The sequence below is a fragment of the Paenibacillus xylanilyticus genome (assembly GCF_047246825.1).
Classification (GTDB): Bacteria; Bacillota; Bacilli; order Paenibacillales; family Paenibacillaceae; genus Paenibacillus; species Paenibacillus xylanilyticus_B.
The window spans coordinates 1,326,442-1,787,814 of sequence record NZ_JBFOLB010000001.1; the positions used below are offsets into that span (position 1 = coordinate 1,326,442).

422 protein-coding genes, 2 pseudogenes and 1 other annotated feature (2 of these 425 cut by a window edge) are annotated in these 461,373 nt (G+C 47.3%); of the genes and pseudogenes, 75 read left to right on the forward strand and 349 right to left on the reverse strand.

All coding sequences use genetic code 11. The features are described from left to right. Positions 1-252, forward strand: partial view of a Crp/Fnr family transcriptional regulator gene (locus AB3N00_RS05605; protein ID WP_413033703.1) — the final stretch only. 447 nt of this gene lie to the left of the window's left edge; the window shows 252 of its 699 coding nt (coding positions 448-699); the start codon falls outside the window, past its left edge; the stop codon is at positions 250-252. A gap of 14 nt (positions 253-266) precedes the next feature. After that, positions 267-755 carry a DMT family transporter gene (locus AB3N00_RS05610; RefSeq protein ID WP_413033704.1) on the forward strand — a complete coding sequence of 163 codons (489 nt, stop codon included), beginning with the start codon at positions 267-269 and terminating at the stop codon, positions 753-755. Positions 756-839: 84 nt separating this feature from the next. On the opposite strand, the gene AB3N00_RS05615 is transcribed toward AB3N00_RS05610, so the two are convergent. From AB3N00_RS05615 to AB3N00_RS05640, 6 genes are all read right to left on the reverse strand, one after another. Beyond that, entirely contained in the window at positions 840-1,556 is a 717-nt protein-coding gene (locus tag AB3N00_RS05615) for a YebC/PmpR family DNA-binding transcriptional regulator (RefSeq protein WP_127536594.1), read from the reverse strand. A 144-nt stretch (positions 1,557-1,700) separates the two neighbouring features. Next, positions 1,701-1,946 carry an SDR family oxidoreductase gene (locus AB3N00_RS05620; protein ID WP_413035199.1) on the reverse strand — a complete coding sequence of 82 codons (246 nt, stop codon included), beginning with the start codon at positions 1,944-1,946 and terminating at the stop codon, positions 1,701-1,703. A 66-nt stretch (positions 1,947-2,012) separates the two neighbouring features. Beyond that, positions 2,013-3,734 (reverse strand): assimilatory sulfite reductase (NADPH) hemoprotein subunit, encoded by a 1,722-nt coding sequence (gene cysI / locus AB3N00_RS05625; RefSeq protein ID WP_413033705.1) that lies wholly within the window; start codon positions 3,732-3,734, stop codon positions 2,013-2,015. 51 nt (positions 3,735-3,785) lie between these two features. Then, entirely contained in the window at positions 3,786-5,621 is a 1,836-nt protein-coding gene (locus AB3N00_RS05630) for an assimilatory sulfite reductase (NADPH) flavoprotein subunit (protein ID WP_413033706.1), read from the reverse strand. Between the two features lie 252 nt (positions 5,622-5,873). Continuing rightward, positions 5,874-11,099, reverse strand: a complete 5,226-nt coding sequence (locus AB3N00_RS05635) for an S-layer homology domain-containing protein (protein WP_413033707.1) — start codon at positions 11,097-11,099, stop codon at positions 5,874-5,876. 471 nt (positions 11,100-11,570) lie between these two features. Continuing rightward, positions 11,571-13,127 carry an ABC-F family ATP-binding cassette domain-containing protein gene (locus AB3N00_RS05640; protein WP_095287476.1) on the reverse strand — a complete coding sequence of 519 codons (1,557 nt, stop codon included), beginning with the start codon at positions 13,125-13,127 and terminating at the stop codon, positions 11,571-11,573. A gap of 160 nt (positions 13,128-13,287) precedes the next feature. Here AB3N00_RS05640 and AB3N00_RS05645 point away from each other — a divergent pair, with 160 nt between their 5' ends. After that, positions 13,288-13,752 (forward strand): SET domain-containing protein, encoded by a 465-nt coding sequence (locus tag AB3N00_RS05645; RefSeq protein WP_413035200.1) that lies wholly within the window; start codon positions 13,288-13,290, stop codon positions 13,750-13,752. 80 nt (positions 13,753-13,832) lie between these two features. Here AB3N00_RS05645 and AB3N00_RS05650 read toward each other — a convergent pair whose 3' ends face one another. The 7 genes and pseudogenes from AB3N00_RS05650 to AB3N00_RS05680 form a co-directional block, all read right to left on the reverse strand. After that, positions 13,833-14,444, reverse strand: coding sequence for a DUF1349 domain-containing protein (locus AB3N00_RS05650; protein WP_413033708.1), 612 nt, complete (start codon positions 14,442-14,444; stop codon positions 13,833-13,835). A 103-nt stretch (positions 14,445-14,547) separates the two neighbouring features. Further along, positions 14,548-15,890, reverse strand: a pseudogene (locus AB3N00_RS05655) (dihydrolipoyl dehydrogenase family protein). A gap of 38 nt (positions 15,891-15,928) precedes the next feature. Beyond that, positions 15,929-17,443: an osmoprotectant update ABC transporter permease/substrate-binding subunit OpuFB gene (gene opuFB, locus AB3N00_RS05660; RefSeq protein WP_413033709.1), complete on the reverse strand. Its 1,515-nt coding sequence runs from the start codon at positions 17,441-17,443 to the stop codon at positions 15,929-15,931. Beyond that, a complete protein-coding gene (locus AB3N00_RS05665; RefSeq protein WP_413033710.1) occupies positions 17,436-18,443 on the reverse strand; it encodes an ABC transporter ATP-binding protein in 1,008 nt (335 codons plus the stop codon). Before AB3N00_RS05665 ends, opuFB begins: the two co-directional genes overlap by 8 nt. A gap of 215 nt (positions 18,444-18,658) precedes the next feature. After that, complete coding sequence (locus AB3N00_RS05670; protein ID WP_413035201.1) at positions 18,659-19,504, reverse strand: NmrA family NAD(P)-binding protein; 846 nt, start codon at positions 19,502-19,504, stop codon at positions 18,659-18,661. A 53-nt stretch (positions 19,505-19,557) separates the two neighbouring features. Further along, the gene (locus tag AB3N00_RS05675; protein ID WP_413033711.1) at positions 19,558-19,989 is read right to left on the reverse strand and encodes a nuclear transport factor 2 family protein; all 432 of its coding nucleotides are present in this window, start codon (positions 19,987-19,989) and stop codon (positions 19,558-19,560) included. Positions 19,990-20,092: 103 nt separating this feature from the next. Next, entirely contained in the window at positions 20,093-20,677 is a 585-nt protein-coding gene (locus AB3N00_RS05680; RefSeq protein ID WP_413033712.1) for a TetR/AcrR family transcriptional regulator, read from the reverse strand. A 168-nt stretch (positions 20,678-20,845) separates the two neighbouring features. On the opposite strand from AB3N00_RS05680, the gene AB3N00_RS05685 reads away from it, so the two are divergent. Both AB3N00_RS05685 and AB3N00_RS05690 read left to right on the forward strand, forming a co-directional pair. Beyond that, positions 20,846-21,208: an iron-sulfur cluster biosynthesis family protein gene (locus tag AB3N00_RS05685; RefSeq protein WP_175396322.1), complete on the forward strand. Its 363-nt coding sequence runs from the start codon at positions 20,846-20,848 to the stop codon at positions 21,206-21,208. 256 nt (positions 21,209-21,464) lie between these two features. After that, positions 21,465-22,241 carry a D-alanyl-D-alanine carboxypeptidase family protein gene (locus tag AB3N00_RS05690; RefSeq protein ID WP_413033713.1) on the forward strand — a complete coding sequence of 259 codons (777 nt, stop codon included), beginning with the start codon at positions 21,465-21,467 and terminating at the stop codon, positions 22,239-22,241. 130 nt (positions 22,242-22,371) lie between these two features. Here AB3N00_RS05690 and AB3N00_RS05695 read toward each other — a convergent pair whose 3' ends face one another. After that, positions 22,372-22,611, reverse strand: a complete 240-nt coding sequence (locus tag AB3N00_RS05695) for a hypothetical protein (protein WP_413033714.1) — start codon at positions 22,609-22,611, stop codon at positions 22,372-22,374. Positions 22,612-22,741: 130 nt separating this feature from the next. On the opposite strand from AB3N00_RS05695, the gene AB3N00_RS05700 reads away from it, so the two are divergent. Both AB3N00_RS05700 and AB3N00_RS05705 read left to right on the forward strand, forming a co-directional pair. Next, the gene (locus AB3N00_RS05700) at positions 22,742-23,374 is read left to right on the forward strand and encodes a nitroreductase family protein (protein ID WP_413033715.1); all 633 of its coding nucleotides are present in this window, start codon (positions 22,742-22,744) and stop codon (positions 23,372-23,374) included. Between the two features lie 241 nt (positions 23,375-23,615). Further along, positions 23,616-24,074, forward strand: a complete 459-nt coding sequence (locus tag AB3N00_RS05705; protein WP_413033716.1) for an AraC family transcriptional regulator — start codon at positions 23,616-23,618, stop codon at positions 24,072-24,074. A 71-nt stretch (positions 24,075-24,145) separates the two neighbouring features. Here the strand turns inward: AB3N00_RS05705 and AB3N00_RS05710 are convergent, their stop codons facing one another. The 3 genes from AB3N00_RS05710 to AB3N00_RS05720 all read right to left on the reverse strand — a co-directional run bounded on the left by AB3N00_RS05710 (position 24,146) and on the right by AB3N00_RS05720 (position 28,216). Then, a complete protein-coding gene (locus AB3N00_RS05710) occupies positions 24,146-25,390 on the reverse strand; it encodes an aminopeptidase (RefSeq protein WP_413033717.1) in 1,245 nt (414 codons plus the stop codon). 29 nt (positions 25,391-25,419) lie between these two features. Then, positions 25,420-27,030 (reverse strand): acyl-CoA synthetase MbcS, encoded by a 1,611-nt coding sequence (gene mbcS, locus AB3N00_RS05715; protein WP_413033718.1) that lies wholly within the window; start codon positions 27,028-27,030, stop codon positions 25,420-25,422. A 181-nt stretch (positions 27,031-27,211) separates the two neighbouring features. Then, complete coding sequence (locus tag AB3N00_RS05720; protein ID WP_413033719.1) at positions 27,212-28,216, reverse strand: aldo/keto reductase; 1,005 nt, start codon at positions 28,214-28,216, stop codon at positions 27,212-27,214. A gap of 204 nt (positions 28,217-28,420) precedes the next feature. On the opposite strand from AB3N00_RS05720, the gene AB3N00_RS05725 reads away from it, so the two are divergent. Beyond that, positions 28,421-29,263: an AraC family transcriptional regulator gene (locus AB3N00_RS05725; protein ID WP_413033720.1), complete on the forward strand. Its 843-nt coding sequence runs from the start codon at positions 28,421-28,423 to the stop codon at positions 29,261-29,263. A 97-nt stretch (positions 29,264-29,360) separates the two neighbouring features. On the opposite strand, the gene AB3N00_RS05730 is transcribed toward AB3N00_RS05725, so the two are convergent. The 13 genes from AB3N00_RS05730 to AB3N00_RS05790 all read right to left on the reverse strand — a co-directional run bounded on the left by AB3N00_RS05730 (position 29,361) and on the right by AB3N00_RS05790 (position 45,482). Next, positions 29,361-29,759 carry an Asp23/Gls24 family envelope stress response protein gene (locus tag AB3N00_RS05730; protein WP_413033721.1) on the reverse strand — a complete coding sequence of 133 codons (399 nt, stop codon included), beginning with the start codon at positions 29,757-29,759 and terminating at the stop codon, positions 29,361-29,363. Between the two features lie 232 nt (positions 29,760-29,991). After that, a complete protein-coding gene (locus AB3N00_RS05735; protein WP_175396313.1) occupies positions 29,992-31,071 on the reverse strand; it encodes an AI-2E family transporter in 1,080 nt (359 codons plus the stop codon). Between the two features lie 108 nt (positions 31,072-31,179). Beyond that, positions 31,180-32,586, reverse strand: a complete 1,407-nt coding sequence (locus AB3N00_RS05740; protein ID WP_413033722.1) for an ATP-binding protein — start codon at positions 32,584-32,586, stop codon at positions 31,180-31,182. A 13-nt stretch (positions 32,587-32,599) separates the two neighbouring features. Beyond that, on the reverse strand, positions 32,600-33,307 hold the full coding sequence (locus tag AB3N00_RS05745; protein ID WP_413033723.1) for a response regulator transcription factor: 708 nt from the start codon (positions 33,305-33,307) through the stop codon (positions 32,600-32,602). A gap of 188 nt (positions 33,308-33,495) precedes the next feature. Then, positions 33,496-34,935, reverse strand: a complete 1,440-nt coding sequence (locus tag AB3N00_RS05750) for a 4-hydroxyphenylacetate 3-hydroxylase family protein (protein WP_413033724.1) — start codon at positions 34,933-34,935, stop codon at positions 33,496-33,498. A 170-nt stretch (positions 34,936-35,105) separates the two neighbouring features. Beyond that, on the reverse strand, positions 35,106-37,064 hold the full coding sequence (locus tag AB3N00_RS05755) for an ABC transporter permease (RefSeq protein WP_413033725.1): 1,959 nt from the start codon (positions 37,062-37,064) through the stop codon (positions 35,106-35,108). Continuing rightward, entirely contained in the window at positions 37,039-37,809 is a 771-nt protein-coding gene (locus tag AB3N00_RS05760) for an ABC transporter ATP-binding protein (protein ID WP_413033726.1), read from the reverse strand. Before AB3N00_RS05760 ends, AB3N00_RS05755 begins: the two co-directional genes overlap by 26 nt. A 264-nt stretch (positions 37,810-38,073) precedes the next feature. Then, positions 38,074-39,057 (reverse strand): sensor histidine kinase, encoded by a 984-nt coding sequence (locus AB3N00_RS05765; protein ID WP_413033727.1) that lies wholly within the window; start codon positions 39,055-39,057, stop codon positions 38,074-38,076. Beyond that, on the reverse strand, positions 39,054-39,758 hold the full coding sequence (locus AB3N00_RS05770; protein WP_413033728.1) for a response regulator: 705 nt from the start codon (positions 39,756-39,758) through the stop codon (positions 39,054-39,056). Before AB3N00_RS05770 ends, AB3N00_RS05765 begins: the two co-directional genes overlap by 4 nt. Positions 39,759-39,836: 78 nt before the next feature. Next, positions 39,837-41,180, reverse strand: a complete 1,344-nt coding sequence (nagZ, locus tag AB3N00_RS05775) for a beta-N-acetylhexosaminidase (RefSeq protein WP_413033729.1) — start codon at positions 41,178-41,180, stop codon at positions 39,837-39,839. Between the two features lie 366 nt (positions 41,181-41,546). Continuing rightward, on the reverse strand, positions 41,547-42,650 hold the full coding sequence (locus AB3N00_RS05780) for an NADH:flavin oxidoreductase (protein ID WP_413033730.1): 1,104 nt from the start codon (positions 42,648-42,650) through the stop codon (positions 41,547-41,549). 253 nt (positions 42,651-42,903) lie between these two features. Next, entirely contained in the window at positions 42,904-44,217 is a 1,314-nt protein-coding gene (locus AB3N00_RS05785; protein WP_413033731.1) for a hypothetical protein, read from the reverse strand. A gap of 215 nt (positions 44,218-44,432) precedes the next feature. Beyond that, positions 44,433-45,482: a 2,3-butanediol dehydrogenase gene (locus AB3N00_RS05790; RefSeq protein ID WP_413033732.1), complete on the reverse strand. Its 1,050-nt coding sequence runs from the start codon at positions 45,480-45,482 to the stop codon at positions 44,433-44,435. 351 nt (positions 45,483-45,833) lie between these two features. Between AB3N00_RS05790 and AB3N00_RS05795 the strand changes: the two genes are divergently transcribed. Next, positions 45,834-46,871: a LacI family DNA-binding transcriptional regulator gene (locus AB3N00_RS05795; protein ID WP_413033733.1), complete on the forward strand. Its 1,038-nt coding sequence runs from the start codon at positions 45,834-45,836 to the stop codon at positions 46,869-46,871. Positions 46,872-47,004: 133 nt separating this feature from the next. Here AB3N00_RS05795 and AB3N00_RS05800 read toward each other — a convergent pair whose 3' ends face one another. From AB3N00_RS05800 to AB3N00_RS05810, 3 genes are all read right to left on the reverse strand, one after another. Then, positions 47,005-47,979: a D-2-hydroxyacid dehydrogenase family protein gene (locus tag AB3N00_RS05800; protein ID WP_413033734.1), complete on the reverse strand. Its 975-nt coding sequence runs from the start codon at positions 47,977-47,979 to the stop codon at positions 47,005-47,007. A 125-nt stretch (positions 47,980-48,104) separates the two neighbouring features. Beyond that, complete coding sequence (locus AB3N00_RS05805) at positions 48,105-48,314, reverse strand: hypothetical protein (protein ID WP_413033735.1); 210 nt, start codon at positions 48,312-48,314, stop codon at positions 48,105-48,107. 60 nt (positions 48,315-48,374) lie between these two features. After that, a complete protein-coding gene (locus tag AB3N00_RS05810; RefSeq protein WP_413033736.1) occupies positions 48,375-48,968 on the reverse strand; it encodes a TetR/AcrR family transcriptional regulator in 594 nt (197 codons plus the stop codon). A 226-nt stretch (positions 48,969-49,194) separates the two neighbouring features. Between AB3N00_RS05810 and AB3N00_RS05815 the strand changes: the two genes are divergently transcribed. Further along, positions 49,195-50,445 (forward strand): MFS transporter, encoded by a 1,251-nt coding sequence (locus AB3N00_RS05815; protein ID WP_413033737.1) that lies wholly within the window; start codon positions 49,195-49,197, stop codon positions 50,443-50,445. Position 50,446: 1 nt separating this feature from the next. Here AB3N00_RS05815 and AB3N00_RS05820 read toward each other — a convergent pair whose 3' ends face one another. The 9 genes from AB3N00_RS05820 to AB3N00_RS05860 all read right to left on the reverse strand — a co-directional run bounded on the left by AB3N00_RS05820 (position 50,447) and on the right by AB3N00_RS05860 (position 59,727). Continuing rightward, a complete protein-coding gene (locus tag AB3N00_RS05820; RefSeq protein ID WP_413033738.1) occupies positions 50,447-50,608 on the reverse strand; it encodes a hypothetical protein in 162 nt (53 codons plus the stop codon). 41 nt (positions 50,609-50,649) lie between these two features. After that, on the reverse strand, positions 50,650-51,105 hold the full coding sequence (locus AB3N00_RS05825; protein WP_413033739.1) for an SRPBCC family protein: 456 nt from the start codon (positions 51,103-51,105) through the stop codon (positions 50,650-50,652). Between the two features lie 147 nt (positions 51,106-51,252). Beyond that, positions 51,253-52,338: an HD-GYP domain-containing protein gene (locus AB3N00_RS05830; RefSeq protein ID WP_413033740.1), complete on the reverse strand. Its 1,086-nt coding sequence runs from the start codon at positions 52,336-52,338 to the stop codon at positions 51,253-51,255. 277 nt (positions 52,339-52,615) lie between these two features. Next, on the reverse strand, positions 52,616-54,451 hold the full coding sequence (locus AB3N00_RS05835) for a UbiD family decarboxylase (RefSeq protein WP_413033741.1): 1,836 nt from the start codon (positions 54,449-54,451) through the stop codon (positions 52,616-52,618). Between the two features lie 433 nt (positions 54,452-54,884). Beyond that, positions 54,885-56,177, reverse strand: a complete 1,293-nt coding sequence (locus AB3N00_RS05840) for an amidohydrolase (protein ID WP_413033742.1) — start codon at positions 56,175-56,177, stop codon at positions 54,885-54,887. A 77-nt stretch (positions 56,178-56,254) separates the two neighbouring features. After that, positions 56,255-56,548, reverse strand: a complete 294-nt coding sequence (locus tag AB3N00_RS05845; protein ID WP_413033743.1) for a hypothetical protein — start codon at positions 56,546-56,548, stop codon at positions 56,255-56,257. Between the two features lie 304 nt (positions 56,549-56,852). Next, positions 56,853-57,722: a membrane protein insertase YidC gene (gene yidC, locus AB3N00_RS05850; RefSeq protein ID WP_413033744.1), complete on the reverse strand. Its 870-nt coding sequence runs from the start codon at positions 57,720-57,722 to the stop codon at positions 56,853-56,855. Then, complete coding sequence (locus AB3N00_RS05855) at positions 57,659-58,009, reverse strand: hypothetical protein (protein ID WP_413033745.1); 351 nt, start codon at positions 58,007-58,009, stop codon at positions 57,659-57,661. The genes yidC and AB3N00_RS05855 overlap by 64 nt, the downstream gene beginning before the upstream one ends. A gap of 92 nt (positions 58,010-58,101) precedes the next feature. Beyond that, positions 58,102-59,727 carry a DUF4153 domain-containing protein gene (locus tag AB3N00_RS05860; RefSeq protein ID WP_413033746.1) on the reverse strand — a complete coding sequence of 542 codons (1,626 nt, stop codon included), beginning with the start codon at positions 59,725-59,727 and terminating at the stop codon, positions 58,102-58,104. Between the two features lie 133 nt (positions 59,728-59,860). Here AB3N00_RS05860 and AB3N00_RS05865 point away from each other — a divergent pair, with 133 nt between their 5' ends. Next, positions 59,861-61,582 carry an ABC transporter substrate-binding protein gene (locus AB3N00_RS05865; protein WP_413033747.1) on the forward strand — a complete coding sequence of 574 codons (1,722 nt, stop codon included), beginning with the start codon at positions 59,861-59,863 and terminating at the stop codon, positions 61,580-61,582. A 36-nt stretch (positions 61,583-61,618) separates the two neighbouring features. Here AB3N00_RS05865 and AB3N00_RS05870 read toward each other — a convergent pair whose 3' ends face one another. Next, entirely contained in the window at positions 61,619-61,966 is a 348-nt protein-coding gene (locus tag AB3N00_RS05870) for an FtsW/RodA/SpoVE family cell cycle protein (protein ID WP_413033748.1), read from the reverse strand. A gap of 98 nt (positions 61,967-62,064) precedes the next feature. Here AB3N00_RS05870 and AB3N00_RS05875 point away from each other — a divergent pair, with 98 nt between their 5' ends. Further along, on the forward strand, positions 62,065-62,670 hold the full coding sequence (locus AB3N00_RS05875) for an AAA family ATPase (protein ID WP_413033749.1): 606 nt from the start codon (positions 62,065-62,067) through the stop codon (positions 62,668-62,670). Positions 62,671-63,010: 340 nt separating this feature from the next. Here AB3N00_RS05875 and AB3N00_RS05880 read toward each other — a convergent pair whose 3' ends face one another. Next, on the reverse strand, positions 63,011-63,850 hold the full coding sequence (locus AB3N00_RS05880) for a YitT family protein (RefSeq protein ID WP_413033750.1): 840 nt from the start codon (positions 63,848-63,850) through the stop codon (positions 63,011-63,013). Between the two features lie 390 nt (positions 63,851-64,240). Between AB3N00_RS05880 and AB3N00_RS05885 the strand changes: the two genes are divergently transcribed. From AB3N00_RS05885 to AB3N00_RS05895, 3 genes are all read left to right on the forward strand, one after another. After that, on the forward strand, positions 64,241-65,299 hold the full coding sequence (locus AB3N00_RS05885; protein WP_413033751.1) for a fatty acid desaturase: 1,059 nt from the start codon (positions 64,241-64,243) through the stop codon (positions 65,297-65,299). A gap of 94 nt (positions 65,300-65,393) precedes the next feature. Further along, positions 65,394-66,536 carry a sensor histidine kinase gene (locus AB3N00_RS05890; RefSeq protein WP_413035202.1) on the forward strand — a complete coding sequence of 381 codons (1,143 nt, stop codon included), beginning with the start codon at positions 65,394-65,396 and terminating at the stop codon, positions 66,534-66,536. A 2-nt stretch (positions 66,537-66,538) separates the two neighbouring features. After that, complete coding sequence (locus AB3N00_RS05895; RefSeq protein WP_413033752.1) at positions 66,539-67,138, forward strand: response regulator; 600 nt, start codon at positions 66,539-66,541, stop codon at positions 67,136-67,138. 87 nt (positions 67,139-67,225) lie between these two features. Here the strand turns inward: AB3N00_RS05895 and AB3N00_RS05900 are convergent, their stop codons facing one another. From AB3N00_RS05900 to AB3N00_RS05930, 7 genes are all read right to left on the reverse strand, one after another. Continuing rightward, on the reverse strand, positions 67,226-68,164 hold the full coding sequence (locus AB3N00_RS05900; protein ID WP_413033753.1) for a hypothetical protein: 939 nt from the start codon (positions 68,162-68,164) through the stop codon (positions 67,226-67,228). Between the two features lie 81 nt (positions 68,165-68,245). After that, entirely contained in the window at positions 68,246-68,986 is a 741-nt protein-coding gene (locus AB3N00_RS05905; protein WP_413033754.1) for a polysaccharide deacetylase family protein, read from the reverse strand. A gap of 391 nt (positions 68,987-69,377) precedes the next feature. Beyond that, the gene (locus AB3N00_RS05910; protein WP_095287527.1) at positions 69,378-69,881 is read right to left on the reverse strand and encodes a ferritin; all 504 of its coding nucleotides are present in this window, start codon (positions 69,879-69,881) and stop codon (positions 69,378-69,380) included. Between the two features lie 344 nt (positions 69,882-70,225). Then, on the reverse strand, positions 70,226-70,345 hold the full coding sequence (locus AB3N00_RS05915) for a dihydroorotate dehydrogenase (protein ID WP_175396277.1): 120 nt from the start codon (positions 70,343-70,345) through the stop codon (positions 70,226-70,228). Between the two features lie 93 nt (positions 70,346-70,438). Continuing rightward, positions 70,439-70,696: a YolD-like family protein gene (locus tag AB3N00_RS05920; protein WP_413033755.1), complete on the reverse strand. Its 258-nt coding sequence runs from the start codon at positions 70,694-70,696 to the stop codon at positions 70,439-70,441. Positions 70,697-70,852: 156 nt separating this feature from the next. Then, positions 70,853-72,544 carry a hypothetical protein gene (locus AB3N00_RS05925; RefSeq protein WP_413033756.1) on the reverse strand — a complete coding sequence of 564 codons (1,692 nt, stop codon included), beginning with the start codon at positions 72,542-72,544 and terminating at the stop codon, positions 70,853-70,855. Next, positions 72,541-79,260, reverse strand: a complete 6,720-nt coding sequence (locus AB3N00_RS05930) for a hypothetical protein (RefSeq protein WP_413033757.1) — start codon at positions 79,258-79,260, stop codon at positions 72,541-72,543. Before AB3N00_RS05930 ends, AB3N00_RS05925 begins: the two co-directional genes overlap by 4 nt. Before the next feature lie 221 nt (positions 79,261-79,481). Here AB3N00_RS05930 and AB3N00_RS05935 point away from each other — a divergent pair, with 221 nt between their 5' ends. Continuing rightward, positions 79,482-80,606, forward strand: a complete 1,125-nt coding sequence (locus AB3N00_RS05935; protein ID WP_413033758.1) for a GGDEF domain-containing protein — start codon at positions 79,482-79,484, stop codon at positions 80,604-80,606. A gap of 83 nt (positions 80,607-80,689) precedes the next feature. On the opposite strand, the gene AB3N00_RS05940 is transcribed toward AB3N00_RS05935, so the two are convergent. Together AB3N00_RS05940 and AB3N00_RS05945 are read right to left on the reverse strand one after the other, a co-directional pair. Next, positions 80,690-81,211 (reverse strand): hypothetical protein, encoded by a 522-nt coding sequence (locus AB3N00_RS05940; protein WP_413033759.1) that lies wholly within the window; start codon positions 81,209-81,211, stop codon positions 80,690-80,692. 35 nt (positions 81,212-81,246) lie between these two features. After that, positions 81,247-82,908: a diguanylate cyclase domain-containing protein gene (locus AB3N00_RS05945; protein WP_413033760.1), complete on the reverse strand. Its 1,662-nt coding sequence runs from the start codon at positions 82,906-82,908 to the stop codon at positions 81,247-81,249. 317 nt (positions 82,909-83,225) lie between these two features. On the opposite strand from AB3N00_RS05945, the gene AB3N00_RS05950 reads away from it, so the two are divergent. From AB3N00_RS05950 to mnhG, 6 genes are read left to right on the forward strand one after another with little or no spacing between them, the layout of a single operon-like run. Next, positions 83,226-86,180, forward strand: coding sequence for a Na+/H+ antiporter subunit A (locus AB3N00_RS05950; RefSeq protein ID WP_413033761.1), 2,955 nt, complete (start codon positions 83,226-83,228; stop codon positions 86,178-86,180). Position 86,181: 1 nt separating this feature from the next. After that, positions 86,182-86,520, forward strand: coding sequence for a Na(+)/H(+) antiporter subunit C (locus tag AB3N00_RS05955; RefSeq protein WP_175396270.1), 339 nt, complete (start codon positions 86,182-86,184; stop codon positions 86,518-86,520). Then, positions 86,513-87,991, forward strand: a complete 1,479-nt coding sequence (locus AB3N00_RS05960) for a Na+/H+ antiporter subunit D (RefSeq protein WP_413033762.1) — start codon at positions 86,513-86,515, stop codon at positions 87,989-87,991. Before AB3N00_RS05955 ends, AB3N00_RS05960 begins: the two co-directional genes overlap by 8 nt. Before the next feature lie 6 nt (positions 87,992-87,997). Beyond that, positions 87,998-88,474, forward strand: a complete 477-nt coding sequence (locus tag AB3N00_RS05965; RefSeq protein WP_413033763.1) for a Na+/H+ antiporter subunit E — start codon at positions 87,998-88,000, stop codon at positions 88,472-88,474. Further along, positions 88,474-88,758: a Na(+)/H(+) antiporter subunit F1 gene (locus AB3N00_RS05970; protein WP_175396267.1), complete on the forward strand. Its 285-nt coding sequence runs from the start codon at positions 88,474-88,476 to the stop codon at positions 88,756-88,758. The genes AB3N00_RS05965 and AB3N00_RS05970 overlap by 1 nt, the downstream gene beginning before the upstream one ends. Continuing rightward, on the forward strand, positions 88,742-89,134 hold the full coding sequence (gene mnhG, locus AB3N00_RS05975) for a monovalent cation/H(+) antiporter subunit G (RefSeq protein WP_413033764.1): 393 nt from the start codon (positions 88,742-88,744) through the stop codon (positions 89,132-89,134). The genes AB3N00_RS05970 and mnhG overlap by 17 nt, the downstream gene beginning before the upstream one ends. 105 nt (positions 89,135-89,239) lie before the next feature. On the opposite strand, the gene AB3N00_RS05980 is transcribed toward mnhG, so the two are convergent. From AB3N00_RS05980 to AB3N00_RS05995, 4 genes are all read right to left on the reverse strand, one after another. Further along, positions 89,240-90,259 (reverse strand): alpha/beta hydrolase family protein, encoded by a 1,020-nt coding sequence (locus AB3N00_RS05980; protein ID WP_413033765.1) that lies wholly within the window; start codon positions 90,257-90,259, stop codon positions 89,240-89,242. 290 nt (positions 90,260-90,549) lie between these two features. Then, positions 90,550-92,748, reverse strand: a complete 2,199-nt coding sequence (locus AB3N00_RS05985) for an MMPL family transporter (RefSeq protein ID WP_413033766.1) — start codon at positions 92,746-92,748, stop codon at positions 90,550-90,552. A gap of 230 nt (positions 92,749-92,978) precedes the next feature. Further along, on the reverse strand, positions 92,979-93,599 hold the full coding sequence (locus AB3N00_RS05990; RefSeq protein WP_413035203.1) for a flavin reductase family protein: 621 nt from the start codon (positions 93,597-93,599) through the stop codon (positions 92,979-92,981). Between the two features lie 164 nt (positions 93,600-93,763). Further along, positions 93,764-94,765: an iron-hydroxamate ABC transporter substrate-binding protein gene (locus AB3N00_RS05995; RefSeq protein ID WP_413033767.1), complete on the reverse strand. Its 1,002-nt coding sequence runs from the start codon at positions 94,763-94,765 to the stop codon at positions 93,764-93,766. 255 nt (positions 94,766-95,020) lie between these two features. Here AB3N00_RS05995 and AB3N00_RS06000 point away from each other — a divergent pair, with 255 nt between their 5' ends. Continuing rightward, entirely contained in the window at positions 95,021-95,605 is a 585-nt protein-coding gene (locus AB3N00_RS06000) for a hypothetical protein (RefSeq protein WP_413033768.1), read from the forward strand. A 64-nt stretch (positions 95,606-95,669) separates the two neighbouring features. Here AB3N00_RS06000 and AB3N00_RS06005 read toward each other — a convergent pair whose 3' ends face one another. The 3 genes from AB3N00_RS06005 to pyrH (AB3N00_RS06015) all read right to left on the reverse strand — a co-directional run bounded on the left by AB3N00_RS06005 (position 95,670) and on the right by pyrH (AB3N00_RS06015) (position 99,023). Further along, positions 95,670-96,899, reverse strand: coding sequence for a multidrug effflux MFS transporter (locus AB3N00_RS06005; protein ID WP_413033769.1), 1,230 nt, complete (start codon positions 96,897-96,899; stop codon positions 95,670-95,672). Between the two features lie 38 nt (positions 96,900-96,937). Continuing rightward, positions 96,938-97,684, reverse strand: coding sequence for a GTP pyrophosphokinase family protein (locus AB3N00_RS06010; RefSeq protein ID WP_095287774.1), 747 nt, complete (start codon positions 97,682-97,684; stop codon positions 96,938-96,940). Positions 97,685-98,285: 601 nt separating this feature from the next. Beyond that, positions 98,286-99,023 (reverse strand): UMP kinase, encoded by a 738-nt coding sequence (gene pyrH, locus AB3N00_RS06015; RefSeq protein ID WP_413033770.1) that lies wholly within the window; start codon positions 99,021-99,023, stop codon positions 98,286-98,288. 442 nt (positions 99,024-99,465) lie between these two features. Here pyrH (AB3N00_RS06015) and AB3N00_RS06020 point away from each other — a divergent pair, with 442 nt between their 5' ends. Beyond that, positions 99,466-100,338 (forward strand): alpha/beta hydrolase family protein, encoded by an 873-nt coding sequence (locus tag AB3N00_RS06020; protein WP_413033771.1) that lies wholly within the window; start codon positions 99,466-99,468, stop codon positions 100,336-100,338. A gap of 92 nt (positions 100,339-100,430) precedes the next feature. Further along, complete coding sequence (locus AB3N00_RS06025; protein ID WP_413033772.1) at positions 100,431-101,150, forward strand: YoaK family protein; 720 nt, start codon at positions 100,431-100,433, stop codon at positions 101,148-101,150. Positions 101,151-101,188: 38 nt separating this feature from the next. Here AB3N00_RS06025 and AB3N00_RS06030 read toward each other — a convergent pair whose 3' ends face one another. Continuing rightward, entirely contained in the window at positions 101,189-102,100 is a 912-nt protein-coding gene (locus AB3N00_RS06030; protein WP_413033773.1) for a LysR family transcriptional regulator, read from the reverse strand. A gap of 140 nt (positions 102,101-102,240) precedes the next feature. Here AB3N00_RS06030 and AB3N00_RS06035 point away from each other — a divergent pair, with 140 nt between their 5' ends. The 3 genes from AB3N00_RS06035 to AB3N00_RS06045 all read left to right on the forward strand — a co-directional run bounded on the left by AB3N00_RS06035 (position 102,241) and on the right by AB3N00_RS06045 (position 105,632). Beyond that, on the forward strand, positions 102,241-102,945 hold the full coding sequence (locus AB3N00_RS06035; protein ID WP_413033774.1) for an O-methyltransferase: 705 nt from the start codon (positions 102,241-102,243) through the stop codon (positions 102,943-102,945). A gap of 79 nt (positions 102,946-103,024) precedes the next feature. Continuing rightward, a complete protein-coding gene (locus AB3N00_RS06040; RefSeq protein WP_413033775.1) occupies positions 103,025-104,332 on the forward strand; it encodes an MFS transporter in 1,308 nt (435 codons plus the stop codon). Between the two features lie 175 nt (positions 104,333-104,507). Next, positions 104,508-105,632 (forward strand): AbrB family transcriptional regulator, encoded by a 1,125-nt coding sequence (locus tag AB3N00_RS06045; RefSeq protein WP_413033776.1) that lies wholly within the window; start codon positions 104,508-104,510, stop codon positions 105,630-105,632. 89 nt (positions 105,633-105,721) lie between these two features. Here AB3N00_RS06045 and AB3N00_RS06050 read toward each other — a convergent pair whose 3' ends face one another. The 15 genes from AB3N00_RS06050 to AB3N00_RS06120 all read right to left on the reverse strand — a co-directional run bounded on the left by AB3N00_RS06050 (position 105,722) and on the right by AB3N00_RS06120 (position 126,627). Next, positions 105,722-105,988 carry a YkgJ family cysteine cluster protein gene (locus tag AB3N00_RS06050; protein WP_413033777.1) on the reverse strand — a complete coding sequence of 89 codons (267 nt, stop codon included), beginning with the start codon at positions 105,986-105,988 and terminating at the stop codon, positions 105,722-105,724. 44 nt (positions 105,989-106,032) lie between these two features. Continuing rightward, on the reverse strand, positions 106,033-106,884 hold the full coding sequence (locus AB3N00_RS06055) for a chemotaxis protein (protein ID WP_413033778.1): 852 nt from the start codon (positions 106,882-106,884) through the stop codon (positions 106,033-106,035). A 226-nt stretch (positions 106,885-107,110) separates the two neighbouring features. Further along, positions 107,111-109,129: a PTS system trehalose-specific EIIBC component gene (treP, locus tag AB3N00_RS06060; RefSeq protein ID WP_413033779.1), complete on the reverse strand. Its 2,019-nt coding sequence runs from the start codon at positions 109,127-109,129 to the stop codon at positions 107,111-107,113. A 29-nt stretch (positions 109,130-109,158) separates the two neighbouring features. Beyond that, positions 109,159-110,880, reverse strand: a complete 1,722-nt coding sequence (gene treC, locus AB3N00_RS06065; protein ID WP_413033780.1) for an alpha,alpha-phosphotrehalase — start codon at positions 110,878-110,880, stop codon at positions 109,159-109,161. Between the two features lie 325 nt (positions 110,881-111,205). After that, positions 111,206-112,558: a C4-dicarboxylate transporter DctA gene (dctA, locus tag AB3N00_RS06070; protein WP_413033781.1), complete on the reverse strand. Its 1,353-nt coding sequence runs from the start codon at positions 112,556-112,558 to the stop codon at positions 111,206-111,208. A gap of 287 nt (positions 112,559-112,845) precedes the next feature. Then, positions 112,846-113,538 carry a metal-dependent hydrolase gene (locus tag AB3N00_RS06075; RefSeq protein ID WP_413033782.1) on the reverse strand — a complete coding sequence of 231 codons (693 nt, stop codon included), beginning with the start codon at positions 113,536-113,538 and terminating at the stop codon, positions 112,846-112,848. A gap of 120 nt (positions 113,539-113,658) precedes the next feature. Then, the gene (locus AB3N00_RS06080) at positions 113,659-115,347 is read right to left on the reverse strand and encodes a glycoside hydrolase family 13 protein (RefSeq protein ID WP_413035204.1); all 1,689 of its coding nucleotides are present in this window, start codon (positions 115,345-115,347) and stop codon (positions 113,659-113,661) included. A 192-nt stretch (positions 115,348-115,539) separates the two neighbouring features. Beyond that, a complete protein-coding gene (locus tag AB3N00_RS06085; protein WP_413033783.1) occupies positions 115,540-115,995 on the reverse strand; it encodes a VanZ family protein in 456 nt (151 codons plus the stop codon). A gap of 45 nt (positions 115,996-116,040) precedes the next feature. After that, positions 116,041-116,907 (reverse strand): effector binding domain-containing protein, encoded by an 867-nt coding sequence (locus AB3N00_RS06090; RefSeq protein WP_413033784.1) that lies wholly within the window; start codon positions 116,905-116,907, stop codon positions 116,041-116,043. A 201-nt stretch (positions 116,908-117,108) separates the two neighbouring features. Further along, positions 117,109-119,541, reverse strand: a complete 2,433-nt coding sequence (locus tag AB3N00_RS06095) for a glycogen/starch/alpha-glucan phosphorylase (RefSeq protein ID WP_413033785.1) — start codon at positions 119,539-119,541, stop codon at positions 117,109-117,111. A gap of 264 nt (positions 119,542-119,805) precedes the next feature. Beyond that, on the reverse strand, positions 119,806-120,909 hold the full coding sequence (gene glgD / locus AB3N00_RS06100; RefSeq protein ID WP_413033786.1) for a glucose-1-phosphate adenylyltransferase subunit GlgD: 1,104 nt from the start codon (positions 120,907-120,909) through the stop codon (positions 119,806-119,808). 26 nt (positions 120,910-120,935) lie between these two features. Then, positions 120,936-122,105 carry a glucose-1-phosphate adenylyltransferase gene (locus tag AB3N00_RS06105; protein ID WP_413033787.1) on the reverse strand — a complete coding sequence of 390 codons (1,170 nt, stop codon included), beginning with the start codon at positions 122,103-122,105 and terminating at the stop codon, positions 120,936-120,938. A 558-nt stretch (positions 122,106-122,663) separates the two neighbouring features. Then, positions 122,664-123,815 carry an iron-containing alcohol dehydrogenase gene (locus AB3N00_RS06110; RefSeq protein WP_413033788.1) on the reverse strand — a complete coding sequence of 384 codons (1,152 nt, stop codon included), beginning with the start codon at positions 123,813-123,815 and terminating at the stop codon, positions 122,664-122,666. 270 nt (positions 123,816-124,085) lie between these two features. Next, the gene (locus AB3N00_RS06115) at positions 124,086-125,780 is read right to left on the reverse strand and encodes a M3 family oligoendopeptidase (RefSeq protein ID WP_413033789.1); all 1,695 of its coding nucleotides are present in this window, start codon (positions 125,778-125,780) and stop codon (positions 124,086-124,088) included. Positions 125,781-126,279: 499 nt separating this feature from the next. After that, complete coding sequence (locus tag AB3N00_RS06120; RefSeq protein WP_413033790.1) at positions 126,280-126,627, reverse strand: cupin domain-containing protein; 348 nt, start codon at positions 126,625-126,627, stop codon at positions 126,280-126,282. A 195-nt stretch (positions 126,628-126,822) separates the two neighbouring features. Here AB3N00_RS06120 and AB3N00_RS06125 point away from each other — a divergent pair, with 195 nt between their 5' ends. Together AB3N00_RS06125 and AB3N00_RS06130 are read left to right on the forward strand one after the other, a co-directional pair. After that, entirely contained in the window at positions 126,823-127,560 is a 738-nt protein-coding gene (locus AB3N00_RS06125; RefSeq protein ID WP_413033791.1) for a hypothetical protein, read from the forward strand. A gap of 136 nt (positions 127,561-127,696) precedes the next feature. Next, on the forward strand, positions 127,697-127,909 hold the full coding sequence (locus AB3N00_RS06130; RefSeq protein WP_175396243.1) for a hypothetical protein: 213 nt from the start codon (positions 127,697-127,699) through the stop codon (positions 127,907-127,909). A gap of 113 nt (positions 127,910-128,022) precedes the next feature. Here AB3N00_RS06130 and AB3N00_RS06135 read toward each other — a convergent pair whose 3' ends face one another. Then, on the reverse strand, positions 128,023-130,764 hold the full coding sequence (locus tag AB3N00_RS06135; protein ID WP_413033792.1) for a PAS domain S-box protein: 2,742 nt from the start codon (positions 130,762-130,764) through the stop codon (positions 128,023-128,025). A gap of 271 nt (positions 130,765-131,035) precedes the next feature. Between AB3N00_RS06135 and AB3N00_RS06140 the strand changes: the two genes are divergently transcribed. Next, complete coding sequence (locus AB3N00_RS06140) at positions 131,036-131,860, forward strand: protein-glutamine gamma-glutamyltransferase (protein ID WP_413033793.1); 825 nt, start codon at positions 131,036-131,038, stop codon at positions 131,858-131,860. Positions 131,861-131,985: 125 nt separating this feature from the next. On the opposite strand, the gene infC is transcribed toward AB3N00_RS06140, so the two are convergent. The 7 genes from infC to AB3N00_RS06175 form a co-directional block, all read right to left on the reverse strand. Further along, positions 131,986-132,477, reverse strand: a complete 492-nt coding sequence (gene infC / locus AB3N00_RS06145) for a translation initiation factor IF-3 (RefSeq protein WP_413033794.1) — start codon at positions 132,475-132,477, stop codon at positions 131,986-131,988. Positions 132,478-132,576: 99 nt separating this feature from the next. After that, positions 132,577-133,509 carry a manganese-dependent inorganic pyrophosphatase gene (locus AB3N00_RS06150; RefSeq protein ID WP_175396239.1) on the reverse strand — a complete coding sequence of 311 codons (933 nt, stop codon included), beginning with the start codon at positions 133,507-133,509 and terminating at the stop codon, positions 132,577-132,579. Between the two features lie 363 nt (positions 133,510-133,872). Beyond that, positions 133,873-134,196 carry a (2Fe-2S) ferredoxin domain-containing protein gene (locus AB3N00_RS06155; protein ID WP_413033795.1) on the reverse strand — a complete coding sequence of 108 codons (324 nt, stop codon included), beginning with the start codon at positions 134,194-134,196 and terminating at the stop codon, positions 133,873-133,875. 104 nt (positions 134,197-134,300) lie between these two features. Then, positions 134,301-135,074 carry a metallophosphoesterase family protein gene (locus tag AB3N00_RS06160; protein WP_413033796.1) on the reverse strand — a complete coding sequence of 258 codons (774 nt, stop codon included), beginning with the start codon at positions 135,072-135,074 and terminating at the stop codon, positions 134,301-134,303. A gap of 69 nt (positions 135,075-135,143) precedes the next feature. Then, a complete protein-coding gene (locus AB3N00_RS06165; protein ID WP_413033797.1) occupies positions 135,144-136,151 on the reverse strand; it encodes an LLM class flavin-dependent oxidoreductase in 1,008 nt (335 codons plus the stop codon). Between the two features lie 250 nt (positions 136,152-136,401). Then, positions 136,402-138,339, reverse strand: a complete 1,938-nt coding sequence (locus AB3N00_RS06170; protein ID WP_413033798.1) for an LTA synthase family protein — start codon at positions 138,337-138,339, stop codon at positions 136,402-136,404. Between the two features lie 230 nt (positions 138,340-138,569). Continuing rightward, positions 138,570-140,750, reverse strand: a complete 2,181-nt coding sequence (locus AB3N00_RS06175; protein WP_413033799.1) for a putative PEP-binding protein — start codon at positions 140,748-140,750, stop codon at positions 138,570-138,572. 252 nt (positions 140,751-141,002) lie between these two features. On the opposite strand from AB3N00_RS06175, the gene AB3N00_RS06180 reads away from it, so the two are divergent. Next, positions 141,003-141,380 carry a VOC family protein gene (locus AB3N00_RS06180; RefSeq protein ID WP_175396234.1) on the forward strand — a complete coding sequence of 126 codons (378 nt, stop codon included), beginning with the start codon at positions 141,003-141,005 and terminating at the stop codon, positions 141,378-141,380. A 251-nt stretch (positions 141,381-141,631) separates the two neighbouring features. Here the strand turns inward: AB3N00_RS06180 and AB3N00_RS06185 are convergent, their stop codons facing one another. The 10 genes from AB3N00_RS06185 to AB3N00_RS06230 form a co-directional block, all read right to left on the reverse strand. Next, complete coding sequence (locus AB3N00_RS06185; protein ID WP_413033800.1) at positions 141,632-143,290, reverse strand: helix-turn-helix domain-containing protein; 1,659 nt, start codon at positions 143,288-143,290, stop codon at positions 141,632-141,634. Positions 143,291-143,402: 112 nt separating this feature from the next. After that, complete coding sequence (locus tag AB3N00_RS06190; protein WP_413033801.1) at positions 143,403-144,407, reverse strand: ABC transporter substrate-binding protein; 1,005 nt, start codon at positions 144,405-144,407, stop codon at positions 143,403-143,405. 176 nt (positions 144,408-144,583) lie between these two features. Then, positions 144,584-144,961 (reverse strand): hypothetical protein, encoded by a 378-nt coding sequence (locus AB3N00_RS06195; RefSeq protein WP_413033802.1) that lies wholly within the window; start codon positions 144,959-144,961, stop codon positions 144,584-144,586. After that, positions 144,918-145,643 carry a PolC-type DNA polymerase III gene (locus AB3N00_RS06200; protein WP_413033803.1) on the reverse strand — a complete coding sequence of 242 codons (726 nt, stop codon included), beginning with the start codon at positions 145,641-145,643 and terminating at the stop codon, positions 144,918-144,920. The genes AB3N00_RS06195 and AB3N00_RS06200 overlap by 44 nt, the downstream gene beginning before the upstream one ends. A 6-nt stretch (positions 145,644-145,649) precedes the next feature. After that, positions 145,650-146,186: a DinB family protein gene (locus AB3N00_RS06205; protein WP_413033804.1), complete on the reverse strand. Its 537-nt coding sequence runs from the start codon at positions 146,184-146,186 to the stop codon at positions 145,650-145,652. 33 nt (positions 146,187-146,219) lie between these two features. Then, positions 146,220-146,807 carry a histidine phosphatase family protein gene (locus tag AB3N00_RS06210; RefSeq protein WP_413033805.1) on the reverse strand — a complete coding sequence of 196 codons (588 nt, stop codon included), beginning with the start codon at positions 146,805-146,807 and terminating at the stop codon, positions 146,220-146,222. Next, on the reverse strand, positions 146,804-148,984 hold the full coding sequence (locus AB3N00_RS06215; RefSeq protein ID WP_413033806.1) for a class I SAM-dependent methyltransferase: 2,181 nt from the start codon (positions 148,982-148,984) through the stop codon (positions 146,804-146,806). Before AB3N00_RS06215 ends, AB3N00_RS06210 begins: the two co-directional genes overlap by 4 nt. 31 nt (positions 148,985-149,015) lie before the next feature. Continuing rightward, positions 149,016-149,831, reverse strand: coding sequence for an aminoglycoside phosphotransferase family protein (locus AB3N00_RS06220; RefSeq protein WP_413033807.1), 816 nt, complete (start codon positions 149,829-149,831; stop codon positions 149,016-149,018). Between the two features lie 21 nt (positions 149,832-149,852). Continuing rightward, positions 149,853-150,425, reverse strand: coding sequence for a GNAT family N-acetyltransferase (locus tag AB3N00_RS06225; protein WP_413035205.1), 573 nt, complete (start codon positions 150,423-150,425; stop codon positions 149,853-149,855). A 22-nt stretch (positions 150,426-150,447) separates the two neighbouring features. Continuing rightward, on the reverse strand, positions 150,448-150,894 hold the full coding sequence (locus AB3N00_RS06230; RefSeq protein WP_413033808.1) for a RidA family protein: 447 nt from the start codon (positions 150,892-150,894) through the stop codon (positions 150,448-150,450). A gap of 359 nt (positions 150,895-151,253) precedes the next feature. Here AB3N00_RS06230 and AB3N00_RS06235 point away from each other — a divergent pair, with 359 nt between their 5' ends. Then, positions 151,254-152,198, forward strand: a complete 945-nt coding sequence (locus AB3N00_RS06235; RefSeq protein WP_413033809.1) for a glycosyl hydrolase — start codon at positions 151,254-151,256, stop codon at positions 152,196-152,198. Between the two features lie 127 nt (positions 152,199-152,325). Here the strand turns inward: AB3N00_RS06235 and AB3N00_RS06240 are convergent, their stop codons facing one another. Further along, positions 152,326-153,207 (reverse strand): helix-turn-helix domain-containing protein, encoded by an 882-nt coding sequence (locus AB3N00_RS06240; protein ID WP_413033810.1) that lies wholly within the window; start codon positions 153,205-153,207, stop codon positions 152,326-152,328. Between the two features lie 125 nt (positions 153,208-153,332). Between AB3N00_RS06240 and AB3N00_RS06245 the strand changes: the two genes are divergently transcribed. The 7 genes from AB3N00_RS06245 to AB3N00_RS06275 all read left to right on the forward strand — a co-directional run bounded on the left by AB3N00_RS06245 (position 153,333) and on the right by AB3N00_RS06275 (position 163,093). Then, positions 153,333-154,622, forward strand: a complete 1,290-nt coding sequence (locus tag AB3N00_RS06245) for a Gfo/Idh/MocA family oxidoreductase (RefSeq protein ID WP_413033811.1) — start codon at positions 153,333-153,335, stop codon at positions 154,620-154,622. Between the two features lie 111 nt (positions 154,623-154,733). Continuing rightward, a complete protein-coding gene (locus tag AB3N00_RS06250) occupies positions 154,734-156,554 on the forward strand; it encodes a cache domain-containing sensor histidine kinase (RefSeq protein WP_413033812.1) in 1,821 nt (606 codons plus the stop codon). After that, a complete protein-coding gene (locus tag AB3N00_RS06255) occupies positions 156,529-158,130 on the forward strand; it encodes a response regulator transcription factor (RefSeq protein WP_413033813.1) in 1,602 nt (533 codons plus the stop codon). The genes AB3N00_RS06250 and AB3N00_RS06255 overlap by 26 nt, the downstream gene beginning before the upstream one ends. A 119-nt stretch (positions 158,131-158,249) precedes the next feature. Beyond that, complete coding sequence (locus tag AB3N00_RS06260) at positions 158,250-159,164, forward strand: carbohydrate ABC transporter permease (protein ID WP_175396222.1); 915 nt, start codon at positions 158,250-158,252, stop codon at positions 159,162-159,164. A gap of 4 nt (positions 159,165-159,168) precedes the next feature. After that, the gene (locus tag AB3N00_RS06265; protein ID WP_413033814.1) at positions 159,169-160,008 is read left to right on the forward strand and encodes a carbohydrate ABC transporter permease; all 840 of its coding nucleotides are present in this window, start codon (positions 159,169-159,171) and stop codon (positions 160,006-160,008) included. Between the two features lie 98 nt (positions 160,009-160,106). Beyond that, entirely contained in the window at positions 160,107-161,423 is a 1,317-nt protein-coding gene (locus AB3N00_RS06270) for an ABC transporter substrate-binding protein (RefSeq protein ID WP_413033815.1), read from the forward strand. A 23-nt stretch (positions 161,424-161,446) separates the two neighbouring features. Next, on the forward strand, positions 161,447-163,093 hold the full coding sequence (locus tag AB3N00_RS06275) for an MGH1-like glycoside hydrolase domain-containing protein (RefSeq protein ID WP_413033816.1): 1,647 nt from the start codon (positions 161,447-161,449) through the stop codon (positions 163,091-163,093). Positions 163,094-163,218: 125 nt separating this feature from the next. Here AB3N00_RS06275 and AB3N00_RS06280 read toward each other — a convergent pair whose 3' ends face one another. After that, on the reverse strand, positions 163,219-163,563 hold the full coding sequence (locus tag AB3N00_RS06280; protein ID WP_413033817.1) for a hypothetical protein: 345 nt from the start codon (positions 163,561-163,563) through the stop codon (positions 163,219-163,221). Positions 163,564-163,684: 121 nt separating this feature from the next. Between AB3N00_RS06280 and AB3N00_RS06285 the strand changes: the two genes are divergently transcribed. Then, positions 163,685-164,092 (forward strand): hypothetical protein, encoded by a 408-nt coding sequence (locus AB3N00_RS06285; RefSeq protein WP_413033818.1) that lies wholly within the window; start codon positions 163,685-163,687, stop codon positions 164,090-164,092. Between the two features lie 169 nt (positions 164,093-164,261). On the opposite strand, the gene AB3N00_RS06290 is transcribed toward AB3N00_RS06285, so the two are convergent. From AB3N00_RS06290 to AB3N00_RS06350, 13 genes are all read right to left on the reverse strand, one after another. Next, positions 164,262-167,435 carry a bifunctional cytochrome P450/NADPH--P450 reductase gene (locus AB3N00_RS06290; RefSeq protein WP_413033819.1) on the reverse strand — a complete coding sequence of 1,058 codons (3,174 nt, stop codon included), beginning with the start codon at positions 167,433-167,435 and terminating at the stop codon, positions 164,262-164,264. Between the two features lie 360 nt (positions 167,436-167,795). Next, positions 167,796-168,347: a glutathione peroxidase gene (locus tag AB3N00_RS06295; RefSeq protein WP_413033820.1), complete on the reverse strand. Its 552-nt coding sequence runs from the start codon at positions 168,345-168,347 to the stop codon at positions 167,796-167,798. A gap of 223 nt (positions 168,348-168,570) precedes the next feature. Beyond that, positions 168,571-169,296: a LutC/YkgG family protein gene (locus AB3N00_RS06300; RefSeq protein ID WP_413033821.1), complete on the reverse strand. Its 726-nt coding sequence runs from the start codon at positions 169,294-169,296 to the stop codon at positions 168,571-168,573. Then, a complete protein-coding gene (locus AB3N00_RS06305) occupies positions 169,286-170,803 on the reverse strand; it encodes a LutB/LldF family L-lactate oxidation iron-sulfur protein (protein WP_413033822.1) in 1,518 nt (505 codons plus the stop codon). The genes AB3N00_RS06300 and AB3N00_RS06305 overlap by 11 nt, the downstream gene beginning before the upstream one ends. Further along, on the reverse strand, positions 170,800-171,528 hold the full coding sequence (locus AB3N00_RS06310; RefSeq protein WP_413033823.1) for a (Fe-S)-binding protein: 729 nt from the start codon (positions 171,526-171,528) through the stop codon (positions 170,800-170,802). Before AB3N00_RS06310 ends, AB3N00_RS06305 begins: the two co-directional genes overlap by 4 nt. An 88-nt stretch (positions 171,529-171,616) precedes the next feature. Then, positions 171,617-172,378 carry a DeoR/GlpR family DNA-binding transcription regulator gene (locus AB3N00_RS06315; RefSeq protein WP_413033824.1) on the reverse strand — a complete coding sequence of 254 codons (762 nt, stop codon included), beginning with the start codon at positions 172,376-172,378 and terminating at the stop codon, positions 171,617-171,619. Between the two features lies 1 nt (position 172,379). Then, the gene (locus AB3N00_RS06320) at positions 172,380-173,873 is read right to left on the reverse strand and encodes a rhamnulokinase (protein WP_413033825.1); all 1,494 of its coding nucleotides are present in this window, start codon (positions 173,871-173,873) and stop codon (positions 172,380-172,382) included. Positions 173,874-174,186: 313 nt separating this feature from the next. After that, positions 174,187-174,675 (reverse strand): DUF2500 domain-containing protein, encoded by a 489-nt coding sequence (locus AB3N00_RS06325; protein ID WP_413033826.1) that lies wholly within the window; start codon positions 174,673-174,675, stop codon positions 174,187-174,189. Between the two features lie 135 nt (positions 174,676-174,810). Further along, on the reverse strand, positions 174,811-176,613 hold the full coding sequence (pepF, locus tag AB3N00_RS06330; protein WP_413033827.1) for an oligoendopeptidase F: 1,803 nt from the start codon (positions 176,611-176,613) through the stop codon (positions 174,811-174,813). A 172-nt stretch (positions 176,614-176,785) separates the two neighbouring features. Then, positions 176,786-177,145 (reverse strand): winged helix-turn-helix transcriptional regulator, encoded by a 360-nt coding sequence (locus AB3N00_RS06335; protein WP_095287596.1) that lies wholly within the window; start codon positions 177,143-177,145, stop codon positions 176,786-176,788. A gap of 209 nt (positions 177,146-177,354) precedes the next feature. Next, on the reverse strand, positions 177,355-177,918 hold the full coding sequence (gene hxlB, locus AB3N00_RS06340; protein WP_413033828.1) for a 6-phospho-3-hexuloisomerase: 564 nt from the start codon (positions 177,916-177,918) through the stop codon (positions 177,355-177,357). Between the two features lie 4 nt (positions 177,919-177,922). Next, positions 177,923-178,555: a 3-hexulose-6-phosphate synthase gene (hxlA, locus tag AB3N00_RS06345; protein ID WP_090993813.1), complete on the reverse strand. Its 633-nt coding sequence runs from the start codon at positions 178,553-178,555 to the stop codon at positions 177,923-177,925. 354 nt (positions 178,556-178,909) lie between these two features. After that, positions 178,910-179,992, reverse strand: coding sequence for a lactonase family protein (locus AB3N00_RS06350; protein ID WP_413033829.1), 1,083 nt, complete (start codon positions 179,990-179,992; stop codon positions 178,910-178,912). 214 nt (positions 179,993-180,206) lie between these two features. Between AB3N00_RS06350 and AB3N00_RS06355 the strand changes: the two genes are divergently transcribed. Then, entirely contained in the window at positions 180,207-181,136 is a 930-nt protein-coding gene (locus tag AB3N00_RS06355) for an AEC family transporter (protein ID WP_413033830.1), read from the forward strand. Here the strand turns inward: AB3N00_RS06355 and AB3N00_RS06360 are convergent. The 5 genes from AB3N00_RS06360 to AB3N00_RS06380 all read right to left on the reverse strand — a co-directional run bounded on the left by AB3N00_RS06360 (position 181,114) and on the right by AB3N00_RS06380 (position 185,185). Next, positions 181,114-181,689: a DUF2062 domain-containing protein gene (locus AB3N00_RS06360; RefSeq protein ID WP_413033831.1), complete on the reverse strand. Its 576-nt coding sequence runs from the start codon at positions 181,687-181,689 to the stop codon at positions 181,114-181,116. The two genes, AB3N00_RS06355 and AB3N00_RS06360, sit on opposite strands and share 23 nt — an antisense overlap. Before the next feature lie 57 nt (positions 181,690-181,746). Next, positions 181,747-182,205 (reverse strand): OsmC family protein, encoded by a 459-nt coding sequence (locus tag AB3N00_RS06365; RefSeq protein WP_413035206.1) that lies wholly within the window; start codon positions 182,203-182,205, stop codon positions 181,747-181,749. Between the two features lie 21 nt (positions 182,206-182,226). Beyond that, complete coding sequence (locus AB3N00_RS06370; RefSeq protein WP_413033832.1) at positions 182,227-182,994, reverse strand: DeoR/GlpR family DNA-binding transcription regulator; 768 nt, start codon at positions 182,992-182,994, stop codon at positions 182,227-182,229. 147 nt (positions 182,995-183,141) lie between these two features. Then, positions 183,142-184,272, reverse strand: coding sequence for an NADH-dependent flavin oxidoreductase (locus AB3N00_RS06375; protein ID WP_413033833.1), 1,131 nt, complete (start codon positions 184,270-184,272; stop codon positions 183,142-183,144). A gap of 235 nt (positions 184,273-184,507) precedes the next feature. Then, entirely contained in the window at positions 184,508-185,185 is a 678-nt protein-coding gene (locus AB3N00_RS06380; protein ID WP_413033834.1) for an SOS response-associated peptidase, read from the reverse strand. Positions 185,186-185,348: 163 nt separating this feature from the next. Between AB3N00_RS06380 and AB3N00_RS06385 the strand changes: the two genes are divergently transcribed. From AB3N00_RS06385 to AB3N00_RS06400, 4 genes and pseudogenes are all read left to right on the forward strand, one after another. After that, on the forward strand, positions 185,349-185,555 hold the full coding sequence (locus AB3N00_RS06385) for a beta-galactosidase (protein ID WP_413033835.1): 207 nt from the start codon (positions 185,349-185,351) through the stop codon (positions 185,553-185,555). Next, positions 185,503-185,924, forward strand: a pseudogene (locus AB3N00_RS06390) (beta-galactosidase); the annotation flags it as partial. The gene AB3N00_RS06385 and the pseudogene AB3N00_RS06390, both read left to right, overlap by 53 nt. Positions 185,925-186,059: 135 nt before the next feature. Next, positions 186,060-186,545, forward strand: a complete 486-nt coding sequence (locus tag AB3N00_RS06395) for a beta-galactosidase trimerization domain-containing protein (RefSeq protein ID WP_413035207.1) — start codon at positions 186,060-186,062, stop codon at positions 186,543-186,545. Beyond that, on the forward strand, positions 186,490-186,837 hold the full coding sequence (locus AB3N00_RS06400) for a beta-galactosidase trimerization domain-containing protein (RefSeq protein ID WP_413033836.1): 348 nt from the start codon (positions 186,490-186,492) through the stop codon (positions 186,835-186,837). Before AB3N00_RS06395 ends, AB3N00_RS06400 begins: the two co-directional genes overlap by 56 nt. Before the next feature lie 118 nt (positions 186,838-186,955). Here AB3N00_RS06400 and AB3N00_RS06405 read toward each other — a convergent pair whose 3' ends face one another. The 4 genes from AB3N00_RS06405 to AB3N00_RS06420 form a co-directional block, all read right to left on the reverse strand. After that, positions 186,956-188,869, reverse strand: coding sequence for an ABC transporter substrate-binding protein (locus tag AB3N00_RS06405; RefSeq protein WP_413033837.1), 1,914 nt, complete (start codon positions 188,867-188,869; stop codon positions 186,956-186,958). 210 nt (positions 188,870-189,079) lie between these two features. Then, entirely contained in the window at positions 189,080-191,626 is a 2,547-nt protein-coding gene (locus tag AB3N00_RS06410; protein ID WP_413033838.1) for a beta-mannosidase, read from the reverse strand. A gap of 206 nt (positions 191,627-191,832) precedes the next feature. After that, positions 191,833-192,873 carry a LacI family DNA-binding transcriptional regulator gene (locus tag AB3N00_RS06415; RefSeq protein ID WP_413033839.1) on the reverse strand — a complete coding sequence of 347 codons (1,041 nt, stop codon included), beginning with the start codon at positions 192,871-192,873 and terminating at the stop codon, positions 191,833-191,835. Positions 192,874-193,062: 189 nt separating this feature from the next. Continuing rightward, complete coding sequence (locus tag AB3N00_RS06420) at positions 193,063-194,010, reverse strand: DMT family transporter (protein ID WP_413033840.1); 948 nt, start codon at positions 194,008-194,010, stop codon at positions 193,063-193,065. A 130-nt stretch (positions 194,011-194,140) separates the two neighbouring features. On the opposite strand from AB3N00_RS06420, the gene AB3N00_RS06425 reads away from it, so the two are divergent. After that, entirely contained in the window at positions 194,141-195,049 is a 909-nt protein-coding gene (locus AB3N00_RS06425) for a LysR family transcriptional regulator (RefSeq protein ID WP_413033841.1), read from the forward strand. Positions 195,050-195,096: 47 nt separating this feature from the next. On the opposite strand, the gene AB3N00_RS06430 is transcribed toward AB3N00_RS06425, so the two are convergent. The 7 genes from AB3N00_RS06430 to AB3N00_RS06460 all read right to left on the reverse strand — a co-directional run bounded on the left by AB3N00_RS06430 (position 195,097) and on the right by AB3N00_RS06460 (position 200,250). Beyond that, on the reverse strand, positions 195,097-195,300 hold the full coding sequence (locus AB3N00_RS06430; RefSeq protein ID WP_413033842.1) for a hypothetical protein: 204 nt from the start codon (positions 195,298-195,300) through the stop codon (positions 195,097-195,099). A 50-nt stretch (positions 195,301-195,350) separates the two neighbouring features. Then, a complete protein-coding gene (locus AB3N00_RS06435) occupies positions 195,351-195,833 on the reverse strand; it encodes a tetratricopeptide repeat protein (RefSeq protein WP_413033843.1) in 483 nt (160 codons plus the stop codon). A gap of 178 nt (positions 195,834-196,011) precedes the next feature. After that, a complete protein-coding gene (cyoE, locus tag AB3N00_RS06440) occupies positions 196,012-196,869 on the reverse strand; it encodes a heme o synthase (RefSeq protein ID WP_413033844.1) in 858 nt (285 codons plus the stop codon). 148 nt (positions 196,870-197,017) lie between these two features. Further along, on the reverse strand, positions 197,018-197,584 hold the full coding sequence (locus AB3N00_RS06445; RefSeq protein ID WP_413033845.1) for a hypothetical protein: 567 nt from the start codon (positions 197,582-197,584) through the stop codon (positions 197,018-197,020). Between the two features lie 240 nt (positions 197,585-197,824). After that, a complete protein-coding gene (locus AB3N00_RS06450) occupies positions 197,825-198,169 on the reverse strand; it encodes a DUF3243 domain-containing protein (RefSeq protein ID WP_175396192.1) in 345 nt (114 codons plus the stop codon). Positions 198,170-198,256: 87 nt separating this feature from the next. Then, on the reverse strand, positions 198,257-198,808 hold the full coding sequence (locus tag AB3N00_RS06455) for an MFS transporter (protein WP_413033846.1): 552 nt from the start codon (positions 198,806-198,808) through the stop codon (positions 198,257-198,259). Next, positions 198,805-200,250: an FAD-binding oxidoreductase gene (locus AB3N00_RS06460; protein ID WP_413033847.1), complete on the reverse strand. Its 1,446-nt coding sequence runs from the start codon at positions 200,248-200,250 to the stop codon at positions 198,805-198,807. The genes AB3N00_RS06455 and AB3N00_RS06460 overlap by 4 nt, the downstream gene beginning before the upstream one ends. A 124-nt stretch (positions 200,251-200,374) precedes the next feature. On the opposite strand from AB3N00_RS06460, the gene AB3N00_RS06465 reads away from it, so the two are divergent. Continuing rightward, the gene (locus AB3N00_RS06465; RefSeq protein WP_413033848.1) at positions 200,375-200,566 is read left to right on the forward strand and encodes a hypothetical protein; all 192 of its coding nucleotides are present in this window, start codon (positions 200,375-200,377) and stop codon (positions 200,564-200,566) included. Positions 200,567-200,674: 108 nt separating this feature from the next. Here AB3N00_RS06465 and AB3N00_RS06470 read toward each other — a convergent pair whose 3' ends face one another. From AB3N00_RS06470 to AB3N00_RS06595, 26 genes are all read right to left on the reverse strand, one after another. Further along, the gene (locus AB3N00_RS06470) at positions 200,675-201,604 is read right to left on the reverse strand and encodes an NAD(P)/FAD-dependent oxidoreductase (RefSeq protein WP_413033849.1); all 930 of its coding nucleotides are present in this window, start codon (positions 201,602-201,604) and stop codon (positions 200,675-200,677) included. Positions 201,605-201,780: 176 nt separating this feature from the next. Continuing rightward, positions 201,781-203,412, reverse strand: coding sequence for an S-layer homology domain-containing protein (locus tag AB3N00_RS06475; RefSeq protein WP_413033850.1), 1,632 nt, complete (start codon positions 203,410-203,412; stop codon positions 201,781-201,783). A 103-nt stretch (positions 203,413-203,515) separates the two neighbouring features. Then, a complete protein-coding gene (locus AB3N00_RS06480; protein ID WP_413033851.1) occupies positions 203,516-204,118 on the reverse strand; it encodes a nitroreductase family protein in 603 nt (200 codons plus the stop codon). A gap of 115 nt (positions 204,119-204,233) precedes the next feature. Continuing rightward, positions 204,234-204,482, reverse strand: coding sequence for a hypothetical protein (locus tag AB3N00_RS06485; protein WP_413033852.1), 249 nt, complete (start codon positions 204,480-204,482; stop codon positions 204,234-204,236). Positions 204,483-204,593: 111 nt separating this feature from the next. Further along, entirely contained in the window at positions 204,594-205,349 is a 756-nt protein-coding gene (locus AB3N00_RS06490) for an acyl-[acyl-carrier-protein] thioesterase (protein WP_413033853.1), read from the reverse strand. A 67-nt stretch (positions 205,350-205,416) separates the two neighbouring features. Then, the gene (locus tag AB3N00_RS06495; RefSeq protein ID WP_413033854.1) at positions 205,417-206,274 is read right to left on the reverse strand and encodes an AraC family transcriptional regulator; all 858 of its coding nucleotides are present in this window, start codon (positions 206,272-206,274) and stop codon (positions 205,417-205,419) included. A gap of 101 nt (positions 206,275-206,375) precedes the next feature. Next, positions 206,376-206,924 (reverse strand): glutathione peroxidase, encoded by a 549-nt coding sequence (locus AB3N00_RS06500; protein ID WP_413033855.1) that lies wholly within the window; start codon positions 206,922-206,924, stop codon positions 206,376-206,378. Between the two features lie 93 nt (positions 206,925-207,017). Then, the gene (locus AB3N00_RS06505; RefSeq protein WP_413033856.1) at positions 207,018-207,653 is read right to left on the reverse strand and encodes a hypothetical protein; all 636 of its coding nucleotides are present in this window, start codon (positions 207,651-207,653) and stop codon (positions 207,018-207,020) included. A 187-nt stretch (positions 207,654-207,840) separates the two neighbouring features. After that, a complete protein-coding gene (locus tag AB3N00_RS06510) occupies positions 207,841-208,494 on the reverse strand; it encodes a GntR family transcriptional regulator (RefSeq protein WP_175396181.1) in 654 nt (217 codons plus the stop codon). A gap of 157 nt (positions 208,495-208,651) precedes the next feature. Further along, a complete protein-coding gene (locus AB3N00_RS06515) occupies positions 208,652-209,656 on the reverse strand; it encodes a tyrosine-protein phosphatase (protein ID WP_413033857.1) in 1,005 nt (334 codons plus the stop codon). 49 nt (positions 209,657-209,705) lie between these two features. Next, a complete protein-coding gene (gene phnE / locus AB3N00_RS06520) occupies positions 209,706-210,545 on the reverse strand; it encodes a phosphonate ABC transporter, permease protein PhnE (RefSeq protein WP_413033858.1) in 840 nt (279 codons plus the stop codon). Beyond that, positions 210,542-211,333, reverse strand: a complete 792-nt coding sequence (phnE, locus tag AB3N00_RS06525; protein ID WP_413033859.1) for a phosphonate ABC transporter, permease protein PhnE — start codon at positions 211,331-211,333, stop codon at positions 210,542-210,544. Before phnE (AB3N00_RS06525) ends, phnE (AB3N00_RS06520) begins: the two co-directional genes overlap by 4 nt. Position 211,334: 1 nt before the next feature. After that, positions 211,335-212,102, reverse strand: a complete 768-nt coding sequence (gene phnC, locus AB3N00_RS06530; RefSeq protein WP_413033860.1) for a phosphonate ABC transporter ATP-binding protein — start codon at positions 212,100-212,102, stop codon at positions 211,335-211,337. 32 nt (positions 212,103-212,134) lie between these two features. After that, a complete protein-coding gene (locus tag AB3N00_RS06535) occupies positions 212,135-213,055 on the reverse strand; it encodes a phosphate/phosphite/phosphonate ABC transporter substrate-binding protein (RefSeq protein ID WP_413033861.1) in 921 nt (306 codons plus the stop codon). A 443-nt stretch (positions 213,056-213,498) separates the two neighbouring features. Then, positions 213,499-214,041 (reverse strand): GNAT family N-acetyltransferase, encoded by a 543-nt coding sequence (locus AB3N00_RS06540; protein ID WP_413035208.1) that lies wholly within the window; start codon positions 214,039-214,041, stop codon positions 213,499-213,501. 50 nt (positions 214,042-214,091) lie between these two features. Next, positions 214,092-214,586 (reverse strand): hypothetical protein, encoded by a 495-nt coding sequence (locus tag AB3N00_RS06545; RefSeq protein ID WP_413033862.1) that lies wholly within the window; start codon positions 214,584-214,586, stop codon positions 214,092-214,094. An 18-nt stretch (positions 214,587-214,604) separates the two neighbouring features. After that, positions 214,605-215,486 (reverse strand): class I SAM-dependent methyltransferase, encoded by an 882-nt coding sequence (locus AB3N00_RS06550; RefSeq protein WP_413033863.1) that lies wholly within the window; start codon positions 215,484-215,486, stop codon positions 214,605-214,607. A 35-nt stretch (positions 215,487-215,521) separates the two neighbouring features. Continuing rightward, positions 215,522-215,941 carry a GNAT family N-acetyltransferase gene (locus tag AB3N00_RS06555; RefSeq protein WP_413033864.1) on the reverse strand — a complete coding sequence of 140 codons (420 nt, stop codon included), beginning with the start codon at positions 215,939-215,941 and terminating at the stop codon, positions 215,522-215,524. A 33-nt stretch (positions 215,942-215,974) separates the two neighbouring features. Further along, positions 215,975-216,751, reverse strand: coding sequence for a class I SAM-dependent methyltransferase (locus AB3N00_RS06560; RefSeq protein ID WP_413033865.1), 777 nt, complete (start codon positions 216,749-216,751; stop codon positions 215,975-215,977). A gap of 92 nt (positions 216,752-216,843) precedes the next feature. Next, entirely contained in the window at positions 216,844-217,401 is a 558-nt protein-coding gene (locus tag AB3N00_RS06565; protein ID WP_413035209.1) for a GNAT family N-acetyltransferase, read from the reverse strand. Positions 217,402-217,748: 347 nt separating this feature from the next. After that, on the reverse strand, positions 217,749-218,831 hold the full coding sequence (locus AB3N00_RS06570; protein WP_413035210.1) for a Gfo/Idh/MocA family protein: 1,083 nt from the start codon (positions 218,829-218,831) through the stop codon (positions 217,749-217,751). A gap of 66 nt (positions 218,832-218,897) precedes the next feature. After that, entirely contained in the window at positions 218,898-220,070 is a 1,173-nt protein-coding gene (locus tag AB3N00_RS06575; protein WP_413033866.1) for a Gfo/Idh/MocA family protein, read from the reverse strand. Continuing rightward, positions 220,067-220,957, reverse strand: a complete 891-nt coding sequence (locus AB3N00_RS06580; protein WP_413033867.1) for a sugar phosphate isomerase/epimerase family protein — start codon at positions 220,955-220,957, stop codon at positions 220,067-220,069. The genes AB3N00_RS06575 and AB3N00_RS06580 overlap by 4 nt, the downstream gene beginning before the upstream one ends. Before the next feature lie 268 nt (positions 220,958-221,225). Next, the gene (locus AB3N00_RS06585) at positions 221,226-221,723 is read right to left on the reverse strand and encodes a metallophosphoesterase family protein (protein WP_413033868.1); all 498 of its coding nucleotides are present in this window, start codon (positions 221,721-221,723) and stop codon (positions 221,226-221,228) included. Positions 221,724-221,757: 34 nt separating this feature from the next. Further along, positions 221,758-222,192, reverse strand: a complete 435-nt coding sequence (locus tag AB3N00_RS06590; RefSeq protein ID WP_413033869.1) for an Rrf2 family transcriptional regulator — start codon at positions 222,190-222,192, stop codon at positions 221,758-221,760. A gap of 40 nt (positions 222,193-222,232) precedes the next feature. Beyond that, the gene (locus AB3N00_RS06595; RefSeq protein ID WP_175396167.1) at positions 222,233-222,610 is read right to left on the reverse strand and encodes a DivIVA domain-containing protein; all 378 of its coding nucleotides are present in this window, start codon (positions 222,608-222,610) and stop codon (positions 222,233-222,235) included. A gap of 252 nt (positions 222,611-222,862) precedes the next feature. Between AB3N00_RS06595 and AB3N00_RS06600 the strand changes: the two genes are divergently transcribed. Further along, entirely contained in the window at positions 222,863-223,429 is a 567-nt protein-coding gene (locus AB3N00_RS06600) for a TraR/DksA C4-type zinc finger protein (RefSeq protein ID WP_413033870.1), read from the forward strand. A gap of 171 nt (positions 223,430-223,600) precedes the next feature. On the opposite strand, the gene AB3N00_RS06605 is transcribed toward AB3N00_RS06600, so the two are convergent. The 6 genes from AB3N00_RS06605 to AB3N00_RS06630 all read right to left on the reverse strand — a co-directional run bounded on the left by AB3N00_RS06605 (position 223,601) and on the right by AB3N00_RS06630 (position 228,587). Continuing rightward, a complete protein-coding gene (locus AB3N00_RS06605) occupies positions 223,601-224,209 on the reverse strand; it encodes an ArsR/SmtB family transcription factor (protein WP_413033871.1) in 609 nt (202 codons plus the stop codon). A gap of 106 nt (positions 224,210-224,315) precedes the next feature. Continuing rightward, positions 224,316-225,593, reverse strand: a complete 1,278-nt coding sequence (locus AB3N00_RS06610) for an MFS transporter (RefSeq protein ID WP_413033872.1) — start codon at positions 225,591-225,593, stop codon at positions 224,316-224,318. A gap of 164 nt (positions 225,594-225,757) precedes the next feature. Beyond that, positions 225,758-226,762: a Gfo/Idh/MocA family protein gene (locus AB3N00_RS06615; RefSeq protein WP_413033873.1), complete on the reverse strand. Its 1,005-nt coding sequence runs from the start codon at positions 226,760-226,762 to the stop codon at positions 225,758-225,760. A gap of 2 nt (positions 226,763-226,764) precedes the next feature. Next, positions 226,765-227,139, reverse strand: coding sequence for a helix-turn-helix transcriptional regulator (locus AB3N00_RS06620; protein WP_175395963.1), 375 nt, complete (start codon positions 227,137-227,139; stop codon positions 226,765-226,767). Positions 227,140-227,175: 36 nt separating this feature from the next. Beyond that, positions 227,176-227,442, reverse strand: a complete 267-nt coding sequence (locus AB3N00_RS06625) for a hypothetical protein (RefSeq protein WP_413033874.1) — start codon at positions 227,440-227,442, stop codon at positions 227,176-227,178. Beyond that, positions 227,439-228,587 (reverse strand): acyltransferase, encoded by a 1,149-nt coding sequence (locus AB3N00_RS06630; protein WP_413033875.1) that lies wholly within the window; start codon positions 228,585-228,587, stop codon positions 227,439-227,441. The genes AB3N00_RS06625 and AB3N00_RS06630 overlap by 4 nt, the downstream gene beginning before the upstream one ends. 187 nt (positions 228,588-228,774) lie before the next feature. Here AB3N00_RS06630 and AB3N00_RS06635 point away from each other — a divergent pair, with 187 nt between their 5' ends. Beyond that, on the forward strand, positions 228,775-229,053 hold the full coding sequence (locus AB3N00_RS06635; RefSeq protein WP_413033876.1) for a hypothetical protein: 279 nt from the start codon (positions 228,775-228,777) through the stop codon (positions 229,051-229,053). A gap of 180 nt (positions 229,054-229,233) precedes the next feature. Here AB3N00_RS06635 and AB3N00_RS06640 read toward each other — a convergent pair whose 3' ends face one another. The 11 genes from AB3N00_RS06640 to AB3N00_RS06690 all read right to left on the reverse strand — a co-directional run bounded on the left by AB3N00_RS06640 (position 229,234) and on the right by AB3N00_RS06690 (position 243,841). Further along, the gene (locus AB3N00_RS06640) at positions 229,234-229,836 is read right to left on the reverse strand and encodes a general stress protein (RefSeq protein WP_413033877.1); all 603 of its coding nucleotides are present in this window, start codon (positions 229,834-229,836) and stop codon (positions 229,234-229,236) included. Positions 229,837-230,066: 230 nt separating this feature from the next. Further along, positions 230,067-232,583 (reverse strand): ATP-dependent helicase HrpB, encoded by a 2,517-nt coding sequence (gene hrpB / locus AB3N00_RS06645; RefSeq protein WP_413033878.1) that lies wholly within the window; start codon positions 232,581-232,583, stop codon positions 230,067-230,069. A gap of 107 nt (positions 232,584-232,690) precedes the next feature. Next, positions 232,691-233,497 carry an SDR family oxidoreductase gene (locus tag AB3N00_RS06650; RefSeq protein WP_413033879.1) on the reverse strand — a complete coding sequence of 269 codons (807 nt, stop codon included), beginning with the start codon at positions 233,495-233,497 and terminating at the stop codon, positions 232,691-232,693. A gap of 208 nt (positions 233,498-233,705) precedes the next feature. Next, a complete protein-coding gene (locus AB3N00_RS06655) occupies positions 233,706-234,536 on the reverse strand; it encodes a hypothetical protein (RefSeq protein WP_413035211.1) in 831 nt (276 codons plus the stop codon). 20 nt (positions 234,537-234,556) lie between these two features. Beyond that, entirely contained in the window at positions 234,557-235,309 is a 753-nt protein-coding gene (locus tag AB3N00_RS06660) for a vWA domain-containing protein (protein WP_175395969.1), read from the reverse strand. A gap of 33 nt (positions 235,310-235,342) precedes the next feature. Beyond that, the gene (locus AB3N00_RS06665; protein ID WP_413033880.1) at positions 235,343-237,430 is read right to left on the reverse strand and encodes a hypothetical protein; all 2,088 of its coding nucleotides are present in this window, start codon (positions 237,428-237,430) and stop codon (positions 235,343-235,345) included. 156 nt (positions 237,431-237,586) lie between these two features. Continuing rightward, complete coding sequence (locus tag AB3N00_RS06670; protein ID WP_017689071.1) at positions 237,587-237,862, reverse strand: WXG100 family type VII secretion target; 276 nt, start codon at positions 237,860-237,862, stop codon at positions 237,587-237,589. A gap of 197 nt (positions 237,863-238,059) precedes the next feature. Further along, entirely contained in the window at positions 238,060-238,608 is a 549-nt protein-coding gene (locus tag AB3N00_RS06675) for a WXG100 family type VII secretion target (protein WP_413033881.1), read from the reverse strand. A gap of 6 nt (positions 238,609-238,614) precedes the next feature. Continuing rightward, the gene (locus tag AB3N00_RS06680; RefSeq protein WP_413033882.1) at positions 238,615-239,445 is read right to left on the reverse strand and encodes a hypothetical protein; all 831 of its coding nucleotides are present in this window, start codon (positions 239,443-239,445) and stop codon (positions 238,615-238,617) included. Positions 239,446-239,461: 16 nt separating this feature from the next. Continuing rightward, positions 239,462-243,466, reverse strand: a complete 4,005-nt coding sequence (gene essC, locus AB3N00_RS06685; protein ID WP_413033883.1) for a type VII secretion protein EssC — start codon at positions 243,464-243,466, stop codon at positions 239,462-239,464. Positions 243,467-243,520: 54 nt separating this feature from the next. Further along, positions 243,521-243,841: a hypothetical protein gene (locus AB3N00_RS06690; protein WP_062326145.1), complete on the reverse strand. Its 321-nt coding sequence runs from the start codon at positions 243,839-243,841 to the stop codon at positions 243,521-243,523. Between the two features lie 422 nt (positions 243,842-244,263). Here AB3N00_RS06690 and AB3N00_RS06695 point away from each other — a divergent pair, with 422 nt between their 5' ends. Continuing rightward, positions 244,264-244,503 (forward strand): hypothetical protein, encoded by a 240-nt coding sequence (locus tag AB3N00_RS06695; protein WP_095287663.1) that lies wholly within the window; start codon positions 244,264-244,266, stop codon positions 244,501-244,503. Positions 244,504-244,606: 103 nt separating this feature from the next. Here AB3N00_RS06695 and AB3N00_RS06700 read toward each other — a convergent pair whose 3' ends face one another. The 6 genes from AB3N00_RS06700 to AB3N00_RS06725 all read right to left on the reverse strand — a co-directional run bounded on the left by AB3N00_RS06700 (position 244,607) and on the right by AB3N00_RS06725 (position 248,394). After that, positions 244,607-244,759: a hypothetical protein gene (locus AB3N00_RS06700; RefSeq protein ID WP_175395974.1), complete on the reverse strand. Its 153-nt coding sequence runs from the start codon at positions 244,757-244,759 to the stop codon at positions 244,607-244,609. A gap of 5 nt (positions 244,760-244,764) precedes the next feature. Then, positions 244,765-244,932, reverse strand: coding sequence for a hypothetical protein (locus tag AB3N00_RS06705; protein ID WP_413033884.1), 168 nt, complete (start codon positions 244,930-244,932; stop codon positions 244,765-244,767). 236 nt (positions 244,933-245,168) lie between these two features. After that, entirely contained in the window at positions 245,169-245,690 is a 522-nt protein-coding gene (locus tag AB3N00_RS06710; RefSeq protein WP_413033885.1) for an N-acetyltransferase family protein, read from the reverse strand. Between the two features lie 117 nt (positions 245,691-245,807). Beyond that, positions 245,808-246,146: a L,D-transpeptidase gene (locus AB3N00_RS06715; RefSeq protein WP_413033886.1), complete on the reverse strand. Its 339-nt coding sequence runs from the start codon at positions 246,144-246,146 to the stop codon at positions 245,808-245,810. A 56-nt stretch (positions 246,147-246,202) separates the two neighbouring features. Further along, complete coding sequence (gene rsgA, locus AB3N00_RS06720; RefSeq protein ID WP_413033887.1) at positions 246,203-247,300, reverse strand: ribosome small subunit-dependent GTPase A; 1,098 nt, start codon at positions 247,298-247,300, stop codon at positions 246,203-246,205. A 500-nt stretch (positions 247,301-247,800) separates the two neighbouring features. Next, positions 247,801-248,394, reverse strand: a complete 594-nt coding sequence (locus AB3N00_RS06725) for a metalloregulator ArsR/SmtB family transcription factor (RefSeq protein WP_175395978.1) — start codon at positions 248,392-248,394, stop codon at positions 247,801-247,803. A gap of 171 nt (positions 248,395-248,565) precedes the next feature. On the opposite strand from AB3N00_RS06725, the gene AB3N00_RS06730 reads away from it, so the two are divergent. The 3 genes from AB3N00_RS06730 (at position 248,566) to AB3N00_RS06740 (ending at position 250,713) form a co-directional block, all read left to right on the forward strand. Continuing rightward, complete coding sequence (locus AB3N00_RS06730) at positions 248,566-249,564, forward strand: YpdA family putative bacillithiol disulfide reductase (RefSeq protein WP_413033888.1); 999 nt, start codon at positions 248,566-248,568, stop codon at positions 249,562-249,564. 5 nt (positions 249,565-249,569) lie between these two features. Continuing rightward, a complete protein-coding gene (locus AB3N00_RS06735) occupies positions 249,570-250,013 on the forward strand; it encodes a DUF441 domain-containing protein (RefSeq protein WP_413033889.1) in 444 nt (147 codons plus the stop codon). A 187-nt stretch (positions 250,014-250,200) separates the two neighbouring features. Next, positions 250,201-250,713 carry an ADP-heptose synthase gene (locus AB3N00_RS06740; protein ID WP_175395981.1) on the forward strand — a complete coding sequence of 171 codons (513 nt, stop codon included), beginning with the start codon at positions 250,201-250,203 and terminating at the stop codon, positions 250,711-250,713. An 81-nt stretch (positions 250,714-250,794) separates the two neighbouring features. Here AB3N00_RS06740 and AB3N00_RS06745 read toward each other — a convergent pair whose 3' ends face one another. Both AB3N00_RS06745 and AB3N00_RS06750 read right to left on the reverse strand, forming a co-directional pair. After that, positions 250,795-251,244, reverse strand: coding sequence for an NUDIX domain-containing protein (locus AB3N00_RS06745; RefSeq protein WP_413033890.1), 450 nt, complete (start codon positions 251,242-251,244; stop codon positions 250,795-250,797). A 124-nt stretch (positions 251,245-251,368) separates the two neighbouring features. Next, positions 251,369-251,665 carry a HesB/YadR/YfhF family protein gene (locus AB3N00_RS06750; RefSeq protein WP_347381441.1) on the reverse strand — a complete coding sequence of 99 codons (297 nt, stop codon included), beginning with the start codon at positions 251,663-251,665 and terminating at the stop codon, positions 251,369-251,371. A 483-nt stretch (positions 251,666-252,148) separates the two neighbouring features. Here AB3N00_RS06750 and AB3N00_RS06755 point away from each other — a divergent pair, with 483 nt between their 5' ends. From AB3N00_RS06755 to AB3N00_RS06775, 5 genes are all read left to right on the forward strand, one after another. Further along, entirely contained in the window at positions 252,149-253,894 is a 1,746-nt protein-coding gene (locus tag AB3N00_RS06755; RefSeq protein ID WP_413033891.1) for an ABC transporter ATP-binding protein, read from the forward strand. Positions 253,895-253,906: 12 nt separating this feature from the next. Further along, a complete protein-coding gene (locus tag AB3N00_RS06760; RefSeq protein ID WP_413033892.1) occupies positions 253,907-255,997 on the forward strand; it encodes an ABC transporter ATP-binding protein in 2,091 nt (696 codons plus the stop codon). Positions 255,998-256,229: 232 nt separating this feature from the next. Next, positions 256,230-256,922, forward strand: a complete 693-nt coding sequence (locus tag AB3N00_RS06765) for a TetR/AcrR family transcriptional regulator (protein ID WP_413033893.1) — start codon at positions 256,230-256,232, stop codon at positions 256,920-256,922. Continuing rightward, positions 256,919-257,707, forward strand: coding sequence for a DUF4097 family beta strand repeat-containing protein (locus AB3N00_RS06770; RefSeq protein WP_413033894.1), 789 nt, complete (start codon positions 256,919-256,921; stop codon positions 257,705-257,707). The genes AB3N00_RS06765 and AB3N00_RS06770 overlap by 4 nt, the downstream gene beginning before the upstream one ends. 20 nt (positions 257,708-257,727) lie before the next feature. Next, entirely contained in the window at positions 257,728-257,901 is a 174-nt protein-coding gene (locus AB3N00_RS06775) for a hypothetical protein (RefSeq protein WP_413033895.1), read from the forward strand. Between the two features lie 45 nt (positions 257,902-257,946). Here AB3N00_RS06775 and AB3N00_RS06780 read toward each other — a convergent pair whose 3' ends face one another. The 7 genes from AB3N00_RS06780 to AB3N00_RS06810 form a co-directional block, all read right to left on the reverse strand. Beyond that, positions 257,947-258,600 (reverse strand): YdcF family protein, encoded by a 654-nt coding sequence (locus tag AB3N00_RS06780; RefSeq protein WP_413033896.1) that lies wholly within the window; start codon positions 258,598-258,600, stop codon positions 257,947-257,949. After that, on the reverse strand, positions 258,593-259,147 hold the full coding sequence (locus AB3N00_RS06785; RefSeq protein ID WP_413033897.1) for a hypothetical protein: 555 nt from the start codon (positions 259,145-259,147) through the stop codon (positions 258,593-258,595). The genes AB3N00_RS06780 and AB3N00_RS06785 overlap by 8 nt, the downstream gene beginning before the upstream one ends. A gap of 99 nt (positions 259,148-259,246) precedes the next feature. Beyond that, a complete protein-coding gene (locus tag AB3N00_RS06790; RefSeq protein ID WP_413033898.1) occupies positions 259,247-259,957 on the reverse strand; it encodes a hypothetical protein in 711 nt (236 codons plus the stop codon). Next, complete coding sequence (locus AB3N00_RS06795) at positions 259,954-260,928, reverse strand: ATP-binding cassette domain-containing protein (protein ID WP_413033899.1); 975 nt, start codon at positions 260,926-260,928, stop codon at positions 259,954-259,956. The genes AB3N00_RS06790 and AB3N00_RS06795 overlap by 4 nt, the downstream gene beginning before the upstream one ends. Positions 260,929-261,025: 97 nt before the next feature. Then, positions 261,026-262,753, reverse strand: a complete 1,728-nt coding sequence (gene argS, locus AB3N00_RS06800; protein WP_413033900.1) for an arginine--tRNA ligase — start codon at positions 262,751-262,753, stop codon at positions 261,026-261,028. Between the two features lie 63 nt (positions 262,754-262,816). Next, positions 262,817-263,103 (reverse strand) — a binding site (T-box leader). 215 nt (positions 263,104-263,318) lie between these two features. Continuing rightward, on the reverse strand, positions 263,319-263,654 hold the full coding sequence (locus tag AB3N00_RS06805) for a four-helix bundle copper-binding protein (protein ID WP_175395994.1): 336 nt from the start codon (positions 263,652-263,654) through the stop codon (positions 263,319-263,321). Positions 263,655-263,722: 68 nt separating this feature from the next. Beyond that, the gene (locus AB3N00_RS06810) at positions 263,723-264,781 is read right to left on the reverse strand and encodes a CobW family GTP-binding protein (protein ID WP_413033901.1); all 1,059 of its coding nucleotides are present in this window, start codon (positions 264,779-264,781) and stop codon (positions 263,723-263,725) included. A gap of 166 nt (positions 264,782-264,947) precedes the next feature. On the opposite strand from AB3N00_RS06810, the gene AB3N00_RS06815 reads away from it, so the two are divergent. After that, positions 264,948-265,466, forward strand: a complete 519-nt coding sequence (locus AB3N00_RS06815; RefSeq protein ID WP_175395996.1) for a molybdenum cofactor biosynthesis protein B — start codon at positions 264,948-264,950, stop codon at positions 265,464-265,466. 83 nt (positions 265,467-265,549) lie between these two features. On the opposite strand, the gene AB3N00_RS06820 is transcribed toward AB3N00_RS06815, so the two are convergent. The 105 genes from AB3N00_RS06820 to AB3N00_RS07340 all read right to left on the reverse strand — a co-directional run bounded on the left by AB3N00_RS06820 (position 265,550) and on the right by AB3N00_RS07340 (position 372,916). Further along, positions 265,550-266,107, reverse strand: a complete 558-nt coding sequence (locus AB3N00_RS06820; RefSeq protein ID WP_413033902.1) for a hypothetical protein — start codon at positions 266,105-266,107, stop codon at positions 265,550-265,552. A gap of 82 nt (positions 266,108-266,189) precedes the next feature. Then, entirely contained in the window at positions 266,190-267,209 is a 1,020-nt protein-coding gene (locus tag AB3N00_RS06825; protein WP_413033903.1) for an acryloyl-CoA reductase, read from the reverse strand. A gap of 36 nt (positions 267,210-267,245) precedes the next feature. Beyond that, a complete protein-coding gene (locus tag AB3N00_RS06830; protein WP_413033904.1) occupies positions 267,246-267,899 on the reverse strand; it encodes a hypothetical protein in 654 nt (217 codons plus the stop codon). 379 nt (positions 267,900-268,278) lie between these two features. Beyond that, complete coding sequence (locus tag AB3N00_RS06835; protein ID WP_413033905.1) at positions 268,279-269,733, reverse strand: nicotinate phosphoribosyltransferase; 1,455 nt, start codon at positions 269,731-269,733, stop codon at positions 268,279-268,281. A 156-nt stretch (positions 269,734-269,889) separates the two neighbouring features. Next, positions 269,890-270,453: a cysteine hydrolase family protein gene (locus AB3N00_RS06840; RefSeq protein ID WP_413033906.1), complete on the reverse strand. Its 564-nt coding sequence runs from the start codon at positions 270,451-270,453 to the stop codon at positions 269,890-269,892. A 65-nt stretch (positions 270,454-270,518) separates the two neighbouring features. Continuing rightward, positions 270,519-271,322 carry an NUDIX hydrolase gene (locus AB3N00_RS06845; protein ID WP_175396002.1) on the reverse strand — a complete coding sequence of 268 codons (804 nt, stop codon included), beginning with the start codon at positions 271,320-271,322 and terminating at the stop codon, positions 270,519-270,521. Positions 271,323-271,380: 58 nt separating this feature from the next. After that, positions 271,381-271,806: a PaaI family thioesterase gene (locus AB3N00_RS06850; protein ID WP_413033907.1), complete on the reverse strand. Its 426-nt coding sequence runs from the start codon at positions 271,804-271,806 to the stop codon at positions 271,381-271,383. Positions 271,807-271,870: 64 nt separating this feature from the next. Further along, complete coding sequence (locus AB3N00_RS06855) at positions 271,871-272,071, reverse strand: hypothetical protein (RefSeq protein ID WP_413033908.1); 201 nt, start codon at positions 272,069-272,071, stop codon at positions 271,871-271,873. Between the two features lie 35 nt (positions 272,072-272,106). Next, on the reverse strand, positions 272,107-272,520 hold the full coding sequence (locus AB3N00_RS06860) for a RicAFT regulatory complex protein RicA family protein (protein ID WP_411835245.1): 414 nt from the start codon (positions 272,518-272,520) through the stop codon (positions 272,107-272,109). Positions 272,521-272,832: 312 nt separating this feature from the next. Then, positions 272,833-274,389: a tRNA (N6-isopentenyl adenosine(37)-C2)-methylthiotransferase MiaB gene (gene miaB, locus AB3N00_RS06865; RefSeq protein WP_413033909.1), complete on the reverse strand. Its 1,557-nt coding sequence runs from the start codon at positions 274,387-274,389 to the stop codon at positions 272,833-272,835. Between the two features lie 410 nt (positions 274,390-274,799). After that, entirely contained in the window at positions 274,800-275,372 is a 573-nt protein-coding gene (gene pduL, locus AB3N00_RS06870) for a phosphate propanoyltransferase (protein WP_175396006.1), read from the reverse strand. A 197-nt stretch (positions 275,373-275,569) separates the two neighbouring features. Beyond that, positions 275,570-276,538: a dipeptidase gene (locus tag AB3N00_RS06875; protein WP_413033910.1), complete on the reverse strand. Its 969-nt coding sequence runs from the start codon at positions 276,536-276,538 to the stop codon at positions 275,570-275,572. Positions 276,539-276,641: 103 nt separating this feature from the next. Continuing rightward, positions 276,642-276,902: a stage V sporulation protein S gene (locus AB3N00_RS06880; protein ID WP_019005392.1), complete on the reverse strand. Its 261-nt coding sequence runs from the start codon at positions 276,900-276,902 to the stop codon at positions 276,642-276,644. 117 nt (positions 276,903-277,019) lie between these two features. After that, positions 277,020-277,814 (reverse strand): TIGR00282 family metallophosphoesterase, encoded by a 795-nt coding sequence (locus AB3N00_RS06885; RefSeq protein WP_413033911.1) that lies wholly within the window; start codon positions 277,812-277,814, stop codon positions 277,020-277,022. A gap of 160 nt (positions 277,815-277,974) precedes the next feature. Continuing rightward, positions 277,975-279,513, reverse strand: coding sequence for a ribonuclease Y (gene rny / locus AB3N00_RS06890; RefSeq protein WP_175396009.1), 1,539 nt, complete (start codon positions 279,511-279,513; stop codon positions 277,975-277,977). A 307-nt stretch (positions 279,514-279,820) separates the two neighbouring features. Beyond that, positions 279,821-280,561, reverse strand: a complete 741-nt coding sequence (locus AB3N00_RS06895) for a regulatory protein RecX (RefSeq protein ID WP_413033912.1) — start codon at positions 280,559-280,561, stop codon at positions 279,821-279,823. Positions 280,562-280,818: 257 nt separating this feature from the next. Next, positions 280,819-281,883, reverse strand: coding sequence for a recombinase RecA (gene recA / locus AB3N00_RS06900; RefSeq protein ID WP_095358574.1), 1,065 nt, complete (start codon positions 281,881-281,883; stop codon positions 280,819-280,821). A 237-nt stretch (positions 281,884-282,120) separates the two neighbouring features. Continuing rightward, positions 282,121-283,377: a competence/damage-inducible protein A gene (locus AB3N00_RS06905; RefSeq protein ID WP_413033913.1), complete on the reverse strand. Its 1,257-nt coding sequence runs from the start codon at positions 283,375-283,377 to the stop codon at positions 282,121-282,123. A gap of 108 nt (positions 283,378-283,485) precedes the next feature. Further along, a complete protein-coding gene (gene pgsA, locus AB3N00_RS06910; RefSeq protein ID WP_413033914.1) occupies positions 283,486-284,073 on the reverse strand; it encodes a CDP-diacylglycerol--glycerol-3-phosphate 3-phosphatidyltransferase in 588 nt (195 codons plus the stop codon). 323 nt (positions 284,074-284,396) lie between these two features. Next, entirely contained in the window at positions 284,397-284,888 is a 492-nt protein-coding gene (locus AB3N00_RS06915) for a YajQ family cyclic di-GMP-binding protein (protein WP_413033915.1), read from the reverse strand. Positions 284,889-285,039: 151 nt separating this feature from the next. Further along, positions 285,040-285,204 (reverse strand): hypothetical protein, encoded by a 165-nt coding sequence (locus AB3N00_RS06920; protein ID WP_167350848.1) that lies wholly within the window; start codon positions 285,202-285,204, stop codon positions 285,040-285,042. Between the two features lie 74 nt (positions 285,205-285,278). Beyond that, entirely contained in the window at positions 285,279-286,337 is a 1,059-nt protein-coding gene (locus tag AB3N00_RS06925; protein WP_413033916.1) for a helix-turn-helix domain-containing protein, read from the reverse strand. 64 nt (positions 286,338-286,401) lie between these two features. Next, positions 286,402-287,169, reverse strand: coding sequence for a DUF3388 domain-containing protein (locus AB3N00_RS06930; protein WP_110822581.1), 768 nt, complete (start codon positions 287,167-287,169; stop codon positions 286,402-286,404). 187 nt (positions 287,170-287,356) lie between these two features. Beyond that, the gene (locus AB3N00_RS06935; protein ID WP_175396015.1) at positions 287,357-287,620 is read right to left on the reverse strand and encodes a DUF3243 domain-containing protein; all 264 of its coding nucleotides are present in this window, start codon (positions 287,618-287,620) and stop codon (positions 287,357-287,359) included. Between the two features lie 123 nt (positions 287,621-287,743). Continuing rightward, entirely contained in the window at positions 287,744-288,493 is a 750-nt protein-coding gene (ymfI, locus tag AB3N00_RS06940) for an elongation factor P 5-aminopentanone reductase (RefSeq protein ID WP_413033917.1), read from the reverse strand. Between the two features lie 23 nt (positions 288,494-288,516). Beyond that, a complete protein-coding gene (gene yfmH, locus AB3N00_RS06945) occupies positions 288,517-289,797 on the reverse strand; it encodes an EF-P 5-aminopentanol modification-associated protein YfmH (RefSeq protein ID WP_413033918.1) in 1,281 nt (426 codons plus the stop codon). Positions 289,798-289,801: 4 nt separating this feature from the next. After that, positions 289,802-291,082, reverse strand: a complete 1,281-nt coding sequence (yfmF, locus tag AB3N00_RS06950) for an EF-P 5-aminopentanol modification-associated protein YfmF (RefSeq protein ID WP_413033919.1) — start codon at positions 291,080-291,082, stop codon at positions 289,802-289,804. A gap of 130 nt (positions 291,083-291,212) precedes the next feature. Next, positions 291,213-292,040: a spore cortex-lytic enzyme gene (gene sleB / locus AB3N00_RS06955; protein ID WP_413033920.1), complete on the reverse strand. Its 828-nt coding sequence runs from the start codon at positions 292,038-292,040 to the stop codon at positions 291,213-291,215. Positions 292,041-292,227: 187 nt separating this feature from the next. After that, positions 292,228-294,957 (reverse strand): DNA translocase FtsK, encoded by a 2,730-nt coding sequence (locus AB3N00_RS06960; RefSeq protein ID WP_413033921.1) that lies wholly within the window; start codon positions 294,955-294,957, stop codon positions 292,228-292,230. A gap of 90 nt (positions 294,958-295,047) precedes the next feature. Continuing rightward, positions 295,048-295,278 (reverse strand): YlzJ-like family protein, encoded by a 231-nt coding sequence (locus AB3N00_RS06965; protein WP_175396021.1) that lies wholly within the window; start codon positions 295,276-295,278, stop codon positions 295,048-295,050. Further along, entirely contained in the window at positions 295,275-295,982 is a 708-nt protein-coding gene (locus AB3N00_RS06970; RefSeq protein ID WP_246310890.1) for a ClpP family protease, read from the reverse strand. Before AB3N00_RS06970 ends, AB3N00_RS06965 begins: the two co-directional genes overlap by 4 nt. 280 nt (positions 295,983-296,262) lie before the next feature. Beyond that, positions 296,263-297,942, reverse strand: a complete 1,680-nt coding sequence (locus tag AB3N00_RS06975) for a ribonuclease J (RefSeq protein ID WP_175396023.1) — start codon at positions 297,940-297,942, stop codon at positions 296,263-296,265. A gap of 472 nt (positions 297,943-298,414) precedes the next feature. Then, positions 298,415-299,290: a 4-hydroxy-tetrahydrodipicolinate synthase gene (gene dapA, locus AB3N00_RS06980; protein ID WP_413033922.1), complete on the reverse strand. Its 876-nt coding sequence runs from the start codon at positions 299,288-299,290 to the stop codon at positions 298,415-298,417. Between the two features lie 45 nt (positions 299,291-299,335). Then, complete coding sequence (dapG, locus tag AB3N00_RS06985) at positions 299,336-300,553, reverse strand: aspartate kinase (RefSeq protein WP_413033923.1); 1,218 nt, start codon at positions 300,551-300,553, stop codon at positions 299,336-299,338. A gap of 417 nt (positions 300,554-300,970) precedes the next feature. Continuing rightward, a complete protein-coding gene (locus tag AB3N00_RS06990; RefSeq protein WP_175396026.1) occupies positions 300,971-301,567 on the reverse strand; it encodes a dipicolinate synthase subunit B in 597 nt (198 codons plus the stop codon). Further along, a complete protein-coding gene (gene dpsA, locus AB3N00_RS06995) occupies positions 301,564-302,463 on the reverse strand; it encodes a dipicolinate synthase subunit DpsA (protein WP_413033924.1) in 900 nt (299 codons plus the stop codon). Before dpsA ends, AB3N00_RS06990 begins: the two co-directional genes overlap by 4 nt. Positions 302,464-302,606: 143 nt before the next feature. Then, the gene (gene dut, locus AB3N00_RS07000) at positions 302,607-303,053 is read right to left on the reverse strand and encodes a dUTP diphosphatase (protein ID WP_175396028.1); all 447 of its coding nucleotides are present in this window, start codon (positions 303,051-303,053) and stop codon (positions 302,607-302,609) included. Next, on the reverse strand, positions 303,013-304,296 hold the full coding sequence (locus tag AB3N00_RS07005; RefSeq protein ID WP_413033925.1) for a M16 family metallopeptidase: 1,284 nt from the start codon (positions 304,294-304,296) through the stop codon (positions 303,013-303,015). The genes dut and AB3N00_RS07005 overlap by 41 nt, the downstream gene beginning before the upstream one ends. A 96-nt stretch (positions 304,297-304,392) precedes the next feature. After that, positions 304,393-305,388, reverse strand: a complete 996-nt coding sequence (locus AB3N00_RS07010) for a polysaccharide deacetylase family protein (protein WP_413033926.1) — start codon at positions 305,386-305,388, stop codon at positions 304,393-304,395. 178 nt (positions 305,389-305,566) lie between these two features. Further along, positions 305,567-307,669 carry a polyribonucleotide nucleotidyltransferase gene (gene pnp, locus AB3N00_RS07015; protein ID WP_413033927.1) on the reverse strand — a complete coding sequence of 701 codons (2,103 nt, stop codon included), beginning with the start codon at positions 307,667-307,669 and terminating at the stop codon, positions 305,567-305,569. Between the two features lie 231 nt (positions 307,670-307,900). Next, positions 307,901-308,170: a 30S ribosomal protein S15 gene (gene rpsO, locus AB3N00_RS07020; RefSeq protein ID WP_056700672.1), complete on the reverse strand. Its 270-nt coding sequence runs from the start codon at positions 308,168-308,170 to the stop codon at positions 307,901-307,903. A 159-nt stretch (positions 308,171-308,329) separates the two neighbouring features. Further along, positions 308,330-309,268, reverse strand: coding sequence for a bifunctional riboflavin kinase/FAD synthetase (locus tag AB3N00_RS07025; RefSeq protein ID WP_413033928.1), 939 nt, complete (start codon positions 309,266-309,268; stop codon positions 308,330-308,332). A 69-nt stretch (positions 309,269-309,337) separates the two neighbouring features. Next, positions 309,338-310,261, reverse strand: a complete 924-nt coding sequence (gene truB / locus AB3N00_RS07030; protein WP_413033929.1) for a tRNA pseudouridine(55) synthase TruB — start codon at positions 310,259-310,261, stop codon at positions 309,338-309,340. After that, positions 310,255-311,232 carry a DHH family phosphoesterase gene (locus AB3N00_RS07035; RefSeq protein ID WP_413033930.1) on the reverse strand — a complete coding sequence of 326 codons (978 nt, stop codon included), beginning with the start codon at positions 311,230-311,232 and terminating at the stop codon, positions 310,255-310,257. The genes truB and AB3N00_RS07035 overlap by 7 nt, the downstream gene beginning before the upstream one ends. Positions 311,233-311,251: 19 nt before the next feature. Then, positions 311,252-311,611, reverse strand: a complete 360-nt coding sequence (gene rbfA / locus AB3N00_RS07040; RefSeq protein WP_095287719.1) for a 30S ribosome-binding factor RbfA — start codon at positions 311,609-311,611, stop codon at positions 311,252-311,254. A 25-nt stretch (positions 311,612-311,636) separates the two neighbouring features. After that, complete coding sequence (gene infB, locus AB3N00_RS07045; RefSeq protein ID WP_413033931.1) at positions 311,637-314,210, reverse strand: translation initiation factor IF-2; 2,574 nt, start codon at positions 314,208-314,210, stop codon at positions 311,637-311,639. Continuing rightward, positions 314,203-314,532 (reverse strand): YlxQ family RNA-binding protein, encoded by a 330-nt coding sequence (locus AB3N00_RS07050; RefSeq protein WP_029880929.1) that lies wholly within the window; start codon positions 314,530-314,532, stop codon positions 314,203-314,205. The genes infB and AB3N00_RS07050 overlap by 8 nt, the downstream gene beginning before the upstream one ends. Further along, the gene (gene rnpM / locus AB3N00_RS07055) at positions 314,522-314,830 is read right to left on the reverse strand and encodes an RNase P modulator RnpM (protein ID WP_095287722.1); all 309 of its coding nucleotides are present in this window, start codon (positions 314,828-314,830) and stop codon (positions 314,522-314,524) included. Before rnpM ends, AB3N00_RS07050 begins: the two co-directional genes overlap by 11 nt. A 26-nt stretch (positions 314,831-314,856) precedes the next feature. Then, a complete protein-coding gene (gene nusA / locus AB3N00_RS07060; RefSeq protein WP_095287723.1) occupies positions 314,857-315,954 on the reverse strand; it encodes a transcription termination factor NusA in 1,098 nt (365 codons plus the stop codon). 123 nt (positions 315,955-316,077) lie between these two features. Then, a complete protein-coding gene (gene rimP, locus AB3N00_RS07065) occupies positions 316,078-316,539 on the reverse strand; it encodes a ribosome maturation factor RimP (RefSeq protein WP_413033932.1) in 462 nt (153 codons plus the stop codon). Positions 316,540-316,795: 256 nt separating this feature from the next. Beyond that, the gene (locus AB3N00_RS07070; protein WP_413033933.1) at positions 316,796-321,118 is read right to left on the reverse strand and encodes a PolC-type DNA polymerase III; all 4,323 of its coding nucleotides are present in this window, start codon (positions 321,116-321,118) and stop codon (positions 316,796-316,798) included. A 148-nt stretch (positions 321,119-321,266) separates the two neighbouring features. Beyond that, the gene (gene proS, locus AB3N00_RS07075; protein ID WP_175396038.1) at positions 321,267-322,721 is read right to left on the reverse strand and encodes a proline--tRNA ligase; all 1,455 of its coding nucleotides are present in this window, start codon (positions 322,719-322,721) and stop codon (positions 321,267-321,269) included. A gap of 63 nt (positions 322,722-322,784) precedes the next feature. Then, complete coding sequence (gene rseP, locus AB3N00_RS07080) at positions 322,785-324,056, reverse strand: RIP metalloprotease RseP (protein WP_413033934.1); 1,272 nt, start codon at positions 324,054-324,056, stop codon at positions 322,785-322,787. 114 nt (positions 324,057-324,170) lie between these two features. Beyond that, positions 324,171-325,310 (reverse strand): 1-deoxy-D-xylulose-5-phosphate reductoisomerase, encoded by a 1,140-nt coding sequence (locus AB3N00_RS07085; protein WP_413033935.1) that lies wholly within the window; start codon positions 325,308-325,310, stop codon positions 324,171-324,173. Positions 325,311-325,386: 76 nt separating this feature from the next. After that, on the reverse strand, positions 325,387-326,181 hold the full coding sequence (locus tag AB3N00_RS07090) for a phosphatidate cytidylyltransferase (RefSeq protein WP_413033936.1): 795 nt from the start codon (positions 326,179-326,181) through the stop codon (positions 325,387-325,389). 16 nt (positions 326,182-326,197) lie between these two features. Beyond that, the gene (locus AB3N00_RS07095; protein WP_175396042.1) at positions 326,198-326,965 is read right to left on the reverse strand and encodes an isoprenyl transferase; all 768 of its coding nucleotides are present in this window, start codon (positions 326,963-326,965) and stop codon (positions 326,198-326,200) included. A gap of 89 nt (positions 326,966-327,054) precedes the next feature. Further along, positions 327,055-327,609: a ribosome recycling factor gene (gene frr / locus AB3N00_RS07100; protein ID WP_175396043.1), complete on the reverse strand. Its 555-nt coding sequence runs from the start codon at positions 327,607-327,609 to the stop codon at positions 327,055-327,057. Next, positions 327,609-328,337, reverse strand: coding sequence for a UMP kinase (gene pyrH / locus AB3N00_RS07105; protein WP_095287801.1), 729 nt, complete (start codon positions 328,335-328,337; stop codon positions 327,609-327,611). The genes frr and pyrH (AB3N00_RS07105) overlap by 1 nt, the downstream gene beginning before the upstream one ends. Positions 328,338-328,568: 231 nt before the next feature. After that, the gene (gene tsf / locus AB3N00_RS07110) at positions 328,569-329,219 is read right to left on the reverse strand and encodes a translation elongation factor Ts (RefSeq protein WP_413033937.1); all 651 of its coding nucleotides are present in this window, start codon (positions 329,217-329,219) and stop codon (positions 328,569-328,571) included. A 113-nt stretch (positions 329,220-329,332) separates the two neighbouring features. Beyond that, the gene (gene rpsB, locus AB3N00_RS07115) at positions 329,333-330,031 is read right to left on the reverse strand and encodes a 30S ribosomal protein S2 (RefSeq protein ID WP_047842496.1); all 699 of its coding nucleotides are present in this window, start codon (positions 330,029-330,031) and stop codon (positions 329,333-329,335) included. A 271-nt stretch (positions 330,032-330,302) separates the two neighbouring features. Next, the gene (locus tag AB3N00_RS07120; RefSeq protein ID WP_413033938.1) at positions 330,303-330,932 is read right to left on the reverse strand and encodes a hypothetical protein; all 630 of its coding nucleotides are present in this window, start codon (positions 330,930-330,932) and stop codon (positions 330,303-330,305) included. A 3-nt stretch (positions 330,933-330,935) separates the two neighbouring features. Then, on the reverse strand, positions 330,936-331,505 hold the full coding sequence (locus AB3N00_RS07125) for a DUF6115 domain-containing protein (RefSeq protein WP_413033939.1): 570 nt from the start codon (positions 331,503-331,505) through the stop codon (positions 330,936-330,938). Positions 331,506-331,570: 65 nt separating this feature from the next. Continuing rightward, the gene (locus tag AB3N00_RS07130; RefSeq protein WP_413033940.1) at positions 331,571-331,885 is read right to left on the reverse strand and encodes a hypothetical protein; all 315 of its coding nucleotides are present in this window, start codon (positions 331,883-331,885) and stop codon (positions 331,571-331,573) included. A 51-nt stretch (positions 331,886-331,936) separates the two neighbouring features. Beyond that, on the reverse strand, positions 331,937-333,346 hold the full coding sequence (locus AB3N00_RS07135; protein WP_413033941.1) for a DUF342 domain-containing protein: 1,410 nt from the start codon (positions 333,344-333,346) through the stop codon (positions 331,937-331,939). Positions 333,347-333,406: 60 nt separating this feature from the next. Continuing rightward, a complete protein-coding gene (locus AB3N00_RS07140; RefSeq protein WP_175396049.1) occupies positions 333,407-334,195 on the reverse strand; it encodes a FliA/WhiG family RNA polymerase sigma factor in 789 nt (262 codons plus the stop codon). Positions 334,196-334,210: 15 nt separating this feature from the next. Beyond that, entirely contained in the window at positions 334,211-334,654 is a 444-nt protein-coding gene (locus tag AB3N00_RS07145) for a hypothetical protein (RefSeq protein ID WP_413033942.1), read from the reverse strand. Between the two features lie 4 nt (positions 334,655-334,658). Continuing rightward, the gene (locus AB3N00_RS07150; protein ID WP_413033943.1) at positions 334,659-335,156 is read right to left on the reverse strand and encodes a chemotaxis protein CheD; all 498 of its coding nucleotides are present in this window, start codon (positions 335,154-335,156) and stop codon (positions 334,659-334,661) included. Further along, positions 335,149-335,769 (reverse strand): chemotaxis protein CheC, encoded by a 621-nt coding sequence (locus tag AB3N00_RS07155; RefSeq protein ID WP_095287977.1) that lies wholly within the window; start codon positions 335,767-335,769, stop codon positions 335,149-335,151. The genes AB3N00_RS07150 and AB3N00_RS07155 overlap by 8 nt, the downstream gene beginning before the upstream one ends. Positions 335,770-335,778: 9 nt before the next feature. Further along, on the reverse strand, positions 335,779-336,240 hold the full coding sequence (locus tag AB3N00_RS07160; RefSeq protein WP_175396052.1) for a chemotaxis protein CheW: 462 nt from the start codon (positions 336,238-336,240) through the stop codon (positions 335,779-335,781). Positions 336,241-336,281: 41 nt separating this feature from the next. Beyond that, on the reverse strand, positions 336,282-338,348 hold the full coding sequence (locus AB3N00_RS07165) for a chemotaxis protein CheW (RefSeq protein WP_413033944.1): 2,067 nt from the start codon (positions 338,346-338,348) through the stop codon (positions 336,282-336,284). Positions 338,349-338,381: 33 nt separating this feature from the next. Then, on the reverse strand, positions 338,382-339,800 hold the full coding sequence (locus tag AB3N00_RS07170) for a protein-glutamate methylesterase/protein-glutamine glutaminase (protein ID WP_413033945.1): 1,419 nt from the start codon (positions 339,798-339,800) through the stop codon (positions 338,382-338,384). 33 nt (positions 339,801-339,833) lie between these two features. Continuing rightward, positions 339,834-340,721 carry a MinD/ParA family protein gene (locus tag AB3N00_RS07175; RefSeq protein ID WP_413033946.1) on the reverse strand — a complete coding sequence of 296 codons (888 nt, stop codon included), beginning with the start codon at positions 340,719-340,721 and terminating at the stop codon, positions 339,834-339,836. Beyond that, positions 340,718-342,070, reverse strand: a complete 1,353-nt coding sequence (gene flhF / locus AB3N00_RS07180) for a flagellar biosynthesis protein FlhF (protein ID WP_413033947.1) — start codon at positions 342,068-342,070, stop codon at positions 340,718-340,720. The genes AB3N00_RS07175 and flhF overlap by 4 nt, the downstream gene beginning before the upstream one ends. Further along, positions 342,067-344,100: a flagellar biosynthesis protein FlhA gene (gene flhA, locus AB3N00_RS07185; RefSeq protein ID WP_413033948.1), complete on the reverse strand. Its 2,034-nt coding sequence runs from the start codon at positions 344,098-344,100 to the stop codon at positions 342,067-342,069. Before flhA ends, flhF begins: the two co-directional genes overlap by 4 nt. A gap of 24 nt (positions 344,101-344,124) precedes the next feature. Beyond that, positions 344,125-345,207, reverse strand: coding sequence for a flagellar biosynthesis protein FlhB (gene flhB, locus AB3N00_RS07190; RefSeq protein WP_413033949.1), 1,083 nt, complete (start codon positions 345,205-345,207; stop codon positions 344,125-344,127). Between the two features lie 23 nt (positions 345,208-345,230). Then, on the reverse strand, positions 345,231-346,019 hold the full coding sequence (fliR, locus tag AB3N00_RS07195) for a flagellar biosynthetic protein FliR (protein WP_413033950.1): 789 nt from the start codon (positions 346,017-346,019) through the stop codon (positions 345,231-345,233). A gap of 10 nt (positions 346,020-346,029) precedes the next feature. Then, positions 346,030-346,299: a flagellar biosynthesis protein FliQ gene (gene fliQ, locus AB3N00_RS07200; protein WP_024630226.1), complete on the reverse strand. Its 270-nt coding sequence runs from the start codon at positions 346,297-346,299 to the stop codon at positions 346,030-346,032. A 25-nt stretch (positions 346,300-346,324) separates the two neighbouring features. Then, positions 346,325-347,080, reverse strand: a complete 756-nt coding sequence (fliP, locus tag AB3N00_RS07205) for a flagellar type III secretion system pore protein FliP (RefSeq protein ID WP_413033951.1) — start codon at positions 347,078-347,080, stop codon at positions 346,325-346,327. Next, a complete protein-coding gene (locus AB3N00_RS07210) occupies positions 347,077-347,613 on the reverse strand; it encodes a flagellar biosynthetic protein FliO (RefSeq protein ID WP_413035212.1) in 537 nt (178 codons plus the stop codon). The genes fliP and AB3N00_RS07210 overlap by 4 nt, the downstream gene beginning before the upstream one ends. An 11-nt stretch (positions 347,614-347,624) precedes the next feature. After that, a complete protein-coding gene (locus AB3N00_RS07215; protein ID WP_095287820.1) occupies positions 347,625-347,990 on the reverse strand; it encodes a response regulator in 366 nt (121 codons plus the stop codon). Positions 347,991-348,018: 28 nt separating this feature from the next. After that, positions 348,019-349,287 carry a flagellar motor switch phosphatase FliY gene (gene fliY, locus AB3N00_RS07220; protein WP_413033952.1) on the reverse strand — a complete coding sequence of 423 codons (1,269 nt, stop codon included), beginning with the start codon at positions 349,285-349,287 and terminating at the stop codon, positions 348,019-348,021. Then, on the reverse strand, positions 349,277-350,275 hold the full coding sequence (gene fliM / locus AB3N00_RS07225; RefSeq protein ID WP_175396062.1) for a flagellar motor switch protein FliM: 999 nt from the start codon (positions 350,273-350,275) through the stop codon (positions 349,277-349,279). The genes fliY and fliM overlap by 11 nt, the downstream gene beginning before the upstream one ends. A gap of 39 nt (positions 350,276-350,314) precedes the next feature. Continuing rightward, positions 350,315-350,776, reverse strand: coding sequence for a flagellar basal body-associated protein FliL (fliL, locus tag AB3N00_RS07230; RefSeq protein WP_413033953.1), 462 nt, complete (start codon positions 350,774-350,776; stop codon positions 350,315-350,317). Continuing rightward, a complete protein-coding gene (locus AB3N00_RS07235) occupies positions 350,776-350,997 on the reverse strand; it encodes a flagellar FlbD family protein (RefSeq protein ID WP_024630220.1) in 222 nt (73 codons plus the stop codon). The genes fliL and AB3N00_RS07235 overlap by 1 nt, the downstream gene beginning before the upstream one ends. Before the next feature lie 66 nt (positions 350,998-351,063). After that, positions 351,064-351,879, reverse strand: coding sequence for a flagellar basal body rod protein FlgG (gene flgG, locus AB3N00_RS07240; RefSeq protein ID WP_413033954.1), 816 nt, complete (start codon positions 351,877-351,879; stop codon positions 351,064-351,066). Between the two features lie 81 nt (positions 351,880-351,960). Continuing rightward, positions 351,961-352,344: a TIGR02530 family flagellar biosynthesis protein gene (locus tag AB3N00_RS07245; protein ID WP_413033955.1), complete on the reverse strand. Its 384-nt coding sequence runs from the start codon at positions 352,342-352,344 to the stop codon at positions 351,961-351,963. Then, on the reverse strand, positions 352,341-352,883 hold the full coding sequence (locus AB3N00_RS07250) for a flagellar hook capping FlgD N-terminal domain-containing protein (protein ID WP_413033956.1): 543 nt from the start codon (positions 352,881-352,883) through the stop codon (positions 352,341-352,343). The genes AB3N00_RS07245 and AB3N00_RS07250 overlap by 4 nt, the downstream gene beginning before the upstream one ends. A 19-nt stretch (positions 352,884-352,902) precedes the next feature. Next, entirely contained in the window at positions 352,903-354,273 is a 1,371-nt protein-coding gene (locus tag AB3N00_RS07255) for a flagellar hook-length control protein FliK (RefSeq protein ID WP_413033957.1), read from the reverse strand. Between the two features lie 37 nt (positions 354,274-354,310). Then, positions 354,311-355,249: a MotE family protein gene (locus AB3N00_RS07260; protein ID WP_413033958.1), complete on the reverse strand. Its 939-nt coding sequence runs from the start codon at positions 355,247-355,249 to the stop codon at positions 354,311-354,313. Positions 355,250-355,292: 43 nt separating this feature from the next. Further along, positions 355,293-355,745, reverse strand: coding sequence for a flagellar export protein FliJ (fliJ, locus tag AB3N00_RS07265; RefSeq protein ID WP_413033959.1), 453 nt, complete (start codon positions 355,743-355,745; stop codon positions 355,293-355,295). Between the two features lie 11 nt (positions 355,746-355,756). Next, positions 355,757-357,076: a flagellar protein export ATPase FliI gene (gene fliI / locus AB3N00_RS07270; RefSeq protein ID WP_095287830.1), complete on the reverse strand. Its 1,320-nt coding sequence runs from the start codon at positions 357,074-357,076 to the stop codon at positions 355,757-355,759. After that, positions 357,063-357,917, reverse strand: coding sequence for a FliH/SctL family protein (locus AB3N00_RS07275; protein WP_413033960.1), 855 nt, complete (start codon positions 357,915-357,917; stop codon positions 357,063-357,065). The genes fliI and AB3N00_RS07275 overlap by 14 nt, the downstream gene beginning before the upstream one ends. Continuing rightward, on the reverse strand, positions 357,910-358,935 hold the full coding sequence (gene fliG, locus AB3N00_RS07280; RefSeq protein ID WP_405156299.1) for a flagellar motor switch protein FliG: 1,026 nt from the start codon (positions 358,933-358,935) through the stop codon (positions 357,910-357,912). The genes AB3N00_RS07275 and fliG overlap by 8 nt, the downstream gene beginning before the upstream one ends. 2 nt (positions 358,936-358,937) lie before the next feature. Further along, the gene (gene fliF / locus AB3N00_RS07285; RefSeq protein WP_413033961.1) at positions 358,938-360,521 is read right to left on the reverse strand and encodes a flagellar basal-body MS-ring/collar protein FliF; all 1,584 of its coding nucleotides are present in this window, start codon (positions 360,519-360,521) and stop codon (positions 358,938-358,940) included. Positions 360,522-360,670: 149 nt separating this feature from the next. Then, on the reverse strand, positions 360,671-360,982 hold the full coding sequence (gene fliE / locus AB3N00_RS07290) for a flagellar hook-basal body complex protein FliE (protein ID WP_413033962.1): 312 nt from the start codon (positions 360,980-360,982) through the stop codon (positions 360,671-360,673). Between the two features lie 60 nt (positions 360,983-361,042). Further along, positions 361,043-361,492, reverse strand: a complete 450-nt coding sequence (flgC, locus tag AB3N00_RS07295) for a flagellar basal body rod protein FlgC (protein ID WP_413033963.1) — start codon at positions 361,490-361,492, stop codon at positions 361,043-361,045. Positions 361,493-361,497: 5 nt separating this feature from the next. Next, positions 361,498-361,905, reverse strand: a complete 408-nt coding sequence (gene flgB, locus AB3N00_RS07300) for a flagellar basal body rod protein FlgB (protein WP_413033964.1) — start codon at positions 361,903-361,905, stop codon at positions 361,498-361,500. A 987-nt stretch (positions 361,906-362,892) separates the two neighbouring features. Continuing rightward, positions 362,893-364,293 carry an ATP-dependent protease ATPase subunit HslU gene (gene hslU / locus AB3N00_RS07305; protein WP_413033965.1) on the reverse strand — a complete coding sequence of 467 codons (1,401 nt, stop codon included), beginning with the start codon at positions 364,291-364,293 and terminating at the stop codon, positions 362,893-362,895. 130 nt (positions 364,294-364,423) lie between these two features. After that, on the reverse strand, positions 364,424-364,966 hold the full coding sequence (gene hslV / locus AB3N00_RS07310; protein ID WP_312884293.1) for an ATP-dependent protease subunit HslV: 543 nt from the start codon (positions 364,964-364,966) through the stop codon (positions 364,424-364,426). A 28-nt stretch (positions 364,967-364,994) separates the two neighbouring features. Then, entirely contained in the window at positions 364,995-366,338 is a 1,344-nt protein-coding gene (gene trmFO, locus AB3N00_RS07315; protein ID WP_413033966.1) for an FADH(2)-oxidizing methylenetetrahydrofolate--tRNA-(uracil(54)-C(5))-methyltransferase TrmFO, read from the reverse strand. Positions 366,339-366,353: 15 nt separating this feature from the next. Next, positions 366,354-368,453, reverse strand: coding sequence for a type I DNA topoisomerase (gene topA, locus AB3N00_RS07320; RefSeq protein ID WP_413033967.1), 2,100 nt, complete (start codon positions 368,451-368,453; stop codon positions 366,354-366,356). 111 nt (positions 368,454-368,564) lie between these two features. Beyond that, positions 368,565-369,695, reverse strand: coding sequence for a DNA-processing protein DprA (gene dprA, locus AB3N00_RS07325; protein WP_413033968.1), 1,131 nt, complete (start codon positions 369,693-369,695; stop codon positions 368,565-368,567). Between the two features lie 244 nt (positions 369,696-369,939). Beyond that, the gene (gene sucD / locus AB3N00_RS07330) at positions 369,940-370,869 is read right to left on the reverse strand and encodes a succinate--CoA ligase subunit alpha (RefSeq protein WP_175396079.1); all 930 of its coding nucleotides are present in this window, start codon (positions 370,867-370,869) and stop codon (positions 369,940-369,942) included. A 183-nt stretch (positions 370,870-371,052) separates the two neighbouring features. Continuing rightward, positions 371,053-372,213, reverse strand: coding sequence for an ADP-forming succinate--CoA ligase subunit beta (gene sucC / locus AB3N00_RS07335; protein WP_413033969.1), 1,161 nt, complete (start codon positions 372,211-372,213; stop codon positions 371,053-371,055). 247 nt (positions 372,214-372,460) lie between these two features. Continuing rightward, a complete protein-coding gene (locus AB3N00_RS07340) occupies positions 372,461-372,916 on the reverse strand; it encodes a MarR family winged helix-turn-helix transcriptional regulator (RefSeq protein WP_413033970.1) in 456 nt (151 codons plus the stop codon). A 412-nt stretch (positions 372,917-373,328) separates the two neighbouring features. On the opposite strand from AB3N00_RS07340, the gene AB3N00_RS07345 reads away from it, so the two are divergent. After that, entirely contained in the window at positions 373,329-374,933 is a 1,605-nt protein-coding gene (locus AB3N00_RS07345) for a YifB family Mg chelatase-like AAA ATPase (protein WP_413033971.1), read from the forward strand. A 267-nt stretch (positions 374,934-375,200) separates the two neighbouring features. Here AB3N00_RS07345 and AB3N00_RS07350 read toward each other — a convergent pair whose 3' ends face one another. The 8 genes from AB3N00_RS07350 to rplS all read right to left on the reverse strand — a co-directional run bounded on the left by AB3N00_RS07350 (position 375,201) and on the right by rplS (position 382,383). After that, positions 375,201-375,758: a nitroreductase gene (locus tag AB3N00_RS07350; protein ID WP_413033972.1), complete on the reverse strand. Its 558-nt coding sequence runs from the start codon at positions 375,756-375,758 to the stop codon at positions 375,201-375,203. A gap of 256 nt (positions 375,759-376,014) precedes the next feature. Then, positions 376,015-376,422, reverse strand: coding sequence for a YraN family protein (locus AB3N00_RS07355; protein ID WP_413033973.1), 408 nt, complete (start codon positions 376,420-376,422; stop codon positions 376,015-376,017). Then, positions 376,419-376,727, reverse strand: a complete 309-nt coding sequence (locus AB3N00_RS07360) for an EscU/YscU/HrcU family type III secretion system export apparatus switch protein (protein ID WP_413033974.1) — start codon at positions 376,725-376,727, stop codon at positions 376,419-376,421. The genes AB3N00_RS07355 and AB3N00_RS07360 overlap by 4 nt, the downstream gene beginning before the upstream one ends. Further along, positions 376,724-378,769 carry a DNA ligase gene (locus AB3N00_RS07365; protein ID WP_413033975.1) on the reverse strand — a complete coding sequence of 682 codons (2,046 nt, stop codon included), beginning with the start codon at positions 378,767-378,769 and terminating at the stop codon, positions 376,724-376,726. Before AB3N00_RS07365 ends, AB3N00_RS07360 begins: the two co-directional genes overlap by 4 nt. 30 nt (positions 378,770-378,799) lie before the next feature. Beyond that, positions 378,800-379,516: a ribonuclease HII gene (locus AB3N00_RS07370; RefSeq protein WP_413033976.1), complete on the reverse strand. Its 717-nt coding sequence runs from the start codon at positions 379,514-379,516 to the stop codon at positions 378,800-378,802. Positions 379,517-380,101: 585 nt separating this feature from the next. Beyond that, positions 380,102-380,965 (reverse strand): ribosome biogenesis GTPase YlqF, encoded by an 864-nt coding sequence (ylqF, locus tag AB3N00_RS07375; RefSeq protein WP_095287850.1) that lies wholly within the window; start codon positions 380,963-380,965, stop codon positions 380,102-380,104. A 162-nt stretch (positions 380,966-381,127) separates the two neighbouring features. Beyond that, positions 381,128-381,745 (reverse strand): signal peptidase I, encoded by a 618-nt coding sequence (lepB, locus tag AB3N00_RS07380; RefSeq protein ID WP_413033977.1) that lies wholly within the window; start codon positions 381,743-381,745, stop codon positions 381,128-381,130. Between the two features lie 296 nt (positions 381,746-382,041). Then, positions 382,042-382,383, reverse strand: a complete 342-nt coding sequence (rplS, locus tag AB3N00_RS07385) for a 50S ribosomal protein L19 (protein WP_024630190.1) — start codon at positions 382,381-382,383, stop codon at positions 382,042-382,044. Positions 382,384-382,694: 311 nt separating this feature from the next. Here rplS and AB3N00_RS07390 point away from each other — a divergent pair, with 311 nt between their 5' ends. Beyond that, positions 382,695-383,660: a polysaccharide deacetylase family protein gene (locus AB3N00_RS07390; RefSeq protein WP_413033978.1), complete on the forward strand. Its 966-nt coding sequence runs from the start codon at positions 382,695-382,697 to the stop codon at positions 383,658-383,660. Between the two features lie 10 nt (positions 383,661-383,670). Here AB3N00_RS07390 and AB3N00_RS07395 read toward each other — a convergent pair whose 3' ends face one another. The 21 genes from AB3N00_RS07395 to AB3N00_RS07495 form a co-directional block, all read right to left on the reverse strand. After that, complete coding sequence (locus AB3N00_RS07395; RefSeq protein ID WP_413033979.1) at positions 383,671-384,912, reverse strand: hypothetical protein; 1,242 nt, start codon at positions 384,910-384,912, stop codon at positions 383,671-383,673. 140 nt (positions 384,913-385,052) lie between these two features. After that, the gene (locus tag AB3N00_RS07400; protein ID WP_413033980.1) at positions 385,053-385,433 is read right to left on the reverse strand and encodes a VOC family protein; all 381 of its coding nucleotides are present in this window, start codon (positions 385,431-385,433) and stop codon (positions 385,053-385,055) included. 253 nt (positions 385,434-385,686) lie between these two features. Beyond that, entirely contained in the window at positions 385,687-386,460 is a 774-nt protein-coding gene (trmD, locus tag AB3N00_RS07405) for a tRNA (guanosine(37)-N1)-methyltransferase TrmD (RefSeq protein ID WP_413033981.1), read from the reverse strand. Between the two features lies 1 nt (position 386,461). Continuing rightward, positions 386,462-386,974 carry a ribosome maturation factor RimM gene (gene rimM / locus AB3N00_RS07410; protein ID WP_413033982.1) on the reverse strand — a complete coding sequence of 171 codons (513 nt, stop codon included), beginning with the start codon at positions 386,972-386,974 and terminating at the stop codon, positions 386,462-386,464. 321 nt (positions 386,975-387,295) lie between these two features. Then, on the reverse strand, positions 387,296-387,526 hold the full coding sequence (locus AB3N00_RS07415) for a KH domain-containing protein (RefSeq protein WP_024630185.1): 231 nt from the start codon (positions 387,524-387,526) through the stop codon (positions 387,296-387,298). 23 nt (positions 387,527-387,549) lie between these two features. After that, positions 387,550-387,822: a 30S ribosomal protein S16 gene (gene rpsP, locus AB3N00_RS07420; RefSeq protein WP_175396091.1), complete on the reverse strand. Its 273-nt coding sequence runs from the start codon at positions 387,820-387,822 to the stop codon at positions 387,550-387,552. A 54-nt stretch (positions 387,823-387,876) separates the two neighbouring features. Beyond that, positions 387,877-389,253, reverse strand: coding sequence for a signal recognition particle protein (ffh, locus tag AB3N00_RS07425; RefSeq protein WP_024630183.1), 1,377 nt, complete (start codon positions 389,251-389,253; stop codon positions 387,877-387,879). A gap of 58 nt (positions 389,254-389,311) precedes the next feature. Continuing rightward, complete coding sequence (locus AB3N00_RS07430; protein ID WP_095287857.1) at positions 389,312-389,662, reverse strand: putative DNA-binding protein; 351 nt, start codon at positions 389,660-389,662, stop codon at positions 389,312-389,314. 252 nt (positions 389,663-389,914) lie between these two features. Then, positions 389,915-390,562, reverse strand: coding sequence for a PAQR family membrane homeostasis protein TrhA (gene trhA, locus AB3N00_RS07435; RefSeq protein WP_064639088.1), 648 nt, complete (start codon positions 390,560-390,562; stop codon positions 389,915-389,917). 144 nt (positions 390,563-390,706) lie between these two features. Next, positions 390,707-391,720, reverse strand: a complete 1,014-nt coding sequence (gene ftsY / locus AB3N00_RS07440; protein ID WP_095287858.1) for a signal recognition particle-docking protein FtsY — start codon at positions 391,718-391,720, stop codon at positions 390,707-390,709. Between the two features lie 79 nt (positions 391,721-391,799). Next, positions 391,800-395,375: a chromosome segregation protein SMC gene (gene smc, locus AB3N00_RS07445; RefSeq protein ID WP_413033983.1), complete on the reverse strand. Its 3,576-nt coding sequence runs from the start codon at positions 395,373-395,375 to the stop codon at positions 391,800-391,802. Between the two features lie 196 nt (positions 395,376-395,571). Further along, positions 395,572-396,270: a ribonuclease III gene (gene rnc / locus AB3N00_RS07450; RefSeq protein WP_095287860.1), complete on the reverse strand. Its 699-nt coding sequence runs from the start codon at positions 396,268-396,270 to the stop codon at positions 395,572-395,574. A 13-nt stretch (positions 396,271-396,283) separates the two neighbouring features. Beyond that, positions 396,284-397,522 (reverse strand): beta-ketoacyl-ACP synthase II, encoded by a 1,239-nt coding sequence (fabF, locus tag AB3N00_RS07455; RefSeq protein ID WP_413033984.1) that lies wholly within the window; start codon positions 397,520-397,522, stop codon positions 396,284-396,286. Between the two features lie 179 nt (positions 397,523-397,701). Next, entirely contained in the window at positions 397,702-397,935 is a 234-nt protein-coding gene (gene acpP, locus AB3N00_RS07460) for an acyl carrier protein (RefSeq protein ID WP_024630176.1), read from the reverse strand. A 151-nt stretch (positions 397,936-398,086) separates the two neighbouring features. Then, complete coding sequence (fabG, locus tag AB3N00_RS07465; RefSeq protein ID WP_413033985.1) at positions 398,087-398,836, reverse strand: 3-oxoacyl-[acyl-carrier-protein] reductase; 750 nt, start codon at positions 398,834-398,836, stop codon at positions 398,087-398,089. Positions 398,837-398,873: 37 nt separating this feature from the next. Next, positions 398,874-399,806 carry an ACP S-malonyltransferase gene (gene fabD / locus AB3N00_RS07470; protein WP_413033986.1) on the reverse strand — a complete coding sequence of 311 codons (933 nt, stop codon included), beginning with the start codon at positions 399,804-399,806 and terminating at the stop codon, positions 398,874-398,876. A gap of 27 nt (positions 399,807-399,833) precedes the next feature. Then, the gene (locus AB3N00_RS07475) at positions 399,834-400,823 is read right to left on the reverse strand and encodes a beta-ketoacyl-ACP synthase III (protein ID WP_413033987.1); all 990 of its coding nucleotides are present in this window, start codon (positions 400,821-400,823) and stop codon (positions 399,834-399,836) included. Positions 400,824-400,831: 8 nt separating this feature from the next. Next, positions 400,832-401,827, reverse strand: a complete 996-nt coding sequence (gene plsX, locus AB3N00_RS07480; protein WP_413033988.1) for a phosphate acyltransferase PlsX — start codon at positions 401,825-401,827, stop codon at positions 400,832-400,834. Then, positions 401,824-402,372, reverse strand: a complete 549-nt coding sequence (fapR, locus tag AB3N00_RS07485; protein ID WP_239299296.1) for a transcription factor FapR — start codon at positions 402,370-402,372, stop codon at positions 401,824-401,826. Before fapR ends, plsX begins: the two co-directional genes overlap by 4 nt. A gap of 415 nt (positions 402,373-402,787) precedes the next feature. Continuing rightward, positions 402,788-402,961 (reverse strand): 50S ribosomal protein L32, encoded by a 174-nt coding sequence (gene rpmF, locus AB3N00_RS07490; protein ID WP_090923906.1) that lies wholly within the window; start codon positions 402,959-402,961, stop codon positions 402,788-402,790. Between the two features lie 65 nt (positions 402,962-403,026). Further along, positions 403,027-403,533: a YceD family protein gene (locus tag AB3N00_RS07495; RefSeq protein ID WP_413033989.1), complete on the reverse strand. Its 507-nt coding sequence runs from the start codon at positions 403,531-403,533 to the stop codon at positions 403,027-403,029. A gap of 450 nt (positions 403,534-403,983) precedes the next feature. Between AB3N00_RS07495 and hmpA the strand changes: the two genes are divergently transcribed. Then, positions 403,984-405,222, forward strand: coding sequence for an NO-inducible flavohemoprotein (gene hmpA / locus AB3N00_RS07500; RefSeq protein WP_413033990.1), 1,239 nt, complete (start codon positions 403,984-403,986; stop codon positions 405,220-405,222). Positions 405,223-405,472: 250 nt separating this feature from the next. After that, positions 405,473-406,705 carry a nucleotidyltransferase gene (locus AB3N00_RS07505; RefSeq protein WP_413033991.1) on the forward strand — a complete coding sequence of 411 codons (1,233 nt, stop codon included), beginning with the start codon at positions 405,473-405,475 and terminating at the stop codon, positions 406,703-406,705. A gap of 131 nt (positions 406,706-406,836) precedes the next feature. Here the strand turns inward: AB3N00_RS07505 and AB3N00_RS07510 are convergent, their stop codons facing one another. Then, entirely contained in the window at positions 406,837-407,877 is a 1,041-nt protein-coding gene (locus AB3N00_RS07510; protein ID WP_413033992.1) for a SepM family pheromone-processing serine protease, read from the reverse strand. 206 nt (positions 407,878-408,083) lie between these two features. Here AB3N00_RS07510 and AB3N00_RS07515 point away from each other — a divergent pair, with 206 nt between their 5' ends. Continuing rightward, the gene (locus AB3N00_RS07515) at positions 408,084-409,340 is read left to right on the forward strand and encodes a nucleoside recognition domain-containing protein (protein WP_413033993.1); all 1,257 of its coding nucleotides are present in this window, start codon (positions 408,084-408,086) and stop codon (positions 409,338-409,340) included. Here the strand turns inward: AB3N00_RS07515 and coaD are convergent. The 14 genes from coaD to AB3N00_RS07585 all read right to left on the reverse strand — a co-directional run bounded on the left by coaD (position 409,318) and on the right by AB3N00_RS07585 (position 425,569). Further along, positions 409,318-409,824: a pantetheine-phosphate adenylyltransferase gene (coaD, locus tag AB3N00_RS07520; RefSeq protein WP_175396157.1), complete on the reverse strand. Its 507-nt coding sequence runs from the start codon at positions 409,822-409,824 to the stop codon at positions 409,318-409,320. The genes AB3N00_RS07515 and coaD overlap by 23 nt on opposite strands. 1 nt (position 409,825) lies before the next feature. Next, a complete protein-coding gene (gene rsmD, locus AB3N00_RS07525) occupies positions 409,826-410,434 on the reverse strand; it encodes a 16S rRNA (guanine(966)-N(2))-methyltransferase RsmD (RefSeq protein ID WP_413033994.1) in 609 nt (202 codons plus the stop codon). A 439-nt stretch (positions 410,435-410,873) separates the two neighbouring features. Continuing rightward, on the reverse strand, positions 410,874-411,164 hold the full coding sequence (locus tag AB3N00_RS07530; protein WP_413033995.1) for a hypothetical protein: 291 nt from the start codon (positions 411,162-411,164) through the stop codon (positions 410,874-410,876). 104 nt (positions 411,165-411,268) lie between these two features. Continuing rightward, positions 411,269-411,574 carry a hypothetical protein gene (locus AB3N00_RS07535; RefSeq protein ID WP_413033996.1) on the reverse strand — a complete coding sequence of 102 codons (306 nt, stop codon included), beginning with the start codon at positions 411,572-411,574 and terminating at the stop codon, positions 411,269-411,271. Between the two features lie 155 nt (positions 411,575-411,729). Then, the gene (locus AB3N00_RS07540) at positions 411,730-414,783 is read right to left on the reverse strand and encodes a glycoside hydrolase family 2 TIM barrel-domain containing protein (RefSeq protein WP_413033997.1); all 3,054 of its coding nucleotides are present in this window, start codon (positions 414,781-414,783) and stop codon (positions 411,730-411,732) included. Between the two features lie 160 nt (positions 414,784-414,943). After that, positions 414,944-415,774 carry a carbohydrate ABC transporter permease gene (locus AB3N00_RS07545; protein ID WP_175396109.1) on the reverse strand — a complete coding sequence of 277 codons (831 nt, stop codon included), beginning with the start codon at positions 415,772-415,774 and terminating at the stop codon, positions 414,944-414,946. Continuing rightward, entirely contained in the window at positions 415,767-416,654 is an 888-nt protein-coding gene (locus tag AB3N00_RS07550) for a carbohydrate ABC transporter permease (RefSeq protein WP_175396158.1), read from the reverse strand. The genes AB3N00_RS07545 and AB3N00_RS07550 overlap by 8 nt, the downstream gene beginning before the upstream one ends. Positions 416,655-416,801: 147 nt before the next feature. Next, positions 416,802-418,094: an ABC transporter substrate-binding protein gene (locus AB3N00_RS07555; protein WP_413035213.1), complete on the reverse strand. Its 1,293-nt coding sequence runs from the start codon at positions 418,092-418,094 to the stop codon at positions 416,802-416,804. A 360-nt stretch (positions 418,095-418,454) separates the two neighbouring features. Further along, positions 418,455-420,224, reverse strand: a complete 1,770-nt coding sequence (locus AB3N00_RS07560; protein WP_413033998.1) for a cache domain-containing sensor histidine kinase — start codon at positions 420,222-420,224, stop codon at positions 418,455-418,457. A gap of 18 nt (positions 420,225-420,242) precedes the next feature. After that, complete coding sequence (locus tag AB3N00_RS07565) at positions 420,243-421,772, reverse strand: response regulator transcription factor (RefSeq protein ID WP_413033999.1); 1,530 nt, start codon at positions 421,770-421,772, stop codon at positions 420,243-420,245. A gap of 353 nt (positions 421,773-422,125) precedes the next feature. Continuing rightward, positions 422,126-423,022 carry an SMP-30/gluconolactonase/LRE family protein gene (locus tag AB3N00_RS07570; protein ID WP_413034000.1) on the reverse strand — a complete coding sequence of 299 codons (897 nt, stop codon included), beginning with the start codon at positions 423,020-423,022 and terminating at the stop codon, positions 422,126-422,128. Between the two features lie 14 nt (positions 423,023-423,036). Beyond that, complete coding sequence (locus AB3N00_RS07575; protein WP_413034001.1) at positions 423,037-423,699, reverse strand: SGNH/GDSL hydrolase family protein; 663 nt, start codon at positions 423,697-423,699, stop codon at positions 423,037-423,039. A gap of 47 nt (positions 423,700-423,746) precedes the next feature. After that, entirely contained in the window at positions 423,747-424,535 is a 789-nt protein-coding gene (locus tag AB3N00_RS07580) for an alpha/beta hydrolase (protein ID WP_413034002.1), read from the reverse strand. 197 nt (positions 424,536-424,732) lie between these two features. Then, positions 424,733-425,569 carry an AraC family transcriptional regulator gene (locus tag AB3N00_RS07585; protein ID WP_413034003.1) on the reverse strand — a complete coding sequence of 279 codons (837 nt, stop codon included), beginning with the start codon at positions 425,567-425,569 and terminating at the stop codon, positions 424,733-424,735. A gap of 148 nt (positions 425,570-425,717) precedes the next feature. Between AB3N00_RS07585 and AB3N00_RS07590 the strand changes: the two genes are divergently transcribed. The 3 genes from AB3N00_RS07590 (at position 425,718) to AB3N00_RS07600 (ending at position 429,843) form a co-directional block, all read left to right on the forward strand. Continuing rightward, positions 425,718-427,745 (forward strand): beta-galactosidase, encoded by a 2,028-nt coding sequence (locus AB3N00_RS07590; RefSeq protein WP_413034004.1) that lies wholly within the window; start codon positions 425,718-425,720, stop codon positions 427,743-427,745. Between the two features lie 427 nt (positions 427,746-428,172). Beyond that, on the forward strand, positions 428,173-429,144 hold the full coding sequence (locus AB3N00_RS07595; protein ID WP_413034005.1) for a helix-turn-helix transcriptional regulator: 972 nt from the start codon (positions 428,173-428,175) through the stop codon (positions 429,142-429,144). An 18-nt stretch (positions 429,145-429,162) separates the two neighbouring features. Next, positions 429,163-429,843 carry a hypothetical protein gene (locus AB3N00_RS07600; protein WP_413034006.1) on the forward strand — a complete coding sequence of 227 codons (681 nt, stop codon included), beginning with the start codon at positions 429,163-429,165 and terminating at the stop codon, positions 429,841-429,843. A 284-nt stretch (positions 429,844-430,127) separates the two neighbouring features. Here AB3N00_RS07600 and AB3N00_RS07605 read toward each other — a convergent pair whose 3' ends face one another. Together AB3N00_RS07605 and AB3N00_RS07610 are read right to left on the reverse strand one after the other, a co-directional pair. Then, complete coding sequence (locus AB3N00_RS07605) at positions 430,128-431,642, reverse strand: UxaA family hydrolase (protein WP_413034007.1); 1,515 nt, start codon at positions 431,640-431,642, stop codon at positions 430,128-430,130. After that, a complete protein-coding gene (locus tag AB3N00_RS07610; protein WP_413034008.1) occupies positions 431,639-433,156 on the reverse strand; it encodes a tagaturonate reductase in 1,518 nt (505 codons plus the stop codon). Before AB3N00_RS07610 ends, AB3N00_RS07605 begins: the two co-directional genes overlap by 4 nt. Positions 433,157-433,350: 194 nt before the next feature. On the opposite strand from AB3N00_RS07610, the gene AB3N00_RS07615 reads away from it, so the two are divergent. From AB3N00_RS07615 to AB3N00_RS07625, 3 genes are all read left to right on the forward strand, one after another. Further along, positions 433,351-434,220 carry a helix-turn-helix domain-containing protein gene (locus AB3N00_RS07615; RefSeq protein WP_413034009.1) on the forward strand — a complete coding sequence of 290 codons (870 nt, stop codon included), beginning with the start codon at positions 433,351-433,353 and terminating at the stop codon, positions 434,218-434,220. A gap of 106 nt (positions 434,221-434,326) precedes the next feature. Continuing rightward, positions 434,327-436,306, forward strand: a complete 1,980-nt coding sequence (locus AB3N00_RS07620; RefSeq protein ID WP_413034010.1) for a GTP-binding protein — start codon at positions 434,327-434,329, stop codon at positions 436,304-436,306. A gap of 18 nt (positions 436,307-436,324) precedes the next feature. After that, positions 436,325-437,002 (forward strand): tetratricopeptide repeat protein, encoded by a 678-nt coding sequence (locus AB3N00_RS07625; protein WP_413034011.1) that lies wholly within the window; start codon positions 436,325-436,327, stop codon positions 437,000-437,002. A 121-nt stretch (positions 437,003-437,123) separates the two neighbouring features. Here AB3N00_RS07625 and AB3N00_RS07630 read toward each other — a convergent pair whose 3' ends face one another. From AB3N00_RS07630 to rpiA, 13 genes are all read right to left on the reverse strand, one after another. Then, positions 437,124-438,182: a phosphotransferase gene (locus tag AB3N00_RS07630; protein ID WP_413034012.1), complete on the reverse strand. Its 1,059-nt coding sequence runs from the start codon at positions 438,180-438,182 to the stop codon at positions 437,124-437,126. 137 nt (positions 438,183-438,319) lie between these two features. Further along, positions 438,320-438,946, reverse strand: coding sequence for a GDSL-type esterase/lipase family protein (locus AB3N00_RS07635; protein WP_413035214.1), 627 nt, complete (start codon positions 438,944-438,946; stop codon positions 438,320-438,322). A 189-nt stretch (positions 438,947-439,135) separates the two neighbouring features. Further along, positions 439,136-442,303: an MMPL family transporter gene (locus AB3N00_RS07640; RefSeq protein WP_413034013.1), complete on the reverse strand. Its 3,168-nt coding sequence runs from the start codon at positions 442,301-442,303 to the stop codon at positions 439,136-439,138. After that, on the reverse strand, positions 442,300-442,758 hold the full coding sequence (locus AB3N00_RS07645; RefSeq protein ID WP_413034014.1) for a MarR family winged helix-turn-helix transcriptional regulator: 459 nt from the start codon (positions 442,756-442,758) through the stop codon (positions 442,300-442,302). The genes AB3N00_RS07640 and AB3N00_RS07645 overlap by 4 nt, the downstream gene beginning before the upstream one ends. A gap of 215 nt (positions 442,759-442,973) precedes the next feature. Continuing rightward, positions 442,974-443,411 (reverse strand): GNAT family N-acetyltransferase, encoded by a 438-nt coding sequence (locus AB3N00_RS07650; protein ID WP_413034015.1) that lies wholly within the window; start codon positions 443,409-443,411, stop codon positions 442,974-442,976. Positions 443,412-443,541: 130 nt separating this feature from the next. After that, positions 443,542-444,528 (reverse strand): BadF/BadG/BcrA/BcrD ATPase family protein, encoded by a 987-nt coding sequence (locus AB3N00_RS07655; RefSeq protein WP_413034016.1) that lies wholly within the window; start codon positions 444,526-444,528, stop codon positions 443,542-443,544. A gap of 107 nt (positions 444,529-444,635) precedes the next feature. Further along, positions 444,636-445,349, reverse strand: coding sequence for a class I SAM-dependent methyltransferase (locus AB3N00_RS07660; protein ID WP_413034017.1), 714 nt, complete (start codon positions 445,347-445,349; stop codon positions 444,636-444,638). 20 nt (positions 445,350-445,369) lie between these two features. Beyond that, positions 445,370-445,720, reverse strand: coding sequence for a hypothetical protein (locus AB3N00_RS07665; protein ID WP_413034018.1), 351 nt, complete (start codon positions 445,718-445,720; stop codon positions 445,370-445,372). A gap of 193 nt (positions 445,721-445,913) precedes the next feature. Next, positions 445,914-446,867, reverse strand: a complete 954-nt coding sequence (locus AB3N00_RS07670) for an alpha/beta hydrolase (RefSeq protein WP_413034019.1) — start codon at positions 446,865-446,867, stop codon at positions 445,914-445,916. Between the two features lie 123 nt (positions 446,868-446,990). Next, on the reverse strand, positions 446,991-448,697 hold the full coding sequence (locus tag AB3N00_RS07675) for an ATP-binding protein (protein WP_413034020.1): 1,707 nt from the start codon (positions 448,695-448,697) through the stop codon (positions 446,991-446,993). A 14-nt stretch (positions 448,698-448,711) separates the two neighbouring features. After that, positions 448,712-449,800: a B12-binding domain-containing protein gene (locus AB3N00_RS07680; RefSeq protein WP_413034021.1), complete on the reverse strand. Its 1,089-nt coding sequence runs from the start codon at positions 449,798-449,800 to the stop codon at positions 448,712-448,714. Positions 449,801-450,040: 240 nt separating this feature from the next. Further along, the gene (locus AB3N00_RS07685; protein ID WP_175396135.1) at positions 450,041-450,502 is read right to left on the reverse strand and encodes a MarR family winged helix-turn-helix transcriptional regulator; all 462 of its coding nucleotides are present in this window, start codon (positions 450,500-450,502) and stop codon (positions 450,041-450,043) included. A 153-nt stretch (positions 450,503-450,655) separates the two neighbouring features. After that, a complete protein-coding gene (gene rpiA / locus AB3N00_RS07690; protein WP_413034022.1) occupies positions 450,656-451,327 on the reverse strand; it encodes a ribose-5-phosphate isomerase RpiA in 672 nt (223 codons plus the stop codon). 584 nt (positions 451,328-451,911) lie between these two features. Between rpiA and AB3N00_RS07695 the strand changes: the two genes are divergently transcribed. After that, positions 451,912-453,654 carry a methyl-accepting chemotaxis protein gene (locus AB3N00_RS07695; protein WP_413035215.1) on the forward strand — a complete coding sequence of 581 codons (1,743 nt, stop codon included), beginning with the start codon at positions 451,912-451,914 and terminating at the stop codon, positions 453,652-453,654. A 44-nt stretch (positions 453,655-453,698) separates the two neighbouring features. Further along, a complete protein-coding gene (locus tag AB3N00_RS07700; protein WP_413034023.1) occupies positions 453,699-457,412 on the forward strand; it encodes an amino acid adenylation domain-containing protein in 3,714 nt (1,237 codons plus the stop codon). A 69-nt stretch (positions 457,413-457,481) separates the two neighbouring features. On the opposite strand, the gene AB3N00_RS07705 is transcribed toward AB3N00_RS07700, so the two are convergent. Then, complete coding sequence (locus tag AB3N00_RS07705; RefSeq protein WP_413034024.1) at positions 457,482-458,102, reverse strand: TraX family protein; 621 nt, start codon at positions 458,100-458,102, stop codon at positions 457,482-457,484. 58 nt (positions 458,103-458,160) lie between these two features. Further along, a complete protein-coding gene (locus tag AB3N00_RS07710; protein WP_413034025.1) occupies positions 458,161-458,694 on the reverse strand; it encodes a GNAT family N-acetyltransferase in 534 nt (177 codons plus the stop codon). Between the two features lie 204 nt (positions 458,695-458,898). On the opposite strand from AB3N00_RS07710, the gene AB3N00_RS07715 reads away from it, so the two are divergent. Further along, a complete protein-coding gene (locus AB3N00_RS07715; protein ID WP_413034026.1) occupies positions 458,899-460,347 on the forward strand; it encodes a spore germination protein in 1,449 nt (482 codons plus the stop codon). Positions 460,348-460,382: 35 nt separating this feature from the next. After that, positions 460,383-461,373 carry the 5' portion of a Ger(x)C family spore germination protein gene (locus AB3N00_RS07720; protein ID WP_413034027.1) on the forward strand. It continues 122 nt past the right edge of the window, so 991 of the gene's 1,113 nt are visible here — the first part of the coding sequence; its start codon is at positions 460,383-460,385; its stop codon lies off the right edge, out of view.

The following is a 461,373-nucleotide window of genomic DNA, read 5'->3' on the forward strand; positions in this document are numbered from 1 at the left end:
CCCGTTGAAGTTCGGTTAGCCAGCTACCTGCTCTCCATATCCACCGAAGAAGCAGGAGCAGTTGTACACGAGGAGCTTGACTCATTCAATCTGACCGACATCGCGAATCTGATCGGTACAAGTTATCGGCATCTGAACAGAGTCATTCAGAAATTGTGTGCTGATGGGTTGATTGAACGCAATCAAGGTTTTATCCAGATTAAAAACCGGGACGGTTTGCGTCAAATAGCAGGTCACAATATTTATGAATAAGGAGTTCACAACCGATGATTATTACGGGTATTTTGCTCGCATTACTTGCAGGTTCACTGGTCAGTCTGCAGACCGTTTTTAATAGTAAAGTCAATGAAAAGACAGGATCATGGTCCACTACAACGATGGTTCTACTCACCGGATTTCTTGCCTCATTCCTGATCTCATTGCTGGTGGAAGGCAAGAATACATTCAGCTTTCAGCATATGCAGCCGTGGTACTGGTTAAGTGGAGCTATTGGTGTAGGCGTCGTGTTCTGTCTTGTACAGGGGATGAAGCTGCTGGGGCCAACCTTTGCCATTTCCATCGTGCTGACATCGCAGCTGAGTTTTGCACTGTTGTTTGATTCCATGGGGTGGCTTGGCCTGGAGAAAATTCCGTTTTCCTGGAATCAGCTGCTCGGCGTGCTTGTGATCGTTGGCGGGATCGTATTGTTCAAATTTGGCGGCAGCAAAACAAAGAAATCGGAAAAAGCCCGCAGGGCTCTGCGGTCCGATTCGTAGGGAACCAAACAAAAGGAGTGTCCAGACCATCAGCCAGATGGTCTGGACACTCCTTTTCAATTGACAAGAGCTTATGCCATTGTCTTATACAAACTCTACGTTGTGGTACACTTGTTGAACATCTTCAAGGTCTTCGAGGGCATCAATCAGTTTTTCGAATTGAGCCTGTGCATCCTCGGGAAGTTCAATATGGTTTTGTGCCAGCATGGTCAGCTCGGCAACGGTGAACTCGGTAACACCCGCAGCTTTGAATGCTTCCTGAACTGCATGGAATTGATCTGGCTCTGCGTAGACGATAACAGCCTCATCCTCATCCACGATATCACGAACATCCACGTCTGCTTCGAGCAAAATTTCCAGCACTTCTTCAGCGTTTTTACCCTCTACTCCGATTACCGCAGTTGGATCAAACATGTATGCAACAGAACCGCTGACACCCATGTTTCCTCCGTTTTTGTTAAACGCGGAGCGTACTTCAGGGGCTGTCCGGTTTACATTGTTGGTGAGTGCATCCACGATGACCATCGCACCATTCGGTCCGAATCCTTCATAACGCAGCTCTTCATAATTCTCATCCCCACTGCCCTTTGCCTTTTCCATGGCACGATCAATGATCGCTTTGGGTACGTTATACGTTTTCGCACGTTCCAGTACGACTTTCAGTGCACGGTTCGCCTCCGGGTCTGGTTCACCCTTCTTGGCAGCTACATAAATCTCAACGCCGAACTTGGCATATACCCGGCTCGTATTTGCATCTTTTGAAGCTTTTTTTTCTTTAATATTATTCCACTTACGACCCATATCGTTTCCGCTCACTTTCAACATGTAATCTGCATTCTACCTAGTTATTATATCTTGTTAACACTGCTTCAACAAGTTCAGTGAGACGAAATAATGGTAATCTATGCAACCAAAAGGAGGGACTGATAGAGGATATACCAGTCTCTAGCCTTTAATCAAGGTCTCGGCTCCATCAACAAATACCTCAGTACCTGTAATGTGACGTGCCTGGCCAGATGCCAGATAGAGTAATAGACTAGCTACATCTTCCGGTTTACCTGGTTTTCGGGTAAGCGGAATACCATGTTCGGGAATTTCAAACGGAAACTGAATTTCTTCCGATGATCCGATGGCTGCTGGGATTCGAAAATGTTGGTGTCGATCATGCCCGGGCAGATGGTGTTTTGGGATGAAACGGACTCAAATAAACCAAAAGGAGCACTCCCACAGGGAATGCTCCTCTAACAACCGGATCATTTAAGCGTGAAACTGCTGGCCGTCCAGCACTTCAGGCACATAGCCGGCACGAATCACAAAATCTCCAAAATGTTCACCTTCATGACGTTCTCTCGCATACTGATGCACCATCGGCGTCAACGTATCCAAGATCTCCGTTTCACCAATATTTTCTTTGTAAAGCTTGTTTAGACGATGACCGGTAAAGCTTCCCCCGAGATACATATTGTATTTGCCCGGAGCCTTTCCGATAAATGAAATCTCGGCCAACATCGGACGTGCGCAACCATTTGGGCAGCCCGTCATGCGAATGACAATTTCTTCGTCTCTCAGTCCTGCTTCATCCAGTACGGGTTCCAACTTGTCGATCAGGGATGGAAGATATCGCTCGGACTCTGCCATTGCCAGACCGCAGGTAGGAAGTGCCACACAGGCCATGGAGCTTCGGCGCAGTGCCGAATAATGAGCACCATCTGTAAGATTATACTGCTCAATCAGCGCTTCGATCTTTTTCTTCTTCTGACTGCTGATATCCCCAATAATCAGGTTCTGGTTGGCGGTCAGGCGGAAATCTCCGCTATGAATCTTGGCTATTTCACGCAAACCCGTCATGAGCGGATAGCCATCAATGTCTTTTACCCGTCCATTTTGGATAAACAACGTATAATGCCATCTGCCATTGCTGCCTTTGACCCAGCCGTAACGATCTCCATTATGATCAAAATGGAAATCACGCGCGGCTTCCAGACTCCAGCCCAGGCGGTTGGTCAATTCCTCTACGAACCAGGCCAGCCCACGATCATCAATCGTATATTTGAAGCGAGCGTGCTTACGAACTGCGCGATCACCATAGTCCCGCTGAATGGTGACCGTTTTTTCCGCAACATCAATCATTTGCTCCGGTGTGCAGAAGCCAATGACTTTGGACACTTGCGGATATGTCTTCGGATCACCATGTGACATTCCCATGCCGCCGCCTACCGATACGTTAAATCCTTGCAGCTTACCGTTTTCCACGATGGCGATAAATCCGAGATCCTGTGAAAACACATCGACATCATTCGATGGCGGAACCGCAATCCCGATTTTGAACTTCCGTGGCAAGTACACTTTGCCGTAGATCGGCTCCACTTCCTCGTCACTGGCCCCCGTATCAATCACTTTCTCTCCATCCAGCCACAGCTCATGATATGCACGAGTGCGAGGATCCAGGTGGTTGCTTACCTGGCACGCCCATTCGTACACCTCTGCATGCACATCAGATTGATTCGGGTTCGGATTGCACATCACGTTCCGGTTAACGTCTCCACACGCCGCAAGTGTGCTCAGCAAGGAATCGTTTACTTCACGAATCGTATTTTTGAGATCCCACTTCAATACACCATGGAGCTGGAAAGACTGGCGAGTGGTTAAACGAATCGTACCGTTCGCATATTTATGAGCCACGCGGTCCATCATCAACCACTGCTCAGGTGTTACAATTCCGCCGGAAGCCCGGACGCGCAGCATGAACTGATATGCAGGCTCCAGCTTCGACTTATTCCGCTCGTTGCGCAGATCACGATCATCCTGCATATAGCTGCCGTGATGCTTCATGAGGCGGTTGTCATCCTCCGGAATCGAACCACTAATGCGATCAGCCAGCGTTTCGGTAAGACTGCCGCGCAAGTAATCGCTCTTGATCTTTATATCTTCCACATCGCTGTTCGTGCGCTGCGGATTCAGTAAGTTATTATAAGCCATGCTGCTTTCTCCTCTCGTCTCTGCGGGATGTCTCGATCCGGGATTCCGGAATTAATACACGTCCCGCTGATAACGTTTTTCCTGTTGCAACCTCGTCAGATATTCCGATGCCTGTTCAGACGTCAAGCCGCCTTCTTGTTCAAGAATGGTAGCCAGTGCACCATGAACGTCATGCGCCATTTTTTTCTCGTCACCGCATACATAGATGACTGCGCCTTCCTGAAGCCACTGGTACAGCTCTTTGCTGTTTTCCAGCATCCGGTGCTGCACATATACCTTTTGCTCCGTGTCACGAGAGAAAGCTACATCCATTTTAGTAAGTACGCCGTCTTTGAGCCAGCGCTGCCATTCCGTCTGGTAGAGGAAATCCGTCAAGAAGTGCTGATCACCATAGAAAAGCCACGTTTTTCCTTCGGCTCCCGTTTCTTCACGCTCGCCCAGGAACGATCTGAATGGAGCCACACCTGTTCCCGGCCCAATCATGATGATTGGTGTATCCGGGTTCTCCGGCAGCTTGAAATTCGGATTATGCTGAATATAGATAGGCAGGCTGTCCCCTGCTTCAACACGCTCGGCCAGATGAACCGAGCATACGCCGTAACGCTCTCTTCCCCGCGCTTCGTAGCGTACCGTGCGCACTGTGAGGTGCACTTCATCCGGGAATGATTTGGAACTGCTGGCGATCGAGTATAGTCTTGCAGGAATTTTACGAAGTGCCGCAACAAACTCTGCAGCCGGAATGCCTCTCAGACTATAATCCTGTACCAAATCCAGCAGATCACAGCTGTTCATTACATTGCGGAATTCGGTGTCATTTGCCAGCAAATTTGCCAGTCCGCTGCCTGGGCTAAGCTTCGCGAGCTGCTCTACCACCGGCTTGGTTACAGCCGTAATTTCGAAGTAGCGCAGTAATGCTTCACGTACCGATACCTGCTCTCCGGATTTGTTCACCGTTACACGCTCATCGGCATTCCAATCCATGGCCGCAATCAGTTCATCCACAAGGCGTGGATGATTTTCCGGAAAGACGCCCAGGCTGTCACCCGGTTCGTAGTCCAGATTGGAACCTTCCAAAGACAATTCGATATGCCGTGTCTCCCGGTCCGATCCCCTGCCGTTCAGGTTAAGATTCTCCAATACCTCTGCCTTAAATGGATTGGTCCGGTTGTACTCGGATTCCCCGCTGCTCACCGCGGCAACAACGGCTTCACTGGAAACCGAACCCGCTGTCGCTGGCGTACTGCTGAGCGAAGCCAGCACATCATTCATCCATTCCGCAGCCGCTTCATCAAAATCAACGTCACAGTCCACACGCGGAACGATCGCCGTACCGCCAAGCTCCTGCAAGCGTTGGTCAAAATCCTTGCCTGTCTGGCAGAAGAACTCGTATGAAGTGTCTCCGAGCGCAAGCACGGAGTATTTCAATCCATCCAGCTTCGGAGCGCGTTTGCTGTTCAGGAATTCATGAAGTGGAATCGCATTATCCGGCGGCTCGCCTTCTCCATGTGTGCTGACAATAATGAGAAGATTCTCAATTTTTTTCAGTCCGTTCGGTTTGAAATCTCCCATGGCTGACAAGGTCACCTGAAGACCCTGTTCTTCCAGTTTCTTGGCCAGCTTTTTGGATAGTCCGCTGGAATTTCCCGTTTGGGATCCGTAGAGTACCGTCACTTCACGGGAAACCGGAGGTACACTAACAGCAGATATTGCCTCTGCCTGTACGTTTTGTCCCGCACCTGCTCCGGCCGCTACCGCTGAAATCCCCTGAATTGCTGTCAAATATCCGCTAAGCCATGTTTTTTGTCCAGCGTTCAATGTAGGAATAAGACGATTGAGCAGTTCAACCTGTTCCTGATTAAAAGGGCTGTTTGTCACTTGAAGTTCCACTATTTGCCACCTCGCGCATTGCTTCAATTTTAATTCCTACTAAAATGATCATATTAATTTCTACTACTTAGAACCTAACACACGGGGTGTTAAGGGTCAATTTCAATGATTTTATAACATTTATCAGTTTCGCTGATAAAGGAACAATATGTGCGAATTCGTTCTCTTAACAGTAATGCAAAAAGGCTTACTCCGGCCTGAAATCCAGGTCAAAGTAAGCCTTCCCCTGCTTACGCTCCAATCCTTGTTTCGTCAGTTAGGCCAAACCAGTTTGCTCATCATTGCATAAAGCAGCGTGGCTGACTCCGCACGGGTCGCTTCGGCAAGAGGTTTTACCTCACCATTGTACCCGCTAACTATGCCCAGATGCACAAGCATAGCCACGCTGTCCCGGGCATATGAACGAATTGCGGAAGCGTCGCGGAATTGAGCAAGGCTATCGGCCGTGGTCGATTCCGACTCGAGCAATCCGGCTGCTCCAAGCGCTCTGACCGTCAGCGTCATCATTTCCTGACGGGTGATGGTTGCCTCAGGCATAAAGTGCCCATCTCCGGTGCCGCTGGTGATACCAAGCGAACGGGCAGCAGTAACTGCTTCGTAGTACGGAGCCTCCCCGCTGACATCGGAGAACGCATTCCCGGGCATAGCATTTCCAGGCAAAGCGTTCAAGCCCAATGCGGTAACCAGCCACTGCACGTATGTACCGCGCGTCATAGCCTCTTTCGGTTGCAGCTGACGGGTGTCTTCGCTAGCGCCTGTATCAATGACTCCTCTAGCAGCCAAGGCCTCCATAGCTTTTTTTGCCCATTGTACATTCGCAAGGTCTGCGAATGTCTGCTCCACAGACAAGGCGGCATAGCTTCCTGCTGCGGACGTGACGGAGAATACGATCTCGCCACTGTTATGATCGTAACGGCTTTGCGGCAGCGGGGTTGTACTCTGGTCTTCATTAATGCCAAACGCTATGATCGAATCCCGGTCTGCATCTTGCGATGTTTTGTACGGCACACGAAGCGTCAGCTTACTTGCCGATGGCCAACGATCACCGTCCAGATGGAGTTCGAGTTTAACCCCATGCTGTGTTCCGTGTTGTACTGATACCGATTGTGGCAGTTCAGTCCGGATTAATCGCACAGATGCTGTCTCGTGGCCGACCAAGTCCTTCGTGGGCAGCGTCGCAGGAATTTCTACTGTCCCCAATTCCGTTACGATGCTGAACACGTGTGACCCGCCCTGATCTGCCAACACAGAGACAGGCAGGAGTACTTCATAAGCGCTTGCTCCTGAGACCGGTTTATGCCGAAGTTCGACGAGACGGAGACCAGCAGCTGAAGGAGGCGCGGCTTTAAACGCCTCTTCAATCACTGAAGCATCCACTTTCGTCTGAACTACGCCCTCCTTGTCAAGTAACCCTTGCAGCTCAAGAAGTGAACGGTCTTTTAGCGGCTCAGGCCGTGGCGAAGAGTTCTCTACACTCGGGATGCTGCCTCCCTGTTGCCCACCGGAGCTGCTCGAACCACCGCCTGAATTTCCATTTGATCCACCTCCCGAACCATCAGAGCCCGTGTTCCCTGGGGAGGGCGCATATGCCGGTACCTTCACCGTCAGGGGCATTGTCTTGGCTTTGCTATCGTCAGAGGTTCGAATAATTTCCAATTCCAGCGTTACCATTGTTTCCTTTAATGCTGGAATGATCGTTCCATCGGTTTGAATGACGGCCGGTACCGAGCTGGAAGCGATCTCCACCGTGAAACCCAAAGGCACGACTGGCAATTTCAATCTCTTCGCACCTGCAGAAGGCTGTTCCAGTGCCGTAATGCTTGCAGCCACATCAGCAGCAGTCTGCTGAGGCATAAGCACCTGATAAGCGGAAGATAAACCACGTATGGAGTTCCCCGTCGCGTCAAAAGCTTCCACTTTATAATAGTAATCGGTGCCAAGATCTAGCCCGCTGTCGGTGTATTCCCGAAGACTGCCACTGTAAATGACATTATACTCACCTTGCTCGTTATCCGATCGGTAGAGCTTATAACTTGCCGCACCCAGCTGAGCATCCCAGCGAATCGTAGCACTCGTTGCGTCCGATATTTCGGCATTCAGGCCGGCGCTATTGTCTATCGGTGCTGCTGCATCGGGTTTGGCAATTACAATCCAGCTGATCAGTGGATCCTGTGACGCCGTATTACGCACCGTAAGTTCAAGCTTATTCCCCGTAACGACTATGCCTGTATGAGCTCTAACATTAGCAGGCGTGTACGTCACCGCCCCTGTGTTATTGCCGTTAATCAGGAAGTTTGCTCTGCGGGACGTATTGGTCCACGGATCGTTGAAACCTGCGTACACATCATAAGTTCCATTCGGCACTTCAAAATTGTAGGTGAGATCGCTGCCCTTGGGCGAATTGCTCACATTGCCGCCGTTCAAATAACGCACGGTCGAGAAAATATCCCCGCCGACCGAACCGGAAGGTAACGCATCCGCGCTGACATACCCCCAATTCCGTCCCTCTGCCGGCGCGTACATCTGATCCGCCGTTCCCGGGTTGGCAAGCGAGCCTTTCATGTATGATCCCATGAGCTTGTAGTCGGCTGTTTCGTAGCCGCCGCTATTCACAAAATACAGCGCGTTCTCTGGAATAACGTACACACGGACCGCTTGCTTTTTGTTATTGTACTGGGGTGTCGTAACCTGCAGTGTGATCGGTCCCGGTTTGGCAAAATCGTCTGCCGTCATGGCCTGGTTATCGACCGTCCATACCGCTGGCGTTGGTACCAGCGTTCCTCCGTCACGCACGTTGACTGTGGTTGGCAAGGATGGCACTTTCCCAAGCGGCACGGCCTCCGGCAGCGGGTCAGCGATGTCCACCTTGCCCATCGAATTCAGCAGATCGGGCGCCCAGCTGTCGTACCATCGGATTGCAATATCGGAGCCTATTCCGAACTCAATCGGCAAGAATACATATTTTGCTCCGTCATTCGAGAAATTGCCGCCATTCCACGTATCTCCCACGTAAATGAACTTGCCTTTTTCCGGGTCGACCGGAATGACCGAGGTGGTCTGTGTGCCGAACGCCTTGCCCGGATCGGGATCGCTCGGCAGCGTGCGTACAAACGGATTGGTCATCGTAGTCCAAGGGCCGAAAATGTTGTCCGCCACCGTCACCTTATTTTCGTTGGGAGCCCAACCTGATGCTCCGGAGGTCAAAATATAATATTTGCCCTGATACTTGAACATTGCGGGGGCTTCGCGCTGTCCGCCCGGGAACACCCGCACGTAATCAACGCCGTACTCTGCCTGATAGGTGGAGTCTCGCACGGGGTTACCTTTCTCATCCGTGAGACCCTGCTTATGCCATCCCGTCACATCGCTGTAATCATCGGTCAGTTTGGAGATATACAGTGTCAGGTTTTCCTCGCTGGAATAGATGAGATATCCGGTACCATCGTCGTCCTTGAACAACGTCATGTCACGTGCCATGCCCCGATCGCTTGGGAAGTAATCCTTCTCCCCTTCGGGAGCTCTGTCCATCCGGTAACTCTTCTGATAAACGAAAGGACCTGTCGGGGAGTCACTGATCGCGTAGCCGGCACGCGCCTTTCCATAGTTAGCATTGTCGTTGTAGGGGTCCTTGTCTCCGTCCATGTGCGCCCACATGACGTACTTTTTCGTTTTATCGTTATAGATGACCTTCGGCCGTTCAATGATCCGCCCTTTGCGGATATCCGCCCAAATGTCCACCCTGTCTTCTCGCCCTGCATACAATGTGGAGATCAGCGGATCATTGTCGAAATCATCCATGGATTGAATCATCGTCAGTGCCATGCCTTCATCTGTCCAGTTCAGCAAGTCATTCGATGAATACACACGCACGCCAACGGCTGGCCAACCTCCCGTATGATATTCACCATACCAGTAATACTTTTCAGTCTGTTCATCGTAGAAAAAGCCTGCCCCATGCGCGTCAATTGGCTTGCCGCCCTGATCCGGCCACAACTGCCCTGGCGTGAAGCTTGTGCGGATCGTGGCAACGCCCAGCGGGGCAGATGCCGGGGAAACAGCACCATCCACTGTCGCCTGGATAACATAAAAATATCCCGTGCCCATCGTCAGACCACTGTCATTGAACGTGCTTTCGTTTCCGCTGTACACTTGTTGATACGTGCCCGCAGCACTCGTTGCCCTAGAAATGGTGTACGTGACGTCGGACCCAGGGAGGGCGTTCCAGCCAAGGGAGATCGATGTATCCGTCACGGCTGCAGCAGCAAAACCTGCCGGGGAATCAATCGAGTATGTGGTGACCTCTGCCGATGTAACCCCGGACTCTCCAGCAGCGTTATAGGCTGTTACTCGATAGCTGTAGCCTTGGCCCGGCTCAAGTCCATGATCCGTGTAGCTGAGCCCTGTACCATCGTATACCTGCTCATATTGGTCACTGCCAGTTCCCGCCCGGGCTACACGGTAGCCCGTCGCCTTGTCCACGGCTGACCAGGACAACTTCACACTGGCGCCATCAAGTGCCACGGCCTTCAGTTCGCCCGGAGCCTGCGGAGCGGTGGCCGTTGTCCGGACCTCCAGCGGTGCAGACCATAACGATTCGGTCATCCCTCCGTATTCGTAAGCGAGCTTGTAATAATACACTGAATCCGTATTTAACCCCTCATCCACGTAACTTAAAGAGCCTGTGTTGGTTACAGGGGAATAGCCCCCTTCAGGTGTAGAAGAACGATACAAGCGATAACTTGTTGCACCTGTGATCTCGGTCCATTGCAGCGAAACCGAAGATGCTGTCTGCCCATCGCTTGAGAGCAGAATATCGTTCCTTGGCGGTGGCTCGGCAATGATCGCGTCATCTGCATGAACCGACTGCCAGCGATTTCGAATGCCAAGCGTGCCTGCGCCATATGTATTGTCGACCAGATCGAATATCAACCGATCCGAGCCGTCTTCGTCGATGTATCCACGAATAGAAGTACCCGACAGTACCATTTTGACCGTATACCATGTATTACTGGCAAACGCATAATCCACCGATTTCAAGGTCGTATCCGTTCCGTTTATCCGCTTGGAGAAGACGAGCTTATTGGCCGGAACCTGCATTTGAAAATAATAAAAGTTGCTCTTGTCCTGAAACCGCGGCAAAATCCCCGGATATCCCTGACCGTCTCCCGTGTAAAAGCGCATGGACACCGTCATGTCGGACATGATGTCTCCGGTGGATATAATGCCTTCCCCGGTATCACTCTGAAAAAGTGTGGAGTTGGACGAATCTGCCGGGTCCATGATTACCTCCCAATTGCCCGAGCTTACGTTCCACGTGGGCGATGCCGTGTAATCCCCATCGGAAAAATCGTCCTGCAGCAGCGTGGCAGGCATTAACTCCGTTTCGGCATATGCCTTGCTTGGCAACAACAACGGTCCGGAAGACAATACCAACGTAGCAGATAACATGAATAACAAGGGTTTCCTGAGTTTATTCAATGTTCATTCTCTCCTTTGCCTCGGAAGATGAAAGCATGGTTATTGAAGGCCCGGTGTTGTTATCCGGCCTATCCTCAGCAGCCAGCATGCGGTGTCATGCGCGTCTCACCTCCTCTCTTTAATGAAACCGGTTTCATTAAAGCGCAAAAAAAGACCTGTCCTCCCTTCTAAGTGCAATGATACCCATACGGAATACCGTGTCTTCTTTGCCCTAAGTAGTGAAACAGGATTGTTTAATATAAATGTAAGCGATTTCCTAAATTATATTATCGCCTAATTGTAGCTGTCAACTACAATTCTGCAATCGCAAAAAAATTCCCCAGGCATTAACGCCCAGGGAATTTTTATACGGATAATCGTTTTAGAATGGACAAAGGATTATGAACATAACCCCCAACTCCTTCTATTTCGTCCCGACTAAAAACTAGTACCAGAAGCAAAATCAAACGATAATCCTACACTAGCGAAGACTTAAAATACTTTGGTTGTCCATGATTCGCAGTTCCATGTCTCCGTCACGACATCACGATAGAATTCCGGTTCGTGCGAAATCAGCAGAATGCTGCCTTTGTAGGCTTTGAGCGCACGTTTCAACTCATCCTTGGCATCCACGTCAAGGTGGTTCGTCGGCTCATCGAGTACAAGCAGGTTCGTTTCGTTGTTGATCAGTTTGCAGAGACGCACTTTGGCTTTCTCGCCACCGCTCAGCACGGCTACCTTGCTCTCAATGTGCTTCGTAGTCAGTCCGCATTTTGCAAGTGCTGCACGCACCTCGAATTGCGTGTAGGACGGGAACTCCTGCCAGATCTCTTCGATACAGGTATTATAGTTCGCATCCTTCATCTCTTGTTGGAAGTAACCGATCTCGAGATGCTCTCCACGCTGAACCGTTCCTTCCAAGGCAGGAATTTCACCCAGAATGCTGCGCATCAAGGTTGTTTTACCGATACCGTTCGCACCTACGAGTGCAATCTTCTGACCACGCTCCATACGCAGATCGAGCGGTCTGGACAACGGCTCATTGTATCCAATCACAAGACCTTTGGTTTCAAAAATAAGCTTGCCTGACGTTCTTGCATCACGGAAGTTGAACTGCGGCTTCGGCTTCTCCTTCGCGAGTTCAATGACATCCATTTTGTCGAGTTTCTTCTGTCTGGACATCGCCATGTTGCGTGTCGCCACACTGGCCTTATTACGCGCGACGAAATCCTTAAGATCCGCAATTTCCTGCTGCTGGCGCTTGTAGGCCGACTCCAGCTGCTGCTTTTTCATTTCATATACTTCCTGGAAGTGATCATAATCGCCCACGTAGCGGGTCAGATCCTGATTTTCCATGTGATAGATCAAGTTGATTACGCTGTTCAGGAATGGAATATCATGTGAAATGAGAATAAAGGCATTCTCATATTCCTGCAAATAACGCTTCAGCCATTCGATATGCTGTTCATCCAGATAGTTCGTCGGCTCGTCGAGGAGCAGAATATCCGGTTTTTCAAGCAGCAGCTTGGCCAGCAGAACTTTGGTCCGTTGACCTCCACTCAGGTCATTAACGTCCTTGTCGAGACCGATATCCGTGAGGCCCAGACCGCGTGCTGTCTCGTCCACTTTGGCATCGATCATGTAAAAGTCCTGGTTGGTCAGCGTATCCTGAATGGTTCCAACGTCCTCAAGCAGCTGTTCCAATTCCTCTGGAGTCACATCCCCCATCTTCCCATACATCTCGTTCATTTCCTGCTCCATGTCGAACAGGTATTGAAACGCACTGCGCAGGATATCACGAATGGATTGTCCCTTGTTCAGTACGGCGTGCTGATCGAGATAACCCACACGCATCCGTTTGGACCACTCGACTTTGCCCTCATCCGGCTGGAGTTTGCCCGTAATAATGTTCATGAAGGTGGATTTACCTTCACCATTGGCTCCGATCAGTCCGATGTGTTCGCCCTTCAAAAGGCGGAAAGAAACGTCGTTAAAGATAGCACGGTCACCAAAACCGTGGCTTAATTTTTCCACATTTAATATGCTCATTCATGACACCTTTTCTATATAGACTTCATTCTTGTATATTATAATCAATATATCATGCACAACTCAACGCCATATTTGCCTTATATGCATGAATCGGTTAAAATTTGGCCTTAAACTACTACAGAACGGAGCTCTCTCAGACGAGCATCAGGTGAACATTATGATTGAAGTAAAACAATCCAAATTGGGTAATGGCGAGTTTAATCGAGGGGTATTTGCCACAGTGGATATTCCGAAAGGCCAGTTGATCCATCAGGCCCCGGTTGTCCCTTATCCCAACGAAGATCACGAACATGTGGAAAAAACAATCCTGGAGGATTACGTATTCGAATATGGTGCCAATCATACTGCCATTTTGCTGGGTTACGGCAGCTTGATCAATCATTCGTATGAACCGAACGCCACCTATGATATCAACTTTGAAAACCATACCTTTGATTTCTATGCTTACAAAGATATCAAAGCAGGCGAAGAGGTCCTGATTAATTACAATGGCGAAGAAGACAATATGGACCCGTTATGGTTTCTGGACGATTATGAAGAACGTATGCGTGAGCTGAACGAAGCAGACGAACGTAACGATGAGAATGGTGAAGACAACGAGTCAAGCTCAACAGATGCATAATGCAAACAAGCAAGTCTTCCATCACGGAGGACCTGCTTGTTTTTTTGTGGAATAAATTAGTCCACTTATCCTGAGTATTCTCAATCATAAATGGGTGGATCTGCGTGCAGGTCCTCATCCGGTGCGGTTGTTCTCCACTGCGTAAATGCGACTTCAAACCCAGCTCGCTTGGGTGAACATAGAAACGGCCCAGCCTGCTTGTGCGTCGGATAAGCGAAACGCGCAACCCGAATCGTCCGCCAGGGATGTTCATCCGTACGTGCTCGAATGACTACCGCTTCATTGTGGTAAGAGGCTCGAATGGTAACCAACCGTCCACCCCATTCCGGGATTGGAGAGAGTGACCAGTCAGAGAATTGGTCTGTCACTACAGCACCGATATGCACAACCCCATCGTTCACTTCCACCCCGGCCTTGATCCATTGTTCCTTGCTGTGCCAGAGCATCAAGCCTGCCTGATCATATAATTCAGTGAATGAACTCAGATCAAATGTTACTTCAATCGCTTTACTTTCATCCCAAGGGGCCAGCAGGGCATGTCCATTCTGATGACAGAATCCGTAGAACGTTTTCTCCCAAAAGTCACTGCCTTCCTGTGCTTCCACGATGAACCGCTCACCCTCTGTTCGGGTAGCAACCGGCTCAGTAGTCCATGTGGCATCGGATGAACCAAGAAAATGCGCTGCTGACATGTGTTCAACATCCTTCCATCATCAATGATTTCAAGAATCGATCATTACTCTTTACTCGTTAATCACTAGTTCATATGATCACTTATCATAGTTTCCATGCTGTTTAAAGCAAGGAGCCCAGGTCCGAAGCAGCTGTAGGATATGCGAAATTCATCGTGTTCAGCTGATCGGTTGTGAGCTCGAACTGAATCGCCATCGCAAACAGATTAATCAGCTCTTCGGTCTCGCTGCCGATTACATGTGCACCAAGGATGCGTCCTGTAGCGTTGTCGATCACAACTTTGGCCATGGCATATTTTTCATTTGTCCGTTTATAAGTATACCATTTCGACATGTCATTTACTTTCACTTCGTAACCTTCCTTCTCGGCTTGCTCAACATTGAGACCAACAGAGCCAATGGATGGCACGGTAAACACGATGGAAGGCATGACTTTATAATTCGGTTGAACATGGTTTCCCTTCAGCAAATTTGAGGCTACAGCCCGTGATTCCTGACCTGCCAGAGGCGTAAGAGGAAGACCTTTCGTCGCGGCGACGTCACCGGCTGCATATACTTTGGGATTGCTGGTGCTTTGCAAATATTCATTCACAATAATACCGTTCTTACTATAGCTGACCTTTCCCTTTTCCAGTTCCAAGCCCTCGACGTTCGGGATACGCCCTGCTCCATGCACGACTTGGCCGCACTGCCACTGATGATCTGCCCCATTCCGGGTTCCGCTGACCATGTAGGTCTCCCCCTGCTTTCGAATGGACTTCACTTCGGCGTTCAGGTGAACATGTATGCCAATCTCTTCGGATTTCTGAACCAGCAAGTCGACGAGATCCTTATCAAACTGCTCCAGCGGCCGTTCGCCACGGTGAATGATGTGTACTTCGCTCCCCGCTCTTGCGGCAATGTGAGCAAATTCAAACGCGATGTACCCCCGCCCACCAACACCAGTTGATCGGGAAGCTGCTCCATATCCAGGAAATCATCACTGTAAAGGAGATGCTCTGCACCTTCAATGGAAAGTGGCGCGGGCTGCGCACCCGTTGCTATCAGAATGTGTTTGCCACGAAGTAATTCATCACCCACACGAATGTGATCTTCATCAACAAAAGAAGCCTTGCCATGGAATGTATCCATCCCGGCCTGTTTGAATTTATCCTCGCTCGCTCTCGGAATACTTGCAGTAAATGTACGTTTAAAGTTCATCAGTTCAGGCCAGTTCATGGTCGTCTTGCCCTGAGTGCCCTTCCCCAGCATTCGCTCATTCCGGTCGATGAGTTCAGCAGCTCCGGCCAACACTTTTTTGGGATCGCATCCTCGCAAGGCACAAGTTCCGCCAAACTCACGCTCATCAATGACGGCTATCTTCCATCCGGCTTCAGCGCAGCGGGATACAACTGAACTCGCTGCACTTCCGGTACCTATTGAAATTAGATCATATAATGGTGTCATGACTAGTTCCTCCTCTTCCTTCTCCCAACATATAAAATCTATAACAAACCTGCCTTCTGCAAATAGTCAGATGCTACCTGCTTCGGACGGGCTCCATTCACATTCACCTCATAATTCATCTGACGCATCTCATCATCTGTAATGCGTCCGGCCAGCTGATTCAGTACCTCGATCAGTTGCGGATACGCATCTGCTGTCTCCTTGCGAAGCATCGGTGCTCCCTGATATGGAGGGAAGAGCTCCTGATCATCTTCCAGCACCACGAGATTATATTGCCTCAGCTCACTGTCGGTAGAATAAGCATCAACCAGGTTAATATCACCTCGCTGAACAGCACTATATCGCAGTTTGGGTTCCATCGTGGCTACGTTCGGAAACCGAATACCATACTTTTTCTGTATCCCGAGATAACCGTCCTCGCGATCTGAAAATTCCAGTGTAAATCCAGCTTTCATCTGCTGCTGAACCGACTGGAGATCAGATATGCTTTTCAAATTAAACTGGTCGGCAACCTTTTGCGGGACAGCCAGCGTGTACGTATTGTTGTATTCCATCGGGTCCAAAAGCACCATATCAAACTGGCTTAGCATTCCGTCCCTTGCCTGTTCATAGACTTCCGTGCGATCCGTACTGACGGCTGTTTCTTTCATGAATTCCGATATGGCCGTACCTGTAAATTCGGGATAGATATCGATGTCACCGGATTTTAAGGCATTGAACAAAAACGGGGTTTTCCCCAATCCCGGCTTTAATTCAACGGTGAGTTCCGTATCTTTTTCAATCATCAGCTTGTACATGTTAATCAAAATCTCCGGCTCTGCCCCCTGCTTGCCTGCAATGACCAGATCCTTCTGACCACCACGGAACAGCAGCGGAATGGTGATCACAAGTACGGCGACCAGTGCCAGTGCACCAAGAGTACCAAGCGTTTTGCGGAAGGACAGCCGCTGGAATTGCCGGAGCAGGACATCGAACAAAATTGCCAGCAATGCCGCAGGTATCGCCCCCAAAATAATGAGCGCAGTATCATTCCGATCGATACCGAGCAAAATCAGATCACCGAGACCGCCTGCGCCAATCAATGCCGCTAGGGTCGCTGTTCCCACGATGAGAACCATAGCCGTCCGAATCCCTGCCATAATGACAGGCATGGCCAGCGGCAGCTCCACTTTGCTTAGACGCTGACGACTGTTCATGCCCATCGCATTGGCAGCCTCGACCATTGAAGGATCCACCTCGGTTATGCCCGTGTATGTATTGCGAAGTACCGGAAGCAGTGCATATACCACGAGCGCAATAATTGCTGGAACCGTACCGATGCCAAACAGCGGAATAAGCAGCCCGAGAAGGGCCAGCGACGGTATGGTCTGCAAGACTGCGGTGATACCGATGATTGGTTCAGCAACTCTGGGCTTCCTCGTTAGATAAATGCCGAGTGGAATGGCAATCAGCACCGCGAAGAATAAGGCAATAAACGAAATCTGGATATGCTCCAGAAGAGCTGACAACAGCTGTCCTTTCCGCTCACTGAACACCTCGGAGAACCTACTCATGACCAACACCTCGCTTCTGCTGCAGCTGACCGGACCAGTACCGCAGCAGATCCGTTCTGCTCACCTGACCTACAATCTGGTGGTTTTTCTCGACCAGCAAGGTGTCGTAAGCATCCATGACATCTAATAAATCGGTCAGTGTGATGGAAACCGGAACAGCCGTCTTGGCAGACTTGGGTACATGGCCCGGTGCTAAGGGGACCATGATCGCTTCAAGATCAAAAACCGTCTGATGATCGGAAGCATAGTCTGAAGTATGATCTTGATTCACATCTATGTCAGGACCTCCGACAAAATCTCGTACAAATTCATCGGCTGGCTTTTGTACCAGCTCTTCAGGTGTGCCCACCTGTAATACTTGTCCATCCTTCATAATGCAGATACGATCGCCCAGCTTCATGGCTTCCTGTATGTCATGGGTGACAAACACAATGGTTTTCTTCATCTGACGCTGGATTTCCAGAATATCGTCCTGCAATTTCTCCCGGCTCATCGGGTCCAGAGCACTGAATGGTTCATCCATCAGTACAATCTCCGGGTCAGCCGCAAGTGCCCGCAGAACGCCGATTCTTTGCTGCTGCCCGCCGGACAGTTCTCCTGGTTTGCGATCACCGTAGGTTTCTCCATTCAGTCCCACCATGTCGAGCAAGCTATGTACACGATCGTGAATCTGTGCTGATTTCCATTTTCTCAATTCGGGAACAACCGCAATATTTTCGGCGATCGTCATGTGCGGAAATAGGGCAATCTGCTGCAGTACATAACCAATGTTCCAGCGTAACTCGTGAATGTTATATTCATCGATTGGCCGTTCATTGATACGTACCGTGCCATCCGTCCGCTCAATCAGGCGATTAATCATTTTGAGCATCGTCGTTTTGCCGCAGCCGCTCGGACCGATCATGACAAAGAGCTCGCCTTTGTTGATTTTGAGATTGACCTGACGGAGTGCATGTGTCCCATCAGGGTATTGCTTGGATACATTTTCGAATTGAATCATCCGTGCTCTTCTCTCCTTTAGCAACCTTTCATTCTCATCTATTTCCCCAAAAGCACAACCCTATAATCACCACTATGGACTTAGGCTCTTCTGTTCATAAAAGTCCAGATATACGAGTTTCTCTGCAAAATGTTGATAGATCAGCAAAAAAGACGGGCCTTAAGGCACCGTCCTATTTGCTGATATTGGAATGTTTCCTCCATTTTATTACTGCTTCATTTCACAGGAACTTTAATTAATTGCTCGAGTGCAATCGGGTCACGGCCTGTCACTTTTTTCACTGTATCCGTCGTTTGGTCCTCACTTCCTTCTTCCCGGATCTGTCTGTCCAGTCCGGCGAGGAGAGCGGCGTAGTCACCTGGCATCCCTGCGTCCACCATGCTTTGGGTCAATGCTTCATCTGATAGCGAACGATGCTGTATGGATTGCTCCATAACACGACTGAATATATTTGCGACCTGTCCGTAGGACAATGCTTCCGGGCCTGTAATGACATGTTCTGTATTATGAGGCACCTCATCCGTGAGAGCGTGAAAAGCAACTGCTGCAATGTCATCCGCGCTGACAAAGCCAACTCTCCCATCGCCCGTAGCACTATAAATTTCTCTATGCTGCTCCATCGTGATCCGGTGTGGCCCCTCCGTAAAGTTTTCCATGAAGTACGACGGCTGCAGCACAGCCCATTCGGGAGCAAGCTCCTTCAAAGCCTGATGCACCTTGCCGAAAACAGGACCATTCTCATCCACAGAAGCACTGCCAAGCAGTACAAATCGTTTCGCTCCTCCCCAGAGGGCTTCCTTGATAAAAGGAATCATCACATTCTCCGGATTCATGTCCAGTACAGGTACAACGAGATATACATTATCCACATTTTTCAGTGCTGCTGCATAAGTGGATGGGTCGTACCAATCAAAGTGGACCTGGTGTTCGTCATAATTTGAAGCGGGCTTTTTTCGGCTTGCGAGGCGAACCGGGTAGTTTTGGTTCTGAAGCAAAGCGGCAACGCGGCTGCCCGTCTTGCCGCTCGCTCCAGTGATGAGTGTTAGTGGTTTATCGTTAATCATGTGTATCTCCTCCTGAGTTTAGATGAATAGATATATTTTGTAAGACAGGCTCACTCCGCCTCTAAAGACTCCAGTACAACCAAAGGATTCCAATAGTCCTTGTAATGAGTAATCTTGCCGTTATCGTCATAAGTGACAACCGATATGTAGGCTTGGTGATATGGTTTGTTTGTGATCAACGATCGGCCTTTGCAAGTGAATTCCGCTACAAATTGATTTTGATCCTGTGCGACCATGATTACAGGTTCAGAAAACTCCTGGATCTCCATTTGTTCGAAAAGTGAATGGACATGCTTCGCAATTGCATCTTTTCCTTCCAAGAGCTGTGGGTACCCTGCCGGAGCGTATGGAAATTCAAAAACAGCATCTGTTGCAAACAGCTCCGTCCATTGATCCAGCTTTCCATCCAGTAACCATTGCGTAAATCCATGCATGATGCGATGTGCCGTATTATTTTCCTTTTGTTCCATAAAACTTGTCATATCTTACTTCCTCCTTCAATCATATTAAGATTAATTCCAGACTGATTAGTCTAAAATCGAGAAAAAATAAACGCCTTAAGCGTTCATTCTCCAAATCAGGAATCTAATCCATAACCGTTAATGTCGTACGCACCAACTCTTGCAGCACTTCTGAACGGGCACCGCTTTTGGCAGTAAACGTCAGTGACAGGCGAAAATAATTCAGAAAACGGGCAAGACCAAGCAATTCTTCTTCCGCATGTCGCAGCTCACCATTATTTCTCCCCCGGATCAACGCTTCAAGGAATACTTCCTCCATCTGTTTGTTGTTCTCCTGAATAAATGCCGCGATTTCATGGTTTTGCGGTGCCTGCTCGACAGCACTGTTGATGATAAAGCATTCATTGCGGCTTTCTTCATTCGAGAGCACACGAACCGCTTCATTAAACATCTGTTCCACACCCAACCGCACACTCGTGCATTCATTCAATAATTTGATGCTGGCCTGGGTTTTCTGATGAACATAGAATTTCAGTGCGGAGACAAACAGATCATGTTTGGTTCCATAGGTGTCGTACAAACTCTGACGCGCTATACCCAATTCTTTTAACAGTACCGTCAAAGAAGTCCCTTCATAGCCATGTGAACCGAATACAGCCGTTGCTTTACGGAGAACATGTTCTGTATCAAATTCCTTTGCTCTTCCCAAATTCCGTCCTCACCTCCCTCTGTATTGATTATAGAATACATTTTTCGGACTGATCAGTCAAGAAAAAAATTGAGTTGATTTTGGAGTCAAGTGGTATAATGAAAGGAGACGTTGATTTTCTATCATTTACATTTCAGGATCATTTTCAATATATAAGGAGTGAACCCTATGCATATTCAAATTACAGATCTGGCTGCGGCGAGATTAACCGAGAGCCTGAACGATCAACCTGGATATTTCAAAGTATTTTATGATACTGAAGGCTGTGGCTGTAACGGAATTCTGGTCATATTGATTGTGGATGAACCTGCAGCGCTGGATGAGCAGATCGAAACCAACCTGGTTCCGTTCTATGTTGATCCGAAGCAGCAGTTAAATCTCGAACAGCATATGAAACTGGATACGGAAGAAAACTATCCTTCCTTTACATTAAGCAGTGATTCCGGTGTACTTAGCAGCAATGTCCGCGTTCGAGACACGCGTGCTGTGAATGCGGGTATTTCCGGTGCACCGGATGCGTGCATGCTGTAATCTTTTTATTTTTCCAAAGAATGATGAACCATTTCTGTTATTAAACGCAAAGACTCTGCACACAGTGCAGAGTTTTTTTTGTGTCCTTTTGGCTAAAACGCCCGAACATATGAATCTCGCACAATTTGTTTACATCTCGGAAACAATTGGAGAACCTCTTGATATAATCCTCTAGTATACTCGGTATATAGATAAGCATGTCTGGAATCTATCGGATGCAGCATGCGAGAGATTCATCAACCCCGAGGAGGAACACATGAAATCATTCACACGTAAATCTATCGTATCCACGCTGCTCATAGGGTCTGTCATAGCAGGTGCTGCCTTCACTGCATTTCCCTTTGTACCATCCATGACGCCAGTCGCTTCGGCTGCCAGCTCCAGCTTCACCCAGTTTTTGCATGATAATGCGCCAAGCCGCACCATAAAAACAAGCAGCAGCGGTCTCGCCACCGTAACCAATCTATCCAGCACTGTGGTTCTGGTGAATAAAAAGAGAAATCTGCCTTCTTCCTACGCACCGAAAGATTTGGTGGTACCCAACATTCCATTTAGCTTCTCTGGCTCCAGTCCGAAAAAGCAAATGCGCAAAGTCGCTGCTACCGCGATTGAAAAGCTGTTTGCAGCAGCCAAAAAAGACGGCATTGATATCAAAGCCGTATCGGGTTACCGTTCGTATTCCACACAAAAATCCATTTTCAACCGTAATGCGAGTATCAAAGGTGAAGCTGTCGCCAACAAAACAAGTGCTCGACCTGGCCAAAGTGAACATCAGACCGGTCTTGCCATGGATATCTCCAGTGCATCGGCCCGCTATGATCTGCAGCAAAGCTTTGGCAATACCAAAGAAGGCAAATGGCTGAAAGCCAATGCCCACAAGTATGGATTCATCATCCGGTACGGCAAGGATCAGGAGAAGTTGACAGGCTACTCCTATGAACCTTGGCATGTTCGTTACGTCGGAGTGTACATTGCAGGAGAAATTACCAGTCAGAAGCTTACCCTTGAGCAATATCTGGAACGCGCAAAATAAACGACCATGTGCAATCACAAATAGAACACCATTCAGGAGTCAGGGCCCGTATGCGGGCCTTCTGCTCCAGCATTCTACCCAACAACTCCCAGATTTCAAGGTATCTAACTTTCGAAAAACCAGCCTTACATCAAAAACTGACAATTCTTTTGACAACGAGAGGCAGTCGCTTCAAACTTTCGGTTCCTGCCCAGGAACCCGCTCCTGCCAGTATGGCATTATGGCACAAATAAAATGCCGCATGGTAGGCAAGCGTGCCTACGATGATTTCCATCACCAAAAATCGTTTCAGTGTGGAGGATTGGATGACATATACCTTGAATTCGTGATAGGAACTCTCCCTTTTGAATCTGGTGATGAACGTCCTCATGAATCACCTCAACTGTTTTTATTTAAAGTTATGGTCGTTCAGTCTTGTCTTATTCAAAAATAATACTTACCAAAAGTAACTAAGCGTGTTATAGTCAGTCTATACTTTATACATAAGCGAGGTAACCACCATGAGTGAACTGGAGAAATTGGTCAAGAATCGTAGATCAGCCGTTATTTTTGAAGAAGGTATTGAAATCCCGGAATCGGACTTTCAGCAGATGTTCGCTTTAAACAAATTTGCCCCATCTGCCTTTAACCTGCAGCATACCCACTATCTTGTCTTGACCGATCCTGAACAAAAAGAAAAAGCATATGAAGCTTCACAGCAATACAAAGTAAAAACAGCCTCGGCAGTCATCGTCGTCCTGGGAGATATCAAGGCTCATCACCACATCCGCACGATTAACGAAGGATTGTTGCACTTGGGTGTGCTTAACCCGTTTGAATATGAACAGGAGTCCCAAAGTGTCTTCGATTTCTACGAATCCCGCGGCAGCGTGTTTCAGCGTGAGGACGCGATCCGTAATGCCAGTCTGTCGGCGATGCAGCTGATGTTGATTGCACAGGATATGGGATGGGATACGTGTCCGATGATTGGTTTTGATGCAGATGAACTGCAGAGCAGCCTGGATGTTCCAGAACATTACGTGCCTGTCATGATGATTACGATTGGCAAAAAGTCTGAAGCCAAACAGCGTCCACGCGGCTATCGGAAACCCATTAACGAGTATGTCAGCTTCAACAAAATGAATGCAGAGTAATTCATAACATAACAAACCAAGAAGGCCACGGTATTCCGCGGCCTTATTTACGTTTCAAAAGATATCAGCGTGTCTGAGATCGGAAAAAGTCATAATTAAAGATGAAGAAACTACACAGATCCCGTAGTTAAGCAAATTTCTCCTGCCTCGTATTCCTTTACCAAAAGAATTATGTAATTTTTTTTATAACATGTTAACATCCAACTTGTAAGAAAATCCAATGCAGAATGGAAGATAAAAAATGGAAATGATTATTGAACATCTCTTACCATGCCGAATCGCTTATGTAAGGCAAGTGGGCCCTTACGGCCCTGCCAACGTTCAAGCCATGAACAAGTTAAAACAGTGGGCAAACGAGAAACAAATGCTCACGGAAGCTGCGATTTTATTTGGCATACCACAGGATAACCCAACAACGACACCCCCAGAGCACTGCAGATATGATGCAGCTATTGTCCTCTCTGAACCTGAACATTCGGATGATGATTCGATCGAGATGGGTGAGCTACCGGGCGGAGATTATCTGATCTGTAAAGTTAGACACACGGCAGAAGATGTTCAGCAGGCATGGAATGAAATTATCCCTCATTTGCAAAATAGCAGTTATGTCATCGATAACAAACCGGTTATGGAACGATATCGGTGGGACCTCCTTGAACAGCATTATTGCGAGATATGCGTGCCTGTGAAGAAGATCTAACACGATAAGCTGCACAAAAAAAGTGACTTCATCATCGAAGTCACTTTCTCTCATCAATCTAGGTCAGATTATTAAAATGCCCAGTTTCCTTTGCGGAACACCGGCTCAATCGTACCATCCTGCAGCTCGCCGTCAATGTCCAGTTCAGCCGATCCAATCATGAAGTCGACGTGAGTCAGACTCACATTACACTCATGTTTGAGCAATTCCTCGTTAGACATCGTTGTACCGTCCTTCATGTTAAACGGATATGCGCTGCCTACTGCCAGGTGACAGGATGCATTTTCATCAATGCCGGTATTATAGAAAATACGATTCAGGTTCGAGATTGGAGAATCATGCGGCACCAACGCCACCTCACCAAGATAACGTGCTCCTTCATCCGTAGCAAACAGGTTTTTCAGGTGCTCTTCACCGGATGCGGCTGTGAATGCAACAACCTGGCCGTCCTTGAACGTTATTCTCATCTGATCTACCAGCTGTCCGTTCAAGTTCAGGGGCATCGTACTGCTGACATAACCATTAACGCCGCTGCGCTTCGGCATGGTGAACACTTCTTCGGTTGGCATATTGGCAACAGTGTACACGCCTGCCTTGTTCTCACTTCCGCCGCCACCCCAGATGTGGTTCTCTACCAGCTCAATTTTCAGATCCGTTCCCGGTGCGCGGTAGTGCAGGCTTTTATAATTTTTCTGGTTCAACTGATCACTCTTCGTGTTCAGGGTATCCAGATGCTGTCTCCAGTTCTCGATGGCATCTCCGCCGTCCACACGATTCATTTTGAAGATTGTATCCCACATCACATGAATGCGATCCTCCTCAGGAATATCCGCAAACACCTTATTCGCCCATGCCTTCGTCGGCGCCTTGATCAGACACCAGCTGATCTCGTGGTTGCGTGTATATTTTGAATAGCCGCGACGTGCTTGAGCAGCCGCCTTGGTCGCACGGGAAACTTTGTCCGAGTCGATGCCGTTGTACAATTCCGGGTCAGGCACTTTGATTGTCAAGGTTGCGCCGCCTGCTTCTGCAAATCTCTCCATCATGTCGCCTTTCCATGCCGGATAGTAGTCGAAGCTGTCATCAGAACCTTGCTGAAAACGACTGCGTGTAATTTGATCGTCCTCGAAATCGACCTGTACGTACTTTGCCCCGGCAGCGTATGCCTTGGCGACGATCAGGCGGGTAAATTCAAGCGTTTCGATGGGCGCTGTGACGAGCAGATCCTGCCCTTTCTGAATGTTTACGCCCACTTTGACCACCAGTTCTGCATATTGCTCCAACGATTTCTCAAACGTTTGCTCAAAATTGCTCATAGGTCGATTCACTCCTGGTTCATTTTTATTTAGGCATTTCGCTTTTCTTGTTCACGTAGTTCAATCCGGCGAATTTTGCCGGAGTTCGTCTTCGGCAGATCCGTCACAAATTCAATCTTGCGTGGATACTTATAAGGTGCTGTCCATTCCTTGACGTGATTTTGCAGTTCACGCATCAGTTCTGGTGAAGCCAGAGACTCGTCCCTCAGTACAACAAAGGCTTTAACCACATTACCCCGAATTTCATCCGGACTGGCAACAACGGCGCACTCCTTGACACTGGCATGTTTCATGAGCGCTTCTTCCACCTCGAACGGTCCAATCGTATATCCCGAACTGATGATAATATCGTCACTGCGGCCTTCAAACCAGAAGTATCCTTCTTCGTCTTTGCGTGCGCGGTCTCCGGTTACGAAATAATCCCCGCGCTGATTCGCTTCCTTCCGTCCCTCATCCTGATAGTAGGTGCGGAACAAGGCAGGCATATCCTTGTGAACTGCGATATCTCCCACTTCACCTGCTGGTTGAGGCTGTCCTTCTTCATTGATAATCTCAATCAAACCAGGTGTAATGGATTGTCCCATGGAGCCGATGCGTACGGGAGCGCCTTTCAGACTGCCAATCAGCAATGTACTTTCAGTCTGACCGTATCCATCACGAATGGTCAGGTCGAAGTGACGCTGGAAGATTTCAATGACTTCCTGATTCAATGGTTCACCCGCAGATACGGCGCTGCGCAGTTTGGACAGATCATAATGTCCAAGATCGTCCGCTTTCGCCATCAGGCGATACTCGGTTGGTGTGCAGCACAACACATTGATCCCGTATTCCTGCATCAGTTCAAGATAACGCTTTGGCTGGAATGATCCATTATAAACGAGACCTGTTGCTCCTCTTCCAAGTACGGACAGGAACGGACTCCAGATCCACTTTTGCCATCCAGGTGCGGCAGTTGCCCATACGGTATCCGAAGGCTGAATATCCAGCCATAACGAAGATGCGATACGCAGGTGGGCATATCCCCATCCGTGGCTATGTACAACTCCTTTGGGATTTCCGGTCGTGCCGGATGTATACGCGAGAATGGCAATATCGTCGCGGTGTGTTTCCACTGCATTCATCTCGTCGGATTGCCCTTCCATTAACTGCTGCACGTTGACCCAGCCTTCTGCGGGAACGCTGTTGTCACCCGTAGGTGATGCAACAATGCGATGAGCCAGTGCTGGCAGGTCTGCATCCATCTTTTCCACTTCTGCCGTCGTTTCGGACCAAACAATTACAGCACGCGCCTCCGAATGCCGCAGGCGATACTCCAGATCTTTGGCACGCAGCATCTCTGAAGATGGAATAACGGCAATCCCCAGTTTAAGACAAGCAATGTAAATCACATAGGCAATAATGCGGCGTGGTACCATGACCAGCACCCGATCACCTTTCTCTAAACCCAAATCACGCAAGCCCCCGGCAAGGCGGTTTGCCTGCTTGAATAATTCACCGTACGTAATCTCTTCCAATTCTTTATGATCGCTGAGCCATCTAAGTGCAATCCGATCTGACGGATGATTTTCCATCTCGGATGTCAGGTTATAGGTTTCAGGCGAAATCCACTGTTCAAAATTCAAATGGAGCCTCTCCTTCATATTTCAAATGTATAGCATCTATATATTATACCCTAAATCCTAGGACCAGGTGCTATGATATGAAATACTTTTTCAAAAAAAATAAACACAGGTCAATTATAATGACAATTCATTATAGCTGACTTGTGCTTTTATCAATCATTCTTTCATCATATCTGAAAGTCATTCCTGCTAATCGACTCTACCAAGCGTAATTCCCGATACCGTCCAATATACTTTCAATTTCTTTCAGTTCTTCGCTTGTCAGCCTCGGTGCCTTCAACGCGGCAACATTTTCTTCGATCTGTGATACACGGCTTGCTCCAATTAATGCGGAGGTTACGCGGTTGTCACGCAGAATCCAATTCAGCGCCAATTGGGAAATCGTTTGATCTCTGCGCTCAGCAACAGCCTGAAGGGCTTCGAACTTGGCAATCCGTTCGTCCGTATACGCTTCTGTCTTCAAATTGCCCGTCGGATTGGCGCGTTCTTCCTTGATCTTGTCCACGTATTTGTTCGTCAATTGACCGCGTCCCAGAGGACAGAATGCAATGGAGCCCACGCCTTGCTCATCCAGTACATCCTGCAATCCATCTTCGATCCAACGATTTAACATCGAATAGTTGGGCTGGTGTACAAGACAAGGTGTTCCCAGACTGCGCAGAATGGCGACGGCTTCCCTTGTCTGCTTCGCATCATAGTTGGATAATCCCACATACAGCGCTTTGCCTTGTCTCACGATGTAATCCAATGCAGCCATCGTTTCCTCCAGCGGCGTATTTGGGTCCGGACGATGATGATAGAAAATGTCCACATAGTCCAATCCCATCCGGCCAAGGCTTTGGTCGAGGCTGGCAATCAGATTTTTGCGGGAACCCCACTCGCCATAAGGCCCTTTCCACATGTAATACCCCGCCTTCGTCGAGATGAGGAGCTCATCCCGGTAAGGACGCAGGTGTTTTTTGAACAAGACACCAAAGTTTTCCTCAGCCGATCCTGGAGGCGGTCCATAGTTGTTCGCCAGATCGAAATGGTTAATTCCCAGATCAAATGAACGCAGAATCATCTCTTCCTGAATATCCAGCGTGCGGTTTCCGCCAAAGTTCTGCCATAAGCCAAGTGCAATTTGCGGCAGCCTGATCCCGGATTTGCCTGAACGGGCATAAGTCATTTCATCATAACGCTGTTCACTCGCAGTATAGGGCATTTTTAACTCTCTCTTTTCTTGTTAAGGTTGATGAACACCCTTTCATCTTAGTCATTTTCAATCCGTAACGATATGGCATATCACTATAACCCTATGGAATAATACTTGTTATCTTTTCAAGAGTTACATCTCATATTTCATTTCTTTTGAATAAAAATATGTTAAAATGCAAGATGAAACGAACTCACACAGGAGTGATTAGCCTTGATTACATATATGTTCAAAAACAATCCATTGCAGGATCTGCTGCTCCTTCATTACGGAACAGAACCTTGTACTCCCGGTCACTATTTTGGTCCTGCCATGCGGGATCACTACAAAATCCATTATATTTTGGATGGCAAGGGTACCTTCGAAGTTGGAGGCAAAACGTATGAACTGCATAAAGGCCAAGGTTTCCTCATCGTCCCCCATTCTGTCGTTCATTACAAGGCCGACTTGGAGGATCCGTGGGAGTACAGCTGGGTTGCATTTCAAGGAAGTATCTGTCCTTCACTTTTGCAGCAGGCTTGCCTGTCCGAGCATCATCCGATCTTCGAACTGGAAAATGATGATGATATGCGATCCTGCCTGCATCGCATGCTCAGTTCCCGGAATTCCCACAAAGGCTGGGAGATCAGCATGACCGGATGGTTATATCAATTTTTCTCCATTCTGATCGATCAGGCCAATGAAGACATTCTCCCCTTGGAGCAGGAATTCTCCAAAGAAACCTATGTAACGCAAGTGATGGACTTTGTCGAGATGAATTATGCAGGCCCCATCACCGTGCAAGCCATTGCTTCTCATATCGGTTTGCAGCGCAGCTATCTGTGTTCCCTGTTCAAGGAGCGGATGGGCACCAGTATCCAGTCTTATCTCGTCAATTACCGAATGCGCAAGGCGGCCGAATTGACTCTCGACACCGGATTGACCATTGGGGATATCTCCCGCTCTGTCGGATATTCAGACCAGCTGCTCTTCTCAAAAATGTTCAAAAAAGTGATGGGCGAAGCCCCTACACATTACCGCAAACACAAAACAGCACCTTCCCGGTTAAGCAGTTAACGGGAACGTGCTGTTTTAATATTTTTTCAGGACATGACAGCATACCTTGCCATCTGTTGTTATTCATTCATTCAGTATTCCGACATCAGACTACAAGCTACACTTGTTCCTGCATGGTTACACCCACGACATGCACTTTAATTTCTTTTACCATAATGCCTGTTAACTGTTCTACGGCTTGTTGTACATTATGCTGCAGTTCCTGGCAGACTTGTTGCATCCTGAACCCGTACTGAACGTTAATTCGCAGCTGAATGGAGGCTTGGTCCTCCTTCACCTCAACGTCGATGCCTTTTTGCAGGCTTTTGCCGCTGATGCTCTTGGCAATACCTTCGGTTAATCCGACAGACATGGAAGAGATCCCGGAGGTCGCCTGTGCAGCCATACCCACAATCTTGGATACCACATCGTTGGAAATATGGATGGCGCCAATTTGAACGGAATGAGGTTCGATGTACTCAGGTTCAATATATTCTTTAGGGATGATTTCAGACATGTTTTCCACTCCTTTAATGGTTGATCGATTGATTAAAATATAAAATGCAATTAAAATTTTACACGTTAACGGAGAGTGCAGTACCGATCTGGAGAAGCAAAGCGCTCGCCTTTATCACCAGAGTTTCTCCCTTATAAGGGAAATCAAAGAAACTTGGGGATAACAGCGATCGGAAGATGGTACTGCAATCGGAGTGACTGAGTGTACAGCCCATCAATTTTATATCCTAAAATCAGGCATTCTGCCATTTCTCCTTGAAGAACAGCTGGTAAACCCGGACCAGAATAATTTTGACGATCATATAGACCGGGATAATAATCAAAATCGCAATGATCCCGCCCAGATCCCCCGCACCCAGCACCAATATAATCGTTGTGAGCGGATGGATGTCGAGCTTTTTGCCAAATACATACGGAGCCACCAGATTGTCTTGAATTTGCTGTGCCACCAGAATGATAATCAATGACCAGATCGCCACCGACGGTGATTGAATCAGACCGATAATGACAATAGGGACAGATGACACAATAGCTCCGATAAACGGAACAAAGTTCATAATGACTGCAACGACAGTAAGCAGCAGTGCATAAGGCAGCCCAATGAGCAGGAAACCGATATACATCAGCACGCCGAGCGCCAGATTTACCAGGACTCTTCCGACAATAAAACCACTCAGCGCCTGATCGATCTCAAGGACCACTTCACGGCTGTCTTTTTGGAATCGCTTCGGTGCGATGTGCACCAGTTTACGGCCAAACTTCTCTCCCTGCTTCAGCATGTAGAACAAAATGATCGGGAATGTAAACAGAATGATCGCAAAGCTGGAAATGAGCGAGAACAGTCCACTCACATAGTTGGTTACAAAGGTAAACCCTTTGTTGATATAGTCCGTAATCTGCGATAACGGCGTTGATCCTTCCGGGAACAATGCCTTGATCGCTCCGTTCTGCTCCAGTTCTCTCAACTGTACACTGAGTGAATTAATCAAGTTCGGTGCATTATCCACCAGATTGATCAGCTGCTCCCGCAGGGACGGCCATAACCCAACGATGAACAGGACGAGCAGCACACCGAACACAAGATAGATCAGCAGAATGCTAAGTGTGCGGTTCAGCTTCTTGCGTTCCATATAATTCACGAGCGGCCTTAGCAGATAATAAAAGAATACGGACAGCATCATCGGCACGGTAATGACCGTAAGCATGGTCACGAGCGGCTGAAAAATAAAGCTGACGCGTGATAACAGATAGATATTGACGAGCACCAGCGCCAGCCCAATGCTGAACCGGACAAACGAACTTCCTTTTAACAAATAGTTCCCCTCCACATAGCCTTCTCTTTTTTGGATCGATATAAGTTGAACCCATACATTTACGCTGAAGCACTGCGAAGCCAGAACAACCTTTCGTGTACTTTCAACTTATCCGTTTGGGATCTGAATGGAAAACACAGTTGTCTCCTTACCGCGCCGGGACAGGATCAGACGTCCGCCCATCTTCTCTGTATTTCGCCGGGCAATCGCGAGTCCAAGTCCGGTTCCGCCCGTACCGGTTCGCGCTTCATCCCCTCGTACAAATGGATCAAAAATGGTGCTCCACAGTTCCTGGGGTATGCCCACACCCGTATCTGCAACCTCAATGACCACATGCGTATCCAGCGGAATCAACTCCACGCGCAGCTCTGTTCCCTGCGGATTGTAGGCCAAGGCATTGGTAATCAGGTTTTGAATCACTCTCGATAACAATTCGGGATCATATCTGGCGTAGATCTCCTGATCAGGCACGAGCACATGAAGTACAAAATGCTTTTGTTCAATCTCGCCATATGTATCGGCCATGACTTCACGCACAAATTCCCCAATCTCCCTCTTCTGAATCTGCATGTGATAATCGGGTGAATCCACCTTCAGCAGCTCGAGCATATTCTGTATCATGCGTGCAACCTGAACGGACTTGTTATAAATGTATCCCAGATAACGCTGCTGCCTTTCCTTGTTTTCTCCCCGTCCCTCCACGAGAGCCTGGGCGTATCCCTGGATGGAGGTAATTGGCGTTTTCAAATCATGGGACAGATCCACGATCAGACGCTGCTTGCTTTCTTCCGCATAACGCTTCTCTGCCGAGGTATTCTCGATGACATCTGCCATATAATTAAACGTTTCGCCAATCTGGACGAATTCCTTCTCCGCCGAGATCGACAAACGTGTGCTGTAATTCCCTTGAATCATCTGTGTAAGACCTTGGGACAAAATACTCAGTGGTTTTTTGATTCGACGCGCAACCCAGTAGCTGTACACGAATATCAGCAGCAGAACGAAGCCAATTCCGATCATGATATAAAATGACAGAGGATGCTTCAGGTTGGTAATCAGCTGATTCTCATTGATACGGATACTGACCAGATCACGGGGAATCTTCAGCAATACATACTGTGCATCTCCCTCTGCAGCATATGGAGAAATCGAGTAATAATAAGGTTGATCACTTCGATTCTCCAATCCCGCATACAGCTCCGACTCACTGTAATGGACAACCGCATCCTGCTTATTGCCGATCCGGCGAATGACCGATCGATCTTCATCCAGAATCTCGATCCAGCCTCCGCTGTCCATCAGCCGCTGTATTTCAGTGCTTGTGGAGTCATCTTCTCGCCCCTTATTCAATTCGGCTGCATAGACATGTGCCTCCACATTAAGATCAGGATCAACGACCTGGTCCGAAATACGGAAATCCACGACATCCAGTGAAACCATAAGGTAGACAATCAAGACAAGCAGCAGCAAAAAGAAGTTGAACAGCAAGAAGTCCAGTGTCAGGGAGGTTTGCAAAAGTCGCTTTTCTCTAGCTTTCCGTTGGCGCTTCAATTTTGTATCCCAGTCCCCTTATCGTTTTTAGGTATTCCGGTTGTCTGGAGTCACGTTCAATCTTCTCCCGAATATTGCTGATATGTACCATGATGGTGCTATCCTCATGCGCATAGTAATCTCCCCATACCGCCTCGTATATTTTCTTGCGGGTAAATACCCGGCCCGGCTGTTCCAGCAGCAGATCCACGATTTTATATTCCGTGGAGGTTAGGGTGACAGGTTTGCCTGATCGGAAAAGTACACATTTGGAGCGATCCAGCATGAGTTCACCAAGAACCAGATTCGTCTCTTTAGGCACAGTAAGCTCAGGAGCATCAAATTGATTCACACGCCTTAATAAGGCTTCCACACGGGCAACAATCTCGAGTGGATTAAACGGCTTGGAGATATAATCGTCCGCACCGAGTCCAAGTCCGAGAATTTTGTCATGGTCCTGGCTTTTGGCGGATAGAAACAGAACAGGCATATGATGGGTTGCCCTGATTTGTTTAATCAATTGCAGACCATCCATCACAGGCATCATGATATCCAAAATCACCAGGTCAATGGGGACAGAACGAATGCATTGTAATGCCTCTGCTCCATTCGCGGCGGTCCTTATGTCATAGTCCTTCTCCAGGTACAATTGAAGCAATTCCACGATTTCCGGTTCATCATCTGCGATCAGTACGGTGTATCTCATGTTATTCCTCTCATTTCTTCATTCCTCTGTCATCAGCTCTGTATTCTTTTACATGTATGTTACTACTATATACCACGTCTCTTAAATGAACCTAAATCAATTCTAAAGATAACCTAAATAAAAAGCCCAGGCAGAGGCCGGGACTCTTGATTCCATCCAAAATTTACATGGTTGTAGTGCCTAAGCTCCTATTTCATATGAAGCCACGGTTCAACCTTTTTATTCAAATACTCCTTGTCATGCTGCACATACTGGCTTGCACGGTTACGTACAGGATCACCTGCATAGTACCGCTCGTATAGATCGTGTCTGGCTCCGAGGGGACTCCCGGTCAGATCCCAGGCAAGTTGAAACAAACGAATTTTCTCAGGAGCTTGCATTGTCACTCCTCCAAGGTATTTGGACATCAATGTCCCTACTGTTTCATCCTGGTCGAATTGGCCCGAAGGAATCTGAATCAATCCCCCCGCAGCGATGGTTTTCAAAATTTCGACTGCTCGCGGATAATATCGACTCCCCAAATTACGTGCTGTTTCAATGTATTTGAATGCCGGCAGCCAGTTACCATATGAATCCGTCTTCGCTTGCGCCTCGGAAGCAATGATCAGGCCCTCAATCGTCTGCATCTGGCTGATCATTTCACCCAGCTGCTCCTGGACATTCAGGAAAGAATCCACCCCAATCTCCTTGGCAATTGCCGAAGTGACTGCGGTGATGAACTCCAGTTTGGAATGCAATCGAATAATGCTCTGATGATAAGCCAGACTAGACGAGGCTGTGCTGCAGCGAATCTGCCATACGGCCTCCGGGTTGTTGTGAAGCAGTACACGTTCCCAAGGGACCAATACGTCGTCAAAAAACAATACAGCATCCATCTCATCATACCGCGCACTGAGCGGGTGAGCAAAATCAGATGGGGAAGCCGCAAAAGATTCCCGGCATACCAGATGTAACCCCGGACTCCCAACCGCAACAATGACCATATGGGCGAGTTCCGGCCGATGCCCTGGAATCCGCTGGATCGGATACGCAATGATATCATCTGCATAAGGAGCTGCCGTGGCCACCATTTTGGCGCCCCGAATGACAATGCCCTCCGAGTTGGTTCTTACAATCCGCAGCATGGCATCTTCATCTTCCCCAACAGGCAGGGAACGATTAATCTGTGGGTCACGCTGGACAATTGTCAGAAACGCATCTTTTCGTTTAGCTTCCTGATAATAGGCTGTTATTTTGTCTGCATACAACTGATCATATGATGCCATCTCTTCTCTCGTAGCGTACCATCCGGCAAGGCGGGACCGAGCATAGTCCGACAGTCTGCTCATCACCCCGAAGGTCCGATCAGACCAGAGTCGAAAAGCAGCCGCCCTGCTGCTGATATCTTGAGTAGAAAGAGGTACCTGGAATGCCCGGTGTACATAACCTCCCGTCTGTTCATCCCAATAAGCAACCGTTTCTCTTGTATCCGGTTCATCTGCCAAATTAAACAAATTTTCTATCGTTTGCAGTGTACCCTGAAAGGCGGGATGTTCGGTTACCCGGACACGTTTGCCATCCAGCCATACATTTCGCTCATCATTCAATCGGTGTATGTAAGCTTGTCCACGAGACATCGTGATGCTCATTATACGTCCTCCCTCAGGCATAAGCCTACTCTTCCTACAATTCACAAGCCTGCAGTTTTACGAAACTATGTAATGATACAATTTGTATCTACTGAAATAGTACAGTGTCCTGGACAGAAAAGTCAACAAACACCGAACGAGTCATCCGGTGTTTGTTCCGCTGTGCTGATTTAGACTAATTTGGAATACATATGACGCAAATACCGCCAGCGCACAAGGGCAAAGTACACGATCTGCATGGATGCAAAAACCAGGAAAATACGGAGACTATATCCCATTACCGAAAAATCGACCAGCTGCTGCAGCGCAACAAATGCCACCGAACTATGAATCAAAGCAATGAGTAATGGCAGGAAAAACATCAGGAGCAACTGTCTTGTTACGATTTTGCGAAGTTCGGGACGACTTAGGCCCATCTTGCCGATCATGCGATACTGTGCCTCATCCCTTTCCAGATCCGCGTAGAGTCTAAAATAGGTGAAGCTTGCCGCAAAGGTGAAGAACACAATGCCGATCAGACCGCTCAGAATCAAAATGATCCCATTGGTTTGTTTCGAATTCAGCCAATCCACAACGAGAGCGCTGACCATGAAATAGCCTTTTGTAAAGGGCTGCTTCTGTATGGAATCAACCAGTTCAGGGGCAAAGGCTCGTGTACCCATCCAGTCTTCGACGACAAATTGGGTCATTTTGTTGGAGTAAAAGTCCTCACTCATCTCTATGACCTCATTGTACGCTCGTTTCATTTTTTCGAACAATTCATCGGAAACGACGTAAATGTCCATTTTACCTTCATTAGGGATAACGATCTGGGTAGCGGGAGGAGATAGCTGAACCTGTTGATGATATTGTTCGACTTCCAGATCGACCATTGTTGGTGTGAATCCCTGTTCCACTTGTTTACGTAACTCTTTGCGTGCTGTCAAATTCGCCGGGGTCATGAAGGCCCCATTTTCCTTATCCAACGTCCGCTCTTCATAACCAAGGGCCTTGGCCAAATGGTTGTATTCACTCAATTTGATAATATAGCGATTACTATTCTCATACAGCGGAGTGTAGCTTCCTTTTACATATGGAACTTCATGTTCTATTAGCGATTCTTCAATCTGTCTGATATTCTCCTCTGCCTCCGGTGTCTCCCAATTATTCGTGTATGTGAATGCATAAGGATTCGTCATCGATGACAACCCGGGGTCTGCCACTGCCAGCATGGTGCCTATTCCCGTAAATGCGGAAGCCGAGATCACACTCACCATAAAAAACATGACGGCATTATCTTTCATTCGATACGTAAGCTCGGAGAGGAAAAGTACATTCGTTTTGCGGAAAAACAAACGTTGATTGCTTTTGAGTGCCCGAATGACGTACACACTGAGCTGCGTGAACAGCAGGTACGTGCCCGCGATAACTATAATGACGCTCCCCAGCAATAATGGAAATGAGAAGTTGACCCACACAAAAGTGAATACCCCTGCATAGCCTCCCCCAATGAGCACTACGGAAAGTACAGCGAGCAAACGTGATGCCTTTGGTTCCGGTTTCGGCTTTTCCTCCGATTTGACAAGGTCAATAAGCGTTCCTTTGCGTATAAGCAGAGAGGAAGACAGTGCAATGACAGCAAACAGCAGCAGGAACGCGACAGCTGTCAGGGCGATCGCTTTCAATGGAAAATAAAATCGTAGACTGTTCTCCACAGCCAGCATGGAACCGCAGATCAGCAGAATCAATTTTCCGAAGATCATTCCCAGTCCAATACCCGCTGCAATAGCTGCGATCCCGATGCACATGTTCTCCATAAACAGGAGCCGGTTCATCTGTTTGCGTGTCATTCCGATGATCAGGAATATACCAAATTCCTTCTTGCGTGTTTTCAGAAATGAACCTACCGAATAGAGCAAAAACAGGAACGAGAAGATGAAAATAATGATCTCTGCAATCATAAAACCCTGGTTCGCAAGCATAGTAACGGTTTCACTCGATCCCTTTAAGCCATCCTTCAGGTCCGGATGAAACAGAAGCAGGGCATACGTAAAAAAAATCATGACGGAGAATGTACTGCTCAGAAAGTGAGCCAGATAAATCCGTTTATTGCGAACCACATTATTAATGGCGAACTGGCGAAAATTCATGTCCTGACCCTCCCATTAGGGATAACACATTGATAATCTTTTGATAAAAAGCAGCCCGGTTATCGCCGTAGTGAATCTCATTATAGAGTTTGCCATCCTTGATAAAGACAACCCGACTGCAATAGCTCGCCGCAACAGCATCATGCGTCACCAGCAGCATGGTAGTCCGATCCTCCTGATTACGGCGTTCCAGCATTTCCATAACGTCTCGTGCCGCCTTGGAATCCAGGTTGCCTGTCGGCTCATCTGCCAAAATTAATTTGGGCGAATGAATCAACGCCCTTGCAATGGCTGTACGTTGAGCCTGGCCACCTGAAATCTCATATGTCCGCTTGTCCAGAATGCCCTCGATCCCGAGTTTGCTCGCCAGCCGTTCCACACGTGCGTTCATCTCTCCCAGCGGCGTTCCGTCGAGTGTAAGCGGCAGCACAATGTTCTCCTTGACTGTGAGGGTATTTAACAGATTGAAAGATTGAAAAACAAATCCCAATTCTTTACGCCGAAAAAGGGCGAGCTCATCCTGATTGAGTTCAAACGGATTTTTCCCGCCAATCCGCAGTTCTCCTGATGTCGGATGATCGATCGTTGAGATCATGTTCAGCAGAGTCGTTTTTCCGCTGCCGGACGGTCCCATAATGCCAACAAACTCACCCTCCTGAATACTGAGGTCAATGCCCGATAGCGCTTCATACGAGACGATTCCTTTATAAATCTTGCTGATCTGATTTACCGAACATATTTCCATATGTACAACTCCTTCATTTATAATTCGATATGACAAGCCTGACCTGCCCATCAATTCATTGGCACTTATTTTGCCTTCTGACCCCAGTTTACCCGAAGTTTCGGCTATTCTCCTATGGCTTAACCTTTCACTTGCATGACAATGTTGTAAGGTTGGTCCTGAACAATCAAAAAAGACGCCGTTACCCCCTATGGGGCAACAGACGTCATTTGACAATCAATTTTTTTCATCATGAAACGAACTGCTAGCTGCTACCATGCTCCTTCAGCTATTAAACGTAATCCGGACAGTCGTTCCTTCCCCATACACGGACTCCAGATCAATCCGGTGATTCATCCGGGTCAGGACTTCCTTGACAACGTATAACCCCATACCGGTTGACTCCTTAAAATGACGACCATTCTCTCCGGTGAAAAAAGGCTGGAATACCCTTCTTAGATCTGACTTTGGAATTCCAACACCCTGATCCTGAACTTCAAGAACGATTGACCTCTCCGCTGGATAAGCACGCAGGTATATCTTTTGTCCGCTACCAGAGGAGTATTTGATGGCATTGGACAAAAGCTGCACCAGGACAAAGCGAATCCATTTGGCGTCCGATTGAACGACGATCGAAGAATCCATCTGTATTTCCGGATAAACGTGATTGCGAATGAAGAAACGTTTCAGTTCGTGGATGGCCTCTTCGCCGGCAGTCTTGAGTGTGACGGGTTCCACGCTAAAGTCCTGTTCGAATGTGTCCAAACGGGCCACATACAGCACGGTTTCCAATCCACGTCTCATCTGATCTGCTTCCTCCCGAATGCTCTTAAACCGCGGATCATCGTCCTCCTGATCCTGCATGGTCAGCTCAATCACCGATAAGGGCGTTTTCATCTGATGCACCCACTGGTTCATAAAAGACAGATATTCCTGTTGACGCTGTTCCAATCGATGCAAGTGTGCATGATATTGACCATATTGCGAATCCAGCAGCTTTTCCAGTGCTAGAGATAATGGAACCGCCTCATTTAATGGGACGAACTCATTTAGTGATTTCATGGATTGTGACATTCGGCTGTAAAAGGATCGGTGCGACAAATAACGGAAAATCAAGTAGCCTGCATATAAAAATAATCCTAACGATACGGCATAGACAGCCGTTAACCAATGATCATAACCGTCATACCAGAACACGGCGACAACGGTAAGCAAGATAACGACCACCCAGCAAGTCAAGGCAAGGTGCTCTCTCATAAACAATTTCATGAAGGCGATGCTGCTTTCCAGTTGGCATTCAATCGGTAACCCGAACCCCTCACCGTTTCCAGCGCATCCGTTATTCCAAGCTCGGCCAGTCTCTTGCGTACTCGGGTGACATTGACGCTGAGTGTATTGTCATCTACAAAGGAGTCATCCCACAGCTTCTCCAAGATCGTCTCCCTGCTCACCAGCTTGGGACTGCGGCGCAGTAACGTTTCAAGCAGAATCGTTTCCTTTTTCGTCAGCTGCACTTTGCAATCACCGAGCTGAATCTCCAGCCTTTCCAGATAAACCGTCAATCCGTCCAGTTCGACTTTGCGCTCTTCGTCGCGGGCAGCATAATCCCCATATACACGACGCAGCTGACTTCTGATTTTGGCCATCACAATCTCATGTTCGAACGGCTTCGTAATATAGTCATCCGCTCCGTTCTCCAGCGCCATCACCTGATCCATCTTCCCGCTTCGAGCCGAGATAAACAGAATCGGACACGTGGACATCGTACGAATTTGACGACACCAGTAGAATCCGTCGTAGCTCGGCAAGTTGATATCCAGTAGAACAACATGAGGCTGTATCTGCTCAAACTGCTGTACAATCCCTTCAAAATCCTCAACCAAGACGGCTCTGTCCCCGTAGCGCTCGATATGGGATTTCAGCAGTCCTGCAATCTTGGGATCATCTTCGATGATCATAATGGTATACATATGTGGGTCTCACCTCTAACCTGTAATCATGAAATGCAGTGTTCTTCTCTCTTATCCAAAATCATACCACAGGATGTCCTACTCGGCATTGACCCGTTTGCGCCATTCCACAATGTCAGTGTTTAATTGCTTCAGGTCTCCGGAGGCTTGTTGTTCATCAGACAGCTTGTACAACTGCTTCAGTGTCAGAATACGATACACGCTTTCATCGATTCGGGATTCGGTAATTTTGCCTTTCTTTACTGCATCTTTCAACGTATCGAAAATGGTTTTGGCACTTTCATAGCTGTGAGCCACGAGCAGAATGTCACTTCCTGCCTGAACCGTCGCGATTGCGGCTTCATTCAGTTTATAATTTTTGGCGATGGCACCCATGCTTAGATCATCCGTAATGACGACACCGTCATAATTGAATTTGTCTCTTAAATGTTCACCGATAATCACATCCGATAACGATGCAGGATGGTCCGGATCAAGCTTCGGGAATAAAATGTGAGCCACCATGACGGCTTCAACATGCTCTTTCACTGCGGCTTGAAATGGAATCCATTCGAGCTCGGCCAGCTGTTTCTCCGTTTTGTTCACCACTGGCAGATCCAGATGAGAATCCACGGAAGTATCACCATGACCGGGAAAATGCTTTACAACCGGAATAATACCTTCGCTGCGCAAACCTTTCATCTCTGCAATTCCGAGACGAGACACCAATTCTACCGCACTGCCAAAGGACCGGTCACCAATTACCGAGTTGTTCGGATTGCTATTGACATCCAATACGGGAGCAAAATCCACATTAAAGCCTGCAAGCTTGATCTGCCTTGCCAGCAATTCCCCCATTGTCTCTGCCAGCTCGGCGTCTTTCGTGGCACCTACTTTGCCGTTCGATGGGATGCTTTCCACTGCTTCCGGCATACGGCTGACTTTGCCACCTTCCTGATCCACACTCATGAAGATCGGTACAGGGTTGGAACGATTTGCCTCTTTTATGGACTGGACAAATTTCGCCGTTCCCTGCAAAGTCGTTACGTTATTGGCATAGAAAATGATGCCTCCAACCTTCTGGTTCACAATCATCTGTTTGGCTTGTTCATCCAAAGCCGTTCCCTGAACTCCAGCCAGAATCATCTGCCCAATCTTCTCATCCAAGGTAAGCTGATCAAGCTGTTCTTGAACCGGATCAGTCTCTTCCTCAGGCGGAGTGTTGTTTTGTTGATTGCTGTTTTCTTCCTCTCCGGTCGTGAGTGAACCATCACTGTTATCCGGTGCAGCTTGTTGTTCCGTATTAGAACTTGCAGAAGAATTTGCCGAGGAATCGGGCTTGGAAGCCTGTCCGCATGCCGCTAGAAGCAAGAGTATTCCCATAAACAGGAACAATATTGGCAGCGAAAATTTACGTTTACTTCTTATAGGATCATTACGCAAATACATATCCTCCTAAATCCTGTTGGAATGTGTACTGTCATGTTCAGGCATAACATTAACATACACAACACTATTTTCAAAGTCGTTGATCTGGTTACAAAAATGGAGTTGAGTTAAGAAAAAGGTTTTGCTTATCGGGGTGTAGTGTGGTACTTCATGGTGTTATGACAATGGGCGTGTGCGATGGATGGATGAGGGATATGGTACGAGCGGATGAGAATCGGTTTGTTGTTGTGAATTTTTCATATATTGAAATTATAATTATAGGAGCTCGAAAAAGCCGCCTTTCGGCGGCATCTTAAGGTTTGTTGTCGATTTCCACGTTTGTTTTTCATTTTTTATATCATGTCTGTAAATAAATGCTTTTTAACTTAATGTTTTCAAGACTTCTGTTGTAAAAGGGATAATTTCTGCCTGGCGTCCTTCCCGAACTTTTGCCGGCCATTCCGGATCACTAAGCAGTACACGTCCCAGTGCAATCAGATCAAATTCATTGTTTTCGAGCATGGAATTTAATTGGTCCAGATGGGCATCGCCTGTTCCTTGATTCTCGGTTGATCTGTCGACAAATTCGGCTTCAAGACCTACCGATCCAACGGATATCGCAGGTTTACCACTTAATTTCTGTGTCCAGCCTGCAAGGTTCAATTCAGATCCTTCAAACTCCGGCAGCCAGAACCGACGAGTCGAGCAGTGAAAAATATCTACGCCCGCCGCAGTCAGTGGTGCAAGAAATTGCTCCAGCTGTTCCGGAGTCTCTACCAGACGAGCATCGTAATTCCCCATTTTCCATTGAGAGAAACGAAGCACAATCGGGAAATCCGGCCCAACCGCCTCACGGCACGCTTCAATCACCTCAACTGCAAAACGTGTGCGAGCGACCAAATCACCGCCATACTTGTCTGTACGACGATTGGTATGCTCCCAGAAGAACTGGTCAATCAGATACCCATGAGCACCATGCAATTCTATGCCATCAAATCCGATCCGCTTGGCATCTGCTGCAGCTTGCGCAAATGCTTGTACCAGACCTTTGATCTCCTCTTCGGTTAACGGTTCCTTGTTCTCTTCCCCTGCCATGCTGATACCCGAAGGGCTAACCGGCTCCGCCTCTGCATGGGGAAGATCACCAGTACGGCGGGCCGTGCCCACATGCCACAGTTGAGGCATGATTTTGCCACCAGCCTCATGGACAGCCTGGACCACATTCGACCAGCCTTGAAGTGATTCATCACCATAGAATAACGGGATGCTCTCACCGCTTACGGATGAAGGGTGATTAATACCTGTCCCCTCCGTGATAATAAGACCTACACCACCAGCTGCTCTGCGTCGATAATATTCGGCAACTTCCGGGCCTGGTACGCCCTCTGGAGAGAAACCGCGAGTCATTGGTGCCATGACGATCCGATTGGACAATGTAAGCTTGTCTGAAGTGAAAGGTGTAAACAACGCTGAAGGTATATTCATTTGTTTATAGCTCCTTTTTCTTTGGAATGTCAGAACCCAATTACCTTTCCATTTTATAGTTTCTAAATTTTATTTTCAAATATCGCCAGGACGGTTTATGCTTCTATGTAAACAGGCAAAAAAATAGAGCACCCCCGCAGCAATTTTTGATCACTCTGCTGCATGCGCATGCTCTGTACTTGCGTCCTCAACCATCCTACACGGAACCGAAAATATGAATGATGCATAATATATTCCATGATCTTCCTTTCATTTAGTCCGAATTCACAGGAATTTCATTACGATGAACTCTGAGTACCTTGCCTGATGACGGTGAGATGACGTCCGGGTCCGTGCCCAGGCCAAAATAGAAATCTCCCTCGTGTTCTTCAAATGATTTCGCATACGTATCCTGGTTAAACCGAAGAATTTCATGCCATGTAACCAGATCCGTTGTCTGATATACCCGGTTGATATATAAGTTTTTGTTTTGCAGCGTATACGTGAGTACATATACCTTACCATCCCGTAAAAGCAAGTCGGTTGGCAATGCCTTTGGATCTGGCAAAATCACTCGTCTTACCTGATTAATGGCTGTCATGACATTCAAGGATTTGGGGAGCAGCTGACCGTCATTAAACACCCCACCAGCGATATAAACTAACTTGTTATCGAAATTAACATTTTTCCCGATCTTATTATACGGAACTGTCCCCTGTTGATAGGTTAATCCTGGCAGCATTTTGCTGCCATAGATGACCACATCTCTCTTTTCGAGATTGGCGTTAATCTCCAGAATGTTCGTTTTGTCATTCCATATTTTGTTGGCAGGATACATCATGCCTGAAGCATACAGCTTGCCCCCCAGCTCAAACAGCGTATAAGCCCGCAGTCCAAACGTATTAATGTTCGCATACTTCTGCCAGGTCACCCCCATATCATGGGAGATCAGCACCGTTGGCTTATCCTCTGTTCCAATCGCCGCAAACATTTTCCCGCGAAACAAGGCCAGATCGTAAACGTGTACACCGAGCGGAAGGTTACGATACTTTGTCCACACATCCCCGTCCAGTCTGTAGAAGTTCCCGAGACTCCAATGCTCCCCGTCAGAATCATTCCCCGGAATATAGAGCTTGTCATCCAGTACTTTGTAGATATCGATTTGTTCCTCATCCACTACCATTTTGGTCGATGGAACAATGCCGGGGTTGCTGTTGCTGACTGCCTGCTTATTAAACGAAGAGGTTGCTGTATCGTAATAAACCACCGGGATGGGGCCCGAGTTGGGTGCTACCCCCATGTTGCTGCTGTTCCCATGGCCCAAATATATTTTACCTCTGTACAACTGCATATCCCACACATTATTGGCGTATGGCGTTTTTGCAAAAGGTTTACCCAGCAGCTCCAATTTGGATGTCACATCAGCAGATGTGATCGGAGCATTAGATACTTTCGCCATAGCCCGCTCAAGCGTCGGCCTTCGTTCGGTCGAGTCATTGTTCTTAGGCTTGGCACTCCCTGTAACCATCCAGCCAACACCTGCAACAATCGTCAATATAACAGCTGCCCACTTCGTGTTGTTATGCATGCCCGCTTCCTCCTTCAACGTTATAATGAATACCTTTTCATAATAACGATACAAATCGTATCCTTTTATATTATGTAAAATGAAACAAGCATGCAACACATTCCGCCCGGTTCAACAAAAATAGACAGCTGCATTCGAAGATGAGCTGCCTACATAGGATATTTAATTATGGCCACTATACCATTTTCGTTAATTAGAAGATTTCTGAATTATTACTATTCAGCTTTGACCAGAATTTTCACCTGATTTTTCTCTTTCAAAAGTGCTTCAAATCCTTGATCGACCACTTCATCCAGCGAAATGCGTTTGGTAACCAGCTTGTCTGCCGGGAAGAATCCTTTATCCATCAGACAAATGACAGCCGGGAATACATCACGGTAACCGATAATACCATTCACTGTACGTTCTTTCATGACAATGGAGTTCGGCAAGATCGGTGCTGCCTGTTCAAAAATACTGACGATCATCAGCTCACCGCCAATACGTGTCGAGTCAATCGCTTGCTGCAGCACAGGTGGAACACCTGTTACTTCATAAGCTACGTTAACACCGCCTTGCGTGCGTCTGTGAATCTCTTCCACTACATTGTACTGTGTAGGATCAATGACGATGGCACCAAGCTCTTCTGCTTTTGCTTTGCGTTCCTCGGACAGCTCCACTACATAAATATCAGAAGCACCCGATGCTTTCAACGCTTCTATGACCAGCAGACCGATAGGACCTGCACCAAATACAGCTGCAGTATCACCCACTTTCAGCTTGCTTTGGCGGACAGCATGCAGAGCAACAGCAGAAGGCTCAACCAGGGCACCTTGCTCATAAGAAATGGAATCAGGGATAGCATGCACCATGTACTCTTCAGCCGTTACATATTCGGAGAAACCTCCGCCCCCTCCAGCGAGACCGAGGAATCCCATCTGGTCGCACAGATTGTATTTTCCCTGTTTGCAGGCTTCGCAATGTCCACATGCATAGATGGGTTCTACGACAACACGATCTCCTGCTTGAAAACGGGTAACGCCTTCACCCACTTCAACCACTTGCCCCGAGAACTCGTGTCCCATAACCACTGGTGCTTGTTCGCCTGTTAGCGGATGTGGTGCTTGAGCCGGAATGAAAATGGGTCCCGCTGTGTATTCATGCAGATCACTACCGCAAATTCCACACCATTCCACTTTTATTTTAACCTTTCCCTCTGCAGGGCGGGGTTCATCAATATTTTCGAGACGCAAATCTTTAACACCATGCCAACGTAATGCTTTCATTCATTTCATCTCCCAGATCATAGGTTTGAATATAACCGGAAACGTTTCCGTAGTTAAATATGTCACAGTTTAGATAGTCTGTCAAACACATTTTCCCATAAATAAGTCGAAATCATGAATTTTTTGGGTATGCATGCTAGTATGATAATACTCGACTACTGGCTTTTTTTCAGGGATTAGCGTGATTTAAGGCTTTGTTCTTTGGGAGAACTTTACACAGCACCGTCATTATGAACGAAAGGCTAGAGTATTTGATTTACCGGAAGTGTTATAATCAGAATATAGGCATGGACACAACATGAAATCAACATAGAACAGGAATCGTTTCCGATAAAGTGAGGTCAACCAAACGTGAGCAAAGATCAAAAGGTTACAATTAAGGACGTGGCAGAATTTGCTGGGGTGGGCATTGCAACCGTCTCAAGAGCCATTAACAATTCCGAAGGAATCAGCAGCAAAACAAGAGACAAGGTCATGCAAGCCATTGAAGAACTTGGTTTTGTCCCCAACACGTCCGCACAGAGTCTCAAAATTCGCCAGACACACCAGATTGCACTGGTCGTACCGGATATACGCAATGCCATCATTCCAGAGATCTCCTGGTCTGTCGAACAAACGGCAAAACAGCACGGGTACCACGTGGTACAGATTAATACAGCGGGTAATGCCCGCACGGAGCTGGAAACGATTCGTAATATCAAAAAGCTGCATGTGGACGGGCTTATATTCATGCCACTCGCTTACCCCAAAACGCTGCCCGGATTAATCGATAAAGCCCCACTCCCGATCTCCATGATTAATTATGGCAAAAAGCTTGAACCCGGATTGAAGGCAGATATCGTCTCGTTGTCTCAACCTGAGGGAAAACTGGTGATGGAACATTTGATTAAGATCGGGCGTACACGAATTGCCTATGCCGGAGCTCCCAAAGACATTATCGAGGAGCGTTACCGAGCATATGAACAAGCCTTACCGCATGTCGATATCTCGCTTGTTTACTTTGGGGAAGATTTCTCCCTGAATACCGGAGCCAATGCAGCGGATTATTTCCACGGACTGACACATATGCCGGATGCGGTATATGCAATCAATGACATGGTAGCCATAGGATTGGTTAACCGCTTCAAAGAACTTGGTATACGTGTACCCGAAGATGTCGCAGTCGTTGGAGTGGATAACAACCAATGGACTACCGTCTCGTCCCCCCAGATCAGCTCGGTCTCCATTATGGGAGAAGAAGTCGCCAGACTTGCGACTGAACTGCTGCTCAAACGCATACGCGAAATGAGTTCTACCGACTACGAGCATATTCAGTTCGAACCCAGACTTATTGTACGGGAATCCAGTGTCGCCATGATTCGTTCCTCGGCTCAAAAGCACAGCAAGTAATACGATTGTACGAACCAAACGCAAAAAAACAAGGTGTCCTTGCCGCCGCTAATCACGGCTCGACGTTCACCTTGTTTGTTATGTGTATCGTTTCAACTGGAACTGTCCCGACCTCTGGATGGCTCATTGCTCGTTATTGCTTCGCTCCCAGCTGCCTGATCGGGCTTCCTTTCAGAAACATATCGATGTTCTCTACCGTATGACTGAAATAAATCTCATAATTTCCACGGGTCACATAACCCAGATGAGGTGTAGCCAGTACGTTGGGTAAGGTCCGCATAATATGATTTACCGGAAGAGGTTCTTGCTCGTAAACATCAAGCCCAGCGCCGGCAATCAGCCCGCTTTGCAAAGCTTCCACCATGGCTCCCTGATCCACAATGCCCGCACGGGACGTATTAATCAGCAGCGCGGTTCTTTTCATCCGCTGGAACTCGGCTTGTCCAATCAGATGACGAGTGCGTTCACTTAGCACCAAATGAATGGAAACAATATCACTTTGCTCCAGCAGCTCTTCCTTCGTTTCACACCAGATTACGCCGTGCTCTCCGGCTTGCCCTGGCTTCAAATTCTGACTCCAGGCCATGACGTTCATACCAAAGGCCTTGGCAATTCCGGCCATTCGAGTACCTATTTTCCCCAAACCCAGGAGTCCAAGTGTCTTCCCGTGCAAGTCCATACCGATAGTGCTCTGCCAGTTGCGATTGGATTTCAGGGCATTATTTTCTGTAACCAGCTGTCTGGATAGTCCCAAAATAAGTGCCCAAGTCAGTTCGGTCGGTGGATTAGAGCTGCCCTCTGTTCCGCACACAATGACTCCTTGTCGTTCCGCAGCCATCAGATCAATCGAGGCATTTCGCATCCCTGTTGTAATCAGCAGCTTCAGGTTGGGAAGCCCGGATATAACCGATTCGGGAAATGGAGTACGCTCACGCATCAGAACAATAATGTCATAATTCTGCAGCTCCTGAATCACTTTTTCTTCCGATCCCATGTAGTTATTGAAGGTTTGAACCTCCACCCGATCCAGGATTGGCATCCAATCAGCTGATGACAGGGCAACATTCTGATAATCATCCAATATGGCACAACGCAGCTTCGTCTGCATTCTGTAACCCTCCTCCTCCAATATACGGTATATCCTACACCTACCCGTATTGTATCAACTCGACGCCGGTCTGCCCAATGTCCTCAGACATAAAAAAGAGCCGGAAATGAGTTCCGCCTCCATTTTTATATCAAAATCTTAAAAAGAAGTGCCGTAATAATAACGGCATCCATTTCCACTTCATGACTCACATATAATTCCATCTGAGATCTCAATTGATTGAACCGTTCTACCAACACATGTTCCATTCCGAGCGCGTGTATGATCACACCTGATATGGAATCGTCCACATCCTGCGTACTCCAGGTAAACAACTGCTGATACAGTTCCTGCATTGATTCTTGGTTCTTCGGAGCATATCTAAGCGGATGTTGAACTGATGCCGGTCGGCTTGATCATAACGATTCTCCCCCAAGCAGAGATATCGCAGCCTCAATACTTTGCTCGACAAATGAGCGATCCGGACCTGATTTCATTAACACGGTCAATCCGATCATGGAAATCACCAAAGACTTGGCGACAGCACTCGCATTCAAGTTACCGGATAGTTCTCCGGATCGCTGCCCCCGTTCTATCGTCTCCTGGAAAATTACAGCCAGATACATCTGATGCTCTCTTGTCAGGATGGCGAATTTAGAATCGTGAGGAGCCAGTTCGACCATCGTATTGATGCAAAAACAACCATGACGCGGATCAGCTACATCACCTTCTGCTCCGATATGCTCAAACAACGCACGAAAAGCTTGTTTTACTGAGCTCTCTCGTTGGAGTCTTGATCGGATCTGAGCTGCATGCAGTGTTGTATACCTGCGCAGCACCGTCTCAAACAACTCCTTCTTGTCGCCGAAGGCGGCATACAAGCTGGGACGTTGAATGCCCATACCTGTGGTCAGGTCCGTCAATGATGTAGCTTCGAATCCTTTATCCCAAAACATGTGCATCGCTGCATCAAGCGCTTTATCGGTATCAAATTCCCGTTGTCTCACCATAACTTTTCTCCTTTTATATACCAATCAATATACTATATCCTAGCTTCCACCCATATCGATGTCAAATCTAAAACCCATACATATCACCGTAATACCTTAATACTATTATACTTAGAAATTAGTTGTTGACATTTCACCCAGCCTTAAAGTATGTTTTTCCAGACCAATAATATACCGATCGGTACATTATGGCATAAAAAAAATCTCATTCAGAAAGGTGACTCACATGAACACTCCCATTCCACAGACACATCTGTCTGCTAAAGCACATCCCGGTATGTCACGGCTTGTGGCTATCCTCTTCGCTCTATGCAGCGGACTTGCCGTAGCCAACATTTATTATGCTCAGCCACTCCTTGATACCATCGCCGAGGAGTTCCATATCTCCCATTCCCATATCGGCATGATCATCACAGTAACCCAAATCTGTTACGCCCTTGGACTGTTATTGCTCGTTCCTTTAGGCGATCTTATTAACCGTCGGAAACTGATCATTGTCCAAATGTTCTTCTCTGTACTTGCCTTGCTCGTGGTAGGCACCACATTATCCAGCTCCATCCTGTTCACGGGCATGGCAATCGTCGGTTTGTTGGCTGTTAATACCCAGTCACTGGTTGCATTTGCTGCAGCACTCGCTTCCCCTTCGGAACGGGGGCGTATCGTGGGGCTTGTTACCAGCGGAATCGTGATCGGCATCTTGCTGGCCCGAACTGTTGCAGGCACCATGAACGATTGGATCGGATGGAGATCTGTTTACCTCTTCTCCGCAGTACTAACGCTGCTTGGAATGGTCGCCTTATTCCTTCTTTTGCCGAAGCATGAGCCGCAAAGAACGAAATTAAATTATGCACAATTGCTCATTTCGGTATTCCAACTCTACCGGGAGTTGCCTATACTGCGAGTCCGTGGGGTGCTGGCCATATTGATATTTTCGGCTTTCAGCATATTATGGACCTCCATGGTACTCCCGCTCAGCGCACCCCCACTCTCTTTGTCACATACAGCAATTGGCGCTTTTGGGCTAGCAGGTGCCGCTGGCGCATTGGCTGCTGCTCGTGCCGGGAAGCTGGCTGATCGGGGACTCGGACAAAAAACGACCGGCTTCTCTCTCATGCTTCTTCTATTGTCTTGGCTGCCGATCGGATACGTTCATCACTCGCTGTGGTTTCTGATCGCTGGCGTTATTCTTCTTGACCTCGCTGTGCAAGCAGTCCATGTAACCAATCAGAGTCTGATCTATAACGTTCGCCCTGAAGCACAGAGCCGCCTCACCGCTGCCTACATGATTTTTTACTCTATTGGCAGTGCTACCGGGTCCATCGCCTCAACCCTGATGTATGCCTGGACCGGATGGACTGGCGTGTGCTGGTTAGGTGCAGGGGTGAGTGCAGCCGCATTCCTTTTCTGGGCAATCGACCGTTACCGGCAACGGAAAATACTCCAATGTGCATCCGTTCAGTCAGATAACGGAGACTGAATTAATTGTCCAACTTATTCCAAACAACGATGAACAACGTTGCAAGCGGACCACACAAGAGGGAAATCAGAAACCAGTTAAGTCCACTTCTGTTTTTCCCCTGAGCAAGACCCGCATTAATTAACGCAAGGGTACCCCAACCAACAAAATATTCATTTTCCATCGATTATCATTCCTCATTCTGTAAATATTTTCAGATCGGTTCTATCGTTCAAGCAGAGCTTTAAGTTTTCTATTGCGGCTTTGGAGAAAAGCGTACATATATCTCTTTAATATAAGTCGCTCGGCTGCCCAGCCCAAAACACCGAGTGGTGCTTCAAATTTCAGTGTGTCTCTCATATAAGTGGTTTTCTCATCGAGCTTGCGGAAGTGATGTTCATGGCGCATGCTTCGAAATGCCCCTTTTACCATCTGATCCACAAAAATATGTGGACGTTCGTAATGTACAATCCGGGAAGTCAGTTTCTGCCTTACGCCAAAGTGAGTTGCCTGAAAGGTCACCGTGTCCCCGGCGCCTATTTTACCGGACGTTACGCCTGATACAGTCCGTTCGCGCGTATGTTTCCATACCGTCTGTGTATGAACATCAATATCCCGGGCATAATCAAAACATTTTTCGATCGGGGCTTGAATCGTTATTTCAGTTACCACTTCAATCAAGGTTTATCGCTCCTAAGGTAAAATGGATTCTGTGCCCAGTATACCCCTGCTCTGCCGGGAGGACAACGCAAACGACCATCGATTACAAAAAAAAGCGGGGCCCCTGTCATTAAGCAGGAGCCCCATTCACTCTAAACTTTTTCTATCTTAAATTATCAGTTCTTTAATGGCGATGCTGCGTTCTTTGGACAAGTCACGATACTGCTCGGACTCGACCTTAACCAGTGGATTGAAGATATCCGACGTATTATTCATGATGATTACACCTTTTTCACCGTTGCTCAGTAACACTTGCTTGCCAATAAAGTTTGGAAGAAGATGCTGCATCAGAGCCTGAACCGGCTTCTCATTCAGCTTGCCAAATCCCATCGCATAGATGTCTCGAAGATTGTTGATCAGATTCGGATTGCTGCCGCCGTGATTGCCGGATCTCATGCCGATGTATACGTCAGCCACAGACACGATTTGCGTATACGGATGAATCTCTTTTTTATCAATCTGCATCGGATAACCAGAGCCGTCCTCACGTTCATGGTGCTGAAGCGCTACAAGCGCTGTAGCTTCATCTGTCATGGAACTCTTGATGATATCATGCCCGTAAATGGTATGCCGCTGCAATTCAAGCTGTTCATCCGCCGTTAACGGTTCCATTTTGTTACGAATCCGATGGGACACCCTACATTTGCCTATATCATGCAAATAGCCGCCACGGCTGATCTGGTAGCTCTCCTTTTGGGAATAACCCATCCAGTTGGCAATATAGAAGGACAGCAATCCAACCTGAATGGAATGCGTGTAGTTGTTTACATCGTCACGTTCCAGCATCATCAGGAGATGCACGACATCCTTTTGCTCATCCAGTCCATCCACCATTGGCTGCAGTGCATCATCCACCATGGTAGCGTTGAATTTGCCTACGGTGAGAGCCTCGAGAAAAGCATTTTGGTAATTATGTACAGTCTGTGTAAATTGGGATTTCATTTCTTCTTCAGGCGGTTCTTCCTTCAGGCTGGAACCGGCTGCAAATTTTGCCGCAGCGGCAAAAAATTCGGCTTCTGTGATTTCTTCTTCACGTGATTCAATATCTACATAATCCACACGGTGCTGCATGAGTAAGGAAATATCCTCACTTTTAATTACAGTCCCTTTTCCGAGAATATGCAATCCCGCATCGCTAAACGTATCCGCAGTCAGACGGTCCCCGTCTTGCAGGTTCATAATATGGATTCTCAATCGGTATTCCCCCTGAACAATTCATTATAGTAACAGTACCCGATGGTTTGGGTCCCCAAAATACCTATACTTCTTTATATCGATCTTTTTCTTGTTTTTATGCATAGTTCAAACGACCTTAATCGCAAAAGGAAATACGAACGAGTAAGACTTTGTTCTCATTCATATATTTAAAATAATCCCGGTTTAGCCTAATAAAGAACATCAATTGTTACGTTTCGTTAGGATTAGAAAAATAAAGAGCCCAAACTTTCCGTTTGGGCCCTTCAATATGGAGCTATATTTTGATCGATTCCAGGCTGGCTCCACGGACAAATAAGCGTTCAATGTTTTTTTCAATCGAAGGATCCGGGATCAGCGGCGGCGCCTGATGCGGCTTCACGCGGGCATCAATGATGACCTGGTCACAACCCCAGTGCTTATGCGTATAGCTGCTGTTTACCCCATACATGTCATGGGATGGATTGCTGCGAGTAAATGTAGCCCATAAGAAATTGCTGAGGTTCGCACTCAGGAAAGAACTATCATCGCAAAGGATGATCATCGGACAGGAGTCAAGCCCTCCTTGTTCCTTCAGCATATCCGTAAATTGCTCCATCTCACGTGCCGTTTCTTCATAACTCGTAAAAGCTGTTGTCTGCATCGAGACAATCCCTGGCATAATCAGCTGCGGATTTGCATACCCACGAATGTTGTTCAAGGCATCTGGCACTTCCGTACACAACTCCCGAAGCTTCTCACCGTAGGCCGCAAAAACAACCTTACTGCCGGTATTCAATCCGGTTCCCGAGTAATCCAGCGTATCGATCGTTGTATTTGTATGAAAATGGATATCCCGCTGGAGATTCATGCGCTCCAGAATGTAGGTCAGGAATTCCACTTCGCGGTGGGTGTCGAGCGGCTGCTGATCTTCAGCTGTAATAAACAAATACTTCGCCAGACTGAGCTGCCCCGTACCCAGAATGCGATTGGCAATCGTCAGTAATTCCGTTGGCTGCTTCACGGTCTGATAAGGCGTATAACGCTCGCTTCCAATCGCAAACAACAGGGGATGCACCCCTGCAGCATCTACGGCGTGTACTTCTTTGACACCCGGAATCTCCTGTTTGATGGCATCGCCCGTAATTTCATGAATCAGGTCACCAAAAGCCGTATCCTCCTGCGGAGGACGACCCACGACAGTAAACGGCCAGATCGCATTGGGCTTCGCATACACTTTGTGCACTCTCATCAGCGGGAATTCATGTGTCAAACTGTAATAGCCCAGATGATCGCCAAACGGCCCTTCCGGTTTCGTTTCACCTGGATAAATATCTCCGGTAATGACAAAATCGGCATCGTTGCTAATGCAGTATCCATCTTTGTAGCTATAGCGGAAGCGGCGTCCGGCAAGCAGACCGGCGAAGGTCAATTCGCTGAGACCCTCCGGCAACGGCATAACCGCAGACAGTGTGTGAGCCGGAGGACCGCCGATAAAGATGCTGACTTTTAGCGGCTCACCTTTTTTGACAGCCTTAGCCTGATGAATACCAATCCCGCGATGTATTTGATAGTGCAAACCGATTTCATCGTTCATGGCATAATCATTGCCGCTCAGCTGGACACGGTACATGCCCAGATTGGAGTTCATGATCCCCGGCTTATCCGGGTCTTCCGAATAAACCTGCGGCAGCGTTACAAAGGCTCCCCCATCCATAGGCCAGTGTTTGATCAGCGGCAGATCCGAGATTTGAATTTCCTGAGCAGATACGGGCAGACTGATCGACTTCTGCTTGGGAAGCGCCTGCCAGGCCGCAAGTCCTGTGCTGATGTGCTGCAGAGGTGTTTTGAGCGCCTTCATCGGATCATCCCTCACGGCCATGACCCGCTGCACACCTTCGAGGGTGTTTCGGAACATGAATTTACAGCGTTCCAGTGTGCCAAACAGGTTGGATACCGCCTGAAACTTAGAACCTTTCACATTTTCAAAAAGCAGCGCCGGGCCTTTCGCCTCGTGCACTCTCATATGGATCGCTGCCATTTCCAGATCCGGGTCCACTTCTTCTTTTACCCTGATCAAATGTCCATGCTGCTCCAGATCGTTAATGCAATCTTCCATATTGCGATATTTCATGGGACGGCTCCATTCTTTTTATATAATAAATAAATTGTTTATATCAGTATTTTGCAATATTCGATTCATTCGCTCCCGGCAAAGTATATAGAAGGAAAGAACCATTTCGATCTATATATTGAAGATTGGAAGCCGTTTATTGGATTTAAACACAATACTTATGTTCATATATTCACATGGACGTGCAGAACAAGTAAGCAGGACCAAACCTCAATTCCATGCCCTATTCTACTTTCTTAATCATTGATCCATTTTCACGTCTCTACTATTTTATCAAATGATCTGCTGGTAAACAAAATATTATATAAAAATCTCTCTTGATATGAGATAGAAGAATGGAATGCCAGGCTGCTAATCGTCTTAGTCATACAAAAAAAAGCAGCTTAGAACCTGGGTTCCAAGCTGCTTTCATGTCTCTATTATGCAAAACCTACTAAATGCCCTCTACAATGCGCTTCGCTCTAACCTTCACCTCACGGTAAAGTTCATCTTCATCCATCGTTAACAGTTGCCTGCCTCTCATCAGTACCTTCCCGTTCACAATCGTTGTGTCTACGTCCGCACCATTTACGCTGTATGCCAGTAACGACTCCACTTCATGTACAGGCTGAAGATGCGGTTTCTTCAGATCTATCAGAATCAAATCCGCCTTGCGCCCTGCTTCCAGCATACCTACATCATCCTGGAGCTTAAGCAGACCCGCACTGCCACGAGTTGCCATCTGAAGAACCTCCCTTGCCGGCAAGCGAGTTGGATCTCCGTAATCCAGTTTTTGCAGCCATGTCGCAGCCTTGATCTCTTCAAACATATCCACTGTCGTGGCACTTCCGGCTCCGTCTGTCCCGAGTCCTATATTTATCCCCTGTGCAATCATGTCAGTGATGGGAGCAATCCCGCAACCCAGCTTCAGATTGCTGACCGGGTTGTGGGCTACTCCTCCACGCATGCCCTTCAGTCTTCCTATATCCCCGTGATTGAGGTGAACGCCATGGGCCAGCAGCACATGAGCCCTCTCGAACATGCCAGCTTCCTCTAGATACTCGGTCGGTGTCATGCCATATCGTTCTCGAATCTTCACGGTCTCTTCCTTGGTTTCAGCCAGATGAATATGAAGAGGAATATCCTCTTGCTCAGCCATGCCGATGACTTCCCGCAGCGGCTCCACAGGACAGGTATATGGCGAGTGAGGCCCGTACATTGTTGTAATCCGTCCATCCGCCTTGCCTGACCAACGCTGAACGAGATCGATCGCTTCCTGCATCCTGCGGCCTCCATCATCCTCCATAAACACCATTCCACGTGTGAGTGATGCCCGGATGCCTGTTTTGGTTACTGCTTCAGCAATTTCATTCATATGAATGTACATATCTGCATAGGTTGTTGTCCCGGAACGGATCATCTCGGCTATGGACAGTTGAGCTCCCCAGTAGATGTCTTCAGGCGTCATGCGTGCTTCGGCAGGCAGCATTTTGCGGTCAAGCCAGTCCATTAACTTCAGATCATCGGAGAATCCGCGAAGCAAACTCATCGGTGAATGCTGATGGGCATTAATCAGGCCAGGCATGGCAAGCATGTTTTTCCCATCCATAATGGCGTCTCCCGGCTTGCTAAGAAGTTGATCGGCAATCTCGGTAATCCGGTCTCCTTCAATACGTATATCCCCCGTGAAGGGGGCTTCTCCGTCTTTCATCGTTAAGATCAGCACGTGCTGAATCAATATGCCCATTTGTTTCACAGCTCCTCTGGATTGAATTGAATAGCTCAGATCCAAAGGATATGCCTTCACGTAACGGCAAGGTCAAGTCATGACCATTTCTGAATGTTCATTTTTCGATAACTTTGAATGAATGGCTTGGGGTCAATTTTTACCATGTAAGGATATACCCCTGTGCTCGTATGGAGGTAAAAAAAGCCCCCTTCATTCCCCATTCTACGAAAGGACATGTCGAACACATCCTTAATATTGAACTCGCGGTACTTCGTTACAATTTTATCCGAGTAGAGGATCATGGATCGTTCGTTCAACTGTATCTCTTGTGCGAGACCCGTCACTTCTCTCTGTACTTTATAATAGGGCAATACAGCAATACAGGTCATGGTCTCCCTCCGTCCTTGTCATGATTCTGGTTCCATCATAGCAGATTGGAGAGGGGAGCCAAAATAAAAGGTCTGAATTTACGCCCAGCCTTTACTTCAGCATTTTGCATCATTCGATTCCACTCGCTCCGGGTACAATATATAGACGAATAGAACCATTTCATTCTATACTTTAATTCTAAAATCGACTTCAATTCATGAGGCAATAAAAGAAGCGTAATCCGTATGGATTACGCTTCTTTTGGACTATTCATTTAAAAGCTCGGGCTACCGTTTTGTTTTGTCTTAATGTTAGCGTTCCCGACTAGGATTTCGCAGGTTTGGTTCCTTTGGCAGATTTGATCTTCTTCTCCTGCAAGATTACAGGTTCCTGAGGATGCTCCACCGGATACAATTTGCGGAACAGCAGCGTTTGCAGGACAAGGAATGATCCACCAACCGTCCAATAGAGCGGCATGGCTGCAGGTGCTGACAGGGAGAAAAAGGCCATCATCAGCGGAGAAATATACCCTATGATGGCAAACTGTTTTCGCTGTTCCGGTGCCATATTGGCTTGAGAAACTTTGGCCTGAATCAGGTAGATGATCGCTACTACAACAGCTAGTACATAATCGGGTGCTCCCAGTTTGAACCACAAAAAAGAATGAGAAGACAGTTCAGGCGTGAGCCGAATAGCGGTGTATATGCCTGATAGAATGGGCAACTGAATCAGGAGCGGCAAGCAGCCTATGTTCAGTGGATTGAAGTTATGCTTTTTGTACAGATCCATCGTCTCTTGCGAGAGCTTCTGACGATCCGCTGCATCATTCTTGCCCTCATACTTTTTCTTGAGTGCATCCATCTCAGGCTTCATCGCATTCATGATCACCCGCGTGCCTTGCTGGGATTTGGCCTGCCGCATCATTAAAGGCAGCAGTGCAAGCCGTATGACCAATGTGATCACGATAATCGAAACTCCGTAGCTGCCACCAAAGATGGTTGCAATGTGCTGAATCAGATAAGACAGCGGGAATACAATATAGTGGTTAAAAAATCCCGGTGTTGAAGCGTTAATCTCCGATACATTATTGCTGCATCCAGCCAAAAGCATAACTGCAAACAAAATTGCAATCAGCCCATAGATCCGTCCCTTGCCAGATGTAAAAGTGAATCCCTTGCTTGTCTTATGTTCCATATATATCCTCCTCGTTGATTAGGTTCTACTGCGTTCAACGAGGTCTTACAGTCTGGCTCATCTTCATCCGGTGCTTCTCTACGTCTGATCATCCTGGTCAAATCTTCAGGTCTATGCTGCCCATCCAGGGTCAACGCAGGAAGTCCGGGTTCAATGCCGTCTCCCCCTCCGCCTTCCATCCAGTACTCTGTCAACCCACAGTGCAGATGGGCAATATAGGCATAGCTTACGGAGAAAATAAGCCCAATTGAGAATATATAAGGTAATAACTCCTGAAGTTCAAACAAGGGATTCACCCCCTTTATAGGTTTATTTTTATATTATAACACTTACATATGGATTTTGCATAAATTCGTAGCTCGAAAGTGCAGATGACAAACTACTCTGTTCTCCATTTGGACAATTCTTTCGCTGCCCTATTTCTTGCCACGTTAAAAGAAGGCCAGTAACTGCTGTTTTCCCTATTACTCATATAGGCTTCATCTTCCAATAAATGATCCTTCAGATTCGGAAACTCCTCGTCAGCAAACTCCCGTAACAGCGGGACCGCATCTGCTGACAAATTCGCAAGGTAAGCAGCATCAATGTTGCCCGTATCATGGTAACGTTTGATGTTCAGCTCCGCAATTCGGTTGTCCATGCCCACATAATTGACCGCTACGTAGGCTGTAAGTGCCAGCACAATGTACCAACGAATCAACGGAATGGAAGTGTATCGGATGCGCAGACCTGCTATGAACAGCAGCAGTGCCATAAAGATCATGAACGCATGTACCAGGAATCGAATATACGTGTACCCGTAAGCCTGTTCATAGAGATTGAGACGCATGAACGCAGAGTACAGCATGATGGCAGAGCAGCTTACCAGAACAAGCAGCAGCACCTGATGGGTAATCGAAGCTGTTCTCCCACTCGGCCTTGTATATTGAAGTGCTACAATCAGAATGAAAAAGTTAATACCAGTGACCAGCACCAGCTCGGCAAAACCACTTCGGGCATATTCTGCGTAAGACAGATCTGGGGGAAGGTGCCCATTCCCCGCTCCAAAGAGGTAGGAAAACTGAACGAAGACAAACAGTACATACACACAGTTAATGACGAACAGCATGGTGCCCACAATGATGGGATCCAGCTTCACCGGCTCACTTCCGGTTCGGATCGAATGAGCATCGGTTTTTACGTTACTCGATACGAGTGCTTCAGTTGCAGGAGTCGCTTGGCTTGCATTTACGCTATCGGAGACTTGAGTTGCATTAGGAGAAGACGCCGTACCACTTTTCCAGTGAGCATTCTCTCTCTTCTCGGCTTCATATTGCATGGGCTGAACAAATCCCCACACATAGCTGAACAGCAAAACGCCTGCGATGATGACCCAGATGATTCTCGGTAAGCCAGGAGTGAGCGTCAAATGATTCAACCATTCCGGAAAACCGGACAAATATTGATTGAACACGCCATCTGCTGACGTCAGCAATGCGAGCACCACAATCAGGATCGGAAAGGATGCTGCCAGACCAATGAATACTTTGACCATGACTGCTTTCTGAGACTTCCCCATTCCGCGTCCCCCAGCTTTCACCGCAATGGCCGCGAGGGTTCCCCAGTGACGGATCGTTTGTGGCAGCAGGTGATCCAGGGATGTACCGATTAGTCGGATGTCCCACCAGTGCATTGGTTTGCGGCCAGCCAAATAAGTCATATGTAATATCACTAAACCGGGTACGACCAGAAAATTGAGGACTTTCAGCAGCACATTATCAAATAGAACAAATGTTAGTGACAATATTAGTACAACTACAGCCATAAATGCATCAATTAAGGTCAATGCCCGTACGCGATCCCTTGCAAACACAAACATAAATCCATAAAAAAGGACCACAAATAACGGATAAGATACACCCGCCTCTTTTCCGTAGAACAAATACTGATGAATGACAGCCAGCAGCAAGGCAGACAACAGCGTAATTAAAGCACGATTCGGCGAAGCCAGTATTTTCTCAATCATGGGAAAAACCTCCATTTACTTTCTACACTTTATTCTAGATGATAAAATAAGAAGATAAATAGAAATTACAGGAGATAAAATTTCTTATTTTAGGCCGGATGAATCAACAGCTCTCACGAGGAGGATGGAAATTGTGAAACTGCATCAACAATATTTGCTGCTTCATAACCGTTTTGGTTACATGGCTGAGCATGAAGCTACACTTTCCGATCTCGCAGAACTGCTGGATTGCACACATCGAAATACGCTTACCATTGTCAAAAAAATGGCTGCCTGCAGCTGGATTCGCTGGATCTCCCAGCGTGGTCGCGGCCGCCGGTCAACACTTACACTGCTTGTACCTGCCGAACAGATCGCAGCAGAATATATGATGCAGGCTCTAAACCGCCGGGAATTGCAGCAAGCGGCCGAGCAGGTACGTGCCTTTTCCAGCTCAACCATGATGCAGGAGCACTTAAACCAGTGGTTACTCGGATATTCGGGACATCACACGGAAGCAGGAGAACACAATGAATGTATTGATACGTTAAGACTGCCGCTCCAGCAGCAGCTTCATGCCCTTGATCCGCTGTATATCAATCTGCTTGCCGAGTCTTTTGTCACCAGCCATGTGTTCGATGGGTTGGTTCAGCGTAATGAGCAGGGAGACATCATCCCCTGTCTTGCCCACACCTGGGATATTAGCAAGGATCGGAAAACATGGTTTTTTCATTTGCGCAAAGGGGTCTTGTTTCACAATGGTCAAATGCTGACTGCCGGGGATGTAGTGTGCACCTTTATGCGGCTGCAATCCACAGAACGCCGAACATTGTATCGTGATGTGAGCAAACAGATTATGTCTATTGAAGCCTTGAACTCGCTAACCGTTTGTTTTCGTCTCAAAACGCCACATGAATTATTTTTGCCTTTTCTGTCGACAAGTCGAGCAGCAATTGTACCTTCCGACAGCACCAAGATGTCTGGCAGTGAGCAGTCAGTTGGAACATCGGCTTTGCAAAAGCCTGTAGGGACAGGCCCCTTCAAAGTCACTCTGTGGGATGAGCATCTGTGCAGACTGGAGGCATTCCCGGCCTATTTTCAAGGCAGAGCTCATCTGGACCGGGTCGATATTCTGCAAATTCCATGGAGTGCCAAAACAGAATGGGGTGACAATGCCGAAGCCGAAACTCCGTTCTTTCACCTTGTTCATAATCCGGCTGCCGCTGCGGGGACCGACTGGACACAGATTAGCGCAGGAGTTACGGTCCGCAAACTGCTCACTTGTAACACGCAAAAAACCGGACCGCTAAGCGATCCGGAAATAAGAGCGCATGTACACGCCTGTATTACTGAGGGAAACCAATCCACTGAAATTCCTTTTGCCTTGGATGAACCAATTCCTTTACAGCTTGCTACCATCCCGCAATATCGTAAGGATGCCGCCCTCATTGCAGCAAGACTGGAGAAATACGGCTATGCTTGCAAGATCCACACGGCAACGATGGAGCAATTCAAAGGTCAGCTGCGATTGGAGTCGGATCTCATTCTTTTCTCCCTGATCCGTGACCGGGATGAAGAATTACGCAGAACTGATCTCTATCTCACCCTGTCCGAACATCTGGATGAGTCCACCCAAACGAGTGTGCAAACGATGCTGCAAACCGTTATAGAGTCGGCATTAACCGCTGAGCGAGCGGCAGGCCTGGATCAAATTGAACAATTTTTGCTGGACCGGAATCTGATGTTTCATCTATCCGAAAAACCTGTCGAAACCGCCTACCTGCCTTCTGTGCGCGGGCTTTCATTCAATAGTCAGGGCTGGGTAAACTTGCGCCATATCTGGTTTCCGTCTGGAGGTACATCGGTAGGAGATTGATGAACAGATTCATATAAGTTACTGTGTCTGATATGTCTATCGCTGTAATGATGTCGTCGTTTGGCTCTTCTCGTTCTTCAGTGAAACGGTGTCTTTGCGGCGATACACCCCAAGAAGCAATCCAATCATGGCGTAATCAAAGATGAGATGGTTGCCGTATCCTATAAAAGGAAAGACAACACTGAGGATGGGAACTCTCCCCGTGGTCATCGCCAGCGAATAAATCATCTGCAGTGCAAACATGGATGTAATAATGACAATAATCATCCGACCAAAGTCATCCCGAATGCGAGGGAGCGTTTTCACCATACTTGCAACAAACCAGATGATACCTACCAATAATAGTATTCCGGCTGACCAGCCAAACACATCAATGAGCAACACACCTGGGTAATCGAAATTACCGTATTCCTCCTTTTCTGTCTATCCATCGTTTCTGCCTGCATTGTGATAAAATAACTCTATTAAGGAGCGTGACTTTCATGAGCAAACTGATTTTCTTTCTCGGCGGTGCAGGCAGTGGCAAAACAACCCTTGCCAAAGCTCTTTCTCGCAAATATAAGGCAGCCTTCTTCGATATGGATATCCTGCTTCGTCCGGCTGCCGAGGCGATCATGACGCTTCAGGGCCTTGACCCATCTGACCGGGATTCTCCTGAATACAAACGCTTATGCCGAGATCTGGGATACCGCATTACGATGGATGCTGCACTGGATAACGTACAATTAGGAATCGATACCATCGTTGTAGGCCCGTTTACGAAAGAGACCGAAACAGCTGACTGGATCGAGCAGGAACTCGGCCGAATCGGACGTTCACTGGAAGATACGGATGTCCGTGTAGCCTACATCTATTTGGCGAATGAAGCCTTGTATCACAAACGGATCGTGGCGAGACAATCGCCATTAGACGAATGGAAACTCGCCAACTGGGATACATTCACGGCCTCCCTTGCCCGGAAGAAAGTGGCCTGGCCGCTGCCTGCTTCTTCCATCGTTTATATCGATAATTCAGACGAGGATGTGAGTATTGCCCTAACTGAAGTCGAACAACGCATCTACGGGGAACAGCAATCATTTTTTTCTTAACTTTTTGTACACTCTCTTAGACGTTTATATGTTTCCGGAATGATGACCCTTACATACAATGCACTATCAATAGTCAGGAGGGGTCTCAATGAATAGAAGAAAGCATAGATGTCATCCACCAGTCACAAAATGTTATTACAAAAAAATCACAAAAACCTGCGTAACCAAAATCAAATATGTTCCCAAGGTTAAAAAGCACTGCCATGTAACGATTAAATACGGTGTCATCAGAAAAAGAAATCACCATTAATCCAAGTCTGCCGCCCTTCTCAGTTGAGAAGGGTTTTTCTAATAAAAAAACCGAGGTCAGCGTGCACCCCGGCTTTCTTCCATATCTACCTTACGTTTTGGACAACTCAATAAATCCTTCGCCAAATACATCACGAACATCATGAATCGTAATAAATGCGATTTCATCCTCTGCCCGCACAATCTTCTTCAACATAGGGACCTCTTGTTTGCTAATGACAATGTACAGGATTTCTTTCGGTGTTTTCGTATAGTATCCGTGACCCGACAAAACCGTTACACCGCGATCCATCTTCTCGATCACCTGTTTCGCAATCGCATCCTGTTTCGTCGAGATAATCGTAACTGCCTTTTTCGGATTTAGCCCTTCAATGATAAACTCCATCGTTTTGGTCCCGATAAACAGCATGACGATTGTACACATCAGTCCCTGTGGCCCAATAATGAAGAAAGAGGAGAACGCCACAATTAGATCAAAAAACAAAAGTCCATAACTGATGTTCCAATCCAGATACTTATTGGCCAATCTGGCCAAAATGACGGTCCCCGCAGTAGTGCCGCCCACTCTCACAATCAAACCAATCCCGAGACCGGCAAACAATCCGCCAAAAATCGTGTTGATCCACAGCTCGTGCGAATCAATCGTCCAGCTCTCGGTCAAGTGCAGGAACAAGGAGTTGAATATTACTGCAATAATGGTATACACCGTTGTTGTTTTGTCCAGAAATCGGTAACCCACGATTAACAAAATCCCGTTCAAAATCAGATTCATTAACCCTGGTGACCATCCCAGCAGGTAATACAGAATAATCGTAATCCCCGTAACGCCACCTTCAGCAAGATCATTCGGAATGACGAACAAATTCACTGCCAAGGCAAACAGAAATGCACCCGCCATAATAAATAAAATATCCGTGATACGTTTCTTCATCATGTATTCCATCCAATCCTTCAGAAATCAACCTATCCATCCGGCTCATAAGTTGTCATATACACCCAAGGATAGATTCTACCATGCCACCAGCAAAATTTGTATACATAATACAAATTGTTGCACGAAATGTGCAAAGGGATCTTGATTGGGATCAATTTTGAATGGTTAAACAAAAAATAGCTGCACCTGATCCAACCATGACAAATGTCATGTGTCATCCTTGATATTCATCATTATTAAGGGCTGACGTTTATGACTTACGGACCGAATCGAATTCTTTTACAATGATATTAACGAATAGACGCTTCCCTAAGAAGACAACATTAAGGTAAACATACAGGGTTGTAACCATCCTTGGTTATAACTACTGAAGGAGGACATACATTCATGAGCAGAGCAAAAGAAATGGCACTAAAAAAAGAAGTTACCCCTTACGAAAAAAATAACCTTCGATTAAGTATCCGACAAATTATCAATACAATTCTCCCACTCTTTCTATTATGGGCCGCAGCCTATTACAGCTTGTCCGTTTCGTATTGGCTGACCTTTCCGATTGCCCTGGTGGCATCCGGATTTGTACTACGAACGTTCATTATTTTCCATGACTGCTGTCACGGTTCGTTTTTCAAAAACAAACGCGCCAATGACATCCTGGGTACCATTACGGGCGTCTTGACCCTCACTCCCTACCAGCAATGGAAAGCCGAACATTCCATTCACCATGCGACCAGCAGCAATCTTGACAAACGTGGTGTAGGCGATATCTGGGTCATGACCGTTGAAGAATACAAAGCCGCATCCCCTTGGGGACGACTGTTCTATCGCATCTATCGTAATCCGGTCGTGATGTTTGGGATCGGACCTATCTATGTATTTCTGCTTGCTTATCGTTTTAACCGCAAAGCTGCTCGTCGGAAAGAACGCATCAACACACATCTGACTACAGTATTGATCATTGCACTGTATGCATTTATGAGCTGGTTGGTCGGATGGCAGGCATTTGTTATGGTGCAGGCACCTGTCTTTTTCTTCTCCGGTTTCTTCGGGATCTGGCTGTTCTACGTTCAGCATCAGTTTGAAGATACTTACTTCGAACATGAGGATGAATGGAGTTACGTCAAGGCTGCTGTAGAGGGAAGTTCATATTATAAGCTGCCGAAGCTGCTGCAATGGATCAGTGGTAATATCGGATTTCACCATGTGCATCACCTGAGTCCACGTGTACCGAACTATTATCTGGAAGAGGCACATAACGCTACACCGCCTTTGCAAAAAGCAACGACAATTACCCTGCGTTCCAGTCTGGCAGCCCTGCGCTTCCGTCTTTGGGATGAAGAATCCAAACGATTTATCAGCTTCAAGGAAATCAAATCGTTATCCCGCAAGCCATATGTTCAGCCACCTATACGTGTAAACAATCAAGCGGGTCTGACAGAGAAGCCTTAAACTCTGTCGGATTCGTTTTCTTGTATTCAGGCTGAAGTCATGCTACAGTCAGGCTAAAGTTGAGTGCAAGTACAAGTATAAGGAGGAGAATTTCATTCAGAAGTGGTCGCAGCTCTTTTATAAAAATACAGGCTTGAATCCGTACGTATGGCTCGTCTTTTTCATTCTTCCTTTCTATTATATTTCGCAGTATTCAAAACTGTGGACCTTGGTGACAGGAATCGTGATCATTCTTGTCTTCTTCGTCTGTTATTTGCTCGCCTTCATCACCAGGGGCTGGCAGGTATATATGTGGATTGGCCTGCTGATCGCCATATCCATTACCATGACAATCGCATATGATTATGCATACTTCTCACTGTTTCTTGCTTTTTTCATCGGAAACATAAAAAATAAAGCTGGCTTCATTACCCTTTATTCGATCAATTTGGCCGCCAGCTTTCTCACGATAAATTATGGCTTTATTATTCAAAGCTCCCGGCTGCTTAGTCAGTTTCCATTTGTATTCATAAGTCTGATGGCCTCCATTCTTCTCCCTGTGAGCACGTATAACAAAAACAAACGGGAGCAATTGGAAGGACAGCTGGAGAATGCCAACAAACGTCTGGATGAACTGGTGAAAATGGAAGAACGCCAGCGGATTGCCCGAGATTTGCATGATACGCTTGGACAGAAACTGTCCTTGATCGGCCTCAAAACCGATCTGGCGAAACGCTTGCTTCGCGCTAACCCCGAGCAGGCTGAGATTGAATTAAATGACTTGCGACAAACGGCGAGCACAGCCCTGAAGGAAGTCCGGGAAATGGTTACCACGATGCGTGGCACACAGTTGGTCGATGAGCTGTTCCGTGCAGAACAGATTTTGAAGGCCGCTTCGATTGAATTCAAATTGGATGGTAACCCCAAACTGCAGGACACCTCTCAGCTCAACGAAAATGTTCTGGGCATGTGTTTGAAGGAAGCCGTCACGAATGTAGTCAAGCATAGTCAGGCAACAATATGTACCATCAGCCTGAAGGAGACACTCTCGGATAACATTTTGCATGTACATGACAACGGAATTGGCATGGAACAAGGTAGCAATAAAGATCGCCGTGGTACGGGAATCCTGGGCATGAAAGAACGTTTGGAATTTGTTAACGGTTGTCTGGATATCCGTTCCGGAACAGACAGGGACGGAACAGAACTTATTATTCAGGTGCCGAAGCTGGTTCGCAAACCAATCAAGGAGGAATAAAAATGATTAGAATTGTCATCGCCGAAGACCAGCGCATGATGCTGGGCGCCCTCTCTTCCCTGCTTAATCTGGAAGAGGACATGGAAGTGGTCGGCCGTGCGAGCAACGGACAGGAAGCACTGGAGCTCGTCAAGGAACATGCACCGGACATTTGCCTGATGGACATTGAAATGCCTGTCAAAAGCGGGCTGGAAGCTGCAGAGGAACTGAAAGGAATGAACTGCAAGGTCATTATCTTAACGACTTTTGCCCGGACTGGTTATTTTGAACGCGCGCTTAAAGGTGGTGTACGTGGATATCTGTTGAAGGACAGCCCTATTGAGGAATTGGCTGAGACCATTCGCCAGGTCATGAACGGACGTCGGATCTTTGCCCCTGACCTGGTTGATGATGCCTATGTCGAGGAAAACCCGCTTACGGAGCGGGAAAATGCTGTACTTGGCCTGATGGCTGATGGCAAAAATACGAAGGAGATTGCCGGACACCTGTTTATTACAACTGGCACCGTGCGCAACTACATCTCCATTATTCTTAACAAATTAAATGCGAGCAACCGGATTGAAGCCATCACCCGTTCCAAGGAAAAGGGCTGGTTTAAATGAAAGTACCGCTTCAACCCATCAAGACACAAATAATAGCTTGGTCAGGAGCTTCCATATCACTCCCAGCCAAGCTATTTATTTTGCTTATTATTTGACCGATGCAACCATACCTAGTGCTTCATTGGGCACCTGATCCGTTTGAAGCTGGTGGATCTGATCGCCTTCCTGCCAGGAAACGGTGACCTTTACCGTTTTGCCGCCACTCGGATATTCCACGTTCACGAAGCCTTTATCCTTTGGAGCAGGCAGCGTATGTGACTCCAGGTACTCTACCATTTTTTTGGCTATCCCCGGATTGTTCATATTATCTTCGGAGACAGATCGGATTTGAAGCGTCCATCTGCCTTCCTTCCAAGTTAGATACTGACTCCCTGCAGCACCTTCAGCCATGCCTTTAATGCCATGCCCGAGGTCAACTGACATATCTTCGGGAATATTACTCAGATCCGTATCGGGGAAAATCCCTGTGCTGTCCAAGTCTTTAGCGCTTTTCACTTCATAGGAAGCGAGCAAGGCTGGTGCCTTGCTGTTTGAAGCCGTCAATGAAGCATCGTTTACTGGAACAGACTGATCTACCGAATAGAAATTCACTTTGAATGCATCAGCTGTATTTGAAAGAATGGCTGATGCCAGGTGTTTTCCTTGTTCCAGTGGAAATGAAGTCGGCAATACTGCATTGTTCAACTTCAACTGACTGCGAACTTCCTGGATTACCTCGTCTGTGCTGGGCTGACCTTGCGTTCCATGGCTGCTTTCTGAACCGGAATTGGTGGTTTCACCTGCAGTTGTATCGGTACCTCCTGAGGAATTACTACTATTGTTATCAGAGACCGCCGCAGAACCGCTTCCTTCGGTACCATTGGAAAAATCAGCTCCCCCACTACCGGATTGGGTTTGCTCACCAGCAGCTGAAGTAGACGTGTTGCTAGCTTGTGACACGTTGTTATCCTGTCCTCCACATCCTGCCAGCGCGAGCACCACTGCAGTGGTGACAGGAATAGCTATCCAACGTTTTTGCTTTATCATGATGTTGGTCCCTCCTTGATGTCTTTATTTCATTAATTTGTTTGAACAGATAGATGTAACTCAGTGAACCGACCAACTGAATTAACGTTTATCGTTCCAAAAGTTGACCGGCTGTACTTTTTTGGTCAGAATTTTGAATTGATACCCTTCTGCTTTCAAGGTTTTCAACAATTTTGGAAGTACTTTTAACGTTGCTTCCTGATCATGCATCAGCACAACCGGCGCTGTACCGCTCTTTTGAACGTTGTGAATCTGCTTCATCACACTGTTGTAAACCTTCTGATGATCTTTCTTGTATTTCCAATCTTCGGAATCCACATTCCAATCCCACAAATGGAATCCTCCCTGAGCCAGCAGCACGTTACGGAACGTTGACTTGAGGTAAGGCTTACTGCCGTAAGGCGTCCGAACAAGAGTTGTTTTCACTCCAGCGACTTTGTTCAACGTTACATTCGCCTGCTGCATTTCCTTCAAACCGCTGTAGGCAGACTTATAAAACTTACTGGGTACATGTGTTACGCCATGAAGACCCAACCCATGTCCGTCAGCAACAATACGTTTTGTCGCTTTCTGAAATTGCTGCATCTGTGGTCCAAGCATGAAAAATGTCGCTTTTGCATGATACTGATCCAGTATATCCAGCAGTTGTCCGGTATGGGCTGTAGGCCCGTCATCAAAAGTAAGATATATGATCTTTGCATTCGCTTTTGCTCCAGCAGATTTGGAAGCACTTGGCTTCGCGGATACCGACTGAGGCAGCAGGAGTGGAATCATAAGTAAAATGGCAAGAGTGATGAACAACGATTTGCGGATATGTAACATAAATATAAATCTCCCTTGTGTCTAGTATTTCCCCGGGTGTCTATGAATCTTTCATTGCATCCCTTGGCGATATTCCTAATACTAACAAAAAGGACACGCTCCATTCTCGCTCCAAATGCGACGTTCGAGTTACACTTTTGTCAGATTAGCCAATGAAATAAAACGAAATTGATAGATTTGCAGCGAAAAAAACTCCCGTCAGGATAGATCAATTTTGACATATACTTCATTAACCTATTCTGTGAAATCTGATAGACTCATCTCATAAGTTACTGCTAATTTTTAGAATATGCGTTAAAAACACAGCAAAAAAGCTTGCACTAGGCAAGCTCTCCATATGTAGAACGGTATACTCCATTACTGAGAATGGACATGAAATCACAGTACTTGATTACTCTGCAGGAGCAGTGAACGAACGTTTACCAAATTCAGCATCAAGCATGTAGAATGCATTGCTGTCTTTTTCAATGCGGCGCAGCTTCTGAATGATGCTGTCAAACAGTGCTTCTTCCTCCACTTGCTCATCAATGAACCATTTCAGGAAATACATCGTGGCATGCTCACGCTCGTTCAGGGCAAGGTCGGCCAGGTTATAGAATTTCTTCGTGTTTTGCTGCTCATGTGCATATCCGTGCTCAAACACATCCAGCATGGAAGTATATTCATTCTTCGGTTCCGGCAATGCCTCAAGTGTCGCTCGCTGTCCACGATCGTTCAGGAACTTGTATATTTTCATTCCATGGAATCGCTCTTCTTCAGCCTGTACAATGAAAAAATTCGCGAATCCGTCCAGACTTTCACTGGAACAGTATGCTGCCATCGCGAGGTATACATGGGCAGAATAAAATTCAAAGTTCATCTGTTGGTTCAATGCCTGTGTTAGCTCTTTACTCATGATCGACACACCTCATGCTTTCTCTAGGAATGGTCCTATTCTATCATAATGGATGTCCGACTGACATGGATTATCTACCAAATTGGCTTAAGACTGAATTTATGTTCTTTCTATATAATCAGAGAGTTATGTTTCAGTCGGATTCCAATCTGGAAAGCAGGTTAACACGTATGAGTAATTCCATGCAGCTCAAAAAAACAACCGGCATGCCGCAGGCTGGGCCGTTCTCTATCCGGTTGTCATTGTGGTCCTATGCTGGCTGTTCAGCTTTAAATAGCGAGCACGAATCTGAATGAAAAAAGCTCTGCCGGCATGGCAGAGCTTCTTTCAAATGCAAGAACGTATTATACCAAGAACGCTTTGGAGATGATAACCAACAGGATGAACAAAACCAGAATGGCACCTACAGAAGTGAAACCTCCGTATCCGTAGCCTCTTGATTCTCCACCTAATACTTCGCTCATTGACCGTACCTCCTCTGCAACAGGTATGGGTTATCTTATGCAGAAAGAACGGTTTTGACCGGGCGGATGCCCGAAATTCCAATATTGCTTATCTTAATATCGTGGAGATTCCACCCGCATAATATCAAGGAAAGGCACCTTGGCCATAAGCTCCTCTTCGGTGAGCTCTACATGAACGAGTCGTGTTCGTGAATCCAGCTTGACAATAACTCCTTGAACCTGCTCTTCCTTGCCCCATACTGTCAACAGTACTTCCGAACGCTCGTGATATGCTTCAACCAATTGATTACCCAACTCTTCAAGCTCAAACTCGTCCCGGGTAGGTCTTTTTGCAACTTTTGCTTTTGCCAATGTGGAGGCCTCCTCTACAGCTAATCCGACGTCCCGATTCCACGGGTTGTTTGCCGAGGGCATATTCAATTAGTATACCATTCATTTGCGTTCGTGTAATGTCATGACAACAAAATGGAGCAAATTTCCCAATTCATCATTGTAAGCTGCTGGACACTATTCTTCACCGTATTCTATAACGATGCTGTACTCGTTCGACCTTGCTTCGCCGCTTCGTTTTTGCCCGTTTATTTCATACGTAAACAAAGCAGTCAGGAAACCTTTCAGCGTTCCCGTCTCTTCGGGAGATAGTTGTGCTACATAGGAAATGTTTCTCTCTGCGCCTGGCCCCAGCTCCCCCAAATGCAGATACCTTGGCGTAGAGTATTGGGGGATACTCCATTGGACTTGACCTTCTGCTTGCCCTCGCCATTTGGCTCCCGGAGGAAGAACTCCAGCGAGTTGTACACGAGCAGACAGAGAACCTGTATTCTCAACTCGGACTTGAAAAGTAACTGATCCTCCCTGTTCGATTAAAACGGGTATCACTTCAACGTATACCTTGATGATCGGGCTTTTCAGGTAGACTGTTGCTTCATTGGAGACTGCCATACGCTGTACCGTTCGTGAATCCGGCAGCCGATACGTATACAAGAGACGCGCCTGATTAACCAGCTCGAAGTGATTAGGCTGCACTGCTCCTTGCTCCGCAATTTTGGCTTCAAATTGAATATTGATGACAGACCGTGCAGTCAGTGTTCCCAGGTTAAATCCTTTGACCGGATTGGCCCCGGGACGTTTGACACCATTCCAGCCGAGACTTCCTTCCACAAAAGTCATTCCTGCTGGCAGCGAATCCGATACTTTGGCATCTACCGCATAGTTACTTTCATTAGAGATCGTAATGTCATATCGCACGATATCCCCGGCCGAGGCATTCACCGGAAGTACTCTTTTATAGATGGAAATCAAAGGCTGGATTACTTCAAGTGTGACTTCGTTTGAATAAACTGTCTCCTCCCCGCCCGCAGAAATATACTCCAGCACCGCCTGAGTTGGTATGCTCTCAGCATCCCTTACCGCAACCACCTGGACCCGATATTGAATGCGAACGGAACTTCCGGGCTCGATGTCCCCGATTTCTATTCCGGAATCCGGTGTCATCTGGGGAGCGAACATACCATTAACAATGACACTGGCAGGGATAAACACAAGCCCTGGTGACAAAGCAACAGTCACTCGGGTACCTGTGGCAATTAAGAATCCCGGATTGTTCACAACGATACTGTACATGACAATATCCCCTGAGAAGGTCAGGATATGGTCTGTCTGAAGGGCGACCTCCAAACGCGATGAGGTCAGAGTGACCTCAACCGTGTTGGAAAGTTCTCTGCCTGTGACCGTCCTGCCCTCGGGTGTTATAAACTCATAGTTCACTAGCGCCTGGTTGAGCAGCTTCAGTGCCGGAGGCAAATGCACGATGACGACCTGAAAGTGATATCGGAGCGTGGCTCCTGGAGCGACCTCCGCAGGAGGGAGCCCACGCTCCGGTGATGCTCCAGGTAAAGGAATGCCATCGAGAAGTACACTATTGGGAAGAAGTGACGTTTCTTCCGATAACGCATCCACTACATTTACGATGGCCGTTCGATTACCGGTATTCATAATTTCAATCAGGTAAATCAGTGACTGCCCAAGGGCAGCGACAGGAACATTGCAGCCCTTTTTCACTTCAAGTCTTGGTCCAACCCAGGGTGTGACTACCGTATTGGAATACGCCACCTGTTCCAGTTCAGTCGTACCCGAGCTGAATCGAACCAGTGACTGATTCTGTAGCCAGTGGGACAACGGACCGGAAGAATGGCTCATATCACCACGACCTCTACTCTGAATGTAACGGTGACGGATGCACCGGCAGCAATCGAACCTAGCGTGATGCCCGTGTTCGGATTACCGGTAGGCCTTGCCACGCCATCTACCGTTATACTTCCGGGCACAAATACAGTTCCGACGGGTACCGGGTCTACCATGACCACATTATTGACCACTTGGATACCTCTGTTGGTTACAACAACCGTATAGGTGATGACATCACCAACAACAGCATCAATGGCATCTGTACTTTTGACAACCAAGACATCCGGTGAAGAGACAGGAATCACCAGAACGTTGGAGGATACAGTTCCCGTCAACTGACGGCCATCCGGCGGACTAAACGTATAATTGGCCACAGCCTGATTGACCAGCTGCTGATTTTGAGGCAGAAAATCCACGGTAACTTCAAGCGTAACTGTTACATTAACGGATCCGCCCGGCGGTATGGTTCCAACAACAATTCCTGTCTCCGGATTGGCACCCGGCTGTGGAACACCATCAATCAGGACACTGTTCGGAAGAAGAACCGTTCCGTCCGGAATGTCGTCCGTTAATGTCAAATTCGCGGCAAGATTTCCGCTATTGTTAATGGAGAACGAGTAAATGATGGTATCACCAATCGTCGCATTGGATGTACTGGCAGTCTTGGTCACGGCAATAATCGGCTGATAGATTGGTGTTACGACCGTATTCGAGTACGATGCTCCCGAGAAGACACCTGATGTGAAACTTACTGAGGATTGACTGCTCACTACAGGTGGCGTAGGCAGCGAATTGACCCGCACCGCATAGGAAACTGCCACAGATGCTCCTGGTGCCAGCGTACCAAGTGCAATGCCAAGCGCAGGGTTTGCCGAGGAACGCGGAACGCCGTCCACCAGAACGCTGCCGGCAACAAAGGATACGGCTGGATCAATAGGATCGGTTAACACCACATTGTTAACGGGATCTATCCCGTTATTGGTCACAACCATTTCATATACGATGGTGTCACCTACCACGGCATCCACGGCGGTTGTCGTCTTGACTACACTTACATCCGGAGCTGATACCTGAATGTTGAGTGTATTGGAAGTTAGACTGCCTCCCAGTGTTCTTCCGTCCGGCAGCGTATAGGTAAAGGTCGCTGAGGCCTGATTCGTTATCGACTGGCTTAAGGGCAGGGTGACAATGACGACCGAGAACATAACCATGGTCGTAGTGGAAACGACTCCAAGCGGAATGCCCGAGGCCGGATCGGCACCCGGCGCTGAAGCCCCGTTAATAATAACGCTATTCGGCACAAGCTCGGTTCCGGCAGGGATGGTATCGGTCAGCGTGACAGATGCCCCATAGTTCCCGGCATTGGAAATGGCGATGCTGTACACAACGGTATCCCCTACCGTGGCTAACGTCTGATCTCCCGTTTTGACAGCCGTCAGAATGGGTTGATACACCGGAGTTGTAACCGTATTGGAAAATGTGGTGGCTGAGAAAGCGCCAGATGTAAAGCTGACCGTGGACTGATTGTTTAGAACGGTACTTGCCGGGAGCGCAGTAACCTGCACACTAAATACAACGTTTACGGTAACTCCAGGTGCGATGGAACCGAGCGTTATTCCGGTCGAAGGGTTGGCACCTGGACGAAGAACACCATCGACAAACACGCCGCTTGGTGAAAGAACGGTACTTGTCGGCACGGCATCCGTGAAAACCACATTGTTGACCGTCGCGATTCCGTTATTGGTTACTGCGATACTGTACGTTACGATGTCACCAACGGATACAGCCGTGGATGTCGTAGATTTCACCACATCGACATCCGGAGCCGAGACCGAAATAGTCAGCACGTTGGACTGAACAGATCCGGTAATGTTCCGCCCGTCCGGCAATGTATAGGAAAGTGCGACCGAAGCCTGATTCACCAGCTGCTGCGGGCTCGGCAAAGTATCAACAACTACGGAAAAGGTAATGGTTGTTGTAGATCCAGCAGCCACTGTTCCTGCCGGAATGCCTCCTGCTGGATCGGCTGCAGGCAATGGCTGACCATTCACAATGACACTGTTCGGAACGAGAATGGTTCCCGCAGGGATATTGTCCGTCAGGTTAATCTGGGCACCATAGTTTCCCGTATTGGAGACGGTGACCGTGTAGCTAACGGTATCTCCAACGGTAGCGTTTTGTGTACTGGCCGTTTTTTGGGCTGAGAGTATGGGCTGGAAGACGGGTGTGACCACCGTATTGGAGAACGTTGTGCTTGAGAATGCCCCCGATGTAAAACTGACCGTGGATCGATTGCTTAATTGCTCACTTGGCGGGATCGCGTCGACACGGATACTGAAAGTGACCGTGGCGGACGTTCCGGGAGCGAGCGTGCCAAGCGATATTCCCCCTGCCGGATTGGCTGCAGGTTGCACAACCCCATTCACTGTGACACTCCCTGCAACAAAGGAAGCTCCAGCTGGAATCGGATCAGAAAACTGAATATTGTTTACCGGTGCTATTCCGCTGTTCGTTACCAGAATGGAATAAGTGACGGTATCGCCTACAGTAGCCGCAGTCGAAATGGTACTTTTAACCACGGCAACGTTTGGCGACGAGACTGGAAACGTCAGTGTATTTGAAGTGGCTGTTCCTGTTAACGTTCGTCCGTCAGGAGGTGTAAATGTAAAGGAAGACGCAGCAAAATTGCTAAGCTGCTGCGGAGATGGAAGTGAATCCACAACAACGGCGAACGTGACAACAGCAGTCGCTCCCGCTGCAACAATACCTACCGGAATGCCCGATCCGGGCGTCGCTCCAGGCTGTGGCACACCAGATACCACAACACTATTGGCCACTAAGGTAGTGGCGGCAGGAATGGTATCTGTCACCGTAACATTTGCCTCCAGATTGCCTGTGTTGCTGACAGTTACCGTGTATACAACCGTATCACCTACGGTCGCATTTATCGTATTTGCCGTTTTGACGAGTGTAATCTGCGGTTGTATGACCGGAGTCTGTGTTGTATTGGATGATGATGACCCCGAAAATGAACCGGATGTGAAGCTGACCGTCGACTGATTGTTAATCTGTGAAGGGATCGGCATAGTAATCGTCACCTCAAAAGTTACGGTAACCTCGGCTCCTGGAGCCAACGTACCGATTGGAATGCCGGCGGTCGGATTGGAGAGCGGGATTGAAATCCCGTTCACAATGACGCTTCCGGGTACAAATGGGGTATTCGGAGGAAGAGGGTTGACATATACCACATTGTTAACGGCTGCGGTTCCGTTGTTGCGAATAACAGATGTGTACCTGATGACATCCCCAACTACGCCGTACTCTACATTGTCACTGTTTACAACAGTTACATTGGGCAGAGATACAGGGATAGAGATGGTATTCGATGACGAGAATCCGGCAACGGTTCTCCCACTTGGGAGAGTGTAGGAGAATGAAGCCACCGCCTGATTAGTCAATTGCCTGGAATCCGGCAAACTTGTGACCGTTGCTACAAAGGTGACCGTTGCGCTTGATCCTGCAGCGATCGACCCCAGACTGATTCCGGCTGCCGGGCTTACACCAGGCGTAGGTACACCATTAATAATGACGCTGTTCGTACTGAATACAGCTCCTGCCGGGATCGGATCCGTCAAGGTAACTGTTGCGGCAATATTGCCTGTATTGTTGATCTGAAGACTGTAATTAAAAGAATCGCCTACCGTCAGATTGGTTGTGCTTGCTGACTTTACCACTTGGATTACAGGCTGGAATATGGGTGTACTTACCGTGACAGATGAAGAAACGCCATTAAAACTGCCTGACGTAAATGCTGCACCTGCCCGATTGGTTACCGAACCTGTGGACGGAACGGATGTTACTCTGGTCTGGTAGGTCACAGTCACACTATTTGAGCTGTTCAAGGTTCCCACAGCAATTCCCGTAACCGGACTTGCGCTTCCGGCAGCCGTTCCATTGATGGTGACACTGCCTGGCACGAACTCTGAGCCGGACGGCGTATCCGAAATAACGAGATTTTGTACAGCACTAATTCCCGCGTTCGTTGCAATAACGGTGTAGGTAAATACATCTCCTACAGTCGCATCCGGAGTATTTACAGTTTTGCTAATCGATATATTGGGAGCTGATGCAGAGATGCGCACGATATTGGATTGGCTGCTGCCTGAGAGATTTCGTCCACTCGGAAGCTGGTACGTATAACTTGCTGTACCCTGATTTTCCAGTGCTGGCGGAGATGGGAGTGTGCTAAGTGTAGCGCGAAACACCACTGTTGAAGTAGCTCCTGGCAGAAGACTTCCAAGCGTTATTCCGGTCAAGGGGCTGGTTCCGGGGCGTGCAGCACCATTCACAGTTACTGAATCCGGGACAAACGTCAGGCCTGCTGGGATTGTATCGGTAACCGTTACTTGAGCCCCTAAGTTTCCAGTGTTTGTCACTACCTGTGTGTAGGCTAGCTGATCCCCCAGTGTTGCATTCGTTTGACTCGCCGACTTGTTGATGCCAATGATGGGCTGGTATACAGGAGTTGTGATGGGATTGGAGTTGGAAATCCCCGTAAACACACCTGAGCTATAGGACACGGAAGCCCGATTCAGCAGCGAACCTGATGCAGGCAAGGATTGAACAGTAAGCTGAAACGTTACCGTCGCGGAACTTCCGGCATTCAGTGTTCCAATAGAGATACCACTGTTCGGGTTAGCCGATGCTACTGCCCCTCCCCTTACAGTCACACTTCCAGGAACAAATGTTGTTCCTGCAGGGAGAGAATCTGTGAGAATCACGTTGTTAATCGGCTGAATGCCGCCGTTGGTCGTAACCATGGTATAGGTAAACGTCTCACCTACGGCTACGTCGCTGACTGAGGCCGATTTTACCGCTGTTACATTGGGTAATGTCACCGGAATCGTCAAGGTGTTCGATGCTGTTGTTCCGGTTATGGTCCGTCCGTCAGGCGAGTTGAATGAATATGACGCAGTGGCCTGATCCACAAGGGTTGGTGGCGTAGGCAAGCTTGTAACGAGCACTTGAAAGGTTACGGTATTCGTGCTGCCTGCAGCAATACTGCCTAAATTAACACCAGCAGCCGGATTGGCTCCGGCAATTACATTTCCATTCAGAACGAAGCTGCCTGCTACATACGAGCTGCCACTCGGAATGTTATCCGTTAATGTAACGTTGGCAGCCACATTCCCTCCGTTGTTTACCTGAAGGGTATATGTTACCAGGTCACCTACCGTGGCATTGGTTGTACTCGCTGATTTCACAATGGACAGGTTAGGTGAATATACAGGGAGTGTGGAGTTATTGGACGGAATAACGCCTGTAATAATCGGCCCCCCTGCCACACTTTGAAACGTAAAGGCCGCATTTGACGAATTCACCAGCTGCAGGATGCTTGCATCCTGACCAATGAGTGCTCGATAGGTAACGACAATATTGCCGGACAGGTTTAATGATCCCAGCGGAATACCAGCAGTCACATCAAGTGTAGGACGGGACACCCCTGCAACGGTGACGCTCCCTGGAATAAACGTAAGTCCTGCAGGCAGTGAATCGGATAAAACCACGCTTGCCGCACTGGCAGTACCTGCATTGGTTACGGTAACGGTATAGAGAATGCTATCTCCTGCAACCGCACCAGTGGCTGTTGCCCCCTTCGCCACTGTAATTCTCGGTGCATTAATATCAACCTGAATGGCATTGCCGTTAACGATGTAGGCATCTCCCGAGGTCGTTAACGTCAACACGGCTGAAGACTGGTTATTAATCAGTCTCGCAGAGACATCCACATTGGTGATATCCCAGCCTTGGCGTCCACCGGAAATGTTGGAGCCTGGTGCCCCATTAGTCTGATTCCGGGTTCCAAATGTCCCTGTTGTGTTGAGTGCTCCCGTGTCTCCGTTGATTTGGGATGCAAAAAAATTGGCAGCGAGATTGTTGGGCCCCGACAAGGCAACCGAAGTAGTCGAGGTTGGTCCGAATAACGCCTGATCCCCTGTCCGATTCGCGTCTCCCTCTTGTGCACTGAACAGGGCTCTTCCTCCGAGCGCGCCGGAAACGGGAGTCGCAAATCCTGTCAGTGTGGTAACTACGGGCGGAGAAGTGGATTGGACAAGAACTCCCCCAGCACGCAGTGACATGTTCCGGAAAGGCAAATTGGGATTTTGATAAATGACTCCAAGCGTCCAGCCTGCGTGATTGGCTGTCGTATCGTTGTTGATGACGATCGTGCCCACAACTGCTCCAGTGATATATGTACCGGCTCCTCCATTTTGTACAAGCGTCGTAACATTGGCAGAACGCACATAGCCAGCAGCGCCGTTCCCCAGATCAAATTGATTGTATGTCACGGGGTCAGGAGTAACGCTGGATGTCCCTGCAGGTGTGATGAAAGTTACCGGATTGTTGATGGCTGCACTCAGGTTCACATTGCCATTAATATAACTTCCGCCCCAAATCAGTTCTGCATATAGTACAGTGCTGCCTGCAGGAAGAACAAGAACGGCAGCTGAGCTGTTGCTCTGATATAAACTCGTTGTACCAAGCGGATATGTCCCAAAACGTACGGTTGTGTTGGTCGTCGTAAAAGCCCCAATACTGTCGAGTGTTCCAGGTGCCCCTGCTGTTTCGGAACGACTTAGCCCAAGTGTGTTACCCGTAAAAGTAATTGCTCCCGTAGCGTTGACGGTTGAACGAACGACAAGAGGAATAAAGATCACCTCCTTCATCAAGGATTGTAATCATATGAAACGGAGCCTTGGTTCAGTCTATGATGTTCCATCCGTAATTTGTTTGTCCCTCTGAAAACTTTCTGTCCGTTCCTGTAACTTATGTCAGCTTTGTTTTCACCAATTTCATTTAATCATTTGCGTTTTGCACAATCTGTTTTATAATCAACTAATACGAGAGTAATTCTGTCGTATCATTATGATGCAGTCAGCGGTGATATATGAAGAGTTTCCCTACACATAGCAGTCACATTCCAACAGAATATGAATTCAAGCATTCCAAATGGATTAAAAAAATGCTTCGTGCCTACTGGGTTGTCGTGATTACACATTTCGTTGTTCAGATCGGCTGTTTTCTGTTTCTGGAGTATGATCGCACTCCTGAAGATTTCATGATTCATGTTTTATTCTGGCCTACAGCCTCAAGTATTGCTTCCATTCTAATCGCCAGTTGGATCGACCGGCACTTCAGCTCATTCTCGTTCTATGCCATGTCGGCGGCCAGTACAGTTGTTGCGTGGACTATCATTCATGTCAATTACGACATTCGAATCATTCAAGCGATCAGTCTGCTGCCCATTTTCACGTCCGTTTTGTTTTTTAGCAAAAAGCGTGTCTGGATCGCATGTTTAATGCAAACGACAGGTTATATTTTGGTTCTTTTTGATTCAGGTTATCGTTCCTATCTGACTTCATTTGACATGGTCTCCATTCCAGCCTTTCTGATCGTGGGTACATATGTAGCCCAGGTCATTGTCACAAGCGGCGTGGAGGTGCTGGATGATCTGAAGGAGAGCATGTTAGCCAAACAGGAACTGATTGTACGTAATGCGATCATGACCAAGCAGTCCAAAACAGATGGACTTACCAATCTGTATAATCAGAGTTCTTTCAAGGACTATTACGATAAAGCGTATGAATATGCCAAGAGCGGGATGAGTCTTCACTTGGCTCTCATTGATATTGATGATTTCAAATCGATTAATGACACCTATGGTCATCGGGTAGGAGATACTATCCTGGAGAAAGTTTCGCTGGTAATTCAGGAGAACATCACTTCAAGCGATATTGCAGCACGCTACGGTGGTGAAGAATTCGCCTTGCTTATGTTTGAACAGTCTTTCGATCAGGCATATGCACTCATGGAACAGATTCGTCAAAAAATTGCCCTGATGGGTCATCTGGAACTGGAAGGCCAATCCATTACCGTAAGCGTTGGACTCAAAAGTTTCAATGCGCGTCTAACCAAAGAGAAGCTGTTCGAAGAGGTAGATGCCTGCTTATACGCGGCAAAGCGAACAGGTAAGAATAAAACCGTTACCTCCCTTGACCTTGTTCAGGTTTAGGAAAAATAAAAGAGACACCAAAGAGTTGTACCGCGAACCGAATTCGGTTGTGCAGTACAACTTTTTTGTTTCACAATATGTGATTAATCGGCCCATTCCCAGCGATGAGCGTATTGTTCAAGTTTAGGATGAAGGGAATCCGTCTGACCATCGATAAGGAGACGGAGTTTCGTAATCCAATCCTTGAATGAGTCAAATGAAGCAAACAAATTCGCCATTTCAGAGGTCAGATAGAGAAAATGAGGTGCCGGATATTCAGCTGTCAGATGACGCAGAGCAGAATCAATTGGCGTATACTTCTTCCTCTTGCCTTCCAGCCCCTCGACTTTGATGCGGAATTCCATATGATCTCTCCTCCAGTCATGAAGGCGATCCTCCCTTTTATAATAGGCCTGCACTCCATCCTTGCTCATTCGCTTGACGGTGCTCTCATGCAGCGGGTAGAGAACCAGCTGTGTAAACGCACGCGTATCTGAAGCGATTGATGCACGTTCAAGCTGCTCATCTGTTACATGCTCGAATGAATCATAGAAAATCAGTGTACCCTTCCGGCTTGCCGGTGGCGGCTCGTAACCGTAAGGAACCGAAGTATATTTTCCAGACATGTTATCCCTCCCTGTCCGAGTATGTTCATGCTCACCTATCTATTCGTATCCTGTTCTTCATGGTCCTTCTTCAAATCCACATAGAATGTCATTTTATTCTTGCCCGAACGCTTCGATTCATACAATGCTTCATCAGCCATTCGGATAATTTCACTCGGATTGACGCTGTTTGTCGGATACTCGGCACCACCGATACTGCAGCCAATGCGAATCCGTTCATATTCAATGATAAATGGTTTATTCAGACTCTGGATAATTTCTTCCGCATAAGCACTCGCTTCTTCTTTTGGATAAGCCCCGATGGACCGAAGGACAATGAGGAATTCATCTCCGCCCAGTCGAACCGTAATTCCCTTGTCGTGGCTAAGGGCCATCAGACGCTGACCCACTTTTTGGAGCAGGACATCCCCGGTTTGATGTCCACGGGTGTCATTTACCCGTTTGAATCCATCCAGATCCAGATAAAGGAAGGTCAGTGTATGATCGGCACTCTCTGACACAAGAGATTCCTCCAGATACACTTCGAGCGCTGTCCGGTTAGGCAAACCTGTCAGTTGGTCATAATGAGCCAAGTTCTGCATGAAGACCAGTTCCGAGTCTTTATTGGTCAGCGTGGTCAGCATGTCCCTAAGCGACACGGATAACACTTCAATCTCCTTGATCCCCCTGTTCTCCGGAATTTGTACCTGATCACCTGCACGAAGCTGGTCTGCCACTTGAGTTAAACGTGCAATCGGTGATGATATCCGGCGAGAAATAAGCCATCCAATGAGTGCGAACAGTACTGTAACCGCAAGCCCCGCCCAGACGTTAAACCATAACATGTCAGTTACGGAAGCAAAAGCCGTGGACTTGAGCTGACGAACGACTATGGTCCATCCAAGGCCGGGATAATCGAGATGACCCTGGCTGAAGGCCATTCCGGTAACATATTCCGTCCCGTCCGCCCACTTCTCTATGGACCAGCTCGTCTTGTTGATTTCCGCTGCCTGCATTCCCGACAGTTCAAGTGGTTGTCCAATCCTTTCCTCAGGACCAAGAAGGACCGTGTGCTCTTTTTGACTCACGATGAACATCTCGATGTCCTTTTCCCTGTATTTCAAAGGCTCCAGAACAGCCTTCTGCACCTCTTTCGCCCACGCCCAGCTTAAATGCGCAGCCAGTACACCCGCAACCTCACCATCCTTATATTTCAGGGGAAAACTGATATCAACAAATTGCAGCGGTTCTCCGCTTGGATTCGGAAGCAGCTTGGCTAAGAGAACTGCGTTATGTACGTCTCCAATAAACTTACCCTTGATTCCTTCCTGATACACAGGTCGTTCAGACAAATCTTCGCCACGCAAGATGCCATCCGTTGAAGCTAACACTTTTCCCTTCGAATCCATGAATCCTACCCAGGAGAATGAGGGAAAGCTATTCTGTAGCTGATTCAGCAGCATCTGGATTTCGGAGGGATCAAAGCGGTCTTCTAGCGCAGCCATCTGGCCAAGGAGATCCAATTCTCCGGAACGCGCCCACATGAAGCGATCCAACTGGTCCGCTGTTTGGGAAGCCGTGCTGGTCAGGGAGTGACCAATCTCTGTTTCCACAGCTACCGCAGATTTTTGACTGAAAATGTAACCGATCGTTAATGTCACCAGCAAGGATAACACGGCAAAGGTCATGGTAAGTATGGTTCTAAGTTTGTAGGACATGTTGGCCTCCAGTAATCGGTGAAACCATCTTGCTTTCAACACTAGACATGCTGGAAAGGACACATGGGATGTCACCTGTTCGTTTTCATCTTTATCGGAAAACATGCCCTGTTTTATTATACACGTCACATCCAAAGTTATATCGCCGTTACATACTCAGGAACCGCGGGTTTCTTCCATTCAAAGAATAGTCACGATTCTGTATATACATACTTGGGTTATGAATATAGAGAGCAAGCATATCATCCTATGATGAGATGACGATCAGCATGTTAGTCATACAGAGAGAACTTCAACTAGAATTGGGGGGTGTAATATTGAGCCTGCTTCATCTTGCTGTTATTTTCCCTTTTGCAACGGGAATTTTGCTTACGATGTTGAACCGCTTCTTCCGTAAAATACATATGGGATGGCCGGTTCTTATTGTTCCAACGGTGTTGTTCGTATATTTTGCAAGCCTCATTCCTACCGTGTCTCAGCGGAACCCGGTATCCGGGTATGTCCCCTGGATTCCGTCACTGGACATTGGATTTAATCTATATCTTGATGGTTTAAGTTTGCTGTTGACCCTGTTAATCACAGGTATCGGGGTTTTGGTGGTGCTCTACTCCATTTATTACATGAATCAAAAAGAAGACCTGAAACGCTTCTACCTGTATTTGCTCATGTTTATGGGCGCCATGCTGGGTGTCGTGTTGTCTGACAACATGATTGTATTATATGGATTCTGGGAACTCACGAGTATTACCTCATTCCTGCTGATCGCCTTTCATTACAAACGCAAAGCCTCCACATCAGGGGCCCAGAAGTCATTTCTAATTACCGTATTTGGCGGTTTCGCCATGCTTGCCGGATTCATGATGATGTACCTGATGACCGGAACGTTCAGCATCCGTGCAACCATTACGGAATGGGGACAGATTCAGGAGAGTGCATTATTCTTGCCTGCACTCGTATTGATTCTGATTGGAGCCTTCACCAAATCCGCGCAGTTCCCATTCCATATCTGGCTGCCGGATGCGATGGAAGCTCCGACACCCGTCAGTGCCTATCTGCATTCGGCCACCATGGTTAAGGCAGGGATATACGTCGTGGCCCGATTTACTCCGATCTTCGGTGGACAAGGAACGTGGTTTTGGCTCGTTACAGGCGTAGGTCTCCTGACTTTATGTTACGGATCATTCCTTGCTGTGAAAAAGAACGACCTCAAAGCGATTCTTGCGTATTCCACGATTTCACAACTCGGGTTAATCATGTCACTGTTTGGCGTCGGTTCAGCCGCCCTTTACTTCGGTTATGGCGAGTCCTCTGCCGTTTATACCGTTGCAACGACAGCCGCTTTGCTCCATTTATTCAATCATGCGACCTTCAAGGCAGCTCTCTTCATGGTTGTCGGCATTGTGGATCATGAAACGGGTACACGCGATATTCGCAAGCTCGGAGGACTGGCCTCTTTTATGCCAATTACGTTCACTATAGCGCTTGTCGGTACACTTGCCATGGCTGGCATCCCACCCTTCAACGGATTCCTGAGCAAGGAGCTGTTCTTCCAAGCCATGGTTGAAGTGACACATTTGCGAATATTCGGTCTCGGTTCGTGGAGCATACTATTACCCGTACTCGCTTGGCTTGCCAGTGTGTTCACCCTGATCTACGCGCTTATTATTATGTTCAAAACGTTCCTCGGTCAACGTCGCAGTGAACTTCCAGTGGAGAAGCTGCATGAAGCTCCGGTTGGCATGCTGATTCCTCCGGTTATCCTCGGTGTACTCGTCATTACGTTCGGTCTTTTCCCGAATCTGCTGGCTGGATCACTCATTGAGCCGGCGATGGCCTCAGTACTTCCAGCTCTTCTGGACGGCAATGAGCACTTTGATGTGCATTTCTCTCTGTGGCACGGAATTACGCCGGAACTAATCATGACTGTCGGTGTGGTTATTCTTGGGGTTACATTGTATAAGCTGTTACCGCGCTGGAGAAATATTTATGAACACTACCCGCAGGGCTTGACGATTAACAACATCTACCATGTTGTTCTCGACAATGTGCAGCATTATGCCCGCAAATGGACAGAAGCTTATATGAACGGATCTGTCCGCAACTATCTGGTGTACATTTTCTCGTTCACCGTTGCCTTGCTCGTTTATGCCTTTTTCCGTTCAGGCGAAAATATTACCTGGAATTTCAAAGGGCATGCTCCGTTCTCCTTCTATGAAGCAGTTCTGCTCGTTGCGCTGATCGCAGCTGCAGTCTCCATTCCTTTTGCCAAAAACAGATTGTCTGCTGTTATCATGACAGGTGCTGTTGGGTACCTTGTCACCCTGCTGTTCGTATTGTTCCGAGCACCCGATCTGGCATTGACCCAGATGATTGTGGAGACCGTCTCAGTTGCCCTGTTCTTGTTATGCTTCTATCATCTGCCTGAGCTTCAACGTGGACGATCCAGCCGCAGATATATTAGTGTAAACATGATCGTAGCCGTAGCAGTGGGTATCGTGATGACCTTTGTAGCCCTCGCTGCAAGCGGGACAGCTTCATTGGAGAGCATTTCCAACTTCTTCATTCAAGAAAGCTACAACCTGGCAGGTGGCAAAAACGTTGTCAATGTGCTGCTGGTGGACTTCCGCGGGTTTGATACCATGCTGGAAATTATGGTGCTGGGGGTTGCCTCGTTATCCATCTACTCCATGATCAATCTGAATCTTGAAGCGAAGGATCTCGGAGCCCGATTGAAATTCCGCAAAAAAGAAGATACCCAAGAAAACGATAAACATCTGGATGACGAAGCGGATAATACGAAAAAATATGGCAACCAGGAGCGCAGCTCTTCCACCTGGGATACAGTACCGCTGCAGAGCAACGACGTGCTGCTGCAAACGACCACCAAAGTGGTTGTGTTTATCATCCTCACCTTTGCACTGCATTTGTTCTTCGCTGGACATCATAATCCAGGTGGAGGTTTCATAGGTGGATTGGTCACCGCTGCTGCACTCGTCCTGATTGCTCTTGCATTCAGTACAGATACGGTACGTAAAGCGCTGCCCATTGACTTTCGCAGCTTGACAGCCGTCGGATTAGCCATCGCCCTGTTGACGGGAGCAGGTTCCTTTTTATTCGGTGCACCCTTCCTCAGCCAGACCTTTGGTTATTTCGAACTGCCTTTGCTGGGAGAGACCGAGCTCGCCACCGCCATGCTGTTCGATCTCGGCGTGTATATCGCTGTCCTTGGCGTCACCATGAATATCATTCTACAGATCGGGGAGGATCGCTGATATGGAAATATTGATGTGCGTTGCTGTTGGCATTCTGTTTGCCGTCGCCGTCTTTTTAATCTTGTCACGGAGCCTGCTCCGAATCGTGCTGGGCATGTCCATCCTCACCCATGGGGTGCATATGCTTCTGATGACGATGTCACGGCTCAAAACAGGTGCACCTCCTTTGCTTGGGGAGAAGGCAGAGAGTTATGTCGATCCGCTGCCTCAAGCCCTGATTTTGACATCCATCGTAATCAATTTCGGGTTAACCGCCTTCTTCTTTGTTCTGTCCTATCGTTCATATTTGAAGCTGAGAACGGATGATATGGAAGAAGTAAGGGGGCGTCCATATGAATAATCTCGTCGTTTTACCATTACTGCTGCCCTTGATAACAGGTGTAATTGCCATTCTGTTTTTCCGGAAGATCCGTATCCAGCGTATCGTCAGCGTCATCGGACTTCTATTGACGGCTGCTGCATCAACCGTATTAATTACACAAGTGGCGAGTTCAGGTGTGCAGACCCTGAATATGGGCGGTTGGGCCCCGCCATACGGCATCGTTCTTGTTGCCGATATGGTATCTGCCCTGCTCGTTATAGCTGCTTCCATCATAGCGCTGGCATGTCTGCTCTATGCCTTTCGAAGTATAAACAAGGAGCGGGAAGAACATCATTTTTACGTCTTCTTTCATTTTCTGATTGCAGGCGTAAACGGTTCTTTTCTGACAGGCGACCTGTTTAACCTCTTTGTCTGTTTCGAACTCATGCTCATTTCTTCTTATGCGCTAATCGTTCTTGGAGGAACAGAAAGACAACTGCGGGAAACGATCAAATATGTTCTGATTAATATTGTTTCATCCGCATTATTTGTCGCCTCCATCGGCTTCCTCTATTCCATAACAGGCACGCTGAACATGGCACACTTGTCCAATCGGATTGCCGAGGTGGGCCAGAGTGGTGTGATCACGCTGATTGCGGTTCTGTTTCTCATTGTCTTCAGCATCAAGGCGGGTCTGTTCCTGTTCTTCTGGCTGTCAGGTTCCTACGCTGCTCCCCCAGCTGTGGTAACGGCTCTGTTCGCCGGGTTGCTGACCAAAGTGGGACTATATGCGATTGTGCGTACATTCACACTTATTTTCTACCATGATCCGGACTTCTTTAATGCACTTATCGGATGGATGGCTGGCGCAACCATGATTCTAGGCGTAATTGGAGCCATCTCTTATCGTGATGTGAACAAAATTCTGGTTTATAACGTTGTTGCAGGTGTTGGATTTGTCGCCTTCGGCATGGCCGCAGCAAGTCGTCAGGCTCTGGAAGGTCTGCTCTTCTACATGCTGCATGATATGCTGATCAAAACACTGCTCTTCCTGCTGGGAGGTGCCCTCATCGCAGTTGCGGGTACGTCCAAACTCGAAAATATGGGCGGTCTGATTCATCGCTATCCGCTGCTTGGCTGGATGTTCTTCATCAGCGCACTTGCACTGGCAGGTATTCCTCCGTTCAGTGGTTTCCCGGGTAAACTGCTGCTCTTCGAAGGCGGCCTGCAAGCCGGTCTGTACGGTCTTACCGGAATAGCGGTACTCTCCAGCCTGCTGATGCTCTACTCGGTTCTCCGCATTTTCATTCAGGCGTTCTGGGGCGAACCGCCAGCGGGTGTTATTAGACGGCCCTATGCCGTGAATGGCCTGTTAATCCCCGCTGGAATTTTATTTATATTCATCATCGTAATGGGCTTGGGCGCTGAAGGGATGTTCCAGCTGACCGCCCGCGCAGGCGACATTCTACTGCATCCCAATATTTATATTGATGCCGTATTGAAGGAGTAGATGTTTATGGCCTTTCAGATTGTATTAAATCTCATTATTGCCTTTGTATGGATGTTTCTGAACAATGCCTGGGACGGTGTTGGTTTTCTAATTGGTTATCTGCTTGGACTGCTGCTGATTGGCAGTATGCGGCGTTTCTTCCCCCAACGTTTCTATATTGTGCGAGTCTGGGCCATCATCAAATTGATCTTCCTGCTGTTCAAGGAACTGATTCGGGCCAGCATTGAAGTCATCCGCCAGATTATTAAGCCCAAACTGGAAATTCGGCCCGGTATTTTCACCTATCGAACGCAATTATCCTCTGATTGGGAAGTTACCTTTTTATGTCTGCTTATCTCGCTTACACCGGGATCCCTGCCCCTTGAAATATCGGGGAATCAACGGAAGCTCTTTATTCACGCATTGGACATCAAGGATGAGCAGAAAATGAGGGACGATATCAAAAACACGTTTGAAAAAGCCATAATGGAGGTGACGCGTTAATGTTAACCTCAATGTTATTCCTCTCCCTGCTTGTGCTATCCCTGGCGATCCTAGGGTGCCTGTACCGCGTGCTGCGTGGACCATCCATGGCAGACCGGATCACTGCCCTGGATACCATCGGCATTAATGTCATTGCCGTCGTAGCCGTTCTGTCCATGATGCTCCACACGCAGGCCTATCTTGACATCATATTGCTGATTGGCATCCTTGCTTTTCTCAGTACGGTAGCATTCGCACGTTATATTGAACGGGGGGCGGTATTCAAAAATGAAGGAGATCGTTAATGGAACCGCTGAAATAGCGATCGGTCTGATCGTTTTACTTGGAGCCTTGCTAAGCGCACTCAGCGCATTTGGATTGATTCGACTGCCAGACGTCTATCTGCGGGCACATGCCGCAACGAAAAGCACCACCCTCGGCGTTTTTTGTGTACTCAGCGGAACGTTTTTCTTCTTCTGGTATTTCGATAACTATATCAGTGCGCGCGTATTGCTCGGTATTCTGTTTGTCTTCATTACTGCTCCGGTTGCCGGTCACCTGAACGCACGTGCAGCATATCGCACAGACGTTCCGCTCTGGGAACAGAGCGTGCAGGACGAACTTGAACCGCTGCTCAAAGGTAAAAAAGTCAACCATGAAGCCAAGGACATGATGGAATGATTGATAATGCACATTTTTCATATGGGCAAAACTATGAACAACCCCGCAGCATTCGCACTAGGTGCGCCATGTTACGGGGTTGTTTTGGGATTACGTGTCACCTATTTATAGAAACTTCCTAAGCCAACGATAGGCTTCCTCACCGCTAATCTCGTGTCCGCCTGCAAAAAAGTCCGCACCAAGAACATCCATTGCATCCTCTTGCTCATAAATCTCACCCAACCTTGCGTATGCCTCCCTTGCCGTAACCTGCGGAAATACCCGATCCTCACTTCCTGCTTCGATGAATAACGGCCTTGGGACAATCAGACCCAGGATATCCGGTAACTCGGCTTCACGCAAGATGCCCGGAATATAATTATCCAGACAATGATTTCGGTCAAGAATACTGCCTTGAAACGTATTGGCGTAACCACTGATAACTGCCGCTCGACATCTTACATCCAGCGCGGCTGTAAATGCAGCTACCAATCCGCCACCTGATATACCCATAATTCCAATTCTCTCTGTATTAACTTCAGGACGGGAGGACAAATAGTCCAGGACTCTCATTGTCTCATATACCCGATGTCCGGCCAGCGTCTGTCCGGCCATCAACAGATGGGCTGCAATCTTGGTACATGAACTGACTCCGGGCGGTGCATCCCGATCCTCCTCCAGTCTCCGATCTCCGAATCCGAGCAGCTCAGGCGCGGCAACAACATAACCTTGCTGCACCAGGGCTACCGCAAAATCCTTATGGAGGCCCTTCTCTCCTGCACGCGGCGAACCGTCAGGCTCCATACCGGTAATCTCCCGGCTCCCGTACCCGTGACCATGACAGGCGACCATAGCGGGAATGGGCTCATTTGTATCGCTTATCCCATTGGGGATCAACACATATATCGGCATACGTAATCCAGCATAGGTGGTAATTTCCACACGTTCTCGCATGTAACCGTCACAGGAAGTGCGTTCCAGCAGGACAGCATTCAGTTCAGCTGCTACAGCCGGAAAATCTCCCAACCTTGTGCGTATCCTCGATCGCAGCTGCTCGCTCCATTGTTCAAGCGGCTGCCCTGCCTGATACGCGGAACGACCGCGAGGGCTTGTTTGTCTCCGCAGATAGGACTCAATCTCCGCCATTATTGTTTATCCCTCCTTGTTCATTCGAGCTCTCACTTACACATGAAACAAATATAGAACTAACCGGACGGATTAATATCCAGTGCTTTCCCAGTACATTATAGAACAGCCCCACTGCATGTGAATTCAACATTAATGCCTGATTATTCCGAATACATGCTATTTTTATGAAAAAAGAGACATCCCTGCAGCCTGGACAACAGACTATGGGAACATCCCTCTTCTACATTCGGGCCAGCATGAAACCTGCTTGTATGATGTAAATCCGGAAGATAATAGCTCTGGTCTTTTTATGTTTTTTGCCCTGGCAGCCACCAGTTCCATTTCCCCATCAGCTTCATCAGTGCAGGTACAAGCAGCAAGCGGATGACAGTAACATCAATGAAAACGGCTGCGGTAATGCCAACACCAAGCTGTTTCACCCCTTCCACATCACCAAAGGCAAACGGCACGGTCACTGCAAGCAGGATGGCTGCCGCCGATGTAATCAAACGACCGGTTGATGCAAGTCCTTGCATCACGGCCTGGTCACTGTCTCCTGTACGTCGATACACTTCCTGTATGCGAGAAAGCATAAATACGCCATAGTCCATTGAAATGCCGAACACAAGGCCTGCGATAAACACCGGAATCATGATGGCAATCGCCGCTGGCTCCATTCCCAGATGCCCCTGATTGAAGACCAATACCAGTGCTCCGAAGGAAGCTGTCAGGCTGAGCATGTTCATTAGAATGGCTTTGATTGGAATAAGCAGTGAGCGAAACGCCGCGAGCAATACAATGTAATTGGACACGACCACGAATACCATTACCTTGGGCAGTTGACCCAAGATTTCCTGCATGATTTCATGCTGTTCTGCTGCTTCTCCGCCATAACGGATGGGTATTTCTATATCCGATTGTTCCGCGTCTCTGTCGTTCATTCTTTGCAGCCAGTCTGCGGCTTGCTCCGAACCAGGTGCTCCCTGGATGGTAGCCACCATGCGAATCGTGTCCTCGGATACATATACGGGAAGCAGAGAATTTTGTAAAGTCATCTCCCTACCTGTGCTTGTACCCCGAATTGTCCTCCCGATACCCGGTCTGTCCTTCTGCTGTGTTCCCCATACTGACTCGATCTGTAAAACTTCATCATCCTTCAGAAGGTCCCGTACCTTCTGAAGTGCCGTATTCCAGTGCGCAGCAGTTAACTGCTTCCCCGTTCCTCCGATAAGGATATCAACGGAAGATACATCCTTTTGGGCGAAGACCATCTGCAAGTCCTCAGCCGCCTGGCGGGATTCTATCCTTGCAGGCAGAGACGTCGCATCCGGAATCGCCATCTCCAGCTGTCTAACGGGAAGTACACAGAAAAGCAAAATGCCGGTGCCCAGCACTGTCATCCGGACAGGCTGTTTCATTACCGTGCCGAACCACCGATGCCAAAAGGATCGCTTGCGCTGTGGCGTACTGAACGAGTACTGTTTTCTCCGTTTAAAAATCCGGTGGGCATAGAGAGAAAGAATGGCAGGCAGCAGGGTCACATTGAGCAGTACCGCTATTACCAAAACTGTCATTGCTCCGAGCGAGACACTCAGAAACATGGGCAGTCTGATCCAGACCAGTGACAGTAAACCAAGCAGCACGCAGGCTGCAGAAAATAAAACGGCCCTTCCGGCTGTGCTTAACGTCCTTTGCAGGATCTCATAAGGATTCGGGTCTTTATTATGCTGATCCCGCTGCATCTCTTCCCGATATCTGCTCAAAATGATCAGCGCAAAATCAATGCTTAGAGCCATTCCTACCATTGGTATAACATTGATAACGAAATTCGATAGTTCCACATAATACCCCATGAGCGAAGTAACGCCCATCGCTGTGACGACACCAACGATACCCATAATTACTGCAATTAGTGCCGCAAGCAAACCTCGGAATGCAAAACATAAAATCAGCAGCGCAATCGGCAGGCCAACCATCTCTGCCCGCTCCAGATCGCGAAAGCTCAAATGATTAACATCCTCCTGGACCACGGGCTTTCCGGTCAGACGAATGATTCCAGCATCATCGGCCGCAACCAGGGAGCGAAGATGCTCAATGGGAACATCCATCCGGTGTGCCGGGACATCAAAATCCAGCAGTGCATACGCAGTGTCATCCCGCATCATGGCGCTTCCTCCAGCTTCAAGCGGAGAGATTATGGTTGCCATATCGGGAAGTGCGCGTACCTGCTGGAGATGCCTTCCGACCCACTTCCGAAATTCTGCTGAAGAGGTTCCTGTCTTTTTTTCATAAACGACAATTACTGGATCATCCGGTATTCCGAAGTCTTCCTTGAGAATCGCTTCCACGTAATGTGCATCCCCGTGAATCCGTTTTAACCCGTGATCCTGCACAATACCGGGCAATTTCCATGCCCATACGGCTGACATCCCGATAATAAGAACCCAGCTGATCATGATGAACCGTGGATATCGGCCAATAAGGAAAGCAAGGCTGCGATATCCCATATCCAGGCTCCTCTTGTATCCGATTGGTATACCATTATTCAATGTAGGGGTTGGCGAGCAACAACGTTCATATAACGTATTGGAGTAGTACAAGTCTATTCAGACCACGATCAGTTTATGTTCAGCAAACAAGCAAAGACGGACAACCTGCACATCTTGCACAGACTGTCCGTCTTATAGGGAGCCGGTCTCGAACTCCGCTTAGCGATATTTATGAGGAGGCGATGCTCCTATACAGGCCGTACCACCGTAAATCGCTCGCCAAGCTTGGCGTAGTCATTCCCGGCTAGCCGGCTGATCGGTTTCAGCTGATCCATCAAAATATAATGATGAGCAGGATCATAAACTTTCTCATTAAAATGATACTGTACAATGCGAACTAGAAGCAGATCAGTGACAGGTTTGCCCTCGTCATTAGACACAGGAATGTGTTGATATAGTTTGCATTCCATGCGGATGAGTGCCTCCTGTATTCCGGGCACCACTACAACTGTGCTGCCCACCGTTGTCAGGTTAGTCCGCTCCAGCTCACTTTCATGCGGTTCGAGCAGGGCTGCCGTCTCGTTCATCTCGCTGACAATCGATTCATCACAGATATGTACTACAAGCTCTTGCCCAGCAATGACATTGCGGGCCGTGTCCTTCATGACTCCATCCTTGCGGTTAATGGAAATCGATAGCACGGGCGGATCTGAGCTAACGACATTAAAGAAACTGAACGGAGCAGCATTCACGACGCTGCCATCCTCTGAAAGCGTTGTGACAAAAGCGATCGGGCGCGGCACTACCGAACCGCTCATCAGTTTATAATTATCCCTGCTCGTCAAATCATTTGGATTCAATGTGTACATCATAAATTTTCCCCCTCCCTAATCAGGAAACGAACTGGTTCCCTACAGATGTTGCTTCCTAGTCATTATATATCGCGGAATGTTGAAATAACAAAAAACTCCCTGATGCCCATGACACCAGAGAGTTTACGATGATGTGCAGCCCACATCATGTTCAATTCAATTTATTTAACAATGCTGTTCTGAATATCTTCCAGAATTTGAGTGTTCGCTTGAACTCCGCTATACAGCCAGCTGCTTGTGCTCTCAAATTCAAATACATCTCCGTTTTTCACTGCAGGTATACTTTGCCATACAGCATCGTTCAACGCTTCTGCACCTGCTCCCTTATCGCTGTTAACCAGGAACAGATAGTCAGCGTCCATTTCTGCGATTTTTTCCATGGAAATCTCAGACCAGTTACCTGTTGCCTTTGCCGATGCTTCCTTCACAACTTCAGGCTGTAACAATCCAAGTTCGTTGTACATCACTTCACCGCTGGAGACATTGTTGCTTACAACATAAAACTTGTTGTTGAAAAGCCACAATGCCGCTGCAGACTTCGTACCACCTGTAACCGAGGCAACTTTTTCCTTAATTTCTTTTGCTTTTGCATCATAATCATCAAGGGCTTTTTGTGCTTCATCCGATTTGTTCAGGAGCTCGCCTATTTTCAAAAGAGCCTGACGCCAATCTTTGTTTACATCATCACCAAGTACATACGTTGGAGCAATTTTGTTGTACTGCTCATATTTTTCACCTTCAACGGTACTCTCACTGCCCATGATAATCAGATCTGGCGAGAAGCTGGCCATGGCTTCAAAAGGAAGTTCGCTTGCAATTGTAGGAATTCCATTCAGATTTTCTTGCAGATAATCCTGCACACTGCTGCCATCACGGGCTGACCACTGAGCAGCCGGCTTAACGCCGAGTGTTACCAGATGATCTTCCAGATAGGAAGCAATGACACGCTGCGGATTAGCTGGAATCGTCACATCATGACCCTGTGCATCTTTGACTGTTCGTTCTGCTGGTGCTTCTGTCTGTGTCTCAGTCTCCGTTGTTGTATTCGTCTCTCCTGCTGCAGTTCCATTATCTGCGGACTTCGTTCCGCATGCGGCCAGCCACATGGACATGACCATAATTGTAATGAGAAGCATGATCCCTTTTCTATTACTCTTCAACACATGAATATCCCCTTTCATGATGAACACCTCTATTTGAGCTGGTATGGCAAATTTAAAAGGGCCACACACTCTCCGTGCTTATGATCCCTGTATGTACTTTGTCCATTTCCATTGACAATGATAATTGTTATCAACTAAGTTGTCAATGAAGTTTTTGCTTATATACAGTGATCGTTGTCTACGAGTCCATTCACCTTTGGGCGAATGCCACCATATGATGTTTTCAGAATACGACGACAGGAAGGATGTTCGTAGATGGATTACGTGAATAACAGCTATGCAGGATATGAAGAAAATCGTTCGATTCAGTTGCCTCCATTATTCCCTGGAGGCGGGCAGCCTACCCAAGGGATCCCAGGTGGACCGGGCTCTTATCCTCCGTTTTTTCCAGGTGGGAGCACCGGTGGACAGCCACCATTTTTTCCAGGGGGCGGTCAAGGCACGGTTCCAGGTGTTCCCGCTCAGTTAACACAGGGTAATCTGCCTACCGTGCTGAGCGCTTATCCCCGCCCGGTAGGTCAGCCGCCCGCGGAGATGGTATTTCTTTATAACCTGATCAAAAGCAGCCCAGGTCTTCTACCGCTGTTTATCCAGCAGCAACCGCAGAATTTGACTCAGGCTGTGCAATTCGCCCAAACGGGCGTAGCAGCGCCCCGGGATCATAACCAGCGTGTACTGCCCAACTTTTGCTATAACCGATGGTCCCTTGTATTTACTTACAATGATGTCTATCTCATGTGGCCTGCCATCAACCTCTTCGGTTTTGTCGTTGGATACTTCTATCCGTTCCTGACTCCTGGCATTTTGCTCAATACGCAAATTTTGTTTGCTCTCTGTTAAAAAATCAAAGCGCCCCGTCCGGAGTTTAAACCTTCGGATGGGGCGTTTTCGCGTTCCATTGTATTTAACGGGTATGTTGACGAGACCCACGCTTGCCCACCATAACCAGATAGAGCAATAAAGCACCAAGATCAGCACAGGCGATAACGATCCCCATGGGTACAGCCGTTCCTTCTCCTCCCAAACCAACGAGCGGAGCTACGATACCGCCAAACAAAAATGTCATGACTCCGATAAGTGCAGACGCGCTGCCTGCTGACTTTTCCTGATTGGCCATAGCCAGTGCAAAGGAAGCCGTGTTGACAAGACCCACACTGGAAACGACAAGAAACAGCGGAATCAGTATGGATATCAGGTTTCCTCCTGCCAGAACGGCAGCAAGCAGGGATGTGCCGCCCACTGCAGCTGCAATGAGACCAGCGATTAGCAGACGGGTTTCAGACACTTTGCCCGCCAACCTCCCGGCAATCTGGCTTGCCAGAATGATTCCCAAACCATTAATGGCGAAACAGACACTGAACATCTGCGGAGTGACGCCATAAATCTTTTGCAATACAAACGGTGAACCGGATATATAGGCGAACATCCCGGCTGCTACAAACCCTTGGGTTAACGCATAACCCATGAACAGACGGTCCGCTGCAATTTGGCGAAATGTGATTAGGGTCTGCTTCAAACCTCCGCGAGATCTCCGTTCGGACGGCAGTGTCTCTCCCAACCCGAAAATAACGGCCAGTAACGTGAGCACACCAATGAGGCTGAGCAAGATAAAAACGCCTCGCCAAGATGTATAAGCGAGCAATTGTCCACCGATAATGGGTGCAGCAATAGGCGCAACGCCGTTAATAAGCATTAGCAGAGAGAAGAACCGGGTTAACTCCGGACCGGAATACACATCCCTTACAACCGCACGGGAGATTACAATTCCGGCTGCGCCCGCAGCTCCCTGAATAAAACGCAGCACAACAAATGAACCCATCGTCGGGCTCACCAAACAGAGTATGGAAGCGATTGTATATAGCACTAATCCTGCAATAAGCGGAGTACGGCGTCCTCGTACATCACTGAGTGGTCCTGCCAGCAGTTGTCCGGCTGCAAGTCCAACCATGCAGGCTGTCAGACTAAGCTGCGCATACGAAGGCGAGGAATGAAAATCCTCGGCCAATGTGGGCAATGCAGGCAGATACATATCCAGGGACAGCGGACCGAAGGCCGACAATGTCCCCAAAATCAATGCCATGCGCACACGAGATGTGGATGAATGGTTTAACGAGGCTGGTGTACTTTTCAACATGTATGACTTATTCCCTTCCCTACGAGGTGCTTGCTGCCTTAGTGTTCACCGTCTCCAAGCAGCCGCAGCAGGTTGGATGGCAGTGTAAACTGTTGATTGTTGATGATAATACGGCGCAGCTCTTCTTCATCTCGCTCATTCTCTGCATCCTTGATCTCCTGGATCTCCCGGTGGAGTCTTTCCATTTGTTGATCAAGGGCATTCGCGGAATCCGCTGCACTTTTCAATTCTTTGGTCAGACGTTCAGGAACGTCCTTGTTGTATTTATAGAAGATTTTATGTTCAAGACTCGCCCAAAAATCCATCGCAATGGTACGGATCTGAATCTCAACGCAAGCCCGCTCTTCACCATTGGACATATACACAGGTACATCTACCAGAAGGTGCAGGCTTTGATATCCATTAGGTTTCGGATTCTGGATATAATCCTTCACCTCAAGCACACGCAGATCACTTTGATTGCACAGCATATCCTTGATCCGATAAATGTCCGAGATAAAGGAGCACGTGATGCGCACCCCGGCAATGTCCTTGATGTTTTTCTTGATACTTTCGAAGGTCAATTCGTGATTTTTGCGGAACATCTTGTTCATTATGCTCTCAGGTGACTTCAACCTGGATTTTGTATGCTCAATGGGGCTGTAATCATGCAAGGACTGAAATTCTTCCTTCAGTACCTCAATTTTGGTTTCCATTTGATCCAGGGCAAATTTATAAATCATCATAAATCTTGTAATTTCATATTTGAATTTCTTGAATTGATCAATTGGATGTGGAGCGTTCATCATGGTTTTCTTCCTTTCTTAATGCACACTTGAGTTATTTATAAGGTATGAGAATACAGGCTGTAATGCCGTCTCCTAATTCATTATAAATCATATGGAGCCAATAAACGAATTTCTGACACACGGGCAGTTAGAATTCACGAGAGGTTGAAGGCGTAGAAGGAGAGGATTAAATTTAAGGACGGTTCTCATGAGAAAATCCCCCTTTTTTGCTCAAAAATTGATTATTCGATAAAAAATAACATTCAAATGAAACTTTTACCTTTCAATAGAGTTTATAGGGGAGGTTCTCTTTGAAAGAGTGCTGGGAAAATTTGATTACAACAATTAAGGAAGTGGCCCTTTAGGGCTTTTTTTTGTCCGTATTTCTGAGTCTTTGAGCATTAAGCTAACGTTTCCCGTTAGCGTAATGTTCTGTACTTCTACCTATGATACGGATCACCGTAATGAATCAAAACATAAAGTATCTTTTGATCACAAGATATACATATCAATATAAACAAAATCCCACTCCATGGCCGAGTGGGATTTTGAATAGAACTTCTGTTTTGTGGAACTATCGTTCCGCTAAATCAAGGGAGAGTAGTATTTCTAACATACTTCATTCCAACTCTAAAATGGATTCGCCACTAATTATCGTACCATTATTCTTACCCTCACAGATTTCTTTCATCGAACCTGGTTTATCGAAGTTAAACACATGCATTGGCAAATTGTAGTCTCTTGCCAAAATGAAAGCTGATTGGTCCATTACCTTTAAGTTGTGTTCTAAAACGTCGTTGTAATGAAGCGAACGAAATTTCTTTGCATTTTTATCAAATTTAGGGTCTGCATTAAGAACACCATCAACACCTTGCTTTGCAACTAATAAAGCGTCACAATTAACCTCGATGGCTCTTTGTACTGAAGGATAGTCTGTTGTAACGTAAGGTTGACCGTTCCCCCCTGCAAAAATTACAATATAGCCTTTTTCTAGATGGTGGATTGCTCTTAGACGGATGTATGGTTCTGCAACTGAAGTAATAGGTATTGCCGTCATTACTCGTACTTCCTTTTTGGTCTTGGCTTTAAGAACTCCACGAAGCATTAAACTATTTACTACAGTCGCAAGCGTCCCAATGTTATCAGCTTCTGCCCTTTCTATCCCCCAGCCTTCCGCCATATTACCTCTGAAAATGTTACCCCCACCTATAACTAACGATACTTCAACGCCTAAGTTTACTACTGACATAATTTCATCCGCAATATGGTCTAATCTTTCTGGCTCAAAACCAAATTCAGAGTTTCCTGCTACTGCTCCACCACTTAGCTTAACGAGAACCCTCTTGTACCTAGACAATTTTTACACCCCCATAAAATAAAAACACTAAAGCAATAAATGCTTTAGTGTCCTAACAGAATGGAAATATGAAATTACGCAAGTCGACTGAATGTAAGTCTTCCGTTTCCACCTCATACTCCCACCCCTTCATGTTTTTTCCATCAAATAATTTTACATTATGTGAAGGTAAATTGCAATTACCGTCAATATTAAATCTGCAAGCAATTTCAATAAGTTATAGAATGATTTACGATGAGCCGTATCAAAGAGCTACCTTGCCACTATACTGCCCGTTAGCTTAATGAGGAACTCATCATCCTAATATGATTTTCCTGTTCTCTACTTTCTGTAAAGGTATACATTAGGAATGGGATCGGATTTTTGACACATGCTACATGTTATTCCCTGCTCTGATCATTATCATATCAACATCTAAGACCATGAAAGAGGCTGATCCTTCTTGCTCTATCAAGTAACGTATTCCTCCAATGAATTTCGTGTAAAAGCATACATGTGTCTGCCCGAAGGCTGTATGCTCACTTCTCCCCGGATGAGGCTAGGGACTGAAGATCATGCTCAGTTATGTAGTCTCGACTCGTTGGATCATGTGGAATTCCAGCTGCTCGCAAGTCGGTATCCTCCACAGCAGGACATAAACAGTATGCAAAAACAGTGGCCCGTACTGATCTATTGTCGCGGAGGACTCGGCAGCTATGGAGGGGTAAAAACAGCCTGGGTAGAGCAGTTTGCCCACAAGGGCTATATTGTGTTTGCCCCTTCCTATCGTGGCAATGAAGGCGGCGAAGGACGGGACGAGTATGGCGGCCATGATATCGAAGACGTACGCGCCGCATACCGATTGGTGCAAGAACTGCCGTTTGCCGATCCAACACGCATCTCACTGATGGGATTCTCACGTGGAGCCATTAACGCCGTTCATACCGCGACCTCCTTCAACGAAGGGCCTAACCGTGTACATAAGCTTGTGCTTTGGAGTGGTGTTGCGGATGTGGAACGAACGTATCACGAACGGACGGACCTGAGACGTACATTGAAACGCGTACTTGGAGGGCCGCCCCGTGCCGTGCCCGAAGCCTATCTCGCCCGTTCTCCGCTGTCTGTGGTTTCCAAGCTTCGCTGCCCGGTGCTAATCATGCACGGTACGGCAGATACCCAGGTGAACTACAGCCATGGAACCCGTATGTATCATTGGTTGAAACGAAGAGGAATCGAAGTGACCTTTCATGCCTACGGAGGACAAGATCACTGGTTCAATGAGCATATTCATCTGAACGCGGTGAACAACATGTTTGATTGGCTAACAGCACCTTAGTTGCAGGCGGAAACCCAAGGTGTCGTCTTTATTTTATGGGATGATGCTGTATACTGGAGGGGTTAAGGATCTATTGAAAGGACGGAATCATCATGCAACAACTGCCTCTACAAAAATATTCCCTTCTGCTGTTGTGCCTTGCTGCTGGAATGGTCGATGTCATTGGATATCTCGGACTGGGACATGTGCTTACTGCCAATATGACGGGTAACATCGTACTGCTGGGTATTGCGATTGCCCGCGCTCAGGAATTTGTCGTTTTGCGTTCATTGATCGCACTCGCAGGATTTATCGCCGGCAATGCCATTGCGGCTCGCATGATCGGTACCCATCAAACCAAAAATGGCTGGTCTCCCCGCGTTACACATGTCTTCGTGGTTGAAAGCATTCTGCTTCTGATGTTCGCCATCGCCATGGTCAGCCCTTACTCAGAACAGGTGTCTTACCTGCTCATTGCTATACTGGCCGCTGCTATGGGGATGCAGACGACGGCTGCCCGGCGGATCGGAATCGCCGGAATCTCCACAACCGTACTGACTAACAATCTCGCCGCAGTCATAGAAGATGCCGTAAGCATTCTTCAGCGTCTCCGGCACACAAGTGTGGGTTCACTTTTGAAGGCTTTATCCACTGACTCGTATTTGCGGGCGTATGCCGTAGTCATCTATCTGATTGGTGTTATTGTAGCCGCTTTTCTGTTCCACAACGTGCCTATCATTGCTGTCTGGGTACCTGTATTATTGGTTGGGGGCGTGACCTTAATTGCCAAATACCGTTTCACCAATAATCGAGTTGAACAATCCGGAAGCTAGCGTGCTAACGAATCTCTAAAAGCAAGCGTTCATATGACTCATCCACTGTGAGCTTCATTCACCTGGGATGCTTCCTGCCGAATGAACTGTACCAAATGCTGTGCTGCAGGTGACAACACCTCGCCAGCTCGGGTACAGACGGCTATCGTGTTTCTTAAATGGACCCCTCGAACGAATACACGTGCAAGCCTGCCCTCCCGAACATCCTCCTTCACCACCAGTGAAGAAATAAAGTTGGCACCATAACCCGCTTTTACCGCACTGATCGTTTCATTCAGACCGTTAAACTGCAGCGCAATACGAGGGGCAGCCAGGTTGTTTGTGGTGCACAATGAGACAAGCCGTTCACGCGTCACGCTGCCTTCTTCACGCATGATAAATGGTTCAGCTACCATATCGGCCAGATCCACTTCCCGCTGGGCATACGGATGATCGGGATGCACGACAAACCACATTTCATCCTCAAACAGTTCATCCCAATGGACGCCATGATGTGTGATCCCGCTTCCACCGTAGATCGCAATCTCCGCCTCATAGCGCAGCAGCTGATCAAAGGCCATTCGGGTATTGGTCGTGCTGACGACCAGTTCCACATCCTCATGCATCTGCTTGAACTTCGCAATCCAGCCAGGCAGCAAAAAGTTGGAAGGCAAGTATGTCGCCGTCAAACGAATCAACCCTTTTTTCCCTTCACGCATATCCTTCACAAAGTTCTCTACATCCTGTTCCAGCATAAACAGACGTTCCGCATATTCTTTTAATTGTGCACCTGCATCGGTAAGAACCAGTCGTCTACCCTCCGAAACAAATAACTGAATTCCCAGTTCCCGTTCAAATTTTTTTACCTGAGCGGATACCGCCGGCTGGCTAATATTCAGTTCTTCAGCGGCACGCGTGACACCGCCATATCTTACGATGGCATGAAACAATCGCAGTCCGTGCAAATTCATTTCAGTCACTCCTTCAGCCTCATATTACATAACTTATTATTATGATTACATTCATGATATATATTTTATTTATATTTTTACAAGCCTTATAGTTGAATTATGAAATTCAAAACATGGTTATTGGAAAGGAAGATATCGCGATGAAAAATGTAAATACTTCCTCTGCTCAACACAGCTGGACTCAGGTGGACGATTATTTGAATAAGCTTCTGATTCCCTCGGATTCACTACTGGAGCAAACGCTGCAGTCCAATGCAGAAGCCGGATTGCCGGCCCATGATGTTGCTCCAAACCAGGGGAAATTGCTTCAGCTCCTGCTTCAAATTCACGGAGCGGCACGGGTACTTGAAATCGGAACACTGGGTGGATACAGCACAATTTGGATGGCAAGAGCACTGCCTGAACACGGGAAAATCGTTACGCTTGAAGCCGATCCGCACCATGCTGAAATGGCACGCACCAATCTTACGCGTGCCGGGCTTATCAATAAGGTTGATCTGAGAATCGGGCCTGCACTAACGACCCTGCCTGACGTGCAGGAAGATTACAGGGAACCTTTTGATTTTATCTTTATTGATGCTGACAAACCAAGTAACCCCGATTATCTCAGATGGGCTCTTCGTCTGTCTCGGCCGGGAAGCCTCATTATTGGGGACAACATCGTCAGAGACGGCGAAGTGGTCCATCCAGAGAGTACAGACACCAGAGTTCAGGGCGTACGCCATTTCCTGAAGCTGATCGCCGAGAACCCCCGTCTGGAAGCGACTGCCCTACAGACCGTAGGCAGCAAAGGGTATGATGGATTTGTGATCGCTCGCGTGATTGAACATCATGACACAAAATAAACAGCGGTCAATTCTTCCGCAAATTCCCCTTTCCTGTTAAACTGGAATCACTGCACTGGTAACGACTGGGGGATTCTACTTGAGAGTTTTACGACAGATTCATGCTGAAATTCGGGGTTGGTCCCGAAATATTCAACTCTTTTTTCTGGCAAGCATTCTGTATCAGATCGGAAATGGCATGTTCTCAGTTCTGTACAATCTGTACATCCAGGGACTCGGCTACAATGATACAATGAATGGCCAGATCGTAAGTATACAATCGTTGGCGACAGCCATCATGTTTGTGCCTATCGGTTTATGTGGCGACCGGTTCAGCCGAAAACTCCTGCTCATTACTGGGGCTTTGTTCAGCGGAATCTTCCTGATCGGCCGTTCATTTGATTATTCTGCGAGCGGCCTCATCTGGTTCGCCGTATTTTCAGGATTATTTGCGGGAGTATTTCAGGTCCTGGCCATTCCGTTTCTGGCTGAGAACGTGAAGAAGAGTCAGCGATTGAAGATGTTCAGCTATTATTCCTCCATTGTACTCGCTTCACAGGTGCTTGGAAGCCTCGGCGGTGGAGTATTTGCCGACCTTCTGCATACAGCGGGAATCGCTAAGGTTACAGGACTACAAACCGTATTGTTCATTGGTGGTGCAGCGACGCTGGCTGCGTTTATTCCGCTGCTGTTTGTATCGGATGAGAAGGCTCCTGCACACATAGCAACGACTGATCAAGCCGTTCCTGCACCGATTACATCAGAAAATAACAATAGTTCAGCTGCCCAACAGCTTGGGGATGTAAAGGGCAAAAATAAAGACTCCCGACTGATTGGTCAGTTTGTAATCACCCAATTATTGATTGGATTCGGTTCCGGCCTGGTTGTCCCCTACCTGAATCTGTATTTCACCAACCGTTTTTCCGTTTCACTCAGTGCCATGAGCTTGCTGATTTCGCTAGGCCAGATTATGACGATCGTATCCATGCTGATTGGGCCAACTCTTGCCGCCAAAGTGGGCAGTGTCCGGGCCGTGGTCATCTTTCAGGTGTTGTCACTGCCATTTTTGTTATTAACCGGCTTCACGAATCTGCTGCTCATTGCCTCTGTGAGCTTTCTGTTCAGGCAAGCATTAATGAATGCAGCCAATCCGATTCAATCTGCCATTCTGGTGGACAGGGTATCCGACAAGCGCCGCGGGATTGCCAATTCACTGATGCAGACTGCATTTATGGTTGGGTGGGCCACAATGGGACCCGTTCAATCCTATCTTGTAACCACGTATGGCACCTACTGGGGCTACGCCATTACGTTCAGCATTACTGGCAGTTTATACGTGATTTCCTCGCTGATGTACTATATGATGTTTAAAGAGCCCAAGCCTTCAGCACGTGTTCGGTTGAACTAAACCAACTGCACCAAGTTAGCTAACATCAATAGTTGCTAACATCTAATCGTTCCCAGACATTGAACACTGTGGGATTCGTATTTTACCATCAGGAGTGATCTTACATGAATTGTACTTTCAATCCAGACTCATATTCACTGCTCATAGAACCCGATTCAGCCGGAAGACGATGCGGATGGAACTGATGCACAAGATCAGTCCCTCCGCCTTTTTCCGTTTTATTCTTAGTCTGGGCGTCTCTGTTCTTGGCGGACTGTTGTTCACCGCGATCCATACGCCGATTCCTTGGCTGCTTGGACCTATGGTATTCATGCTTCTTGGTTCACAGGTGGCTAAACTGCCGCTTATGTGGCCAACCTCCATCCGGGACTATGGCATCCTGATTGTTGGCTACTCTATTGGGTTAACAATGACAGAAGATGCTCTGCAGGGCATTCTCCATCAGCTTCCCATGATGCTGCTTATGACCATGCTGTTAATCGGATTATGTACATTGACCGCATATATTGCTTCCAAGCTGACTGATTTTGACTTTCCTTCCCTGCTCGTGGGCAGCATTCCCGGCGGGTTGTCTCAAATGGTCTCTCTTGCGGAGGAGATGAAATCGATCAATCTGACACTGGTGACCTTTTTGCAAGTGACCCGGCTGATCATGATTGTGTTCTGTATTCCGTTCCTGCTGTTCAGTCCGTGGATTGGCGGAACGCTGGGTGCCGCAACTGATCCGCAAGGGATTGAAGCCGTTACGTGGATTGATCTCTTTCCGGAGATTCTACTCTATGGTCCTCTCTGTGTAGCTGGTGCCTGGGTAGCTCGCAGATTTCGATTTCCTACAGCGTTTATGCTTGGGCCGATGATTGTCATGTGCGTCATTCAACTGACTACAACGATGCATACACCACCTCTGCCGTCCTCCCTGCTGAATATATCGCAATTAATGATCGGCAGTCACGTGGGTCTCATGCTTCAACCGCAGCAATTGCAGCGCAAGAAGCAGACCATCATCCTTGCTCTGCTCAGCAGTGTTCTTCTTATTACAGGCTCGCTTGGGCTAAGTTATGTGCTGATGCATCTATATTCACTCTCGGCTGCCACCTCACTACTTAGCATGGCCCCAGGTGGCATGGATCAGATGAGTATCATGGCTCATGAGGTGAATGCCAATTTGTCCGTTGTGTCAGGGTATCAGCTGTTTCGTATCCTTTTTATATTCTTCATTGTATCCTCACTATTGAAACTCCTTCTCACACATATGTTGAAGAAACAAGAAGAGCGGACCCGTACCACCTCCATCTCCTGAAAATGGACAAGCACGCCAAAAAAAAGAGTATCCGTTGGTTTTTATCCATGGATACTCTTTTGGCTTCATTTAGCTTTTCAAAAACAACTCTATCCAACAGAGCTGGGGCTCGTTTCCTGTTCCAACCAGGCCAGTATATCAAAAGCTTCCTGATCCGTACTTCCACACATGTCAGCCGAAGCCTGCAATCCGCTGCATACAGCCGGACGATCCGGCTGACCGAATATGCTGCAGCGATTGTCCTCTGTCAGCTGTACACAGCGTACGCCTGCCGGTTTACCATCTTCCATACCCGGGATCGGCGAGGAAATGGATATGGCAATGCAACATGCGGCGCAGCCTGTCCTGCATTCCAAATAAGATCCCCCCTTTCTTCTTCTCATATCTAGATGAATGGACGTCATCCACGATTTACCCAAGTCCAGGTCCGCGCCAGCCCTTGTGCAATTCTCCGGTTCATGGCGCTATTTCCGAAGTACCCTCCATGACTGAGCGGATTCCAGCTTCCGATCCAGCCACCCGAGTTAATCTCAATATCCGCCTTGACCGCAGCTTCATAGGCCGGATCGATGGGCCTTAAAGGATATCCAAGAATATCGTCCCGATCATAAAAATTAACCCACTCCCCCTCCAGCCCAGGGAAGTACTGCTGTGCCGCCATGGAGGACGGCACCTGAATTGGACAGCTAAAATCGTGATAGCGCAGACTCCATAGTGGCAGTGTCGTTCCAAATGAATAGAAGTTCGTTAACGTGTCTCCCCGCTCCAATGCAGATGTGACATCCACAATCGACGGAATCCGACTGGATGGAAACTGAAGATCATAAAAAAAGTTACTGGCAATGACAGCACCCAGGCTGTGGGCGATCACACAGAGCGGAGCTTCAGGACCGTTGCGCTGTGCAAGTGCATGCATGGCACGGTTTAAGCTGCTATGAACTGCGTCATAATTATGGCCTTGATGCTCAACCGGCTGATAGGCAACGGCATCCGCCAGATAATGTATAACAAATCTTCGCAGCACCTGGTAATTCAGCCGTTGTGAACTAACAAGCTGCTGGTACAGGACTTCTTCCCTCTCTTCGAAGACGTCCGCCCAGAAGACCGGCTCAATATCCAAATATTTTTCCGCAGCACCACGCATGACCATCACCTGATCGAATTCCTTATGCAAACGTGATATCAGTGTACCCGCATAATCATCCTTTTGCATACCCAGCCCATGAATAACCATCACTGCGACACGGGTCATGGCTCTCCTCCTTTGTCCACTACACTAGGAACTTTTCCTGAACCATATGAATACTCCATCAGTAACATGCAAATCCGCGGCGATTCAACGTTGATCATATTTTAAATTTCAATTTATACATAGTGTACCATGAGCCCAAAGAAAAACGAACCAGTTACAGGCTCACACCTGGGCTGGTTCGTTAATGAGATGAAGCAGAATTTTTCTATGAAGAAAGAAAAGGTGGTTAGCCTTTCAAGTGAACGGTCAATATACCATTCCGATTGGATGAAACATCACCCGTAGTGACTTCCACCCGATCAACCATATCCTGTCCATCCGGGATAATAATCGGGGTAATGAGCGGATATCCGGCAGCTTCAATGACCTTACGATCAAATTCCAGCAGCGTTTGCCCAGCTCTTACATGTTCGCCTGCTTCGACATGCATGTTGAAGCCCTCGCCCTTCAGCGATACGGTGTTAATCCCAACATGAATCAGAATCTGCAGACCGCTCGCATGTTCCAGGATGACCGCGTGTTTGCTCTTAATCACATGTGCAACTTGTGCATCAAACGGGGCAACCACCTGATTGCCTGAAGGTTCAATCGCTACGCCTTCTCCCATCTGCTTCTCTGCAAAAGCCGGATCAGGCACTTGTTCCAGCGGGACCGCTGTTCCTGTTAATGGAGCCATTACTTCCAGCGTGTTAACAGGTGCATCCCCAACTTGTGCATTCGTGCGAGTCCGCTCAGTTACTGTTGTATCTGTATTGGAGACTGCTGTATTTGCAGTGGATGCTGCTGGTGTTGTTTTGCTTACAGAACCAGTCCCGATATTGTTGCTGCGATCTTGCTTTCTCATCTTCGCTCTACCGAAAATAACCGTCAGAACAAATGGAACGATCAGCACAATCGCCATGCCGATAAAGAATACTCCCCACTTGTTCGGGAATATGGACAGGAATCCTGGAACACCACCTACACCAATGGAGGTTGCCTGAACATTGTTCATGGTTAACAGTACTCCACCAATGGCCGAACCAACCATACCGAAGATAAATGGATAACGATAACGGATATTGACCCCGAAGATCGCAGGCTCCGTCACACCGAGGAAAGCTGACACAGACGAAGTCGCTGCAAGTCCTCTCATCTTTTGTTCACGCAGAACAAGCATCATAGCCAGCGCCGCAGAACCCTGTGCGATATTGGACAACGCCAGCATCGGCCACAGGAATGTACCTCCCTGACTGCCAATCAGTTGTACGTCAACCGCCAGGAACGTATGGTGCATACCCGTAATAACCAGCAATGCATACAGACCACCATAGATCAGACCACCGAGTGCTGCATAGGAATCATAAATATAAATCAGACCTGATGTAATCGCATTCGCAATGGCGAACGTAACCGGACCAATGATAGTGAACGCGAGAAATCCGGTAATAAGCAAAGTTACGGGTGCAACGACAAGCAATTTGACGGAGTCATGCACTCTTTTGTTCAGGAAAATCTCAAGTTTGGCCAGCAGATAAGCCGAAACCAATACCGGCAGCACCTGACCCTGATAACCAATTTTCTCAATGTGCCTGCCGAAGAGATTCCAGGTCGGCACGGTACCTTCATTTACTGCATTGGCATAGCCATAGGCACTCAGCAGATCAGGGTGCACCAGGATCAACCCAAGCACAATCCCGAGCAGCGGGCTTCCGCCGAACCTTTTTACCGCTGACCAACCAATCAATGCAGGCAGGAATGTAAAGGCTGTACTCGCAATGGTATTAATGATGGATGCGAGGTCCTTCCATGCCGGATAGACGTCGACCAGTGATTGTTCATCAAAAAAGATGCCTGGCCCTGTCAATATGTTGTTGATTCCGAGCAGAAGACCTGCCGTAATAATGGCAGGCAGGATTGGAATAAAGATATCCGAGAGCGTTTTGATCGCACGCTGGATTGGATTTTGCTTTTTGCCGGCAGCCGCCTTCACATCATCCTTGGAAGCGCGGTCACCGCCTGTGATCTGGATCATCTCATCATATACCTTATCGACCAGCCCGGGTCCAATAACGACCTGAAACTGTCCTTGGGATGAGAATTGGCCTTTGACCAGATCATTCCGGTCCAGACCTTCGGTATCCACTTTACTTTCATCATACAAGGCAAACCGGAGTCGTGTAACGCAGTGTGTTGCCGCTTCGATATTCTCTTTTCCACCGACAGCACGTACGATCTCCTCAACCTGTTTTCTATCGATTGCCATATTGTCACTTCCCATTTCAATAATGTGAATTAGTCCTCTTGTGGTACAAGCCACATATAGGATGCGTACGGACTGAGTGAGATGACCTGTTCCAGATCAGGTGACGCCTCCGTATTGCCAATGAGCAATTCAGCCGTTTTTCCGGATACGTGATCGTTCCAGACCGCAGCCGGAAATGTAAAGGAAACGTCTTTCTTGCTGAAATTGGACACTACAATCAACGTTTCATTACCGTTCGTCCGTGCATAGGCGAATACTTCCGGGTGTGCATCATCCAGTCGTTCATACAAACCGTCGGTCAACACAGGAACCTCTTTGCGCAGAGCAATGAGCTTGCGGTAGTGATAGTAGATCGAATTCGGATCCGCCAACTGTTCAGCTACATTAGTCGATGGATAACGTTCATCCACTTTGATCCAAGGGGTGCCCGTTGTGAATCCGGCGTTCTTGCTGTCATCCCATTGCATTGGTGTACGGGAGTTATCACGGGAGCGCTCTTTCACAATTGCAAAGGCTTCTTCCGCCGATTTTCCGCGTTCTTCCTGAAGCAGCCGGTACATATTCGTGGATTCAATGTCCCGGAATTCGCTTACGTCATTCCAGACGGGATTCGGCATTCCGATCTCTTCTCCTTGATACACGTACGGCGTGCCCTGCATGCCATGAATGGTTGTTGCCAGCATTTTGGCACTCTCGGCACGGTAGTCCCCATCATCTGCGAAACGGGAAAGTGCACGCGGCTGATCATGATTGTTAAGGAAGAGCGCGTTCCAGCCTCCACCAGCCTGCATTCCTGTCTGCCATTCACTGAACAGCCGTTTCATTGCTTCAAAATCATAAGGCATCAGTTCCCATTTCTGCCCATTGGGGTAATCCACTTTCAAGTGGTGAAAATTGAATGTCATTGAAAACTCGCGTGAAGCCGGATTCGAATATCGGATGCAGTGTTCCAGCGTTGTGGAGGACATCTCTCCAACCGTGACCATGTTATATGGTCCAAACACTTCGTCATACATCTCGGTAATATATTCGTGAACACGTGGTCCGTCAGTGTAAAACTTGCGACCGTCACCAGGCCCTTCGCTGCCATCATCATTAGGGAAACGCTGATCCTTGGAGATCAGATTAATGACGTCCATCCGGAAACCGTCAACACCCTTCTCTGCCCAAAACTTGATCATGTCCCGCACAGCCTTGCGAACCTGTTCATTTTCCCAGTTCAGATCAGCCTGTGTCTTATCAAACAACGTCAGGAAATACTGTCCCGTCTGTTCGTCATACTGCCATGCCGGTCCGCCAAACTTCGACTGCCAGTTGTTCGGTACACCGCCATCCGGAGCCGGATCTTTCCAAATATAATAATCCCGATATGGATTATCCTTGGAAGAACGCGCCTGCTTGAACCATTCATGCTCGGTGGACGAGTGGTTCACCACAATATCAATCATCAGTTTCATGTCACGGTCTTTCAGACCCTTCAGTAATTCATCAAAATCTTCCATCGTGCCAAAGTCCGGATTAATCTTATAATAGTCCGCTACGTCATACCCATTATCATTTTGCGGGGAGACATACACCGGCTGAAGCCATACAATATCGATTCCCAGATGCTGCAAATAGTCCAGCTTCTCGGTCAGCCCCCGAATATCCCCGGTGCCAGAACCCGTGGTGTCATTGAAGCTCTTGGGATATACCTGATACACCGTGGAGGTTTTCCACCACGATGAGGAAGTTGTATCATTTGAACTCATGTTAACGCCTCCAATAAATTGTATTGCTCATGATCGATATCTCAGTTAACTACATTTCTATATTACATAAGTAAACATGTATATACAAGTTGAAACTATAATATACCTAGAATATTCCTCTTCTACACATTCCCCATTAATCGATGCTCTGTAACATAAAACAAGTATGATTACGTTTGACAACTCCCTGATACACGTATTGGTGAACTAAAAAAACCGCCTGTCTTCACAGTCATAGGACTGCAAATACAGACGGTTTACATAGGAATTGCGGGTTCGCATAGCGAGGGAGTGAAATCATGAATCAAGGCTTCTATGTCTACTTCTAGAGCATATCGGGTGACACGACTCTGTTCCCTTGTTCAGACTTATGTAACGTCAACGAAGATATTGAAGCCTGCTCTTCCCGTTCCAGATCTGTGGCACTAATTTCACCTGAGAGCACGGCGCGCATGCGCTTTTGATCCAGCAGTCCTTCCCATTTCGCCACAACGAATGCTGCCACGCAATTACCCATCAGATTCGTGAAGACACGCATCGTGTCCATGAAACGATCCGCCCCAAGCAGCAAGGCAACCGCAGCAACCGGGAATGCATTTAGTGCTGCTGCTGTAGCCGATAATGCGAGGAAGGCAGAACCGGGAACACCAGCCATCCCCTTTGAGCTTAGCATCAGCACGAGCAAAATCGTGATTTCCTGTGCCAGCGTCAGGTCAATGCCGACAGCCTGGGCCAGAAAAACGGTTGCGAGTGACAGATAGATTGAAGCGCCATCCAGATTGAACGAGTACCCTGTCGGAACAACGAGACCTACAACTGCGCGATCACAGCCTGCTTTCGTTAGCTTATCCATCATACGCGGCATGACCACTTCGGATGAACCTGTTCCAATCGCCAGCATGACTTCAGAACGCGTATATTTTACGAATTGCAAAAAGTTGAGTCCCGTAATCCACCAGGCGGCAAGTGCAAGCATCACCAGAAATAACAGCGCAGCTCCATAGCAGGCAACGATAAGCATGCCGAATGATGAGAGAGTGGAGGCGCCGTATGCCCCAACCGTATAAGCCATGGCTCCAAATGCACCGATCGGCGCGAGCTTCATGATATAACCGATAATCCGAAACAGGATTCCCAAAACATTTTCAATCAATGTGAGCACATTTTCTTTTGCTTTGCTTTCCGTTGCCGCCAGAGCTACTCCAAACAAACAGGCTACAAGCAGCACTTGCAGTAATGCATTTTGTGCAAAGGCGTCCACTACACTTGTCGGGATGATATTCATGATAAAATCCACCACATGCGGCAGCTCGGAGCCGTTCGTTTTGGCGTCAATACCGCTTGCATCAATTGTTGAAGGATCAACATTCATGCCTGCACCTGGACGAAGCAGGTTTGCCGTGCCGAGACCAAGGACCAGAGCGACAGTTGTTGCAATCTCGAACCATATTATCGCTTTGAGGCCGATGCGTCCTACCGACTTCAGATCACCGATTTTGGCAATGCCTGTAACGATCACCATGAAAATAAGCGGTGCAATAATCATTTTAATCAACTTGATGAAGCCTGTTCCAAAGGGTTGCAGCAAGCTGCCCAGATCTGGCCACAAGACACCTACGCCTATCCCGATGATCACCGCCACAATAATTTGGAAAAACAATGATTTAATAAATGACATGAACGCTCCCCCTATTTTAGGCCAATTCGGATCGATTGTTTCCGTGTAATTTTTTATAACATTCGTGAACAGCCTCCAACAATTGAATTTCAATATTTTTGTCATATTCACCAACTCCAAGCCTACATTTTGAACCTGGAAACGAAAAAAAGACGAATATCACGTCAGTTATCATAACGTGATATTCGCCTTTGGCCGATTGTTCAACCTATCATAGAACATCGGTTCATATACAAAAATTTATTTTAGCGTTCAGTAAGTGCAACTTGTTTCATTCATTACAACGACTACAACGTCAGTGATTCGCCAGGTGCCAATACTTGACCTTCAAGTCCTTTGGCAGCGAGCTGCTGCACAAACTTCTCGGAATCCTGACGGATCACCGGGAACGTGTCATAGTGCACAGGAATGGTCAGCTTGGCGTTAAACCACTCTGCAGCTTGCAAAGCATCTTCAGGGCCCATCGTGAAATGCCCGCCAATAGGCAGAAAAGCTACATCGATCTGATGACGATCACCAATCATTTTCATATCGCCGAACAGACTCGTGTCTCCGGCATGCAGAACCGTTTTGCCGCCGATGTTAATGATATATCCCGCAGGCAACCCTGCATACATAATCCGCTGCTCTTCTTCCAGCACAATTCCCGAAGTATGGAAAGCCTGAATCATCTTGGCTTGAGCGAAATCCAGATCCACCGTGCCGCCCATATTCATGCCAATCGTATCGAGCCCTTTCCACGACATGTATGTAGCCAGCTCCACAATTGCTACCACTTTGGCATGATTCGCCTTGGCAATCGGTTCAGCATCGAGAATATGATCCATATGTGCATGTGTCAGCAAAACGGCATCCGTTTTGATGTCTTCCGGTTTGGTAACGGCCAGCTCATTGCCGCGCAGGAATGGATCAATAATTAATGACTTCTCCTCCGTACCCAATTGTACACTGGAGTGTCCGTGATACGTAATTTTCAACATAGAGTAACCTCCTGACGATTCCGATATGAGCAACCTTATCTGGTTGATTCATGTCAATTATAATGGCATTTACCTATCTCATTATAATTCAAACCCTTGGGCAGAAGCAAAATGCTGCCTTCAAGATTGCATCATGTATACCCTGGCCTCATAAGGCTGCAGCAGAATGGTACCTTCATCCGTTGAATACCGTTTCTTCACATTGCTGATGACCAGCTTGGCCTGATTCTCTGTCCATCCTTCGGGCCATTGCATTTCAGGTTCATTCCCGCGGAAGTTCAAAATGATGAGCATCTTCTCGTCACCCAACGTGCGAGTGTAGGCATATATGTCCGGATCATCTGGCAAAAGCAGCTCATACGCACCATAAATGAGAACTTTGCTCTTTTTTCGGATGGCAATCAGCTTCCGATAATAATGCAAAACGGAACCGGGGTCATTTTCAGCGGCGGCCACATTGATCTCGGTGTAGTTATCATTGACCTGAATCCAGGGCTGACCTTCTGTGAATCCCGCATGCTCTGTATCATCCCATTGCATGGGTGTACGTGCATTATCTCTGCTTTTCTTCCAGATGGCTTCCATAATGTCATTCTTGTCCCGTCCCTGTGCGATATAATGTCTGTAATAATTCATGGTTTCAATATCACGATACTGGTCAATATTCGGAAAAGCCACATTCGTCATGCCAATCTCTTCACCCTGATAAATGTAAGGAGTTCCCTCAAGCGTGAGCATCCACGTAGCCAGCATCTGGGCAGAGCGAATTCGGTAACGCCCATCATCTCCAAAACGGGAAACCGGACGAGGCTGATCATGATTGCCCATATAGTTGGCATTCCAGCCTCTGCCATGCAGTACCGTTTGCCAGCGGCTCATGATTTCTTTCAGTTCAGTCAGCTTCCACTCCCGGTAGTTCCACTTGCCAATCCCGGAAGATTTGGCATCCACAAACATATGTTCAAACTGGAACACCATGTTCAATTCATTGCGATCTGTACCAACATAAGCGAGTGCCTGCTCAGGACCAAGACCTGACGTTTCTCCAACAGTCATGGGACCATAAGGTTTCAGGATCATATCGTTCAACTTGTTCAAAATGGAGTGCACCTGTTCCAGGTTGGAAAACAGCTGATATGCCGGTACAACCGGCAGATTGTCTGGATTGTGCGCACTCGGCAGCCCTTCTGCCTTGGCAATATGAGCTACCGCATCAAAACGGAACCCGTCTACCCCTTTTTGCAGCCACCAATGCACCATTTCATACATTTCTTCTGCCATCTGTGCGTTGTTCCAATTCAAATCGGGCTGATGCTCCGAGTACAGGTGCAGGTAGTATTCATTCGTTTCCGGATCATGCTTCCACACGGATCCGCCAAAATAGGATTCCCAGTTGTTCGGCACCTGACCATTTTTACCTGATCGCCAAATGTAATAATCCCGCTTGGGATTGACCTTGGAGGAACGGGATTCGGCAAACCAGGCATGCTCATCCGATGTGTGATTCAGCACCAGATCCATCATGATTTTGAGGCCTCTGCGGTGAGCCTCTTCCAGTAACCGGTCGAAATCCTCCATCGTGCCAAATTTACGCATAATGGCATAATAATCGCTGATATCGTAACCATTGTCTTGTCCGGGAGATTCATAAATCGGACAGATCCAGATCACGTCGATCCCCAGATCCGTCAGGTAATCGAGTTTTTCATAAATGCCCTGCAGATCACCATGACCATCTCCATCCGAATCCTTGAAACTGATCGGATAGATCTGGTATACAACACTCTCTTTCCACCACACGATGTGGATCACCCTGCTTCCGTTGTATTCTATTTCAGGCTGTATATCACGATTCCTATATCTGCTGTATGAACATGTATGCCTTTTCAATACAGAATAACCCGTTAATATGTTTTATCCGAAATGCAGGCCATATAAACACACCCGTTTTCCGAGGCACGAAAAAAGATCAGAATAAACTTCCGCCTCCGTGGCAGATTTTTATTCTGATCTTGTTCTGGTCTGGATGAACAGGCGAAAAACAACGTATCCAATCCAGGCGCCTATGGTATTAAGGATTATGTCATCCACGTCAAACGAACCAACACGCGTGACCAGCTGCGTCAACTCAACAGCAAGCAGCAGCAAGATAACTGCCATCGTAAACCTCAACCCTGTTCGGCATTTGCGAAACAGCCAGGGAATCCATATGCCTAGTGGAATAAACAATACAATGTTACCGAAGAGGTTTTTCACCCATGTTTCCGCATTATACCTGTCCCTTTCCAACAGTAAGGGTTTAATCGTCTCCAAGGGGATCAGATTGTATTGATAACGATCCCCTGAGGTTCTCCCTTGAATAAATAACAAATCGCCCATAATCAGCATATATGCAATTGCAAAAACGGCCACCAGGAGCAATATCCATGGAGCATGGATACCCTTTCCTTTGTTCATTCTCTATACTCCTCCGGGTCCTTTTTTTTCCGCAGAGCGGCTCCTTTATTTTATCGGAATGTAGATCTTCATGTCCAATTGCTCTGGGGTTGATTTCCACACATCGGTCACCTCAAAATCAGGTCCTTCCCTGCGTTCATAATTCGACTGAGGCAGCCAGCTGCCATAAATCATTTTCCGGATATCTTGCCCGGAACCATCGACCGTGAACTCAGCGTACAAGCCACCCGGAATCTCAAACGTCGTATATCCAGGCTGAAGCTCCGGCGCATCAGATGAACTTTCCTCGCCAATAAGGAATGTGAACGCTCCATCATCTTTGAATCTACAGGCTATCCCATAAGCCAAATCGGGACGTGTTCGTTCAGGGATACTCATAAATTTCTGCTCTGCGCCAAAATCATGATAAAATCCGGGGATATCCGTATAATGCTGATCTCCATTTAAATTGGTCTGGTATGCATAACCTATAATCTGAATGGCATCCATAGTAACCAGGCGTGGTTTGTTCATATAAAATTCTCCTCCCAGCTGTGTTCGATAATCATTAAAATCAATACTCCGCTGCATCTTGGAAGAACACGGCTGTTCATTCAGCCTGCGAAACCGGGCGGGTGTCATTCCCCAGTGAGCCGTAAATGCCCGTGTGAACGCTTCCTGAGATTGATATCCCCAACTTAAGGCAATATTGAGTATGCCATCTGCCGAGTCACGCAAATGGCGTGCAGCTTCAGTCAACCTGCGTTTCCGTACATACTCCAGTACGGTAAATCCGGTGATCGCCTGAAATAAACGCTGGAAATGAAATCCGGAAAAGCCTGCTTTGGCCGACGCTTCTCTAATATCAAATTCATCTTGCAAATGATCTTCGAGATACGTAATGGCAAGCTGTATACGTGTGTAATGATCCATGGCGAATACTTTCCTTTCTTGGTCGAAATATAGATACTATGATTTCTTGTTAATTATCGCTCAGCGGCAGCATCTTTTTTTGATTTTGCGTGCGAAGATGAGAACTACGTCTCCAACAAAAAAAAGCATGACAAAGTCCCCTTGGATCAAGGGGACTTTGTCTCTTCACTTATTTAAAAACTTCTAAATCACTTATTCATATTAGCCTTTCCAGTGTCCAGACACCGGATGAATGCCCCAGATGTCGGTCGCATACTCACTTATGGTACGATCACTGGAGAAAATACCGGATTGTGCCGTGTTCAGCACGGTTTTGCGTGCCCAGCCTGGCACATCCCGATAAGCCTTATCAATGGACGCATGCGCATCTGTATAAGCAGCAAAGTCACGCAATACAAAGTATTCATCTCCATGTGCGAGCAGCGAGTCATAGATATCCCAGAACTCTCCTTCTCGGCAGCAGAACGCACCTGGATGAACAAGCTGTTCAACCACTTCGCGAATGCGTTCATCCTGCTGCACAATCTCGTATGGACGATAGCTGCCGGAACGATAATAATCCAGCACTTCGTCTGCACGCAGACCGAAGATAAACATGTTTTCTTCCCCGACCTGCTCCGCCATCTCCACGTTAGCCCCATCCATTGTACCGATGGTTAATGCACCATTCATCATAAATTTCATATTTCCAGTACCCGACGCTTCCTTACCGGCAGTCGAGATCTGTTCACTGACGTCCGCGGCCGGAATAATCTTTTCCGCCAGAGAGACGGAATAATTTTCGAGGAAGAATACCTTCAGACGGTCATTCACAGCCTTATCCTGATTTACAGTATCTGCCACCGTATTGATCAGCTTGATAATTTTCTTCGCAAAATAGTAACTTGGTGCGGCCTTCGCCCCAAAAATGAACGTACGTGGCACGATATCAAACGACGAATCGTTCTTAAGACGGTTATACAGATGCATGACGTGTAAAATGTTTAGGAGCTGGCGTTTGTAGCCATGCAGCCTTTTCACCTGTACATCAAAAATGGAATCCGGATTAACCGCCGTTCCGGTATGATCCAGAATGTACGCAGCGAGCCGTTCCTTATTTTCGTGTTTGATGGACCTGAACTGCTCCTGGAAAGAAGCATCGTCTGCAAATCCCGTGAGTTCATTGAGCCTGCCCGGCTCGGTAATCCATTCACTTCCTATGGTATCAGTAATCAGACTGGACAGTTTCGGATTCGCATGCATCAACCAGCGGCGATGGGTTATCCCATTCGTCTTATTGTTGAAACGCTCCGGATACAGGGCATAGAACGGTGCCATCTCCCGTTCCTTCAATATTTCAGTATGCAGCGCGGCCACACCATTGACACTATGACTGCCGACGATCGCCAGATGTGCCATACGAACTTGATCGTTTGCAATGATGGCCAGGTGCTGAATCCGATCTTGTTCTCCCGGATAACGATCCAGAAGCATGCCGCAGAAGCGTTTGTTAATCTCTTCAATGATCATATAAATGCGCGGTAACAGCTTGCTGATCATGGATACAGGCCACTTCTCCAGCGCCTCGCTAAGCGTTGTATGATTCGTATAGGAAACGGTGCGCGTTGTGATGTCCCATGCTTCGTCCCAACCATACCCCTTTATGTCAATGAGAATACGCATCAATTCCGGAATAACCAGCGTAGGATGGGTATCATTAATGTGGAAAGCCACTTTGTCTGGTAATCGGTCATATGGCAGTTCCAGCTTGTTAAATGTCCGCAATGCACTTTGCACACCGGCAGAGCACATGAAGTATTGCTGTTTCAAACGCAGCAGCTTGCCCTCGTACTGGGAATCATCCGGATACAGGAACTCGGAAATCGACTCCACGGAACGACTGTAATCCAAGTAACCGTAATAGTTCGAAGGGGTATCCAGTGATGTTTCCCGTTTCGGTTCGGCACTCCACAGGCGGAGCGTATTCACATGGGGCTGACCATAACCCAAGACAGGGATATCGTAAGGGACTGCAACAACAGATTCGGCATCTTTGGTAACAAAATGATAATGTCCATCCTGCTCATAGGCCTCCACCCGGCCCCAGAATTGAACTTCTACCTTTTTGTCCGGGCGTCGTACTTCCCATTCATTGCCCTTGTCGAGCCAATTGTCCGGAAGTTCTACCTGGTTGCCACCAATGATTTTTTGCTCAAACAATCCGTATTTGTACCGAATGCCGCATCCATGGCCGGCGTAGCCGAGTGATGCAAGCGAATCCAGAAAACACGCCGCCAGTCGGCCCAATCCGCCATTACCCAAACCTGCGTCAGATTCCTGTTCCTCTATTTCCTCCAGCGAGAAGCCCAGTTCGGCGAGACTGTCGCGAACCAATTCCAGTTCATTCACGTTCAACAGATTGTTACCCAGCAGACGTCCAATCAGGAATTCCAGCGAGAAGTAATAAACCTGTTTATCCTGGCGCTGCTTAAATCCCTGATTCGACGCTGCCCAGTCTTGACCTGCATACTCACGGATCATGCTTCCCAGAACGTGATAGACATCTTCCTTCGTGGCTTCTTCAAGCGGTTTGCCCAATTTGCTGACCAGATTCCGTTGAAAGATACTCTTGAACGTTTCCTTGTTGTCAAACAAAAGCAGGTTCCTCCCGGTGAAATTCTGTATATCGTGAAAAAATAATTATTACACTGGCCACTACGCTGGCAGAACAACCTTCCGATCACTGTTATCCCCGGATTTCTTTGATCTAGTTTGTTAAATGTAGAAATCCGGGGATAAAGGTGAACGCTACGCTTCTCCAGGTTTTTTCTGCCCTCTTCGTTCACATGCAATTTCAATTTTCACCAAGTATACAGAATTTTTATTTTATTTATAGATGATATCGGTTAACAGCTGGTATTAGATAATAGTGCTCTTTGCCAAGATATACGGGTTTGACGGATCCCCAATCAGCGTCTGTCCACCCGTCAGTTTCACGTCTTTGTCCAGAATCACATTCTCCAGTACCGCGTCTTCACCGATATAACATTTTTGCATAATAATCGAACCTTTGATTTTGGCTCCCTTGGCTACGTGCACACCCCTGAACAATATGCTGTTCTCCACTTCTCCGCCCACAATACATCCGTTTGCAAGCAGTGAGTGCTTCACCTCGGCAGTGTCAAGGTATTTGGCAGGTGCCTCATACTTGATCTTGGTCTGAACCGGTTCTTCCTTGAACAGTTGTTCATACAATCCCGTATTCAATAATTCCATACTGTTGCGATAATAGCTGTCAATTGAATTGATTACGGCGTGATAACCATCATAGGCGTATGCCGCAATGTTCAATCCATCCGGATTTTTCTGGATGACATCACGGAAGAAATTACTCTCGCCATGATCTATGCAGCGCTGTACCTGGCGCAGGAACAATTTCTTTTCCATGATGAAAATTTCTGTATATATATTCGGGTGATCGGCGCTTTGGTGAATGTCCACCACGTTACCGTTCCCGTCATGTTCAACTTTGACACAGGCGTCGTGCTCAGGAAGCAGTTGGCCCACTCTTTTGCAAACGAGAGTCACGTCTGCTCCCTTGCTTACATGATATCTGTAGACATCCTGCAGATCCGCTTTGGTCACATGCCGACTACCCGCATGAACCACGTATTCCCCCGCCCCACGGTGGAAGAAATCAAGATTGTTGTGAAAATGCTGCAAATCCCCCTGCGACGTATCGGTCGGATCATTCCAGTCCGGCGGCAAGATAAACATGCCTCCATGCTTGCGGTCCAGATCCCAAGGCTTGCCGTCACTCAGGTGATCCATCAGCGAACGGTATTTGCGGCGGACAAAAACACCAATACTCTCAATGCCCGCATTCATCATGTTGGACAATACAAAATCAATCAGACGGTAACGCCCCGCATAAGGCACTGCGGCTCCGCAGCGAAAGTACGTCAATTCCTTCAATTCCTCTAGTTCCTGATCAAGGTTAATAACACCGATTAATGGTTTCATCGCATGCACCGTCCTTTGGGCTCAGATTAGACTTTAGTTGTCATTCCCTGTTGAAGCTGTCGTTCCAATTCCTCCTGGTCAACAAGCAACACGTCACTTTCATCCTCTGGAGCAGGAGATAGATAGACTCCATCTGGTATGACCAGCCCTTCGGCAATGATGGCCTTGTGAATGCGGACGTTTTGCCCAATCTTTACCCGAGGCATTACGACTGAATCAATTACGGAACTATGCTCTCCGACCTCCACCCCGTAGAACAATACGGAATGATTGACCTCACCATGAACAACGCTGCCCTCACTAATAATGCAATTCCGCACCTTGGCGGCAGGCGAAATATACTGTGCGGGCTGGTTCGGATTACGGGTATAAATGCGCCAATCCGGATCATTCAGGTTGAGCGGTGTATCCTCATCCAGCAGATCCATGTTGGATTCCCACAGACTGCGGATGGTGCCTACATCTTTCCAATAGCCTTCAAAAGGGTAGGCATATAAGGATTTTTCATTTTCAAGCAATAAGGGAATGATGTCTTTGCCAAAATCGTATGAGGTGGATGCCTGCTGTTCGTCCTGGATCAGGAAGCGTTTCAATACATCCCACTTGAAGAGATAGATACCCATGGAAGCAAGTGTGCTTTTGGGTTCAGGAGGCTTTTCTTCGAATTCGTAGATGCGGTAGTCATCGTGGGTGTTGAGCAGCCCGAACCTGCTGGCCTCTTCCAGCGGAACGTCAATGACGGATATGGTGCAATCTGCATCTTTCTCTTTGTGATACTGGAGCATTTTTTCGTAATCCATTTTGTAGATGTGATCTCCTGATAGAATAAGCACGTGTTCTGGATCGAATTGTTCAATAAAGTTCAAATTGCGGTAGATCGCATCCGCCGTGCCACGGTACCAGCTGCTCCCGTCTTCACGTTCATGTGGAGGAAGTACATATACTCCGCCATTTTTGCGATCCAGATCCCAATCACTGCCGATGCCAATATATGAATGGAGTACCAGAGGTTCATATTGTGTGAGCACACCGACGGTGTCGATGCCCGAATTGGAGCAGTTGCTTAGAGGAAAATCAATGATCCGGTAAGTCCCGCCAAAATATACAGCCGGCTTAGCCAGTGATTTGGTCAACCCTTTTAACCTTTTGCCTTGCCCTCCTGCGAGCAGCATCGCTACAACTTCTTTTTTTGCCATCATTACAGCCTCCTCCACGCGCATTCGTTCTAGTTCATTTCAGAGCCCATAATCTTGTATTCTGTTGTGTGGACGCTGTTGTCATGATTAGGAGCATGCTGTACAGACAAACCTTGTACATTGGTGTGAAATCTCTTTGAGATTGCAACTGAACATCATTCATTGTCATGTCTGAGTAGGGTGATCATTGCAGAGAGTAGCCGTTACTTGCCGTGCAGAGGTGATTGGTGGATTCGAAATTAAGATGTACCCCGTGAAAAATGCAATACACAATCCCTAATTAACATTAAACACGAAACGGGCTGAGGAATCTTGCTGGAAACGTAAGACAAAAGTTCAGGTCTGAAATCACTCCTTTCTGATGCTGTTGTGATTAGATTATTGTATTCGCTATACAGGAATCAAAATCCTTTTGGTTCTGTACGAATGATCAAAATGCAAAAATAGTAATGTCTAAGTGTCATGACAAAAAACCGGGACTCCTCCCGGTTCATATGCCTGCTTTACATTATTTATCTGCTACCTCACTCAGTGCTTTATAACTGGCATGTCTATTACTTATATAATCTTGCGGAAAAGCTCCACGACTTCTTCTTTGGAAGGCTGATACGGATTGCCTGGGGCACACGCATCTTTCATTGCATTATCCGCAAGCAGTTCAAGATCAGGATCCGTCACACCCAGTTCAGACAACTTCTCTGGAATGCCCACTTCCCTGGAAAGCTGGCGAATGGCATCGATGACATATGTGGAACATTCCTCATCACTCTTGCCCTTCACATTCATGCCTATGGCTTTGGCAATATGCCGGAATTTGCCGGGCACATGCTTCGCGTTCATCTCCTCCACATAAGGAAGCAGCATGGCGTTACATACACCATGCGGCAGATCATACACTCCCCCGAGTTGATGCGCCATGGCATGCACGTAACCCAAACCGGCATTATTAAAGGCGATACCACCCAAGAAGCAGGCATAGGTCATATGTTCCCGTGCTTCGAGGTCACTTCCGTCTCTGACGGCTCTCGGCAGGTATTCAAAGATCAGCTCAACCGCTGCTGCAGCTGTTGCGCTGGTCACTGTAAATCCACCAGGGGTCACCATTGCTTCCACCGCATGAGTTAAAGCATCCATGCCTGTTGCTGCCGTAAGGCTGGCTGGCTTGCTCAGCATCAATTCCGGATCATTCACTGACAGGGAGACCAGACTGTTTCGATCTACCATTACCATTTTCACCTTTCGTTCCTCATCTGTAATCACGTAGTTAATGGTCACCTCGCTCGATGTACCTGCTGTAGTGTTAAATGCTACAAGCGGCACAGACTTATGATGGGATTGATGTAATCCTTCGTAGTCACGAATATGTCCACCATTGGTAGCTACGATGCCAATCCCTTTGGCTGCGTCCTGGGGCGAGCCTCCACCTATGGATATAATGGCGTCACAGCCATGTTCCTGAAACATTTTCAGACCCTCATGCACATTTTGACACGTTGGATTGGGCTGTACTTCATCATATACGACATAGTCTAGCCCTGATTTTCTTAATATAGACAATACCTGTTCCGCTACACCAGAAGAGATCAACTGTCGATCACTTACAACTAGTGCCTTGCAAATATCCATGTCCTGAATCATCCTGCCTGCTTCCTGTAAACATCCTCTACCCATCAAGTTCACGGGCGGAACATAATAAGCATGTGTTGCCATCTGAACCAGCCTCCTGTAACCCCTGATTTACTGTCTTCATTGTAACTGAATCCGTTTTCACATTTAGTGAAATAAATCACAATAAGCCTGAGAAATGTTACACAGCCACATTATTTCACTCCACTTTTACAGTGTACATCCCATTCAATCTATACGAAAAAGCGGCTCTGAAACCTTTGGTTTCAGAGCCGCTTCATTTTCACTTGCCGAGTCAGTGTACCATTCAGCCATTTCTCGATAGACAGGTACTTGGTTCAACAAAGCCCCAATTTACAACGCTTTATCGTCTACCCCATCCAGCCAGGCTTCAATATCACCGATAACAGATGAGACACAACCGTCCTCGAACGGAGAGTTCAGTCCTGCCAGTTCAACCAATCCTGTGAAAGAGAGACTTCCTCCCGCTTTGCACAATGTGAGATAATCGGCCCATGCAGACTTCATATCCTCGTTACTGCGTTTCCAGAACTGGAATGCACAGATCTGTGCCAGGGTGTAGTCAATGTAATAGAACGGCGAGGAAAAAATGTGTCCCTGCTTGTGCCAGAATCCGCCCTGCTCCAGATAGGCATTATCCTTGTAATTGATGTGTGGCAGATACGTTTTCTCAATGTTGCGCCATGCCTGTTTGCGCTCAGCCGGTGTTGCATCCGGATTGGCATAAACAAAGTGCTGGAATTCATCCACCGCAACACCATAAGGAATAAACAGCAATCCGGAAGACAGGTGATCGAACTTGTATTTGTCCGTATCTTCCTTGAAGAACAATTCCATCCATGGCCATGTGAAGAACTCCATGCTCATGGAATGAATCTCTGCCGATTCGTAAGTCGGCCAGTTGTATTCCGGCACTTCAAAGTGACGGCTCTCATAAACCTGGAACGCGTGTCCCGCTTCGTGTGTCAGGACATCGATATCACCGGAAGTACCATTGAAGTTCGAGAAAATAAACGGCACTTTATAATCATTCAGGAAGGTGCAATAGCCTCCACCCTGCTTGCCTTTTTTGCTCACCAAATCCATCAGTTCGTTATCCGTCATCATCTGGAAGAACGTATCCGTCTCCGGTGACAATTCAGCGTACATTTTTTTACCATTTTCAATAATCCAGTCCGGATCACCTTTCGGTGTCGGGTTACCTGTCTTGAAGCTGAAACCCTGGTCATAATAATAAAGGGTATCCACATCAATCCGGCTGCGCTGACGCTCTCTGAGCTTTGTTGCAACCGGCACGATATAATCACGAACCTGCGCTCTAAAGTTGGCTACCATCTCTGCGTTATAATCAGTACGGTTCATGCGGTCATAGCCCAGTTCCACATACGACGGATAGCCTAATTTTTTCGCGATTTGCGTACGCACTTTCACCAGTTCATCGTAAATGCGATCAAATTCCGCTTCATGCTCGGCCATGAATGTATATCTTGCTTCCGAAGCGCGCTCGCGCATGGAACGGTCCGTGGACAATTCAAAAGGATGCAATTGCGGCAATGTACGTTCTTCACCTTCAAACGGAATTTTGGCCGAAGCAATCAGCTGGTTGTATTCCGTGGAAAGTTTGTTCTCTTTTTGAAGGTCCTCGATAATTTCCGGGCTAAATGTTTTCAGGGACTGCTCCGCTAGTTGGAACAGCTGTGTTCCCCATTTTTGCTCCAGTTCAGCACGGAATTTGGAGTTAACCAGTGCCCGATAATAATCGGTAATGTATTCTTGAATGATTGGGGAGCTTTCATCGAGAAATTCGTTTTCTGCTTTGTAGAACGTATCATTGGTATCAATGGAATGACGGATATAGACCAATTGCGCCATGGTCTCAAAATCACTGCGCAGGACGTTAATTTGATCCATAAATCCACTCTGCTCTTCAACCGTAGCTGCTGCTTCAAACCCTTTCAGAAGCTCATGGAATGATGTTTTGATTTTTTCCAGATCGGGACGTGTATACGTATATTCACTAAATTTCATTTATGTACACCCTTTCCTCTTAGGCATATTTCGGGAAATATCCCGAGTTGGACTAATCCCTATTATACAAAAGAGCAGCCTAAAAATCCCATCTTTACGAAAAATATTTGTCCATCGGTCAAATTGCACAACACGTTTCGTTATATATATTACGTACCAATGTCAGGTACTTCTCAAACAGAAGCTCTCTGACAAATGGTCCTCATAAACAAAAAATAAACAAATAAGCCCGCCCCGCATGATCGCGAAGCAAGCTTATAGGCTTGTCTCCTATTTTCTGTTAGATTAGCTCTTGTCTTTGTCCATAATCTTATAGAACCAGCCCATTCCGACCATGCCCACAACCATTACGGCCACCATAATAATGATGTATGTCATGAATGTAACCCCCCTGCTCCCGAGTATTCAACACACTACTACCAGTTTACACGTTGAAACGCCATTTGAATTGTCCGAACATTGACAAAAATACGACATCTTTAATTTTAATCAAAAAATATTATTCCACATCCACCGTATCCGCATCCATATGTTCAAAACAGAGATTAACCGTCCGCACGTTGGCGCGGGTTCGGTGAATAACTCCAGCAGGTATCGTAATCATCTCATGAGGTTTCAGGGATACTGTCTCCCGATCCTTAAAATCAATCAGAAGCTCGCCCTCAAGTACAATAAAAAGCTCGTCCGACTTGCTGTGATAATGCCATTTGTAATCCCCTGTAAATACGGCAATCCGCAGGCAGCTCTCATTGACATCATTAATGACAAAGTTCCGGTATTGCTCCTGAATGTTCTGGCTAATTTGATCCAGATTCACAACTTCCCTTTTCGAATGACTCGTTTCCACAATACATCCCCCTTTTTCGCTTTGAGTTAAAAAATGCATCTGAACTCAGTTCGACTTCCCACTTCCTTTGGTCATATCATACCATTAAGCTACGAACCACATGTTCCCAGCTCAACGTTTCATCCGCGATATTTCCGGTGTATACTATAATTCTATGATTGGATAGGGACTATTTACATAGAAAGGTTGAAATCAATGTCGACTCGTATTCCTTTACGTCATCTATTTCTTACAATTATGCTAAGCCTTATGCTGGTTATTCTATCTGCTTGTGCGGATGGAGAAGCCCATCTCACGGTCAATATGGATGGCTCAACTGATCTGGATCTAAATCTCGGCGTAGCCGAATCAGCACTCGGAAAGATTGGACAAGACAATCTAATGACCCTGCTCGAAGATGCCCTGAAACGAAACAACTTCCAGGCAGAGGTGGTTGATGAAGGAGAACGGAAGCAGCTCTCGGCAACAACACATTATGAGAAAAGCAACACGGCTTCAAGCTTCGATATGTCCCAGCTACCTGCCGGAATCCAAGTGGAACAGTCGACTGAGCCAGGCTTCTTCACTTCCAAATTCCACATTACGGCAACCGCTGACCTGATGGAATCCATGCCGGATGGAGAGATTAAAGACCAGATCAACAAGGTGCCGAGTTTCCTCAAAAACCTGCTGCTAAAAGACGTGAATTTCGATTTCAAATTGAGTCTGCCGATCAAGGCAGACGATTCCAACGCGGATCTGGTTGAAGATCAGGGGAAGACACTAACCTGGCACGTTTCACCCCTCAATCCGAATACACTGGATTTGACGGTACAGGTTCCCAACATTCGAAACATTATCATCACAGCGGTCATTGCTTTGATTGTTATCGCTGCACTGCTTATCTGGTTTTTTGTCCGTCGCAAACGGACAAGACACCGCCGAAAGGGATAACTTCATCCGGCAAATGTTAAAACTGGGCTACAATTGGATGTTTGACTTGCCAAACCGTGTTATGGATAGTAGAATACATCCGTACTGTGAGAACGGTTAAATTCATTATGAAATAGCTAAAGAGGTGACAGGCTTCATGAATATCCGGGAATGCCCACTGCCTGGTATCGGAGTTAAGTACCAGTTTGATACAAAAAGCGGCAACCAACTGGTTATTATTGTACACGAAGATGGACGCCGCGAATTGTTCTCTGTTGATCCAAGTGATCAGGAAGAACTTACGTTGATTGCGGAACTGGAAGATGACGAATGCGTAACCCTCTCCGGATTGATTGGAGGATGGTCCTGATCCCTTTCGGTTCATGGACATGTGTTTAAACCAAAAAGCCTGACCCCACACCCGGGGTCAGGCTTTTTGACTATCATTAATCCTACTTAGCATTGACATTGCTTCTGTTTATATTAACGATGAGCCCGGATGTATGGAACCCACGTACGCAGTACACGAGTAATTTCAGATGAGCTGAACGGTTTGCTGATAAAGTCCTGCATTCCGCATTGGAGGCATGCCTCACGGTCGCTAGCACCCGCAAATGCCGTTATCGCCGCGATGACCGGAATCTCGGGATGCGTCTGTCTTATTTTGCAGGTTGCTTCGATCCCGTCCATAATAGGCATCTTAATATCCATGAAGACGATATCGTAGGATTCCCTTTCCAATGCACGTACCGCTTCATCTCCATTTTCAACAATATCACACACACCGCCGTGCTTGCGAAGCAATTCTTCCATCAGGTGGCTGTTCACTGGCTGATCCTCGGCAATTAAAATCCGGATATTGGCTGCCAGCTGGGATTGATCGTCATATCCATCTGTTTCTTCTGAACCTTCCACTACATCACCGGATTCGTCCTGCCACTTTTCAAGCAGAAGAGTGAAATGAAACTCTGCTCCCTTGCCCATTTCACTCTGTACTCCAATGGCTCCGCCCATCAGTTCAACCAGCTTTTTGCTGATCGCAAGTCCAAGCCCGGTTCCTCCGTATTTACGATTAATGGCCGGATCCAGTTGGGAGAACGATTGAAACAATTGATGCTGTTTGTCCATGGGGATGCCTATGCCCGTATCTTTTACGACGAAAGAAAGGTTCAGTTTGTTCGGATCGCCATCTTCGGCGACACTGGCATCCACACGAATCTGAATGCTGCCTTTCTCCGTAAATTTGACCGCATTGCCCACCAGGTTAATCAGAATCTGACGAATTCGGGTTTCATCCCCTCTCACACGTTCAGGAATCCGATTAGACATCTCACAATACAGCTCTATATTTTTCTCCGCAGCTTTTAAGGCAAAAAGTTCAACAACATTCGCGAGCATCTCCTGGATATCCACTGCTTCGCGTGACAGATCCATTTTACCCGCCTCTATTTTGCTGAAATCGAGTATTTCATTGAGAATGTGGAGCAGCGACTCGCCGCTATCGATTATAATTTCGGCGAATCCGGATTGCTCTGCATCAAGTTCTGTTTCCTTTAACAAATGGGCCATGCCCATAATTCCGTTCAGTGGTGTGCGAAGCTCATGACTCATAATCGCAAGAAATTCAGATTTGGCACGGTCGGCCTGTTCGGCTGCTTCCTTGGCACGAATGATGTCCTTCACCGATGTCATATCGCGGAACACCAGCACACCTCCGCGGGTATTCCCTTGGTCCATAATCGGTTTCAGCTGAAACTCTGCGAGGAAGCTGGAGCCGTCCTGTCTCCAGAAAACGGACTCCGTTCGCGGCAGGCTTCGACCTTCACGAACAGCCTTTACAATGGGTGTTTCATTCACAGGATAGGGTATCGCCTCGCTTTGCATCTGCAGGATGATATGCTCAAAGTGCCTGCCATTCATTTCGCTTGGACAAAAACCCATCATCTCGGAAGCAGCCGGATTGGCAAAAATCAATCTGCCATTCTGATCCAGTCCAATGACTCCTTCAGACATCGCATTCAGGATCAAGGCACGTTCGTAGCTTAAATTCTCGATCTCCTCCACATACCTCTTCGATTCCGTGATATCACTTGTAATCCCATATACACCAACGACCCGATCCTCAAGGATAATGGGAACATTAATAACTCGGGTTTCAATTCGGCGTCCGTCCTGGTGAATCAACCCAATTTCGTAACTTTGGGCATTTCCTTTGACGGATTCTTCAAAATGGTACCGGGTTTTGGCCAAATCCACCGGATCAATCAGATGATCAAAGGATTGACTAAGCAGCTCCTCCTTTGAATGACCTGTCAGAAGTTCCTGGCCAACGTTCGCTTTCAGCAAGTTGCCTTCCAGATCAAGTGAAGCTACGCCCAGCGGATTACAGTCAAAGAGTGACTGGTACTCCTGCAGACTCTGCTGCTGCTTTTTGCTAGCCGTCATATCCCGGGTCACTGCAATCATCTCCTGCAGGTTGCCTTTCTTATCGTAAACATAGTGGGATATGGTATCTGCCCAAACAACAGATCCATCCTTGTGCAGTAACCGATAGCTCATACGATCTGGAGCCAGACCTTGTATCTGTCCTGCAACATAAGCCTCAACGAGTGGAATATCCGCCGGATGAATACAGAATAAGCCCGATTGGCCGATCATTTCTTCAGGCTCATATCCCAGCATGCTTAGACAGGCTGGCGAAACATACTTGAACGTCCGCTCTGAATCAGCACGATGTATGGCAATAAGATCCAGGGAAGACTCTGTGAGCAGCCGAGAGATCCGGTTACTCTCCTCCAGCTGTTTACGCTGTTCGATCAAGCGCTGCTCCGCTTCCTTTTGATTCGTAATGTCCGCTGCCTGCACAAGCAGATACAGAGGATCATCGCTCGCCTCTTCCCTTACGATACAGGCTCTTATGGCCGACCATAGAAGAGAACCATCCTTGCGCTTCAGCCGAACCTCCGTTTCATACATTTGGCTTATTCCGTTCGTCATATCCCAAAACTTCGATCGAAGTTTCTCTATTTCCAGGTCATCGTCATGGATCATATGTACAATCGGGGAGTCAATCAACTCATTTTCCATAAAGCCGAGCATCTCGCAAAACGCCGGATTAAGCTGAAGCCAATGCCCGTTTACATGTGAAGCAACAGCAATGCCGATGGGTGCATATTTGTACAATTGTTCAAACAGAGAACGATTCTCTGTAATTGGATTCGACACCACTTATCCTCCTTTTTAAATTCAACATATTCCGTAATTAACAGGCTGAGCTGTACATAACTTCATCTATAGAGTAGTACCCCGAATGGGATGATGATTAAACGATATCCTATGAATCTTTTGCATGAATCGACATTTTATTTCGAAGTTTCATCCTTACTGCATCGCAGGCAAACTCATCCGGTTATTTGTCGTCATTTATATCCTTAAGATACTCGTGGTCTACCATTTGCACAAGCCTGTATGTCCAACGAAACGGAGGTTGTAATGTATGATCATCGTCGCCAATCAACCGCTTGATTTAGTGCCTACCCAGTGGTCTTCCTTTGAATGGCACTGGTTGCAGCAGCTGCAGAACAGACCCACCCTATATTCCTATCAGTCCATGGATCATCTTCAATTTGAATGGAAACTTCGGGCCTCCCTGGTTGAAGCCGCTGAGGGGCTGAATGCCAGCGGCGTCAGCTTTGCTTCATTTGAAAAATCCAGGTGCAACCCCGCGTACTGGAATCTCAATAATGAAGGAGGGTTCGAGCTTAAACCGAATGTAACTCCGGCAGATGGAATCCGGGATATTTGGAGAAATGGTTCCTTGTATGCATTTGAATGTGCAACCGCTACAGTCATTGTACTCTATGGAGGCGTACTCGGCAGTATCCGCGAAGAGGCCTTCAATTCACTCTTTCGCAACTTGCTGCTCTTTGATTGGCATTATGACAGTGACCTTCGCCTAACCGAGAAAAACGGCAGCCGTTTCGCACTTCCCGGAGATGTGCTTTATTTCAAAAACCCGGATGTCTCTTCCGAAACACCAGAATGGCAAGGGGAAAACACCATCATGCTCCGCGAAGATCTGTATTACGGTCATGGGATAGGCATTGCCTCTGGAGGGCAGATCATTCGTACGTTGAATCAATTCCGCACTCCAGGCAGCAGAGTTACGGCCTACTTAATGGATAACGTCATTTATCCCGATTTTTATTATCTGTCCCGCTTTGCCGAAAATAGTGATATAAACATGCCTGCAGGTTCTACGCCTGTTTTGCCAGGACAGTTATATGTACGTGTTGGCGGCAGCCGGTATTTGCGAACATGATTCAGATCGCTTGGGGAACGTGAGAGCAATGTGTTTCATATTTCTGAAATAGCATAAAAAGAGCCCGATGAAAGAACAGATCCACTGCTTTTTCATTGGGCTTCTTCTTTTTGGGAAATAAAGTGCTATTCGTGCGGGTCCAACTGGACAACAACTTGTTTGCCACTCACCTGAACACCTGTTGTCTTACTGCCGTATTCAGATAGTGACTTGCATAATTGCTCGGCCCATTCCTTGCCTGCGGTACCTTCTTTGCTTCCATGCACCTGTATGACCAGTTTAACCGAGTCACCTTTTTTCAAGATGCGTTCGGCCTGAGCTTGTTTCGTGTCCCGGTCATGATCTTCCATCTGCAGGTTAAGACGAATTTCCTTTACTTTGCGTTTATCTGGGGATTTGCCGATTTTTTTCTTCTCCTGCTGCGCTTCCTGTTTGGCTGCTCCGGCACTGATTAGTTTGCAGGGCGGCGGACTTGTCATCAGAGACAGGCATACCAGATCGACTTTATGCTGTTTGGCAAGAGCCAGTGCCTCTTTTGTAGACATAATGCCCAGATCCTCACCGTTCAGTCCGGTCAGCTGGATTTCGGATGCTTTAATCTTTTCATTTTTAATCATGGTGAATTTCTCCTTTACAGCAAAAGCCTGTCCTGACCTATGACAGATCAGAGCAGGCTTGGATAAGATTATCGCTGCATTCAAGTACGAGACCTTAAATTACAGGTTGTTGAATGCTTCGGTCAGAACCGGAACAATTTGCGATTTACGAGACACAACGCCTTTCAGCAGTGCTCTGCTATCGGAAAGGGTTACGTTATATGCTTTTTCAACTGCTTTGGTTGACTCACCGTAAGCCAGCGCGACGGAATCATTGTTCAGGATGTCAGTTACGACAAATACGAACAGATCCAGACCTTTACTTGAAATAATTGCTTCAATTGCGGCTTCAAGTTCAGGTTGTTTCACAAGTACATCATTGACGTCAACGGCATTCACTTGTGCAATTTCCACTTTCGCTTGACCCATAGCGAATTCTTTCGCATCCAGGGAAATCAGTTCAGCAATTGTTTTTTGGCTCAGGTCCGCGCCAGCTTTCAGCATTTCCAGACCGTAGCTGTCTGCATCCACACCTGCAATGGCAGCCAGCTCACGTGCTGCTGCTACATCCTGCTCTGTGCAAGTCGGGGATTTGAACAACAGGGAATCGGAAATGATCGCGGACAACATCAGACCTGCAATCGGTGCACTGACTTCCACGCCATTTTCTTTGTACATTTTATTCAAAATGGTTGCTGTACAACCTACAGGTTCTGCACGGAAATACAGTGGCTGGCTTGTTTCAAAGTTGGCAATTCGGTGGTGGTCAATAACTTCAGCCACAGTCACTTCTTCAATATCGCTTACACTTTGCTGACGCTCATTGTGGTCAACCAGGATGACCTTGTTAACTTCATTCGCAGCAGTTTTAATCAGACGTGGTGCTTCAACTTTGAAATGATCCAGTGCAAACTGGGTCTCACCGTTCACTTCACCAAGACGAACAGCTTCAACGTCCTGACCCAATTTGGTTTTGAGATCTGCATAAGCAATCGCAGAACAGATTGTATCCGTGTCGGGATTTTTGTGACCGAAGATTAACGCTTTTTCCATATTTATAGCCCTCCGTCAATTCTGATTTATACAGAATGGGAAAATTCAACGTTACACAGACCACTACGACGTCAGAACAACCTTCGGATCACTGTTATCGCCCGATTTTTTAATCCCTTTTTGTAAGGGAAAATCCGGTGATAAAGGTGAACGCTGCGCTTCTTCAGGTTTTTATCTGCCCTCTCCGTTATCGTGTAACTCTCTCCTCATTCCGTATAGAAAAATATAATTAGACATATTTTAATTCATACCCTTACTGATTATAGCGTCTATAAGACTTACTTCCAATCCCTTTACAGCGAATTAAGTGAAAATCGTTCTCAAATTCACCTCTTCACACTGCGTTTTGGAAGGAAGCACTTCCTATTTGGAAGCCGTTTGAGCAACACTCGCAATCAGGTGACTCTCAAGCTTCTCCCCTTCACACAGTGCCTGTACCAACGCTCGGCCTGATTCGGGTGTCATGTTGCCATACCAATCCCCCTGAGGATATACGATCGATACACAAGCATCATCGCACCGTCCATTACAACGTGTTCGTGTCGTATGAATAAATCCACCGGCCTGCTGTTTGATAATTTCGTCCCGTACTGCCTGAGTAACTTCCTCGCCTTCGTTACGCATGCAGGTACCGCCATTGCAGAGCAAGATGTGATGCTGAAGTTGATCCAGATTATAAATAGCCAAAACTCGGTTCATTCCCCTCGACTTCGATATGATATGTATTGAAAATCAAGCACCTCTATAAAATTATAAAGTAGCATACGGAATCTGGATACGCAATGCAAATATTAAACTGCCGAACCCTGACCGCTCTCTCCCTTTTTCACATGAAACGTTCGTATACTGCCATCCTCGCCAATCTCCAGCATGTTCAATTGAGCGCCATACGCGCATCCGCCATCTATGCCGATCTTGTCTCCACTGGAATCAAACCAGATGCCTGGATGGTCATGCAGATGCTTCACAGGGGTGTGTCCAAATACCACCGTATCCGGGATGGAAGTTGGCCTTGTGTAGAATTCTTCCCGAATCCATATAAAGTCTCGCTCAGGCTGGTTACGCCAGTCCTCAACGTCGGGGTTAATTCCTGCATGCACGAAAATATAGCCAGGAACTTCGTACACCAAGGGAAGTTCATCGAGAAAACGAAGATGATGCTCATACTGTTCACGAATCCACCGCTTGGCTTCCGTATAGGCAGTCCAATCGATCTGTTCCTCGTCAAAACTTACCTCCACATAACTGCCCAGTGTCTGCAGCCCGCCATTGCGAATCCAATGCCTGTCGTACTCTTCAACATCGTTCATCAGCGCTTTGACCATCATGGCATCATGATTGCCCTTGATAACCACTATACCGTGCGTTTGCCGCAGTTCCATAATCTGCTCAACTACCTGCCGGCTCTTCGGTCCCCGGTCCACATAATCCCCAAGCAAAATCAGTTCGTCCTGACCGGGATCAACATTCACTTGATTAAGCAGCGCATTGAATTCATCATAACAGCCATGAATATCACTTATGATACATCTGCGAATGTGAATTCCTCCTTTCTGCTCACACAAGAATACAGTTGAAGCCCCGCACAGCGAGGCACCAACCCTTTAGAAATATAAATTCCCGTTCAACCGGTGTTAATCCTTCTTCAATCCAAAAGCTTCAGCGATCAGGCCAAAAGAGCGCAGACGTGCTTCAAAAGAGTGAATCGCTGATGCAATGATGACTTCATCGGCTTCGTGACGTTCTGCCATGGCTGTAATTTTCTCCTTCACCTGATCAGGCGTTCCCACGATGGAGAAGGAGCGACGCTGACGGATCTGTTCCATTTCCATCGCCGTATACGGATAATTGTGTACAGTTTCCAGCGAAGGGAAGGAACTCTGTTCCAATCCTCTGCCAAGACGCAGAAAGAACAGTTCATTACTGCGGGCCAGTTCTGCCGCTTCTTCCTCCGTCTCCGCACAGAAAGCCGATACGGCAATCATGGAATGAGGCTTGTCATTCAGAATCGATGGTTTGAAATGTCTGCGATAATGCTTCATCGCTTCTTCTCCGCCAGGTGTACCGAAGAATTGTGCAAATGCATATGCCGTTCCCTGTGCTGCAGCAATTCGGGCACCTTCTGAACTTGAGCCCAGCAGCCAAACTTCAGGTACAGTCGGCACGGATGGTCCAGCCACTAATGATGCAAAACGGTGTCCCTCTGGCAGCTGTTCGTGGAAATAACCGCCCAGGTCAGCGATCTGCTGCGGGAAAAATTGTACATTCGATGCTTTGCCCTCATTCAGCGCCCGGCTCGCGATTGGCATGCCGCCTGGTGCTCTGCCAATGCCGAGATCAATTCGTCCTGGGTGCAGCGCCTCAAGCAAACGGAAGTTCTCTGCGACTTTATAGGCGCTGTAGTGTGGCAGCATCACGCCGCCGGAGCCTACCCGGATGCGATCGGTATGAGCTGCTACATGGGCAATCATCACTTCCGGACTGGAAAAGGACAGCGCTCCGCCGCCATGATGCTCGGACATCCAGAACCTGGAGTACCCAAGTTCATCGGCATGCTTCGCAAGGGTCACCGTCTCCTGGAGGGTGTCCTGCACACTGCGTCCTTCATTGATATGTCCGTGTTCGAGTACACTAAGTTTCATCTATATTCATCCTCTCGTCTTCTGCGTTGTTGGCTGCATATTATGTTAAAAATCTCGCTCATCCCATTGTAACATTATTAATTACAGTTTCAAAATAAATCCTGATTTTATGATTACCGGACGGAGCATTGAACCTGGGCACTTCACCTATCTCATTATTTACACGGATCCGTAAACTATGAATACAAAAAAACGTCACCAGCATGAGCAGCAGCTGGCGACGTTACTTTTGATCAGAGCCTACATTCCGTTATGGTGCTCGTTTGGGCAGCAGCTTCACGTACTCATCAGATAACCTCATCAGGCTGAGCACATGCTCATAATCCGAACGATACGGTTCCAGATCGGTAACCGGTTCATACGTTGTGAGCGAGTAGGCTGTTCCATCTTCAAAACCTGCACCCGGAATAAACATGATGTCATTATTCACAAATGAGCCTGTCGGCAAGTAATAGCGGATACCGAACGCATTATGATCCATATTCAGCAGATCATGCCCAAATGCGGTGAACTGTTCTTCTTTTAACGAAACACCCATCAAATTCATGACCGTCGGCAAAATATCGAGCTGGCCTCCAGGCTGTTCAATCACTTGACCTTTCACCTGGTTTGGCGTGTGAATCAGGAGAGGAATGTTAAAACGACTCACTTTGCCATCATACGGGACATTCAGGTTGGCCTGAATCTGCTCCGTAATTTCGTCATTTGCGGGCAATCCGAAGTGATCCCCGTAGATGACAAGTGTTGTATTCTCCCACAACCCGTTGGCCTTCAGTTCGTCAATCAGCTGTCCGACCGCATAATCGGTGTAATTAATCGCTTGTAAATAGTCATGCAGCAATGTATTCGTAATCGTTGCAGGAATGGTAATGCGTGCTCGATCCGCTGGCACCGTAAACGGTGAGTGGCTCGATGCTGTGATGAACTGAGCATAAAATGGCTGGTTTGCCGCCTGATGCGCAGCCATCTTTTCCACACCTACACGATACAATTCCTCATCCGATGGACCAAAATCGTTAAAGCGGTCATTTTCGAAGCTCGGCTTGTCAAAGTATCGATCAAATCCAAGGGCAGGATACATCTTGTTCCGATTCCAGAACGTCACGTCATTGACGTGAAATGTCTCTGACTGATAACCTTCCTTGCGAAGCAGCTTCGGAAGACTTGGCAGCTCGCGGTCACTATAACCGGCTGACATCGGGACAACCCCGGTTGGATAGATGGACGTATTGGACATAAACTCGGCATCCGAGGTGTTCCCCTGTCCGATCTGTTGGAAAAAATGAGAGAAATAATAGCTTTCTTTGGCTAAATCGTTCAGTACCGGTGTTAACACCTGACCATCCAGCGAAGCGTTTATCGGGAAGTTCTGGAATGATTCCAATTGCAGTACAATCAGATTGCTGCCTTTGGCCTGACCAAAATATTTGGCCTTGATCTCCGATCCCTGACTTGCTTGATCCTGATAAGGGTACTTGCTCACCAATTGATTGATTTTCTCGATCGTTTCATTAATATTGCCATTCGCAATGGCTTCGTTTTCCTTGCTCGTCAGAATGGCCGAAGATACCTGATAATTCAGGAACCCAAGATTTTCAGCCCGCACCAGTTCGTTATCAATGGTTTCGCCTTTGACAATGAAACTGCCTGACAGAACGATACAGAACGCAGCAGTAAGGGCTACGCCCAGCTTACCCCAGTATCTTCTGCGAATTCTTCCGAAATGCAAGCCACTGTCCCGGTAACTGCTGTTCCTTCCACTCGAACGTCGACTGCGCAAAATGAGCCAAACCGGAAGTGCGAGTATGATATCTGCAAAGAACAAGAAATGTGAAGGACGTACCAGTGGTCCGATACTTCCCCGTACCTGTGCAACCTGCCCTAGTTCGCTGAGTGCCGTATATGTCGGTACGGAACTGAAGTGCACGTTGTACAATGTAGCCGCGAATAGAATGAGAGAGAACAGCAGGTTAAACCCGCCATATACCATCCGCTTCCAACGCTTCGGCACGATGAGATCCAGTATGCACACCACGGTCAGAGCCCCCAAAGCATCGGTTACCAGACCGATCCCGGACAAACCTTGGAAAAAGAAATACCGCAAAAGCGACAGCTTCAGCAGCATAAGGATAAATAAGACGGCAAATAAAGTCCGTGAGGAGGTCCGTTCATTTTTGGAATTTAACATGGTCGCTTTCAACCCTTATCTGAAATTTTACGTTCATTTTACAAAACGCATATTTCAGTATAACAGTTTTGCAATTTGTATTCCATGAACGGACCCGAATTCCTATAACCAGCTTATTTGCATCATTCGTTTCAATCGATCCCGGGTTTCAAATACAAATGAATAGAATTATTTGATCTACATTTTTCTGATCGAAATCGCTCATTGAATCTAAGCAATTTGCTCATAACTTAAGCTGTTGTCGATATATCATCATTCTGTACGTCTCTGTCCTGCATCCGAGCAATAAGTAACGCTTGTGCTGCAGCAATTCTTGCGTAGGCCACCTGCTCAGGCGGACAGCTAACGTAGTCCATTCCCATGCGGTGACTATAAGTAAGAATATCCAAACCAATACTTTCCTCCACACAGAGACCTACTTTTAAATGAGGTTTGCGAATACGGGATTGAACAACAGCACGTTCCAGCAATTGTTCCCCCTCTTCAAGATGCAGAATCTCCGTCCCAAAGGACAGGAAATCGGCATGCCTAACGATGTGGGCTACAGTTAACGCCATTTGAGGACCATCGATCATGGAGCCTACCCTATAGTGGCAGTGACGTCTTTCCTCCCCGAGAATCTGGTCAGCCACATCATCAATCAGCTCCCTGATCATCTGAAGTTCGCTGCCTGGACCTCTCGAAGTTACTACAATCTCAGGGCGAACCCACAGTCCATGCCGAATGCTTTTGAGCGCCGCACGAAAAATGGCTTCAATCTGCATTTCATAGATCTCCGGGAAAACGGTTCCAAGACGGCATCCACGCTGTCTACTGTGTGGATGTTGTTCATACAACCGGTAAACACGCTGGATTATGCGATCCAGCTCCTCAAGACTGGCTTCATGTCCCCCTTCATTGCCTGCCCGCAAGGAATTTCGACGTTCCTCTAACTCTTCCACATCCGGAAGAAGTTCATCCAACGATAAGTCAAACAGCCGTATGGTTACCGGATATCCGTCCATTTCTTCGAAAATCTGCTCCAAATCGGATTGCTGCATGGGAAGCAAACGTTCCAGGCCGCGTTTGCGCTCATACTCCGTTTCCGCCAGCACCATCTTTTGTACATACGGTATCCGGGAAGAGGAAAGCAGCATATGTTCCGTTCGGCTTAGACCAATTCCCTCTGCCCCAAGCGTACGGGCTATGGCCGCATCTCGGGGGTGGCTTGCATTTGCCAGTACGGTTATATTTTTCACATCATCTGCCCATTCGAGCAACTGTTGAAGTTCAAGTGAAGGAGATGATTGTTGATGTTTATTGACCACGGCAGTTCTCTTCCATTCTGCAAATTGATTTGCCCCTTCGAGTACGTGAGAGAACTCCACTCGCAGCAGCGCCTCTTGCCTGGTCAACAGACCTTCGTGGACGAAATCTACCAGCGTTTTTAGAGATGCTTCAGAAGTCAGACGTGCGTCCCGGGCGTGTAAAAGGTAAAGCTTACCCGACTCAATGATAAATTTGATTTCCTGAACAGCTGTACTCCGGCTCTCCAGCTCACGGCTAGCTTGCAGCAGAACCTCATACAATTCAGGTTCCGCATTCCTCAGCTGCTCCAGTTCCTCACCATCAGATGCAGAAGCTGCAGAGGGAGTGTAATCCCCGTACAACCCTTTGACCCCAGTCAGCGGATGACGCGAGTAAATTGTACCCATTCCGCAGCGATCCCCATATTCTCCATTCACCAGCACTTGGATCAATACCGGCGCACCTTGCGCTACCGAAACAGTGTTGACGTTTTGTTTTTGCAATTCTGAATCTAAACGGGAGAAAGCACGAATGGCACCTTGCAGTTGAAGCTGCACATCCTGAGGGAAAGGAGGATGCCCCCATTCTTCGATGACGTCCTTATATTGGGCTATAGCAAACTCAAGCTTCGTTTCATCCAGGCTCGTGATATTACCCAATCGTTCTTCAAACACCGCATACGGAATTCCATGGACCAAGCGGCCATAATTCTGCAACAATATCCGGTAGCAGTTCAATGCATACGGACGATTGTTGATTTGACGTGCAAGGCCTTCTACCGTGAGGTCATTTAAACCTACATGCAGTAACACTAGGGAGTTCGCAGCTTCGGGAAGTACGTCACTGGATTGCACAGCAAGCAAAAGCGGAACCTCCGGATCGCCGAAGGTTTTGCCTGTATGCCGCTCCAGCTGCCAAACTGCCTTGATTACATCCTCCGACCCTTCGCCGTAAAGTCGTTCAGGACGGGTATGGAACTCGTGACAGTATTCCGTTGTAATGGTGAATCCCGCCGGGACAGGCCAACCCGCTTGACATAGCTCCGCAAGCCCGGCTCCTATACTGCCCATTAGTCCTTTCATCTCTGCCGTGCCTTCTTCCAACAGAACTACCCGTGTCGTCATTACAGCGCTCCCATCCGCCATTCCATGGCTATGCTTAGAGGTACTCGCTTGTTGCGAATCACCCTCCTTTTAAAGGTATGATGCAAACTCGCAGTCAAGGACATTTGCTTGCGCATTTTGTGTTGGGAATGTAAACGGATACGGCAAGGGAATTTATGGTAGTATATAACTTGACTCATCAGAGATAACCCAAGAATGAAGAGGCATACCCATTCAAGGTGAATCATCACTATTACAGAGGAGTGACTATCATTGTTTAGCAAAGTTGGTCAAATCATGTTGTACGTAAACGATCAGGACAAAGCCCTTCAGTTTTGGACAGAAAAAGCAGGCTTTCACGTGGTCTCCGAAGAAAACAGCGGGGACATGCGCTGGATTGAAATTGCTCCTGAAGAAGGTGCCGAGACAACTCTAATTCTGCACGACAAGGAACTCATTGCCAAAATGTCCCCTGAGTTAAATCTGGGTACACCTTCGCTTATGTTTTTCACAAAAGACCTCGACCGGCTCTATTCGGACTTGTCCAGCAAGCAGGTTACGGTTGGTGAACTGGTTACGATTCCGGGCGGAAGAGTGTTCAACTTTGCAGATGATGAGAACAACTACTTCGCTGTGATGGAAAAAGAGTAATGTAATTATAGTCGTTTGATGTTCAACCAAATGAAAGCATTAATGCAATTTTTATTTATTCATTTAAGAGGCGACTGACAGGAGTAGTCAGTCGCCTCTTAACTTACACGAATATTTTTCGCCACTCAACTGGTTAGCCAAGGTGCGAATGATGTTGATTCATCCTTCACAATAAAAGCAACCATGTTAGCATATCCATACGTTCTTTATATGTCACTTCCAAATCAAGTTCTTCTTTCGATTCTGGAGTTCTAAGCCATAAATCGCAAAATGTCATCAATCTTTTTCCCATGGGAAATAACACCGTAGTTCATCCAGCTCAGAAAATCGACCTCATACACATGGCCACTCTTGACGGCAGGCAGCTGCTTCCATTCTGTCGTGTCCAGCAGCTTTCGCTCCTCCCCGGGTATGACAGAATCCACATTATCAAATGTAATGAACAAATGATCGGCATGCAGCTGGGCCAACTGTTCCAGTTGAATGTCGATTCTGCGCTCCCCCTTAGTCCATTGCTGTACAAGAGGATGCGGTGTCAGTCCCAGGTCTCCGTACATTACAGGTCCTACATAACCCTGCTGTGCACCGTACAACACAATTTCAGTGGCAGAGATCCGCAAAAAGGCTACCGTCTTCCCCTGGGTGGATCGTGTTAACAGCTCCTTAGCCTCGCGCGCCTTTTCCTCGTAGGTCCCTACAACATCCCTGACCCGATCTCCTTTTCCCAATACATCCGCCGTCGATCTCAATATGGAACGCCAATCCTCACCTCTATGGTGTACATAAAAAGTAGGCGCAACCTGTTCGAAACGGTCCAGATTCCACCGCTTACAGCCATCGTTCAGCATAATAAAGTCTGGCTTATGGCTCTCTTGGAACATTGCATCCTGATGGGACACATCGAATTCAGGAACATCATCCATCCCCAAATAATGCTGTTTGCCCCACGAATGGTGAGAGTATTGAAGCACAGGCTCCACGCCAAGCGCTAGCACAAAATCCTCCAAATACGGTGCAAATACACGAACATCCTGACGATAATGACGTCTGTATACACCCGGTGAGATGCCTGCATATTGCTTAAACCGACGGCTGAAATAATATTCGTTACTGAATCCAACATTCTGTGCAATGTCATGCAATCGATCATCCGTAAGCTGCAGAAGCTGTTTGGAACGTTCAAGGCGAATCGTATTCACATAATCCAGAGGAAGCTTGCCGGTCATCTCCTTGAACTGACGAGTATAACTGGATCTGGTGAGCCGAGTATCCGCGGCCAGCTCATCCACCGTAATGGGGTGATTATAATGGTCACGGATGTAGCGAATAGACCGTTGTAAAAGAGATCGATGATCCTGGCAAGTATTTCGCGGATCATTTTGTTGAAGGAGCACACGGAACCATTCCTGAAAGCGAAGCTGTATGTTCCATTGTTCTAGCCAATCACTCGTTTCCTGTTGGCGCAGCATTTGATCCAATACTTCCAGACAGGAGCTCCAAGGGTTGTAGGACAACTCAATAAGCATGGATGGTTCGAAGATTCCTTTTCGTTGTTGCAAAGCAGGTTTTTTCTTATTAAGTTGAGCGTTTGAAGCATCCTTGCTTTCCTCACCCAGTACCAGGTCAAGTTTATAATAATGCAACTTTGTTTCTGAGAAAGTTTTATTTTGCAGAGGGAAGATGGATACTCCAGCGGGAACAAACAATATCATTCCTTTGCTTAACTTGAACATGACATCTTGAGCCATCAGTTCTCCCTCTCCCTGGGTAATGATGAACAACGAATGGTTACTTGACGTTGTGTAATTTACACTAATGGATGGTTCTGAAGGAGGGTACTGCACATACTGAATATGGTGAAGTGAACAAAGCCAGGGCTTGGGAAGAATCTGTTCTATTGTAAGTGACATCGTCATCGTCCTTAATTGAGAATAATTATCATTTATAAATAGTGTAAACGAAAAAAAGAAGCTCTTCAACCCTGGCTGAAGAGCTTTCTTGATTGGATATATAAAAATTTCACTAAGGCGTCATTTTTTGCAATAAATCATCAATCTTCATCGAATTCGCTGTTATCGCACCAGATTGCCAATACGACCTTTCCATCATGTACAACTGGTTGTTTTTAACCGCAGGAAGGGATTTCCACAACTTGCTATCCAGCACCTTCAAAGCTTCCTTGTTCTCGGGGGATGCCCAGTCTCCATTGGATGGAAATACAATAATATGATCCGCATCAAGCTCTGGAATAGCCTCTTCAGAAAGGATTTCCTGATATTCTTCCATCTTGCTGACCAATGGATGCGGCGTTAAACCAAGCTCCGAATAAATAAATCCGGTAAATCGATTTTTAATACCGAACAATGCCAGTGTATTATCGCTGATATTCAGTCGGACAACCGCTACAGTCTCACCCCCGACCGCTTCCTGAAGCTTCGCCTTAGCGTCTGCAATCTTGGCCTCATATGCCGCAACAACTTCTCTACCCTTGTCCGGTTTACCTACAACATCGGCAATGGTCGTCAAGATCTGATTGGAATCCTGCAAAATGTCTTCTGGCAGGCGGTACGTCGGTGCCACCTTTGAATACATCTCATATTGTTCCATGTCCGCTCCGCCATCCACTATGATGAGATCCGGATCATATTGCAATAAAGCTTCAATGCTGCCTGTGGTATCAAATTGAGGCACATCCAAATCCAAATATTCCTGTACGCCCCACATCGGATTATACCACTGCACTACAGGTGTGATATCCAGAGCCTTCAGGTAATCTTCCACATAGATACCAGCAATGCGCTGCGGATGTACCGGAATCGTTACATCTCCGAATTCATCCTGTACCACACGTGTCTCCGTCTCTTGGTTTGTTTCAGACGCAATGTCGCCAGAAGCAGCATTCTCAGTTACCGGTGTCTGAGCCTGTTCCTCCTGTGCACCTGAATTAGCACTACATCCCGTGATAAGCGATACCGCGACCAGTGCTGCGATTCCCCAACCTTTAATACCGTTACTCCAACTTGCCATGCTACTCTTCACCCCTATGTAATCAGCTGTATAAAAGAGAATGCAAATATATAATGATTATCATTCTCAATTAAGTTCTAAGGTGAATTGTACCTTATGCGTTACTATACTCACAATACACATTTGAATTCATTTTTTTATACAAACAAGAAGCATGAGGTTTTACCTTGCCTCTGCTAGCGCAGAGGCAGTTTCCCGTTATGGTAACTTGCAAGCAGTTGTCCCACAAAGGTATTTTGGACTTCCCCCTGCAGTAATCCAGCCCCAATCAGTCCGATATCATCACTCACATAACCGGCCAGTTCGGGATTCCCTGTATGCTGCAGAGTCTGTTTAAATGCCTGTTCTCTGGATGCACGAAGTACTTCATCTTCCGCTACAGAGCCAGCATGTTGTACCCATTGCATATATGCCTTCATCCACTCATCTGCAAAAGTAGAATCATCCCGCTCATCCAGGTAGCTGTCCACATCCAACCCATCAAACATCTGATTTGTGATCAGCTTGCCTTCATTCAATTCGTTCAGGAGCTTCTCCGCCGCTGTTCTGCTCATTCGGCATTCCTCCATTTGGTGTGATCTTGTACATCTCAGGTATCTCAAATCTTCGCACGAAGCGAGTAGGATCTGCAGTGAAGTGATCCAAGCCCCTCTCATCATATTCCTGAAGAAGTTGATCCAGTATGCGGGCAATAATGCCGCAATCCGCCAAGGCATCATGCCTTCGAATGCCGTCTGTATTGATGTTATAATACTGAATCAGAAAATCTGTAGATATAACTTCACTCACTTCAGGATGAATATACGTGAACATCACTTTCGTATCCAGCACCTTATTGGTAAACATCGTCACGCCCAATTGCTCGCAGTGGCGCTTCAGTATAGGCAGATCATATTCATACCCTGCATGTGTTACGAGAATCTTGTCCCCCACAAAGCTGGTGAATGCACAAAATGCTTCTGTAAATTCAGGAGCTGTGATCATGTCCTTATTCGATATGCCCGTTAACTTGGCTACAGCTTCCGGTATTGCTTTACTGGCACGTGACAAGGAAGAGAATGTTAAATTCCTTGTCTGTCCGCGTTTGTAGTCCATTGCACCGAATTGGGTAATGCTGTCTTGATCGGGATGAATCCCCGTCCCTTCGAGATCAAATATGCAGTACAAGCGCTCGTGCAGCTCTGGCACATGCAGGTCGTCCACAACATACCGGTCAGGATAAAACGTGATTTCCATAAGTACCTACCCCTTGACCTGTTCGGAATATGTACGTCTCAGGTAGACGATGTGAGCATAGTGGTGTCGGCAATGGTCCGCAATATGAAACAGACTCCAGCGAATTACTGCACCTTCTCCATTTTCATAAGGAACCACCCGTTCCAGATCATGATCTTGCAAAGACAGGCACACACTTCTGAACATTTCCCGAATGGAAGTATGCTCTTGCAGCCAGGTTTGTATCGTTAAGTCCGGCATCAAAGGTAACTTTCCATCTGCGTCAAACATCGGTCCGTACTTCTCCGTATAGCCAGCAGGCACTTCTTGAGACTGTAAGCGAAATACCCAGTGAAGCAACACAACACTGATGTGTCTTAGCAGCTGGGCTGTGCTGTTTACATCATGTGCAGGTCCTTTGAACTGCAATTCCTCCGCACTCATGTCTTTCACGAGTCGAATTAACCGTTCATCATTGTAATCTACCATGGCATGCAGCAGACCTACTACCGGCGTCATGGTTGGATCAGGGCTCAAATCATTGATATTTGTCATTTCATCCATGCTGTAACCTCCTAGAGGATCTACGGATTAGAATTAATTTGGCTCTTTCCACATACGGTTGACCTGCACCAGCTTGTGTTCCATATCGAACTCCAATTTATAAATATCCGGCATCGTTGTGCTCTTCCAGAAATCAAAACCGTAGGAAGGATCATAATGCTGAAAAATAAGGGTCATCACATCCCCATGTGTCCCAATCGCTACTTTTTGTCCAGCGTGTGTATCCAGAATTTGCTCAATTACAGTTACGGCTCGTGAGCACGCCTGTTCACCTGACTCTCCTCCAGGGTATGCAAAGGAAGGATTAAGGTATAGTCGTTGTTTAGCTTCACGAAAATCGGCATGCTTCACCGTTTCATCGGATAGCTTACGTTCTCGCAAATCTTCCTCTGTCACCACGAATGCACCCGCTCCTTCAGCCAGTTCCTGAATCGTATCCACCGCCCGCGTGTAAGGACTGGAATAAAAACATTGAATTCGCTCCTCACGGAGCAGAATTGCAACCGCAGCCGCATCCCGCTTCCCCTGTTCCGTGAGTCCCCGCTCTCGTTCCTGCCCTTCCACATAAGCTGACTCCGCATGCCGAACAAAGTATAAAACCGTTGTGGTCTCATTCCTCATCTGCCCGCCATCCCTTTCTTCTTCTCAATGACAATCAGGCAGGTGCTGTCTGGCAAACGTGCAGGCTGACCGTCTTCCTTCATGAACACAATGCGTTCTGCAAGTGCCTCGGTATATCCTTCCTGAAGAAAATGCTCCAGCCGAATGATCTCGGCCTGCTCACCAAGTGCTTCACGAATACAATTTTCATAGGTAGATGGCGTAAAGATGCCAAACTGTTCCTGGATCTCGTGAACGTATGCTTCTTCGCCCCATGTATATGTGTACAGAAATTCCATCGCATCGTTGATGTTGAGAACAGCTTCATTTTCAGCAACCCGTTCGAATGTAATCGCGCGGCCCTGGAAGTCCTGAGCATATCGTTCAAGCCAGCGCATCCCTTCCGGTTCCAAAAAGCGAATCCGCCTTTTCTGTTCTTCAGGTTCTGTCATAATGCCATCCCTGATTAATATTCTTCCACCCGGCGACAGTACGTGAAACGAACTCTTCAGTGCTGCGACAACCGTGTCTGTGTTAAATCTCCGTCCGTCTCGCTCAATATAGGAGTACAACTCATGCAGAATAGATGAAAAAATGACCGTATCCACCGTGCCTGGCTGCACGTATTGATCCAGCTGCAAGGCATCCCCTTTCATCACCTGCCAGCGGTGACCTTCCCGCTGCTTTTTGCGCTCCAGCGCTTCGATGACGTTGGTAGAGATATCAATGCCGATCGGCTCCGCATCCGGCTTCTCCTGCTCAATAAGATCAAGCAGCACGCCCCCGCCAGGACCAATATCCAGTACACGTTTGCCAACGATGTAGTCCAGCAGCACTTTTTTATAATCACCCGAGCTGTTCATGTCCGCCAGATATGTTTCTTCATTATGAAACCGGTCATACGCATCCCGCCGCAGTCCGAACAAATCGAACAGCAACAATACAGCCTTCTCGTATAATGGAGATTTCTCGGCTTCAATACAAAACGCAATCAGCTTCTCGGCTGCAGGAGAAAACTCAAAGGTCACAAAAACCGTATCCGTCAAATCAGGATGACGTAAAGCGCGATGGGTCAAGTGGGGATAAACAACCGACTGTCCCTCTTCAATCTGTTTCCATGACCATTGTTCCAGGTACTTCTCAATCATTCGTTTTTTGTAGATGTTCAGCTTCTTAACGCCTTTATGATCGTAATACATCGTATTCATTAACGGTTCGAAGCTGATATGGCGTACTTCATTTGCCTCCGGTGCTGTGGTAGCCATGTCCTTACTGTGCAGGGAGAGAAGAAAAACTTTGACCATTTCCTGCAAAGAAAAATCACGCAATGCGGATTCCACATACCATAATGTGAGATGAGACAGCGGTGCCAGTACCTTTTCTATATCAAGCTCTGTCTGCAGGTTGGCATACGCCTCATCCATGGCCTCTCCTTCACGAATGGATGAACTTCTCAGGCGGGATAGTCGTTCCTTCAAAGGCCAGTCTGCATGATCCGGCTCACTGATAATCCACCCTACAATTCGCTGCACTTCTGTTTCAACCTGTTGCCACAGCATCGGATCAACACCAGCAATAATGCATTCATTGAGCGCCATCAGGATGGTATGCAATTCCTCGGCTGTCAGCCAGCCTTGCGTTATGAAAGAATGCAGCGGAGCATTCTCGGCAAAAGGGATCTCGCCTCGTATGTATTGACCAATAAGACCATGCGTCGCAATTAAGGTGCGAACCATGTGCTGCCTCGGCGTTATGGTGTTCTCCCAATCAGCATATAATTCGGCTGCTTGATCGACCGTATTATGGCCATCGTCCATGCTTCCTGTTTTGCGATGAATAACGTACTGACTGTATAACTGTGCGGATCCAATATTATGTACGAACAGATTTATCCCTGCGCGCTGCCAAGCCTTTCTTTGTTTCAAGGTGCCAGCTTTGGCTGTCTCCGACCAGATCAGCACTTCCTCTACCATCTCACGTACCCAAAAGGAAATACTCAGCTGTTCCAGTACGCGCAAACTCCGCTCCACGTAGTCCAGAACGGGATTGGTCCCTTCAAGTTCAGCAATGGAATGAATACGTTCCAGATTGATATTGGGCTGCTCGGCCGCTGCCAGCAGCTGCAGCCATGAATGCTGCCCCGCCTCTGGGATGTTGCCTCTTCTATAGGAATGTATGGCTTCTAATGAGTGCAGCATGTTGACATTCACCTCGTTATTTTAGTTCGATTCATGCGTCCAAATCATTCAGTCGATCCTGGACAAGTTTCAGCACTTCTTCTGCTTCATTGCCTGGCAAACACTCTTCCAGACGTGCAGCTGCAACAGGAAGAATCCAGGATCCAATCTCCTTCCAGGTTAAGCCAGTAAGGTGCATATAATGGTTGGTGTACCCATCCACAATCGTATCACGAGACCTTTCGAATCCCAATCGAATCGCCGGATCCGCATCCTCCGGTAACGATGCACTTTTTAATATGACCCAGCTGCGTGCCACATCACCTGCAGGATCGCCCGACATGCCCGTCATCCAATCGATCACATAGCAGCTGTCTTTCATCTCGTTCACCATGACATTATCGGGATGATAATCACCGTGACAGATCTGTGTTCGTTCCGGGAGACTGGACAGGTAAACCAGTATGCGTGTCTTATCCTCTTCGGACAATAGCTGTGTTCTTCGAATTGCGCCTGACAAGATCTGCTTCTGTGAAGGAAGAACTCCTTGATCGTCACTCTGGGAATGAAGCTCCACATGGCAGACAGCCAGTTGATGTACCAGTTCTTGAAGTCTTAGAGGCTGTCCAAACATCATTGAAAACATCGTATGACCTTCAATTCGTTCAAACACGATTCCTTGGCGATTCTCCTCATCTATAATTACCCTGGCCTGTGGCACGGGCAATCCCTTGTCATATAGAATTTGCGTAATTCTGAATTCATTTTGGACGGCTTCAAACGAAAAATCACTTTTGTACAATTTCATAATCTGATTGGACGGATAAGCATAAATGTCTGCGGTTCTTCCCTGACCAATAAGCTTCATAACTGAGCCTCCACCCATCCGTTATTCAAATTCTTTGCCTCTGATTTTACTAAAAACCATGACATCTACCAGCGTACCTGCACGGTCACGACGCACACTTCGCAGTATGCCTTCAAGAGTAAATCCCGCGCGCTCAGCCACTTTGGCACTTCGTATATTACACGAATCACAGCGAATCTCCAATCGATTCGCATCCAGATATTGAATTGCGAACTGCTCAATCCCTTGCACAGCTTCCGTCATCAGTCCTTCACCAGTCCGCGATGTTCTGATCCAATAGCCAATCTCGAAACAGCGGGCACTCCAATCGATGCGATGCAGACCGCTGCTGCCTACGAATTCATTGGTATGCCTATCTCGCAAATGAAGAACCATATCGGTTCGTTCCAAAAATTGCAATCTGGCTTTGCGAACATGCGCTTCGGATTCTTCCAACGAAGGTACATTTTCGGCAAAGGGCAGCCACGGACGCAGCTGCTCCACACTTTCGCGAATGGCATCGTTAACTTCCGCCCCATCTCCCCACTCCGGAGCTCGAATTGTGAGACGGGTTGTATTGAAGCTCTCAGGAAAAGACAGCATAATCGGATTCATTGGATTGGTGTTAGCCATGCTCCTACTCCTCTACCTGAAATATGGAATCCACAATAAGCGGCAGGTTATCCCGTACGGAGACAGCTCCAAAAACCGAACGTGCGTGCACGCCCTTTTCCTCAAATACGTCCATCACTAGATCGGAAAACCCGTTCAATACCTTGTGATGTTCCTGATAGGAAGCAGAAGCATTAATGAAGCCCTGAACCTTGATCACACGTTTCACCCGATCCAGTGAACCAAGCACATCCTGGACCACGGCGAGCACTTCGACCCCTGCATTCCGGGCAAAATCATACCCCTGCTCGGTCGTAAAATCCTCCCCTAGTTTGCCACGCTCCACTGTATCGGGCCCTTTCCCTGACACGTACATCAACCCATTTACAATGACCGCATTGGCATACTTCGCTGCCGGTGCGCTTGCCTGTGGCAAGATAATACCCAATTCACGTAACCTCGTTGCTATCATCGGCTTTGACCTCCCTTGAGACAAATGTTTACATAGTGCTTCTATCAATATATTACTATTTTGGATAAACATTAATATACGCCCGATCCAAGACTTAAGCAATGTTTATACCTTGATCACAAGTACTGTGCCGCCCTAGTTCATTGGTATCAAGTTTAAACCTCCTATACTATGTTCAATATTCTATCAGATGGCACACCACTCAAGGATGTTTCTAAATATATGCAATATTTCAGAATTAATTTATATATTAATTCATTGTAACTGAAAACGTTATATTGTAATTTCACACAATCTCTTTTACGATAGATGCAATGACTTATTGAAACTATTGCAGCTAATAAAAGGAGGACTTAATCTTGAGTGCACCCTTATTTCGTGATCCCATCTTCGATGGAGCGGCTGATCCGGTCGTTGTATGGAATCGTTCCGAACAAACCTGGTGGATGATCTACACCAATCGCAGAGCTACTGCAGGAGGTCCGAAGTTTGCCTGGGTTCATGGCACGGATCTTGGCGTAGCCTCTTCATCCGATGGAGGACAGTCATGGACTTATCGCGGTACGTTAACAGGTCTTGAGCATGAATGGGGACATAATACGTTCTGGGCACCGGAGATTTTCTGGCATAACAACACGTACCACATGTATGTCAGTTATATTCAAGGCGTACCCCATGACTGGCCGGGTCATGACCGACACATTTTGCATTACACCAGCCCCGACCTCCTGAACTGGACGTTTCATGGCAAACTGGAACTTAGTTCAGACCAAGTCATTGATGCCTGCATTTACCCGCTCCCGGATGGACGATTCCGGATGTGGTACAAGGACGAGACGAATTCTTCTCACACCTATGCCGCAGACAGCAGAGACCTCTACCATTGGGACGTTATCGGTCCGGTCATTACAGGTCGTGCCCACGAAGGGCCTAACGTTTTTCGTTTCCATGATTCCTATTGGATGATTGTTGATGAATGGAGAGGACAAGCCGTATATAAATCTGATGATCTGGAACATTGGGAATGGAACAGCATGATCCTCGATCAGCCGGGGATTCGCGAAGATGATGGCGTGATCGGTTTGCATGCAGATGTGTTGGTCCAGGATGATGAAGCCTATATCTTCTATTTTACTCACCCGGACCGTACCGAAGGCGTCGATCATGCCAGTGAGCCTGCTCGTCGTTCCTCGATTCAGGCCGCCCGGCTGGATGTGGTCAACGGGGTTATGGTCTGCAACCGTGATGAAGAGCTGCAGCTGCAGCTTCGTCCAGAGACAGATGTAAGTCATATTTCCGTTTGAACACACCATGCAAGACGAATTTCAGTATATTTCTAATGTTGAATAACTGGGCAAAGACCTGAACAAAGACCTGCTTTTGCAGGTTTGATCAGGTCTTTCTTTTGATTCCAGCTTGATTCTGAGGGATTTACAGAGATTGAGATAGACCCGAGTCTTTATACCCCTGTCTGTATGTTCTTGGAGACATTTGAACTGTCCGTTTGAACACTTTGCCAAAATGGGAAAAGTTACTGAAGCCTGCACGCCAGGCGATCTCCGTAATGGAATCCCCACTTTCCCGCAGCAAGCGCTGCGCTTCCTTCACGCGAAGCAGATTTAAGTAATCGATAAAGGTGAATCCTGTGGTTTGTTTGAACAATCGACTGAGATAATGCGGACTGATCCGGAATTCTGCCGCCACTTCGGGCAGCGAAAGAGGGTTCTGATAATTCTCATTCAGATAGCGGACAACCGCTTGCGTTTTGGGATGTAGAACCGGCTCGCTCTCCGCCGTATGTACCTTGCCCTGCTGTTGATTGCGGTATGCGATCAGCAGCAATTCAATGGATCGGTGGCGCAGCAGCAGATTGCTTCCCGCTTGGGGCTGGATCATCTCATCAATCATTTCAGTGACGATTCGTTCTGCGGTTTCGCTGTTATGTGGTGGGAGCCTTAGCATCGGAACTTCCCATCCGAAAGGTTCCTTTAACTTCTCAATCAATGAAGCCGCTATACTCATCTCCCCAAACAGCTCCGGCTTCAGGTACAGTACAATTCGTTCATGGTCTGGTCTTCCACTCTCCAGTGTCTTATGTACTGCATTCCGGTCCACGAATACGAAATCCCCTGCTTTTACGTGGTAGGAACGATCTTTAATAAAATAGATGCGTTCACCCTTCAAGAGATAGTACAGCTCATAATGGTCATGAAGATGGTCAGCAGTCATGGAATAATAGCCAACCCGGCGATCATATTCAATATCCAAATATCCGGTAGGATCGTGGTAATCTGCTCGAAACGGCTGTGACATGATGCAGCCCCCTTTTCAAGGATTATAGCAAAATAAGCGGGTTTTGAAAGCGATTACGCAAAAAATGCGGCGAAAGAAGTATTCCCTTGTTATAGTCTAGAGCTATATTCAAGGAGGCGATAGATATGAGTGGCAAGAAACGCTATGTATTGGTTGGAACCGGGGGGCGGGCCGAATTTTTTTATGGTGCACTGGCACAAAATTTTCGTGAACAATCCGAACTCGCAGCATTTTGTGATATCAATCAGACCCGCATGAATTATGCCAATCAACTGCTGCGAGAACGATATAAATACAATGAGGTACCCACCTATACAGCAGATCAATTTGATCAAATGATTGAGAACGAGAAACCGGATGCCGTCATTGTGACCAGTATTGACCGTACTCATCACAAGTACATCATTCGGGCCATGGAGCTTGGATGCGATGTCGTGACCGAGAAGCCCATGACCATTGATGAGCACAAATGCCAGGACATCCTTGATGCCGCCAAGCGGACTGGGCAAAATATCAGGGTTACCTTTAACTACCGTTATGCTCCCCATCATACCAAGATCCGTGAGCTGATCATGAATGATACGATTGGTAAAGTCACCTCCGTTCACTTCGAATGGCTGCTCAATACCCGGCATGGTGCAGATTATTTCCGCCGCTGGCACCGCGACAAACGTAACAGCGGAGGATTGCTTGTGCATAAGTCCACCCATCACTTCGATCTGGTCAATTTCTGGATCGGTTCCCAGCCCGAAACGGTTTTTGCGTTTGGTGATCTGATGTACTATGGACGGGAGAATGCGGAAGAACGTGGCGTTACCCAATTCTACAACCGCGCAACCGGCAACCCGCTCGCTCAGGAGGATCCATTTGCACTCCACTTGGATTCGGATGCGCATCTCAAAGCCATGTATCTGGATGCGGAGCCTGAAGATGGCTATCAGCGCGATCAGAGCGTATTCGGGGATGGCATTAATATTGAGGATACGATGGGCGTGCTCGTCCAGTATCAGAACAAAGCGATTTTGACCTATTCCCTTGTCGCCTATCAGCCGTGGGAGGGATATCGTATTGCCATTAACGGCACCAAAGGCCGGATCGAGATGTCCATTGTGGAACAGTCCTATGTCAATTCACTCGGTGACAAAAGTTTGGAAGGTGCACTGATTGGCAAAACGCTGCGTGTACTTCCCATGTTCGATGCCCCGTATGAAGTGCATGTCGAAGAGCAAAAAGGCGGACATGGCGGAGGAGACCCGGTACTGCTGAATGATCTGTTCGGCGAACCTGTAGAAGATCCGTATGCCCGTGCTGCCAACCATATCGATGGAGCGAGATCCATCCTGACCGGTATTGCAGCCAACCGTGCGATTTCTACAGGGATGCCTGTCCAAATCAATAACCTGGTTCAATTTTAATTATTGCAAGGTTGTTCCTTCAACTTGTTATTCAAGGCTGCGTATTTCACGCGGTCTTTTTTCCATTTGGAGTCCTGGCTTGAGAAAATCTTAATATCAAGGAGGAAATGGATGTTCTTTTCATTAAAAAGCCGGCTGATTGCCTTGATTATTGTCCTGTTTGTCCTCTCATTCGGCACGCTCTCCTTCCTGCTATTTGCGGAATCACGGGCTGTGATACGCTCCTATATCGAATCCTCTGCTCTGGAGAAAATGGAGGAATACGGCTCTTATATTGATATGGTCCAAATGCAAATTTACGATGCAGCCTCCCTCGTCTTCAACAGTGATATGGCGAAAAGTTGGGATAATGCCCTGAGTGATCCGCAGCTGTCCGAGGGGGAGAAAATGTTGGAAAACCTTGCCATGAGCCGATTTCTGACGCAGGCTACGAACAGTTACACCAGTATTTCCGATGTGTCCATCTATCGATTAAACGGGCTTCGGATTGGCGCCGAAAATCAGGTCACTAATGACCCTGCCTTTTTGCGAGAATCATGGTATACAAATTTTTTTGCATCCGGAGACCGATGGCTGCCGGCACATACTGACGAGCATGAACGCGTTAGAGATCATGGCAACCCGGTGGTTAGCCTGCTCATGCCTCTTGGAACCTTCCATCATGCAACGGCACGTAATGTCATGAAGGTCAATGTAAGCGAGTCCTACTTTCTGGAACCACTCAGCCGGATTCATCTGGCCAACAACAGCACCATTTTTCTGCTGAACGAACAAGGCCAGCCCATCCTCTCCCAAAAGGCTCATGAATTTGGGGCGAGGGCCGTATCTGAAATCGATCTTATACGAAAGAGTACACCGGAATCAGGTGTTGAATATCTGACCAATGATGAGGGTAAACGGGACATTATGGTATACAAAAAATTGGGACGAACAGGCTGGATGCTGGTTGGTTTGGCACCGGAGAAAGAAATGTATTCCTCTCTGCACAAACTCCAAACGACAACACTTGTGGTCACGATCGCTGTAATATTGCTGTCCCTGTGTGCTGCGGCTTGGCTGTCCTACGGGGTAACCAAGCCCTTGACACGTCTTGTGCTGGCCATGAGGCAGGTGCAGCGTGGTGCTTTTGACCAGGCCGAGTCTCTACTGCCTCCGGACCAAAATGTAAAAAGCGAGATCAGTTATGTTGTCTCTACCTTCCGCTACATGATCCTCCGGCTGAGACAGCATATCCAAAATGAATTCGAGTTAAAACTGCTTCGGCAGCAAGCCGAATATAAAGCATTGCTGATGCAGATTAACCCTCATTTTATGTTCAACACGCTGGAGCTGGTAAGCAGTCTCGCCATGCAGCGTCGAACAGACGATACCGTGCAGGTCATTGAGGATCTTGGCAAAATGATGCGATACTCCATGCATACGAATGATGATCTTGTATCATTGGCCGAGGAACTTGCATATGTCCGCCACTACATCTCCATTCTGCAAACCCGTTTCGGTCCTAAACTTGAAATCTCCATTGAGGAATCGGGCCGTCTGGATCGTCTCGTCATCGTCAAGTTTATTCTACAGCCGTTAATCGAGAATGCCGTCAAATACAGCTTCCAGCACCAAACTACTGCACAGGTGCATATTCGAATTATCAGGTTGGACCAATGTCTGCAAATCCAGATAGAGGATAATGGACCCGGCATGCCCCAGGAGATCATATCCAGACTGCAGGATCCTGATGCTGTCACCTCGCAGCTGGAGCCGATTCTCCGGAATTCAGGCTGGCACATTGGACTTGGCAATGTAATTGCCCGGTGTCGCCTGCATTACGGTTCCCTTTTTGCCATTCATATTACAAACGGGGATGCCCAGGGCACATGTATCGAACTGATTCTACCCGTACAGGAGGATAATCATGTACAACGTATTGATCGCCGATGATGAAATCGAAGTTCGTGAAGGTCTGAAACTGAAAGTGGACTGGGATGGAATGGGCTTTGCCATCTCAGGTGAGGCAGCCAACGGCGTGGAAGCTGTTGAACTGCTGAAACAAGGTCCGTTTGATCTGCTCGTAACAGATATGAATATGCCTGTCATGGATGGAGTGCAGCTGCTGGATATTTGCAGAATCCACAATCCGTCCATTGAAATCATCATTATTACCGGATATGAGGATTTCCAATACGCCAGAGCCGGAGTCCGCAGTCATGCCATGGACTACCTATTGAAGCCAGTGACGCGGGAAGAGCTGAGAACAGCCTTAGCCAAGATCAAAGAGGAGTTGGACAACAAACGAAAGACCCGCGATGATTCCGAAAAGATGCAGTGGCGCCTGTCCCAATACTATCAACAGATGAAAACACACTTCCTGCTGGATCTCGTGAAGGGCAGCAAGCTTCCTCCTTCTGCACTGCCGGAACGGATCAGGCTGTTCCATCTGGATGAATGGCAGTATTCCCAGGTTTGTTTCCTGACTGCGGGTCTGAGGGAAACAAGCCACCCTTCTGCTTCCGAGACCCGTGTTCCGGAGGATATGCACCTCCCGTTCCAGATGGTCTGTCGTGAAATTGCCCAGTCCTATACGGGGAGCGCACATGTATTTCAAGATACAGCCCATCCTGGAATCATGCATTTCATGTTATTGGATGGAGTTCAGCATGAATTTGCGGAAAGACTGTCGGCACAAATCAATTCCTATTTGACGATGGAAGTGCAGATGGGAATTGGGCTGACGGTGACAGGACTTGACCGCTGGAAGGAAGGATACGTCCATTCCCTGCTGGCTTGGAACCTTGCCGGACGTAAGACTGGTCAAGTTCAGACCACACAGGTAATGGACCATAGCCCGCTGCTGCCAGAAGAGACCAGTCGCGCGCTGCATCGATGTCTCATTCGAGGCGAACTGGATTCCTTCCGCAGCATGATTCGAAAAGAGCTGGATGAGGCTTTTCAGCGATCCTCTTCCCGCCTCGTCCGCTGTCTTTTGCAAATTTCACTTCTGATGGAGTCTCCGGCTATGGACTACGTGCGTCATGCTCATAGCAAGCAATCTCGGTGGCTTTCTCCCGAATGGGTGCTGTGGCTGGAAACCCCCGTGCAAGCAGAACGGCTGCTTATGCAATGGGCACAGGATTTTGTGGATCTACAGCATCCATCCGAGATGACAGAAGCGAGTTTGATCGAATCGGCGAAACGATATATCGACGAAAACTACATGCAGGAAATAACGCTCACCTCTCTGGCGGAGCAATTTAATTATCACCCTTCCTACTTCTCGGAAATATTTAAGGCAGGAGCAGGCATCTCCTTTATTCAATATGTGACAGAGACCCGGATGAAACACGCAACACGTCTATTGAAGGAAACTCAATTGAGCGTATGGGATATCACCGAGCTTACAGGCTTCTCTTCACCAAGCTATTTCAGTGCCAGATTCAAAAAGATGCACAACATGAGTCCTTCGGAGTACCGAGTTCTGCAATCCGAAAAAATCGCTAATGAGAATCCGAAGAAATGAGATTCCGGCTCCATCGCTTCCAAGTTAAGATGAGGTTATCAGGTCGTTTACCGCTTATCATGTAAGCGGATTCAATATTCTGGACGACCGTCCACTCTTAGCCTGAAGGGAGGCAAACCATGAAAAAAATGTCCACGCCCTTATACGGCCAGCAAAATAAGACAGCCTACTTATTCCTTCTGCCTTGGCTTATCGGCCTATTCTGCCTAACACTGGGGCCAATGGTTGCATCACTGTATTTATCCATGACCAAGTTCAATCTGTTGTCGCCACCGACGTGGACAGGGCTCAGCAATTATGTGCAAATCTTCAGTGAAGATGATACGTTTCGCAGATCGCTAGGACTCACCTTCTTTTATGTTTTCCTGTCCGTTCCACTTCGACTGGCATTTGCACTGCTGGTAGCGATGGCGTTAAACAAAGGCATTCGCGGACTCGGGATCTATCGGACCGTGTATTACATTCCCTCTCTCTTGGGAGGAAGCGTAGCGATTGCCATTGTATGGCGCCAAATCTTCGACGGCAATGGACTCGTCAATCAGTTTCTGAACTGGTTCGGCATAGCAGGACCTGCTTGGATTGCACATCCCGATTACGTCATTTACACCATTGTTACTCTGTCCGTGTGGCAGTTTGGCTCGGCGATGGTGATCTTCCTGGCTGGGCTCAAGCAGATACCTGCCGATCTCTACGAAGCATCCGATGTGGACGGAGCCAGCAAGCTGCGCCAATTCTTCCGCATCACCCTGCCGATGCTGTCACCCGTCATTTTTTTCAACCTGATTATGAGCATGATCAATTCCTTCCAGGCCTTCACTCCGGCATATGTCATCGGAGATGGTCGCGGAGGACCGCTCGATGCCACGATGTTTTACACCTTGTACCTGTATCTGAAAGGCTTTTCGTTCTTTGATATGGGATATGCCTCGGCACTGGCATGGATCATGCTGGTCATTATCGGTGTTTTCACTGCAATCGTCTTTCTCACATCCAGGTTCTGGGTGTTCTATGGCGACAACCAGGAGGGGAGGTAATTATATGCCGTTCAGACGAAAGCTGGTTCAGACCGGGAGGCACATTGCCATTATCCTTCTCGGTCTGCTGATGCTATACCCGGTGTTATGGCTCATCTTCAGTTCGTTCAAACCAAACCAGCTGATCTTCACCAGCAGCAGTCTTATTCCGACCAGCTTCACACTGGATCATTACGTGAATGGCTGGAAAGGGCTGCAAGGCGTTTCCTTTGGCCGATTCTTCGGCAATTCGGCATTAATCTCGGTCATGAGCGTCCTGGGGAATGTCATCTCGTGCTCACTCGCTGCCTATGCATTTTCCAGGCTCCGATTTAAGCTGAAGACGCTGTGGTTCAGTATCATGCTGGTCACAATCATGCTGCCTTATCATGTGACGCTGGTACCTCAATATATTCTCTATAACGAATTGCAATGGATTAATACGTATTTCCCGCTTATTTTGCCTAAATGGCTCGCACAGGACTCCTTCTTCATTCTGCTGATGGTGCAATTTATCCGCGGTATTCCACGGGAGCTGGACGAGAGTGCAACGATCGACGGTTGCGGACAATCCCAGATTTTTTTCCGAATTGTGGTACCCCTCCTCGTTCCCGCACTGATCACAACCGCCATCTTCACTTTTATCTGGAGCTGGGACGATTTCTTCAGCCAGATGATCTACCTGAGCAAGATTGATCTGTTCACCGTTCAACTGGGCATACGCTCCCTGTTCGATCCATCGGGACAATCGGATTGGGGTGCATTGCTCGCCATGTCGACGCTGTCTCTGCTGCCCGTAACAATCATCTTTCTGGTGTTTCAGCGCTATTTTCTTGAAGGCATTGCTACAACTGGTCTGAAGTAAGTACCGATTAAAAGATTGTCGGGCTACGGTCTACCACTCTCCACATGTTTAAGTACGCCAATGTTTCAAAATCACCATATTTGTTGGGAGGATGAACGATGTTTAAACGACTCAAGATGGGAATGGCCGCCTCACTCCTGTTACTCGCAACAGCCTGCTCTGGTACGGATCATACAGGCGCTGGCGGCAATACGGATCAAAAGGGCGAAGTAAACGGTCAGGTTGAACTGCGCATGATGTGGTGGGGTGACCAGAAGCGGGCCGATATTACGAACGAAGCCCTTCAAGTATTTCAGGAGAAACATCCGAACATTAAAATTGTGGGCGAATTTGCTCCTTCCTCCGGATACTTTGACAAACTGAATACGCAGCTGGCGTCAGGCACTGCACCGGATGTTTTTTTCCTGGGTGGAAATGTGGTCGACTATGCCAAAAAGGATGTGCTGCTCAATCTTGATCCGTATGTTGGCAAGGAGTTGAACCTGGATGGCATGGATACCAGCATGGTGGAATACGGGCGTCTTGACGGAAAGCTTCAGCATATTTCAGCAGGTGCCAACGCACGCGGCATTGTGATCAACAAGGCTTTGTTTGAAAAAGCCGACATCCCTTTGCCTGATCCGAATTGGACCTGGGAAGATTATGCGGCAATCAGCAAGGAGCTATCTGACAAGCTCGGCGATGGTATATTTGGAACCTATAACTTCACGGTCGACGGCATGGACATCTACTTGAAGCAGCGTGGCAAACAGCTGTATGACATGAAAAACGGTACATTAGGGTTTGCACAGGAAGATGTCCTCGCATGGTTCCAGTATTGGGAGAAGGCTTCTGCATCCGGCGGTGTGGTTACACCTGAAATGCAGGTCTCCAATCCCCATGATGACACGAGTAAATCCCTGCTGATCACAGGCAAAGCTGCCATGAGCCTGCTTCCTTCCAACCAGCTGGCTGCCTTCCAGAGTCTGACGGAAGATCCGCTAATTCTGCATCCGGTTCCGCGTGGTCCCAAAGGTACGGGTGTCGTATTCGAATCCAGTCAGGGATTGTCGGGCTATGCGAATACCAAGTATCCGAAAGAGGTTGCCACGCTAATGGATTTCTGGATCAATGATCCGGATGCTGCCCGAATTCTTGGCAATGACCGTGGCGTCCCGGTTACGGAAACCAATCGTAATCTTCTTCAGAAAGAAGCGGGAGCTGTTGAAGAGCTCGTTTATGACTATACCAATTTTGTATCTGAAGCCACCAAAACGGAACCTTTTGATGTGAGCTATAACCCTCCTGGTTTTGCCGAATTCTCCAAGCTGGCTCAGACGACAACCCAGGAAATTGGCTTTGGACGCAAAAGTGTCGAGGAAGCCGTATCGAGTTTTTACAATGGTACCGTTCGAATCTTCGAATCAAATCAATAACCGAGCCCCACAAGGAGGCGGACATGACAGAAGCACTAGTAAACCGGCTGCGCCAAATATCCATTCAAGACCTCGTGCAGCCAGCTAAACCTGAAGATGCGAAGATCCTGCAAGAGTGGCAGGAATCTGGAGTTCGTTTTGCGGCATCGGGCGGACGACTGGAAAAGGCCTATTACACTGCAGCAGAGAAGCTGCTTGCCTGCATTGTTCCCATGGATGGCAGCGCTCCTGTTCTACAGGAAGGTGGAATTTACCTCGGCTGCTGGCTGGAGAGCACAGGTACGATTAACGCAGAGCTGCTGTCCCGCCTGGTTCCATCCGTTTCCCAAACGACCTATCTTAGCTTTGCCGCTCATCAGCGAGAGGATGGTTTGCTGCCTTATAAACTGACAGAGAACGGTCCTTCCTATCGTCAGATTCAATTGGTTACTCCACTTGCCCGAAGTGTATGGAACCACTATCTGCTTCACGGTCAGGACCGCATTTTCCTAAAAACGATGTATACAGCCATGTCACGTTATGACGACTGGATCGCACGTCACCGGGATACTCGGGGAACCGGATGTGTAGAGGCCTTCAGCACATTTGATACCGGACATGATCTGTCACCGAGGTTCTGGCATGTGCCGGATACGCCCTACAGGAATGATCCTGCTGCATGTCATCCGGATTCTCCGGTACTGCCCTTCCTGGCCCCGGATTTGACCGCCAATATATATTGCCAGCGCATATATTTGGCCCGTATGGCTGAGGAGCTTGGCGAATCCGGTTTGGAATGGAAGGCTAAAGCCGAAATCAGTCTGGATCGTCTCTTTCGTTATTGTTATGACAAAGATGAGCAGTTCTTTTATGATCGTGATCGAAATGACGAGCTGGTCAGAGTCCAATCCGATGTGCTGCTGCGCGTGATGGCCTGCGAAGTGGGCGACCAAGAATTGTTCGACAAGGTGTTACGAAGATATCTGCTGAATACAAGCAAGTTTTTTGCCCGATATCCCTTTACATCCATAGCCATGGACGATCCCAGGTTCGATCCTTCATCTGCCTATAACAGCTGGGGTGGACCATCCAATTTTTTGAGCCTGATTCGAGCACCCCATGCCTTCGAAGCTCATCATCGGTATGTGGAATTGACCTGGGTGATGAATCCGATCCTTGCTGCATTGTCCAGAGCCAAACGTTTTGCCCAAAACCTAAGCCCATGGACCGGTGAGGAAGGCTTCACAGAAACATACTCCCCTGCGATCCTGTGTCTGCTCGATTATGTGGAACGATTATGCGGAATTATGCCCGTCGGTTCAGACCAGCTGTGGTTTACCGGACTTCTTCCCGTGGACATGGATCATGGCGAGGTGGTTACTGGCAATACGGCATACAGCCGAACCGTAAATGGTCAGCATTTTGAGTTGGTGAATACACAAGATCATCTTATGGTATACCGGGAAGGCAGTCTTCACATTCAAGGCCCGTCTGGCATTCGACTGGTTACCGATCGTGATGGTCGGCTTGAAAGTGTCATTGGAATGAGTGTGCGGACAATTAAGGGTGAGCTCATCTATCAGGGGAAATCCATCCCGATCCTAATTAAAGGAAATGAGATGCAATGCTATACGTATGGTGGTTTAAAAACAGTCCGAGATACCGGCATTATCTATCCAAGATATCAATAAGTTAAAAGGCGCAAATGCAGAGACTCTCTCTGCACTTGCGCCTTTGCTATTTCCAAGCTTTCATTAGGATATCTTGTCCCCTCGATCCCTCAAGCAGCTATGAAAAACGATTCAAACGAACATTCTCAAGCTTGGCGTTTCCACGCGGGGTGACGATAAAATTCAATTGTATCGATAAAACTCACGTTATACTCCTGCTCCACATCGGACAAGTTCAGCAGCCGTCGGTCGATTGCTTTTAATCCCATGACCACATCATGCCGGAGAAGGTCCATTGCAATTTTGCCAACGAATCCGCCCTCTATCTCCTTATATTTGTTGCGAAACTCTTCATTGTAGATCAATTCCGGAGTAAAGGATGCTTCAACAAACGCATTAACGAGTGTTAGCCCATTTCCTTCCATTTGCACGGCGATATAATAATTCCCGCGTTCATCCTTTATAAGATCCTTGTTTATTTCCACGTTCATTGGAATCACTCCCTATATCATATATTATGGACCTTGTTGAACAAACATGGGCAGCCAATTGCTCACCTCTGGACCTCTTCCGCTCATATAGTAGGTATAAACGGAGAACGGAGGATGACTTATGAATTGGCATCATCTCCATACAGGCAAAACGCTGCAACAGCGTCTTGCAGAGCTGCAGGGACATCTGGCCGAGCTTAATACACCGAGATCAGGACTTGAACCGGGCCGGATCAAGCGGGTGTACCCTCATCATTTTATCAAAGTCAATCGACAATTGTTTATTCCGCTCACCCTGTTATCCATCCGTGTGTTTGATACGCCACAAACACGCCGAGGTGTGCGGGTAGGCATTCGCACCGTATTCCCATCCAAAAACGCTTTTAGAAATATCCGACTGGTTGGCGTGGGAATCGATTATCTGGAGCTTCAGGGAAAGGGCAAATTTCCTTCCCGCATCCTGTTTCCTCTGACCCAGATCGAATCCATCAATCGTCCAGCACTGCAAAAGAAAAAGCAGACGCGCTGATTCGTATCGTGTCATGAATACATGCTGCCCTTCAAATTATAACGCAACTTCTGCCGCTCTGCCTGCTTATGTCTCCATGGCAAAAACGGTGAGCACAGAATTTCTCTGTGTCTCACCGCGCAGCTTATTCATGTTAAATAAGCGGATTAGCTCTATTGGGGTTTCCGCATTATAGACCTGTCCAAACATCTTTGGCATAGCGCCCTTCCTGCTGCAAACGTTCAAGCCATGCATCAGCCTGTTCTGCGGAATTGCCGCTAATGTCAGTGTATGCTTTCTTGAGCGTAGCCTCTACATCAGGGGCCATCTTGCTTCCATCTCCGCAAATATACAGATGCCCGCCCTGCTCAAGCAGTGGGATCAGCTTTTGGGCGTCGTCTCTCATCAGATGCTGCACGTAGCACTTGTCCTGTCCGTCCACTCTGGAGAAAGCCGTATGGAGCTGGACAAGCCCTTCTTGCTGTGCAGCTTCAAGCTCATTTTTATACAAATAGTCATGCTCCGGGTTACGGCATCCAAAGTACAGATGGGCTTCGCCAACCTGCTGCCCTTGTTCCTTCAAAACACGTCTTGCCTGCAGGAAGCCCCGGAATGGTGCCACACCTGTTCCTGGACCTACCATAATAATCGGTACCTCCGCTTGATCTGGCAATTCAAACCCGGACTCTGGCGTCCGTATGAACATAACCACCTCTTCACCCGGTTTCAGGTTCGCCAGATAGTTTGACGCTATGCCTTTATATTCCCCTTGTCCGCTCCAGGCAGGAGCACGAACTACACTAACAGTGATACTGGCCTGTTCCGGCTGAACACGAGGTGAACTGGAGATGGAATAATATCTCGCTTTGAGTGAAGGCAGCAGTTCCAGGAAGCGTTCAAACGGCATTTCACACGCCTCGTATTTAACCAGATAATCCAGCATCGATACCCGCTTTCCTCGCACTTCTTCCATATACACGGATTCATCCAAAAGCGCTTCAAGTTCCTTCTTATGCGGCGGGCACACGGTGTATGCTGCCAGCTCTCTCAGCTGTGCACGTGTTGCTGCTTCTTGCAATTCCACGCTGTGGCTGAGCAAGTCATACAGATTAACCGGCTGATGCAGAGGCAAGTGCGCGGCGCTTCGACCGGATGCGTCCAAAACCAGGTGTTCCGTCCCAGTGAAACCATAACGTTTTAGTACACGCTCCACGAGTTCCGGTGGATTTTGCGGGAGAATCCCAAGATGATCGCCTTCCTTGTAGGTCATGCCTTCAGGCAGTTGGATCTCCAGATGACGTGTACTCCGCTGGCTGCCCGCATCATGAAGTTCCCGGTTCTCGAGCACTTGAGCTACATGGGCATCATACGTATCTGCGAGCGGTGTCACCGCCAGCCCACTTACAAACTGTACGGACAATGAACTGCGCTCACTGCCTGAGCTGCTGTTCAGCTCAAGTCCCATCGCTCGTGCCAAATCCGGCCACAATTGTTCAGTCCAGTCCTCAACCTGCTTCTCAAAATCCCCGCTAGCATCACTTTCACCAAGAGGAGATAACCGCGTTGCTCCCTTCGAAGAGAGCTGTTCATCAATCAAACGCGGGATGCGCTGATACGTGCTGGCCCAGTTGTGATCCCCGCATCCAAGCACGGCAAAGCGGACTCCCTCAAATTCCTTGTGATCTGCATGTTCAATCCATTCCACAAAATCCTTGGCATTGCTCGGCGGTTGGCCATTGTACGATGCACTGACGATGACAACAGCACCTTCTTTAGGCAGTTTGCCTACTCGATCATTCAGTGCTGCAACTTCACTTCGAAAGCCTTGATATCGTGCATGATCTGCAATCTCACGGGCAATACCTTCCGCGGTACCCAGATTGGAACCATACAAGACAAGCATCGGGGTGTGATGGGCATTTGCCGCATCAGGCTCTTTTCTTTTGGCAGCCGAGGATGGCTCCTGTACCGAAACACCTGGAACAGCCATGACAGGCTGCCCACCACGGGCACGAACCCGAATGGTGAAATGATCCGGCTTGAGTGTCAATGTCTCTTTAACTTTCAACTGGTAATCCGTATGATCGATCATGTCAAAATGTTTCAGGACCATGCCCAGCACAAGCGTTGCCTCCTGAAGTGCAAACTGCTGTCCAATGCATGCCCGTTGACCATTACCAAACGGCTTGTAGGCATCATGCGGCACCTTGCTCGGATCCTCAAACCGCTCGGGACGGAATTCCTCTACATCGTCACCCCAAGCATCACGGTCACGATGCAGCTTGGGAATGAGCACACTTACACTATCCCCTTTTTGCAAAGGATACTTTCCTGCGAGCACCGTGTCTTCTTTGGCGTATAGGGAAAATGCCGGAGCCGTTGGCCACAGGCGCAATGCTTCGTTCAGCACCATGCGGATGTATTTCAGATTGCGAACCTGATTGTACGTCGGAACCGGATCTTTCAAAATCTGGTCGGCTTCGGCTTGCGCCTTGGCCAACTTGTCCGGATTTTTCATCAAGTAGTATATGGCAAAGGATAGTAATCCACTCGTTGTCTCATGTCCTGCAATGAGGAACGTAATAATCTGATATCGGATATTTTCATCGTCAAGTGTTTCACCCGTTTCCGGATCCTTGCCGCTAAGCATATGGGATAACAGATCATCCGCACCTTCCTGAGGCTGCTCTTTGCGCTCCGCAATGATATGATCGACCAGCGTGAACATCGAACGAATATCCTGTTCGAATTGTTTCTTTTTACTGATCATCAGCTTGTCCTGAATACGAAGGCGCTGCAGTGAACTCATGGATTCATCCAGTGCGCGTACCATGCTCGTGATAAATGGGTGCGGTTCTTCTCTGTAAAAGCTGTTAAACCGATAGTTAAATCCACACAATCCGATCGTATCCAGAGTGAGGCGCGTCATATCATCAGGTACGTTAACCGTTTCGTCGGGATTCAGCCTGGACCATTTCTGAACAAGCTGCACAGCCAGATCAATCATTTTGTTATGATATCCCTGCATTGCACGCTGGCTGAAGCTGGGAAGCAGCACGTTATGGGCCTTTTTCCAGTTGGGTTCATCGGTCCAGCTTGTAAACAGGCCATCTCCTGCAAACGCACGAACCTTCGCAAGAGGTGCCCACACACGCTTGTCGAATTTGGATTCATCCGTTACCTCGGCGACCAGCTCATGACCCGAAATATACAGCTCGCTTCGTCCCGGGTACTCCATTCGAAAGATTGGTCCATATTGGTCGGCAAGTTTGACCAGGGATTGCACAGGCTCCTCAAAGTTTAAATGTGGCAAGTTAGCCAAAGGGCCGAATGTTTTGGGCTGTGGTACTGAAAATGGGGACATAATCTCCGCTCCTCTTCCAACTTAGTAGTCCAACCAAATAAATAATGAATGTTTTGAAAAAAAATCCTCAAATTAACTAACATGACTTCATTTTCTGCAAGTAATCACATTTGATTCAACACATTAAAAAAAAACAAATCAGAACCAATTGACCAAATTGGTATATTGGTCAATTTAGAGTAAAAAAAATCGGGTGATATCTTTATCTTACTTTTACCCTAACATTTCCAGTTCTAATCTACAACAGTCTCAAAGTCATAGGACCATTGGGTAGCTGCTCTATCCACTAATCCAAGTGGTCCCTTGGCCTGAAGTATTCAGGCCTTGTCCACCTTGGTTTTGGCAACGGCATCGCTTATTCTAGAGCTGCTTGAGCAGTTCCTTTATTTGTGTTTCCATTCTCATCGGTTCAATGGTAGTCTCATAACGACCACTCACCTCTCCGTTTCGACGGATCAAAAATTTGGTGAAGTTCCACTTGACCCCGTTCCCTTGGTACAATGTCGGATGGTTTTCCCTGACAAAATGGTCCATCCACTGCCCTTCTTCCGTTTCCAGATCATATCCCCCGAATGCTGCCTCTTCAGTCAAATGGCGAAACAACGGGTGAATGGATGGCCCGGTAACCTCAATCTTATCAAACATCGGAAAGGTGATATGAAATTCATTTTTGCAATATTTCACAATCTCAGCGTTGCTGCCCGGTTCCTTATGGTTAAATTGATCGCAGGGAAACGCCAAAATCTCTAGTCCTTGCTTACAATACTTATCATACAGCTGCTGCAGCGCCAAAAATTGTCTGGAGTAGCTGCACTTGCTGGCTGAATTCACGATGAGCAGCACCTTCCCCTCGAACTCTGATAAATCACCAATGCGTCCATCTGACGAAATCGGAAAAGAATAAATGTTCACTCTGACGCCTCCCCATATCTTGTTAACAACGAAAAGTATCTAAATTGATTATACTCAGGTGTCGATGATAGGTTAAATATATAAATGCTATCATTTTAATAGTTTTTGTCTATAATCTAAAGAAATGAATATAAAAAAAACAACTGCCCTGAGCAGAACAGCTCTGCTTCACCAGACAGTTGTTGTGTTGATTGTAAGACTACCGGGCCTAAGTTCATATTTATTACCCCATAATTAGACCGTATACAATACCCGGACCATGCACGCCAATGGTCAAATCATTTTCAATATCGGAAGATCGACTTGGGCCAGAAATAAAATGAATACCTGCGGGAAGATTCTCTCTTCCCATCTCATCAAATCGATTCAGCGTCTCACCCAATCTCGTATGCAGACGTTCTACCGGAATGACAATGATCAATACCGTTGGCAGCAGGCTTACCGATCGTCCCTTTTGTGGTGATGACAGCACGGTCACTGAACCGGTGTATGCTGTCGCGTAATCCGCCATGACCACTCCAATGTCGGCCTCTGCTGCCCGAGCCTTCCAGTTTTCATCCGGCATGCTGTTCCATACGGAAACCTGAACTTCTGGCAGGCTCACTTCGAGCTGCAGTTCGTCCAAGACCTGTTCATTTTGCCGAATCAGATATTTGGCTCCCAGCTCGTTAGCCTTGATTGTAATAAACGCGGATACTTCCTCCGGATTTTTCACCCGGACCACATGAGCGCCGACACTCACAAAATTATCCGTAAATGCCTGTATGCGTTTGTCCTCATCCCAGTCCAGTTCATTCCAGAACGATGGTGCACCTCGGAAGGGTTGTGTTGGTGCATGTTTCTGCCGGGGTCTTCTCAATTTGGAAGCAATCCCATTCATGAATTTTTCCTGCTTCTCGCGCGACCGCTTCTCCAGTTGATCCAGCCATTGCTGATGTTCAGCGCTCATGCTTGCCGCCTCCTTGCTCTCGTTCACGCAGAATCTGCTCCATCCGGTTACGAACAGCAGAATCCATCTCTCTCTGATCCTTAGTCAGCTCCTGATCCAGCTTGTTCCATTGCTGACGGAATGAACGCTTTGCCAGGCTGGGTGCAACTCTGTAGGTGTTCCAGCCTTTTAGCGGACCCAGCTTGAGAGAGATACCGTTATTCCGTACAACCGCTATCTGACCGATCTGCCCGAGACGAATGGCTGCACTGAATCGTTTCGAGTTCGACACCACTGCGGCGAATCCCTTCATGCCGGCACCTTCAAGCTTATTGCCGTGCCCTTCTTCCACCTTGCGTCTGCGGAGATACACAAGCATATCATGCAAAGGTATTTTGACAGGACAAGCTTCATAGCAAGCTCCACACAAACTTGAAGCGCTGGCAATGTCGTTCCACTCGTCTATATTTCCATTCAGCGCAGGCGTCAGCACCGCTCCAATCGGACCGCTGTAGGTTCCCCCATAGGCATGCCCGCCAATATGACGGTATACTGGACAAGCATTAAGACAGGCACCGCAGCGTATGCAGTTGAGCAGTTCCTGAAATTCAGGATCACCCAGCTGCAGGGATCGGCCGTTATCCACAATAATGATATGCATTTCTTCAGGTCCGTCCCCGTCCTCGGTTCGGCGCGGCCCGGTTATGCCTGACATGTACATCGTCAACTTCTGTCCTGTTGCTGAACGAGGCAGCAGCGTGGCCATCACTTCGAGATCGGTCCAGGATGGAATAATACGTTCCATCCCCATTAGCGTTATTTGCGTTTTGGGTACAGTGGATACCATACGGGCATTTCCTTCATTTTCGAATAATACCATGGATCCGGTCTCCGCAATGGCAAAGTTACAGCCGGTCATGCCAATATCTGCCTCGAGGAATTTTTCCCGCAGTTTTTTGCGTACAAACCCGGCGAGTACGGTGGTATCCGGTTCCAGAATTTCCCCCGCTTCCTTCGATAACAATTCGGCGATCTGATAACGATTTTTGTGAATGGCCGGGATGACAATATGAGACGGGGCTTCGCCAGCCAACTGGATGATATATTCGCCCAGGTCGGTCTCAATCGCTTCGATGCCGGCAGATTCAAGCGCATGGTTCAAATGTACTTCTTCCGACACCATCGATTTGGATTTCACCACGGACGCAGCTTCCTTGTGCGCTGCTATATCGAGAGCAATGGCAGCTGCCTCCACCGATGTATCCGCAAAATGAATATGAACACCGTTAGCACGGGCATTGTTTACGAATTCATTCAGATAATAATCGAGATATGCGATCGTGTGCAGACGAATCTGGCGGCCTCGTTCCCGCCATTCGTCCCAATTTCCGTGTTCTTCCGAGGCGGATTTCTTCCCATTCCGCAGTCGTTCTGTAGTGAACTTCACAGCTTTGCGCAGAAAATCATCATTGAGCGCGAGTTCTGCTCGCTTTTTGACAGACACATCCATTACACCCGGCTGACTCATCCTGTTCGCACCCCCTCATACAGTAATTCGGCCAAATGCATGACACGCACCGGTTCATTCCGGTAACGCAAATTGCCTGCAATATTCATGAGACACGCCATATCCAGTCCAACAAGCACCTCTGCTTCGGTCTCTTTGATATGATCGACTTTCTCGGTTACCATGGCTCCGGAGATATCCGACATTTTCACGGCAAATGTTCCCCCGAACCCGCAGCAATCCTCTCCAAAAGGAAGGGGAACAAATTCCAGCCCTTTCACTGCGGACAACAGTGCCATGGGTTCATCCTTCACCCCAAGCAGCCTGCTGCCATGACAGGACGGATGATACGTTACTTTATGAGGAAAATGTGCGCCCAGATCTGTTATTCCAAGCACCTGCACCAGAAATTGGGTGAATTCATAAGCTTTCGCTTCCAGCCGTTCTGCCTTTTCAAGCCATACCGGTTCATCCGCAAACAGCTCAGGATAATGGTGAATCATATACGTACAAGAACCTGAAGGACAGACTACGAAATCGCTGTCGTCAAACGCTTCCAGGATCGTTTTGGCTGCCACTCTCGTCTCATCCCAGTACCCGCTATTGTATGAAGGCTGACCGCAGCAGGTTTGAACAGGCGGGAATTCCAGCCGAACGCCATGAGCGGCAAGCAGTCTCACCATCGCTTCTCCCACACGCGGATAGATGGCATCGCTGAGGCAGGTAATGAACAAGGAGACCTTCATAATCACACGCTCCCATAATCGATTAGTAGTTGGTCTATTAACGTTAATCTGTAGGTTTAGGGTCAGTTCTGACTGAATTGTATTTCACTTATACGGTTGTAATTTGGATGTCGTAGTCCTTCAAACGATGGATCAGATCCCCTTCCTGCGGCTCATTGATGATTACCGCATGAACCGCATTCAATCCCGTTACCCTTGCGAAAGCACGGACACCGAACTTGCTGGCGTCTGCGAGCAAAATGACCTGGTCGGAAATACCGACCATTTTCTGCTTCAACCTGGCTTGCAGTTCATTGGACTCGCTGATTCCACCACCCTCCAGATGCACACCCTTACAGGACAAAAACAGTTTATCGACATGATACGTCTCCAGAGAACGTTCGGCGAGCGGCCCGACAAATGAAAGGGAACGCTGTGCCAGCTGACCTCCGGTAGAGATAACCTCAATCTTGTCTTTGCTGCTAAGTTCAGTCGCCACCTGAATGGAGTTGGTTAGCACCGTCAGCGGAATATCCGGCATATTCGCAGCCATGTAACCTGCCGTGGTGCTGGCATCCAGCAGAATTCGATCCCCAGGGCGAATCATGGACAGGGCAGCCTGAGCAATTCGTTTCTTCTCTTCCGCATGCGTTGTTTCCCTGACACGATAAGGGACCTCCGGCTGATCGTCCTTGATGCTTACAGCTCCTCCATGGGAGCGCTTTAATCTACCTGCTTGCTCCAGCCGATCCAGATCACGGCGGATGGTCTCTTCGGTAACCCTGCATCGATCACTAAGCTCGGATACACGCATGCTGCCATTCTCATTAACCATCTCTACAATCCGATCATACCGCTCGGCAGCCAGCATGTTACACCTCACTCCCGGCTTGTGATTTCAATGAGTCCGTCAATCTGACAAATCTGCCGTATGCTTCTTCCCAAATGGGTCTGTCCTTCGGTTCATAATCGGATACCGGGAACGAATCACGAATGACCTTGCGTGCTTCCCAAATATCCTTGAAGGCACCGCTGGCGATCCATTGAACGGCCATGTTGCCAATTGCGCTTCCTTCTGCTGGGCCTGCCCATACCGGCTTGCCAATCGAATTCGCGGTCCACTGACATAACACTTGATTCTGGATGCCTCCACCGACCATGTGCAATCCATTGAAAGACTGACCTGATAATTGTTCCGTCCATTCCAGTACTCTTCTGTACTTCAGGGCAAGGCTCTCCAAAATGGACCGTGCGATGGCTCCCTGATCCTGCGGTTCCTGTTGTCCCGTATTCCGGCAATATTGACGAATCCGGGACGTCATGTCACCCGCTGGCATGAACAGATCATCGTCCGGATCAAAGAGACTTGCAAATGGAGGGGCGAGTTCCGCCTGCTTCAATAATTCAGCGTAGCTGATTCCCATCCCCTGCCGCTCCCATTCACGCATGCTCTCCTGTAATATCCAGAGTCCCATAATGTTTTTGAGCAGACGGAATGTTCCCCCTGCGCCGCCTTCATTCGTAAAGTTCAGAGCCAGACTCTCGGAACTAATGGCAGGGTGATCAATCTCCGTACCCATTAGCGACCAGGTTCCACAGCTCAGGTAAGCGAACGATCGATTCGTTGCAGGGACAGCGACCACTGCTGAACCCGTATCATGCTCAGCCACGGCAATAACAGGAATGGCGGATATCCCCAGATCACCGGTTATACTGCTGCGGAGCTGACCTACTCGCGTACCCGGCATCACCGCTTCACCAAACATATGATCCGAGACCCCGATATGGGCAAGCAGTTCTCCGTCCCATTGGCCGCTCACCGGGTTGTAGAGCTGCGTCGTTGTTGCATTGGTAAACTCATTCATTGCTTCTCCAGTCAAAAAGTAACGAAGCAGATCGGGAATCATAAGAAAACGATCCGCCGCATCCAGCAATGGCGAACCATTCCGCTGCAGGGTTGCGAGCTGATACAGCGTATTAAAACTAAGAAACTGAATGCCTGTTCGCTCAAAGATCCGCTGTGAGGTTAGCTCATTTCGAACCTGTTCCATCATGCCGTTAAACTGTGCATCACGATAATGATAGGGATTACCGAGCAACTCGCCATTGCTCCCCAGCAATCCAAAGTCCACTCCCCAGGAATCGATCCCCAGACTCTCCGGCTGCTCTCCTTGCTGCTTAACCAGTTGAAGCCCTTGCAACAATTCATGATGCAAACGCAAAATGTCCCAGTGCATCCGCTCGCCGGCTTTGACCGGCTCATTTTTGAAACGATGGACCTCGGTTGCCGTAATTCCCCGGTCATTCAGATGACCCAGCAGCGCTCTCCCGCTGCCAGCTCCCAGATCGTATGCCAGCACACTCACTGCTCTTCACCAACCTTTCTATCATATGGTACAGATTCTCTTTGCTTATTTGTTTGTTTATTTTTGTTTTATACTGTTTCGCTTTATTTCACGAGTATATCACTGTTGTAAGCGTTTGAATACCCTGTGTTTTGTTCTTCTTCAACAAAAAAACGACCTAATCCCATGGATAAGTCGTTCTCCTGTTTGGATTCAGCATTTTGCATAATTCGATTCCACTCGCTCCAGATTACAATATATAGACGAATAGGACCATTTCGATCTATCATATTGAAGATTGGAAGTCGCTTATTGGATTTATGCAAATGCTCTATTACGTATAAAACCGGCCATTGCTTACGCCAGACTGAGGCTGCACATCTCTCTCGAAATGCTTGAACCTTGTCCCCTGATATGTGAGCATACCTCGGTCGTTTTCTACCAGTATGCCGTAGTTGCTTCCGCCGACATTCAGTTCCAAGCGTTCCCCATTATCCAGTTGAAATGTTGCGTAGTACCAGGTTGAAGCACTGCTGTCCCCGCTTCCTCCGGTAACTTCCGTTCTCTTCGCCACCACAGTACAATGCAGTGTGAGCAGCGTTGCTGCATTGTTCGAAGACCATGTTCGTACTCCTGAAATAATCGCAATGACGATAACACTAGCAATAATAAGAAATATGGCGCCAATAAATATCGAGCCAAATGCACTCATCGCCCCAAACTCGTTAAATCCCGAAAATAATCCCCCCTGATTGCCCTCAAACCCCGGCACACCGTTCATGTCATCAAATACACCGAAGCCGTCCGTAGTTATTCGGCCCATCGATGAAGATATGCTTATTGCCGTCATTCATCATCGTTCCTTTCCGGCTCCAAAATAAGATGCACCGTCCCCAGCCAAGGAGACGGTGCACGAAGACAACCCTACTTGCCTTGTCCGTATACTATATGAATGAAATCAGGAATACAGACGTTCAAGTTCATCAACCAGACTGCCAACATACGCCACAGCAGCACGGATCGGCTCCGGTCCGGACATGTCCACACCCGCAAGCTTCATAAGCTCTTGCGGCGTGAGACTTCCGCCTGCTTTCAATGCTTCCAGCCAGCGGTCCACGGCTGGCTGCCCTTCTTCGCGAATAAGTCCGGCTGCTGCAGTGGATGCCGTCAAACCTGCTGCATAGGTGTAAGGATACAGTCCCATGTAATAATGTGGCTGCCTCATCCAGGTCAGCTTGGCGCCTTCGTCTACTACCAGATCCGGTCCCCAGAACCCGGAAAGAATATTTCCTTTGAGCTCACTAAGCGTCTTGGCTGTAATCGGTTCATCCTTGGTGGCAAGTGCATATACCTGGCGCTGCAATTCACCTTCAAGCAGGTGTGTCACAAAGTTGTGGTAATACGTGTTGAGCAATTGTAAAATCACCCAGCGGCGCATTCTTGGATTGTCAGAACGTTTCAACAGATGATCGGCCAGCAGCATCTCATTCATGGTAGATGGTGCCTCAATGAAATAAAGAGAAGGCCTTGTGTTGGTAAGCCGCTGATAGCGTCCGGCAAGCATGAAATGCCCGGCATGTCCCACTTCATGAGCAAGCGTAAACGCCCCGCGCATATTGTTTGCCCATGAGATGAGGATATACGAATGTGATCCGTAAATGGATGAACAGAAAGCACCTGTTGATTTTCCGGCGTTATCCGCGTAATCCACCCAGCGGTCGCTGAATGCCCGTTCCACAATCTCGCCGTATTCCGGCCCAAGTACAGCAAGAGCTTCACGGATGAGCGTGCAGGCTTCTTCATATGTAATGGCAGGACTGAATTCAGGATCAAGTGGGGCTTTCAAATCGCAGAACATCAGCTTGTCCAGACCCAGCTCACGTTTCTTGAGAGCTGCAAGTCTGCGCATATGAGGTGCGAGTTCCTGCTGGATAATATCCAGAATATTGTTATACATCTCTTTGCTTACTTGCTGCGGGCTGAGCAGCATATCGGTAACATCGTCATAACCGCGAAGCCGGGACAAGACAACCTGTTTTTTCACTTCGGTTGCATAACCTTCGGCAAACGTATTTTTGTAATCGTTCAACTTGGAACTGAAGGCTGCGTAGGCAGAACGGCGCAGCTTTGTATCGGAAGACATTTCATAGTTATTTTCATAGAAAGACCAGGACAGTGGACGGTTATTATCCTCTCCATCCAGTGCATCGTCGAACGTCATGTCAGCCAGTTTACCTCGGAGGTAAATCCGGTATGGCGAATCCAATACCTCTCCTAGAGATGCCAGCACTTTCTCCGTTTCCGGCGAGAGACGATGTGCTTTCTCCTGAAGCAGAAGATTCAAACTCCGGGCATAGGGCTCCAGTCCGGGAAGTTCGGCAATATAACGTTCCACTGTACCCTCGGGAAGATCCGTAATCTCAGAATTGACAAAAGACAAGGAAGACGACAGAGACGATAGGATATCTCCCGCTTTGGCCGAATTCTCAATGTTCACCGGATTGGTGCTATCTTCCGATTGTTTAAGTCGCGCATAGGATGCAGTCTTGGCGATTCGTTCCTGAAGTGCTTCACGAGCGTCCAGACATGACAGTAACTGTTCAGCACTTTCGCCCAGACGCCCTTTGAACGTTTCAATATAGACTGCCGCTTCAGGGAGTGACTTGAGTTCCTGTTCCCACTCTGCATCGGTTCCAAACAAGTCTGCCAGGTTCCAGGTCGTTTCCCGGCTGACTTCATCGCGTGTACGTATTTTTTCCATCTGTATATGTCCTCCTCCTTGCGTTTCCAATATCTCTCATCGTATCATATTCCGACCGTTTATACCTGACATCTCCCAAATTAAGACTTTTGATTCAAGTTCAATGGTACATCAAAAAACCGCAGGGTTATGGAAATGTTCCATGCCACCCTGCGGTTCCTTTAACTCTGATTTATTCTGATTTCCAGATTACATTTTCTCCGTAATTTTTGCCCCAATCGTACATTGCACGCAGCACTGGCATCAGACTATGCCCATGATCCGTCAAACTGTACTCTACCCGAGGGGGTACTTCCGCATAAACCTTCCGCTCGATCAGCCGGTCTTCCTCCAGCTCCCGAAGCTGGTTGGTCAGCATTTTTTGGGTGATATGCGGGATCAATCGCTTCAATTCACTGAAACGCTTCGTTCCTTCCAGTCCCAGATGCCACAATATAATGAGTTTCCATTTGCCGCCAATAACAGCAAGGGTCAATTCCTTCTCACAGTTGATTTCCTTCAGATTAATCCGTTCCTTGACTTCGGCTGCCATGGCTCCGAGCCCCCTTAGCTTACATTCTTATATCAACATGTACGTTATTCGATATAGCTTACTCTCAATTCTACTACAGCATGGCCCGAATGCATAGGAAACGTGAACCTTGTCCCTACTAACATGACAGAAAGGACCGGCTTCCCTCTATAAAAAGGAATTCCGGTCCTGCCTGTGTTATGTTTGCTTCAAGATCTGCAAGAGATCATCTATTCCAGATTCGCATGACGGCCAAACATGTCCGCCCCAGTCATCTCTTTCTTTTCCATCAACGTGAGTACCAGAGCATCCATAGTAAGCAGCAATCCCTGTTCAAAAAGCGAACCCATCGGCTGAATCGTAACAGCTGCGCCTGACGTTGCCGTGTCCTCTTTCGCAGATGCAGGAAGACGAACGACGGTGTTAGCCATTTGACCAATGCTGGACTCCGGCTTGATCGTGATCAGACCTACGGAAGCACCGGCTTTACTGGCTTTCTGGGCCATCGCCGCCAGGCTGCCCGTTTCTCCCGAACCCGAGCACAACAGAAGGAAGTCCTTCGGACTGATGCCTGGTGTTACGGTCTCCCCAACGACAAACACCCGAAGTCCCATCTGCATTAATCTCATGGCAAAAGCCTTTCCCATCAAACCGGACCGGCCAGCACCTGCCACAAAAATCTGTTCCGAAGCCAGAATATGCTCAGCCATTGCCTGCATCTCCGAATCGTTGATCTGGCTTAGCGTACGTTCCAGTTCCTTCAGAATGTCAGCTGCGTATTGTCTGCTGCTCATCCAGTTACCCTTGTTGAACGAGACGCTGCATTTCAGCCGCAACTTTTGCTTTGTCTGCTTGTCCCGTGATTCCGCCACCCACAATAACCAGATCCGGTTGTGCTTTGATCACTTCTGGCAATGTTTCCAATTTGATACCACCCGCAACTGCGGTTTTGGCATTTTTCACAGCAGCTTTGATCGTTTGCAGATCTTCGAACGGGCTTTGTCCTTCAGCTTGCAGGTCATAACCTGTGTGTACACAGATGTAATCTACGCCAAGCGAATCAACTTCACGAGCACGTTGTTCAAGGTTAGGCACGTTGATCATGTCCACAAGAACTTGTTTGTTTTGTTTCTTCGCTTCTGCTACTGCACCTTTGATCGTACTGTCATTGGTTGCCCCAAGCACAGTGATCAGATCAGCACCTGCTTCAGCAGCCTTCATGATTTCGTATCCACCCGCGTCCATAATTTTCAGGTCGGCCAATACTTGCAGGTTAGGGAAAGCTTCTTTCATCGCCTTCACCGCATGCAGTCCTTCATTAATAACGATTGGCGTACCAATCTCAACGATATCAATATATTGTTCCACTTCTTTAACGAGAGCGATACCTTCAGGGATGTTTACCAGGTCGAGTGCAAGTTGCAGTTTCATGATTCATTTCTCCTTTGGTGTTTAGATATGAGTATTCCTATAGAGGATTTCTAAATGTTTAGCCTGCACCAATCAGCCTGCTCAGATGCATGCATGTTTATCTTCGCTACTCATTCATTGTAGAGCCTGACTTTCCATCCAGGAAGTACGCACTTTGAAGTCAGGTAGTTACCTGCACGATACTAATGACTCATTTTTGTTGTTATACGAAGTAAATAATAAAAAATCAATTTTGACTAACATGCATTGAAAGATCACCGAGTAAAATTCCATTCTCACATCATCAGAAAAACCCTGCCAGATGGCAGGGTCTTATTTCATCTATTTATGGCATGCACAACTGAAAATTGCAGTTTAGAAGTAAACGGGTTTCACACATACCGGCTTGGATACACCAGTACTATGACCTGTGTATTTCAAACGTCCGCTCTCCTGATCCACCGTAAATGTAACCATGTTGTTGGTGTCGCGGTTGGCAGCGATAAGTAGTTTACCATTCGGTGTCAATGCAAAATGACGTGGATGCTCACCTTCAGCCGAGACATGCTCAACGAGTTTCAGGTGACCTGTTTCAGCGTCTGCTGCAAATACAACGATGCTATCATGCCCACGGTTCGAACCGTAAACGAAACGACCGTCATTCGATACTGTAATTTCAGCCGTTGTATTTTCAGTGCCATCATAACCATCCGGCAATGTCGACACAGTGGACACTTCAGTCAACGTGCCTGCAGCTGCATCGTAACGGAAAGACGTAATGGAAGAATCCACTTCGTTGATTACATAAGCGAATTGACCATTCGGATGGAACGCCAAGTGACGCGGACCTGCTCCTGGATGGGTTTTCGTTTCGCTGTGCAGTACAAGCTCATTCTTGTCTGCATCAATGGAGTAGATGGCAATCTTGTCTGCACCCAGATCCTGTACCATCATGTATTTGCCATCCGGGCTGAAGAATGCGGAGTGAACATGAGGCTTGTCCTGACGCTCCGGATGTGCTCCTTTACCTTCATGTTTCTTCTCATCCAGAAGAGCTCCGACTTCACCGTTGTCTGTCAACGATTGCAGACCTACCAGTCCACCGTGGTAGCTGGAAAGGATCAGGTAGCGTCCGGAAGGATCACGCTGGATATGACATGGTGGAGCCGAGATGGAATTACTGCGATTCAGCATGGACAATTTTCCGGTGGAAGGATCAATGTTCAGAGCGACCGCCTCGGACATTTTGTTTCCTTCTGGAGTTACGGCTTCCCCAATTGCATACAGTTTGTTGCTATCAGCATTCACGTTGACAAACGTTGGGTTTTTCACGCCCGAGATGCCGTCCAGCTTACTGAGGCTGCCTGTATCCTCATTCAATTCATATGCGTAAATGCCCTCATTTTCCGCTTCGGCATAAGAGCCGACCAATACGAGCAAGCGTTTCGATTCACTCATTACAGTTTCCTCCTCTATGTGTATGTAGTCTAGTTGCACCTCTTCTATAATAAATCTGCCATATCAAAATAGCAATCCGCCGTCTAATTACGTGACCTGCATTAACCTGTTAGTTTCCAATTATTCTAGGATATCATCCCAATATCCATTCACGACAGGGGACAACTTCTGCTATGATTAGATAGGTTTTTCATCATGAAAGGACTGAATTCGGTTGCTTCAATCATTTTTGCTTACGTTATATCATGTTTTTCTGCCCATATCACTGCCCGTCATCGGAGGCATACTGCTAAAGCGGTTCAGAAATTGGGATACTCGCTCACTCTCCACTTTCTCCCTTTATATTCTGAGCCCTGCGCTTATCTTTGATACACTGCTTCATGCCGAAATTACCTGGACGGACGTCACAGGCACCTTTTGGTTTTCCATCATCAATCTGATCGCCCTATGGGCGCTTGCCGAGCTGTTGAGCCGGATTTTCCACTTGGGCGCAAGCGAAAAAGCGGGACTTACCCTTGTCTCCACCTTTACAAACTGTGTGAATTACGGACTCCCGCTTGTATTGCTTGCCTTTGGACAACTTGGATTGGACAAGGCCTCGGTCTATGTGATCGGGCAGATGATCATTGTGAATACCGTAGGAATTTTCTTTGCGGCCCGATCGGAATTCACAGTCAAACATGCCATTCTGTCCGTTTTCCGTATGCCTTCCATCTATGCTGCAGCCATCGCCATTGTTCTGCGTTCAACTGGCATAAGTCTGCCTGATGCACTGGATGGCGGCATTTCAATGCTGGCCGCAGGTTATTCCCCGGTTGTTCTGGCCATTCTGGGTGCACAGATGCTGAGACCTCGCGGTTTCGCGGAGCCTTGGCAGCCCAATGTACGCCGTGCCTTCTGGACTGGACTTGTGGTGCGTCTCGCCGCTGCGCCGGTCCTATCTTACCTGATTCTGACCGCGCTTCAGGTTGAAGGCATCCTATTCAGTGTTCTGCTGATCCTCGCATCCATGCCAACGGCAGTAAACGCCGTTATTTTGGCTGAACAATTCAATGCATCTCCGCAATTTGTGTCCCGCTGCATTCTATGGACCACCGCTGCTTCCATGATCATTCTGCCGGTTATGATTGTGATGTCTTCCTGATCAGCACGGATGCCGGTCCAGGGGACATTGCCGCCAGGCGGCGTTCATAACGGCGTTGAATTGCTCTTACGTAGAAGAATTTGACCACAAAGTAAGAAATCACACCCAGGATCACGCCAAAGACAGACATGCCTGCCAGGATATCAAGCCCACCCAGCAAAAGTTCACTCAAGGCGGACCAGTTGCCACGAAACAGTTCCATGAATGCACTTTCGTGGACAGGCCCCTGTCCCATGCTGTGTGCTGGCAAAATCCATGATCCAATCTGCTTGGCTAGCGGCATCAGCAGGATCGGAAGAAACGTCAGTTTCCCGATCACATTGCCCACAATGGCTGCCGGCAGCGAGCCGCCAGACAAACGGACAATGGGGTAGAACACGAGATAGATCAGCGATGCCGTGGAGATCACGATTAACTCCAGACCAAAACCGATTGCAAATCCGGTGGATACTTTGTGCGCCCCTCCGGGAGCACGTAACAATTTGAGAAAATTCAGCTTCATTGCACGTGTTAAACGCGCAAATCGGTTGGCTTTGCTTTTCTGTGAATTCATACCGAACTTCCCCTTATTTTAAACAAATGACGGCCGAGGCCGCCTCTTCTTCATATATTAGACTGCGTTAATGTCGGCTGTTACAATGACAGGCTGAGTTTCAATCTTCACATTCCCTGCGACCGCTCTTGAGATCATACAGGATTCTTCAGCCTTATGTGCAAGTCGATCCGCCTTGGCGAATTCGGCCTCCGTTGCATCCGACTGAAGCACAATACGAGGTCTATGCACAATTCGTTCGTACGTAAATATGTTATTGGTCACATCCACCGTTGCTTCCGACTCCAGTGTCAGCTCATTCGGTGTAATATCCGAACGTTCCAGCATGGCTGCCAGTGTGATCAGGTAACAGGTTGATGCGGCACCGAGCAGCATTTCATCAGGATTCGTACCTGTACCTGGACCGCCCATTTCCTGCGGGATGGATATAACCGATTTTAATCCTCCGGCATCGATCGTTCCCTCACTGTTACGTCCGCCATTCCATACGGCTTTCAGATGAAAAGGATGTTTCATTTCACTCATTCCTTTCTATTACTACACTCGTTTACAGAGTATGGATTGTTCGTTTAATGCGCTAACGTGCTGTTCATCCAGCCCCAGATCAGTGATGACTTTGGCCACACTGCTGAGTGCTGCGACTCTTGTAAAAGCCTGTATATTGAACTTGCTCGAATCCGCGAGCAAAATAACTTCATCCGCAATGCTGATCATCTTCTGTTTCACCAAAGCTTGTAATTCGTTCGATTCACTAATGCCTTTGGTCATGTGCACACCTTTGCAGGACAAAAATACCTTGTCCACATGGTAAGCATCGAGAGAACGCTCAGCGAGCGGGCCCACAAAAGACAAAGACTTGGAAGCAAGCTGTCCACCCGTAGCAATAACCCTGATCTGTTCCTTGCTGCTCAGCTCAGCCGCTACCTTGATGGAGTTGGTCAGTACAGTGAGCTGAATATTCGGCAGTCCTGTCGCCATATACCATGCTGTTGTACTCGCATCCAGTGCAATCCGGTCGCCTGGCTCTACCATCTTGATCGCCTCTTCGGCAATTCTGCGTTTCTCTTCAGCATGAGTTACCGCACGTTCGGGATAAGGGATTTCCGGGTGTCCTTCATCCTTGTATTTTACACTGACTGCGCCGCCGTGCGACCTTCTAAGCCTGCCAGCCTGCTCCAACTTGTCCAGATCACGGCGAATCGTCTCTTCCGTTACCCCGCAACGCTCACTAAGTTCGGTTACACGCATGCTTCCCTGCGAATCCACCCATTCCACAATTTTCTCATAACGTTCAGCCACGAGCATTATCCATTCACTCCAAACCGTTGATATCCAAGATGAATCCTGTACATCCCATCATACCACAGTGCTACCTGAAGGAGAATTTTATCAGGACGGAGAATGTGCAAAAAGAGGGAGCGTATGCTCCCTCCATTCCATGCTTGAGAAGTATTATTTATCGTCTGCCAAAGGGAACCAGCCCGGCGTGTTGATAATCGCATTCCACAACCCGTCAGGGATGACCAGACGTTCCTGATCCGCTTTGGTCAAAACGGTCTCGATATCCTCTTCGCGTCCGCTCTCGATTTTCTCCACCCAGTCCGGTTCGATAATCAGCTCACGTCCGATAGCAAGCAATGGCACACCGCTTTGAAGAGCTTCCGCTGCCTCGTCCGCCGTATGGATTGAACCTACACCGATCACTGGCAACTTGCCGCCTACACGGTCAAGGATGAATTCCATTCTGGAGCGATTGTCAGCCTCGCCGCGACGCGGTTTGGACCAGAACTCGTTCAGGGACACGTGCAAGTAATCCAGATTTTTTTCTTTCAGTGCGTCAATGAGCGCGTAAGTCTCTTCCATGGTCAGACCCGGCGTTTCCGGTTCTTCAGGAGAGAAACGATACCCGACAATAAATGGCAGTTTGGTATGTTTGGCTACGACTTTCTGCACTTCATCCACGACTGCAAGCGGGAATGTCAGGCGTTTCTCAATGCTGCCACCCCAGCGGTCTTCACGGCGATTGGAATGCGGGGAGAAGAACTGCTGAATTAGATAACCATTGGCACCATGAATCTCAACACCGTCGAATCCGGCTTCGATGGCGCGACGTGTCGCTTCACCGAAATCGTTGATGATGGACGTAATTTCTTCGTCAGACAGCTCTCTTGGTACAGGAGATCCTGGACGCTCACTGGCAACGGCGCTAGGCGCAACCACTTGACCAGCCGGTACAGCTTGTTCCGGAGTGAGACGTCCGGCATGGAAGATTTGAAGAACTGCTTTGGAACCTTGCTGCTTGATTGTTTCAGCGAGGCGTTTCAGGCCGGGAACGAAGCTATCGTCATAAGCGGCAAATTGCGCCGGGAATCCGATACCGTTTGGCGTAACATACGTTACCGCAGTCACGGACATACCTGCACCACCGGTGCGACGTGCGTAATATGCCAGTTCTGCATCGGATACGGTACCGTCAGGATTGGAGGACATATGGGTCATAGGAGCGAGTACGATCCGGTTCTTGAGACTGATGCCGCTCGGCAGTGAAACTTGTTCAAACATCGGGCTATACTTTGGATTCATTCGTGGTTCCCTCCTGATTTTAATATCTCTTTAAATAGATATATGAATACGTATTTCGATTACTGTAACCATTATAGTTACTATTACTCCATATTTCAACTTTTCATTTCAATCTGTTTTTATACGATCTTATTCTTCATTAATTAAACACATTCGCTCTCCACCAAGCTCAAAACAAAAAGGGCGAAGTGTCTCATTACACTCCACCCTATGGAGGCCCATCCACAGCATACGATTAGAAATTGCGCACATATGCGAGCTTCAGGTCCATCTCTTCCACACATTCATAACAATCATGTTCATCGTTGGCTACCATCGGTGTCACCGGATACAGATTCATTTCGGTCGTGTTGTACGATTTCAGAAGAGGCAGTAACTGAGTCACTCGTGTATTGGCCGGATCAAGCCAGGTGTTAATTTCTTCTTCAGACAGGATCGCTGGCATTTTGCTGCCGAATTCGCGAGTTACCATATTAGCCCCTGTCATCAGCATCGTGCAGGTGCGAAGCGGCTGCTTGCGTGTGTCCTTCCATATTTCATATAATCCCGCAATGCCAAACAATCCACGGTCAGGCATCACGACGCGCACTGCATAACTTTTCTTGCCTTCCTGGCGCCAGTAGTACAATCCATTGCACGGAATAACGCAGCGTTTCGTTTCCACCAGCTTGTAGTAGGACGGGTTCTCATGCACGGTCATAAGATTGGCGTTCACGGCATCGCGGCCCCAGAACGGGATAAACCCCCACCGAAACTCGTCGAGTACCCGCTCCCCATCCTGATGCAAAATAATAGGTGTATGCTGGGTTGGACTGATATTGTAACGGTTTTTATAGTAATACATCACGCGTTCAATCTTGAAATGGTCCCTTACCTCATCCAAATCAGCTGCCAATGAAAAACGGTTGCACATGCTCAGGCACTTCCCTTCCCTGTGTGAATTTGAATGTATTGTTTGTTATTACAGGGAAATTATGCATAGAAACATTCAATTAAAAAATATGCAACCAGAACGTACCACCCGGCAGATATGAGATAGGATCCTGTATCATTTACTCTACATAAATAGCAAAATCGTGCTAAATCATTACCCCGAACATTGGGACCCTTCGTTATGGGAACAGGATGCCCGTTTGATGGCCGATAGTGGTGTACGTATTGTACGTGTGGGTGAATTCGCTTGGAGCCGCTTCTTATCTGCTGGACTATTCCCGTTTTCAGTCCGATTCCATCGTTTCATTTCAGCAGATTCAAGTAGAGATCATTCGCAGGAATTGTCCTGACCATGTGATCACCCATAATTTTCATAGCTACCCGCAAAAGGCAGATCAATATAAGATTGCCAAGGAACTGGACTTCGCTTCCTTCGATTATTATCCGAACCATCACCAAACAAAACCGATACGTCACCTTACAGCGGCGCACTGTCTCTGGATCTGACCCGCGGCATCAAACGTCGCAATTTCTGGATTATGGAACAGCTTAGCGGACCACCCGGGTGCTGGTTTCCAATGTGGCGCACTCCGCGTCCAGGTTTTCTGCGTGCCCACTCATGGCAGGCCATAGCTCGCGGAGCGGATGCGGTTGTGCATTTCCGCTGGAGGAGTGCAACGGTAGGAGCAGAACAATTTTGGCATGGCCTAATAGACCACAGCAACGTTCCAGGCCGTCGGTTCAAGGAATTCCAGCAGCTGTGCAATGAGGTAAACAGACTCGGCGAACGCCTTCAAGGATCTACATTACGCAATGAAGTCGCTATCTTGCATTCGCATGAGCAATTATACGCCTTGCATATCCAACCCCAGGCAGAGGGATTGGACTACTACGAAAACATAAAGGTTTGGCATCGTGCTTTGACCAAATCAGGAATCAGTACGGATGTCATTCACTCTTCCGAAGCTTTCAATGGTTACAAAATCATTATTGCCCCACATCTGTACCTCCTGGACGAAGAGACAGCAGAACGACTGCAAGCTTTTGCAGCTGCAGGAGGAACCCTCATTCTAACGCATCGTTCCGGCGTTAAGGATGACAACAACGTCTGCGTGATGGCCCCGCTTCCGGGTCTGTTGTCTGCTTGTTCTGGTGTGCGAGTGACCGAATATGATCCAGTTGGCAGTGACACCATCATGATTCGAGATGATCAGGGCAATTCATACGCCGCATCCCAGTGGGCAGATGTACTTGAACTGGACACTGCACAACCAGTCGCTGTGTATGCGGGATCAATTTTATGCGGAAAGTGCAGCTGTTACGCGAAATCATTGGGGTGAGGGTGAAGTCTATTACGTAGGCACCCAGCCGGAAGAGGCTTACCTGCGCAAGCTGCTGCGAACCATTGGGGATCACCTCCAACTTACGGGAATTGAAGCTTTCCCTGACGGAGTACAGATTACCACCCGGACCGGTCCGAATGGATCATTTCGTTTTATTCTGAACTTGAGTCCTGAACCTGTCTCCATTCAGTTGAAAGCCTCATATACCAGTGCGCTGGACGGCATAGATAAAGGACCTCATTTGAAACTCGATGGCTACGATATTGAGATTGTCGAGATCAAAGCGTAAGAAGCATCCCGTTCCCCGAAAAACGTGTTCAAAAAAAAGAAAAGGCCCGCTGTGCATGTGAAATGCACTCGGGCCTTTAAGCGTGGGGCTACAACCTTTAGCTCACATATTTAATTCTTCATTTGGATGTATTCAGCTCAATGATCCAGTCAGCCAGGTCCTGTGTCTGCTTGAGCAAAGCGATCGGATCACGGAACCAGGATTCTTCCTCCGTCCATATGTATACCTTATTGTTCTTGACCGCAGGCAATGAACCCCACACCGGGTCAGCCTGAAGCTCTTCCAGCTGTGCAGAACTGGTCAAAACCATATAATCTCCGGCGTATTTGGATAGCAGTTCTATGGAGAATTCATGATATGCCCCCTGCATCAACTCGGAAGGCACAGTTTTTGGAGCTTGTAATCCAAGCAGCTCGTAGAGGTTACGGCCTCCTCGTCCAGACTGTTCTCCAAAAATAAAGACCTGACGATCATATTCCTGCATGACCGAGAAGGTCGCATCTGCTGGAACTACGTCCTGCACATCCTGCCTGATTTTCGCAATTTCTTCATCGAAATCAGCCAGCCACTTTTTGGCTTCAGCTTCTTTGCCAAGCACGTTAGCGAAATAATTCACCTCGTCTTTTAATGTTGGAAAAGTGATGGATGCGATCGAAACAGTTGGTGCTATCTTGCTGTATTTTTCATAAGCCGCCTTGTCCGGATTCAATGTAATAATAAGATCGGGTTCCAGTGCCATTAATTGTTCAATTGAATCCCCAATCGTTTCAACTCCGTCCAATTTTCCTTCCAGATAAGGACTATTCATCAGAAATTGCCCTCCACCTATCGGCCTGATACCTAGAGCAAGAACTGTTCCCAAATAATCGATTGCCGCTACTCGCTGCGGGTGAGCGGGAATCTCCACATCGCCAAATGCAGTTGTTACGGTTTTTGTTTCAGCAGTGGCTGTTTGTTCAGGTTCAGCAACTGCATCTGATGACACTGCGTTCTGCCCCGCTGTTCCACATGCACTCATTGTGAAAACCAACACAAGCGAAATTAATGCCGCTTTTAGATTGTTAAACATTTTTATTTCCTCTTCTCCCTTGTATTGATAATGATTATCATCATCAATTAAAGGATACCTTCCAGACGGTCCCGTTACAATGGATTCCTTTGTTTCCTTTATTGTACTTTTTGAAACTCTCTTCAATGGATTACGATGTTTCAAGCGAAATTGTCCTGGCGTTGTCCCCAGTTCTTTCTTAAATACCCGGTTGAAATAAAAAGGATCGGGATAGCCCACATAAGCAGCAATTTCATTCAAAGTCGCTTCTGACGTAGTGAGCAGCAGACGAGCTTCATTCATTCGCATGCGAATCATATATTCTGTCGGCGTAACTCCCGTCTGTTCCTTGAATTTGCGTGAAAGATACTGTGGACTATAATTTAAAGACTTCGCCAGCGACTCTAGGGAAATTGGTTCCCGAAAATGGTTTGTAAGATATCGCAGGACATATTCGCTAAGTGAAGGCAATTGTTCTATACCTTGCATCTGCACCCGCTGCCGTAACACAAGTTGTACCAGTTGAAAAAAGCGAGCTTTTACCTGGAGTTTATTCAGAGAACCCTGTTCGGTCCAGCAATGATGAATATCGCGAACGAGCTCACGCAATTCGAGCGGATTGTCCGGCTCGGCTGTCCAGCTTTGCTCAAAAGGATTGCTATTTATCAGCATTATCCGATACTCTCGCAAAACGTTTGCAGGTAACGTTGATTTGTAGAAAATCAGATAAGCTTCCATGGTTCCATTGCCACTAGCTTCAACCGTCAAACAGCACCCCTTCCCCCCATGCAATAATAGAAACCTGCTCGTTGTCCAAACTTCCTGATCCAGCCACAGTTGTCCCCGACCCGTTACAAACACAAACGCACTGGTAGGTAAAACATAGTTCCTCAATTCCTCACTATCCTGAACATTCATAAGCCGAACATCCAGAACTCGCACCTGAACCTGATCCCACAACTGAATATGATCATGAATACTCATGTTGATTTCCTCTCCCATTTATATGTGTTAGCCAATAAACAATCTAGTGAGCCCTCACAAATGATAATGATTATCAATTATAGCGAATCTGTACGATTCTTAGAAGCATAAGTCTTTTAAGCATGAAAAAATAAAAAACCGCTGTCTCCCTACAAAGGGAGAATCAACGGTTTGGATATAAAATGCCTCTCAGTTAACAAGATAATCGGATTACAATTTGATAAAATCAGCCATCGAACGAACCTGAATTGCACCCGTTTCCGAAGCTGCGCCAGCTTTCTGTAATCCCTCTCTGGATGTGAACTGGACCTTCACCGGAATGCCTGGAATGAGATCGAAGAAGTTATCCGAGAACACGCCTTCTGCCTCTGACGAAATCCATACCTGTTTGGCAAGAACGTCGCTTTCGAGCACCAGATATACGCCATCATTCTCCTGAACCTCAGTCACCTGGATTGCAGCCTTCTTCAAGCCAATATCCTTCGACGGTGCAAAATAGTGCTCCTGCACGATGTCTGCATGCCCATCCTGCTTCAGATCCAATCGTAACAGCGTTGTTGCTGCATCATGGCCTTGCAACCAGTCGGACGATTTCAAAGACAGAACCAGTTTACCGGAATTGGATTCCAGTGCCACTGCATGCTCTTCCTCTCGATATACCGTACCATCGAATCCGATCAGGCGTACCTGCAATCGGCCTTCAACAGGTTGCAACTGATCCGAGATCAGATAAATATCTGTCGCATCTTCCTTCGTACCATCTACAGAGATCAGCACATCACTAAAACTGCGTTTGGCGTAATATTGCAATGCCTTCCAGTTACCGAAGTAGTCCATGCCTGCCCAGGAAGCGACCGGCCAGCAATCATTCATCTGCCAGTAAAGCGTCCCCATACAGAACGGTTTGCGGCGGCGATGTGCCTCAATGGCTGTTTTCATAGCTTCTGCCTGAAGTACTTGACTCATGTACAGGAAGGATGGGAAATCCTTCGGTTCATGCATGTACATATCCATGTATTGCTTGATCAGGCGGTTACCTGCACCATTCTTTTGGTGTGCCAGCATAACTTCGGATTCCAGTGCCAAATCTTCTTCCTCGGCGTACTTGCGAACAGATTTGTATTCGGGGAAAGACTGGAAGCCGTATTCACTCATGAAGCGTCCAACGTGAACGTTGTAGTTTTCAAAAGGTTCAACGCTGTGCCACACGCCCCAGTAGTGAATATCCCCTTCTGCTGTCGATGGGTGAGCATGCTGCTTCTCATCACCTGTCAGCGATACCAGAGGCGAAGAAGGCCAGTAATCTACACCCGGTGCGAAGGTTTCAACAACTTCAGGCAGAAGTTCATGGAAGATGGCTTCATAGTCTGCCCAGATTTTCTCACGCTGTTCCGCAGTATAGTCCTTTTTCCAGCCCCAGCCGCCGTTCTCAATGTAATGAGCCCAAGCCGAATCAATCTCGTTGTTGCCGCACCACAAGACGATGCTTGGATGGTTGCGAAGCCGTTTTACATTATCAATGGCCTCATGTTTCACACTGTTCAGAAATGCTTCATCACCCGGATACATGCTGCAGGCAAACATAAAGTCCTGCCACACCAGCAAGCCATACTCATCGCACAATTCATAGAATACATCTTCTTCATAGATCCCGCCGCCCCATACACGCAGCATGTTCATGTTGGACTCGGCTGCGGAAACGATCTCATGCCGATATCGTTCAGCTGTAATTTCGGTGATGAAGCTGTCGTTCGGAATGTGATTGGCGCCTTTGGCAAAGACCGCTACCCCGTTCAATTCAAAATAGAAGGAAGCTCCAGCTTCATCCTTGTCCCGAACCAGACGTATGGATCTAAGTCCTGTTTTTACCGTTGAATCAGCTACAACCTGTTCCCCTTGCAGAACTTCCGTTACGAAAGAGTACATGTGCGGATCACCGAGTCCCCGGCTCCACCACAGCTTCGGTTCGTTGATGGCAATGGGGATCTCTATCGTTTGTACACCTGATTGCAAGGCTGCAGTCTGCTCCCATGTCTGACCGTCCGTACCGATCCGAATCACCGTTTCAATCGGGCTCGCCGTCTCTACTTCCACAATCGCTGTCAGTGAAGCCACGGAAGCGGTTACTTCGTTTTGCCGGATAAATACATCATTGATTTTCACTTCAGACCAGCCTTCCAGACGTGCTTCACGCCAGATGCCGCTTGTCACGAAGCGAGGACCCCAGTCCCAACCATAGTGATACGGTGCTTTTCGGGCAAAAATACTGACCCTTTTGTCACCAAGTCCACCAACGTCGGATTGATCATTGGATGCGGGCAGTGCATACCCGAGCTTCTCCAGCTTGGGCAGATCTTCCTGAATCGGGGACCGAAAGCGGATTCGCAGTACGTTACCATTCCCCTTTACAATCGACTTTACATCCACGTTCCACACTCTGAACATATTGTCAGCAGATAAAACGTGCTGTTCATTCACATATACATCTGCATACGTATCGAGACCTTCAAAGACAATCTGTAAATGTTCCTGGGACAGCAAATCCTCGTTCACATCAAATTCTGTACGGTATTCCCAATCCTTCTTGTCAATCCACTGAACCTCTTTCTCGTTAGTTCCATAAAACGGGTCCGGAATCTTGTCCAGTTTCAGCAGATCCGTATGAACACAGCCGGGTACCTGAGCCGGCATCCATTCCTGATCCTCACAAGCCTTGAATGTCCAGTTCTGAAAAATCTGTGATTGTATTTTACTCATAACAGCCTCCGTTTATCGATGAAGTGATTTGAATCGAAACGACATTTTGTTAGGTTTTGTTATTATAAAAACGAATAACTCACAAAACAAAATTAACATGATAAGCCTGTCTCAGTCAATCTGTTTTGCAAAATAAAAACCAAATAACAAAACAAAAAAAGGACATGAGCTTCACTACACTCATGTCTCTTCCATTCCTCTATATATTATTCACCTTCAACCTGCTCCCGCACAGCATTATATTCATCACGAACAACCAGTTCAGAATAGATCAACTTGCGTTCATAAGGTTCATCTGGATGATCCATACGCCATAATAATTGATCTACCGCCCTTATGCCAAGGTTCTCCTTATTAATATGAACCGTGGCAAGAATGGGCTCGTCCATACTGGTGTTATCAAACCCGGTTACCGCACAGCGTTCAGGCACCGAAACTCCCCTGTTTTGCAAGGCGCGCAGTACATTGACAGCTGTGTGATCATTGGCACAGACAATGACTTCAGGAATATCGGCTATCGGCATCTCAATAATGGCCTTCTGAATAAGCCGAAGATCCGGGCCCAACAAGTCCGCGCGTTGTGTCCCCAGCAGCTGCATTTCTTCCAGTACCGACCGGTACCCCATCCATCGCTCCCTGAAGCTCGCAGCATCAGGTAACTGGCCGGCAAACTGGAACCGTTTGTACCCTTTGCCTACGAGCATCAGCACCAGTTCTTTCATACACTTCATGTTGTCCGTAAATACGGTATCTCCGTGAATGGCGGGGTCTTCGTGATCGACCATCACAAGCGGAATTTGAAGCCTGTAAATCTCTAGCAAAATAGGCGTTGAGATGGAGCCCACTGTTATAATTCCACTAATCGCTTCAGGATTGAGGACAGAGAACATCCGGTCCGAAGACGGCTCGGTCAACGTTAATATATCCATGCCCTGTTCATTAAGTCGTGCAGAAATGCCATCAAATACTGGCCCCCAATACAGTGAAGAGCGATTCTGGGACCGAATGTTGGGAAACAAAATCAAAATCGTGCCTGTTTGCAATTGCTTAATGCCACGTTCAGGCTGCGGCTCCACAGAATAACGTTTCGGTTCAGCCTTGAAATACCCAAGTTGTCCGGCCGTTCTCACAATCATATCCCGGGTTTGTTCACTCACTCCCGGTTTTCCCGTCAGAGCACGGGAAACTGCGAATTTCGACACACCCGCTGCATCAGCGATTTGCTGCATGGTTACTTTTTTGCCCATACGACTCACCCGTTCTCCCTTAAATTACATCCAGTGTAGCATAAAAAACAGAAATCAACAAAACAAGTTGTCATTTTTGTTTTGTTTGTTAGCCAACTTCGAATGGTTATTTACACATAAAGTGTCATAAAAAAGAGTTTGGACCCTCTTCCTGAAAGAGAGATCCAAACTCTTTTGATTTCTACTGATTTATACCCCGGTAGCACCCTGTTCTCCAAGCTCTGTGGGTAACGTCGCCCGCTTTCTGCGCCAAAACCTGACGTCCCATGATTTGATCTCCGTAATTAATACGCCTATCAACATCAATGCGGCTCCAGTGTATCCTTGCAGCGTTAGTGATTCGCCCTGGAAGCTGAATGCGAATGCCGCCGCGAACAAAGGTTCCAGAGAGAAAATAAGACTGGTCCGGGTTGGCGACGCATGACGCTGAGCCAGCGTCTGCAGGATGTAGCCAAGGCCACTGCATAACACGCCCAGTCCAAGAATAGCGACCCAGGATTCAGGGCTATTCGGCAAGCGAGGGCTTTCGAACAGGAATGTAGCTCCGATCCCCCAGAGGGCTGCCACACCAAGCTGGATGGTACCGAGCGTTAAGGGATCATGTTTGGGAATGTACTTTCCAGCGATCAGTATATAAATGGCATATGTTAGAGCCGCCAAAATACACAGTACATCCCCGGTATGCAGGCTAAGTTCATGCTGAAGCGTAAGCAGGCCAAGTCCGGCAACGGCCACAATAATGCTAATCATCAACCGGGTATCCGGCATACGTCTATGTAAGATCGTGCTCAGGATTGGGACAAAGATCACGGCCAAACTAATCAGGAATCCTGCCTGCGAAGTTGTCGTCCGCTGTACTCCATAGGTGATTAACACAAAAGCTGCAAATAATGCCGTTCCCATAATCGTGCCCGCTCCGAGTGCCTTCAGGTCCATCCGGAACAGTCTGCGATGGAAAATGACCGCTGCCGCAATAAAAGCAATACTGAAGCGGAAAGCGACCAGATTGAGTTCCTGCATGGATTCCAGACCCGACTTCATAAACAAATAGGAGGAGCCCCAAATAACCGTTGCGAGCAGCATCTGCAGATCTGCTCTTCTTGTAACATTCACTTGTTTTCCACTTGCTTTACCCACGCTGCTTCAACCTTCATTCTATGTAATGTTCTCTGCTGAGTCCGTACCAACCAACTCGCCTTGGCAAGTATAAACGATCTCTTTGCATTATAAAAATGAATATTTATAATAGTTAATATGAAATAAATTCATGTATTTATCGTCGGAAGGAACGGATCGAAATATGTCATTGGTCAAATATGAGATTTTGAACGCAGTCGTGGAATATGGGAGTCTCACCAAGGCTGCTGAAGCACTGAATATTACTCAGTCTGCTGTCAGTCACGCTATTGCCAGTCTGGAAACGGATTGTGGATTCTCATTGTTGAATCGAGGTCGCACAGGCGTACATGTTACCACTGAGGGGGAACGGATTCTGGGTTACACCCGAGAAATTTTGCGCTGGAACGAACTTATGAATCAGGAAATATCATTAATTCGGGGAGCTGAGGTAGGTACAGTACGAATAGGAACCTTTGCCAGTGTATCGACCCAATGGCTGCCTGGAATACTGAAGCAGTTTCGCCTGCACCATCCTGGAATTGAGATCAAACTGTGGGAAGGCGACTACGCTGAAATTGAAGCCTGGCTTGCAGGCGGAGCCATTGATCTCGGTTTTTTATCCCTTGGCGATGCTTCGCCTTATGAAACGATCCCTTTGCAAAAAGACAGGATGATGTGCATCCTGCCTCAAGGTCACCCGCTTGCAGATGAGACTTCTGTAACGTTTGAAGTCCTGCTGGAACAGCCTTTTATTCTTCCCCGTTGGGGCGGTGATAATGAAATTGAACGTTTGATTCGCCAGCATGCTGCCAAGCTGAATGTGGTCTACGAGGTTGCAGAGGATCAGGCCATTATGGCCATGGTCCGGAACGGACTCGGTATTAGCCTCCTGCCGGAGATGGTTCTACAAGGCCATACGGCTGAGCTGGTTCTTGTTCCGCTCCACGGAGATCCTTATCGTACTATAGGTCTGGCCTGTCCCTCCCTTGCCAATCTGTCTCCAGCAACCCGCAGGTTTATTGAAGCCGTTCAAGAATGGCTGGCTCATGCCCGTTAGTCTGCGAAAAGATGTTTTAAATAACGCTCAGGATTATTCAAAAAGCCTTAACTGCCACCACTTACAAATTGTACAACGCCAATGTATATCATGAGTATAAAAAGGACTGCCAACACAACACCAAAGCCAATCAGAAACCGAGTTGCAGGTGAACGTCGATTTCCCTGCAGACTGCCTGCCAACAGATCCAGCTTCTGCTCAAGCCGTTCAACCCTCTCCTTCACCTGTTCCAGTTCATTGTTGGAGTTCATGATACCATCCTCTCATCCTAATTTGAGGCACCCGTCTCAAAACGATATATCTAGCTCCACACCCGATCCAATTGATCCGAATAAAAGCGGATCGCCCTGCTGTATTCGTTAATTCCCTCATCACCCGATGTATCTGCCAGCTGTATGAGCAACCGTTTCATGGCTTCCGCATGCTCTCCCAAATTGTAGAGTACCATTGCATAGAACACTTCCAATTCCCGATGTTCGGGAAATTCTTTAATCCCCTTTTCTAACCATATTTTTGCCTGGTCATACTGCCCCAGGGTCCGGTACGTGCTGCCGAGTCCAAGTATGGCACCCGCTCTGTCTTCCCCAGTCAATCCTTGACGGAGAGCTGCCTCGTAGTATGGCACTGCTTCGCGTTCCAATCCAAGTGAATCATGTGTCCAGGCCAGTTGGTACGAGATGTGCGCGTTATCCGGTTCCTTCTCAGCCATTTCCTGCAATAACTCAACAGCCTCCTGCATCTTCCCTTCTTGTCTCAACAGGATCGCCTGCTCCAGATGACTCATTAATATGCACCCTCTTCCAAAATCTTCATAATAGAAAACATCTGTTAATTATAGCAAAAAAACACCTCAGGTCCTAAACGGGGACGTTCAGCTTGTCCACACGCCGTTCCATAAGATGCTTGTTTTGATATGTCATAATGACGATATCATGTTTGTAGTGTACCAGCACAAGACCAGATTATGCCCAGGTCGTATTTGCCACCATTAGGATAAATATAAGCATTAGATAATTAACCGAGATCAAAAAGTTGATTTTGGCCCATTTTTCGTCATCCGTTGCTTTGAGTCCACTGAGCGTATGGATGAACCAAATCAGTCCGCCAGCCAGCGACACCAGTAAAAAGACGAGTCCAACATAGTCATAGTAGTACAACAGCCAAACAGCAGGGAGCAGCAAGAAAACGTAAGGCACCATCTGATACTTGGTCCGTTTAATCCCTTTTACAACAGGCAAAAGCGGAAAACCGGCTGCACGATATTCCTCTACCCGGCGGATGCCAAGTGACCAGAAGTGAGGCGGCTGCCATAAAAATAACAGCGCGAACAGCAACCATGCACCCATATCGATCTGATTCGTCACCGCACAGTAACCGATGACGGGCGGCATCGCACCGGCTATTCCCCCGAGGGAAGTACTCCAGGTGGAGCTGCGCTTCAGCCACATCGTGTAAATGACGATATAAGCAAACCACCCCAGAAGTGAAAGCCAGCCTGAGAGGGGATTCACCCAAACGTATAACACGATAAACCCGGCAATCCCCAGAATGATACCGTACCAGAGTACAAAGCCTGGGCGAAGATGGTTGATGTACTCAATCCGTTTTTTGGTCCGTTCCATCTTCTGATCCAGTTCACGATCCCAGTAATTGTTGATGACACAAGCGGATGCAATGACCAGAGTTGACCCGATAATAACCAGCAGCAGGGATAACCACGAGATATCCCATTTTGAAGCGACCCAGAATCCTACTGCAACCGCAAACACATTAAGCCGCAGCAGTCTAGGCTTCGTTAATGCAATCATGTCTTTAAGCATGAGGAGCCTCCTGAACTATGTAAAAACACCATTCCAATAATGATACATGTACCTACAATGAATTACAATCTTCTTTCACATTTTGTCATAATCAAAAAAGCATTCCCCACCGTTCTGACGAACAGGAAGAATGCTTGAGCATATATGTTTAAGGTATATATTGCTGTACAATTTTTGTAACTTTTCCGTCTTGCACAGTAAGGTGATACGGAAAAACGGACAGATCCAAAATGGCTTTGTTCTCATATAACGATTCAAATTTGCTGAGAGCAATTGGTTCATTCCATTGGATCGTGGTACCTTGTACCGTTCCATCTCGATCATATAGCTGCATCAGCATTTCGGCATCTGCGCTAACTTCAACCTTTTCCTGCTCCTTGCTATCATTGATAATATAGTAGCCATCCGGAGCACCATCTATACCTGAATCAGGGTTACGCTGCTCGAATACTCTATCTGCTTCTTCTCCCTGATACCATCCAATCTTGTCCACGACCAAATACAGTTTGCCATTCTCCTGCTGCAGATCATCCACATACGCTGTATACATTTCGGAATTGACTGCCTGAGCTTCTTTGGTTGAAACTTGTGAGGAACTGGTACTTTCCTCGGCATTCGCCGGTGTAAGCAAATATGTAGTAAGCACAATGATACCCAACAATAGCGTAACAGTACCCAGCATCTTAAATTTCCATTGTTTCGCCGCGTTCTTCATAGGCAGCATCTCTCCTTATATGAACGTTACTATTCCTTAACCGGAAGGGTTTTGCTTCAAACGCTCATGTGAATATTCGTTTCAACTTTTACTATAGACATCATATCTCTTTACATTCAATCAAAAGTATCAGCCAGATGAAAAATAGTTACAATCCGCGTCACTAATATCTCAGAAAATGCCACCATCAAAAAGGGAACCTCAAATGCAGTGCATTTAAGGTCCCCTACAGATTTAATCTTAATGAGTGTGTTGTGCCAGACGCACCAGCATATGGGCCAGCATGTGGCGTTCTTCTTCCTTACCCACATTCCACAGCTCCTGCAGCAATTTCTCTTCACGGTTGCGAGGCTCTTCTTTGGCAGCCAGATAATCAGCTACCTTCTCGGCAATTTTGGCCATTTGTTCCTCACCGAGGCCAATGGATTCACCCATAGCAATACGTTTCCCGAGGTATTCCTTGAAGGCATCAAAATTTTGCAGTATTTGTTCCCGCTCTTCCGGTGCGATTTTGTCTATGGCGTTTTCAACCTTTTCCGTTGCTACTTGACCATCCTTATGGATCACATGATTGTTTTCATTCATTATAAATTCCTCCTTTAGCGTTATGATTTGACTCTTCATCTATAATATAAACTTCTCGCCGGAGATTAATCAGTCCATTTCTATCCTTTACCTATGATCCTTGACCGGCAGTTGAATGGACCTCCACACGGCCAAGCTTCCCCAAACATACAGTACGGCGCTCAGATAAAATAAAACATCAATCGTCAACCAGTCGATCAGCAGCCCCCCGATGATGACAGCGAAACCCGAAGCTGCAGACGTCCAGAAATGATAATTTCCAATCACCTTGCCCCGCTTTCCTGGTTCAGTGAAATCTGCAAGCAATACCCGTTCACTCATCCGCTGCATCGCATTGCACAACCCCATAATCATCTGCAGCAGCAATACCCATATGTAAGTTGTAATCCAAGGGAAAGCAATCATCGTTCCGGCCATACCCAGTGAGCTCAAAATAAGCCACTGCCGTGCATATCTGTCCATCCTGGGGGCCAGCCACTGTGAAGCTGCTGCAGAACTGATCGTAAAAACGGCAAAGGCGAGGCCATATTTGGAGAAACTGTTACCGAGATTTTTGAGAAACAACAAGTAATAGGGATAAATCATGCCTGAAGCTAGGGTGACCATGCTTTGTGAGCGGACCAACCATTTCATATTCATTTACCGTTCCCCCCGTATTGCTCCATAAAGTAATTCATAAATACATGATCGGGATCATAATGCTCTTTTGCTGCAAAAAATTCGTTCTTACGAGCGTAAGCCTGCTCAAACTGTTCTGCCGTGGCATATCCCTCATAGGGCAAATAATAGGTACCGTTCAAGCGGATAACCGTATCTATAATCTTTTGCAAGCTCGCCTTGAATTTCTTTTGTTCTTCGTCCGACAGTGAAGCATGGAACAGACATACCAGTCCGAACATGTCCTGTGTCGCATATGAAAGTACGGCTTCTTCATCTTTCTTCACATAACGCACCGTAATATTTAACAGATCCAGCTTCTCTTGTGAGACGATTTCCCCCATCTCTTCAACAAATACAGGAAACGCATCAACAGGGATAAAATATTCCTGCAGCAAGTCATTGGCACCCGGCTGGTGGTATTCCATAAATGCGGACGGAGACGCCATGGCATTATTCCGGCTAATCCTCGTACCAGCCTGAGAATCGAAATATCGCTGCTGCAGCCCCCAAAACCAATCTCTCCCCCACTCAGTACCGCGATTAAGGTTAAACAAGATCTTGGCAGGCAGCACGCCCTGCTCACGTAGAGCAAGATCATTATAATCCTGAAGTGAGGCGTCCGAATCGATGGCATAATTCAGTGCATACATATCGCTAAAATATCCTTTCCCAGGTTGAAGCGAGAGGCGAGCCAGATGCATCCGTATATTGGGGTTGCGAAGCACATTCTTTTGAAAATACGTTGGATAATCCTTCGCTTCCATCCGTTCTACTTCAAGTCGGTACAATTCATCTTCCGTTAACGTAAGCGTAACATCCAGAATCAGACCAAAGAGACCATATCCACCTAAAACCAAAGGAAAAAGTTCCGAATTGGATGTACGGCTTACTTCCCGGATCTGTCCATCTGCGGTCATAAGACGAAAGGATTCCACACTCTGAATCAACGATCCGTTGCGAAGCTCCCTCCCGTGGGCATTTACACTAATTGAACCCCCGACAGTAAAGATATTTTGAGACTGTATATTTTTGAGGGAAAGCCCATAAGGGTTTATTGCACGTTGCACATCAGCCCAGGTAGCGCCTGCCTGAACAGTTATCTTTTTCGCTTCCGGCTGGACATCCAGTATTTGATTATAGGAAGTCATATCAATTACGATACCATCTCGGTAATAGGTATGGCCGCCCTGACTGTGACGTTGTCCCGCAATGGACACGGTCAAATGACGGTCTCTGGCATCCTTCAGCAGTTCCACGAGTTGCTGTTCCTGATGCCCCTGCACGACTCGTTCCACTTTTACCGGGTGTAGGCGGCTGTAGTCTGTAATTAGATATGGATTCTGATCTTCCCCTCCCGTTCTCCAATAGGTCCAGATACACAAGACGAGGAGCAGCAGGAGTACACTTGTTTTTTTGATCACGCAGCTTCCTCCTTTAGTTCAGCGTTTCAAAATCTTTTCAGCGGTTAATCGTTTACATATACATTACAACGTTTGGAGATGTTAAGGAACACTATAAATAGGAATGAACAAGGAGGCATTACTTATGAGCGAACCCAAAAACCAAAAGGAAAATGATAAACTCGAGCCCGGTGTTAATACTGTGCTGCATCCGGACTCCGACAATCCCGGCCCTACAGATATGATTGAAGATGCCGTTGGAGATATCGTTGATAACATCACGGGACATCCCAAAAACAAAACGGCAACAAAAAGCGGAAATAAACCCAACCAGTAATATTCAATCTGCTTGCAAACAGTTCAAAAAGTCCTCCAACCCTATCCTGGGTTGGGGGACTTTCTGTGTATCTATACGAAGGTGATCTGCTGGCTCCATGCTTGTGTCTTAGAGCTGCTCCACTTCATTCTTCTTCTTCATCTTTTGCAAAGCCTTATGAATCCAGATGGCTGCGATTGAACCTTCACCCATGGCAACCGTTGCCTGCTCCGCATGCAGTCCCAAATCCCCGGCAATCCACACATTGGGGGCTGCCTGCAAACTACGATGGTCAGCTTCCACATGTTTATTATCTGCAATGACGGCTCCAAGCTGCTCTGCGAGTTCGAAATGTACCCGATTTCCGCCAAAGGCAATGAATCCACGCTCCGACTCATAGATCTGTCCATCTTCGGTCAGAACCCCTGTAATATGGCCATCCGCTGTTTGCTGAACTTCTTGTACCGCAGCTTCCAGATAGCGCACGCCGGCCTCCTTCATGCTCCGATGAAGCTCAGCTGAGATTGGTCTCTGTTCATGGTTGATGTACAAAAGATTTTTTGTACGCTCAATCAGGATCATCGCCATGTTGGCACCCGCTTCACCTGACCCCAGCAGTATGGTACGCCGATCCTGAATCTCATATCCATCACAGTCCGGGCAAACATAGACCGTTCTGCCCAGCGTCGGCCTCAAGCCCGGAATCGCAGGAAAACGATCGCTAAGCCCAGTTGCCAGCAGTACAGTCCGTGCCATATATTGAGCGCCAGAAGAACCAGTTAAACGAATCTGTTCTCCAAGCCGTTTTGCTTCAACAATCCGGTCCTTTTCAAATAAAACTCCGGTTTTTTCGGCCTGCAATCTGCCGTTGGAACGCAGTTCTTCACCTGATACGCCATCCGGAAATCCCAGAATATTATGATAGGTTCGGCACAGGGTTGACCTGCCTTCTCCAGCATCCACGACCAGCACCTGATGCGAACTGTAACGTCCCAGCTGAATGGCAGCCTGAAGTCCTGCGAGTCCGCCTCCTACGATAATGCAATCAAACTCTCGCATGTTCCTTCTCCTCCAGTCCATTCTTATTGTCTCTGTCAGATCGCTTCCGATCCTTCTATACATTAAACCGCTCAATCAGACTCAAACGTCCTATATATAGCTTGTACAAAAAATAAATAACCCAAACCGTCCGTCAGATTCACGGCCCGGTTTGGGTCTCATATAAATTATATTTATTAAAATAGGTATGATTCAAAACGGGAGGCATTGGAGATGGCATTCCATACATCCGCTGTTTCCCCGCCCATGTACCAATAAGCCAGGCCTGCGATCTTCCTGTTTGTACTCATCCTCACTTTGGCAGTTAAGGAGCGGCTGTCCTCTGCCCAGATATATCTTGGCATTCCGTTACTCAAATACCCAATTACATATTGGCCCAGACTTGCATTCCATTGCCTCACGGAACCCGCAGCTCGTGCCCGTGTTCCCTGTTCCGCAAGTGTAATATCCCAAGAGTCCGTTGCCGGACTAGCCGACGACCAGTCCCTTGTGTAGAGCGGAAGCGCCAAAATGACTTTGGCACGAACCACGTCAGAGAGCATTGTATCTAGAGCACGTTCCACCCAAGGAAGTGAAGCGACCGATCCGGCTATAGGGTCCCCGTTCCAATGTTCTTCATACCCCATCAGAACCATGTAATCGGACACTGCGCCAAGTTTGGCATAATCGAAGGCTTCCGTCCAATCTGTGCCCAAATCCGGAGATACATCTACTGAAACAACCGCGCCAAGTGGATGGAGAGACGCCGTCAGCGACGTTACAAATGCGGTCATGCCTTCTCGATCTGCTGGCTGCACATTCTCAAAGTCTACATTAATGCCATCCAGTTTGTACTTCTTCACATATGCAGTAACCTGAGCTACGATGGAGGCTCTGTTGGCTGAACTGGATAACATTTGGTGCGTCATCGCAGGATCCGAACGATTCCCCAGCAGTGGCCATACCTCTCGATCGGTAGCTGATGCCCATGATAAGAGGGTGGCGTCCGCATGGTCCGTCACCTGCATGCTGCTGTTCAGAAAAAACCACCGGGGCACAAGCGTATTTACCTCAGATTGTTCAACCTGCTTTTTGAACTCGGCAGTGGTAGAGTTATACTGCCAACCCAACTGTATTCCCAACGAATCAGGGTTCTCAAGCTGCTCCGACCATTCTTTCTTTTGCAAAATGGCATTAAGCATCACCGCAGCTTCCTCACGGGTTACCTGATCCTGCGGTCGGAACAAGCCATCACTTCCGCGCATCAGTCCAAGCTGATATACCTTTTGCACATAAGGCCGGGCCCATACAGAAATATCAGAAGCATCATAATACGTTGAAGATAGCATCCCCGTGGATACGGACGATTGTTTCAACATTCTCACCAGCAGGGCTGCCGCCTCTTCCCTGGTAATGGAAGCGTTCGGTTGAAACGTTCCCTGTCCTTTTCCCTCGAGAATGGAAAGATTGGTCATGGCGGCAATATTACCATAATACCAGGCAGTTATGTTGGTATCGTTATAGGGACTAATATTATTTTTAACAGGCTGTAAACCTAGCAATCTAACTGCAAAAGTTGCAAATTCGGCGCGTGTCACCGCTTTTTTCGGTTCAAACCTGGTTTCAGACGTTCCTGCAGCAATTCCTTGGTTCACCAGATGCGTTATCGCATCTTTTGCATAGCTGGTGTTAATGTCCTGGAATCGCTGTTTCACCGCAGCTGCCTTCACAGGAACTGAATATCCTGCCACCGATCCAAGTGTGAATAGAGCCGCTAATACGGCGATCCCCACTTTTCGACCAGCATGTTGCTTTATTCTATTGTTCACATCAAAAAGCCTCGCTTCATTGGAGTACGATCTACATCATCGTATCAAATTGAAGCGAGGCCGTATGTGCTTAAATGTTGGAAATCTGTTCGATGCTTTAACCTTATTTGTGTACTTTTACGCGCTCTTCAATGGACTGGAATTCTTTCTCGCCCGGCGTAGCCGTAGGTTTACCAAATGGCATCTGAGCGATCAATCTCCAGTGTTCCGGAATATTCCATTCTTGCTTCACTTTCTCATCGATCAGCGGGTTGTAGTGCTGCAGGGAAGCTCCAAGACCTTCCTGTTCCAATGCAGTCCAGATCACGAGCTGCAGCATGCCGTTGGATTGGTTGGCCCAAATTGGGAAGTTATCTGCGTAAGCTGCAAAATTTTGTTGAAGCTGTGCGATGACATTGTTGTCTTCAAAGTACAGTACTGTACCATAACCGCTCCGGAATCCTACCATTTTCTCAGCTGTGGATTTGAAAGCTTCTGCATCACCAACCACTTCACGCAAAATTTCTTCTGTGTGATTCCACAGTTTATCATGTTGTTCACCAAGCAAAACGACTGCCCGGGATGTTTGTGAGTTGAAAGAAGTTGGCGTATACTTCACGGCTTCCTCAACGATTTCCTGAATTTTAGCATCCGAGATTGTGGATTCCTTGCTGATTCCATAATAGGATCTTCTGTTTTTCAACGCGTCAAAGAACGATGTAGACATAACGATTCGCCTCCCAAATTGGTTTTATATCGTAATTCCTTCTTCCTAACATAGTAACTATAATATAGTAACATACATTAGTCAACAAACTATTTTATTTTCACCAAGTATACAATTATTCTGTATTGGACTCCCGAAAATCGGCACGGTACTTCTCTTCGGTAGAAGAATTGCTCTTGGTCTGATCCTTATTCTTCTCTTCTTGCTGTTCCATATTCAGATCTTCCAAGGGAATGGGATCGACCGTCTGCTCTTCTTCAAACTGGTCAAGTAAACTTTCCTTCTCCGTCGGAAACTGCTCCGGATTATCGCGAGGATGTTCCTTATTCGATTCTTTATTTTGACCCGAAATTTGATTTTTCATTCTCAAACGCCTCCTCTGGTTTCATTACCCTTTCTTTACCTTTTCTGCATGTCTTCTAAACACGGCAAAAAGACCAACCCGAATATCCAGGCTGGTCTTCACACTCTCTTATTAGGAAATGACATTCTCAAAACTAAGCTTAGCTTCAAAAATAATACTTTGCTCCTCGGCTCCAGATCGTCCGCGAATCCAGACCACCCCATCCACCGCTTTCGTACGTTCAACAACCAATTCTTCCTGCATCCGCATCTCCCGGTGATACGATATCTGCATGCGGGTTAGACGGTTACTGAGTTCATCCGCTGAGAGTGCATCACAACAAACGTCAGCGTATCTGGCATTATTCATATGCCCGTTACTGTCCGTGCTGCTATATCGAACCATTAGTCGATATTCTTCCTTTGTTTCCAGTGTTGGAGGAAAAGCCACTTTTTCCGGTGGTGCTCCCAACGATAAATCGGGATGTGACTTCACTTCCAAAGGCAGTGCCGAAGGTCTGAGGATCTTTCGTTTCTCCAGATCGACCAAAGCCCAGGAAGTCCGGGCCTCGGCTATGTGAATCCCTTCTGCATCAGTGAGAAGATAGTCCCGGAGCCACATAACTCCTTTGTTGCCTTTATGCCAGGTTTGCAGACTCACTTCTTCTTCCAACCGAGCTTGGCGCAATATCGTCAAATCGGTTGTAATCAGCATCCAGCCCAGCCCCTGATCCAGCATCTCCGATACGGTAATGCCCATACTGGCCAGATCGCGGTCTGCTGCAAGCTGCATATGTTCGAGCAATGCCGAGGGTCGGTATAGAGACTTATAGTCTGCTTCGGATGATCCGATTCGGTAATTAAACGTATAGGGTAGTTCAGTTTCCATCAATCATACCTCCTTTAGTCTGTGCCGATTGGAGATCGTTGTACGGGATTTTCAGTGCCGGGAATATTTATTGTGTTTGGTGCAAACGACTGCGATAAAGATCAGGTGCACAACCTACGTTTTGTTTAAACATCCGACTGAAGTGTGATAATCGCTTGAAGCCCGACAACCGACTTGCCTCGGTAACCGTGATTTCAGGTTGGAATTGAAATAGCAGTTTGGCCTGATTAATACGGCGGTCGTACAGATATTTAAATATGGTACTGCCTGTCATCTCTTTGAACAACCCGGCCAAATAAGGCTTGGACAAATGAAGCTCACTTGCCAGATCGTCCAGTCCAATATCCTGCATATAGTGGGTATCCACATAACCCATGATATGCTGCACATGCCTCTCCTTCTCCGAAGAAGGTCGATGCTCCACCACGATGCCGCGGCAGATGCCGGCCACAAAATATAACAGATCACACAAACGAACAGTCATCCGTTCCTGTCGGTATTCGCCTGAATTCGCCGAAAGCTGATCCAGGTTCAGCAGCAGAGCTTCAAATTCCGCACGGATGTCTCCCTTTAGATTGATTCGGCAGTTTCTCAGCTCATCAAACGGCATTAGCAATTCGCTGATTCGATCCGGATGAAGGCTTCTGCGGATGAGTGAAGGATCAAAATGCAGTGTCGTTCGTTCATACAGTACGTCAGGTATCGGATGTGCACGATGAAGCGTCATCCCGTGCATTAAAATCAAATCACCCGGTTCGAGACTATAAACGCGGTCTCCTATAATATAGGTACACTCGCCTTCATGAAAATAATAAACCTCGTAATGTGGATGAGAATGAAATCCGTCAGACAATCCATTATTGTAAATACGTGTGGAACGATAACTGTATTCCAGCGGAGCATTAAAGTGCATGATGCGTGTCATATTTCGGCACCTCCTATGGGAGAGGTTTTTCTTATCTAGAATAGAAGCCATGAACGTACCGTACTTTACGGTTATGTCATGGCCCCTGCGAATGCTATGATTTACAAAAGTTGTTCGATGCTCGCCTCAACGGCATCCATCGAATCCACTGGTTCGAAGCGTTTGACCACTTGCCCTTCGGCATTAATCAGAAACTTCGTAAAGTTCCACTTGATCGCATCCCCATGCAACCACTCCGGAGCTTTATCCGCAACCATCAGTTTCAGCAGTTTGGCTTGCACATCCGATTCGTCAAACCCGGCAAATGGTCCTGATTTTTTCAGGAAGTCATACAGTGGGTGTGCCGTGTCGCCATTCACATCCATTTTGGAGAACATGGGGAATTTCACGCCATAATTAATCTGACAGAAGGAAGCTGCTTCTTCACTGCTCCCCGGCTCCTGCTCAGCAAATTGGTTACAAGGAAATCCGATCACCTGAAGCCCTTGACCCTTATACTTATCGTACAGCTTCTGGATATCATCGAACTGATGTGTATATTTGCATTTGCTTGCCGTATTCACAATCAGCACAGGCTTTCCTTCATATTGATAGAGCGGAAATCGTTCTCCGCTTGTTTTGGTAACCGTGAAGTCATAGATCGTTGCCATAAGTTTGGTGCACCTCGTTGTTATATAGTATGTAGAAATAGAATGTTACGTGTTCTCTATTATATACGAAATAGATTCTGCTGTAATGAGAAACTAACGCAATGGATATACCAACTGGATTGGCTCTGTGATCAGCTCCTCTTTGAACAAATAATTATGATCTGCCCCCACGACACACAGAATTCTCTTTCTTGGATTGGAGTGACATGTATTCTTGACTCGCTGAATCATAATTTGATTACGAACGACCCAGCGGAAATTTTGAGCATCTGGATTGACCTGGTTTAACCATTCGTACTTCCGTTTGGTCATTTCATCAAATTCAACCGAATTAAACGGTATGTTTCCTGCGTCATATGTATTCATTTGTTTCAAAAACCATTCATCATCTATCTTCTCTAGTTCTTCACGCTGCACTTCGGAATATCCGTTGAAGGGATCAAAGTTATTCCATACATCCAATTCAAACCAATCAATAGGCACGAACTCAATGTTGTGTTCCTCGCATAACGGAAATATGAGCTCCCAATATTCGCTTGCCGGCTCTCCCCAATAACCTTTATCTTCTTTATCCTGAATGTATTTCTTCCAACTTAATGGATGTACTTCCCCACAGATGATATCCGGGTCGAATTCGGTAATTAGCTCTTCATACAGAGCTAGCGAGCAGTGATATTTTTCTCTCAATTCCGGATTATGAATGGTTCCCAAAAGACCAACGACAGTCATTCCTTCAGCCTCCCCAATAAAATAAGCTGCCCGTAAAGGCAGCCGTTTTTTAGTTCACCAGGATTTATGCAAAATGCTCGTTATAAGGTTTTTCTCGAAAAGATTGAAAATCTCCCAGATAGTATAACAAAGAATTTTTACAGGAGCAATGACGCAAAACTCGTTCCCCTTGCCATAAGAAAAAAAGTTAAAACTGCCCGGTAGCCAGCATACGTTCTCTGGTTATAAGAATAAGAGATAACACAACTTCTTGTGCTGCTCCATAATCGTTGTTTGATAAAGCGTGCAATGTATCCCGATTGATTCCGATTGCACTGTAGTGTTTGATATGTGGTGTCTGCTTGAAGCGGACGATGGAATGCATATATAGTTTATCCCGGAAAGAGTCGAATGTGCTTAGCATCACCCCATTGTTCAAGGATTCAACGATCTCTCGCATGAAGAGAAATTGATGCTCGGTGTATAAGGGATAGTCATTCTTTTTCTCCGCAGTTCGCTGAACTTCAACATGAGCTGCAAGCGACTCAAGGTTCAGGTGGATCTCTCGGTTCGGGTTTTTCATCATTTCAAAACAATAGAAGAGCATGGACTGAAGTTGTTCAATCAAATCAAGAAATTCCTTTCCACGAACCTCCTTGACCAACACACCACGATTTTTGAGTGAGGTCACATAACCTTCTGATTCGAGGCGAGCGATCGCATGACGGATCGGTGTACGGCTCATTTGATACTCCTCAGCCAATTCGTTCTCTGAAAGCAAAGTTTCTGGCATCAGTTCTCCGCAAACCATTCGCTCACGCAGCATCATGTATGCTGTATCCACAAGCGATATTTTGTTCATATGATATAATCCCTTTCTCCCATTGATAAGGTCTTTAATTGGACTTCTAACGATATCTACATATCACCCTATATTACCAGTCTTAGAAGAAGTTACGCAACCAAGCCGGAGGAAAGAAAGAGTCCAACACTGTATTCCAGCGTCTGGACTCCATTTTCTAAACCAGATATTTGTTTTGAAGTGCTGTACGCTGCTCTTCGTTAATGCCAAGCCCCTCTGCAAGGTACAACTCGAATGATCCATAGTTTTCGTCGATTGCTTCAAGTGCAGCCTCTATAAAGGCGGCTTTCATCATTTCCGGAATCGCTCCCTGTAGATCTGGCATTTGGTCCATGTATGCTTTGTAATCTTTATTGCTTCCTGAGAGGAAGCGCTGCATGAGTCCGTCTACCGCAAGATTCGTCAGCTCATAGTCCTCAATGACCACATCCCGTGGCACACCCAATGTGAGAAGGATCAATGCACACACAACTCCAGTACGATCTTTGCCTGCGGCGCAGTGGAATAGTGAAGTGTCCCGGTCTTCTTTTAATAGTTCATGCAGAATGAGTGCACATTTGTCGGTATTTAAGATCATGGCTTTGTAGCCAGCATGCAGATCATGTCCAATCTTTTGCATTTCCTCCGGATTTGCTTCCGCCATAAATGGGATATTTGTGTTGATCGCTTTACCGATAGCAGGGCTTGGACGGCTGGCTACTTCAAACTCGCTGCGCAAATCACAAATCCAGTCAATGCCGAGGGCATCGGCCGTTAGCAGGTCCTGCTCACTGAGCTCATGCAGATCGGCCGATCGCAGCAGCATCCCCCAGCGGGTCGTCCGGCCATCTTCTGTGAGGTAACCGCCCATATCCCTGAAATTGATCACGCCATCTGTGTATATCATACGATCGTTAATGGTAGATACTGAACCATCCTTGAACTTCACATGATAAAAGTTACGGCCAGGAGACAGCGTTCTCGTAAAAGCTGACCCTATAGGATCGATTCGTACCTCAAGCAGCGTGCTGCTGAGTTCATCGAATTCTGGCAGGATGGAATGATAGATGGCCTCTGCTTCTACGTCCTCTGTCATATTCCAGGCAAGCGTAATCCCGTTATTTTTACTGTATTTCGCCCGTACTAGTGGTCCTTGCTTCAAAAGTGGCTTAGATGTTGACATGATAATTCCTCCTCAAATTGGTCTTACTTCTGTATGGATGTTCGATTATTTAGTTCTGACGTGTCTTTAACTTCATTTTGTATCGGTTTGCCACAAACTCCACGCTGAATACCATGATGAAAACAACCAATCCGACAAACAAAGCGGCTGCAAAGTTGTATGATTTCATTGCATGGGTCAATTCAAATCCAATACCTCCCGCGCCAACCGCGCCAAGAATGGTAGATTCAGCGATACCGCCTTCCAGCTGCAGCACGCACCAGGCAATAAAGGCTGTTTTTACTGTTGGCAAAATGCCCTGCATGACAATCTGCAGCCAGCTCGCACCGGTAGACTGCATCGCTTCAAGTACCCCTTTGTCGATCTCTTCAAGCGACTGTGCAAATACTTTGACGAGCATGCCTGCCGCAGAAACGGCAATCGCGAGCACACCAGGGAGCGGCCCAAGTCCGACGGACACGATGAAGATGAGGGCCCATACAATGGTAGGAATCGCACGAAGCAAGGAAGCAGCACTTTGGATGATCCAGGCGACAAATGGATGAGGCGTCAAATTGCTTGCTGCCAAAAAGGAAAGAAAGAACGCCACCACAATGCCCAGTACCGATCCGAGAATAGCAACTTGCAGCGACTCAACGGCAGCCAGCAGAACATGCCGCCAGTCCGAAAAATCAGGAGGAAACATGGCCCCCATATAACCGCCAAGCTTCGTAAAACCTTGCACAATCTTGGCGTAGTCGAACTGAAGCTGAACGAGACTGAACACAAACAGCACGGCAATAAGCGGCAGACCGACAATCAGCAGCTTGCTCTTTTTCGGTTTAGGTGGCTCTGGCATGGAAGTATACAACGTCAAGGACGGTTTCGCTTCGTTCACCGGCATACTCATATGATTCGCTCCCTTACGCGATTGGTAATCGTTTCTACAATGAGAACGATAACGAGCACAAGCAGAACAGCCATGCTGGCTTCCTGATACTGAAACAGCTTCAATTTCGATTGCAAAATAAATCCGAGGCCTCCGCCTCCAACCATCCCCACAATCGTGGAGGCGCGTACGTTAATTTCAAAGTTGTACAAACTCCAGCCGATAAATCCGGGTAAGAATTGTGGGAAAACGGCTTGGGACAACACTTGCAGATAACTCCCGCCAGCAGCACGAACAGCTTCTACCTGCCCCATGTCAATCTCCTCCAGCACCTCGGCAAAGGAACGTGTAAGCATACCGATCGAAATCAGGATCAGCGACATCGTACCGACTACAGCCCCCAGTCCGAACGCTGCAACCAGGAGAATGGTCCAGATGATAACGGGAATGTTCCGAAACAGCGAAGTCGCAGCCCGGACAAATACCTGCAGGTAAGGATGCGGACTTGTGGTAGCCGCTGCCAGAAAGGATAGCAGCCCGGCTAATACTGACCCAATTACCATTGCTACCACACTCATATAAAGTGTCTGTAAGGCAGGTTCAATGAGTTGGGAAAGCGTTGAAAAATCAGGCGGAAGGAAGTCAATAAAGATAAACCGGAAGCTTTCGCCTACCCCAGTGAACAAAGCTCCAAATGAAAATTCCGCCCCGATCGAAGACCAGATGATGAGAGCCACCAGCACGATAAAGAACAATATCGTCTGCGTGCGTTTCATTTTCCGGGCAGATTGCAACTGTGCCGCATTCATGTCAGGCCGTCTCCTTCACTTTGGGATTAACCTGGTTGTAGATTAGCCGGATCATGTCGTCCGTAAGCTCTTCAGGTGTTCCGTCAAATACCTTGGATCCTTTATGTATGCCGATGATACGGGTCGCGTATTTCTTCGCAATATCTACCTGATGCAGATTGCATAGGCAGGCAATGCCCTCCTCTTTGCAGATCGTATACAAATAATGCATGATCGTCTCCGAGGAAGCAGGGTCCAGACTCGCGATGGGCTCATCCGCCAAAATCAAATCCGGCTTTTGGGAGAGCGCTCGTGCAATACCTACCCTCTGCTGCTGGCCTCCGCTGAGTTCATCTGCCCGCTTGTACATTTGCTCATGCAAACCAACACGATGCAGCATTCCCTTTGCAGCTTCCGTATCTTCTTTGGAGTAGAGGCCCAGCGCTCCCTTAAATGCATTCATGTAACCTAAGCGGCCGTGAAGCACGTTATGAAGTACAGACACGCGGGTGACCAGATTATATCCCTGAAAGATCATTCCCATATGGCGGCGCAATTCACGGAGCTTTTTGCCTTTGATGCCCATGGTTTCACTGCCTTTAAAAAGAATCTTTCCGTTTGTCGGCTCGATCATGCGGTTCAGGCTGCGCAGCAGGGTGCTCTTCCCCGCGCCACTCGGTCCAATGACAACAACGAACTCTCCCGGATTGATCTGCAGATCCAAGTTATTCAGCGCCTTGGTCCCATCCGGATATACCTTGGACAATCCTTCCACTTGCAATAGTGTCATATTAAAATCCTCCTCATCTATGTTGCTTAACCTTATTTGCTCAGCAGCTCTTCTGGGGACATATCCAGATCCTTGGCGACTTGACGAATGGGATCGAAGTCACTGTCACTGCCTTCTACAAAACGGGCTGCACCGACACTTTCCAGAAACTTGGGATTCTTCGTATCGTACTCCAGCATAAGTTCACGCAGTTGTGTGACCAATTCCTCTGGCAAGTCTTGACGATAGAGCAATGGGGCTCCGCCAACGATGGGATCCGATTCGGCAATAACACGGAAATCTTCCTCTTTTACAAGTCCTGATTCTGCCATCATCGGCACCATGAGGCTTGACGTTCCGATCGCATCCGCATTGCCGTTTGCCAGCGCAAGCAGCGATTTGTCATGTCCACCGGAGAACGCTACGCTGCCGAAAAAGGAATCCAGTTCCTCATTTGTAAGACCAAGCTCTTTCATCAATGTGGCACGCGGATACAGGTTTCCTGATGTGGATGCCGGATCGGCAAACAAAAAGTCTTTTCCTTTAAGATCTTCTACACTTTGATAAGGAGAGTCATTACGGACAAGGATTACGGTATTCGATTGCTGATCACTTTCAGAACGGACAAGCAGTTTTGCATTTGCTCGTTCGGTAGCGATGATGTAACCAAAGGGACCGATGAGTCCAATTTCAATTTTGCCTGCACGCAGGGCTTCGATAACCATGTTATAATCTTCGGCTACAAAAATTTCAGCAGGGATGCCAGTTGCTTCTGTAATGTCTGCTGCAAGCTGTTCCTGAGAACGGTTCATCTCGCCCTCTTCACTTGGCATAATACCGATTCGAATCACTTCCGGCATTCCGCCGTCACTGGAGCTTGAACTTGCTGAGGCTCCGCATCCGGATAGGATGACAAGCATAAATACAAGCGAGAAGATCAAGCTTTGATAACTTTTGCGTCTACTATTGTTCACAATGTATACCCTCCTGAAATTTGGTCAAGTTCATACCGAACTCTCTGGTACACAAGTAGGATACAAGTTGAATGTAAGAAGAATGATTTGGAAGAGCACCAATTTTGTAAAACATTTAAGGGAATTAGTAACCATAAACATGCATAAATATACCAAAATATAGGGTTATATTATGTTTTTAGGGAGGATAATGCTTGTTTCAGTCCTTGAGGAAAATCACTGAGCTTACTTTCTTATGAGGGAGAGTTTTATAGCAGAAGCCCATGATTATTTTAAAAAAAAGAAGCAGAAAATGTACTATTAACGATTCATAGTAATTCATTTTCTGCTTATTTAAATGGATTAAGGTTGTCATAACGTTGGCTTTGGATTTGTGGGTTGATGCTGAGGAAAGTTGGGTTTTCGCATTATCACGAAGTTTATAAAATGTTTATGAATACTGCTTATTTTTTTACAATTCCATAATAGATTAGATCCTCATAGTGACTCTCTTTCTTCACATGGTCCCTTAAAATACCTTCCTGTATCATGCCTATTTTTCGAAGAACTTGTCCAGATGCCGAATTCGAGGCAAAGTGTCTTGCGTATACTTTATGATATTTTTTCACGTGAAAAGCAAATTCCAACAGGGCTTCCGAAGCTTCTGTCGCATACCCTTTCCCCCAAAATGGTTCACCAACCCAATAAGCGATTTCGCCATGATCGTACCGTTGATCATTAGATAAGGCTATCGCTCCATATATTTCCCCTGTTGCTCTATCACAAATCGCAAATTCATAGTGTTTATCCGTATCAAAGTTATGACGATGCTGCTGAATCCAGGACAAGGCACAATCCACCGAGTAGGGATAAGGCAGGGTAAGTGTGCTTTTATAAATATTGTAGTTGTTGCACAGCTCAGTGACGGTGGCAGCATCGGACTCATCGAACAATCTCAGACATAGCCTTTCCGTAGTCAACGTTTGTTGAATGTCATCATACTGCATGGTACTCCCGCCCTTTTCGATAATTTCGCCCCGTTTGATCTTCATAAAAATCAAGACAGGAGTACTTCAAATTTTTTATTATCCGTTAAGATCATAAGTTTTTGATTATAGTGTTGTAACCTTTTTTCAAAATCCACTCGATTTCTCTCAAAATCCCTTGTCCACGCATACATCATTTTTAACATTTGCCAGTCTGATTTGTAATGACTCTTTTCAAGGCCCAAATTTTGTTTGATAAATCGCAGAAAAATTCGAATTTTCCGTTTTCGCAAAGGTGTATCCAGAAAGAGGATCGTATCTGCCATATCCCATAAGCATCTGTAAGATTCACGATCTGTCCCTTCAAATATCCAAGAGCCCGAACGGTCAATGTCCTTAATCACCGCAACTTGTTCATCTGGTGTGCGTTTATTTCTTCCATGAGGTGTGTCGTGATGAACTATGGTATCCAGCTCATACCACGGTATATTTAATTTTTGAGATAATTCCCTAGCCAATGTCGTTTTGCCGCTTGCCACAATACCAAGGATTAAGATCTTTTTCAATAATATCTCTCCTAAAAACTACGCTCTCTGAATTGTTCCGAATGAAATCTTCATACTCGGTGCATATGACAACCATGATTCACGGTTAAATTTCTTGGAGAACGTGAGTTCAGCTTCATACTGCTCTCTTGCTTCTTCTGGCTGTAGTTCTCTCGTTAATAAGCTGTCCATTATCTCTTCTGGATCACCAGGTTCCTGACCGATCCCTTCTTCTCTCAATGAATCATATAAAGCGCTCTTGCTTTCCATATCCATGTTTTGATCAAAAAAGTTAACTTTATCACTCATTCGGCATTCCACATTGGTTAATCCCAATTGGCTCATGAGGATAGGCAGCCGCATGCCAATGTTTCCATCCTTCCCCGTACGTCTGTAGTCGTTCTCAAATAATTTTTGCAGAACTCCTAACTTAATCAATTCACTTTGTTCCGTACCTTCCAAATGACAGTTCGCCATATTACCAATCCAATGAGGTTCGAAACAGATCACTTTTCCTTGATCCTTAACACTTTCCGTCATTTTCTGCAGGATGGTCACCGAGTTATCCATATGCAATAAAAAAGCATGACTCACGGCAATGTCATACTTCTGTTCTATATACGCATTTTCAATATCACATGATATAAATTCAGTCTGAAAGGGAAGATTAGCGAAGGTCTCCTTTGCTTCTTTTATCAATTCATCTCCCTTGTCCACTCCCGTATAGCTCGAACCTGGCGGAAACAACGGAAGGAGTTTAAGACCGAGATAACCGAACCCACAACCATAATCAATAACGCTTACAGGTTTGGTGATTTTCCATACACTATGTACAAGAAATTGTAGATAATCGTCATTATAATACAGCCCGCGCGTATTCCTCAGATATTCGATTTTGTTGTCCCAATAGTATTCAGACATGATCTCATAACTCCTTAGGTTTGTTAATTTATAAATTAGCCAGGATAATTAGGAAGCCTTATCATGAATCGATCACTGTTTCTATTAAATTGGTACTGTTCGTATAATTCATGGGCATCTAACGTCCCGAGTAGCCCCATTAAATCTCTGAAACGATCCGATTGCGTTATTACTTCAATTAGTTTCTTGCCAAGTCCCTGTCCCCTGCACTCCTCATGAATAAAAACATCACAAAGCCAATACATCGTCGCATCATCTGTAACAACCCTCGCAAATCCAACTTGAATGTCTGCTTGATAAATCCCATAACACGTTGAAGAGACGATAGACTTCTCAATGGTTTCATCAGATCTTTTATTTGCCCAATAGCTCCTAGCAAGGAAGCCCTTTATCGTAGGGATATCCAGCATTTCTTTGTTATCACTAATCAGAAATTCTCCATATACAAAATCCATTGACCCAGCTCCTTCATGATACCGTTTTCGTTTCTACGTTACTTTTTTTCCTAGAAACAAAGCAACTCTGTGATCTTTATTAATAGATCCACCCGATTTATCAATGGATTGTTTAATCTTGTTTAATAAAATATCCTTTTGTACCTCAGGAAGTTGTCTGTGCTTTGAATTCGTATTAAGCAATGATATATAATCACTGCTTGAATATGTAAGGATTCGACTGTATTCTTTAACAATTATGTTTGTAAAGATACCAGTCTCTTCCGTAATTAGTCTTCTATCATTTATGGTTTCTTCAGGTGTTTGAAACTTGGAATCGTCTAAGTGTGGTGCAAGCTCTCTGTAATGAGATCGTATTTCATTGTGGACTTCGTTGAACATCGGAACGTGTATGGTCCAAAAAAAGGCAATCGAACCCGAATCCTCTAGAAGATCCCAAACCTTGCGATACCCAAACTTAGGTTCAATAAAATGAAATGCTGTACCTGAAACTGCCAACTTAAATGGAGCGCCTTCACCGTTCCACTCTTCAAAAGAGGTATTTATCACCTCAATTGAATCATAGGATTTGAATTTTTCTGAAGTGAACTGAGCTAATCTATCCCCATATTCAATACATGTAATATTTTTATAATTTCGATCAACTAAACCACCCGTTGCTTGACCAGTTCCACAACCGATCTCAAGAATTTTATCTTCTTTGACAACATTTGAATAATCAAATATATCGTTATACATTTCTTCCGGGTAGGTAGGTCTATATTTTTCATATTCGTTTGCAATTAAATTAAACGTCTCTTTGTTCTCCAATTGAAATCCCTCCCATTCTACCTCAATAAATTAGCTCACAATCGTGGTGTTCCCAAACATCGAATAAGTTACCGTCCATATCTTCAAGTCTTTTATCTTGCATTCCATTCTTCTCTCAATATTCCCATGCGAATCGAGTCATAGTATTGATCATTATATAGACGGCATTTTCGAAGTCTTCCTTCCAGCTGCATGCCTAGTTTCTCTCCGACCTTCATCATTCTTTCATTTCCTGACCATGTGGTTAATCCTATTCGGACTAGCGGAATCTTGTTGAACAAATATTCGATCCACAACTTTAATGCTGCTGTTCCATATCCACCATTCCAATACGGGGGCTTGTATATTACAATCCCAATCTCCAGCCAATTGGACGGTTTGTGTTCCCAATAATAATTCACTGTTCCAATCATTTCATCATTCACTTCAATTATCATTCTGTTAGCTGGCTCATCGTCTTCTCTCATGTGTTTGCTCATATGTTCTTCAAATAAAGTAAAACTCACATGCTCTAATGGAAAGTATGGAGCGTCCCACTTCTTCCATTCCGGTTGTTCTTCACCATAAATCAACTCATATAAGATAGGTAAATCTCTATCCTCTATTTCTCTGATTTGAACCTTATTATTCAGTACATTTGTTTCACTAATGATCATACAGCATTAACTCCTCTTCTATTTCCGAATTATATATGCGACATACCCAGTTCATTCTCCCTGCCTTTGCTTTCTTCTGATACTCCCCGGAAACCCGGAAACTAGCAGTATAAATCCAACAAAAAACAAGAAGTATACGAGCAATCCCGGACCGTTGTCATTCAGGGATACCATTTCTCTTGCGTTCCCACCTGAAGCATATCCCGCTTCCTTCATCCATAATAACCCATATACTGCCATTTGCGAAGAGATTCAACGGAAAAAGGCAACCAGCTTACAGGTCGCCTCTCCCTCAACATCATACATGTCTAACACTCTATCATTTTATTTAAAATACCGTTTTACTTGGCGCCACTGCTCCAGACCACTCTTTCGCTCATGGCTTTATGCTGCGCAATCAGACAAAGTTCGGCCGCCTTGAATGCATGCTCCTGTGTCATTGCTTTTTCCGTCCGCTCCAGACAATCACGAATGAGATCCCCGAAGAACGGATAACCAACCTTTCCTTTTACGCTGTAACGGTATTCACCTTCATGGTTGACCAGATAGACCTGATCTCCCACAGGCTCTCTCGCCACATCAATATATTTCCGCAATTCAATGTATCCATCGGTTCCCAAAATTACAGTACGCCCATCTCCCCATGTACCGAGGCCATCCGGTGTAAACCAATCGACCCGGAAGTAACCCGAAGCCCCATTGTTGCCAATGAGAGACGCTTCACCGAAATCCTCCAGTTCAGGGAACTGTGGATGATGGAAGTTATGTACCCGACTGAACGCCACCTCCGCATCCGTGCACGAAGCAAAAGTGAGAAACTGTTCGATCTGATGACTTCCGATATCACAGAGAATGCCGCCATATTTTTCATGCTGGAAAAACCATTCTGGTCGTCCTGGTGCATTCAAACGATGCGGTCCTGTGCCCATAACCTGTACAACCTTACCAATGGCTCCCTGCTCAATCAACTGACCGGCATAGATCGCACTTTCCACATGCAGGCGCTCACTATAATAGACCATGTATTTCTTCCCGGTCCGTTTAACCTCTTCCCTGGCACGTGTTAATTGATCCAGTGTGGTAAATGGGGCTTTGTCCGTAAAATAATCCTTGCCCGAAGCCAAAACTCTCATGCCAAGCGGCGCGCGTTCCGACGTAATGGCTGCTCCGGCCACCAGCTGCACCTGATCATCTGCCAGCACTTGTGCTTCTGAAGCTGCGGCCTGTGCCTGTGGAAACTGTTTGCGGAACGCCTCTACCTTGGCGGGATCCGGATCATATACCCATTTGAGGGTTGCTCCCGCCTCCACCAATCCCCCAACCATGCCATAGATGTGCCCATGATCGAGCGCTACAGCAGCAATGGTGAACTCACCGGGACCGCATACTACCTCTTTTTTAACACTTTTGGGTGCATAAAACATGCCATCTTTAGCCACGTCATTTCCACCTTTCCTTTGGATTTCCTATTATAAATTGGTTTAACATGCCTACTTGAATGTTTGTGTCAGATCCGCAGGTTGGCTGCTGCTGTAATCCTTGTCTTTCTTCGTGTTCGAACCGGCAATCCGTTCCTGTAAATGTTCATAAAACAGCTCTTCATCAATGGGCAGATCCACCCAATTGTCCGTCCAGGTCGAGAGCAGCATAGCATTGGACAATGTTAAGCCATGTATGCCTTCTTCTCCTGGTGCAATGAGCGTGGCACCGGTTCGAATCGCATCAATCCAGTTACGAATGAGCCCCGGATGCCCGGATTCTGTACCTGTAATAGGAACTTCACACTTCCAGCATTCCGGCTGTCCAAAACCTCCGGTAAACCTCTGATTGAATTCAGGCTCGGATTCCCGAAGCCGCCAGAACGTCAATTTACCATCTTCAATGACAATTTTGCCCCGATCTCCGTTGACCTCAAATCGGTTGGTACCTGGAGCTTCACCCGTAGTCGTTACAAATACGCCGGTTGCTCCGTTTGCATACTCCACATATGCTGTCACATCATCTTCCACTTCAATATTCCGGTACTTGCCGAATGAACAGAAGGCACGCATTCGCACTGGCATCATGCCGATGGTCCACTGCCACAAGTCCAGCTGGTGAGGGTCCTGGTTAATCAGCACACCGCCTCCTTCACCTGCCCAGGTCGCCCGCCAGCCGCCTGAATCATAATAACTTTGGGATCGGTACCAATTCGTAATAATCCAGTTTGTGCGGCGTACTTCGCCGAGTTCTCCCGAAGCAATAAGATCTTTCAGTTTGATATACAGAGGATTTGTCCGCTGATTGTACATCATGGAAAATACTTTGCCGCTGGCTGCAGCAGCTTCATTCATCTTGCGCACCTGTTTGGTATACACACCGGCAGGTTTCTCGATCATGACATGCAGACCGTGCTGAAAAGCCTGAATGGCCTGTTCCGGATGGTCATAATGCGGAGTTGCAATAATGACCGCATCAATTGTTCCCGATGCCATCATCTGCTCGGCATCCTGCCAATAGATGACTGAAGCAGGGAGGTTGCCGGCCACCCAGCTCTCCATTTCCTTTCTGACATCACATACGGCTACCAGCTCTGCACCAGGTACTTCTCCGGCAATAAGGGTTCTGGCATGTGCAGCGCCCATGTTACCAATGCCGATCACGGCAACTCGAATCAAACTCATACCCGTACCTCCTCTTCCAGGCGACGTTCTATTTCGCCAAATACATCCGCAAAGTGCTGTAACATCGCTTTCGAATCATACTCTCCACTAAAGTCTTCTATACCGTAATATCCGTCATAGCCCACTGATTTCAGATCACGGAATACTTGCATCCAATCTACGATGCCTTCTGTCAGCGGTGACCAGTGACATCTCCACTTCGCTGATACCGAATTTCCCGTATTCCCTCCGTTCTGCTCCTCCTTGGACCAAGCTGCATTCTTCACATGTACATGGGCAAGGTAAGGACCCAATAGTTCCAGCCCCATACGATAATTTTCATATCCTTCATGTACCATATTACCCGGATCATACAGCACGCCTACATGCTGGGCATCCAGCGACTGCACCAGACGGTAGGCCAGTGAAGCAGTCGGTGCAATCGTGAGATGATGCGTCTCTACAACGGCTTTGACGTTGTACTGTTTGGCCATTTCCTGAACTTGGGTCAAATATCTCACAGCTTGGCTGTACAGCTCCGGATAACTGGTTTTGCGGTCATAGCCGGGCACGCCTACACGCATCATAGAAGCGCCCAAATCAGCCGCTGCCTGAAATGCCTGCTCTGTCGATTGAAGATCTCCGCAGTTCAGATACGGTACCAATGCAATGGAACGTCTTCCATGTTTCGCGGCCGCTTCACGAAAAACAGGGACCTGTTCTTCCCAGTTTGCCGGATCAATACTACTGCGATTATGCCTCCAGAAGGATGGCTCTTCCGACAGGGCGTCTTCCGGTATTCCCCGGAATCTCCACTCCACTCCTTCAATTCCTGCCGAAGCTGCCGCAGCAGCCAGTTCTTCTGCCGTCAGGTCCGGCGTTGCCACGGTGAATACAGACAATTTCATCCGAATCATCTCCTTATGTAAACGTATTCAAAACTAATGGATAAACGAATTGTATCACTCCTATGAATGCACAAATAGGGTTTAACTCCAACACCTGAATAAGAGATAAACGTGGGGCTATATTCCCCATTCAGGGATAAATGCTTTTGCCGCTAAGAAAGAGCCATCATACCCTTTTCCCTTAAACATCATAAACAAAAAAACACCCCTGATCAGATCATCATTCTGATTAGGGATGCTATATGCTATATAGGAGTACCACTATTTTTTATTTTCGATCAAAAAACACATGCTCAGCATGCAATTCCCCCAGGTGGGTCGTCATGATTCCAAATGAATATTGCGGCTGACGTCGCCGATCTGTGGGCGATCCCGGATTGAATACCAACACATCATTGACGGTATGCATCAACGGAATGTGCGAGTGACCGAATATAATCGCGTCTACCTGCTGGCCGGTAAATGTGTGAATGGCATTCTGTTCGGTCGATTTCGATCCCTGGTGACCATGCACCAGCCCCAGACGCAATCCGTCTGCCTCCACGATGCGGGAGAACCCGAGTTTTTTTCCGATTTCCGGCGGATCCGTATTACCCGCTACTCCTGCAACTGGTGCATACTCGCTCAGCAGCTTGTACACACTCCAATCCGACCAGTCACCTGCATGTAGAATGAGGTCGGCTTCCGGCAGTACTTGAAGCAGAGGTTCTGGCAGCTGCTTTGCTCTTTTGGGCAAATGGGTATCCGATATCACGATTATTTTCATATCAATACACACCTTCCTGTTTTAAACCATTCCATTACTCAGCAGATGAAGGCATAACCTCAATCTGTGAGCAGGAACGCTCCATATCTTCGAGTGTAATGGATGCAAAAAATTGTTCCACTTTCGCCTCAGCCACCTGGTACAGATTCGTCAGAAGACTGTCTATGCGAAGACCGACGTCACAATTGGGGTTGCAATTGCCATGAATCGGAAATAGCGGTCCTTCATCCTTGGCAGCCTGATAGATCATGGCTAAAGTAATTTCACTAGCCGGCTTCGCCAGATAGAAACCTCTGGTTCCCGGAGACGAGTCGACGAGACCTGCCTTTTTCAGCCCACCCAGAATACGTCTGACAACGACAGGGTTGGTATTGACGCTTCCTGCAATCATTGCAGAAGTGATTCGTTCAGGCGCGCTGGAGGACAACAATAACAAACAATGCACACTGACCGAAAAATGAGTACTCATGATTAACCACCTTTATTTTATATAATCCTGGTGCCTCGATCTATTCAGGAAAAAGACCCTGTTCGGGACGTGCCTTGATTTTCAGCTGTCGCACGCTGTATTCCAGCTGCTTCACAATATCATCAAGTTGTTTGCGATCGATTTTTGTGGGGTCATCCACCGGCTTAGCCGTCGACTTGAGATCCCGAATGGTAAGCTGCTGCTCTTGCCATTTGTCCATTAGATCCGCAATATTGGCATAGAAGCGTTCGTAATCCTTGATGACCAAATCAAGATACGCATCGACTTCATCAGGGTCATACCCCCGAAGTTTATAATTGAATTGTTTCTCATGAATTGATAAGGCATCGAGCTGTACGCCCAGTTGTTTAAACAATTGTCTCTGTTTATCCAATCTTCGTTTCATATGTTCATCCATCTTGACAACCTCCATTATAAGAAAAAACGTCTATCGACGTATGTTAAAAGCAGCCGGGACCGCCTCCAAAACGGAGCGGCTCTATACGACATCGCGTGGAAATCGCGGCATTTTCTCTCTCTATTTTTTATAACACATTATCGGGCAGATATAAAATCGAACGCCCCTCATTTCACTCAAAAATGATTGTTTCCCGCCAAAATCGGGTAAGGACTGACTACACACCCCAATGCGGGAAAGGAGCATGTCGTTATGAGTACATTAACCAAAGATCAACTTCAGGAGCTCAAGAGCGCCCTTTTGGAGCAACGTGATAATCTGCAGCGCCATTTTGAATCCAATATGGAAGACGGAGCTCCTGCCGAGTCCCTCAAAGACTCCACTGGTGAGCTGTCATCTTATGATAATCACCCAGCTGATGCGGGCACGGAGACGTTCGAACGCAGCCGTGACCTGGCTGTCGACGATACTTTAACGGACGAGTTTAACCAGGTGAACGACGCCTTGGAGCGAATGGAACAAGGAACCTACGGAACATGTGTTACTTGTGGAGAGGATATCCCGTTTGAGAGACTTCAGGCCATTCCCTACACGGCTTACTGTATCGATGATACACCTAACCGGGACCTCAGCAACGATCGTCCTGTTGAAGAAGAGGTCATGACGATGCCGCCAAGCGGGGCCGGTGAGGTCAGACAGCGGAACGCAGGAAAGTTCGATCACGCTGAAGCCTGGGAAGCCGTCGAAGATTACGGGACATCCAACTCGCCAGCTACTGCAGCCAAACGTGAAGTTAGAGATTATGATGAAAACATGTAGATTAGTACGCTGTTCGTTACCTTTCTCCCAATAGGAAAGTCATGATCATGACTACAGCGTTATATCAACGCTCAATCCACATCAAAAAGCCGCCTTCAGGCGGCCTTTTCTTTTTGTTGCACGTGTCTGCCTCGATTCAATTGCCTTAGCATCTTCACCCGTGCTAAATCCCTATTCTTCCGGCTGATGTGGTGGAGTTTTACTTTTCTTGGGTTCAGGTGGTTCCTCCACATGTTGGGACAAGGTCGAGAACAGTTGAAAAACCTTCTGATCTCCCTTCTGTTCATTCCGTTTCGTATATGGCTCACACATTTTCGTAATATCCCTGTACAGCTGCTCTACTTCCTCACGGCTTGCATATAACGTCATGTCCGAGATTTGTCCAAACATGTTGTCACTGTGCTCTGCCTGTTTCATAAACATCTGCCGGCTCTGCTCATACATTTCATTCAATAGTTTAAGTGTCTCTGAACGGAATACCTGCTTCAGTGGAGAGTGGTCCTCTTCTTCGTGACGAAGGTGAATTTCTCCCTGAAAGGGTTCGTAATATTTAGCAATGATTCCATTAATCTCTCGGGTGGATACGAGTGTAAGCAAACCGATCTTCTCGAGTTTTTTCACATGATAATGCACTTTCGCGGGTACTTCACCAAGTTTGTCGGCTATCTCTTTCACAGTAGAAGGTCTACCCTGTTTATTAAACATATTCAGAATCTGGATCCGATACGGGTCGGAGTAGATCTTGATCTCTTCGATCGTTGACAGTACTTTCTGCTGCATACCTGTATCCTCATTTCCGGGGTACCTGTTGCCCTTATATATGCATATTATACCGTTCAGTCCCGCCCCCGGTCAAAACAGGTCTTAAAAGGATAAAAGGATTCGACTAGATACTGCGCCGAAATGTTTTGCTCAGAAGAAGGAATGTAGCAGACATTGCAAGCAATATGCCAAAGCCAATAAATAACACAGGCGTAGACACCCATTCTGCAGCCGCGCCTGCAACCAGACTTCCAAACGGTATAGCGCTAACACACAGCATGCTTTGCAGGGCGGAAACCCGGCCAAGCATGCCAGAAGGCGTAACCTCCATCATATAGGAGGCGAGTGGTGTAGTGGCAAGTGGTATGCCCAGCCCCATCATCAAACAAAAGATCGCTGCCAGTGGCAGCTGGTACGTTGACATGTACGCAGGAAGTGCGGTCATTGCATAACTAAGTCCCAGCAGGATAATTCCACTTATAATCAATACACTTTTAGGATAGCTGCTCCCTCTGTGAGTCATCCACAGTCCACTTATCACCATGCCACCCACCATTAACCCGCTTAGCAGACTTAATCCGCCTGCACCGGCATGCAGGATGTCGATCACGTATGGTGTTCGGAGAACGTTGAAGGGCATCAGACAGAAATTAACGAAGGCAAATAGAATCGAGGTAATAAGCAGCAAGGCATGTTTGCGTATAAAGCGAAAGGCTTCAATCATGTCTGAAAGCAAGCTTTGGGGAGCACCGAGGAAAGAATCCTTCTTCTGTGACACGGCCTCTGTCTTCGGTGATGAAGAATATACAACGCGACTCATGAGCACAGCACTCCATGCAAACAGGCCGGCATCAATGAGAATCGTCCATGTAATTCCAACAGTTGCAATGAGTGCACCTGCTACAGCAAGTCCTCCAAGTTCAGCCAACCGGGTTGCCGAAGACGACATGGCATTGCCGGAAAGAAGCATCGATTGAGGCAGCAGTCTCGGCACACTGGACATTTCGGCTGGTGAAGAGAAGCATTCAAGCAATGAATTCAGAATGGTAACAACGAACAAATGCCATACTTGCAGTTCTCCCATACCAAACAGCAGTGCCGTAACTCCAACGAGCAGCCCCCGGCCTGAATTCGTCAGCACGATGACCTTCTTGGGTGACATCCGATCCACGATCGCACCGGCAAAAAGACCCAAGAGAATATTCGGCAAAAAGTTGACCGCGAGCAACGTCCCCATTAACAGTTTCGAACCTGTCAACATATACACCATCCAGCTATACGCAATCGAATCAATGGAATCACCAAACCTGGCTACCATCTTCCCAAACATAAACTGCATATAAGGTTTGACTTGTATTAACTCACCAATTCCTTGCTTGTTTACTGCCGTGCCCTCGCTCATTAGGAGTCCGCCCTTCAACGTTAAAATATTTTTCATGTTAATATTATTTTAACGGAAGAACTCACGAAATCAATCCCTTCGTGAAAATTTTTTTAACGATTTGCCATATGGCTAAAAACAACAAAAGACTCCATCCATGGATGGAGTCGGATCTTAATGCATATTTAAATTAAGGATACCCGCTGACGAGTCCGTGCGGATTGCAAGCAGGCATCAATGACACGCATGTTTGCTATCGTATTTTCCGGAGTGAATGGTAGTGGTGTTCCTTCCAGCACCGCTGCTGCAAAGGTTTCCGCCTGCAAAACATAAGAATTGGATACCGATACACGTTCTTCCCGACTGACCGAATCTGTATGAATAATGATCTGTGGTGGAATGTCACTATTCTCCCAGCCAAACACTTTCGGCAATTCAATTCGTCCGTCGGTACCGAGGATTTCCATCTCGGCTCTTCCGGAAGCCCACATGCCGCAGTCAAATGTTAACGCCACAGAACCGGGAAATTCCACAAGGCCTGATGCCATCATATCTACCCCGTCATGTTCTTCGGAGAACAAGGCATGAACTGTAACTGCTTCGGGCTCTTGTCCCAGATACATACGCGCTGCTGAAATGGGATATACCCCAAGGTCGAACAACGAGCCGCCGCCCATGTCCCGTTTAAATCTGACATTGTCCTTATCATCCGCAGTGTTGCAAGTAAAATTGCCATGGATCGCGCGAACAGCACCAATCTCTCCACTCGCAATGATCTCCTGAACACGTCGATGCTTGGGATGATATCGATACATGATGGCTTCTGCGAAAAGAACCCCATACTCCTTGCATGCCTGAATCATTTCGGCAGACTCGTCCGCATTTAATGCGGCAGGCTTCTCACATAATACATGCTTTCCAGCCTGAGCAGCTTTGATCGTCCATTCCTTGTGCATGTGGTTCGGCAACGGAATATACACAGCTTCGATATCGGGATCAGCAATGAGCTCTTCATAACTGCCATAGCATCTGGCAATGTCCAACTCTTCAGCGAGAGCTTCGGCTTTTTCCTTGCTGCGACTGGCAATTGCGAGCACTTCTCCCCGTTCGGATTGCTGGATTGCTGGAATTACCGCATTTCTTGCAATTGTGGATGTACCAAGTACTCCCCACTGTAGCTGCCTATTCATGCTCATCTTCCTTTCGTCCCGTAATTGTCCTCTTCTGCCTTGTGCAGCATGCCGAGACATCGGTCAAGATCTGCCTTGACCTGCTTTTTGTACAATTCGGCTTTCTCCGCTCCATCATCCGTAAAGTGATATAAAACGATTTCCTGAAAGTCCACTTTGGGGTCGTTGCCCTTCAGTTTCTTCGTCCGATAAAAAACACCCTGCTGTACCAATTCATGCAAAGCCCGATATACCTCGCTCTGAGGCGGCACATAACCGTAAGCTTTGAACTCCTCCTTCATCGCTTCCAGCATTTCGTAACCATATCCTCTGTGCTGTTCAACCATTGTGATAAGATACAGCTTGATAAACGCCCGCTGGGCAATCATAAAAGCCACGTGTGTTCCCCCCATCCTCTACTGCTCTACTTCGTATTATAAAACTTGTGTTCGGTTTCTGCCATCATTCTCCGTTTTTCCTGAATAAACGGCAGGCGAGAACGATAGAGGAACGGCAAAGCAGAAATGATCGACAGAACGAATTGCGGGGTTTGTTATTGTGAATTTTTCATATTTTGATTTTTTAAAACAATAACCAAAGTGAAGGGTCACATCGGCAATTAAGATTTTAAAACGTAATGCCCTAGTGAACGAGTGTAAATGCGACCCTGTTTGGAATTTTTCATACGTTGTAACTTTCATTTCTTGAGGTTGCCTTTAGGTACAGAACCTACAATCCATTTTCCCCAGCTCATACGAGAGATGCACCATGTAAGTCCGCAGGATAAAGTCAAAGCAAGCAGCCAAGTCAGGATCATTCGTACTGTTGGATTGAATCCCCAGGCAACGTAGAATTGTTCATCCGGAATGTAACTGTAACGCAGCATGAGCATATGCATCAGGTAACCACCATAAGAAACACTGCCAATCCATCCTAGCCATCCCACTGCCATATGGTTGTGCAATTTGCCTGCTAACTGATACATGACCATAATGGACGCAATCAGAAAGATTGCCATATCCGGTCTGATCAGGCTAACGGTATAAAACGTGATCTGTATTCCTTCCGGCTTTTGAAATTCCAGCATTAATAAATATGTAAACCGAAGACCCAGGGTTATAAACACCATCCAGTATACCCAGCGCAATCGATGAATCCACAGATTCCATTTCCCGACCGATAATCCGGCAGCAGCCCCAAGCACAAAGTAAAAAAAGAAATACAGGAAATTGCGGTCTGCATAGGTTGTAAATGCATCTGTCAGTACCGGAATGTTCATTCGCTCCATAAACCGCGATATATTTCCCAGTTGATCCGCTAACACGAGATATACTGCTCCAGCAATCAGGACAGCCACCAGGCGTCCTCGGGATTGATAACGGTTGTATACATATCGTATGGCCCTTAAAAACAACGGGAACAGCAAGTAAAATTGAATCAGCATAATGATGTACCAAAAATGAGATGTCGTTTTGCCGGTAATTAACTTCAAACCCAGCTCGGGAAGATCCTGCCAGCCAAAACCGCCCCACCCTTGGGGAGTCAGTATAAAATAAACAAGCGACCACACTACATACGGCGCGATAACATCCGTTAATCGTTTCTGCATAAACCGGCCGTAATTCAGCTGCTCTCCCGTGTTATAGAACAGAACCATGCCCGTTATGAAAATAAACAAGGGGACCGCAAATTTGGAAACCATCAACAAAATAGCGAGTAATACTCCATCTTCCAGGCCCGCCTCCGGAACCAAAGAAAAATGGGCGATGGAATGCTGGAGGACAACTGCCGCAAATGCAATTCCTCTCAGAGATTCAATTTCAACAATTCGTTCTTTCCGTGGCATAACGTCCAGCCGCCTTTCTTGGTTTTCCCGTGAAAAATAAGTACAATTAAAAATAGGATATTAGAAGAACGGAGGGATTAAAATCGCTGCTTCAGATCTAGAAACCACCACGATTGACTCCAAATATGTACAACAGCATCTGGCGAATGAACGAACGTTTCTGGCCTGGGTACGCACGGGTATAGCCTTGGTCGGTGTCGGATTCCTTGCTGCCGGATTGGGCTTCAATTCTTCTTCTTATGATCAGATTGCACACATTGCCGCGATTATAACGGGTGTTACCTCTCTGGTCAGCGGCATTACCATTATCCTGTGTTCTGCGTCTTCGTACCACCGCAAACGCAGGCAAATTAATCAGCAAACGTTTCAAGCATCCACCCGATTGATTCGATTTCTGACTCTCATGCTGTTGGTCATTGGCCTGGCGCTTGCTGTTCTGTTGTATGTATTATTATTCCCCGCCTAATTATTTCACACTTGACGATCATGTAATCCCAAGAAGGCATTACAGGGGCAAAAGCCGGCTTCCCTAGGGAAACCGGCTGGTGACCGCCTGACGGCTCGTACATTAACCCAAGCCACTGAAACCATTTTTCTTGCTGCCAGTTAGGCATGACTTAAGAGTAAAATATACTGATAATCAGGTTTACAAGAATGTATTGTTGCCCATCCGTGCCGCTTTGTTCTGCGTTTCCAGTCTTCGTTCTTCCAGATCGAGATCCTGACGCTCTGCAGGCACATCCGTACCATGGGCAGTATATCTGTCCCGATTCAGATAGCTGGTATTGCTAAACACATCGTATACCTCCGAATCCCGATCTGTGGAATCAACCAGAAGGAGGATTTTGCCGTTTTGTACATATTCCTCATATTGTCTGGCGTCCTCTTCCGGAATACCCAAACCTACAAGTCCACCAACAAGTCCGCCAGCACCTGCACCTACTGCGGCTCCTGTAAATGCTGCTGCAATTGGACCGGCAGCCAAAATGGGACCGATCCCTGGAATCGCCAATGCTCCGATACCTGCCAGCAACCCGGCTACACCGCCAAGTACTCCGCCTGTGGCTGCACCTGCTGCCACACCTTCTGGTGCCTTGGTTCCTGTTTCTTCACGAATAGCCTTCAGTTCATCCCGATCCTGCGTAACTACCGAAATTTCGTCTGAAGTGAATCCTTGCGCCTTCAAGCCCTCTATGGCCTGCGATGCCTCACGTTCTGTATCAAAAACTCCTACGATTTTCTTCTGCATAGTGAATCCCTCCTCAGTGATTTGGGTGGTTCGCTTCGCTATGTTATTACCCGCACCATTTTCTTTCAAACGTTTCCATCGCAATATAAAGGATATAATTTCTACATTTTCAGCTTCATTTCATGAATGTGGCATCATTTCATAGAGCTATTATCCTCGTATGGAACGTCTAGTGAAATGCAAGAATATAAGACCTTTATAACATGCAACCCGGGGAAATTCGTTGACTTCTAAGCGCGCGGCTTCGTCCGATTGGTTGCTATTGCCTCCAACGGGTTGTCCGGCCAGTAATGCTTCGGATACCGGCCCTTCAGATCCTTTTTCACCTCGAAATAGGTCTCCCGCCAGAAGTTCGCCAAATCCCGGGTTACCTGGACAGGCCGCTGTGCAGGCGATAACAGATGCAGCGTAAGCGGTACACGGCCTCCACCGATTCGCGGCGTCTCCTGCTGCCCAAACATCTCCTGCAGACGTACCGCCAGGGTGGGGTCTTCAGGACGACTATAATCCACGGGGATGCGTGATCCACTGGGCACCTGAATATGGGTTGGAGCTTCCCGGTCCAATTGCTGCCGCTGTTCCCAGCTCAAACCTCCCAACAGTACATCCTGCATGGATAATTTTTTGAGATCGGCAGCAGAACGCATTCCCGACAAAAAGGGTCTAAGCAGCTCTTCAAGCTCTTCGGACACATGATCTGCTGCAAGATCTGGCCAGTCCGGCAAGTGGCGGTTCAGAAAACGCAGCCTGTCAGCAAGCTGCCTCGATGATTTGGTCCATGGCAGACAGTCCTGTCCTTCTGTACGGATCCCTGTAATCAGTGCTTCCAGTACCTGATCTTCCGGCGGCTGAGAGATACTGCTCTCCTTCACCAGGATGGCTCCAATCCTTAGCCTCCGGTGGGCACGGACGCTTCTTGTGCTGCGATCCCATGCAATCTGTACCTCTTCCTGCAGCAGATGTGCACCGTAATCCAGCAGAAGCTGCTCCTGCACCGGCGCAGCCAGCAGGATGCGTGCATCCACGCCCTGGTCGTCCGCCTCGGCAGCGACCAGGTAGGTTGAACGGCTCAGCGATTCAGTCGCTGCGAGCCGTACTCCGCGGCCGCTGCTCAGCAGGTAGCGGCCGTCCTCCCGGCGCTGCCCGATCCGGTCCGGATAGGCGAAGGACAGCAGCAATCCGCAGCTGTCCTCGTCCGGTCGTACCGGATCGGCCGCCGGGCCGAGCGCCGCGCGCAGCTGGCGGCTCTCCTGGCACATGCGCCGCACGGCAGCGACGTCTGCGACAGCCGCTGCCGCTTGCGGCATATCGCTGCTGTCCGCAGTCAGCAGCGCTTCCACGCGCGGGCGCAGATCCGTGCCCGCGCCTGCACTGCCACTGCTGCGGAGGCCGGCAGGCTCCTGCAGCAGTGCCGCCAGCATGCTGGCGTAGCTGGCCAGCCCAAGCTCCGCTGCGCGGAGCAGCATGCTGGCCAGTCGCGGATGCACGCCAAGCGCATTCATCCGCCGCCCTAAGGGCGTGATGCGGCCTGTGTCATCCAGGCCGCCCAGCTGGCGCAGCATCGCCTGTGCCTGGCCGTAGGCTGCGGCAGGCGGGGTGTCCAGCCACTGCAGCTCTGCAGGGGACTGGACACCCCAGGCGGCAAGCTCCAGCGCCAGCGGCGCGAGGTCCGCAGAAGCAATCTCGGGCCTCGCTGCCTCCGGCAGGCCACCGTGGACTTCTTCACTCCACAGCCTGTAACACACCCCCGGAGCAATTCGCCCTGCACGGCCCCGCCGCTGGTCGGCTGACGCCTTGGACACCGGCAGGGTAACAAGCCGGCTCATGCCGGTGCGCGGCGAGAACACCGAAGCACGGCTCAGCCCGGCATCTACAACGACTCTGACTCCCGGCAGCGTAAGGCTTGATTCTGCAATGGATGTGGACAATACCACCTTGCGGCTCCCCCCCGAAGCCGGGCGCACAGCCTCATCCTGCTGTTCAACCGGCATACTGCCGTACAGGGTATGCACCTGCACATGAGATGGAAGGTTAAGCTTCGAGAGCTCCCTTTCTGTCCGATGAATCTCTCTGGCTCCTGGAAGAAAGACCAGTACATCACCTTCCTGCTCAGCCATCGCTTTAACAACCGCATGAGCCGTGAACTCCTCGAGGACTGCAGAAGCAGGTTTATGTACATACCGGGTTTCCACCGGAAACGTGCGTCCCGGACAACGAACCCAGCGAGTCTCTTCACCAAGCAATGCACAGATCGGCTCGGGGTCCAACGTTGCCGACATGATCAGCAGTTTCAGATCCGGACGTAGCATTGCCCGTGATTCCAGGGCAAGCGCCAGTCCCAGGTCGCCGTGCAGATGCCGTTCATGAAATTCATCAAATATAATCATCGCCGTATCTTCAAGCCCCTGATCCTGCTGAAGCATGCGTGTCAATACACCTTCTGTCACAACCTCAATTCGCGTTGCCTGACTTACACGGGTATCCATGCGAACCCGATATCCTACTGTCTGTCCAGCTTTTTCACCCAGAGCTGCGGCCATACGCGCAGCCGCTGAGCGCGCAGCAAGTCTGCGAGGCTCCAGCATGACAATCTTTCGTCCGTTTAGCCATGGTTCCTCCAGCAGGGATAGAGGAACTACAGTGGTTTTACCAGCCCCCGGCTCTGCAATAAGTACACAAGTATCCTCTTCCCGGAAAAGCTGTCTCAGCTCAGGTATAATCTGTTGTATCGGTAACTCCATATTCATATTATCGCTCCTAATTCCTAAGACACCATGCAAAATATCGAAAGTGAATGTTAGCATTATAACAAAAAAAGCCGTTCCAAAGGAACGACCACGCAAGATAAAGTATATTAACGTAACAGTGACTCTGCACCGTCAATGACAATCTCTGCTCCCGTAATGTGTTTGGATTCAGACGATGCCAGAAAAGCGACGAGGTTGGCGACTTGCTCGGGCTGTCCAGGACCATCTGCGAGCGGCTGCTCTCCTTCCGGAAACTCCATTGGAATGACAATTTGGTGCAGCTCATCCGTTTTGACTGTGCTCTGATCAATATTGGTTGCAATCGCGCCTGGGCATATGACATTGACCCGAATTTTAAATCTGGCCAGTTCCAGCGCAGCCATCTTCGAGAATGCAACTTGTCCTGCCTTCGAAGTACTGTAAGCAGACATTCCAAAGCTGGTAAAACGTTGATTACCATTAATTGAACTTGTAATGATGATGCTTCCCCCACCACGTTTTTTCAGATGAGGCAGTGCGTATTTGATCGTAAAAAATGTACCATCCAGATTGGTCGTAATAATCCGCTGCCAATCCTCCACCTGGATTTCCTCAATCGGAGCCGATACACCGTTAATTCCAGCATTGGCAAATACAATGTCCAAACTGCCGAATAACTCAACCGTTTCCAGCACTGCTTTCTCCACACGTGCCGGATCGGAAATATCCACATCGAATGCACGCGCTGCTCCTGGATGTACTGCATTGATCTCAGCTTCCGTCTGTGAGATCCGATCGTTTACCAGATCAAACAGCGCAACATGAGCGCCTTCGTTTGCCAATTTGACAGCTGCTGCCTTGCCAATACCTGAACCTGCTCCGGTAATGATGGCCACTTTGTTTGCAAACCGAGACTTGTCGTTATGTTGTGTCATGCTCCATTCCACTCCTTTTTCAGCAATTATGTAAGAATATACATCCAAGACTTGTGGTTCAGCATGATGAACATGCTAACTAAGTAGATTCTTCACAAGATTACCCAAAAAGAGTGCCTTTTAAATCAACAACGACAAGTTTTTTCTCCGTTGCTCCTCATCCTGTATAGAACCTGTAACAGAGGTATGACCTCTCTGCGTTGACAGTTTACCATTCCAGCTCAATGAAAGCGGCATCATCTTCAAGCCCTCCGGTATGTGTCGCATCCAGCAGGACCTGAATGTGTTCATCCGGAATGTAAGCCTGTATGGCATCCAGATCATTCAGCCCATCCGTATACAGCTGCAGACGAATTCGTTCATTGGATAGCTTCGCCTCATAAATATGAGGTTTGCCGCCAACAGGTCCTTCCCGTGTTGACCAGCGTTCATTCGTGCGGCAGTATATCTGAAATGCTCCGGATTGTTCTACACCATTGCGCCAGAGACGAATACGGGAATCTCCTTGCCAAGCCATCCACATCCGGCTTTTTCCTGAACCACGGGACAGCTCAATCCGCCCACACACATACATCGCCTGACTTCCTCTGCTTCGTTTCTCCATTAACACTTCACGCAAAAGCAGGGGGGAACTCTCCAATGGCTGAATTTTCTCCAGCTGCTCAGATGCCGGTGTGGTCAGTTCATGAAGAAACTGCTCCACGGCCTCTGCTGTTGGATTAGGGGTCATTCCAAGCCATTCAAGGAGCGCATTGCCCAGAAAACGCGCGGCAAAATCACCAAGGTAGCTCATACCCACACCATCACACATGACGAAAGTACACACATTTCCGTCCATGCGAACTGCGGCAAAATCCTGTCCTGAATCCCCTTGATTAACCGACTCTGCAGCTCTTCCATATCCATAGCGACACTGAAAAGCCCCCTGATAACGAGTAAGCGGCTGTTCCCCGGTCTGTGCACTAACATACCGGAAAATTCCGCGATGCTGCTTCCCTTGGCTTCCTTTCTCACCAGCAGGCAATGTTGCCAAACGCATCGTTCTCAAATGATCCCCTCCTATCTCACAGGCGTAGCAGCAGACATCTGAAACCCAATGGATACCAGTTCTGCACAAGTACCAGGCAGCATCATCAGCGCACCTGGTGCAAGCAAATAGTCCGCTTCGACAAGCATTTCACGGTAACTTTCTGGCAGAACTGAAGACATATTGCGCAGCTTCTCCCCATGTTCGTCCTGAAGGACGGTTTCCGGGGAAATCCCCTTCCATCTTCTCGGTTCAGGGATGGGCCCTTCCAAAAGATGATCGGATATAAAGATATTTTCAACAAGTACATTGCCATCCGGCACACTCATGCCCATGATCCGTTTGGCAATCGGTTCCGGGTCTTCACCCGTAGCTACACCATCTGTCATATGACAAACCAGCGGTGCAGGGCAATCCTGCATGTTTGGTATTTCGGCCTGTAAAATCTTTTCAGCCTGCAGAAAAGCTTTGGCCGAATCCGAGAAACGTTTAGGCGTCAGGTCTGGTAGAGACCCGACCGCCGCAATTTCATCAATCCCTTTAATTCCGTTCAACAAGTCATACACGTCATCACTATACGCCAGAATGGCGATCCGGTAGCGGGGCGTCAATCGGTTTCCTTTCGTCGAACGAAATACCATCTGGCGAATCGCCAGAGCAAGGGCATCATAGACGACATCAATCCGTCTGCGGTTTTCCAAAACCATATTCATGGAGGCGCTGATATCAATTAGATAGATTATCAGTGCGGGTGTGCGCTGGGACGCTTGTATTGTATAGTTCATCTGGACCTGAGTCACCTCCGTCATTCACGTTAATTACAAGTTGGGCAGATTATAGCTCGTATTGCTCAAAAATTTGTTGATTGCGCTCATTCGTGCCGCTACCTTGCCTACACCTTTGAAATATGCGGCATCGCTGTTATACAAATTTTTGAAATCACGGGCATAGGACACCGCGTCTTCAATCTGTTTACCTTTTTGCGCATTATACGCCTTATTATAATGAGCAATCAGGGTGACCACATTCTGAGCACGCTTTTTCTTGAGTGCAGCCTTACGTGCTGCTTCCTCGGCTGCTCTCTGTGCTTCCTGTTTACGCTGTGCTTCAGCCGCTGCCTTTCGCTCGGCTTCCTGCTTCGCTACTTGGGCATCATGCTCTTTTTTCCAGACCAGATAGGCTTCATACTTCGCCTGCTTGTCATACTTTTCCTGCAATGCCTTCTTGGCTGCTTCTTGCTTCTGCTGTTCCTTCTTCGCCAGATAAGCCTCGTATTTTGCCTGTTTATCGTATTTCGCCTGAAGTGCTTTGCGCTCCTCTTCCTTCTTCTGAGCTTCAGCCAGTTTTTGCTTCTCTTCCGCTTTAAGCTTCGCCGCTTCTTCTTCCTGTTTTTTCTTATCTTCTTCCTGTTGCTTCAGCGCAGCTGCCTTTGCTGCCTCTGCTTCTTCAGCGGCCTTGATCTCTGCCAGTCTCGCTGCTTCTTGTTCTTCCTGCTGCTTAACTTCAGCCTGGTCGGCCAAAATTTTAACCGTTGGCACAGTACCTGCCAACAGCACCACAAGGACAGCGGAAGAGATCATGAACTTTTTGGATCTGTAAAAAGGAATTCGGACAGGCTGAGACGTATCTTCCTTGGGATTCAGTTTGGCGTCCAGCCCCTTGATTGCAGCTTCAACCTCCATCTGCATCGCACTGTTGTTTGGAATGAAGTGATACAGAGAACGGTATACTTCCAGTGCAGCTGCAGGCTTTTCTTCCTCCTCAAGTGCTCTGGCCTGCAGAAATAGCCTGTTTACAACTGCTTCCTGTCCAGGGGGTACTTCTCTCACAGACGGAATTTGCCCATTAGCTGCCTTTTCATCTGTCATGCCGATATCGGATACATTTGCCTCTGTCTGGCCTGTATCTGCAACAACCGCTGCGGCTGCTTCTTGGTCCTCCGCTTCTTTCACAGCAACCGCATCTGCCTGACCAGCATCTGCTGAAGCCAGTGCCACAAACCATTCCCCGAAGGTAGGGCAACTGCTCAAATCATGGCTCTCCCAGGCTCGGATGAACAGATCGGATATTTTGGAACCCCAACGCTTTTGAAGTGAATCACGCATAGCAAAATAACGTTCACTCACCGTTTGCATTTCATGCTGGTCAAAATAACTCTCTCCCCATGCCTTATCCACAATGACAGGGTCGGACCAGCTTAACATCTCAGCAATAATAACCGCTCCAGCAAACCGATCAGCATATGAACTCCACAAACCGCTGTGTACTGCCCGGTGGGCTGCATAACCGGGTGAACCAGCAAGCAGAGCATCTGGACGATCCATTTTGGAACCGTACATCTGCTCTACATCGACGAGTTCAACTGCGGATAAGCCTCCCAGGTTTTCCACTTCGGAAAAAAACGGAATCATCACATTGGGTGCGGACAAATCGCAATGAGCAAGTCCTCGCTGCTCCATGGCCGAACCAGTCCCTGCTAGTGCTCTCGCCAACTTCAGACTTTCTTCCGCTGTCAGCTTTTTCTGATCGCTGATTACATCAAACCAGGTCAGACCGTGCACCCACGGCATCAAAACCGCGTACAACAAATCGGGATGTTCTCCAATGAGCGCTCCGTTTCTTTCCGGAGTGAGCACATCACGCTTGCATACCTGCAAACCTGGCAGTTCACTATAAGGTTCCATATGCTCAGACTGATAGACCATAGCCGGGATACGGAATTTTGGAAAAAATACTTTTAGTGCTTTGGCCCCACTTATTGAACCATTACGGGGTATTAATTGATAGACGATCCCTTGCCTTCCGGCTTGGGCATATGCCAGACCAGGTGCAGCCGGATGCTGCCCTATGGTATAGGCAATGTCATTGATTACTACTTCATCCCCGGGATTCGGTTGAAAAGACATTCTCATCCCTCTCTCTGTCATTCTGTCATAGTGCAGCAAAAACCGGGAGTCGTAAAACGCCCGGTTTTTGCTGTAGTTATACCTCTTCAGCTTGCTGCCTGCGTATGATTCAGAGCCCAGTCAGAGATGACTTCGGCCTGATCTATGTAAAGCAGTTTAGCGAGCTTGGTCAGCTGTACGGAATTTGTTGGCAATAGCCGTCAGTTCCGCGCTGATGCTGTTCAGCGTTTGAACGAAAGATTGCATTTGTTTGCTTGCTTCCTGGAATTCCTGGAAGAAGCGTTGTTTCGTCATACCTTCCCATTGTCCTTCCATGCTTGTGATGGATTGAGTCAATGTAGATACGATTTGCTGACTTTGCTCACCGCTTTGTTTAAATTGGTTAGAAACCTGATCAAGTTGTTCTGGGGTAACTAAAATGCGTCCTGCCATGTGTAATTTCCTCCTTGGTTTGTGCAATTAAATGTTTGCTTGTTCAAATTGTACTATACCAGGATCGATCGAACAAAAGCCGAAGGACCTAATCCTATTTACCCCATTTTTTAGGATTGAAACTTCCCCTAACAGACTATTTACATAAAAAATTCACTTTCTGCTGTCCTTCTTTTAGACCTCTGCAACCTGCCTAATCAGGAAACCACAGGTTCGGTTCCTCTTCTCCCGCGAAAGGCAGGATCTGTGAATCTCCACGCTACAGGTTCAGGCTGCATCGCCTGAATCAGGGTAGCGGGGGATCCGTCGGGCGGCGCAGCATCCTGCACCCGGTATACTGCCGCCACCGCGGAAAGGGGATCGGATACTACAGCAGCAGCTGCGGAATGCGCAGGCAAGATTTTCCCTGCACCATTGTTTTCAAGAACGTTAAGCATGTTGACCGCATTGCCATAGGCTGTGTTCACATGACTCAGCACTGTACGATACTCCATATCTGCCTGCTGGAATAACAAGGCCTTGCGTCCCAGTTGCACGCTTAAGTCCATAAAACGACGCACCGCATCTTCGCCGAGTCGCTTGCTGTGACTCCATTCACTCATCACCGCAGCGCGGGATTCAATATCCCACTCCAGCGAATGAATCGCCTGTTCCAACACTGTCATCTTTTGCTGTATTTGCTCCGCCGCATACTGAATCTGCCTGCTCAGTGCCCGAAGCACATCCGGTTCCACACGAATGCGCATTTACCATCACCTTTCCTCTTCCCCTGCAGGCTGTTTAAGCCAGTCCAGCAGCATCTCGTGAAACTGTTCTCTCGTCGTCAGTGCCGCAACAAGCCAATCATCTGAAGCGGCTGTGCTCATGCGGAACAACCAGTTGGATACAGAACTTGCTGCAAAAGCTGCAGATTGTGACTTCCAACCTTCTCCGTTCCATACAAGCAATCGCAGTTCCCCGTCTGATTCTTTGTTAATCAGACAACGTGCAAGCGCAAGCGACCCTTCCGGATCGTTCGTCTCCTGCGCCAGCTCATCAGCCACTGCGGATTCTTCCTTGTCGCTAAGCTCATTCATAACATCATAAAATTTTTTCTTGGAGCACATCAGTGCCGGCTTCTCCGCAGGAGAATGGCCGCTCCACTTCATACGTTGAATCAGGAAGTCAATTGCCTCACGAACGTTCCCGAGATCGGATAACCGGTAGGAGTCCGGTTCATCAGCAACACGGGATACTTCAACGACCCGCTCGTCTGTGCAATGTATATAACTTTCATACGAAGTACCGCTGCACGTGTAGCGGATCCAGCAAGCCCTGTCAGATAATCCTGCAATGGCTACCCTGGAGAAAACGGTCGGTGTCATGATCAGCTCATTGCTGTCCTGATCCTGAATCAAATATCCCTTGTCGAGCAGAGAAGTTTTGACGCGCTCCCACTCCACAGCAATGTCTTCTGCCATGTAACCGCGGAATGGGTCTTCAACGCCAAGCAATCGGTCTGAACCGAGAATACCGGCCAGGAAAAAAAGTTCTTTTATTTGCAAAGTGACTACCTTTTGCTTGGAATCATGAACCGTCAACATTATGAGCCACCTCCCCTCAAACTACAACATGCCATCGGTCACGAATTTCAGAAATCCAATTAGTCATTTTCCAGCTGTCATCACATGGAACTGCACCTTTAACCCTGGAATATTTACGTTTTACATAATAACCTTGACCTGGTGGCAGTACCTTCAGCCCAGCTGAACTGCCTCCGGATTCAGTATAAGGTATACGGAAGAACGAGAGATCATTAGGGTCTAAAGTCCCGAATAACAATCCGCTCTGGGAAGCCTTGACATCACTTACCCAGTCAGAGCCGAAGGTTGGGAAATCGGCAGGAACGCCCGATAGAATCACATGCACTCCCCGGTCCCGACCTTGACGGACAATCGCTCCCAATTGGTCTTTCACATTAAAATCATTCAACTGTTTGGACAGGGTATCCGCATCATCGATGACAAGCACGATTTCCGGTCCACCCTTCAACTCGCCTCTTTTTAGAACTTCATCGTACAACTGTTGGATGACAGGTGCAAGCTGTTCTTCACGAGACACATGTCCACGGACATGGGGCAAACTGCTGATTTCCCCCAGTCCTCCAGTACCATATCTCATATCTACTGTATATATTTGCACGTCTTCCGGAGAAGCATGATAGGCCAGTGATAACATCCATGTCAGCAAAAATGTCGTTTTACCGCCTTCCATGGGGCTTGTGACCATAAAATGAGGACCTTCACGTAGGTTGAGCAGGAAAGGCTCCAAATCATCTGTCAGCAAGCCGACAGGTACATTTACGGTAGAAATTTCTCCTGCTTGATTAAACGAACCTGAACTTATGAGTAAATCCTTGAGCTTCACTTCCTCAGGAAGCGGAGCTATTTGCGGAGCCTCTTCTCCTGTCCAGCTATTCCGAATCTCTGCGATCATTCCGCGGAGAGCAGACGAACGTTTCCCTTCATCCTCACCGGACGATGGCAAAGCCGCTTGGAACATTAATGGTGGTACCTGTCCTTTCACCAGACCTCTACCTGGTGGAAGCTGGCTTGGTGCCTTGGAAGGCCGGCCCACTGCGTAATAATAATCACTTGGATCGGATAATTCAAACGATACTGCGTTTGGTATGTTGCTTCTGAATTTCTCGAACACATCAGTTACCCGATTGGCAGTAAGGATGAAGGTAATTCCGAGACTTCCGCCTTCACGCAGAATCGTTTCAAGCAGTTCATTCTCTTCCGGATAAGCATTACGGAATGATAAATATCCATCAATTACAACCACAATTTGAGGTACGGCCGCATGTGCTGTACGACGATAAGCCGAAATCGTTTTAACCCCGGCTTCCGAAATCATATCCTTACGCTGTGCTGAGAGTTTCAGAATATAACGGAATAACCGCTTGATCCGGTCTTCCTCTTCGGCCATCAGCACACCGCCGATCTGCGGCAGACCTGCAAAGTCCTTCATCATTCGACCCATATCAATAATATATCCATGCCATGGATCTGTACGACGGGAACGTGCGAGCGACATCAGCAAGGTCTGAACAAAGGTCGTTTTGCCCAAACCTGGCATGCCGTACACAATCAAATGCCCCTGATCTACCGGAAGCGCAAGGGGCATCTGACGCTGGTTGGGCAGATCATCAAGCAGACCGACTACCGGCTTCAAGCCACTAGCTCCGCCGTCAAGCAGCAGCTCCCTGTGCTCTTCTTCCTGCCAATCCGCAAGACTTTCCCATTCCAGTGTCTCCGGAAGAGGCGGCAGCCAAGGACCCGGCAACCGCTTGATTCCTGCGTCAGCTGCAGACTGTGCCACATAGTCGATAAAGACCTGAAGCTGCTTGGGGACATCTTCCCCTTTGAGTACAGCTCTGCGTTCGCCCGTCAAAAGTGGTTCTCTCTTGCCGTTAAGACGCACTTCCATGACAGGCAGTACAGTGGTCGTATCCTCCTGCTGGTTGTAAGGCGCCCCACTCCAGGCAAACTGCATTTCCTCGAATACTTCATCACTGCCGACCTGAAAATATCCACGACCCGGCTTGGTGATCCAAGCCGCATTAGGGATTTTGATCATGTCGCGGCTATCCCCTTCGCTCTGTACACGAAGACAGATGCGGAAGCGGGAGTTACTCCATATCTTATCGTCCACTACACCTGCCGGCTTCTGAGTTGCCAGGATAAGATGGACACCCAGTGTCCGGCCAATAGCTGCGATACTAATTAATTCATCCATGAACTCCGGTTGGTCCCGTTTCAATTGAGCAAACTCATCGATGATAATGACCAAATGCGGCAGTGGCTGTTCATGTCTGGAACGTAAAATTTTGTAATATTCATCTATGTGCTGGAGGTTCCCGGCATCATTCAATATTTTTTGCCTTCTAACCAGTTCGGCACGAAGTGAGATGTTGGCACGTTCAATCAGGTTGCCATCCAGGTTAGTAATCGTACCCACCACGTGAGGCAAGCCTACGAACGTATTGGACATTCCGCCGCCCTTATAGTCAATCAACATAAAGGCCAGGTCATGGGGATGAAACTCCGCAGCCAGCGAAGCCACGATTGACTGAATGACCTCACTTTTACCTGAACCCGTCGTACCTGCAATCAATCCGTGCGGGCCGTGACCCTGACGTTCAATTTTATCATGTAAGTTGATGGCTATTTTCTTGCCACCTGCGCGCACGCCCATGGGTACAGGCAACGTATCTGGATATCTTGTCTGGCCCCAGCGGGTGATTACATCGAGATCTTCAACACGAGAGGTGCCAAGCATATCAAATAACGGAAGGATCTGCGGAATGTCCGAAGCGGAAGATCGCTTCAGCCGAATGGGAGACATGTAACGTGAGAGTGCCTCAGCGGTCTCTTTTGATATCACGTCCGGTGTGTAAGTCTGCTGTACAACGTCAGCATCTTCCGTTTTTTTGATGTACACGCCCTTGCCTTTGGATGCTTCCATGATCAATTGACAATGCATCGGAAGGGATTCCTTGCGGTTCGCCAAAATAATGGTGCACACATCAATCTCCTGTGCAGATTCGAGCAATAATGGAAGAAGAGGCTCTTCTTCAATAAGCTGCGTGTCCGAGAGAACAACCACATAACATGGAGTCTGCACACTTTTTTTGTATCGATCTTCTTTGTTGTTCCGACGACGGTTTAACACGGAAAACAAGCTGTCCGCCAATTGATGCGCACCGCTGTGCCTGTCGGCCATATAGCGTTGTCCCTGATCTTCATCCCAGATATGGGGTAACCAGCGCAGCCAGTCCCATTCCTTTGCTTCTTTTTCTTCATAAAAGGCAGCAATCTTCAATTCATCCGGCGAATGCCGAACAGTCAGCTGTGAAATGATGACGCGCAGGGAAGCAAGGACTTCCTCCCGATTTCCTACCAATCCCATGACTTTCGACTGGAATAGTGGCAGCGTTATGGATGCATCGGATACCGTCTCAAATTCTGCGGCAAGTTCATGGGCCGCTTCAATTAATTCATCTTTTTCATAGCCGTCCACGCGCGGAACCTGAAGTTTGATCCGGAAAGGGATTTCTCCCGTACCAATCCGTACCTGCAAGAAATCATCATCTTCCGGGGAACGTTCCCACAGGGAGCTGTTTCGATTCTTCACCACTTGCAGACAAACATTGGGATCGCCATGAATCTCGTACAGGCTCTTGACCTGCTCTGCCTGGGCTTCCTTGAGCTCTTCACGATGCTTATCCAGTTGGGCACGATACATGGTTTTCCGTTCTTCAATCTTTTTGCGATACGTTTTTTTGTTACTCAGATACACAAAGAACGGAATGGTGTATGACGTAAGCATCATCATGACAGTCATCATCTGAAACATCATATAACTGCTGTTGCCCATTTTGCCCGTCATGTTGATATATACGTAGAATCCGATGCTGACCATCGTCATCATGATCGGTATAATAATAGAAATCATTGAAAACGTAGGTTTGCTCGGTTCTGTTGGAGGTCTGAGAATTTCCAGCCTTTCTTCCTTAAGAACCGGTGTCATTCTTGGAGAACGTTGATATAACACATTCACGAAGAGAAGACCTCCTTATAATGGGTTCGATAATGATGTATACGTCAAGAAGCCTCATTCGTTGCTGTCCTGCTGAAACAAAGAGCGTCTTCCGTACACTGGCGCTTCTTCTGTAGTGGTGGAGAATGCCCGCTGAACCCGTACACAGCTTCCTTGCCGCAGGCCCGTTTCCATCAGCTGCTGGGAGTTCTGCGGAGAGAACCACAAACCTTCGGGGAATTTCGCTTCAAGGATGTATTGAATGCCATCACCAGGTGCCTGCCCGAATATCCGCACCCCCAGCAAAGTCTTCAGATGTTCAATCGTACACTCATCCGGGACCTCAATATCGAACCATTCGCCTTCCTCCCGGCCGGAATACACGGTAAGAATCATCACAATCCCTCCCATGGTCTCATATGTAAATTGTCCTAATGTCAAATTAAATCAAAAAAATGCGGATAAATCCTTTTCCAACCCTTATTTTCTTACATTAACACCCTGTTTGCAATGTACAACCTGTATTTTTGTTACATATGACCCACATAAATATTAAAATATCGTCCATTGGACTCAGAACTTTTGAGGCATTGTTCTCGTTAATTGTTGCGAGGATGCGAAAATCCGCAATTTTCTTCCATATAAATGGGAGATAACATTCGATTTTTGGGACTTCTTATTGCTTCGTCCACAATCAAATTGTGAACACTTTTCAAACATTGGCTACCTTTATGTTTTCATAAGCTGATTTTAAGGTAATTTTAAGCATTGGAATTTAATATAACCAGTATGAAATAACTCTCGTGAGGTGATTTCTAGTGAGAACACTAATAACATTTCAAAACAAATCAATCCCTGTATATTTCAATCAAGAAAACAAACAACCTATGCAAAAGACATTAAGATTACTTAGCAGTGCCCTTGAGCATAAAATCAGTAATGGTAAACGAGCTTTGCAAAAGTGTCTGCACTCTTTGATTAGTATTGAGATTGTCGGTTGTGAAGCGATTCTGCACAGCCGCAGTGAAAATGACTCTCTGGCCTTGTCCCTTTATTAAGAAGAGTCGGTAAAGAAATTGCATATGCAACACAAGGAAAAAGGAAGCTGTCATGTAAGACAAGCTTCCTTTTTTGATGCGAACAACTGCTGCTCTATCTATTTTAATGTAGTCTGCTAACGGCATAAGCGGTTTCATGCTCCTCTGCGATCTCGGCTCTGCGAATGCGTATAACAAACAGCCGGACCAAATTGGCACGTGTATGCTCTTCCTGACAGGTGTTCAGCTTTCTCAAAATAAAACGGTCAATGGACATGGAATTCAAGCCCCTTTACCTTTGGATTTACGGATCGCTACTCCCGTGTATCCATAAATAACCAGAATGCGAGAGCACCAAACAGCTTTTTCCTCGGATTTACAGACCTCCTCATTCTCTATGTAAAAACGTGCAAAAGCCTGCCCCATCAAGCTTTGAGCGGACTTTCGCATTCTATGTCGATCCTTCTCGAAAGATCTGGTTACTTGGTACCCGGGTAATCCCGGTATTAATGTTGAAGACTGATCCAACGGGTTCGTGTGAATTTCTCGATGACCCAATCGCCACCGAACGCCTCCTAATCAAATTAATTGTCTTCCTTCTATAAGAAGTGTAGTACATCCTTAACCTGATTAAAGATTGCGCAAACGTGTCACACTGGCTCTACTCAATCCAAAGGACATGGTGCCTATCTGCCAAACAAGTTTAAATCTTCCCAGCCATATGCTATCTCGGTCAGATGTTGCCCTCCAATTCGAATGGACTGCGTATGAACAGGAGTTCCGCCCATCTTCTCATAAAAACGGCATGCTGAATTTCGCTCCAATGCCCAAATAAGCATACGTCTCATGTTCCGGGAGTGAAGATAATGTACAACATGCGCAGCCAGCTGCTTACCAATACCCGTTTGTTGAACCTCTTTCAGCAAATAGATGGCATATAGCTCTGCATCATAAGGCAGCTTGCCCTCACGCTCCCTTCCTCCACAGGCAAATCCGACAATTTCCCCATTGGGCTGTTCAGCCACCACCAGAATCTGATTTTTTTCGTCAGAGCGTATGGTCTGCTCCCATTGGGATAATCTTGATTCAGTAGTCAAATGATCCAAAAAATCATCCGGTATGATATTGCGATACGTTGTCTTCCAACTCTCTGTATGTACATGGGCAATGGCTTCTGCATCCCCTTCACGGGCTTGTCTGATCTGCATCGACTAACTCTCACCTTCTCCGGCTTATTGAAGTGACTTTACATTATTATATGCATGAAGATCCATAATTCCAAATACATCCATTAAGTCCAGATCCGGGATGCTAACAATCCGGCCCTAAGACCGGATCGTTACTCTTGTGCCTACAGATACCTTCGAAGAGAGATCCAGCACATCCGAATTGTACATGCGGATACATCCATGCGATACAGACTTACCAATCGATGAAGGTTCATTCGTCCCATGGATACCATAATGGGGCTTGGATAATCCCATCCACAGCACACCAAAGGGTCCTCCTGGGTTCGATTGTTTGTTGACAATGGTAAATTCCCCACTTGGAGTCTCTGTGAGAACTTTTCCTGTTGCCACCGGGTAACCCTTAACAACCTGATTGCCATCCAAAAGATATAACATGTGGTCGGTCAGATCCACGATAATTCTGTAATCTGGCATAATGACATCCCTCCTGACCTATTCTATGCTGAAGTCACCAGGATGCCCGCCTGATTTCAGGCTTCTTCCCAATCGCTTACGCTGCGGGAATGTTTGGGTTTACGTGAGCTCACGGGTTTGCTTGAGGCTGTTCGCCGTTTGGATGCAACAGCTTCCTTCCGCTGTTGAAATTGTAATTCCTTCTGCATTTTCAGGTAATTGTTTAGCCTTTTTTCTTCCAGTGCTCCATTCTGAATCGCTTCTTTAACTGCACATCCGGCTTCCCGTGTATGACTGCAGTCAACGAATCTGCATTCTGCAGCGAGCTGTTCAATTTCATTAAACGCCTGGGAAAGACCGTCATTGCCTTCGTCCCACAGATTCAGCTCACGCATGCCCGGAGTGTCAATCAGCACAGCACCCTGTGGTAAAACAAACATCTCCCGATGTGTTGTTGTATGTCTGCCCCGGCTGTCGTCCTCCCGGACGGATTGCGTAAGCTGCACATTCTCCCCCATCATCCAGTTCACCATGGTGGACTTGCCACTGCCAGAAGAACCCGTCAAGGCTACTGTGGTCCCTGGCTGCAGATAGGTTTCAAGTAATGCTTTACCCTGGTCCTCAATTGCCGACAACGCCAGCACTTCGATCCCGGGAGCAATTCCTTCTACCATTGCGGTTTTTCCCTCCACATCGGTGCATAGATCGCTTTTGCTTAAAATGATGACGGGTCTAACTCCTCCATTCCAGGCCATCATGATATACCTCTCCAACCGTCTGAGATTAAAATCATGATTAAGAGCTGTGACAATCAGCAGCGTGTCAACGTTTGCCGCAATCAGCTGCTCTTTCGTTATTGGCCCGGCTGCCTGTCTGGATACCCGGCTCTGCCTTGGTATAATACCGTGAATTATAGCCTCTTCACCCGGCTGCCCCGTAATGGCGACCCAGTCTCCCACTGCAGGAAGTGTCCCTGTCTCCAGGTTGTCATGACGCATCCGTCCCGATACCCTTCCCCAGCATTCACCTTCAGTTGTAATCAGACGCTGCAATTGTCCGTGGTCTGCAATGATTCGCGCCGGTGTTCTCATTAGTTCGTCCATCCCTGATTGCTGCCACAATTCCTGCCATTTGGCGGACCAGCCATACTTCTCCATGTGATTATGCAAATTCATATTCCTCCCACAATGTGTTTGTTTATTTCTCTTGACCACAATTCAATCTGAACACTCCGGTTTAGATCAGACACAAATAAACCACGAGCAATAAAACGCCCGCGGCAATTAGAAGTTAACAGAATCAAGAGCTTCCTAGCATCTCCTACCAGCAGACCGTTGAATATAACAATCTGCCACAGGCAATACAGGAACATCCCCTTTATCGGCAACCAAAAAGCCACGGGTGCGTCACCCGTGGCTTCATTTGTACATGTAATTTATTCTACGCTATGGACGTACCTGTCCAATACCCGTAAAATTACATGCTTTGATCCGTTCCGGAGACGCTGTCCATATTCAAATTAACGTATACTGCCATTACGTTTGTCATATAACATCGCCTCCCTTGTAGATTTATCCAACATGTTACACAGTGTACTCTGCAGTTGTCAAGCCCAATTTTATTTTTGCCTAATGTAGTTTATTTTACTTGCTTCAATTGCACTTAATGGAATTGTTCATTTTACCTGATCCCAACGAGTCCACATTTCCTTCGGATTAAGTTCATAGATCCCATCCTCCCGGTACATAAATTGATGCATGATAAATTCCCGTCGAATCGTGGCAAAATCCTCATGGTAGGTACGTATAAAATCATTGATTTCTTTCTCCGTATATTTGCGCCCGAATTCAAGCTGCTCAACCAAATAACCAAGTACGATCAGCTTTTTCTTGTATTGGGCCGGGATTTGACGCAATCGTCCATCTTTGGAGAAAAAGTTTCGCATTACGGACGCTTTTAGCGTTTCATTCACATCGCTCATATCGGCTACCTCCTCCCTTTTGAAAATAAAATCAACGGAAGCTTGCGCATGTTCACGAATAAAAGATGGATTAAGAGAGAAAAACACCGTATTTTTTTCTCTCCGCTCCTTGATCAACGCCGCTTCTCTCAGCTTCGATGCATGATGAGTAACTGTTGGTTGCGACAGATTAAGCCGCTCGGCAAGTGCCTGTCCGTGCAGTTCACCCTGAGACAGTAATAGCAGCATCCGGAGCCGGGTAGGATCAGCCAGAGCTTTATGATAAGCCACAATTTTCTCCAGTTGCATGAACATCACCTCTTAATTTAGATAACTATCTAATTTGATGTTAATCTTTTCCCACTGTAAAGTCAAACTCGGTATTTAGCCATTTTTCTTTAGCCAATCCCCCGGTGAAACTGGCATTACATGACTATTTACGGTAGGATAATATTGCTTGAAAGAAGGAGGAATATGAACATGGAAGATGTAATTATCATCGGCGGAGGACCTTGTGGTCTGTCTGCTGCCATTGAATGTGAACGGCTGGGTCTCTCAGCTGTAATTGTAGAGAAGTACAATATTGTACAATCCATCTATCTGTATCCAACCCATATGCAGTTTTTCAGTACAGCCGAGCTGCTTGAGATCGGAAACGTGCCGTTCAGTACACCGAACGACAAACCGTTTCGTTATGAGGCACTCGCCTATTATCGCAAAGTAGCCGAACACTTCGGGCTGCGTGTTCATAATTATGAGGAAGCCCGAGAGATCAAGCGCAGTAACGATGACACCTTTGAAGTACATACAGTCAATCGCCGCGGGCAAACCATTGTCCATAAGGGACGGAATGTAGTTGTGGCAACAGGTTACTTTGACCACCCGAATTATCTCGGTATTCCTGGAGAGGACAAAGATAAAGTCACTCATTATTTCCGGGAAGCTCATCCTTACACCCGTACACGTGTCGCAATTATCGGGGGCAGCAATTCAGCCGTGGATGCAGCCATGGAACTGGTCCGTGTCGGAGCCCACATTGATATGGTGTATCGCGGTTCGGGTCTGTCGGAGCATATTAAGCCATGGGTACGTCCGCTGTTTGAAAGCATGGTGCAGAAAGGCCGCATTACACTGCATCTCGGCGCACGTGTTAATGAAATTTTGGACGATTCCATTCGCCTGCTTCATGCAGACGGATCAACAAGTGAGCTCGATAACGATTTTGTTCTGGCACTGACCGGGTTCCGTCCGGACCGAAAACTGCTTGCTTCTGTGGGCGTGGAAATGTCTGATGATCTGGATAAACCCGTGTACAATGTGCAAACCATGGAAAGCAGTGTACCAGGTGTATATGTCGGCGGGGTAATTGCTTCAGGACGCAATGCCAATGAAGTATTCATTGAGTCTGGACGCTGGCATGGCAGATACATTGCAGAGCATATCGTAAGTCGGCAGCGCGGGCAGGCTGAGGGGAATTGAAATCGATGGATATGACCTCCTTGCTGTTGCTCGTGTTCGCAGCACTCGGTATTATCAGCAGCAATACACCTGTGACCGTAGCCATGGTATTTTTACTGCTGCTGCGGGTATTGAATTTGAATCAGGCTTTTCCCTGGCTTGAAAAATACGGACTTACGCTTGGCATTATCATTTTGACAATCGGGGTCATGGCGCCACTAGCCAGCGGTAAGATGAGTCTGCAGACGATCGGGGAGTCTTTCCTCCACTGGAAATCGCTGCTTGCAATTGGTATTGGTTTACTGGTGGCTTACCTGGGTGGACGGGGTGCTACTCTCATGAGCACGCAACCAACTGTAGTTGCAGGACTCCTTATTGGAACCGTACTTGGGGTAGCCCTGTTTAAAGGTGTCCCCGTAGGGCCACTGATTGCAGCGGGCATTCTATCACTGCTGCTCGGCAAATCCTGATCGAAGTTGGGACTTGACATCCTTCTGCTGACTGGCTGTATTTCCCACCGTTGTATGATATACTACTATTCATGCAATTCATGCACCCATGTCCATAGCAGAGAAATCAATTTCATTTGTATTCGTTTGCATTATAAAATTGATTCACCTCGCAATTATTAATGGCCGCAGGAGGATTCAGTTACCTATGTCACGTCAGTTTATTACAGAAGCCGTGATGGTGGCTATTTACGGTCAATTGCTCGCGCCGCCCGCGCCTGTTGAATATATTGTTCCTTATACCACCGTCTTGGAGTTATATGAATTTCAGATCAGCCCAGACCCTTTGATGGATAACCCGGCTGATGATCAGCATGTAAAAACAAAGATTAACGAGATGATTTCATATTTTGAAGAACCGCTGAACAAGAAGAAAATCGAACGGGCCTTATCTGTTCCATGGGCAAAAAGTCCGTCCATTCTGTTCGGTGATCAGGTTTCCATCGCCATTATCAATGCAGTGGATACAGCTCAGTATGGTGAGTATTTCGATCCCATTGAGACAGAACTGCTGCTCACTTCACAGCGCCTGAGTATCCCGATTCTTACGGATCAGGTTGAGCTGATCGCTCGGATAATAGAATCTTCCGCGCCTGTGCAAGTATTTGATATTGACGATTTTGATTTTGCGATGGATGAAGAGCCACTCGATCAGGTTTAGCCATCCAGACTCTTACAACACCCCATGGGACAACACACAAAAGAAGCCTTTCCAGCAGGGAAAGGCTTCTTTTGTGTGCTTTTATTCCATTTTTGAGCGTTCTAGTAACAACCGGCTGAGGCCATTCAGAAGTGGCAGCGAAGCCGGATCAAAAAACTTCAACCCTGCCTCACTGTTTACACGGGATTCCACCAGACGATCCTGAAGGATTAGTGCCCGAAACAGGGCGATGACATAATAGTCCTCATCCCCGCTGGAATGCAGGTGTCTCAGATCCGGACCCGAATGCAGCGTTTCAAGTATCATGCTGCTTGCCGTCCATCCTGTCTCCTCCCACAGTTCCCGATGAGCCGCATCTTCAATGGCCTCGCCAGGACGCATCCGGCCAACGGGGATACGCCAATGCCCCTGCTCGGCGTGCTGGATTAACAACAATTCACCTTGTTCGTTCTCGGCCCTGACTGCAGCCTTCACCACAATATGAGAGCGATTTGCAATATACTGGGCCAGATCTCGGGCTGGCGGATTCAATACTTATCCCTCCTGTTCGAAGCCGGCAGAAGCCAGCGATACAATCGATACTTAGCCGCATTTCATTCCAGCTCTTTCAGCTCGTTACAGATGCTCCCCTGAATTTATTGCCATTTAAACCTGATTAGACCTCAGTATAACGATATTCGATATCTTGTCCTTCTTCCACAACATCAACATGCAGCTTGTGGCCTTTCAGATACCAGTAATCGTGATCTTCCATAAAAAAGTGAATGCCAGATACTTCTGTTTGGTCTGCCGGATGGCGCGGTTCCTCCACGGCGATCCCCAGTGAAAAACCGGGATGGAGGCCTCCGCCGGAGCTATAACGGGCGAAAAATCGGATGCTGTCTCCTTCATTCAAGTTCAGTTCTTCCTTGTACCAGCGAGCAGCACGGTCAGATACATGTATGGTACTCATTTGATTCAGCTCCTTCTCTATATATATGTTACATCATATCGCTTGATTGGCTTGAGTTCAAACATTACACCACAAAAATAGCCGATAGTGCAAATGTGAAAAAAGTTTGACAGATCGCAAAAGGCGGTGTTAAGATGCAAACATACGAGATCCACATTCAATTTATTTCCAAAACAGAAAGGGTGATTACGGTGTTTAACAGTCATATGGATGGTCTAATCAGCTCACAATTAAATACCGGAGCACCCTCGAAATCGTTATTCCGTTTCTAAGTCAGCATCACAGTAATCTTGAATCAGATTAGCTGTAATGCACACTTATGATACTTATGTTCAGCGGTGGCTCTGCTCTCGGAGCCATGCGCCGTATGATTGATATCCAAGACATACCGCCTGCGTGCGGTATGTCTTTTTTTGTGGGTACAAATCGGTAAACATGAGCAGATAACGTATTTCACCGACACTCGAAAGGAAGGGATACCACTTGTTCTCTGTACTCAAAAACCTAGCCTGGTTCTTCCGGCTGGAACGCAAACGATACCTGATTGGTGTCATTTTGCTCATTCTCGTGGGTGTAGCCGAACTGCTGCCCCCTCGTCTTCTCGGCAATGCCATTGACGAGATTGTGCGCGGTTCCATCACTGGTGCCTCACTCACACGTTACATCTTACTTATTCTAGGAACAGTCGTTATTATCTATCTGACCACGTACATATGGATGCACAAACTGTTTGGTGGTGCAAATCTGGTTGAACGCTTGCTGCGTTCGCGATTCATGGATCACCTGCTGCGGATGACTCCGCCTTTCTTTGAGAAAAACAGAACGGGAGATCTGATGGCTCGTGCCACCAATGATCTTCGTTCCATTGCCACAACAGCAGGTTTCGGCATGCTGACACTGACTGACTCTACTGCCTTCCTGGCAACAGTATTGTTCGCTATGGGTTTTCTGGTGAGCTGGAAACTGACCCTTGCCGCAATCCTGCCTTTGCCGTTTATCGCCATTGCCATGATGATCTACGGGAAAGCTGTGCATCAACGGTATACTTTGGCACAGGATGCCTTCGGGGACATGAATGATCAGGTGCTTGAATCCATCGCAGGTATTCGCGTAGTGCGCGCCTATGTTCAGGAACGTCTGGACCAGAAGCGGTTCGCTGATGTCACTGAAGACGTTTATCGCAAAAATCTCGCTGTTGCCAGGATGGATGCACTGTTCGAACCAACGATTCGGCTATGTGTCGGTCTCAGTTACGTCATCGCACTTGCCTACGGCATCTATCTTGTGTTTCACAATGAAATCACCCTTGGAGATCTCGTATCGTTCAACATGTATCTGGGGATGATGATCTGGCCCATGTTCGCCATTGGTGAGCTGATTAACCTGATGCAGCGCGGCAGTGCCTCCCTGGACCGGGTTAACGAAACCTTGTCTGTAGAACCTGCTGTCCAAGACGTGGATCAGCCTGCTCATATTACGAATCCTGAAGTCATCTCGATGCAGGATGTGACGTTCCGTTATCCAAGTTCGACGGTCGATAATCTTAGCCATGTCAGCTTCTCCCTTCGCCCGGGTCAAACACTCGGTATTGTTGGGCGTACGGGAAGTGGTAAGTCTACCCTTCTTAAACAGCTGCTTCATGAATACCCTGCCGGCTCCGGTACATTAAGTATATCCGGGCATCCGATCCAGGAGATCGCTAAGGATGACTTGCACAGCTGGATTGGATACGTTCCACAGGAGCAGGTGCTGTTCTCCAAGTCGGTTCGCCAGAACATTCAATTTGGCAAACCGGGTGCAAGTGATGAAGTCATTATGGAAGCGATTCGTACGGCAGCTTTTGATGGAGATCTGGGTACTTTATCCGATGGGCTGGATACTCTTGTTGGTGAAAAAGGGATTGCCCTCTCCGGCGGACAAAAACAGCGGGTATCTCTGGCACGTGCATTTATTGCCGATCCTGACATTTTGATCCTGGATGATGCCTTATCCGCAGTCGATGCAAGAACGGAAGCCAAAATCATTGAAAATATACGCAACAAACGCTCGGGCAAAACAACGCTGATCTCGACACACCGCCTGTCCGCCATTGAACATGCAGACCGGATCATCGTACTGGAGCACGGGAAAATTACGGAAGAAGGAACCCACCAGGAGCTGCTTGCCATGAACGGCTGGTACCGTGAACAATATGAACGGCAACAGGTGGAGTCCAATCTGTCCACGTAGGAGGTCAACGTTTTGAAGTCGAATACAGGCAAAAGGCTGCTTCAATATGCCCTGAAAGCCAAAGGAACTTTTATTGCAGCATTAATTATGCTAACGATCGGTGTTGCGGCTGAGCTCGCCGGTCCATTTATTGCGAAATCGATGATCGACAATCATCTGCTCGCCATTGAGCAGCCGTTCTATGAAACGGAAGCTTCTTCCGAAGCGGCTGCCTATAACGGCAAGAACTACAAACGCGAAGGCCGGTTTGAAGCCGGTGAAGTGAAGGGTGCCGAAGTCAGAGTGCTGCAAGCCGGCAAAAGTTTTTATTTTGTCAATGAACCGGTAAGTGCACCTGATGGAGATCGTTCTTATGCCAATGGTACCCTCACCGTTACTCGTGCTGGCGAAGTGACTGGCCAATATGCGGCAGAGCCGCTTTCCGCTGGTGAACTCTTTGCCTTTTATAAACCTGAGATGCCAAGCATCTATCAATTGATTGTCTATTACATGATCTTTCTCGTGATCTCGGTCATTATGGAGTTTGGTAAAACCTACTGGCTGCAATCCTCAGCGAACAAGGTAATTCAAAAGCTTCGTAATGATGTCTATGCTCATATCCAGCGACTGCCGGTGCACTTTTTTGATAATCTGCCCGCAGGTAAAGTTGTTTCCCGGGTCACGAACGATACAGAAGCCGTTAAGGATCTGTTCGTTGCCGTTCTGTCGAACTTTTTCTCCGGGATTATTACGATTACGGGGGTATATGTAGCCCTCTTCCTGCTGGATTTCCGTCTCGGACTGATCTCGTTGTTCGTTGTACCGATGCTGATTCTGTGGATTGTACTCTACCGCAAATTCGCTACACGCTACAATACAATCATTCGTTCACGACTGAGTGAGATCAACGCGATTATCAATGAATCCATTCAAGGGATGTCCATCATCCGGGTATTCCGTCATCAGAAGCAGACCAAGCAGGAATTTGAAGATCTGAATGACGATTATATGAAACACCAGAACAAAATGCTGAATCTGAACGCCTTCACTTCCCACAACCTGGTCAACGTATTGCGGAATATCGCTTTTGCAGTTGTCCTGTGGTACTTCGGTTCCAGCGTGCTGGATGGCACCAGTATCATCTCACTGGGTGTTCTCTACGCATTCGTCGATGTTCTGGGTCGTTTGTTCCAGCCGATCACTGGCATGGTGAACCAATTGGCAAACCTGGATTCCTCCCTCGTATCGGCTGGACGTGTGTTTGAGCTGATGGATGAACAGGGTGAGGCCGTAACCGATGGCTCGATGCCAAGGTACAAGGGTAATGTCGTATTTGACGATGTATCGTTTGCATATAAAAAGGATTACGTGCTGAACAATATCTCGTTCAAAGCATCACAGGGTCAAACGGTCGCCTTGGTCGGTCATACCGGTTCGGGTAAAAGCTCGATTATCAACCTGTTGTTCAGGTTCTATGATCCGCAAAAAGGCAAGATCACCATCGACGGTCAGGACGTCAAGGATTTGCCAAAGCAGTGGATTCGGCAGCATATGGGTATCGTATTGCAAGATCCGTATCTCTTCACTGGCACAATCGCCTCTAACGTCAGTCTTGGAGATAAACGCATCACACGTGCTCAGATTGAACAATCACTGCGTGATGTGGGAGCAGAACGGATCCTGGCGCATCTGCCCCAAGGATTTGATGAACCCGTTATTGAAAAAGGAAGTACGTTATCTGCCGGACAACGTCAATTGATCTCTTTTGCCCGTGCACTCGCGTTCGATCCGGCTATTCTTATTCTCGACGAGGCTACGGCCAACATCGATACCGAAACAGAAGCACTGATTCAAAATGCATTGGAAGTCCTCAAAAAAGGCCGGACTACCTTCATCATCGCCCACCGTCTCTCGACAATCCGCTCAGCTGACCAGATTCTGGTCCTGCACCGCGGACGTATTGTGGAACAGGGCGCGCATGATGAACTGATGGAACTTCAAGGACGATACTATCAAATGTATCAACTGCAGCAAGGGGCACAAGCTGGTGGTGAAGTAAACGAGAATAACAGCTCAGGCACAGCCATCCGAACATCCGCTACCTTAGCTGGAGGTAATCTATAACGCTTCATGCTTTTGTTAATTGAATTTAAGGGTTAGGATTCATTTTCTATACGACCTATGTCTGGACTTCTCCGGTCCTGCGGCATGGGTCTTTTTTTATGTATTCTGCCAAAAGACAGCATTTCACTCCTCTGGCGAGCTAATTATCCTTTTAATTACCTCTTATTGACATCAAAAATGTTTCGCGTTATTATACATACCAACGGTCGGTATTATAAAAAAGGAGGTTGCTATGGCCAGAAACAAATACCCTGAACAGACGGTTCAACACATTCTATCCGTTGCTGCGCAGCTGTTTACGGACAAAGGATATGAAAAGACGAGTATTCAGGACATTCTTGAAGCTCTGGGCATGTCCAAAGGCGCCATATATCACCATTTCAAATCCAAAGAGGAAATCTTGAACGCCGTTATGGAACAACAGTTTGAATACTCTGCCCGCATGCTGGATCAATTGGTTATTCACACGACTGCAGCTACAGCAAAAGAAAAATTAATTCAAATCCTAGAGCATGTACTCTCTGATCCTCAGGCACACTCACTGGATCGCGTTCTGCAGACTCAGATTAAAAATCCTCTCTTCATTGTTAGAGGCATTCAACAGGCAGTGCAAATGGATGCACCCGTTATTGCAGCAATGATGAAAGAAGGGGTTGCAGATGGTTCGATCAGCACAGCTGATCCCGAGGCAACGGCTGAAGTATTTATGATGCTGGTTAACATCTGGATCAACCCTGCCATTTTTGGCCGCAGTATTGCAGCCACTAAACAACGCCTTATCTTTTTGCAAACACTGATGAAAACACTCGGGGCTGATATCGTAAACGATGAACTAATCGAGCAAATTTTGAAGCATCATGAGAAGATTGGTGCATTTGTAACGGCGAAAAGTAACGGGGAAGGAACTGAGGGGGCGTACGATTGAAGCCTGTTGAACATATCATTTGTAAAGAAATACAGCTGGCGGCACCTGTTCGTTTCCTCACTCTGGATTGGATGCATGGCGACGTGCATATTACCCCAGGTGCGGATCCATTTATTCGCGTTATTCAACGAGCGAGCGCCCGTTTTCCGTTTTCTCGTTGTTTTGCTGCTGAGGTTGGCAACGACACTCTTAGCCTTATCGATGGATGCAAGCATGCCTTCCCATTGGGTATGAACTTCAAGCGTACATCGCTAAGCATCCTGCTCCCGCCCAATGTAATGGAACGTATAACCCTCAAGAGTGTTGGAACGCGGATCGTTATCGACAACATGGATACTCAATATTTGGATTGCCACTGTACATCAAGCAAGCTGAACGTATCCGGTCATGCCAGACACTTCAGTTTGAGGGCGGTCGGCAGCCAGATCGAATGTATGAATCTGCATACGAACCAACTAAAACTCCATGCCACCTCTTCTCCCACCCAACTCCATGGACAACTTGCACATGTTCAATCCCGTACAACCGGCAGCACACTTTCAATTCATTCCTCAACGATGCTGCAATCGCTGGATCATGTCTCCACCAGCAGCCATATGGACCTTCGGATTCCTGATTATAATGGGTTTACGTTAAACTTCAAACAGACCGGTGGCCGCCTCAAAAGTGACTTTTCGCTTCAGAAAAATGGCGATCAACATGTGTATCTTGACGGTACTCACCCATTTCAAGTAAAGGTTAGAGGCGGATCATTGAGACTAGGGAAATATTCGACACTTTTCTAATAAAGAGGGAGGGCATCCACATGAGTATCGGCTGGATTGTGGGCAGCAGCTTGGCAACTGCAGTGTTATTGACAGGGATTATCTATCTGTTCGTAGGCTATCGCAAAAACACTAAAGTACGCTGGCCTTGGTGGTTGATCGGATTTGGCGTGGCCGCACTGGTTAGTGCAGCCATCAATTATCCCGGGACATGATTGCTGGCGAGCTGTGCAAAGAAAAAAGACAATCCACATGCAGCCTCAAGGCTGCTGTGGATTGTCCATCCATCCCTTTACCGTGTAACCCATATATAAGACCGTTTCTCGCGCCAGAAATGGAAATTGACTTCGCCAAGTCTGATATGCTGACGTTTGTGTTGGAGAAGGAACAGCATCCATGCCCAGACCGCTTGCCAGCTTCATCGCCCGCTTCATATGCAGCGGGTCACTTACAATCGTATAGGTGTGATATCCTGCCTTTTTCCCAATCTTGATCGAATTAACCAGATTCTCCTCCGTAATTCTCGATTGTGTTTCTATAAGGATATCTGCCGGATCTACGCCGTGTTCCACGGCATAATCTCTTCCTACTTCAGCTTCCGTGCGCTCTCCTGTACGGCCAGAACCACCGGTAAAGATAAGGTTATGTATCGTGCCCTGACGATATAACCAAACGGCATGTTCGATCCGCTCCCGAAAAACGGGGGAGGGATCATCCCCATCCACAGCAGCACCAAGGATAATCGCCGCATCACTCCGTCTGGAAGATTGCTCAGCTGTGTAAGCCGATATCAGCCAGGCCGTAATCATAGCCCAAACGATGCCCAGCAGCATCAGCGATGTAATGGAAATGACAATCCAGCGCCGCTTGCCTCTTCGTTTCAGATTTCGTTCCCGGACCTTGCTTTCAATCACATTGATTCTCCTCTTCCATGCTTCGAGCAAGCTTGCTCTCTGAATGCATACGCTCAAGCCGCCGCAGCGCCGCAGCCGACTCAGCATCCAATCCAAGCTGTGCAATCCAGGCCCCCGTGTACTGCTGAAGACTGATCTCCAGCTCCTGCGCGCGGTCCTTAAAATCCTCCAGTTCCTTAATCATGCGTGATCGCCCCTCGGGGCTAAAGGTCTCATGAATTCGCTCTTTGAAATAGTGGTGCACAATACTATTGCGCTGCTTCCATAATTCATTCAACTGACGGGTCTCCTCGTCAGAAAACGTAAAGTGATGACGAACTTCATGAATAAGCTGTCCAAGTGAACTGCTCATTTTCCGTTCGTACAGATCTTCCAGGTCTTCATCGGATACAGCCTTGCCTTGAGACATTTTCATTAAAAGAATCAGATTAACCAACTGCTGCTCAAGAGCCTGTCCATAATAAACAGCCAATCCGTAGTATGCAAACAATTCCCTGGAGTGTTCGCTATCCAGCATGTCACCATTCTGCATGTCTGTGTTTTGCAAAAGCGAGCGCCCCTTTCATTCCCGTACCAATTCTCGTCTCATGTTCCTCTATCGTAACGAAAGAGAGGGCAACATTCAAGTTACAACAAAATATGGCGTCTAACTTCGCAAATCCCTTCTTCCAGACAACCAAACATGAATGATTAACAGGACGAAAGCATACATGACAGCCCAAATGATTGTTAGGTAAATAGATCCCTGCTTCGCTTCTTCAAATATCATCATTTCACGTACGAGGTAAAAGGCTGGAGGTAATACTTTGCCCAACCATTGCAGCCATTCCGGCAAATGATCCGTCAATGCACCTTGCACAAATGAAAGCAGCAATACTGTGATCAATGCCGACATACTGCGGCTAAACTGATGAACATATGATTTTTGTAAGAAAACACATAAGCTCAAACCCAGCAATGACAATGCCAGATGTCCAGACCAAGCCATCATCCACTCCCCACCGGTCGGCTGCCTCTCGAACATGCCAAAAATCACAGGATACAGAACCGTGATAATCACAAGTGCACAGTGCATAATCCACGCACACCATATCTGTCCAAGAATAACTTTTCGTTTATTTCCTGCATGCAGAACAAGTAATTGCAATTGCCCCGCCGGCTCTGCATTCATCACGGTCAGACCCAGCCAGGCAGCCCCAAAAAAGAGAAGCATGGCCGTTACACTATAACTGTCCGCAACCGGGTTGGGTTTATATGAGTAAATCAGGAGCATGGCAATAACATACATGATGACGGGTGCAAAATACTTCTGCGAACGGATGTAATGCCTGACCAAATACCGGGTTAGAACAATCATGAAAATCCGCCTCCCGCTACTTCCGACTGAGAATGAGGTCGGGTAGATGGGGCCACTCTTTCACCCGGATGTTCAGATGGATGATGACCTTTCAGCAATCGTTCCATATGTATTTGGCTCTCCTCTTGCAGAACGGACACGATCGAGCCCCCAGCCGCAAGAATCATACCGATAATGTGATCCGATGTGCTGCGTTTCACTTTCCAATCCCAGAACTCTTCATTGCCATTATTTCTCTCACGATGACGATAGACATCCAGAACGCCATTCTGCTCGGCAAGCTTTGAATAGGTATCCGAGAGTTCCGTATCCGATCCTGTCATTAAACTATGAACCCTTACAACCGGCTCCCCTAGCTCTTTCAGATCTGATCGGCTCCACTGACGCAGTACACGCCCCTTCTGCAGCACGTACACCTGATCAGCCATACGTTCAATGAACAAAGGTTCATGACAAGCCGTCACAATCGAAGTTCCTTCCTGCTTCCACTGTTGCAGCAAAGATACGACAGCTTGCTGGGCAGGAATGTCCAAGCCAGATAACGGCTCATCTAGCAATATTAGTCCACCAGGTCCCGGTAACATCGCTTGAATCAAGTTCACCTTTTGAAGTGTGCCTTTGGACAGCAGCGGCAATTTCTGATCCATCGCAGTCCCAAGGAAAAACAACTCACTCAGCTCATGAATTCGTTGACGCAGCAGCGTAGGGCGCACGCCACGTATACGCCCCATTTCCCACAAGTACTCGGCGGATGTGAAGGGTAAGCGAGGCAATCCGTCGAGCGCATACATCTTCTCTCCTTTTACGGTTCGACATACCGCGCCTTCATCGGGTAATAGAAAACCCGCCAATATGCGTAGTAATGTGCTTTTGCCTGAACCATTTCTGCCTACCAACACGGCACATTCCCCAACTCCCACATCCAGGCTGATCTCTCTTAGCACCAACTCTCCTCCGAGGCGTTTGCTCACTTGTCGAAGGGAAACACCTGCCATTAACTTTTCCACGTTATTCTTGGGCTTACCCGGTTGCCTAAGAAGTCCATGCTTTCCCCATTTCACAGGGACATCACATCCGTTCAGGAGCCTGTACGCCAAGCAGATACAGACTGTGCTTAATTCGTTCAGCCGTACGTTCGGTCAGGGTTACCCGGAAAGGCCGCACTTCAGCCGGAGCATCAGCGATCCGTTCGGCGTGATAGAAGCGGTTAAATGCCTGCGCCACATCAATGACATGCTTGGCAATCACCGATGGCTCATTGCGTTGAATCGCTTTTTCAAGGTATTCCGGATAATCCGTCAACAATTTAAGCAGTACCCATGAAGCATCACCAACAGTTGTGCCATGACTCACGCTATCATTGCTATCTGTGTCATTCAATCGATTCGTATTGCCGTCATCAATACCCATAGCCGCATCTTTTGCCTTGCCAAGCACACTGTTTATCCGCGCATAGGTATACTGCACATAAGGTCCTGTCTCCCCTTCGAAGCTGACCGCGTTTTCCAGTGAAAAATCCACATCGTTCAGACGATTATTGCGCAAATCACCAAAGACAATCGCCCCTACGCCTACGGCTTCCGCAACGTCCTGCGCGTTGTCCAGATTCGGATTTTTCTCCTCTATAATCTGTAATGCCCGAGCAACGGCCTCATCCAGTACCTCCTGCAAAAAGACCACTTTACCGCGGCGAGTGGACATCTTCCTACCCTCGAAACGCATCAAACCAAACGGAATATGCTCACAGTCCGCAGACCATTCATGCCCCATCCGGGACAATACGGCAAAGACCTGTTTGAAATGCAGCTTTTGCTCTCCTCCAACCACATATAACAGCTTATCGGCTTGCATGACATCATGACGATAAACGGCTGTTGCCAGGTCCCGTGTCGGATAGATGGTTGTTCCGTCTTTTTTGATAATCAGGCAAGGAGGCATATCCTCCTCTTCCAGACGCACGACTAGTGCTCCATCACTCTCTTCCAGCAACCCCTTGGTTCTGAGCTCTTCCACCACGGCGCCCATCTTATCGTTGTAAAAACTCTCACCGAGGGTATGATCAAACTGTACATGCAGGCGTTCATACATCCGGTCGAATTCCTTCATGCTCACTTCAACAAAGAAAGCCCACAACCGTTTAGCTTCTTCATCCCCCTGCTCCAGCCTGCGGAACCATTCGCGTGCTTCGGTCTCCAGCGTGGGATCATTCTCCGCTTCATCATGGAAACGTACATACAGTTCAAGGGAAGTGCGTATGGGTTCCGCCTGCAGCGCTTCATCGTTTCCCCAACGCTTGTAGGCTGCGATTTGTTTGCCAAACTGGGTTCCCCAGTCGCCAAGATGATTCACACGAACCGGGGTATATCCTGCTTCGTTATATAATCGATATAGTGCAGCGCCAATGACCGTTGAGCGCAGATGTCCAATTCCGAACGGTTTGGCAATGTTGGGTGATGACATGTCAATCACTACACGCGCACCCTTGCCGATCTGGAGCTTTCCAAACGAGGGATGGCCCAGCATTTCCAGTAACTCCGAAGACAGCTTCTCCCGGTTAAAGTGTATATTCACATACGGACCTGCCGCTACAGCATCTAGTCCTGCTGTCTTCAGCCCCTCGGCAATCTCAACTGCAATCGCTGCGGGTGCTTTCTTCAGTGATTTAGCCAATACAAAACAAGGAAAGGCTGCATCCCCCAGCTCGGGTTGTGGTGGTATTTCCAGGAGCTTAAGTACCTCTGCTTCCTCAAGCCCCGTAAGTGGAGCAATATGTCCTGCCGCCAGTTTCATTAACATGGTGAACACTCCTTGTCATGACTTAAGTTTTTTTGATGCATATAAAAAAGCCCCCGTCTCTATAAAAGAGACGAGAGCTGATCTTCACAGTTCCCGCGGTACCACTCTAAGTGAACAACTTCATGACTGCATATGTTATATGCTGCCAAAAGCTGCTCCGCTCGGTGCGAGTAACGGTCGCAAGCCGGATTACCCTCATTGCAGATGCCTGTCTCCTTCTAAAAGGATGCATCTCTTCGGATAACCATCTCACGGGTGCGGTTCACACAGGTCATGTCATACCGGCTTCCACCTGCTCCGGCTCGCTGTTATGCATGAGTTCTGGTTACTCTCCCGATCACGGATATTCATCGTTTCAATTCATTTCCATCATTATACATATCGTTCCTTGCTTTGGCAACCTGGATCTTTTTGTGTTTCTCTTCTCTAATTGAAAAATCCCCTCCCGTACGGCAACGTTTCCGCACATCCAGTCAATCAGATGTACTTTACGTTGGTTCAAGAGGGGATTAAGCCATTCATTCTCTGAGTTAATTGGCTTCTATTTAATTCATGCATTCTATGATTAAGCTACTGCTGCCATCAAACGGCAAGCTTCTGCACATTTACGGCAGGCTTCCGCACAGGCTTGACAGTGATCATGTTCATGTTTTCCGCATTCGGCAGCACATGCTTCACAAGCTTTTACACACAATTCGCAGATTTCGGCGATAAAATCACTACCACGTGTCATCGCTTGAGCAGCGAATCCACAAATTTCTGCACATTCCCGATCCAGTCGAATACAGTCACGCAGCATGGCCAAGTCATACTCTTTCAGACTGGATATGTAACATACGTTGCAAGCATTCATGCACTCCAGGCAAGCATCAATACATTGTTGATATTGTTGTTGTGTCATTTAAAGTTACCTCCCAGGCAAAGTTTGCTATGCTTCTTAATACCCAGTCTGGAGGAACCTTGAATCAATTACGCTTGATTTATCGCTTCCATTTCCATCAATTGCTTACGAATGACAGCTTGGTCAAAATGCTCGCCTATAAACACAGCCACATTAGGCACGTCTCCCTGAGGGGTGATTTTCATATAATCCGATTCCCGATAAGCATACTGAAACCAGAAACGGCTCGCCGTATCACTAAAGGAAAGAATGCCCTTCGCCCGGTATACATCCCGGGGCAGTCCGGCTACAAAACGCTCAAAAGCTTCACTATTCACTGGCTGGCTAAAATAATGCGTATAGACCATGACATGCTCATGTGAAGCATGGGGAGCGTGAGGTTCATGGTGTTGTCCGTGATCATGGCTGCATCCATGTTCTGTACAAGCATCGGTATGGACGTGCTCCGCTGAAATCTCCCGTTTATCCGATTCAGCAGCAGCCTGATAAGCGTGTACTCCAGCTCCGCTTTGAAGCAGCAGGTCCATGTCAACCTCACATCGCACAGCTTGGATCACAGGGGCAAAGCCATTCCATTTTGTCAGCAGCTGCCGCAATTCACTTATTTCCTGCTCGTTGACTCTGTCTGTTTTGTTCAAAATCAGGATTGAGGCACAACGAATTTGCTCCTGCATCAACTTAAACGTCTGCCCCTTCTGTTCCTGATACAGGCCTGACAGATGTGCCGCGTCTACAACAGTAATCAGGCTCTTCAGTTCAAGACGCATATATAACGACGTTTCCGTTACCGCATCCAGAATTTCCATCGGGTTGGCCGCTCCCGTAGCTTCAATGATAATGACGTCGGGTGACTCCTCCCGAACCAGATCAGCAAGCTGAATGCCCAGGTCACCTCTTACGGTACAGCAGATGCAACCGCCCAGCATTTCGGTCATCGGTACTTCGGCATCCACAACCTGACCATCCAGGTTGACCTCACCGAGCTCATTCATGACCACTGCTGGCCGCAAGCCTGCTTGCTGCCAATGTTCAATCAACTGCACCAGCAGTGTCGTTTTGCCACTTCCCAGAAAGCCTGACAATATATATACAGGTATGGATTGTTCTTTTTCACTTGTTATGCTCATTGCTAAACACCTCTCTGGCTGACCATTGTATGGGTCGTTCTATATCTAGCGAGTGTACACTATCCTGCATTCTTTACGCAATATCGATCTATTCTTCCATAGTACATTGCCTGAAGCTGCTGAATGGTCTATGCTATGGAGAAATGTGGATAGAGGAGGAAGTTTCATGACCACTTCAGTGGAACAGCATCGTCAGGAAGCGCCGGACAAGGTCTCCTGTATGATTGTCACCGTATCAGATACCCGCACCAAGGATACGGATACCAGCGGACAACTTATGCATCAACTGCTGACTGAAGCAGGATATCAAATTGTAGAATATATCATTACACCGGATGAAACCGAGCGCATCCGTACCATTCTGCAGGATGCAGCTGTTCGAGATGATATTGAAGCCGTACTGCTCAGCGGTGGAACCGGGATCGCTCCCAGAGATACAACGTATGAGGCTGTATCCTCTCTGCTCGACAAAGAACTGCCCGGCTTCGGCGAAATTTTCCGTTTTCTCAGCTATACGGAGGATATCGGTTCAGCTGCCATTCTAAGCAGGGCCGTGGCCGGAACGATTGGACGCACTGCGATCTTCTCCATGCCAGGTTCCAGAGGCGCGGTCAAGCTGGCCATGGAAAAGATTATTTTGCCTGAGCTGCGCCATGTCATGCGTGAAATATACAAACCCGTCTGAATGATCAGACGGGTTTGTCGTTTTCTACGGATTTATTTAATCCCTTTAAATGAAATTGTTTTACTCCATTTTGACTTTACCCCTCAATTCAACTGGTTCAGGACATGATGGAATACTTCAGAAACCTGTCCTTCATAGATGTCCTTCTCCCCGCCTGAGGCGGTATACACAAGTGATACGTATCCTTTGCTTCGAATCGCCGTTTTGCCAAGTACGTTTTCAATGACAGCCTGATCGCCAGAATTACCATACATTTCTTTCATCCGTGCGGCCCGGGTGTCCGCATCACTGAAAATGTGAACCTTAACAATATGCCGGCCACTTCCATTCAACAGATACATATAGGAGATCCCGCCTTCACCGTCATCAGCAGACATATTGTTCATCAATTTGATGTCTCTTGCGGCAAAAGCTTTATCTAACTCCCGAATCAACGGACCGTTTAACCCGTGTCCCTGACTCTGGGCTCTGATGTTCCCTTCTTTCGTTGCTTGTCCGCTATACACTTTCCGTTCCTGCTGGGCCGCTTCGGTAGAACAGGCAACAAGTAATCCGGTACACAACATGATCATACAACCTGCAAGCAAGAACCTCGTGCGTCGACCATTTCTCACTTGCGTCCCTTTTCTTCCAACACGCATGCTCTTCCTTCCTTTCCCCGCCACTTCGTGGATCGATCGTGGCAATCTTAGGTAGAGTTAGCATGTCTAGGAGAAAAGGATCTTATTCGGCCGGTACGTCTCCCATTGTATTGACGACGGTACGACCAACCGCACCACCCTGCAGAATGTTTTCCAATGTGTGAGGCAGCTGTGCCCAAGAGATCTCCTGAATCCCCAGCTCCAGCGCACGATCTGGCTTCCATTCCCCGCCAAGCAAGTTCCACAAGCGCTCCCGCCGCTCCATTGGGCAGTACACCGAATCGATCCCAATCAATTGTATGCCACGTATGATAAACGGAAACACCGTTGATTCAAACTTGGATCCAGCGGTTAATCCGGATACGGCAGCTGCGCCACCATATTGAATCTGTTTCAGACGCTCCGCCATGGCTGGACCAGCTGTAGGGTCTACAACTCCTGCCCACAACTGTTTACCCATAGCCCCCTTGGCGGGTGCATCTGCTTCTTCTCGCGAAATAACCTGTGAGGCACCCAGATCTGTAAGCAGCTTCTCCTGCTCTTCCTTCTTACCCGTGCTGGCCGTCACTTCAAAACCGAGCTTAGCCAAAATGGCCACGGCCATGCTTCCAACCCCACCTGTTGCTCCCGTAACCAAAACTTTGCCCATTTCCGGTGTTACTCCAGCCCGAAGTAAAGCGTCCACCGAGAGTGCTGCCGTAAAACCGGCCGTACCGATTGCCATCGCCTCTTTCTCACTGAGACCTGGTGGCAGAGGCACAAGCCATTCACTGCGCAGGCGAGCGTATCGGCTGTAGCCTCCAAAATGAGACACACCTGGCTCAAAGCCTGTGCTAATAACGCGATCTCCTGGTGCAAATCGTCCACTTACGGATTCTTCGACTGTACCTGCAAGGTCGATCCCGGGTACCATGGGATATTCACGAACAACACCACCTCTTTCAATGGTCGCGAGTCCGTCTTTATAATTGACACTGGAATACTGTACTTGTACAGTAACATCTCCATTAGGCAGATCTTCTTTTTTCAGCTGCTCTACAGCTGCTTTAACCCCACCCTGTTCATCGTTTCGTACCACGTACGCCGGAAAAGTAGTCTCCATGTATATCCTCTCCTTATGTTTAGTGATTATCTGATCTCAAATTGTACTTCTTCTACCCGCAATCAGGTACAAGAGTGGCCCAATCAGAGGAATCAGACCAATAAAGGCCCAAATACGCGATCTGCGGCTGAATACAGCATCCCTGAATAATGCAATCACCGAGAGCAGTGTCAGCAGGACAAAATCAATCGTCATTATATGTATAAAGGAAGATTGTCTGAATGCTTCCATATATACAGCAGTATTACCTTGAGTAAATCCATAGAAAGCTGTACCCACGGTCAACAATAAAAGTATACCATGAGTCAGTTTATGTCCTGCAATTCGATGAATTCCAGACTTACGGTGATTGCCAAAGTGGACAAGTTTATATCCCGAACTACTCCTTTTCGGTGAAGATAACGCGTAATAAGGTAGCAGTGCAAAAGCTCCCAGGCCAAAAGACAGCAGCACAAACGGCCAAACAGGCACTCGGCTATCACGTTCGTTTGCGGGTGTTTTTAACAAGAGACAGGCGAAGACCGCCGGAAAAATGCCAAGCCACGAAAATACGGTCAGCAGCCAGGGTTCCTTGCTTTGCAGTGTTATCAGCTCTTTGAACACCGGGTCGCTCCCTAGAGGCTCTCCTGGTGCCTCCAACCAAGCATAGACAATGAACAGCAACCAGATCATTCCCAAGATCCATTTCAAGCTGCACACCTCCTCCATTGTTTCATCCCCCGAGGCTGCATACTTGAAACAAAAAACAGCAGATTAGAAAACACCTGCTACGTATAGCTACATTTAATTTTCATTACATCCACCACGCGGGCGTGCAGATCCGACATTTCAGAAAGATGCAGAATTTTGACGTCTTATGCGGTTTCCCGAGAAATAATTACGCCCTTGTCCAAATAAAAATCAATCTTCAAAGCTTAGTATACTGCGCTTCATGACCTGTCTGTCCATGAGGTTTGATACATCTGCTGAAACCCAATGCCTGTACTGGATGCAATCGAACAGCTAGAACCGGAACAAATACAAAAAGGCATAACCCGGTAATACATACCGATTATGCCCTCTTGGTTTATCATTCCTCCGTGGATTGTACGTGCTCAGCAATCAGCTTCTGCTTCATATTCCATGCAGCCGGGCTGATATTGACACGGTAAATCTCCGGATTGAGTTTACGCAGATACTCTGGCCAGAAGAGGTCCATCTGTTCCCGGTGATACCTGCGGATCTCATCCAGGGTAGGCAGTTCATACACCTTGAATCCATTTACAAAGATCGGTTCCAGCATATTTACCGCTTCGTAGCGGGTTACTGTCTTCTTGAGATACGGGTGTAGCGGGTTGAACAGCTTGAGCGGCCCGCCCTGAAGCGGCTGCTCTTCTCCTGGATAGCAGATATAGTCTGCAATCGCTTTGCCATGTTTCGGATCAATGATGCGGAACACTTCTTTTTTGCCTGGTGTCGAAACTTTCTCAGGGTTAGCCGATATTTTGATTGTAGGCAGCATGGCGCCATCCACTTCACGTTCCACCAGTTTGTATACCCCGCCTAGAGAAGGCTGGTCAGACGCCGTAATTAGCTGAGTGCCGACCCCCCAAGTATCAATGCGGGCCCCTTGTGCCTTCAGGTTGAAAATCGTGTTCTCATCCAGATCATTGGACGCAACAATTTTAACGTAATCGAGTCCTGCTTCATCCAGCATTTGACGTGCCTGAATGGACAAGTAGGCGAGGTCTCCGCTATCGAGACGGATGGCGTTCATTTTTTTGCCTTGGCTCTCAAGCATCTTGGCCGTCTTGATCGCATGTGGTACTCCACTGTTCAATGTATCAAACGTATCCACCAGCAGAGTCACCTGATCAGGCAGCACCTTTGCATAGACGTCAAACGCCTCTTGCTCACTCATGAAGCTCTGTACCCAGGAATGTGCATGCGTCCCCGCGGTTGGGATGCCAAAACGCTCTCCTGCGAGCATGTTGGACGTTGCATGGAATCCCGCGACATACGATGCCCGGGCACCCCATATGGCCGCATCCGCTTCCTGAGCCCGTCGTGTCCCGAATTCAAGCAGCGTGTCCTGGCTGGCCACCTGTTTGATCCGTGAAGCCTTTGTTGCAATCAATGTCTGATAATTCATGAAGTTAAGTATCGCCGTCTCCACCAGTTGCGTCTCCATAATGGAACCTTCTACCCGAATGAGCGGTTCGTCAGGGAAAACGAGTGCTCCTTCTTTCATGGAATGAATGGTCCCCTGAAATGAAAACTGGAGCAACTCTTCCAGAAATACAGGATCATAATTTTCCTCTTGTTTGGATAAATATTTGATGTCCTCCATCGTGAATCGGAGCTGGCTGATGTAATTCACAATCCGTTCCAATCCGGCAAATACGGCATAGCCGTTACCAAAAGGAAGCTTGCGGAAATAGGCCTCAAACACCGCTTTTCGTTTGTGAGTTCCATTCACCCAGTGCGCATACATCATATTGATCTGATATTTATCCGTATGTAAAGCCAGGCTCGTCGTCTGCATTTGTCTCATCCTCTCTGACTTCCGCTCGTGACACAGGTATTCCTGTGCATACGGGTCAACATGTGGAGACTCCTCATTCTGCATATTGCGGAGTATATGAGTTCTCCGGATTATTCGTATTTACCATATTTATCGACAACATCACTGAATCCCAGGCTAAGTCAGCGCAAGAACGGTCTCACTTGCCTTGATTACCTGAGCCCCCAGGCTAGATCGAAAATGTCCAAGTGCCCACTCATGTCCCTGCTGGTTAAAGCTGGCAACTGCATCTTCGTATACCGTGATGTGAAACCCTTTGTTGTAAGCATCCACTGCCGTATGCAATACGCAAATATCCGTACATACCCCGATCAGTGCGATGTCTGTAATTCCACGCTCGCGTAATCTGAGTTCCAGGTCTGTTCCACAGAATGCGCTGTATCTTGTTTTGTCCATCCACCGTATGTCTTCATGCCGCTCTTCCATCACCTGAGCCAATCGACCATATAGCTGCCTTCCTTCGGTGCCTCTAATGTTATGTGGTGGGAAAAGGGCAGTTTCCGGATGATACGGATCACTCTCTTCATGCAAATCAACGGCCATGATGACCTCATGGTTGTTATTGCAATAGGCTTCCGTTATCGCGGCAACGGTTTCCTCTATCTCAACCGCTGGCTGGCCTACAGGCAAGGATCCGGTCACAAAATCACGGGTGAAATCGATCACAATCAGTGCTTTCATCGTCCACACTCCCTTTTGAGAATAGGTTGATCCAGATACACTCCAATAATGATAAACTTCCGAAATTAAGTATAGATCGACAGACGAGGTACAAGTTCCGTAAACCGATAGAGCTGTGCCGGACGTTGCGAATATTGATTGGAACTTAGCAGGTTCCCCTCTTCATCCCGTACCTCTTCAACAATCCCTTTGCGGCTGCGGGTGGAAGTGATTTTTCGAATAAAATTAGGTTCTTCAAAATCAGGCACAACACTTTGAATCACCTGGTATAATTCGCTTAGTGTAAAATCGCGGGGCAAAAACTGCCGCGCAATCGTCGTTTCCAGCATCTGCTGCTGAATGCGGCGGTAAGCATCCTCAATAATTGTCCTGTGATCAAAGGCAAGCTCCAACTCCTGCAATGCTTCCTGAATGGTAAACAGCCCCACATCTTCAGCATCATCCGCCGCTTGGCGGTGTTCAAGCATCCATTCTTCTACGAGCGCAAAAAACGCATGAGAGATAATCCATCCCCTCGGGTCACGCCCAGGTTGGCTATATACATTCAGGTACTCCAGATGCCCGCCGTCGACACCGGTCTCCTCCATCAGCTCTCGCTTCGCTGCATCATAGATGGACTCATTCTCCTGACAAAATCCACCGGGCAAAGCCCATCGTCCCGCAAAAGGCCAGCCTTTGCGCTTAATTAGCATCACTTTGAGTTCGCGAATGGGAAGTGTCTTGGTTACCGTCTTGCGTTCCCTCTTGGTTAAGGTAAACATCACAATATCCGCAGGAACGCCATCGGGGGTACGATATTTTTTGGAACTGTAGGCACGAGCTGCCTGTTCATCGTTCTCATCATTAACGTGTTCGTAGTTTTCGCTCATGGGCACCACCGACTACTTTCATTTTGATAATCTCATTATGACATAATAATATCGTTTGTCAACCTTTAGATTGTGTGCTTGGCGTTTTTGCCCGTGCTACACGGAACGTGGCGGTTGCCATACATCCCAGTGTGCCTGATGCATCACGAATCTCCGATTGGGTTGTAATACTCCGTCCTGCTTGGTGCAGCACCGTAGCTGTGACCATTAGTTCACCCTGTTTCATCGGAGCGAGAAAATGTACATTCAGATTGGTCGTGACACAGCTGTCCACTTCCATCGCTGCTGTCGCCACCATCCCCATCGCTTGATCCATCAGGGAAGTGAGCACACCCCCGTGGATAATTCCCATGGAATTGGTATGATGTTCGCCAGCCGTCAATGCAATCTGTACTTCCTTTTCATCACCTTTTATATAACGACAACCCAGGAAACCCCAGAACCGTCCATTTCCCTCTTCAACCATTTTATCCAGAATACCCATTATCCATTTCCCCTTTGTTGCACATAAAAGTTGTCTGACCCGTTGTTGTTTTTATTATTCTAACTTACCTGCTGCTGACTCTGCGGAATACCGTTTCACTCACCAAGACGACAATTTCTATTAAGCCTGTGCTTGCGAGCCTGGTCTTATTCCTATGTGCGTACTTGTCAGCGCTGTGCCCGCGCAAAATAACCCCACTGCGTGGAGCTTCCTTCGAAGTGTATTTCAAAGTCGATTGCGTGAGCTCCTTGTTCCTATAAGTCAAAAAAGGCGCGGACTGCGTCCGCACCCTTCTGTCCATTAGCCGCAGCTGGTCGGAGGTGAATCCGTGCCTGCCTCCACATTCACTTTCTCGGAAACGGTATCCCGAATAACGGATATGACAAGTTGAAGCAGGTAGTTGATGTCGCTTTGACTTTGCTGGAACTCTGTTACCAGTGGGATGCTGTCCAGTTCATCTTGCAAATCTTCAATTTCCTGTTCAATTTTGCTGACCATCTCTGCGTTTTTGAAGCTCTCGAAGGCAACGATCTCCTTCTGTTTTTTCTTGATGGTTGCAATCAATTGCTGGATACGCTCATGATCGCGAATTTTGGACTCAGCCTGTTGGAACTGTTTCACTTCCTCGCTTGTGCCGAGCATCTCAGCCAATTCTTTGGCTTTTCCCATAATGTCGTCGCGTATGACCAGATTGCGCGTATCGTAGGTAGGCATTCCATAATGGTTGTACTGCACTTCTTCCTGCGCCACTGAAATCGCTCCATTTCTATGAGATGATATAAGATGAATCCTTCAACTAAATATAAGGCTAGACGATTGCTTAAGTGTCCGCTACGGTTACGGATCGTTCTTCCGATCGCTGTTGTCCCCAAGTTTTCCTGACTAGAACTTTAAAGGTTAAAACTCAAGGACAAAGGCGAACGCTACCGCTTCTACAGAATCGATTCCGTTCCCTTCGCTACTTTCTGTACGTCCAAACCAGATATTTCGCCAACCGGATCCATCTTATTAGGTTTTGTTTGTGTATTACTGATTGGCAGCTACCGGCTCGGTGAGCAGGTTGCCGCGGATATAGAAAGTCATCGGATCGGTAATTTCCACGTTGACAAATGTACCGATCAATTCTTTGGGTCCTTCAAAATGAACCAGTTTATTACTGCGTGTACGTCCTGCCAGGACGTTGGAATTCCTCTTGCTTTCACCCTCGACGAGCACTTCAACGATCTTGCCACGCTGCTGCTCATTGCTTCTGTGGCTGTATTCGTTGATCGTTTCGTTCAAGCGTTTCAAACGTTCCTTCTTCACTTCCATCGGGACGTTGTCCTCCATGACGGCTGCAGGTGTACCTTCACGCGGGGAGTAGATAAATGTGTAGGCAAAATCATAGCCTACTTCCCGGACCAGTGACAATGTATCTTCAAACTGTTCATCCGTCTCACCCGGAAAACCAACGATAATGTCTGTTGTCAGTACAACATCCGGGATGGCTGTTTTAATTTTCTCTGCCAGCTTGAGATAGTGCTCACGACTGTATTTACGGCTCATGCGTTTCAGCACTTCCGTGCTGCCCGACTGTACCGGCAGGTGGATATGCTCCACCAAGTTTCCACCCTTGGCCAATACTTCGATTAAACGATCATCGAAATCCCGTGGATGACTGGTTGTAAACCGCACTCGCGGAATGTCAATTTTGCGGATATCGTCCATCAGGTCACCGAAGCTGTACTGGATATCCGTGAAATCCTTGCCATAAGCATTAACATTCTGCCCAAGCAATGTGATCTCCTTGAATCCCTGCCTTGCCAATTCCCGAACCTCGGCAATAACATCTTCTGGCCTGCGGCTGCGTTCTTTGCCCCGCGTAAACGGTACGATGCAATATGTACAGAACTTGTCACAGCCATACATAATATTCACCCAGCCGCGCATGCCCTCACGTTTCTTCGGCAGGTTCTCAATAATGTCGCCTTCCTTGGACCATACCTCAACAACCATTTCCTTGCTGAAGAGTGCTTCCTGAATCAAATGAGGCAGCCGGTGGACGTTATGAGTACCAAAAATCATGTCCACGAAACCATGCTTCTGCATGATCCGGTTCACGACTCCCTCTTCCTGTGACATACATCCACACACTCCGAGGAGCAGTCCTGGACGTTCCGTCTTCAGTGTTTTGAGGTGACCCAGTTCACCAAATACTTTATCTTCCGCATTTTCCCGGATGGCACATGTATTCAGCAGAATGATGTCCGCCTCTTTACGGTCCTCCGTTGCCTGATAACCCATGGATTCAAGCAGTCCCTTGATGGTCTCCGAGTCGTGCTCGTTCATCTGACAGCCATACGTGTACACAATATAGTGCTTGCCTTTACCGATCGTTTTCAATTCATCGGGTACTGCATTCTCATAAAGCACCTGAACGTCTTCTTTGCCCCGTTGTTTCTCCTGACGATGATTCGGCTCTGACTTGATATTGATCTCACGGCCTCGAATTCGAATCTTTTTGCTGAATTCATCTTGCGAAATTACTTTGGCATCGGAGAAATCAAAATATTGGGAGTAATCCTTTTTTGAGTCTTTAGCCATTTCCTTCGGTCACTCCTTACAGCCTCTATTAATAAAAAGTTTCAAGTTCTACAAACGACACTCTGCATATCGCAGTTGTTTATCGGTCAATATGAGCAGCAGCAGCTTTGGAAAAAGTCACTGTCTCATATTTGAAAATCCGTTATCTTACTTTGGTTGGTATCGATTCCGTGGAATATACACCAAAAGAGCATTACATCAAATTATAACATGAACTGGGCCGTAATTCCACTTTCAAAGCTGCCATTTCATTTGACATTGAACAGCATAAATCCCACTACACAACAACCCAGAATACACAAAAACCCGAGCACAACCCCTGGCTGTGTCTAAACAGCTCTCAAGGATGTAACTCAGGTTTGCTAAGTCATTCCAACCGAAGAAACTCGGCTGAACGTTGTTTCATTCGATTAGTCGATGATTTCAGCAGTGTCGCCGTTACGAGCGCCAGCTGCATTGGCTTCATCCGTATCGATATGCATGTCCAATGCGAAGGAGTCGGACACACGAGCCAGTACATTTTCAAGTACCAGGCCACGATCTCCACCCAAGCGAACTTTCAGCATTTGTTTGTCCTCGATACCCCATTTCGCAGCATCGGAAGTGTGGAAGTGGATATGACGGGCAGCAACGATAACACCTTTGTCAATTGTAACTTCACCTGCAGGTCCTTTGATTGTAATGCCAGGTGTACCTTCAATGCTTCCGGACTCGCGCACAGGTGCCTTAACGCCAATGGCAAAAGAATCTGTCATCGAGATTTCCAGTTGTGTTTCAGGACGCACAGGTCCAAGGATACGCACTTTATCAAACTGTCCTTTGGAACCAATTACCGCTACAGTTTCGTTCGCAGCATATTGACCAGGTTGGGACAGAGGTTTAAACTCAGTCAATTCGTAGCCTTTGCCAAACAAAATTTCAACATGCTCTTGAGATACATGAATGTGACGGGCAGATACGCCCACTGGTACTGTTTTAGTCATCGTGAATTTCACTCCTTGTTTATCTATGGCCTGCGATCAGCCTCTTAACAATCCATTGGTATTATACCCCTTTTTGACGTGAAATGAAAACGTACTGATGAAAATTCATGAAATACACTTATTTTCCAAGGGGGCGTATCCTTATTCTGTAAGATAACTTTATAGAACAATACTACTCCAGCTAGGGAACATGGTATTTATTTCAGATTACCCTCAGGAAGATTTTCCCTCAGATAATTCATAGCATTATTCCACATCCAGCCGCGTACTAGCTTTTCGTCGTAGTGTTTGAGAAGAGTTTCAATCAGCTTCGGATACTGACCTGTGTGCTCAAGACCTTGAATATACGTGGGTATTCCATCAAAATCAGAGCCCATCATCAGATGATGTTCCCCGCCCAGAGAACAGACCTGTTCAATATGAGGCAGCAAATGTTCGATCCGCACTTCGCCTTCCTGCTTCACAAACCAGGGAACAAACGTCAGCCCCACTCTCCCATCCCGTGCAATGATTGCACGAATCTGATCGTCCTTCAGATTGCGCACATTTGGACATACCGTATAACTGTTGGAATGAGAAGCAATAAAAGGTCGCTCACTCAGCTCTGCAAGTTCCCAGAACCCCTTCTCCGTTAAATGTGATACATCCAATAGCATCCCTATTCGATTGCACAGGTGAACCAGTTCCCTGCCTCTCTCCGTCAGTCCGGCTCCACGCTTCTCCAACACGCCGTCAGCTGCCCAATTGGCATAGTTCCAGGTAAGCCCCACAACCCGTACACCCATCTGGTAACAAAGCTCAAGATAAAACAGGTTGCCTTCGAGCCCATCCACTCCCTCCAGTGTTAGCAGACCCGAAGGATTAGCTGTTTGACCTATTTGACCTACCTGCTCCCGCCATAACAACGTTTGAGTACCGCTAGGCCGTCCACTGCCACTCTCCACACGTTTGCGATAAACCTCCAGCTGACCAACGATATGTTCAAACTTGCCCTTACCAAGCACTTCGGGCAGGTAGATGGCAAATGCCTGCAATCCTACATTGCCTTCCTTGATCCGCTGCAGATTCACATCCAGTGCTGAGTCATTCTCAAATGAAAGAGCAGGCTGCATCAACATTTTGCTCAATGCATCACAGTGAAAATCGGCTACACGCCACTCGGCCATGGTTAACCCTCCCTATGTAATTCTTTCGAACTTGTTCTTCCTAATACAGAATGCAAAAAAACCTGTCTACTCCGTAAACAGGTTCAATGCATAAGTACATGTATTATCTGGGCTCCACAATCAGCTTAATGGCCGTTCGGTCCTCACCGTCTATCACAATGTCTGTAAAAGCTGGAATACAAATCAAGTCAACTCCGCTTGGTGCTACAAATCCCCGGGCTATCGCTACCGCTTTAATGGCTTGGTTCAGTGCTCCCGCTCCAATGGCCTGCAGTTCAGCATTTCCACGTTCACGAAGAACTCCTGCAAGTGCGCCGGCTACGGAATTGGGATTGGACTTTGCTGAAACTTTTAATACTTCCATGGTAAGTACCTCCCTGGGAATGTTGAATGTTTGTTTCCACTTACTAGATGTTATTCGCGGGAGGTAAAAAAATTCCTTCTTTTTAGACGGGTTTCCTTGCAAAATGGGACAATACCCCTATTCCATGCGCCACTCGTCTTCCATCAGGCGGATTTTTTCAATTTTTGTAGCGGCACCTGTGGACTCATCAATCTCTACAAAAACGCCATGGAAATGCCATTTGCCATCATCCACTACAAATCGTACCGGCAGCTGGGTGTAGAATTTCCGCAGTACCGCTTCACGCTCCATGCCAAGGATGCCGTCACGCGGTCCGACCATGCCCGCATCCGTTAAGTATGCTGTCCCACCAGGCAAAATCCGGTCATCATTACTTTGCACATGCGTATGTGTTCCTACTACCAGCGAAGCACGTCCATCCAGATGCCAGCCCATCGCAATCTTCTCGGAAGTTGCCTCTGCATGCATATCCACAAGGATGCATTTGTGATCCTGACGCAGCTCATCAACAATCTCGTCCGCCACGCGGAATGGGCAATCCAGTGCAGGCAAAAACGTACGACCTTGCAAATTTACGATGGCCAGCTCCTTACCTTCACCTTTAACCACCGTGTATCCTCTGCCTGGAGTTCCTGGTGGAAAGTTGGCAGGTCTGATCATGCGCGGTTCATCATCTATAAAATCAAAAATGTCCTTATTGTCCCAAGTATGGTTGCCCAGAGTAATCCCGTGCACACCCCAGTTGAAGAATTCATTGGCAATAGCCCCCGTGATTCCACGGCCCGCTGCTGCATTCTCGCCATTTACAATAACCACATGTGGCTTATATTTCGTCTTCAGGTATGGCAAATTTTCTTTCAAAGCCTTGCGCCCTACGTTGCCTACAATATCACCGATAAACAGAACTTTCATTGCATTGCCTCCTTAATTACCCGCAAGCCTTGCATTATATAGCCAGCACTTAAGCATTTGCAGGGTCCCTATCCCGTCAGTTCTTTTTTTAAAAACGCCCGTTACCGGGCTATCAACAGGAAAAGTGGCCCCACTACAGCGGCCACTTTTCCGTAAAGCTCTATTTTGCGTATTCAACCGCCCGGGTTTCCCGGATGACGGTGACTTTGATATGACCCGGATAATCGAGTTCATTCTCGATCATCTTCGTAATATCACGTGCGAGACGGAATGCTTCGGCATCATCGATTTTCTCAGGCTGCACCATAACGCGAACTTCGCGTCCGGCCTGAATGGCATACGATTTCTCGACACCTTCGAACGATTCCGAAATCTCTTCCAGTTTCTCCAGTCGTTTGATATACGTTTCCAGTGTTTCGCGGCGTGCACCCGGTCTTGCTGCAGACAGCGCGTCTGCTGCGCCAACCAGCATGGCGATGACCGAAGTTGCTTCGCAATCCCCGTGATGGGACGCGATACTGTTGATTACTACCGGATGTTCTTTGTATTTCTTCGCCAGCTCCACGCCGATTTCAACGTGTGATCCTTCCACTTCGTGATCCAGCGCTTTACCGATGTCATGCAATAAACCTGCACGTCTTGCAAGTGTAACGTCTTCTCCGAGTTCGCCAGCCATCAGTCCAGCCAGATAAGCGACTTCCATCGAATGTTTCAAGACGTTCTGACCGTAGCTTGTACGGAACTTCAACCGACCCAAAATTTTGATCAGGTCCGGATGCAGACCATGCACGCCCACTTCAAAGGTAGCTTGCTCACCGTATTCACGGATGCGCTCATCCACTTCTTTGCGGGATTTCTCCACCATCTCTTCAATGCGTGCCGGGTGAATGCGTCCGTCAGCCACCAGTTTTTCCAGGGCAGTACGGGCAATCTCACGACGGATCGGGTCAAAGCCCGACAGAATAACCGCTTCTGGCGTATCATCGATAATAAGGTCAATCCCGGTAAGGGTTTCAAGCGCACGGATGTTACGTCCTTCACGACCGATAATCCGGCCTTTCATTTCTTCATTAGGCAAGGTTACAACAGATACCGTTGTCTCTGCCACATGATCCGCTGCACAGCGTTGAATAGCAAGTGTAATAATTTCGCGGGATTTCTTGTCCGCCTCTTCCTTCGCCTGCTGTTCAATGTCCTTGATCATTTGAGCCGTCTCATGACGAACTTCCTGTTCTACGTTGGACAGTATGATACTGCGTGCATCTTCCATGGTGAGGTTGGATATACGCTCCAGTTCCGTCACCTGATTTTTGTAGATCATTTCAATCTGCTGCTGTGTCTCATCAATTCGCTTCTCTTTGTTAGCCACTTGCTCTTCTTTACGTTCGAGTGATTCCATCTTTTTATCCAGCGACTCTTCTTTTTGCAACAATCGTCTTTCTTGTCGTTGAATTTCATTCCGACGTTCACGAGTGTCTTTTTCAGCTTCGGCCCGAATGCGATGAATCTCATCCTTCGCTTCCAGCACCGTCTCTTTCTTCTGTGCTTCTGCCTCTTTCTTCGCGTTCTCAACGATCTGTACGGCAGCTTGTTCCGCACTGGAGATTTTAGCCTCTGCAAGAGATTTGCGAATAAAATATCCTACTCCGAACCCAATGAATAGCGCGGCAACAACGAGAACGATCGTGATTGCAATCATACTGTTCACCTCCTCGTTGGTTCCTCCAAGGCATTCCTTGGGTCAATTTGCTGTTTTCAAGTCATACATATGTTTGGGAATAACGATACCTACGGCGATCCCCCGCCGATTTTCATTTCAAGTGTACATGTTACCACGTACTATTCGCCATCTTCAGCGAACCCATAATCATGAAGGTTAAATCCTAAGAAACCGAAACCGCTTTTTTGGAAGGAAAAAGGGTTGTCCATTTCTTACAGACTCATGTCCATTTTAGTATTTGACGAAAGAAATTGTCAAGAGAATGCAACACACTGTGTACTCTCTGTTAATCCCATGACAACAACTCGTCGTCTTCAGGATCTTCTGCTTCATCTTCTTCAATTAAACAATTTACGACTTTGCGTACCATATCCATAGGAAACCCGCGCCGCATCAGGAAAGGAAGCGTTTTGCGTTTCTTCTCCGAAATGTCTCCTTTGACCTGATTCCATTTCTTTCGGCCAGCGGTCAAAGCTGTTTCAAACTCCGCATCCGTACTCACACCTTCAAGTGCTTCAACGATGAGTTCATTGGCAATGCCCTTTTGACGCAGCTCTTGCCTTATCCACAGTTTTCCCTTCCTCTGGCCTGTCATACGCTGTCTCGTCCATTCCTTCGCAAACCCTTCATCGTCTACGAGCTTCTCCTGCTCAAGCCGATCCAGCACCTCTTCAATCAACGGTGCGGCGAATTCCTTTTGTCGCAGCCGCTGGCTTAATTCATGCCTTGTACGCTGTTTGTGCTCCAGATAGCGCAGAGCCTGCACATAGGTTTGCTGGCGCTCATCCGCGATTATAATCTCCTCCAGGTCCTTCTTTACAAACGTGTTGCCTCGGGTCATTCGATATTTGATCATTACATCTTCAAGAACAGTAATCGAGTACAAGCCAAACGTGATTCGGTAACGAGCTTGCCTGCTCTTTGTTCGTTCTACCCGTGTAATGGTAAGTTCTTCGTTATCCGGGAATTGGGAGATTCCCTCCAGCTCTGCTTTATCATTCAAATCCTCATTATCGTGTTGATCCATTCAGTTCTCCCCTTCCACATCATTTGTTATCTGTTTAAGCAGAAAACTAACCAAATACAAAAAGCCGGGAACCAAGCCCGGCCACATCACTCTCAATAGGCGTGCTAACAGCCCCTGTCCATCTGGACAGAGGCCTTTAGACAGCGCACCAATATACGGCGCCTTACCCCTCTAGCAAGATCGAGCCAAGCTCAATCAGACAAGTTCGGGAGGCTTCAGAAGACAAACGTATTCTTGAGCCTCCCTGCCAGGAAGGATTACTCGTTGATTTCAAACAATTCTTGTTCTTCAGCTTCTTCTTTTTGTTGATCTTCGCTCGTTGGAGCTGGAACAACCGTCGTCAGATTGCTTGCTTCACGGATTTTTTGCTCAATAACTTGTGCAATCTCTTTATGCTCTTTCATGAATTGTTTCGCATTTTCACGACCTTGGCCCAGACGCTCACCCTCGTAAGAATACCAAGCACCACTTTTATTAACGATATCCAGTTCTGTACCAATATCAATGATACTACCTTCTCTGGAAATCCCTTCACCGTACATGATATCTACTTCCGCCTGTTTGAATGGCGGCGCAACTTTGTTTTTCACAACTTTTACGCGAGTACGGTTACCGATAATGTCATTGCCTGATTTAATACTCTCAATACGGCGAACATCCAGACGAACGGTAGAGTAGAATTTCAAGGCACGTCCACCAGGTGTTGTCTCAGGGTTACCGAACATTACCCCAACTTTTTCACGAAGTTGGTTGATAAAGATGGCAATCGTTTTGGATTTGCTGATTGCCCCGGAAAGTTTACGCAATGCCTGGGACATCAGACGTGCTTGCAAACCAACGTGGGAATCCCCCATCTCGCCTTCAATCTCAGCTTTTGGTACCAATGCTGCTACAGAGTCAACAACGATAATATCAACAGCGCCACTGCGCACAAGTGCTTCAGCAATTTCCAGCGCTTGCTCACCCGTATCAGGCTGGGACAAAAGCAATTCATCGATGTTAACGCCCAGTTTGCTTGCATACTGGGGATCCAGTGCGTGTTCGGCATCGATAAATGCTGCTTGTCCACCGACTCTTTGCACTTCAGCAATCGCATGCAATGCCACAGTTGTTTTACCTGAAGATTCAGGTCCATATATTTCAACAATCCGGCCTTTTGGCAAGCCGCCTGTTCCTAATGCTATATCCAGAGCTAAAGATCCGCTGGGTATGATTTCCACCTGCATGTGAGTTGACTCACCCAGTTTCATGATAGATCCTTTACCAAATTGCTTCTCTATTTGACGGAGCGCCATATCAAGCGCGGCACGACGGTCTGACAATATGCTCACACCCTTTACTGTTTATAAGATAATGATACCTTGTTTTAACACGTTTGCCAAGCTTTTTTTCGAACATACATTCGTTTTTTTATGAAGGCCGAGGCGCCTCTTCCTGGGCGAAACTTGCAATGAAACAGAAAAAAGAACCGCAAATAAGGCTGAAATGCCTGATTCTACGGTTCTTCCGTCTGTTTAGATTATACTTCATTCTGCCTGCAAAAGCAATTCTGCGTCTAACTATTCCATGGCAACGAGCTTGCGCCATAAACGATACAAAATGGCTTTGGTCGAACGGATACGGACCGTCTCCCGATTTCCGTTGATACGCAGTTCATGGATCTCCGTCTCTTTTCCCCGCTCAGCCAGAGCGATAAAAACGAGTCCTGGCGGCTTACGTTCCGAATAACCGGGACCTGCTACACCTGTAACCGACAGACCAAAATCGGAATCACCGATCATGCGTACCTGCTCAGCCAAAACTTTGGCCACTTCAGGACTCACAGCACCGGGAGCCTCCTCACCTTCCAGATAATCGTGAGGAACATTCAGCAGCTTTTCCTTGATTTCGTTGGAATAACATACAATTCCGCCTTTGAGCATGGACGCACTGCCAGGAACCGATGTCAGACTCTGCATGACAAGTCCTCCTGTACAGCTCTCAGCTGCGCTAAGGGTCAGACCCATATCAGACATCATCGTTACGATTGTGTGCTCTATAGGCACATCCTCGTTCGCGTAGAGGTGTTCTGGCAACCGCTCCCTGATTAGTACCTCCATTGCATCCAGTTTCTGCTTGGCCTCATTTTCACTCGGTGCCTTGGTGGAAACCCGTACTGTTACTTCTCCCTCACTTGCATAAGGTGCGATTGTCGGGTCAGTTTGACTATCGATCAGATCAAGCAAACGGTCTTCCAAGGCCGACTCGCCGATCCCTGCGAACTTCAACATTCTCGAATAGATGGGCATTTCTTTCGTAAGTACGTGCTGGAACAGCCAAGGTTTGACCTCCTGCTCAAACATGGGGATCAACTCTTTCGGCGGGCCAGGCATAACAATATAATGTTTGCCGTTGTCCGAAATGGCATTTCCTGCTGCAAGACCCGTTTCGTTAGCAAGCGGGGTTCCCCCCTCAAGCACGATGGCCTGGCGCCGGTTGTTCTCAGTCATCTCCACATTGCGATCCCTGAAGAAGCTTTCGATCTTATCCATTGCCATCCGATCAATATGTAGATTACGACCCAAAACTGCTGCTATCGCATCCTTGGTTAAATCATCCTGTGTAGGTCCGATGCCGCCAGAGAACAAAATAACGTCTGCGCGTCCCTGGGCTATTCGAATGGCTTCACTCAGACGGTTCAAATTGTCCCCCACTACAGTTTGAAAATAAACATCAATACCGATAGCTGCCAGTTCCCGGGATAGATATCTGGCATTTGTATTCACGATCTGCCCAAGCAGCAACTCTGTTCCGACTGCGATAATTTCTGCCTTCATTCAGCATCCTCCTGTGCACAATGTGAGTGATCAAAGGGCAATAGGATGTTTTCCTATTGCCCTTTGCGCAAGCTGTTCTTCATAAATTACCCGTTTTACCTCAAACGGTTACGCTTTTGATAAATTAAGCAAATTTTTGTTTTTGATGAAATAGTCAACACCTGACCAGATCGTAATAAGCGCTGCCGCCCAAACTGCAATAACATCAACTTGAATTCCCGTGTAGGAGAATGGGAAGTTGTTAAGCAGCAGCAATACAATGGCGATGATTTGCACCACGGTTTTCAGCTTGCCCCAGCTGCTGGCCGCAACAACCGATCCATCCAACAGAGCAATTTGACGCAAACCCGTAACCGCAAACTCCCGACTGATAATGACAACAGCGATCCAAGAGTCAAGCTTGCCCATCTCAACAAGTGAAATGAGCACTGCAGTCACGAGCAGCTTGTCTGCCAACGGGTCGAGCAATTTGCCCAAATTGGTGACCATATTGTTTTTACGTGCCAGATATCCATCAATTCCATCCGTACTGGCTGCAATGATAAAAATAATGGCAGCGACCAGCTGATTGTACGGAAGCGATAAACTTCCAATCTGCAAAGGCTCCGGATAAAATGGAAAGTCCACGAGCAGAAACACCATCAAAAAAGGGATTAAGCAAATTCGTGCAAGCGTAATCCGGTTGGGTAAATTCACAAGACGCCCTCCCTCTTATCCTCCAATACTCCAAACAATCATCTTAATCCCGTATCCATCATCCGGAAGGTGAACATTTACAGCTTCACTGTTACACCACTGCTCTCATATGTAAAAACGCAAAAAATAAAGTCAACCGTTCAAACGCAAAACCGTTTTAAACGTTCCGGCGACTTCCAGAAGATGTACTGCTTTTCACAAAGTCAGCAAAACGATGATGACTGGGCTATTATGCTTGTTTGCTAGCAATGCACACTTAGTATAATATACGCCAATTGCAGTGTCAAAACACGTTTCCCCACCACAAAGCGCGCATAACAAACTTATTTGAAATTGGTATATTGCAAATCAAGAGGCAAATTGGCACCATTCAAAAGCTGCATTACAGCCTGCAAATCATTTTTACTCTTACCAGTTACCCGGAGCTGATCTCCTTGAATCTGACTCTTCACCTTCATTTTGGAGTCCCGAATCAGAATATTGATTTTTTTGGCGATATCCTGGTCAATCCCCTGTTTAAAACTCAAACGCTGGCGGACTGTCCCGGATGAAGCTGGCTCCACTTTGCCATAGTCAATGTTTTTGAGCGGCAGGTTCCGCTTCGCCATTTTGGATTGTAGCACATCAATAACAGCCTTGAGTTTGGTTTCATCATCGGATACGATCGTCAACGCATCCTTGTCCAGTTTCAAACTGCTTTTGCTTCCCTTGAAATCATAACGTGTGCCGATTTCCTTTTCCGTTTGTGTAACGGCATTCGTTAATTCCTGCAAGTCCATTTTGGACACGATATCGAACGAATTTTCTGAACTCAAACTGGTCACCCTTTCAATTAATCATTTGTTCTGTGTAACATTATAGAGGATTCGCCACGGAAAAGTCTAATTTTAAAGGGCTGATGGAACGAAAAAAGCATTTTTGGCCACCACCTTCGCAGTAGCCAAAAATGCTTTAACGCACAGCAATCTAATATCGGCTGCGGTTGGGCTGTCTGAACATGTCAAGCACACCCAAAAGGACATGCGCAAGTCCAAAACCCAAAATTCCATAACCCCAAGCGCTTGGAGTCAAATAATACCCCAGGAGGCTGACAATGATTCCCAAACCTGTGACGATCCAGCTTACTGTCATAGCCATCCCACCTCGCTTTACCGAAAGTTAACTGCTAGTGAAGACAGACTTATTGTCCCCAGCAGTTAAAGCCCTTATTCGCTGCCTGTGCCAGAGCCTTCGTTTCCTGCTTCTGATCCTTCAGCAGAGCCTGCGTTCGTTTCGGTAGATGTGCTTGTACTTTCATCTCCCAATTGAAGACGAATTCGGTTTGTAGCCTTTCCATCCGTTACCACTTGCCCGCCAACCTCAATGGTCGTGGCCGCAGCATATCCGGATTTAATGTACAAACCAGTACTATCCAGATCAAAAGACATACTGTCTCCATCAGCTGTCATGCCAAATTGCAGTTTTTCCCCACTTGAATTTTCACCTTTATACACTTCAAGCCAGCTCTGACCTGAAGCATTAATAGTAACCTTAACCGGTTTACCTGCACTTCCATTTACTTTGAAATTAGTAATATTACCGGATTTTCCATCTTCAGCAACCGTTACAGCTCCGGCATTATCCGTAGTTTCTTCATCTTGGGTACCATCTGGTGTTTGTTCATCCGTTTGACCTTCAGTATCCGTCTGATCCGTGACATCGGTACCCCCACCATTGCCGCCAGCTTCCCCGTCGCCTTGCCCAGTTTCTTCCCCGCCTGCTTCATTCGTCGGTGGAGTCGATGCCTGACCATTGTCCGTTGTCTCATCAGGTTGATCATTTGGTTGCTGCTGACTGTCTGTAATTTTGGTTTGGTCCACACCTTGGGTATCTGCATCATCTTTGTTCATGACCACATACACGTACAGCAGGGCAACAATCAGAATCGGAAATGTCCACATTAACGCTACGGACATCCAGCGATTGCTGCGCTCCACCGGACGACTCGAACGCTTTTGGATCACGGGCTCCATGGTTGCTTCCGTTTCCTCTGCCGGTACATCTTTTTTGTGCCCCTCCAGCAGCTCATCAGGGTTTAGTCCCACCGTTTCCGCATAGGTTTTAATGAAAGCTCGCACATAAAAACTGCCAGGCAGCACCTTATAGTCCCCAGCCTCTATTGCTTCCAGATACCTCTTGCGAATTTTAGTCATTTCTTGTACATCATCGAGACTCATCCCTTTTTGCAGCCGGGCCTCTCTTAACTGCTGACCCAGTTCAGACATGCCATCTCCTCCTTATTTTTTCTCTTTAGTTGTTGCTATCTATTCCATGATCCCGTACGGAGCCTTACAGTTCGTCGGTGTAGCTGGCCGTAAACGTATCATAAATAATTTCTTCGTTTGGATTGTTCCGAAGTTCAATAATAATATCAAAATTATTATAGTCATATTCCGATTCCTGCACAAAAATATCAGGATGCTCAATGACTTTGGTGCTCGGCATCGTCATAATATCCTGCAATAAGTTATAATGCCTTTCACTTGAACGAATCGTACTTACAATACCATCAATGATGAATACATTGTTTGGGTTCATTTCGTCCTCGGAGAGCTGACTCCTTATCGTTTGACGAAGCAAGGTCGACGAAACAAACGTCCATCGTTTCATCGCACAGACACTGCCCGCGATAATCGATTCCGTTTTGCCGACACGCGGCATTCCCCTTAGGCCAATCACCTGATTGCCTTCCCTTTTAAATACTTCACCCAAAAAGTCGACCAATAACCCAAGTTCATCCCTTGTGAAACGAAAAGTTTTGCGATCGTCCGAATCGCGGTCAATATAACGACCATGACGCACGGCCAAAATATCCACCAGCTTAGGTTGACGCAAAGCCGACACAGTGATGCTGTTCACCTTTGCAAGCATTTCGCCGAGCAAACGGATCTTTTCATCGTCATCGGATTCGAGCAGCATGCCCCGGGTTTTGCCTTCCACACCGTTAATGGTCAATATATTCACTTCAAGCATCCCAAGCATGGAGGCAATATCCCCCAGCAAACCAGGTCTGTTCTTATGTATTTTATATTCCATGTACCATTGTTTAGATTCCATTTAAACACCCCGTAATGCATTATTCCACATTATTCGACAGCAGCAGAACGTGTCCACAGGACAACGAACTGAGACATCTTCTAAAAATGGGTCACGTTAATGATATATAAAATGAAAATGAATTACAAGAACAGGTCTGTAATCATTAGAGAAAAGCCCCCTTGCGGGAGCTTTCCATCGGTGCAGCTTATGCGTTTTGTTTGGCCAGTTTGACCATCAGGCGCGCAATCGTACGACGCTCTTCTGCATCGCCGACATCCCAGATCTCTTTCAATGCCCGGTTGGAATGGTTCGCAGGATCCACTTTCTCATCCAGAAAGTCACCAATCTCATACGCAAGTTTGTTGATGGTTTCTTCATTCATCCCCATCTTCTCTGCTTGCAGTACGCGATCACCCAAGAACTTCTTCCATGTATCAAAGCTGCTGAGCACCGTTTTTTCTGTTGACATGATAAATCCTCCTTAGCTGACGCATGAGATTTAAAATCAACAGTTGTAATATGTGCCTGCCGGGCAATTAATATACAGGATAAATTCCCCAGATGACAAATAAACGGTCAAACTGCCTCTCTTTTACGTAAGCCAGCCTCCATTGGGGCTAATGATCTGGCCGTTAATATAACCGGACTCCGGCAGAGCAAGAAAATAAACCAGAGAGGAAATTTCATCAGGCTGAGCAAGTCTCCCAGCAGGAATTTCCTCTTCCAGCATTTTCATTTCATCCTGATCCAGATGATTCAGCATCGAAGTCTGAACCGCCCCGGGAGCAACTGCATTTACAGTAACTCCGGATGGGGCCAGTTCTTTGGCAAGAGCCTTCGTAAATGCATTTACGCCACCTTTAGTGGTGGAATACAGCACCTCACAAGATGCACCCGATAGCCCCCAGATGGAAGATACGTTAATGATTCGCCCGTATCTTTGCGAGATCATGTGTGGCATCATGATCTGAGTACACAAGAACGTGCCTTTCAGGTTAATCGCCATCACTTCATCCCAGATTTCCTCTGTCACGTCGGATAAGAGACCATAATGCGAAATGCCTGCGTTATTGACCAGAATGTCAGGCAATAATCCATGTGACTCCAGTTTTTCACGCATGCGTTCAATTTGTTCACGGCTGCGAAGATCGGCAGACACGGTCATCACTTTGCCACTGCCCTTTTCCATGCATCTTCTGGCGGCTTCGTTGGCGGCTTCATGCGATTTCATATAGTGAATAACCACATTCATACCGACCGTTGCAAAACGCTCTGCAATGGCAGCTCCTATACCTCCGCTCGCTCCAGTAACGAGTACTGTCATATCTCCAATCGGCTTCATTTGTCCTGTTCCCCTCTCCATGTTTACGGACTCACGACAAGCGATACAGCCAGTTGATCCCAGCGAATATGCTCTTCCAGTCTACGGTTTACTTCTTCCAGCGTGATTGATTCATATATGGGAATCATGTTGAAGAAATCACCGCCACGAAATTGCTCACGAGTAAATTCATGCGCAATATTTTCCGGAGAGTTAAGCATACGCAGATAACCACCTATTTTCTTTTTGCGTGCACGCTCAAAATCCGAAACTTCAAACCCCTTCTTAACAATAGCATCGACCTCTTCACGTATGCGGGCAAGCAGCAGATCCGGGTCTTTTGTATCACCGCCGACGACGGAGAACGCATACTGCGACGAACTGATGTATTCATGACCGAAGCTATCCGAGATGAGATCCTCATCATACAACTTTTGAAACAACGTCGTACTTGAACCAAACAAGAGATCCAGCATTAATTTGGTCGTCATGTCGCGTCGCAGCAGGTCTTCTCCCGAGAATCCAACCTCGGTTTCCTTAAAACCAAAAAGACATTTTGGTAAAGAAACCGCCAGCCTCGCTTCTCTTCTTGCTTCCACCACTTGTGCCGGCTCCGGCTCAAATATCCGTTTGATCTCGCCTTGAGGTTCGTAGTTTTTCTCCGCCTGGTTCGAACGAACCATGTCCATCACTTCCTGCGGATTTACTCCACCCACAACAAACAAAAGCATGTTGCTTGGATGATAAAACGCGTTGTAACACGTGTACAGTGTCTCTTTTGTAATCGTGCCGATGGATTCCACCGTTCCTGCAATATCAATGTGGACTGGGTGTTTTTGGTACATCGCTTCGATTAATCCAAAATAAACACGCCAGTCCGGATTGTCGGCGTACATATTAATTTCCTGGCCAATAATACCTTTTTCCTTGTCCACATTCTGGTCAGTGAAATAAGGATTTTGCACAAAGTTGACTAATGTTTGTATATTTTCGTTTACATTTTCTGTGGCCGAGAACAAATAAACCGTCTGATCGAAACTGGTAAAAGCATTGGCAGAAGCTCCATTAGAAGCAAAAGTTGCAAAAATATCACCTGTTGGCTCCTCGAACATTTTATGTTCCAGAAAGTGAGCAATTCCGTCGGGAACCTGCACTTCTTCTTGACCTTCGACCTGAAAATGATTGTCAACAGAGCCGTATTTGGTTGCAAACGTGGCAAAGGTTTTCTGGAATCCGGGTTTAGGCAATATATAGACATGCAGCCCGTTATCCATCACTTCGTAGTACAGCGTTTCCTGCAGATGTTCGTAATGTATGCTCTCCACTAGCTTATACCCCCTTCTCATCCCGCAAGAAGTAGATCGTGTCCAGACGGAATTGTTCTGCCGCCTCACGAACGTTTTCTTTGCTGATTTGCTCAACCTGAGCCAGCAGCTCGTCAGCAGTTCGCTCTTTGCCTGATAATTGACGATTAAAATCATATGCAATCATCTCGAAAGCGGAATCCTGCATTTCTTTCAGCAAATTGCAGATCATCGCCTTGGTCTGGGACATCTCCAGATCACTAATGGTTCCATTCTTCATTTCATCTAACTGCTGCTTGATGATCGTAACGGCTTTCTCATAATTGGGAATTTCAATTCCGGATTGGATCGTAGCAATGCCTTTATGTCCGTCATACCGGGAAGAAGCATAGTATGCAAGACTCTCCTTTTCACGAACATTGACGAACAATTTCGAATGTGGGTACCCTCCCAGAATGCCGTTGTACATTAACGCTGCTGCATATTGTGGATCACCATAAGTGATGGACGTGCGAAGTCCCATATTCAGCTTGCCCTGATTAACATTCAAGCGTTCAACAACAGTCTCCACTTCTTTGTCACCGAGCATGGCTTTGTGGGTCTCATAATCAACGGCATTGGTACGTTCAACATGAAAATGTTTTTGCACCAGATTTTCCACTTCTTCAAGTGTCGTATCACCAACAACATAGAGATCCATACTTGCCTGCTGCAGCCAGATCTGATAAGCGTCAGTTAGCACATCGGGTTCAATTCCTGGTAGATCCTTACGCTCACCCAGCGCATGCAGGCGGTATGGCTCGTTTTTGCACATTTCCTCAATGCAGCGCTCTGCTGCATAGCGCATTTTATCGTTAACAACGGACTCCAGCTGTTTGCGAACAGTCTCACGCTCTGCTTGTACATAGGAAGTCCGGAAATGGCCATTTTCAAGAGCAGGCCGAGTGAGCACTTCACCCAGAAATGCAAAAGAGCGATCCAAAAGCTGCTCATCCCCGCCAACAAATGAATCGTTTATGGTATCCATCCGGAATTGTACGATTTGATAGTCTCCACGTTTGTATACGTCAAAACCAAAACCAGCTCCATACAAATGCTCCAGCTGCTCACGAAACTCCGTTGTTTCCGGATAGGACTCCGTTCCACGGCGAAGAACAAATGGCGTAAGGGCAACTTTGGTGACCGTATCTTCTTGCAGTGGGACTCCTGCATACAATGAGATAGCAAAAGTCTTGAAACGTTTGGTGGGCAAAACATGGATACGAAACTCCTTTTGGTTGCCCCGTTCAAATCCTGATGTATTCAAATGTCAAAACCCCTTTACGGCGTCATTTGTTATGCAATATGTCGGTATAGCTCAAGCGTAACAACCATTTTAACCCATGCAAAAGGCAAGAAGCAACCGAAGACACGTCTTCTGGTTGCTTCCAACATCATCACATACAAAAGATATGCTGACCGATTGTTTTCACCTGAGGACGGGTCCAAATCCATTTGGATGTAGCCGTCTTGGGATTAAAGTAATAGAGGCATCCGCCTGATGGGTCCCAGCCATTCATCGCCTGTTCAACTGCCTTACGGGCTTGGGCATTCGGTTCAAGATAAATCTGACCATCAGCAACGGCCGTAAATGCACCGGGCTGAAAAATAACACCGGATGGTGTATTGGGAAAACTCGGAGATTTGACGCGATTCAATATGACGGCCGCTACGGCAACCTGACCTTCAAAGGGCTCTCCGCGGGATTCGCCATATACCGCATTGGCCATGATCTTAATTTCATTCTCTGACAGACCCATCGAATTCGCTGAGCCCATATTGTCCTGTTCTTTATCGGCGTTAGTGTTTTTGTCGTCACCCCCGCCAGACGATTCCTTATGCAGCGGTGGCTCAGTTGGAGACCATTGTTTGGTTGCATTGTACAGCTTCAGCTTGGTTTTGGCCCCAACCACACCATCCGCCTTCATGCCAAATTCAGATTGAAACCATTTTACGGATTTTAATGTGCTGCTGCCAAAGTTACTGTCGATTTTACCATTGTAAAATCCCAAATACTTCAGTCTGCCTTGAAGTTCGTATACATCCTGACCATAGCTTCCATATTTCACGGCGTTGCTGCTGAAGGTGGGCAGAGACTGCTCCTCCACCTGCGGTATACTTTGTTGCGAACTTTCGGTTGCCGATTTGTCAGGAAGCAAATAACGTATTCCCAATGCGGACATCAGCAAAATAGCAGTGAAAAGCCATATGTTCATTTTTCGCATCGACTGTGCTCTACCTTTCTCTTGTGGGATTAACAGAATCGCTAACGTTATTATGACAAGCCTGCTTGCTTCCTATGCACCAAATCCCCCGAACATTGGACAACATGGCAAACTTCAACGCGAATTGATAACAAAAAAGCCCCAACTTTATAGTTAGGGCTTCACTAGTTACGTATTCAATTTCAAATTAAGAACTTATTTTGTTTTGCTGATATTGTTCCAGCGAGATCAAAACTTCCCTAGGTTTACTGCCCTCATAAGGACCGATCACTCCACGAGCTTCCATCGAGTCAATCAGGCGTGCAGCACGGGTGTACCCCACCCTCATCCGCCGCTGAAGCAACGATACGGAAGCTTGCTTCGCTTCCAAAATGATTTGCACAGCCTGTTCATACAGTTCATCCTGTACTTCGTCTGCCGCTTGAACGGAATCGTCCACTTCGGGCACAATGGATTCATCGTACTGGGCCTCACCTTGTCCACGCACATAATTTACAATATTCTCAACTTCCTCATCACTCATGAAAGCTCCCTGCACACGTACCGGCTTGGAAGCACCCATCGGCATGAAAAGCATGTCCCCACGGCCCAGCAATTTCTCTGCGCCACCCATGTCCAAGATTGTCCGGGAATCCACTTGTGAAGACACACCGAACGCAATCCGGGAAGGAATATTGGCTTTAATGACACCAGTAATGACATCCACGGAAGGCCGCTGTGTCGCAATAATCAGATGAATTCCGGCTGCACGTGCCATTTGGGCGAGACGGGCAATGGCATCTTCCACATCACCTGCTGCAACCATCATTAGATCAGCAAGCTCGTCCACAATAACTACGATGTACGGCAAAACTGCGGCCGGATTGTCCTTCATCAGGTTATTATAGCCTTCAACATTACGTGTACCCGATTTGGAGAACAGCTCATATCTTTTCTCCATCTCAACCACAATTTTTTTGAGAGCCAATGAAGCTCTCTTGGGATCTGTTACGACAGGAGCCATCAGGTGTGGGATGCCGTTGTATACATTAAGTTCGACCATTTTCGGATCGACCATCAGAAACTTCACTTCATCCGGTTTTGCTTTGTACAGGATACTTGTGATAATTCCGTTAATACAAACCGATTTACCAGAACCTGTAGCACCTGCAACAAGCAAATGGGGCATACGTGCGAGGTTGCCGATGATGGTCTGCCCGGAAATGTCCCGTCCAAATGCAATAGTCACTTTGGATTCTGCATCCTGGAACGTTGATGTTTCCATAACCTCACGCATCGTTACAACTGAAACTTCACCGTTAGGTACTTCAATCCCGATGGCCGACTTACCAGGAATCGGCGCTTCCATCCGAATATCCTTGGCTGCCAATGCCAGTGCGATATCGTCGGTCAAACTCACAATTCGACTAACCTTCACACCAATATCCGGTTGAATTTCATAGCGTGTAACCGCTGGTCCTCTAACCACTTCAAGCACTTTCGCTCGAACACCAAAACTCTCGAGTGTTGCTTCAAGCTTACGGGCTGTCTGCATATAATCTTTCTGATCCCCGCCCTTGCCTCCATTGTTTGGCTTCGCAAGAAGACGGAACGAAGGAAGCTTATATGGCTTCGGAGGCGGAGGAGGCGGTTTAACTGGCTCCTTATCCTGGCCTTCGACATGTTCACTGTTCAACCCTGTAGGGGCATCGTTTGAGTCAGTTTGTCCGCCCGGGTTGCTTTCCATCTCATTCAGATCATCCGGGCCAGCTTCAGATACAGGCCATTCCGCAGTATCCACCAGCTCATCACTAATCTTAATCGGTATATCGTCTCCCTGGGTGTGATCCGAAATATCATCAGGGAAAGGATACGCGTCATCCAGATCATCATCCTTGACGTTATCCTCCGCTCTGACATGTTCGAAGAAATCACGGATGATTGGAGCAGAACTGGCCTTGGGTTGGGAAGCTCCTCCCACTGGGCTCGGAACATCCGAAACGAACGCCGGCTCTTCATTCCATGACTCTGCAAAATGATCTGAATCCGCACGATACACAACCTCTTCAGAAGAGATGGACTCCTCCTGCTCCCTCTCCCGGGCAGTCTTGGTCGTTTCCCGATCCGCTCCCCACTTCCCGAACAATTGAAAGAAGATAGGCGCTTTTCGTTTCGGCAGCTGCATCTCTTCCATGTCATCCTCTTCATCTTCCTCGATATCTGCAGGAACAGGGACTACCTTACGTGCCGCACTACCTTTTTTCCCAGAAGATGTTGCAGAAGAGCGCGCAGCCGGTCTCGACTCTAGTTTTTTATAGATTGAGCTGCCTGCATCCCAAACCTTGGTCCTGAAAATGCGCACCAGATCAACATAGGACAGACTGGTAATCAGCATAAAACTGATAATGAACATCACGATCATGATCAAACGCGCACCCAAACTGCCAAACAGCCATAAAAACAGAGCAAATTGAGCAGCTCCGATGTAACCGCCACTTATGTCCTTATTTAGCATCGAATCATGCTCACCAGGCGCAGGCTGTAGCAGCTCGGTCTGCATATCATTATGTACTTGTGTAATAACCGCCCCCGGCTCAAGAGCACCAACAGGAAGAAGTTTCTGATGCATTGCAGATACGGTACTCATTAAGGTTAAGGCAAACACCAGAAGTACAAGTCCTGTCTTGCGTGTTGTCCAGCCGCTTGGCCATTTTCGGTGAATCATCACCATTAACCCGTAATAGATCCCGATCAACGGAATAGCAAAATAGAATTTTCCGAGCAACAACCCGAACATTTTGGATAATGAACGCCCTACCGTTGCTTCACCGGATAAAGCGATAACGGCAAGGGTAATCAGCACAATTCCGTATATTTCATATTTTAAAACGCCGCTAAACGCAGCGCCTTTTTTCTTCTTCTTTTTTCTTCTGGCCAAAATCAGGTCACCCCCAGAAGAATATTATACCATACAAATATAATCCGTACATATGTTCTTTTCTTGCCCAATTTGTCTTTTTTCGTCGTGTTATGTTGGTCCCGCGTTACCTGAAAGTGGAACCTTGGCGCCAGGCATATTGGCAGGGTTCAGATATGCTTCAAGCGGGCAGTCAAGCAAACGCACAATGACAGCTTCACTCTCACTAACTGGTCTGACCTGCATCAATAAACCATTAACCTTGACTTCACGGGTATCCTCCCCTTCATTCCACATCCCGGACCAGAGATGCTCAGGTGGCATTACGGTATACATGGTCATTGTGTAAGCCCTCCTGCCTGCAGAGTCTGCCTCTTATCTCCCATAAGTTTATTCAACTGGGCAATGGCTTGCCCAATGCCGCCAACCGCGTCCATTAATCCATATTTGACTGCATCGGCACTTCCTACTGCTGTCCCGATATCTCGATTCAATTCCCCCGTCTTGAACATGAGTTCCTTGAACATCTCTTCCGAGATATTTGAATGTGTTGTGACAAAACGAACGACACGTTCCTGCATTTTTTCCATGTATTCAAACGTTTGTGGTACTCCAATGACAAGCCCGTTCATCCGGATGGGATGAATCGTCATTGTTGCACTACCGGCAATTAGCGAATAAGTAGAAGCCACTGCGATAGGAACACCAATGCTATGTCCTCCCCCAATGACTACAGTAACAGTCGGTTTGCTCAGAGAAGCGATCATCTCGGCTATTGCCAGACCAGCCTCCACATCTCCGCCCACCGTGTTCAAAATAATCAATATGCCCTCAATACGGGGGTTTTGCTCGGCAGCAACCAATTGAGGGATAATATGTTCGTACTTGGTCGTTTTATTTTGCGGAGGCAGAATCAAGTGTCCTTCAACCTGCCCAATAATCGTCATACAAAAAATATTAGATTCCCCCGCAGGCGATTGCGTCTGTCCAAACTGCTGAATGGCCTCTGTAACCGGAGACAATCCTTTATCATCTTGCACAGGCATGTTCGGAGTCTCCACCTCGGGTTGATTCGACTTGGAGGTCTGTTTACCGTTTATATACTCACTCATTATGTTAATCCCCTTCCCCAGAACCATTTTAATGTATTCCTTAGTATGGGGAAATTGCCAGTCTACTTATACCCATTAGATGCCAAAAGCCTCGCAAAATCCTTGCAGAAACCGTAAAACAACAAAAAGCCCCTTATCTACGAGGAACCGTCCAATATTACTCGTAGATAAGAGGCGACTGTGTGCCTGAATATATGATTGTTTCGTGTATTTATTAAACTTCCATAATGATTGGCAAAATCATCGGTCTGCGACGAGTTTGCTCATAAAGGAAGCGACCCAGTGCATCTTTAACATTGGTTTTGAGTGAAGCCCATTCGTTTACATTCTCACTCATCAACTTTTGCAGGGTGCTGCTGACAATACGGTTTGCTTCATCAAGCAATCCTTCAGATTCCCGTACGTACACAAATCCGCGGGAAATGATGTCCGGACCGGAAACAATTTTGCCATCCTGTTTGCTCAGCGTAACAACAACGACAAGAATACCATCTTGTGATAACAGTTTGCGATCACGCAATACGATGTTACCCACGTCGCCTACACCCAATCCGTCGATCAGCACGTTACCTGCTGTAACTTTACCCGCTTTGCGTGCTGCTCCACCTTGAATTTCCACCACTTCACCGATATCCGTGATGAAAATGTTATCCGGATCAATGCCTACAGATTCAGCAAGAACCGCGTGGCGGCGCTGCATACGGAATTCTCCGTGAATCGGCAGGAAAAACTTCGGCTTCATCAGGTTAAGCATCAGCTTAAGCTCTTCCTGGCTACCGTGACCGGATACGTGTACGCCGCTGTTCGCGCCACTGTAATGAACATTAGCTCCAAGACGGAACAGTTCATCAATGGTACGGCCGACGTACTTCTCATTACCCGGTACTGGTGTTGCCGCGATAATAACGGTGTCACCAGGGAGAATATCTACCTTGCGGTGAGTCGAACGAGCCATTCGGGTCAACGCAGACATTGGCTCTCCTTGGCTTCCTGTGCAAAGAATAACGACACGGTCAGCAGCCATTTTGCCTACTTCTTCAGGCTCAATGATCATGCCATCCGGGATTTCAAGGTATCCCAGGTCAGAAGCAATGCCTACAACATTGACCATACTGCGTCCAATGACTGCCACTTTGCGGCCCGTCACTTCAGCTGCATTGATTACCTGTTGAATCCGATGTACGTTGGAAGCAAAAGTAGCTACAACAACACGTTGGCTCGCTTTACGGAAGATATCTTCCAGAACGATCCCCACATTTTTCTCGGAAGGCGTAAAGCCCGGTTTCTCAGCATTGGTACTGTCTGACAAGAGTGCAAGTACACCGTTTGTACCGATCTGTGCCATACGCTGAAGATCTGCATATTGACCATTAACGGGTGTGTGGTCGAATTTGAAGTCACCTGTATGAACTACAGCACCTTCTGGTGTTTCAACACATACACCGACGGAATCCGGAATACTATGGTTAGTAGCAAAGAATGTTGCTTTTAATACTGAGCCGAGTTGAATCTCGGAATCAGCATCAATCAGAATGCGCTTCGTTTCACCCAGCAAGTTGGCTTCCTTCAGCTTGTTTTCCACAAGTCCGAGTGTAAGCTTGGTTCCGTATACAGGAACATTAAGGTGTTTCAGAACATATGGCAATCCACCGATATGATCCTCGTGACCGTGAGTCAAAATAATACCTCTTACTTTGTCACGGTTCTCAGTCAGATATGAAATGTCAGGAATGACAATGTCGATTCCAAGCATATCTTCTTCCGGGAATTTAAGACCAGCATCTACGACTACAATGTCGTTAGCGTATTGGATGACGTACATATTTTTACCAATCTCGCCTACGCCGCCCAGTGCAAAAATCATCAGTTTATCGTTGTTATTTTTCTTAGACAAATGAATCTAAACCTCCTATGGTAGTTGGACGTCGTACCTTATTATTTTATTTATTGTAAGTTAGAAAAGTAGTCTCCACATTACAAACCAAAAGATAGGCATGTATGCAAAAGAACACCTTTATTCACGATATTTGGAAGAAGTTCTTCGAAGTAATTCCCCTTCACCAACAAGTTGGATTTGAAATGATTCCTTCTTAGCCGTTCCTTCCCTTTTCACCGCAAAGCCACATCTCGAAACGATGTCGCTTTCAATTTCAAAAAAATACCGCACCCAGTCACTTGACATCATTATACATGATTAAAAACAAAAAAAACAAGTCACTCTGTCGTTAAGCTATAGGTTTCCCTCTAACAGCGAGGATGAAACGACCCAAAAATGCGAAAAAAAAGAACCGCTTCTTCTGGTTGAAGAGCAGTTCCTGTTCGATCTAATATGTTTAAAATTAACAAAATAACGATAATATCTGTGGTTAGTTAAACAGGTCACGAATAAAGTTCTCCTCATCCTCAGTCGGAGCAATAAGAGGAAGGCGAACTGAACCAACGTCCAATCCACGCAAGGTCAGTGCAAATTTCACTGCTACGGGGTTCGGCAAAGGCTGTGGACACTCGAAAAGACCTTTGAATACCGGGAATAACTTTTGATGCAATTGGGTTGCTTTTTGAGCATCTCCCCCGACAAAGAAATCAATCATCTGTTTCATCTCGGCCCCAACCACATGACTGGCTACACTGACAATACCGTAAGCTCCCACCGCCATTGCTGGTAAGCCTGAGGCATCATCTCCCGAATACACCTTGAACTGTTCGGGTGCACCTGCAGCGACCTGTGTTACTTGCTCCAAAGAAGCACATTCCTTCGTAGCCACGATATTCGGCAGCTGAGCCAGGCGAAGTGTAGTGGCAGCAGACAGGTTGGCTGCCGTACGACCTGGTACGTTATACAGCATCACGGGCAGTTTGGTGGAGTTCGCGATGGCTTCAAAATGTCTGAATAATCCTTCTTGGCTTGGTTTGTTGTAATAAGGAACAACCAAAAGGACCCCATCCACTCCGGCACGTTCGGCTTCTTGTGTCAGATGGATCGAATGGGCGGTATTGTTAGACCCTGTTCCGGCAATGATTTTGCATCTTCCGGCAGCATGCTTCACTGCAAATTCAAAAAGTTGCACCTTTTCACTGTCACTAAGTGTAGGAGATTCACCAGTCGTTCCGGAAATCACAAGTGCTTCAGATTTTTGATCTGCAATTAGATAATCTATAAGCCTTGCCGTTTCCTCCCAATGAATCTCTCCTTGTTCGTTGAACGGAGTGACCATTGCTGTAATCAATCTTCCAAAGTCCAATTCGATTTCCTCCTTCAAAACAGGTCGGGCTCCGCTCGCTTCTAATTACAGATGAAGTTCGAATGAGGCATGAAGCGCCCTCAGGGCCTGAACCATATCTTCTTTTTTTACAAGTACCCAGATGGTTGTGTTCGAATCTGCCGATTGCAAAATCTGAATGTCAGCCAGTGTTAACGATTCAACGATTCTGGCCATGATTCCTGGCACACCATTTATGCCACCACCGATAACGGACACTTTGGCACAGCCAGACAGACTCTGAGGTTTAAGACCGATCTCTTGCAAAACTTGAATAGCTTTTTCGGAGTCACTGTCAAACACAGTATAGACGACTCCTGAAGGGGTAACATTAATAAAATCAACACTAATCGAATTTTCAGCCATGGTTTTGAATACTTTCAGCTGCAGCCGATCCGCGCCTCCCGGCACGTCAACTGTGATTTGGGTTACATTGCTTACATAAGCAATCCCGGTCACATAACGATCTACAATGCCTGTCTGCACATCCTGGAATCCTTCCGGATGTGTAACCAAGGTTCCTTCACTATCCGCAAAAGTGGAACGCACTCGTACAGGAATTTGGGATTGCATTGCAATTTCAACTGCACGTGGGTGAATGACCTTAGCCCCCTGATGCGCCATATTACATATCTCGGCATAACTTACAACAGTCAACGGACGTGCATCTTCCACAATCCGCGGATCTGCGGTCAAAATGCCGTTCACATCCGTATAGATATCCACCATCTCCGCATGCAGCGCAGCGCCTAATGCTGTTGCTGATGTGTCACTGCCGCCACGGCCAAGTGTGGTAAAATCTCCACTCTCCGTCTGCCCTTGGAAGCCCGTAACAATGACAACACGCCCTTTTTGAAGTTGCTCCAGCACACGAACAGGACGGACATCCAAAATCCGGGCATTCCCGAAATTGTCGTCCGTCACAAAGCCCGCCTGCGCACCGGTCAGCACGGTTGTGGGGATGTTTTCGTGTTCCAGCAGACTGCTGAGCGTCGTAGCGGATATGATCTCACCACAGCATAACAATAAATCCTTTTCACGTGCAGATAGTGAATTACCATTTTGTGCGGCCCAGTCGAGTAATGTATCTGTAGCATAGGGTTCGCCTCGGCGTCCCATAGCCGACACTACAATGACCAGACTGAGTCCTGCTTCAAGCTCACGCTTAATATGACGGAGCACGTGCTCTCTTGCCTGAACCGTAGAGAGCGACGTGCCTCCGAATTTCTGTACCATGATGCGCATCTTAATTCCTCCATTTGTGTACGCAAGAAGACTGGACACGGTCAAATCAACAAATGGATCAACCTAGGGAGCGTTCCGATGCAATAAATTCAGCAATAATTACGACATTTCATGCCGCCCTTCCCCTGAAGATTGCTCTGGGCAATTCACAAAATGAAGGTCAGTTGTTACCGGATTACGACATGCATATCTCCATGAACGCATCCCGCTTGCCTGGACTTCTGGTGCAAGCAGGAATGCCCTTCAACGACAGGAACGCGTACACGAGTAGCTATTACTGCCCGATGTATCGTCCCCCATGATTTTCTTTGTTTATCGAACCAAGTTCATTTCTTCAAGCGCATAACCGTTATCCTGGAACTTCTCCACTGCGAAATCGAGCTCTATAGCAAACCATGAAACTTGGGTCAACAAATATCAGGCCTGAGCAGAACGCTCCACAATCATTGGCTGCAATTGTTTACCTTCCAGCGCACTCCAGCATGCCTCCGGTATAAGTTCCATTTTTGCGACTAACGAGTTCGGTTTCTTCACCGGATCATCCTGCCCGAACGGTACAAAATACATATATTTCGCTACAAGCAGTTTGGCGATGTTCGCGGCATTTAATCCCAGACCATCATTTGTGGAGATGGCAAGCACCACCGGACGCTGATTCCGCATCTGGGCTTTGGCTGCCATCAGCACTGGGCTATCGGTCATCGCATTAGCCAGCTTGCTTGTTGTGTTCCCCGTGCAGGGCGCAATAACAAGTACATCAAGCAATTTGGAAGGCCCGAGCGGTTCCGCCTCAACAATTGTAGAAATAATATCATTCCCGGTTATATCTTTCAACTGTTTTTGCCAACTCTGAGAAGTACCAAAGCGTGTATCCGTTGTTAAAACCGAATTGGAAATAATCGGAACCACATTCGCACCCTCAGCCACAAACCGGCTAATCACCGGCATAACTTCTTCAAACGTACAATGAGAACCTGTAATAGCATAACCTACCGTTTTTCCCTGCCAGTTCATTGTTCAACCTCCCGTGCGTTTTGTTCTTCCAAAAGCAAACGGATCAACGCGTCGGCAATAATGCCGCCAGCCGTTTTGGGAGCAACAATGCCGGGGAGGCCTGGCGCAAGCATCGCTTTAATACCGCGTTTTTCAGCATACCTGAAATCACAGCCGCCAGGGGCGGATGCAAGGTCAATAATGACTGCTTTTTGCGGCATTCTGGACAGGATTTGTGCTGTGATTATCATAGTCGGTATCGTATTAAAAAGCAAGTCAACTCCCCCGGTTTGAGCGGCCAAATCCGTTGTCATAAAAGGCTTCCAGCCCATTATGTTTGCGCGCGCCGCATCCTCTCCCCGCCTGATTCCCACCCGTACATTTGCCCCGAGACCCTGGAGCGTTTTGGCCATTGTAAAACCCGTTCTGCCCAATCCGAGCACGATACATTCCGAGCCGTGGATCGTGAAGTCCGTCTCCCGAATCGCCATAGCGACTGCTCCTTCAGCTGTCGGTATAGAGTTGTAGAGCGCGATATCATCACGATCCAGCACTTCAACTAGCCGTAAGCCGTTATCCACGCATAACTCACGCAAAAATGGCTTTGCCATTCCCGTAAAAACAATACAATGCTCTGGCAATGCCGCTATCTGTTCTTTTTTCAGGAAAATCGGCAGATCACTGAACGAGGTGCTAACTTTCCCCTGATCATCACATCCAACCACAGGAAGCACCAGCACATCCGCAGAAGCCAACACTTCATCCTCCAGTTCATGATGTTCGATCCCCGGAATGGAACGCTCAAGCTTGTCGAAACCGACCACACTTACCGTGGCATCCAGCTCTGCGCATTTTTGAATGACTTCAAGCTGCCGCGCATCTCCGCCCAGGACTACAATCCGGACTCCGGTCAGCATCGGGACGTCACTCCTTTCACCACATGTATGCCTTATCGTATGCAAGGGCCCACAGGGGGGTGAAAACAATACATGCTTTCCTTTCTCTGAATACAAAAAAAGCCTTCCCACATGGGAAGGCCCTCATTGTCTAAAGCCATTGCTTACTTTCCGGTATGACCGAATCCGCCCTCGCCGCGAACCGTTTCCGAGAGTTCATTTACTTCGGTTAATTCAACAGCCGGCACAGTCTGGAATACGATCTGGGCAATGCGTTCACCACGCACAATCGTGAATGGCTCCTGTCCCAGATTAACCAAAAGCACTTTAACTTCACCCCGGTAATCCGCATCAATCGTGCCCGGTGTATTCAGGCAGGTAATGCCGTGCTTAAACGCCAGGCCACTGCGTGGACGAATCTGTGCTTCGAGGCCGGCAGGCATGGCCATAGCCAATCCTGTCGGGATCAGCGTGCGTTGTCCTGGATGCAGCACAACGTCCTCCTGAAGCGCAGCAACTACATCAAAGCCTGATGCCAGCTCCGACATTTTTTGAGGCAGTTTAATATCTTCATTGCCCGGTAACTTTTGAATTTGAACGTAATGCAACAAAATCATCCCTTCTTAATCCAGCAATCGTGCGATCGGAAGCTCCGACCATAGCGAGCGCAAACGGCTCCGCGAACATCAGGTCAAGTACAGCATCGATGTCATCCATCGTTACTTGTTCAATTTTGGAAATCATCTCATCCAGCGTGTGGTGTCTGCCCAGCATCAGCTCGTTTTTACCGAGACGGTTCATCCGGCTTCCCGTGCTTTCCAAACTGAGGATCAGACTTCCCTTCAGCTGTTCTTTACCTTTGCGCAGTTCATCTTCCGACAGACCGTTCACTGCAAGGTCATGCAGAACCTCTTTGGTCAGATCCAGCACTTCCTTCGTCTGTTTCGGTGCAGTACCTGCGTATATAGTAAACAACCCACTGTCCGCATGAGAACTGTGATAGGAATATACGGAATACGCCAGTCCGCGTTTTTCACGAATCTCCTGGAAGAGTCTCGAGCTCATTCCACCGCCAATGGCGTTGTTCAAAACCACCATGGCAAACTGCAGCGGATCTCCGATTTTACAGCCCGGAAACGAAATACAGATGTGATTCTGTTCCGTTTTCTTTTTGTGAAAGAGCTGTCCACTCTGGAATTTAGGAACGGTAATTTGTTCTGGCGCACCATGAACGTCAAATGATCCAAAATGCTTTTCCATCAAATCAATCACACTGTCATCAATATTACCTGCAATACTAATGACTGTATTTTCAATTGTATAGTGCTCTTTCATATATGCACGCAGATGGCTGGAATCCATCGCTTTAAGGCGTTCCTCCGTACCCAGAATCGGGTAAGCCAGCGGATGTTCTCCATACGCAGCCGTAGCCATCAGATCATGTACCATGTCATCCGGCGTATCCTCGTACATTGAAATCTCTTCCAGGATGACGTTTTTCTCCTTGATGAGCTCGCCATCATCCATTTTCGAACGGAAAAACATGTCGGACAACACATCTACGGCGATAGGCAGATGTTCATCCAATACTTTAGCATAATAGCACGTGTATTCTTTTGAAGTGAACGCGTTCACGTTACCGCCAATAGCATCAAATTCTTCCGCAATAGCCTTAGCATCATAACGATCCGTTCCCTTGAACAACATGTGCTCAATAAAATGTGATACTCCATTGTTAACAGGCTGCTCATTGCGCGATCCTGTCTTGACCCATATACCAAAAGACACGGAACGACAGGTCGGAATCTGTTCCATGACTACCCTGAGGCCATTGCCCAGCTGAATTTTTTTCACGGTTGGCCCTCCTACATCTCTATAATTGCCTTGATCTCCAAGAAAACGAAATCGACATTTGGTTCCAACTGTTTGATATTAACAAAAAAACGCCGCTCACTCAACCGCTGGAGCTTTAATGCGTTCCGAAGATAACGTCTCACTCACTGTACCAAGTACAAGCCCTTTGGCTCGTATCGATTGAATCATGCCTTTCAGTGCTCCCGACGAAGACGCTGTGGGGTGCATCAAAATTAACGTACCTGCTTCCACCTTGGCCTCAATTTTATCTACAATCGAAGCTGAACTTGGTTTTCGCCAGTCTACGGTATCCAGTGTCCAGAGGACCGTTTGCAAACCCATGCTTGACGCGATGTCCACTGTTTTCTGATTAAAGTCACCCGAGGGAGGAGCAAACCAGCGGTTTTCCACCCCTAGCGTTTCCTTGAGCAGATCCTCTGTTTTGCTTATTTCAAGCCTGGCCCGTTCTGCACTCAAACGACTCATGTTTGGATGGGAGTACGCATGATTGGACAGTTCATGACCTCGTTTTTGAATCTCTTTGGCCAAATCGGCATTTTTCTTCAGCCAGCTTCCATCCAGAAAAAAGGTAGCCTTCACCTTCTCGGCATCGAGAGTATCGAGCATTGGGATAATGTACTCATTCCCCCAGGCCACATTGATCATAAACGAAACCATCGGCTTCGCAGGATTCCCCCGATATATGGGATGAGGTCCCAAATCCTTAAGCTGGATTTCCGGCTCAACCTGACGGTAAATATATGAAAGCTTTGTATTCAAGTTCCCACCAAGAGCCTTGCGGTATGTGGCTTCCACATCAATCTCCATGCCATTATATCCTGGTATTGCTTTCCATACCCGATCCACTTTGGCATTGACCGGAGCAATTTTTGTTTCGGCCGCTTTATCCCGGATCGCCGACAACAAGGCATCCTCCCCGGTCGCCTCTTTAAACATGTCAAATGCATTTTGTGTCCCTGGGCCATCACGGATCTCCGTAATGTATGTACGTACACTGCCTACTTGTCCGACCAGTATGACAGCTGCCACACCTGCCAGAACTGCAACCAGCTTTTTGGATTGGTTTTTCACAGTTCCATCCTCCCGCCGTCTTTGTCCCCATCATATGAGGACAAGGGCAAGAATATGAACAAATTCAGGCAGTCTTTCGAAAACCCTTAACGTTATGGAATTTTAGGCGTTAAAAAAAGAGCCAGAAATACACATTCTGTCTCTTCATTCAATCAATCTGTAGAACATACAGCAGGATTTAGGATTGTGCCGGAGCTTCAGCCGTCAATACTGCTTTGCGGGACAAGTTGATCCGGCCTTGTTGGTCAATTTCCGTCACTTTAACGGTAATGGAATCACCAATGGCTACCACATCTTCTACTTTGGCAACACGTTCTGTCGACAGTTGTGAGATGTGGACCAGACCTTCTTTGTTCGGAAGAACTTCAACAAATGCACCGAATTTCTCAACACGTTTTACTTTGCCGACATAAATCTCGCCGACGAGCACTTCACGTACGATTCCTTCGATAATCGATTTTGCTTTATCGTTCATATCCTGGTTGGAAGAAGCGATAAATACACGTCCATCCTGTTCGATATCAATCTTAACACCGGTTTCCTCGATGATTTTATTGATAATTTTACCACCTGCACCGATCACGTCGCGGATTTTATCCGGATTGATATGCATGGTTGTAATTTTAGGAGCATATTGTGACAACTGCTCACGTGGAGTTTTCATCACTTCAGTCATTTTGCCCAAGATATGCATACGACCTTCTTTGGCTTGAGCCAAAGCTTCAGACAAAATTTGACGATCAATACCATCAATTTTAATATCCATTTGAATCGCTGTTACACCGTCTGGTGTTCCCGCCACTTTGAAGTCCATGTCTCCCAGGTGGTCTTCCATACCTTGAATATCACTAAGAATGGATACATGCTCTCCATCTTTGATCAGACCCATAGCCACACCTGCAACCGGCGCTTTAATTGGCACACCTGCGTCCATCATGGCCAGTGTACTTGCACAGATACTTGCCTGTGAAGTCGATCCATTGGATTCAAGTACTTCCGATACCAGACGAATAGTGTACGGGAAGTCCGTTTCCGAAGGAATGACTTTAGCAAGGGCACGTTCACCCAGAGCACCATGTCCAATTTCACGTCGACCCGGAGCACGCAGTGGACGAGCTTCACCTACGCTGAATGGAGGGAAGTTGTAGTGATGCATGAAACGTTTTGTTTCTTCCAAGCTGATTCCGTCCAGAATCTGAACATCACCCAGAGCACCAAGGGTACAAATGCTAAGCGCTTGTGTTTGACCACGTGTGAACAAACCGGAACCGTGAGTACGCGGCAGCAAGGATGTATCACACTCAATTGGGCGAATCTCCGCAAGTCCGCGTCCGTCCGGACGAACCTTATCATGAGTGATCAAGCGGCGCACTTCTTCTTTAACGATATCGTGCAGCACTTCCTTCACGTCTTTGAGCAGTTCAGGCGTTTCAATGTATTTCTCTTCAAAGTGAGCAACAGTTTCGTCATTCACCACATCAATCGCATCCTGACGAGCATGCTTTTCTGCAATTTTAACTGCTTCAACCAGGCGAGCGCTCGCAAATTCGCGAACACTGCTGTTGACTTCAGCATCCACGGTGTGCAGTTTGACAGCCATTTTTTCTTTGCCGGCCACTTGAACAAGTTGTTCAATAACTGCCACAATGTTCTTGATTTCATCATGTCCGAACATGATGGCTTCAAGCATGATCTCTTCCGGAACTTCGTTTGCTTCCGCTTCTACCATCATGATGGCATCCTTGGTCCCTGCAACAACAAGCTCAATCTCACTAACTTCAAGCTGTGCAATCGTAGGGTTAATGATGAACTCACCATCAATACGTCCAACTTTTACGCCACCAATAGGTCCGTTGAATGGTACATCCGAAATGCTCAGTGCAGCCGATGTACCGATCATGGCAGCAATTTGCGGTTCACAGTCCTGGTCAACGCTCATAACGATATTAAGTACTTGTACATCATTACGGAAACCTTCAGGGAACAATGGACGAATTGGACGGTCTGTCAGACGACTCGCGAGAATGGCTTTCTCACTTGGTCTTCCTTCCCGTTTAATGAATCCGCCTGGAATTTTACCTACGGCATACAATCTTTCTTCATAGTTCACCGTGAGTGGGAAAAAGTCCAAATCTTTCGGCTCGCTGGATGCTGTCACGGTACACAATACAACGGTATCTCCGTAAGTTACCTTAACGGCAGCATTAGCCTGTTTGGCCAAACGTCCTGTTTCAAGCACAAGCGTTCTTCCACCAAGCTGCATTTCAACACGCTTTTCCATGAAATCCCTCCTTCTAATCGTTCCTTACACAATGGATTCTGCATTTCATCAGTATTTCCTGCTTGTCCTGCATTCATTAACCTGCAAAACAAAAGCTCCTTGCGGAGCTATCATCTACAAATATATGGCAACATGTTCATCTACAAAACAACCCGGCTGTAAACTCCGTTTGTCCCTCTAATGAGGAATGACGGAAAACAGCCAGGTTGGTTTTGAAAACATGTACGATAATTAACGACGCAATCCGAGTTTCTCGATCAATGCGCTGTAACGTTTAACATCTTTGTTTTTCACGTAAGCCAAAAGCTTACGACGTTGACCTACCATTTTCAAAAGTCCACGACGTGAGTGGTGGTCCTTCTTATGCGTACGCAAGTGGTCTGTCAAACTTCTGATGTTTTCCGTAAGGATAGCAACTTGCACCTCAGGTGATCCAGTATCGGACTCATGAGTTTTGTGCTCGTCGATCAGTTGTTGTTTACGTTCTTGAGTCAATGCCATCCTATTCACCTCCTTCATTATAATCGCCATTAGCCTCGTCACCGCCGGTGAGAGCATGCAACCAAGCCAAGGTTGTCTGTTGTCTAAAACGACAACGTAGTACATTATATCATAGTTGCCTAACTAAAGTAAATGTAAACATCCATTTTACCCAGAACTTTAACTTAAGAGTCGCGCAGCAGTCAAGGCATCTTCACGAATCTGACTGATCAAAGCATCAATGGAGTCAAACTTGCGTTCTGCACGGATGTAGTGAACCAGCTCAACCCGCAACTCCTGATCGTACAAATGCCCTTCAAAATCAAGCAAATGCACTTCAAACGTGGGTTTCATCCCGCTATCGTGGAATGTGGGCTTCACACCTAGATTCATTACCCCTCGCAGCAATTGATCCCCATAATATACACGAACAGCATACACACCTTTTGCAGGTGCCACGTAATGATCCGTCAGTTCAAGATTAGCGGTTGGAAAACCGATCGTCCGTCCGCGTTTCTCTCCGTGAATGACCGTCCCCCTAATGCTGTATGGGCGTCCGAGCCACTGACTTGCTTCATCCATTTCTCCGCGTTTGAGCAATCCACGGATTAAAGAACTGCTGACTTTCTCACCATTGAGCAAAAATGGAGGTACAGTCTCTACAGACATTTGATTACTGCCCAGCGCACGAAGCATCTGTTCATCCCCGGCTCCCTTATGACCAAATCGGAAGTCAAAACCCACGACTGCTGTTTTGGTCTGAAGTGGAAGCAGCAGGTCATGTACAAATTGCTCTGGTGTCAGCTGTGAGAATTCTTCATTGAATTCCACAACATATAACACATCAACGCCCATCTCTGCCAGGATATCTTCCTTATCTCTCAGAGGAGTCAGATAACCTTCGTAATCTCCTTTACGCATGACTTCCTTCGGATGCGGATGGAAGGTCATTACCGCTGCCTGCATGCCCGTTTCACGAGCAATGCGCACAGCAGACAGAATGACGCTTGCATGTCCGAGATGCATTCCGTCAAATTGGCCGATGGCCAGCACCTGCGGCTGTCTACGCAATTCATCGGAATTTAATGTCTGCGGATACGTTAGCATTACGGTTTTCATACAATCAATCACCTGCATTTCACTTGATAGACCAAGCTTAGCACCACACTAATCTAAACTCAAGGCCTCTTATTCCGGTAAAAAAACCTTAACTGCTCGAACAGTTGGTTTAAGTTCATCCCGTTCAAAAATACCGAGAAATGTACCGTCCTGTGTATATAACCGCAGAAGCCCCGGCTGTTCCACGGGCGGCTCCAGTAAACGTGCGGACAATTTCTGACCTTGAAGAGCCCCTTTGGTGTGATCCTCTAGAACTTTATGGGCAGGCATGGAGTTAATGGCTTCATCTACCGGAATCAATACTTCAGCCAGTGTACCTGCGGCCATGTGCTGCTCCACGTCCTCGAAGCGTAGGCACCGTTCTGCTGTAATTCCTGCAGAAATGGTTCGCTCCAGCTGAACCATGGTTGACGGGTAGCCCAGTTCACGTCCGATATCCACACACAATGTTCGAATATACGTACCTTTGGAACACAATGCGCGGAAAGAAATATCTGTTGTGTCGCCCTGCGTTTCGATTCCCGTCAGTTCAAGCTCATAGATCGTAACCTCACGGCTCTTGCGCTCTACTGTTTTCCCTTCACGTGCAAGCTCATATAGACGTTTGCCATCGACTTTAACGGCAGAAAACATGGGTGGCACCTGGGAAATTGTGCCCGTAAACTTCTTCAGGACCTGCAGAACCTGCTCTTCTGTAACGTTCACTGCCTTTTCTGAACGCTCGACAATTTCTCCCGTCATGTCCTCTGTGTCTGTGGACAGGCCTAATCGAAGTGTTGCCAAGTACTCTTTGGGAAGTTCCTGCATGTACTCAACTACCCGGGTTGCACGTCCAAGACATAGCGGAAGTACACCTGTGACCTGCGGATCCAGCGTTCCGGTGTGTCCGATACGCTTCATTTTCAGAATGCGCCGCATTTTGGCTACAACATCATGTGAGGTGAAACCTGCAGGTTTGTATACAGGCAGAATTCCTTCAATTGGCTTTACCATTGTAAATTCACCTGCTTCAGCACTTGGGCAACAATATCTTCTAGGTCACCTTCCACGCGGCACCCGGCAGCGAGTACGTGACCACCACCGCCAAACGTTTGTGCAAGTGCAGCGACATCAACTTTACCAGCAGACCGGAGGGATACTTTTACAGCATTATCGTTGATCACTTTGAAAAAGATCCCAACTTCCACGCCTTGGATATTTCGCGGGTAGTTTACGACACCCTCCAGATCTTCATTGGCTGCGCCACAAGCGATCATATCTTCCGGTGTAATGACCACCCAGGCAATTTTGCCATCCTCGGTCATTTTCAGACTTGAAAGAGCCTGATTCAAGATACGGACTTGGGGAAGAGTAACCTGTTCGAGCAAAATTTGCGCGAGGAAAGGTCCGTTCACGCCATGTTCAAGCAGTTTGGATGCAGTTGTCATTACATTAGGACTGGTATTCGCATAACGGAAACCGCCTGTATCCGTAAGCAAACCTGTATAAATAGCCGTTGCAGCATCTTTATTTATCGTCACCGGGAACAAGTTTACAAAATCAAACAGAATTTCCGCGGTAGCTGCTGCATCCGGTTTAATGATATTTACAGTACCATAAGCATCATTGGTTGGATGATGATCAATATTTAATATAACAGCATCTTCTTCGAAATAATGACGAGTTAAGCCAACTCTTGCAAAGTCTGCACAGTCCACACAAATCACTGCTTTATATTTACGCTGCGGTGGTTGTTCGGTCATGTTCACGATTGAGTCCGCTTCCCACAAAAAGCGCATACGCTGCGGGATTTCACCTTCATTTATCATCGTGAATGTCTTCCCCAGACATGACAGCAGCCAGCCCACTGTTACCGTCGAGCTGACTGCGTCACCGTCCGGCTGTACATGCGACACGACCAGGTAATCATCATGCTCCAGCAGAAATTGCTTTCCCGCCTGAAGCGCCTGTTCATAAGTGTGCATTGCCGTCTCCTTTATGCTGTTACTGGGATTCGTTCTTGTCGGTACCGATGTCACCAAGCAGCTTCTCAATCCGGCTGCCATAAGCGATCGATTCGTCGATCTTGAATATCAATTCGGGAACATGGCGAAGTCTGATCCGCTTGCCCAGCTCGGAGCGCAAAAATCCATTTGCTTTCTCGAGTGCTTTAAGCGAATTGTCCTTTTGCTCCTGTTCACCGAAGACACTCAGATAAACTTTGGCTTGCGACAAGTCGTTAGTCACGTCGACACCTGTTACGGTAATGAAGCCGATACGTGGATCTTTCAGTTCAGACTGGATGAGCACGCTCAATTCTTTCTTGATCTGCTCGCCCACTCTACCTGTACGAATCTTGGCCATAGTTGTTCACCTCATGCTTCCTTGCTTATCGTTGTACCGTCTCCATAACAAAGGCTTCGATAACGTCGCCTTCTTTGAGATCGTTATAGTTATCAAGAGTAATACCGCATTCGTAACCCTGAGCTACTTCTTTGGCATCGTCTTTGTAACGTTTCAGTGAATCAAGCTTACCTTCGTAAAGAACAATGCCGTCACGAATCAGGCGTGCTTCAGCTGAACGCGTAATTTTACCGGAGGTAACCATACATCCAGCAATAGTACCCACTTTGCTGATTTTGAACGTGCTGCGAACTTCAGCGTGACCAATCACATTTTCTTTGTAGATCGGATCAAGCATTCCTTTCATTGCTTGTTCAATTTCTTCGATGACACTATAAATGACACGGTGGAGACGGATATCTACTTGCTCTTGATCTGCAGTTGTTTTCGCCTGATTGTCAGGACGAACGTTGAAACCGATCACGATGGCATTCGATGCAGCCGCCAAAATGATGTCGGATTCGGTGATTGCACCAGCACCGCTGTGAATGATTTTCACGCGTACACCTTCAACCTCGATTTTTGCAAGTGAACCCTTCAATGCTTCAACAGAACCTTGAACGTCCCCTTTAATAATGACATTCAGATCTTTGATTTCGCCGTCTTTGATGTGTTGGAACAGATCGTCCAATGTTACACGTGTATTTGTACCCAAATCGGATTCACGTTGCGTGATCGCACGTTTATCAGCGATAGAGCGAGCTTTACGCTCATCTTCAAATACCATGAACGGATCTCCCGCACCTGGAACTTCAGTCAAACCTGTGATTTCTACAGGTGTTGAAGGTCCAGCTTCTTTCAGACGACGACCTTTGTCATTGACCATCGCACGTACGCGACCGAAGCAGTTACCTGCAACAAAGGCATCTCCGACTTTCAAAGTACCGTGCTGTACCAAAATACGGGCAACTGGGCCGCGTCCTTTATCCAGCTCGGCTTCGATTACTGTACCACGGGCACGTTTGTCCGGGTTCGCTTTGTACTCGTTCACTTCAGCAACGAGCAGGATCATTTCGAGCAGACCTTCCAGACCCATTCTTTGTTTCGCCGAAACGTTAACAAAGATGGTGTCACCGCCCCATTCCTCAGGAACGAGTTCGTAGTTAGTCAACTCCTGTTTTACTCTGTCCGGATCTGCACCAGGCTTATCGATTTTGTTAACCGCTACGATAATTGGAAGACCCGCTGCTTTTGCGTGGTTAATGGCCTCAACGGTCTGTGGCATTACACCGTCATCCGCAGCAACAACGATGATCGTAATATCCGTTACTTGAGCACCACGAGCACGCATGGCTGTAAACGCTTCGTGACCCGGTGTATCGAGGAACGTAATTTTTTTGTTGTTGATTTCAACTTGGTAAGCACCGATATGCTGTGTAATTCCGCCAGCTTCGCCGCCTGTTACATTCGTGGAACGAATGGCATCAAGCAATGTTGTTTTACCATGGTCAACGTGACCCATAATTGTTACAACTGGAGGACGGGATTGCAGATCCGCAGGATCATCATTCTCTTCCACCGTTTCGAAACGGTCGTCTTCAACCACAATTTTCACTTCAACCTCAACACCGAATTCACCTGCGAGCAGAAGAATGGTATCAATATCGAGCTCTTGGTTAATTGTAGCCATAACACCCATACCAATGAGTTTTTTGATAACTTCGGAAGCATCTTTGTGAAGCAGCTTCGCTGTTTCACCTACAGTCATATCACCGCGTACGATGATTTTCTTAGGTGTATTATCAATTTTCTCACGTTGTTGGTACTGTTGTTGATTTCTGTTACGGTTGTTCTTGCCACCGCGGTTGCCACGGAAGTTGCCGCCACGGTTGTCGTCATAACGACGTCCGCCGCCACCACTGTTTGAACGGTTGCCGTTGTTGCTGTTATTACCGGAACTGCCTTGGCCGCCTCTACGTTGGCCTTGACCTTGGCTCTGTCCTTGGCCACCGCTACGGTTGCCGCCATTGCCAGTGCTGCTTGGTCCAGCGCTTCTCACTTGGCCGCCGCCACTGTTGTTCGGGCGTTGTCCTGTACCTTGTGGACGTGAAGCTGTACTGCTTTGTCCGCCTTGTGCTGGTCTGGATCGATTACCTGTTTGTCCGCCCTGGCTGGAGCCTTGGGAAGAGTTTGTTCTGTTGCGGCTATCTTGGCCGCTGGGTCTTTGGGAGCCGTTGTTATTGTTTGAATTTGGTCTATTGTTCATACCTACCTGCTTTTCCTGTTGTATTTTTGTTTGTACGGGACTACCGGATGAATTACTGTTGTTCGGCGTGTTCGCTCCGCCGGCCGGCTTACTGCTGTCCACTGTTTTTTCACTGCGCACCGACGAAGTAGCGACTGGTTTTGCTTCGCTGCCTTGTTTGGATGCTGCAGTGGATTTTATATCTTTAAAAAATTGTTCCACCTTACCCACTGAACCATTCTCCATGACACTCATATGATTGTTTACGGGGATATCCAGTTTTTTAAGAATGGTTATAATTTCTTTGCTGCTCATATTAAGGGACTTCGCATATTCATAAACTCGCAATTTATCCTTGTTTTCCTGTTTACTCAATATACTCCACCTCCGACATTATACCGACTTGCTTGGAGATCATTTTTGCAAACCCTCGATCCGTTACTGCAAGAACAACCCGCGTTTCTTTACCGATACTTGAACCCAGACTATCCCGGTCAAATCCGATCACCAGAGGAACTTTGTATGTTCCACATTTGTCGCGAAATTTCTTTTGTGTATTGGCCGAGGCGTCACCCGCAACAATAACCATTTTAGCTTCGGAAGAACGGATCGCCTTGAGCACGATTTCTTCACCCGTCACCAGCTTGCCTGCACGCATTGAGAGTCCCAGATAAGACAACGTTTTGTTATTCATCATGATCACGCTCCTGCGCTGCGATGAAATCATCTTCCACAGAAGCGAAGTCAGCAGCCAATTGCTCGTAAATTTCAGGTGAAACCTTGCCTTTCAGCGCACGATCCAAAGACCGGTTTTTGAGTGCAAGTTTAAAACAGGATTCCTTGCCGCATAAATAAGCGCCACGTCCGGATTTTTTGCCAGTCAAATCGATCAGCACTTCATCCTCTGGCGTTTTAACGATACGGATCAGCTGCTTTTTGGGCATCATTTCTTGGCACGCCACACATTTGCGCAGCGGCACTTTTTTCTGTTTCATACGTTAGCGCCCCCCCGTGCTTTACTTTAATCGACGGAGACGGAATCTTGATGCATTTCCGAAGAAGAATCTTTTTCTCTGCCGAATTCCTGTTCCGCCTGGCTCTCGCTCTTAATGTCGATCTTCCAGCCGGTCAGCTTCGCTGCCAATCGGGCATTTTGGCCTTTGATACCAATGGCAAGGGACAGTTGATAGTCCGGAACGATGACCCGGGCCATCTTTTCTTCTTCAAACACTTGAACTTCCAATACTTTGGAAGGACTCAATGCATTTGCCACATATTCGTCTACCTGTTCGGAATAACGAACGATGTCAATCTTTTCACCGCGCAGCTCACCCACAATGGTCTGCACGCGCATTCCTTTGGGGCCTACACAGGATCCAACCGGATCAACTTCCTCATTGCGGGAATGAACGGCAATTTTCGAGCGGAAACCAGCTTCACGTGCGACTGAACGAATCTCCACCACTCCATCAAAGATCTCAGGAACTTCCAGTTCAAAGAGACGTTTCAAAAGACCCGGATGTGTACGGGACAGAATGATTTGCGGCCCTTTGGTCGTATTCTCGACCTTGGTGATGTATGCCTTAATACGGTCACCATGAACAAACTTTTCGTTCGGCATCAATTCGGTTAACGGCAGAGCCGCTTCGATTTTACCCAGATCGATGTAGATATTGCGCAAATCCTGACGCTGCACCACTCCCGTAACGATATCCTCTTCCTTGTCAACGAAAGCGTTGTAGATCAGGCCGCGTTCGGCTTCACGAATCCGCTGGGTCACTACCTGTTTGGCAGTCTGTGCGGCGATACGTCCGAAATCGCGCGGCGTAACCTCGATCTCCGCAATATCTTCCAGCTGGAAGTGTGGGTTAATTTCGCGTGCTGCAGGCAATGAAATTTCGGTGCGTGAGTCCAGGACTTCCTCCACGATTAACTTGCGAGCATATACCCGAATAACTCCAGTATTACGATTCATGTCAACACGCACGTTCTGAGCGGTGTTGAAATTGCGTTTATAGCTGGAGATTAATGCCGCCTCAATCGCTTCAAACAGCACATCCTTGCTGATCCCTTTTTCCCGCTCCAATTCATTCATTGCTTCAATAAAATCCATACTCATGAATGTTGATCCCCCTTTCAAACATGGCATCTCATACGTAAAACGGCGAAAGGCTCAGAACTCATGAGCACCTTGCCGTTATCGTGAGATGTGTCTTTTTCATTAATAAAGTGAACAAGGCACTTAAAACAGAATGGCCAAGCGCGCACTAGCAACCTTATCGTAAGGAACCGCATACTGCTTCTTGCCTGCTTCGATCACAAGCTCCCCGTTATCAAAGGAAAGCAGTTTGCCTTCAAATTCCTTCAATCCATTCACCGTTTCGTAGGTTGTAACAAAGACGTTTTTACCTACGGATTTCGCAACATCCTCCGCTTTTTTCAGTGGACGTTCAGCTCCCGGAGAAGACACTTCAAGGAAATAGACGGTTGGAATCGGATCGTTCTCATCCAGCTTGGCGCTCAGCTGTTCGCTGATCAAGACGCAATCGTCGATGTCGATGCCACCCTCTTTGTCGACATACACCCGTAAAAACCAGTTGCTGCCTTCTTTGACGTAATCGATGTCAACCAGCTCGAAACCTTGTTCATTCAAGTAGGGTTGGATCATTTCTTCCACGGTAGATTTAATCTTCGTTGTGCTCAAAACCGATAACCTCCAACTTAGGTTACACCGGCATATTAGGCCGGCAATTTCTTCATACCCAAGATTCTTGTATACCAAAGACTAAAGAGTGGGTTTCCCCACTCTTTAGAAATTCGTACTATCTCGTTCACTTCAGAAATTATAACATAGTCTGGTAATAGTGACAAGTAAGCGATCTTTCAGGGCGTTTAGGTACTAATGAAGAAAAAATTTCGCACTCCTCTGAAAGGCAATCCTTTGACAATTTATGCATCCATTAAAAGAGGGATAGCTGATTGCTCTCCGGCAAACCACGGAAACAACCCATACCGGACAATAGTTCGACAATGGTCTTACTTGCCTTGGATTTTTGCTGGAAATCTTCAATGGACAGGAATTCACCATGTTCTCTCGCAGCTGCAATATTACGCGCTGCATTATCACCAATTCCCGCCAAGGCTGAGAATGGAGGAATCAGCGTTTTCCCGTCAACGATAAACTTCGTAGCTTCAGAACGGTATAGATCAATCGGCTTAAGTGAGAAACCACGGGCCGTCATTTCCAGAGCCATCTCAAGGACGGGCAGCATGTTTTTTTCTTTTGGCGGTGCTTGGAAACCCAACTGTTCAATCTCAACAATCTTCCGATAGATGGCATCGTATCCCTGACATACCAGCTCGATGTCAAACTCATCCGCGCGAACGGTAAAATAGGTTGCATAGTATTCGATCGGATGATACAGCTTGAAGAACGCAGTACGTACTGCCGAAATAACATATGCGGCCGCGTGGGCCTTTGGAAACATGTACTGGATTTTGAGACATGAGTCAATGTACCACTGTGGTACTTTGCATTTTTTCATCTCGTCAATCCATTCCTGTGGCAAGCCGCGTCCTTTACGGACACTCTCCGTAATCTTAAAGGCCAGACTTGCATCCATTCCCGCCTTGTATATCAGGAATAACATGATATCATCCCGGCAGCCAATTACAGTTTTAATGTTGCATGTACCATTCTTGATCAGTTCTTGCGCGTTGCCAAGCCAGACCCCTGTTCCATGGGACAGTCCCGAAATCTGAAGTAGATCGGCAAATGACGTAGGCTGGGATTCGATAAGCATTTGACGCACAAACTTCGTTCCCATCTCGGGTACACCAAAGGTTGCAACAGGAGAACGAATCTGTTCAGGAGTTACTCCAAGGGCATCCGTGGAGTTGAACATGCTCATGACTTTCGGATCATTCATCGGGATCGTTGTCGGATCGATTCCTGTCAAATCCTGCAGCATCCGCATCATGGTCGGATCATCATGTCCCAGTATATCCAGTTTCAACAGATTTTCTTCAAAGGCATGATAATCAAAGTGAGTCGTTTTCCATTCTGCATTAACATCATCCGCAGGATATTGAACAGGAGTAACGTCCTCCACTTCAATATAATCCGGCACCACGACAATTCCACCTGGATGCTGTCCCGTGCTGCGCTTCACCCCGGTACAACCGGAAGCCAGACGATTCAGCTCTGCCCCGCGCCATTTCTTATGATGCTCTTCCTCATATTTCTTGGCAAAACCGAAGGCTGTTTTCTCGGCAACAGTACCTATGGTCCCTGCTCGGAATACACTCTTCTCGCTAAATAGCACCTTCGTGTAGTTGTGGGCATGTGGTTGATAATCGCCTGAGAAGTTCAAGTCGATATCGGGGACCTTATCCCCTTTAAAACCAAGAAACGTCTCAAACGGAATATCTTGTCCTTCACCTTTTAGTCTGCCACCGCAATTAGGACACTCCTTCTCCGGAAGGTCAAATCCACTTGGCACACTCCCGTCCAGGAACCATTCGCTGTGCTTGCACTCCGGGTTTACGCAGATGTAGTGTGCAGGCAGCGGATTAACTTCGGATATGCCGAGGAATGTAGCCACAACAGATGATCCAACAGAACCCCGGGAGCCGACAAGATAGCCGTCCTGATTCGATTTTTTAACGAGCCGCTCCGAGATGAGATAGTTGGCTGAGAAACCATACTTGATAATCGGCTGAAGCTCTTTCTCAAGGCGTGCCACAATGACTTCAGGCAGGTCCTCACCATATATCGACTTTGCCGTATTATAGCAGGTGTTCCGGATCTCTTCGTCCGCACCCTCCAGAATTGGCGTAAACAACTTGTCCGGGAACAGCTTGATTTCCTCAAAACGGTCGGCAAGTTCAATCGTGTTGGTGACGACAACCTCATAGGCTTTGTCCTGACCCAGGAACTGGAATTCCTCCAGCATTTCTGCTGTGGTTCTAAAATGAGCATCCGGCTTGCGCTGATCTTTAAGCGGACTGAAACCGGTAATCCCGTGGATAGTAATGTCCCGATAGATTTTGTCCCTCGGCTCCAAATAGTGCACATTGCCTGTAGCAATAACTGGTTTGTTCAATTTGGCTCCGATATCAACCACTTTGCGTACTGCAAGTTTCAGTTCCTCCGGTGTGGCAACAAGCCCCTTGTCCACCAAATGCATATACATCGTCAGAGGTTGAATCTCCAAAATGTCGTAAAACTCGGCGATTTCTTCGGCCTCTTCCAGAGATTTATTCAGGACAGCTTCGAAAAACTCTCCTTTTTCACAACCGGATATAATGACCAGTCCTTCGCGCAAGCTTACCAGTTTAGACTTCGGAATACATGCGACACGCTTGAAATATTCCGTATGAGACAGGGACACCAGCTTGTACAGATTCTTCTTGCCCACATCATTTAATGCGTAAATCCCGCAGTGGAAGGGACGTGTATTCGACAGGTCAACCCCGACGTAATCGTTTAACCGATCCAGCATGGTTAAGCCTTTTAATTGGGCTGCATCATTCACAAGACCATTTAGGATACCTGCGAGTGCAACTGTATCATCAATCGCCCGGTGATGGCTTTCCAGCGCGACTTTGTATTTGTCAGCAAGTGTGTTCAGTCGGTGGTTTTTCATTTTTGGATACAAAAGCCGCGCCAGTTCCAGCGTATCCAGTACAGGGTTTGGCAGCTCAGGCATGCTCAAGTTTTTGAGGGTGGCCTGAATAAATCCCATATCGAATCGGGCATTGTGCGCGACCAGCACCCCATCACCCGCAAATGCAACAAAGTCGCGAATGACCGGTTCAAGCTCCGGTGCATCTTTGACCATCTCATCCGTGATGTTGGTCAATTGCTGAATATTGTATGGGATCCGTTCATGCGGGTTTACAAATGTGGCAAACCGGTCGATCTCTTTGCCATCCTGCACTTTAACCGCGGCGATCTCTATAATTTTGTTCTGGGTGACGGACAGACCCGTCGTCTCGATATCGAATACGATATAGGTGGCTGTTTTCAGCTCAATCGGCTGTGGTGCCATGACAACGGCAACGGAATCATTCACTACATTGGCCTCGAGGCCGTATATCATTTTGATGCCGTTTTTCTTCGCTGCTTTGGCTGCCTCCGGATAGACCTGTACTCCGCCATGATCTGTAACGGCAATTGCCTTATGTCCCCACTCTGCAGCAGTTTTCACGTATTTATCAATGGAAGTTACAGCATCCATCGTGCTCATGGTGGTGTGCAGATGGAATTCCACCCGTTTTTCCTGTGCTGTATCTTTTCGTGATGGAGGTGCTTTAATTTCGGTCAGATCCGAAGGAATCATGGCCAGTTCAGGTATTTGCATAAACCGGTCGTACTCTATGCGTCCGCGGACTTTGACCCATTTTCCATTAGCCAGCAGGCTGAGGATTTTGACATCCTCTTTTGTTTTCGCAAACATCTTCATTTGCATGGAATCCGTAAAGTCGGTCAGGTAGAAGGTAAAGAGCGTATTTCCGTTCCGCAGCTCCTTGCGGTCCAGACCAAAAATCGATCCCTGAAGCGTGATCTTCTTCTCTTCATCCTGAACTTCCTGCATCGGTACAGCCGGCTCTTTGATCTCATAGCCCATCTGCAAACGTACATCGCCCTGATCTTCGTCCTCCGGAGCTTCCATCTCAGTGACTTCGCTCATCATCTGTTCGATGACCTGCCGCTCCTCGACCCGCTTCTGAGCCTGGAACTGCTCCATCGCTTCCTTATTACTTCCCACTTCACCAACTTGCAATTTGATGCGCAGCGGCAGGTGGAAATACTTTTCATAGAAAGTCGTAATGGCCTGGTCAATCTGCTTCTTGCGCGCCAGTTCCATCGATGTAGAATCACTCATGGTCAATTGCAGCAAATCTGCTTCACATTCAAAGGTAGCCCGGTTCATCCATCCATTTACGGATGGAATCTCGCGAGTGACCCACTCTAGAAACAGGTTCCAGTATTCACTGACGATATCACCTGTCTGCACCTTCTCTGTATATTTAAAACCAAATGTAATTTTGGCGATATGATTCATTTTTTCCTGAATATGCAGGCTGAACGTACGATAAATCGGTGCAGGAACCAACGTATCCTTACAGATCAGGATATGCCATTCCCGGTTGCTGCGATTCGTCTCAACCCGTTCAATCCATCCATCCAAAAAATAAGGATCGGTCAGACCTGCAGGAAGCTCTGCCTGTTTCATCAACAATTCAAACCGTTTTCGTTTCTCCTCAAATCCACTCATCGTGTTCCTCCTTGTACCCCCTTAAAACATGAAAAGCTTCTGTAATCAAAAATGTCCCCGATCCGAACCCGCACCGACTCATTTTATCCGACAGAAGCCCTTCATTACTTACTCATACGGTGAATAGTCCTGAGCGTCATTTTTTGACTTAGTAGGCTCTTGCAAACACTACCGTGTTTTTCGCCTTTTCACCACAAGCCAGGCACGTATGTTTTTCTTCCGCAGGCTGGAACGGAATGTTCCGGCTTGTTGCACCTGTTACTTCTCTTACTTTATCTTCGCAAGCCTCTGAACCGCACCATCCAGCCAGTGTAAAGCCGCGTTTGTTTTCCATTAATTCCTTCATTTCATCAAGCGTATCTACAGAGTAGAAGTTATCCGTCATAAACGTGCGTGCACGCTCTAGCATATCAGATTGAACCTCTGTCAGCATATTCTGAATTTCTTCCACCAGGTTTGCCTGTTCTACGACTTTTTTCTCGCCTGTAATTCGTGACACGAGCACACATACTCCATTTTCCATGTCACGTGGACCAATCTCAAGGCGGATCGGAACCCCGCGCATTTCGTATTCATTGAATTTCCAGCCTGGACGTACATCGCTGCGATCATCCATTTTAACACGAATGCCTGCTTTTTTAAGTTCAGCGAACAACTCATCCGCACGACCTACAACAGCATCCCGAGTTTTTGGCGGTCCAATAGGAATCATCACGACTTGCGTTGGTGCTACTTTTGGAGGCAGTACCAGACCACGGTCATCACCATGCACCATAATCAGTGCCCCGATCAAACGTGTACTTACACCCCATGAGGTTGTATAAGCATGCTCAAGCACATTTTCCCGGCTGAGGTACTGAATTTCAAATGCTTTCGCAAAGTTCGTACCCATAAAGTGAGATGTTCCGGCTTGTACAGCCCGTCCATCCTTCATCATTGCTTCAATGGAGTAGGTATCCACCGCTCCAGCAAACTTCTCTGAAGGCGTTTTTTGACCACTGATAACCGGAATTGCCAAGTACTCTTCCACAACCTCACGGTAGATTTCAAGCATGCGCATGGTTTCTTCACGTGCTTCTTCTTCCGTCTCATGAGCCGTATGACCTTCCTGCCAGAGGAATTCACTTGTACGCAAGAAAGGCAGTGTTCTTTTCTCCCAACGCACAACGTTCGCCCACTGATTGATCAGAACAGGCAGATCGCGATAGGATTGAATCCATTTGGAGTACATGTGACCAATAATCGTTTCGGAAGTAGGACGAATTGCGAGACGTTCTTCCAGCTTTTCTCCGCCTGCTTCTGTAACCCAAGGCAACTCGGGATTAAAGCCTTCAACATGCTCTTTTTCTTTTTGGAAAAAACTCTCTGGAATGAACATCGGGAAGTACGCATTCCGATGGCCCGTTTCACGGAAGCGACGATCCAGCTCATCCTTGATATGTTCCCAGATTTCATATCCGTCCGGTTTGAATACAATACAACCCCGCACCGGAGAGTAATCCATCAGATCGGCTTTTTTAATAACATCAATGTACCAGCGGGAGAAATCCTCGCCCTGTGGTGTGATTTCAGTCACGAATTGTTTATCATTTTCCTTTGACATAAGACTCCAGCGTCCTCCCATAACGACCATCTCTGCAAAATACAGAGCATAGTCAAACCATAATTATCCGTTAATTAAACGTAGTATATCATTATATGTTACAGCCAGCATCAGTACAAACAGCATGGCGAACCCTATAAAATGAACCATACCTTCGCGGTTAGGATCAACCGGCCGGCCTCTGAGTGCTTCAATTCCAAGGAATACAAGTCGGCTTCCGTCCAGTGCAGGAATTGGCAACAGGTTGAAAATCCCCAGATACAAGCTCAAAATAGCCGCCCATCTCGTTAACTGCTCAATTCCCTGTTTGGCAATTTGACCTGTTACTTCGAATGTACGCACCGGTCCACCAATGTCGTCCATGTTAAATTGATTAATGAGATGCTTGAAACCTTCAAAGATAACTTTGGTTGTATCTACCATAGCTACACCGGAAACTTTAAAGGTCTCTACAAATCCGACAGATCGAGTTGGCAGCGTAGGTACAATTCCCACCTTACCTCCCTCTTGTCCTTCTACTGTACGAGGCGTTATCGTTATGTTAAACGTTTCTTCTCCCCGACGCAGTGTCCACTCCATCGGCTTGTCTTTGGACTCGGCAATCATGGTTACCATCTTTTGCGAATCGGTACCTATTGCAGTACCATTGATCGTCTCAATGATATCTCCCTCTTGCAGGTTTGCCTGATCGGCAGCTCCGCCCTTGAGTACTTCACCAATTTGCAGATTTTTCGGATTTTCAACGGGAACTCCCGCCATTTGTGCGTATACTGCAAACAATACAAAAGCCAAGATAAAGTTCATCAATGGTCCTGCAAAAATTGCCATTGCCCGCTGCCCAACCGTCTTACTGCCAAACTGACGGTCTTTGGGTGCAATTTGTGTTTGTTTGCCGCGACTCACGAGCATTGCCTGTGGATGTATACGGTATTGTTGTACCTCTCCATCGACGTCCAATTGCAATTTTAACGCATTCTCCATATCAATGGAGATCACTTCACCACGTATTACATTTTTACGATTATCCAATTGATCCAAATAAATCATTTTCACTTGGTCATCCACCGGTCTAACCGCAATGGTCTGACCCTCCTGAATTTCAACAAGTTCGGGGTCTTCCCCTGCCATACGTGCATATCCGCCAAATGGAAGCAAGCGCAGCGTAAACTGGGTCTCGTTTCTTTTATATGAGAACAATTTGGGACCAAAACCGATCGCAAATTCCCTTACAAGAATACCGGCGCGTTTGGCAAAATAGTAATGCCCCCATTCATGAACCGTCACGATGACAAAGAACATGAGCACCGTTAGAAATACAACTTGTATGGTTTCCAATCCCTATCCATCCTCCTTCACGGCACGAACCGAAGTCTGTCCCTTTAGATTATCATTATTCCAAGGTGCCGCACAAGAGAATCACTTCTTCCATATTTGTGATGAAAAAAGGGATTACAGACTGAATGCGTGTTGACGACTTTCCTGGTCACATCTTGCGATTTCTTCCAGATCAGGTTTGTCCACATTGCGGTGTGCATCCAGCACTGAAGCAATAATATCCTCTATTTTAAGGAACGATATCTCTTTGCGCAAGAAGCGTGCTACAGCAACTTCATTCGCGGCATTAAAAGCCGTTGTTGCAGTCCCACCCATTTTACCACACTCATAAGCCAGCCTTAAACAAGGGAACCGTTCCATATCCATCTCGCGGAATTGCAGCTTGCCTGCTTGAGCCAGAGATAGACGCTGTGCCGGAGAAGGCAGCCGATCCGGATAAGTCAACGCATATTGAATTGGAACACGCATATCCGGGTTACCAAGTTGGGCGATAATACTTGTATCCTCGAATTCAACATAAGAGTGAATGATACTTTCAGGGTGAAGCAACACGTCAATCTGATCATAGGTCAGACCGAATAACCAATGCGCCTCAATAACCTCTAATCCTTTGTTCACCATTGTCGCAGAATCGATCGTTATTTTGGAACCCATTGACCAATTCGGGTGCTTAAGGGCATCTTCAACAGTAACTTCCCGCAGCTGTTCACGTGTCAAATCGCGGAAGGATCCCCCTGATGCCGTAAGAGTAATTCCTGAAACACGTTTGAGGTTTTCTCCATTCAAACATTGAAATATGGCCGAGTGCTCACTATCAATGGGTAACAAAGAGACACCTTTTGCCGTAGCCCTTGCAGTAACAATATGTCCTGCCGTCACCAATGTCTCCTTGTTGGCAAGTCCAATCTGCTTACCCGCCTCAATGGCAGCAAGCGTTGATTCGAGCCCGACGCTCCCCATGACAGCCGTAACCACAGTATCTGCATCTGTCCCGGCTGCCACTTCCACCAAGCCCTCTTTTCCATAGAAGAGCTGCGTACCTGAAGGCAGGTGCGGAGCGACCGTGTCAGCCAATTCTTTGGAGCCAACCGACACCTTTTTCGGACGGTATCGTTTGGTTTGTTCAATGATAAGTTCAGTATTTCCTCCGGCTGCCAGTCCCTCCACCTGAAAAAGCTCAGGATGCATATCGACTACATCCAATGTTTGCGTTCCAATAGAACCAGTGGACCCTAGAATCGCTATTTTCTTCATGCTGCACCTCATCTTTATTAATCCATTGCGTGTATAATAGCAATCCATTCCTTACACACGTCTTGTGTTCAAAAAATTAGTAGGGCAGAAGCATTAGTATATGTACGAATGGAAACACCACAATCCAGCTGTCGCACCGATCCAGAATACCCCCGTGCCCCGGAAGAAGGTTGCCAGAATCCTTAATATTGTACACACGTTTGTATGCGGATTGGATCAGGTCACCCATCTGGCCCACTACAGCACATGCGACTCCAATCAGTATAGCTCTCTGCCAGGACAAAAGGCCATCTGATAACAAGGAAAACACCACTGATGTTACAACGGCAATCACTATGCCGCCAAGCGCACCCTCCACTGTTTTGTTGGGGCTAATCGATGGCCAAAGTTTGTTTTTCCCCATAAGTTTTCCCACAAAGTAGGCACCAGCATCACTGGCCCATATGGAACCTAACAGTAGGAATGTCCAAAAAAGCCCGTGATGCAGATGTCTGGATTCGGCGATGTAATAAAATCCGATTCCAATGTACAGCACACCCAAAAAGAGCATGGCAACCGTGTTCACAGGAATTCTGTTTTTGGTTATCACCGAGGCCGTCATTAAAACAAGCATAACCAGCCAACTGATTTGGAACAACGTCAACGGTCTGCCATCCCACACCATTTCCCATGGGAAGACAAGCGCAAAAACACCTGCATATCCAATTAGGGCTACACCTGAAAAAGGCTGTACCCCCGTCATTTTCACAAATTCATAATAACCGATGAGAGCCATGAGCAGCACCAGGCCATGATACCAAGGTCCGCCCAGCATGCAAAAACCCAAAAACAACACACCTGCTACTATCCCTGTCGTTAATCGCTGTTTCAACGGCTTCATCCTCCATCTATTTCAAACCGCCGTAACGCCTTGTTCTGCGCTGATATTCGGCTACTGCTTCTAGCAGATGCTGTTTGCCAAATTCGGGCCAGTATATATCCGTAAACCATAGCTCGCTATACGCAAGCTGCCAAAGCATAAAATTACTGAGCCTTAGTTCTCCACTCGTCCGAATCAACAAATCCGGATCAGGCATATCCACAGTCAACATATGTTGGTCTATGAGCTCAGGTGTAATATCCTCTGCCGAGAGTTCCCCAGACTGGACCTGTAACGCAATTTGCTTCACACAGTCCGTCATTTCTCTGCGACTTCCATAATTCATTGCGAAGTTCAATACAAGCCCCGTATTATGTTCCGTAAGACGAATCGCTTCACGCAAGGCATTAACGGTATGTGAAGGTAATTTCTCTTCCTGCCCCATCATGCGTATGCGAACATTCTTTTCTATAAGTTCATCCAACTCTATCGCCAGAAATTCTTGTGGTAGTCGCATCAGAAAATCCACTTCTTCTTTTGGACGCGTCCAGTTTTCTGTCGAAAAAGCATACATCGTCAGATATTTGATGCCCAGTTCATCCGCCGCGATGGTTGCACGTTTGACTGCCTTCATGCCATTTTGGTGCCCAGCTATACGCGGCAAACCCAGACGTTTGGCCCATCGCCCATTTCCGTCCATAATAATGGCAACGTGCTGCGGGATATTATCCTCGGATATAGTCAGCGTTTCCTGCTTTTCAGCCCCATTCCACCACGACCGAACCCGTTTGATCATTCCTGTTCCTCCAAAATCCCTGAAGTTTCTTCACCTGAAGACTAGAAAAAGAGACAAAACCCCACCGTATCGGAGGGGCTGCACTTGTCTTACACTTCCATGATTTCTTTTTCTTTGGCAGCGAGTACCTTATCGACTTCAGCGATAAACTTATCGGTCGATTTTTGGATATCGTCCTGATGTCTCCGGGACTCGTCCTCGGAAATCTCTGACTTCTCCATTTTTTTAATATCATCATTCGCATCACGGCGAATGTTACGAATCGCTACTTTGCCTTCTTCGCCGAACTTTTTCGTAAGTTTCACGAGTTCTGTTCTGCGTTCCTCCGTAAGTGGGGGAATGGACAGACGAATCATGTTACCATCATTGGCTGGTGTTAATCCCAGATCCGACTTCATGATCGCACGTTCGATTTCGCCCATAGAAGATTTGTCCCATGGCTGAATCATCAGTGTACGGGAATCCGGTGTGCTAATATTCGCGAGCTGATTAAGTGGTGTCATCGCTCCGTAGTACTCTACCTGAACCCGGTCCAGAAGAGCCGGAGTTGCACGTCCTGCACGCAAAGTGGCAAGATCACGACGTAACGCTTGAATTGCTTTATCCATACGTTCTTCGGCATGTTTTTTAACCGCTTGTGGCATTAATCTACACTCCCTTTAACGATTGTCCCGATGCGTTCACCGAGAACTACACGTTTGATGTTACCTTGTTCCGTAATGGCAAATACGATCAACGGGATGTTGTTGTCCATACAGAGTGAGGATGCTGTAGAATCCATCACACCAAGGTTTTTGTTAAGTACATCCAGGTAAGTCAATTGTTCATATTTCTCAGCTGTACTGTCTTTGAATGGATCTGCCGAGTATACACCATCAACTTTGTTTTTAGCCATCAGGATGACTTCTGCTTCAATCTCCGCTGCGCGCAGTGCTGCTGTTGTATCGGTGGAGAAGAACGGGTTACCTGTACCTGCTGCAAAAATAACGACCCGGCCTTTCTCCAGATGACGAATAGCTCTACGACGAATATAAGGCTCTGCAATTTGCTGCATGGCAATGGATGTCTGTACACGTGTAGGCACTTCGATCTGCTCCAATGCATCTTGCAGTGCTAGCGAGTTCATTACAGTTGCTAGCATTCCCATATAATCGGCTGTTGCCCGATCGATGCCGTTTTCGCTACCGGCGATTCCACGCCAGATGTTTCCGCCACCACATACGATAGCAACCTGCACACCAAGTTCAACAACTTCTTTTACCTGCTGGGCAATCGACGAGATCGTCTCTGCATCAATACCATAGCCGTTTTGACCGGAAAGGGACTCTCCACTAACCTTTAAGACAACACGTTTGAATACTGGCTGTTCCAATTGTTCACCCTCCACTTTGAATTGAGCACCCTCGGTGTTCAATCAACAAAACTTCTCGCGCATGGCCTCCTGCTTAAAAAGAAAGGAACACGGCTGTGTTCCACTCTTTTAGGAAAAACGATTAACCGGTAAGGCACTGTTTTCCTGAGATATAAGGGAGCTCTGCTTCGAAGTTTTATCATTCTTATATCTTCGAAAACCATTTGTTGCTTGCCGGTATATAAAACCGTCTTATTTGTTCACTTGGGACATAACTTCTTCTACGAAGTTATCCACTTTTTTCTCCAGACCTTCACCCAGTTCGTAACGAACGAAACGACGGATAGAGATGTTCTCACCGATTTGGCTGATTTTTTCATTCAGCAATTGGGAGATTGTTTTGTCTGGATCTTTAACGAAAGTTTGTTCCATCAGGCAATACTCTTCGTAGTATTTGCTGATACGGCCTTCAACCATTTTTTCAACGATTTTTTCTGGTTTACCTTCGTTCAGAGCTTGAGCTTTCAAGATTTCTTTTTCTTTTTCCAGCTCGTCAGCAGGAACTTCTTCACGAGTAACGTACTTAGGACTAGCTGCAGCAATTTGCATAGCGATGTCTTTAACGAACTCTTTGAATTGGTCTGTTTTACCTACGAAGTCTGTTTCGCAGTTAACTTCTACCAGCACACCAATACGGCCACCAGCGTGGATATAAGATTCTACAGTACCTTCAGTCGCTGCACGACCTGCTTTGTTCGCAGCTGCAGACAGACCTTTTTCACGCAGGATTTCAGCTGCTTTTGTGATGTCCCCATTTGCTTCTTCCAATGCTTTTTTGCAATCGAGCATACCAGCGCCCGTTTTTTCACGAAGTTCTTTTACTGCACTCGCGTTAACTGCCATTATTAATTCCCTCCAAATAAGTATTGTACGTACACTCTAAAAAAAGGGCAGTGAGAGGTTATCCACCTACCAACCACCCTTTTCATTTAGTTCATTCGTTATGTTCGAATCTATTAAGCGGAAGTTTCTTCGCCTTGGTTAGCTTCGATCACGGCATCAGCCATTTTACCTGTCAACAGCTTAACAGCGCGGATTGCGTCGTCGTTACCTGGGATAACATAATCGATTTCGTCCGGATCGCAGTTTGTATCAACGATACCCACAATTGGGATACCCAATTTGCGAGCTTCAGCAACAGCGATACGCTCTTTGCGTGGATCGATGATGAACAGGGCGCTTGGCAGGCCTTTCATATTTTTAATACCGCCGAGGAATTTCTCCAGACGATCTTTTTCTTTGCGAAGCAAGATAACTTCTTTTTTAGGCAATACAGCGAATGTACCGTCTTCTTCCCAAGCTTCCAGTTGTTTCAAACGATCAATACGTTTTTGAATGGTTTGGAAGTTAGTCAGGGTACCGCCCAACCAGCGTTGGTTAATGTAGAACTGACCAGCGCGTTCAGCTTCTTCTTTAACGGAATCTTGAGCTTGTTTCTTAGTACCCACGAAAAGAATTGTACCATTCTCTCCTGCGATTCCTTTAACGAAGTTGTAAGCCTCTTCGACTTTTTTCACTGTCTTTTGCAAGTCAATGATATAAATTCCGTTTCTTTCAGTGAAGATATAACGATCCATTTTTGGGTTCCAACGACGTGTTTGGTGACCGAAGTGTACCCCAGCTTCGAGAAGCTGCTTCATGGAGATTACTGCCATCTTCACACACCTCCTAGTGGTTTTTTATTGTGTCCTCCGCCGGCATCATTTTTCGCCAAGACTCTCCATCAGGAAAGCACCCTCAACAAAATTAGCACATGCGTGTGTTTTAACACCGTTATCTAATATAGCATAACTGCTGGGCTGATGCAACACTCTTTCAGTCCCATAAAGCATCGGACACAGCATAATAATGTTTATGCGATTTTTTTGTACTTTAAGTACTGGCCAACCCGGAAATAAAATAAAAGAACCGCCTTGCCTGAAGTACTCAGCTTGACGGTTCCTTTGTTATTTTGGCGATGATCGATTCGAAGCTCTCACCTTTTTCAAGCGCGTATGTACCCACTTGAATTTTGGTATTGATTCGCTCAGCCTTTCCCGCTTTAATAAAGGCTTGTGCGTCATCCACTATACCAGCTTTTTCAAGATTTCCAGCGACAATCGCCAAACTGTTTCCTGAACGCACTCTAAAAGTTACCGTAGCGGCTTGAGGTTCGTTCGGTGACGCTGGCTCTGTTGCTTTGGGTTCGCTCACTGCATTTTGTTTCTTATCTCCACGTGAAGCTGGTTGCTGAGGTTCCTTGGGTTCTTCTGGAGTATTCGTATCCTCTGCCTTTTCAGGCACAGTAGCAGTGTCCCCTTGCATCTCACTGCTCTCCTGTTTCTTCTTTGCCACCCACTCGGCTTCGGTATAAAGTTCGTCATCCGTACCGACAAGCTTCATATCCAACCTTTTGGCAGCCGTTTCCAATTGTTCCTTCGTCAGCTCAGCTGCAGCTGTACCCGTTTCCAAATTGCTATCTGATAGAGCATTTTGCCCTACTGTGGCAAGCTGAAGCAGCACTGCTCCAATAATCATGCCCGTTCCGATTCCAATCCATAGGGAGCGCTTGTCCATCTCTTAGCCCTCCTCCCGCTCTGCCAACTGGAGTATCAGCTGCACTTCTCCACGTTGTATGCCTATCTGTTTCGCGATCGCATCCACTGATTTGCCTTCATCATATAAATGAAACAATTCTGAATATCGGTCCTTGATGGACTCTCGTTCATTAACAGGCTCTTGCACAAGTTGTGGCGACTCGCTTTCTGAACCCTGTTTAGCAGTGTCTGCTCTTACACTAGCTACAAGAGCCTGTGCCTGTAATCCGTTTAAATTATCCGCTGAAGCAGGCGGAACCTGAATGGTTTCAGCAGCTTTACTTTTTTCAAGCTCGTTCAAACGCTTTTGCAATTCTTCAAGCTGCATTTGCATGCGTTGATCTGCAGCTGCCGCCTCACCCTTCATTTCAGCAACACGCTGAATAAGAGCATCATTATCGCTTTCGATTTCAGCCATATAATGTTCAAGCGTGGATTCCATCTCTTGCACCAATTGATGCCCTGGTTCCTGCGGTTTATTTTTCTTGGGCATGATGAATGCATATGCAATGGCACAGGCACCTAATATGACAATAATGACCCATGGTGACAAATTGGTTCCTCTCCTTTGGATATGGCCTTCAAAGCTCAAGTCTTCATCTTCGTAAAAGCAACGGGTTACAACGACAGATCAACATGCTTTCCTTTGTACGGATGCTCGGCAGGTTTGAGGTGTTCTTGCTCCAAGGCAGCCTCCTGCTCCTGAGAAGCACCATGGTGATCTCCGTCATTGGAGTGACCGTCCCGTACACCTGTATGTGCAGTTTCTTCCATTGCCTCACTGCGCTGTCTTGCCTCTTCTGCTTCCTTGGCGGTTTGCACTGCCAACAAATTTTGATCTGTGACCGGCCGCTGCTGATATTCACTCTGATACCGACCGGCTTCACTGGTTCTTGGTACCGCAATCTGCAACTCTACTGCCTTAAAACTCATACGCTCACCTCACGGTTTCGAATGGTTTTCTCCATGTGCCTAATGCTGTACTTAAACGTATGGGGCCATCGTAATATCCCCGTCATGATAATAAAATGAAATTCTGCTTAACGGATCTTTAATAAATTTAGTGTATCTGCCGATAACTATTTTAGAGCCTCCGTAAATCATCTTAAGAATATCCACTCGAGCTCTGCTTGTATCTTCCAGTACCTTTTCAATTTCAAAAATTCGCATCTTCGTATCTTCGTTAAGTCGAAGTGCAGACTTCTGTGTAGCCGTAAGCTTAATCCGCATTGACATTTTGTCTGGACTCAGTTGACCGGCGGCAGCTAGCTGATCCAGTAGCACCAGGGCTTTCTTCGTTTTGTCCAAGGAATCCATCTGTTCCCTAAGCACCTTGCGCAAGTCACTCAGTTCATTACGGAGTTTGGGAAGGACACCAACTTCAATTGAAGTTACGGTTGACATACTGTTACCGATAATACGAGCTGACACATTTTCGCCAGCTTGAATGGATCCGCCAACAATAAGTCCCTTGGTACCTGCACAGATCACTGCCCTGCCTGCACGAATGTTGGAATGCATAATGCTTTGGGAGACGAGTACATCTTCACCGGCATCAACGTTACCTTCTTGAATAAAGGTACATTTAACATTATGGCCTGCTTGAACAAGTCCTTTGTTATATCCGATAATGCCACCGGTAATCTCGACAGATCCACCTGCTTCAAGTTCAGCACCTTCGACACCGCCGACAACGCGTATGTCTCCCGCTGCTTTTATTTTGAAGCCGGTAAGTACATTGCCACGTATGACAACTGTGCCTACGAAATCAATATTACCGATATTGTAATCTACATCACCATTGATTTCGTATACCGGAAATACATTCAGTTTGTTGCCTTCCGTCTTGGTAACCAATCCATCCAAGGCAGCATACATCGCAGACCCATCCGGATTAATGACGACATTCTTCCCAATTTTGAATCGGGCGTCCTTCCCTGGACGATACGGAATCTCCTCACCTGTAACAGCTCGGCCCGCTGTGCCCTCAACAGGCGGGATACGTTCGGCAATGATTTGACCAGATTTTACATTGTTTAATCGAGTTACTTCCTTGTAGTCCACCTTGCCATCTTCTGCTTCCAAAGGTCGACGTTCATGCGAATCATCCATCCCTACCAGTACCTTGATATAACCATCGGTTCCTGGGACAGCAGCGATGCCTTCAGCAATTTTGCACTGCGAATTTATATATGTTTCAGGTTGGTTCACAAAAACAAGCAATGCCTCGCGCAGAACACCATACTTAATGCCCTGACCGGCAATATATTGTTCCAGTTCATCCAATGTGCAGGCGAAACCTTCTTCCTGTTTGGAAAATTCAAGGTAGGCCGTACTTTTATCTTCCGATAAAACAACGCTTAGGCATTGTTCCAAAGCAATTCGCTGTGTCAATGCAGTTCTTCCCCCTTTTAGACTTTCCACTCCCCGAAATCCGTATAATCAAGCTCTCTATCAATCTTTGCGCATCAACAAATCCTTCTGTTTTTCCAGCGTTCCACGGAGTCTTAATATGGCTTTGGAATGCAGCTGGGATATACGTGATGGAGAAAGAGACATTACTTCGGCGATCTCACTAAGTGACAAATCTTCGTAATACAAGAGGGAGACGACTGTTCTCTCTTTTACCGTCAGCTTGTCGAGTCCCTGAACCAAGGCATCCTTCAGATAAAACTCATTTACTTTGTAATCCGGGTTTTTGGCCTTTTCATCCACCATCAAGGAAAGACGAGTCTCTGATTCTTCTTCCCGAATCGGATCTTCAAGGGAACACAGTGACATCACGGCCACTTCCTGAAGCATATGTTGAAAATCTTTTGTAGACACATCAAGGAATTGACTCATTTCCTCATCGCTTACTGACCGTAAATAGGTTTGCTCCAACTGTTGATATGCATCCTCGATTCGTTTAGCTTTTTCCCGTACCGAACGAGGAACCCAGTCCCCTTGACGCAAACCGTCCAGGATTGCGCCTCGAACACGCCATGAAGCATACGTCTCAAATTGAAGGCCTCGTTCATAGTCGAATTTCTCAAGAGCATCGATTAGTCCCATGACACCATTGCTCTCAAGATCATCTTTCGGGACATTTTTGGGTAACCCAACTGCCAAACGTCCGGATACATAATTTACAATGTGAAGATACTTTTCAATCAATGCTTTCTTGGCTTCAAGATCTCCGTGCTCTTTCCACTTTTCCCACAGGTCAGCATGGTTCAAATGTGAAGCTTTACGCTCGTCCAATTGCTTTCACCCTCCTTATTTGTCTGTCAGGTGACGAACGGCCTGCGCCAATTCTTCCGGATCTTTGGTCCGTACCAGTTTAGGCGGATCCAATGGGGCGAAACCCGTTGGAGCTTTCGTCTCGGATGGCGGAATTTCTTCCCCAGAGGAGGCGTTCTGTCCATTCTTGAGCAAGTCGTTCAGCTCTTGTCCATCGTCTTCGAGTTTAATGTCCACCTGTGAACCTCTTACATCTGGACCGATTGGGGGATCATAATCGAATCCCTTACTCCCTGCGGATGGGGTCAGCAGCAACCCTAGCCCCCAGCGCAAACCAAAAGCAAGGGCATACCAGGCTACGAATCCGATTAATCCGCGAATTAAACTGGTCATCAACAAATTGCTGCTGTATGCTACAAAAAAAGTCAGAATAAATCCGACTATGCCTGCTCCAAGATTAATGCGGTAGTTTCCTATCATCATTTTATAATTCCTTTACACCCATTTGTACACTTCTAATATTTAAAATTCCTGTTTCACAGTCCATTTCAATGGTTCGGCCATAATTACCACCGGTATCTTCAGCAAGAAGAGGTATACCCAGCTTTTGTAACCATTCCCGGCATGACTCCGCATTTCTTGGCCCAATGCGCATGGTATCTCCAGCGCCTGAAAAGGCAAACATCTGGGCTCCTCCTGCCATCTTGGACACGATTCGTGAGCGAGATGCACCGAGTTTCAACATCTTTTCTAGCAGCTCAGGCAATGCCGTGTCCGCATATTTAGCAGTGTTCAATTTCCCTTCTCTAGCAATCTCTGAAGAAGGAAGCATGACATGCGCCATTCCAGCCAGTTTCAAATGCGGATCATACATCGTTAATCCTACACAAGAACCAAGGCCAGTCGTGCGGATTATGCCAGGAAGGTGAGCAATGTTCAAATCCGCCATACCGACTTTAACGACGCTTTTTTCTTCAATCATGATCCAGCGGCACCCCTAAAGATTCAAATATCTTGGCAAATGACAACGGATCGGGAATCAGGAAAAATTGACCCTCGACCTGATCTTCACCCTCGAAGAACGAAGTGTCTATCAGCAGTGCATCGTCTCCCATTTCACCGAACTGCAGCAAGCCGTAACTAAGTATTGCGCCTGCCATATCAATCGCTAGTCCGGGAACCGTAGGATACATCGACAGTTTTGTGAAATCTGCAAGTGATGAGAGATACGATCCAGCCAGGATATTACCGATTTCGGATAACGCAGACTGTTCCATGTCCGTAAACATGAGACCTTCCTTCAGATCAAATCCGGCAAGTCGGTTCAGCAGCATTTTGGCAGCCTCTGGAGTCATCATGAAAAACAGATTCCCCGGCGCCTCGCCTTCAACACGCAAAAAGACAGTAACCACAATTCGTTCGTCCCCGCCCACTTTTTCTGCAACTTCCTCAAAAGGGAGCATCTGTACTGTCGGCACACCCATGTCAATCGGTCTATTCAGAAGCTGAGACAACGCCGTTGCGGCGTTGCCTGCTCCAATGTTACCGACCTCTTTGAGCACATCCATTTGGAATCCCTCAAATCGGTTGAACATCTCCACGTGTTAGCCCTCGACACTTTCCAGCTGTACAACCTCGCTTTTATTCAATACTTCGTGCAGATTCAGCATGATCAGCAAACGCTCATTTTCCAATTTAGCCACACCGCGCAGATATCGTGCCTTGACTCCACCAACCACTTCCGGAGGACTATCGATTGCACTGCTCTTAATATCAATTACATCATTGGCCGCATCAACGATAAATCCGACCTGCATGTCTCCCACTGCTACGATAACAATACGTGTTTGATCCGTATATTCCGTTTCAGGCAGGGAAAACCGACCTCGCAAATCAATAACCGGGATTACAACCCCACGTAAATTAATAACCCCTTTTACGAAGGAAAATGTCTTAGGGACACGAGTAATTGGCATCATCCGCTCAATTGTCTGAACCTTCTCGACCTCAATACCGTACTCTTCCGAACCTAATTTAAAGACGATGACTTTCAATTCTTCTTCCATGGATAAAACCTCCCTATTAAGTGTAAGGCTTACGTAAATGTTTATTTAATAAATGCGTTAGGGTCAACGATCAGAGCTACTTGACCATCTCCCAGGATGGTTGCTCCGGAGATTCCTTCAATGGAAGGAAGATAGCTTCCCATCGATTTGAGAACAATCTCGCTCTGTCCAATGAATTCTTCGACGGAAACCGCTGCGAGGCGATCACCTTTACGGATTACGACAATTTCTGTCTCCGACTCATCTTCATCATTGAAGTCAGGCACCCCGAACACTTCATTTAGTGACAAGTACGGAATGAGCGATTCACGGAAAGTGATCATTTTGTTGCCATGAATATTCCGAACCTGCTCACGCTGCACAATTGCCGTCTCCACGATGGAGGACAAAGGAATCGCATATTTTTCGGAACCCACTCGTACAAGCATTGCAGCGATAATGGACAACGTCAATGGCAGTTGAACCGAGAAATTAGTACCTTTGCCAGGTGTGGAGTGAATGGTCACATTACCGCCCAAGGAAGTAATCTTGGATTTTACAACATCCAGTCCGACTCCACGTCCAGAAATATCCGAGATTTTGTCAGCTGTACTGAAACCCGGGGCAAACAGCAACTGATTGACTTCATCGTCGCTCATTTTGGCACCCTGTTCTTCCGTTACAACCCCGCGTTTGATGGCTGTTTGCAAAAGCTTCTCACGATAAATTCCCTTGCCGTCGTCTTCAATCTCAATAAAAACATGATTTCCACTGTGGAAGGCACGAAGGTTAACTGTACCCATTTCCGGTTTCCCGGCCGCAATACGTTCAGCGATCGACTCTACACCGTGGTCAACAGCGTTACGCAGCAAATGCACCAGTGGGTCACCAATCTCATCAATGACGGTACGGTCCAATTCAGTTTCAGCACCGGTAATGACCAGATCGATTTTTTTATCCAGCGTCTTGGCCAGGTCACGAATCATCCGCGGGAAACGGTTAAATACGGTATCCACAGGTACCATCCGCAGTTTAAGTACGATATTTTGCAGGTCTGAGCTAACTCTGCTAAGATGAGCAACCGTATCGGATAGATCATTATTACCCGTTTCGCTCGCCAACTGCTCCAGACGCGAACGATCAATCAGCAATTCACTGAACAAATTCATAAGCACATCCAAACGCTCGATATCCACTCGGATCGTGCGCGAAGGTGCAGCTGTCTGTTTAGCTGGTGCAGTAGGCTTGGCTGCTGCCTTTTCTTCCGTTTTCACGGCAGGTACAATCTCTTGTGATACAGCTGTAGCTATAGCGACAGTTTCAGCTTCAACCGCTGCTGCTGCCTGGTTGGTCATTTGCTGAAGTGTTTCCTGATCCAGCTGAATCACTTTGGCACTTTCTATCTCTGAAATGCTTAATATATTTTTTTCCAGTTCCTGCGCTTCTTTGGTTGTTATGTAATACAACGAGAAACTGCGCTCAAACTTCTCCTGCTCAATATCTTGAACGGATGGGAAAGACTTCACCACTTCACCGGAACGTTCCAAGAGATCAAATACCATGTAGGCACGTACGCCTTTCAGCTGGCTATCCTCACTAACAAGCACATCGATGTAAAAGACACGATGCCCTTCAGCGATGGACTGGTCCAGTACAGAGTATTGGAACTCGTCCAAATCAACAGCAGAGGAAATGGACTCTACCGGCTTACTTGTTGCTGTAGCCGCTGGAGTTTTACCACCTGTCCATTCCCCACTTTCAATGGCTTGAAGGGAAGCAACAATGGCAGAAACGTCCGCCTTACCTTCTCCACCACCAGTAATGTCCTGAACCATGGTTTCAAGCGCATCCAAACTCTTAAACAGGGTATCAAAAATATAATCCTGCATTTTCAACTTCTCGTTACGTACCAGATCTAACACATTCTCCATTTTGTGTGTCAATGATGCCAAATCCTCAAAACCCATCGTAGCGGCCATACCTTTCAAAGTATGAGCAGAGCGGAAGATGACCTGAACTATGCTAAGGTCCTCCGGATTGCCTTCGAGTTGAAGCATATTGTCGTTAAGGGATTGCAGATGATCATTAGACTCATCAATAAACATGGATAAATATTGGTTCATGTCCATTGTGAGGCACCTCCTCCATGAGTTACACTCCGTTTATTTCACTGCTTGAACAAGTTTTGTGGCGATCTCCTGCAATGGCAGAAGATGGCGTACGCACTGCAGCTCTGCAGCAGAACGCGGCATTCCATACACAACACAAGTCTCTTCATTTTCCGCAAAGGTGGATGTGACACCGGCTTCATACAGTTTCTTCATCATGCGAGCTCCATCACTACCCATACCCGTCAGCAAAACCAAATGTCGCTGAAGTGATGTGAATGGCAATAACGACTCAAACATCGTGTCCACTGAAGGCCTATGTCCATTTACCGGATGCTCCTCAGTAAGCTTCAAAATATACTTTCCATCTGCCGTTTTGCTTACTATGATGTGATAACCACCAGGAGCGATATAAGCAGACCCTTTTTTTAGAACCATACCATCTTCAGCCTCAACCACATGCAGCGGACTGAACGTATTTAAGCGTTGTGCCAAAGAACGGGTAAAGTTCGGCGGCATGTGCTGCACGATAATGACAGGTGCAGGCAAATCAGCAGGCAGTTCCTCAAGCAATGTTTTTAGGGCTCTTGGACCTCCTGTAGAGCAGCCAATAGCGACAATTTTGTTGAAAGCTCCTTCAGTACCCGCTACTGCTTTTGGTATTGGTATTGGGCGATTTGAGGCAGCAGCGACCTGATCCACCGCTGATCGTAATGGTTCAGAGTTCCGACTCTCCTTCGGCGAAGGGACGGGCTTAATAGGTTTCAGCGTTTTAGCTTCTCTTACGTCAGGAAGACGATTGGGACTCTTTGGAGCCTCTGCCTTTTTGTCTGACCGCTCTTTTTTCTGATCCCCCAGTGATGCGTTTCGCTTCAGGGGTTGGGATTGGAAACGTTCGCTTTGTTCACCGGTTGGGCGTGTGACCGGCTGAACCGGGTCAATCCGTTTTTGTGCTGGTTCTCTGTGAACTTGCGTAGGCGTTCCTCTCTGTACCCGCTGAGATTGACGCAAGACGTCGTCCTGAATCTCTTTCCTCTTTTGCAAGGATGCCTCGCGGTCCGCTTTACGCTTAATTTCATTCATGGCCGCCCGCATTCTTTCGACGAGGGCCTTACCTACCTGAGCAATATCCTGATCATGTGAAATGGAAGGCTTTCGGATAAAATCGAACGCTCCAGCTTCAAGCGCCATAATGGTTTCTTTCATCCCTTGTTCATTGATACCAGATAGCATAATGACAGGAACAGATGATTGTTGCATTATTGATTTTAGTGCATCCAATCCATTCATTTCAGGCATTTCAACATCCATTGTAATAACGTCAGGCTTTACATCCACTGCTTTCTGTATTGCTTCCTTGCCGGTTGAAGCAGTTGCCGCAACTTTGAATTCCGGGTCCGCTTCAATTAAATCCGTGACAATTTTGCGCATAAAAGCGGAATCATCGACAACTAATACTTGATACACCGCCATGTTTGGTCCACCTCTGTTTCCTTTTTTCAGAAATCATGTTGTCTTCCTAAGCCACTTTTTCATAAATCCCCTGATTCCTGTCAAGGTTCCGGATTCGTTAACCGCAGGTTCAGCCAGATAGCGAAGGGCAAGTCGCTGTATATCTCTGGAAGCTTTTGATTGGGGATAGGCCAGGCTGTAAGGCACCTGTCTCTTCACCGCTTTTACGACATTCGGATCCTCAGAAACATACCCAAGCAGGGGGATATCGGTCTGCAAAAAACGTTTAGCTACCCCTGCTATTTTATCGGCCACCCGTTCCGATTCCTGTTCATTTTCAACGCGGTTAACGATCATCCGAAAAGGTGTAGCATTTTCCTGACCATGCATCACTTTGACCAGAGCATATGCATCTGTTATGGAAGTTGGTTCAGGTGTGGTTATAATCATACATTCGTCAGCTGCACCGATGAACTTCATATTCTCTCTAGAGAGCCCCGCTCCGGTATCAAAAATGACATAGTCCATTTCTTGTGCAACCATTTCCACTTGCTCTGCAAAAAACTCCAAATCACGATCCGACAAAGAAAATAATTCTTTCATGCCCGATCCACCAGCTATATAGGGCAACCCGTTCGCACCAAGCTGTATGATTTCCTGTATGGACTTTTGCCGATACAATAAATGATACAAATTATAAGGGGATGAAGCCCCCATAAGGACATCAATATTGGCCATCCCGATATCTGCATCAAACACAAGTACCTTCCGCCCCAGAGTTTGTAACGCAAGTGCAAAATTTAAAGTGAAGTTGGATTTCCCTACTCCTCCTTTTCCACTTGCAATAGTTAAGATCTTGGAAGAACGGCTACTGCGCTCCATACCGTTCTCTCCTCTGGGTGCTGACACCATACTTCGAAGTGAGGCTGCCTGGTCTCTCATTGTGCAAGCTCTCCCAGTAGTTGTTTAGTCAGGGTCCCTGGATCGGGTTTTAACAAATCATCAGGAACGTTCTGTCCATTGGTCACATAGGCAAGCTTTAACGGGAAACGATGCAAAAGATTAATCATCGGACCACAAGTGCCGGTTTCGTCCATCTTGGTGAAGATGATTTTATCCAAACCATACTTACTGAAATGTTCAGTAATTTCAAACATATCCGCACTTTTGGATGTCATGCTCATGACCAGAAAGGTTTCACTATTCTCTACAGGAGCCAGCAAGCTTTGCAACTCAGATACCAGCAGTTCGTTTCTATAGTTTCTTCCTGCGGTATCCATAAAGATCAGGTCACAATCCTGCAGGCGGGATATAGCTCGCTGTGTATCTCCGGGAGACTGTACAACCTCAAGTGGAACATTCAAAATGGAAGCGTAGGTTCTAAGCTGTTCCACTGCTGAAATACGGTATGTGTCCGAAGTGATAAATCCGACTTTGCGATGATGTTTAAACATCTGCTCAGCAGCTAGTTTGGCAATAGTCGTTGTTTTCCCCACTCCTGTGGGTCCAGCAACATAAACAATTCGAGTCCCAGGTAATATGCCGGCATCAACACGTTCCTCTAGAAACTGCAAAATCTGTTGCTGAACTGACTCAACAATTCCTTTTTCTTCCAGGTCACTGGCATCCAACTGCTTCTCAGCCTCTTCAAACCATGACTCGAATACCTCTGCGGATACTTCTTGGCGGATCAGCCGTTCTCTTAGAGAATGGAACTCTTCAGGTAAAGGGTCAGCCGGGGCACTCTGCTTGGATAATTGAGTCATCATTTTTTTGAGTTCTTTCAGTTCAGACATCAGTTCAACTTGTCGCCCCTGTTTTTCTTCCTCCAGCACGGGAGAAGATGGTGAACCCGAAAAATCCGCTCCTTCCGGTCGCGGTTTATAATCCATGCTTGAGTCCAATTTACCGAGCCCGAAGTCTGATTCGATGTTACTCGATCCAGACTTGGCAGCGGTCTCCTTGCGTTGCTCATTCAAATCCTGATCGGGAACATTGGCAGCAGATTCATTGGCTTCGTTTGCAAATGAACGAGCCGTTTGCCGATACGCTTCAGGAACAAACGCACGTGGTACTGGTGTAAATGGGTTCTGCATTTGCTTTTTGGCTTCTTTTCTCTCTTCTTCTTCAACTGCCGCCACAACTTCAATTCTTTTTTTGCGAAACATTCCCATCATTCCGCCCACCTTGATTTCTTTGGTGGACAGAATGACAGCGTCACTTCCTAGGTCTTTCCGAATCTGAAGCATAGCTTCGGGCATGGTCTCAACAATATATTGTTTTACTCTCATAAGTTCACCACTCCGACACTTTGGATTTCAACATTCGGTTCCAACTCACTATAGGATAGTACCGGTATGTCCTGCATGGTACGTTCTATGACTTGACGCAGATACATACGAATGGTTGGAGAAGTTAATACAACAGGTTGTTGACCTGATTGGATCAGTCGATTGACCTGTTCGGTCAATTTTTGATACACACTCTGTGTTGAAGCAGGATCCAAGGCAAGATAACTACCCTGTTCGGATTGCTGCACACTCTCGGCAATTTTCTTCTCCAGTCCAGGTCCAACCGTAATCACTCTGAGCGTTTCACCTTTTTGGGAGAACTGTTGAGTGATTTGACGGGAGAGCGATTGTCTTACGTACTCTGTCAGAACATCCGGGTCTTTCGTATACGTCCCGTAATCTGCCAGTGTCTCGAAGATCGTGACCATATCTCGAATTGAGATCTTCTCACGCAGAAGTTTAGCCAACACTTTTTGTACATCCCCAATGGCCAAAACCGAAGGAATCAGCTCATCCACAAGTGCAGCATAGTTCTCTCTGAGATTATCCACAAGCGCCTTCGTCTCTTGTCTACCAAGCAGCTCATGCGCATGTTTCTTGATCAGTTCCGTCAGATGGGTAGCAACAACAGAAGGTGGATCCACAACCGTGTAACCCGCAAGCTCAGCTCGATCTTTGGTCACTTCGTCGATCCAGAGGGCAGGAAGACCAAAAGCCGGTTCCGTCGTTTCAATACCTGTAACAGACTCCTCTTCATATCCTGGACTCATAGCCAGATAATGATTAAGCAGCAATTCACCGCCACCAACCACATTACCCTTGATCTTAATGACATACTCATTAGGCCTTAATTGAATGTTATCTCGAATCCGTATCACTGGTACCACGAGTCCCAATTCAAGTGCACATTGTCTACGTATCATAATAATCCGGTCCAATAGATCTCCGCCCTGCTGATTATCAGCGAGAGGGATCAATCCATACCCAAATTCGAACTCAATCGGATCAACCTGAAGCAGATTAATTACGCTTTCTGGACTTCTAACCTCTTCAATCTGCTGCTCCTCCTCCATCTGTTCTTCTGCTTCTTGTTTGGATTTCAGATTATTCTGCATCCTCCAAGCGGCAAATGCCAATATACCCGCCAAAGGTATTGTCGTAATGGCATGAATCGGAGTGAAGAAACCAAGCATTGCGATTACAAAAGCTACAATATAAATGAGCGTCGGGTATGTAAACAACTGCCCCGTAATATCATCTGCCAAATTTCCTTCGGATGACGCTCTTGTGACAATAAGTCCCGCTGCTGTTGAAATCAGGAGAGCAGGAATCTGACTTACCAATCCATCCCCGATTGTTAATACAGAGTAAGTGGATAATGCATCTGCAAACGAGAGACCATGCACGGTCATACCGATGATAAACCCACCAATGAGATTGATCAGCAAGATGATAATACTTGCGATGGCGTCTCCTTTTACGAATTTACTCGCTCCGTCCATTGCTCCGTAGAAATCAGCTTCTCTCTCAATTTTGGAACGACGCTCACGCGCCTGTTGCTCATTGATCAAGCCTGCATTTAAATCCGCATCAATACTCATCTGTTTACCAGGCATCGCATCGAGTGTAAAACGAGCTGCAACTTCAGCTACACGTTCTGACCCCTTGGTGATAACGATAAACTGAACAACGACCAGTATGAGAAAGACGATAAAACCGATAGCAATCTGACCGCCTGCGATCCAACTACCGAAGGTGGCTACAACAGATCCCGCGTCACCTTCTCCAAGAATCAGCTTTGTTGTTGAAATATTCAAAGCTAATCGAAACAGTGTCGTAATCAACAACAATGCTGGAAAGATGGAGAATTGCAACGCTTCCTTGCTGTTCATCGCAACGAGCAGAATCATTAATGCAAGTGAAATGTTGACAACAAGCAGCATATCCAACAACCAGGTTGGGATCGGGAGAATCATCATCAACACAATGCCGATGATACCCGCAAGGACAGCAATATCTTTAGTTTTCAATGAATGTACGGCCTCCGATCCCTTTTATTTCGTTCTGCCCTTTAATTTATATACATAAGCCAGCACTTCGGCTACCGCTTGAAACAAATCAGCCGGTATGGCGTCGCCAATCTCGGCCCTCTGGAACAATGCCCGTGCCAGCGGCTTGTTTTCCATTGTAATGACACCGTGCTCTTTGGCAATTTCCCTAATGCGCAAGGCGACATAATCCTGACCTTTGGCAATAATCTGAGGTGCCTCCATCTCGGAACCTTCATACTTCAGCGCAACCGCAAAGTGCGTCGGGTTCGTGATAATGACATCTGCATTGGGAACTTCTTGCATCATGCGCTGTACAGCCATACGACGCTGTCGTTCCCTGATTTTGCCCTTGATCAGCGGGTCACCTTCCATTTTTTTATATTCATCCTTGATGTCCTGCTTGGACATTCGAATGTTTTTCTCGTAATCATATTTCTGATACATATAGTCGAATACTGCAAGTACCATTAAGGCAACAGCAATCTTGACACCCAGATTCAGGGTGATTGAAGCTGAAAAATGTAAAATGGCATCCAGAGAATAATGAGAAAGCGATGTAATTTCCGATTGGTAACTTATAATCGTACTGTAGACAAGGTATCCGATAATCAACATTTTCAGAATGGATTTTGCAAACTCCACTAACGAGCGGAGTGAGAAAATGTTTTTGAATCCTTTGATTGGATCTAGCTTTTCAAGCTTAGGCTTCAATCCTTCTCCTACAAGGAGAAAACCAACCTGCATATAATTGACTATCAATCCGACAAGTGCAGCACCAAGCAGTACGGGGGCAAGCAACAGCATGACTTCAATGCCATAACGCATCATAAGCGCCATTACATTCTCGCCGGTGATCTCCAAGCTCAGTCGATTCATAAAGATATCCGTGAATAACCGGACGATGCGTTCTTTGTAAAAGTTACTGAATACCATCATGATTACAAAGGTGAACAGGAGAATGGATGCCCCAGAGATCTCCATACTTTTGACAACCTGTCCCTTTTTGCGCGTATCCTGCCTTTTTTTCGGGGTGGCTTTTTCTGTCTTCTCCCCTGCGAATAACTGAAGGTCAAGTTGAAATTTCATTTAAATCCTGTCCTCCGTTTCCTTTAACCTGGCCTCTGTCCGATCGTCCCAAGCAATTTTTCCATAGATCTGAACATCGCTTCGAACAATTGACCAAATACAAAGGCGAAGCTCGGAACCATCAAAAGCAATATGGCGATCCCCACCAGAACCTTTAACGGCATACCGACAGCAAACACATTGAATTGAGGAGCAGTTTTAGCCAGAAAACCCAATCCCACGTCCGTCAAAAACAAAGCCACTACAATAGGTGCCGACATTTGAAAAGCAAGCATAAAGGCCTCACCCAAAGCATGAACGAGAAACTCAGCAATACTTCCATCGGCCAATCGTATGAAAAAGGCATTGGATAACGGTATCCAGCGATAGCTGTAAACTATGGCATCCAGAAGATAGTGGTGACCATTCATCGTCAGGAAAAGCAGCATAGCAAAAGCGTATTTGAAATTACCTGTCAGCGGTGCGGAAGCCCCCGTCATCGGGTCAAAAACATTCGCCATACCAAAGCCAATCTGAAGATCAATAAATGTTCCAGCGGTCTGCACAGCTGTCATGATCAAATAGGCTACAAACCCTAGCAGCAAACCTATCAATATCTCTCGGATAATCAATAGAATGTAACTCAGATCGGTAGGTACTTCCTGATTCATACCATAAACGACATAAACCGTTAATGTCACAAATGCCGATAAACCCACCTTAATGGAATTCGGGACATTTCGAGCTGAAAACACTGGTGCAGTTACAAAAAATGATGCAATTCGACAAAACATAAGCAGAGCGACAGGAAAACTTTGCAACAATGTCTCCATTGGCGAAAGCCTACCCTATATATCTGTATAAATTATCAAGAATGTTATACGTGAAATCTACCAAAATATTTAAAATCCATGGCCCAAATAAGAGCACTGCCAAAAGTACGGCAATAATTTTAGGAACAAAGGCCAATGTCTGCTCCTGAATTTGAGTTGTTGCCTGAAATACACTGATAATGAGACCCACAACTAGAGCCAGTATAAGCATGGGTGCGCTGGCCAGCAGTGACGTATATACTGCTTTCCCGGCCAGACCTATAATAAATTCTGAAGTCATGACCGTCCTCCTTTAACTTTCCTGCTCATGTGTTAAAGCTTAGCAACAGTGACTTCACTACAAGATACCAGCCATCGACAAGGACAAATAACAATATCTTAAATGGTAATGAGATCATGACCGGTGGAAGCATCATCATCCCCATAGCCATTAGCGTACTTGCAACCACGATGTCTATGACCAGGAATGGTATGAATATCATAAATCCCATCTGGAATGCTGTCTTCAATTCACTTATTGCATACGCTGGCACCATGACAGTGATCGGTATATCTTGATAAGTTTCCGGTTGTTCGGTCTGATTATATTTCATAAATAGCAGTAAATCCTTCTCCCTGGTATGGGAGAACATGAATTTCTTTATGGGATCCTGAGCCTTTTCAAGCGCTTCCGTTTGCGTGATGTCTCCTTTGAGATAGGGTTGAAGAGCTACCTGATTAATGGAAGACAGCGTCGGTGACATGATAAACAGTGTCAGGAAGAGCGCTAAACCGACAAGCACCTGATTGGGCGGCATTTGTTGCGTCCCCAAGGATGTCCGTATAAAACCGAGAACGATAACAATTCGGGTGAAACTGGTCATTAACACCAGTATTGCAGGCGCTATACTTAACACCGTAATTAAGAGAATAATGGACAGAGAACTCGAACTAGGTGTTCCCCCATCTCCGCTTCCGATTTGAATATCGATGTTCGGTATCGGTTCGGCAAAGGCGACCGTCACAGATGCCAGGCTGATCAGCCCCATCAAACAACATGCTAGCCAAATCTTTTTCTTCATGAATCCCTCGACCGATCTGTAGTATTGTCTTCTTCCAGGAGCTTTTCCATCTTTTCTTTTCGGTTAGGCATCTGCCGAAGTTTCGACTCGAACAGTTCGTGAAAAGAGGCTGTATCCTCAATTTCCATTTCCCGTGGCGGTTCTTTCTTACGCAAGCGGGCTGCCAACTTGTTGATTATCGGTGAAAGGCTTCCCTGTTGTGAAGAAGCTTCTCTCTCAAATGAATCAACAATTCTTTGTGCCTCTTCCAGATCCGAGATTTTGTCCAGCAATTGTATATTCTCGCCTACGCCAACCAAATAGACATTGCCGCCAATTTCTATGATCTGCAGAGACTTGTTGGGCCCCAGCCCCACACCACCCAAAATACGGACTGTGCCGCTTCGAAACCATTGTTGATTCCGTTTGTTCAAAAAACGGAGCAGGTAAACGATAAGGACCAGGATGACGGCCAGGACGACAATCACCCATACAAGCTGAAAATAATAGTTGGTCCCAACGTCAGCTTCTCCAGGAATTCCACCCTGCGCCATCATCATGTGTCTTAGACTCCCAGCGTTTTGCTGATTGCTTCGATGACCCGGTCAGACTGGAATGGTTTAACGATGAAATCTTTGGCACCAGCCTGAATTGCATCAATTACCATTGCTTGTTGTCCCATAGCTGAACACATAATGACTTTAGCGTTCGCATCGATTTTCTTGATTTCTTTCAGTGCTGCGATCCCATCCATCTCAGGCATGGTGATATCCATCGTGATCAGATCAGGACGAAGTTCCTTAAATTTCTCAATTGCTTGTGCTCCATCCTGAGCCTCGCCAACGACCTCATATCCGTTTTTGGACAAAATGTCCCGGATCATCATTCTCATAAATGCAGCGTCGTCCACGACTAAAATTCGGTTTGCCATCTTGATTCAAGTCCTCCCTAAATTGTGCTTATTGTAATTTCTGAATTCGGTCCCATTGGCTTACGATATCTATAACACGAACACCAAAGTTTTCATCGATGACGACAACTTCTCCCTTGGCAATCAGTTTGTTATTGACCAAAATATCGACAGGTTCGCCGGCCAGTTTATCCAGTTCGACAATTGAACCTTGTGAGAGTTCCAATATATCCTTAATTTGCTTCTGGGTCCTTCCTAATTCTACGGTGACTTTAAGGGGAATGTCCATCAATAAATTCAAATTATTTTCGTCCACTTGACCGTAAGACCCATTTTGCAAATTAGCAAACTGGACGGGTTGTACATTTACATTCCTGTTCGGCATTCCGCCGTAATGCTGTGGTACACCGTATGGTTGCTGCGGAGGCATGCCATAAGGCTGTTGTGGCGGCATTCCTTGTGGCATACCCATTGGTGCCTGTCCATATCCGTTATAGTCTGGAGCAGGCGGCTGAGAAGCCTGTGGAGGCACTTGTTGCTGAACCGGTGGTTGCTCAGGTGCCACTGGTGGAGCTGCTGCTGCTGGTGCCGCGTGTGATGGTGTTGTTACCGGTGCATTAGCCGTTGATTCCTGTGCACCACCAATCAACATGTCCACCATATGTTTGGCGAAATCAACAGGCAAAAGCTGCATCAGATTGGAGTCAATCAGATCACCAATCAGGAGACGGAAAGAAACTTGAATCAACGTCTCGTCATGCGGAAGACTGCTGACACCCTCGCCACTTTCCATGTTAAGAATATCAATGCCTGGTGGAGAGATATTTACAAATCGATTGAAGATGGTAGACATGGAGGTTGCAGATGAACCCATCATTTGATTCATGGCTTCCTGAACTGCACTAATATGGATTTCGTTCAGTTCTTCATCTGCAGGATTGCCTTCACCTCCGAGCATCAGATCAGCAATGACTTGGGCATCACGCTTTTTAATCACAAGTGAATTAATTCCTTCAAATCCATCCACATAATTCACATGTACCGCAACATGCGGCTTGGGAAAAGCTTCTTCAAATTGCGAACGGCTGATGATGGATACTTTCGGTGTAGTAATATCTACTTTCAATCCCAATAGCGTGGACAAAGCTGTCGCTGCGCTACCGAAAGTAATATTACCAATCTCCCCCAATGCATCTTGTTCAAGCTCAGTCAAAAAGTCGTCAACCGTTTTTTCAACCGGTTCCGTGCTGCTCATCGATTCGGATTGCCTGAGCAAAGCATCGATTTCTTCTTGGGACAAATAATCCTTACTCGTCAAATTCTTCAACTCCTTCGGTGACAATCTTGTCTATTTGCACAGCCACACGGTCTTTGATCGTTCCCGGACTGCCCATATACTTCAATCTGTCGCCAACTTTGATGGATAATCCCTCTTCAACCGGTTTGTTTAACGTAATAACATCGCCAACCGATAAGCCTAGAAATTCAGAGATCGAAATTCTGGATTCTCCCAACTCAGCTACAATCGGCAATTTGGCTTTATTCACACGTTCTCTGAGAGCATCGTACTCTTCAGGAGCCCTCGTTTTTTTCTCTGAAACAAACCATTGATGTGTCGACAACCTTGACATAATGGGTTCAAGAACGACATGCGGGATACACAAATTGATCATGCCAGTGGTGTCACCGATTTTGGTGCTAAGCGAGATCAGTGCGATCGTTTCGTTAGGTGATACAATCTGCATAAACTGCGGATTGGTCTCCAGCGCTTCCATTCTTGGTGATATGTCCAGCACCGTCTTCCAGGCTTCCTGCAAACTTTCGAACGCGCGGCTGAAGATGCGCTCCATAATCGTCGTCTCAATTTCAGTCATTGAAGCTATTTTAGTCGGTGCACTTCCTGTACCTCCCAGCAATCGATCCAACATCGCATAACCAACATTAGGGTGGACTTCCAGTACCATTCGACCTTGTAATGGTTCTGCTTCAAATATGTTTAATATCGTCATTTTAGGAATTGAACGTATAAATTCATCATAAGGCAGCTGTTCGACCTGAACGACGTTAATTTGAACGAAAGTCCGCAATTGGGCTGAAAAATAAGTGGTGAGAAAGCGTGCAAAATTTTCGTGAATTCGAGTCAAACTTCGAATATGATCTTTGGAAAAACGTACCGCCCGTTTAAAATCATACGATCTAATTTTTTTCTGAGTTTCTTCCTTTTTCAGTTCCTCGGCATCCATCTCACCTGAGGAAAGTGCTGCTAATAGGGCATCAATCTCATTTTGTGATAATACATCCACCATGTTCTCACCCCCTTACCGTTTTACAGCGTGCTCTGTTCATTACATTGATGCCATCAAAAAATAAGTAAAGTTCGTGCTGCTCAGCTTCGGTTCAGGCAGTGCCTCATTGATCAGTTTTGTAAGTTTCTCATTAAACTGAGAACGCCCCTTGGCTGTTTTTAATTCTTCTGGCTGTGCATCCGCAAAAGTTTGAACAATAATTGGTTTTACAGTGATTTCTTTGATTTTCTCAAAATCTTCTTTTGCTGTGGCATCGGTCATTTTAAAAGCCAGGTTAACTTGTACGATGTGATTGGTATCTGCCAAATTTGTTTTGATGTCTGTAATTTCGGAAGTCACCTCAACAATTTCATCAGCAGTCATCTTTTTAACCTCAGCTGCCGAAGCTACATCTTCCTCCGCTTTGGTTCCCACCTGTCCCTGCATAAATACAAACACAACCACCACAATGAGTGTTATGGCCAGCAATATCGTTGCCAGCCAGGGCATCATCTTTTTCATCAGGATTCCTCCGTTTGCTGCACTTTGATAGTGGCTGCCTGAACCCCGATTTCACGGTTGTAATCTTTGATTTTGGAAATGACTTCATCGGCCTTTTCAAGGACAATCAGTCTCTTCCCAGTCACCAGAGTAATATACGTATCCGGCGTTTCTTCCACAATCTCTACCATCAGGGCATTTAACCACATGGGAGAACCGTTTAACCGCGTAACCGAAATCATGCTAAGCCCCCTCGATCAATGTGGAGGAGCAAGCTCCCCCACGCATTAAAAATAGCTAATTAGTTATTAACGTTTCAGGTTAACAACTTCCTGAAGCACTTCATCCGATGTGGTAATGATCCGCGAGTTCGCCTGGAAGCCACGTTGTGCCACGATCATTTCCGTAAATTCACCTGTCAGATCCACATTTGACATTTCCAGTTGACCTGCTACAACGGCGCCTGTTCCAAACTCGGTGCTGTTGGCAGTTACAATTTCAAATTCGCCGTCAGCATTGGCATTCGCTGTAATGCGGTACAAGTTACCCCCGATTTTCTCCAGACCTTCCGGGTTTGTTACTTTACCTATCCCCAGTTGTGCACCAGCTTCCGTTGTACCATCATCCATCGTTTGGTTGATGATTCCGTCTTGACCAATAGTGAAAGACACTACTGTATCATCAAGAGTAATAGGCTCTCCACCACTATCCACAACGAACAAACCATCTGAAGTTACGAGGTTACGGTTAGCATCGATATGGAAGTCTCCGGCACGAGTCAGGAAAGGAACTTCTTGCTCCCCGCCAAGTGTGACCAGGAAGAACCCATCACCGTTGAGACGCAAGTCGGTTGGATTGTTCGTGGTCATTGGACTGCCCGCAAGATGCAGTGTATCAATCGAACCTACAGATACACCCAAACCGATCTGCTTTGCATTTACACCACCGTTTTCATCTCCAGGTGCAGTTACTCCCGCCGTGGTTTGACTCATAATATCCTTAAACATAACACGACTGCCTTTGAAGCCAACGGTGTTCACGTTTGCGATATTATTACCAATGACATCAAGTTTTGTTTGAAAACCCCGCATCCCGGAAACGCCAGAGTACATCGATTTTAACATTTTAAAAAATCCTCCCAGCCATAATTTGGTTGCCGCATCAGTCGGTCAGCGGCATTCCGGCTCCCGAGAAGGGCCAGCCGGTTAAGAAATGATTACAGCACTATCTATTTGTGTAAACACGTTATCCTTCATGCTTTCACTATCCATGGCTGTAACGACAGTGCGATTTTTAACATTGACGATAAAGGCCATATCCTGCATCAGAATCAGAGATTCTTTTGCCCCTTTTGCAGCAGCCTTGTCCAGTGCAGTTCCAATCTGCTGCATCTGCTCACTTTTCAGTTCAATCCCACGCTGTTCCAATCTTTTGGCCGCATGATTGCTAAGCTTAAGAAGATTATCCTCTAGTACCTGGGCAAAAGGCCGTTCAGCAGTGAGTGCTGTGTCGCTCTGTTTAGTACGATTAAGCAGGTTGGGTGTTACTGGGCCTGTATATAGTTGTCCTACCGTTATCCGATCACTCATAACGTGTTCCCACTATCTTGAACTAATGTTTCAGCATCCTCGCTTTCATTCACTGGTGCTGAAGCATCTGCAGTACTTTGAGTCTGGGATTCTTCTTCCTCGATTGGAGCGGGATTCGAAACCTGAATAATTTCATTGAGCTCAATTTCGTCATCGCCTACTTTAGCGTACTGTACACCATCCCGTACGATGATTGAATCCACAATCCCCTGACGAAGCGTTCCGTTGTCCTCTTTATTAGAAGAAAGCCAGCTGATTTCTCGCCCGATCATGCTTGATACTGCACCAAGAGACTGATTCAGCGCTTTAAGTTGGGACGAGATGTTAACTAGTTGTTCAACCGAACTGAACTGGGCCATTTGAGCAATAAATTCCTTATCCTCCATAGGCTGCATTGGATCCTGATTCTGAAGCTGGGTGATTAGTATTTTAAGAAACTGATCCTTCCCTAGCTCCTTTGTAGCTGCACTAGTTGTTGCCTTGTTTGCGGCCGAATAGTTAGGCCAGGTATTATTGGTAGAAACAATTTCAGTAGCCATATTTTCACCTCATTTCAGATTAAGCTTTAGCAGTAAACGATCCTCCCTGGAAGTCGTTTCCTTCCTCATTTTCACTGCGCCAATTGCGCAGTTCTTCCTGAAGGTTTGCCGTAGTTATTGCATCATCCGATTGCTCTTCCCGTTCTCGTGACCGGCGCTGATCCTGCGAGTTATTTCCTTGTTGACGTCCGCCGTCATGATACATTTCTGATCCTAGGGAGCTGCTCTGAGTGACCTCAATTCGTTCCACTTGGATCCCTTGGGACTGAAGCGAGGCACGAAGCTGTGTCATTTGCTGTTCGAGCATATCCTTCGCCATTGTATGTTCTGTCATGAAGCGTGCAACCAACTGCCCGTTTTGTAAGGTAATCTGTACATCCAGCTTACCCAGATGTTCTGGACGAAGTGAGATTGTAGCTTCGGAAAACCCTTTTTGCTGAACGATATCGAGTTTATTCACCACAAATTGCGTCATTTCTTTTGCAAACTGTGATGCTTGCATTACGGGTTCAGCTGGCTTAGCTACCGTAGTGCCTGACGTTCGCATGGATAACTCCCCGGCTGTAATAATTTTTGAATGATCTACTTCTCCACCATCATTGACAGTAACCGAGGTGTTCGCATCTGCTTCACCTGCCACTTTGATTCCGGTATTCGAAGCAGACATAACAGTCGGGTCTTTTTCCGAGGATGGGCTCACTTTTGTTTGAACACCCGGATCTTTTAATGTGTCTATTGAGTCAATGACAGTTTTAAGATCTGTCCACCCTTTGTTACCGCTCAGATCAACTCCAGCCTCCTGTAACTGATTCTGGAGAGTTTGAAGCAGCTGTTTAAACTCAGTCGTATTTTTGGCAATCGGACTATCCGGTTCAGTCATGCTTGCAACCATCTGAGTAAGTACATCCTGCAACACAAAGCGAACTGCTGATGGATGCTCGGTAAGATCCATTACTGGTGCAGCTTTAACAGCTTGCAGTACATTTACTGTCTCATCAGAATTTTCTGTTTCTGCCGAGCCACCATTTAGTTGTACATACATCTGTTGAATCAGATTTTGTAACTCCGCCAGTAATGTTGGATCATTTTCCAGAGCTTCATCGAGCGAATCCAAGCCAGCAAACAGTGAATCTAAAATATCTGTAAGAGAAGTTTGTTCCCCTTCTTCACCGGATGCAAATGCTATAGCAAGCGGATTTACAGATAACCCCCCAGCAGCTGCCGAATTATTTTCTTCAGAAGTACTCCCATTCAGTGTCTGTGCCAGTGTTTGCAAGAATTCACCGTTGCTCCCTGTAACTGCACCTTTGGATTGCGTTCCAGACGAGGTTTGCACTGCACTTGTTGCCTTGGATGAGGATGCAGAAGTCATTTGATATACGATCGACATTTGTTTCACCTCCTTCCGGTAATAACAGCATCCAACCTTACTTATTGCCCATTAAGCGGTTTAAGATCTTGGCAGTTTCAGCTGAATTCTCTGTGGACATGTTCTCCAGCAATTGGGAGCGTGTAGCATCGTCTACCGAGTTCAAAATGGTTAGCGTTTTATCCGGGCTGAGTTTGTATGTCTCTAAAAGCAACTTTGCACCACTGGAAGCTGACATTGATGAGAATGTTTGACTAAGTTGTGTTTTGTCCAGGTTTTTCGAGTTGCTCGTTGACGTCGTTGTTGTTGCAGCCGTTTCTTTCTTCAATCTGGATTGCAGTGCATCCAATGCCAAATCTCCGGATGGTTTGGCGTCCTTCATCATCATGGTGACATCTGCAGCCGTTTTCGGATCCATTTTCTCCAAAACTTTTGTACGAGCAGTTGACTGCATTGAACTCAGAAGCAGCACCATCTCTTCATTGGTCATGTTCTGTAATATCGGAGCTGCTTTGCTCGGACTCATGTCCGCGTACATCTTGGCCAGATCCTTAATCTGTTTTTGATAATCAGACTCAGCTTCGGGAACCTCCGATGCAGCAGTTTCCGCCGCTTTTTCCGCTTCATCCAATTTCGCTTGCAGATCGCTTGCTTTTTTTGCTTCTGTCGTCGTAGCCTCTTTCGCTGCTTGAAGTTCTGTTTCTTTTGCCGCTACCTGAGACTTCAGTTTTTCGATTGTTGCTTCAGCACTTTCAACTTGTTTCTCGCTTTCGTCCAGCTTTTCTTTTTCCGGATCCAATACAGGATCAGGCACCCAATCCTTAACTACAGGTATTTTGTTAGCTACCTCAAGCATGTTGTTGCGAATATCTACATTAAATAAGGTGAGCAGAACACCAAGCAGCACTACGGTGAAGACAATTGGAATCGAAATCATTAGAAACTTTTCCCAACCGCCGCCTGACTCTTTTTCGATATCTGTATCTTTAACAGCCATTGTTCATTCCTCCTTCACGAGACAACTTCGCTTCCGAAGCACATCAAATTGCGCGTCCGGCTTTGGCAGCGAAGCGTACAGTAGCCATCTCGTCCAGATCGTTCTGTTCCCGGAGGAGCATCTCCTGCTGAAATTTGATTTTGGCCTTGTCTCTCGCTTCAAGCCACACTTTTTCATCAACCATTTTGCCGTTCAAGAACGTCTGATTCCGCTGTACATTGACCTGTGCGTGTTTAACATCCGAATTCTTTTTGGAAATGCACTCATCCAGGTGATAAACGTATCGCTGCATTTCTTGCAGACTGGATACTGAAGCTCTGCTCTCCGTTGCGGATTGAATGACGCTAATCAGATTATTTTTATCATTCATCAGTTGTAAAAGGTGTTCTTCTTCCGTTTGAAGTTTGCCGATCGCTGTGGATAACATCCACTCCGCTTGTGTTTTTTCATTGCTTTTCAGGTCAACAACCTTTTGGAAATGATATCGAAATTTCATCGTTTAACCTTTCATCTCCTTGCAAATTCAAGAATCAAACGTTCCTGCACTTCACTCAGTGTTACTTTTTCATCCACTTTTTGCTTGGTAAAGTTCCATATACTTTCGATCTGATCCATCGCTTCATCAATTGCTGCATTCGAGCCTCTCTGATACGCACCAATGTTGATCAAATCCTCTGATTCTTTGTATACAGCCATTAATCGCTTCATATTATTAACAGCTTCGAGCTGTTCTTCAGGTGCAATGTCTTTCATGACACGACTAATGCTGGCAAGCACATCAATCGCTGGGAAGTGACCTTTGTTAGCAATGGAGCGATTCAGTACAATATGGCCATCCAGAATACCCCTTACAGCATCCGCAATCGGTTCATTCATATCGTCACCATCCACGAGCACCGTATAAAATGCTGTAATGGAGCCGGTTGGTCCAGTCCCTGCACGCTCGAGCAATTTAGGCAAACTTGCAAATACAGAAGGTGTATAACCTCTCATCGCTGGAGGCTCACCCACAGCAAGTCCGACTTCCCTTTGAGCCATGGCATAACGAGTAACGGAATCCATCATTAACATGACATTCATGCCTCTGTCCCTGAAATATTCCGCAATCGTGGTTGCAATGACTGCTCCTTTAATTCGAATCAACGCGGGTTGGTCTGAAGTTGCAACAATGACGACTGAACGTTCCAGCCCTTCTGGTCCCAGATCACGTTCGATAAAGTCACGCACCTCACGTCCCCGTTCACCTACGAGTGCAATTACATTCACATCAGCTGCTGTATTGCGAGCAATCATGCCCATCAAGGTACTCTTACCAACACCCGAGCCGGCAAAAATACCAACCCGCTGACCCTTACCAACAGTTAACAGACCGTCAATGGCTCTAACACCTACACCCATCGTCTCCAGTACCCGCGGCCGTTCCATCGGATTTACAGGTTTGTTTGATGTCGAAAACATAGGCATTCTTGAAGGAAGCAAGGAACCATCCAGCGGCTGCCCGAGTCCATCAAGCACTTTGCCGAGCAGTTCTGAACCAACCTGAACTCCAAGTGGCTTCCCCGTACCTACGACATCGCATCCGGGACCAATCGACTGTAATTCACCCAAGGGCATCAGTAGTACTTTGTTATCCCGAAAACCAACGACTTCGGCCTGAATCGGTTTTTCCGATTTACCCGGGTAGATGTAGCATACGTCACCGATGCTCGCGTCTGGACCTTCGGATTCCACCATGAGACCGATAACCTGAGTAACCTTGCCATTAACCCGGACTGGATCAAATTGACGTAAATGCTCCATATAACGCTGTGAACTAAGAACCTTCATGTTGATTTTTTCGCCCCTCATCCTCAAGTGCTATGCGGACCAGTTCTTTTTTAATTTCGGACAATTGTGTATCAATACGGGCATCCACGCTTCCGAAAGACGAGCGAATCACGCAGCCTTTGTCTTTCACCGTTGCATCCGGCAAAATCTGAAGTTCGGCCTGTGAGTCGATCGACAAGGACAACTCTTCACGTGCAGCTTGTACAAAAGCAAATTGCTCTGGAGCTACACATAAGGCAATCATTCCTTGTTCACGTTTGCGTGACAAATTCTGACGAATCAATTCAAGGGTATGATCCGGTTCGACTGTGAGCTGTTTATCAATGACCTTTTCAGCAATACCACATGCCAGTTCAACAAGAAATGGCTCTGCTTCCTGAATAATTTGCTCTTTTGCTACGTAAGCCTCTTTGAGTACTTCCTGAGCTTCTTTCATCATCTGTTCGATCTGCACTTGGAGATCCAGTTCAGCTTGTACTTTGCCTTCATCAAAACCCTGCTGAAAACCTTGTGAGCGCATCGCTTCAATTAAATGCTCATCCTGCTGACGCTGTTCCTGCCACCAGTTTTCGATCTGCTCACGGGCTTCTTTAAGCATGCGCTCCGCTTCCTCGGAGGCTTCACGTACCTGCTTTTCTGCAAACTCCTTCGCATCTTCCAGCATCTCCGCAGTCAGACGTTTCGTCTCTTCGTCTACTCGTGCCTGCAACTCCGCTGCCTCTGAACCTTCTGCTCCACTATCAAATTCCGCTGTTTCAGGTCCACCATAGTTATGATGGTTTTCAAGGCGTTTGCGGTCATCAACGGGTACATACTGGAAAGATTTAATCAAATTAGACAATGATATCATCTCCTCCGCCGCGAGCAATAATGATCTCACCAGCTTCTTCCAGTCTGCGGATCGTTCCTACGATACGAGTCTGGGCTTCTTCCACGTCACGCAACCGAACTGGTCCCATGAATTCCATTTCTTCCTTGAATGTCTCGGACATCCGTTTTGACATATTGCGGAACACCGCATCCCGTACTTCTTCGCTCGCCACTTTGAGTGCCAGCTGCAAGTCTGCGTTGTCGATATCGCGGATAATGCGTTGAATCGAACGGTCGTCCACATTGACAATATCTTCGAATACAAACATGCGTTTTTTGATTTCCTCGGCGAGTTCCGGATCCTGAATTTCCAACGAGTCCAGAATGGTACGCTCCGTACCCCGGTCGACTCCGTTCAAAATCTGTACGATCGACTCGATACCACCTGCATTTGTATAATCCTGCGTAACCGTTGAAGACAATTTTTGTTCCAATACACGCTCCACCTGAGAGATAACTTCAGGGGATGTACTGTCCATGACAGCGACTCTTCGTGCTACATCAGCCTGCTTTTCCTGAGGCAACGATGATAGGATTGCTGCTGCCTGCTCAAATTGCAGATAGGATAGTACCAAAGCAATCGTCTGCGGACTTTCATTCTGGATAAAGTTTAAAATTTGGTTTGGATCAGCTTTGCGTGCAAAGTCGAATGGTCTAACCTGCAGCGTAGCTGTCAAACGATTGATAACTTCAAGCGCTTTCTGCGATCCGAGCGCTTTCTCCAAAATTTCTCTCGCGTAAGTAATACCGCCTTGAGAGATGTATTCCTGAGCAAGACAGATCTGGTGAAACTCAGCCATAATCATATCTTTTTCGGAAGCATCGACTTTGCGAACATTGGCAATTTCCAATGTTAATTGTTCAATCTCCTCATCACGCAGATGTTTGAAGATTTGTGCTGACACTTCCGGACCTAATGTAATCAACAAAATTGCTGCTTTTTGTCTTCCAGTCAAACCCTGACTGCTTGCCTTTGCCAATGCGTTCACCTCTATTCGTCAGCCAGCCACGTACGCAGCAGATTGACGAATTCGTCCGGCTTTTTCTTCGCCAAACTCTCCAATTGTTTGCGCACTTGACTTTCGTTCGTTACACTGTCCAACGTAATGGACGGGAACTCTGTTGCTACTGGGAGAGGAATCTCTTCTTCTTCCTCTTCGTTTTGTTTGCGGCGACGGCGTACGAGCAAGATAACGACTGCTGCGATTAATGCTGCCACCAGCGCTCCTATGCCCCACATCATGCCTGTCGAAAGCTGGAATCCTGTCTCTGCAGCTGCTGCAGTTTGGAAGCCTTGGGAGATTACCGAAACTTTCTTGGTCAGATCTGCGTCTGTTATTGCATCACCTGAATCTGCAAGTGAAGCTCGAACGATATTCACCAAAATGTTTTCAATGGCATCCTGAACAGGTTGTTGTAATTCCGTTTGCCCTTCAGGTGGTTCAACTGCCACGTTAATGGTTAAATCTTTTACAGTATAAGGACTGGAAATGATATCTTTGGCAATTCGATTCACTTCATAGTTGACCGTGCTTGATGATTCCTCAGAGGTAGAATTCCCCGCTGCATCCGTTGAAGGATACCCCGGAACTTCTTCTTGCCCAGTTCCTGCGACACCACCTGTTGGAGTATTAGCACCTGTATAACTCTTTTGAATCTCCTGCACACTGATCTCGATGCCCTTCATGTTTTCTTCATCGACTGGTGTGACCAGATTCTCTTTGCTCGTCACTTTATCGAAGTTAAGCTTGGAAGCGACCAGAACATTTACTTTGTCTTCGCCTACAATTTGAGAAAGAAACTGTTTTACATTGTTGCGTACGTCATTTTCGAATTTCTTCTGCAAAGCCATATTTTCCTGGACTTCAGAAGATAATCCGCCACTGCCTCCACGAGCCGTTGGAATCAATTCGGCTTCATCTGTGTTGGTAATCGTAATATTTTCAATTGGCAAGTTGGGAATAGCAGACTTTACCAAATTAAAGTATCCGTCAACTGCGGCCTGATTCGGGTGATATCCCGGTTTAAACTGCAATGCTACGGAAGCTGATGCTTTGTCCTGCTCTTCAAGGCCGGCAAAGATATTATCTTTGGGCATGTTGACCAACACTTTGGCGTCTTGTATGCCTTGCATGCGCTGAAGTAATTGTTCCACTTCTCCGTTTATCGCATTGTTATACTTTACATCGAATTCTTTGTCCGTCATCCCGATTGGTGATGAGGATTCCTCGAATGATTTGTAACCCAATGAACCATTTTGAATAATCCCCTGTGATCCGATGTTCACTTTCGCAAGTGCAACATCCGTGCTCGGTACCGATATGGTTTTCCCGTCTGCACTTAACTTGTAGGGAATACTTGATGAATCCAGGTAATTAATAACTCCTGCAGAGTCACTGGCATTCAAATCGGTAAATGCAACTTCATATTCTGTTTTGGACAATTGCATCGTTAATACAACCGCCGCCAGAATTAAGAATAAAAAGGTGGAAACCAGTAATACTTTCTGTTTTTTGCTGAAGCTATTCCAATACTGGGTTGCTTTATCCCTGTACTGGGCAATTCTCTCATTCACTCTGTCACCCCATCCGAAACTTTGCTTAGTCTGTCCTGAGTAATCACAGTACTTCTATTAGTAAGCACATAATTAACATTCAGGAGCAGCATCGCGGCTGCTTGTTGTAATGATCAGCGCTGTTATCGAAGCGCAAGCATGCTTTTTATTTACATTTGCGTACGCATAATCTCCTGATACGCTTCGACTACTTTGTTTCGGACTTGAGACGTGAGTTGCAGACTCAACAGGGCCTGTTCTGAAGCGATCATTACCTGATCCACGTTCACATTCCCCAATAAAAATTGATTAGACATTTCATGCGCTTGGGACTCCTGTGCAGCCACAGACCCTAATGCCTCTTGTAAGTATGTACCGAAGCTTTGGATGGTTTCGGCTGGTGTCGATGGTTTGCTAACGGAAGCATTTTGCATCTGTAATGGTTGAACCACCTGTGTGTTAAACATGTTGTTCTGAATCATTAATGTCCCTCCCCTTATCCTCTTATTAATGGTAAAAAAGCTCATTGCCCTTGTTGCAATCTATCTTCCTATCTCCAAAGCTTTTGTTATCATCGCTTTAGTTGAGTTCAATGCTGTTACGTTTGCCTCATAAGAACGAGATGCTGAGATCATGTCAACCATCTCTTTTGCAATATCCACATTCGGCATGTACACATAACCTTCAGCGTTGGCATCCGGATGAGAAGGGTCATATACAGGTTTCAGAGGAGACTGATCTTCACGAATCTCTGATACTCTAACTCCTTCACCAGAGGCCTTACTGCCCATATGATTCTGTAGGATGCTGCTAAACGAAGTTTTGTTTGGTTCAAGCACAACCATTTTTCTTTTGTAAGGAACTGCTTCACCATTGGCTACACTGGCGCGAGTCGTCTCTGCATTAGCGATGTTTGAAGATATTACATCCATCCTCAAGCGTTGGGCTGTCAAAGCTGAGGAACTAATGCTAAAACTGTTGCTGATATTCACCTAATTTATCTCCCTTCCACTCCAACACGCATCATTTTAATCTGTTCATTCACTTGTTGAATATAAGCGTTGTAACGCAACTGGTTCTCGGCCAGAAGGCTCATTTCTTTGTCGATATCGACATTATTCTGGTTGTTATTCATGGATGTTGACTGATCCATTGTAACTACGGGTGTAGGAACAGAAGAGGAAGGTCCTATGACAAAATGCCTTGAATCCGTCACTTTCCCTTTAAGAACTGGCATATCTCCGTTCGTTTGTTGCTGTAAAATTTCTTCAAAAGAAACGTCAGAACGCTTGTAGTACGGGGTGTCAGCATTTGCAATGTTGTCTGCAATCGTTTGTTGTCTGATGTTGGACGCATCGAGTGCACCTTGCAATCTTTTAAAGCTAATATCATTCAAAAGATTCATGTTTTCCCTCCTCTCCTTAGAAATTATGGAAAAAGATTGAATCCTTTCCCCTTAAAATCGCTTATGTTTTTCGACAAAAACATTCGCCTTTTCGCATTTTTCTAGGACTTAAGTAGAATTAACTCTGATGTTGTCGTATAACATAAGTTTCTTCGAGATTGGCATTTATTACAATAAGAAAAAAGCCCTATCTTTTCTGAAAGACAGGGCTTTTTGTGTATTTTCTGTAAATTATGAATTTTTTCGCAAATGTTGAGGCCCAAAACAAAATCAAGTTCACATCTACAAAACACACGCTTAAACATTCTTAAAATTTATAAAGGTTTCTTCCATCTTCTACGTATCGTTACATCATCTAGAGTACATACATTTGGGAAAATTTCTCTGAATTGTGTTAGCAATTTTTGCCGTCATAATAAGCTTTTTATTCACTTGAATTCTATAATGATTCATTCTATGTACTAAATAATTGACAACTTAAACTTTATGTTTCACTTGTTTACCTTGTTATTACACAACACTTTTTTAACAATTAAAGATTTCTGTAAACATGGAAGTCAACGTAAATATTTCACTACATCAGAATACCGCCGCTCTCGACTTTTTGCGCATTTGCGCAAATTTCCTCGACATTGTAATTAAACCGATGACCAGACTTGGATAAAACAAACCACCTTTTATTGGAAAAAGATCCATTCAAACACATGTCCGGTTTTGAATATATTCGATTTCCTCTGCCAACAACTGCGGCACAAGTCCTACTTTTCCCCACTTCAATGGCAACTCCACTCTTTTATCGGCATATTTGCGGAAATCCATTAGACTAGAATAAAAAATAGACGGTATCCATTTGACGTAAGATAAAACTTACCAACAGATCAGGACATACATCCTTGAATCCGAATAGTCGTCTCAGTCTTACGAACACTGTGAATACCGCCCTTAACCTCTTGTTTACATTACTGCTTATTGCAGAGATAAATCTATTTACAGAATATACTGACTCAGATCACGATCCAGTGCAATATCATTCAATTTCTCACGCACATACTCCGGAGTGATGACCATTCGCTCCAGCGTAAGTTCAGGAGCTTCATAGGACAAATCCTCTAGAAGTTTCTCAAGAATCGTATGAAGTCGACGTGCGCCTATGTTCTCCGTATTTTGGTTCACCGACTCTGCCAGCTTGGCAATCTCACGGATCGCCTCATCCGAAAACTCAATTTCGATATTTTCAGTACGCAGCAAATCGACATACTGTTTGGTTAACGCATTTTGAGGTTCAGTCAGAATGGACACAAATTCCTCCAAGGATAGACTGTTCAACTCCACGCGAATTGGGAATCGTCCCTGAAGCTCCGGAATCAGATCCGAGGGTTTTGCCACATGAAATGCGCCAGCCGCCATAAACAGAATATAATCCGTTTTGACAGGTCCGTACTTGGTCATGACCGTGGAACCTTCCACGATAGGCAAAATGTCCCTCTGTACTCCTTCCCGCGATACATCCGGGCCGCTCCCACGTCCCTGGCTGGCAACCTTATCAATCTCATCAATGAATATAATACCCGTTTGTTCAGCTCGGCGAATGGACTCTTGTGTGACATCATCCATGTCGATCAGTTTCCCTGCTTCTTCCTGAGTCAGGACTTTACGTGCTTCCTTGATGGGCAACTTGCGTTTTTTCGTACGACGTGGCAGAAGGCTGCCAAACATCTCCTGCATATTCATGCCCATCTGGTCATTCCCCTGACCTGCAAACATATCCATCATATTCGGCGCAGTGTCTTCAACATCGATTTCAATGATGTCTTCCTCCAGCTTGCCGGATAACAGATCAAATTTGATTTTGCGGCGCCGCTCTGCGACATTGGTGTCCGGCTCGGGCTCTTCCTGTTCAGGTGTATTGTTTCCGTTGTTGCCAAATATCATTTCAAACGGATTACGTTGATTTTTGGACTTGGATTGGGAAGGAGCCAGAATATGTACAATCCGCTCATTGGCAGCCTCTTCGGCCTTGTCTTTCACCTTTTCAGTCCGTTCCTGTTTGACCATCCGCATGGACGTTTCAATCAGGTCACGAATCATGGATTCTACATCACGACCAACGTAACCCACTTCCGTGAATTTCGTAGCTTCCACCTTAACAAACGGGGCCCCCACCAGTTTAGCCAAACGGCGGGCAATTTCGGTTTTACCTACACCTGTAGGTCCAATCATCAGAATATTCTTAGGCACAATATCATCCTGGGTATGCTCAGGCAAAAGGCTTCGGCGATATCGATTACGAAGGGCAACAGCCACCGATTTTTTGGCCTGTTTCTGACCTACAATATATTTATCAAGCTCTGCAACGATTTGTCTGGGTGTTAATGCCTGTGTTAGCATTTTCGCTTCCCTCCTACCAGTCTACTTAAATTCCTGCTTGGAAATATGTTATCAAAATTAGGGATAACCCCGCAAATTGATAGGAATAGCCCTGACGGCCATTGTCCATGTTACAGTTTGCGGGGTTATTTTACAGCTCTTCTACAATAATATTGTTGTTGGTATAAACACATAACTCTGCTGCGATCTGCAGTGACTCACGGGCAATGTCTTTCGCCTCCAGGTCAGTTGCATGACGTTTCAAAGCACGCGCAGCAGACAGGGCGAAGTTCCCTCCTGAACCAATCGCGATCACGTCGTCATCCGGCTCAATAATTTCGCCTCCACCAGAGATCAGCAGCATTCCCGTCTTATCCATCACGATAAGCAATGCTTCGAGTTTGCGCAAAATGCGATCTTGGCGCCAGTCCTTGGCAAGTTCCACTGCAGCACGCTGCAAATTACCGTGATGCTCCTCCAGCTTGCCCTCAAACTTCTCGAACAGGGTAATGGCATCTGCTACGGAACCAGCAAAACCGGCCACTACCTGTCCGCGATACAAACGTCTTACCTTCTTGGCCGTATTTTTCATGACAACGCTTTGCCCCATGGTCACCTGACCATCTCCGGCAATCGCTGCCTTGCCATTATGACGAACTGCGCAGATCGTTGTAGCGTGAAATGACATATCCACGATTTCAGCCTCCTCCCACGAATATAATTTATACGCGTTCCGGAACGGTTAGACCTTCTGCAGCAGCAAAACGGGCAATACCATCCAGCGCACGCTGTGCAAGAGCCTCATTTTTTTCTTTTTTGTTACGAATCTTTGTCTCCAATTTTGGCAGCAAACCAAAATTCGCATTCATCGGTTGGAAGTGTTTGAAATCGGCCGTTGTAATATACTGAGCCATACTTCCCAGAGTCGTCTCTACAGGCAACACAACAAGTTCCTGTCCGAGTGCCGCTTTGGCTGCATTCATACCTGCAATCAGACCCGATGCAGCAGATTCGACATACCCTTCCACGCCTGTCATTTGACCTGCAAAGAACAGGTTAGGACGCTCTTTGAACTGATACGTTGGACGAAGCAGTTTCGGAGAATTGATGAACGTATTGCGGTGCATCACACCATAACGTACAAACTCAGCATTCTCCAGACCAGGAATCAGGGAAAATACCCGTTTCTGTTCTCCCCATTTCAGATGCGTCTGGAATCCAACCAGGTTGTACAGCGTACCCGCCGCATTATCCTGTCTAAGCTGAACAACTGCATGTGGTAATTCTCCTGTATGCGGATTTACCAAACCTACTGGTTTCATCGGTCCAAACAGAGCTGTTTGTTTCCCGCGTTTCATCATGACTTCGATTGGCATGCAGCCTTCAAAGTAGATTTCCTTTTCAAATTCCTTCAATTGGGCAACCTCTGCCGTAATCAGAGCATCATAGAATACATCAAACTCTTCTTCTGTCATTGGGCAGTTTAAATAAGCCGCCTCACCTTTGTCATAGCGGGAAGCGAGGTACACCTTGTTCATATCAATGGAATCTTTTTCAATGATCGGCGCAGCCGCATCGTAGAAATAGAAGTACTCCTCACCCATCAGCGACTTGATTTGTTCAGATAATGCAGGTGAAGTCAATGGGCCTGTGGCAACGACTACAATGCCATCCTCCGGCAGTGAGGTCAGTTCTTCATTTACTACTTCAATGAGTGGATGTTGATGAAGCGTTGAAGTAATCTCTCCCGAGAATCCATCGCGGTCAACAGCAAGTGCCCCTCCGGCAGGAACCGCATTGCGATCCGCTGCGCCCAGCACCAGGGAATTCAGCATTCTCATTTCTTCTTTCAGTACGCCGACTGCATTCGTTAAACCATTGGCACGCAGTGAATTACTGCACACCAGTTCTGCAAATTTATCTGTATGATGAGCCGGCGTTTTTACAACCGGTCTCATCTCGTATAGCTTCACACGTACGCCGCGACTTGCAATTTGCCAAGCTGCTTCAGTACCGGCCAGCCCGGCCCCAATTACGGTTACTACTTGTTCATTCGTCAAAATCATTTACCCCCATATATGCTAATCCGCTGTTTCTTCTTCCGGTTCTTCAACCGGCTCCTGATGGTCACAGGATGTACATTGCAAACGCGTTCCCTGTTTGTTACGTTTCTCAATCATGAGAGAACCGCAACTTGGGCAAGGTTTGGCTGACGGTTTATCCCAAGATACAAAATCACACTCCGGATACTTGTCACAACCATAGAAAATGCGCCCTTTTTTACTGCGACGCTCCACAACATGCCCTTCCTTACACTTCGGACAAGTTACACCGATATCCTTGATAATCGGTTTGGTATTCCGGCAATCCGGGAATCCGGAGCAGGCAAGAAACTTGCCAAATCGACCCAGTTTGTACACAAGCGGCTTGCCGCATTTTTCACAGATTTCATCCGAGACTTCGTCTTCAATCTCAATTTCTTTCATTTCTTCTTCTGCAAACTCAAGCCGTTTTTCGAATGATTCGTAAAATTCAGCAAGTACTTTGACCCAGTCCTCCGAACCTTCTTCCACATGGTCAAGATCACCTTCCATATTGGCTGTGAACTCTACATTCAGAATTTCGGGGAAAAACTCTTCCATCTGTTCGATGACCAGTTCTCCCAGCTCGGTCGGCATGAATTTTTTCTCTTCGATTGCAACATATCCACGCTTTTGAATGGTTTCCAGGGTTGGCGCATATGTACTTGGACGCCCTATGCCCAGCTCTTCCAGCGTACGAACGAGTCTCGCTTCCGTATAACGTGGCGGTGGTTGTGTGAAGTGCTGCTTCGGCTCTATCTCCTGTTTTTCCAGCAGATCCCCACTTTTCAATGGAGGCAGCAAACGATCTTCTTCTGTAGTCCCATCGTCATTTCCTTCCACATAAACCTTCATGAAGCCCTGAAAGCGGACTTTGGAGCCTGCTGCACGGAAAATAGTATCTCCGGCTGCGATATCCACAGAGAGGGTGTCCAGAATAGCGGAAGACATCTGGCTGGCCACGAAGCGTTCCCATACCAGTTTATATAGTCTGAATTGATCACGGCTCATAAATGACTTGATGGAGTCAGGATCACGCAGAATGGATGTTGGACGAATAGCTTCGTGAGCATCCTGTGCATTAGCTGCTTTTTTGGAATAGTTTCTCGGCGTCTCAGGTGCAAAAGCTTCCCCATACTTACCGATAATGTATTCCTTGGCTTCTTCCTGAGCAGATGCCGCAATCCGGGTGGAGTCTGTACGCATATACGTGATGAGACCCACTGTGCCTTCTTTTCCAAGGTCTACACCTTCATAGAGCTGTTGAGCCACCGACATCGTTTTGGAAGCCCTGAAATTCAATTTCCGTGCAGCTTCCTGCTGCAAAGAACTTGTGGTAAACGGAGCGGAAGGGTTCCGGCTCCGCTCTTTCTCTTTCACTTCCTTGACGGTAAAGTCCGCATTCTCAATTTGTTTTAATATGGCTTGAACTTCAGCTTCGCTCCCCAGTTCGGTTTTTGCACCGTTTAACTGATGGAACTTGGCTTCAAACGGATTGCCATCTGCGGTGAGTTTTGCCGTAATGCTCCAGTACTCTTCTGGAACAAAGTCGTCTATTTCATTTTCACGATCCAAAATAATTTTGACTGCCACCGACTGAACACGTCCTGCAGATAATCCTTTTTTGACTTTCTTCCATAATAGTGGACTAATTTTATATCCGACAAGCCGATCCAAAATACGTCTAGCCTGCTGCGCATTCACCAGATCCATATTGATCTTGCGCGGTGTTTTGAACGCATCTTTGACCGCCTGTTTCGTAATCTCATTAAAGACAACCCGGCAATCTTCCGTGTCATCCAATTCAAGTGCATGAGCCAAATGCCATGCAATAGCCTCGCCTTCGCGATCCGGGTCAGCTGCGAGATACACTTTTTTCACTTTCTTTCGTGCATCCTTCAGTTCTTTCAAAATCGAACCTTTGCCGCGGATCGTAATATATTTCGGATTAAAATCATTTTCCACCTCAACGCCGATCTGACTTTTCGGCAAATCGCGCACATGTCCCATCGAAGCTTTCACGATGAACTTGCTGCCTAAATACTTGCCGATTGTCTTCGCCTTTGAGGGCGACTCCACGATTACGAGTGAATCCGCCATAGGTTCATCCTCCTCTCAGTCATGAAACTGCTTGGTTCTTGTCATGCTTATCAGCAATTCAATAACTTCCGTTAATAATCTATTTTCACATGCCGCTTGGTCACAGCATCGTCATACCCTTGCATATTTTGTTCCAGGTAATTGGCTAATCTGCTTTTTTATGATTAAAGATAACAGAACTGAATGCAAATGTCCAAAATCCCAACCGAGCTGCTCCACGAGTTGATCCAAAGATCTTTCGTCCTGCTCCAGGATTGAGATGATACGTTTCTCATCGGATGAGAGACTTACCTCAGGGAACATCCCCGGTTTGTGATCTTCTCCGTTTTCAGGGGAACGTCCTCTATTGTAAGGAAGTTGTTCGGGATTTGGCAAGTCCATTCGATACTCTTCAAGCAGATCGTCTGCGCAAGTGACCAATTTTGCTCCCTGACGAATGAGATTGTGAGCGCCACGACTCTTAGGAGATGTGATTGGACCAGGGACTGCAAAAACATCCCTCCCCGCCTCCAACGCTGCATCTGCAGTTATCAGTGAGCCACTTCGTATATCTGCTTCCACGACCAGTGTTCCAAGTGTCAAACCCGCAATAATTCGATTGCGTTCCGGAAATAGTCCCTGATGAGCACGCGTCCCAGGTGGATATTCCGACAATAGCAGACCTGTTTCGGCAATCCGCTCAGCTAATCCCTTATTCTCGGGTGGATAGATTCTATCAATACCTGTGCCAAAGACTGCAATGGTTTTACCACCTGCACGGAGAGCAGCCTCGTGACACACGCTATCAATTCCTCTGGCCAGTCCACTTACAATGGACAACCCAGCACCGCAAAATTCTGCCGTCAGCTTTTCCCCCACTTTGCGCCCGTAGACTGTAGGCATTCGGGTGCCTACCATCGCAATAGCCTTTGTATGCAGCAAATTCATGTCACCACGACCGTACATAACCCAGGGTGGCTGAACGGTTTCCTTCATTAATATGGGGTATTCTTCGTCCAGATAGGTAATAACCTGAATTCCTTGTTTATAAACCAATTCCCGTCTTTGCTCAATCCAATCCATATGAAAACTTTTGGCGAGTCTGCTGGCTTGGTCTTTGCGCAATCCGGCTCGTACCCAGTCTCCTTCTTCATAATTCAGGAGATCCGTAAGGATATGCTGCCCTGACATTAATTTCGAGATTGTTCTCTTCCCAACACCATCCATCTCATGCAAACCGAACAAAATCCAACTTTCTTCCATAATATAGACCTCCCGGTCGGGAAGAACACTTCCCTCATATTGTGTAGGTTGTGACCACAGATTGCAAGCGTTTACTTTGTCGGGAGCTATTCACCACCCTCATTTGGTAAGCAACACAACGCAAAAAAGCAACCCTTCGCCCTGATTAGGGACAAAAGGTTGCTTACCTTTTCCGTATCACAATAGTCGGTTATCAGAGTGTACAGTATCTCTGAACCGTTTCTACTATTATAACGGAAAAGAATTAATGTGTCGTGCACAAATTCAGAATACCGCGTTCTTCAAGCACGCTCACCAGCGTAGAACCCATCTCAGCAGGTGTCGGCGCAACTTTAATACCACAGGATTCAAGCTTTGCAATTTTTTCCTTGGCTGTGCCTTTACCTCCTGAGATAATGGCACCTGCATGACCCATCCGTTTGCCTGGAGGCGCAGTAACGCCACCGATAAATCCAACCACCGGTTTCGTCATATTGTCTCGTACCCACTCTGCAGCGTCTTCCTCAGCTGTACCACCGATCTCACCGATCATAATGACCGCATGGGTTTGTGGATCTTCATTGAAACGTTTCAGTATATCAATGAATTCGGAACCTTTTACAGGGTCTCCCCCGATTCCTACCGCTGAAGACTGTCCAATACCGCGCGTAGTCAATTGATGAACGGCTTCATATGTGAGCGTTCCACTACGGGAAACGACACCAACATGTCCCGCCATATGGATGTACCCAGGCATAATTCCGATTTTACATTCACCCGGTGTAATCACGCCAGGACAGTTTGGTCCAATCAGAACTGTTTTTTTGCCATCCATGAAACGGTCTACCTTGACCATATCAAGGACAGGAATACCCTCTGTGATACAGATTACGAGATCAAGCTCGGCATCAACAGCTTCCATGATGGAATCTGCAGCAAACGCTGGTGGAACATAAATAACGCTCGCTGTTGCACCTGTTGCTTCCTTCGCTTCTTGTACCGTATTAAATACCGGAAGACTAACCACTTGGCCATTTTCCAGTGTGATATCAACATTGGTTCCGCCTTTACCTGGCGTCACACCGCCTACCATCTGGGTTCCGTAATCCAATGCGCCCTTCGTGTGGAACATTCCCGTTGAACCCGTAATGCCTTGCGTAATGACTTTTGTATTTTTATCGATCAAAATACTCACGTTGCTTCACATCCTTACGGTTATTTTTCAAGTTCCGTTTCGTTCCGGAACTAAGGAAGCAGTTTATATCATTTTATTCCATCGCTAGCGGGGACATGAATTAGACGGACTGAAGCATTCCGATCCAATTCATGAAGATTGCGAACCGCTCTTTGGATTGATATAAATGGCCCAGGAATGAACTTATTTTACGAGGGCAACAATTTTTTGTGCACCGTCAGCCATGGAATCAGCAGGAACAATATTCAGGCCGGATTCACCCAAAATCTGTTTGCCAAGCTCCACATTCGTTCCTTCAAGACGAACAACCAGCGGTTTCGTGAGACCAAGCTGCTTCGCCGCTTCAACGACACCGTTCGCAATGACATCACAGCGCATAATGCCGCCGAAAATGTTAACGAAGATACCCGCCACTTTGGCATCAGACAGAATGATTTTAAATGCTTCTGTCACTTTCTCCGTTGTTGCACCGCCTCCAACATCGAGGAAGTTGGCCGGGTCGCCACCGTAGTATTTGATGATATCCATCGTAGCCATCGCAAGTCCCGCACCGTTAACCATACAGCCGATGTTGCCATCAAGTGCTATGTAGCTGAGGTCGTATTTGGAAGCCTCGATTTCTTTTTCGTCTTCTTCATCCAGGTCGCGGAGCTCCAGAATGTCCTTGTGACGGAACAAGGCGTTGGAATCAAAGTTCAATTTAGCATCCAGCGCGATAACGTTTCCATCTCCAGTTACAACAAGAGGATTAATCTCAGCGATGGAGCAATCTTTTTCCACAAATGCAGTGTACAATGCAAGCATAAATTTAACTGCTTTGTTCACCAGCTCGTTCGGAATACGAATGCTGTAAGCCAATTTACGTGCCTGGAATACTTGCAATCCAATTGCAGGGTCGATAACTTCTTTGAAGATTTTCTCAGGAGTAGCTTCAGCCACTTCCTCGATCTCAGTACCGCCTTCTTCGGAAGCCATCATAACGACTCGGCCCGTTGCACGGTCAACCACAACACCCACGTAATACTCTTTGCGGATATCGCAGCCTTCTTCAATCAAAAGACGCTTTACTTCTTTGCCTTCCGGTCCAGTCTGGTGTGTTACCAATACTTTCCCCAGAATTTCGGAAGCATAAGCACGAACTTCATCTGCGCTCTTCGCTACTTTTACGCCACCGGCTTTTCCCCGGCCACCTGCGTGAATTTGCGCTTTGACTACAGTCACCGGACTGCCCAGTGCCTCTGCGGCCGCAACCGCTTCATCGACTGTATAAGCAACCTTCCCATTAGGAACGGCAACTCCATACTGTTTCAGTACTTCTTTTCCTTGATATTCATGGATATTCATTCTCGAATCCTCCTATCAACATGACTGCAACAAGGCGGGTTGGTTGACTACCAAAAGACAAATGTTGACTATTTTCACTTAAACCCAATTCATTGTAACACGTTTTTAAAACGCTTTCCTTAAAAAAGTAATGGTTAATAGACAGCTTTTTGATATGGATATCATCCCATATTGTGAATGCTTGGATATAACTGGAAAAACCCCGGACTAATATGTCCGAGGTTTCTTCCTTTCACTGACCCTGAGTTTATTTTTTAGCTGCTTTGGTATTCGTTTCATGAACCTTATGAAGAAGCCCCTTAAACTGACCAAGCAAAGATTCAAACTCAGAACTGCTTAGACATGCATCTCCCTGAATGGAATCTGGAATGGATAGCGCCTTGGTGCGCAGCTCCTTGCCCGAATCGGTTAGCGTGATAAGCACTTTACGCTCATCCTGTGCTGAACGTTCACGATGAATGAGTCCGGCTGACTGCAGACGTTTCAACAGAGGAGTCAATGTACCCGAATCCAAATACAGTGCCTCTCCGATTTCTTTTACCGTGCATTCCTCTCGCTCCCACAAGACCATTAAGACCAAATACTGCGAGTAGGTTACGCCCAGTACTTCAAGATACGGCTGGTACATCTTCGTGATTTCACGTGAACAAGCATATATGGCAAAGCATAATTGGTTATCCAACTTCAAAGCATCCGTTTGCATAATATTGATCTCACCTGCCTAGTGTGCATTGAATTCCTAACAACAGCAATGATTATAGCGCATATTAGAAACTCTCTATATATCTTATCACAAATTAGAAAAAAAACAGAATAATTGAGCACAAGGGATTTTACTTTTCTATTTTATTGTGTTAAATTAAATTGTGTAAAATATTATATGCTAAATTGAAATTGCAATAATACATCCAATCCAAACTATGAATTTCTAATCCTAGCCACGTGTGGAATACCAAAATTCAGGAGTCAGGGTTCGAAATGCAGCAATGATGAAGACAGGTTGACGCCCTGATTTCTTTTATATACAATGCTTAATAGAAGCTGAGGAAGCACCTTAATTCGTAGACTGGCCCGTGCTATGCGAGCCAAAAACGGAGTGAGGTGTTTCTTTAATTATGTACGGAAAATTGTATAGTGCCTGTTTATATGGGATTGACGGGGTACTAATTGAAGTGGAAACCGATTTGTCCAACGGACTGCCCCAGACTTCCATTATTGGCTTGCCGGATTCGGCTATTCGTGAAGCGGTAGAGCGTGTTCGTGCAGCCGTCAAAAATTGTGGTTATCAGTACCCCTTACAGCGGATTACGATTAATTTGGCCCCTGCTGACCTGCGTAAAGAAGGATCTTCATTCGATCTAGCCATTGCCGTGGCATTGCTAATGACAAGTGGGCAGCTCGTGCTGCCACCTCAGGAGCGAACACTCATGCTGGGTGAACTCGCGTTGGACGGCTCGGTCAGATCAGTACCGGGTGTACTCGCCATGGTGGATTTGGCCAAACGTCAGGGCTTTACCTCTGTCCTTCTCCCGTCTGACAATCTGGCAGAAGCTTCGTTGATCAGCGGTATAAACGTATACGGAGTTCGTCATCTGCAAGACATCTCACCAGACACGACCGCTTTCAAAACCAATGAAGGCAGCCCGTCTAAAGCGGGACCCATTGTTTTGAATAGCTTTGCTCACCTTATCAAACCTGCTTATGAACACAGTTCTTCCACCAACAGTCATGCGAGGACTCAGACATCTGTTTCATTCACGGAGGACTATAGCGACGTTCTCGGCCAACATCATGTGAAGCGTGCACTGATGATTGCAGCAGCCGGGATGCATAACATATTGCTTGTGGGCCCACCCGGGACAGGGAAAACAATGCTGATCAAACGCCTGCCCACCATTCTTCCTCCGTTGTCGGAGGAAGAAGCGCTGGAAGTCACCAAAGTGTTAAGTGCTGCAGGAAAACTGAAAGAAACCTCAAGCGGTTTGGTCACAGAACGTCCCTTTCGTTCACCCCATCACACGATATCCACTTCCGGCCTGATCGGCGGCAGTGGTATTCCCAAGCCAGGTGAAGTCAGTCTGGCCCACCGGGGAATCCTGTTTCTGGATGAACTTCCCGAGTTCCATCGTCAAGTGCTTGAAGTTTTGCGGCAACCGCTGGAGGACCATACCGTCACGATAAGCCGGGCAAGAGCTGCTTTTACGTTTCCGGCCCAGTTTATGCTCGCATGCTCCATGAATCCCTGCCCCTGCGGGTACTTGTCCGCTCAATCAGAGGATCAGCGCTGTATATGCAGCCCATCCCGTGTCGCCGCCTATCGTGCCAAAATTTCGGGACCCTTGCTGGATCGAATAGATCTGCAGGTCGAGGTTCCTCCACCTGGCGAATGGCGTAACGCGGCACCTTCCCCTACTTCAGCCGAGATGCAAGCCAAGGTTGTTCAAGCTCACCATATTCAGGCCAAACGGTATGCTAACAGCTCTGTCCGTTGGAATAGTCAGTTATCCGGAAGATTGCTGCGTCGTACCGCCCAGCTTCCCGCGGAAGCCGATAATTTGCTCCAGCACACCCTACAGGCACTTAATTTGAGCATGCGTGCTCATGATCGGATTATCAAAATGGCACAAACGATTGCAGATCTGGAACATGACGGTGAAATTTTGACTTCCCATGTAGCTGAGGCGATTCAGTATCGGCAATTGGATCTGAATTTGTTTTGATTGAACGTTTAATACATGAGCATTTTGCATAACTCCAATAAGCGACTTCCAATATTTAATATATAGATCGAAATGGTCCTATTCGTCTATATATTGTACCCCGGAGCAAGTGGAATCGAATTATGCAACATGCTGACATACATGATAATGAACAATACGTCGAAGATACAAGATACTCATTGAAAAAACCGTCCAAGTTTGCTCCTTCATCGGAAAGAGTCTTGAACGGTTTTTTCATCAAACTTTTGGACAGGATATCCGTCTTAATTAGTCAAAAAGGGTCAGTTTGTCTTTGGCTGGTGTACGTTCTTTTGCAGAAGGAATAACGTCCGGATAACCCATGTACACCATGCCGATGATCTTTTCACCAGGTTGAATACCCAGTGGTTTGCGGAATTTCGGAGCGTACAGGAACGGTTTGGTTACCCAGAAGGTACCAATATCTTCGCTCCATGCAGCCAGCATAAAATTCTGTACGAGCGCGCTGACTGCCGCAAAATCCTCGTCCCATATATTTTGTCTTGGATCTTCTTCCAAAACCACAAGCATGATCGATGGAACTTGCATGATATTGGCAGAGAATTTGTTGTCTTCGCCCATTTCTGCTTCTATGGCGTTAGCCAGTTTCTTCCGTCCATCTCCGGTAAACAATAAAAATCTCCATGGCTCACGCAATTTATGGTTAGGTGCCCAGACTGCGGTATCCAACAACTCAATAATTTGTTCAGTTGGAACAGCATCTTTTTTGAATTTCTTGACGGTGCGTCGGTTCTGAATGGCACTTCTGACTTCATTGATCGTATTGGTTTTTGTCGATTTGGTCACGAACTTACCTCCCTATAGATAATTCTCCATGTAGCAAATTGAATTGCTAACTCTACGGATTTTTATGATAAACAAAAATGCAATAAGCTTGGTTACATCCTTGATTATACAACGAACTGTTCGTCAGATTCAAAGGAGGCCAATTCAATCAGGTTTGACTGCTTGCTACAAAAAAAGGGTGCCTCTAAAATATTGAATCCACTTAGGATACATCTATTTCGGAAACACCTTATTCAATCTATTTAATTTCAATAAATTAAAACGCATTTACAATATGATCAACCGTTACAATCTGACCTGCCGTATCCAGCATCACAGCAATCATATCAAACCGGATTTGTAGTTCCTTCTCTCTGGATTGTTGAAGGTATATGGCTGCCGTTGAGCGAACCTGCTGCATTTTACGGCCATCCACTGATTCCTGTGGTGTACCATAATGTCCCGCTCCACTGCGGCTGCGCACTTCTACAAAGACAAGCAAATCACCATATGAAGCAATAATATCAATCTCTCCACGGCGACAACGCCAGTTTTGTTCAATAATGTGGTAATCATGCTCACGCAGCCACCTGCAGGCAGCCTCTTCACCCAGCTTACCTTTTTGCTGACGCGTAAGTTTTGGGGATGGGTTATGTCCAGCTCCAGATCCTGGTAAGTGGCTCACCATCTATCCTCTCCCTCTCGTCCGGAAGCCAGCCGATCCGCCCGATAAATATAGGTCAATACTTCAGCTACCAGCTGATACAGTTCGGCTGGAATCTGCTCGTCCAGATCCAGTTTGGACAAGACCTCCACTAATGCGGCATCTTCCTGAACAGGGACCCCGTTTTCCTTTGCTTTATCCAGGATCGCTTCCGCAACTTTGCCGCGACCTTTGGCCACGACGACTGGAGCTTCGCTTTCTCCCGGTACGTATTTTAAGGCAACAGCCTTTTTGGAAAGAAGATCTGGCTGCGGCTCATCTTTCATACTCGCATATCCACCCCTTTGTACCGATCAGGGCTGTAATCAGACGCACTGATTTTTCGCTCAGCGCCCGGCTCCTGGCCAACAGGCCAAGGCTCCGTTTTGAAGGTCAATAATTGGTATCCCAGCTTATCCAGCGCCTCCTGGATAACTTCCCGTCCACTATCCAAAAGCGGACCCATGCCTTCCCGATCGTTGAGCACCCGCAGGCTAACAATATTATTGACGACATGCACATCTACCAGTGTAGGACCCAGACTTCTCATGTCCAGATCAAACCACAAACGACAGTTGGATGCATCCAGTTCCCCGCGCTGACCCCGACGAGATTGTATCTGAACAGAAGCCGTTTCTTCCCCATTGGGTCCAGTAATCGGAATGAACCAGTGCATTTGGGCAAAAGTAGAGCCCCGGTCCGTTGTCAGCAACAACTGCTGACCCGTCAGATATTGCACAGCCTGCCCGGCGGCTTCCTTGAGTGCCGCCGGAACGCTGTCGCTGCTGGCAAGCTGCAGCAGCAAGCCCTTCAGCGAGTCCGCGGTGCCTGGACTCGCTGCCTCACCCACGCGCGCCTGCGCAGCCGCGCCGTGCACAGCCTGCTGCTCGTGCTCCGCACCGAGCAGCTTCAGCACGCGCCCCACCCACGGGTCCCCTTCGTGGGTGACAGGCGCGTGCAGTGCGGCAGCGCCCGCAGGTGCTGCCGCACTTCCCCCAGCCGGCGGCGCATCAGCGCCGGCTGGCAAGGGCTGCGGCACGCCTCCGGCAGCCGCAGCCGCCTGGCCGCCCTGCGATGCAGGGGCGGCCTGTGCTGCCGCACCAGGCTGTGCCGGTGCGGCAGTGGACGCGCTGCGCAGCGCGTCCAGCAGGGCCAGCAGCTTCGGCGCCAGCTGTGCTGCCGTTGGTGCTGGCCCTGCTTGCGCCGCTGCGGGCGAAGCACTCGCAGCAGCAGGCGCTTCGGCGCGGCCATCAGTCCGCCCGGCCGCGCCACCTTCTTGCTGGCCTGCAAGCCCTCGGCCAGCTGCAGGATCAACCGTTGCCCCAGATGTACCCGGGCGACTCGCTTCAGCAGCGCGCGGGCTCTCTCCAGGAATCCCGGTCCCGGCCTGAATGCCTGACCCTGACTTTCCAGCCGTTTCCGTTTGGCTGGATCCTGGCTTTAGTGCACCTTCGGCATTCCCTGTCCCTGGGCTGGTCTGTACAGCGCTTCGCACACCTGCGCCTGCCTCCGCTGTACCACTGTTCGACATTGGAACAGCTCCTGCAGGTACTGCTGGTGAACCTTGAGTCAATGGCGCAGATAGGCCGGGGGTTCCCGCCTGACGTCCGCCAGTTGGCAACATTGCCGCATCATCCGTCTGCTGCCCTCCAGCTGACATAATAGGCAGACCACCCGACACAGGTAACTTTGGTGCACCTGCCTGCTCTCCCGCCAGAGCTGTTTTGCCCGCATTTTGAGTAAGGTACGTTTCCAACTGCTCAGTTAACCCATTCAACAGCTGATGGAGAGGTGGACCAAAGACGGTCTGATGCAGACCTTTTACCGTTTCCGCCGTGATTGGAAGGCCACGCTGAAAAGCAATACCTGTCGCCTGCACCCATTCCTCCACAGGCACCTGCGTCGGTTTGGCGGACATCATATTTTGAACCATGGCCACATTATCCTTCGTAAGCGGCAATCCACTGCGCTGCATGGCGAGCAGTAGTTCACGATTCCCTTTGGTATCCGGCAAACCTACCTCTTGAAGCAGATTGTTCAGCGAGGCTTGCGGCAATTCAGACAGCGTACCTGCCAGCGGCTTCATGACTGTCACGCCATTTTCTCCAGGTGGCTGTACCTGCAGCAGCGTGGTTTCCCCTGGACGAAGTGGTGTTTCAAGCTTGGCACGTACCTGTACCCCCTGAATTTGCAGGACTGCGTCTCCACCATCTTCTGAAACACTAACGACAGATCCCCGGACAACCTGTCCTTCCTTTAATTCCAGCGGCTTGGCATTTCCCGGTTTGCTGTCACCCAAAAGACCACGAATCATTGAGCCGATATTCACCATTCTCTCCCTCCTTTCTTTCCGTCTTGGTTAAAATAATGTGTGCTGCTCACCGAGCAGATTACCCAAAAAACTCCGCCGGTGCATAGGCGTAGCTCCAAGAGCCATAATCTGTTCGCGATGAAACTTAGTAGCATATCCCTTATGTATCGACAGACCATATTCCGGATATAACGTCTCCCATTCCTCCTTACACAGCCGATCGCGGGTTACCTTGGCAATTATGGATGCTGCCGCAATGGACTGGCTGTTGGCATCCCCTTTGATAATGGAGACCTGCGGTACGTTCACGTCCACTTTTTCGGCATCGACCAACAGATAGTCCGGCACACCGTCCAACGCCTCCACTGCACGTTTCATTGCCAGTCGGGTGGCCTGTTTGATATTGAGACGATCAATCGTTTCTGCATCCGCAAAGCCAATACCTACTGACACAGCTTTTTCCATAATGATGTCATACAACGCATCACGCTTCTTCTCTGTCAGCTTTTTGGAATCATTCACACCTTCCAGAATCAGATCGCGAGGCAATATAACTGCAGCAGCCACTACATCACCGAATAAACAGCCCCTGCCCACTTCATCAATGCCTGCAATTCGCTCAAACCCACTCTCCCAGTACTCCCGTTCATGAATTAGCAGATCACGAGGTTCACTCTCCACTTTCTTCTTCTTCTTCATCGATTCGGCAGGAGTTTCCAATTGTATCAGTTCGTTCATTACATTCATTTCATTATGTTCAGTCAATGCTTTCATCTCCTCTGCCCACACTCATTCAAGACGTTTCTCTATTTAGCCATTTATAGTACTTCAATTTATCAAGAAGCCACTCTCACCAAAGACCATTCTCAACAGACGACTATAACTCTTGTATATTGGAACATCTCGGAAACATGACAAACCCGCTTACGGCAAACTCATAAGTTTTGTTCGCTTTGTATCCGTATTGAACTCAACGCTCTAGTTTATAGACGCAGTTCTTGCCCTTTTGTTTTAGGTATCTGCTTAATTCATAGCGAATAGATTTAATAGCTTCATATAATAAGATACTTGTTCTTAATTTATCGGTATTTGAAGATTTAAATTGTAGATATCCTGCTATAGACCGGACAAACGGTTTAACTATCATCATAGCACGATTTTTGTTCCTCAGATATATAGACAGGACAATCCCATACATTCCTATCTGTTGAATTTTTCTTTGCCTGCTGCTGCGACTACGAATCTAAAAAAGCTTACTATCTTTGCTGTGTACAAAACAAAAGCGGCCGTTCCCGGTATTCCGGTAACGGCCGCTTCTTGCAGCTCTTGTTCATCCTATAAAAATCAGCTTTAATATGGAGCTTCCATGGAGAAGCGGCCCATCTTGCCTGCACGCAATTCACGCAGAAATGCCCGTGATGCCTTTTCCAAATCCACACGTCCGCCGCTTACGATACAACCGCGTTTACGACCAACCTGTTCCATGATGGCAATAACGCTGTCCGAATCGTCTGCATCCTTGGAGAATTCCTGAAGTTCGTAACGTTCCTCAAGAGCATCCCAGTAGTAACGCATCAGGTAGCTGATGGCAAAGAAGGCGATATCCTCGGCATTGAGGATTTCTTCCTTGATGGCTCCCGTAACCGCAAGCCGATAACCTACGTTCTGATCCTCAAATTTGGGCCACAAAATACCCGGGGTATCAAGCAGTTCCATTTCTTTGCCCACTTTAATCCACTGTTGACCCTTCGTTACGCCAGGACGGTCTCCTGTTGCTGCGATGTTGCGTCCAGCAAGCCGGTTAATCAATGTCGATTTCCCTACGTTGGGTATACCTACAATAAGTGCACGAACGGCACGCGGGTTAATCCCCTTCGCCAGTTGACGGTCGATCTTCTCTTTGAGCAGCAACCGGGCCTGTGCCGGAATGTCTTTTACATTGGTACCTGTGGATGCATCCACAGGAAATGCAGTAATTCCCTCATTTTTAAAATGGGCAATCCATTCCTGAGTCACCTTGGCATCAGCCAAGTCAGATTTGTTTAACAGAATCATCCGGGGTTTCCCCTGTAAAATCTCGTCAATCATCGGATTTCGGCTGGAGACAGGCAGACGGGCATCCAGCAGTTCGATGACCACGTCAATCAGCTTTAACTTATCCTGAATCTGGCGTCTGGCCCGGGTCATGTGACCTGGAAACCATTGTATCGTCACCTTGTCTTCACCTCATTATTTAATGATATATAAGCTAAACCTACGATTTCACTCCGTCACGTTCATTGGCAAAACTTTTCCGGTCTGAGATATCCCCATCCTTATTTTGCCCTCTCTGTTATCGAGTAAACATTATATTTAGCTTATACATCCTGAACTTGATTAGTGGTTAATCCACTTGATATCACCGATCGGCCAGAAAATAACATCTGCACGTCCTACGATATCTTCTAGAGACACATACCCTATCATTCGGCTATCCGTACTGTTCGGACGATTATCGCCCATTACAAATACATGGCCTTCAGGCACCTTGCCATCCGGGAATTGCTCATTCGGGAAGTCCTTCACATTATAGGTTCCACCATTTGCTTCGGCAGCATCAATTGCTCCCTGAATGTAGGTCTCATTCACTTTCTCTCCGTTTACGATAACCGTATCACCACTTACCTGAACCGTATCACCAGCTACAGCAATGACACGTTTAATGAAATCGCGTCCTTCCGAAGGAACATGGAATACGATAACCTCTCCGCGCTGTGGTTCCCGGATATCGTACAGAATTTCATTCACAATAACACGTTCACCTGTGTGGAAATTCGGCTGCATGGAAGGCCCGTCCACGACAAACGGTTTGAATAATAACCATCGAATTAAAATAACGAGCACTAATGCGATCACGATGGCTTTAAGCCATTCGACAATTTCATTTTTGGCTTTTTTGGATCGGCTGCCTTTCTCATCGGCAGGATTGCCCTGGTGTTGAACTTCCTGTTCCATTATGATCTTCCTCTCTTCACGGTACATGTTATAGCAGTTTACACATCCAGCATTTCACATCATTCAATTCATTAAATCATGCAAAATTCTCAAATCAGTTATGTACTCCTACACGAGCATTTCATTTTCATTACAAATGATCCTTAATACGTATGCCCTAACTGATTACACAAGCCTCCCGGACTCTCACGCGTGTGCCGCCATACCATTTTACTCGGAAGTGTACCTCCGGTTCAACTTTTCCCGGACAAAAACGAAAAGGGCTTGTCTCCAAGCCCTCTCCGGTATCCGTTATATTAACGAATTTCTTTAATTCTCGCTGCTTTACCGCGCAGTTCACGAAGATAATAAAGCTTCGCACGACGCACTTTACCACGGCGAGCCACTTCGATTCTATCGATTTTAGGGGAATGAAGCGGGAAAGCTCTTTCCACACCTACACCGTAAGAAATTTTACGAACTGTAAAAGTCTCACTGATTCCACCACCACGGCGTTTAATCACAACACCTTCGAACAATTGGATACGCTCACGAGTTCCCTCGATTACCTTAACGTGCACTTTCAAAGTGTCACCAGGACGAAAACTCGGAATATCTTTACGAAGTTGTTCTTGTGTAATCGCTTGAACGATATTCATCTATGACTCCCTCCTTCCGTACAGGCGTTCATACTTCTTCCAGAGATCACCTTGTCTCCTTCATTATCCATAGAGGACCGCCGTATTCCACATAACAGAATTATTGTACCATGCCATATATCAAAACACAAGGAAAAATAAACTTATTGTCATAGTCCCATCATCAATCTGAAGTCAACCACATTACGGAAAAAATAATGTAACTTTCTGTCAGGTCTGTTCGTCTATGATATAACTTGTTGGCATACTGAAGGACTTCCTCCTAGTATTGCCCTAAGAAACGAATTTGTATAAGGAGAAACAACCGGACTATGAAACATTGGAAAAGATTCACCCTCGCGGCCCTGGCTGTGATCACTTGCATCATTACGCTGTACGCATACGCTGTTAATCATCCGACAAATGCACTCTCACACAAAGCATGTACATCCTGGGACATGGTCAAACGCAAAGCGTTCCAGATGTCGCATACAGATTACTCGAGCAAAACCGGACTGAATATGGCTACTTTTCAGATTACACCTGGTACCGCTACAGAAGTTCCTGTACTCATGTATCATTACATACAGCCCAAAGAGAATAATCATGAAACAGGGAACAAATCCATTATTAATCTTGAGGACTTCGAAGACAATATGAAGTATTTGCATGATGAAGGATACAACACGATTACATTGGAGCAGCTTGAAAACTATCTGAATGGCCTAATCTCACTGCCGAAAAAGTCTATCGTCATTACATTTGATGACGGTTACCAGAACAATTATACACTTGCCTATCCTGTACTCAAAAAGTATAACTTCCACGCTTCCCTTTTTGTCATTGGCAGCAAAATTCAGGATCAGCCCGCTCATTTTGATCCCGCCAAAAAAACGTTTATCTCCGAACCGGAGATGCAGGCTGCAGCAGATGTATTTGAGTTTAACAGTCACACCTACAACTTGCATCACAAAGGGTTTATGCGCTGCGGTGAGAGCGTACCTGTAGGACTTGATACAAGCCTGCTGAACGATGATATCAAGCTGATGAAAGAAAAGGGAATCGACACACCGTATCTGGCATATCCTTTCGGTTATACCAGTACACAAATGATTTATCAACTGCAGCAGAATGGATATCGCATGGCCTTTTCCGTACGTCCCGGGTTTGTTCGTCCGGGCGATAATCCGATGAAGCTCCCAAGAATAACGGTTACGACAGGGACAGATTTGGCGAAATTGCTTAATCCTGAAGCGGATCACTCGGATGCTCTCCCTATAGTCGATATCAGTCAATAGATACTTAAGTTTACACTTCCCCGCCGGGATAAAGAGTCGAGCTGTACAGTCGCTTGGACTGCGGCTTGGCCCTTTTTTGTATCACTGTTTTCAGCTCCATGAAAGAGCTCGAATAAATGACAGCTTCATTCGCGTCGTAGATGATGATCTGCTCCTTCCCGGTTTGACACAGGTCGGCATGTACGGCATATCCTTCTTTTCCGAATTCCGCAACCGTTTGCATCTGACCATTTACCAAAGAAGGCAGCACACCTCCACCCCTGCGATAAGCCAATATATAATCCAAACCGCTGTCATCCCAGCCACGCACAGGTTCTATGATGGTTAACCATCCCCGTGTTGTACGATTCTCCTTCCAGAGTTCCTTTCCCTCGCAATCCAGCAAAAACATGCCGTCTTTTCCATGCTCATCACCGCGGATAATGCGGTCAAGTCCAGCAATCTGCAAACCGGTTAATCCGTCGCAAAACTTTCCTAAAGCGATATGTTGTGATTCGATCGAATCGGCGTAACGCCATCTCTCATTGCCATAACGATCCATCATTACCGTTACACTGCCGCCAATAACAATCTCAATCTCTCCGTCTCCGTCCACATCCCCAAACCAGATACAATCAGCATGATCCTCCAGATTCGTACAAGACCACAGCACGATTCCATCGTGGTCCAGCATGTCGTACCCTGCCATAACTTCATCCTTGCCATCAGCATCCACATCATATACCCATGGAAAATGTCCTACATTGCCTTCGTGCTTCCATAAAAGATTGAATTCATGATCGAGTGCCCATAAGGTTTTATACCGATCTTTAAGAATGACATCCATCTTCTGTTTATTTCCTGTCAAGTTCGCAAGAATAATACAGTCATGTGCCTCTTCCCCTGGCAGATCGTGTGTACTTTTAACTTCTCCGGTTCTTCCATCCAAAACTAAAAATTGTTTATTCATGATACAGACTACTTCATTGTGCCCGTCTCCATCCCAATCTGCGATCTGAGCAGGATAATCTGACCCAGGACCACCAGCATCCGGATCAGGTGTTCCCACTTGCCAGAGCAACTCTCCATCCAGGTCAAATGCTGTCAGGCAGCATACCTGATGCGGAACATAACGGTCATCAATACCACCATCGGCTTGTACCAGCAGCATTTCTAAACGACCATCTCCATTCAGATCTCCCAGAAGCATTTTGCAGCGTTCCCCTGATTTGCGAATATCCACTCTACCGATCTCGTAAGGCTGATGATGCATAATCTGCCTCCTCCGTTTTATCATGATACACACCTCTAACTAAATGTAACATAAAGATATCATTCATTTTTTACGACTCTTGTTCAGTAGTTATGAAAAAATAAACATCCGAATTATTTATGCAGAACACTATTGAAGCATCATGATTTAAACCATTCCAAAAATTCAAGCCGATTACCAAATGGGTCATTTACATAAAAGCGGTTTACCCCTTCATCATCCCTCACATTGTCATCGATGACTCGAATCTGATTGCCTTTTAGACGTTGTTTCAATGCTTCTAGGTTCTGAACGTGAAATGCCGGATGGGCTTTTTTGGCGGGCACAAAACCATATTGAACTCCGATATGTACTTGGTGAGTGCCGCACTGGAACCAAACTCCACCACGTTTTTTTAGAACTTCAGGTTTAGGGATTTCCGTCCATCCTAAAATATTTTGGAAGAAATTACGTGCTTCAACTTCGCAATTCTCCGGTGCTGCTAGTTGAATATGATCAATTCCATGAAAGGTGTAAGACATTTAATACCGCCTCCTTGTTTCATTTAGTAAAACTGAGTTTCATAAATTGATTGTATAATAGTTCGGTTTTTCAATCCACCTTTTTACATTATTTATTATAGAACTCCATTTAAAATAGACACTTACGTTGTGGAAATCTCTACATCCCAGTATTCACAACAAAAAAAAGACCAACCTTTGTCTATTTAAGGATGGTCTTTCTAACTTGTGATTTCATCTATACGATTGCTCACAATATTCTAATTACTCATGATTATTCGGAAGTCCGTTCCGTCTCAGAACGAAGCTTGTCTAGCCATATCCGCTCTTTATCCGACAATTCCGCGGCCTCCAGCATATCCGGTCTGCGCTCCAGCGTACGAATGAGGGACTGTTCTCTTCGCCACGCATCAATATTCAGATGATGGCCCGATAACAGCACATCGGGTACTTTCATGCCTCTGAATTCAGGCGGCCTTGTGTAATGCGGATATTCGAGCAGCCCGGTGCTGAACGAATCCGTTACTGCACTCGTTTCGTTTCCGAGGACACCTGGGATCAGTCGAACCACACTGTCGATGGCAACCATAGCAGGCAGTTCACCCCCAGTTAACACGTAATCCCCAATAGATAATTCGTCAGATACCAGAAACTCGCGAATACGCTCATCATAGCCTTCATAATGTCCACAGATAAAGATCAGATGATCTTCCTGTACCAGTTCTTCCGCTTTTTTCTGCGTAAACGTCTCACCCTGCGGACACATTAGAATGATGCGCGGAGCTTTGGTCGGTACCGTTGTCGTCTCCTCGTTTCGCTTTTCAAGTACGTCTTCCACAGCAGCAAATATCGGATCAGGCTTTAAAACCATGCCCCCGCCGCCGCCATATGGGGTATCATCAACGGTATTGTGTTTATTCGTGGCATAGTTCCGGAAGTTCACTGCATTCAGTGACACGAGGCCCTTCGTCTGAGCTTTACCAAGAATACTTGTCCCGAATACACCCTCGAACATCTCTGGAAATAACGTTAATACGTCCACTCTCATATTAGAGCAATCCTTCCATCAGATGAACCTTGACCAGTTTCTGATTAACATCGACATCCAGCACAACATCATCAATAACCGGAAGCAAAATTTCTTTGCCTGCAGGTGTTTTAACCACCCAGACGTCATTTGCGCCAGGCGTCAAAATTTCGGAGATCGTTCCGAGATCTTCGCCTTCTTCTGTAATGACAGAACATCCAACGATTTGGTGGAAGTAATACTCGTTCTCTTCCAGCTCAGCCAAATTCTCTTTGGATACTTTGGCTATGCCGCCCTTGAACTTTTCCACTTCATTGATATTTCCGTACTCTTTCAAGCGAACGATGTACATATTTTTATGCAATCGTGCCGATTCCACATGAACCAGCACAGGATGGTTATCTGGTGTAAACAGATACAACTCCGCATTTTTCGCAAAACGCACTTCCGGGAAATCGGTTAAAGGCATAATTCTTAACTCGCCACGGATCCCGTGCGTATTAACGATTTTACCTACATTCATAAACTCTGCCATACGTTCCTCCTGCATTTGATTCTATAGAATTCAATCCTTATTACTCTGCACACTACGCGGTCAAAACAATCTTCCGATCACTGTTACCCCCAGATTTCTTTGATCTCCTTATCAAAGGATAGAAATCCGGTGGTAAAGGTGAGTTAATGCTTACGAAGTAGCTTTCTTCCAGAAAGCTTTTAGCTACGCTTCTTCAGATTTGTTCTGCTCTCTCCGTTATCGTGTAATACTAAAATTAATTTTTATAATGGGTTTTATTGATAAGTTCAGCATGCACGAAAAGGGGCTAGGACATGCATCCTAACCCCCTTTCGTATATCTTTAAGATATGATATCGACGGTAACCCGTTTATCCATCTTAACTGCTGCTGATGTGACGACCGTACGAAGAGATTTTGCGATTCGCCCTTGTTTACCAATAACCTTCCCGACATCGTCAGGATGAACCGTTAACTCGTAAACGACAAGCCGGTCTTTCTCAACCGTCCGAACCGCCACATCTTCCGGATGATCGACCAAAGCCTTAGCAATTATACTTACTAATTCTTCCATAGATGACCCTCCGAATCAGCACCTTATTTTGCTTGTTTGGACTCGTGGAACTTCTTCATCACGCCCGCTTTGCTCAGCAAGTTGCGGACAGTGTCAGATGCTTGCGCACCGTTTTGAAGCCATTGCAATGCTTTATCTTCATCGATCTTAACAACAGCCGGTTGTTCAACCGGGTTGTAGTAACCGATCTCCTCGATAAAACGACCGTCACGTGGGGAACGGGAATCCGATACCACTACGCGGTAGAAAGGAGCTTTGTGAGCACCCATACGTTTCAGACGAATACGAACTGCCATTTGAAAATTCACCTCCTTCAATGAAATCTGTATATTCATTAGCAGCCCTTGAAATCAACGGAAAGGAAACTTCATTCCTTTGCCTAGACCTTTCAGCTGCTTCATTGCCTTATTCTTGCCGCCTTTAGGTCCCATCATATCCGAGAACTGTTTCATCATGCGGCGCATTTCATCAAACTGCTTGATTAGGCGGTTAACCTCAGCAAGGGAAGTACCGCTACCTGTAGCAATCCGTTTCCGGCGGCTGTGGTTGATCATGTCCGGGTTGCGTTTCTCCTCTGTAGTCATGGAGTACACAATTGCCTCGATCCGGCCCATTTGCTTGTCATCCACTTTCAGATCCTTGGCTTGCTTCATCTTGCCCATGCCGGGAATCATGTCCATAATCTGATCGATGGGTCCCAGCTTCTTCACCTGATCCATTTGCTCAAGGAAATCCTCGAACGTAAACTCTGCGTTCCGCATTTTACGTTCCATTTCCTTAGCCTTTTCGGTATCAATGTTGGATTGTGCTTTCTCAATCAGGGAAAGCATATCCCCCATGCCAAGAATCCGTGAAGCCATCCGTTCCGGATGGAAAGGTTCAAGAGCATCCAATTTCTCACCGAGTGACGCAAACTTGATTGGGCAACCGGTAACTGCTTTTACTGAAAGTGCAGCACCACCACGTGTATCCCCATCGAGTTTAGTCAAAACGACCCCGGTCAAGTCAAGCTGCTGGTTAAAGTGTTCCGCCACATTAACGGCATCCTGACCGGTCATGCTGTCGACCACAAGCAGGACTTCATCCGGATTCACTACGCTGTGAATCTGGCGTAATTCTTCCATCAGTTCCTCATCCACATGCAAACGTCCCGCGGTATCGATAATGACATAGTCATTGCCGTTATCCTTGGCGTGCTGCAGACCCTGACGTGCGATCTCCACAGGGCTTGTCTGATCTCCCAATGTAAATACCGGTGCCTTGATCTGCTCACCCAGCACTTGCAATTGCTTGATCGCTGCCGGACGATAAATATCTCCCGCGACCAGCAATGGTCGGCTGTTTTGCTTCTGCAGCATTTTGGCCAATTTACCGGATGTCGTTGTTTTACCAGCACCCTGCAAACCAACCATCATCAACACCGTAGGCGGTTTGTTCGCTTTGGCCAGTTTCGACTGGCTTCCGCCCATCAAATCCGTCAGTTCCTTGTTTACGATGTCGATAATAACCATGCCTGGCGTGAAGCTTTCCATTACTTCTTTGCCGACAGCTTTCTCTTTCACCTTGGCGATGAATTCCTTGACCACTTTGAAGTTTACATCCGCTTCGAGCAATGCCAGACGTACCTCGCGCATAGCTTCGGCAACATCTTCATCCGATACCTTGCCTTTGCCGCGCAGCTTGCTGAACACATTCTGCAATCGGGTCGTTAATCCTTCAAATGCCATGATCCCACCTCCTTAAGCTGTAATACTGTTTTTAGAACCGATCCGTTTCGTTCAATTCCTATTCCCGGAGCTGATGAACGATATCGTTTATTTGTTTGTTGTTATCAATGGAGACACCTGCGCGCTCCAGTGCATTTTGCAAATCTTCAAGATTGCGGCTGCGTCGTTCGTGCTTCTCCAGCAAGCCAAGCTTGCTTTCGTAATTTTCCAGCACTTGTTCAGCACGCTTGATATGCTCGTATACCGCCTGGCGGCTGATCTCAAACTCGGCTGCAATCTCACCAAGGGAGAAATCATCATGAAAGTAATATTTCAGAAATGTTTGCTGTTTCTCGGTTAGCAAACGTTCGTAGAAAGCAAACAGCAAGTTAATCCGGTTTGTCTTCTCAAGCCGGTTTTCTTGACTCATATCGGGGCACTCCCTTCGTCAAGGAAAAACACTTTACACTCTTGCAACGTTCCTAATAATACCGAAAACAAATCAGGATGTCAAGCAAAAATACTTGTCACAATAAAAACCTTCATTTTGCACTCATTTTTCGTACCTATATGGTTAATCTTAGCCATTCCTATACAGCAGAATACGACCTGCTGCATCCTTTATATAGAACAAAAAAACGAATGGGTCTGAGCCGATTCGTTTTACACTATCTACCGTGTTCTAGCGAAGTGGTGTCAGGTACAGCAGTACCATAAAGAAATGAAGAATACTGCCTGCCAACACAAAGAGATGCCAAATCGCATGGTGATACGGAAATCCACGCCACACATAAAAAAGCGTACCCAGTGTATACATCAGACCTCCAGCAACCAGCAGCACGATTCCGCCTGTAGGAATGGCAGCCATAAGCGGTTGCCAGGCAATAACGATGAGCCAGCCCATCGCAATATAGAAAATCGTGGACATGAATAGAAACCTTTTCGTAAAAAACGCCTTAAAGATCACGCCGAATAATGCGATTCCCCAGATTACACCGAACAGGGTCCAACCAAGTGTGCCGCGAACAGCAATAAACAGAAGCGGAGTGTACGATCCCGCAATAAACAAATAAATGGAAGAATGGTCGAAAATCTCAAATAAATCTTTCATTTTCCCATCTTTCCATGCATGCACGAGTGTAGAGCTCGTATAGAGCAGCAACATGGTGATCCCGTAGATCGTGAAACTGACCACATGCCAAGCCGTGCCTTTCATACTCGAGAATACAATCAACAGCACCAGTGCAGCTACACTGAGCGCGGCGCCGATTCCATGAGTCACCGCATTGGCGACTTCCTCACGACGGGAATAGGTATAGGTATTGGCCATATCAACCGTCCTTTCTAGCCCTTTAGCCTTGCCTTCTTTATTCCCATTATACACGTATTGCCAGTGACATTACACGTGACACTTATCACGTATATCACTGGCAATACGGTTAACACTATTAAATCATCCTATTTATTAATGGTTCTAAGAACTTGCTTCCTCATCTTCTGCGTCCTGATCCGGTTGCTCTTGGATCAGTCCAGCAAACAACGCATGCACGAATTGCTCTGAGTCGAATGGCTGCAGATCATCAATTTTCTCACCAAGACCTACCATCTTCACTGGCAGATCCAGTTCCTGACGAATGGCAACGACAATACCGCCTTTCGCTGTACCATCCAGCTTCGTCAGTACGAGTCCAGTCACGCCGCTTTTCTCCCCAAACAGTTTGGCCTGATTCAATGCATTCTGTCCAGTTGTCGCGTCGAGAACCATCAATACTTCGTGTGGAGCTTCCGGAATTTCACGCTGAATGACACGATAGATCTTGTTAAGCTCCTCCATGAGATTGGATTTGTTCTGCAGACGACCTGCCGTATCGCAAAGCAAAACATCTGCTCCACGCTGTTTGGCTGCTTGCACAGCATCATACATAACCGCAGCCGGATCTGATCCGGCCTGCTGCTTGATGACTTCAACGCCGGCACGCTGTCCCCATACCTCAAGCTGCTCAATTGCACCGGCACGGAACGTATCACCAGCAGCCATAATGACTTTTTTGCCCTGCTGTTTGAAACGATGTGCCAGCTTGCCGATCGTTGTTGTTTTACCTACGCCGTTGACACCGACAAACAGAATAACGGTAATGCCATCCGGATTCATCTTCAGTTCGTTATTTTGTTCACCGCGCAGCAGGTCGGTCAATTTTTCGGACAACACAGGCTGCAATTCAGCCGCATCTTCGATCTTGCGCTTTTTGACCTCAACGCGAAGGTCTTCGATCAGATTCATGACCGTATTTACCCCAACATCCGCTCCAATCAGGATTTCTTCCAGTTCCTCATAGAACTCCTCATCGATTTTTTTGCGTCGGATGACAAGATCGGATACTTTCTCCACAAGCCCTTTACGCGTCTTCTCGAGTCCATCCTTGAACTGTTTCGTCACGGACTCCGTTTTGCTTGCAATGCTGTCTCTCAGCTTTTTAAAGAAACTCATAAAGCCCCTCCATCGTGTACGTAATCTTAGTGCGATTTATTTTTTTATTAACAAATTCCTTGTTCATATCCATTTCTATTTAAGCACTAGCAATTTCGGCTTCCTCATCTTCCAGTCTAACCGAAACCAGCTTCGATACTCCGCCCTCTTCCATAGTGACACCATATAGAACATCGGCTTCTTCCATCGTGCCTTTCCGGTGAGTAACGACAATAAACTGTGTCTGTTCAGAGAATTCACGTAAATACTGGGCGAAACGCACCACATTGGCTTCATCCAGCGCTGCCTCGACTTCATCCAGCACACAGAATGGTACCGGCTTAACGTGCAGGATAGCGAACAACAGTGCCATCGCCGTTAATGCCCGTTCTCCACCCGATAGCAGCTGCAGGTTTTGCAGCTTTTTGCCTGGTGGCTGGGCCACGATATCAATTCCGGTTTCCAGCAGCCGTTCCGGGTCCATCAGAACAAGATCCGCACGTCCGCCGCCAAAGAGCTTGGTAAATACGGTACCGAATTCACGGCGGATTGCATCGAACGTCGTCTTGAAACGTTTGGCCATCTCATCTTCCATTTCGCGGATGACTTGATATAACGTCGTTTTGGCTTCCACCAGATCATTTTTCTGTTCACTCAGGAACTCATAGCGTTCATTGACCCGCTGGAATTCCTCAATCGCGCCAAGATTGACATCACCCAGAGCCGAGATGCTGCGCTTCAGCTTCTGTACCTCTGCCTGAGTGCTCTCTACATCTTCCGGTACAGGGTATCGTTCTTTTGCGAGTTCATAACCGAGTTCATAATCATCCATGAGCTTGCGCAGTATATTTTCGAGTTCAACGTCAAGCCTGTTGACGGAAATTTCCGTCTGGCGCAGCTGCTCCTCTACTGCTTTTAACTGTGTACGCTGTTCCTTTGTTTCACTCTCCGCGAGTTCCAGCTTCTTCGACAGTTCAGTTCGTGCGGCACGTTTGAAGTCCAGCTGCTCGGAAGCTTCCGCTTTCTTCAGCTTGAACTGGTTGAGATCTTCAATTTGTTTGACGCTCTCCACCTGTGTTTTCTTCAGGTCTGCTTCCATGGAGGCCAGCAGCGTCCGGTTCTGACGCAAATCTTTGACCAGAGATTCCACTTCCCGCTCCAATCGGCGCAGCTGCTCCTCATTCGAGAACCGCTCCTGATCCAGCTTACCTTCCCTTACTTTCAGCTCGGTCAACTGGCCTTGCAGCTCTTCTTTTGCAGACTCATTTGCTTTGCGGGCAAACTCTGCAGCGTGGATTGCACGGTGAGTCGCCTTCTCTTCCTCTTCAAGCTGCTCCAGCTTCTGCACAGCTGCTGCGCGTGCGGTATCCATCTCTTTGATCTCTTCAGTGAAGCCGTTCTTCTCCTGACCGGCCACAGCTACCTGTTCCAGCACATGACGAAGTTCATGCTCGACCTGTTTCATTTCCATGGATGCCTGTTGCTCAGCGTTTCTTGTATCGTCACCCGACTGACGCAGCTCGTCCAGTTTGTCCTGACATTGCTCCAATTGGGTTTTCACATCATCCACACTGCGGTGCAGCTTCACAATCTGGTTTTCGGTATCCAGAATATCCTGATCCAGTTGGTCCAGCTGCCGTTTCCGGCTGAGCAGACTCACATTCTTCTTATGCTGACTCCCCCCTGTCATGGAACCACCAGCATTAACCACATCCCCTTCAAGGGTCACGACGCGGAAACGGTACTGGCAGCGAGCAGCAATTTTATTGGCGTATTCCAGTGTTTCGGCAATGATAACATTTCCGAGCAGGCTTCCAATGATATTGGCATAACGGGAATCATATTGTACGAGATCAGCACCAATGCCTACAAAACCATCCATGCCTTCAATCATCGAACGCTCACCGGAACCTACGGTACGTGGACGAATAACATCCAGCGGAAGGAATGTGGCTCTACCCAGCTGACGCTGCTTGAGAAAAGCAATGGCTTGTCTTGAAACCGACTCGTTTTCCATAACAACGTGCTGCAAAGCAGCACCCATTGCGGTTTCTACAGCCAGTTCAATTTTTTCCGGTACTTTGACCAGTTCAGCCACAGCTCCATGTACACCACTAAGGGTGCCTTTACGCGAAGCTTTGAGGACTTCTTTGACCCCAAGCATAAACCCGTCAAAATCATCCTGCATCTCTTTCATCGTATCCCGGCGAGATACCTGGGCTTCCCGTTTCTGTTCCCATTTGCGAACCGTGCTGCGACTCTCTTCCAGCAGCTTTTGCAAGGATTGCAGACGCTCACTTTCGGTAATGTATCCGCCGCGTAGATCGCTGATTTCCTTACCTAAACGCACAACTTTTTTCTCGATATCCGCTTTTCGGGCTTCCAGCGTTTCCTTCTGTTCTTCCCATTTGCCGGATTCCTCGGTTGCTCGGTTCATTCGACGCTCAAGCGATTCTTTCTGCTGGTCGGCATACCGAATCTCGTTGCGAGTCTGAGCCATCTGGTTCATCAGTTCCAGCAAATTACCCTTCAGGCTTTCCTCCTGCTGCTGACTGATTCCTCCAGTAACGCCTATGAGTTTCGCTTCCTCCTCAGAAAGGCGATTTCTCACTTCAGCAAGTTCCTGCTCCAGCTTGCCAAACTTCTCGCGTAATGCAAGCAGCTCAGTCTCACGTTCCCGATGTCTTTCTTCACTTGCAGCCAGCGTAACCGTTAACTGCTCATGATTGGTTTGTAAATGGCGTGAACGCTCCTTGAGCAATTCTCCATGCCCTTCACTTTTCTCCGTTGCTTCACTGAATTGCAGCAAAGCGGATTGAAGCTGTTCCGTCTCCGTTTCCAGAATTCGCAGTGCGTTCCGGTCGCTTTCCAACTTGGCATCATGCGTGGAGACAATCGCAGACAGGCCGACCTCTTCTTCTTTTAACGTCTGTAACCGCTCGTTCGCCTTGCTCCAGGAAGCATGAATCTGCTCGATCTGGTACACGTACATGGAAATTTCCTTTGATTTGAGCTGCCCACGCAATTCCTTGTAGTGAATCGCTTTTTCCGATTGTTCTCTCAGTGGGCCAATCTGGTCCTCCAGCTCTGTAACCAAATCATGAATACGCAGCAAGTTTTGCTCCGTCTCGTCCAGTTTGCGTGTAGCGTCACGTTTACGCGATTTGTACTTTACAATACCGGATGCTTCTTCAAAAATACCTCTGCGATCCTCGGAACGGGTACTCAAAATCTCCTCAATACGTCCCTGTCCAATAATCGAGTAAGCTTCCTTTCCGATCCCGGTATCCATAAACAATTCCGTAATATCCTTCAAACGACAGGACTGCTTGTTAATAAAATACTCGCTGTCCCCGCTGCGATGTACACGACGAGTCACCGTCACTTCACCAAAATCAAGGGCAAGTGCGTGATCCTCATTATCCAGCGTTAAGGACACTTCACCGTAATTGACGGCTTTCCTTGCATCACTGCCAGCAAAAATGATGTCTTCCATCTTGCCACCCCGCAGCGACTTGGCACTCTGTTCTCCAAGTACCCAGCGAATGCCGTCTGAAATATTACTCTTGCCACTTCCGTTCGGACCTACAACTGCAGTAATACCACGAACAAATTCCATTTCTGTTTTGTCGGCGAATGACTTGAATCCACCCAGTTCAATCCGTTTCAGAAACATAGGGTATCCCGTCACCTCCTCTTGCTTATTTCAAGTGTTCCTCCAGCGCTAATCATGGATCAGGGATGAATAAAGCTCCCGAACCCTCTCTTTACAAAAAAAAGAGCAAAAAGCAGTCCGGCCGATAATTTCCGCCGGGGCGGACCCGAGGGGCTGCTCTTTGCTCTTCGTTTGTCTATGCGCTACCCGGTAAAACTCAGGCTTCCGGAAGCTTTAATCGATCAAGCGCTGCAGATGCAGCCTGCTGCTCGGCTTCCTTTTTGGAACGTCCTGTACCTCGGCCAAGCCGTTCTTGACCCATATGGACCTCCGAGACAAACTCACGTTCATGGGCAGGGCCCCGTTCTTCGACGATCCGATACTCCAGAGCTCCCATATTGTGATGCTGAGTGAGTTCCTGCAGTTCCGTCTTGTAATCGCTCATCTGAAGCTTGCCGCCCAGAACGATTAACGGAAAAACATGCTGGTCCAGAAACGTTCTGACTGGCTCCAGTCCCTGATCCAGATACAATGCACCGATGAAAGATTCAAACACATCAGCCAGCAAAGCCGGCCGTGTTCGTCCTCCCGTCAGTTCCTCACCTTTACCAAGAAGTACATACTGTCCAAAACCAAGTGCTTCTGCAAATTTGACGAGGGAAGGTTCGCAGACAATGGATGCCCGCAGCTTTGTTAATTCACCTTCCGGACGGTTAGGATACAAATGATACAAGTATTCCGATACAGTCAACTCAAGCACCGCATCGCCCAGAAATTCCAGACGTTCGTTATCCTGGTGCTGACTGAACCGGTGTTCGTTTACATAAGAAGCATGGGTAAACGCTTGTTTTAAAAGCTGCCTGTTGTCAAATTTGATTTGAAGTTTGTGTTGTAACTGCTTCAGATCTTCACTCAAACGAACTAGCCCCTTATGCTTCAAATTTTTTGAGAATAATGGTGGCATTGTGACCGCCGAATCCAAATGAGTTGGACATGGCAACATTCACTTTGGTTTCACGCGGAACATTTGGCACATAATCCAGATCACATTCCGGATCCTGGTTTTCCAAATTGATCGTAGGTGCGAGTGTCTGATGAGTCAGTGACAATCCGCAAATTACAGCTTCCACGCCACCGGCTGCACCCAGCATGTGACCTGTCATTGATTTGGTAGAACTTACTGCGAGCTTGTACGCATGATCACCAAACGCCTTCTTGATTGCAAGCGTTTCGGATCTGTCGCCCACCGGAGTCGAGGTTCCGTGTGCATTGATGTAGTCCACTTCTTCCGGTTCGATTCCCGCATTGCGAAGAGCCATCTTCATGCAGCGTGCCGCTCCATCCGGATCCGGTTCAGTCATGTGATGTGCATCGCCCGTAAGGCCGTAACCAATCACTTCACCATAGATACGTGCACCGCGTTTTTGAGCATGTTCCAGCGATTCCAGAACCAGGATACCTGCTCCTTCACCCATAACGAAGCCATCACGACCTGTATCGAAAGGACGGCTTGCCTTAGCCGGCTCGTCATTGCGGGTCGACATCGCACGCATTGCACAGAAACCAGCCAGACCCGTTGGTCTGATTGTTGCCTCGGCACCACCACAGATCATTGCATCTGCATCTCCATTAGCAATCAATTTGAAGGAGTCTCCAATGGAGTGTGTTCCTGTCGCGCAGGCTGTGACTACGTTGATGTTCGGACCTTTTGCTCCAAGAGAAATCGACATTTGGCCAGAAGCCATGTTGGAGATCATCATGGGGATGAAGAATGGGCTTACCCGTTTTGGACCTTTTTGCAGCAATGCATTATGCTGGTCCTCCCAGGTTCCCAGTCCGCCAATACCCGATCCGATGGATACACCAAACCGCTCTGCATCAATGTTCTCATCGATCTTCAGACCGCTGTCTTCTACAGCTTTGAATCCGGCTGCAACGGCAAACTGAACAAAACGGTCCATTTTGCGGGCATCCTTACGATCCATATATTCATCCGGGTTGAAATCCTTAATTTCGGCAGCAATTTGTGTCGTGTATTCACTCACATCAAAGGCCTCAATCTGAGAGATTCCGGACTTACCTGCCATTAAACTTCCCCAGAACGTTTCCAAATCTTTTCCGAGCGATGTCATTACGCCCATTCCGGTAATTACTACTCTTTGTTTCAAACCGACTCACCTCTATATCGACTGCTTTACGCAATTATTTTGTGGGAATATCCGCAAGCGGATGTTGACCAATCAGGAGCCGAAAGCCTCGTTTGGCCAACATCGCTGCGGAATGAGAAAAACCAATGAATGATGAGAAGTCCCGCCTGTTCGAAAACAGGTGCGGGACTGAATTGACTTTAGGTATGAGATTGTATGTAGTTTACAACTTCACCTACGGTCGTGATTTTTTCTGCATCTTCATCAGAGATTTCCAAATCGAATTCATCTTCCAATTCCATGACCAATTCCACTACATCCAAAGAATCAGCACCCAAATCTTCTTTGAAAGATGCTTCAAGTGTAACTTCAGCTTCGTCTGCGCCCAAGCGGTCGACGACGATGCGTTTTACACGCTCCAATACATCGGACATCCGGTTCACCTCCTCCTTGGTATTATACGAGAATCGCAGGCAAAATGCCATAGAAGACATATGCGGCTCCCGGCCGGGGAATCCGGCCTTTTTCCGGCATTTCGGATCGTCCAGCGCCTGTTCCCCGACTGTTGTTCAAGTCCGGGAAGAATTACATGTACATGCCGCCATCGACATGCAATGTCTGCCCTGTCATATATGATGAAGCTTCCGAAGCCAGGAACGTAACAACTCCGGCGATTTCATCCGGCTGACCCAGTCGGGACAGCGGAATGCCACTCAGCATACCATCCACCAGCTCCTGTGACAATTCCTTGGTCATATCCGTCTCAATAAACCCTGGTGCAACACAGTTAACCGTGATGCCCCGGGAAGCAAGTTCACGAGCGGATGCCTTGGTCAAACCGATTACTCCTGCCTTGGCAGCAACATAGTTTGCTTGTCCGGCATTACCTAAAACACCCACAACAGAGGATATATTGATGATTCGGCCAGAACGTTGTTTCATCATGGGACGAGTTACGGCCTTAAGGCAGTTAAATACACCCTTGAGATTGGTCTCAATAACCTGGTCAAACTCTTCCTCTTTCATGCGCATGATCAGATTATCACGTGTAATCCCTGCATTATTAATCAGAATGTCGACGTTGCCCCAGGCTTCAAGTGTAGCCTTTACCATTTGTTCAGCTTCATCCATTACACCAACATTGGCCTGGATGGTTATGGCCTGAACTCCTTTGGCACGGATGGCTTCTGCCACTTCTTCAGCTGCAGCCTGACTGCCTGCATAGTTTACCGCAACATTGGCGCCGGCTTCAGCCAAAGCGAGTGCAATGCTGCGTCCGATTCCACGGGATGCACCAGTAACCAACGCGTTTTTACCTTCTAACGGTTTAGACAACATAATTCCTCCTTTCCCCAAATAACCTGTGATTCAATCACTTCAATGCAGCCACAGTAGCTTCAAGCGTTTCAAGACTGTTTACATTGTACAATTTTACGGATTTATCTGTTTTTTTAATCAACCCGGTCAGTACACTTCCGGAACCAATCTCAATGAAGGTATCTACACCCTGCTCAATAAGCCATGTCACACTGTCTTCCCATAAAACCGGAGAATAGACCTGTTCTGTCAACAATTGTTGAAACTGTCCATTTTCGGCAGGTCTTGCCGTCACGTTTGCGACTACAGGAACCTTGGCTGGAGAGAATGTTACGGTCTGCAGCTTGTCTGCAAGTTTCTCAGCAGCTTCCTTCATCAGAGAGGAATGAAAAGGACCACTCACTTCCAGTGCAATGGCACGCTTGCCGCCAGCTTCCTTCACCCGTTCCGCCACGGCAGCTACACCTTCTTTGACACCGGAAATAACAATTTGACCCGGACAATTCATGTTGGCAAGTACAACCGTATGACCACTTTCGGATACGTCCCGGCAAAGCACCCCCAGCGCTTCCCGATCCGCTCCGAGTACTGCAGCCATCGCCCCTTGTCCGCCTGGTACAGCCTGCTCCATATACTGGCCACGTGCCCGGACAATACCCACAGCATCCGCAAACGATAGAACGTCCGCTGCAACGAGAGCACTGTATTCACCCAAACTGTGTCCAGCCGTATAGTCAGGCTGAATCCCTTTTTCTCTAAAAGCTTCAAGCAAAGCGATGCTTGCTGTCAACAGAGCCGGTTGAGTATTTGATGTCTGTTTCAACTCGGCCTCCGGACCTTCAAACACGAGATTACTCAACGAGAAGCCTAGTGTTTCGTCTGCTGTACGAAAAATTTCAGTTGCCGCAGGCACGGACTCATACGCGTCCTTCGCCATGCCTACCGCCTGTGATCCCTGTCCGGGAAATACAAATGCTATTTTACCCATCAGATTCATCTCTCCCAGCTATCTAGTTTACCATACGAGTACAGATGCACCCCAAGTCAGTCCGCCTCCGAACCCAACCATTAATATGGTGTCTCCGGCTTTCATGCGGCCTTCCTCAGCAGCTTCCACCAGAGCAAGCGGGATTGACGCTGCTGAAGTATTTGCGTATTTGTCTACGTTCACAACCACTTTTTCTTCAGGAAGCTCAAGACGCTGCATGGCGGATTGAATGATTCGGATATTCGCCTGGTGAGGAACAAAAAGATCCACATCCGTTCGCTCCAAACCTGCTTTGCGAAGAACTTCATCTGTTGCAGTTCCCATAACACGCACGGCAAATTTAAATACTTCACGGCCATTCATATAAATATAATGTTTTTTGTTTTCGACTGTCTCTGCGGATGCAGGCAGACGGGAACCGCCGCCTTCCAAGTGAAGCAGGCCGCCGCCTGCACCTTCTGCTCCAAGGTCAAATGACTTGAATCCGCGACCTTCGGGCACTTCTCCAATGACTACGGCGCCTGCTCCATCCCCAAACAACACGCAGGTGTTACGGTCTGTATAATCCGTGATACGGGACAGACAATCCGCGCCAATAACGAGTGCATTGTTATACATGCCACTCTGAATAAAGCTGGTTGCTGTTGCAAGTCCATATACGAAACCTGAGCATGCAGCAGACAGATCAAATGCCGCAGCACCTTTGGCACCGAGCTTGTCCTGCAAAATGCAGGCTGTAGAAGGAAAGGCGGAATCCGGCGTGATGGTTGCAACAATGATCAAATCCAGATCACTGCCTGTCATTCCTGCGGATTCAAGTGCCTTCATGGCTGCCTCGTATGCCAGATCCGAAGTCGCCTGATCAGGAGCAGCGATATGACGTTCCTTGATCCCCGTGCGGCTGACGATCCACTCATCATTTGTATCAACCATCTTTTCCAGGTCACTGTTTGTCAAAATTTTCTCAGGTACATACTTTCCTGTACCGATAACCCCTACCGGGCGCAAATTATTCATGTCGTCACTCACTTCCCGCTAATTTCCTTAGATATACTCTCCACCAGTTGGTTCTGAACTGCGATTCTGGCTTGGCGAACTGCGTTTTTGATGGCATTGCCATCTGCTGATCCGTGACTTTTCACTACCAGTCTGCTCAAACCGAGAAGCGGCGCACCGCCATGCTCGGTATAATCCAGTTTCCGTTTAAGACCGCGCAGCTCTGGCATGAGCACTGCAGCGGCCAGTTTGCTTTTGAGCGACGATGAGAACTGTTCCTTGAGAAGTGCAAAGATAGCACCGGCTGTGCCTTCCAGCGATTTCAGCAATATGTTACCAGCGAACCCGTCACACACAAGCACATCACATGCACCTGTCAGTACATCACGAGCTTCAACGTTACCAACGAATTGAATTGGAAGCTGCTCCAGGAGCGGATATGCGTGCTTCGTCAGCTCATTCCCTTTACCCGGCTCTGTTCCTACATTAAGCAGCCCCACTCTGGGAGAATCCACGCCTTGCACCTTCTGCCGATATAAACTACCCATAAGTCCATATTGTGCCAAATGTTCGGGTTTGGCATCCATGTTCGCTCCAAGGTCAAGCGCAAGCACACCCACATCATCTATGGTAGGAATCATGGGTGCAAGCGCCGGGCGCTCAATGCCTTCCATACGACCCACTACGAGCAGCCCCGTTGTCATTAGCGCTCCAGTATTGCCTGCAGAGATCATGGCATCTGCTTCGCCTTCCTTCAGCATGCGGCCCGCGACCACCATAGAGGCATCCTTCTTGCGACGAACCGCCTTAACGGGTTCATCATCAGAACCAATCACTTCGGAAGCGTGACGAACAGACAGGTTGGCCGGCTTCACAGCTGACTGGTTCAAAAGCGGTTCCAGCTTGGCTTCATCGCCAACAAGCACGATCTGTGTATCCGCCCATTCCGTAGCGGCAGCAATTGCACCTTCTACCGTTGCCTTAGGTGCATGGTCGCCTCCCATAGCATCAATCACGATTTTCATTCCAGATGACCTCCCTCTAGGCTGTCTTCTCCACCAGAACGGTAGATGACAAAGTTGCCTTGAAACACCATTTCCTCACCTACATAGGTGAACACTTCAACTTTCGCTTTTCCCTTTTGACCCGAGATCGATCTGACATAAGCTTTCGCAATACATTTTTCAGCCAGATGAACCGAACGGACAAATCGAATATCGGCCGAAGCCGTCAATGCAATCTCATCATTAATGACAGCAACCGCCAGGGAGTTGGCCTGGGCAAATACATAGTGACCACGAGCAATTCCCGTTCTCGAAAATACATGCTCTTCCTTGATCTCAAACAAGGAGATCCCACTTTTGTCCAGCTGCAAATCCACAATATCACCAATAATCTCATGCAGAGGCAGCGAGCGCACCTGATCATACGAACGCTCCGCCATCAGTTTCATTCGTTCCCGAAGCTCGGGAATCCCAAGCTCCAGTCGGTCGAGACGAATCGTTTGAATACTCACCTTCAACTGCCGTGTAAGCTCCTGATCCGTCACAAACGGATTGTCTTCGATCATTTTGGTCAATTGCTGCTGCCTCTGTCTCTTCGGTACACGTTCGATGTCTGACACCCCCGCTGTATCGTTTAAGAAAGCGTCCCATGCCGGTCCGTTCTATGGTCTTATATTAATCTCTATAATTACACCTCTGGTCAACAGAGGTTTCATCACACGAATTATGGTCCTTGTCTATGTAACCCCAAATCTTAGAACCTGGTACTAAAGTACAGTATATCTCATCCTGTGTCAAAAAGAAAGGCTGGCGGGCAAAAACCATTCTGCCCGGGATCGCCAGATTCCTGCTTTCTATCAAACTTTCTTTAGATAAAGAACTGCCTTTGCCTTTGAATCTGCGGATACTAATACCATCATATTTGAACATTCAAAAAAAGTAGTACCTCATCGAAATGAAGTACTACTTGATGTCTAGCTATTATTGAGAGATGATCTCTCTTGCTTTGTACGTTCCGCACACTTTGCACACGTGGTGAGCAAGCTTCAATTCGCCGCATTGTTCACATTTCACCATGCCCGGTACAGCCAATTTAAAGTGAGTGCGACGTTTGTCGCGACGCGTCTTGGACGTTCTCCGTTGAGGTACTGCCATTATTCCCACCTCCTTATCAAAATCAACCTTTGCAGGTAGTTGTTACACTAGATTTTCATTTATGCTCATTTAAAAAAATCCTTGAGCCCTGCAAGCCGCGGGTCGATAACTTCGTTATCACAACCGCAGTCACCCTCGTTCAGCTCATGGCCACACTTAGGACACAGCCCTTTGCATGTATCGCTGCATAGCGGTATAAACGGCAGGTGCAGCAGAAAAGCTTCCTCGGCATATAGCTTCAGATCAATGTCCTCTCCATCCACATAGACAGTGTCATCATCTTCAGGCAAGTCCTCCGGCTGTTCTCCCTGCTTGAATTGCTCATGAAAATCAATATGAAGATGTTCACTAATCGGCTTGAGACAACGTGAGCACAACATGTCCACTCCTGCTGTCACTTTGCCATGAACATCCACCACGCCCCCCGTTGCTTGTTCTGCAAATAAATCCGCAGTCAGCGGGGTAACGGCTGTGATATCTTGTCGGTTAGAAATCAGTTCCTTGATATCCCACTGTTCATTGAACTGCAGGGGCCGGTCACTGATAGCCACTTTGCGAAATGGCAATAACATTTCCCATCACTCCAAACGAAACCAATTTCATAATTCATGTCAAATGCATTACGGCAGTTATACAGATCAAGTCTGATGGTTGTGCACTTCATATCTTGACTGTATGTATTCTGACGCTTCATCGTTAAAAGTATTATGAAATTGACTTAACAAACAAAAATCATTATACCGATTTTCCAAGACGTTTGTCAACACTTTTAACTTTACACCCTTTTTGAAAAGAAAGATACCCGGACGAAAAAATCTTCCCTCCGCATTATAAACTTTCTTTCTGACATACGACAAGTTATTCGTTCCGAATGGCGTTTTCGGACACATTACTTTAATTATTAGTGTGATGTAGATCACACGAACCCTTTTTTACCCTACCTATACTTGTCATATGCCGGTACGGCAGAAGGACGGCGCAGGTTATCCAACTAGTCAATCCATTTATGGGAGGAAATATCCATGTTAAGCGAAAATACAATTAAAGTAATCAAATCTACAGTACCTGTACTTGAAGTCCATGGTGAAGCCATTACAAGTCATTTCTATAAAACGATGTTTACACATCACCCCGAACTGCTGAATATTTTTAATCACGCCAACCAGAAACAGGGACGTCAGCAGGCCGCACTGGCCAATATGGTTTACGCTGCCGCCCTGCATATCGACAATCTTGCCGCGGTTCTGCCTGCCGTCCGGCAGGTCGCTCACAAACATCGGAGTCTAGGCATTGCCCCCGAGCAATACGAGATCGTTGGCACTTATTTGCTGAAAGCCATCAAAGATGTGCTTGGCGATGCTGCGACCGACGAGATTATAGCATCGTGGGCTGAAGCCTACGGTGTCATTGCGAGTGTTTTTATCGATATGGAAAAGGATCTGTACGAAGCGACCGAAAGCCAAAGCGGTGGCTGGGAGGGTTTCCGTTTCTTCCGTGTTGCGAAAAAAATAAAGGAAAGCGAAATGATTACTTCCTTTTATTTGGTGCCAACGGACAGCAAACCTATAGCCACGTACCAACCCGGGCAATTTATTAGCCTCCGGATGAAACCTGAAGGAAGTACCTACACCCAGATTCGACAATACAGCCTCTCCGATGCCCCAGGAAAGCCTTATTACCGTATTTCGGTTAAACGTGAGGGTGCGCTGGCTGATCGGCCGGATGGAGTTATATCGACCTATCTGCATGATCATATTGCGGAAGGGGATTTGGTCGAGCTGTCTGCTCCTGCGGGTGACTTCACACTCAAAACGGAAGATTCACGCAATGTAGTGTTATTAAGTGGTGGCGTTGGACTCACGCCGATGATCAGCATGTTGAACACCCTTGTCGCCAGCCCTGCCCAACGTCATATTACGTTTATTCATGCGGCCCTAAATGGTGGAACCCACGCTTTCCGTGATCATGTAAGTACATTGACAGAACAACATGAGGGTATACAGACATTTTATTGTTATACGCAGCCTACTCCAGATGATCGCGCAAAATCACGTTTTCACAAAGAGGGTTACATTGATGCAGCATGGCTGTCACAGATTATCCGTCAACCGCATGACTCCAATTATTACCTTACCGGTCCCATTCCCTTCATGCAGGCTGCTTATGCGGCTTTATGTGAGATCGGCGTTTCACCTGAGTTTATTCATTATGAGTTCTTTGGCCCCAAAACAAACCTGATTCCTGTAGCGGAAGGCATTTAATTTTACTCGAAGCAAATGATGAAGGATCAACAGAAGTCCACTCAAAGGCACTATGCGTATTCATTGAATGCGACATGGTGCCTTTTTTGGCAGCTTCTTATCCTTACTCATTTGAATATGGATGCCCCTATCCCCTATTATTGAACAAGACCCGCTGCTTGACGGAGCAGCAATTATGACAGCCGTCTATCCGGTATACATACCAGAAAGCATTGTAGAAACTTTCTTTTAAGGAAAGGAGCACCTGCTGATGAAAGCCGTTGGTGTCATTGTTGAATATAACCCTCTGCATAACGGACATGTCTATCACTTGAGTAAGGCCAGGCGGCTTAGCGGAGCAGACGCCGTTGTGGCCGTAATGAGCGGCCCTTTTCTCCAACGCGGGGAACCCGCCATTGTGGGTAAAAGGGCTCGCACTGAGATGGCACTGCATGCAGGCGCCGATCTGGTCATTGAGCTGCCGGTTGCTTATGCTGTACAACCGGCGGAATGGTTTGCCTTCGGTGCGGTCTCGCTGCTGCACCGCACCGGGGTCGTGGACTCGCTCTGCTTCGGCAGCGAGTCCGGCGACCTGGACAGCCTGCAGCGCATTGCGCGCGTGCTGGCTGTGGAGCCCGCAGGGCTGCGCGAGGACATCGCGCGCCGCCTGCGGGAGGGCGCCAGCTACCCCGCCGCGTACGCAGGCGCGGCGGCGGCGCTGGCGCCCGGCGGCGTCGATGCTGATGCCGCCGCTGCACTGCTGGGGCAGCCCAACAATTCGCTTGGGCTGCACTACCTGATCGCGCTGGAACGACTGGGCAGCGCGATCCAGCCCTTGACGACGGCACGCACAGGTGCCGCGTATCATGAGGCGACGCCCGGACCGGGGGCGATCGCCAGTGCAACCGCCGTCCGCCGCCTGCTGATGGCGGACGGGCCCCAAGCCGCCGCGCCGTACGTGCCGGCGGCAACTCTTGCCATTCTGCAGCGTGAATGGCAAGCAAAACGCGCTCCCGTGCACTGGGAGCGCTTTGCTCAGCCGCTGCTGCACATTGCGGCGACCCACCGTGCCTTCGAGCTGGCAAATATCGCCGAAGTCACGGAAGGACTTGAGCATCGGCTGATCCGCACTCTTGCTCAGCTCCCGGAACCATCAGTCGAAGCATTGCTAAACGCACTTAAGACCAGACGGTACACACGAACCAAGCTGCAGCGCATGTTGACCCATGTTCTGCTTCATCATGCCAAGGCAGAACTCTCAGCGGAGCAACTAGCCGAAGGCCCGGGCTATCTCCGTGTCCTTGGATTTAGTGCACAAGGCCAAGGTCTGTTGAAACACATGAAAACTGTCTCATCCCTGCCTGTAGTGCTGAAACCGTCCAACTTCACACACAACCAGCTGGAACTTGATGTACAGGCACAGGCAGCCTATGCCCTTGCTTATGAACAGAGGGACACACGAACCATGTATAGCGACTATTATGAGCCGCCTGTCCGGTGCTAAGCTTATATGGCCCCTATCTATAATCGTTACACTAAAAACCCCCTATGTCGTGTCGTTTATTCAAACGACCGGCATAGGGGGGTTCATTTTCTTTACTCGGACTTCGTATATCCAAATTTTCAATACAACCTTTATGATTTGGCAGACAATGTTTTTAGATATGCCAGGGCATCATCCACCGTACTCACAGGAACCAGTTTCATCTTGGTGCCGATCTGCTCCGCTTTGGCTTCCGCTTCCTTGTAATTCTGTTTTGGAACAAAGAAAATCTCTGCGTCTTTGCGGTCCGCAGCCACGATTTTGTGCACCACGCCACCAATCGCGCCGACCACACCTTCCTTGGTGATGGTTCCCGTTCCGGCAATTCGGTGACCTTGAGTCAGATCTCCGGGAGTAAGCTGATTATAAATCTCCAGTGTAAACATCAGTCCGGCCGAAGGACCACCTACCTGCGTATCCGTGAAGGTAATCTGTTTATTCGGATCCTCGGGCTTCACTTTCTGAACGGCTCCGATCATCACACCCAAACCAGGCCTGGTTTCACCTGTTTTGCTATCTTTTACCTCGATCAGCTTCACTTCACGGCTAATGGTTTCGCCTCCGCGTTCCAATTGCATTTCTACCGTATCTCCCACTTTTTTATCCTTCAGCTGGGCAGATAATACGGTATTGTCCGGTGTAGCTGTTCCGTTCACACCCAAGATAATGTCGCCAGGGACGATGTCTCCCTGCGGTTTCGGGTCCTCTGATAAACCAAACACAAAAATATGTTCGGGAACAATGGAATACTTCACACCCGCCTGCTCATAAGCCGCTTCCATGGCGGAGGATTGCGAATCGCTCATAAACCACACCTGTTCGGCAGAATACTCTGCTTCGCTTTTCCCTTGCAGCCGATCTTCTTTTTTGTCAATTTGAGTATTCCGATTAAACAAGGACGTTCCAAGCAAAAACACATTGGCATACGTTGCCGACACTGTCGTCATCATGAATACACCGCGTTCCTCCTGGTCGCCATCCTTTACCGTGACCATCGGTTTTACTTCATCAGCACTGCCAGGCATATAAATGATATACGGCGTTGGCATGTAGACTGCAACATAGACAACCAGAGCCACCACGATCACAAAGATCGAAGCTCTGAAGCCGCCAGATTTTCGAATCCGATTCATCGCATGAGCCCCCGTTCTTTGCGTTTATTCCATATTTATAAGTCTAACACCCTCATTCTCCAGCATACAATGGTACAGGCCGGATAGGCCGCTGTATTCAGTCGCTTGTCCGGTCAAGGCCGAACCGTCCACGGACGTCATTCGGCCGTCCAGTTCGACTACGAAGCAGCCGAAAAAATCGGCGCTATTCCATATGAGGTGAAACGATGTCAATGCAGACTGAGGTTACAGGCTCCAACCCGATGCGAACGGTACTGCTAAGTGCCGGCGCTTTATTACTGGTCGTCGCTGTAGTTGTATCTCCAAAGGATGCATTCGATGCCTCAATTCAGGGATTGGACATCTGGTGGAAAATTATTTTCCCGGCGATGCTTCCGTTTCTAATGTTGTCGCAAATGCTGACTGCATTTGGTTTTACGGACGCTCTCGGCGTCTTGCTGGGACCGTTAATGCAGCGGTGGTTTCGCCTCCCCGGCCAAGCTGGACTGGCCATTGCTGTTGGCATGTGCGGCGGATTTCCTGCAGGGGCCGACACCGCAGCCCGTTTGGTTCAGGATCGACAAATAACCGGCAAACAAGCAATTGTTCTGGTCGCTGCAGCTCATTTCGCCAATCCGATGATGATCATCCTGGTCTTGGGTGCCGCTTTTCTTCACCTGCCTGCTGCCGGATACTTCCTGCTTATGGTTCACTGGATCAGCGGCTGGATTGCCGCAATGATTGCCATTCGGCTCGTCCCCGGTCATCGGAAGGGGGACGCCGCACTTCACCATCCAAAGACCAATCAGCGCCATGGGCTCTGGTTTCAAATGATGACCGCAGCCAGAGAAGCCCAGGCCCGTGATGGACGTGGATTCGGCAAATTGTTGGGTGACACGGTATCCCATGCCGTGCAAACACTAATGATGACCGGAGGTTACATGATTGGTTTTGCCGTGTTTATACGACTGCTAGGTCTATACCTAACGCCCGGTACTTCAGTAGCCTTGTGGCCTGCTGTTTTGGAGCTTCATTTGGGCACATACCATTTAAGCCAAACCACATGGGCACCCGTGATCATCATCTCCCTGATTGCCGCTGTTCTTGGCTGGGGCGGGTTGTGCTCGCATTTGCAGGTTTCAGCTGTTCTGAAATCGGCCGGGATTGCTGCCAAGACCATGATCTATTTTGCAGGTGTCCGGTTAATTCATGCATTGATTGCCTTTTCCCTGAGCGTCTTCCTCTGGGCACCCTTTAGCCGCTACAGCACAGAAGTGTTGAACACGTTCTGGCCCTTTAGGAACACGGATGTGATAACTCCAACCCTGCTGCCGATACAATCCCAGCTTGATGGGAACCACGCTTCAGTGGAGACTCTGTGGAGCAGCTTCCCGGCAGTCTGCATCGGACTTGCCATGATTGTTGCCGTTATGATCAGCCTGTCCGGCCTGACTTTCTGGTTTAACCGCCGGTTTTCTCGCTGATTTTCCGGCGAAGTGCAGTTTCCACCTCAGGAGACACCAGATCCGTCACATCCCCATGATAATGGGCAATTTCCTTGACGATACTGGAACTCAAATACGAATATTTGGGATTGGTCATCATAAAAATCGTTTCCGCATCCGGATTCAGCTTGCTGTTGGTGGAAGCGAGCTGCAGCTCATACTCAAAATCCGTCACGGAACGTATGCCGCGTACGATGACTTGAGCTTCCTTTTGCCGAACATAATTGGCTGTCAGATCACGGAAACTATCCACTTCCACATTAGGCAGATGACTTGTTACTTCCGTGATGAGAGCCTTTCTTTCTTCCACCGTAAACAGTGGATTTTTACTCATATTATTCAATACAGCCACGATGACGCGATCAAATTGCTTGGATGCTCTGGCGATAATGTCTAGATGGCCCATCGTTACGGGATCAAAACTTCCCGGGTATACGGCAATCCGTTCCTGCCTGTGTATCATTTCAGTCATGAGGAGCCTCCTCTTCTGCTATGCTGGTTTCTCCATCTTCCGCTGTACCGGATACATATTCATAGATGGATACAGCCGTCTCCCCATACACAGCCTTGCGCGTTTGTTCAAACGGGCCAAATTGCTCAGGGTAACTATATTTGGATTCATATTCAAGCACGATCGTCGCTTCCGGTTCAAGCAGTTCCAGTTCATGCATGGTTAGCATCAACTCATCCCCGTTTTTCATCCGGTAAGGCGGATCAAGGAACACCAGATCAAATCGTGTGGTTCGCTTGGCAAGTGCCTTTAATGCACGACCTGCATCATTACGATATATGGCTGCCTGATCCTCCAGCTTGGTCGCTTTCAGATTGGCACGAATCACTTCAATACTTTTGGATTCCAAATCAACAAAAACAGCCTTGTCCATGCCGCGGCTCAGCGCCTCAATCCCGAGACCACCACTACCCGCAAACAAATCCAATGCTGTGCCGCCCTCAAAATAAGGGCCAATCATGCTAAACAGCGCTTCCTTCACCTTGTCGGTGGTCGGACGTGTTCCATTGCCAGGAACAGCCTTCAGCGGTCTGCCTTTCGCACTCCCAGATACCACTCTCACTGATGAGTCACCTTTTCTCTCTATGTAAGTTTATTGATACAGCTATCGTACCACACTCCGGTTCAGTTTGAAAAATAGTCTGCCCCCATCCATTTCAAAAAATTGTTGATCCATTATTAATGTATATGTATAAAAAGGAAACATTCCGGCCATTCTATAATTATCGACATCACAAGTGTCGTAGACAACCGCGGAGAAGACTTACGTTTCCCCATAAGCTCTTCGTCCGGTTTCTCCTCTCCCATGAAAAATAGGCCCTCGAAAGAGGGCCTGTTTTTATTTGCTTTCAAATATGTATGGAAATCATTAGTTAAGACGGTATGCTTTCCTCAATAAGGTGTTATGGCTTCTTCCACTTCAACATCTGTTTGCGGCTCCAACCAGCCGATTTCTTTGAGCCAAACTTCCATGTCATTCAGAAACCTCCATGATGTTCCGGCTATTCATGGTTCTCCATCTCCCGGTATTTCCGATTGGAGCGCCGCAAGTTAACCATGGAGAACAACAGAAGAACTATCGGTAAGAATAAATTCCAATTCTGCTTGATAATCATCACAATACTGAAGAACACAATCGCGAGCCAAACCAGTATTTCAATAGCCTCAACCTTGGTTAGCGTATGCTTAAATGCTTTTTTGGAGATGAGACGAATGAGGTAATACATGAGCACAGCATAGAACACACCCATACCCAGAATTGCAACTAAAGCAATTAACATTTCAATGAACATGCCCCTCTCACCTCCAAATTTGTTTGCCTTAAGTTCCTTCATTTTACCATATAAGAAAAAGAGTCTATCATCTTAGACTCCAAGAAATATTTTTCGTTTTCATGTTATTTCTCTTCCGTAATAACCGTTGCGTTGTAGATCACAACACGTCTCCCATTCAGATCAAATAGAACTTTATTGCCATATTCTGTGTCCTGCACATCAATTTTCCCTTCATACGTCTGAATCAGTTCACCGGAGTCACTGTACACCTTAACCACGCGTTCCAGACCACCGGAATTGTTGGATCTCATCGTTTTCAGCGCCCGCTCACCCGAAGCCGTATTAAAATACCAGATGAAACACCCAACAATAATGCCCAGTACAGCCAGTACGCTAACCCACACACCCGCTTTTGCTTTTCTGCTCATAATGTTGCCCCTCCTTTGTTCCATGTTCCGTACAGTACGAAATAGCTTCGATAGCGGTTTCATGGAATTACTCTTGCGCGTCCATTTCTCCAAAGCAAAACAGAGGTCATCCGATACACGGAGACCCCTGTTCTACATTTATTAGGATGCGACTTTTACAGTGCACGAATGACAAATTCGAATTCGAGTTCGCCGTCCGAGGCAATGCGATATTCCGGATGAACCGGGGCACCCCAGCTATCGTCACCCCCAACGCCCATCTGTTTGCCTGCTACCGTAACCACCGTGTAATGTACTGGCGGCAGCTCGTATGCATGCTGTGCGTTCTCCAGTTCGAAGGCCGTATACGGAGATACATTCAACTCAACCGGAGCTCCTGAAGCCTCGATTTTAAAGCCGCGTCCTGCATCATCCGTCAGTTTTGCCCAGCGTACTCCCGTACGGTTACCCGATTCCTGTGGCACCAGATATGGTGCAACGGTATCAGCCACTTTGCTGCCGTGGATCCCCAGACGTGCACCAAATGCACGATCCGCATAGTTTTCTTCAGGTCCCATCGCCAGCCATTCCACGTTACCGAATTCCGGTGACGTCTTGAAGGACAGGGCATGAATCGGAAGATTTGGCAATCCAGCCGTTCCTCTGTAGGCGTTATGAACATGCACGCTTCCATCCGCACGTACAGTATAAGCCACTTTCACCTGCACCTCTGCCGAGATATTGAGCTTGTACGTGAATTCGATTCGATATTGATCCGGTTTCTGTTCCGCCTTCCATTCCACACATCTTGGCAGCAGACTAGCCGCATACCATGCACCAAGTTCGAAGCCCATGGCTGTCCCTTTATCGTTATCTGTCGTTGCCCGCCAGAATAAAGGTGCCGGCGGCTGAGCAATCGTCTCCAGGCCCGATAGTTTGAGTGATACCAACGTTCCGAAGGCTTTGGAGAATAGAACATGGGTATGACCTACACGCACACCAATATTCACGTCTCCTTCAACCACTTGAATCTCATTTGTGAGATTCGGATCTCTCACTACCGCTTCAGTTGAATTGACCTGGTCTTGCTTGAAAATAAACTGACCAAACGCCACTTCTTCACCTTTATCCGCCCACAGCGTAGCCGCTTTTAGCACAAACGCAGTATTGACTGCATATTCGCCGCCAGCCAGGGATACTGCATCCAGTGGAAGTTTAACAACCTTCTCACTTTGAGCAGGCACATTTACTTCCAACATTCCGCGCAGTACTTCATGGCCCTCGTGTTCCAGGCTGTATACCAATTCCAATGCAGATGTATCTGCGAACAAATTGCTGTTGACGATTTTTACCCCTTCACGATCCGGGAACAGCTTGATATTTTGGTACAGGAATTTCACTTCCTGCATTTTGGCGGTTACCTTGCGATCCGCATGCACGATGCCGTTTCCACAGAACGAATAGTCTGAAGGACGGTCTCCGAAATCTCCCCCGTACGCAAGGAACTCCTTGCCATAACGATCTTTCTTGTAAATGGATTGATCGATGTAATCCCAGATGAATCCGCCCTGATACATCGGGTACTTGTCTTCCAGTTCCGTATATTTGTGCATGCCACCGATGGAGTTCCCCATGGCGTGCATGTATTCACAGCTGATATACGGTTTCTCCGGATCAGCATTCAGGAATTCCTCAATGTCAGCCGGCTTGGCATACATACGGGATTCCATATCACTCGTCTCGTTGAAGCGACGGTCATGGAATACCCCTTCATAGTGAACGAGTCGTGTAGGATCGTATGTTTTGAAATACTGCGACACTTTATAGATCACTTCGCCACCATGGGATTCATTACCACACGACCAAATCAGAATGGAAGGATGGTTTTTATCCCGTTCCACCATGGATACCGCACGATCCATGACGATATCATGCCATTCCGGACGATCGCCCGGGATAACCCAAGAAGGTTCAACAGCACCAAGCTTTTGCCAGGAACCATGGGTTTCCAGGTTCATCTCATCAATGACGTATAATCCATACTCGTCACACAATTCATACCACAGGCTTTGGTTCGGATAATGTGACGTACGAACCGCATTCATATTGTTCTGTTTAATGGTGCGTACATCCCAGAGCATGTCCTCTTTCGTAATGGCACGACCCCGACGCGGGTTGAACTCGTGACGATTGACTCCTTTGAATACAATGCGTTTTCCGTTAATATGCATCACTTTATCGATCATTTCAAACTTGCGGAAACCAACGGCCTGAGGCACCACTTCCACCAATTCTCCTGCCGCGTCATATACACGGATATAGAGACGGTACAAATATGGAATCTCTGCACTCCACAGATGGACTTTGCCGATTTCCTCACTGATATTCACCAGACTATCGCTAACCTCTGATCCAAAAGTTTTTACCGTTGTTCCTTCGGCATCGCGCAGCTCGGCTTCCACTCGTGCTCCGGCCAATGCTTTACCTTCCAATTTCAGTTCCAAATTCAGCGTACCGTTTGTATAGGACTTGTCCAGATCCGTTACGACCCGTACGTCCCGGATATGCGCTGCGGGTACCGTATATAAATATACGTCTCTGAAAATGCCGGAGAAACGCCAGAAATCCTGATCTTCCAACCAGCTGCCTGTGCTGCGTTGATATACTTCCACAGCCAGTTTATTCTCTCCATCCTGAAGAAACGGAGTCAGATCGAAGTCCGATGGCGTGAAGCTATCTTCCCCGTATCCGACAAATTGTCCATTAAGCCATACATAGAATGCCGATTCTACCCCCTGAAAGGAGATATATACCGGACTGTTCTGCCAACCTGAAGGCAAATGGAACGTACGAATGTAGCTACCTACTGCGTTTTTGTCCTCTGGCAGTGCCGGAGGACGCAGTTCATTCAGTCCATCCCAAGGGTATTGGGTATTTACATATTGGATCTGGCCGTATCCCTGAAGCTGGATGTGCCCGGGAACTTCAATGTCATCCCAGCCTTCACTGGAGAAATCCGCTTTGTAGAACAGTTCTGGTCTGCAATCGGGGCGGACCGCGTAATTGAATTTCCAGGTTCCGTTCAGGTCGTAACGCATCTTCATGGTACCCGAAGCCTGCGCCTCCTCCATAGTATGGTAATAACGATGATCCGAGTAAGCGTTTAAACGATTAACCTCAAAAACGCTTACATCTCCCAACCAGTTGATATCTGCTTGTGTTGCTTTCATCGGCTCTCTCTCCCTCTAGTACGAATGTATAGTATGAATTATTCAAGATCCAATCCCTATTTCCTCTTCCATAAACAAACAGAAAGACAGAGGGACCCCATTGCTGGTGTCCTCCTCTCTCTTTCCACATCAGTCTTTTCAGATGACATCCACTATTCCATTATTTCACAGAACCAACCATACCAGCGACAAAGTGCTTCTGCATAATGAAGAACACTAATGCGGTTGGCAGTGTAGCAATAACAATCGCTGTCATGATTACCCCATAATCAGGTGAGTAACTTGAACCCAGGTTGGAGATCAACAGAGGAATCGTCTGTTGGTCCGGTGTCTGCAGCACAACGAGTGGCCACAGGTAGTTGTTCCAGCTGCTCATGAATGTAATGATCGCAGCAGCCGCATATGTTGTTTTCATTGTAGGCATGTAGATTTTCAGGAAGATGCCCAGCTCGCTCAGACCATCAATCCGGCCTGCTTCAAGCATCTCTTTCGGGAACATTTTGGTGTTCTGACGGAAGAAGAAGATCAGGAACGCAGTCGTAATGGTTGGCAGAATGACTGCAGCCATCGTGTTAATACCGATAAATGGTGCAAAACCGGAGATCGTCGCAAACATCCGATAAAGTGGAACCATCAATGCTGCGAACGGAATCATCATGGAAAGCAATAGAATGTTGAAGACGATATCACGGGATTTTGTACGATACACTTCAAATCCGTAACCTGCCATGGAACCAATCAACAGGGCAAGCACGGTAGAAATAATGGAAACAATCGCCGAGTTCCCCAGTGCCTGTACCAGGTTCGTCGTATCCAGCAATTTGTTAAAGTTATCAAGGAATACCGAACCAGGAAGCAGTCTGCCTTTGGTTACGTCTACCGAAGCATTCGTCGAGCTCACCAGCATCCAGAAGAACGGGAAGATGGATATGAAGGCCACGATGGATAGGAACACATAGGTAAAGATCCGTTTTACTTTGTTCTTAGCCATTTTTCTCACCTGCCACTTTAAACTGGATGATGGACAATACGATAATCATCAGCACGATGGAATACGAAACGGTTGCCGCATATCCAAAGTCCGGTGAATACTTGAACGAAAGGTTATAGATGTATTGCGAGATAGACATCGTTGCATTACCTGGTCCACCTTTGGTGATGTTCATAATCTCATCGAATATTTGGAGTGTACCAATCGTCGAAGTAATGGATGTGAACAAGATAATCGGTTTGAGCAATGGTACGGTAATTTTGAAAAATTGAGTAAATGCATTCGCACCATCAATTCGTGCGGCTTCATAGATGGATTGATCAATATTCTGCAGGGAAGACAGATAGAAGATCATGTTATATCCGGTCCAACGCCAAGTAACGGCGATTATGATCGTAATTTTAGCCCAGAACGGGTCGGTAATCCATTGAATCGGTTCGGCAATCACATGCAGATTCATCAGGAACTGATTGACCATTCCATCTGCAGAGAACAAGTATTTAAATACGACCGAGTATGCAACCAGCGAGGTTACACAAGGTAAAAAGATTGCAGTACGGAAAAAGCTGCGGAAGCGCAGTGTGCTGTCATTCAATAAAACGGAAATAAACAATCCGAGAATGATCATGACGGGTACTTGAATGATCAGATACAAAAATGTATTCGATACGGCGGTACGGAACGTTGTATCGATGAACAACCTTTTATAGTTATCGAGCCCCGTAAATTCAAGATTGGCACCCACGCCAGACTTGAAAGATAAGAGCAGTGCCTGCAGCATTGGATAGAAGTAAAATGCAACGATCCCAACGACAGCGAGCAGAATAAAAGCCCATCCAGTCAAATTATTTTTCTTTTGGAGACTGTCTCCTGTACTCATGGCTTTCACAGTATGGCTCCTCTCTCTCCATGCAACATGGATAGAACCCATGGAGCCTTCCACCGATGTCCGGTCGGCTGTTTGCTTCGCCAGACGGTGGAACGGCTCCGATGCTTCCTTGGGTTCTATAAGTTACCGTGGATCATCTTAGTTTAATTGAGCTTCAGCTTGTTTTTGTGCATCAGCCAGAACATCGTCGATCGCTTTGCCGTTCAAGAAGTTTTGCATTTCAACAACCAGAATATCCTCGATTGCATATGTGTTGATACCGTAATTTACGCTTGGAATTTCTTCAGTCCATTTTGCAAAGTCTGCAAAGACTTTTTGTCCACCGAAGAACTCGTCAGCTTTGTCAAAAGCTTCGCCTTCAGTAGCTGGTTTGTATGTTCCGATTGCGCCGATACTATTCAACAGATCTTGATACAGTTGTTTGTCAGAACCAAATGTTTTACCCAGGAAATCTGCTGCTTCTTCTGCACCAGGAACGTTGTTCATTACATAAAACGAGCTGCCACCCAAGTTGGATGCATGTACGGAATTGGCTTGACCAGCCATTTTAGGAAGCGGAGCTACGGCCCATTGTCCGGACTGGGATGCTTCTTGACGAACCGATGGTGTAATCCAGTTTCCTGTAGGAATGGTAGATACGTCTCCGTTGTTAAACGCTGCCACGAATTGGCTCCAGTCAGAATTCAGTTTAACCACATTTGCATCCATCATTGCTTTGTAAGTTACAAATGCTTCTTTCAGTGCTGCATTGCCAGCCAGGTCAGGTGTTTTACCATCTTCCTTGGAGTACCAAGAACCTGCGGATTGAATCATCATACGGATCAGACCCAGGTCATTGGGATCGAGCGTAATCAGATCTTTGCCTGTTTTGGCTTTGACGTCTTTACCGATTTGGATGTAATCATCCCAAGTGATATCTTGCAGATCTTCAGCTTTGTAACCTGCTTGCTCCAGCAGATCTGTTCTGTAGTAGAGACCTGTTACACCAGAGTCAAATGGAACACCATATTGTTTGCCATCAAAAGCCGTTGGTCCCAATTTGTAATCTGCAAAATCAGAAGCCGTAAAATTGGAAGACAAATCTTTGAAAGCATCAGGATAAGCGTTCAGGAAGCTTTGTGAACGGTAATCTTCAATCAGTACGATGTTAGGAAGACCGTTGCTTGTTCCCGAGTTCAAACCTGTGTTGAGCTTTTGGATAATATCATTTTGCGCATATTCAACAATGTTGATTTTCAGATCAGGATGATCTTTTTGGTATGCTTCTTTTGCTGTATTCAATGCAGCAATGTTGAACGATGGGTCCCAAGCCCAGATCGTAATCTCATTGGATGCTTGCTCACCCTCGCTTGCCGTGTTGCCTCCTCCACCGGAAGAACATGCGGACAACAGCAGGACAGTAACGAGCATCAATACCCACATTTTTTTCAAATCATTCAACTCCCCTTCAACCTCTTTGTGTGTAATTTGTTTGCGTTTTCTGAAAGCGGTTGCTTTCGATGTAATCATCTTATCATTCCCAAATCGGCATTCGTTAGTAATAATTTTGTACGGATTTGTCATCTTATTGCCACAATGAAAACCTTTACAGAAACCGTTTGCATTAAATTTGGCTTTTTGTAATTCCTTTTGATTTTGGATTGTATTGAGCCAAATATTTTACCATTTAATAAAAACTAGGCTCCTTTCACAAAACAAAAAAAGCCTTTCTGAAGGAGGGCAACTCCACAGAAAGACTTAATGTATTGGTTGACGCTTATGGATTTCCGTCATGCATCTGATCGGTTTCTCTCAGCTTGTAATTAATGGGAGTGTAACGGTAACTCTCGTCCCTTCTCCCGGTGTACTCATGATCGTCACACCATAGGGCGCTCCGTACAACAGTTCAATCCGGTCATGCACATTGCGAATGCCAATGCCGCTGAACAGCTGCCGGTTGTTTTTCGGATTAGGCAGGGATTCCCCCATGGAAAACCCTTCAATGCCGTCCCCATTATCCATGATTTCGCAAATAAGCGATTCTCCTGCCCGTGAAACCAGAACATGAATCGTGCCTGTCTCTTTCCTGTTAAATGCGTGGAAGAAGGCATTCTCAATAAATGGCTGGATGACCAGTTTCGGGACATGGTAGTGATTACAATCGGGCGCGACATAGAAGGCAGCTTTAATGCGTCCTCCGTAACGGACATGATTAATGAAAACATAGTTCTTCAGATTCTCCACTTCCTGCTCTACCATGACCGTTTCACTTACATCGCTGATCGTATTCTGCAGCAGCGCAATTAAGGCGTTAATCGTCTCAGCTGCCCTGTCCTTGTTCCCTTGCTGTACCAGTACCTTCACCGAAGCCAGCGTATTATACAAGAAATGAGGATTGATCTGGCTTTGTAATGCTGCGAGCTCTGCATTGCGCTGTTCCCGCTGCGTTAATACAAGCTGGTCCACATAATCATGAAGTTCATCCAGCATGTAATTGTACGCATGACCAAGCTGCCGGCTCTCGTAACTTCCGCTGACCGGAATATAATTATCCAGATCACTTTTCGTAATATTGGACATTTGCTTCACGAGCCTGCGCAGCGATTTCGTAATCTGGTTGGTGATCAGAAACACCAGCACAAGGGCGCCTGCCACAATGGCTGCACAGATCAGAGCGATCGTTTTCATATCAAGCAATTGACCCATTGCCAGATCCTTGTCCACAACATTAATAATATAGAACCGGTAAAACGGCAAGTACTCTGACAGAACTACGCTGTCCTGCTCCATTACCTTGGCGTTAATTCCATTGCTGCTTTTAATACTCATTTGTCTCGCATAAGACAGCAGGTCCAGCTGCTTCGTACCAATCCATTCCTCCCGGTTGGAGGATACAATCTCGCCACCTTCATTCAGGATGACCACATCATTGCCCCTGCTTGTGAAGCTGCTGTAAAACTGACGGAACACATTCTCTCTCATGGTCACATAGAGCGTTCCGTAGATCCGGCTTTGGGTCCGGTCTGTCAGCGCTTTGGTAGCCGAGATCATCTGCTGGGTGCCCACGTCGGTATCGGTCCGGTAATCGTCAAAAATCAGTCGATTCGGTGTATCAACAGCTTCGATCGTAATCGGCAGTTCTTTCAATTCCTCTACCGACATCTTCAGATGGGATCGATCCGTAGAATAGGTGCGCCCGTTAATTCCACTAATCGTAATCCCTACCTCGTAGGATTCAGTAATGGATTGGATGCGGTCCATTGATTCTCTCATATTGTAATAGGACTTCGCCATCGTGAGGGAATCTCCCTCTCCTTCAGACAGATAGCCGCGAATCGCCCCGCTTTGGCTTACATTGTTGGAAACCGCTGCAATCGCATCATTAAAGGATTCAAAATTGGTTTTAATCTGGCTGAGCACCTTGGAGTTCGTGATGCTGAATGTCTCGGTAAACAGATTCGTCGACATGTGAATGGTGGTCCATAGAATAAGTACGGAAACGAGAATGATACTAATCACCATGACGAGAAACAGTTTGGGAAACAATCCGAGACGTGATAATCCGTTCATCCATTTCTTCATGAGATTTTCCTTCTGACTTTATGCCCAGAACTTCCGCCGATATCGGCTTGGTGACAGTCCGGTAAATTTTTTGAACACCTTGCAGAAATAGCTGTGGTCAGAATAACCCACCATACTGCTGATTTCGGAAATGGTAACATCATCCGATCGTAAGAGTTCCTCTGCCTTCTCAATGCGGATTTTATTCAAATATTCATTGAATCCTTCTTTTTTGTGTGAAGAGAAGTAACTGGATAAATACGATGGATTAAAATGAAAATGCTTGGCGACTTCAGCAAGACCGAGTGGCTGGTCATAATGCTCATGCATATATTCAAGCAGCATCTTCATATTCGGATCACTGCGTTTTCCTCCATCTCCGGCAGTGCATTCCTGAACCTCAAGCATAAACTGGTCCAGTACATTCATGACTTCACCCAGACTGGATGCCCCATCCACATTTTTGAAGTAAGTATACTTGCTCTCCTCGAGCGCCGAAGACTGTACATCCATATCAGCGAGCGTAATCGTTACGTTGAAGATCAGATTGCCCAGAAAGGATTTGATTTCAAACACATCCGCAATATAATCACGTCCGAGGGTGAGCGCATGCTCTCTCAGATAATCCCTCGCCGCTTCAGTGCGATTCCGTTTCACATGCTGCAAAAACATATTGACATTAAACTGGTAGCCAGCTGTATGCAGTGGCGGAAGTTCACTATAGACAAGTATGGAGCGGCCCTCATAATAAAAGCGATATTCCATTAACTTAATCAAATGATTCCGGTACACATCACCCATCTGGTTGAATGAAGTAAAGCTATCACTTAGAACCCAGCTGGGTCCAGTAATGCCGGCCTCATTTTCCAATGCCACCTGCTTGATCCGCCCGACCATCCAGTCATCTTTGGCAGGGTCTACATTCAGGAGAAATATAGGCAATTCACTCTCAGCCGGTACCATAGCGCATTCCACGTCGGCAAGGTAGCTTCGCAGCTTGTTTTCCATCTCATCCTTGTCCGCAATCGATTGTGTTCCGCATACGACCAGACGAAAGCAGTCATGTGGAAATGTGTCCCTGACCATAGCCATATCGTTTTCGTCTTCCAGCGCAAATCCGGATATCATCTTTTCCATGAACTGTCCGAGCTTCCAGCCTTCATGAGAAGGCTCGTATTGCAATTCGGGAATTTTTCCTGCGGTTCGCTGCAGCACCTGGAGCAGCTCGTTGGTATCCAGCTTTGGTTTCAAAATATAATCCGCGGCTCCGTGCTGGAGTGTAGAACGTACATATTCGAATTCACTGAAGCTGCTTAGTACAATGACCTCAATTTGTGGATGACTGGCTTTTAGCGTACGTACAAATGCTTCACCGTCCATAATCGGCATCACAATATCGGTAATGACGATGTCAGGCTTCAGCAAACGCACCTGTTCCAGCCCTTCTTCACCATTGGACGCTTCTCCGACAATCTGGAATCCTTCCGACTCCCAGTTCATATGATGCTTGATCCCTTGGCGTACCAGAAATTCATCGTCAACAATCAGCACCTTGCACAACCGGTTCATGATCGCGACCCCCTTGTCTCATCTTTCCTCTATGTCTCTACAGGTTATACTTTTTTTATATCGGATATAACGGCACCCCAGTGTTAGCGGTTACAACAATTTTAAAGTTTTGTACCTCTCTTTATATCCCATAATCATTGTTAAATCAATGGAAATTGAAAGCCAGCGTCTGCCCTAAATCAATCGACTCCCTCATTTTACACGATTACTCGACAAAAAAAGAAGCCATGGCCGCCCAGAATCATTCGGCGTACCAGGACTTCTCTTCTTATCTGACTTGTTATCCGGTCAAAGTTCAATTCTCTTCAAACGTATAAAGCCAGTCTGCGGTTGCATGACAGATCATGCCCGTATTAATTCGTTTTTGCCTGAGAGACCCTGCCATACGCATGGGTTTTCTGTCCCTTTACACCAGGTCTGATCACGAATACGGAGCCAGCGTTCGGGGTTTCTGCCAAACGTTCCTCACTGATGCCTGTTCGTGCTGTTGTAATATAGAGTTCCTCCAAATTAGGCCCGCCAAAACAGCATGAGGTGACCTGATCCGCAGGCACTTCAATCTGTTGAAGCAGTTCCCCGTTATGCGGATTCCATCGCGTCACTCTCCCACCTCCCCAATGGGCAACCCACAACATCCCTTCGCTGTCCACAGTCATTCCATCCGGAAAACCGAAATCCTCCGGTACTGAAATAACACTTGTCCGGTTCGAGATGTCACCTGCTTCTAGGTCAAAATTAAATCGGTCAATAGAGCGTGTAGGCGTGTCAATATAGTACATGGTTTGTTCATCGGGGCTCCAGCCTAATCCATTGGAGGTGGATACGTCCCGAAACATAGTACGGACAGGCTTGCCTTCCTCCAGGCAGTAGAATGAACCAGCTTTACTTTCGTTATTCATGCTCATTGTGCCTGCCCAGAACCGGCCAAGAGCGTCACACTTTCCATCATTGAAGCGATTCGTGTCCTTATCACTTTCAGGATCTTCAATCGCTTTCAATTCTCCTGTGAGCAAATGGTAGGTATGGAACCCGCTGCGGAGTGCAACCACCACTTCATCACCGCGATAAGGTACAACGGCACCCACGTGTTCACCTACATCGTAAGCCTGATCTCGTCCTGTTTCAGGATCATATACGTGCACCTTGTAGCTCTCAATATCCACCCATAACAGGCGATTGTGTTCAGCGTCCCAACTTGGGCCTTCTCCCAGCAGGGCCGGGGTATGTACTGCAATGTTGAGATTGCTCATCCGATCACATCCTTTTATGATTTGACGCCGCCTGACCATTCAAATCCGATGGCATCCAGGAATGCTTTGGACAGGATCATATGGCCTGTTGCATCTGGATGGACACGGTCATGAGTCAGGACAGACGTATAATAATGATCCCAGAACGGGGCAAAGGCAGCTTGGGTATCCACAAAGATGGCATCATACTCATTCGCTACTCTGCGAACAGCTTCTCCGTAGATGTCCATCGTTGCCCGCATGGGATCCTCGGCATTGGCTTCCAGGTAATATGGAGTCATTAGCACAAGCCCTTTCACATTTGGACGAACGGAAGCAACAAGCTCTCTCAGCGTTGTTTCGTACTCTTCCAAAAACACATGTGAATCCGCGGACAGCGGATGGTCGAACTGACGCCATACATCATTAATGCCGATCATTATCGATAACCAGTCAGGCTTCAGATCAATCACGTCACGGTCCCAGCGCTGCTTCAAATCGCGAATGGTATTTCCACTATTACCCACGTTTTGGATGCGCAGCATCAATTCCGGATAAATGGAACGTAAAAGTGCATATACTTGTGCAACGTAACCGTGTCCGAGTCCTGAGCTTCCTTCACCTACAGGGTGTTCACGACCGCAATCTGTGATGGAATCACCGATAAAGAGCAGCTTGTCATTTTTTTGCAGTTTCATAGTCTTCTTCTCCTTCGCCTTATAGCACATTTAAAGTGGGTAAACGGTTACCATCCTTGATTTTTAAGCCAGGTCAGACACAGATCCGACCATGGCCGCACAGCAGGATGATCTTCAGCAAGTCCCAGACCATGTGATCCTTTTTCAAACACGTGCAGGTCGTAAGGAATACCATGCGCACCCAGTGCAAGCGCGTAACGCAAACTGTTTTCGACCGGGACTGCCTGATCATCACTCGTATGCCAGATAAATGCCTCAGGTGCATCTGCCTTAACCTGCTGCTCTGCGCTGAAGGCTTTAATCTGTTCAGGGGTGGCATCCGGTCCAAGAAGATTTTCGCGTGAACCTGCATGTCCATACGATTCCATCGTTATGACCGGATAACAGAGAATCACCCGATCCGGGCGTGAGCTCTCACGTTCGATCGGATCCTCGTGATCCGGCTGCCCCGCATCATACAAGGTGCCAAGTGTGGCTGTAAGATGTCCGCCTGCCGAGAAGCCGAGCACTGCAATTTTGGAGGGCTGGATGCCAAATTCCTTGGCATGAGCACGCACATATCGAATGGCACGCTGACCGTCCGTTAATGGCGCAGGATGCTGATGTGGTGCAACCCGGTATTTCAACACAAATGCACTGATTCCCGCACGGTTAAGCAATTCCGCAATCGGTGCTCCTTCATGATCTGCAAGAAACCCGTAACCCCCGCCAGGACACACAATGACAGCGCTCTCGGAACCAGGCTGAATAAAGGGAATGAGGTGCGGCATTTCTTCCTCATGGCCTTGGGCCGCATAAGGTGCTGCATGATCCCATAATGGAATGGTTGTTGTCAATTTCTATCATCCTCTCTAAGTAGAACGGATACGATGTTCCGTTTGAGTTTTCCAATCTAAGGAATCGATATCATCATAACGGCAACTGCCCTCACGCATCAATACCTTCCTGGCATCACTTTTTGTTCAATTTGTCACAGATGTTAGCATAACAGAGCCGCAAACCTCGAACCAACGCAGCATTTAGCTACGCTCTACTATAAATATAACGTTCGAAATTGCTCAGGTGTTACCCCTTCGATTCGCCGAAATGTGGCCACAAAATGACTCGCATCCCGAAAACCGACACGCGCCGCCGTTTCCCTCACCGTCATCTTGCTGTCCCCGGTCATCCATTCTTTTGATTTGCGAATCCGCAGGAGAATGAAATAGCTGTAGGCCGTCATGCCAAACGATTGTTTGAACAGGGTATTTAAATGTCTTGGTGTGATTCCTGGTACGGCCGCCATCTGTTCAAGACCAATGTCTGGATCCGCGTAATGCTGATCCATAAATGCGATTAGCGGTGCCAGCCGTTCCACGGCATGCGAGATGGATGACCGGCTGCCGGTCATGCCATGTTTTTTGAGCAAGATCAAGAACCGGTACATATCTGCCGAAGCCTCCAAACCGGACAAGTCCTGGTCGCTGCTGATTGAACCCAGCACCTCCCTGCCGTAATTCTCCAACGGGCTCCCTGCTTCCCATTGATGAAGCGCTGCTTCACCCAGTCCCAGGGCCTCGGTAATGGCGGGACATTGTGACCCCCCAAACGTAATATAGAGCGTTTCCCACTCCCCTAGTGAAGGCACATATTCATGCGGTTCGTTCGGTGGCAGCAAAATCCCAGACCCTTCACTGAGGACTACGGTTAACCCGGCAAATCGAAACTCCCCCGCCCCTTTCACGGTCTGAAGCCAGTGATAACAAGGATATCCTGCAGGCCTGAACACATTCTCCTGATTGCCGTTGTAACCAATGCTCTCGATGTACAGCGGAAGTGGCTCTTCGCGCGGAGTCATGAAGTATCGACGATGCTTCGGTGAGATTAACATGGTATTCTCCTCTCGGTGTATGAATGTTCTGCCATTGGACCACGTTTATTCATTTCCATATTCTTATATGGATCATTACTTTTCTTATATTTTAAAAGCTATATGAATCATATAATATACAATTATTCTTATACAAGAGGTGAATACATTGATTAGCAGCAAACTACCCAAAATGTTCTATGGCGGTGACTACAACCCTGAACAATGGGATCACGAAACCCATCTAGAAGACCTGCGCATGTTCAAACTGGCAGGTATTGATATAGCCACCATTAACGTTTTCTCCTGGGCTCTGATTCAGCCTGATGAGGTAATCTATAAATTTGAAGAACTGGACCAATTGATTAACAGTCTCTATGAAAACGGTGTCTATGTTTGTCTCGCTACAAGCACGGCTGCTCATCCGGCATGGATGGCCAAAAAGTATCCGGATGTACTTCGTGTGGATGCTGACGGACGCAAACGCAAATTCGGCGGACGCCATAATTCCTGTCCAAACAGCCCAACGTATCGCAAATATTCCGAGAAGATTGCCGACAAACTTGCGGAACGTTATAAAGACCATCCCGCTGTGCTGGTATGGCACATCTCCAACGAATATGGCGGAGACTGTTATTGCGACAATTGTGAGAAAGCTTTCCGTGTGTATCTGAAGGAGCGTTATCAAACTCTGGATCAGCTCAACAAAGCATGGAATACCAATTTCTGGGGACATACGTTCTATGATTGGGACGAGATCGTACTGCCAAGCAATCTGAGTGAGCACTGGGGCAACAACAATTCCACGTTCCAGGGCATCTCGCTTGATTACTCCCGTTTCAACTCCGACAGCATGCTTGATTGTTACCGTCTGGAGTATGATGCGATCAAAAAGCATGTCCCAGATTCCGTCGTAACGACTAACCTGATGGGATTCTTCAAACAGCTTGACTATTTCAAATGGGCCAAATATATGGACATCATTTCCTGGGACAGCTATCCTGGCCTCGCCACGCCGTTCAGCTTCACCGCTATGGCACATGATCTGATGCGCGGACTGAAAGACGGCCAGCCATTCATGCTCATGGAACAGACACCAAGCCAGCAAAACTGGCAGCCATACAACTCGCTGAAGCGTCCTGGCGTTATGCGCCTGTGGAGTTATCAGACGATTGCGCACGGTGCGGACACAATCATGTTCTTCCAGCTTCGCCGCTCCATTGGCGCATGTGAGAAGTATCACGGTGCAGTCATTGAGCACGTTGGTCATGAGAATACACGTGTATTCCGTGAAGTCGCCCAGCTTGGCAAGGAATTGCAATTGCTCGGAGACAAAACACTCGATGCGACTGTGGAATCCAAAGTGGCAATCGTGTTTGACTGGGACAACTGGTGGGCGATTGAGAAATCCAGCGGCCCTACCGTAGCCCTGAATTATGTGGATCAGATCCACAAGTACTACGCTGCCTTTTTCCGCCGCAATATTCAGGTGGATATTGTCAGTGTGGATACCGATATCAGCAAGTATGATATTGTCCTTGCTCCGGTACTTTATATGGTGAAACCAGGTTTTGCTGCCAAGCTGGAAAAGTTTGTGGAAGCCGGTGGAACGTTCCTGACCACATTCTTCAGCGGCATTGTAAACGAGAACGATCTCGTGACGACAGGTGGTTATCCAGGTGAGCTTCGCAAGCTGCTTGGCATCTGGGTGGAAGAAATCGATGCTCTGCTGCCTGAACAAAAGAACAGCATTGTATTGAAAGAAGCCTATGGCAATCTTCAAGGTAAATACGAATGCGGCATGCTGTGTGACCTGCTGCACAGCGAAGGTGCCGAAGTCATTGCCGAGTACGGAGACGACTTCTATCAAGGTATGCCTGTCCTGACCCGCAACACGTTCGGTAAGGGCGAAGCATGGTATGTAGCTTCAGATCCGGAAGATCGCTTCCTGGATGGCCTGCTGGGACAGCTTGCGGCAGCCAAAAACATTAATTCCTTGCTCGAAACACCAGATGGTGTGGAAGTAAGCGCACGTACGAAGGACGGCAAGTCGTTCCTCTTCGTCATGAACCACAACGCCTCCACTCAGTCTTATGACTTGGGGAATGGCAAGGCACAAGATCTGCTCACGGATCGCGAGCTCTCTGGTCATGTGGAAATTGAGGGTCGTGGTGTCCATCTGCTTGAGATGAAATAAGCCTAATTGTGTTTGAAACTTATAGGTACGAACTGACAACCACTTGATACAAAGTGTTACGAACACGTCTGTTAAATCAAGCTTTTCAGTTAAATACTTCATTTTTTTTAAAATAGAGTGATGTGAATGAGAGCTTTAAAAATGCAAACCTGCTACTTACCGTATCCGTTTATCCGGATACGGTTTTTTTGCCATCATTTGTGGGAATTTGATGAGAAGGAAATACTGCTTCACAGAGCGAATTGGACGAGACACACATTTTATGGCGCATGCCGGAAAAACGCTCTCTCATCCACCATTACACAGCATATCAAATAACCCATACATATATTGGTGACATCCAAGATGTCACTAATCGGCTGTTACAATGGCTTTATCACTCCGGCATCCTTTCCGGCGGCGTAACTCTCGAAACGGAGTGGCTGACATGAATAAAATAAATCGGCTTGCCGCCATCGTCATGGCCTTACAACACGGACTTGAAACAGCACATTCCCTGGCAGATAAGTTTGAAGTATCCCGCCGTACCATTTTGCGTGATATCCAGTCCCTATCCGAAATGAATGTGCCGATTATAGCCATTTCTGGGCCGGGCGGTGGCTTTAGGCTTATGGAGGGCTATGTGCTGCCTCCCTTGCAGCTGGATCCGGTAGAAGCAGCAACTCTCATTTTCGCTCTTGAGGGAATCAGTCATTATGCAGATACGCCTTTTCAAGAGAAACGCTGGACGGTTATGGACAAAATCAAAGGCATCATTCCGGATGACGTCATGGCACGAATCGATCCGATGCTTCAACGGCTGAATCACTGTATTCCCGAGCGCAGCTATATTCTTCATCATCTGGAACCGCTCCTTGCCTGTATCCCTGAACATGGATGGTTGCGTATCCTGTATCGCTCGGCTGCACGTCAGCGCTGGATTCAGATTTGCCCGATTCGCATTTATGCTTCTGCGGGATTTTGGTATTGTGAAGCTTATTCGGAGGAGCATGGAGAGCAGCGCTTGTTTCGAGTGGACCGGATTCTGGAAGCAGAGACCATCGACTCTTCAAAGACAGAACAATTGAAGATAGAGGCCGAGCGTGCGCTGAGCCAGTCGCCCCCTTCGGTACAGTCTTCCGTTCGAATCAAAGCCCGTTTGAGTTATTTCGCCATGGTGGAAGCAGAACAAGACAGGCATATCGGTGAGAAATTGACGGAGGTTGCCCCAGATGTCTGGGAGCTGTCCTTTCTCTGTCCAGCAGACCAATGGGAGTGGGCTGTCCGCTTCTTTTACCGTCTGGGACGCGAGGCAGAAGTGATTGAACCCGAAGAACTCCGCAGCGAGATCAGGCAGCATGCCGAGGAAGTGAGCCAAATGTACACGAACACCACCCAAAACCCTTGTACAACAACTTAAAAGGAGATTACCCTAACCATGATCACTGAGCCGATTGTAACTTATGAAGAAGCTGTCCAGCGCATACAGTTTCTGGGCTTGCTTCCACTGGCACCGTTATTTCCCGACTTCCCTTCGCTCTCTTCGTTGACCCCCAGAGAGAATTGGCATACCGATACGGATCTGGACCCCTGGCTGTGGCGTTCACGTCTAGCTGAAGATGGTGTTGCTGCATATGGCAAGTTTGTCAAAAAGAAAGCGCTCCTGATCTCCCGCGAATATTTCCCTTGGGTGCACCGATTGTTGTCCGACAGCCGAACCATCCAGGAACAATATGATGCCGGCTTGCTCTCCCGTGACGCATTCAAGCTTTATGAGAGAATAGAGGAACAGGAAGGTATTGATGGACGTGCTTTGCGTACACAGGCTGGATTTGGTGCCAAGGAAGATAAAAAGGCATTCGATCAGGGGCTTCTGGATCTCCAGAGCAGTACAGCCATTGTCATCAGTGGGACCAAGGAAAAGGAAGGCCTTGCAGAAGGCAAGGTAGCCTGGAATAGCTCTTCCTATGAAACTGCTGGACACTGGATGAGCCGTCAGGGGATTGAACGATTTGAAGGCAGTATTCCAGAAGCTCGTGACCTTCTGCTGGAAAAGCTCAAGGAAAACACTACAGGAGCTGGATTGGTAAAAATCAAAAAAGCCTTTGGCATGGTGTAAACCATTAACGGAGGCTCAAATAATCTGCCAGAGTAGTCAATGGATTATCTTTGTTTACATCTGGTCATAACAAAAAGTCCCGGAAGCCACAGCACGATTGGCAACCGGGATTTTTTGTTAACGGGTTTATATAAACATGATAAAAGTCAGCATTTTGCATCATTCGATTCCACTCGCTCCGGGGTACAATATATAGACGAATAGGACCATTTCGATCTATATATTAAAGATTGGAAGTCGCTTATTGGATTTATACAAAATACTCAAGTATGAAGGTGTTCCAATTATAGAATGACACCATCCTTGAATATGGCGATTTCCCTAAATCCGTGCTGCTCGCTGAGTGTCTGTGTACGTCCTGAAGCAATGTCGATCAACTGGCTGAACAGCTGAACTTTCACGTCATCCATCGTCCGGCCTTCAAGCAGTTGACCTGCATTGAAGTCAATCCAGTGCTTTTTTCGATTCGCCAGATCCGATTGTGTTGCAATCTTGACGGTAGGAACAGGACCTCCGAACGGTGTCCCCCGTCCTGTGGTAAACAGAACAATATGGGCACCTGCGGCCGACAATGCCGTGACAGACACCAGATCATTACCGGGAGCTTCAACAATATTCAATCCCGTCTTTGTTACACGTTTACCATAACGAAGCACATCGACGACGGAAGAACGACCGCCTTTTTGCGTACAACCCAGCGACTTCTCCTCCAATGTAGTGATTCCACCGGCTTTATTGCCTGGAGACGGATTCTCATAAATATTTTGGCCATGGTTTACAAAATATTGCTTGAAACCGTTGACCAAGTCCACCAGATCGTCAAACACCTGTTCATTCTCAGCACGATTCATCAGAATGGTTTCCGCTCCGAACATTTCCGGCACTTCGGTCAGAATGGCGGTCCCTCCTGCGGCCACCAGCATGTCTGCTACTGAACCTACTAGCGGGTTGGCTGTGATGCCGGATAAACCGTCTGAACCACCGCACTTCAAGCCGATTTTGAGCTTGCTGAGCGGAAGCGGCTGACGCTGTTCCAGCTCGGCGATTTCCACCAGTTCCTCCATTAGGCGCAGTCCCTCTTCAAGTTCATCGTCTGCTTCCTGTGCCTTGAGAAACCGAACTTTCCCCTGATACTCAGGTGCAATGCATTCGCGGAACTGGTCGACCTGATTATTTTCACAGCCCAGACCAATGACCAGTACACCGCCTGCGTTCGGATGTTCGACGAGGGAAGCCAGCAGTTGCTGGGTATATTTCAGATCATCGCCAAGCTGCGAGCAACCAAATGGGTGCGGAAAATGGTACACGCCATCCACTCTGCTGCCGAACTGGGGCTGCCCCATACGAGCCAGTGCTTCACATACCTTGTTGATGCAGCCAACGGTATTGATAATCCAGATTTCATTGCGTATACCTGCTTCCCCATTAGGGCGCAAATAGCCTTCAAAAGTCCGCAAGTGTTCCGGGGGCATATCTGTCTGAACCGACGCACCAGGCTTATACTCGTATTCCAGCAAGCCATGAAGCCCTGTCTTCAGGTTATGGCTATGAATCCAGTTCCCCTGCTCAATCCGTTCTTTGGCAATGCCGATCGAGAAGCCATATTTCAAGACGTCATGGCCTGGTTCGATCCCATGTACAGCGATCTTATGCCCTTTGGGCACATCATCAAGCAGTGTAAAGGAAGCCCCGTCAGGCAGTGTGATGGTCTCCCCCTTGGTGTAATCGCGAAGGGCTATGATCACGTCATCCTGAGGCTGAATGGCAATCCAGTCATGAGCTGCACTTGTTGTATTCATTCCATCTCACCTTCCAGCAAAACCATTTCGTTAAGAAGCGCTTCCCGCAGTCCTTTTCGCTCGTCCAGATTCTCTCCCCATAGGGTTGAATCCGATAATACGGCAGTCAGCCTGTCGTTTAACTTTTCTCGATCTTTACTAATCGAATCATAATGGTCCCAATGCGCGGTCAATGCAGCAAGCACATCCGGATCATCCCTGAGCAAAACAGCTTCGCCGTCCAATCGCTGCCCTGTGTACCCCTCCGATGTGTTCACCGGACGGTACAACCACAGCAGCCCGGCAAATCCGCGCACCAGGCGTGCCGGCCAGTTACCCTCGCGTTGATCATAGGTCAGTAATGTAGGCAGAACACGCACCTTGAATTTGCCAATGGTATTTAATGCGATGTCCTGGAGCTTGTGATCAATATACGGATTGAGGAACCGTTCGAACACCTCTTCAGCGTACTGGTCCAGATTATGATCCGGCATATCAAGTGCAGGCACGATCTCCTGGTGCACCGCTTCCCTGATCCACGGTCCGAAATGCGAATCTTCCATCGTTTCTCTCACATGCTGCTTGCCGTGGAGAATGCCAAGAGAGGACATCAGGGTATGTGCTCCATTCAATATGCGAACCTTGCGCACCTGGTAGGGCTTCAAATCTTTGACCCAATGAACGTTGAGTCCGGCCTGTTTCAAAGGCAGTTTTTTGTCCAACCCCTCATCACCCTGAATGGCCCAAAAATGATAAGGCTCTGCTGTATTAATCAGTTGATCCTCATAACCCCAGCGTTTCGATAGCGAGTCTGCTTCTTCCTTGGTTGGCGCACCAGTAACGATCCGGTCCACCAGATTGTTAAGAAATAGATTATGGTCGGTAATCCAGGTGCGAAATGCATCGGAATAGCCAAAATCTTCACTGTGACGCAGTATGCAGCTGCGCAGTACATCGCCATTTCCTTCGAGCAGTTCACATGGCAAATGAATCAAGCCTCTGGATGGATCGCCTTCGAACCGGAGATAACGTTGATGAAGAAACACGGTCAGCTTTCCCGGAAATGAAGCAACAGGTTCTCCCTCCACAACATCCGATTGAATATATTTTAATCCTGACTCGGTCGTATTGGAGATGACAAACTCCAGTGAAGGCAGCTCGGCCAAATCCAGAAACGCCTGCCATTCTTCATAGGGATTCATGCAGCGGGAAAAAATCGAAATCATTTCCGAACGTTCCACAACTTTTCCTTGAGAGAGTCCTCGGGTAATCATTGTATACAGCCCATCCTGATCCTTGATCTGCCCCAGCTTCGCCTTACCGCCTGGACGAGGCTGAGTAACTACCACGCTGCCGTGAAATTTACCTTGTCTGGCGCTCTCATGCAGCATCCAGTCCACAAACCCCCGCAAAAAATTGCCTTCACCAATCTGCAGTACCTTCACGGGGCGTTCAATAATTTCCTTGCACTTGCGCTGTCCGTCACTTCCCAACAGATTCAGCTTCAGTCTTGGTCGTTTGGTGCTCGCCGACATGAACACTCACCTCATTGTTTATTTGTCAACATCCGAGTGCAGATTCTAAGCTGCCATTTCCCTCAATTGAAAACGCTTTAAATTCATTGTATCATCAATAAAAGGAAATTAAATTGCTTATATTGCGTTAAATATACTCTTTCATGACCGAGTAAGGTCTCCCTTGCATTGAATATGTTTAGAAAGGGGCCACCATGGTACACTCACCCGTTCGCACAACCATTCAGGCGGAATCAGGCATTCCTTTTCGACTGGTGTATGCAGACACCAAAGCTCCTCAGAATGAGCTGCCTGACCATCTGCATGATTGGCATGAAATCATATACGTATATCGCGGTCAAGGGACCATTTTTATAGATACTGGCCTTGAAGATATGCAGGCTGGGGACCTGTTCATTATTCCGGGCAGCACGGTACACCGGGCTTTACCAGATGAGGTTAATCCAGTCACCTCCTCGGCCCTGTTTTTCAGTCCCGGTCTGCTGGCATCCGCAGCGGGAGGAAGTGCTTCAGTCCTGCTGTCCCTGTTTGAACGCTGCCGCAGACGCCGAGTATACAGAAGGCAGCTGGCCGTGGAAGAACAAGCCAAGGTGCGGACGTTCATCGACGAAATCCACGCCGAATTCGAGTTGGGGAACCCGTTAAGCGCCCATGCTGCCCTGCTTCACCTACAGCTGCTGCTTATATTTCTCGAGCGCCTGGAGGATGCTGACCCTGCCAGCTCAGCGCACTCTTCTTCTGGACCCGGCTGGCTGTCAGCCATTCTGTCCAATATCGACGACAAACTGCGCAGCGGCCTTTCCCTGTCCGAACTCGCTGTGCAGGCAGCGGTATCTCCTGCCCATTTCAGTCGGGCGTTCAAAAAATATACGGGCATGACACTAACCGATTACGCTCTTGCCCGCCGGGTGATCATGGCGAAGGAACATCTGCTTCGGAATGATGACACCATGGCTTCGGTAGCCGATGCCTGCGGCTTCGAGAGTCTGCCTCATTTTTATCGGCAATTCAAAAAGATCACTGGCACCACGCCGGCGGCATACCGCAGAACAATGAATGGTTAATGGGTCGAAGTGTAACATATTCTTCCATACAGTCGTGTGGTATGATAATACGGAATAACAATGTCAGAAACGATACGTTTCTTCGGTCAGAGGAGCTTTACATCCCATGCAAAACGAATTCAATCGCCGAAATATCGGTATCTTCGCTCACGTAGATGCAGGCAAAACAACCACAACAGAACATATGTTATTCCATGGCGGCATTCTTCGCAGTCCCGGCCGGGTAGATGACGGCACCGCAGCCACGGATTCTCTGGATATCGAGAAAGAACGGGGAATTTCGGTGCAGGCTGCCATGACCTCACTAACTTGGAAAAATACCGTAATTGACCTGGTCGATACCCCGGGACATATCGATTTCAGCTCTGAAGTGGAGCGTTCGCTGCGCGTGATGGATGGTGCCATTCTGATTTTATCAGCCGTGGAAGGCATTCAGTCCCAGAGCGAGACTATTTGGCATGCCCTGCGCTCCCTTCGTATTCCCACCATCATCTATATCAATAAAATGGATCGCATCGGTGCTTCTGCAACAGCAATTATGGAACAGATTCGCTCCACATTTTCCCTCTCTGCATGTGCAGTACAATCCTGCTTGATGGAGGAAGATTTGTTTATTGGTGTTCGTTCCTTATGGCAAGAAAACTCCCTTGTGGATCAGCAAACGCTCCCCGGGCTCGTTGAAATCATTGCAGAACTGGATGAAGACATTATGGAAGCCTATATTAATGAAGCACACCTTCCACCAGAGCAGATCGATTTGGCATTCCGTAAACTGGTGCATCAGGGCGAAATATTCCCGGTTTGTTTTGGTGCTTCGGGAAAAGGGATCGGGGTATCGGAACTTCTTGATACCGTCATCCGGTTTCTCCCGCCTCCTGCTCAGACAGAGGATCTCACGGTCTCCGGGGTTGTGTTCAAAATTGAACGGAACAAGACGATGGGCCGTACAGCTTATGTACGCATGTATGGAGGCAGCATTCACAACCGGGACACGATCTACAACACCACCAGAGGACTGGAGGAAAAAGTGACGCAAATCCGCCAGATGGATGGGCGCAGATGGATGGATACCGGTTCGGTACACAGCGGTCAGATTGCAGCCCTCTACGGCCTGAGCGAGACGCATGTTGGTGACATTATCGGGAGCCCGGATGCAGTTCCCCCCATGCCGCAAATGGCTGTACCTTTGCTGACCGTACAGGTTCATGGCCAAGATCCGGCACGTTATCCCGACCTCGTCGCTGCATTGCAGGAATTGACGGATGAGGATCCTTTGCTTGATCTGCAATGGCTGCCCGAAGACCGGGAATTGCACCTCAAAGTCATGGGAACCATTCAACTCGAAATCCTGTCCAGCTTGTTAATGAGCCGGTTTGGACTGGATGTTGTTTTTGACCCCCCTTCCGTAATCTACAAAGAAACACTGAGCGCTCCAGGTGAAGGGTTCATCGCCTACACCATGCCTAAGCCTTGCTGGGCCATTCTTAGATTTAAAATGGAACCTTTGCCTCGTGGCAGCGGTCTGGTCTACGAATCTACGGTTCGAACAGACCAGCTGCTGCTTCGATATCAAAACGAAGTCCAGCGCCGTGTTCCGGAAGCACTGTCTCAGGGCATGTACGGCTGGGAAGTAACCGACCTGCGGATAACGCTTATTGAAGGAGAGCATCATGTCTGGCACACGCATCCACTGGACTTTGTCGTTGCCACACCCATGGGAATCATGGACGGCCTGGCTCGTACCGGTACCAAACTGCTGGAACCGCTGCTACAGTTCCGTTTGACAGTACCGGAAGAATACGGCGGCAAGGCACTCAGTGATCTCGTACATATGCGGGCAACGTTCGAAGCGCCTGTCATTGGAGGAGGAAGATGCATCGTGGAAGGGCAGCTTCCGCTTGCCACCTCCATGGATTATCCGGTTAAACTCCGCTCGGAAACGGGCGGACGCGGTGTACTTGTTACCTCTTTTGCCGGATATCAGGATTGTCCTCCAGACGCGAATCCAACGCGCAAACGCAGAGGTGTGAATCCACTGGACCAATCCAAGTATATTTTAAGCGTTCGTAACGCGATCACATCATAAACGGAGTTGAACCTTGTCGTGCTGATTAAATTTTTGATATTCGGCCTGTTATGGCGGATTGTTGGCAATCCGTTCGTAGCTGTCCTGATTTTCCTCATTATTTTGTATTTCCTGGATCGCCGTTATGTCGGAGTATTCCCCAGCTTCATGAAGCCACTCAAGCGCATGCGTACTATCTCAAGACTGCGTCAGCAGATTGCGCTGAGTCCCAATGAGGTTTCTTCCAAGCTTGATCTGGCCAGACTTCTGATTGAACGCAAACGTTATAAGGAAGCCTATGAATTGCTGCTGGAGCTGGAACGCCCGTATGAGCAATCAGCTGAATACTGGGAGGCACTGGGGACGACAGAACTGCACCTCGGTAAAACCGAAGAAGGCGAGCGTCATATCCTTCAGGCTCTGGATATTAATCCAAGGGTTAAGTATGGTCAGCCCTATCTGACCCTAGCCAATGCCTTTAAGGAAACACATCGGGACAAGGCATTGTCCTACGTTCAACAATTCCAGGATATCCACTCTTCATCGAGTGAGGCCTATTATTTGCTGGGCTCAGTCTACCGATCACTTGAACGCACAGATGACGCCAAGCATGCCTATGAGCAATCCCTGAACGTCTATCGTTCTCTGCCAAAATACAAGAAACGCCAGGAACGCCGCTGGGCAGTCCGCAGCTGGTTCCGCAAACGCGGATTGTAAGCACACGCTCCAGGATCTGCTTTCCGATCAGATATGTTCCAAAAAGCAAAAGAACGCTGGTTTCTGTCCAAAAGCAGAAATCAGCGTTCTTTTGCAATCCAAGACAAGTTCAGAAACACGCTTAAACACATAACAATTTCCGTAACCGTTCCTCATTGCTATTCATCCATTCGATCCGCTCTCTGAGTTTAATGATCTGGTTTACTGCAACTTCCGGTTCATCCGTACCTTCAAACATTCGGCTGATAAAATGCATGACCACATCAAGACTGCGCAGCAGAATAAGCTGTGGGATCGCCCTCAGTTCCTCCGCCTCCAGTCTCACCTGTTTCTGAAATCCTCGAATCAGTCCCTCCAGTGCCTGCCACATCCATTCATCACTCTTGTCCATCGTCAGCAGGTCAGACATGGGAACAGCAAGCTCCATCACCCGCAAATCCCATGTGGCAAACTCGAAATCCAGAATAGCACTGATGCGGCCATTGTCATCCGACAATACGTTTGATGCATTCACATCCCCGTGAACCAGTTGATGCGGCAGATCATCCATGCCATTTAGTGCCTCGAACAGAGCTGGAAACACCGGCAGCAGATCCTGCATTTCTTCAGCGCATTCCTTCAGCTCATCGGGTGGCGACAGACACAACTGTATCAATTTGTCTGGTGGACAGAGCGGGTACGCCTGTTGAATCTGATAATAAGGTGGGTATACCGGTTCAAGAGATACTTCCAGCTTGGCCAAAGCCGAGGACAGCAGACCCGCTGCCTTACCCAATTCAATGAGCTGATCCGGCGTATTCCAGACTGGATTCTTGCCCCTGCAATACGTGAACATTGCTGCAATCTTGTCATGTCCATTAGGGGAACTTTTGACGGAAAGAAACGTGCGTCCCTCACCCTTATTCACTTGGACAGGAGAAGGCACCTGAAGCTCAAATTCCGATTGATTCAATGCGGACAACACGTGATGTTCAAAAGCAATTTTTACGGTATCCGCATGTGTCTCATACAGCCTGAGCATGTATCTCTCGCCATCCAGTTTAAGCATGTACGTCGTGTTGTTCATGCCCCCGTATCCTCGTTCTGCTTCCCACCGGGACTGAGGTGAACATACGGATATCACTTCGTGTATCAGCTGTCGTTCCGCATCATCCTGAGGACGTAAATGAATGTTGTGCACCGATTATAGCTCCTTCATTTGCAATATCTATATGGGTCGATCAGGAAAACATCTCATTCTTTTCATCATAACGGAAGGCCGTTCTCTGGTCCAGTCTGGATCAGCTATGCCAATGACCTGATATCCTATTGATTTGTTCAAACAAAAGGTTTGTATCCCGTACGGTTTAGTTGATCCGCAATGACACGATATCCTCTGGCATTGGGGTGAACACGATCCCAGAATAACAGTTCCCGTTCATGACCCTCAAACCGGTCATATACCTGAGCGCAGGCATAGTTCCCCGAACCTGCACCATTCAGAAATGAATTATACTGCCTAACCCAATAGGCTGCCTCTGCCGCTTGAGGATACGGGTTGTACAATCCGATGGATCGGACCATGTATACACTATTTCCTTTTAGCTGCCGGATGTGCCTCATGATCTGGGACACATTACTGCGGGTGTCTGCCAGTACCTGTGTCATTTTACTGGCACTTGGAATGCCTCCACTCGCTTTGAAAGTCCGAATCAGATCATTTCCGCCAATGGACATCGTTATGATATCCGCTTCTCGCAGGGATTGCCGTACTCTTGCATGAGAAGATACCATTTGCAACAGTTCACCTGAAGTCAGTCCGTTGACCCCCATATTATCCATCGACACAAATGTGCGAACATTCATTTCTGCCATTCTACGGTACAAAGGAACAAACCCGGTGCCCAACAGCGCGCCTGTGCCTACCGTCAACGAGTCCCCAATGGCCGTATATCGATATACCATCACCGTCGCCCCTCTCTGCTAACTTATGACTGACTGCTATATCTATATGAGAGAACCGGATACAAGGCGCGGGATGATGTCCGTAGGCGTACACCTTTATTTTTCTGTTATGTGTGCATAGTCCAAAATGAAGAGAAAAGAACCCCTGCGGTATTATAAAATTCCGCAGAGGCTCTCTACATCTTTCAATTACATGCTAATTGTACGATCTGAATCCGTTGACTCACTCTGTTCTTTGTTGGGGAAAGGCCACCAGTTGGCACGGCCGAACATCTTCACCATAACAGGCACGAAGAACGGCAGGAACAACAGCGAATACAGGACCAAACCACTAAGAACAACCGTAGCAATCTGCATCATTGAGAGAACGCCGGATGGATACATGGCAGCAAATGTGCCGCTGAGAATAACAGCTGCCGACAGAATGACCGTACCCATGTTCTTCATCGCGTACAGCATCGCATCCTGAACTCTCATGCCTTTGTTTTCATTGAACCGATCCATCAGGAAGATACTGTAATCCACACCAAGCGCAATCAGCATCACAAATCCGAAGAACGGCGTAACCCAGCTGATGCCCGCAAAGCCAAGGATATTGACGAAGATTGCTTCGGTCAAAGCCATGGACGTGAAATACGCCAGCAACAGGGAAACGATCAGATACAGCGGCATGATCACTGATCTCAACAACAGGACAAGGATGATAAATGTACCTGCAAGCATGAGCATTACCGTGCGCGTATAATCGTTGTTGGAGATCTCCTGCAAGTCTGCGAACGTACTTGTTACACCGCCAACGGCAATATCCGCTTTTTCCAGCGCACTCCCCTGTACGGCACGGTGTACGGCTGCTTCAATATCCGGCACACGATCAATGGCCTCAATACCATATGGATTCTCGGCAAAAATAACATCTACCGTCATTGTCTTCCGATCTTTGGAAAGATACGTGTCAAATACCTGTGCGAAGTCTTTGTTGCTCAGTGCTTCTTCAGGTACATACCAGCCTGCCAGGTCGGAGTCCGGTGAATTTTGCAGCTGTGTCAAATAATCTTGTGCTGAATCAAGACCACCTGATACCTGCTCGATCCCATCCACACTTTGATTCAGGCCATCGGTTAATTGTGTGAGCTGACCACTCAGGTCCGTGAAGCCTTGACTAATCTTCTCCTGACCGCCCTGAAGCTGGTCCAGACCATTCTGGATAGAAGGAATCTCGCTGATCACTTTACCTTGACCGTCAGCTGCCTGCTTCAGCCCTGTTTCGAGCTGGCCTATTCCCGTCACAATCTGACCCAGTCCCTCTGCGAGAGCCTTTTGTCCGGATGCGGCTGAAGCAAACCCTTCATTCGCCTGGTTGATTCCAGCAGCAGCTTCACCCAGCTTGCTTACAATCTGATCCAGCGCTTGAGCCAATTGGGCTGTGCCTGTTCCCGTTTCACCAAGTGTACCTTTAACCCGCTGATAGTCCGCGTCTTGCTGCAGTTCGGGGTACCGTTCTTCGAGAGCAGCAAACGATTCATTCAGACTGGTCAGTGCCATGGATACACCTGTGAGCTGCTGCTGCAGTTCTCCGGCTCCATCGCCCAGTGCAGCTACACCTGCTCCAGCCTGACGATATGCTTCAAGCAGCTGATTATTGGCCTGTGCAAGCTGGTCCGCACTTGTTCTCGCCTGCTGAAGACCTGCTTTCAGATCACCAGCTCCTGACGAGCCGTCACGAATTCCCTTTTCAATCTGCTGAAGACCTTCGGACAACTGGCTAATTCCCGATTGCAGCTGGGAAGTTCCTTTGCTCAGTTCACCCGCTCCACTTGCAGCTTCTTTGATCTGCGGTTCATTTTTGCTTAGTTGACTGCTGGCCTCGCTCAGCCCATCACGGATTTTATCCAGACCCGTCTTGCCTTCACCGAGTCCATCCGACAATGTTCCAACTTGCTGAGTCACTTCGAAATCCTTGATCTCATCACCCGTCGGTCTTGTCATGCTGCGCACCCCGGAGATTCCCGGCACCTTCTCCACTTCGCGACTGATTTTCTCGGCAACCGCCATATATTTGGCATTGTCCATCGGTTCATCGTTCTGGATAACGATCTGTCCCGGCAGGGATTCACCTGGTCCGAAGCTGCCCGAGATAATGTTGAATGCTTTTACCGAATCATACTTCTCACCAATCTCATCCAGACTGTTAAACGACAGCTTGCCATCGTAAGTGGCCAGAAGTGGCACACAGACGGCTGCAACGATGAGCAGCGCAGCCCATGGACGTTTCAGTGAAAAGCGACCGGCTGCTCCATAGATCTTGCTCTCCGCATGCTCCAGTGAACCTTTGGAAGGCCAGAACAGCTTTTTGCCCAGCACCGCCATGAAGAACGGAACAATCGTAACCAAAGCAAGCATCATTACAGCTATGCCGACAGCGACCGCCACTGCGGAACGATAGAGCATAAACTGGGCAAAACCAATTGCAATAAAACCGACCAGCACGGCAAGAGCAGAGAAGAATACCGTTTTACCTGCTGTACGATAAGTTGCAATGATTGCTTCCCAGGTCGTCTCATGATGTGCCAGCTCTTCCTTGAACCTGCTGATGAGCAGAATGCAATAGTCGGTACCAATCCCGAACATGACTGCCACCATGAAGATCTGCGTAAAGGTTGAGATCGGGAAATCCACCCCGTCCACCAGAAACGCTACGATCTGCTGCGATACAATATAACTGATGCCCACGGTAAGCAGTGGGACAAACGGTGCTACAAACGAACGGAATACAAGGAACAAAATAAGCAAAATAAATACAACCGTAATGTATTCTGATTTCTTGAGTCCCTCCTGGGAGCTCTCTACCGTATCTTCATCAATTAGTCCTTTACCGGTTATGTAGTGTTCCACATTGACCGATTTCAGTGTTTCATTAAGATCTTCACGCATCTCCTTAACCGTACGATCCCCTTGGTCAACGGACAGAGACGTCAGAATCGTTTTGCCATCAGCAGAGATCATCTTGTCTGACAGCTCAGGCTGTGAGAAAGGCTCCAAAATGGATAAAATACCGAGCTCTTCTTTCTTGGCCTCCAGCTGTTTCACAGCCTTTTCTGCCTCTTGTTTGCCGGCTGTACCCAAGCCATCTGCATTGTAAAATACAAGGGCAAGCTGGCTGCCCTGCTGTTCGCCTTTCTGTGCAGCCGCTTCGTCCAGAATGGCCGCTGCCTGGGTGGATGAATACCCTTCCGGGACCGAAAACTGCCCCTTTTCCCGAATCAGTTCACTCATATTAGGTGCGGTGAACATTAATACGGCGGCTACAACAACCCATAGCCCCATCAACCACCATCTTGCTTTCAGAATCGTTCTCATTCGTTCTCCTGTCCTCCCTCATTTGTTAGCAAGGTTGCCAGCTTCTCAAAGGATTCAATAAAATTCTGTACCTCTTCCGGCTTAAAGTGGACCAGGTAAGGCTCCAGAAGCTGCTGTATTTCACGCTCAGTCTCACGGTATACCTGACGCCCCGTATCTGTAAGTGTCAGATATACCACCCTGCGGTCCCGCTCATCCCCGGCCCGATCAACCAAATCCCGATCAACCAGCTTGTTGACCAGTGCGGTGATGCTGCTTTTGCCGACACAGAGAAGCTCTGCCAGATCCGACGGAGTGCAAGATGGCTTCTCATCGATCAAACGAAGAGCACAGAACTGATCCGTTGTCATGGTTTGCCCCACCCGTTCACGGATCCGTGTATCAAACTGTTTGGTTACCAGAAAAGAGGCATCCAAATAGCGGTTCACCAAGCTTTTGGCATCCGGTGTGTTCATATTCATTCTCCTTCCCGCAAATATAGTTCACTTATCGAACTATTCTCCAATGAAACTATTCTATATTGAAACTATAATGTAATGCAATACTTTATTCCTGTTTTTTTATGTTTTCACGACATAAAAAAACAGGACGTAAGGCTTAGCTGCCGCTAAGTCATACGCCCTGTTAAATGATATGCTTCTATCTTCACCTGTAGAAACTGTTTCATCCACTATTCTTCGATTGCATCCTCGTCTTGTTCGAGTACACAACGGAATCGCTCCACACCTGGATACAGCTCACCCAGGCTGTACACGACAAAGCCGGTATTGCGGTAAAATTCTACAGCTTCCTGATCCGTCTCTGCGATCAGCCTGTCCGGGTTATACTTCTCCAGCAGCTGTGCAATCATGCCACGGCCGTAGTTCTTGAATCGGTTTTCAGGCAGCACTGCGATATGTTGGATGGTAATTTCACTGATTCCCGTTTGCTCATATCCAATTAAGCCGATTAACTGCCCTTCATCTTCGTATCCATCCAGCAGAAGCTCGTCCTTCTCTACATATTGTTGTAACGCACGACCCACTTGCTCCGGGTCCGGAAAGACCGAGTAGGACAGCAGTTCCTGCACTTCCGGCTCCTGTATGCGTGATTTTAGATTGATCAACACTTTTATTCCCCCTATAACACGCTCTGCTTCTACAGATTGATTCTGTACTCTCCGTTAACGTGTAAATAATAGCTTCACCTTCTATGGATAAAGATCCGTTATCGTATTGTAGCCGTTAGCCTGTCTAAGTTCAAGTCGAATACCGCTTTAATTGCTCCTGAAGCAGAATAGCAGTACCTTCCTTCACCTGTATACCAGCCAGATGATAAGCTTCCAGCAGCGCACCTCCAACGGCCGGCAGTTCGCTGGTGATGTATTGAAACGTTCTCCCTGTAGTTTGATTATTTAGGGCTAGCCCCTTCCGAACGGCAGCCACCATATAGGGTGAAGTTAAACAACTTCCGTTCAGTGTATAAGAAATCTTCTCAGATCGAAAACAGCCTGACAGCATAAGAATTCCCACAACCGCTGTGTCCGCTGCGGATTCACATACCCTCATGGCAAGTGGGGTTTGTCGGTTAGCAGCTTCCGTTACCAAAGGAGCCATTTGGCTGAATTTGCGGTTCATTTCCTGCTTATTCTCAGCAAACCCCGCGGCTCCAAGAGCTGTCAACTCTTGTACGGAATGTACATTCCAATAAGCAAGAATTTGTTCGATAAATGGTTGATCCTGCTGCTCATAACGGCCTGCAAGAACAGAATGCACGGCATCATAAGACAAAAAACGCGCTGCCGTCGGAGCATAATGTCCAAATTGGTCGTTTCGGATCCATGCGTCTTCCTCCGTCCTGCCAAGGATCAGAGACCCTGTGCCACCAATCGCCACTATTCCGGGCTCACCGTTAAAGGCAGCCGTATGGGCAATAAGTGTGTCGTTTACGGCGCTTCTTCTACCTGTGATGCCCGTTTTGGCAAGCACTCCCTCGGCCCATGCGAATTCTTCATCCCGATCGAGACCCGCCATACCGGCTTGGATGGCAGCCACCTGTTCTGGTCGAATGCCTGCCTGCTCCAGCGCTTCAGCAATGCCTCCGAGCACATGCTGATCTGCATGGGAATCATGATAACGATTACAACCTCCCTTTTGCACATAGGACAGCAGTTTTCCACAATCATCAGCCACGACCACCCGTGTGTGACTTCCCCCACCATCGATACCTATTACATATGTACTCATGCTTGCCCCCCATTACTCTCAATAATGAAATGCTTCCACGTTTACTCCTGCCTGTTAAGGAAAGCTGCGCCGGGCTGCACTACTTCATACATCCCGGCAGAACCCTTCTATTGCTTCTGTACGGCAAATCGAAGCAGTTCGCAGCGGAACTGTGTCGGTTCATCATACTTTTCCTCCTCGATGGTCTGGGTTACATGTTCCTGAAGCAATATATTCCAGCCAGCATATGACTTCTCGAGCAATTTCATGGCTTTGACTGTAGGCAGGTTGAGCTCAATTAAAGGCTCAATTCGCCGTCCGGTACTGATTTCCTGCTCTTCCACACTCGTACTCATCGTGATGCAATGAATACCTCCTGCGCGTGTCCCAGCCTGAAGACGATCTAACGCTTCAAGGAACGCACTCTCATTCGATACATGCTCCAGGCAGGAACACGCTGCAATGAAGTCATAGGTATTCGGTTTGATGGCGTAATGTTCTACATCCGCTTTTTCTGCCTTTACCAGATGATCTACCTGATACTTTTTCGCATATTTTCGAAGTCCTTCTACCGCTTCATCAAGCAGATCGACACCAATGACCTCACTGTTCGTATGCTGCAGTCGCTGTGCAATCGGAATGGTATGTCGCCCCACCCCGCATCCCAGGTCAAGAACCCGCAGTTCCGATTGGTGAGCAAGCAAACGTTCGAGCATCTCCATCACCATCGGCATAGGTCTGGCCATCCATGTACCGGTTGCGAATAGTTCGTTATTCTGATAGAAATTGGAATGGTAACCTGCCTCCGCTTTGCGCGCAGCCTCAAATTGTTCATTTCCCATGAATGGCACCTCCATAAATGTTAAAAGCTGATTGACAGTGTCCCTGAGCCTGCGATTAAGATGATGACTAAGATGACCAGCATTACCAAGGCACCTGTCACAAGTAATTTCCCCGTATCCCTTTTGTACGGAGCATCATTAAACAACATTACCCCGCCAATGGCAATCGCTATCGGAGGAAGGAAAATGGCTGTTAGAACCAGCAAACCGATGGAGTAGCGATCCAATGTCGCCTCTTCATATTCTTCCATCTGCGCTCGCTCAACAGGGACTGTTTTCATCGCTACGAGATTGCCGCATGCTTTGCATTTGAACTCGTCTTCACCCATCTCCTCTTGACAGTAAGAGCAAACTCTTCGTGAACGTGGCAAATGCTGCACCTCCTTGTTAAAGGTATCTACATCTAACTACCCAACATCCGTGTGCGGAATCAGTAAACTGGAGTGTACATGCGTTATGAGTGCATCCCTACAATCAGATAACGCTTTCAATTTATGCATTCCCTTGAAGGGAATGAAAAATAAAACAGCACTCGCTAACCAGCACAACCAATTTTTTTAATTTTTAATTCGCTTGCTTCATCGTCACCTTGTTTAGGAAGGATTCAAGGACCTCCACATAACGGGATCGATCCACTTGAAAAGCTGTGCCATGCCCTGCACGCGGGATGATCAGTAGTTCTTTTTGTGTAGGACAAGCTTCATAGAGTCTGTAAACCATTTCTGTAGGGACGAAGGTATCTGCCTCCCCATGAATAAAAAGGACCGGAACCTGAACCTTGGCAAGCTGTTTCAGTGCCGATGCCTCCTTGAAGGAGTAACCTGCCTTCCATCTGGAGATCAGACTGGTCACAGGTATAAAAGGAAAGGCTGGCAGTTTGTATAATTGTTTAAGCTGGAACGTCAGCTCATCCTTCACCGAAGTATAGGCGCAGTCCGATACGATCGCTTTCACCTGACCCGGAAGGCGCTCTCCACCTGTCATGAGGACTGTAGCACCGCCCATGGAGATCCCATGCAGTATAATGTCTGTCTGTTTCCCCACCTTTTCAATGACCCAATTGACCCAATCGACATAATCCTTCCGATCCAGCCAGCCAAAGCCAATCACATGGCCTTCACTTTGACCATGAGCACGATCATCAGGCATCAGTACGTTGCAGCCTCTTTTCTCCACGTAGAACCTGGAAAAACCAGCCATTTCCCTGCCTTTTCCCGAATACCCGTGCGCAAGAATCACTGTTGGACGAGATTTATCCGCTGAAGCAAGCCATGTCCCCTGCAATTTCAATCCATCATGGGATATGATACTTACCGTTTCACAATCCTGTTTGTCCAACCATTCCTGATCCGATGCACTACTGATGAATTCATTATCCGGTTCAGGCATCAGGTTGGGATTATCCACTAAAAAGGATTTTGGTGCACGCCTGATGGCCGTTTTGAAAAAGTACAGTCCTCCAATCCAGGTTGAAACAAGAATGACCAAAATTAGCGCAGTTGTTCCATATAGCAACATAAACGTTTCTCTCTCCTTCTCACTATCCTCTATCTATAACACAGCACAGATTAATGCAATTCAAAGTTCAGGCGAAAAAACAGGTTTGCCGCCCTAACCTCTTTCGTTAAGACAGCAAACCTTTTAAATGATGACTTTTTCCAATGCCTGACAGGCCTCCTGATATGCTGGCATCAAAGCATCGAGCAATGGCTCAGCCTTCATTACCTGACCTGTTTTGGCAAACTGTTCGATCCTTGCAAAAAGGGTTGAACAATATTCAATTCCAAGGCTCAGACTTCCTGATTTCAAATCATGAGCACACTCCGCAGCAGCATTATGATCTCCGGAGACGACATGCCTCCGCAGCACCTCAATTTTGCCAGGTGTTTCGGCACGATACATGTCGAGCAGCATTTCTAACAGCGTCTGATCACCATCGTTGTTCAGTTCGGCAATCTCACTCACAATGCTCATATTTAGTATTTCACTGGATTCCAAAGGATGCTGCCATTGTTGAATTACACCTCTCAACGATTCCAATGAGAAGGGCTTGCCAATGAAATCATTCATTCCGGCTTCAAGACATTTTTCTCTCTCTCCATCCATGACGTTGCCTGTCATCGCGATAATCGGAATGGCATGACGCATCTCATCCTGCTCTATGGCCCTAATTTTACGTGTAGCCTCCAGCCCATCCATGATCGGCATCATGTTATCCATCAAAATCATCCCATATTTTTTACTGAGAAAGGCCGAAACCGCTTCTTCACCATTGGACACGTAATCAACCTGTGTTATCCCTAGTTTCTTAAGCTGCATCAGCACGACCTGACGATTAATACCATTATCATCGGCCAATAAGATTGGCCAGGAATAGGGTTCTTCGATGGCAGAGTCCATCATATCCGAAGGTTTTTCCTCTGTCGTAACTTCGGTTCCTTTCGGTTGCGACTTGCGTCCAAGCGGCAGTTCGAACCAGAACGTAGAGCCCTTACCTTCCCGACTAATTACCCCGATTTGTCCGCCCATTAAAGTAACCAGGGATTTGCATATCGACAATCCAAGACCCGTTCCTTCATATTCCTTGGAGCGGCCCTGTTCTGTCTGTACGTAGGGCTGGAACAGCATTTTTTGATCTTCTTCCGCAATGCCGATCCCCGTATCCTTGACCTCAAATCGGATCAATTGGGAGCTCTCGCTTTCCTCAACGAGGATAACCCGGATGCTTATCGAACCATGGTTTGTGAATTTATTGGCATTTTGGATCAGGTTAATCAGAACCTGAGTAATCCGCGTAGAGTCCCCTTCAAGAACAGGAGAGATTCGCGAATCACAATCGACAGCCAGCTGATTCCCATTTTGGATCACCTTGGGTTCCAGCAAACGAACGATATATTTAAAAGTAGGTTCGAGCTCCACCTCTCCAATCTCAAGACGCATCTGACCCGCTTCCAATTTGGAAAAGTCAAGAAGATCCTGAATCAGCTTAAGCAGAAGTCTCGCTGCCTCTTGAATCACTTGAACCGAATTCTGCTGTTCCTCCGACAAGGAGGATAGCTGCAATAGTTCAGCCATACCCAATATTCCATTCAATGGAGTGCGGAAGTCATGACTGATTACGGCAATAAAAGAACTCTTCGATTCCCCTGCAGCCACCGCTTCTTTTCGTGCGGCATCCAGACTAGCATTGTTCTTGGCCAGCAGACGCTGAAGCGTCACCAATTCATTATTCATTTCCGAGAATTCATTCAAAATCCGCTCTTCCTGCTCTTTGCTGCGAATGATCTGATCCGATAATTGCTCAATCGTTCTGCGCAGCTTTTCGATCTCGCCATTCTCATTAGACATTGCGTCATTCCTCTCTATTCGCGGATCATACCAACATTGCTGTTGGCAGATCGCTGAGCCAGCAAACTTTCTGCAACGGCAACAGCTTCATCAGCTCCGGGGGCGTAACCGTCTGCCCCAATCGTCCTCCACAACTCTTGATCAATGTTAAATGGATAACCTCCTACCATAATTTTCACATGAGAGGTTGCCGGGTGATTGCGAATCATTTGTATAAGTTCTTTGGCAAGATGAAGATGATAGGTCATGGTCACTGAAATAGCAACCACATCTCCCTGATGGCGCTCAATCGCCTCAAGCAGACTGCCATTCGGAACATTGGCGCCCAAATAGTACGTATCCCAACCCTCCATCTCGAACACATCAGCAAGCATACGCAAACCAATTTCGTGCTGTTCACTGCCCACACATGCTGCCACCAGCTTTTTCTCCTGTGCCTCATGGATCAGCCAACGAGGATAGAGTCGCGATATGATCGCCTGAGTGGCAGCCGTGCAGAAGTGCTCCTGAGCGACGCTAATCTGACTTAACTGCCATAAACGGCCAATTTCATATTGAGTAGGTTGAAAGATGTAACGATAAATATCCCGAATGCTCGCTCCACCTTCCAACTCGCTTTCAATAATATTAAATGCCTCCTGGCGTCTGCTATCCAGCAAAGCCTGCAAATAGGACTTGGCAGCTTTGCCATATGGAAAAGTTTCATTGACGAAGCCCTGAGTTGACTCAGGATGCTGGGTTTGATAAATCCCCATCTCCAAATAATCAAGGACAAGTGATTTGGATGCATCGTCAAACTCTTCTTCGAGCGTCTCTTTGATCAGCTGCAGATTAATTGCCAGATCTTCCGCCGATACGTGATACCCCGCCAGAAGTGTTTTTAGCCATGATATATAATGTGTAAAAAGGTTAGGGCTCTTCACAAGCACGCTCTCTGCCAGATAGTTCAAACTATAATGTGAATCCTGTTGGGTTCGCATTCTCCCATTTTCGCCAAAACGTTCAATTAGATCCGGTTGTAAAGCGTACTGCTTTTCCGTTATTTTATCAGCTAACCCACCTGCCGCTTTGAGCAAGCGTTCCCCAGCTTCCTGATGAGTCATTTTGTTATCCCTCCTCTTGCTGTGCTATGCATTCGTCTCAACCATCATTAATCTCTACACTGCGGGTCGATTCGATTTCAGTCAGCTGTGATCGGGAAATACGTTTTAAAATATATGAACTCCAAAAAGAGCCATCCCATTCGAGTCTTCCTATTACAACAATTTTCCTATATTATGAGTAATCCTGCAAGTCACCTAGCCAGTTATACCCTTTGATTCCAAACAAAAAACCGGCCTGCGTTATGAACGCAAGTCGGTCTTTCCTTCTGCAGCAAGCCCCAATTTCTTTAATAAACGAATAGCATCAGCTTTCTCGGATGGCTCCAGGCCTTCCATCGCATCAATGATAACCTGGTGATGTCCAGGGAATATTTGAGTGAACAAATTCCTCCCCTTCTCCGTCAGTTCAGCATAAATGACACGGCGGTCTTCCTTGGATGCACGTCGAAGCAGCAAATCTTTATTTTGCAGCTTATCCACAACATAGGTGATGTTCCCGCTGGACATTAGAACTTTTTCTCCAATTTTCTGCAAGGCCTGTGGGCCCTTATGATATAACAAATCCAGTACCCCGAATTCTGTCGTATTCAGTCCGTGACTCTGTATGTCACGATTGGACCTCGATGTAACGGAATTGTAGGCTCGGGCGAGAACCACGAATAATTGCAAAGAGAGTTCCCGATTGTCCTCCGTGTTCGGCATTTCCATTATCCTCCATCAATTGTTTGCAAATTCAGACTGTGCTTTAAAGGCAAGCATCTGTTTCATCACTTAAGCGAAAATTTGCTATTCTATGAATCTTACTGTTGAAACCACTGCGGCTATGCGTACATCTCTTCGATCCGCTAATCAAACTTAGGAACGATGACGCTCGTCAATGGTGCCATCATCCTTGGCCAGAATCACGGTGTCCGCCATGTCAACAAACAAACCGTTATCCACCACACCTGGAAGCATGTTTAGTTTTACGTTAAGTTCAGCCGCGTTTTCTATCGCTTCCATTCGGCAATCCGCGATCAGGTTTCCGTTATCCGTAAGATAGCGCTGATCGCCATTCATGCGCCATTTCGGTCTGCAGCCCAGGTTCTCCAATGCCTGAAAGGTCCATTCAGATGCAAAAGGAACCACTTCAACCGGCAGGGGAAATTGACCCAATTGCTGAACCGCTTTGCTGCCGTCTGCAACAATGATGAGTTTATCACTGTTCGCGGCCACAATTTTTTCACGTAAAAGAGCCCCGCCGCCACCCTTGATCAGGTTGAATTCAGGATCCACTTCATCTGCGCCGTCAATAGTAATATCCAGCCTTCCAATCTGGTCGAACGGAATAATCGGAATTCCCCACTCCCGGGCGAGCTTGTCCGAAGCTTCCGAGGTAGCCACTGCCTGGATTTGCAGCCCGTCACGCACACGTTCTCCCAATCTGCAAATCGCGAAATATGCCGTTGAACCCGTACCGAGTCCAACCTTCATTCCATCCTGAATGTATTCTGCCGCCCGCTCTGCTGCAATTTTTTTCAGATTCATCTAAAATAAACCCCCGCCTGCTTATGATTTGAAAAATGCACACTGTCTTTATTATAGATAAAACCGCTTCCGATGTATATCCATGCCGAATGCCATGCAGCAGGAAATTTGATCTAACGACAAATCCCGGATTTCACCAATTCCATAATATTACACGGGTTTCAAGCATTTCATTGTTTTTCAAGGTTTACAGGTGTTTTTTGTACGATCCTGTTATAGAATACAGATGGAGACTAAAAAATGGGAATTTCTCCAAATAAACAGTTCTAAATACCTATGTATCAAGTGACATGTCCGCAAATATGTAAATTATTAAAAAAGTTTTAACAAAACTATTCAATTTAACCTCATTTCATACGACATATTAAGTATAGATGTGTTTTAATAATTAGACACCTATAGAATTTGAGGTGCAAAAGTCTCTACTTTACGACTGTGAAATTAAGACCATGGTCGCATACATAAGCTTTGGAGGAGGAACAACAAATGACTTGATTGGCTGCATTCATGCAAGCAAATAAAAGGTTTGTTAATTACAAGAAGATCAGGAGTGGAAATTAGTGAAATCATTCAGTTGGAAAAGCATGTCCTTTTTCTCAAAAAACTTATTACTTTCATTCACCAACATCATTATTATCGGGGTTGCACTTATTGCAAGCAGCTATTACTTCCAAAAAACAGTTCTCGTAGAGCAGCTGCATGGGCAAGTAGAACAAATTACAAAAAAGTGGGCTGATGGAATTAACGCTGCCGACGTAGAGGCTGCCATTGCGGAAGGCAGTTATGACGGAAAGGTACAAACCCAATTACGTGCTTATTTTGATGAAATGCAAGAGTATTATCCTAACATCGCCCAAGCTTATATCTTTGGTGTAGAACTAGGCGGGGATACGAAAAGAGAAACTTCCCTCGTAGCCATGCCAACCAATCTGAGAGAAGCATTCCAAAGCGATAATGTAAATATTGGCGACATGTATGAGCAACCTGTGGTTGTAGCCAATGCATTGAAAGAAATGCTTAACACGGACCGTCCAACCTTTACTACTTTCTATTCAGATGATTTTGGAACATGGACAACCATTGCTTACCCGATCAAGGACAGCAACGGCAAAATCTTCTCTTACTTTGCGGTCGATGCAGATGCAACAGCAGTACCTGCCGGACTGAAATCACTGCTTAAAAACGGGATCATCATTCTGGTTGCATTCCTGCTGTTGTTCCTGATTATTCAATATCTGGTTGTTAAAAACACCCTATCCCCTATCCGTCACCTGATTAAAGGTATTGATGACGTTAGCCGGGGTAATTTGAATGTCAACATTCCGACAGGAAAAGATGATCTCGGACTTGTAAATGAGAAATTTAATACGATGGTTCGCAAAATTAATGACACGATCGTTAAAGTGCAAGTCACTTCTCAAGAGGTTAACCAATCTGCCAAAGAGTTGTATGAGGTATCTGAGAAAAACAGTGAAAACGCGGATTCCATTAACAGTAACGTAACACAAATCACCTCCAACATCCGTGGCCAGGAACAGGCAAGTATCGATAGTGCCCGCGCCATGGCCGAGATGGCGACTGTCATTCAAACGATCGCAAGCAGTTCCGCTAATGTAGCGGATGAAGCTTATGAGATGGAGCGTCGTTCCCAGCAGGGTAACACGGTTGTTCGCCAGGTGTCCCAGCAAATGACGCTGATTACCGAATCGGTAAAGAATACGGCTTCTGCAATCCAGGTTCTGGAGAGCCGTTCACAAGAAATTGGAGATATTCTGAACATCATCTCCGGTATCTCCAGCCAAACCAACCTGCTTGCACTGAACGCATCCATTGAAGCAGCACGTGTTGGTGAAGAAGGTCGAGGATTTGCCGTTGTCGCCGGTGAAGTTCGTAAGCTTGCCGAGCAATCCGAGCAGTCCACAAGTCAGATCGCCGTATTGATTGATGAGATCCAAACCGAGATTAAACAAGCTGTCCGCGCAATGGAAAAAGGTACTGCAGAAGTCGATACCGGGCTTGACGTTGCCGATCAGACAGGACAGTTGTTTGAAGAAATTCTGGAAGCTGCGAAGAAAGTATCGAACCAGATTCAGGAAGTTTCCAGTGCTACGGAAGAAATCTCTGCAAGTACAGAGGAAATGACCGCAACTGCGGATGATCTGTCCGCCAGCGTCAGCAAAACAGCAGACAGCAGTGAGCGGATTGCCGCTTCCGTGGACGAACAGAAAGCTTCCCTGATCACCCTTGTCGATTCCTCCACTCGTTTGAACAGCATGTCCGAGGAATTACAGGAATTGATCTCTCACTTTAATGTAACCAAGTCATAAACAAAAATAAAAAACGAACGTTTAAATCAAGGAGGAAAATAGACGTGATCGATAATCACTCTTCATCTTCCCAGACAGTGGAATCTGACCTGCCAGTTCTCCAGATTCCACTGGATTTTGGGCGCCGTCAACAAACCTTTTCTTATGAGTCAGCTCATATACAGCTGCAGCCATCACAGAGCCGTGAACTTACACAGAAGTATGGCTCGAAATCAATCTATACCGCGTTGTTGTCCGCATACGCTGCCCTGTTGTTCCGGCTTTCAGGAGAACAGGAATTAGCTGTAGGTACTCTTGCTCCCGATCAGGCTGCATCGGTTCTGCTCATGCAAGTCCATGGCAAAATGAGTTTCCGTGAGCTAAGAGATCAAATCTCTCTTCTGCAACAAAAAGGTGATGCTGCACAGCCGGGTGCTTATCCGGAAACCTTGTTTATGTTTAATAGTGTTCAGCTTCCTCAGGCTCCGCAGGTATTAAACTGGAATATTCGTGAAGATCAGGGTGTGCTCACCCTGGATTTGTTCTTTGATAAATCCCTTCTGAATGAAGCAACAGTAATGAGATATACAGAGTACTACCAGACCCTGCTTGCCTCCATGGTTCGCGATGAAGACATGGCTATCGGCTCAGTGGATATCCTGTCAGCCTCCGATCGGACGCTGTACCGGGAGATGAATGATACCTGTGTGACTGAACCTGAACATCAGACCATACACGGCTGGTTCGAAGCTACGGCAGCCGAGTTCCCTGATTCACCTGCGATCACTTCCCCCTATGGTCGATACAGCTACAGAGAACTGAATGAACGTGCCAATCAGGTCGCACGTGTGCTGTTATCGAACGGATTGCAAAAGGGTGAATTTGTGAGCATCTTTATGGAGCGAAGCCTGGAAACCATCATTTCCTTGCTCGGCATTCTGAAAGCAGGCGGTGTATATGTTCCGATTGATCCTGAGCACCCGCAGGAACGCAACAGTTATATCGTGGAAGATACGGCTTCTTCTTTTGTTCTAACCAAAGAGTCCTCTTTCACTGAAGCTTCCCGGTTGTTCTCCGGTATTCCTACAGTTCGGCAAATTCTTGCCGTGGATGGACGCTTGGCCGGATTTGCAGCAAGTAATCCAAATATCGATATTCAACCGGACGACCTGGCTTATATCATCTATACATCCGGATCCACAGGCAAACCCAAAGGAGCGCTTGTGGCCCATCGCGGCGTTGTCAATCTGGGCAGCGTTGTACAGCGGGATTGTGATATCAAACCGGGTGACGTGTTGACCCAGTTTGCCACGTACAGCTTCGATGCTTCCGTATGGGATACCATTGGCGCATTGTTCTATGGAGCAGAGTTGTATCTGTTATCTGCCGAGGAACGTGTATCCGTAGAAGAGTTTGCCACAGCAATCGAACGTACAGGCACAACGATCATAACAATCTTGCCTACAATCTTTTTCAACCAGCTTGCATCCTATCTGTCAGACGAAGGGTTCCACAAGCTGGCCAAAGTCAGAATTATTACTGTTGCGGGCGAGGCCCTCTACGGAGAACAGGTTCGTGCCTTCCAGCGCAAGTTTGGTAACCAGATCGATATCGTCAATGTGTATGGACCTACCGAATGCACGGTGGCGACAACAACACACCGAATCAGTGAACCTGTTCCTGACCATGTCGTTAACATTCCAATCGGCAAACCGATTCATAATTACAAAGTTTATATCGTTAATGAAGAACAGCAGCTCTGTCCGGTAGGTGTGCCTGGTGAAGTGTATATTGCTACTCCGGCGCTGGCCAAAGGATATTTGAACCAACCAGAACGTACAGAGCAGGCGTTTATTGATAACCCTTTTGCGATCGATGAAAAAATCTACAAATCCGGCGACATTGCCAAATTACTTGATACCGGGTTGCTGGAATACGTCGGACGCAGTGATTCTCAACTGAAGATCCGTGGTCATCGGATCGAGATTGGTGAGATTGAAGATCACTTCTCGCGCCTTGAAGGAATCCAGGATGTCGCAGTTATTCCAAAAAAAGAATCTGACGGTCAGAACATGCTTGTGGGATATTTCACGTCCAAAGATGGCAGCACCCTGTCCGTTGCAGAAATCAAAGCCCAGTTGGCAGACAAGCTTCCTTCCTATTTTGTACCCAAATGGGTCTGTCAGCTCGATGAAATGCCTATCGCACCAACCGGTAAAATTCATCGTAAAGCAATGGTTTCTCTACCAAACGATGAACGACATGAGAATCGTCCAGACCGTGTAATGCCTGAGACAGAGACCGAGGCCATCATCTTCAATGCCTGGAAAGAGATTCTTGGACACAGCGACTTTGGTATCGAAGACAGCTTCTTCACCATCGGTGGTGATTCCTTACGAGTGATCCATGTACTGGTTATCCTGAAGCCGCATTATCCGCAGCTGAAGATTGCAGACTTTTTTGCAGAGAAGACGATTCGCTCCCTGGCACTGCGGGTGCAATCTCTCGCGCAAACGACCCAGCAAACTGCAACATCCGCTGATCAACCAGGTGTAATTACCCAGCTGGCCGAGCATCCAGTCGAACTGGCATCCCAACTGGGATATCCGGAGATTCGCAAACCGGAACACGTTCTGCTAACAGGCGCTACGGGTTACCTGGGATCACATGTGCTGCAGCAGCTCCTTCTTCATTCCGAAGCGACCATTCATGCGCTTGTTCGTCGTCCATCTGACGGCAGTACAGCCATGCAGCGTTTGAGTAAGGTCATGGCAGGCTATTTCGGTCCAGACCTGAGTCTGCTCCTTACTTCACGAGTGGAGATTATCGAGGGAGATCTGGAACAGCCAAACCTTGGGCTATCTGCTGAACAAACCAAACATGTACAAGCTCGAATTGACCGTGTCATACACTGTGCTGCCGACGTTCGACACTTCGGAGATGCGGAACAGTTTGCCAAAACCAATGTGGAAGGAACGGTTGCCCTGTTAAATCTGGTTCGCAGCAAACCTGGAGCATCCTTCCACCATGTGTCTACCATGGGTATACCGGAAGATCTTGCACTCAGCGGACAGTGGGAATCATCATTGCAGTATGATCGCTTCCCGGCAGACCTGCATGTAGAAAACCTATACTCGGACAGCAAACTTGAAGCAGAGAAAGTGCTTATGATTGCAGCTGAGGAAGGTGTGCCTGTAAGCATCTATCGTGCCGGAAACCTGACGTGTCATTCAAAAACGGGACGCTTTCAGTCCAACATTGACAGCAATGCCTTCTACCGCATGATCAAAGCCATGCTGCTTCTCGGTAAGGCTCCAGCTGCTGATTGGATGGTCGATTTTACACCTATCGATTATGCAAGTCAGGCGATCGTGCATTTGGCTCTGCGTGACGATACTGCTGGACGGGTATTCCACATCTGTAATCCCGAATCCATCAGTTACAATACGCTGATTGCTTCAATTAACCGTGCCGGATATACAGTAGAAACGTTACCTTTTGACGAATATACCAGCTGGTTATTTGATTCTGCCATCACCAAGGATCCGGAGGCACTGCAGCTCGCAATTGCCCAACTGGAAGGTGACGGTGCTAAGGATTCTGCATATGTATATGCTTGTCCGGTAACAACTGCGTATGTGGAGCCAGCCGGAATCCACTGCGCTAAAGCAGATGATCAATTCATTTCCAGCATGCTGCAATATGCAGTGGACATCGGTTATTTCCCTGCTGCGATCCAGCCGCAGTTTGGGGCTTCCACTTCTTCTACTTTGGAGTAGCCATACCATCTACAAAAACAAACAAGCCACCTAACCGTCATTTATGACAGTGAGGTGGCTTGCTTGTTTTTATGTCCAGCGAATAATAGCGATTACGGCAAGATGGGCTGGATAGAAATAGCGCCAGATCCACCTTGGTCCTTTCAAACGAAACCCTGCGCCGTAGTACTGCGCGATGGCAATGCCTAATGTAGCGATTACGCTGTACATTTGCACCGAGCTGCTGTAGAGCTGGATATAGAGCGCAGTCAACAATACATGCCCCAGCACCAGTACAGGTCCCTGGAAGTATCGGAATAACATGACCAACAGCAGCCCGTACATTCCGTAATCCATGGCGGTCATCTCCATGATAATCCCTGCCCCAATAACAATAGGGATACCCAATAAGCGGTTTGGAAGTTTATCCAGTGCCAGCAGAACCAGCAAAGATGTCCATAGTGTCCATACTACGTTTAATGACATATGATTAAATGCCGCCATAAACGGTACTTGGGAAATTACTGCAATCCAGAATAAACGCCAAATGTATTTTTGGACATTCCGTGTATGCTTATAACCGATATACACTGCAAATGCATATATGGGAAATGCAATACGGCCAATGATTCTGAGTTCCTCTATCTGCGGATAAAAGACTGCTCCTATATGATCAATCAGCATGGTGATCATGGCTATCCACTGCATCATTTTGCGTCAATCCCTCCCTCGCCTATTTCTGTTTCAAAGATTAGCTTTTCATCATTTCTCACAGATTAAGTTCATAATACAGGAAGTGTGTATCTTTCGCATATCCCTCTGATTCATATAATACCTGTGCCTGTTTGTTGCTTATTGCGGTTGATAAGGTGATTCGAATTGCCCTAGTCTCTCTTGCCCGGTTTTGTGCGGCCTGCAGCAGCTTGCGAGCTATACCTTGCTGACGGTACTCCGTATGTACAAACAGATCATTAAGAACGTATATCGGACTCATGGACACCGAACTAAAACTGGGATATAGCTGAACAAAGCCAGCCAGAGGAGTTTGAATGCTTGAATCTGTATTTCCATGGCTCCCTTCGTTGTGATGCGTATCGTCTGCCTTTTCTCCTTTTCCCGTTCCCGGAAACGCTTCCTTTTCCGCTATCCAAATGACCGATTCGTTTCGTTCCAACCGTTCGCGTATGTATCTGGCGGCACCTTCTATATCGCTTGTCTGTTGATAGAACATACGGTATTGATCAAACAGCCTGCTGACATCCTCGATATCATCAAGGCGGGCACGTCTAATGTTATATGTCATCCCGACTATGGCTCCCTTCCAGCTCATCTTCATTTCACATATCTCCATTGTAAACGAACCCTTCCTGGATCCCCATACAACATCTGCATCAAAGTTTGTAATATATTGTACTCCCCGGAATTTTAGAATAATTCAGCCCACGCGTCGCAGACTATAACTTACTACCGGTCATATCCAAAGTTCGCAGATAAAGGAGTGCATCCCATGGATACGGAGACGATTCTCGAACAGCTTAAAACACGTTTCATCGGCATTTCCGACATCGTCTATCAACCACTACAGCTGGGGCCGATGAATGGTGTACTTATTTACATTCAATCCATAGTAGATACAGCGGCTATGCGGGAATCCATCATCAAACCGCTGTTGGAGAAGGTGTCCCAGAACGAAGTCGAACCTCTCTTTTTATCCCGGGTCATCAGCGGGGAGTTTTTCACGCTGGAATCGAAGCGTTCCGATTCACTGGAACAGTTGGTAGACGATATTGTTTCCGGCAGCGCAGCACTATACCTGGAAGGCTTGTCAGGCATGCTTTTGTTTTCCGTTCAAAATTATCAGAAGCGCTCTGTCCCGGAATCAACCAATGAGGTTGTTGTTGTTGGACCTCAAGAAGCATTTATTGAGGATATTAACGTAAACATGTCACTTTTGCGGCACAAGATCAAGCATCCTGACTTTAAAATGATCAAGTTCACGATCGGCAAATATACGAAAACCGAGGTTTTCGTTGTCTACATCCAGGGATTGTGTAAACCGGATATCCTGGAAAATGTGCTGAATAGTCTTGGCGAGATTGATATGGACAGCAGTTTGGGGGTAAGCTATCTGTCCGAATTTTTGGAGGAACATCCACTGTCTCCTTTTCCGCAGTACCAGTATACCGAAAGACCGGATACCGTAGCCGCTGCTCTGGTAGAAGGGCGTATTGGCGTCATGCAGGACGGGACACCCTTTTCGCTGCTGATTCCCGTAACATTCTTTTCATTGATGCAATCTTCAGAGGACTATTACCAACGGTTTCATTCTGCATCGTTTATCCGCATGATCCGGCTGTTGTTTTCTTTTATTGCCTTTTTACTGCCCTCCATCTACGTTGCGGTCACGACCTTCCACCCGGAAATCATTCCAACCAATCTGCTCATTACCATTGCTGCAGCAAGGGAGAACATTCCTTTTCCGGCATTAATCGAAGCGATTATCATGGAGATTACCTTTGAAGGATTACGCGAAGCAGGAATACGTATCCCCAAACCATTGGGACAAACGGTATCCATAATCGGAGGAATTGTCATTGGGCAAGCCGCAGTGCAGGCTGGTATCGTATCCGCTCCACTCGTCATCGTGGTGTCCATTACAGGTATTGCCGCTTTTATTATCCCGCATTTTGAACTAGGCCTGGCTTTTCGGCTGCTGCGTTTTCCGATTCTGTTTATGGGGGGAACGTTAGGATTGTTCGGTGTGGTGATCTCTATCTATCTGATTTACTGGTATATGGTAAACCTTCGTTCCTTTGGTGTTCCTTACATGCAGCCATTCGCTCCACTGGTGCTTCGTGACTTCAAGGACACGTTTATCCGGGTGCCATGGTTTCGGATGAAGAAAAGAACCAAAGCTTATGCTGCGGATAATGAAACGAGGCAAGACACACCATGAAGCTCTTCAATCTGTTACATAAAGGTGGACTCGTATTGATCAGCTTACTCCTGTGCAGTGGATGCTGGTCCAAGGTGGAGATCAATGAGCGAACTTTTATTACAGCCATGTACATTGACAAAGCGGATATACCGGGAGAAATCGAGGTAACACTCAGCATGCCTCTCCCCAATCGGCTTGCTCCTGAAGGCGGGGGTGGATCGGGCAAGGACCCTTATGCCGTCGTCTCTGCTACCGCACCAACGATAGCTGATGCGCTGGAGAAAATTCAGACCGATCTTACACGTAAAATCTCTTGGGGACATACACGGGTCGTTGTCTTTGGCGAAGCATATGCAAGAGAAGGAATCGAGGATACGCTGGCATGGATTGCGCGAGAACCTTTATTTCATCTCAGCAGCTACATCATGGTTGCTAGTGGCAAGGCCAAAAATGTCTCTGATCTTACGCCGGTATTTGAAGAAACACCGAGTGACGTGCTCCGTGAATTCTCCACTGAAGAGAATATGCTGAAGACCCAGGTGCTCAATATCTTTGCCGCTGATAAGATGAATCAGGGTTTTGCTTCATCCATGCTGACTGCCCAAGAACGCCACATGGCTAGCGAGGAAGGGGAGTTGAAAAAGTGGGTCAGCCAAACCGGCGGCGCCTTATTCAGACAAATGAAAATGGTTGGCACGCTTACTGACGAGGAGGCTCGGGCCGTTGCCTGGGCTGAACGCAGCCTGGATTCCATGACCATATCCGTTCGAACCAAAAAAGAAAAAGCAAGCATGACGCTCTATGATATGCACTCGGATATACACGTTCGCATGGAACGAGGGGAGCCAGTCTTTGACATTAAGCTGATTGGAAAAGCGGAATTGAATTCGGTCATTCCCGTGCTCAAAGCGAAGGATATCGTGGCCGTCAGGGAAATCGAACAGGCAGCCGGTGAAAAGGTGAGCACTCACCTAACGAGTGCAATCAGGACAGGCCAACACAAAGGCGCAGATATCTTGAGACTCGGCTATCGACTGGAATGGA

What these genes read in the sequence shown, in the direction of transcription:
- AB3N00_RS05610 (WP_413033704.1), top strand. Translation starts at nt 267, where the DNA reads ATGATTATTACGGGTATTTTGCTCGCATTACTTGCAGGTTCACTGGTC.
- AB3N00_RS05615 (WP_127536594.1), bottom strand. Translation starts at nt 1,556, where the DNA reads ATGGGTCGTAAGTGGAATAATATTAAAGAAAAAAAAGCTTCAAAAGAT.
- cysI (WP_413033705.1), bottom strand. Translation starts at nt 3,734, where the DNA reads ATGGCTTATAATAACTTACTGAATCCGCAGCGCACGAACAGCGATGTG.
- AB3N00_RS05640 (WP_095287476.1), bottom strand. Translation starts at nt 13,127, where the DNA reads ATGAGCATATTAAATGTGGAAAAATTAAGCCACGGTTTTGGTGACCGT.
- AB3N00_RS05645 (WP_413035200.1), top strand. Translation starts at nt 13,288, where the DNA reads ATGATTGAAGTAAAACAATCCAAATTGGGTAATGGCGAGTTTAATCGA.
- AB3N00_RS05650 (WP_413033708.1), bottom strand. Translation starts at nt 14,444, where the DNA reads ATGTCAGCAGCGCATTTTCTTGGTTCATCCGATGCCACATGGACTACT.
- opuFB (WP_413033709.1), bottom strand. Translation starts at nt 17,443, where the DNA reads ATGAGTAGGTTCTCCGAGGTGTTCAGTGAGCGGAAAGGACAGCTGTTG.
- AB3N00_RS05665 (WP_413033710.1), bottom strand. Translation starts at nt 18,443, where the DNA reads ATGATTCAATTCGAAAATGTATCCAAGCAATACCCTGATGGGACACAT.
- AB3N00_RS05675 (WP_413033711.1), bottom strand. Translation starts at nt 19,989, where the DNA reads ATGACAAGTTTTATGGAACAAAAGGAAAATAATACGGCACATCGCATC.
- AB3N00_RS05685 (WP_175396322.1), top strand. Translation starts at nt 20,846, where the DNA reads ATGCATATTCAAATTACAGATCTGGCTGCGGCGAGATTAACCGAGAGC.
- AB3N00_RS05690 (WP_413033713.1), top strand. Translation starts at nt 21,465, where the DNA reads ATGAAATCATTCACACGTAAATCTATCGTATCCACGCTGCTCATAGGG.
- AB3N00_RS05695 (WP_413033714.1), bottom strand. Translation starts at nt 22,611, where the DNA reads ATGAGGACGTTCATCACCAGATTCAAAAGGGAGAGTTCCTATCACGAA.
- AB3N00_RS05700 (WP_413033715.1), top strand. Translation starts at nt 22,742, where the DNA reads ATGAGTGAACTGGAGAAATTGGTCAAGAATCGTAGATCAGCCGTTATT.
- AB3N00_RS05705 (WP_413033716.1), top strand. Translation starts at nt 23,616, where the DNA reads ATGGAAATGATTATTGAACATCTCTTACCATGCCGAATCGCTTATGTA.
- AB3N00_RS05710 (WP_413033717.1), bottom strand. Translation starts at nt 25,390, where the DNA reads ATGAGCAATTTTGAGCAAACGTTTGAGAAATCGTTGGAGCAATATGCA.
- mbcS (WP_413033718.1), bottom strand. Translation starts at nt 27,030, where the DNA reads ATGAAGGAGAGGCTCCATTTGAATTTTGAACAGTGGATTTCGCCTGAA.
- AB3N00_RS05720 (WP_413033719.1), bottom strand. Translation starts at nt 28,216, where the DNA reads ATGCCCTATACTGCGAGTGAACAGCGTTATGATGAAATGACTTATGCC.
- AB3N00_RS05730 (WP_413033721.1), bottom strand. Translation starts at nt 29,759, where the DNA reads ATGTCTGAAATCATCCCTAAAGAATATATTGAACCTGAGTACATCGAA.
- AB3N00_RS05745 (WP_413033723.1), bottom strand. Translation starts at nt 33,307, where the DNA reads ATGAGATACACCGTACTGATCGCAGATGATGAACCGGAAATCGTGGAA.
- AB3N00_RS05750 (WP_413033724.1), bottom strand. Translation starts at nt 34,935, where the DNA reads ATGAGCATCACGATGTCTCGTGGACAAGCTTACATACACCGATTGAAT.
- AB3N00_RS05755 (WP_413033725.1), bottom strand. Translation starts at nt 37,064, where the DNA reads ATGAATTTTCGCCAGTTCGCCATTAATAATGTGGTTCGCAATAAACGG.
- AB3N00_RS05760 (WP_413033726.1), bottom strand. Translation starts at nt 37,809, where the DNA reads ATGGAAATATGTTCGGTAAATCAGATCAGCAAGATTTATAAAGGAATC.
- AB3N00_RS05765 (WP_413033727.1), bottom strand. Translation starts at nt 39,057, where the DNA reads ATGAAATTGTTTATGAGAGAGCACCTTGCCTTGACTTGCTGGGTGGTC.
- AB3N00_RS05770 (WP_413033728.1), bottom strand. Translation starts at nt 39,758, where the DNA reads ATGTATACCATTATGATCATCGAAGATGATCCCAAGATTGCAGGACTG.
- AB3N00_RS05780 (WP_413033730.1), bottom strand. Translation starts at nt 42,650, where the DNA reads ATGAATATACCTTCAGCGTTGTTTACACCTTTCACTTCAGACAAGCTT.
- AB3N00_RS05785 (WP_413033731.1), bottom strand. Translation starts at nt 44,217, where the DNA reads ATGCATAACAACACGAAGTGGGCAGCTGTTATATTGACGATTGTTGCA.
- AB3N00_RS05790 (WP_413033732.1), bottom strand. Translation starts at nt 45,482, where the DNA reads ATGAAAGCATTACGTTGGCATGGTGTTAAAGATTTGCGTCTCGAAAAT.
- AB3N00_RS05800 (WP_413033734.1), bottom strand. Translation starts at nt 47,979, where the DNA reads ATGCAGACGAAGCTGCGTTGTGCCATATTGGATGATTATCAGAATGTT.
- AB3N00_RS05805 (WP_413033735.1), bottom strand. Translation starts at nt 48,314, where the DNA reads ATGCAGGAACTGTATCAGCAGTTGTTTACCTGGAGTACGCAGGATGTG.
- AB3N00_RS05810 (WP_413033736.1), bottom strand. Translation starts at nt 48,968, where the DNA reads ATGGTGAGACAACGGGAATTTGATACCGATAAAGCGCTTGATGCAGCG.
- AB3N00_RS05815 (WP_413033737.1), top strand. Translation starts at nt 49,195, where the DNA reads ATGAACACTCCCATTCCACAGACACATCTGTCTGCTAAAGCACATCCC.
- AB3N00_RS05820 (WP_413033738.1), bottom strand. Translation starts at nt 50,608, where the DNA reads ATGGAAAATGAATATTTTGTTGGTTGGGGTACCCTTGCGTTAATTAAT.
- AB3N00_RS05835 (WP_413033741.1), bottom strand. Translation starts at nt 54,451, where the DNA reads ATGAAATATCGCAATATGGAAGATTGCATTAACGATCTGGAGCAGCAT.
- AB3N00_RS05840 (WP_413033742.1), bottom strand. Translation starts at nt 56,177, where the DNA reads ATGGGCATATTGATTCAGCACGTGCTGATCTTAACGATGAAAGACGGA.
- AB3N00_RS05845 (WP_413033743.1), bottom strand. Translation starts at nt 56,548, where the DNA reads ATGACCTGTATTGCTGTATTGCCCTATTATAAAGTACAGAGAGAAGTG.
- yidC (WP_413033744.1), bottom strand. Translation starts at nt 57,722, where the DNA reads ATGGAACATAAGACAAGCAAGGGATTCACTTTTACATCTGGCAAGGGA.
- AB3N00_RS05860 (WP_413033746.1), bottom strand. Translation starts at nt 59,727, where the DNA reads ATGATTGAGAAAATACTGGCTTCGCCGAATCGTGCTTTAATTACGCTG.
- AB3N00_RS05875 (WP_413033749.1), top strand. Translation starts at nt 62,065, where the DNA reads ATGAGCAAACTGATTTTCTTTCTCGGCGGTGCAGGCAGTGGCAAAACA.
- AB3N00_RS05880 (WP_413033750.1), bottom strand. Translation starts at nt 63,850, where the DNA reads ATGAAGAAACGTATCACGGATATTTTATTTATTATGGCGGGTGCATTT.
- AB3N00_RS05885 (WP_413033751.1), top strand. Translation starts at nt 64,241, where the DNA reads ATGAGCAGAGCAAAAGAAATGGCACTAAAAAAAGAAGTTACCCCTTAC.
- AB3N00_RS05895 (WP_413033752.1), top strand. Translation starts at nt 66,539, where the DNA reads ATGATTAGAATTGTCATCGCCGAAGACCAGCGCATGATGCTGGGCGCC.
- AB3N00_RS05900 (WP_413033753.1), bottom strand. Translation starts at nt 68,164, where the DNA reads ATGATAAAGCAAAAACGTTGGATAGCTATTCCTGTCACCACTGCAGTG.
- AB3N00_RS05905 (WP_413033754.1), bottom strand. Translation starts at nt 68,986, where the DNA reads ATGTTACATATCCGCAAATCGTTGTTCATCACTCTTGCCATTTTACTT.
- AB3N00_RS05910 (WP_095287527.1), bottom strand. Translation starts at nt 69,881, where the DNA reads ATGAGTAAAGAGCTAACACAGGCATTGAACCAACAGATGAACTTTGAA.
- AB3N00_RS05915 (WP_175396277.1), bottom strand. Translation starts at nt 70,345, where the DNA reads ATGAGCGAAGTATTAGGTGGAGAATCAAGAGGCTACGGATACGGAGGT.
- AB3N00_RS05925 (WP_413033756.1), bottom strand. Translation starts at nt 72,544, where the DNA reads ATGAGCCATTCTTCCGGTCCGTTGTCCCACTGGCTACAGAATCAGTCA.
- AB3N00_RS05930 (WP_413033757.1), bottom strand. Translation starts at nt 79,260, where the DNA reads ATGAAGGAGGTGATCTTTATTCCTCTTGTCGTTCGTTCAACCGTCAAC.
- AB3N00_RS05935 (WP_413033758.1), top strand. Translation starts at nt 79,482, where the DNA reads ATGAAGAGTTTCCCTACACATAGCAGTCACATTCCAACAGAATATGAA.
- AB3N00_RS05940 (WP_413033759.1), bottom strand. Translation starts at nt 81,211, where the DNA reads ATGTCTGGAAAATATACTTCGGTTCCTTACGGTTACGAGCCGCCACCG.
- AB3N00_RS05945 (WP_413033760.1), bottom strand. Translation starts at nt 82,908, where the DNA reads ATGTCCTACAAACTTAGAACCATACTTACCATGACCTTTGCCGTGTTA.
- AB3N00_RS05955 (WP_175396270.1), top strand. Translation starts at nt 86,182, where the DNA reads ATGGAAATATTGATGTGCGTTGCTGTTGGCATTCTGTTTGCCGTCGCC.
- AB3N00_RS05960 (WP_413033762.1), top strand. Translation starts at nt 86,513, where the DNA reads ATGAATAATCTCGTCGTTTTACCATTACTGCTGCCCTTGATAACAGGT.
- AB3N00_RS05965 (WP_413033763.1), top strand. Translation starts at nt 87,998, where the DNA reads ATGGCCTTTCAGATTGTATTAAATCTCATTATTGCCTTTGTATGGATG.
- AB3N00_RS05970 (WP_175396267.1), top strand. Translation starts at nt 88,474, where the DNA reads ATGTTAACCTCAATGTTATTCCTCTCCCTGCTTGTGCTATCCCTGGCG.
- mnhG (WP_413033764.1), top strand. Translation starts at nt 88,742, where the DNA reads ATGAAGGAGATCGTTAATGGAACCGCTGAAATAGCGATCGGTCTGATC.
- AB3N00_RS05980 (WP_413033765.1), bottom strand. Translation starts at nt 90,259, where the DNA reads ATGGCGGAGATTGAGTCCTATCTGCGGAGACAAACAAGCCCTCGCGGT.
- AB3N00_RS05985 (WP_413033766.1), bottom strand. Translation starts at nt 92,748, where the DNA reads ATGGGATATCGCAGCCTTGCTTTCCTTATTGGCCGATATCCACGGTTC.
- AB3N00_RS05990 (WP_413035203.1), bottom strand. Translation starts at nt 93,599, where the DNA reads ATGTACACATTGAATCCAAATGATTTGACGAGCAGGGATAATTATAAA.
- AB3N00_RS06000 (WP_413033768.1), top strand. Translation starts at nt 95,021, where the DNA reads ATGGATTACGTGAATAACAGCTATGCAGGATATGAAGAAAATCGTTCG.
- AB3N00_RS06005 (WP_413033769.1), bottom strand. Translation starts at nt 96,899, where the DNA reads ATGTTGAAAAGTACACCAGCCTCGTTAAACCATTCATCCACATCTCGT.
- AB3N00_RS06010 (WP_095287774.1), bottom strand. Translation starts at nt 97,684, where the DNA reads ATGAACGCTCCACATCCAATTGATCAATTCAAGAAATTCAAATATGAA.
- AB3N00_RS06025 (WP_413033772.1), top strand. Translation starts at nt 100,431, where the DNA reads ATGCAACAACTGCCTCTACAAAAATATTCCCTTCTGCTGTTGTGCCTT.
- AB3N00_RS06030 (WP_413033773.1), bottom strand. Translation starts at nt 102,100, where the DNA reads ATGAATTTGCACGGACTGCGATTGTTTCATGCCATCGTAAGATATGGC.
- AB3N00_RS06035 (WP_413033774.1), top strand. Translation starts at nt 102,241, where the DNA reads ATGAAAAATGTAAATACTTCCTCTGCTCAACACAGCTGGACTCAGGTG.
- AB3N00_RS06045 (WP_413033776.1), top strand. Translation starts at nt 104,508, where the DNA reads ATGGAACTGATGCACAAGATCAGTCCCTCCGCCTTTTTCCGTTTTATT.
- AB3N00_RS06055 (WP_413033778.1), bottom strand. Translation starts at nt 106,884, where the DNA reads ATGACCCGTGTCGCAGTGATGGTTATTCATGGGCTGGGTATGCAAAAG.
- treP (WP_413033779.1), bottom strand. Translation starts at nt 109,129, where the DNA reads ATGGCAATCGATAGAAAACAGGTTGAGGAGATCGTACGTGCTGTCGGT.
- treC (WP_413033780.1), bottom strand. Translation starts at nt 110,880, where the DNA reads ATGAGTTCAAATGATACAACTTCCTCATCGTGGTGGAAAACCTCCACG.
- dctA (WP_413033781.1), bottom strand. Translation starts at nt 112,558, where the DNA reads ATGTCATTTATTAAATCATTGTTTTTCCAAATTATTGTGGCGGTGATC.
- AB3N00_RS06075 (WP_413033782.1), bottom strand. Translation starts at nt 113,538, where the DNA reads ATGTTGAAAATTACGTATCACGGACACTCCAGTGTACAATTGGGTACG.
- AB3N00_RS06085 (WP_413033783.1), bottom strand. Translation starts at nt 115,995, where the DNA reads ATGAACAAAGGAAAGGGTATCCATGCTCCATGGATATTGCTCCTGGTG.
- AB3N00_RS06090 (WP_413033784.1), bottom strand. Translation starts at nt 116,907, where the DNA reads ATGGATCATTACACACGTATACAGCTTGCCATTACGTATCTCGAAGAT.
- glgD (WP_413033786.1), bottom strand. Translation starts at nt 120,909, where the DNA reads ATGAAACCATTAATCGGTGTTATTAACCTTGATCAGGAACTAGAGGAA.
- AB3N00_RS06105 (WP_413033787.1), bottom strand. Translation starts at nt 122,105, where the DNA reads ATGGCAAAAAAAGAAGTTGTAGCGATGCTGCTCGCAGGAGGGCAAGGC.
- AB3N00_RS06110 (WP_413033788.1), bottom strand. Translation starts at nt 123,815, where the DNA reads ATGGCAACACATGCTTATTATGTTCCGCCCGTGAACTTGATGGGTAGA.
- AB3N00_RS06115 (WP_413033789.1), bottom strand. Translation starts at nt 125,780, where the DNA reads ATGAAATTTAGTGAATATACGTATACACGTCCCGATCTGGAAAAAATC.
- AB3N00_RS06125 (WP_413033791.1), top strand. Translation starts at nt 126,823, where the DNA reads ATGTCGACTCGTATTCCTTTACGTCATCTATTTCTTACAATTATGCTA.
- AB3N00_RS06130 (WP_175396243.1), top strand. Translation starts at nt 127,697, where the DNA reads ATGAATATCCGGGAATGCCCACTGCCTGGTATCGGAGTTAAGTACCAG.
- AB3N00_RS06140 (WP_413033793.1), top strand. Translation starts at nt 131,036, where the DNA reads ATGATCATCGTCGCCAATCAACCGCTTGATTTAGTGCCTACCCAGTGG.
- infC (WP_413033794.1), bottom strand. Translation starts at nt 132,477, where the DNA reads ATGATTAAAAATGAAAAGATTAAAGCATCCGAAATCCAGCTGACCGGA.
- AB3N00_RS06150 (WP_175396239.1), bottom strand. Translation starts at nt 133,509, where the DNA reads ATGGAAAAAGCGTTAATCTTCGGTCACAAAAATCCCGACACGGATACA.
- AB3N00_RS06165 (WP_413033797.1), bottom strand. Translation starts at nt 136,151, where the DNA reads ATGAAACTTAGTGTACTCGAACACGGACATATCAATGAAGGACGCAGT.
- AB3N00_RS06170 (WP_413033798.1), bottom strand. Translation starts at nt 138,339, where the DNA reads ATGTTAAATTCCAAAAATGAACGGACCTCCTCACGGACTTTATTTGCC.
- AB3N00_RS06175 (WP_413033799.1), bottom strand. Translation starts at nt 140,750, where the DNA reads ATGACGACACGGGTAGTTCTGTTGGAAGAAGGCACGGCAGAGATGAAA.
- AB3N00_RS06185 (WP_413033800.1), bottom strand. Translation starts at nt 143,290, where the DNA reads ATGTCACTTACAATAGAACAGATTCTTCCCAAGCCCTGGCTTTGTTCA.
- AB3N00_RS06190 (WP_413033801.1), bottom strand. Translation starts at nt 144,407, where the DNA reads ATGGCAAGTTGGAGTAACGGTATTAAAGGTTGGGGAATCGCAGCACTG.
- AB3N00_RS06195 (WP_413033802.1), bottom strand. Translation starts at nt 144,961, where the DNA reads ATGAGCAGAACAGCGGCGGAGAAGCTCCTGAACGAATTGAATGAAGGC.
- AB3N00_RS06200 (WP_413033803.1), bottom strand. Translation starts at nt 145,643, where the DNA reads ATGGAAATCACGTTTTATCCTGACCGGTATGTTGTGGACGACCTGCAT.
- AB3N00_RS06205 (WP_413033804.1), bottom strand. Translation starts at nt 146,186, where the DNA reads ATGGATGAAATGACAAATATCAATGATTTGAGCCCTGATCCAACCATG.
- AB3N00_RS06210 (WP_413033805.1), bottom strand. Translation starts at nt 146,807, where the DNA reads ATGAGGAATGAGACCACAACGGTTTTATACTTTGTTCGGCATGCGGAG.
- AB3N00_RS06215 (WP_413033806.1), bottom strand. Translation starts at nt 148,984, where the DNA reads ATGCTGCACTCATTAGAAGCCATACATTCCTATAGAAGAGGCAACATC.
- AB3N00_RS06220 (WP_413033807.1), bottom strand. Translation starts at nt 149,831, where the DNA reads ATGAAGCTTATTGGTCAGGGAAGAACCGCAGACATTTATGCTTATCCG.
- AB3N00_RS06225 (WP_413035205.1), bottom strand. Translation starts at nt 150,425, where the DNA reads ATGAATCCGATTATGCTGTCTTTTCCTGAGAGCTTCAATACAACCCGT.
- AB3N00_RS06230 (WP_413033808.1), bottom strand. Translation starts at nt 150,894, where the DNA reads ATGATAGCAACGAGGTTACGTGAATTGGGTATTATCTTGCCACAGGCA.
- AB3N00_RS06240 (WP_413033810.1), bottom strand. Translation starts at nt 153,207, where the DNA reads ATGTCACAGCCGTTTCGAGCAGATTACCACGATCCTACCGGATATTTG.
- AB3N00_RS06245 (WP_413033811.1), top strand. Translation starts at nt 153,333, where the DNA reads ATGAGTGGCAAGAAACGCTATGTATTGGTTGGAACCGGGGGGCGGGCC.
- AB3N00_RS06250 (WP_413033812.1), top strand. Translation starts at nt 154,734, where the DNA reads ATGTTCTTTTCATTAAAAAGCCGGCTGATTGCCTTGATTATTGTCCTG.
- AB3N00_RS06255 (WP_413033813.1), top strand. Translation starts at nt 156,529, where the DNA reads ATGTACAACGTATTGATCGCCGATGATGAAATCGAAGTTCGTGAAGGT.
- AB3N00_RS06260 (WP_175396222.1), top strand. Translation starts at nt 158,250, where the DNA reads ATGAAAAAAATGTCCACGCCCTTATACGGCCAGCAAAATAAGACAGCC.
- AB3N00_RS06265 (WP_413033814.1), top strand. Translation starts at nt 159,169, where the DNA reads ATGCCGTTCAGACGAAAGCTGGTTCAGACCGGGAGGCACATTGCCATT.
- AB3N00_RS06270 (WP_413033815.1), top strand. Translation starts at nt 160,107, where the DNA reads ATGTTTAAACGACTCAAGATGGGAATGGCCGCCTCACTCCTGTTACTC.
- AB3N00_RS06275 (WP_413033816.1), top strand. Translation starts at nt 161,447, where the DNA reads ATGACAGAAGCACTAGTAAACCGGCTGCGCCAAATATCCATTCAAGAC.
- AB3N00_RS06280 (WP_413033817.1), bottom strand. Translation starts at nt 163,563, where the DNA reads ATGAACGTGGAAATAAACAAGGATCTTATAAAGGATGAACGCGGGAAT.
- AB3N00_RS06285 (WP_413033818.1), top strand. Translation starts at nt 163,685, where the DNA reads ATGAATTGGCATCATCTCCATACAGGCAAAACGCTGCAACAGCGTCTT.
- AB3N00_RS06290 (WP_413033819.1), bottom strand. Translation starts at nt 167,435, where the DNA reads ATGTCCCCATTTTCAGTACCACAGCCCAAAACATTCGGCCCTTTGGCT.
- AB3N00_RS06300 (WP_413033821.1), bottom strand. Translation starts at nt 169,296, where the DNA reads ATGAGCGCTGAACATCAGCAATGGCTGGATCAACTGGAGAAGCGGTCG.
- AB3N00_RS06305 (WP_413033822.1), bottom strand. Translation starts at nt 170,803, where the DNA reads ATGAGTCAGCCGGGTGTAATGGATGTGTCTGTCAAAAAGCGAGCAGAA.
- AB3N00_RS06310 (WP_413033823.1), bottom strand. Translation starts at nt 171,528, where the DNA reads ATGAAGGTCTCCTTGTTCATTACCTGCCTCAGCGATGCCATCTATCCG.
- AB3N00_RS06315 (WP_413033824.1), bottom strand. Translation starts at nt 172,378, where the DNA reads ATGCTGGCTGCCGAGCGGTATGATCGGATTGTAGAGATGGTTAATGAG.
- AB3N00_RS06325 (WP_413033826.1), bottom strand. Translation starts at nt 174,675, where the DNA reads ATGGGCCGAATAACTACGGACGGCTTCGGTGTATTTGATGACATGAAC.
- pepF (WP_413033827.1), bottom strand. Translation starts at nt 176,613, where the DNA reads ATGGAAAAAATACGTACACGCGATGAAGTCAGCCGGGAAACGACCTGG.
- AB3N00_RS06335 (WP_095287596.1), bottom strand. Translation starts at nt 177,145, where the DNA reads ATGGCAGCCGAAGTCAAGGAACGGATTAATCTGAAGGAAATCAACTGT.
- hxlB (WP_413033828.1), bottom strand. Translation starts at nt 177,918, where the DNA reads ATGAGCAGCAGACAATACGCAGCTGACATTCTGAAGGAACTGGAACGT.
- hxlA (WP_090993813.1), bottom strand. Translation starts at nt 178,555, where the DNA reads ATGAAACTGCAACTTGCACTCGACCTGGTAAACATCCCTGAAGGTATC.
- AB3N00_RS06350 (WP_413033829.1), bottom strand. Translation starts at nt 179,992, where the DNA reads ATGAGTGAATCGAAACGCTTGCTCGTATTGGTCGGCTCTTATGCCGAA.
- AB3N00_RS06360 (WP_413033831.1), bottom strand. Translation starts at nt 181,689, where the DNA reads ATGAATTCACAGAAAAGCAAAGCCAACCGATTTGCGCGTTTAACACGT.
- AB3N00_RS06365 (WP_413035206.1), bottom strand. Translation starts at nt 182,205, where the DNA reads ATGAAACATCCTTTTCATCTGAAAGCCGTATGGAATGGCGGACGTAAC.
- AB3N00_RS06370 (WP_413033832.1), bottom strand. Translation starts at nt 182,994, where the DNA reads ATGCTCGTGGCTGAACGTTATGAGAAAATTGTGGAATGGGTGGATTCG.
- AB3N00_RS06375 (WP_413033833.1), bottom strand. Translation starts at nt 184,272, where the DNA reads ATGAATCCAAAGTATAGCCCGATGTTTGAACAAGTTTCACTGCCGAGC.
- AB3N00_RS06380 (WP_413033834.1), bottom strand. Translation starts at nt 185,185, where the DNA reads ATGTGCAACCGTTTTTCATTGGCAGCTGATTTGGATGAGGTAAGGGAC.
- AB3N00_RS06400 (WP_413033836.1), top strand. Translation starts at nt 186,490, where the DNA reads ATGCGGGATCAATTTTATGCGGAAAGTGCAGCTGTTACGCGAAATCAT.
- AB3N00_RS06405 (WP_413033837.1), bottom strand. Translation starts at nt 188,869, where the DNA reads ATGAGTATTCATGATCATATTCAGTTGTGGGATCAGGTTCAGGTGCGA.
- AB3N00_RS06410 (WP_413033838.1), bottom strand. Translation starts at nt 191,626, where the DNA reads ATGAGTAAAATACAATCACAGATTTTTCAGAACTGGACATTCAAGGCT.
- AB3N00_RS06415 (WP_413033839.1), bottom strand. Translation starts at nt 192,873, where the DNA reads ATGGGCAAAAAAGTAACCATGCAGCAAATCGCTGATGCAGCGGGTGTG.
- AB3N00_RS06425 (WP_413033841.1), top strand. Translation starts at nt 194,141, where the DNA reads ATGTATTTATCGTCGGAAGGAACGGATCGAAATATGTCATTGGTCAAA.
- AB3N00_RS06430 (WP_413033842.1), bottom strand. Translation starts at nt 195,300, where the DNA reads ATGAACTCCAACAATGAACTGGAACAGGTGAAGGAGAGGGTTGAACGG.
- AB3N00_RS06435 (WP_413033843.1), bottom strand. Translation starts at nt 195,833, where the DNA reads ATGAGTCATCTGGAGCAGGCGATCCTGTTGAGACAAGAAGGGAAGATG.
- cyoE (WP_413033844.1), bottom strand. Translation starts at nt 196,869, where the DNA reads ATGCTTAAAGACATGATTGCATTAACGAAGCCTAGACTGCTGCGGCTT.
- AB3N00_RS06445 (WP_413033845.1), bottom strand. Translation starts at nt 197,584, where the DNA reads ATGAAGAACGCGGCGAAACAATGGAAATTTAAGATGCTGGGTACTGTT.
- AB3N00_RS06450 (WP_175396192.1), bottom strand. Translation starts at nt 198,169, where the DNA reads ATGAATGAAAACAATCATGTGATCCATAAGGATGGTCAAGTAGCAACG.
- AB3N00_RS06455 (WP_413033846.1), bottom strand. Translation starts at nt 198,808, where the DNA reads ATGAATATGAAATGGTTGGTCCGCTCACAAAGCATGGTCACCCTAGCT.
- AB3N00_RS06465 (WP_413033848.1), top strand. Translation starts at nt 200,375, where the DNA reads ATGAGCGAACCCAAAAACCAAAAGGAAAATGATAAACTCGAGCCCGGT.
- AB3N00_RS06470 (WP_413033849.1), bottom strand. Translation starts at nt 201,604, where the DNA reads ATGCGAGAGTTTGATTGCATTATCGTAGGAGGCGGACTCGCAGGACTT.
- AB3N00_RS06480 (WP_413033851.1), bottom strand. Translation starts at nt 204,118, where the DNA reads ATGTCTACATCGTTCTTTGACGCGTTGAAAAACAGAAGATCCTATTAT.
- AB3N00_RS06485 (WP_413033852.1), bottom strand. Translation starts at nt 204,482, where the DNA reads ATGAAAAATCAAATTTCGGGTCAAAATAAAGAATCGAATAAGGAACAT.
- AB3N00_RS06490 (WP_413033853.1), bottom strand. Translation starts at nt 205,349, where the DNA reads ATGGAAACTGAACTACCCTATACGTTTAATTACCGAATCGGATCATCC.
- AB3N00_RS06495 (WP_413033854.1), bottom strand. Translation starts at nt 206,274, where the DNA reads ATGACACGCATCATGCACTTTAATGCTCCGCTGGAATACAGTTATCGT.
- AB3N00_RS06500 (WP_413033855.1), bottom strand. Translation starts at nt 206,924, where the DNA reads ATGGCAACGATCTATGACTTCACGGTTACCAAAACAAGCGGAGAACGA.
- AB3N00_RS06505 (WP_413033856.1), bottom strand. Translation starts at nt 207,653, where the DNA reads ATGACTGTCGTTGGTCTTTTGGGAACCATTCATAATCCGGAATTGAGA.
- AB3N00_RS06510 (WP_175396181.1), bottom strand. Translation starts at nt 208,494, where the DNA reads ATGAACAAAATATCGCTTGTGGATACAGCATACATGATGCTGCGTGAG.
- AB3N00_RS06515 (WP_413033857.1), bottom strand. Translation starts at nt 209,656, where the DNA reads ATGTCAACATCTAAGCCACTTTTGAAGCAAGGACCACTAGTACGGGCG.
- phnE (WP_413033858.1), bottom strand. Translation starts at nt 210,545, where the DNA reads ATGAGTATGCCGGTGAACGAAGCGAAACCGTCCTTGACGTTGTATACT.
- phnE (WP_413033859.1), bottom strand. Translation starts at nt 211,333, where the DNA reads ATGAATGCGGCACAGTTGCAATCTGCCCGGAAAATGAAACGCACGCAG.
- phnC (WP_413033860.1), bottom strand. Translation starts at nt 212,102, where the DNA reads ATGACACTATTGCAAGTGGAAGGATTGTCCAAGGTATATCCGGATGGG.
- AB3N00_RS06540 (WP_413035208.1), bottom strand. Translation starts at nt 214,041, where the DNA reads ATGCAGTATGATGACATTCAACAAACGTTGACTACGGAAAGGCTATGT.
- AB3N00_RS06550 (WP_413033863.1), bottom strand. Translation starts at nt 215,486, where the DNA reads ATGTCTGAATACTATTGGGACAACAAAATCGAATATCTGAGGAATACG.
- AB3N00_RS06555 (WP_413033864.1), bottom strand. Translation starts at nt 215,941, where the DNA reads ATGGATTTTGTATATGGAGAATTTCTGATTAGTGATAACAAAGAAATG.
- AB3N00_RS06570 (WP_413035210.1), bottom strand. Translation starts at nt 218,831, where the DNA reads ATGTTTTATGCACCCAAAAGTGTTAAAAAAGAGGTAGTATGCGGTCCC.
- AB3N00_RS06575 (WP_413033866.1), bottom strand. Translation starts at nt 220,070, where the DNA reads ATGAGTTTGATTCGAGTTGCCGTGATCGGCATTGGTAACATGGGCGCT.
- AB3N00_RS06580 (WP_413033867.1), bottom strand. Translation starts at nt 220,957, where the DNA reads ATGAAATTGTCTGTATTCACCGTGGCAACGCCGGACCTGACGGCAGAA.
- AB3N00_RS06585 (WP_413033868.1), bottom strand. Translation starts at nt 221,723, where the DNA reads ATGAAAATAATCGTGATATCGGATACCCATTTGCCCAAAAGAGCAAAG.
- AB3N00_RS06590 (WP_413033869.1), bottom strand. Translation starts at nt 222,192, where the DNA reads ATGAGTACTCATTTTTCGGTCAGTGTGCATTGTTTGTTATTGTTGTCC.
- AB3N00_RS06595 (WP_175396167.1), bottom strand. Translation starts at nt 222,610, where the DNA reads ATGGATGAACATATGAAACGAAGATTGGATAAACAGAGACAATTGTTT.
- AB3N00_RS06600 (WP_413033870.1), top strand. Translation starts at nt 222,863, where the DNA reads ATGAGTACATTAACCAAAGATCAACTTCAGGAGCTCAAGAGCGCCCTT.
- AB3N00_RS06605 (WP_413033871.1), bottom strand. Translation starts at nt 224,209, where the DNA reads ATGCAGCAGAAAGTACTGTCAACGATCGAAGAGATCAAGATCTACTCC.
- AB3N00_RS06610 (WP_413033872.1), bottom strand. Translation starts at nt 225,593, where the DNA reads ATGAGCGAGGGCACGGCAGTAAACAAGCAAGGAATTGGTGAGTTAATA.
- AB3N00_RS06615 (WP_413033873.1), bottom strand. Translation starts at nt 226,762, where the DNA reads ATGAATAGGCAGCTACAGTGGGGAGTACTTGGTACATCCACAATTGCA.
- AB3N00_RS06625 (WP_413033874.1), bottom strand. Translation starts at nt 227,442, where the DNA reads ATGAAAGTTACAACGTATGAAAAATTCCAAACAGGGTCGCATTTACAC.
- AB3N00_RS06630 (WP_413033875.1), bottom strand. Translation starts at nt 228,587, where the DNA reads ATGCCACGGAAAGAACGAATTGTTGAAATTGAATCTCTGAGAGGAATT.
- AB3N00_RS06640 (WP_413033877.1), bottom strand. Translation starts at nt 229,836, where the DNA reads ATGCAGAAGAAAATCGTAGGAGTTTTTGATACAGAACGTGAGGCATCG.
- hrpB (WP_413033878.1), bottom strand. Translation starts at nt 232,583, where the DNA reads ATGAATATGGAGTTACCGATACAACAGATTATACCTGAGCTGAGACAG.
- AB3N00_RS06650 (WP_413033879.1), bottom strand. Translation starts at nt 233,497, where the DNA reads ATGACACAACATAACGACAAGTCTCGGTTTGCAAACAAAGTGGCCATC.
- AB3N00_RS06655 (WP_413035211.1), bottom strand. Translation starts at nt 234,536, where the DNA reads ATGCGTTTGGCAACATTGCCTGCTGGTGAGAAAGGAAGCCAAGGGAAG.
- AB3N00_RS06660 (WP_175395969.1), bottom strand. Translation starts at nt 235,309, where the DNA reads ATGAACTATACAATACAAGCGTCCCAGCGCACACCCGCACTGATAATC.
- AB3N00_RS06665 (WP_413033880.1), bottom strand. Translation starts at nt 237,430, where the DNA reads ATGTCTTTTCAACCGAATCCCGGGGATGAAGTAGTAATCAATGACATT.
- AB3N00_RS06670 (WP_017689071.1), bottom strand. Translation starts at nt 237,862, where the DNA reads ATGGCAGGACGCATTTTAGTTACCCCAGAACAACTTGATCAGGTTTCT.
- AB3N00_RS06675 (WP_413033881.1), bottom strand. Translation starts at nt 238,608, where the DNA reads ATGCGCATTCGTGTGGAACCGGATGTGCTTCGGGCACTGAGCAGGCAG.
- AB3N00_RS06680 (WP_413033882.1), bottom strand. Translation starts at nt 239,445, where the DNA reads ATGTTGACGGTTCATGATTCCAAGCAAAAGGTAGTCACTTTGCAAATA.
- AB3N00_RS06690 (WP_062326145.1), bottom strand. Translation starts at nt 243,841, where the DNA reads ATGATTCTTACCGTGTATTCCGGCCGGGAGGAAGGCGAATGGTTCGAT.
- AB3N00_RS06700 (WP_175395974.1), bottom strand. Translation starts at nt 244,759, where the DNA reads ATGTCCATTGACCGTTTTATTTTGAGAAAGCTGAACACCTGTCAGGAA.
- AB3N00_RS06705 (WP_413033884.1), bottom strand. Translation starts at nt 244,932, where the DNA reads ATGCGAAAGTCCGCTCAAAGCTTGATGGGGCAGGCTTTTGCACGTTTT.
- AB3N00_RS06710 (WP_413033885.1), bottom strand. Translation starts at nt 245,690, where the DNA reads ATGCAGATCAGACAAGCCCGTGAAGGGGATGCAGAAGCCATTGCCCAT.
- AB3N00_RS06715 (WP_413033886.1), bottom strand. Translation starts at nt 246,146, where the DNA reads ATGCCAGATTACAGAATTATCGTGGATCTGACCGACCACATGTTATAT.
- rsgA (WP_413033887.1), bottom strand. Translation starts at nt 247,300, where the DNA reads ATGAATTTGCATAATCACATGGAGAAGTATGGCTGGTCCGCCAAATGG.
- AB3N00_RS06725 (WP_175395978.1), bottom strand. Translation starts at nt 248,394, where the DNA reads ATGCAACTGGAGAAAATTGTGGCTTATCATAAAGCTCTGGCTGATCCT.
- AB3N00_RS06730 (WP_413033888.1), top strand. Translation starts at nt 248,566, where the DNA reads ATGGAAGATGTAATTATCATCGGCGGAGGACCTTGTGGTCTGTCTGCT.
- AB3N00_RS06735 (WP_413033889.1), top strand. Translation starts at nt 249,570, where the DNA reads ATGGATATGACCTCCTTGCTGTTGCTCGTGTTCGCAGCACTCGGTATT.
- AB3N00_RS06740 (WP_175395981.1), top strand. Translation starts at nt 250,201, where the DNA reads ATGTCACGTCAGTTTATTACAGAAGCCGTGATGGTGGCTATTTACGGT.
- AB3N00_RS06750 (WP_347381441.1), bottom strand. Translation starts at nt 251,665, where the DNA reads ATGAGTACCATACATGTATCTGACCGTGCTGCTCGCTGGTACAAGGAA.
- AB3N00_RS06765 (WP_413033893.1), top strand. Translation starts at nt 256,230, where the DNA reads ATGGCCAGAAACAAATACCCTGAACAGACGGTTCAACACATTCTATCC.
- AB3N00_RS06775 (WP_413033895.1), top strand. Translation starts at nt 257,728, where the DNA reads ATGAGTATCGGCTGGATTGTGGGCAGCAGCTTGGCAACTGCAGTGTTA.
- AB3N00_RS06790 (WP_413033898.1), bottom strand. Translation starts at nt 259,957, where the DNA reads ATGATTGTTCTAACCCGGTATTTGGTCAGGCATTACATCCGTTCGCAG.
- argS (WP_413033900.1), bottom strand. Translation starts at nt 262,753, where the DNA reads ATGTTAATGAAACTGGCGGCAGGACATATTGCTCCACTTACGGGGCTT.
- AB3N00_RS06805 (WP_175395994.1), bottom strand. Translation starts at nt 263,654, where the DNA reads ATGACACAACAACAATATCAACAATGTATTGATGCTTGCCTGGAGTGC.
- AB3N00_RS06810 (WP_413033901.1), bottom strand. Translation starts at nt 264,781, where the DNA reads ATGAGCATAACAAGTGAAAAAGAACAATCCATACCTGTATATATATTG.
- AB3N00_RS06815 (WP_175395996.1), top strand. Translation starts at nt 264,948, where the DNA reads ATGACCACTTCAGTGGAACAGCATCGTCAGGAAGCGCCGGACAAGGTC.
- AB3N00_RS06820 (WP_413033902.1), bottom strand. Translation starts at nt 266,107, where the DNA reads ATGCGTGTTGGAAGAAAAGGGACGCAAGTGAGAAATGGTCGACGCACG.
- AB3N00_RS06825 (WP_413033903.1), bottom strand. Translation starts at nt 267,209, where the DNA reads ATGGAGACTACTTTTCCGGCGTACGTGGTACGAAACGATGAACAGGGT.
- AB3N00_RS06835 (WP_413033905.1), bottom strand. Translation starts at nt 269,733, where the DNA reads ATGCAGACGACGAGCCTGGCTTTACATACGGATAAATATCAGATCAAT.
- AB3N00_RS06840 (WP_413033906.1), bottom strand. Translation starts at nt 270,453, where the DNA reads ATGAAAGCACTGATTGTGATCGATTTCACCCGTGATTTTGTGACCGGA.
- AB3N00_RS06845 (WP_175396002.1), bottom strand. Translation starts at nt 271,322, where the DNA reads ATGAGCGAAAACTACGAACACGTTAATGATGAGAACGATGAACAGGCA.
- AB3N00_RS06850 (WP_413033907.1), bottom strand. Translation starts at nt 271,806, where the DNA reads ATGGGTATTCTGGATAAAATGGTTGAAGAGGGAAATGGACGGTTCTGG.
- AB3N00_RS06860 (WP_411835245.1), bottom strand. Translation starts at nt 272,520, where the DNA reads ATGCCTACCTACGATACGCGCAATCTGGTCATACGCGACGACATTATG.
- miaB (WP_413033909.1), bottom strand. Translation starts at nt 274,389, where the DNA reads ATGGCTAAAGACTCAAAAAAGGATTACTCCCAATATTTTGATTTCTCC.
- pduL (WP_175396006.1), bottom strand. Translation starts at nt 275,372, where the DNA reads ATGACTAAAACAGTACCAGTGGGCGTATCTGCCCGTCACATTCATGTA.
- AB3N00_RS06875 (WP_413033910.1), bottom strand. Translation starts at nt 276,538, where the DNA reads ATGGCCGAGTGGCGTGTAGCCGATTTTCACTGTGATGCATTGAGCAAA.
- AB3N00_RS06880 (WP_019005392.1), bottom strand. Translation starts at nt 276,902, where the DNA reads ATGGAAGTATTAAAAGTTTCAGCAAAGTCCAATCCCAATTCCGTAGCC.
- AB3N00_RS06885 (WP_413033911.1), bottom strand. Translation starts at nt 277,814, where the DNA reads ATGAAAGTTCTGTTTATCGGTGATATTGTAGGCAACGTAGGGCGCAAG.
- rny (WP_175396009.1), bottom strand. Translation starts at nt 279,513, where the DNA reads ATGATTGCAATCACGATCGTTCTCGTTGTTGCCGCGCTATTCATTGGG.
- AB3N00_RS06895 (WP_413033912.1), bottom strand. Translation starts at nt 280,561, where the DNA reads ATGGATCAACACGATAATGAGGATTTGAATGATAAAGCAGAGCTGGAG.
- AB3N00_RS06905 (WP_413033913.1), bottom strand. Translation starts at nt 283,377, where the DNA reads ATGAAGGCAGAAATTATCGCAGTCGGAACAGAGTTGCTGCTTGGGCAG.
- AB3N00_RS06920 (WP_167350848.1), bottom strand. Translation starts at nt 285,204, where the DNA reads ATGACAGTAAGCTGGATCGTCACAGGTTTGGGAATCATTGTCAGCCTC.
- AB3N00_RS06925 (WP_413033916.1), bottom strand. Translation starts at nt 286,337, where the DNA reads ATGTCTGAACTGGGTCAGCAGTTAAGAGAGGCCCGGCTGCAAAAAGGG.
- AB3N00_RS06930 (WP_110822581.1), bottom strand. Translation starts at nt 287,169, where the DNA reads ATGGAATCTAAACAATGGTACATGGAATATAAAATACATAAGAACAGA.
- AB3N00_RS06935 (WP_175396015.1), bottom strand. Translation starts at nt 287,620, where the DNA reads ATGTCAACAGAAAAAACGGTGCTCAGCAGCTTTGATACATGGAAGAAG.
- ymfI (WP_413033917.1), bottom strand. Translation starts at nt 288,493, where the DNA reads ATGAAGCCGATTGGAGATATGACAGTACTCGTTACTGGAGCGAGCGGA.
- sleB (WP_413033920.1), bottom strand. Translation starts at nt 292,040, where the DNA reads ATGCGAAAAATGAACATATGGCTTTTCACTGCTATTTTGCTGATGTCC.
- AB3N00_RS06965 (WP_175396021.1), bottom strand. Translation starts at nt 295,278, where the DNA reads ATGACCATGTATACCGTAATGCCACCTGAGCATCTCTGGTCCGGGATG.
- AB3N00_RS06970 (WP_246310890.1), bottom strand. Translation starts at nt 295,982, where the DNA reads ATGCCTGTGCAAGATGATAAAGGATTGTCTCCGGTTACAGAGGCCATT.
- dapG (WP_413033923.1), bottom strand. Translation starts at nt 300,553, where the DNA reads ATGCGCATCATGGTACAGAAATTCGGAGGCACGTCGCTCTCTACGGTT.
- AB3N00_RS06990 (WP_175396026.1), bottom strand. Translation starts at nt 301,567, where the DNA reads ATGAACTGGCAGGGAAAAACGGTAGGTTATGCTATTACAGGTTCTCAT.
- dpsA (WP_413033924.1), bottom strand. Translation starts at nt 302,463, where the DNA reads ATGCTGACCGGAGTCCGGATTGTAGTCCTGGGCGGAGATGCGCGGCAG.
- pnp (WP_413033927.1), bottom strand. Translation starts at nt 307,669, where the DNA reads ATGGAAAAGCGTGTTGAAATGCAGCTTGGTGGAAGAACGCTTGTGCTT.
- rpsO (WP_056700672.1), bottom strand. Translation starts at nt 308,170, where the DNA reads ATGGCATTGACTCAAGAACGTAAACAACAACTGATCGACGAGCACAAA.
- AB3N00_RS07025 (WP_413033928.1), bottom strand. Translation starts at nt 309,268, where the DNA reads ATGAAAACCGTAATGCTAACGTATCCGCAGACATTAAATTCCGATGAA.
- truB (WP_413033929.1), bottom strand. Translation starts at nt 310,261, where the DNA reads ATGGTAAAGCCAATTGAAGGAATTCTGCCTGTATACAAACCTGCAGGT.
- AB3N00_RS07035 (WP_413033930.1), bottom strand. Translation starts at nt 311,232, where the DNA reads ATGCACACTTATGAACAGGCGCTTCAGGCGGGAAAGCAATTTCTGCTG.
- rbfA (WP_095287719.1), bottom strand. Translation starts at nt 311,611, where the DNA reads ATGGCCAAGATTCGTACAGGTAGAGTGGGCGAGCAGATCAAGAAAGAA.
- AB3N00_RS07050 (WP_029880929.1), bottom strand. Translation starts at nt 314,532, where the DNA reads ATGATGAATAACAAAACGTTGTCTTATCTGGGACTCTCAATGCGTGCA.
- rnpM (WP_095287722.1), bottom strand. Translation starts at nt 314,830, where the DNA reads ATGAAACAGAAAAAAGTGCCGCTGCGCAAATGTGTGGCGTGCCAAGAA.
- nusA (WP_095287723.1), bottom strand. Translation starts at nt 315,954, where the DNA reads ATGAGTATGGATTTTATTGAAGCAATGAATGAATTGGAGCGGGAAAAA.
- AB3N00_RS07070 (WP_413033933.1), bottom strand. Translation starts at nt 321,118, where the DNA reads ATGAGTGGATTTGAGGAGAAACGAAAACGGTTTGAATTGTTGATGAAA.
- proS (WP_175396038.1), bottom strand. Translation starts at nt 322,721, where the DNA reads ATGTCAAAGGAAAATGATAAACAATTCGTGACTGAAATCACACCACAG.
- AB3N00_RS07085 (WP_413033935.1), bottom strand. Translation starts at nt 325,310, where the DNA reads ATGAAGAAAATAGCGATTCTAGGGTCCACTGGTTCTATTGGAACGCAA.
- AB3N00_RS07095 (WP_175396042.1), bottom strand. Translation starts at nt 326,965, where the DNA reads ATGATCAAACGGGTTCGGTCGTGGTGGAATGGGGCTGAAAAGCAGGAA.
- frr (WP_175396043.1), bottom strand. Translation starts at nt 327,609, where the DNA reads ATGCCACAAGCGGTTAAAAAACATGCCGAAGAACGTATGGATAAAGCA.
- tsf (WP_413033937.1), bottom strand. Translation starts at nt 329,219, where the DNA reads ATGGCAGTTAACGCGAGTGCAGTAAAAGAACTTCGTGAAAAAACGGGC.
- rpsB (WP_047842496.1), bottom strand. Translation starts at nt 330,031, where the DNA reads ATGGCAGTAATCTCCATGAAGCAGCTTCTCGAAGCTGGGGTACACTTC.
- AB3N00_RS07120 (WP_413033938.1), bottom strand. Translation starts at nt 330,932, where the DNA reads ATGGACAAGCGCTCCCTATGGATTGGAATCGGAACGGGCATGATTATT.
- AB3N00_RS07130 (WP_413033940.1), bottom strand. Translation starts at nt 331,885, where the DNA reads ATGAGTTTTAAGGCAGTAGAGTTGCAGATTGCGGTACCAAGAACCAGT.
- AB3N00_RS07145 (WP_413033942.1), bottom strand. Translation starts at nt 334,654, where the DNA reads ATGATAGGAAACTACCGCATTAATCTTGGAGCAGGCATAGTCGGATTT.
- AB3N00_RS07150 (WP_413033943.1), bottom strand. Translation starts at nt 335,156, where the DNA reads ATGATTGAAGAAAAAAGCGTCGTTAAAGTCGGTATGGCGGATTTGAAC.
- AB3N00_RS07155 (WP_095287977.1), bottom strand. Translation starts at nt 335,769, where the DNA reads ATGTTCAACCGATTTGAGGGATTCCAAATGGATGTGCTCAAAGAGGTC.
- AB3N00_RS07160 (WP_175396052.1), bottom strand. Translation starts at nt 336,240, where the DNA reads ATGGAAGAAGAATTGAAAGTCATCGTCTTTAAATTAGGTTCGGAAGAG.
- AB3N00_RS07165 (WP_413033944.1), bottom strand. Translation starts at nt 338,348, where the DNA reads ATGGACATGAACCAATATTTATCCATGTTTATTGATGAGTCTAATGAT.
- AB3N00_RS07170 (WP_413033945.1), bottom strand. Translation starts at nt 339,800, where the DNA reads ATGGCGGTGTATCAAGTATTAGTTGTCGATGATTCCGCTTTTATGCGC.
- AB3N00_RS07175 (WP_413033946.1), bottom strand. Translation starts at nt 340,721, where the DNA reads ATGAGAGACCAGGCAGCCTCACTTCGAAGTATGGTGTCAGCACCCAGA.
- flhF (WP_413033947.1), bottom strand. Translation starts at nt 342,070, where the DNA reads ATGAGAGTAAAACAATATATTGTTGAGACCATGCCCGAAGCTATGCTT.
- flhB (WP_413033949.1), bottom strand. Translation starts at nt 345,207, where the DNA reads ATGAAATTTCAACTTGACCTTCAGTTATTCGCAGGGGAGAAGACAGAA.
- fliR (WP_413033950.1), bottom strand. Translation starts at nt 346,019, where the DNA reads ATGGAGACATTGTTGCAAAGTTTTCCTGTCGCTCTGCTTATGTTTTGT.
- fliQ (WP_024630226.1), bottom strand. Translation starts at nt 346,299, where the DNA reads ATGACTTCAGAATTTATTATAGGTCTGGCCGGGAAAGCAGTATATACG.
- fliP (WP_413033951.1), bottom strand. Translation starts at nt 347,080, where the DNA reads ATGAAGAAAAAGATTTGGCTAGCATGTTGTTTGATGGGGCTGATCAGC.
- AB3N00_RS07210 (WP_413035212.1), bottom strand. Translation starts at nt 347,613, where the DNA reads ATGGCGCAGGGTGGAATTCCTGGAGAAGCTGACGTTGGGACCAACTAT.
- AB3N00_RS07215 (WP_095287820.1), bottom strand. Translation starts at nt 347,990, where the DNA reads ATGGCAAACCGAATTTTAGTCGTGGACGACGCTGCATTTATGAGAATG.
- fliM (WP_175396062.1), bottom strand. Translation starts at nt 350,275, where the DNA reads ATGGTGGATGTATTATCACAAAATGAGATTGATGCCCTATTAGCAGCA.
- fliL (WP_413033953.1), bottom strand. Translation starts at nt 350,776, where the DNA reads ATGAAAAAGATGATGCCCTGGCTGGCAACGATATTGCTGGCCATAACA.
- AB3N00_RS07235 (WP_024630220.1), bottom strand. Translation starts at nt 350,997, where the DNA reads ATGATTTCGGTTACGCGGTTAAACGGTTCTCCCATGTGGTTAAATGCC.
- flgG (WP_413033954.1), bottom strand. Translation starts at nt 351,879, where the DNA reads ATGTTAAAATCGATGTACTCTGGCGTTTCCGGGATGCGGGGTTTTCAA.
- AB3N00_RS07245 (WP_413033955.1), bottom strand. Translation starts at nt 352,344, where the DNA reads ATGAGTGATCGGATAACGGTAGGACAACTATATACAGGCCCAGTAACA.
- AB3N00_RS07250 (WP_413033956.1), bottom strand. Translation starts at nt 352,883, where the DNA reads ATGGCTACTGAAATTGTTTCTACCAATAATACCTGGCCTAACTATTCG.
- AB3N00_RS07255 (WP_413033957.1), bottom strand. Translation starts at nt 354,273, where the DNA reads ATGTCGATCGTATATCAAATGACTTCTGCATCCTCATCCAAGGCAACA.
- AB3N00_RS07260 (WP_413033958.1), bottom strand. Translation starts at nt 355,249, where the DNA reads ATGGCTGTTAAAGATACAGATATCGAAAAAGAGTCAGGCGGCGGTTGG.
- fliJ (WP_413033959.1), bottom strand. Translation starts at nt 355,745, where the DNA reads ATGAAATTTCGATATCATTTCCAAAAGGTTGTTGACCTGAAAAGCAAT.
- fliI (WP_095287830.1), bottom strand. Translation starts at nt 357,076, where the DNA reads ATGAAGGTTCTTAGTTCACAGCGTTATATGGAGCATTTACGTCAATTT.
- fliE (WP_413033962.1), bottom strand. Translation starts at nt 360,982, where the DNA reads ATGATTCAGAACAACATGTTTAACACACAGGTGGTTCAACCATTACAG.
- flgB (WP_413033964.1), bottom strand. Translation starts at nt 361,905, where the DNA reads ATGAATCTTTTGAATGATATTAGCTTTAAAAGATTGCAAGGTGCACTC.
- hslU (WP_413033965.1), bottom strand. Translation starts at nt 364,293, where the DNA reads ATGCTAACACAGGCATTAACACCCAGACAAATCGTTGCAGAGCTTGAT.
- trmFO (WP_413033966.1), bottom strand. Translation starts at nt 366,338, where the DNA reads ATGATTTTGACGAATGAACAAGTAGTAACCGTAATTGGGGCCGGGCTG.
- topA (WP_413033967.1), bottom strand. Translation starts at nt 368,453, where the DNA reads ATGGCGGATTCACTCGTAATCGTGGAGTCGCCCTCAAAGGCGAAGACA.
- dprA (WP_413033968.1), bottom strand. Translation starts at nt 369,695, where the DNA reads ATGGAAGAAAGTTGGATTTTGTTCGGTTTGCATGAGATGGATGGTGTT.
- sucC (WP_413033969.1), bottom strand. Translation starts at nt 372,213, where the DNA reads ATGAATATCCATGAATATCAAGGAAAAGAAGTACTGAAACAGTATGGA.
- AB3N00_RS07340 (WP_413033970.1), bottom strand. Translation starts at nt 372,916, where the DNA reads ATGCAAACGGATGCTTTGAAGTTGGATAACCAATTATGCTTTGCCATA.
- AB3N00_RS07345 (WP_413033971.1), top strand. Translation starts at nt 373,329, where the DNA reads ATGTACGGAAAATTGTATAGTGCCTGTTTATATGGGATTGACGGGGTA.
- AB3N00_RS07360 (WP_413033974.1), bottom strand. Translation starts at nt 376,727, where the DNA reads ATGAAAGATGAGCCGCAGCCAGATCTTCTTTCCAAAAAGGCTGTTGCC.
- lepB (WP_413033977.1), bottom strand. Translation starts at nt 381,745, where the DNA reads ATGGAACAGGAAGTTCAACACCAGGGCAATCCTGCCGATGAGAAAGGC.
- rplS (WP_024630190.1), bottom strand. Translation starts at nt 382,383, where the DNA reads ATGAATATCGTTCAAGCGATTACACAAGAACAACTTCGTAAAGATATT.
- AB3N00_RS07390 (WP_413033978.1), top strand. Translation starts at nt 382,695, where the DNA reads ATGAAACATTGGAAAAGATTCACCCTCGCGGCCCTGGCTGTGATCACT.
- AB3N00_RS07395 (WP_413033979.1), bottom strand. Translation starts at nt 384,912, where the DNA reads ATGCATCATCAGCCTTACGAGATCGGTAGAGTGGATATTCGCAAATCA.
- AB3N00_RS07400 (WP_413033980.1), bottom strand. Translation starts at nt 385,433, where the DNA reads ATGTCTTACACCTTTCATGGAATTGATCATATTCAACTAGCAGCACCG.
- trmD (WP_413033981.1), bottom strand. Translation starts at nt 386,460, where the DNA reads ATGAGAGTGGACGTATTAACGTTATTTCCAGAGATGTTCGAGGGTGTA.
- rimM (WP_413033982.1), bottom strand. Translation starts at nt 386,974, where the DNA reads ATGGCAGAGTTTATGAATGTAGGTAAAATCGTTAATACGCACGGGATC.
- AB3N00_RS07415 (WP_024630185.1), bottom strand. Translation starts at nt 387,526, where the DNA reads ATGGAAGAATTAGTAAGTATAATTGCTAAGGCTTTGGTCGATCATCCG.
- rpsP (WP_175396091.1), bottom strand. Translation starts at nt 387,822, where the DNA reads ATGGCAGTTCGTATTCGTCTGAAACGTATGGGTGCTCACAAAGCTCCT.
- ffh (WP_024630183.1), bottom strand. Translation starts at nt 389,253, where the DNA reads ATGGCATTTGAAGGATTAACGACCCGATTGCAGAATGTGTTCAGCAAG.
- AB3N00_RS07430 (WP_095287857.1), bottom strand. Translation starts at nt 389,662, where the DNA reads ATGAGTCAAGAAAACCGGCTTGAGAAGACAAACCGGATTAACTTGCTG.
- trhA (WP_064639088.1), bottom strand. Translation starts at nt 390,562, where the DNA reads ATGGCCAATACCTATACCTATTCCCGTCGTGAGGAAGTCGCCAATGCG.
- ftsY (WP_095287858.1), bottom strand. Translation starts at nt 391,720, where the DNA reads ATGAGTTTCTTTAAAAAGCTGAGAGACAGCATTGCAAGCAAAACGGAG.
- smc (WP_413033983.1), bottom strand. Translation starts at nt 395,375, where the DNA reads ATGTTTCTGAAACGGATTGAACTGGGTGGATTCAAGTCATTCGCCGAC.
- acpP (WP_024630176.1), bottom strand. Translation starts at nt 397,935, where the DNA reads ATGTCCGATGTATTGGAGCGTGTAAAACGCATCGTCGTCGACCGCTTG.
- fabD (WP_413033986.1), bottom strand. Translation starts at nt 399,806, where the DNA reads ATGGGTAAAATAGCATTTGTATTTCCCGGACAGGGATCACAGGCGGTA.
- AB3N00_RS07475 (WP_413033987.1), bottom strand. Translation starts at nt 400,823, where the DNA reads ATGAATAATTTGCGCCCGGTAGGGGTTATCGGTACAGGAAAGTATGTA.
- plsX (WP_413033988.1), bottom strand. Translation starts at nt 401,827, where the DNA reads ATGAAAATCGTGATTGATGCTATGGGAGGCGACCATGCACCTAAGGCA.
- fapR (WP_239299296.1), bottom strand. Translation starts at nt 402,372, where the DNA reads ATGATCGAAGACAATCCGTTTGTGACGGATCAGGAGCTTACACGGCAG.
- rpmF (WP_090923906.1), bottom strand. Translation starts at nt 402,961, where the DNA reads ATGGCAGTACCTCAACGGAGAACGTCCAAGACGCGTCGCGACAAACGT.
- AB3N00_RS07495 (WP_413033989.1), bottom strand. Translation starts at nt 403,533, where the DNA reads ATGTTATTGCCATTTCGCAAAGTGGCTATCAGTGACCGGCCCCTGCAG.
- hmpA (WP_413033990.1), top strand. Translation starts at nt 403,984, where the DNA reads ATGTTAAGCGAAAATACAATTAAAGTAATCAAATCTACAGTACCTGTA.
- AB3N00_RS07505 (WP_413033991.1), top strand. Translation starts at nt 405,473, where the DNA reads ATGAAAGCCGTTGGTGTCATTGTTGAATATAACCCTCTGCATAACGGA.
- AB3N00_RS07510 (WP_413033992.1), bottom strand. Translation starts at nt 407,877, where the DNA reads ATGAATCGGATTCGAAAATCTGGCGGCTTCAGAGCTTCGATCTTTGTG.
- AB3N00_RS07515 (WP_413033993.1), top strand. Translation starts at nt 408,084, where the DNA reads ATGTCAATGCAGACTGAGGTTACAGGCTCCAACCCGATGCGAACGGTA.
- coaD (WP_175396157.1), bottom strand. Translation starts at nt 409,824, where the DNA reads ATGATACACAGGCAGGAACGGATTGCCGTATACCCGGGAAGTTTTGAT.
- AB3N00_RS07530 (WP_413033995.1), bottom strand. Translation starts at nt 411,164, where the DNA reads ATGTTCATTGAAATGTTAATTGCTTTAGTTGCAATTCTGGGTATGGGT.
- AB3N00_RS07535 (WP_413033996.1), bottom strand. Translation starts at nt 411,574, where the DNA reads ATGAGCAGAAAAGCAAAAGCGGGTGTGTGGGTTAGCGTACTGGCTGTA.
- AB3N00_RS07540 (WP_413033997.1), bottom strand. Translation starts at nt 414,783, where the DNA reads ATGAAAGCAACACAAGCAGATATCAACTGGTTGGGAGATGTAAGCGTT.
- AB3N00_RS07545 (WP_175396109.1), bottom strand. Translation starts at nt 415,774, where the DNA reads ATGGCTAAGAACAAAGTAAAACGGATCTTTACCTATGTGTTCCTATCC.
- AB3N00_RS07550 (WP_175396158.1), bottom strand. Translation starts at nt 416,654, where the DNA reads ATGAGTACAGGAGACAGTCTCCAAAAGAAAAATAATTTGACTGGATGG.
- AB3N00_RS07560 (WP_413033998.1), bottom strand. Translation starts at nt 420,224, where the DNA reads ATGAAGAAATGGATGAACGGATTATCACGTCTCGGATTGTTTCCCAAA.
- AB3N00_RS07565 (WP_413033999.1), bottom strand. Translation starts at nt 421,772, where the DNA reads ATGAACCGGTTGTGCAAGGTGCTGATTGTTGACGATGAATTTCTGGTA.
- AB3N00_RS07570 (WP_413034000.1), bottom strand. Translation starts at nt 423,022, where the DNA reads ATGAGCAATCTCAACATTGCAGTACATACCCCGGCCCTGCTGGGAGAA.
- AB3N00_RS07575 (WP_413034001.1), bottom strand. Translation starts at nt 423,699, where the DNA reads ATGAAACTGCAAAAAAATGACAAGCTGCTCTTTATCGGTGATTCCATC.
- AB3N00_RS07585 (WP_413034003.1), bottom strand. Translation starts at nt 425,569, where the DNA reads ATGTTAATCTCACCGAAGCATCGTCGATACTTCATGACTCCGCGCGAA.
- AB3N00_RS07595 (WP_413034005.1), top strand. Translation starts at nt 428,173, where the DNA reads ATGAATAAAATAAATCGGCTTGCCGCCATCGTCATGGCCTTACAACAC.
- AB3N00_RS07600 (WP_413034006.1), top strand. Translation starts at nt 429,163, where the DNA reads ATGATCACTGAGCCGATTGTAACTTATGAAGAAGCTGTCCAGCGCATA.
- AB3N00_RS07605 (WP_413034007.1), bottom strand. Translation starts at nt 431,642, where the DNA reads ATGAATACAACAAGTGCAGCTCATGACTGGATTGCCATTCAGCCTCAG.
- AB3N00_RS07610 (WP_413034008.1), bottom strand. Translation starts at nt 433,156, where the DNA reads ATGTCGGCGAGCACCAAACGACCAAGACTGAAGCTGAATCTGTTGGGA.
- AB3N00_RS07615 (WP_413034009.1), top strand. Translation starts at nt 433,351, where the DNA reads ATGGTACACTCACCCGTTCGCACAACCATTCAGGCGGAATCAGGCATT.
- AB3N00_RS07620 (WP_413034010.1), top strand. Translation starts at nt 434,327, where the DNA reads ATGCAAAACGAATTCAATCGCCGAAATATCGGTATCTTCGCTCACGTA.
- AB3N00_RS07635 (WP_413035214.1), bottom strand. Translation starts at nt 438,946, where the DNA reads ATGGTATATCGATATACGGCCATTGGGGACTCGTTGACGGTAGGCACA.
- AB3N00_RS07640 (WP_413034013.1), bottom strand. Translation starts at nt 442,303, where the DNA reads ATGAGAACGATTCTGAAAGCAAGATGGTGGTTGATGGGGCTATGGGTT.
- AB3N00_RS07645 (WP_413034014.1), bottom strand. Translation starts at nt 442,758, where the DNA reads ATGAACACACCGGATGCCAAAAGCTTGGTGAACCGCTATTTGGATGCC.
- AB3N00_RS07655 (WP_413034016.1), bottom strand. Translation starts at nt 444,528, where the DNA reads ATGAGTACATATGTAATAGGTATCGATGGTGGGGGAAGTCACACACGG.
- AB3N00_RS07660 (WP_413034017.1), bottom strand. Translation starts at nt 445,349, where the DNA reads ATGGGAAATGAACAATTTGAGGCTGCGCGCAAAGCGGAGGCAGGTTAC.
- AB3N00_RS07670 (WP_413034019.1), bottom strand. Translation starts at nt 446,867, where the DNA reads ATGTTGCTATATGGAACAACTGCGCTAATTTTGGTCATTCTTGTTTCA.
- AB3N00_RS07675 (WP_413034020.1), bottom strand. Translation starts at nt 448,697, where the DNA reads ATGTCTAATGAGAATGGCGAGATCGAAAAGCTGCGCAGAACGATTGAG.
- AB3N00_RS07680 (WP_413034021.1), bottom strand. Translation starts at nt 449,800, where the DNA reads ATGACTCATCAGGAAGCTGGGGAACGCTTGCTCAAAGCGGCAGGTGGG.
- AB3N00_RS07685 (WP_175396135.1), bottom strand. Translation starts at nt 450,502, where the DNA reads ATGCCGAACACGGAGGACAATCGGGAACTCTCTTTGCAATTATTCGTG.
- rpiA (WP_413034022.1), bottom strand. Translation starts at nt 451,327, where the DNA reads ATGAATCTGAAAAAAATTGCAGCAGAGCGGGCGGCAGAATACATTCAG.
- AB3N00_RS07695 (WP_413035215.1), top strand. Translation starts at nt 451,912, where the DNA reads ATGTCCTTTTTCTCAAAAAACTTATTACTTTCATTCACCAACATCATT.
- AB3N00_RS07705 (WP_413034024.1), bottom strand. Translation starts at nt 458,102, where the DNA reads ATGATGCAGTGGATAGCCATGATCACCATGCTGATTGATCATATAGGA.
- AB3N00_RS07710 (WP_413034025.1), bottom strand. Translation starts at nt 458,694, where the DNA reads ATGACATATAACATTAGACGTGCCCGCCTTGATGATATCGAGGATGTC.
- AB3N00_RS07715 (WP_413034026.1), top strand. Translation starts at nt 458,899, where the DNA reads ATGGATACGGAGACGATTCTCGAACAGCTTAAAACACGTTTCATCGGC.